Below are 461373 nucleotides of genomic sequence, written 5' to 3' on the forward strand. Positions count from 1 at the left end.
ACTTGCGGACGGCATTGCTGAGTGAGGGCTTGGCATTGCTTGATAACGAGGGCATCGCAAGCGTCACTATCCGTGCGGTAGCCCGCAACGCCGGGGTTGCGCATTCAGCACCAGCTAATCATTTCCCGTCACGAAGTGCGATGTTGACTGCTATCGCCGCGATGATTTTTGCTGAACTGGCAGACATGAGCGTTGCGGCAGTCGCCGGTATGGATGATCAACCGGAACAAGCTTTACAGGCCTTCGCCGATACCTGGTTCCAATTTGCTTTCGACCACCCCAACCGATACCAGCTGCTATGGCAGCGCCAATTGGTGTGCCATGAAGATCCCGGGTTGGAAGGCGAGATGAATCGCGTCTATTCAACGCTGCTTTCAATACTGCAGCGCAACCAGATAGACCGCCGCGTTGATGCAGAGACAGATGCCATTGCGATATGGTCGATGATTCATGGGTATATCAGCATGCGGCTCGACGGCAACCTCGTGGCTGCCAACGATAGCGTTAGCAACCTTCCACGAAACAAAGCAATTTTGCTGTCTCTGATCGATGGCATTTACGGTCGTGACTAATAAGCCTGATCAGTCTGTGTTCGATCGGCAAACCTACTCAGACCGTGCAGATCGTTCGCCATGAGCTGCGGCGCAGTTCTGATCTGAGGAAAGGTATGGTTGTGCCTGCGGATAAGCGCCGGTCTTAATCTGGCATTTATCTTCCCATGGATATCCCCTCCATCGGTGCCAACAATCAGTTTAGCGAGAGTGTACTAGAGAGGTGTCCATACACCGTCGACAGCCGGCGCAGATGCCTGGACTCCGGATGTGTTAACAGCCACAGCTCCGTCTGGCACTCGTCAAGCACATCCGTCAGCTGCACAAGGTTCGGGGCGGACTTCGCTAGGAAAAGTGGCACGATACCCACGCCAAGACCCAGGCTGATCAACTCAATCACGGTCAGGATGCTGTTGACCCGATAAGTCGGCGCGACCTTGGGGAAATGTCGTTTGCGCCACAGTACCGATGGGTGTTCGGGCAACGCGTCGTCCGGGGCCACCCAAGGCACCTTGCCTGCCTCGACATCGGCGTAGCGCTCAATGCCCCCATTCTTCGCAGCGAACAACGCCACCCGAATGGGACCTACATGCTTGCCCACCAAGTGTTGCGGTGGCCGCTTGGTGGCGCGCACCGCAATATCTGCATCGCGGCGTGTCAGGCTGGCCAGCTCATTGCCGGTGTGCAGCTCAAAGCCCAGCAGAGGATGCAGTGCCCTGAGCTCCTTGAGCGCCGGTGCCACAAGACCATGCAAGATCGTATCGGTCGTGGTGATTCGCACAGTGCCAGAAACGTCTTCGGGTCGCAGCTGAGCTGCTGACCGCGCTGATTCGAGCGCAGCTTCCAACTGCTCAGCATGTTCAGCCAATGACTGCGCCAGTTCTGAAGCTTGATACCCCGTACGCGACCGCTCGAACAGTACATGCCCGAGACCACGCTCGATACGCTGCAACGTGCGGAACACCGTGGAAGCGTCCACAGCCAGCCGCTCGCCTGCATCGGCCAGCGTGCCAAAGCGAACCAGAGCCAGCACTGTCTCCAGATCGGCCGCACTCAGCTTGTATTGCGTTGATGCAACCATGACTTGTAGATATGCCTATTTCGATTTCTTATTCGAAACCATACATTCCCACCGTCGCCCACTCAATGGAAACATGCAATGAACCTGACCGTTAACCCCGGCACCTTGCCTTACGGCGTTACGCTGCTTCGCATCAGCCTCGGCGTGATGTGGATTGCCCATGCACTGTTGAAGCTGTTCGTCTTCACCCTGCCGGGTACCGCACAGTTCTTCGCCAGCGTTGGCTTCCCGGGCTTCCTGGCCTATCCAGTGGTCGCCGCCGAACTGCTAGGCGGTCTGGCGTTGGTGTTTGGCATCTACGCACGTCAGGTATCGCTGGCGCTGGTTCCTGTCATGGCGGCGGCCGCATGGGTGCATCTGCCCAACGGCTGGCTGCACACCAGCCCAGACGGTGGTTGGGAGTACCCGGTGTTCCTGACCGCCGTATCCATCGCCCTCTGGCTGATCGGTGACGGAGCGATGGCGGGCCCGGCGCAGCAACCGCTTCGTTCCCACCCTTTGAGGAGATACCCGTGCCTGACACATTCATCCTGGTCAGCCACAAGCTGTGCCCCTACGTTCAGCGCGTTGCGATAGTCCTCTCAGAAAAAGGCATTGCCTTCGAGCGCGTTGACATTGATCTGGCCCATAAGCCTGACTGGTTTCTAAAGGTCTCACCAATGGGTAAGACGCCTGTGCTTCTCGTCAAACACCAGCCGATCTTCGAGTCGGCGGTGATCTGCGAGTACCTTGACGAAACCGTATCGCCGAAAATGCATCCGCAAAATCCCCTGGAGCGCGCCCGGCATCGTGGCTGGATGGAGTTCGGCTCAGCAGTGCTGAATGCCATCGGTGGGTTTTACAACGCGCCTGACGAGGAAACGCTCTCGGCCAAGGCCTCTGATATCCGGGCCAAGTTCGAGCAGATCGAGGTCGAGCTGTGCACTGGGCCGTACTTTGCCGGAAAGAGCTTCACGATGGTGGATGCGGTATTCGGGCCGGTATTCCGCTATTTCGACGTGTTCGAGCAGTTTGAGGACTTTGGGTTCTTCGCTTGCACGCCCCGAGTTCGCGCCTGGCGTGCGGCGCTGGCCGCAAGGGCCTCGGTTCAGGGCGCTGCCGGTCCGGATTACCCGGCATCGTTGCGTGCATTCCTGCTGGCACGCAAGAGCGCTCTGTCGAACCACATACCCCCTCCCCCGCATTTTCCCGAGTACATCCTGCCAACATGACAGTTGAAGCTTTGCCTGCGAAGCCGCTGGTCTCAGATAGCGGTTCTTTCGTGCGCATATGGCTGCGCTAACACAGCAAGCCGTTGAGGTAGCGATGAGCCAAAGGATCGCGGCTGCGTTCAAACAGGGCATGTGCAGGGCCGCTTTCCAATACGCAGCCGCAGCCATCCCGCACCCAGCACACCGCCACATGGTCGGCTAGGCGCCTTGCCTGGGCCAGGTTGTGGGTCACCATCAACAACGTGTAACGCCCCTTGAGGCTGTCGATCAGTGCTTCAACCGTGGCACTGGCAATCGGATCCAGGGCGCTGCAGGGCTCGTCCAGCAACAGCGCACTCGGCTGCAAGGCCAGGGCGCGGGCGAAGCACAGGCGTTGCTGCTGACCACCAGACAGCCCCAGCGCCGGTTTATCCAGCCTATCGCGCACTTCAATCCATAACCCCGTGGCCTGCAGGGCTTGCTCCAGACGCTCTTCCAGTTCGGCCTTGTTGCGCACCCCATGCTCGCGCAAGGCAAAGCGAATGTTTTCGGCAATGCTCAAGGGAAAGGGGTTGGGTTGCTGGAACACCATGCCGATCTGGCGGCGCAAAGCCTGTACATCTTCGGCTCCGCTCAAGACATCCCGGCCGTCGATCAGCACACGTCCGCTGACCCGTGCACCTGGCACCAGATCACTCATGCGATTGACCGCTGAAAGCAGGCTGCTCTTGCCGCAGCCACTGGGGCCGACCAGGGCCATCAGCTCCCCAGGGGCGACTGCCAATGAAGCGCCTTGCAGCGCGACCTGACCGGCGTAATGCACGCTGAGGTTTTCAATCTGAATGGAGGGTGGCACTTGCATGACTTATCTCGCAAAGGCTGCCGGCCGACGCCCCAGGCGCCATGCCAGCAATTGAATAATCAGGGCCAGGCCCAGCAGCACCATAGCCGTAGCCGCCGAAGCCGGGCTGCCGCCCGATACATTCATGGCCAGGTCGTAGATATGCACGGCCAGGGTGCGCCCCGAGTCGAATACACTCTCAGGCCAGCGCATCACATAACCGGCGGTAAACAGCAGCACGGCCGTTTCCGCCAGGGCACGCCCCGCACTCAGCACCAGAGCAGCCGCAATACCCGGTGCGGCAAAGGGCAACAGGATGCGCCTTAGGTAACCAGCGCGGGAAATCGCCAAGCCGACAGCAGCTTGGCGATAGCTGTGCGGACAGTCGCGCAGGGCCTGCTCGCAGCCCCGAATAAACAGTGGCAAAACCATACAGGCCAGAGTGCAACCACCAGCTAGGAGGGAGTAGCCCCAGCCTAGTTCGACCACGAACACACAGTGCCCGAACAAGCCGAACACAACCGAAGGTACGGTGCCCAGGCCATCGAGGGCCCACTGCAGCGCCAGATTGGCACGGCTGTCAGGGCGCAGCTGCTCCACCAGAAACAGTGCGGTACCCAGGCCCAAAGGCACGGCAATGGCTAAACAGATCAGCAGGACCCAGAGCGTGGATAGAATGATCGGGCCAATCCCCCCGCTCCGTCCGGCCTGCTCGGGCGCAGTGCTGAAAAAGCTCCAATCCAGATGACTGAAGCCCTCGGCGAACAAGGTCAGCAGCAGGCTCAGCGGTGCCATAGCCAGCAGCAGGGCCAGACTCGCCAGGGCATAACCGCGCCAACGTTCCTGCAGGTTCATGAGCGACTTCCATATAGGCGTGCCAGGCCCATCAGCAGCAGGGCCAGGACCAACAGCACCCAGCCACTGACGTACAACGCCTGCAGGTGAAGACCTGTGGCATAACTCATCTCCAGGGCGATGTTGGCTGTCAGGGTACGCACCGGGTCGAAGATCGAACCTGGCCACCGCACCACATTGCCGGCCACCATCAGCACCGCCATGGTTTCACCCAGGGCGCGCCCCAGTTGCAGCAGGATGGATGGCCACAGCCGTGGCCAGGCCGCGGGCAGCAGTACCCGGCGAATCGCTGCCCAGTGCGACACACCCAGACACAGAGCCGCCGGCAGATGACGGCGTGCGCTTTCACGCAGGATCACATCGGCCTGCACCATCAGCAGCGGCAGAATCATCAAACCAAGAACGAGACCTGCCGTGAGCAGGCTGGCGCCCGGTGGAAACCAGTTGTTAAGCAGTGGCACCAGTACCACCAAGCCCCAGAGTCCATAGACCACGGATGGGATACTGGCCATAAGACCGAGCAGCGCCGAGTAGGCGCTGGCCAGTGGCCTTGGTGCGTAGAAGATCAGCCAGATGCTGACCAACAGGCCAGCCGGCACTGCCAACAGCAGGGCCAGCATGCTGCTCAGCAGGCTGGCTGCGAGCATGGCCTGCAAGCCGAATAACCCTTTGCTCGGCTGCCAGCTATTGCCAAGCAGATTGCCGGGCTCCTGTAACAGCGGCCAACTGGCCTGAGTCAGAAACACCAGAATCAGCAACAGGATCATGGCCGAAGCCAGGGCACACAGCAGGCTGAGCGAGCGCAGCAGACGGTCGGCGCTATCGCGCCGGAACAAATGCATGCTGTTGAACAAGATCGGCCACCTCGCTGGATTGGGCAAAGTTCAACAGTGCCTGGGTGCTGGCATCCGGCGCGCCGCGCACCACCAAGTTAAGGGTGCGGCTCAATGGGTACTGCCCATCACGCACGGCCTGACTCAATGCTGCTTGTCCGTCCAGGGCCAGCAGCTTAATGGGTACACCCTGCTGCGCTTCGTACTCGGCGCTGCCGATCGACACATAACCAATGGCCAACGGATTGCCCGCCACAGACTTGATGCCTTGCTGGTTGTCACCTATCACCAAGTCCGGCCGCACATCGCCGTTGTCGAGGTGGAAGTGCTGCAGAAACAGCTCCAGGGTCGAACGCCCTTCTGCCTTGTGCACCTTGATCACTGAACCTGCCGGGCCACCCAGAGCACTCCAATCACTGGCCTTGCCGGTGTAGATAGCGACCACCTGCTCGCCCGTGATCTGGGTCAGGGGGTTGCTGGCGTGCACGATCAGGGCAATACCATCGTCGGCGAGGGGATAGGCCTGCAGGTCTTTTTCCGTATCTGTCAGAGCACGGGAGGCCATACCGATGGAGGCCAGGCCACTACGCACATCCTGAATGCCACGTGAGGTTCCGCCCGATTGCACGTCCACGTGGATATCAGGGTTCAACGCCTCAAAACGCTTACCGATGTCCGCCATCAATGGGGCGATGGTGCTTGAGCCCGAGACACTGATGATCTGCTTCTGCTCTGGTGAACAGGCACTGAGCAGCAGGACAGAGCAGGCAACGGCACACAACTTCTGAGTCAGCATCCCGTTCTCCTCAGCAGCAGCTGGCCGCAGTCCCAGGCGCAGCGCCCTGATCGAATGGCAGACCACCACCACAGCCCTCGAACAAACCGAAGTGCCGGCTGAAGTCGCCGATAAACTCGAAATGCGCAGCAAAGCGGCTGTCCTTGAGCATGCGCCAGGTATTGCCGCACACAGGGAACACCCGGCCCGTTTCGATACGGTGGTGTTTATCCAGCACAAATGCCGTGGGCGCACCGGCAATGCTGCCGCGATAGATCACGGCCTGGCCGTAGTCCTCGCAAGCCGGCTCCAGACCATCGAGCTTGAACAGCCGGTAGGTGGCGGAGAAGAAACGGGCATCGCCTAGTTTTTCCGCCAGCACCGGATCACTGATGCTGATGGGCTGATCCTCCACCAGGCGTGGGTCGGCAAAGCCATGCCGGCGGGCCAGGTTCTCGAAGTCATTCCAATACAGGGCACCGCCCAGGCACTCCCCGTACAACACCTCATCCTGGCGCAACTCGTCAGCCAGACGGCGATCCGCATAGACATCGGAGAAGTACAACTCGCCGCCCGGCTTGAGCAGGCGATAAGCCTCGCGCAACACGCTGTCCTTGTCGGGTGACAGATTGATCACGCAGTTGGACACGATCACATCGAAGCTGGCGTCGGCTAGGTCCAGTGCCATCAGGTCCTCGATATAGCCGTGGCGAAATTCCACATTGGCGTAGCCGAACTGCGCGGCATGGTAATCCAGATGGGCATTGGCCACCGCCAGCTGCTCGGCGGTCATGTCCACGCCGAGCACGGAGCCCTCGGCTCCGACCAGTTGCGCTAGGACATAACAATCGCGGCCCGAGCCACTGCCCAGATCAAGCACCCGGCATCCCTCCAGCAGGGCCGGGGCGACCAGGCCGCAGCCGTAATAACGGGCGCTGACTTCGTGATGAACCTTGGCCAACAACGGCTTGAGCCAGTTCGGCATGCTGCTGGGATCACAGCAGGCACTGGTTTTCAGGTCGCCACTGTTCTGCAGGACCTTGCCGTAATAGTTTTGTACCGACTCGTGCATGGAAAACCTCTTTTCGGGATGTCGATTGGCGAACAATGCGCGCCAACAAACAGGATCGAATACTGTTAACTACTAGATAAAAACAAAGGCTCTTTGTTACAGCGCTATAAGCGCTAACAAAGAGCCAAGAAAAAGATAAAAAAAGGGGGCCATGGCCGACACAGCCCCCAAGACGGGGAGGAAAGGAGCAACCCCTATTTTTCACTCCACGACGAGTGAAAGCTTAAAGCAGGCTAAGCGGGTACTCGACGATCAAACGAACATCGTCGGCGTCCCCGTCGATCTGGTTGGAAGAGCCGCGGTGCACGGCATGGCGAACGCGCAGGGACAAATCTTTGGCCGGGCCGCTCTGCACGATGTACTTGGCTTCCAGGTTACGTTCCCAATGTTTCTCGTTACGGGCATCGGCATCGAAGAAGCCACCACGGTCGTCCGCATCGGTGCTGTCGATATCGCTGCCGCGCACATAGCGCGCCATCAGGGTCAGGCCCGGCACGCCATAGCTGGCCATGTCCAGGTCATAACGCAGTTGCCAGGAACGCTCGCCCGGAGCGTTGAAGTCGGAATACTGCACCGAGTTGGCCAGGTAAATGCCATCGAAACCGATGTAATCGAAGCCGGCGTCATCGTCGATCTGCTGATAGGCCAGGGTCACTGCATGAGCACCCCAGGCGTACTTGCTGGCCAGCGACCAGTCGGTGTTGCCGATCTCACCTGCCAGCGCGCGGCCACGGTCGTTGGTGCGATAGACATTCAGATCAAAGCCCAGCGAGCGCTCGCTACCCAGGTCAAGGGTATAGGCCAGCCCTGCGTAATAGCGCCGCCAGGTGTCTTCGACCTGGGAACCGTACAGGCTGAGGGAAAGACTTTCCGCTGGTGCATAGGTCAGGCCCGCCCAACTGATCGAATCACCCACGTCGCCGGCATACTGAATAAGCAACTCATCATCCGAATTGCTGCTGTTGAACGCATTCATTGCCGTAATGTGGCCAGCGTCCAGGCTCACGCCCTCGATTTCCTCGCTGCTTAAGAAAAAGCCCGTGGCGGTTTCCGGCAACAGACGAGCATCGCCCGTCCCGACAACAGGGTTGGCGAATTGCTGCTCACCGTATTTGAGCACGGTGTTCGACACTCGCAGCTTGACCACCCCGCCCGCCTCGCTCCACTCCCGCTCGGGCTCGCCATCGCTGCCGATGGGGGCTAGCAAGGTCCCGGTGCGGCCACCGCCGCCATCGAGACGGATACCGAGAAAGCCATAGGCATCCACACCGAAGCCAACCGTACCCTGGGTAAAACCGGACTCAAAGAATCCCATGATCCCGTAGGCAGCCTCCTCGCGGTAACCGCTCTCCTGGCCGGATTTGTTCGCATTGGTGCCGGCACCATTGAAGCCGCCGTTGCGGAAATCACGGTTGAAATAAAAGGCGCGATTGAGCAGGTTGAAACTGCTGTCCTGGATAAAACCCTGCGCCTCCGATTGCTGGCTGGCCAGGGCCGTATGGCTGAAGGCTGCTGCCACAGCCAGGCCGCACAAACTGAGTGTAAAGCGGTGCATTGGATACCCCTCTTGCGTAGGCGATGCGCCACCTGTGGGTAGCGCTTGTTGTTGTGCCAATGCCAGCCACATCTTGCTGACCTACTTCGAGTCGGTATCCAGTGCTTTGTTACAACTCAGTATTTTTTGCCCAGCACCCATTTGTCTTCATCGCGATAGGCAATCAGTAACAGGCTGGCAGCGAAGATGATCAACGAGGGATAGAACAGCGCGTTGCTGCCCTCGAATACCCAGCTCCAGGGGTCGATAACCGACTGCATCACCGCCAGCAGCGACGCACCGTTGAGCAGAACCTCCAGCGGATATGCCCAGCGCCGGGCAAAGCCTACAACCACCGCCAGGCCGACCAGCATCTGCAGCACACCCGCTATACGCATCACGCCCTCGGCCGCGAGAAAGCCGAAGTAGAACTTGTTGGCCACCGCCATACCGTGCTCGACATTGAACACCTTGTCCGCGCCCCAGATCACCAGTAGCCAACCAAGCGAAATGCGCAGCAACAGCAGGGTCCAGTTTTTCATGCAATGTCTCCTTTAAGGGCCGACCTTCAAGCCGGCATAGGGTTAGGCCAACCCACAGGGTTGAGCAGTGATGGGGATTACGGCGCGCCGTGGTGGCGGGCGATAAAGCGACGATCGAGACGGTCTTTCCAGCGCCCCAGCAAGGCACCCTCTGCCGTCATGCCAGACCAACTGAGCAGGGCACCACCTTGGCCATCGGCCAATAGCGCCAGGGCGCGACGTTGTGGTTGAAAGCGCGTCAGTGGCTGGCCGGACAGTGCAGCGCCCAGGTTGGCCGCCAATACAGGGCCCTGGCGTACGGCATAGACACCGCTACGGGGAGTTGCTGTCAGACTGGCACAGTCACCGGCGGCAAATACATGGGGGTGTGAAAGACTCTGCAATGTCTGACCAACGCGCACGAACCCGCGCTCGTCGCAGTCCAGGCCAGACAGGGCAAGCCAGGGTAAAGCGCTGGCGCCAGTGGCCAGAATCACCCGGGTACCGCACCAGACAAGCCGATCACCGGAAACCAAGGCATCGCCATGAATTGAGTCGACGGCCACGCCCTCCTCGACCCTGACTCCGGCATCCGCCAAATGGCGCAAGGCACGCTGACGCAATGCACGGGGATGGCCGGCCAATACCCTGGCGCTACTCAACAAGGTCAGCTGTGGCACCTGGGACGCCACAGCCAACGCCAGCTCTACGCCCGCAGCGCCGCCGCCCAGAATGGCCAATGCCTGGGGAGCCTGTTGCCAGCGTTGCCAGCCCTGCAGAAAGCTGTCGAATGGCTTGACCGGCAGGATATCCAGCAGGCTCTCCCCCACTTGCGGTGCCTTGGGTATGGAGCCGAGATTGAGTGACAGCCAGGTAGCCGAATACTGCTTGCCATCAGCCAGTTCGACGCACCTGGCGGACGAATCCAACCTTTCGACCTGTTCCTGTAGCAACTCGACACCAGCTGTGGCGCAGAGAGCCTGCAATGGGATACGGCACTGCTCGGCGCGGTAACGGCCGGCCAGCAGCCCTGGCAACATGCCCGAGTACCAGGCATATGGCCCCGGACTGATCAGGCCGATGCGCCCTTTGGGTCGTTGGCCACTCATCCACAAGCGCAGCACGCCTAGATGGGCATGGCCTGCCCCCGCAAGCAACAGGTCGAATTGACCGTTCAAAGCGCTTTCTCGCTCACCTTGAGTTCAGCTTGAACGTCGGCTTTGCTCGCGCCAAGGTGCCAGTGATGGAAGCGTGCCACCCAGTTCAATACGCCCTGGGGGGCATGGGCACGTTTCCATTCGCCAGCCACACACTTGTTGGCTTCGGCCATAGTCGGGTAGATATGAATGGTGCCGAGGACCTTGTTCAGGCCGTAGCCCTGCTTCATCGCCGCCACGTACTCGGCAATCAGCTCACCGGCATGTTCGCCGACAATGGTCACACCCAGAATGCGGTCCTTGCCCGGTTCGGTCAGTACCTTGATATAGCCATGGGCGGCTTCGTCAGCGATGGCGCGGTCCAGATCGTCGATGCCGAAGCGGCTGACCTCATAACCGATGCCCTGCTCTTTTGCATCCTGCTCGTTGAGCCCGACGCGGGCCACTTCCGGGTCGGTAAAGGTAGCCCAGGGGATCACCCGGTAATCCACCTTGAAGCGCTTGAAGGTACCGAACAAACCATTGACGGCGGCAAACCAGGCCTGATGGGCCGAGGTGTGGGTGAACTGATAAGGGCCGGTGACATCGCCAACGGCGAAGATATTGGGGAATCGCGTGGCCAGGTATTCATCAACTTCCAGGGTGCCATTGGGGCGTACGGCCAGCTGTAACTCTTCGGCCCCGAAACCCTTGACGTTGGCCACCCGGCCTAGAGCCAGCAGCACCTGATCGAAGGTGATGCGCACTTCGCTGTCGTCGGCCAGGTTGAGACAGACCAGCTGCCGCTGGCCCTCGACCACTTCAAAGCGCACCGCTTTGTGCCGCAGGCGCAGATCCACGCCATCCTGACGCAGGTTGGCCATCACCGCCTCGCTGGCCTCCGGGTCTTCACGCACCAGCAGGCGCTCGGTCATTTCCACCTGAGTCACCGCGCTGCCCAAGCGCAGGAAGGCCTGAGCCAGCTCGCAACCAATCGGTCCACCGCCCAGTACCAGCAGGCGCTTGGGTTGCTCACGCAGATTCCAGACGTTATCCGAGGTCAGCGGCTCCACCTGTTCGATGCCAGGAATCTTCGGCACCAGCGGCCGCGCGCCAGTGGCGATCACGATGGAACGGGGCGTTAGCGTCTGGCCATTGACCTCCACCGTCCACGGTGAGGTGATCTTTGCTTCGCCCTCGATCACTTCCACACCCAGGCCGGTATAGCGCTCGACCGAATCATGGGGTTCGACATCGGCCACCACTCGCTGCACGCGCTGCATCACCGCAGCGAAGTCCACCTCGGCCTTGATCGGTTTGAAGCCGAGCTTTTCCGCCTTCTTCATTTCATTGGCCAGCTTGGCCGAGCGCAGCAGGGCCTTGGACGGCACACAACCGGTATTCAGGCAGTCGCCGCCCATCTTGTGTTTCTCGATCAGCGTGACCTTGGCCTTCACCGCGGCGGCGATATAGGCCGACACCAGGCCGCCGGAGCCGGCACCGATCACCACCAGGTTGCGGTCGAATACCTTGGGCTTGACCCAGCCGGCATACACCTTGCGTGCCTTGACCAGCTCCAGCAGTTTGCGCGAGACAATCGGCAGCAGCCCGAGCAGGACAAAAGCCCCCAGCAAGCCCGGAGAAAGGATGCCGCCCAGCGAATCCAGCTGGCCCAGCTCACGCCCGGCATTCACGAACACCAGGGTGCCAGGCAACATGCCCAGCTGGCTGACCCACCAGTAGGTGCGTGCCGGCAGCTTGGTCAGGCCCATGGCCAGGTTGATCAGAAAGAACGGAAAGACCGGCACCAGGCGCAGGGCAAACAGGTAGGAGGCCCCCTCCCGCTCGATACCCTGGTCGATAGCGGCCAGACGTTGGCTGAATTTGGCTTGCACCCAATCGCGCAACAGGAAGCGGCTGATCAGCATGGCCAGGGTCGCGCCCAGGGTAGAGGCGAAAGACACCAGCACAGTGCCGCCCAGCAGACCAAACAAGGCCCCGGCCACCAGAGTCATCAGGGCGGCCCCTGGTAACGACAAGGCCGTTACCGCCACGTACAAGAAGAAAAACACTCCACCCACCAGCAGCGGATTGGCCGAGACCTGGGCACTCAATGCCGCTTGCTGCGCCTTGAGGTTCGCCAGATTCAGGTACTGGCCCAGGTCGAACAGAAAGAAACCCGCTATCGCGAGCAGAACAATGGCCAACAGGGCCGCTTTACGCTTGTCCATGACAAACCTCTCCTTAGTGGTTATCCAGTGCGCCAGCGCAACTGGAGCCCTGCCCGGCCGTACAGGCATAGCAATGGTCGCGGGTGACGATGGGGTTGCCTGCCAGGCTCGATGAGCCGAGCAGATCGCGTAGATGAGGGCGGTCGCGTCCGATCACCTCAGGCATGGCCAGAGGTAGCTCAAGCATCTGATTGAAGTCGCAGTCATACAGGTAGCCCTGCCAGTCGACACTGACCAGGTGCTTGCACATCACCGCATCGAGGTTTTCCGGGCGGTAGCTTTCGCGCAGCAACTGCATATAGCTGTTGAAGGTGCCCTTGCTCACCAGGGTGCTGCCGAAGCGGGCAATAGGCTGGTTGGTGATGCACAACAGGTGATTGAACTGGATGCCGAAATCCACTGCCAGGTAGGCCTTGTAGTCGGCTTCGAGCTGCGCCTGCGCGGGCGGCAGGCTCGCGCCCTGCGGGTTGTACACCAGATTGAGCAGCAGGCCGCTGTCCTCGCGACCATAGCCCAAGCGGTTAAGTTGCAGCAGGCCCTCGATACTGGCGTCGAATACACCATCGCCGCGCTGCTTGTCGACGTTGTCACGCGAGTAACAGGGCAAGGAAGCGCTGACTTCCACGCCCTGTTCGGCAAGAAACTCGGCCAGATCTTCATAGCCCGGCTCACTGAGAATGGTCAGGTTGCAGCGGTCGATCACCCGCAACCCTTCGCGGCGGGCGTGACGGACAATTTCGCGAAAGCGCGGATGCATCTCGGGTGCGCCGCCGGTCAAATCCAGGGTCTGTACCGCATGGGCATCGATCACCTGATGCAGCAACGCCAGATTCTCATCGGTCATGGCTTCGGTACGGGTTGGCCCGGCATTGACATGACAGTGAAGGCAGCGCTGGTTGCAACGGTAGGTCAGGTTGACCTGCAGCGCCTGCAACGGAGCGCGGGTAATGGCCGGAAAACTCAGCGCGTTGAGCAGGGGTAAGGTGGCATGCATGGCGATTCAAGCTCCTGGGACACTGCTCTTTTGAGACGCGAGCGACTCATTCGTTACGCCAAGGGTCGTGCTGAGGCTTGCTGAAAGAGTGCTGGCAACCGCTTCGTCATCTCGGCAAAGCCCTCAAGAATGATGTCCGGCTGCCTTTCCCAGGGATCGAACAGACTGGCCGGATCGCGCCTGAGCCAGGCGCTGCGCAAACCGGCATGGGCGGCACCGAGCACATCGAACGGATTACTCGATACCAGGCACAGCTGGGCAGCGGATACGCCACAACTGCGCAGAAGGTGCTGATAAACCGCAGGGTCTGGCTTGAATGAGCGCACATCTTCGACGCTCACCACTGAGCTGAAGTAATGCGCAATACCCGCTCGCTCCAACAGGCGCTGCACGGCCGTGCGACTGCCATTGGAGAAGGCATGCAACTGCAAACCCTGTCCGTGCAGTGCCGCCAACCCGGCGGGTACATCGGCAAAGGCATCAAGGTCGGCATAGGCCTGCATGGCGCTGGCAACCAGTTCGTCCGTGGCCTCTACTCCCTGCTCGCGGCAGCTAAAGACCAAGGCCTGGCGTGTACAGACGGAAAAATCACAGTAATCGCCCATCAAGCCGCGGCGAAAACTGTACTCAAGCTGCTTTTGTCGCCAGGCCTTGGAAATTGCCGGAGCCTTGTCACCCACCAACTCGGTCAGTCGCGTCAGCACGGCCTGGGTATCGATCAGGGTTCCGTAGATGTCGAAGGCAACAGCGCTGTTCATGGCAGGCTCCGGGTTATGCCAAGCGATGGCATTAGTTTATGGACTGAAAAGTCCAGAATTAGGTAAAAAAATTTAGCGCAGGTTCGTCATGACCAGATCGATAACGCTAAGCAGTTCATTGCGGGCGATACCGGACTTGGCCTGGGTGCGCAAACCGCTCATGGCGCAGTGCATAAACAACGCCAGCGCCACAGGGGACTGGCTAGTCGATAACTCGCCACAGGCCTGGGCTTGGGTGAAGGCCTGCTCGAACACCTGGCGAAAGCGTCCTGTCGCCAGCTCGATCAACGGCTGTACGGCCGGGTCGCCGGTGGAAAACTCGTTAGCCACGTTAACCAGCATGCAGCCACGCGGGGGCTGCTGCTGAGCGTCTTCGAGCACCGCGAGCAGGCAACCGCGGATAAAGCCCAGAGGCGATTCGGCCCGTTGCAGCCGCTCACGCATCTGCTGGGAACGGCTGTCGAAATAGCGGGTGAAGGCGGCAACAAACAGGCTCTGTTTGTTGCCGAAGCTTTCATACAGACTGCTCTTGGACAGCCCGGTAGCCAAGAGCAGGTCCTGCAAGCTGGTGGCCTCATAGCCCTGGGTCCAGAAAAGCTGCATGGCATTTTCCAGTACCTGGTCAGGGTCGAATGTTCTTGGGCGTCCACGATTCATAGTTCGCATTATGGACCGATCATTATTTAATTCAACACTCACACCCTTCAAGCTGTAACAAAACCTCCCCTGTTGCATCCGAACTCAAGCTTCAGCCACTACAGATGCTGATTGGCTCGACGAGGAGGCAATGCAGATTGACATCCGAACCAATCAGTCCAGAATCAATCAGCCCCTGTTTTGCCTTGTTCTGCCGCCTGCTGAAGGTGACAGGAAAGGCAGCACAGATTTAAAGACCGAACAGTCCAGATAAAGAGGAACAATGTCATGCTCAGCGAATACCCCCTTACCCTGGCCGCCCTCAACCTCGACACCAGCACACCACGCGGTGCCGAGGTGCTGCAAAAGGCCAAGGCGCAGGTCGGCTTTATCCCCAATATGTACGCCAACATGGTCCATTCTCCGGGATTGCTGGAGACCTATCTGGATGGCTACGCGGCCTTTCGCGCGGAGTCCGGCTTTACTCCTGCCGAGCAGGAAGTGATCTTTCTGGTCATCAGTCGCGAGAACGGCTGCGAGTATTGCGTCTCGGCCCACAGCTTTCTGGCCGACATGAAATCAGGCCTTGCTGCTGATGTGACCAACGCTATCCGTGACTGTAATCCTATCGCCGACGCCAAGCTCGCCGCCCTCGCCGAGTTCACCCGCACCCTGTTTCATAGCCGTGGGCTGCCATCCAAGGCGGCGGTCGAAACCTTCCTCGCGGCCGGCTATAGCGAGCGCCAGATACTGGAGATTGTGCTGGCCCTGGCAGTAAAAACCCTCAGCAACTACGCCAACCACCTGTTCCACACACCGCTGGATGAAGTGTTCAGCGCACGTGCCTGGACGCAGAAATAAGCCCATCAGCGATGCAGCCTCCGAGCAACCTCGGGGGGCTGCCAACACCATCACAGCGGACGGAGTGGACAGCATCATGCTACTCGACTTGGCCAAACTTACACTTAACCTGACTCCCGACTCACTGGCGTTGCGCCTGGTCGATGCCCTGGCATCGCGGACACAGCGCCCGCCTCTGGATCAGGTACAGCGCGACGCCATCCATCAGGCGCAGTCCCTGCGCTATGGCACACAGGCCAGCCACACGGCCTGGTCCTGGGGGGAAGGGCCGCTGGTATTGCTGGTACATGGCTGGAATGGGCGAGCGGCGCAAATGGCGCCCCTGGCCAGGCATATAGCCGAGCAAGGTTATCGCGCCGTGGCCCTCGACATCACAGGTCACGGCGACTCCCCCGGCGCACGCACGCAATGGCAATTCTTCCGCAGCGACCTGCTGCAGTTGCTCAGGGCACTGGAGCAAGACATCCATACCCTGATCGGCCACTCAGCTGGTGCCCTGGCCATGATGGCTGCCCGCCATGCCGGCGAAGTAGAAGCCAGCCGCTATGCCTGTATCTGTGCGCCCTCTCACCCTTTTCCGCCCATCGAGGTGATCCGCCGCAAGTTGGCTCCTCGACCGGCAGTCATCCAACATTACCAGGCACTGATAGCCGAGCAGTTGGGCGCATCCTGGGACGATATGCAGGCCGGTGCGTTTTACCGCGGACTCAGCGAGAAGACCCTGCTGATCTACGACCAGGATGATCGCATCGTCAGTCACCAGGAAGGCGACAAGCTGAGCAGGCTTATGCCCACTGCACAGCTGCTCAAAACCCAGGGCTACGGTCACACCCGAATTATCAATGCTCCAGAGGTCAAGGCTGCGCTGACTGAATTTGTCAGCGCATAACGCCCGCGTAGCCAAAGCAGACTAGCGGCCCTATTCCTAACGCCCTATGTGCAGGATCTTCCATCATGCTGGCAAAACTCATTATCACCATCGGCACCCTGCTCTACGGCCTTGGCGTCCCCCTGCTGGAAATCAACCAGACCCATGTCTTCAACCCACAGTGGGAAGCCCACGCTCGGCTGCACGAAGTCTGGCAACTGGCGACCAACTCAGCCCTGGCTCTGCTGGCACTCTGGCTGACCTGGAGATGCCAACAGATCCGCCTGGCCAGCCTGCTGAGCATGTTGGTCACCGGTGGCTTTCTCTTTGCCTACTTTGCGCGTCACTTCTACAGCGGCTCGATGGTGTTGTCCGACGGTTCGGAAAAGCTCGTACTGGGCATCAACCTTGGCCTGTTCGCCTTTGGCATTGTGTTTGTACTGCTGGGACTGGTTTTCCTACGAACAAAACCTGCCGCAGATCATTAAGGGACCTAAAAAATTCACGCGCCATACAATCAATCCAAACGCTCAACCGCCAGCAACTGGATGAGCAACAGTTCGCCCGCCTGCAGCGCAAACTGGACAAGCCTCGCGCTGAATGCCCTAGTTGGCGTGCGAAACTCGCCGCGGCGGCCTGCATTGGCCTTCTGGCCGTGACCCCTTTTTCGTTCAGCACTATCAATCTGCGCCGCTTAGCCAGATCGGCGAACGAATCAGCGAAGAGGTGCTCACCAACCACACGCGTATTTATCTGTTGGACATCCAGACCGACTCCTTTACCCAGCTCAATGCAAAGCTCAATCGTCTCGATTTTGCATTGCAGGAGACTGCGCCCGAAGAAGTCCCCGTAACCCTTCAGGGCACCCGCTACTGCACCTTGCAGGGTGTGCTGGCCACCCAACTGATTTACCAAACGGCACAAGGCCAACGCCTGACCCAGTATCAGACGCTCTATGATCGCGAACGCTTTGGTCCCCTCCCCTCATCCAGAGACCAGGCCTGGCAGACCAGTAGCCAGGCCAGCGCCATCAGTATTCGGATCTGGCAACAGAATGGGGTTCTGATTGCTGAGGCCGCCCCGCAGAGCAAGGCCCTCACTTCAGGAGACTTCAAACACGGCATATCACTGGATATAGCGGCTTATCTGGCGGTGGCAGGCCTCTTCACCGCCCCTGCCCAACTCATTGATGGCCGTTACCGACAACCTTTGTCAGCAGCCGTTCAGGCCTCGCAGGCACTCGCCTACTCGCCAGCAAGGTAAAGCCCCATGGAACGTGATCTGATTTTCCTTCCCATCGCGGCTCAGGTCATGCTGACCTTGCTGCTGTTTATCCGCCTGGGCCAGGTCAAGGCCCGCGCCAGCAGCTTGAACCAAGTCGACGAAAGCCGGCGCGCCCTTCACAAGGATGCCTGGCCGGATTACGTGCTCAAGGTGACCAACAACATCGAGAACCAGTTCCAAACCCCGGTCCTGTTCTATGTACTGAGTCTAATGGCCTGGGCGCTGGACAGGGTCGACTGGTTGGTGCTGATAGTGGCCTGGGCATATATCGCCACACGCCTGGTGCATGCCGGCATCCATCTGGGCGCCAATGTAGTGCTCTGGCGGCGCAAGGTTTTCAGTATCGGAGTGCTGCTCCTGATACTGATGACCTTGCTGAATCTACGCACGCCTCTTGGTTTGTGAAGCTGTAACAAACGCCATAGCGGCTCATCTCAGTAGCACAGGGCGACTGTCTCGCTCTGCCAACTGAGGTTTAATCATGAACCGCGTCATCCTTTACACCAGCCAGCATTGCCCTTTCTGCAAACAAGCCGAACATCTGTTGAGCCTGCGCAATGCCGGCCCCCTGGCGAAAATCCGGGTGGATCTGGACCCCGCCCAGCTGCAACAGATGATTGAGCTGACTGGCCGGCGCACCGTACCGCAGATCTTTATCGGCGAACGCCATATCGGCGGTTATGACGACCTGGCCAAGCTCGACCGCAGTGGCGAACTCAGGACGCTGCTCGATAACCAGTAGCCGTCTGCTGATGGGAGGTGCCATGCACTGCCGATACTTTCTGACCTTATTGGGCCTGGTCTACCTGGGCACCACACTGCCCGTTCAGGCCCAGCCACCAGCCGGGCCTGAGCGCGTGCTCTCACCCAGCCATGCCATGTTTACCGAGCTGCTGCTCTCCGGCGGCCCCGGCAAGAACGGTATGCCAGCCATCGATTCGCCCAAATTCAGCGATGCCCGGGATGCAGACGACTATCTCAAAGCCCAGGACATCGTATTTGACGTCTATCACCAGGGCGAGGCCAAGGCTCATGGCCTGGCATGAGATCATCAACGACAGCCTCGGTGGCGAACCTGTCAGCATCACCTACTGCCCGCTGACGGCCACAGCCATCGGCTTCAACGCGGCAATACCACCCTTAGTGTCTCCGGCAAGCTGCTGAACAGCAATGTAGTGATGTACGACCGGGCCAGCGACAGTTACTGGTCGCAGATCGCCGCTGTGGCCTTTGAGGGGCCACTCAAGGGCCAGAGCCTGGATGAAATCCAGGTCACCTGGACCACCTGGGCTCGCTGGAAGGAGCGCTACCCACAAACCCAGGTACTGATTGAGCGAACCGGCTATATGCGCAACTACAACCGCGCCCCCTATGGCAGTTACAGCCCACTAGATGGCTACTATGTCGAGCCGCAGGTGATGTTTCCGGTTACCCATAGCCGCCCTGAGCTGCATGCAAAGCAGATGATCCGCGGTTTTCGCACCGCACAGCTGGCTGTCGCCATCAATCGGGAATATCTGGAGCAAATGAGTGCCGTGCATTACCAGCATGCCGACCGGCACTACCTGATCATTCAGGACAGCCGCCTCAATACAGCCTGGGTTTATGAGTCTGACAAGCGCATCACCCTCGACCCAGCCACTCTGAGCTTCACCCAGGATGGTCCACAAGCCCCAGAGCTGCAGGGGCTGGCCAAGATAAACATGATAGATGCCATTTGTGCTGCTTGATGCCCCCGTCGGCCTTTAAACGCTGGTTGATCGGCCTAGCCTTCGGGGCTTATGGGCTGCTGTACCTGTATATGCTCGGGGATATCGACATAGGCTCTGTTGGCTGGAGTTGGCACAGCCTGCTCTGGCAATTTGAGGCGCTGGCCATGCTGGAGATGGGTGTGCTGGTGATACTGCTTAGCCCAGTCAATCTGTTGGTTGCCACGACACTTTCAGCCCTGCTGGGCCTGAACCTGCATGGTGCCCTGGCTTTGCGTCAGAGCGCCCATTGCACGGCTATCTCCAGGCCCTCTCTGCTGGCCGGTGATGCGTGCTGCGCCCCCAGCCTGTTGTTCCTGTTAGGCATCCCCGAGCTGTGGGCATTTGTCTGCCTGTTTGCCCGGCTGGTACCGCTGGCGCTGACTCTGTTGCTGATTAGCCGCTGTTGGCAAAGGTACAACGGTGCGCCAGCAGTAAGATTGTCGAGCAATATGGCCGCACATAAAAAATGATACTGCCGCAGTGTGAAGTACAAAATCCTTTAGACAACCCATTTTTCACTAGGCATTTAACGGAGAACACCGGTTTCAATGATACTTACCTGACTTCGCGCCCAATTATCGAGTAAATTTTATGAACATATCTAGACGCTTTCTGGCCCTCGTTCCGCTCGTTCTTACGCCATTAGTGCTGCTAGGCATCAACAGCATGAGCTCAGACAAGGCGATTGTTCTGATCATTCCGTGGCTAACCTTTAGCATTTTTCACCTGATACTTTTTCTGTTTCTCAACAGGCATATACCATCCACTGGACGACTCATCCTGACTGGTCTTTTGATGGCATTATTTATTACATGCGTTATTACGCTTTACATCCTCTCACACGCATGGAGTGCAAGCGCATAGGCCAAAGATCCGCACTGGCTTATTATTGAAGCCTGACAATTAAAAAGCTTAGCTGAACCCTAGAAGTTCACTGCACCCTTCAGCATAAAGCCTGAATATTGGACGCAGGCAATCTGGATAAACCAACAGAGAATTCAAGTCGACAAGTTATAATCTCTCGCAACAATCTCCAGCGCCTGCTTGCCTAACAAAATATTGCATCCAGATCCTGATATCGCTTTCTTTGTGTCCTCGCTCAGAATTTCAACCTGCCCAGTCAAGTTATTCAAGCGCACACTTTCAGTTGAGAATAGCAACTGAACACGATCTAACTTTTTACGTAGATCTGCTGAAGCTCTTTCTACCTCAGATGTTGCAATCACCATTTCACTTTGGCCATCGACTGTTTTCTGCTTTGCCTGGCCCATCAATAATCGCATTTCGCTGATAAGCCCCATCAAATCCTCTTGACATTTTTCAAGAGATTTTAGGCGTACACCTATACTCTCAGAGTTATCTTTGGACATTGCTGCTAAATTTTTTACTTGATCTGCAACAACTGCAAATCCTCTCCCTTGCTCTCCAGCTCTTGCGGCTTCGATTGCCGCATTCAGCGCCAATAAATTAGTTTGACTGGCAATTACTGTTATGCCTTTTGAAAGGTTCGCTATACTTTTGAACTCTACAAGAAGAATCTTTTCAGCCATTGAGAGCTTATCAACCAAGTCAATAGACTTTGTCACATGTCCACCCAAGGTACGCACATTCTCGCAAATCGCCTCAAAAGCCTTATCAATATCATTTAAAAGCCCATCGCAAGCCTCGATGTCTTTACTGAGTTCCACGCTAGAGTTAGCCGCTTGCAGAGCATCCTTAAGAACCCCTTCTACAAAATCGAGTTTCTTAGCTGAGGCAGAGTTAACATTCATTGCATTGCTGGTAATCCTCTCAATGCATGAGTGCAACTCTTCAATTTCAGAAATCTTCCGCTCATCAATTTTACAGCTAGTAACATGTTGCTCCTCAGCCACGCGTTTCAATCTCAAGCCGCCACTTAAAATAAGCCGCAAAGAAAGCAATATGAAAACTATAGCAATATAGACTGCGCGCCCTGACTCATCACTCATGCCGAAAGGGTAAAAAACCAACAATACATACATTATCACGCAAGTTAGCGACACCGACAGCGCACCGCTCAACTTGGAGCGAGGCATTGAATTCAAAATATCAATCATGCACCCGTCACTCGCAATAAAAATCGTTCAACCCAGCCATTATGAGAATCAAAACATAAATAGAAGAAATTAAACCACCATTAACAATAAGCCGTTATTTAAACGACTTCGTTAATAGGGCTGCGTGAGACACTACCTGGCCAGAGTGATTCCCCCAATCAGATTTAATTCATCTACACATTGAGAGCTATCAAGTTTATTAAATGGCAACTGCAGAAAACGCTCGACACGGGCGCGAATGATTTGCACGGTCTGATCGAATACCGCGTTTATCTCCTCCTCGGTGCCCTGCTGCGCCGCCGGGTCGACAAGCCCCCAGTGCGCCTTAAACGCCTGATCGAAATAAGCCGGGCAAGGCTCGTTAGCTGCATTGTCGCAGAGGGTAATCACCACATCAGGTTGCAATTGTGCGTGCACCTCCTGGGACTTGCTGTACAGCCCCATCTGCTCGATGCCAGCCCGTGCCAGGGCCTTCAGGCTTTGTGGATGCACCCAGCCACAGGGTTTGCTACCCGCACTCACTGCACGCATGTTGACAGGGGCCAGGTGATTGAACACGGCTTCAGCCAGGATGCTGCGACAGCTGTTGGCGGTACAAAGAAACAGGATATTCATGCTGGTACTTACCTTGGTTGAAGCTTATCGGCTTATCCCTGGGCCTGACGCAGCTGCTCGACCCAGGCGTTGATTGAAATGTCGAGATGCCCGGTGATCTCCAGTGAACGGTCTTCCAGCACATCCTGGTCGGGATGCAGCGCACGCCAGTGCTCGACAACCTGATCACGATGATCAAGCAATGCCTCGATATGCGGGCGGAACAACTTGAGCATGGCGCTTAGCCACAGATTGGTCGGCCAGGAGGGATGGGCGTGGTCGATCAGAAAGCCCGGAAGCATCTCTTTCACCGCTGTCGCCGGGTACCAGGTTTCCGCGGTGACCCAACGATTGCAGGCAAACAGGCCAATCGGCTGGCCCCAGGCATCCATGGAAATGGCCACCAGATGGGCAATGGCTTCATCGCCCGTAGGCCAGGGCTCGCCTTTGCATAGGTCGGAACGTGGCTGCAGGCGTGCAGCAATGCCTGCACCGCGGATAAAGGTATGGAAGTGTCCATGCTCCAAGCCCCCTTCACGGTGAGCGTGGTAGTAGTACTGGCTGTGGCTGTCGCGGTCGAATACATCGCCATCGGGGTAGTGGTTCATTTCATAGAACCCCTCATGGCCCTTGAGCAGTTCGCCGACCACATTCAGCCCGGCCTTGGCCAGCGCACGCTGGCAACGCTCAACCTCGGCAGCGGCCTCCAGCAGAACGCTCCGCTCGTGCGGCGAAAGCGCGGTTGCATCAGGCACGGCCAACAGCATGCCCGGGGCGGCATTGGGTAGATTGGAAAGCGGTAAATTCATGCAACCCTCCAAACGCGCCGGAGCCGATCAAACCGGCCCCGGCTCGCCCTGGTTCAAGATTTGACGGCGCAGGGATTTTTAACCGCGCAAGGGTTCTTGGCGGCACAAGGGTTTTTCGCAGCACAAGGATTCTTGACCGCGCATGGGTTCTTCGCGGCGCAAGGGTTGGCCGCACAGGGATTGGCTGCGCAGGGATTGGGCTTGAAGCTGGTCTGCAATGTCGCGGTGTAGGCTGTCAGCGCAGCCAGTTCCTTCGATTCCCAGCCCAATGCCTTGGCCGCCATAGGCGCGACCATGCAGATCTGCACCATCTCATCGAGAAAGACCTGGCTCATGCCGAACTGGTCCTTGGCCATGGCCACCTGATGGGGGAACGCCTTCGCAAAGCTGGCCTGAAACAGGTTGCCACCCTGGTGGCAGGTCTCGCAGGACAGGCCGTTGCTGCTCAGCTTTGGGTCCTTGTACAGCTTCTCGCCATAGGCCACCAGCTCAGCCTGAGGGCCCTGATATGGCTTGTAGTTCGCTGGGCGCTTGACCGACTTGACTGCGCAAGGATTGAGCTTGGCGGCGCAGGGGTTCTTGGCCGCGCAGGGATTTTTAACCGCACAGGGATTGGGCGCACATCTGGCGGCACAAGGATTCTTCGCTGCACAGGGATTTTTTGCGGCGCAAGGGTTCTTTGCCGCACAGGGATTCAGCGTGGCTGGCGCGCATTTGGCCGCGCAAGGGCCGCAAGGGCTGGCGGCAAAAGCGGGGCCGGCCAGGGCCAGGGCCAGCACACTGGCAGACACCATCGCGGCAATGGGACGCTGACAAGAAAACTGCGGATGATCGGGACAAGTCGAGTGCATGGGGTCTTTCCTCATAGGGCTACACGTATTGTCATTGGTGCCACCACTGAAGACACCTGCGCTGGCAGGTCTGCATGCATTGTCAGCGCTTGATCGCGTTCTCTCCCTGGGCACGCTGTGGGCTTTGGATGATTCGCTACTACTCTGATGAAGCATCTTTGTTTTTGTTACAGACCACGTCCTTCTCAATCCCGAGCTGTAACAAAAGCCGCGTTGTTTGCTCCAAGACCAATGCTCACACTCACACCCATGAACCATCTGAGGTAATCCACACATGGATGATGAACAGGCACTGCTCAAGCGACTGCGACAGGGCGACAAGGAAGCGCTGGAAAGCGTTATCAAGCTGCATCACGCCTTCCTGATCGCGATGGCCACTCCATTGGTCGGCCATGAACTGGCTGACGATGTCGCCCAGGAAACCTGGATCAAGGCTTTTTCCGCTATCAAGAGATTTGAAGGGCGCTCGAAACTGCGCACCTGGTTGGCACGCATCGCCATCAACGAGGCCCATGCCATACGCCGCAAGACCGGCCGTGAGGTGTCATTGGACGGCTGGGGACGTGATCAGGGCTCCCCCATCAGCACGCGATTCAATGAACAAGGTGCCTGGGACGCGCCACCCACCCAGTGGCACCACGACACCCCGGAAGAATTGCTGACCGAAGCCGAATTGCACGAGTGCATCCACAAGCACTTGCATAAGCTGCCCGACGACCAACAGAGCGTGGTGATGATGCGTGAGCTGGGTGGCCTGGATTACACCGAAATCGCCCGCGCCCTTAATCTGGCCGAAGGCAATATCCGGGTTCTCTTGCACCGTGGCCGACAGCGCATGCACGCCATGCTCAATCACTTCGAGGAGGTGGGAACATGCTGAGCTGCCGCGAAATGTCGGAGCTGAGCTCCGATATCATGGAAAGTCACCTGAGCCTGAAAAACCGCTGGGCCGTCTTTATGCACCTACGCATGTGCCCGCGCTGCAAGCTGTATCTGGAGCAACTCAAGTTGACCTCTGAAGTGCTGCAGAAGCTGCCATTGGACAAGCAACCGGTGGACAGCGCGGCCATCCTCAAACAGCTCAAGTTGCCCGAAGATTGACCCGGGCCTTGTAACAAAACGGCTTATGTCCGCTCCTAATGGCACAGCGCTTCGCGCTGCCTCTCAGGTGCACATGGAGCATAAGTTTGAGCCTCGATCTCAGCAAAGATGAACCTCAACCCGCCTTGGTTCTGTTGTGCAAACGTCCGGCCCTGGGGCACTCCAAACAACGGCTGGCTGCGCAGATAGGCCTGGAACCCACCCTGCAAGTCGCAGAAAAGCTGCTGCTGTGTGCGCTGGAAGATCTTCAGCATTCGCCGTACCTGCCCGTTATCGCGCCGGATCATCCCGATCATTTCGACTGGGCCGGCGACTGTAACCCACGCGCCTTGGTCATCGGGCAGTCAGCCGGCAACCTGGGCCAGAGACTTCAGGCATTGGATCAGCATTTGCGGGCAAGGGGGCATTGCCACCTGCTCTATATAGGCAGCGATTGTCCGGCCCTGAACCAACAGCACTTTCGCCGCGCCTGCCAGTTGCTGGACAAGCACGACACGGTACTGATCGCCGCCCGTGATGGCGGCGTTGTGCTGATGGCCAGCAAACGCCCTTGGCCCAAGCTGGACGATCTGCCCTGGAGCACGGCGACCCTGAGGCAGGCCCTGGTACAACGTTGTCGACAGGCCGGCCACTCGGTGATCGAAGCAGACATTTTGGCGGATGTTGACCAGCGCGAAGATCTGCCAGGGCTTGTCCGTGCGCTGGAACAGGATGGCCGCCCTGCTCGCCGGGCATTACTGACCACCTTGCAAGGTCTCGGGCTGGAACAGCATGCAAGCCAATAGAGCCATCAGCGTGATCATTCCCTGCTGGCACGACCATGCCGCGCTGGCAGCCCTGCTCATCCGCCTCAACGGCTTGGCGCAACGGGCACGGCAACAGCTGCAGTTGCTGGTCGTGGACGCGGCCAACAGCCCCGAGTGCCAAGGCATCTGTAACCAGCTGGGCGCTCAGTGGTTTGCCTCAGCCCCCTGCCGGGGTCAGCAACTGCGTCAAGGCGCAGCACAGGCGCAACATTCAATTCTGTGGTTTCTGCATGCAGATGCCCAGCTGCTGGGCAACCCGCTGCTGGACGTGCAGGCAGTGATGAGCAATGGCGCTGTCGGCGGCTTCTTTGCCTTCCGCTTTGCCGGGCCAAGCTGCTGGCAAAGCCGAGTACTTGAGCAACTGATTGGCTGGCGTAACCGCTTCGGCACCCCCTATGGCGACCAGGGCCTGTTTGTCGAGCGCAGTGCCTATCTCGCCTGTGGCCAGCACAGTCCCTGGCCACTTTTTGAAGAGGTCGATCTGGTTAACAACCTACGTGGCCTCGGCGATTTCCAGCGTATCGAACATGGCTTGCTGGTTGACCCCAGGCGCTGGCAGCGAGACGGCTGGTGGTGCCGTTCCCTGAGCAATCGCCTGCTGGCGCTGGCCCATGCCTGCGGTGTTTCCGCGTTCACCCTCGCGCGCCTGTACCAGCGTGGCCACGCCCCCACTCACTGAAACCTTAGGAAACCACCCATGCGCCCACTGTTTTTGTTGCTGGCCTTGTGCTTCAGCAGCCTTTTGCAGGCCAATACCTTCGACCATCAACATCAGACCTGGACTCGCCTGCTGCAACAGCATGTGAGCTGGCTGGATCAGGGGCATGCCAGCGTCGTCGACTATGCGGCCCTGCAAAAGAACCGCACCGAACTGGATCGCTACCTGAGCGTGCTGTCCGCCGTAACCCCAGCCGACTACCAACGCTGGCAGCCTGAACAGCGCCTGGCGTTTCTGATCAATGCGTATAACGCCTTCACACTCAAGCTGATTGTCGAGCACTACCCGGTGGACTCGATCAAGTCCATTGGTGGTCTGTTCAGCAGCCCCTGGAAACAAGCCTTTATCCCGCTTATGGGGCAGCGCTTGAGCCTGGATCAGATCGAGCACGGCATGATCCGCGAGCCTGGCGTATTCGACGAGCCGCGCATTCACTTTGCCGTCAACTGTGCGTCAGTGGGCTGCCCCGCATTACGCGACGAGGCCTTTGTCGCCGAACGCCTGGAGGAACAACTGCAGGACAGCCAGAAGCGCTTTCTATCCGATCACAGCCGCAATCGCTTTGACCCCACAAGCCAGCGCTTTCAGGTGTCGAAAATATTCGACTGGTATGGCGAGGACTTCATCCAGCAGTGGGGGTCGCTGGAGGCCTATTTCCATCAGCACCTGGCCTTGCTGAACCCATCTGCCAGCACATTGCCTCCCCTGGGCCGCGTACGCATTGACTACCTTGACTATGACTGGAGCCTGAATGAAGCGCGCTGAAAGGAGCACGGCCCATGACTGAGGTCACCGCATTGGTATTGGCCGGTGGCGGCAGCCTGGGTGCCGTACAGGTGGGCATGTTGCAGGCACTGGTGCAGGCCCGCATCAGCATCGATTTGGTTATTGGTGCGTCAGTGGGGGCGATCAACGGCACCTACTTTGCCAGCCGCCCGGATAGCCACGGGGTCAGTGAGCTGGCCAGTATCTGGTGCGGCCTGAGTCGACGCGACATCTTTCCATTCAGTGTGCTGGGTGCCGGAGTCGCCCTGCTACGTGGGCAAGGCCACCTGCTCACCAGCCAGGGCCTGCAGCACATGATCGGGCGTTTTCTGCCGGAGGCGCGTATCGAGGACAGTCAGCTGCCTTTGCATATCATGACCACCGATATGCTAAATGGCGCGGAAGTGTTGCTCTCACGAGGCAATCTGCTCAAAGCGCTATTGGCCAGTGCCGCCATTCCCCTGGTCTATCCGCCGGTTGAGATCAATGGGCGACTACTGATTGACGGTGGGGTAGCCAGTAACACCCCCATCGCCAGCGCCGTCGCACTCGGTGCCACGCGCATCCTGGTGCTACCCACAGGTTTTGGCTGCGCCTGCACGGCACCGCCGCGAAGCCTGGTTGCCCGTGGCCTGCATACCCTTAACCTGATGAGCATGCGCCAGCTGGTTCGTGACATCGCCCTGCATCAATCCCTGGCCCGCATCCATGTGGCCGCCCCGCTCTGTCCTCTGGGCGTCTCCGTCTTTGACTTCAGCCAGACTGCCAGCCTGATTGCACGAGCCAGGCAGCAAACCCAGATCTGGCTTGAGCTGGGCGGTTTGCAGCAGACAGCGATTCCCGAGGCGTTGCTGGCCCACTCCCACCCCGACATGCCCACCGAAGAGAGCGCCGATGAACGCACTGATTAACCTACACCTGAACCTCTGGCAGTCTTTCCGCCGACTCCCCCTGTGGGTACAGCTATGGATGGCGGCAATACTGCTGCCGGCGAACCTTGCCAGCTTGCTGCTGTTGCACTATCCCAGCTCCGAATGGATTGCGCTGAGTGCACTCATTGTGGTCGGCAGCAATATGCTGCTTATGTACTTATATGGCGGATTCAGTCGACTGCTCGCGGTTCCCCACCTGCTGATCTGGGGCCCTCTACAAGTCATGTTGCTGATGTACCTGGCGCAGTCAGGCGAACCGCTGGCAACAGGTGAGGTGCTGTATGTCAGCCTGGTCCTGGTGGTAAACGGCATCAGTCTGGTCTTTGACCTGATCGATGCCTGGCGCTGGATGCAAGGCGAGCGCCAGCTATTCTAGCTGCTGGTCTCGGCCCGCCTACTGTCGCGGCGGGCCTGAATAGCGCTAAAACTCGCCACGGCAAAAGGCACCAGATAGTTGAGCAGAAGGTGAAAGACAGACAGTTTTTCTGCTCCCCATAACGCCCCTCCCTGATTGATCAAGTTCAATACACTCCCCACCAGCAGAGCCGTGACCGCAGCACGCCTCCATACACCAGGCTGAGCGAGTGATCTGAATACCTTCATGGCGCTGTACCCGCGGGCAAGGGGACGGTTGGGTTGAGCATTTGCTGCAACGGCATACTGGCAATCGCCTCGGCGATTACACGGCGAATCAGGCCATGATCGGCCTCGGGTTGACGCGCCCGTGGATCGCCCACCTCCCCGGTCGGCTTGGCCAGAAGCCCGGCCTTACCCTGCTCCAGGATAAAACCGCCACCACAGTTACGGCAGAAAATGGCCTCACCGACTTGCTGCTCACGCCGGACAACCAACGTGGGGCCGCACATGGGGCAATGCTGCAAGGGAATGCCCTCATCGGAATGAGCAATAACATGATCAAGCACGCCTTGGCGGCCGAGCATCAGAAAGTGCTCGCACAAGGCTGGATCGAACTGGCTGCCACTCTGACTCTGAATGATTGCCAGCGCTTGGCCCCGACTCATACCGGCCCGGTACGGACGGCTGCTGGTCATGGCATCGAAGGCATCGCACAAGCCCACGATACGTGCATCCAGAGATATTTCAGGGCCGCGCAGGCCACGTGGATAGCCTTTGCCATCGGGGCGCTCATGATGGTTGTAGACAGCCTCCAGCACCAGGCCGGCCAGAGGATGACCCGCGAGCATTCGCGCCCCCATTTCCGGATGGGTGCGAATCAATGCGTGCTCCTGCTCATCCAGCGCGCTGGTTTTGCGCAACACGGCATCCGTGATACCGATCTTACCCAGGTCATGCAGAAAGCCGCCCAGGCTGACCCGCGCCACATCGACCGCTGCCAGCCCCGCGGCCTCGGCCAGCAGACGCGAGTATCGCGACACCCGCCACAGATGGCCGCCGGTATAGGGGTCTCGGGCTTCGACAAACCAGGCCATCAGCAGCAAGGAACTGAACAAGGCACCAGCCGCTTCCTGCTCATCAGGCCTGGGCAGCGCATGCTTTCGCCAGCCACTTAGAAAAGACAGCATCAATAATCCCTCTCAGAACAGACCGATCCCATCCCTTAAAGCGTAGGGAGCAGGCCCTAAAACGCCTATCTCTAGCCAACCAGCAAACCACAGCCCATTGCAGCCTAGTGGAGCACTGTTGAGTTCGTGTTCTCGATTCGTTGTAACTGCAGATCATCCACACACATCAAGTTCACCACCCAGGACTCGGGCAACACTGCCGGGCGGCTGAAGGTACTCACACCACACCCCTGGCAAAAGTAATGCCTGGCCTTCAGCGTGCCGAAACGATACTCACGCAAATGCTCCTTACCCGAACGTATGCACAGCTGAGCTTCGGTGATGGCATGCCACAGCACACCTTTACGTCGGCAGTAAGCGCAATGGCACCTCAACACCTCGGTGGGCATGCAACTGACTTCAAAACGCACCAGCCCACAATGGCAGGTGCCTCGATACGACTCGGCCATAGACTGCCCTCCCGGTCAAAGGAATGCCGACTCCGGCCAAGACGCAACAATGGGTTGGCACCTCCTTGTGCCCAGGGATAAAGAAGCCAGCGTGGTCGGCCCCTCCTCCAACAGACAGCCCCCCATCAATGCTGGCTACCATAGATGGCACGTTCACGCAGGATGGGCGATTTGTAGCTTGGTTCAGGTTGGCTCTGCTGCGCATCCAGCGTGTCGTCCAGGCTGCCGGCAGCCGTTGGTTGCTCTTCGATCAGCTGGACAAAACGCTGGCCCTCTTCGCTCCGACCACGTTGCGCAGCTAATGCCTGCAGGCGTTGTTGATTGCGCATAACCCGCTCGCCACCGCCCTCAGCGAGCTGCAGTTGCGGGGCCTGAACGGACCAGGGTGATAGATTCTCCGAGGCTTGAGTCGCAGTGCCAAAACCCACCAGCAAAGTTGCCAGAGCGGTCATGGTGATTAAGGTTTTCATGATGTAATCCTCTTAAGTTGTCTTACATCACTCAGATGACTGGCCCGTGCCTTTGTTACAGCCAGCAGTTTTCTCGCCACGCTGACCGACGAACGTCGCTTGATCCCACAGCAACACGAGCAGTAAGGTGCAGCGGCACGCCGGCTCAATGTCGCCCTGTCCCAAGGAGCCTTTCTTGCCAAAGCTCTCGCCCCATTTCCTGCAACTGCCACGCGTGCTTGCCCTGTTACTGCTTCTGCACATGCAGAGTTGGCCGCTTGCCCATGCAGACAGCGGCGACATGGCGAAGAACGAACACCGCTCCGCCGAACGCCTGCAGGCTTGGCACAAGCTGATGCACGATTTGGCGGGAGCCTCCGAATCGCAGCAACTGCAGCAGGTCAATCACTTCTTCAATACCCATATCCGCTACGCAGAAGATATCGATCTGTGGGGCGTCAGCGATTACTGGGCCTCACCTGAAGAAACCATTGAGCGAGGCGCAGGAGACTGTGAGGACTTTGCCCTGGCCAAGTACTTCACTCTACGTCAGCTGGGTGTCGCACCCGAGCATCTGCGCCTGCTGTACACCACCCTTGCCGGCAATGGCCAGGCGCACATGGTGCTGGCCTATTGGCCTACCCCGCAGCACGAAGCGCTGGTTCTGGATAATCTGGACGCTGACCTGACCCCTGTGCTGCAACGCCAGGATCTGCGTACCCAGTTTGCATTCGATGCCCGGCACCTCTACAAGCCGGAAGGTGAAACGCTGCGGGCAATCGCCGATGCCGATCTGCTGCCCGCATGGCGCACCCTGCTGCAGCGGATGGCAGGGGCGCAATTAAGCCTGGCGCAGTTGCAGCCATAGCTAGGCAAGCAGCGCACGCCTTGACCCGTTTCTTGTCCCTGAAAATTTCATAAAACATACCGATCCACTTCCTGACCCTGCGTTTATTTCAGTCTTTGCAATAAGCTAAAGGCTCTGCGGGGAATTACAGGAGCCGAACGTGGATCGCTTTCAGGAAATGCAGGTCTTTGTCGCGGTAGCCGATGAGCAGAGCTTTGCCTTGGCCGCGCGGCGGCTGAACATGTCCGCCCCCAGTGTGACCCGTGCCGTGGCGGCTCTTGAGGAGCGCATCGGAACTCGACTGCTTGCCAGAACAACCCGCAGCCTGCATATCACCGAGGCCGGTCAGCGCTATCTGGCAGACTGCCGGCGGATTCTGGCCGAGCTGGAAGAGGCCGAAGAGTCAGCGGCCGGCAGTCATGCGGTTGCCCGTGGCCAATTGAACCTGACCGCTCCCGTACTGTTCGGTGAACTGTTCGTGACACCGCTGCTGGTGGATTACCTCGATCAATATCCGCAGGTCCAGGCCAAGGCGCTGCTGGTCGATCGTGTAGTCAATATGGCGGAAGAAGATATCGATGTGGCCATACGCATCGGAGATCTGCCCGAGAACAATCTGCACCGAGTTAAGGTCGGTACAGTGCGTCGGGTCATCTGCGCCTCCCCTGACTTTCTGGCCGAATACGGCCGCCCGCAACATCCCAATGATCTGCGTGACGCCTCAGTGGTTCTGGCCGCGAGCAGCACGCTTGTCAGCGACTGGCAATTTATGGGGCCTGAAGGTGCGATCACGGTCAGGCCCCAACCCCGGCTGGTGGTCTCGGCCAATCAGGCAGCGATCCGTGCTGCATGCGCTGGTTGGGGGCTGACTCGCGTGCTGTCATACCAGATTGCCCGGCAAGTCGAGGCTGGCGAGTTGGAAATCGTGCTGGCCGACTATGAGCTGCCATTGCTGCCTATCCATGTGGTCTACCAAGGCGGGCGCAAGCTATCGGCCAAGCTTCGCACTTTTGTCGATTTCTGCACCAGCACCCTGCAACAGAACCCGGCACTCAATCCGGTGAAGGACGCCTGAAATGAGCCGTTATCGGCAGATGACGGTGTTTCTGGCTGTGGCCGAGACCCTCAGCCTGGCTGCTGCGGCCAAGCATCTGCACCTGTCATCGGCCACCGTGACCCGGGCCGTGGACGCCCTGGAAAACCGCCTGGGTATCCCATTGCTCCAGCGCAGCACCCAAGGCGTGACCCTGACAGCGGCCGGCGAACAATTTCGGCATGACAGCCAGCGCATCCTTGGCGAGGTCTGGGCCACAGAAGCGTCTGCCAGAGGGCTGCACCACAACGTGTGTGGACGCATCAATCTGAGCATGCCACTGCTGTTTGGCCAATTTCTGTTCACTCCCGTCCTGCTTGAATACCTGACGCAGTACCCTCAGGTGCAGATTTGCGTGCAGTACCAGGAACATTGCCCCAACCTGCATGAAGAAGGCGTGGATGTGGCGGTGGCTATCGGCCCCCTGCCCGACTCATCCCTGTTCGCGATCAAGGTCGGCAGCACTCGCCCCGTTATTTGTACCAGTCCAGCCTATCTGCTCGCTCATGGTGAACCGCAACACCCTTCTGAGCTGCGGACTCACTCGATCATCCACACCAGTAGCGATGCGCAGACATCGGAGTGGACCTTTCGCCAGGGCGACCAACCGTTAAGCGTGCGTGTCGCGCCGAGACTGCGCTGTACAACCAGTCAGGCGGCCATTATCGCTGCGTGTCAGGGTGCTGGGCTGGCACGCTGCATGGCCTATCAGGTGCATGAACAGCTCGGCACGAAGCAACTGCGCAGCGTACTTGCCCCATATGCCCCTGCCGATCTGGATATCCACCTAGTCTACCGCGAAGGGCGACGGGCAACCGAGCGAGTCCGCAGCTTTATCGACTTCGTAGTCGCACGGCTGCGTCAGCACCCCGCCCTTAACGAAGCGACTTTATTTCACTCAGCGAAATAAAGGATTGCCATTTTTGACGATTCTTCAATTCTTCAACTGACAGCATGATGCGTCCATCAGCGCGATATCCGTTGGCCTATGCCACCGCCTGAGTCATTCCCTAGGACTATCTGGAGCTCATCATGTCAGACACCATCAAACTGTTCCGTCACCCTCTCTCGGGCCACGCTCATCGTGTCGAGCTGATGCTTTCACTGCTCGATGTACCGGCAGAACTGGTTTTCGTTGACCTAGCCAAGGGGGCGCACAAACAACCCGAATTTCTCGCCATGAACCCTTTTGGCCAGGTGCCGGTAATCGACCATAACGGCACGGTGCTCAGCGATTCCAATGCCATCCTCGTCTATCTGGCCAAGAAGTATGACGACAGTGGCCGTTGGCTGCCGGAAGACCCCCTTACCGCTGCCCAGGTACAACGCTGGTTGTCGGTGGCAGCCGGCCCACTGGCCTCAGGCCCTGCAACTGCACGCTTGATTACCGTGTTCGGCGCGCCCTATGACGCTGAATCAACCATTGCGCGCGCCCATGCATTGCTCAAGGTGATTGAGCAGGAACTGGCTGCTAGCCCATTTCTGGTCGGCGACCATCCGAGCATCGCTGACGTGGCCTGCTACTCCTACATTGCCCATGCCCCTGAAGGAAACGTGGACCTGAGTGATTACCCTCGCCTACGCAGCTGGCTGCAGCGTATCGAGGCGCTGCCGAGATTCGTGCCCATGCAACGCACAGCTGTAGGCTTGCAAAGCGCCTGATACCTCACTGGCCCCGTGCCATGGGGCCAGCCTTAACGCCTGGAGCTACGGCCATGTCAGACGCCAATACCCCATCTCCCTGGCATATTGGGGAAAAGCAGTTGCAGGCCCGGGTCGGCGTGGCCGAACAGATGGAGGTGTTCGGCCGGAAGGTGATTCGCGACCACTTGCCGGAGCAACACCGAGCCTTCTACCAGCAATTGCCCTTTATTCTCATGGGCACAGTCTCTCCCGAGGGGCTTCCTTGGGCCGGCATACTGGCTGGCGAGCCCGGGTTCGCCCACTCCCCCACAGCGCAGACACTGCGTCTGGAAACCCAGCTGGATGCGAACGACCCGTGCAACAGCGGTCTGGCTGCGGGCAAGGCCATTGGCCTGCTGGGTATTGAACTACACAGCCGCCGCCGCAACCGACTCAATGGCCGGCTTGTCAGGCGCGAGCATGATCATCTGGAGATTGCGGTCGAGCAGAGCTTTGGTAACTGCCCGCAATATATCCAGCTACGCCAGCTGCAAGCAGCCAAGGCCGAGCCCCGCGAAACCCTGCCGGTCGAGCGCGCGAACCAGCTCAGCCCTGCTGACCAGGCGATGATTAGTCGTGCCGATACCTTCTTCGTCGCCAGCTATATCGAGCAGGCCAATGGTCAATTGTCCGTGGACGTATCACACCGTGGTGGTCAGGCCGGATTTGTTCGAGTTGAGGGCAACCGTCTAAGCATTCCAGACTTTGCCGGTAATCTGCACTTCAACACCCTCGGCAATCTGCTGCTCAACCCGCGCGCTGGCCTGCTCTTTATCGATTTCAGCACCGGTGACCTGCTCCAACTCAGCGGAACCACCGAACTGCTCTTGGAAGGGCAAGAGGTGCAGGCATTTCAGGGTGCCGAGCGGCTATGGCATGTGCAGGTCGAGCATGTCGTGCGCCGTCCGGCGGCGCTGAGTCTGCGCTGGCACTTCGCGGACTACTCACCCAATAGTCTGATGACCGGCTCATGGGCAGAAGCCCGGGCTCGCCTGGCGGCCATGGACTTGCAGCAGCAATGGCGTCCCTGGCGAGTGGTGCGGATTGTCGAAGAAAGCCCCAGCGTACGCTCTTTTTATCTTGAGCCGAGCGACGGGGCTGGAATGCCCAGTTTCATTGCAGGCCAGCATATGGCGCTGCGGCTCAATCTCACCGGTCAACCTAGGCCGCTGATCCGTACCTACAGCCTCTCAAGCGCACCCTCCGATCGATTCATGCGCATCAGCGTCAAGCGCGAGGGGCTGGCATCGACCTATCTGCATCAGCATCTGCAGGTCGGCAGTCTTCTTGAAGGGCGAGCGGCCCAAGGACATTTGCGCCTGGATACCGAACAACGCCGCCCCCTGGTGCTGCTCGCTGCGGGGATAGGCATTACTCCCCTGCTGTCGATGCTGCGCGAAACGCTCTATCAGAACCGCCGTCTACGCCGGCATCGCACCATATGGCTGATTCAAGCGGCTCGTAGTGCAAGTGAGCTGATCTTTCGTGAAGAACTGGCCGACTTGCTGCAGCCGGGCGACACACCGCTGCACATGCTCCGCGTACTCAGCCAGCCCGAAGCAACAGCCCGCCTGGAGCAGGACTATGACCTGGCAGGGCATGTGGATGTCGCGCTGCTCAAAGCCTGGCTGCCTTGGGATGATTACGACTTCTATCTGTGCGGGCCAGGGACCTTCACCCAGAGCCTCTATGATGGCCTGCGCAAGCTGAATATCAGCGATCAGCGGATTCATGCCGAAAGTTTCGGCCCCGCCAGCCTGCACCGCGCAGGGGACGCACTGAATACCGCCCCGAGATTGTCGCCTGCAACGGTTGCCGTGCCCGTGCTATTTCAGCGCTCGGGCAAGGAAGCCCGCTGGACACCAGGCAGCGGCAGCTTGCTTGAGCTAGCCGAATCACGTGGCCTGAGCCCTGAATTCAGCTGCCGAAGCGGCAACTGCGGGACTTGCAAGACCGCAGTGCTGAGCGGCGCTGTGACTTATCTGCATCAACCACCCGAACAGCCTGCCGATGGTCATGCCCTGCTCTGCTGTGCCGTGCCGGCTGCCACTGCAGCGGGTACCCAACCACTGATACTCGACCTGTAAAGTTTCGATGCTTTAACCCACTAGCGAGAGGCTATCCATGACAGAGAATACACGCCCGCCCTACCCACCGTTTGATCTTGCCAGCGCGACACAGAAAGTACGCCTGGCCGAAGACGGCTGGAATACGCGCGATCCCGACCGCGTCGCGCTGGCCTATACCGCCGACAGTCGCTGGCGTAACAAAAGCGAATTCCCCCAGGGGCGTGAACAGATCCGAGCGTTTCTGACGCGTAAATGGGCCCGCGAGCACGAGTACCGCCTGATCAAGGAGCTCTGGGCCTTCCAGGATCATCGCATTGCGGTGCGCTTCGCTTACGAATGGCATGACGACAGTGGGCAGTGGTTTCGTTCCTACGGTAATGAAAACTGGGAATTTGACGCGCAAGGCTTAATGCAAACCCGACATGCGAGCATCAACGACTTGCCGATCCAGGCCAGCGAACGCCTATTCCATTGGCCTCAAGGCCGCCGCCCGGATGATCACCCTGGCCTTAGCGAACTGGGGCTTTGACCGCATAGAAAAAACTCGGCATATACCTGATTCCGCCCCGATTCAGGTATTCGCTCAGACCAATAATTTCCCTAACTGAAATTAAGTAATCCGCAAACTGATGATTCTTGCGGTGAATCAATAGCGAGAGACTGCCTCCGACGGCCAACAGGCCTTTATCAATCGATGTGGAGAACAGGCTCATGAAAAAACTACTGCTTAGCCTCGTACTGCTAGCGCCAATGGCTCACGCAGCCGAAATCATAGGCACCGGCCCGGACAATCGGGTAGGCGAAGTATTTGGCAGCGGTGTCGGTGTGCTTCTGGGCGGTGCAGCCGGCGGTCCTATCGGTGCCCTGGCTGGAGCCGCAATCGGTTACTTCACCGGGGGTGGCGTACAACAGGTCACAGGCCAAACCGGTGTGGCTTATCAAGTCAAACGGGATGATGGAGGCGTGAGCACGCTGCGTTACAACCGCTTACCGGAAGAACTGAAAAACAATCTGAAGACATCTCCCAAGAACTAGCGGCGGCGCTATTTCACTTTGCGAGGCATACAGCCGCTTATTAGCGGCTGCTTCGCATCCGCACCATCCCCCCCTGAGAACAGACAATTCTAAAATCCCCTGATCTCGCACAAGTCGTCACCGAAGTGGGCGTACAAGGTGATCAGCCACTTTTCAAAAAAACCATGAGAAAGTCTGGATACAGTCTGTGCAAGACTACTCGCGCACCAAGATTTTCAATCCTCGCGGGCTGGCCTTGCTAGAACTTGATAGCACTCTGGTGCGCGAGGATTTCCTATTGCATCCACTGAGCTGGATACGGCTGCCATCGGGCATTCCATTTAAAGCCGAGTCTGGCAAAGACGATGCCAGTCTGTGGTTGAAAGATGCAGCACCAACTTTAGGTTTCTGACGCCTTATCTACTTCGCTGAGTAGCCAGTCGCGGAAGGCCTGCACTTTCGGTAGCTCACCACTCTCTGGGCGATAAACTACGTAATAGGCCTGTCTCAGCGAGCAATTCATGCCCTGGTCAACGAAGGGGCGAATCAGCCTACCTGCCTCTAGGTCGTCTTTAACCATTACGCTGCGTGCCAGCGCCAACCCTTGCCCATCTATCGCTGCTTGCAGCACGGCAGCTGAGTTGTTGATGCGTAATCCGTGCTCAGTTTTCACATGGTTATATCCAGCTGCATCCAGCCACATTCTCCAAGTGGGATAGTCGGCGTAGTTGGCCATCGACAGATCATGGATGAGCGTACAGCGAGGTATTACCTCAGGTTGTAGACGATCCCCCTCCAGCTGCGGATAACCCGGAGCACAAACCGGAAAAATGACCTCATCCATCAGGTGAACGGCTCGAAGGCCGGTCCAATTGCCGGCACCGTAACGCACTCCGACATCGACTCGCTCAGCCTGAAAGTCCACCGATCGCGAATTGGTATCTAGCAGGACATCCAGATCCGGATAGGCCTGTTGGAAACGCTCGATGCGCGGCAGTAGCCACTTCGATGCAAACGCAGGACTCACAGTCACTGTCAGCTCCGCATTTACCCCGGCGTCTTTCAATCGCACCAACCCCAAGCTTAATCGCTCGAATCCTTCTCGAATGTCGGGCAGGGCTACTCGCGCCGCATCAGTCAGTAACAATCGTGCCGAGCCGCTGCTAACACGAGTGAACAGCGGGATACCCAGCCACGATTCAAGATTGCGTACCTGCTGCCCCACAGCTGCTGGGGTGACGTTCAACTCGGCGGCTGCTGCAGAAAAGCTTTGGTGGCGAGCGGCGGCCTCGAAGGCACGCAGAGCATTGAGGTAGGCAGGTGTTGTCATTGAAAGAAATTCTATCTTAACAGGTAAAAATTTATGCGTTGTTGGCAGTATCTGGCGAATCAACAATGCACATCAGGTCGGGAGCCATAAACCCTGAAGATAGTAGATGAGTGAGCTTCCTCAAGGCCTTGCGCATTATCCATTCATTTAGTTCAGTACGACTGAGGAGATCAGAATATGAAAAGTTTTTCTAACAAGGTTGCCATTATTACCGGTGGTGGTTCGGGTATCGGTAAGGAAGTTGCAAAGCAACTGGTGACGGCTGGCGCGTCGGTAGTGATCGGCGGTCGCGACGCGGCTAAGCTGGCGCAAGCTGCACAGGACATTGATGCCAGTGGCAGCCATGTCCGCACTCTCGCAGCGGATATCGCTCAGCTCTCCACTGCTCAGGCATTGGTCGACTTGGCCATAAATGAATTTGGTGGCCTGGACATCCTGATTAACAACGCAGGTGTCTTCAATCCGAAGCCATTCCTAGAGGTAAGTCCAACCGAGTACGACTGGTTCCTCGATACCATCCTCAAGGGCAAGTTCTTCATGGCCCAGGCGGCGGCCAAAGCCATGCAACAGCGCGGTGGCGGCACCATCGTACAAACCGGTTCGCTGTGGGCTATCCAGGCTATCGGTGCCACCCCTTCGGCGGCCTACTCCGCTGCCAATGCCGGCGTGCATGCGCTGACACGCAACCTGGCCATCGAACTGGCCAGCTCGAACATCCGTATCAATACCGTCGCCCCAGCCGTGGTTGAAACGCCGGTATACGGCACCTTCATGAATGCAGAGCAAGTCAAGGAAGTGCTGCCGACCTTCAACGCCTTCCATCCGTTGGGGCGCAACGGACAACCTGCCGATGTGGCTTCTGCCATATTGTTCCTAGCGTCGAAAGAAGCATCCTGGATAACCGGTGCCTTATTGCCAGTAGACGGTGGCGTGACCGCCGGCCGGAACTGAGGAGCAATCAAGATGAAGAGCTGGAAGGACTATTCGCCAGGCTTATGAGTCGTGTCGGGACGTTTCTACCCCGTTGGCGGCGTCTTGGCTGGTGTGTATGCCATGTACGGCCTACACCTGATGGCCACCAGACGGCTCTAGTTACATCCACCCTAGGTGTCCGCCCATTGCAAGTACAGGCTTGTAGCATGGCAGAAGGGTTCGACTCCCGCCAACCCGCGCTTGCCGCGGGCTGGGGGAATCCAAGCAGGAAGACTCGGCTTCAGAAAGGTACGACTACAACCAACTGGCTATAAACGTTGGTGCCGTTGCCCCCTCCTTGCAGGCCACCGTTATCCAGGCTCTTGTCCGGCTGATAAAGCCCGATCAGCGGATTGATGATCAGATTGTCGCTGACGACCCACTCGGCGTACAGATCCAGCTCGCGCCCGCCCATATTCAGGTTGTCGCGGGTGTCCAGCGTATCGAAATCGAAGTACAGCGCTCCCAAGGTCAGCGTTTCCAGTGGGTTGACCTTGAAGCCGACATGATGGATAGCGGTGTTGCTGTTGAAGGGGCCTGCATAGTTGGCTGCCACCTCACCCTGGAACCAGGTGCCGTAACCGCGATTAAAACCGTTAAACATCGAGTCCCAGCCTTCCGAGTAGCGGCTGTAGCGGTAGGTCAGGTTGGGCGACCAGGCGATGTCGGCAAAGGTGTAACCCGCTTCGGCGTACCAGGCTTTCTCCGCCCCCGCGTCCTTGTCCTGCCAGGCGTATTCGAAGGCGAAGTTGGCATTTTCGATACCGGCATTGCCCGCTCCGCGCAGGCTGTAGATATCCATGCCATCGCGCTGCTGCTGGAATTCGCTGGCATAGGCATCATCCACATCCAGGCCATGGATATAGGTCATGGCCAGGGTTCCCGGTTCGGCCGTGTACGCCAGCGTAGCCGCGGCTAATTCGGTTTTGGCCTGGGCGCGATTATCCGATTTCAACCACATCATGTCGCCATGCAGCCCTTCCTGGCCGCCGATGCGCACCACCGCGGTCTGGTCGAAGGCACGCCGCGCCGCCAGGTAGTAGCCACCACCGCGATTCAACTCGCCGTCCGCCACGCCCTTGCCAAAATTCAGGCCATCGTCGTTGATGATAAAACCATCGCCAATGGTCACCACCTGGCGGCCGAAGGAGATATCCAGGCCGTCCTCGCCCAAGGCCGGCAGCAAATTACCGGAGCGCCAACCCAGGTAGGCATCCTCGATCTTGGTAGTGCGTTCGGAGCCGTCGCTTAGGCCGGCAGCGTCGCCTTCGCCCCAGGTACCGGAACTGACCCAGTTGAGCGCGCCGTAGGCCTTGCCATTACCCGCCAGGCCCTGCTCGGCGCTGACCCCGTACTTGGCAAAGCCCTCGCGCCAGCTGGCACCGCCGCTGCTGCCGTCATAGCTCTTGCGGCTGTTGAACCAACCATATACCGCGAGGAAGTCTGCGTTCAGCTTCGTCTCGCCCTGGTTATAGAACTCATAGGCCTGGGACTGACCGGCAGCAAGGGCTGCGACGGCTAGGCACACGGCTTTGGAAATGGATAGACAACGACGTTCTTGGTGCATGGGATGCTCCCCTTGTTGTTCTGACCAGACCGCAGGACATGACGGCCATCGAGGTATCTGCCCCGCTAGGCGGGACACCACCATCGCCGCCGCCGGCTCTAGCACCCTCCCCGGGGTCCTCGACTACGGCTAACGATGACAAGCTAATTAGGGACGACCCGGGACAAGCAATGCTTGTCCACACTTGCCAATATGCTTGACCGACTGCGCCAACGCGCAAGCAACTTAAGGTGCGCGCAATGGAGGCATTGGTAACAGATTACGCACCGAATGGATGCGCTTGGTGTTCCCTTCCGAGCGCAGCAAACCTGCCTGAAAAGCCCGATGTAGATGCCCTCAAACCTCGACGCTGAAAAGCATGGGAAGCAGCGGCACGGAATGTGCTTAACATATTAACGAAAGCCATCCTGCTTCGTTTGGTAACATGTTAACGATATCCGGAGATTGCCATGCACGCACAGCACGTCACGCACAGCACCCTCGAGAACTGGCAACGTTCGATGCAATCGGTTTGCGGCAACTATGAAACCAAGCTGACCTTCAACAGCACGCTGTTCATCGGCGATGTCTGCGCCAAGGAACACGCCGGCCTGACCCTGGCGCACCTGAAGACCAACGCCGGGTTGATATCGCGTAATGCCAAAACGGGCCGCGACGATGACCGCTACTGCTTTCTGGTCAGCCAACGCAGTGGCTGTTCGCGGATTGCCCAGAATGGCGTGACCCTGCACCTCAGCCCCGGCGACCTAGTGCTGATGGACTCGGTGGGCACCTGCGAGATCACCCCCCTCGGCCTGATCGAGCACGTCTCACTGCATCTGCCACGCCAGGAGGTGCTGAAGTCCTTCAGGTGCCCTCGCCCGCTATTCGGCAAGGCTTCTGCCCATTGCACCAGCGGTCGCATGTTGCGCTTGCTGGTCGATCAGCTGTACATGAACGAGGAAGGTACACAAACCGACAACAATGAGACCGAAGCCATGTTGTCGGCCTTCACCAGCCTGCTCGGCCCGGCGCTGGAGCAGCGTGAACGCCAGGCGGAGATCGCCGATTCGATAGCGGGCAACAGCCTGCGCCGCCAGGCCCAGCAGTTGATCGAAGAATCGTTGACCCAGCCCAACCTGAACCCCGTGACTCTAGCCAACCGCCTGCACATTTCCGTACGCCAGCTCTACCGGCTGTTCGAAGAACAGGGTGACAGCGTCTGCCGCTATATCCAGCGCACTCGCCTGCAGCGCAGCGCCAGCGACCTGAGCAACCCCCACCTCAAGCGCGAGTCGATCACTGCCATCGCCTATAAGTGGGGCTTCACGGATTCGGCGCACTTCAGCCGCGCGTTCAAGAAACAGTTCGAGCAATCGCCCAAGGATTACCGGGCCGGAGCCTTTATCGATTGGCCCGGTTCAGCGCATTGAGCAATTCGAAAGCCCCGGATGCTCAGGTCATCCAGGGCTTTCGATTACCGCCAGCGGGTGATTCAGCCCAGTGCCGCCTGAGTTTCCGGCAGCGTCGCGCCGCCGTCGACGATGATGGTCTGGCCGGTGATATAGCTGGCCGCGTCCGACGCGAGAAACAGCATGGCGGCGGCGATATCCTCGGGCTCGCCAAGACGGCCCAGCGGCACGCCACGGGCGATGTCGGCGCTGTGCGCGCCATCGCCCAGATTGCCCATGGCCGGGGTGCGGATCATGCCCGGCTCGACCCCATTGACTCGTACCTTGCGCTTGGCCAATTCCAGCGCGGCGCTGCGGATAAAGCCATTGACCCCAGCCTTGGATGCCGCGTAGTGACTCAGCCCCGGGTAGGCCACCCGCGGCCCGGTGACCGAAGAGGTGACCAGCACGCACCCCCTGCCCTGGCGTTCGAACAACGGCAGCGCGCCCTGGGTCAGCCAGAACAGCGCACTGAGATTCACCGCCAGGGTGCGCTGCAGAATCGCCGGGGTAATCTCGGTGAATGGCGTCAACGGAAAGTAACCGGCGTTGTGCACCAGGATATCGAGACGCTCTAGCCCGGCCAGCAAAGTGGCGATGGCCGCCTCGTCGGCCAGATCGATTCCCAGCGCCTGCGCCTCGCAGCCTCTGCCCTGCAGCTCGCTTGCCAGCGCTTGCGCGGGCTCCAGCTGCAGGTCGGCAATCAGTACCCTGGCCCCGCTGGCGGCGAAGCCCTCGACAATGCCTCGGCCGATGCCCTGGGCACCGCCGGTGACCAGCACGGTCTGGCCGGCGAAATCGAACCTTGTGGCCATCAGGCACCTCCCAATCGGTCGTAAACCAGGGTCGGTACGTCGACGATGCTGGAGCCGCCATCGGCGACGATGCTGGCACCGGTAATGATCGAAGCCTCGTCGCTGATCAGGAAACGGCAGACGCTGGCGATCTCCTCGGCGCTGGCCGGGCGACGCAGCGGCACCTCGGCGGTCACCCGGGCGTAGGCGGCGTCGAGGTCATCGCCGAAATGCTGCATCAACGGCTGCATTTCCTCATCGGCCATCGGCGTGCGCACCCAGCCGGGGCACAGGCAGTTGACCCTCACCCCCAGGGGGCCATAGTCCCGCGCCAGGGAGCGGTTGAGGCCGATCAGCGCGTGCTTGGCGGTGGTATAGCCGCACACCTGCGGGCCAGCGGCCAGCGAGGCGATGGAACCAAGCAGGACAATGCTGCCACGCCGCTCGATCAGCAGCGGCAGGCAGGCACGTGCGCTGTGGAAGGCGCTGTCGAGATTGCTGCGCATCGCCCCCTGCCAGACCTCGTCCGAGGTCTCGGTGGCCGTACCCAGGCCATGGCCGCCGGCACAGGCCAGCAGTGCATCGATACCGCCGAAGCGGGCACGAATCTCGTCGATGAAGCCGCTCCAGGCCGCACCGCTGGCCGCATCGCCGACCAGCACCAGGCCGCCGGTTTGCCCGGCGACCCGTTCCAGCGGCTGGCGGCGGCGACCGATCAGTACCAGGTTGTGACCTTCGCGAGCCAAGCGCCGCGCGCAGGCCTCGCCGATGCCCGTGCCGGCACCGGTGATGACGATGGTCTTCGGTTCACTCATCGGGGTACTCGGTGCGGTTCAGCACGCTGCAATAGGACGCAACCGGGAAGTTGGACAGCTCGTCGAAACCGCCACCGGCATAACCGAAGATCTTGCCATCGCTGCGGTGGTTGGCCATGTCGATCATCACCAGGCCGAGGGTCGGTACGATCTTCTCGCGCCAGACGAATAGGTACAGCTCATCTGCGATCTTGTAGTAGTGGCAGCGGTCGGTGTCGCACAGGCCGGCTTCTACGCCCTTGATGCACTGCCAGCTGTAGAAGTTCTCGTTGAGGTAGATGTGCTCGTACACCTCCGTCGGGCTGTAGCGATACAGGTTACGCAGGCCGACCAGTTCGTGTGTCAGCGCATGGGGGCAGGCACCCTCTTGCCACGGCTTATCCAGACTGCCGTGAAAAAACTCGGCTTCCACGCCGGTCAGTTGCTTGCCGGCCAATGCACGGTGGTAAAGCCCTTCGTGGGTGGTCTGCTCGACGGGCAGACGTCCGATCACCGCGGTAAAAGAGGCGCTGTCGATATCCAGCACCAGGCTGATGGACCAGTCCTGGCCATTTTCGTTTTTCAGGAAGTCCACCAGGTAGATGCCGGGGCGTACCGAAGTAGCGCGATAGGGGGCACTGCCTTGCGAGTGGCCATCGGCGGCAACCCAGCTCAGGCGCTCGGCCTCGAACTGGTGGGTGATCTGCCAGCCGTTGGCGAAGTTCAGGGTGAAACTCTTGCCTGCAAGATCAGCCAGGTTCGGCAGAATGAACGCGGCCGGGGCAAAACCATCGGCCAAGGCACCTACGGTGATCCAATCGGATTTTGTGCTCATGGGGGTATCTCGAGTGGTGAGTGGAGCTTGGATGGTGCGCTCTAGGACGTCGCTGGACTATCAACCAGATGGTTGAGAAGACGTTATAGTTCGCGATTGATGACCTGCCTAACCCTCTGCCGTTTCGCTGCACGGAAATCCGCTGATCTGCATGTAATCAGCCGGGTGGAGGACGTCGATAGGCCGATACCGCGGCGTTGCACCTAGCTGACAGGGCAGCGACGGCATTACGCAGTGAGAGACTCAGAGAAAAAGTGTCGCCACCAGCTCGGTGCGGTTGCTGACGGCTACCTTGCGAAACAGGTTGATCAGATGAGTCTTGATGGTAGGCAGGCCGACGCCGAGCTGGCGTGCGATCTCCTTGTTGCTGCGACCGGCCCGCAGCAGCTCCGCCACCTGCCATTCCCGCGAAGTCAGCTGCAAGGTTGGGGTAGAAGATAGTCGCGGGGCCACGGCGAGCTCGAACATGCCTTGCAGAGCTTGTAATTGCTCCAGCTCATGCGGCCCGAACACGCCTAGATCACACCCTCTCAACAGCGAGATTCCGGCTACTGGACGCCCCTGCTCGAAGGCCAGTACCTCGACGACATCGACGACTCCATAGCTCTGGAGGAAACCGTCATAGCGGCGATTGGAGAGGTCATCCTGCGCACTCATGCCCAGGCGCAGCGGCACCACACTGTGGCCGGTCAATTGACAGTTGCGTGGTTGCAAAGGGTCAACTCGCCGGTACTGCGACAGATAGCGCTCATGCATGTCCGAGTGCATCTTCTGCAGCAGGAAGTCGTGCGGTTCAAGCTGCGCGGCGATGCGGTAAAACACGCAACCGGAAGCCGGTATCAGCTGAGTGAAGGTGTTCAGGCAACGCTGCCCCAGTTCCGTACTTTGCATAGGAAGAACACTCGGTTTGCCCCTGACAGCCACGGAAGCTGACAGGGGCCGGGCGGAGAAATTACACAGCCGCCATATAGTGCTTGGTGAAGCTGTCGCTGAGTACTTCCCAGAGCACCGAGGTGCCCTTGGTTACGAACCAGCTGTCGCCGGCCTTGTAGCGGGTGCTCTGGCCGGTGCCTTCGTCGGTCAGGATGACTTCGCCGAACACCACGGTGGCCTGCTCATTGAACGGGTAGACCATACGGAATTTGCTTTTGGTCACAGCAAAATAGCCGGCGCTTACCGCATCGGTCGGGCCGCCGAAGGTCATCTTGCCGAAGGCCTTGCCCTCGCCTTCAAGGATTTCCGAACCCAGGTCGGCCACGGTGCCCCATGCGTCCAGTTCGGTGAGGGTGGTGCCTTGCTTGATAGGTGTCATATGCCTTTCCTCTGAAAATGCAGTGAGTGGATAAATCAGCGCCGGCCGGTCCAGTAGCCGGACAGCTGATGCCAGGACTTGCCGGCGGTGAGCAGCAGCGGACGGATCTGGTCTTTACCGAACACCTGGCTGCGCCGTACCGAGCTGATCAGGTCGTAACGCGCCGACCCCTCGCTCATGCCCTCGGCCAGTACCTTGCAGATGATGTGGCTGGGGGTGACGCCAAAGCCGGAATAGCCCTGTACGAAGAACACATTCGGGTGCTGCGGCAGCGAGCCGAGTTGGGGAAACAGGTTGGGGCTGCAGGCCATCGGGCCGCCCCAGGCCAGGTCGATCTTCACGTCCTTGAGGTAGGGGAAAATCTTCAGCATCAAGTTGCGGTTCCAGGCCTTGAGATCGCCGGGGATATGCTCAACCAGAGGCGTCGCCGAGCCAAACAGCAGGCGGTTCTCTCTGGTCACCCGGTAATAATCGATGACCGGACGGATATCGCTGTAAGCCCCGCGGATCGGGCTGATGCGCTCGACCAGCTCATCCGACAGCGGCTCGGTCATCATCTGGAAGGCGAAGGTGTTGATGGTGGTCTTGTGCAGCTCCGGCTCCAGCTTGTTGAGGAAGCTGTCGCAGGCCCACAGCAGCTTGCTGGCCTTGACCGAGCCCTTGGCCGTGCGCACGGTGACGCGCTCGCCATAGGTCACTTCCAGAGCGGGGCTGTACTCGAAGATCTTCACCCCATGGCTGGCCAGCGCCTTGGCTTCGCCCAGCAGCAGGTTGAGCGAGTGCACATGGCCCGCCCCCATATGCAGTAGCGCGCTGCTGTAGGCGTCGGAGCCGATGATCTGTTTGACCTCGGACCCCACCAGCAGACGGATTTCATGCTGCGGGCTGAGCGCCTTGAATTCCTTCTCCCAGGCCGCCAGAGTCTTCTCCTGGCGGGCGTTGAAGCCCATGTAGCCGTAACCGTGGCAGAAGTCGGCGTCTATGTCGTACTTCTCGATCCGACTCTTGATGATCTCGGCACCCTGATCGCTGATCTCGAAGATCGCGCGCAGGCCCTCTTCGCCGACATCCTTGCGAATCTTTTCCAGGTCATGGCCGATACCCGCCATGATCTGCCCGCCGTTGCGACCGGTGCCGCCGAAGCCGAGGTAGCGCCCTTCCAGCACGACGATGTTGGTAATGCCCTTCTCCGCCAGCTCCAGCGCGGTATTGATACCGGAGAAGCCCCCCCCTATCACCACAACGTCGGCCTCGATGTCCGCCTCCAGCATGGGGAAGCTGAGGTCGTATTTCTTGGTGGCTGTGTAGTAGGTGGGCGTTTCGATATTGATCATATGCGGCGACCTTATATTTCAATGGAGCGATGCTCGCTGGGGTAGCGGTGGCATCCAGCGCAACACTCTGCTTGCCCCTATTAAGAACTTAGGTATAAGCCCGGGTCTTGTCCAAGACTGCCCATCCCTTGACTGCTAGTGCCACGATAATTTCAATTGCTTGCCAGCAGTCCTTCCACACAGCGCACGGCGGCCTGCGCGCATTGAGTGTCCAATTGCTCTGAAGCGCCCGATACACCGATGCCCCCGGCTACGCAGCCGAAAACCAGGAACGGCTCTCCTCCGCCGAAAAGTGCAAGCCCTTCCTGCAACGGCAATCCCTGACGTACCGCTGGCGAACACTGTTGCAAGCGCTCCTCCCAGGCCGCGGTGGGCACACCAAAAGCGACTGCAGTGGCGGCCTTGCGTCGGGCAATCTCCCTACTCAGGCCTGGTGCGCCATCCATATGGGCCATATGCAGCAGATTCCCCGCAGCGTCGAGGATCGCAATACTGACCTTCACCTCCAGCGACTCGGCCTCGTTCAGCGCGGCCTGCAGTGCCTGCATAGCCAGCGCAAGAGAAATGCTGGTCTGCGTGTGTAACCACCGGGACATGGCTTGACTCCCAAGATGTAATGGATAGAATCCAAATCATGAATACATTAACGAATAATCTCTCATATTACAGCTACCGGCTCTCACCCAGCGGGCGGTAGCCGTGTGCATACCGATCCGCCTGAGGCGGATCGGATCCATGGGATTTCTGTCTCCTCGGGCACCACCAACCAGGAGACTTCCATGAACACCCCACAAGACCCCATCCAGTTCCTCCAGGAACGCGGTTTTATCCACCAGAGCACCGATCTCGACGGCTTGCGCGAGCACCTGCAGCAGGGCTGCGCGACCATTTACCTGGGCTTCGATGCCACCGCCGACAGCCTGCATGTCGGCCATCTGCAGGGGCTGATGGTGATGCGCTGGCTGCAACGCTTTGGCCATCGCCCGATCCTGCTGATCGGCGGCGCGACCACGCGCATCGGCGACCCGAGCTTTCGCGACGAGAGCCGGCCGATGCTCAGTGAGGCGCAGATCCAGCACAATATCGCCGGCATCTGCGAGACCTTCGCCCGCTTCGTGCATATGGGCCCGACCGGCAATGACGGTCTGGTGGTGGACAACGCCGACTGGCTGGACGGCATTGGCTACCTGCAGTTTCTCAACCAGGTGGGTCGGCACTTTTCCATCAACCGCCTGCTGACCTTCGACGCCGTGCGCCAGCGCCTGGATCGCGAGCATTCGCTGTCGTTTCAGGAGTTCGGCTACACCCTGCTACAGGCCCATGACTTCACCGAACTGGCCAAACGGCATGGCTGCAGCGTGCAGCTCGGTGGCGCAGACCAGTGGGCCAACATCATCAACGGTGTCGAACTGGCCAGGCGTCAGGATGGCCGGCAGCTGTTCGGCCTGACCATGCCGCTGCTCACCACCAGCGACGGGCGCAAGATGGGCAAATCTGCCCAGGGCGCTATCTGGCTCAACCCGCAGCGCCTCTCCCCCTTCGATTTCTGGCAGTTCTGGCGCAACTGCGACGACCGTGACGTCGGCCGCTTCCTGGCGCTGTTCACCGAGTTGCCGCTGGCTGAAATCACCCAGCTAGCCCAAGCCGAAGGCGTGCAACTGAATGCCGCCAAGGTGCGCCTGGCCTCCGCCGTAACGGCCCTGGTGCATGGCGAAGAAGCCGCGCAGCTGGCCGAGGCCACCGCCCAGGGGCTGTTCGCCCAGGGCGATGAGTTGCAGGGATTGACCACCCTCAGTGTGTGCAGATCCAAGCTCGCCGCCGGCTACTCGCTGACCGAACTGCTGGAGCAGCATGAACTGCAGCCCTCCCGCGGAGCCACTCGCCGTCTGGCCGCTGGCGGTGGCCTGCGCCTGGACGGTGAGACAGTCGTCGATGCCGACCTGGCCTTGCCCGCAGGCCGCGACAGCTGGCTGCTCAGCCTGGGCAAGAAGCGCCACTACCGCATCCAGCTGGAGGACTGATCATCGAGCATCCAGTGCGATCCCAGAGCAGCCTGCTAGCCGCCTTTACCCGCTGGCTCGGCTTCGATGAGGCCGGCGCAGCCCAAGCTGCCCGCCTGGCGCTGGCGGCCTGGTTGGCATTCAGCATCGCCGCCCTGCTCCATGTGCAGAATGCCTATTGGGCCGCCATGCCCATCTGGGTGGTGGCGCAACCCTCACGGGGATTACTGCTGGAACGCGCGCTCTATCGGCTGCTCGGTACCTTGCTCGGCGCACTGGCCGGCTTCATGGTACTCACGCAGGACTCATCCCTGCTGCAGCTGATACTGCTCGCCGCTGTGATCGCCATGTGCGCGGGCATGACCCACCTGCTGCGTGGCACCTCGGCCTATGCCTGGCTGATGGCCGGGATGACCGCAGCGGTGGTGGTCATCCCCTCGGCCCTGAGTCCGCAGGACAGCTGGGCACTGGCCTTGGCGCGGGTTGAATGCACGCTGATCGGGGTGCTGGCGGTGACTCTGGTGCTGTGGCTGTTCACCCCCAAGACCCGCCGCGGGGATTTCTATCGCCGGGCCCGAGCCCTGGCGGCGGATGCCGTCGACTTTGCCGCACAGAGTCTGACCGGCAACACCGATCCGGCCACCGAACTGCGCATCCTCAAGGCGCTTAGCGACATAGACAGCGCAGCGCGGCCCATCTCTGCCGGGTCGTTGCGTGGTTACCGCAACCTGCGCCATATCGACCAACTGCTCCTGGCCTCGCTCAATATCATGGCGGCCGGCCAGGCCATGGGCAGCCACCTACGCCCCGAAGCCCAAGCCGCGGCGGCGCTGGCCAGGCGTCTGCAACAGGTTGCCGAGCGGCTGCGCAGCGATGAGCCGGCCGGCAGCATTCTGCCCGCCCCACCCGAGAACCTGCCGCCCAGACGCCTCGCCCGTCTGGAGCAGGCCCTGGAGCAACTGTGCCAAGCCGCCGCCCAGCTGGCTCCGGCGGCATCACCAGCGTCTGCTGAGGCGCACGCGGCACCGGCACTGGTGCCTGATCGCGACTGGCGGCTGGCCTTGCGCACCGCTGCGACCACTGGCGGCGCGGCACTGGCCTGTGCCTTTCTGGCCCAGGCCTACCCAAGCCAGGCAACGGAGCTGGCGATACTCGGCGTGTGCATCTTTTCGATGTTGCTGGGCTCCATGGCCCAACCGCAGAAGCATGCCCCGCACATGTTGCTGGGCGTGCTGGCCGGCGTGACAGGGGCCACACTCTACCGCTTCACCGTGCAACCCCACGTGGACGGCATGCTGGAGCTAGTAGTGACCCTGCTGCCGTTCCTGCTGGTCGGCGGCATTCTGCGCGCCAGCCGCCGCTTCGCCGTGCCGGCAATCGACGCCAATATGTGCTTTATGCTGGCCAGCCAGGCCGGTATGCCGGTGGCCAGCAGCGGCGCAATCATCAGCAGCTCATTGGCGCTGCTGCTCGGGGCGGGCCTGGTCGGCTGCGGTTTTCTACTCTTTCCGCGCACCGTGCAACGCGCGCTGCGCCTGACCACGGCGGCCATCCTCGGGGATATTCGAACCCTAATGCGCGACACCAACGCCCTGAGCCGGGAACGCTGGCTGGCCCTGGCCGGCCGCCGGATTCTGCGTCTGCTGGCGCATATGGGGACCGACACGCACTCCAGTACTACGCCGCCAGCCGGCCTGCTGTCGTTGCTCAACCTGGGGCAGTCGATCATCGATCTGCACCACCTGGGCCAGCAGCCCGGCCACCGGGCCATCTATCAGGAAGCCATCGCCAGGCTGGCGGACTTCGAGCGTCAGCCGCAGGCGACCGCTGAGTTTCTTCTGCACCTGGCAGAGGACAGCCGCGACCGCTGGCTGACGGTGACGCTGCAGACACTGGCCCATGCCTTGCTGGCCAGCCGCAGCACGCTGCTGGCGCAACACCCAGGCGTCAACTCAGCACATTGACCTACTGCGTACGGGCCTGGGCACCGCCGAGCATGGATTGGATCTCCTGGGTCGCCTGGCGCGTGCTCTGCGCCAGCTTCTTCACCTCATCGGCAACCACCGAAAACCCGCGCCCCACCTCGCCCGCCCGGGCCGCCTCAATGGCCGCGTTCAACGCAAGCAGGTTGGTCTGTTCTGCAATGCCCTTGATCACGCTGACCACCTGGGCGATCTGCCCATAGGTGTCCTGGTTGTGTTGCAACATCTGTTCATGGGCCGCCTGGGCATTACGCTCATCGGAGATGTCGCGCACCGCCCCGATCACCCGATAGAGCAGCCCCTTTTCATCACGCACCGCGCGGCCACGCTCCCGGCACCAGATATAGCCGCGAGCCTTGTGGCGCATGAGGTACTCGATCACGTATTCACCACTGCCGGCTGGATCGACAATCTCTCGCTCGAAGAGCTTGGCGACGCCCCCCAAGTGATCAGGATGGATAATGCCGGCTTGGCTCTCCAAGCCATCGGGCAACTCATCACGGTTGTAACCCATCAGCACGCGAAACTGGTTGGAGATCCGCATCATGCTGCGCGGGTCGTCGATATTGCCGTTGACCACGGTGAAATCCCAGTAGCCTTCGGTCAACGTGGACTGAGCAATTTCCCATATCCGCGACTCCAGCTCGCACTTGCTCAACGCTTCCTGCTGCTCGTAGAGCTGGGCCTGAACGCTATCCAGGGTCATCTGCTGATGTTGCAACTCGCCGCGCAGCTGCAGCTCCCGGGCCAATGCTTGATCACGTTCCTCGGTCAGCCGCTGCACCTGCTCACGCAGCCCTGTCGTCTCATCCCAGGCCTGGTGCATAAGCCCGGCCAACTGCTCAAGGCCCTTGGCGAGTTCTGGATAGCGTGTCAGCGAGGCCGTGCCAGAAAGCATAACCCCGAGCCCGGCACCCAGATTGGCGATCTGTTGGCACAGTTCCCCGGCAAGATCACGCCCATTGTCACGGAAGAACATAAGCGGTTACTCCAGTTCGGTTGATAAAGGCTGACGTAAACGCTGTTGCTGTTTTACCGCCAGCCACTGCTGATCAATCACCCGTTTCTGCTCCGCCTTGAGCGGTTCGAGGAAATACAACCGGCGGCGCTCGCTCGCCTGGGGAACGAGAGCGGGAGCGCGCTGCGCCAGCTCCAGCATCTCCGGCAAGTCACTGCGCAGCGGCGCATAAAAGCGAGTCGCCAGGGTGTTCAGGCGGGCGTTGTCCGGCTGCAGCATGTAGTCGATAAAGCGATAGGCCAGTTCGGCTTGCTGAGCATCACGGGGAATGGCCCAGCTGTCGATCGTCAGCAGGGCCCCCTCCTCCGGTACCAGAAACTCCAGGCTGCTGCGCTGCGACGCCGCCAGCAGGGCATGGCCACTCCAGGCCATGGCGACGCACAGACGGCCGCTGACCAGGTCCTCGATATAGGCCTCGTTATTCAGTGAATGCACAGCGGCTGCCTGGCTCGCCAGTTGCGCGCCGCTAACGGCCAAACGCGTTGGCGAGGCCTCGAACAAACGCTTGCCCTGCAGATTCATCCACAGCGAGAAGGTCTCTTCAGGGGCGTCTAGCCAGCCCAAGCCACACGCCTGCAGACGCTGGGCGTAGCGCGGATCGAACAGCAAGCTCCAGCTCGATGGCGCGGTCTCACCCAGGGCCCGCTGTGCGGCCTCGCGCTCGACCACCAGCCCGACCGTGCTCCACAGGTAAGGCACCACATAGCGCCCCGCGCCGGAAAAACCTGCGAGCGACGCCAATAATTTGGAATCCAGATTGCCGTAGTGGCGCAGCTTGCCGATATCCAGTGCCTGCAAGCGGCCCTCACCGATCAGGCGCTGCAGCTGAAAGTGCGAAGGGGTCACCAGGTCGAAACCCGCTCCAGCGTCCAGCGCCTCGTCCAATTCCTGGGCGGTGGTGAAGGTCTGGTAATCGACCCTGATACCGGTATCGCGCTGAAAGCCGGCGAGAACCGCCGGATCGATGTAATCCTTCCAGTTGTAGATGCGCAGCGTCTGGCCATAGCCTGTAGCAGTGGAAAACATAAGCACGGCGAATAGCAGAGCTCTCATCGTCCGGATCCCTTGGCGTTGTTATGGCGTTATAAATAGCGCCATAACGCCATAACGTCTTGCCTGACCCTGCCGGATACTTGCTCGCCGCTGCCATGCACTCACAATGAAAAAACGCCTCACAAGAGGCGTTTTTCTAAACGGATTGCGCAGCTCAACCCAGGTCTGGCTCAAACAATTTGCGCTTCATGTAGAGTTTGACCCAGAGCGCCGCGATCACACTGACTAGCAACAGGATGCCGCCGGTGATCTTGTAGACCAGAACGGTCATCTCCGGCGATGGCGAGTTGTTCAGCGCCACATAAAGCATGGCGGCGATGCCGAGGAGCTGTGGCAGCGGGTAGAACGGCGTCTTGAACGGGCGCGCCAGGTGCGGCAGGCGACGACGCAGCACCAGCACATCGACATGCGCCACTATGTAGGCCAGCAACCAGCTGGTGGAAGCGGCGATCACCAGCGGGATCAGCGAATCGATGTCCATCAGCAGCAGCGGAATGGCAATGATCGCAGCCATAAACAGGATGCCGACCCAGGGGGTGCCAAAACGCGTGCTGGTGATTTTCATCTGCGGGAAGGCCTGGCCGTTTGTCGCCATGCCGTGCAGCATGCGCGGCACGGCGGCCAGCACGGTATTGACCGTGCTACAGGTGGCGGTCACCGCCATGATTGCGGCGATGATCAACCCGGCCTTGCCGAACACCGCATTGGCGTAATCCAGATAAGGCAGCGGCGAGGTGGTGAGGGTCTCGATGTTCAGGTAATGGGTCGCGCCGTAGACGAACAGCAGGAAGATCCCGAGCATGGCGCACAACGACAGCATCATCGCCCGCGGGATATTGCGCTGCGGATTGTCCACCTCGTTGATCATCGGACAGATGAATTCCACGCCGACCATCAACCACAGCGCCATGGCCACCAGCCCGATGAAGCTGCCGTTTAGCACCGGTTCGAAGCTCCAGCTCACCGCCGTACCGGCCAGTTCGGCATGGGGCTCGACCGCGCCGGTAACCGCACACAGACCAATGATGATCAACGCCGAAACCAGAATGAAGGCCAACAGGTTCTGCACCTTGGCGAACACATCGGCACCGAGAATATTGGTCACGACGAAGAAGCCGAGGATCAGCAGTGGTAGCACCAGCGGCGGGAACAGCCCGGGCAGCAGCTCGCCGATGATGATATCGACCAGGAACATCTCCACCGGCAGCGCCAGCATGGCCACCACTACATAACCGGCGAACACCGAGACAATGGCTGGGAAATGGCCGATGGCCTTCTGGGTATAGGTCGCCAGGGTGCCTTCCTGAGGAAACATCAGCGACAGCTCGGCAAAGCTCATGGCATTGAACTGAGCCAGAATAAAGGCGACGAACAGCGCGGCGATAAAGCCCATGCCACCGATGCCTATACCTTGAGTCGCAGTGATCATCGAACCCTGGACGATGACCAGGCCGACGCAGATGGCCATCATGGTCACGAAGCCCAGCTTCTTGTGCTGCATAGAGGTAACCCTCCCCGCCGATTTTGTTATTGAGGTAAGACCTGGGGCGTTGGTATCAGTCATTTTCTTTATTCTCCCGCTCGGGCCATTGCCGACCCAAAGGTGCCCATGGATGCGACGGCGGTTTCGCGCCGTGTCGTGTATCACTGTGCTACTGCGCCCATGGGAATTCTTGTACCAGGCTGCCGCATTCTTGTTCCGGCGTGTCAGCGGCGCTGCTGGCAGGCCAATAAGACGATAGGATCGACTTCAATTGCTTCTTCACTAAGGGTATAGCAGCCATGCACAACATCCTGATCACCGGTGCCTCCCGCGGTCTGGGCCTGGGTCTGACCCGGGCCTACCTGGCGCGCGGTGCCAGGGTTTATGCCGTGATACGCCGTGAGCCCAGCGACGAGCTGCTTGCCTTGAGCCAAGGCCACGCCGCCAGATTGCGCCTGATTCTCTGCGACCTTGACGACGATCAGGCCACCGCCCACATCGGCGAAGCCCTGCAAGGCACCCGCCTGGATCGGGCACTATTCAATGCCGGCATCTACGGGCCTGCCCATCAGGATCCGTGCCAGGTCAGCCGCGAGGAAATTGCCCAGCTATTTCTGAGCAACACCATCGCCCCCGTACGCCTGGCGCAGACCCTGCTGCCGAGTATCGGCGAGGACGGAATACTGGCCTTTATCAGTTCACAGATGGCCAGTGTCGAATTGGCCCGGGCCCAGGACATGCCACTGTACGGTGCCAGCAAGGCGGCGCTGAACAGCCTGCTGCGCAGCTGGAGCGAGGTGCCGGACATGTCCCAGGTGACACTGCTGGCACTGCACCCCGGCTGGGTGCGTACCGAGCTCGGGGGGGCCGATGCACCGCTGAGCGTCGAGGACAGTGTCAGCGGGATGATCGCGGTGATAGAGGCCGAGGCCGGCCAGCCGGGCTGCCGTTTTCTCGATTATCAGGGCCAGGTGCTGCCCTGGTAGGCAGCTGCGCCGTTTGAGCGCTAGTTCGCGGCTAAAGCCCCTCCCACAGGTGTGCACGAGCAGCAACGGGCTCCTGGCCTGAAGCCGGGAGCCCGTTGCTTTAGCGCGTAAGGAATGCCGTCAGCCGATGGCAATCACAGCCTTGAGTATGGCCTTGAAGGTATCAATCTGCTCTTCGCTGAAGGCACCGAACACCTTGTCCTGCTGCTCGCCGGCAATACGCCAGAGAGCTTCGGCCTGGTCGACCCCGGCCGGGGTGAGTACATACCGATCGTCTGCATCGGCCACCAGGCCCTTGCGCTTGAGAATATCCACCGCCTGTTCAATCTCGCGCACCGGCATCGCCACTTCACGCAGCAGGTCACACAGACTCAGGCCGGCATCGTTCTCCAGCACCATCAGCATGCGCGCCTCGCTGGTGCGCAAGCCGGTGGACAGTTGCCGAGGCTGGTAATTGCTCTGATAGCTACGCACCGCCTGGGTCATCAGGTAGTAGAGGTTGTGGCTCAGTCGCCCTTGAAAGGCGCTACTGGGCTGCTGCCCCTCGGTCTTTTCGGTCATACGGGTGTGCGGCAACACCATGGAGTAGGCACCCTGGTGATAGAGCAACGGCGAACGGCCGAAGTCGTCGAAGGCCAGCACCTTGCCGATCAGGATCCAGTGATCGCCACCGTCGATCTGTTGGTGTTTCTCACACTGGAAACGCGCCGCGCAATCGGGAAACAAAGGCGCTCCGCCCTCGCCCAGCTCATGGGTTACGCCGGCGAACTTGTCGTCACTCGGCCGGGCAAACTGGTTGGACAGGTCGATCTGATCGGCGGAGAGGATGTTCACCGCAAAATGCTCGGCACGCTCGAACACCTCATAGCTGCCGGAGCGCTTGTCGATGCTCCAGAGCACCAGCGGCGGATCCAGCGACACAGAGTTGAAACTGTTGGCGGTAACGCCGACCTTTTGCCCGTCGGCAGTTGCCGCGGTGACGATGGTCACGCCAGTGGCAAAATTGCCCAGGGCGCGGCGAAAGGCACGCGGGTCAAGAGCAGCAGTGGTGCTTGTCATGGGATTCTCCCTGGCTGCCGTCGAGGTTCGCGGCAGCGCTGTTATTTGGCGGTCGGGGCCGCGAACGGCCCCCATGCAAGGCTGGCGGGTTCAGACCATGCTCGGGTCCGGCTCCAGGCCCATCAGCTCACGGCCAAGGATCTGCGCACAGACGTCGTAGTCGGTGTAGGCATGGGCACCGGTCATGTGCGAGTCACGGAACAGCCGCTGCATCTCGCTGCTTTCGAACCAGCTGGTGCCGCCGGCAGCCTCGAACAGGCGGTCGACAGCCTGGATGCACATCTTCACCGCATAGGCCTGATTGGTACGCCAGAACGCCAGGGTCTCGCGGCTCGGGTACTGGTGGCGCTCGCCATGCTCGGCATGCTCCTGCCAGGTCTTTTCCAGGAAGGCGCGGGCGGCAGCGACCTGATGGGTCGACTCAGCCAGACGCATCAGCGCCGGCGTGGCGGTGCCGACGTTGACCCCGGTGTAGGCGCGCACGCGGTTCTTGGTCTTCTCCCGATAGGCTTCGAGCATGCGCTCGGCGATACCCAGGCCGATGGCCGCAAAACCACTGGCGAAGTAAGGCCGGTAAGGCGTGTAGAAAATCTTGCTGTCCGGGTACAAACCGAAGCCGGCGGAGCGGCCTTCCATCATGTCCTTGGCCTGCTGGATGCGGTGGTTGGGCACGAAGACATCCTTGATGATCAGGGTCTTGGTGCCACTGCCCTTCATCCCGGCTGCGAACCAGTCGTCGCGGATTTCGTAGTCGCTGCGTGGCAGCACGGCGAAGCAGTAGTTCTGGTTGCCCTCGGCATCCAGCCGACGACAGCCAACGATGGCCCACTCGGCGTGGTCGCTGCCGCTGCTCCAGCCCATCTCACCGTTGAAGATGACGCCGCCCTCGGTTTCCTCGACCTTGCCGAACGGCGCGATGCTGCTGCTGGCGGTGGCGTCCGGGTTATCGCCCCAGATCTCGTCCTGCAGCTGCTTGGAGAACATCGCCAGCTGATGGCTATGGGTGCACAGCAAGCTGAAGGCCCACGCGGTGCTGGCACAGGCACCCGCCAGGGCAACCACGCAATCAGCAAACTGCGGCAGTGAAATTTCCATTCCGCCATAGTGCTTGGGCTGGAACGCACGGTGCATACCGATACCCTTGAGCAGGGCGATATTCTCGTCCGGAGCCTTGCGATCTTTTTCGGCCTGGGCGGCATTGGCGGCAATCGCCGGCAATATGGCTTTCAGGTCTTCGAGAAGCGGATTTAGCTTTTTCATCTGGTAGGAGCCCTGCTTATTGTTAGAAAGTGGCCGCGTCGTCAGTCGTACCGGCTATGCGCCTGACCAGGCACTGCGGCCTCGGAATTCAGCACCCATAGCGCTGTATATCCCTGTATGCAGGTTCATTATGCTGAGGGGCAGGCTGGCTAAAAATGCACCTTCCAGACACTAAATTGCACTTTTCATGGCTTAACGACCAGGATCACCCGAATGGACGTTAACCTATTAATGAAATACCAATTTGCCTTACCATAGCGCCCCCAATCGCCCTCCCCATTCGCCATGAACAACCTGCCCAGCGCCTTGCGCGCACTGCGCCACCGTAACTTCCGCTGCTACTTTATCGGCCACGCCATCTCCACCCTGGGCACCTGGATTCAGCAGGTGGCTCTGGCCTGGCTGGTCTACCGGCTGACCGGTTCGGTGGCGCTGCTCGGCCTGACCACCTGCATGGCGTTGCTGCCGCAGTTGCTGGTCGGCCCGTTCGCCGGTGCCTGGATCGACCGCCACGACAAGCGCCGCCTGCTGATCCTGGTGGAAAGCCTGCTCGGATTGCAGGCCCTGGTTCTTGCGCTACTCACCGCCGGTGACTGGGTAACGCCGACGCTGTTGGTGGCGATGGCCACGCTGATGGGCGTGCTCAACGCCCTCGACACGCCGTTGCGCCAGTCATTGCTGAGCCAGTTCGTCGACGACCGCGCCGACCTGCCCAACGCCCTGGCCCTGAACGCCATGCTGTTCACCAGCTCGCGTTTTATCGGCCCGCCCCTGGCCGGGCTGCTGCTCGGGGTGTTCAACGAGGCGCTGTGTTTTGCCCTTAACGGTGCCTCCTACCTGGCCCTGGTAGTCGGCTTGCTGCTGATTCGCATAACGCCCACCGCCCGGGCGGGCGGCTCCTATCGCAATGTGCTGGGTGAGGGGCTGCGCTATGCCCTGGGTAACCGCCAGGTGCGCTCCATGATGCTCAGCGTGCTGGCGATCAACGTCAGCGCCTCCAGCTACGTGGTGCTGCTGCCGGTGTTCGCCAGGGACATCTTCGCTGGCGGCGCGACCACCCTGGGTTGGCTGTGGGGCGCGGCCGGTCTGGGCTCGCTGCTGTCGACAGTGTTCCTCGCCTCGCGCCTGGCGGTGGACAGCCTGCCCAGGCTGATCCTCGCCGCCAGCTGCGCCACCGCCCTGGCCCTGCTGGTATTCGCCTGGAGCGACCTGCTAGCGCTGTCGCTGGCGGCCATGGCGGTGATCGGCTTCGGCATCACCGTCAGCAACGTGGGCACCAATATCGTCCTGCAGAGCAACGCCCCCGAGGCCCTGCGCGGACGGATCGTCGCCCTGTACACCTCGATTCGTTTCGGCTTCGATGCCATCGGTGGCTTGCTGGCTGGGCTGCTCGCCGCGCGCCTGGGCGCGCCGCCGGTGCTGGCGGCTGCGGGGGTAATCCTGTTGGGATACTGCATCTGGCTGGGGCAGCGCCCCCGGGCAACCGCGGAGCCTGACAAGTCGCCAGCGGCTTCAGCTGACGATTGAGTTCGGCGTGGCAGACCTGTCCATATGGGCGAAACGGTACGCCAGCAGGCTGCCGACGCCGGTAGCGCCCATGACCAGGCTCATGGGCAGCGGCGTGCCGTCATGCAAAGCGCCGACCAGTGCGCTGCAGGCGGTGCCCAGACCGAACTGCAGCGCCACCGCCAGGCCCGCGGCCGCGCCCGCCTGCTGCGGGAAGCCGGCCAGCAAGCACGCCAGGCAGTTGGCACCGAGCATGCCGGTGACGCTGATATAGAGCACGACGCAGAATACTATCGCCGGCAGCCCGCCCCATCCGCTGACACCGAACAGGGCCAGGGCGAGCCCGGAAAGCGCTGCGATGGCCGTGCCCCAAGTGAGCATGCGGGCCGGCGTGAGGCGGGTGACCAAGCGCGCATTGAGCGTGGTGGCGACGATGATACCGGCGATATTCAAACCGAAAAGCCAGGCGTAACCCTGCGGGGAAACCCCGAAATACTCGATGTAGACGAAGGGCGAGGCGGTGATGAAGGCAAACATGCCGGCAAACGACAGGCCCATGCAGAGGCTGTAACCGATCGCCCGCGGCTGCAGCGCCATATAGCCGTAGGCCCGGAATACCGCTGCCAGCGACTGGCTGCGGGCAGCCGCTGGATGGGTTTCTGGAATCTTCAGGGCAACGGCCAGCAGGCATAGTCCGGCGAAGGCCAGCAGCACGATGAACAGCGAGCGCCAGCCGCCGACCTGCATCAGGTAGCTGCCAATCAAGGGCGCGGCCAGGGTGGCGAACATGGTCACCAGGTGCATGAGCGACAATACCCGGGCCGCATCGCCCAGGGCGAACAGGTCGCGCACAATGGCACGGGCCAACACCGAAGCTGCGGCACCGCCCAACGCCTGCAACAGACGCCAGACGATCAACTGCTCGACCGCACTCGCCAGGATGCAGCCGAGAGTGGCGACCAGGTAGAGACAAATGCCGCCCAGCAGCAGGCGGCGTCGGCCAAAACGATCGGAAAGCGGCCCGTAGAACAACATACCCAGGCTCAAACCGGCGAGAAACACGCTGATGGTCAACTGCACCTGCGCCTGAGTCGCCTGCAGATCGCGAGCGATCAGCGGCAGGCTGGGCAGATACATGTCGATCGACAGCGGCGCGAATGCCACCAACACCGCCAGCAGGACGATCAGGCGACGAGGTTGGGTGACAACGGGCATCGCGGAAACTCCAGGTACGCACCAACCGGGCCGCCCGCAGGCGGCCCGATTGGTGGCGTTATAGACTCAGCAACCACAGGCTGATGGCCGGGAACAGCGCAAGCAGCACAATCCTGACCAGGTCGGAGGCAAGGAACGGCAGTACGCCGCGGGCGGTTTCCATAAACGGCACATCGCCGGCCGCACGCTGGACGATGAACAGGTTCATGCCCAAGGGGGGCGTGATCAGCCCGATTTCCACCACCATCAAGGCGAGAATGCCAAACCAGATGGATTTTTCCGACGCATCCAGGCCGTAGAAATCCAGCCCGATGATCATCGGATAGAAGATCGGAATGGTCAGCAGGATCATTGCCAGAGAGTCCATCACGCAACCCAGCACCAGGTACAGCAGGAGGATCGCGACCAGCACCAGCATCGGCTCCAGACCGGCACTCTTGACCCATTCCATCAGCTCGATCGGCATCTGGGTCAGCGCCAGGCCAGAGTTGAGCAGGTCGGCACCCAGCAGCACCAGAAAGATCATCGCCGTGGTTTCGGCGGTGCCCAGCAGGCTCTTGCGCATCCCCGGCCAACGCATGCCACCCTGCAGCACGGCGAGAATCCCGCAGGCCGCCGCCCCTATCGAGGCGGCCTCGGTCGGGTTGGCCCAACCGCCGTAGATCCCGACTATCACCACCAGGAACACCCCGATCACCGGGATGATCTTGACCAGCGCTTTGACGCGCTCGGCGCTGCTGACTTTTTCCAGCGCATCGCAGGCCGTTTGTTCCCGCGCCACCATGATGCGCAGCACGATCATGTAGCCGAGCACCGCCAGAATTCCCGGAATGATCGCTGCGACGAAGAGCTTGGCGATGGACTCCTGGGTCAATACCGCATAGATGATCAGCGGTACCGACGGCGGAATCAGGATACCCAGGGTGCCCCCCGCGGCAACGGTCGCGGTGGCCAACCGCCCCGAGTAGTTATGTCGCCTTAGCTCGGGCAAGGCGACATGGCTCATGGTCGCCGAGGTGGCCAGGGACGATCCGCAGATCGCACCGAAGCCGGCGCATGCACCTATCGCCGAGATGCCGAGCCCGCCGCGCAGGTGACCAACAAAGGCCGCGGCACAGCGAAAGATCGCCCGTGACAGGCCGCCATGGGTGGCAAACTGGCCCATCAGTACGAACAGCGGAATCACCGCCAGGTCGTAATTGGACAGGCGCGAGTAGGCAAGATTGTTCAGCGTGAACAACAGCCCATTGAAATCGCCATCGTTCACCGCCCAGTAACAGAGTGCCCCGCCGGCCAGCATGGTGACGCCGATATGAATGCGCAACACCAGCATGCTCATGGTCACGGCCAACGCGATGAGGCCAAGGCTCAGGCCGCTCATGCCTCAACTCCAGGTTTGCGAATGATGTCGGTAACACGGGCAAGCGAGCACATGGCAAGCAACACCAGGCTGGGTACGATCAGCATCAAGGGAATCCATAGTGGAATGGACAGCAAGGTCGTGACATCGCCGTATTCGTGGTTATCCAGCAATTGCAGGGTGGTGCGCCAGGCGAGTATCAGCGCCGCGAAGCAGCAGAACCCATGCGCCAAGCCATCCAGCACGCGCCGCACCGCTTCTGGCGCGGCCAACGTGAAGGCATCGGCTTTCAGGTGACTGCCGCGCAATTCGCACAGCGGCAGGAACGCGGCAATGGCGATGGCGGCACCGACTTCCATCAGCTCCATGTCGCCGCGTATGGGCGTCGCGAACAGCTTGCGGCCGATGATCGAGACAAGAGACATGTTCACCAAGGCGAGCAGGATCAGGCCTCCCGTCATGGCAAACAGCTCAGCGATCCTTTCCAGGCCACGGCGAAGCAGGCCGTGATCCGCCAAGTCGGCGCTCTCGAAAGAAATAGACTCTTTCATCAGGCTTACAGCTTGACGCTGGAGAGACTGCGGACACCCTCTAGCAGCGCCTTGCCGTCGAGGCCCTTGGCAGAGACCTCTTCGGCCCACTGCTCGGGTACGGTCGCCGTGGCCTGCTGCATGGCCTGATAGTCGGGCGCGGCGATTGCCACGATGCTGTCTGGTGCAGAAGCTTCACGCGCCTTCGCCATCTCCTCGTCCCAGGCCTTGCCGAAGCGTATGGAAAGCGCCTTGCCGCTGTTGCGGTCGAGGATTTCCTTGAGGTCGTCGGGCATGGCATCGTACTTGCGCTTATTCATCAGCATGCTCAGCACGGTATAACCGAAGGCCGGCTGCCCCTCCTCGCTGGCGCTGTGAAAGCGAGTCACTTCGTCGAGCTTGGTCGGCGGCACCACCTCCCACGTGGCCATTGCACCATCGACCACACCTTTGGAGATCGCTTCGGTCATCTGCGCAGGCGGCATGCTCACTGGGGTTGCCCCCAGGCTCTCGATGGTCTTGGCGATGGTGCGACTGGAGGCTCGCAGTTTCAGCCCCGTGAAATCATTGAGGGTTCTGACTGGAGTATTGCGCGTATGCACGTCCATACCGCCATCGCCGAATAGCGCCAGGACCTTGTAGGCTTTGAAATCATCCTGGGCGTATTGCTCGTAGTAGTTCCAGATGATCTCGTTCCCCGCCAGGCCGCCGTAAGGCAGCATGAACGGCAATTCCAGCGCCTCAACCCGAGGGAACTTGCCGGCGGAGTAGCCCGGAGCAGTCCAGACGATGTCGGCGACCCCATTGCGCGCCATATCGGCCAGGGCGGCTGGAGTCCCACCCAACTGCATCGAGGGATAGAGCTGGCATTTGATACGCCCTTGTGATTCTTCACCCAACTGCGCACACCACGGCTCTATGACGTTGGCATGGGCATTGGAGTTGGCCGGCAGGAAGTGGGCAATCTTCAGGGTGACAGTTTCTGCTTGGGCGCTGACCGTGCAACCAAGGGCCACGCACAACGCTGCAATCTTGAGGGTTTTCATCGCTTTAGCTCCCGTATTGTTTTTATTGCCAGATGCCGTGGGATGCCTGGGTAGGCGAAGAGCAGCTCGCATGGTTAACAAGTTAACCTTTTGTCTGAAGCTGTCAACCTTGATTATCCCCATAGCGCCGCACCAGGACGCCGTACAAGGCCCCTTCACCTAAATCAACCCAATATATTTCAATAACTTAAAGAGTTTTAAATATATTGATAGGCCCTTCACGGCCGTAGAAATGATCGATAAAGGCTGTCAAAAAATATTGTTAAAGTATTAATGATTGACTATAACGACGCCGTGCTCGCCCCACAGCGGCCGCCCCCAAAAGCCAATCAAGGAATAACAACAATGACTCGGCACCCCGACCCAAAGCACCTGCTTTCCTGCTTGATCGCCACCCTGGCCTGTAGCACCAGTGCCACCACCCTGGCCGATTTCATCGACGACGGCACGGCTTCCCTGGAGCTGCGCAACATGTATATGAACCGCGATTTTCGCCAGACAGGCGGTGGCGAAACCCAGAAGGACTGGGGCCAGGGCTTTACTCTGCGCTATAAATCCGGCTTCACCGAGGGCTCGGTGGGTTTCGGCGTGGATGCGATGGCCCAACTGGGCGTCAAGCTGGACTCGGGCAAAGGCCGTAGCGGCACCGGTGTATTGGCCGTCGACCGGGACGGCACTCCTGCTGACGATTACAGCGAACTGGGCCTTACCGCCAAAGCGCGCCTATCCAACAGCACTCTGCACCTGGGCACCTTGCAGCCGACACTGCCGGTGGCGCTGTACAACGACACCCGCCTGCTCTCCAGTACCTATACCGGTGGCATGCTCAACTCGAAGGAAATCCAGAACCTCGACTTCAACGCCGGACGCCTCACCAAGGCCAACTACCGTGACTCGAGCAACCAGGACGATATCGGTTACGCCGGTGCCGACAGCGACCACTTCGACTTCGCTGGAGGTGCCTACGCCATCACCCCGCAACTGACCGCCAGCTACTACTACGGTGATCTCGCAGATATCTACAGGCAGCACTTCCTCGGCCTGGTGCACGTCCTGCCGCTGTCGAACAGCATGAGCCTGCGCACCGACCTGCGCTATTTCAAGAGCACCGACAACGGCAACCGACTGGCCGGAAAGATCGACAACGACTTCTTCAACGGCATGCTTACCCTGAGCAGTGGTCCGCACAAATTCAGCGGTGCGCTGCAGCGCCTGTCCGGGGATGGCAACTTCCCCTTCCTGCGCGGGGGCGACCCGTACTCGGTCAACCTGGTTACCTTCAACACCTTCACCAAGGCCGAGACCGATGCCTGGCAATTGCGCTACGACTTCGACTTCGCTGCACTGGGTATTCCGGGCCTGGGCTTCATGACCCGCTACACCAGCGGCAAGCACATCGAGCAGGGTGCCGTGCGTGACGGCCGCGAGTGGGAGCGCGACAGCGATCTGGTTTACACATTCCAGGACGGCTCGCTGAAAGGCCTGAATATCCGCATGCGCAACGTGACCTTTCGTTCGGGGGATGGCCTGAAAACCGACATCAATGAAAACCGTCTGATCGTTGGCTACACCCTGCCCCTCTGGTAAGCACGCTCGCGGCGGCGCGGCCGAAGCGTCAAGGGCGGGCCGACTCGGCCTCGCCCTTGCGCAGGCGGTACTCGCCTGGGGTGATCCCGGCATTACGGGTGAAGAAGCGGCTGAAATAGGCCGGATCAGTAAAGCCCAGCTGGTAGCAGATCTCGTTGACCGAACTGCCGGTGAACAGCAGCAGGCGCTTGGCCTCCTGCATCAGGCGGTCGAACACCAGACGCTTGGACGGCAGATCGGCGATGCGCCGACAGATGTCGTTGAGCCGCGCCTCGGTCACCCCCAGCTGCTCGGCATAGCGCTCCAGTGCCCAGTGCGCCTGATAGTTGGCCTCGATCAGGGCATTGAAACGCTGGAATATCTGCAGATCTTCGCGGCGCGCCGGCTGCGACTGGATCGAGCGTGTCGACAGGCGCAGCAGGCTGATAAAGATCAGCCGGGTCAGCGCCGCCAGGCTCAGCGCTCGCCCCGGTCTATCGTCGGCGAACTCGCTACGCAGCTCGTCGAACAGCAGGTTGAGACGCGCCACTTCGGCGTCGTACTGCGTATCCAACTCACCGACCGCCACGCACAGCGGGGCGATCTGCGGTCCCAGGGCCAGGCCCTGCTGCCCTTCCAATAGCGGCCAGATCAGCTCCTGGCGTACCGTGAGCACATGACCATCGCTGTCGGCATCGGTGACGAAGGCATGGGGAAAGGTCGGCGGGGTGAGGAAGAACATCGGCCCCTGCTGCTGGTAGCGCCGGTCGTCCAGGTAGACGCGGACCATGCCGCTCTTGACGTAATGCACCTGAAAAAAGCGGTCGTGGCGATGCACCGGCATGTTGCGGCCGAAGAAGTCCGCCAGCTTGCCAAGGGCCTCGTAGTGCACGTCGGCATCGGCGTAACGCTGGTCGTAAACCTGGCCAATATTGATGTTGGGGATGGGTTGCGGGTCGCGCATGCGCCTTACCCTCGTCGCGAGATCATGGCGGCGCGGCGCAGTGGCCGCGCCCGCCAGGCTCAGGGTTTGATCTGCTTGAGCTCGTTGAGCAGCCCCAGCAATTGCTGGAGCTTCTCCTCGCCGAACTGCTCCTGGATCCGCTGGTAGTTACTCTCCATGTCAGCACTCATCGACAGAAAGCACTCATGGCCCAGCGCGGTCAGATCGATATACACCCGACGCTGGTCGTGCGGCGGCTTGCTGCGGCTGACCAGTCCATCGCGCTCCAGCCGGCTGAGCACGCCGGTCATGCTCGGTTTGAGGATGCAAGCCAGCTCGGCCAGGCGGTAGCTCTCCATTTCGCCATGCTGGCGCAGGATGCGGATCACCCGCCACTGCTGCTCGGTCAGGCCATGCTGGTTGAGCAGCGGACGGAAGAAGCTCATCGCGGCCTCGCGGGCCTGGAGCAGGGTCAGGGTCAGGGACGGTCGGGTAACGGGCATGGTGAATTTCGGCTTCAAGGCAGTTGTGAATAGTTTAACGGTATCACTTCCAGCCTGCACAAGCGCTCACCTGCGGTCAATCAGATGGATCGTTCTGGCAGTCTGGAACATACCGTCGTGCAGGCAGAGTCAAGCCCACCCACACTACCCGGCCTAAGCTAGATTCCTGTCCATGCCTACCCCACAGGAGCCTTGGTTTATGGCCGCCGCATTGATCGAAACCCTCACGTCCGTCGAAGACTTCCTCCAACGCCAGCACGGCTCGTTTATCGACGGCACCTGCCAGCTCAACAGCGCCAGCGAGACCCTGGCCTTGCGCAACCCGGCCGACGACCAGGTGCTGGCCAGTGTGCAACTGGCCGATGCCGGCCAGGTCGACCGCATCGTCGAGTCCGCCCACCGCGCCTTCAGGTCCGGCATCTGGAGCCGCCTGGCTCCGGCCGAGCGCGAACGCACCCTGCTGCGCTTCGCCGATCTGGTGGAAGCCCACGGCGAGGAACTGGCCCAGCTGGAAACCCTTAACCAGGGCAAGTCGATCCACCTCTCGCGCGCCATCGAGGTGGGTGCCTCGGTCAACTACATGCGCTATATGGCCGGCTGGGCCACCAAGATCGAGGGTCAGACCCTCGATGTGTCCATCCCGATGCCGGCGCAGGCGCGCTTCAACGCCTACACCCGGCGCGAACCGACGGGTGTGGTGGCAGGCATAGTGCCGTGGAACTTCCCGATGATGATCGCCCTGTGGAAGGTCATCCCGGCGCTGGCTTGCGGCTGTACCGTGATCATCAAGCCAGCCGACGAAACCCCGCTGACCGCCCTGCGCCTGGCCGAACTGGCCATCGAGGCCGGCATCCCCGCCGGCGTGTTCAACGTACTGATCGGCCGCGGAGCCCAGGCTGGTGCCGCGCTGGTGGCCCATCCGTTGGTCAACAAGGTGTCCTTCACCGGTTCCACCGCCGTGGGCAAGCAGATCGGCATCGCCGCCCTGCACAACATGACCCGCTTCACCCTCGAACTCGGCGGCAAAAACCCGATGCTGGTGCTCGAGGATGCCGATATCGACAAGGCCGTGGCCGGTGCCATCGCTGGCGGTCTGCTCAACCAGGGCCAGGTCTGTGCCGCGGCCTCGCGCCTTTACGTGCCGGTCAGCCGCCATGCCCAGTTCGTCGAAGCCCTGAGCGCCCAGGCACGTGCCATGAGCGTCGGTCCCGGCATGGACCCCACTGCCCAGGTCAACCCGCTGGCAACGCGCAAGCACCAGAACCACGTCCTCGCCATGCTCGCTGTCGCCCGCCGCGAAGGTGCATGCATCGCCACCGGTGGCGACGCCCCGGACAGTCCCGGTTACTACGTCAACCCCACTGTGCTCAGCGGTCTGGATCAGCGCAGCAATGCGGTGCAGGAGGAGATTTTCGGCCCGGTGCTCAGCGTGCTGCCCTACAACGATCTGGAGCAGGGTCTGGCCCTGGTCAACGACAGCCGCTACGGCCTGGCCGCCAGCGTCTGGAGCAACGACCTGGGTAAGGTCATGGACCTGCTGCCACGTATCGAAGCCGGCACCGTGTGGGTTAACAACCATGTGCCGGTCGACCCCAACCTGCCGTTCGGCGGTTTCAAACAGTCGGGCATGGGCCGCGAATTCGGCCGCAGCGCCATCGAAGGTTTCACCGAGCTGAAGTCGGTGTGCATCACCTACTGAGGGCCGGCGAGCGCGCCTCGATCAGATGTCGCGCTCGCCATGAAATGCGCCATGAAAAGTGCAATTCAATGGCTGTAAAAGCCATTCAAGCCTGAGCGGCAGCCGTCATTATGGTGACCAGATGGCTGCCGAATATCCCGCCGCTCGACTGCCTATTAAAGCAGTGGCGGCTCACCAAAGTAGAAGCTGTACAGATCAATAGTTAACATGTTAAATATATGGTTAACATGTTAATCATATGCCGCGCATGACTACGCGCAGCACCGACTTTATTGCAATGGGAGAACAACCGATGAGCAGTGCTCTCGATAAGGCAGCCGCCGGCACCCTGTTCGGCATCGCGCTGAACTACCAGGGGCTGCTGCGCAGTCGTTTGGAAGAATTCCAGCAGCCGCCCTACCAGAAGCCGCCGGTCAAACCCGTGCTGTTTATCAAGACCTCCAACACCCGCAACGGCCACGACCAGCCGGTGGTGTTCCCTGCCGGCGTCGAGCGTCTGCAACCGGGCCCGGCCTTGGGCGTGGTAATTGGCAAGGATGCCAGCCGCGTGAGCGAGACCGAGGCCATGAATCACGTGGCCGGTTACCTGATCGTCAACGAATTCAGCCTGCCCGAAGACAGCTACTACCGCCCATCGGTCAAAGCCAAGTGCCGCGACGGCTTCTGCCCCATCGGCCCGGAATTGGTGCCCGCCAGCCAGATCGCCAACCCGAACGCCTTGGGCATCCGCCTGTTGGTCAACGGCGAACTGCGCCAGCAGAACAACACGGCCAACTGGGTGCGCAACATTCCCCAACTGATCGCTGAACTAAGCGAGTTTATGACCCTGCATGCAGGCGACGTGCTGATCACCGGTACACCGGAAGGACGCGTCGATGTGCAGCCCGGCGACACTGTCGCAGTGGAAATCGATGGCCTTGGCCGTCTCGTCAATACCGTGGTCGCTGAAGGAGCGCTCTGATGAAACACGCCCGTATCCGTTTCCAGGGTGACATCCACGCCGTCACCGTCGAAGACAACAATGCCGTGCGCCTGGCCGACGGCCGCCTGCTGGCCGAAGACCAGGTCGAGTGGCTGCCACCGGCCAACGGCAGCATGTTCGCTCTGGGCCTTAACTACGCAGACCACGCAGCCGAACTGGCCTTCAGCCCGCCCACCGAGCCACTTGCATTCATCAAGTCGCCGGGCACCTACACCGGCCACAACCAGGTCACCTGGCGGCCGGACAACGTCGCCTACATGCACTACGAGTGCGAGCTGGTGGCGGTGATCGGCAAGCCGGCGCGCAACGTCAAGCGCGAGGACGCCCTGCAATACCTGGCCGGCTACACGGTGTGCAACGACTACGCCATCCGTGACTACCTGGAGAACTACTACCGGCCCAACCTGCGGGTGAAGAACCGCGACGCCACCACTCCGGTCGGCCCCTGGATCGTCGATGTTGCCGATGTGCCCGATGCGACCAACTTGAAGCTGCGCACCTGGATCAATGGCGAGTTGAAACAGGAAGGCACCACCGCCGACATGATCTTCGACATCCCCTACCTGATCGAATACTTCTCCAGCTTCATGACCCTGCAACCCGGCGACATGATCGCCACCGGCACGCCGGAAGGCCTGGCCGACGTGGTGCCCGGCGATGAAGTGGTGGTGGAAGTGGAAGGCGTTGGCCGCCTGGTCAACCGCATCGTCAGCGAAAGCGAATTCTTTGCCGCGCGCGGCTAAGCAAAACAACAAAGAGGCAAACAGCATGATCAAGCACTGGATCAACGGCCAGCAAGTCGAGAGCAAAGACAGCTTCACCAACTACAACCCGGCCACCGGCGAGGCCATTGGCGAGGTCGCCAGCGGCGGCGCGGAGGAAATCAACCTGGCCGTTGCCGCAGCCAAGGAAGCCTTCCCCAAGTGGGCCAATACCCCGGCCAAGGAACGCGCCAAGCTGATGCGCAAGCTCGGCGAGCTGATCGAACAGAACGTGCCGCACCTGGCCGAGCTGGAGACTCTGGACACCGGCCTGCCGATCCACCAGACCAAGAACGTGCTGATTCCGCGGGCCTCGCACAACTTCGACTTCTTCGCCGAAGTCTGCACGCGCATGGACGGTCACAGCTACCCGGTCGATGACCAGATGCTCAACTACACCCTCTATCAGCCGGTGGGCGTGTGTGGCCTGGTATCGCCATGGAACGTGCCCTTTATGACCGCCACCTGGAAGACCGCGCCCTGCCTGGCCCTAGGCAACACCGCGGTGCTGAAGATGAGCGAGCTGTCGCCACTGACCGCCAACGAACTGGGCCGCCTGGCCATGGAAGCCGGCATTCCTGCGGGCGTGCTTAACGTGGTGCAAGGCTACGGTGCCACCGCCGGCGATGCCCTGGTGCGCCACCCTGATGTACGCGCAATCTCCTTCACCGGCGGCACCGCCACCGGCAAGAAGATCATGCAGACCGCCGGCCTGAAGAAGTACTCCATGGAACTGGGTGGCAAGAGCCCGGTGCTGATCTTCGACGACGCCGACCTCGACCGCGCCCTGGATGCGGCGCTGTTCACCATCTTCTCGCTGAACGGCGAGCGCTGCACCGCAGGCTCGCGGATCTTTATCCAGGAGACGGTGTACGACCAGTTCGTCGCCGAATTCGCCGCCCGCGCCAAACGCCTGATCGTTGGCGACCCGCAGGACCCGAAGACCCAGGTCGGCTCGATGATCACTCAGGCGCACTACGACAAGGTCACCGGCTATATCAAGATCGGCATCGAGGAAGGGGCCAACCTGCTCGCCGGCGGTCTGGAGCGCCCGGCCAATCTTCCAGCGCACCTGGCCAAGGGGCAGTTTATCCAGCCCACGGTGTTCGCCGATGTGGACAACCGCATGCGCATCGCCCAGGAAGAAATCTTCGGCCCGGTGGTCTGCCTGATCAAGTTCAAGGACGAGGCCGAAGCCCTGCGCCTGGCCAACGACACCGAGTACGGCCTGGCCTCCTATATCTGGACCCAGGACATCGGCAAGGCCCACCGGCTTGCCCGTGGCATCGAAGCCGGCATGGTGTTCATCAACAGCCAGAACGTGCGCGACCTGCGCCAGCCGTTCGGCGGGGTGAAGGGCTCTGGCACCGGCCGCGAGGGCGGCGAGTACAGTTTCGAGGTGTTCGCCGAGATCAAGAACGTGTGCATTTCCATGGGCAGCCACCACATCCCGCGCTGGGGCCTGTGATAAGGGCGGCGCACCAACCGATGCGCTATTTATAAAGGAAGGGGGCACGTATCCCCTTCCCCTGTGCCGGTCGTGCATATCGTCCTAACAACAAAGCCTCACGAGAGGCCAACAGGAGAACCGCCATGGGCAAAGTCGCTCTAGCTGCCAAGATCACCCACGTCCCCTCCATGTACGTGTCGGAGCTGCCGGGTCCGAACCAGGGATTCCGCAAGCCGGCCATCGACGGTCATATCGAAATCAGCAAGCGCTGCCGTGAGCTGGGTGTGGACACCATCGTGGTGTTCGACACCCACTGGCTGGTCAACGCCAATTACCACATCAACTGCGGGCCACACTTCAAGGGGCTGTACACCAGCAACGAGTTGCCACACTTCATCAGCAACATGGAGTATGAGTTCCCGGGTAATCCGGAACTGGGCCGTTTGCTGGCCGACGAGTGCAACCGCCTCGGTGTGGAAACCATGGCCCACCAGGCCACCACCCTGGCACCGGAATACGGCACCCTGGTGCCGATGCGCTATATGAATACCGATCAGCACTTCAAGGTGGTCTCGGTTTCGGCGCTGTGCACCTCGCACTACCTCAACGACAGCGCCCGCCTCGGCTGGGCCATGCGCAAGGCGGTGGAGGAGCACTACGACGGCACCGTGGCCTTCCTCGCCAGTGGCTCGCTGTCACACCGTTTCGCTCAGAACGGCCAGGCCCCCGAGTTCGCCACCAGGATCTGGAGCCCCTTCCTGGAGACCCTCGACAAGCGGGTCGTGCAGATGTGGGAAAACGGCGAGTGGGAAACCTTCTGCGCCATGCTGCCGGAGTACGCGGCCAAGGGTCACGGCGAAGGCTTCATGCACGACACCGCCATGCTGCTCGGTGCCCTGGGTTGGTCCCAATACGACGGCAAGGCCGAAGTACTGACCCCTTACTTCGCCGCCTCCGGTACCGGGCAGATCAACGCGGTGCTCCCGGTCACGCCGCAGGATGGCTCCAGCATCCCGGCAGCGCAGGCTTCCAATCCGGCCGGCACCACCTCCAGCAGTCGGCTCTAGGAGTTTCCCATGCCCCATCTGGTTCTGCTCTACAGCCCCGACGTCGAACGTGACGTCAACGTCGGCAGCCTGTGTCGCGCCCTGGCCGACTGCATGCTCGAACAGCGTGACGAGGCCGGCAAGGCCGTGTTCCCCATCGGCGGCACCCGCGTGCTGGCCTACCCGGCAGCCCATGCCGCAGTGGCCGATGGCCAGGGCGACTACGGTTTTCTCTACGCCAACCTGCGTATGGGAGCGGGACGCAGCCAGGTGGTGCACAAACAGGTGGGCGACAACCTGATGCAGGTGTTGCGCGAGCACCTCGACAGTCTGCTCGCCCAGCGCCCGGTGGGCGTCACCCTGCAAATAGACGAAAGCCCGGGCCAGGTCTTCGATGCCAAGCACAGCAGCCTGCATCCCCTATTCAACAAAACTATTTAAGGTAATCCTGCCATGCTCGACGCCTCCATCATTCAACAGGCCGCCGCCCGCCTCGACGCCGCTGAGCGCTCGCGCGAACAGGTGCGCCAGTTTTCCCTGGACTACCCGGGCATCACCATCGAAGACGCCTACGCCATTCAGCGCGCCTGGGTCGATCTGAAACTCAAGGGCGGGCGCAAGCTGGTCGGCCACAAGATTGGCCTTACCTCACGCGCCATGCAGGTCTCCTCGAATATCACCGAGCCGGACTACGGTGCCCTGCTCGACGACATGCTGTTCGAGGAAGGCAGCGACATTCCCTTCGAGCGCTTTATCGTGCCGCGAGTCGAGGTGGAGCTGGCGTTTATCCTCGGCAAGCCGCTGCGCGGGCCGAACTGCAGCATCTTCGATGTGCTGGAGGCCACCGAATGGGTAGTGCCGGCGCTGGAAATCATCGATGCGCGCATCCACCAGATTGACCCGGACACCAAGGTCACCCGCAAGGTGTTCGACACCATTTCCGACAACGCTGCCAACGCAGGCGTGGTCATGGGCGGCCGACCGGTGCGGCCGAACGACATCGATCTGCGTCGGGTGCCGGCGATTCTCTATCGCAACGGCGTGATCGAGGAGTCCGGCGTTTCCGCTGCGGTACTCAACCACCCGGCCAAAGGCGTGGCCTGGCTGGCGAACAAGCTCGCCCCTTATGACGTCACCCTGCAAGCCGGGCAGATCATTCTCGGCGGCTCCTTTACCCGCCCGGTGGCGGCCAGCCCGGGCGATACCTTCCACGTCGACTACGACCAACTCGGCAGCATCGCCTGCCGCTTTGTCTAGCCACAAACTGTAGGAGCGAGCTTGCTCGCGAAACGGTCTTACAGCCGATAGAAATGTATCGCCTGCACCGACCCATCGCTCAAGTTCCCTCCCCCGAAGGAGCCCCAAAATGGAAATGCCCATCAACACCTTCAAGCAGCGCCTGCAAGCCGGCGAAGCGCAGATAGGCCTGTGGCTCGGCCTGGCCGATCCCTACTGCGCGGAGCTGGCGGCCAATGCCGGCTTTGACTGGCTGTTGATCGACGGCGAACACGCGCCCAACGACCTGCGCGGCCTGCTCGGCCAGTTGCAAGCCGTCGCCCCGTACCCGAGCCAAGCGGTTATTCGCCCGGTAATCGGCGATACCGCGTTGATCAAGCAACTGCTCGATATCGGCGCGCAGACCCTGCTGGTGCCCATGGTCGAAAGCGCCGAACAGGCTCGCGAACTGGTACGCGCCATGCACTATCCGCCGAGCGGCGTGCGCGGCGTGGGCAGCGCCCTGGCCCGCGCATCGCGCTGGAACAGCATCCCCGGCTATCTGGACAAGGCTGACGCGCAGATGTGCCTGCTGGTGCAGATCGAAAACCTCGACGGCCTAGCCAACCTCGACGCCATCGCCGCGATCGAGGGCGTCGATGGCGTATTTATCGGCCCGGCCGACCTCAGCGCCGCCATGGGCCATCGCGGCAACCCCGCTCATCCGGAGGTGCAGGCCGCTATCGAGGACGCCATTGCGCGTATCCAGAAGGCCGGCAAGGCCGCCGGCATCCTCAGTGCCGATCAGGCCCTGGCGCGACGTTATCTGGAACTAGGGGCGAAGTTCGTCGCCGTCGGTGTCGACACCACCGTACTGATGCGTGGTCTGCAGACCCTGGCTGCCGCCTTCAAGGATGCCCCGGCTCCAACCAGTGCTGGCGGCGTGTACTGAGCCCGATCCTCAAGCATTCTCAAGAGAACGACATGAAACTCACCGATCTGAATCTGCTGCGCGAACAAGCCTATATCGACGGCCAGTGGGTCGAAGCCGACAGCAAAGCGCGCTTTGCCGTGACCAACCCGGCCAATGGCGAACTGATCGCCGAGGTCGCCTCCCTCGGCCAGGCCGAAACCGCCCGTGCCATCGCCGCCGCCAAGTCCGCCCTGCCCGCCTGGCGCGAGAAAACCGCCAAGGAGCGCAGCGCCATCCTGCGCGGCTGGTACAACCTGATCATGGCCAACCAGGAAGACCTGGCCCGCCTGCTCAGCTGGGAACAGGGCAAACCCCTGGCCGAGAGCCGCGGCGAAATCGCCTACGGTGCCAGCTTTATCGAGTGGTTCGCCGAGGAAGCCAAACGCGTCTATGGCGATGTGATCCCCCACGACAAGCAAGGCCGTCGCCTGGTGGTGATCAAGCAGGCCATCGGCGTGGTCGCGGCCATCACCCCGTGGAACTTTCCCAACGCCATGATCACCCGCAAGGTTGGCCCGGCCCTGGCCGCCGGCTGCACCGTGGTGCTCAAGCCCGCTTCGGAAACCCCGCTGTCGGCCCTGGCCCTGGCGGCACTGGGCGAGCGCGCCGGGATTCCCGCAGGCGTGCTGAACATCGTCCCCGGCACCGACTCGCGCGCCATCGGCGGCGAGCTGACCGGCAACCCGGACGTGCAGAAGCTGTCGTTCACCGGCTCCACCGGCATCGGCAAACTGCTGATGGCGCAGTGCGCCGCGACCATCAAGAAGGTCTCGCTGGAACTGGGCGGCAACGCGCCCTTTATCGTTTTCGACGACGCCGACCTGGATGCCGCCGTGCAGGGCGCGCTGGGCTCGAAGTTCCGCAACAGCGGCCAGACCTGCGTGTGCACCAACCGTTTTCTGGTGCAGAACGGCGTGTACGAGGAATTCAGCAAGCGCCTGGTCGCCGCGGTAAACGCCCTCAAGGTCGCCCCGGCCGGTGAAGACGGTGCCCAGCAGGGCCCATTGATCAACGCCAAGGCCGTGGCCAAGGTCGAGGAGCATATCGCCGATGCGGTCAACAAAGGTGCCAAGGTACTCGCCGGCGGCCAACCACATGCCTTAGGTGGCAGCTTCTTCGAGCCAACCGTGCTCGGCGATGTCACCTCTGAGATGCTGGTAGCCCGCGACGAAACCTTCGGCCCGCTGGCACCGATCTTCCGTTTCGATACTGAAGCGGAGGCCATCGCCATGGCCAACGACACCGAGTTCGGCCTGGCCTCCTACCTCTACACCCGCGACCTGGGCCGAGCCTGGCGCGTCAGCGAGGCGCTGGAGTACGGCATGGTCGGTGTCAACGAAGGCCTGATCTCCACCGAGGTCGCGCCCTTTGGCGGCATCAAGCAGTCGGGGCTTGGCCGCGAAGGCTCGCATTACGGCATCGACGATTATATCGAGCAGAAGTACATGTGCCTCGGCATCGGCTAACGCGCATATCGGCTGAAACTCCACCCTTTACGGCTCTTAATGAGCCGTTTTTTTATTCAGCCAACAGGACAGGAATATGCAAAGAAACCGCCTCATCGCTGCCGTGCTACTCCTTATACAAGCCTTCAGCACAACTGCGACCGATCTCGACGCGCCCTTTCGCCAGGCCCTGCTCAAGGAGCTGAACAACCGAACCCTCGCCAGCCAGGTCGTCAGTGCACTTGCCGACACCCATAAAGGAACACCTCAGGGCGATTTCTGGCGTGCCTACAGCGAACTGGAAGCCCACCAGTGGCCGCTCTATGCAGAACAAGCAACGGCATACGAACTCAGCCCAGGGGGCTTTTTCCTGTCGCTCAAGGCGCGCGCATCGATTCTGTTCGCCAAGGCCTGGCCGAACAGATTCGTCGACATGCTGAGCCAAGCCACAAAAGCCTATGCAGCGGAGCTTGCGGCACTCACGCCTCCGACAGCCCAGCAAGAATTCTGGCGCTATGTCATCGCCCAGGAACAGGTACAGGTCGTGGCCTTCCAGCATGCCGCCAAACAGGATTACGTTGCCGCAACAGCAGTGATCGACAGCTTCATAAGGAGCAATCATGGGGCCCACCTCCAGGGCGGGCCTCGACTCTAGGCTTGCAGTGACCGCCGTGGATTTTCTCACAGTGCCAAAGTTGGCAAGGGCTGTCAGCAGCCGGGGACAGAGTCAGGCATGCCGATGATGCAGACCAGCATTCGCTCGAGTCGCCGACTACTTGCCACCTCGGCGGACCAAACCATCTAACGATGACACTCCCAGACAAGAGTGACCCTGAGGCGCAAGACCGAGGCTGTCGGCCCCCCTAGAGTTCAGGTGCATAGAGCGCATAGCTCTGCAGCTCACAAATCAAACAATAGAGCCCGCACTTATGAAAACCTTGCTTGCCAGCGCCCTCGGATTGCTCACCCTCGCCGTCATTGCCTCAGCTGAAGCGGCGGATGGCCCTCCTCCCCCTTCTGTCAACCAACCCTCCGGCATCAACCTGGGCGGTACCAGCTTCTATGACGGATTTGCCGGCCCGCCGGGCCTCAGCCATCTGGTCTATCTGAAGTACGACAGCGCCAGCTCGTTCAGAGACAAGAATGGCCATGAAAACAGGGCGTTCGATGATCCCAAGCTGAACGTGGTCACGCTCCTGAACCAACTCAGCTACTACTCGCCCGAAACCATCGGTGCGGGTGCCCATCTCGGCTGGAACCTTATTGTTCCTGTTGTTTCGCTGGACGGTAGCTTCGGCGATGCCGGTGCCAGACTGAAAGACAATGCCACTGGCCTTGGCGACATCACCACCGGCCCCCAGGTGCAGTTCGATCCGATTGTCGATAGCCATGGTCGCCCGGTTTTTGTCCAGCGCTTCGCTATGAACTTCATCCTGCCCACCGGCAAGTACGACAAGCATAAGGATTTCAATCAGAGTTCCAACTTCTACTCGGTCAACCCCTACTGGGCGGCAACCTGGATGCCGGCTCCTCGCTGGGAGATGAGCTGGCGGCTGCACTACCTGCATAACTTCAAGAACGATGACCCTGCGAGCAGTTCCCCTCTGCTCTTCGAAGGACAGCCGGTTCGGAACACACAGGCTGGCGACGCAGCCTGGACCAACTTCACGGCTTCTTACGAAGTGATGCCAAAGCTATCGGTAGGCCTGAACGGTTACTACTTCAAGCAACTGGAAGACGACAAGGTCAACGGCCGCACGCTGGCGGACTCGCGTGAAAAGGTGCTGGGCATCGGTCCGGGGCTGTTCTGGAGGGCCAGCGAGCGCGAAGGCTTCTGGCTCAACCTTTACCACGAGACCAATGTCGAGAATCGCGCCAAGAACGACTTCTCCGTCCAAATGCGCATTGTGCGTACGTTCTGATCCCAGACAGGTGAGCCAATCATGAATGCACTCGACGCAGTCGACAGTAAGAAAACACTCTTCGCCATCTGCGTAATGATGGTGATCTCACTGGGCACACTCCAGATCCAGCCACTCCTCGGTGGGGCTTTTATCGATCAGTTGGGCATTCCGTTGAATGCCATCGGTACGATCTTCGCCGCTGAACTGACCGCGATGGCCATTGCGTGTGGCATCAGCGCGATGCTGATACCCCACATCGACAGACGTAAGTTCGTACTCGTGGCCTTGCTTGTAGTGGTGCTGGGCAATCTGCTGAGCAGCCAGGCCGGCAGTTGGCTCTCGCTGACGGCTAGCCGTCTGCTCTGCGGCCTGAGTGCTGGAGCGGTCATAGCGGTTGTGTATGCCACCGCTGCGCTGCGCACCTCGAAGGATTCCACGTTCGCGGTGATCAATATCGGCAACCTCTTCTGGGGCATGCTGCTGGTATCGTCCACGCCTTTTATCCTCAAGGCGGCCGGTGTCACGGGTGTTTTTTTGCTACTGGCTGTGGCGAGCGCCATCGCCCTGATCGGTCTTCGCAGAATTCCGGCCCATTTCCAGGAACAGGTCGGTCACTCCAACGCTGGCGCACCGCCACTCGGCCTCACGGAGCTGCTACTGATCTCTCTCTTCGCCTTGTTGTTCCTTGGACACTCGGCGCTGTGGGTCTACCAGGAGCGCATCGGCAAGAGCATTGGCCTGGAGCCGGAACAGATTGGCGCGATCCTGGGGGCCAGCATTCTCGCCGGGGCGATCGGCGCGGGTCTGGCGGGGATTATCAAACGCCGGATCGGCCTGCTCGCCCCGCAACTGATAGGTTTCGGCACCGCCCTGGCGGCGACCTTGGTCATGGTGTACGGCAACAGCCCCCTGGCCTTTGCCATCACCGCCGGGCTGATTCACCTGGCGTGGTTCTTCAGCCTTCCGTACCTGCTGTCCATGAGCGCCGAGCTGGATCCGTCCGGGCGTCTTGCCGGCCTGGGTAACGCGGCCATCTTTATCGGCCAGGGTGCCGGCCCCTTAGGCGCAGCGCTGGTAGTTGGCGAGGGTAACTTCAGGGCCGTTGGCTGGCTGGCAGCCGCTACAAACATCCTGGCCCTGGTGATTACCTGCATCGTCGTGGCCCGCTTTCGCCAGGGGGCCGCCGCCAGCCGCAGTGCACTAGCCCCGCAAGCGGCCTGATCGCCCGGCTCAATCAATCGGGCCCGCGCTGGTGCCAGGCACTGTTGCGAGCTCGGGCTCTTTCGCGCTCACCGGCCGTAACTGAACCAAGGCGTACCTTTTTTCCAGCGCTTCGATCGGCACGGCCTTAACTGAACCCTGATACACATTTATAAGGATGTCCGTATGACTACCCTCTTTCCTGAAACACCTGAATTCCTGGGTGCCCTGTACCACCCCAGTCGCGTGGAAGCCGATGTTCTGGACCTGGAGATAGAGGGCACTCTGCCCGCTGCCATTCGTGGTGCCTTCTATCAGGTCTCTCCCGACCCGCAATACCCGCCGATGCTCGGCCAGGACATCTACTTCAATGGCGACGGCATGGTCAGCGCCTTCTTCTTCGAGGACAGCAAGGTGTCTCTGCGTCGCCGTTACGTGAAGACCGCGCGCCTGCTCGCCCAACGCCGCGAAGGACGCTCGCTCAATGGGGTCTATCGTAACGTCCATACCAATGACCCGCTGGCAGCCACCAACAACACCACAGCGAACACCACCGTGCTCAAGTACAACGGTGTTCTCCTGGCGCTCAAGGAAGATGCCCTGCCCTACGCCATGGATCCGGATACGCTGGAGACCCTGGGTGTTTACGACTGGAACGGCCAGATCAGCTCGGCCACCTTCACCGCCCACCCCAAGGTCGATCCGGCCACCGGCAATCTCCTCGCCTTCAGCTACGAGGCCAAGGGCGATGGTTCGCCGGATATGGCGTACTTCGAGATCGCTCCTGACGGGCAGCTCCTACACGAAATCTGGTTCCAGGCACCTTATGCCGGCATGGTCCACGACTTTGCCGTAACCGAGAACCATGTGGTGTTTCCCATCATCCCGCTCACGGTGGACGTAGAGCGCATGAAGCGTGGCGGACCGCATTTCCAGTGGCAGCCAGACCTGCCGCAACTGTTTGCCGTTCTGCCCCGCAAGGGCAATGCCGCTGACGTTCGCTGGTTCAAGGGCCCCGCGAATGCGTTTCAGGGGCATACGTTGAACGCCTTCGAGGAAAATGGACGGATCCACGTGGATATGCCGATTACCGGCGGCAACGTCTTCTACTTCTTCCCGCAGGAAGACGGCTTTGTCCCGTCGCCCGAAACCCTGTCCTCCAGCCTGCACCGCTGGACCTTCGACCTCAGTTCCCCTAACGATCAGGTCGAGCCTCATGCCTTGAACGACTACCAGTGCGAGTTCCCCCGCGTCGATGATCGTTACATTGGCCGCCCTTACGAACACGGCTTCGTCCTCGCCTTCGACCCGACCAGACCGTATCGGCCGGAAAATGGCCCCATACCGTTCCAGTTCTTCAACCTGCTGACTCACTTCAACCTGAGAACCGGGGCAAGTGACAGCTGGTTTGCCGGTGACAGCGAGTGCTTCCAGGAGCCGATCTTCGTGCCCCGCTCTGCAGATGCAGCGGAAGGTGATGGCTACGTCATCGCACTGCTCAACCACATCGCGGACTATGCCAGCGAACTTGTAGTGCTCGACGCCAACGACATGGCCGCCGGCCCTGTGGCGCGGGTGAAAATCCCCTTGCGGATGCGCATGTCGCTGCATGGTTCCTGGGCACCCGCCGAGTAAGCGATGCGACAAGCACCCTGGCAGAGGTCTCGTTCAAGATGAACGGGACCTCCTGGAAACGCGCGCGCCACACCCTGGCTTCTGCACGCGCACCACTGCTCTTCGGCCTGCACACCACGGCAGCGGCATTGGCAGCACTGGCCCTGGCCGGAGCTGCAGGCATTCACCACCCATGGTGGGCCGCCATGACCGTATGGCTGGTGGCCCAACCGACCCGCGGGCTCTTCGTCGAACGTTGCGCAGCACGCTTGGCGGGCACGGCCGTAGGCGCACTGGCCGGCGGCCTGCTGCTCTACCTGCTGTTCGATTCGCCCCAGGCATTGCTTGTGCTGCTCGCGATCTGGCTGATGCTGTGCGCCGCCATCGGCAATCTGTTTCGCCATTTCAGAAACTACGCCTGGGTTCTGGCGGGATACACCGCGGCAATCGTGGCGCTCTTTGGCCTGGCAGACCCGGTACTGGACCCTGAACTTGCGACCGGCCGCTTCGCTTGCACGGTCATCGGCATCCTCTGCTCTTCCGTGACGTCCTGGCTCTTCACGCCCAGCAGCGCACCTGCCGCGCTGCTGGACGAGCAGCTCGAGCGCTTGGTGACAGGCAGCCTTTATTGGAGCATGGCGTGTCTTGCTCACCCGTCGCCGGGCCAGCCCCCCGAGCTTTCCCAGCTGCTGGGGATGATCAAGGAACTGGACGGCTCATTTGATCTGGCGGTTGCGGGATCGCGCTCGGGGAAAAGAAAGGTTCGCCATGCCCAGCAGGTCGTCGACAGCCTTCTGCTGGTGCTGGCTGTCGTACATAAACTGACCCAGCAGGGGGAACAGGTGCCCTGGCTCTGTCACTTCGATAACCGGCGCTCGGATCTGGAAAACCTCGACGCCCTGATCGAATGCGTGCAGCAGAAAACGCCCCAAAGCGTTGAATACCAACAGCTGCTGAGCGCCCTGACAGTGCTTCACGGCGTACTCCAGGGCACGGAAAACCCCGCGAGCTGGTGGACCCGGGCGCGCCACCATGATTGGCGCGCCGCCAGCACGGCTGCGGTGCGCCCGCTGTCAGCCCTGACTGTTACCGCGCTGATCTGGCAACTCACAGGCTGGACCAACGGCCCTATCATGGCGATGACCTCGGTTCTGTTCGCCTCGCTGTTTTCCAGCCACAGTGACACCAGAACGGCGGTAAGAGACGTGTTCATAGGCTCTCTTATGGGCGCGGCTGCTGGGCTCACTGCGCGCATCTGGCTGCTGCCTCAGGCCCAGGGCTACGTGGACCTGCTCCTGCTTATCGCGCCTTTTCTGCTGACGGGTGCCTTCCTGATGGCCCGCGCCAAGAGCGCGAAAATGGCCATCGACCTGAACATGACCTTCCTGCTCACGGCGCAGCCGGGGGTGGTCTTTCACGGCGGCCTGGAAGGCTTGCTGCTGCAAACCCTGGCGATCCTGCTGGGCGTGATGGCCGCCGCCGGCAGCCTGCTGCTGTGGCAGCCGTACCATCCGCAAAACCGGCGACTCGCACTGGCGCGCCGCATCGCTCGGCAAACCCTGCAGGCCGTCAGGCTGAGCAGTCTTGCATCAGCCCATGCTCGAGCGCGGCCATTGCTCAGATCGCTGGTCTTGATCGACGGCAACGCGAGTGACCTGGTGCAGGCTGCCCTCACCTGCGTAGCCGTGACGACGCCCCCTTATCCCAGGGGTGTTTCTGCAACACCGCAGCTGCTCGAACAAGCAGGCCACGAAATCAGGCTTGCCGCTCAAGCGCTGGTCGCCCTCACCACTCACTAATGCCGCAACCGACCATATTAGCCGCTCATCGCGTAACGCCCTGCTATACGCCTGATAGGACCAGCCCCATCCCAGAGCGGATTACCCAGGCCATTCTGACAAAGCCAATAGCGCATTATTTTCACATTACGGGATTTATACATAAATCCCGCTTTACAGGATTTATCAAAGCAATTAGATTGAACCCATCGCGACGGCACGGACCAACACCCATCCGCAGCCATCAAACCAACCACAGGGAATGCTTTATGAAAATCGCCAGTTTCACGCACCAGGGCCAAGACTCTTACGGGGTTGTGCAAGGTAATCAGATTATCGACCTCGGCTCGATGAAAGCCGTTCTGGGCGCGGATCTCAAAGAGGTCATCGCGCGCAACCGCCTGGTGGACCTTGCTGAAAGCGATCTGAGTGAACTGCCCCGCCTGGATATTGCCGATATCACCTTCCTGCCCGTCATCGGCAACCCCGGCAAGATCCTTTGCATCGGCATCAACTACGCCACCCACGTGCGCGAAACCGGCCGCGACATGCCGACCTACCCAATGATCTTCACCCGCTTCGCGGACAGCCAAACTGCCCATGAGCAGGCCATCCTGCGCCCTACCGCGTCGCACAAGCTGGATTTCGAAGGTGAGCTGGCCGTGGTGATTGGCAAGACCGCGCGCCATGTCAAACAAGCCGAAGCGCTGGATTTCGTCGCCGGTTACTCCTGCTACAACGATGGCAGCGTGCGTGATTGGCAGAAGCACACCATCCAGTTCGTGCCGGGCAAGAACTTCCCCCAGACCGGCGGCTTTGGCCCCTGGCTGGTGACCGCTGACGAGATCCAGAACCCTCAGGACCTGGAGCTGACCACCCGCCTGAACGGCCAAGTGATGCAGCACACCAGCACCTCCGACATGATCTTCGACGTGTGCAAGCTCATCGAGTACTGCAGCACCTTCACCGAACTGGCACCCGGCGATGTGATCGTTAGTGGCACCACCGGTGGCGTGGGCGCGTTCCGCGAGCCTCCGGTGTGGATGCAGCCCGGCGATATCGTCGAGGTGGAAATCTCTTCCATTGGTATCCTGCGCAACACCATCGTCGACGAGAAATAAGAAATGGACGGCCCGTCTAAGCAAACCCAGCCCAGCCAAGCACGCCTCAAGAAGGCGTCGCCCGACAGCACCAAGGCCTCCAGCCTGGAGCGCATGTTGCGGGTGCTCGATATTTTTACCGAGCAAACCCCGATCTGGGCCGTCGATGACATGGGCGCGGCGCTCGGCTACACCCGCTCCACGGTCTACCGTTACGTGCGTGAGCTGGCCGATGCCGACCTGCTGTTCCAGGTCGAAGCCGGCCGTTACACCCTGGGTGCACGGATCATCACCTGGGACCGCCAGCTGCGCGTGAGCGATCCGCTGGTGCGGGCCGCCAAGCAACTTGAACCCCAGTTACCACAGTGGAGTGCACACCAGGTCTGGCTGGTCTGCCGTTTGTTCAAGAATCAGGTCGTCTGCATCCACCAGAGTGGCGGGCTTACCGATGAGGTGAGCTACGCCCGGGGCACGCCGCGACCATTGTTTATGGGGGCCACGTCCAAGGCCATCCTTGCCAATCTCGGTACCCGTCAGCACAACCAGCTGTTTCTGGAGAACCCGGAGCTGATACGGCAAAGCAACCTGGGTCAGTCCTGGGACGAGTTCCGCCGCTCGCTTCAGCGCATTCGCCGCACGGGCTTCGTGATCACCGCAGAAGAAGTGGATGCCGGTGTGTTCGGCCTGGCCGCCCCGATCTTCGACGGCGACGGCAAGGTCGTCGGCAGTATCTCTTGCGTGCGTCCCATCCAGGAACGGGACACCACTCTGGATGCGCAGCAAGGGCAGCTGATCATGACCCTGGCTGACAACCTGACACAGCTAACGGCAGCTCTATCCCAGCGTCCCAAACACCTGGACTGAGCCGCCCCTTTTAAAAAGGGAACAACAATGACAACCCTTAAAATGCAGTCTGGCGTCCTTATCGTGGGTGCCGGACCGACCGGTCTCACCCTCGCAAACCTGCTTGGCCAGTCCGGCATCAGCACCATTCTGCTTGAGCGCAAGACCGGCACCGTCGCCGAGCCCCGCGCGGTGTCCATCGATGACGAGTCATTGCGCACCATGCAGGCAATCGGCCTGGAGCAGGAGGTGCTCAAGGATGTAGTACCCGGCTACGGCGTTCACTACTTCAACCGGCCTGGCGGTCAATGCTTCGGCAAGGTGGAACCGGTATCGACACTCTACGGTTTTCCCAAGCGCAACGCCTTTCGCCAACCCCTCTTTGAAGCCACCCTGCGCCAGGGCCTGATGCGCTTCCCGTCACTGACAACCTGCTTCAACCACGAACTGCTGAGCTTCCAGCAGCATGACGACTGCGTCGTTGCCCGGGTCAAGAACGAGCTTGACGAGGAAATCGAGATCACGGCCAGTTATCTGGTGGCGTGTGATGGCGGCCGCAGCCCGGTGCGCAAACAGCTGGGCGTCGCCATGGTCGGCTCCAGTTTCCAGTCGCGCTGGCTGGTGGTCGATACCGACCAGGACGACGATCCCTTCTGGCAAACCCGTGTTTACTGCGATGCACGGCGGCCCATCGTCGAGGTGCCCGGCCCGCACCAAACGCGGCGTTTCGAGCTGATGTTGCGCCCCGACGAGAGCGACGAGGAGATGCTTGCCGACGAGAAAATTGGCGAACTGCTGCGGCCCTTCCGTGGCGACAAGCCCACCTCCGTCGTGCGCAAGACGGTCTACACCTTTCACGCGCGCGTTGCGGAACGCTGGCGGGCCGGCCGGGTGTTTCTTGCCGGCGATGCCGCCCACCTGACCCCGCCCTACGCGGGCCAGGGCATGAACAGTGGCATCCGCGATGCCCATAACCTCGGCTGGAAATTGGCGCAGGTGCTCAAGGGCGACATGGCCCCCAGCGTACTCGAGACCTACGAGAGTGAACGCAAGGACCACGCCTGGGCCTTGATCCAGCTGGCGCTCAATCTCGGTGTGGTCATGGCTCCAGCGAGCGTACTCAGAGCGAAACTGATCAGTGGCCTGTTCAAAACCATCGGCATGGTGCCGCCGCTGCGCGATTACTTCCTGCAAATGCGCTTCAAACCCAAGCCTCGTTTTACCACAGGCCTGGTCGTGCCCAGCGGCACCGCCAGCCCCCACAAGACCGGGGAGATGTTCCCTCAACCCATGTTGATTGATGCGGCGGGCGGCTGCGTAAAGCTCGACGAGCTGATTGGCGATGGCTTCGCGCTGATCCAGTGCGGCCTGCCCGCCAGTAACGATCTGAGCAGACTGCGCCATCCGCTGTGGAACACCCTCAAGGCGCAACGGATTTTGATCCAGCCTGCGGACGCGGACTTATCAGCCGCAGCCTGCCGCGGTATTCGGGCGCTGAAAGACCAGCACAGCATGCTGCCGCCGGCCTGCTTCGAGTCGAGGGCCATCCTTCTGCTGCGCCCAGACCGGTATATCGCGGCGATCTTCGACTGCCATGACGAGGAGCACATCGTACAGGCCCTGCAAGGCCTGTTCGGCACCACCACGCCTATGCCTTTCGCCGGTTTTACCGTGGCCGCCGAGGCACTCCGCTAACGCATTCAAAGGAGGTCCACCATGAACACGCTGCAAACATCCACTCCCGCGCGCCTGCTCTACCTGCACATGGGCAGCAAGGAGCCGCAACGGCAGATCGACTTCTACCAGCACATGCTGGATATGCACTGCGAGTCCTACGCCGATGGCAGCGCCGTGCTGAAGGGGCCGAATCGTGCGGTGCTTATCAGCCCTGCGGACAAGCATGGGCTCCTGGCTGCAGCCTTTGCCCTGGACAACCAGAGCCATCAGGCGCAACTGCGCCAGCGCCTGGAACAAAAGGGCTGCCGGGTTGAGGACATAGCCTCGCCCCTGCTCGAGACTGGCAGCTTCAGCATTCGCGACCCGCAAGGCCGCGAGACGATCTTCGGCGTAGCTCAAGACCTGCAGCTTGGCGAGCTGCCGGGCATGCCGGGAAGACTCCAGCATGTCGTATTCCAGACCACCGAACTGGAGGCGATGGTGGAGTTCTACGTCAACACCCTTGGCTTCACCATTTCCGACAACGTGGTGGATCAGGAAACAGGCAAGCTAATGGTGTGCTTTCTGCGTTCGGACGACGAGCATCACACACTGGCGTTCTTCCGCGGCTCGAAAAACGAGTGGGATCACCACTGCTACGAAACCAATGAGTGGAATGACATTCGCGACTGGGGAGATCGCTTCGCCAAGGAACGGATCAACATTTTCTTTGGTCCCGGTCGCCACGGCCCCGGTAACAACCTGTTCTTTATGGTGGTAGACGCCGACAAGAACCGCTTGGAGTTCTCTGCCGAACTGGAAATGACCACGGCCGAGCAAGCGCCCGGCGAGTGGCCCCAGAGCGAGCACACACTCAACTCCTGGGGCCGCGCCTGGATGCGCAGCTGACCGTTATTTATTCAATGCGGCTGCAGCCGCCGCACCACTGGAGACGACAATGACAATTCTACAAACAGCTCCCTACTCGCTTTCCGGCCGCCAGTACATTAACGGTGCCTGGACCAGCGGGCATTCGCAGCGCACCCTCGATAACCGCGACCCCTTCACCGGCGAGCAGTTGCTGGCCATGCCCCTGGCCTCCGTCGACGATCTCAACGACGCCTACGCCGCGGCGCAGCGCGCTCAACAGGACTGGGCCGCCACTGCACCCGCGCAGAAGACCGAGCTACTGAACAAGCTGGCGCGCGTGATCGAACAACGCGCGGAAGAAATCACCACCTGGTTGATCAAGGAGTCTGGCAGCACACGGATCAAGGCGGGTTTTGAATGCAACGCGACCCTCAACCTGGTGCGTGAATGTGCAGCGATGCCCTTCCAGGTCGAGGGGCGCATCCTCACCAGTCACAAGCCCGGCGAGCAGAGCTTCGTCTTCCGCGAGCCCCTTGGCGTCGTCGGCGTTGTCAGCCCGTGGAACTTCCCCCTCTACCTGAGCATGCGCTCGGTTATTCCCGCCATAGCCCTGGGTAATGCCGTAGTGCTCAAACCGGCCAGCGATACCGCGGTGACCGGCGGCCTGCTTATCGCTCATCTGTTCGAGGAGGCGGGCTTCCCCGCCGGTGTGCTCAACGTCGTGGTGGGCGCAGGGTCGGAAATCGGCGATGCCTTCGTCGCCCACCAGGTGCCCAGCTTTATCTCCTTCACCGGCTCGACGGATGTCGGCCGCAACGTGGGGCGCATCGCCACTGGCGGCCAGTACATCAAACGCGTCGCGCTGGAACTAGGTGGCAATAGCCCGCTGATCGTCCTCGATGACGCCGACATTGAAGTTGCCGCCCATGCGGCTGTAGTCGGCCGCTTCCTCCATCAGGGGCAGATCTGCATGAGCGTCAACCGGGTGATCGTTGATCGCAAGGTGTACCCGCAATTCGCCGCCCTGGTGGCCGAACGTGTGAGCAAACTCAAGGTGGGCGACCCTAACCTGGCGGACACCGTCATCGGCCCGGTCATCAACCAGGCTCAACTCGATGGTCTGCTGCGCAAGATCGACAACGCCCAGGGTGCCGGCCTCAAGCAACTCGCCGGTGGCCAAGCCGCTGGCCTGGTACTACCGCCCCATGTGTTCGGCGACGTACCCGCCGATCAGGAATTGGCGGCGGAGGAAACCTTCGGCCCGCTGTTACCGCTGGTTGTTGCCCAGGACGAGCAACATGCGCTGGCGCTGGCCAATGCCGGCGACTATGGCCTGTCGAGCGCCGTCTTCACCCAGGACATGGCCCGCGGCCTGGCCTTCGCCCGCAAGATCGTAGCCGGAATGACCCATATCAACGACATCACTGTAGATGACCAACCAAACGCGCCCTTCGGCGGCGAAAAGAACTCGGGGCTGGGCCGCTTCAACGGTCACTACGCTCTGGACGAGTTCACTCGCGCCCACTGGGTCACCTGGCAAGCAGGGGGCCATCACTACCCCTTCTGATCAAGCGTTTGCCGAGCAACACTCGTCCGCGGCCACGGCTGCGGACGACATAACAAGAGAGAACAAGATGAGCGTGCTTTCCAGCGTCTGCACCGATCAAATTTTCCATACGGATCGCCTGATGAAATGGCGCGAATTTATGAGCGACCATCTGGGCAAGACCCCCGACTATGTCCGTCGGTTGGAAACCTCATACTTCGAGCCACTCAATCAACAGCCCTTCAATGGCCGCCTGGAGTACGGCGCACTGGGTGAGCTGAATTTCTGCCGAATGGTCTGCAGCCCGCACCGCTTCTCGCGAAACCTGAGCAAAGCCCTCGCGCCATCCGACTCTCCCTGGCTACTCATCCTGCAAATGAGTGAGGTCAGTCATTTTGAGCAAGGTGGCAAAAGCAGCACATTGGTCCCAGGTGAACTGCTGCTGCTCGACTGCGGCCGCCCTTTCAACGTCACCAGCATGAAAGGGTGCGAATACCTCATGCTGCTCTGCCACGGGCTTAACCAATCCGCACACGAGACCAACAAGCTGCACCTGAACAACCGCAATGGCCTGGGTCGAATGCTCCATCACACGATCACCGATGCCTATGCCCAATACCCCCTGCTGAACGATGCCACCTCGAACTTGGTCGGCCAGAGCATTATTTCACTGCTGAACAACACGCTGGACAATCAGCGCGAAGAAGCGAAGCTCGAGCATGACGTTCATTACTTCAAGATGAATCGAATCAAGTCGTTTATTGAGCACAACCTCGGCGAACGTGACCTGACGATTGAGCGCATCGCCCAGGCGGTGGAGTGCTCTGTGCGTACCTTGCACCGGGTCTTCGAGGATGAAAACGGCAACAGTCTCAGCGATTACATCTGGCAACGCAGACTCTCTCGCTGCGCAGAGGACCTGCGTAACTCGGGGAGCGCGCCCCGCTCGATTACCGATATCGCCTACAGCTGGGGTTTCAACAGCAGCTCCCACTTCAGCAAGGCATTCAAAGCCGCCTACGGCGCTTCGCCCAGGCTGTTTCGCGAATCATCGAGTCTGGGCAGGCCACACTGAACTATCGGGCTTGAAAGCTGGCATACGACTCTCGGCGGCGGGACTGCCGCGGGAGTTGCTTAGCGCAGACAGAACCCCGCAGCACTATGTGGGCGCTGATCGAACCCTTTCGCTCCAGCCGTCTGCCGAATGCCCGGGCCTGCCTCTAAACTCCTGTTCTGCAGCTCTGGCTGTCGACACGCCTTTCACAAGAGGGCTATCGCCTTACCTCTGCGTCCACCGCACCGTCGTCGCTACCCGCTTCGTCCGGGGCGGTATCGGGCCTGTATTGCACGGGCCCGACACGACGCCATCGCACAAGCCATAACAATAAGAAAGGAATGCCACTATGCCTATCCGCCAGCTCTTCGCCCTGATGTTGCTGTTACCCGGCCTGGCCTCGGCCAACCCGGACGCCGAACGCCTGCAAAGCATCCGCAGCCAGGCCTTCAGCGTCTGCAGTAACCTGCTGGTGCACTACAACCCCAACCAGAACGATAGCGACCCACGCCACGCCGAACACTACCGGCAAGCCCTGCACCAGCTGCAGCAACTGGTGACACAGGAACAGGATCCGCTGCTGATCCAGGCCGCCAGCGACATGCATCAGCGCATCGGCGAGCTGGAGCGCCAGCCGGCCAGCAACGCCCAGCTCTACCCCACCTGGATCAACCCGCTGCTGGAGGTCCAGGCCCGCCTCGACCGACAAGCCGGCAAACGCTACGCCGCCCTAGCACCTGGCGAGCCACACCGCGAGGCGTTGCATCGCCTGAGCCTGGATATCGAGCGCCTGCAGCTGCTCTACCAGACCCGCACCTTCGGTTCACTGGCCGTGTATGTGCTGGAAATGGACGACAACACCTTCGTGCAACTGGACCAGCAGATCCTCGAAGGCTTCACCGCTCTCGAACAGGACTGGTCACAGCAGGCCGCGGAGCTGAGCAAGCTCAAGCGCAAGTACGACTTTATCCGCCCGCGCCTGCTCAAGCACGACCTGGGCTGGGTGCCAGGCGGTGCCGCCTACTACCTAGGTCAGGTCACTGATGGCCTGGCCAAACTCAGCGCAGAGTAAAGACAGCTCAGAGCCCTCTCCTTCAGGCCTGGCAGGCTAAGCAGCGCGATTGCAGGCCTTAAGCCGGGTCTGCTGCTGGCTCTGCTACCTCGGCTAATCGCCCTGAAGCTGGAAAACCGCGTGTTCAGCCACGAGCTCAAACCAAAACGCTGAGTGACTCAATCAAGCCGCGCCCGCCACTGCACCGCCAGCGTTTCACTGCTCGCCATACGCTGCAGGTGCTCGGCAACCACCTGTTGCATACGCGCCTGGCTGTCCTCCGGCATGTGCAGACTGACCTGCAGCAAGCTGGCCTCGGCGGCGAACTTGCACGTGCCTGCAGGAAAAGCCACCGAAGCATGACTCTCGCCCAGCTCGACATTGAACTTGTGGCTCCAGTGTCGGCACAGCCGGGTCATCAGCCGTACCGGGTTGGCACAGGTCACATAGGCTTCACTGATCGTCATGCGATGTTCCTCATTGCGGTTCACGGTAGTAACCCACCGCCACCAGGTAATGTCCGACTTTACGCAATAGCGCGTACTTGTCTTCGACCTTGCCGGTCACCGGGTTCTTCCAGCGATAGCCGTAGCCGGCACTGTCGTTTTTGCCCATCAGGGCCAGAATCGGTGCGCCGACGGGCTTGCCTTGCGGGTCATTGATGGATGCAAAATCCACCCCAAGCAGGCGCAGGTTGTAGCCGTGGGCCACGTAGCGGCGGTTATCCAGGTCGACAACGAAGACATACAGATCGTCCTCGCGAAAGTCCGCCGACAGGTTATTGATCGAGCCAAGCGTGCCCTGTAGGTCGTGTTCCAGCGCCGATACCGCCCGATCCAGCAGGCTCTTGGCCTGTTCCGGGGTGGCGCGCGGCAAGTAATGGCCGACCGCAATGATGCGTTCGCCAACCCGCTGGTAGTACACCTGCTTGCGCTCGACCCGGCCGTCGCGAACATTCATCCAGCGGTATTCGGCGCTCTCGATACGGTCCTCGGCGCTCGCCAGGGCCTTTGCAAAAGCCGCACGCAGCTCCGGTTCCAGAACCGCAGACACATCGCGCCCAATCAGTACCGCCGAGCTGCCGCCACTAGCAAGCATGGTGCCCTGGGTATCAACGACAAACACATAGTGCTCGCCATCGATAAATTCGCCCTGGCGGCTGAAGGCGGCCAGAGCAGCATCACCCTGCATGCGGTAATACTCGACAGCATTGTGCAGCAGACGCCTGGCCTGCTCGCCATCAGATATCACCTGCGCCTGACCGGCCCCAACGAGCGTCAACAGCAGCGCTATTCCTAAACAAAATCGATTCATGGTGTGCACCTTGTTCACTGGAAAATGACCCTGAGTCCGCGACCGGCTCAGGGCAGGCGCAGCGCGAGGAAGTACGCGCCCCACGTACGCCTCGGCTTATTCCTCAAAAATCGCCACGGCGCGGACGAAGCCGGCCGAGGCGTGCTTGATCTTGTAGGGGAAGCACGACACCTGAAAGCCATGGGCCGGCAGGCTGTCCAGATTGGCCAGCTTCTCCATCTGGCCGTAGCCGATATCGCGCCCGGCCTTGTGCCCCTCCCAGATGATCGAAGCATCGCCACTGGCGGCGAAGCGCTCGCGGGTGTACTTGAACGGTGCGTCCCAGCTCCAGGCATCGGTGCCGACCACGCGCACGCCACGTTCCAGCAGATACAGGGTGGCCTCGCGGCCCATGCCGATACCCGCTTCCAGGTAGCCGGGCTGGCCGAACAGCGCACCGGCGCGGGTGTTGACCAGGACGATGTCCAGCGGCTGCAGCGCATGACCGATGCGCGCCAGCTCGGCTTCCACCTCGGCGGCGGTCACCACATGGCCATCCGGTAGGTGGCGGAAATCCAGTTTCACCCCCGCTTGCAGACACCAGTCCAGCGGCAGTTCGTCGATGCCGAAAGCCGGCTTGCCGCCATCGGTGGTCGAGGCGTAGTGCCAGGGCGCATCCATATGGGTGCCGCTGTGGGTGGTGATATTCAGGCGCTCCGCGGCCCAGGACTCGTCGCCGGGCAACTGGTCCTTGGACAGACCGGGAAACATCGCCGCCATCTCCGGCCACCCCTGCTGGTGGTCCATGTAGTCGATCTTCGGCAACAAGGGCGGCGGGTCGGTATGGGGGTTGTTGTCGAGGGTGACGGAAAGGTCCACCAGACGGCGTTTAGACGGTTGCATTAGCAGTCACTCCACCAGCCCGCGCACGGCGTGCCGAAGACGAAAGGTTAAGGGCATTGCGCACCATAGCTGCGGCCGAGCCGTCGTGGCGAAAACCGAGACCACGGGCCTGCGGGGTTTTCATCGCCGGAGCGCTGCCGAACAGGGCCTGCAATCCGGCATCCGGGGCGAAGCTGATCAGTCCACGGCGCTCCTGGCCGTAGGCATTGGCCAGGGCATCGATGACTTGGGCGATTGACAGTTGCAGCAGCGGCAATTGCCACACCCTGGGCTGGCCGAGGCTGCTGCCGTCCAGCTCGGCTGCGTGCAGCAGGTTGTCCACGCAGCAGCGCAGCGACATCCACCAGCAACTGGCCTCTGCCGACACCGGGCAGCGATAGGGCTCGCCGGCGGCAAAGGCTTGCAGCAGGTCGCTCATAAAGGCCGAACGCAGGCCATTGGGTTCGCGCGGGCGGGCGACGATACCGGGCAGGCGCAGCGCGCGACCGTCCACCTCGCCACGCCGGGCCAGGTCGTTGAGTGCGGTTTCCACCATCAGCTTGTGCGCGCCATAGCTCAGCTCGGGACGCAGCGCGGCACTTTCATCCATCCGCGCCGGTAACTCGCCGCCATACACCGCCACGCTGCTGGCATACACCAGTACCGGCGCGCCGGGTTGGTCGCGCAACTGGTCGAGCAGCTCCAAGCTGGCCAGCAGGTTGACCTGGTAGCCGAGGCTGTATTGCTCCTCGGCAGCACCACCGGGAATGCTCACCAGGTGGAACACCACATCGATGCCATCGGCCATGGCGCGACGCAACAAGGCGGCGTCGGTGACGCTGCCATGGTGGCGACGCAGCCGCTTGTCCTCGGAAAAACCCTGCAGATCCTTGTCCAGCAGCATCAGCACACTGATCGGCTGACCACGCAGCTCACCCGCTTCCAGCAGGCGCTGCACCAGCGCCCGACCAACGAATCCATTGGCCCCTGTGACCATTACGCGCATGGCGCTCTCCTTAGCCGGCGGCCGCTACGACACGTTGATCAATGCCGCCGAATATCGATTGTCCGTCACCATCCAGCACCTCCATGCGCACACGGTCGCCGAAACGCATAAAGCCGGTCTGTGGTGCGCCGTACTCGATCATCTCGATGGCACGGCGCTCGGCAATGCAGGCCGAACCGACGTCGCGGTCGGCATTCGATACGGTGCCGGAGCCGACCAAGGTGCCGGCCCCCAAACGCCGTGTCAGTGCGGCATGGGCGATCAGTTGCGGGAAGCTGAAATTCATCGCCCCGCCATGGGGGTTGCCAAACCATTTGCCGTTCCACTCCACCTGCAGCGGCAGGTGCACACGGCCGTCACGCCAGGCATTGCCGAGCTCGTCCGGGGTCACCGCCACGGCGGCGAAACTGGACGACGGTTTGGCCTGCAGGAAGCCAAAGCCGGTTTTCATCTCCCTCGGTGCTAGGGCGCGCAGGCTGACGTCGTTGATCTGCAGGATCAGCTTGATATGGCTACCCGCCTGCTCAGCCGGACAGCCCAGCGGCACCTCGTCGACCAGCACGACGAACTCGCCCTCGAAATCGATGCCCTGGCTCTCGCTAGGTAGCGCAATGTCGTCGCGGCCACCGAGGAAATCGTCGCCGGCACCCTGGTACATCAGCGGCGTGGTCTCGGCACCGTCGATCGGGTCGAGATGAAAGGCCCTCTGCATCAGCTCGCCATGGTTGAGAAAGGCCGAGCCATCCAGCCACTGGTAGGCGCGCGGCAGCGGTGCCATGACAGCGGCCGGATCGAAGGCGAAGGCACCCTCGGCGCGGCCTTCGTTAAGCTCGCGGTACAGCGCCTGCAGTTCGGCTTCGACGCTCCACCAGTTCTCGATGGCCAGTTGCAGGGTGGCGGCGATATGCCCGGCGTCCAGCGCGCGGCTGAGGTCACGCGAGACCAGCAGCAGGCGTCCGTCGCGGCTGCCGGTGTTCAGGGTTGCCAACTTCATGAACGTACTCCGTGCAAGGCTGCGATGTCGGCGGCGTACTGGCCGTCGAGGAGGATAAAGACCATCCGCGCCATCTGTTCGGTGCGGTTGCTCCAGGCATGATTGGTACCGCGCTGCACGACGATGTCACCGCGCTTGAGGTGCACGTCTTCGCCATCCAGTACCAGCCACACCTCGCCATCGGTGACCACGCCGTAGTCGAGGGTCTCGGTGCGGTGCATCAATTTGTGCTTGGAGTCGGCCTGGCCGGTGCCGGCGTGGGCCTGGCCGATTTCGGCAAAGGCGGCTGCGGCATCGGCGGCGCTGACCTGGTTCTGCACGCTGTCCGGCGGGATATCCACTACGCGGATCACGCTGCCCAGCGGCATGGGGCTCAGTTGCAGGGGCTGATGGGTAGGATCGTCGCCATTGTCCAGCACGGCCGGGCTGGCTTTGCTGTTCCACACCTCATAGAACACCGTGCCAGGCACCGCCTTGAGCGGGAAGTTGTTCGGCGTGGGCCCGCTTATGGCGACTACCGCCTGTCCTTGGGCGTCGTGGCCGGTGACCACGCGCTTGAAACCGGGAAGTTGTTGCATATACGTCTCCTCGATCAATTGCCGTCACCGATGGTGGTGCCACCATCGACGACCAGGTTCTGTCCGGTAATGAATGCCCCACCCGGCGCAGCCAGCAGCAGAGCCAGGGCGGCGACCTCTGCGGGCACGCCAACACGGCGCAGTGGCGTCAGCGCCAGGCGCTTGTCCATCACGGCCGGGTTGTCGGTCAGCGGGCGGGCGAATTCGGTGGCAATCACCCCGGGGCTGATGGCGTTGACCCGCACATTACGCGGCCCCCACTCCACCGCCAGGTTGCGCGCCAGTTGTGCCAGCGCAGCCTTGGACAGCCCATACAGGCCGAGCCCTTTATTGCCGCGCACGCCGGCGATGCTGGCCATCAACACCACGCTGCCGCCGCCCTGCTCGGCCATCACCGGCAGCAGGGCATTGGTCAGCCACAACGCGCTGCGCAGGTTGACGGTCATGGTCAGCTCCCAGTCCGCCGCACTGGCACTGGCCAGCGGTCCCAGATGCGGGGCCACGCCGGCATTGCAGACCAGGGCATCGATACGGCCGTGACGGGCCTGCGCGGCGTCCGCAAGTGCCTGCACGGCGGCCTGGTCGGCGAGGTCAGCCGCCAGCGCACAAGCCTCGATGCCCTCCCCGGCCAGCTCTGCCGCGATACGCTCGCAATCGGCCTGGTTCTCGCTGCTTATCACCAGCTTTGCACCGGCGCGCCCGTAGGCACGGGCAATGGCCAGGCCGATGCCGCGGGTGGCTCCGGTGATCAGGGCAACCTGCCCTTCAAGAGAAAACAGTGAGCTATTCATAGGATTCGGCACGCCTCCTCGAACGACAGACGCGGGCCGGCCGGCCGCAACTGGCTGACATCGCCATAGCCGAGACTGCAGAGGAAGTTGCTTTTCCAGCGACCATCGGCGAAGAACGCCGCATCCACCTGGGCGTTGTCGAAGCCGGACATCGGTCCGCAATCCAGGCCCAGGGCGCGGGCCGCAAGCATCAGGTAGGCACCTTGCAAGCTACCGTTACGCAGGGCGGCGGTGTGCGCGGCCTGCGGATTGTCGCGGTACGGAGCAGCGGCGTCGTAGATCGGGAAGAGTTCGGGGAGGAACTCGAAAAACTGGCTGTCGAAGGCGACGATGACAGTCACCGGGGCCTGCAACATTTTCTCGCCGTTGTGGCCCTTGAGCGCCGGCAGCAGTTGCTGCTTGGCTACGGTGCTGCGCACGAAGACGAAGCGCGCCGGGCAGCAATTGCTGCTGGTCGGTCCCTGACGCAACAATCGATACAACTGCTGCAGCTGGTCGTCCGATACGTCGTGGTCAAGCCAGGCGTTATGGGAGCGTGCCGTAAGAAATAGCTGATCGAGGGTTGCGCTATCTAGAGTCTCGTTCATAAGTGAATCCTTGGTGAATCACAGGGAAGGGGCCGACGCTATCGAAGGGCGAAACAGGCGCGGGATCACCAGGCATGCCAGGGCGATCGTCAATTGCCCCCATGCCACCACCGCAAGAGCACTAGGAAGCTCCACGACAGCGCCGCCGCTAAGGGAGAGCACGGCGAGCGGGCTGACGAACTCACCGGCGAACAGCGCAGCCATGAACCCCCCGGTAGCGCGACCGCGTTGCTGGTAGGCCACCTCGACCATCACCGAGGTAATCAGGGTGGGCAGCATCAGCCCAATGCCCAGGCCATTGACCAGCACGGCCCAGACCATCAACGCATGACTATTGGCGCTGGCCATCATGAGTCCACCCACCCCGGCAATGGCGAACGCCAGCAGCAGCAAACGAGCCGAACGTATGGAGCCCAAGAGGCGGAAACTCAAGGCACCTGCCAGCACCCCAAACTGATTGGCCCCCATGGTCATGCCAATCTGCTGTGGCGAGTCGACATGGAGAAGATTGAGCAGGTAGCCAACCTGTACCGGCACGATGAACAGGCTGATACCTGCCAGCAGGCTGAGCACGTAGAGCGGCAATAGCGCGGCCCAGGGGAATAGTTGAGCGGGCTCGACGAACTTGGCTGCCGCGGGCTTCTGCGGCTCCCAGAGTGCCCAGGCCATGATCGGCATGAACACCAGGCCCGACGCATACAACATAAAGGGCACACGCCAATCGTCCTGGCCCAACATTCCACCGGCGGTGATGAACACCACCGCAGAAAAGGAAGACGCAACGGTCTGTAGGGCAAAAAGACGTTCGCGGCGAGGGCCACTGTAATAGTCGCCCATCAGCGTAGTGCAGCAGGTCATGATGCCCGCCTCCGCCACCCCCAACCCCGCACGGCTCAACACTATGGCCGGCAGTGACTCCAGCCACAGCGGTAACAAGCCGAAGACCCCGTAGAGCGCCATGGAGCCCAGCAACAGCGGCTTGCGCCCGAGGCGGTCGGCGATCATCCCGGCAAAGGGTGCCAGCAATGCGATCATCAGTGCCGGAATGGTCAGAGCGATGGGCACCAACGCGGCAGCGCCCGCGGTATCGGCGAAGTGGCTTTGCATACGCGGCAGAATCGGTGCCAGCAACACCGCGCCGAGTACCGGCAGACAACTGCCCAACAGCAGCAGGATGGACTGCGGCAGCCCGGCCTGACGTTCAACGGCCATAGCCAGCCTCCTCGCGCGCCACCGCGTAGAACGCCTCGCCGCAACAGCTGATGGCCTCAGGTAGGTCCGACCAGAATTCATGCAATAGCAGGCTCAGTTGCTTCATGACGTCTCTCTCTTGTTGTTTTTCGATCAATGACTGGCGACGGCATCCGCACGTTCGGCACGCGATACGCTGAATTGATTGCTAGTTGGCTGGGTGGCGGCAATATCTGGGCTCGACTGCCCGACAGCGTCGGCATGGCGCTGCGCGGGCAATAGGAAGTAGGCCAGCGCCGGTAACAGCAGCAGTGCGCCGACCATGTTCCAGACGAACATAAAGGCCAGCAGCACGCCCATGTCGGCCTGGAACTTGATGGGAGAAAAAAGCCAAGTGATGACGCCGACGGCCAGGGTCACGCCAGTGAGCATCACCACCTTGCCAGTGGAAACCAGCGCTCGGTAATAAGCCTCGGACAGGCTCGCGCCCTGACGCTGATAGACCAACAGCATGCTCATCACATAGAGCGCATAGTCGATGCCGATGCCCACCCCGAGTGCGATGACCGGTAAGGTGGCGACCTTGACGCCAATACCCAGCCAGACCATCAGCGCCTCACAGAGGATCGAGGTCAGCATCAGCGGCACAATGGCGCAGAGGGTTGCACGCCAGGAGCGAAAGGTGATCAGGCACAGCAGGATCACCGCGCCGTAGACCCAAAAAAGCATCTCGCGGTTGGCCTGTTTGACCACGATATTGGTGGCCGCCTCGATCCCCGCATTGCCCGCGGCGAGCATGAATTGCACGTCGTCGCTGTTGTTGGCCACAGCGAAGCGCTCAACATGGTCAACCAGGCCGGCCAGGGTCTCGGCCTTGTGGTCGGTGAGGTAAACATAAAGCGTCAACAGACTGCAGGACTCGTTGTACAGGCCACGCGGTGCACCGGCGGTGATCATGTTGAGCATCGCCTGGTTGTTCTGCAGCTCGTACCACTTGGGGCTGCCTTCGGAGAGGCCGACCAGCATGCGTCGGTTGAGCTGTGCCAGGGAGTTGGTCGAATCCACGCCCGGCAGGGTACGCAATTGCCAGTCCAGCGCGTCCACCTTGCGCAGGATGTCGTAGCGTGCGCATTCGCCAGTCGGAGTGCGCACCATCACGGCGAACAGATCGCTGCTGGCACCGAAGGCGCGGTTCATGAAGGAATCGTCGAGGTTGTAGCGTGAATCAGCGCGCAACTCGGGGGCACCTGCATCCAGGTCACCGATCTTCAGGTTCGTACCCACCAGGTATCCACCCGCTGCCAGGCCGGCGGCCACCAGCACGCAAACGCTGGCCCAGCGCCGCTGGGTAAACAGATCGAGCAGGCGCCACAAAGGATGGCGCGCCATGCGGCCGCCCACCTCCTGCTCGTCGCGCAGACTGCGCAGTGCTGCAGCCGGACTGACGCCCAGGTAGGAGAGCAGGATCGGCAACAGGATCAGGTTGGTGACGATCAGCACGGCGACGCCGATGCTGGCGGAGATGGCCAGATCCTGGATCACCGGGATGTCGATGAACATCAGCACGGCGAAACCGACCGCGTCGCTGAGCAATGCCGTCAGCCCCGCGACAAATAGGCGGCGGAAAGTGTTGCGCGCAGCCACCACGCGATGCATGCCGCGACCGATGTCCTGCATGATGCCGTTCATCTTCTGCGCGCCGTGGCTCATGCCGATGGCGAATACCAGAAACGGCACCAGCACCGAATAGGGGTCGAGCTGGTAGCCCAGCAGCGGCAACAGCCCCAACTGCCAGAGCACCGCCACCAGCGAGCAGAGCACCACCAGCAGCGTGCTGCGCAGGCAGCGGGTGTAGGCATAGAGCACGCCGGCGGTGATCAGGATCGCGGCGGCGAAGAACATCAGGATCTGCTCCAGGCCCTCGATCAGATCGCCGATCTTCTTGGCGAATCCGGTGATGTGGATATCGATGGCATCGCTCTGGTACTGCTCGCGCAGGGCCTCCAGTTCGGCCGAAAGCGCCGCGTAATTGAGCGGCTGGCCGTCGCTGGTACGCGCCAGCAGGGGCACGTAGATAGTGCTCGAACGCTGGTCGAAGGCCACCAATTGGCCGATCTCGTTGGACAACTGCACGTTGCGCTGCAGTTCTGCCAGGGTCGCCGGACTTCCGTCGTATCCGCCCGGAATCACCGGCCCGCCATCCAGCCCCTCCTCTGTAACTGAAACCCAGCGCGTCGCTGGCGTCCACAGTGACTTCATAAAGGCGCGCTCCACCCCCGGCAGCAGGTAAATCTTGTCGCTGAGGGCCTGCAGCGTGGCCAGATACTCGGCGTCGTAGATATCGCCCTGGCGGTTGGCCACAGCGATGCGCAACGAGTTACCCAGACCCGACAGTTCCTTCTGGTTGTCCAGGTAATTGACGATGTACGGATGTACGGTGGGGATCATCTTCTCGAAGCTGGCATTGAGCTCGATACGAGTCGCCTGCACGCCGAGGAACAGGGTGGCCATCAGGCATAGCAGGAGCACCCAGGGCCTGTTGTTGAACAGCGCACGCTCAATCAGATTACCGGAGCTCACATCGAAGCCGGCCAGCGAGGCGTCGCCAGTGCGAAATGGATTGCGGATGGTCATGGCCTCACTCCGAGTCGGGGATGTCATGCAGCGACAAACGGGACAATCCCGTGAAGCCTGCGAATACCAGACTGCCGTCGGCAGCCTGGATCAAGCTGGAAAGTGGTACGCCCAGAGGCTTGCCGAACGGCTGCAGCCTTCCGTTCCGCCCTTGGCGAAACAGCATGCCGCCCTGATTGGCCAGAACGACCCGGCCATCATCCATGCGCGTGGCATCGTTGAAGGACACCGGTACCCGAACCGGCAATTGCTCGAAACTGTCGCCGCGGTCGTGGCTGACGAAGGCGTGCCCCTTCAATCCTGCGACCAGCAGCACATGGTTCGGCGCGCTGGCTAGGGTGAAGAATGTTCCGGAATATGGGCTGTCGAGTTCCTGGAAAGACCAACCACGGTCTTCGGAGCGGGCCAGATAACCCTGCTCGCCCGCCAGGAACCAGTCGTCGCCCAGGCGAGTAATGGCGTAGAGATGCAACCCCATTGGGTTGTCGATCTGACCGACCACGGAGTGCCAGGTAGCACCGCCGTCTTCGGTACGGAACGCCAAACCGTAGGCACCTACGACCAAACCATGGGAAGCGTCGGTGAAGGCCAGGGCGAGAAATGGCTTGTCCGGCCCCTCCTCCAGCAGGCGCTCAGCGGTCTGCACCCGCACCTCGGCTGCACCAATATCCAGCGTACCGGCCAGCTCACGACGCGCCGTATCCAGTTCAATCTTCGCGGCCTGGCGTCCATTGAGCTGTACCTGCCAGGATTCGCCGCCGTCACGCGTCACCAGGATCACCCCTGCATGGCCAACAGCCCAGCCATTGCGGGTATCGGCGAACTGCACGGCAGTGAGACCAACCGAAACCGGTACGCTCGCCTGACGCCAACTCTGCCCATGGTCGTCCGAGAGCAGAATCAAACCACGCTCGCCGACCGCCACCAGGCGCTCCCCTGCACGAGCAAGGTCGATGAATACCGCCCGCTCGGCCCGTGCGACCTGCAATGCGGCAGTGCTCAGCACATCACCGACAGCCAGCCCGCTCTGGGCCTGACTCAGGGGAGAGGCCAGGGCCAATAGAAGGCACCCCAACCAATGAATTAGCCTCAACGACAACGCGGGGGGGGAAATTGGAATGAAAGGCGCGCACTGCAGTGCGGCGATGTTATGGACGGTCATCTCACAAACCCTCTTATTATTCTTGTCGGCGAACTTTTAGTAGGCCATCACCGGCAGGCAAGGCAGCGCGACCCTTTTTAAGTCGCTATGCCGGGATGACATCGCCAGACGCGTTCAACCTGATCGACGGTCAAAGGTTGACGTGCCTGGATATCTCTGACTAATCGCTTATTGGGATGAGACCTATCGGCGAACGCGATACCTGAAATAAACTCAAACCGGTACATGCCGAAGGCTGGGCAGAGGGTTAACTAACGTATACACCGAGGATGACGCCCAGCTAGGGCCGTCCAACATTGACGAAGAGATGGCTTCATCGACTGCAGAGTCATTCAACCAAAGCAGCCGGCAAGGCATAAGGACATTGCCGAGGCCGTGATGAACGATTCAGTAGTCGTGTGCCTCACCTGCTGCGTGAAAACTGTTAGGGAGCTCACGCCTGCCGCCTGTGCAGCGCCCTCTACTTTGGAGGACGGTTTTGCTACGGCGTACAAAAAGGGCGCAAGCGCCAGGTGTAGGACAGGCATGTTCGTGCCGCTGATGCAGGGCTACTGAAAGGCATCGTTGGCCGCACATTCAGAATGCCCCGCATGGGCAACCGGCTGAGAGATAACAGCCGGTGGACCGTCCGAAGTCAGGCGATTGAGGGGTTCTTCATACCCCGGATGGCCGCCTTGCCAAACAACCCGGTACGGGCATGGCCACTGAGCGCATGCCCCTCCACGCTTACCTCGACCTTGAGTGTGGCCTTGAACGGCTTGAGCAACTGTAGGGACCAGGCAAGCTGGTTGCCGCTGAACCGGCCATTGAGCAATGGCATGACGCTACCGTTTTTCAGGTGTCTCATCTCGCCACGCAAGGTGCCCTCTGGCCCCGTGCTGATATGGAGTTCATAAGGCTCTTTACCTACCGGGGTACTGACGGCGCACTGCCAAACACCGTCGATAAGCGAATCTTCCCTATCCTTCTTATCCATGCCCTGACCGCCGCTTGGCGCGTCGACGAGCGCTGGCAAGGGCTCGTCCACATCGAAACGCTGGCGATGCTCCTGCAACCAGGCGCGCAGAGTCGTCGGCTTGCGTCCCAGCACCCGTTCAAGGAACTGATTGGGCACCCAGACCGGGGCATTGGCCTCTTCATACTGGAAGAAATTCCACAGGTATTCCGGCACTTGCGGCGGCAACAGCCCGGCCTCGACCAGAGGTTTGAAGTACTCGTCGAGCGCCTCGCGACTGCCATCATGGTGAATGCGCCGTAGAAACACCTTGGTCATCAGCTGCGCGACTTCCGAGGTACGCAGTGGTGTATCGCCATTGTTCAGGGTGTAGAACTGCCCGATGTGGCGCGCATCGTCCGACAGCATCAGACGTGCCGCGGCCTCGCCAACTTCGCGCGGGTCCACGTAGGGTACGAGGCGATCCGGCCAGGGCAGCAAGTCGTTCTGGATCGATGGCACCATGCGCAGGAAGTTATCCATGTAGCTGGCACCGACATTGAGGTAGGTCACGGGCAGCTCGGCCTCATCGAGAATCTGCCGGGCGATCGGGTGCTGAATTTCCAGGCCAAGGCCGTAATCACGCAGGGCCTGTGGAATACGCCGCGGGTTGCTGTCGGGCTGTACGCCGACGACACGGATCATGTGGGTCAGGCAGCCGGCTTTGCGCACGGCGGCCACCAGGTTGTTCATCGCGGGCTCTTCGCGTAAGCCGGTGGTGGTCAGCACCATCACCCCGGCCATGCCGACCATCGCCGCGTCCAGGCTGGCCTGATCGAAGTAATTGGCCTGCACGACTTCCACACCCGGGAAGTTTTCTCGGAGTATTTCAACTTTGTCGGCATTTGAGCCGATCAGACGCAGCCGCACCTGGGGTGCATGGAACTGCAGGTAACGCGCCATCGGCCCACCGATATGACCACTGGCACCGAAAATTGCCACGCTTTGCGGAACAGGCTTGCACAGTACGTTCGACATAATGAGTCCTGATCGTCGAGGAGATTAAGGGGATTGGCTTGAGCGGGGGCAAGGCCATCAGAGGCCGGCAGCTTCTGTCATGCATCCAGGGTGCGGAGCATGCGCCGCAGAATCTTCCCGCTGCTGGTCATCGGCAGTGTGTCGACCAGCTGATAGGCCCTGGGCACCTTGTAAGCGGCGAGACGCGAACGGCAATGTCGATCGAGCCCTTCCAGGCTCAGGGCCACACCGTTCTGAGCAACGATATAGGCCTTGGCCAACTCGCCCTTGTCCTCATCGGCGATGCTGCCGACCGCAACCAGCGCCACCCCCGGGTATTCGGCAATCACTCGCTCGAGCTCTGCCGGATAGATGTTGAACCCCCCGGTGATGATCATGTCCTTCAGGCGATCGACCACGTACAGATAGCCCTCCGCGTCTTGCCGCACCAGATCCCCACTGTGTAGCCAGCCATCGGCATCGAGGGTGCTGCGGGTCGCCTCGGGCTGACCGAGGTACTCGTTCATCGTCATGGGTCCGCGGATCAGCAACTCGCCCACTTCACCTAGGGGAACGACCTCGCCGGTGCCTGTGCTATTCGCTACACGGACTTCCAGGTGAGGCAATGGCACACCGATCGAGCCATGGCGGCGCGGCCCGTACAGGCTGTGCGTGGTGCCCAGCCCACCGAGTTCGGTCATCCCCCAGAGCTCGATAAGCGGACAGCCCAGGGCGGCTTCCACCTGCTGCATCTTGGCTTCAGGCATGGTCTGCCCACCGACGGTGCAGCGCGTGAGTGAGCGGAGGTCGTAGTCGCCCAACGAGGTGCAGCCGAGCAGATACATGTACATGGTGGGCACGCCCTCGAACAGCGTCGCCCGATGCTGCTCAATGCTCTGCAGCACCCGTTGCGCGTCGAAGGTCTTGTGCAGCACCAGCGTCATGCCATAGGCCATGGCAGCATTCATCACGATGTTGCCGTAGACGTGCGAGCACGGCAGTGCGCTGACCACCGTGTCGAGCGCAGTGCGGCCATGCATCGTCGCGGTCATGGCGGTGTTCATGAGAATGGCCCGATGAGTCAACACCGCGCCCTTGGGATAACCCGTAGTGCCGGATGTGTAGCCGATGGTGCTGATCTCGTCCGCCTGTATCTCAGGTGGCAGAAACGCGCTCGGGCTCTGCTCGAGAATACGCGCCAGATCGATGACGTCGGCAGGTGGCTCGCCGTTCAACACGATGCAATGGCGAATCTGAGTGTCAGCCAGCACGCCAGACAATTGCGCAATGCGCTCGGCACAGGCAAACACCGCGACAGCGCCACAATCCTTCATGGCGTAGGCAGCCTCCTGCGGCGTCAGCATCAGGTTGAGCGGATTGACCACGGCACCGATCTTCAGAATGCCGTAATAGGCGATCACCCATTCACTGCAGTTCGGCGAATACAGGGAAACCCGCTGACCGCGTTCTACGCCCAGACTCTGCAGGTAGGCCGCCACCCGTGAAGAGGCATCGTCGAGCTGTTTGAACGACCACGTCTGACCCTCGAACACCAGCGCGGTCTTGTCGGCAAAACGGATCGCGGCCTCGCGGATGAAGGTGCCGACCGAGGTCGGCATGCTCATGCCGCTCATGGCAGCACCTTGCGCATCAGCGTTTGCATGTTGGTGTATTCGGCCAGGCCATGCAGCGAGTTCTCGATGCCCAACCCTGACTGTTTATGCCCGCCGAACGCGAAGCCTGGGGAAAACACATGAGCCTGGTTGATCCACACCGTACCGGCCTCGATGCGCCGCGCCACGCGCTCCGCAGCCTGGACATCACGCCCCCAGACCGACGCCGCCAGACCATAGGGGGTGTCATTGGCACGGGCGATCACATCATCCAGATCGCGGTATTTCAGCAGTGGCAGCACCGGCCCGAACGCTTCCTCGACGACGCAACGCGAATCTTCCGGCGGGTTGTCGATCAATGTGACGGGAATAAAGAAACCCGGCCCGCTGCCCACCTCTCCGCCGATCAGGAAGCGGTGCCCTGCCCTGCGGCTGTCTTCGAGCAGGTCGCAGACCTTTTCGTATTGCATGCGGTTCTGCAGCGGCCCGAGCTCAGTATCCGGCTCCATACCGTTGCCCAGCTTCACACCCTGCGCATAGGCAACCAGCTCGCGCGCCAACTCATCGTAGATATCTTCATGGATATAAAGACGCTTGCTGGCCACACAGAACTGCGCGCTATTGGCAAAGGAGGCCCAGAACAGATCCTTGGCCACGGCCTTGGGATCGACATCGGGCAAGACGATGGCCGGATCGTTACCACCCAGCTCGAGTGTCAGACGTTTCAGGTTGGACGCTGCACTTTGCATGACTCGCCGCCCCGTGGAGGTAGAACCCGTGAACGAAATCTTGCCGATATCCGGGTGTTCGGTCAGCCACTGGCCCAGTTCGTTGCCGCCAGAAACCACGTTGAACACCCCTGCTGGCAGCACGGCCTGTGCCAATTCGCCGAACCAGAGCGTACAGAGCGGCGTGAAGGGCGAGGGTTTCAGCACCAGGGTATTGCCGGTCATGAGTGCCGGTGCGATCTTCCAGACCGCCAGCAGCAAAGGGAAATTCCAGGGCGTAATGGCCCCCACCACCCCGATGGGAGTGTGGCGGGTCACCACTTCCTCGTCGCCCTGACGCAGGACGACTTCTTCCTCCAGCCGCTGCTTGGCGATTTCCCGGCACCAGTGGATGGCACCGCCGATCTCCCACTCGGCACCACCCCGGCCTTTGCCCTGCTCGGTGATCAGAAGCTCAATGAAGGCTTCCTGGTTCTGCTCGATGACATCGGCCAGGGCCTCGAGACTTCGTTGCCGGGCTTCGACCGGAGTCGCCGCCCAGGCCGGAAACGCCGCTTTCGCCGCGGCGACCGCCGCCTCCAGATGCTCGCGTGAAGCCATGGGGAAATCGCAGATCAGCTGCTCGGTAGCAGGATTGATAGCCTGAGCGGTCTCGCCAGAGAACACCCGCTGGCCATTGATGCTCATGGCATAAGGGACTTCGGACATGCTGCAAACTCCTTCTTGTTCTTGTCAGCGAAATGGGTAGATCACATGCCCTCTGAAGCGATCGCGCGCGCCATCAGCCCCAGAACGGGGGAAGAGGTCAAAACCGGCTTGAGCTTGGGCAATGCCGCCTCGAGCAGCTTGGGCATGTTGACGATCACGAAGTCCTTGGACTTCGACGCATCGGTGGGATCGAGATGCTTCTTGAGCTGGCGAATGTAGTTCTGCGGCGCGCCGATCTTGTCACCCTGCAGATCCATGATCGGGCCGACGCCCAGGGCGAGAATGCCGACCGGCTCCTTCCAGCTGACGGCAAAGTGCTCCAGCAATGCACGGGCGGCCGCGACCCGCGCGGGCTTTTCCGCCGGGTTGAAGTTGATGATGTTTTCCGCCCAGAAGTAGCGCCCTTCATGAGGCCAGACCCACTGTTCTTCGCGCCCACCTTCGATGAGTCGGCCATTGGGGCGGTTCTCGCCACGCAGACTCTGCTCGCCCGCCTCCATGGCCCTGGGCAGAAAATGGAAGGAGTCGAGTACGCCGAACGAGGTGGTGATACCGCCGGAAGGCCGCATGACCCGTGGCACGTACTGCGAGGTCAGCAGGTTGCGCAACAGCACCTCGGTATGCGCCTGGGACACTTCGATGAAACGCCCGCCCGTACGTTGGACGATGTCCCTGAGCACAGCATCTCGCCACTGCTGCTCGGCGCTCGAACGCGAGACGGTCAGCAATGTCCAGTTCTTGTCGCTATCGGGCCGGGCCACCTCCGGCAGCTCGCCGCGTTGAGCCAGCTCCACGTATTCGGCATTGGTGCCCGTCACCGTCCAACCGATATGGTCGGGCGGCATGCGCAAGATGGCGAAGCAGATGCCGGCATCGACCAGCTCGAACGACGCCGCACGCTGGCTCTCCCAGTCCGGCCAGACCGCCTGGTAGAAACCGAAGTTCTCCGGCAGCGCCATGCCGATTTGCGGCAAGGCACCGGTGTCTTGCAGGGGCTTCTGCACAGGTAACGGATAGAGCTTGTAGCCAATACGGGTGAATACCCCCAGTGCGCCAGCGCCGCCAAAGAAGCCACGGATCATGCCGCGTACACCCGGCCCCGGGCCCTCGCCAGAAAACCATCCACAGCCGCTTCCCGCCGAGCCACCACGGACAATCTCGCCCTCAGGCGTTACCCATTCCCAGGACAGCAGATTGCGCATGTTCGCGCTGGTACCCTGGGAGGTGATGCCAACGCCGATGAGCGAAGTGGCCGAGGCCAATGGCGAATGTGCCGGGCCTGCCCCGACGATATGGCAAGTCAGGCCATGCTTGAGCGCCTCGGCCTGCAGCATGCCGGCGGTGACATAGGGGCCGATGATCGCCATGCGATTCTTTACATCGATTTCCAGCCCGTTCATGCGCCGTAAATCGATGGCCACCGTCGTTGGCGTCGGCACATGGCTCATCGAGCCATAGCCGGTGGAGTGCGCCTTGTAGCTCAGGCCGTGCTTGAGGCAGCACTTGACGACGGCGGCGACCTCTTCGACGGTCGACGGCAGAACGGCCGCTATCGGCCAGACCTTGGCGAATTTCTTGTCGCCTGGGATTTTGCCAACACCGGTATTCCAGGCATATGCCGAAAGCATTGCCGGACTGTCGCTGATGAAGCGAGCCCCCAGAATCTGCTCGAACTCACGGCGCACATCGGCGGGCAAGGTTATACGTTTGCTCATCATGCTCTCCTTCAGCGACGCGTGGTTGTGACTGGCTCGAGGGCATCTGCCAGAAGATCAATCAGGTCGCGAACCTGTACGTCGGCAGCGGCATTGCGGCCAAGGTGGCAAGTACAGCCCTGGCAACCACTGACCAATGTCGAGGTATTGGCATCACGCAACTCTGCGAGCCGATTGGCCGCAGCGAGCTCAGCCGCTTCAGGCAGGGCTTGTGGAACACCTGCAGCAGCACCGCAGCAATAACTGGAACCACGGTTGCGCTCCAACTCGATGACCTCGAAGCCGAGATGCCCGAGCAAAGCCCGCGGCGCGTCATAACAACCGCCATGACCGAAACGCAGCTTGTGTGGCGCACGGGAGGTCAAAATCCCTCCCATCTGGTTGTCCAATTGCAGATCACGGGGTACCCAGGGCTCGCTCAGGCGTCCCAGCTTGCAGGAGTCGTGGTACGCAACGCGGCTGTCCGAAACGCGCTGTTGCGGTCTGATACGCAGGCGATGGTCTTGTACGAGTTCCTGCAGGTACTCGGTGTAGTGCAGCACGCGAACCTGCTGGAACGTATGCCCCAGACGCGGATAGATGGCACGGAAGGCGGCCAGGGCAGCAGCCGAGAACGTCACCAGCGTCGCGGCACCGGAAGCTGCAACCTTCTCGACCATCTGCTGCGCAAATGCCTTGGCGTCATCCACATAGCCCAGATCGAACGCCAGACCGCCGCTGGAGTCCTCGCTGTCGCCGAGGTGGGCCACAGCCACGCCACTGGCATCGAGCGCCTCGATCACGGCTCGTAGGGAGCTCGAGCGATCCGGGTCATAGGCGAGCTGGCTGCCGATATGCAGCATTACCTCAGGAGCGCCATCACAGGCGGTGAGCGTCAGCCCCAACGCCCAATTGCCCCGATCGACACGCGGATGCCCCTCGGGGTTACCCGTGGCACGAATGTTCTCCATCGTCCGGGCATGCGCCGCAGGAGAATGACCGTCAGCGACCAGCTTGGCGCGTAGCGCATAGAGCGAGTCCAGAGGCTCGACGGTTTCGGCAAAGTTGACCTTGCAGGAAATGTCGCAATTGCCACACATGGTGCAACTACTGACAGCCTGCTCCAGTTCCTCACTGCAGGTGACATCACCACTGAGCAGTCCGTAGCCCATGATCAACTGGCCGCCACCACTGAACGCGTGAAACTGTCCGTAGTCCATGCTCGGGCACGCAGAGGCATGGCGTTGGCTTTTGATGGTGGGCACAAATTTGCATTGCGAACAGCGAGTACAACGCGCCAGGAAATCATGACGCTCCGCGAGAGGCTGAGACGTAATCATGGTTCGTACCTTTCAATAAGGGAGGCGTCCCGGGCTCATCACATTGCCCGGATCGAAAATGGACTTGGTCATGCTCATTAGTGGATGGATATCAGCAGCGCGGCTGAACGCAATATCCGTCCACTCGCCATAGGGCCGACTGAAGAACCCACCCGCGTCCGCACACCGCTCGGCAGCCGAGCGCCACGCGTCGGCGAGCTTGCCGTGCGTCGTGAACGCATCGAGCCCGCACGGCAAGGTGAACTCGACATGGCAATAGCTGCCCTGCGCCATAGGCTGGATGTATGTACCCACGGGAACACTGGAGAAGCCGTTATCGTTCAGGCAGTTGCGCACCAGAGGCGGGAAGCTGTCGAGCCGATCCAGTTGTTGCAGGAAGAACAGTTCCAAGTGGCTGCCGAACACACGGTCACGAAAGAACGACTGCTCCGAGCTACGCAGAATGCCGGCGAGATCGTTGGCACAGTGACCGGCTACTGCCTGCTGCGGCTGCAGGCCATGATGCGCACCACAGGCCTTGAGCTCCTCCAGCTGCCACGCCATCTTGTCTCTCGGGGCATACTGATGCGCGCTCAGGCTGACGAATAGAATCCACTTGGGCAATGCATCCATCAGCCGCAGGAATGTCGCCTGGTCAGGCGCGAGCAGCAGGGCCAACTGCACCCGGTCGACGATAAAGACCTTATTGCCCAGACGCCGCATAAGCAGCTCACCGGCAACCTCGATGACCGGTTCCAATGAGTCGGCAGTCAGGAACCAGCTTTCCTCAAGCGAGGGAATGCGCTCACAGTAGATGGCCGCCCAGGTCATGATGCCCAGGCTGCCCTGCGCACCCTGCATCACTCGCAGTATGTCGAGGTTGATCGGTCCCACGGGCACCATGTGCCTATGACCACGCCCCAGTTGCTCGGCCAATGTGCCTTCAATGGCAGCCCCACCTGTCGGTGCGTACTTGCCATTTCCCAGCACGACGCCTGTACCGCCGAATGGGTCGCCGACATCCCAATGGTCGTTGGCACCGAGAATCGGCTCACGCTCTAGGTAGCTGGCAATCACTGACTTGCCGGCACGGGGTGCAAGGGGGCGAAAAGCACGCAAACCATGCGGTGCCAGCAAACTGTCGATAGTGCCGAAATCGACGCCTGGCTCGATGATTGCGATCTTGTCGCGCGAGTCGACGTGGATAAGTTTTTTCATCCCGGACAAGTCGGCGATTACCGTGTTATCGCGTTTCGGCAGCGTGTCGCCGCGCCGACGAGTGCCCGTGGATGAAACGGGCACGATACTGGTACCGGTTGCATTCGCCCAACCCAGCAATGCCACGACATCCTCGGTGCTATGCGGCTGTACGATCGCTTTTGGCGTACAGCCTTCCTTGCCATGCAGCTCGGATGCGAAGGCTCGACAGGACATGGCGTCGTCGATCCACTGTATGTGAGCAGGCAGAACCTCACTCATACCATTCTCCTGATATCAGTTCGATACGAATGAATGGGGCAAACGCCCCATCCGTTTCTCGAGGCGTCAGCGCACGCCTCTTCCTGCCATCGCCGCTGGCAGGAACTCAGATGTTTTGTATCGATCTACGATGCCGTATTGCGACTCCTTGCCGGCATACAGGCTCTGGACAAACCAGGAGCCGGAAACCAAGTCATAGAAGCCACTGGTCAACGGCGCGACGGCAGGAATGTCAGGCATTACCGCCGGCAACGACCAGAGGGTTTTGGCCAGCTGGCCGTTGGCGTCCCAGCGGTCGCCGAGCATGGCCTGCCAGGTATCTTCGTCCAGGTAGTAGCGCGATTTCGGCATCTGGTGACGCTTGCCGGGGGCCAGTTCCGCTTCAACCACCCACACGCGATGCAATTCCCAGCGCACGTAGTCAGGATTCAAGTGGTGCTTGTCGAGCACATCCCCAGGTTTCGCAGCGGTCTGCACCTTGTTGGCGTTGTAGGGGATAAACATTTCCTGCTTACCCAGCAACTTCCATTTGAACCGATCGAGGCGCTCCGAGTAGACACTCAGCTCATCGAAGGTCATGACCCCAGCGGTGGCCGGTGTTGGTGTATCACAGCAGGCGTTGGGCAACTTGCGCACCCTACGCTGACCAGTCAGATAGACATGGGCCTGAGTCTTGTCGCCATTGAGGTTGACGCGTCCCATGATCTGCTCGCCTGCGCGCAGCGGCGGACCGACGTTGAGCAGGCGGATCAACCAGTAGTCACCATTGAAGGTCTCTGGCGAGCCATCCTGGTAGTAGTAGGGCATTTCTTGCGCGGCCTTGCCGTCGGTTGTCATAACCTGCGTTCCATCGGCCGTCACCAGATAGTGACGGGTATCAATGGATACCGAGGTACCACGCCAGTTGAGCAGATGATTCCACATCGCCTCGTCACCATTCTTAGGGATGGGAAAGGGAATACCGCCGTAGGCACCCTCGGGAATCGGCCCGGCGCTGCTGTCGACCAGCTTGGCGCGGGTTGCGTTCTTGATGGTGTTGTCATACAGCCATTGCGGCGCGGCGGCCGTGCGGCGGGTCGGATAGACATCGATACGATAGGTATCGGGATAACGCTTGAAGACCGCCTTGGTGCCTTCGCTCAGCTTGTCTGCATACTGATCCAGATTCTGCGCGGTGATGCTGAACAACGGCTTGTCGGCAGTGAAGGGATCACCGCGCTTGCCACCTACTTTAAAGGTCGGATCGACAGTGGTGTAGCCGCCGTCCCAGGCCGGAATGGTGCCTTCGGCGTTACCGGCTTTTTCGGCACCGAAAGGCGTCAGGCTTTTGCCCAACTCTTCGATTCCGGCGGCCATCAAGGGCTGTGCGCTCAGCGTCAGGGTGCCAAACAGCGCCAAGCAAAAGGTCTTGAGTTTGTACTGAGTAGCCATGGACAAGTCCTCTTAGAAGGTGGTCTTGACGGAGAAGGCCAGGTAATCCCGATCTTTCTGCGACTGCTTGAATGTGAAGTGGCTGGCCGAATCGAGGGTGGTGTCCTCAGGGCCATAGAAGTGGGTGTAGGTCAGGCCGAAGGTCACCCGATCCAGATAGGTGGCGCTGACCCCGATGTTCATATCGCCGCCCTTGTGCGGGCCGAAACCGTCGATGACCGAGGACTTGCCCATAGGGAAGTAGCTGATACCCATAGGCACGCTCAGATCCACGCCCGGGAACACCTGACGATAGGTCGGCGTGTAGACCAGTCTCAGGCCCACCCCATCATCGGTGGCATTGGGATCCAGCGCATTGCGGTTCTTGGTCACGCTGAGCAAACGGTTCCAGGCGATCTCACCAGTCAGACTGGCCTCCCTGGCGATGAAGGACGGCCCCAGAGAGGCGATCACGTTCAGGTTGACATGAGCGGTGCGGCCTACGGCGTACAGCGGATTATCATCATTGTCGGCCTCCATATCCGACAACACCGTCTGGCCATTGGAAACCAGCGGCATATTCCAGCGCAGCGAGGCTTCGCCCGCGAAGTTGTACTCGTTCACGGTGCTGGTGAAGCTTGCGCCCAGCGCCCTGATCTCTTCTGGATAAACCCAGTAGTACTCGCCGACTTGGCCAGTGGCGAAGTCAGGCCCGCTGGCGCTCGGCTTGAGGTAGATTTTGGGCGTCTTATCGTGATACTGGATGGCATAAAGTCCGTAATCGACGCTATCTGCCGAATAGCGCAACTGCAGGCCGCCCTGCCCCGAGCTCTTGGCCTTTTTGTCCTTGCCATGGAAGAAGGCTGCCGGACTGTCCGCATTGCCGCCGAGAAAATCGGGGAAGGGAGCACCAATGATCAGGCGCTCGTTACCCTCACCGAGGGTATCGCTGGTAGAGAAATAGCTGCCGGCACCAGGCAGGCGGGTCTCTTCCCATTCGAACTGATAGTACGCACCGATCGATAGCTCGTCGGTCAGCTGATAGCTGGTCGACAGCTGACTGATCGGGCGGGTGATTTCCTTGAACTGGGTATTGGGCACCGAGAGTGCCTTCACTGCATCCACCGGGGCCATGCCGCCAGCAATGCCGTTGGCACCGAAGAACAGGCTTTCCCCCCAGATCAGGCCGTGGCGACCGAGGCGCAAGGACAGTGCGCGCTCGGCCAATTCGCCGTTCCAGTAGACGAACGCATCGAGCAGTTCGACGTCGCCGCCATGCAGGTGGCGAGTATCGTCGGTGAACTCGTCGTAAGCCACCGAACGCTGGTTGGAGCGCGACGGATCATTGTTGGCGTTGTCATCCTGGTACACGGTGTCGTACCAGCCGGCACCGCTGATGCGTGCACCGAAGTCGCGGTAGCCGATATCTAACTCGGAAAGAATATCCAAGCGGTTGGAAATCAGTCCCTTGTCGAAGTTGCGATCACCATCATCCTGATTGAGAGCAGTTGAACCGTCGCTGAGCTTGTCGCTAGGGTCTTGCAGACGCCAGGCCGCGCTGTACTTCAGGGTGTTGTCCCAGCGCAGGCTGAGGTCCGGATTGCCGGTATCAATCTGAAACGCCTGGGCCGCATTGGCACCAAGCACCAGGCTGGCCGCCAGGCTCAGAGTGAAGGGTGCACGCCGCGACGCGGCGATCTTGTGAGTAGCCATCGAAGTAACCCTCTTATTGTTCTTGTGTGTCAGCTCTTCTTACGCTTTCTTGCATAACCGCTCCCCGTACCGGGTAAGGCAAAGCCGGTATGGGAGTGGGTATTTCGGTTATCCATGGGGATGCGGAACCGGCTGCACGCGGGATTCCGCACCTACTCAAATAGGCTCGGCCGTGACCTGGAGCATCTGCTTGACCAGACCGATACGGTCAAAACTGTGGTCGTGGGCGATTTCCTTGTCGCCGGCCAGAATCGAACTCTCGGCGATGTATTTGCAGCGCTCGTAGCGGCGTGCCATGAAGCGCTCGAGCTGCTGCTCGATGCTGCCGCCGGCGGTCAGTTCTTCGCCGAGCACCACGGCATCTTCGATGGCCATGCCAGCACCCTGGCCCAGGTGCGGAGTGGCGGCATGGGCGGCATCGCCGATCAGCAACACGCGGCCGCGGTACCAGGGCTCGCTGACGAACACCACTTCAAGCGGCTTGTAGACCACCTGGCTGCTGTCGCTGATCTGCTCGCGCAGCTCGCCGATCAGGCCGCCGAAACCGCTCAGCCGCTTGCGCATCTCCGCGGCCAGGCTGTCGCTGTCCATCCGCGGATTACCTGGCTCATGGGAGGTGACGAACATATACATAAGGTTGTCGGCCAGCGGCACCAGTCCGGCATTGCCGGCAGGCCCCTGGAAGTTGGCCAGGTGATCGATCTCGGCCGGACGCGGGAAGTTGTAGCGCCACACCGACTGGCCGGTGAAGCGCGGCTGGTACTTGTCGCCGAACAGCAGGCTACGCACCTTGGAGAACAGGCCATCGGCACCGATCACCAGGTCGTAGCGGCCACGGCTGCCATCGGTGAACAGCACATCGACAGCCTCGCCCTCTTCCACCAGAGTTTCCACGCTAAGCCCAAGGCGTACCGAGGCGCCGAGCTCGATAGCCGTTTCGCTGAGCACCTGATGCAGGGCCAGGCGCGAGATACCGACGTTGGCCGGGTACTCGGGGCCAGCCAGGCGCTGGCCGGGAATACGCACCAGCGGCTGGCCGTCAGTGGTGTTGATGCTCACATCTTCAAAGGCGAAGGCGGCGTCCAGGTAGCCATCGAGCACACCCAGCTTGGCCATCTCGCGCACCACGTTGCTCTGCTGGATGATGCCGACGCCGTACACCGTCCACTCGGCCTTGAGCTCGATCAGGTCGACCTCGATGCCCTTGCGACGCAGGGCGATGGCGGCACACAGACCACCGATACCACCACCCACAACGAGAACCTTGTTCACTGCATTCATGGCTGTCTCACTCTTGTTCTTGTGATTCGGGCTAGCGTTTTGCCGGAACGATTCAGGTTTCGTTGCCGGGCGTTGTTGCTTCAACTGCTGCCGCGTGATGCTCACTTTCCCGGCAAAGCAGAGGTTTGACTAATCGCTTGTAGGGATGGGATGTATCGTCAAACGCGATACCCCTTCTACCGCTCACACGCTGCTAACTGGCCCGCCTCCAGCACCAACCAACCGTCGTCCAGATGCCATCGCAGAGCGCTCAGGCGCTCGCCCAGGCAGGGCCCGTAAACACACAGACCGCTGTCCGGCAGAAACTGCGCGCCATGGGCGTAACAGACGATGCGACTGCCATCGGCAGAGAGAAATCGATCCTTGCGGTACTCCAGGCGCACATCCAGATGCGGGCAGCTATTGCGGTAAACCCGTACTTCGCCGCTGTGGCGCAGGGCAAACAGGCTGTCTCTCCCCGTATGCAACGGGTCGAACCCACGAGCCTGACCCTCGACCAGCTCATCCAGCAGGCACAACGCGATAGCGGCGTGACTCACCGACTCAGGCCTGCTTCGGCGGCGGACCACCCGGAGCCCACTTTTCCTTGGAGGTGAACAGGAACAGTTGCGAGCTATCCGCCGATAGCGGCGCGGTGCGCGCGGCCCAGGCGTCGTCGTGCTTGTCCATGTCGGCGTCGTATTCGACGTGGCAACCCAGCGGGCTGTTGAAGTACCAGAACCAGTTGGAACCAAAGAGGTGACGGCCCGGGCCCCAGAAACTGGCCCAGCCCTTCTCTTCGAAACGCCGCCCGGCGAGCAGTACTTCGGTGCCGCTGCCCATGTGGAAGGTGAAGTGCTCGCAGCCCTTCATATGCGCAGGGGTTTGAATCATGAATAGGCAGTGATGATCATCGGAGCCAGCCGGACGCATAAACGGCCCGGCACCGATAAAGCTGTCGGTGGTGACGAAGCCCAGGCGCTGATAGAAGGCCTCGGCCTTGGCCGCGTCCGGCACGAAATACACCACATGCGACAGGCTACGCGGCAGAGCCTGCATATCCACAGTGACGGCCGGCTGGTTGAGCGGACGCTGCGGCGCGTGGCCCGGCGCGTTGGTCAAATCGGCTGGCGCACTGAACGCGCGACGCACGCTGACCTGAAAGGCGATGGCAAACCCCATGTCGTCGACACTATGCAGCACGCCATTGGCGTCACGCGTGACCGGGCGATCACGCCCCAGTTCGTCGGCAATGGCGTCGAGGTCAGCCGCGCTGGCCACGCCATAGACGGTTTCACGAATCGATGGTGCCGGGGCGATGGCAGCCGGCAGACTGGCATCGTCGGCGCGACGGATAATTACTGCGGTGCCATCGAGGGCTTCGAAGCGCCCACCCTGATCGTTCGCATCGACCGGCTGCAGGCCATAGTCACGCAGGAAATCGCTACAGGCTTGAATGTCATCAACGCCAAAGATCAGGGCGTCAAGGCCAATGATGTTCATGCTTACCACTCCATTGAAATTATTCTGTGGACGCCCCGGCAGCGTGAGCCTGCAAGCGCGAAAGCGCATGGCAGAGTGGAACGGGTATCCAGAGGTGGAGCCGGTATAAGCGTCATGGCTAACCGACTGGCGGCCAGATTGCCGCGTCGGTATGTCGCTGACTAATCGCTTGTTGGGATGCGACCTATCGGCAAACGCGATACCTGAAGAGAACAAATGCAGGGGCGAGAAGTGGGCGATTAACGCTCAGCACGGGGTTGACGCCGTAATGGATCAGCAGGAAGGTATCTCGAAAATAAATACAAGATGCGAGACTGCCATGCGCTTCAACCACCTGGATCTCAACCTCCTGGTGGCGCTCGATGTGCTGCTTGAAGAGCAGAACATCACCCGTGCCGCCGAACGCCTGCACATGACCCAATCCGCCACCAGTGGCGTACTCGGTCGCCTGCGCAGCTACTTTGAAGACGATCTGTTGGTGCAGGTTGGGCGCAAGATGCAGCCCACCCCCTACGCCCTGGAACTGGTCACGCCGGTACGCGACGTGCTGCTGACCATTCAGTCGTCGATCACCGCCAAACCGGTGTTCAACCCGCCCACCAGCAAACGCCATTTCCGAATGGTGACCTCGGATTACCTGATCAGCGTCCTGCTGGCCCGGGTGATCCAGCGGATCCACCAGGAAGCCCCGCACATCACCTTCGAGTTGCTTGCACCCGGAGACAACTCTGGCGAACTGCTGATACGCGGTGAGGTCGACCTGATGATCGTGCCCGAGCGTTACATCCTCGAAGGCCATCCCTCGCAGCTGCTGTTCGAGGAAGAGCATGTGTGCGTGGTGTGGGATGCTAACCCCCAGGTCGGCGACCACCTGACCCTGGAGCAGTACATGGACATGGGCCATGTCTCAGTGGGGTTCGGCCGCACCCGGCACATGAGCATCGAGGACTGGTTTATGAACCAATACGGCTTCAATCGTCGACTGGAAGTGATCACCAACGATTTCAACACCCTGCCCCAGCTGATCGTCGGCACCCAACGCATCGCCACCATGCACCAGCGCCTGGCCCGTCTGTACGCCGCACACCTGCCGCTGCGCATCCTTCAGACGCCGGTGAAGATCCCCGTCATGCGTGAGTTTATGCTGTGGCACCGCACCATGGACAGAGACCCGATGCATGGCTGGCTGCGCGAGCGGATCAGTGCGTTTATCAATGACCTAGAGCAAAACTGAGAACAGTGGTGCGCTGCAACCGACAGGCTCGTCCATGCCGACTAGCTATCTCGTTTCACGATACCTCGCATCCCGACTCACGATTGGCCAAATAGCTGACCCCTCCTTAACGTGTTCGGCAAACGCCGCTGGTGGGCTTTGCATGCCCGCATACAGCGCCAACCTGCCACTACGAAAAGGACAATAAGAATGTTCCGTTACTTTCCCACCAATTACGTCTGGGACCTTTCCGTCAACCTGGCTATTGAGATGGGTGCCCGCATCGGCGAAATCGAAGAGATGTGCAAACCGCTGGTCGAAGCCGCCAAGCAGCCCGATGCCGCCGGCACCGCAGCCTTCCGCGAAACCTGGGCGAAGATGGCCGACAAGCTGTGCGGCCTGGCCGAAGAAGACGAAGCCGCCGGCCGCCTGTTTTCAGCCGGCGAGAAGTACAACCGCGCCTCTACCTACTACCTCACCTGCGAGCGCCTGCAGGCCCATGGCGCGCCAGGCCGCGAGGCGCTGTATCAGCGCGTGCTGCAGACCTTCGCCCGCGGGGTTGAACTGGCCAAAGAAAACTGCGAACGGGTGGAAATCCCCTACGAGGGTGCGCATATTTCCGGCCTGCTGGTGCGCGCCGAGGGCGTGGACGGCCCGGCACCGATCCTGCTGCAAGTCAACGGCCTCGATTCGACCAAGGAAATGAAGTACCGCGTCGGCCTGCCGGCCTGGCTGGCCAAGCGCGGCGTATCCTCGCTGATCATCGATCAACCCGGCACTGGCGAGGCGCTGCGCCTGCACAATCTGACCGCCCGTTACGACAGCGAGCACTGGGCCAGCCGAGTGGTCGACTGGCTGGAGACTCGCAGCGATGTCGATGCCAAGCGCATTGGCATGGAAGGCGTGTCCCTGGGCGGCTACTACTGCCCGCGCGCCGTGGCCTTCGAGCCGCGCTTCGCTTGCGGCGTGGTCTGGGGTGCCAACCACGACTGGCGCGACGTGCAGAAGCGCCGCCTGGATAAGGAAGGCAGCCTCCCGGTGCCGCACTACTGGGCTCACGTGCAGTGGGTATGGGGTGCCAAGGATATGGACGAGTTCCTGACCATCGCCGAAAACGTGCACCTGGACGGCGTGCTGGACCGGATCAAGGTGCCATTCCTGGTGACCCATGGCTCCAAGGACTCGCAGATCCCGCTGAAATGGGCCGAACGCACCTACGAACAGCTGGTCAACAGCCCCAAGCGCGAGCTGAAGATATTCACCGAGCGTGAAGGCGGCGTGCAGCATTCCAGCTTCGACAACAGCATCAACGCCGGCCACTACATCGCCGACTGGGTGGCCGAGATCCTGGGTGGCCGCACCGCCTAGCCCCCTTGTACGAGCCCGTCTGCGATGTGGTTGATAAAGCCACTCAGCAGCTCATCGAGACCGAATGAAGGCTACGAATTATTCTGGAGCCCGAGCCGGTGCCAACTGGGTAGCAGAACCGCCCCCCTTTTATCGAGGATATTATGTTCAAGTACTCCCTTCGCAGTTGCCTCTACGGAACCATCCTTCTCGGCACTGCCACCTCAGCACTGGCAGCCCCTTCCCCGACCGAGGTCTTCGACCGCTACGTCGTCGCCGCCAACGCCGGCGACATGACGGCTATTCGCGATCTCATCGCCCCGGATGTCGAGCGCTCGGACTTCGTTGGCTGCAGCCCCGAGATGGATAACCCGTCATGCCTCTTGCACTACATCGAGACCACGGTCGTAGCCCCTGAGGGCCACATCCGTGTGGTACGCAGTCAGGTGGCAGGCGAAGTTGTGACCGCTACACTGGAGCTGCGCAGTACGCTGGCAAAGCGCGTCGGAGTCGAACGTATTCTCGGTCAAGACGTGGTTCGCATCTCAGATGGCCGAATCAAGGCCTTTCACTTCATACCTGATTTCGCGGATGAGCCCACCGCTGTGTTCTTCGGATCGCTGGGCATCGGTCCACGCGCCACAGCGCCGACCTCCAGGCCCTGAAGTGGAAAATACTGTGCAAGCAACTCCCCGCTGGCCAGATTGACGAGAACATGTGCCCCCCGATAGAAACGCCAACCTGTTCGGCGTTTTTTGCCTTCAGGAGCATGGCTTTCAACTTGACGAACGGGGGGTACAGAACAAGCTGCTCTGCCAGCCCTGCGCACCACGCACCCAGACCTGGGTGGCAAAACCTTCGGCGCGCACGGCCTGTTCACCGCCGCGTTTTTGCAGGATGTGCGTTCTAATTATCCGCCATTACGCCGATGCACTCCCCATTAACCACTTCAGGTCCGGAAGTGCCCGACTGCCGCATTCAGCTCACCGCCGACCCGCTGCAACTCGGTCGTCGAGCCCTGCAGCTGCAGACTTTCCCGCGCGCTGTCCTCGGCCACTTGGCGTACCCGCGTCATGCTCTGGCTGACCTGCTCGGCCACCACGCTCTGCTGCTCGGCAGCCGCGGCAATCTGCTGGTTCATCTGCTCGATGCTGGACACCGCATGGGTGATCCGCGCCAGTGCCTGGGATGCCTGACCGGCCAAAATCACCGTTTCATCGGTCAATGCATGGCTGCCCAGCAAGCGTTCGGCGGCCTGGTGGGCGACGCCGCGCAGGCGGCCGATCAGCCCTTCGATTTCTTTGGTGGAGCTTTGCGTGCGCCGCGCCAGGCCACGCACTTCATCGGCCACCACGGCAAAGCCGCGGCCATGCTCACCGGCGCGCGCAGCTTCAATGGCCGCGTTGAGCGCCAGCAGATTGGTCTGCTCGGCCACCGCTTTGATCACATCAAGCACAGCACCAATTGCTACGCTTTCGCTCAGCAACGATTGCATGGCTTCGGCACAGCCGGCCATTTCCACGGCCAAATGGTCGATCTTGCTACCGGCCTGACGCACCAGTTCATCGCCCTCGCGCGCCTGGTTATCGGCCTGGGCCACTGCATCGTTGGCCTCGCCGGCGTTGCGCGCGACGTCCTGAGCGGTGGCGCTCATCTGCTGCATGGCGGTGGCGGCCATTTCGGTCTCCTGGCGTTGCTGTTCGACGCCACGGCTGTTGCGCTCGATCACCTCGACCAGGCTGGCGGCCGTACCGTTGAGCTGGCCGACGCCACTGCCGATACGCCCGACCAGCCCACGCAGGCTGCAGAGCATGCTGCCCACGGTGTCGAGCAACTGACCAAGTTCATCGCGCCGCGCGCCACTGTCCAGCGCATTGCTCAGATCACCCGCCGCCACCCGCTGAGCCAATTGCACGGCCTGACGCAGCGGCTGCAGGATCAGCTGACGAATCAGCAGGCTGGCACCGATACCCAGGGCCAGCGCCAACAACGTGATCAGCCCGAGCTGACGCTGGGCATTCAGGTTGTCATGCGCAATTGCCTGCGTCTGCCGCTGATCGGCCTGGGCCAGCAGCTCGCTGACCTGCACGGTTTGGCTGTTCATCGCCGTGCTACTGCGGGCGCTCTGTCCGCGGCTGGCGACGAACTGCTCGAAGGCCTTGCGATAATCGTCGAGGGCGGTGCGCGCGCCTTTCAGCGACTCCTGGTCCTGGTCGCCGAGATCCAGCGCCTGCATGGCAGACAGCAGGTCGCTCATGCTCATCTCCCAGTCATCGCGATAGCGCTCCTCGCCGTCCAGCGAGTAATACAGCTCGCTGTCGCGCAGCGTGACCAGCTTGTCGCGCAGGGCGGCGATCTGCTCCAGCACAACCATCTGCTCACTGCTCGGAGATATGCCCTGCTCCAATTGCGCGTTGAGAGCATCCAGCTGATCGAGGAACAGCAGGGTGAAACTGTCGCCCGCTGTCTGCGCCAGTGCCTGCATGCGCAAACGCGCTTCACGGGCCTGCCGCAGCGCGTCGGCATAACCGAGAAATTGCTCTAGATAGGCGCTGCCCGCGCTGCGCATGGCAGCCTGACCGGCACTGTCATCGCGGCTGAGGTCGAGTTGCCGGTTTAACCCATCGACAGCCCCGCGTACCTGCTGCATCGGCTGCAAAGCCAGGGTCAGGGCAAACTCTTTCTCGGCGATCCGCGCTTGCAGGATCAGCGCTTGAATAGAAGCTTCGACACGCGATTGCTCGCTACGCGCCTGCAGCACACCAAGAGAATGAAAGGCGGTAACCGCCACTCCCAGGGTGAACAGCAACACCAGGCCAAAACCCAGCGACAACTTGGCACCTACCGACAGATTACCGAGCACACGACTGAATACAGACATCCATTACCCTCGCCCAGAGTGAACGCCACCCGAGTGGCGACAACATCGTTCAATCTCCGCGGAGTTCGCTGCTCGAGCGGCGCGGCGGGGAACAACCTTAGCCAGCCACGGACTGGCAGCACCAATCGCGTCCCTCACTAGTAGGTATCGGCAAGCACGATGCTGATCGTTTGAAGCGTAGGAGGCTGGGCAGGACGGCTTCGTCGGTCCGAAACTGGGCGCAAAGCCATCGCGTCAGGCTGTCATAAGCGTCCAGCCACCCCGCCTTGAGAGAGCAGGCTCGCTCCTACAAGAGCATCGCTAGACGCCCAACAGTCCGTCAACATAACGTCGATTTTGTTTTGTCACGCATCGGTTTGCTGTATTTTTGACACTTTCCGATATGCGGTCACAACTTTTTCGCTCCGTTGGGTCTTATCACCGTAGCCGCCGATGGAACATTGGCATATGCCGTGGTTTAAGCCCGATATGGAGATAAGTGCATGATTTTCAACGTACAAGATTTTGGTGCCAGAGGAGATGGCATCAGCGACGACACGGCGGCCATACAAAGCGCGATTGATGCGGCGGCCGCGGCAGGCGGCGGACAGGTGTATATGCCCACCGGGATCTATATCGTTTCGGCCGGCGCGGAACCATCCGACGGCTGTTTGATGCTGAAAAGTAACGTCTATCTGTACGGCGACGGCATGGGTGAAACCACTGTCAAAGTGGCCGACGGCTCCGACACCAAGATCACCGGCATCATCCGCTCGGCCTACGGTGAGGAAACCCACGACTTCGGTGTCAGCCACCTCACCATCGACGGCAACCGCGACGCCACCACGGGCAAGATCGACGGTTGGTTCAACGGGTTTATTCCCGGCCAGGAAGCCTACGACTCCAACGTCACCCTCGACAGCGTCGAGATCAAGGATTGCTCCGGGTACGGTTTCGACCCCCACGAGCAGACCGTCAACATGGTCATCAAGAACAGCGTGGCCCACGGCAACGGCCTCGATGGCTTCGTTGCCGACTTCCTCAGCAACAGCACCTTCGAAAACAACATCGCCTACAACAACGACCGTCACGGCTTCAACGTTGTTACCAGCACCCACGATTTCACCATGACCAATAACCTTGCCTACGACAACGGTGCCAATGGCATTGTGGTGCAGCGCGGCAGCGAGGATATCCCCTCCCCCAGCAACATCACCATTACCGGTGGCGAGGTGTATGGCAACGGCGGCGAAGGCATACTGATCAAGCTGTCCAGCTACGTGACCGTCAGCGGCGTCGATATTCACGACAACGGCAGCGCCGGGATTCGCATCTACGGCAGCACCCACGTCGAAGTGACCGACAACACGCTCAACAACAACTCCCTGGGCAACCCGGTAGCGGAAATCATCATCCAGTCCTACGACGACACCCTGGGTGTGTCCGGCCGATACTTCAACGGCAGCGACAACCTTATCCAGGGCAACATCATCAGCGGCAGTGATCTATCGACCTACGGCGTCGCCGAGCGCAACGAAGACGGCACCGATCGCAACGCGATCATCGGCAACACCATCGGTCACACCAGCAAGGGTGACACGCTGGTTTATGGCGACGGTAGCTATGTCAGCGCCACGGTGCCGACCACCACCGTACAAGGCACGGCTGGCGATGACACCCTGCTAGGCAGCAGCGCCAACGAGATTTTCTACGGCGGTGCCGGCAACGACAGCATCGATGGCGGCGCGGGTGACGACATCCTGGTGGGCGGCGCGGGCCTCGACGGGCTCACCGGCGGCAACGGGGCCGATACCTTTCGCTTCGCCAGCCAGTCAGACAGTTACCGCAACGCCACCACCAGCTTCAATGACACCATCACCGATTTCGATGTTACCCAGGACAAGATCGACCTCGCCGGACTGGGCTTCACCGGCCTGGGCAACGGCCGTGGCGGCACGCTGCAGATCAGCTACAGCGATAGCAGCGATCGCACCTACATCAAGGACTACGACGCTGACGCCAGCGGCAATCGTTTCGAGCTGATTCTCTCGGGCAACCTGACCGAGACCCTGACCGCCAGCAACTTCATCTTCAACCGGGTAATCACCGGCACCAGCGGCAGCGACTCGCTGCTGGGCAGTGAAGCGGCCGATACCCTGCTCGGCCTCGACGGCAACGACAGCCTCAGTGGCGGCGCGGGCGATGACAGGCTCGACGGCGGTGCCGGCGTGGACACCCTCACCGGCGGCACCGGCGCGGATACTTTCGTGTTCTCCAACCGCCTGGACAGTTACCGCAACTACAACCCAGACGGTGCCGACCTCGGTGATGTGATCACCGACTTCGATGTCACCGCCGACAAGATCGACCTCTCCGCCATGGGCTTCACTGGCCTCGGCGACGGCAGGAATGACAGCGTATATGTGGCGCTCAACAGTGCCGGCACCAAGACCTACATCAAATCGCTGGACGCCGACGCCGATGGCAACCGCTTCGAAGTAGCGCTGGACGGCAATTACCTCGACACGCTGACCAGCGCCAATTTTGTCTTCACCGCTTCGTCGCCGACCAACCAGGCACCGGTGCTGGCCACGCCGCTGCTGGATCAGAACGCGACCGAAAACACCCCATTCAACTACGTGGTGCCGGCCACCAGCTTCACCGACCCGGACAACGACAGCCTCAGCTACACCGCCACGCTGGCCAATGGCAGCGCCCTGCCCGACTGGCTGCTCTTCGATGCCGCCAGTCGTACCTTCAGCGGTACACCCAGCAACACGGCCTCGGGCACTTATGCCATCCAGGTCACCGCGACCGACGGCAGCAACGCGACCGTCAGCGACAGCTTTACCCTTGCGGTGCAGGATGTGCCCGGTGCCCCCATTGTGCTCAATGGCACGCCGAACAGCGATACGCTGACCGGCACCGCGGCCAACGAGCAGCTGTACGGTGGTGCCGGCAACGACACCCTTGATGGCGGTGCCGGCAATGACATTCTGGTGGGCGGCACGGGTGCGGACAAACTTACCGGTGGTGCGGGTGCCGACGTATTCCGCTACACCTCGGCGCTCGACAGTTACCGCTCCAGTAGCACCAGCTCCAGTGACCTGATCCTCGACTTCGACGTGGCCGCCGACAGGATCGATGTGTCGGCGCTCGGCTACACCGGCCTGGGTAATGGCCAGGATGGCACGCTGCTGGTGACCTACAGCGCCTCGACCAACCGCACCTATCTCAAGGACTACAATTTCGACGCCAACGGCAATCGCTTCGAAGTATCGCTGGCGGGTAACCTGGCCAACAGCCTGACGGCCAGCCATTTCGTATTCGACGATCAGAACACCGCCAGCAACGTGGCACCGGTGGTGGTCATCCCCCTCCTCGACCAGAACGCTACTGAAAACTCGCCATTCACCTACACCGTTGCCTCCGACAGTTTCAGCGACGCCAATCAGGATGTACTGACCTACACAGCGACCCTGGCCGACGGCAGCGCCCTGCCCGCGTGGCTGAGTTTCAATGCCGCCAACCTGACCTTCACCGGCACGCCGCCCAGCACCGCTTCAGGCAATTACAACCTGTTGCTCAAGGCCACCGATCCATCAGGTGCCTCGGTCAGCGACAGCTTCGCCCTGGCGGTCGCCGATGCGCCCGCCAACACCATCACCGGGACCGACAACGGCGAAACCCTAAGCGGTACGGCGGACGCGGACCTGATCCTCGGTCTGGACGGTAACGACACCATCAAGGCCGGTGCCGGCATGGACATCCTCGATGGTGGCGCAGGACGCGACTCGTTGTATGGCGGCGACGGTGCCGACACCTTCCGCTACACCGACGTGCTCGACAGCTACCGTGACTACAGCACCGGTGGCGTTACGGCCACCGATACGATCTATGACTTCACCGCGGGCGTCGACAAGATCGATGTCTCCGGCCTGGGCTTTCTCGGCCTCGGCAATGGCAGTAACGGCACGCTGTACATGGCCCTTAACTCGGCCGGCGACAAGACCTATATCAAATCCAGCGAAGCCGACGCCAATGGCAATCGCTTCGAAATCGCCCTCAGCGGCAACCACCTCGACACCCTGAGCGCCGATGACTTCGTGTTCGGCGAGCGCGCCCAGCAGGACATTCTCTACCTGCCGACCCTCGGCCAATCCAATGCACGCCTGCTGCGCATGACCGAGGACGACGATCAGTCCGGCACCTCGATGCTGGTCAACGACTTGAGCCGCTACACCAGCTATGACGTGCGCAGCCAGTTCACTGATGCCGACGGCAATGGCATCGATATCGCGGTGGGCGGCAGCACCGTCAACGGCCTGTCGACCCTGGGTGCAGAGGAACTCACATTGTGCTGGTGGCTGACCGACACCAACCAACCCGGGCCGGCGCTATTGCGCGCAGTGGCGTTGTTGCAAGATCAGCTGGGCGAGCTCCAGGCCATCGATAACGTCACCATGGGCATCGTTTGGGGCCAGGGCGAGGAAGCCGCCCAGGAGATCGCCCGCGCCACCGACAAGCCCGCGGCAGCGGCGGCCTACAAGGCCGCAACGCTGGCGGTGTTTGATTACCTGCATGCCCAGTTCGGCAGTTTCAACGTGTACATGATGGAGACCGGGCACTACGCCCAGGACGCCGCGCGGGCCCGTGGCTATTCGGAAGAAAAGATTGCCGACATTGTCGAGGGTGTCGGCTATGTCCGCGCCGTTCAGGAGGACATCGCCGTCGAGCGCGACGATGTGAAACTGGCGGTGGACTACACCGACCTGCCCTTGCGCTACGAAGTCGACCCGCTGGTGTACCCCGACGACGTCTGGCACCTGCATGAGGAATCGGCAGAGATCGTCGGCCAGCGTCTGGCGGACTACATCGCCGATGACCTGGGTTTCCAGGGCAATCCCGACGATAACAACAGTGTGCAGGACATCTTCGACGAGGCACAAAACGAAGGCGGAATGATTTCCGGTACCGACCAGGCGGACACCCTGGTGGGTAGCTCGGGCAACGACACGCTGGACGGCGACCTCGGTGCCGACACGATGACCGGTGGTGATGGTAACGACATCTATGTGGTCGATAACGTGTTCGACAACGTGGTGGAAACCAACACCTCGACTGCGCAGATCGATACGGTCAAGGCCTCGGTCAGCTGGACGCTGGGTGCCAACGTCGAGAATTTGGTGCTGACCGGCGTGTCGGACATCGACGGCACCGGTAATGAACTGCGTAACTTCATCACCGGCAATGCCGCCAACAACGTGATCGATGGTGCAGCCGGAGACGACAGCATGAGCGGTGGCGATGGCAACGACACCTATTACGTCGACAACACCGAAGATAGCGTGATTGAAACCAGCAGCGACTCGGTGTCTGGCGGGATCGACACCGTGTACAGCAGCCTGGCGGCCTATACGCTCAGCAACAATGTCGAGAACCTGTATATCAATACCCCCGACGCCGCCAACGGCACGGGCAATGCGCTGGACAACATGCTGTACGCCGGAGCCGGTAATAACCTGCTGGACGGGCGCGAAGGCAACGACACGGTCTCCTTTGAACGTGCCATGGCCGGAGTCACCGTGACCCTCTCGACCTCCGCACAACAGAACACCCTGGGTTCCGGGCTCGATACCCTGAAGTTCTTCGAGAACCTGACCGGCAGCGCCTATGCCGACAGCCTGACGGGTAGCAGCGGCGCAAACGTTCTGATTGGCGGTGCCGGCAACGATACCCTGGTGGGCGGTTCAGGCGATGACCGGCTGAGCGGCGGCGAAGGCAGCGACACCCTGACCGGCGGCACGGGTACCGACACCTACGTGTTCGGTGCGCTAACGGACATGGGCGTCGGCGCGTTGCGCGATGTGATCAAGGGCTTCAAGAGCACGGAGTTCGACCAACTGGACTTCACCGGCCTGGACGCCAACCCGCTGACCGCCGACTTCGACGCCTTTACATTTATCGGCGGCAGTGCCTTTGCCAGCGACGCTACCGGCCAGTTGCGCTTTGCCGATGGCATCCTCTACGGCAGTGTCAACGCCGACGCCAGTGCCGCATTCGAAATCGAACTGGTGGGCGTCAAGGAGCTGTACGCCAGCGACTTCACCTGACCTGTGGCAGCGGGCTAGCTCGTGAAGGCGGCGGTACATTCGGCATGGAGGCTGACTGACCCACCGCTTTCGCGAGCAAGGGTTAGCCCCCCGCCGCTCCTACAAAGGATTTGCAGCGCCAGAAATATCCAAGACAACCGCCGATCAAATGTAGGAGCAGCGGGGACGCCTAGTTCTTGCTCGCGATGACGGAGGCACATTCAGCATCGATGCAGGCTGACCCACCGCTTTCGCGAGCAAGCTCGCTCCTACAAGGGATTTGCAGCGCCAGAAATATCCAGGACAACCACCGATCAAATGTAGGAGCAGCGGGGACGCCTAGTTCTTGCCCGCGATGACGGAGGCACATTCAGAATGTGCACTGCATGACGCCCACCCGTTAAAACAGGCTTTGCACCTGCTCCAGGACCGCTCGGTTCATCTGGCCGGTGTGGGTGTGCAGGCTCACATAGCTTTGCAGCATGTCGAGCTTGGTATTGAGCAGGTCGCGACGGGCCTGAAATACCCGCTGCTGCGCATCCAGAATATCCACGGTGGAACGCACGCCACCCTGAAAGCCTTTCTCCGTCGATGTCTGCGCTCGCTGACTGGATTCCACCGCCCGCTGCATCGCCTTGCTCTTGGCGAACCCGGCCACCACGCCCAGGTAATCGGTTTCGATATCCTCGGCCAGTTGTTGACGCTGCACATCGTAGTCGGACTGAGCGCCCGCCAGTTGGGCTTCGGCCTTGGCCACCGAGGCGCGTACCGAACCGCCGCGATACAGCGGAATATCCAGCTGCACCCCCACGTAATAGGTGTCCTGACGCGGGTCGAGTTCCTGGTACTGACGGGTTTCCCGGCGGGTGAGCTGGGTGGTCAGCGACAGGGTCGGATAATGCCCGGCGCGCTGACTTTCGGCCTGGGCCTCGGCCACTTGCACCGCCGCCAGCCGGGCCGCCAGTTCGGGGCTGGCCTCACGGGCAATCGCTGTCCAGTAAGGCAGGTCCTGCTCTGGCGGGATCGGGCTGCCGGCGGCGGGTTGCTCGCGCATCGGCTGGATATCATCGATGGGCACACTGGCGCGCCCGGACAACGCTCGCAACGCAGCCACGCGGCGGGCCTGGGCTTCGGCCTCCTGGGCCTCCAGCAGATCGAGGCGCGCCTGGGCTTCATCGATATCGGTGATCGTGCCTTGGCCGCCCTCAAAGAGTTTCTTGCTCTGGATAAACAAGCCGTTGATGGCGACCTTCTGCTGGGCGATCAACTTGATCTCGTTCTCGGCCCGGGCGACGTCGAAATAGCCCTTGGCAACCCGGTCGTAGAGGGCCTGGTCGGCGACGTCGAACAGCTGACTGCCCAGTTGACCGCGGGCCTTGCCCTCCTGATAGGCCGCCCAGCGGCCCTTGTCGTAGAGCGGTTGTTGCGCCGCCAGGGTGAGGCTGTTGGCCTGGTAATCGTTGCTGTTGACGTAACCGCCGTCATCGCCGCCATCGGTGCGTCCGCCATTGCCGTAACGCGAGGTCAGCGACACTTGCGGGTAGAGGCCGCCGCGGCCAATCGCCTCTTCATGCTGCGACGCATCGAAGGCATGGGCCGCAGCTTGCACAGTCGGGTCGTTGAGGCGCGAGGCGTCGTACGCGGCCGTCAGGCTCAGACCTGCCTCGTTGGCCCAGGCGGGGTTGAGCACCGCGCAACTGCTACACAGGCTTAGCAGCACACGGGTGCCATAGCGACAACGATCGGTCATGCTCATTCCTCTTTGAAGGCCACAAGCAAGCGTTCGCGAAAAGGCTTCATCAGGTAATTCATGAAGGTGCGCTCCCCCGTCACCACCGTGACATCGGCGAGCATGCCAGGGCGCACCAGCAGTCCAGCGACCTGTAATGAGGCGGCGGTGTCGGCAGCAATCTCGACCTTGGCGGAGAAGTACGGCAGGTGGGTCTGTTCGTCGATCAACTGGTCAGCCGACACCGTAGTCACAGTGCCGGTGATGGTCGGCGTATCCACCCGCTGCAGCGCGGTGAAATGCACATGCACCGGCAGCCCTGGGCGCAACTTATTGGCCATCAACGGCTCGAAACGCGCGGTGATGGCCATCGGCGCATCCAGCGGCACCACTTGCATAAGGGTTTGCCCGGCCTGCGCAACGCCCCCGACGGTATGAATGCTCAGGTCCATGACCTGCCCGGCCACCGGCGCGCGGATCGCACCGTTGTCGACCTCAAACTGCAAGGCACGGATCTGATCGGCCAACCCAGCAGCCTCGGCAGAGACTTCGCTGAGCTGGGTTTCGGCATCGCGGCGAAACTCCTGTTGCGCCTGCAAGGCCTTGAGCCGACTCTCGTTGATCGCCTGGCGGGTCCTGCCGACATCGCCTACGCCGGTGGCAATCTGCCCCGCCAGCTGAGCCGCGTTGCGCTCGGCTTCGAAGAGTTTGTTGCGCGGCACATAGCCTTCTCGGGCCAAATCCCGCAGGCCGCCCAGCTCCTGCTGCTGGAAGCGCATCTGCGCATCGTAGTTATGTTTGACGCCCTCGTAGCCGAGCAATTGCTGCTGCAAGGCCGCCACTTCGTGCTCGACGATCTGCAAGCGGCTGCCCAGCTCGGCGCGGCGGGTCAGAAACAGCTGGCTCTGCAAGGCCATGGCTGCCTTGACCCGCGGTTCCTCGGCACGCTCCAGCAGTTCAGCGGGCCACTGGATCTCGGCGCTGCCCAGGCGCTCGGCCGTCAAGCGCGCCTCGATGCTGCGGTCGTTGAGCAACTTGCCCCGGGTCACGTCCAGTTGCGACTGCGCCTGCACGGTATTGAACTGCACCAGCAACTGTCCCTGGCTGACCCGATCGCCATCGCTGACCAGCAGCTTTTCCACCACCCCGCCGACCAATGACTGCACGGCCTTGCGCTCGCCCGCCACCACCACGGTGCCGCTGCCCACAACCCCCTGATCGAGCGGCGCGAGAAAGGCCCAGAGCAAAAAGCCGCCCAGGGTCAGGAGCACAAAACCCACACCATAGCGCGCGGCACCACTGGCGTCGGTGCTGGCCCTGGGCGGCGTATTGGCGCTGCCCACACTCAGCCCCTGCTCGCTGTAGGTGTGTGTACCCGGAGTCAGATCACGCATCTTCGCCAGCCTCCCTTAACTCGGCCGATCTGGGCCCCGGCATCAATGCCTTGAGCACCCGCCCCCGCGGGCCGAAGGCTTGTTGGCTGCCGTCCTTGAGCACCAGGATATGGTCGACCACCGCCAGCACGTTGGGCCGGTGGGTGATCAATACCACGGTGCTGCCGGCACTCTTGAGCACGTTGATAGCCTGCACCAGCGCCAACTCGCCGGCCTCGTCGAGGTTGGAGTTGGGCTCATCAAGGACGATCAGCGACGGCTGCCCATAAAGTGCACGGGCCAGGCCGATCCGCTGTTTCTGGCCGCCCGACAAGCCAAGCCCGCCGGGGCCCAGTGGCGTGTCGTAGCCTTTGGGGAAGCGCAGAATCATCTCGTGAATACCGGCGTGCCGGCCGGCGGCGATGATCTTGTCGGCATCCTGCTCGCCGAAGCGGGCGATGTTGTCGGCCACGCTGCCATCGAACAACTCGATGTCCTGCGGCAGGTAGCCGAGATGGGGCCCCAGGGCGTCGTGGGACCATTGGCTGATCTCGGCGTCGTCCAGACGCACCGATCCGCCCATGGCCGGCCATATCCCGACCAAGGCTCTGGCGAGGGTCGACTTGCCACTGGCGCTGGGGCCGACGACCGCGAGTACTTCGCCTTTGCCCAGGCTGAAATTGAGGCCGCGCAGAGTGGGTTGCGAGGCACCGGGCGGGCCGACATACAACTGCTCCAGGCGCATCGCGCCGCTGGGCGGCGGCAATGGCATACGCAGCTGCTCGCGCGGATGCTGGGCGAGCAACTGGCTCAGGCGCTGGTAACTCTGGCGACCTGAGTTGAATTGCTTCCACGAGCCAATGGCGATTTCCACGGGGGCCAGGGCACGCCCCAGCAGCAACGACATGGCGATCATCATGCCCGCCGACAACTGCCCATCGAGCACCAGCAAGGCCCCCAGGCCCAGAGCCAGCGACTGGCCGGAGATGCGTACAAAACGGCTCGCCGAAGTAATCCGCGCACTGCGATCGCTGGCTTGGGCCTGGGCGGCAATGATGCGTTGCTGCAGCAGGCTCCAGCGCTGGCGCAGCGGCCCGAGCATGCCCAGGGCCTGAATCACCTCGGCATTGTGCAAGGTGCTGTTTACATAGACCGCCGACTGCACACCCAGGCGATTGGCCTCCCCCAGCGGCGCCCGCGTCGCCAGCTCACCCCACAGCGCCAGGCCGATCAGCACCAGGGCCAGAACCAGCGTCAACATGCCGAACCAGGGATGAAAGATAAAGGCCACCAGCAGGAAGATTGGCAACCACGGCGCATCGAGCAAGGCGATCAGGCCCTGACCGGTGATCAACTGGCGCAGCGTTGCCAGGTCGCTGAGCACCTGCGCCGGGTTGGCATTGTGCTCGCGCAGGCTGCGGGCGAAGGCGGCGTCGAAAATCCGCTCGCCCAGGGCTTCGTCCAGCCCCGCGCTCATGCGAATCATCACCTCGCCGCGCACCCATTCGATCAGGGCGCTGAACAGAAACAGCCCCAGGACGATCAGGGTGAGCATAAGCAAGGTGGTTTCGTTGCGGCTGGTAATAACCCGGTCGTACACCTGCATCATGTAGAGCGCCGGCACCAGCACCAGCAGGTTGATCACGCCACTGAACAGCGCCAGGGACCAGAACACCCGGCGATAGCGCAATAAAGCGGCATCAATCTCATGCCGAGGATCGAGAAGCAAACCCATAGGATGTCGCCCGCAAAAGGAATAGTGGATCCAAGACGCAATCAATCGCGAGCGTTCTGCCCTGAGGCATTGGAGAAAATACTAACCGTAGCCTGACTTCCCTGATTCTCGGCGTTACGGTGCCCCTTGTTGACCATGCAACCAGCGGTTAGTGCCGGCGCGACGGGGTGGGTTTGCATCTGGGTGACCGGCGGGACGATGCGCTCAAGGCAAGTGACTAACCCTGCACCTCGAAGATCGCGCCCTCGACGCCCAGCACCTCGCCGTCCGCGGAGTAGACACCGACGCCTTTCTCCCAGACATCCTTGATCTGCCCGTCTGAGCAGCGGATGCGGTAGCTCAGTTGGTAGGGCTCGTGCTGCAACAGGGCGCACTGCACGCAGTACCAGATGTAGTCGGCATATTCGGCGAGGATCAACGAACCGTAGCTGTGCTCGCTGGCGCGGGTCAGGTATTCGGCTGGATAGCCGGTGAGTTGCAGGCAGCCGGCGCTGACGAACTGCATCGACCATCTGGGGTTGTTGTCGCCACGGTAGATCAGCCCCGGCAGCTCATCGAGCAGACCGCCCAACGGGATGCCGCCCAACGGAGTGCCGCCCAATGGGAGGTCTGACTGCCGTGCAAGCGGTGCAGGCAGCTCCACCGCGCTGTCTAGCGTGGCGACCGGGCTTAGCGAGCGGCGATCCAGACGGGTGTCATTGCGATGAACCCAGGCCGCCAACTCCAGACGCGAGTTTAAGCAGAACTTGCGCAACAGGTTGCGCACATAAACCTTGACCGTTGCATCGCTGATGCCCAGGTCGCGGGCAATCCGCTTGTTGCTCAGGCCGTTGGCAATCAGCGCCAGGGTCTGAATCTCACGCTCGGTCAAACCGTCAATCGACGCCCGCGAACGCTCGTCGGGTAGCGTCATCAGGCCGGCAGTTCCCATCGTTCTCCTCCTCGAGCGACGTTATCGCCTGGTCGGTAAGTGGTGTCCCGTGGACAGCAATTTCCATGCCTTTCGACGCCTACCTATTTAGGCGTAAGCCCTAGTGCGGATTGAGCCTTGATTCTTATAGGGAAATTATCTTCACCAGGAAGAAACAACTCAGCCACCCCCTCGCAGCCTTGTCAGGCATGCACTAAGGCCAGGCTGCGCGCCCCAGAGTTGGGCGCGCCAGAGGCGATTGAGGGGCGTCCCACCACGTCAGTCAGCAAGGGAATCACCATGAGCGACGCCACCGCCGAACTGCCCACCAGTATTCCGCGCTATCACCGCGGCCAGCCGAGCCTGCTGGGCATCAACCACCTGCTGGTCACCCAGGACGCCGGCGTGGCCAAGCGGGCGCAATTGCACGCGGCCTTGAACGGCAGCCCGCAGTGCGTGACGCACCTGGCGCAGACCGAATATGCGTCACCGGCAGCGTTGCAAAGGGCCCTGCTCGATCAGCTGTGCCGTGCCTCGGTCGGCCTGCAGTTGCACCTCAGTGGGGATGAAGCCTTTCTCTGGTCGCTCCACGCCCTGGCCTGTCAGGCGGGTTTGCAGGCGGACGAGATCAGCCTGTACTGCACCGACGCGACACGTCGACCGGTCTATTGCGTGCACTGCGCGACCCTCCAGTACGCCTCGGCCAGCGCACAGTTGCAGTGTCGCCATTGTGCTGTGGGGCTGGAGGTGCGTCGGCATTTCTCCGAGCGTCTGGGTGCCTACCTCGGGGTTTGCGCCGATGCGGATCAGCCCTACGCGGAGGTTCGCCCATGAGCGCCCTGCTCGATGTTCGCGTCGCCGACGCGCAGCTGATCACCCCGGTGATCCGCGAAATCCGTCTGGAGCCTCTCGCCGGCAGCCTGCCCGGCTTCTCCGCCGGCAGCCATGTGCAGGTGCAGTTGCCCAACGGCCTGCGCAACGCCTATTCGCTGCTCGGCGACCCGTTCGACAGCGCGCAATACCGCATCGCGGTGCGCCTGCAGGACAATTCACGGGGCGGTTCGCGCTACCTGCACCAACAACTGCAGGTCGGCGACCACCTGCGCATCTCGCCCCCCGCCAACCTGTTCCCGCTGCAGGGCCAGGCGCGCCTGCACATCCTGATCGCCGGCGGTATCGGCATTACTCCCCTGCTCGCCTATTGCGCGGAGCTGCTGCGCCGCGGTGCCCAGTTCGAGCTGCACTACGCCTTCCGCGCCGGCCTCAGCGATGCCTATGTCGACAGCCTGAGTGAATTGATCGGTGCGCGCCTGCACTGCTACGACAGCTCTCAGCGCCGCCTCGACCTGGGCCAACTGCTGCGCGACCGACCGCTGGGCAGCCATGTCTATGCCTGCGGCCCGCAACGCCTATTGCTGGATCTGCGCGAGCAGGCCACTGCCCTCGGTTGGCGGGACAAGCGGGTGCACTGGGAAGCCTTCGCCGCGCCCGAGCCCGGTCTGGCATTTCGCGTCGAGCTGGTACGCAGCGGCCGCCAACTGGAGGTCCCTGCCGAGCAGAGCCTGCTCGAGGCCCTGGAAGGTGCCGGGCTGGAGATTCCCAATCTGTGCCGTGGTGGTGTGTGCGGCCAGTGCCAGACCCGCTACCTGAAAGGCGATGTCGAGCACCGCGACCATTACCTCGCCCCCCATGAACGCGCCGACAGCCTGATGCCCTGCGTCTCGCGCGGCTGCGGCTCACCCATCCTGCTCGACCTGTAGCGGAGATCTAAAGCCATGAGCCTGACCTTCAACCCCATGGAAAGCTTTCACGAGGCCTTCAGCTTCCGTAACAGCGAGGCCGCCATTCGCCGCTTTCCCTTTCCCTTCCCGGAAGACCAGTACCAGTATTCGGTGAACCTGGAACCAGCCACCTCGCGCAATCCGGGCTCAGTGTTCGAGCACTGCTTCGACATCGACGAGCACTACCGCTCGGAAATGGCCGAGCGCAACCGGGTGCTGGAACACGACCCACGCCGCTGCCTGGTGATGCCGCACATGCAGCCCGCCGCCTGGGACTGCCTAGGCGTGCTGATGGAGCACCTGGCCGAGGATTACCCGCAGCACTTTCAACTGCAGCGCGATGGCGAGCGCTGGCACTGGCGCAACCTCGCCCTGGGCATCGACCAGAGGTTCACCTATGGCGACGCCGACAGCCTGCCTTGCGCGCCGCTGGAATATATCGGCCGTCAGGTTCAGGGGGATTTCGCCCTGCTCGACCAGCGTGACGGCGACCTGTTTATGGACGCCGGCCTGGTCACCTGCCCGGCCGACTGGTCGCTGGCGTTCGACGCTGGCATGAGCTTCAAGCAGTGGCATGCGCCGGTGCCCATGGCACACCAGATGGGTGTGTTCGACCGCGCCCTGAAGTACCTGCTGAACATCCAGGTCGGCCAACCGGTGCGTCGGTTGAACTGGACCCTGACCATCAACCCACGCCTGGACACCTCCCCGGAGACCTTTCACGAGTGGGGCCATGACCGCGCCAGCGTTACCCCGGAGAACGTCGGCCGCCTGGTGCACTTGCGCGTCGAGCTGCAACTGATGATGCGTCTGCCGCGCTCCAATGCGCTGATGTTCAGCATCCGCACCTACCTGATCAGCATGGACGAACTGGCCACTCAGCCGGCCTGGGCCCAGCGCCTGCACCGCGTTCTGCGCGACCTGCCTGATGCCATCGCCGACTACAAGGGTATGACCCGCTACCGCCAGACCCTGGTGGACTGGCTACGCCAGTTCGATCCCGAAGCCTGAACCGCCCCCAACAAGAGGAATTCCCCATGGCTAATTCATGGCGCATCAGTGCCCTGCGCGAACGTCACCTGGCGCTCGGCTCGCAACTCGAAGACTGGAACGGGATGGGCACCGCCTGGACCTACGCCAGTGACCTGGCCGACCACCACGAGGCCATCCGCACCCGCGCAGGGTTGATGGACGTGTCCGGGCTGAAGAAGGTGCACTACGTCGGCCCCCACGCCGAAAGCCTGCTCGACTACGCCACCACCCGCGACATCAGCAAGCTCTACCCCGGCAAATCGGTGTATGCCTGCATGCTCGATGAGGACGGCAAGTTTATCGACGATTGCATTGTTTACCGCACCGGGCCCAACGCCTTTATGGTGGTGCACGGTGCCGGCACTGGCTACGAAATGCTGGTCCGCTCGGCCCAGGGCCGCCAGGTTGCGGTGCTGTTCGACGACGACCTGCACGACCTGTCTCTGCAAGGCCCGCGCGCGGTGGATTTTCTCGCCGAACACGTGCCCGGCATCCGCGAGCTGCCCTACTTCCATCACCTGCAGACCAAGCTGTTCGGCCGTCCGGTGATGATCTCGCGCACCGGCTACACCGGCGAGCGCGGCTACGAAATCTTCTGCAAGGCCGCCGACGCCCCGACGATCTGGGACGGCATTCTCGAACAGGGCAAAGAGCTGGGCATCATCCCCTGCGCCTTCACCGCCCTGGACTGGCTGCGGGTGGAGAGCTACCTGCTGTTCTTCCCCTACGACAACTCGCAGATGTACCCCTTCGCCGAGCAGAAGGCCGGCGACACCCTCTGGGAGCTGGGCCTGGACTTCACCGTATCACCCGGCAAGCAGGACTTCCGGGGTGCCGGCGAGCACCTGCGACTGCAGGGCCAGGAGCGCTTCAAGATCTTCGGCGTGCTGCTCGACGGTCACCAGGCCGCCCAGGGTGGCGACAGCCTCTGGCATGAGGGCCGTCAGGTCGGCGTTATCACCTGTGCCATGTACTCACGCCTGAGCGAACGCTCCATGGCCATCGCCCGCGTCGAGCCCGGCATCGCCGAACAGGGCGTACCTCTGGAAGTACGCGGCAGCCTCAGTGCCAAGGCCATCGCCCATAGCCTGCCATTCGATGACCCCGAGAAGAAAAAGCGTACCGCCAAGGGCTGATTCCCTCTACCGCGAGCGCCCGACCTTGCCTGCACGAGAACCCTCGACATGACCCACTACATCCTCAAGATCAGCTGCCCGGCCACCTCCGGCATAGTCGCGGCTGTTACCACCTACCTGGCGGGACGCGAGTGCTATATCAGCGAACTCGCCCAGTTCGACGACGAATACACCGGGCGCTTCTTTATGCGTGCGGTGTTCCGCTTCAATGCCGGTGCCAAGCCGGATATCGAGGCCCTGCGCCAGGGCTTTGCTGACGTCGGCGTGCCCTTCAGCATGGATTGGCAGCTGTTCGACAGCAGCACGCCAACGCGCGTGCTGCTGATGGTGAGCAAGTTCGACCACTGCCTGACCGACCTGCTCTATCGCCACCACAAGGGCGAGATGGACATGCAGATCACCGCCATCGTCTCCAACCACCTCGACCTGCGGCCCATGGCCGAGCGCGAAGGCATCCGCTTTATCTACCTGCCGGTGACCAAGGACACCAAGGCCGAGCAGGAAGCGGCGCTGATGCAGATCGTCAACGAGACCCGCACCGAGCTGGTGGTACTCGCCCGCTATATGCAGATTCTCTCCGATGACCTGTGCCAGCAGCTCTCCGGCCGCGCGATCAATATCCACCACTCCTTCCTGCCCGGTTTCAAGGGGGCCAAGCCCTATCACCAGGCCTACGAACGTGGGGTCAAGCTGATCGGGGCCACCGCCCACTACGTCACCTCGGACCTCGACGAGGGCCCGATCATCGAGCAGGAAGTGCAGCGCGTGGACCACGCCCACCTGCCTGACGACCTGGTGGCCATCGGCCGCGATACCGAAACCGTGGCCCTGTCCAAGGCGCTCAAGTACCACCTGCAGCATCGCGTGTTTATCAACTGCGACAAGACGGTGATCTTCCCATGAGCCAGGCCGCCGCCCTTCCCCACCTAATCGATGGCAAGGCTGCCGCGGCGCGGGTGCTGGCCGAGGTCAGCGCCGAGGTCGAACAACTGAAGCACCTCGGCATCCAGCCGGGCCTGGCTGTGGTGCTGGTAGGCAGCGACCCGGCCAGCCAGGTTTATGTACGCAACAAGGTGCTGCGCGCCGAAGAAACCGGTATTCGCTCGATCGAGCACAAGCTGCCGGCCGACACGGGCGAAGCCGCTCTGCTTGAGTTGATCGAACGGCTTAACGCCGACCCGGCAATCAACGGCATCCTGGTGCAGTTGCCGCTGCCCAGACACATCGACGAGCACCGCGTGCTCCAGGCCGTCGACCCCTTGAAGGATGTCGACGGCTTCCATGCCGAGAACGTCGGTGGCCTTAGCCAGGGCCGTGAGGTGCTCACCCCCTGTACCCCGGCTGGATGCATGCGCCTGCTGCAGGACAGCTGCGGTGACCTTGCCGGCAGGCATGCGGTGGTGATCGGCCGCTCCAATATCGTCGGCAAACCCATGGCCGCGCTGCTGCTCAAGGCCCATTGCACGGTGACGGTGGTGCATTCACGCAGCAGCAATTTGCGTGAGCTGTGCCGTCAGGCCGACATTCTGGTCGCCGCCGTGGGCAAGCCGCGCCTGGTCGATGCCAGCTGGCTCAAGCCCGGCGCGGTGGTGATCGACGTCGGCATCAACCGCATCGAGGAAGACGGCCGCACCAGGCTGGTCGGTGATGTCGACTTCGACAGCGCCCTCAGTCAGGTCTCGGCCATCACCCCGGTACCCGGCGGCGTCGGCCCCATGACCATCGCCTATCTGATGCAGAACACCGTCACCGCCACCCGGCGGCAATGCCTGGCCCCCGGCCAACCCCTACCTTCAGCGGAGATCCCAGCATGAAAAAACGAGTCGCCATCATCGGTGCCGGCCCCTGCGGTCTGGCCCAGCTGCGTGCCTTCCAGTCGGCCAAGGAGCGCGGCGCGGACATTCCCGAGATCGTCTGCTACGAAAAACAGGCGGACTGGGGCGGCATGTGGAACTACACCTGGCGCACCGGCCTGGACCAGCACGGCGAGCCGGTGCACGGCAGCATGTACCGCTACCTCTGGTCCAACGGGCCGAAGGAATGCCTGGAGTTCGCCGACTACAGCTTCGACGAACACTTCGGCCGCCCAATGGGCTCCTACCCACCGCGCGAGGTGCTCTGGGACTACATCAAGGGCCGCGTGGAAAAGGCCGGCGTGCGCCCCTTTATCCAGTTCAACACGACGGTGCGGGGGGTTACCTATGACGCGGCGAGCGGGCAGTTCAATGTCACCGTGCACAGCTATGACCAGGACCTGACCAGCACCTCGGCCTTCGACTATGTGGTGGTCGCCAGCGGCCACTTCTCCACCCCCAACGTGCCCTACTTCGATGGCTTCGAAAGCTTCGGCGGGCGCGTGCTGCACGCCCACGACTTCCGCGATGCGCTGGAATTCAAGGGCAAGGACGTGCTCATCGTCGGCGGCAGCTATTCCGCCGAGGACATCGGCTCGCAGTGCTTCAAGTACGGTGCGCGCTCCATCACCAGCTGCTACCGCAGCGCGCCCATGGGCTACAAGTGGCCAGAGAACTGGGAAGAAAAACCCCTGCTGACCCAGGTAAAAGGCAGTACTGCCTACTTCGCCGACGGCAGCAGCCGACATATCGACGCCATCATCCTGTGCACCGGCTACAAGCACCACTTCCCCTTCCTCGCCGAAGAGCTGCGCCTGAAGACCGATAACCGGCTGTGGCCGCTGAACCTCTACAAGGGTGTGTTCTGGGAGCCGAACCCCAAGCTGATCTACCTCGGCATGCAGGACCAGTGGTACAGCTTCAACATGTTCGACGCCCAGGCCTGGTACGCCCGTGACGTGATCCTCGGGCGTATCGCCCTGCCGGATCAGCAGCGCATGCACGCCGAAAACCAGGCCTGGCGTCAGGAAGAGGAAACCCTGGAAACCGCCCAGCAGATGTTCGAGTTCCAGGGCGAGTACATCCGCCAGCTGATCGAGGCCACCGACTACCCCAGCTTCGACATCGCCGCGGTGAACCAGACCTTCCTCGAATGGAAGCATGACAAGTACGAAAACATCATGGGTTACCGCGACAAGTGCTTCCGCTCGCTGATCACCGGCACCCTGGCCACGCCGCACCACACGCCCTGGCTGGAGGCTCTGGACGATTCGCTTGCGGCGTACCTTGCTGACGAGCCTCGCTCCGGCATCAAGGCCGTGGGCTAAGACCGATGCCAACCCGTAGGGTGCGCTGCGCGCACCAGTGGATGCCTCTCAATACCAGAGTCAGCACCTAGGCGCTCCGCGTCACCCTACGGGAAATCCCTTGCGTGGAGCCCTGATATGAACCTGCCCGTGATTTCCCGGCCGCTGGAGCCGGCGCTGTTTGCCCGCACCCCGGGGCTGGAACGCCACCGCGTTGCCCCCGGCGGCTTGACCGTTGTGGCCCTGGAGCCGGGCGACCGCCTGGAACTGATTGACATCGAAGGCGATCAGGCCGCCGAGCTACTGGCCTTTGCCGACGACGGCCGCGAGGCGCTTGCCGACCTCGGTCTAGCCGCCAGCCCTGGTGCCGAATTTATCGCTCACCTGTTCCACGATGGCAGCCGCGAGGCGGCGCATATCACCACCGCGCTGGTGCGCCGCGGTATCGATTGCCGCCAACTGCCACCGGCCGCACGGCTCTGGCAGCAAGGCACCCCGGCTGGTTTGCGCCGCAGCTTCAGTGCCAGCGCCGCGCTGCTGGTGATAGTCGCCGCGCCAGGCGGCGCGACACCGGTGGGCCAACAGCTGCGCGCCAGTGAACTGCGCCTGCTGATCCACCGCGCCAACCCGCGCCAGGTGCTGGCTCCGCCGTTGCCCGCACCGCTGGGTGAACTGGTGGACGAATTCACCATCACGCCGGGCAGCGCGCGGGACTATGTGGTCGCTGCCGGCCAGTACATCCAGGTGCTCGACGTGGCCGGACGGCAGTGCTCGGACTTCGTCGCCTTCGACCGCCGCGGCCTGGATGCCGGCCGCGAGATCGATCTGGACCCCACCGTCACCCGCACCCTGAACGGCAGCACCTACCCGGGCCCCGGGCTGTTCAGCAAGTTCTTCGACCGCAACCTGCAACCGATGCTGGAGGTGGTGCGCGACACCGTCGGCCGTCACGACACCTTCGCCCTGGCCTGCACGGCGCGCTACTACGAAGCCCAGGGCTACTTCGGCCATGCCAACTGCAGCGACAACATCAGCCGCGCCCTGGCCAAACACGGGGTGCAGGGCCGCGCCGGCTGGCCGGCGATCAACTTCTTCTTCAACACCGGGGTCGACGCACACCAGCATCTGACCCTCGACGAGCCCTGGTCGCGTCCCGGTGACTATGTGCTGCTGCGCGCCATGACCGACCTGGTCTGCGCCAGCAGTTCCTGCCCGGACGACATCGACCCGGCCAACGGCTGGCAGCCCACCGACATCCATATCCGCGTGTATTCCGACAAGGAGCGCTTCAGTATCGCCATGGCCAATCGCCCGACTCCAGACGCCGACCCGGTGCTGACCCGCGAAAGCGGCTTCCACCCCGGCACATCCGCCCTCACCCGCCACTTCGTCGACTACCGCGGCTGGTGGACCCCAAGCCACTTCGACGGCTACGGCACCCTGGAGGAATACCACGGCTGCCGCGAACGGGTGGCGGTGATGGACCTTTCGGCCCTGCGCAAATTCGAGGTGCTCGGCCCAGACGCCGAAGCCCTGCTCAATTACTGCCTGACCCGTGATGTACGCAAACTGGCAATCGGCCAGGTGGTGTACTCGGCCATGTGTTATGAGCACGGCGGCATGCTCGACGACGGCACCTTGCTGCGCCTGGGCGCAGATGCCTTCCGCTGGATCGGCGGCGAGGACTACGCCGGTATCTGGCTGCGCGAACAGGCGGCAAAACTCGGCATGAAGGTGTGGATCAAATCGGCCTCCGAACAGATTCACAACATCGCCGTACAGGGGCCGAAAAGCCGTGAACTGCTGAGCCAGATGATCTGGACGCCTGGCACCCAGCCGGCGCTGGCAGACCTCGGCTGGTTCCGTTTTCTCACCGGCCGCCTCGACGACTACAACGGCCCGCCGCTGATGGTCTCGCGCACCGGCTACACCGGCGAGCTGGGCTATGAGATCTGGTGCCACCCCAGCGATGCCATGCAGGTCTGGCAGCGTCTCTGGCAGCTGGGCGAGCCCCTGGGCCTGGTGCCGCTGGGGCTGGACGCCCTGGACATGCTGCGCATCGAGGCCGGGCTGATCTTCGCCGGTTATGAGTTCTGCGACCAGACCGATCCCTTCGAGGCCGGCATCGGGTTTTGCGTACCGCTGAAATCCAAGCAGGACGACTTTATCGGCCGCGAGGCCTTGCTGCGGCGCAGTGCCAACCCACAACGCAGGCTGGTCGGCCTGCGCCTGAACGGCAACGAAGTGGCCCACCACGGTGACTGCGTGCACGTTGGCCGCGCACAGGTCGGGGTGATCACCAGCGCCACCCGCTCGCCACTGCTGGGGCAGAACATCGCCCTGTGCCGGCTGGATGTCGGCTACTGCGAACCCGGCACTGCGCTGGAAATCGGCAAGCTGGACGGCCAGCAGAAGCGCATTGCCGCCACGGTTGGCCCTGGCACCATCGCCTACGACCCGGAGAAAACCCGCGTGCGGGCATAAGCCCAGTCGACTGGCCGAAGAATTGCTAGGGTCTGTTGCCTGCATGGCCCAGTGCCGGGCTTTGCAGGCAACCATGGTCTCGTAAGCAGGGAGTAGTGGCCAATGTGGTTCAACGATGCGTCCAAGGAGCTGGCCGGCGACCTCGCCCAGCGGCTCAGCCAACTGATCGATGATCAGCCGAGCGACACCCAGCACAGCCCACGCCTACAACGCCACCCGCAACTGCTCGACGCTCTCCAGCGCCTGAGCCGTAGCTGGCGCGCCCACCAGCAGTTCCAGCAACAGGCCCGTGCCACCCCGCCCGCCCCCTGCAGCGCCGAGCAGTATCAGCAACTGTGCGAGCGACTGGCCAACAGCGAACGCCAGCGCCAGCAGCTGGAGCAGCAGATGCAGCGCAGCCAGGAACAGTGCCATGCCTACGCGGCCCGCGAAGGCCAGTGGCAGCAGGACGCCCAGGCCTGGGCGCTGACTCAGCAAACCCTTACCGAGGGCTGCTGGGACCTCAGCGTGGTCAATGGCGACGCCGACCACCCGAACAATGTCATCCGCTGGTCCGATCAGTTTCGCAACCTGATCGGCTACAGCCGCGCCGAGTTTGCCGATGGCTGGGACAGCTTCTTCGGCGTAGTCCCCGCCGAGGACCTGAAGCAGGTCATGCGCGTATTCGCCGGGCACATCGCCGACCCCAAGGGCGAGCCAGCCTATGTGGTGGAGTACCGCATGCGCCACAAGACCCGCGGCGAAACCTGGTACCGCGAGCGCGGGCGCTGCCTCTATGACGCCAACGGCGTGCTGGTACGAGTGATCGGGGCCGTGCGCGACATCAGCGATGAAAAGGCCGCCGAGGCCCTGCGCCTGCGCGAACAGGACAGCATTCAGAACACCTACAAGCAGATTGCCCAGGTTGCCGAGGCCATCAAGGGCATTGCTGAACAGACCAACCTGCTGGCGCTCAACGCCGCCATCGAAGCCGCCCGGGCCGGCGAACAGGGTCGCGGTTTCGCCGTGGTGGCGGACGAAGTACGCAACCTGGCCCGGCGCACCCAGGAGTCGGTGCAGCAGATCCAGAACATGCTGCAGCGGAACCGCTGAAACGACCCAAATTCAGGCAAATAGGCCGCCAAACGAACTGCAACAGGGCATTTCATCACCCGATTATCCGCCACCTCCCCGGATTCTGGCCGCAGTGCGAGAAAGGCGTTATGGCACAGGGATTGCTTATTCTTATAGGGAACTTTTTATAACTACGAATAAACACCCAAGGCCTGCGGCCATCCACTCCAACAAAAGCTGCCAACACCGCTGTATCACCACGAATTCGAATCGAGGATCGACTGATGGAAGAGCAGAAAACCCCCACTCTAGAGGAGCTACAGGCTCTGATAGAGATGACCAACACCCTGAATATGGAAATATTCTACTGGTGGTGTATCGCCCTGATGGTTTGCATTCATGCCGGCTTCCTGTCCTATGAGATCGGTGCCTCACGCCTGAAGAACGCCCTGGCGGCCGGGGTGAAGAATATCCTCGCCTTCGGCTTTATTGTTCCCAGCGTATTTCTGCTTGGCTGGGCCGTGTACAACGGCTTCCCCGACGGCCTGGTGCCGCGCATGGACGCCTTCCTCGCCGGCATGCCCTGGAGTGAATCCATGGGGCCGAACATCCAGGACAATGCCACCGGCATCTTCTGGGCGGCCTTCGCCATGTTCGCCGCCACCACCGGTTCGATCCTGTCCGGCGCGCTGATCGAGCGTGCACGGATGAGCGCCTTTATCATCCTCACCATCGTGCTGGGTGGCTTCCTCTGGTTGGTCGCGGCCTCCTGGGGCTGGCATCCGGAAGGCTGGTTGACCGTCAAGTGGGGCTACCATGATGTCGGTGCCGCCGGTGTGGTGCATCTGATTGCAGGCTTCTTCGCCCTGGCCGTGGTCATCAACCTCGGTGCGCGCATCGGCCGCTTCAACGAGGACGGCAGCGCCAACGCCATCGTCGGCCACAGCATGCCGATGAGCGTGGTCGGCCTGATGCTGATCATCGTCGGCTTCTTCGGTTTTCTCGGCGGCTGCATCATCTACAACTCGGGTGCCCAGTGGATCAACATCTACGGCCAGCCGACCAACCTCTCGGCCTTTGCCTTCAACACCCTGATGGGTTTTGCCGGCGGCCTGATCGGTGCCTACCTGACCACCCGCGAGCCGTTCTGGATGATGTCCGGTGGCCTGGTCGGGATCATCTCGGTGGCTCCGGGTCTGGACCTGTACCACCCCGGGCTGGCCTACCTGATCGGCATGGGCGTCGCCGCTGCCGCTCCGCTGGTCAACAACCTGCTGCTCAAATTCCGTCTGGATGACGCGGTCGGTGCCTTCGCTGTACACGGCTTCGGCGGCTTCGCCGGCCTGGTGATCAGCGGCGTCTTCCTTGCCGGTTACCCGAACGTGAACGGCATGGCCCCCATCAGCTTCTTCGGCCAACTGGGCGGTGCCGTGGTACTGGCTGCGCTGGGCTTTATCCCTGGCTACGTCATTTCCTACGCGCTCAAGCACTTCGACATGCTACGGGTTCCGGCCCACGCCGAAGAGCGCGGCCTCGACCTGACCGAAGTACCGGCCCAGGCCTACCCGGAGTGGGACTCGATGTACGGCACCAGCACCAGCGTAGGCGGCTCTGCCCCTGCACCCACCAGCCTGATCGGCGAAAGCAAACCGGCCTGAGTGCCATGTGGCCTGCTGCCAACGGGCGGCAGGCCAACCTAAAGGAGCCTTACCATGAGCATCACCACCTTTGACGGTGCCAGCGCCGTGTTCACCTTTGCCGACAAACCCGCCATCCTGATCTTTATCAGCCTGCTGGTGGCCGGCGTCAGCCTCTACGCGCTGATCGCCACCATGATCCACGAGAAGCACAGCTACGCCCTTCCGGATGACGAGCTGCCCAAGATTAAGTGAGCCCCCGGCCGGCGGCGTTCGTCGCCGGCCCCTTTTCCGCGTCGCTACCACGCCACCGCCCTCTTCGCGCAGGAAGAGCCCTTGGGTTTTGCCGCGCTCGCCTTGCGTATCGATCAGCCCGGTAGCGTCCTGAAATATCGAGGAGTCGTTCATGGCCTGGTTCAAATCCGCCGCCCCCGTTGTGCCAGCCTGGCAGGCCGCCCTGCTCACCGGTGATGTTGAACGCGCCCTGCAGCTGGACGACGGCAGCCTGCCCGAGCACCTGCGCAGCTGCCTGGAACGCGGCCTGAGCGAGCCGCCGCCGAGCGAGGGGCGCACCCTGGGCCTGCTCTGTGGCCGCCTCGACGCCTTGCAGCGGCATGCCATGCAGGCGGCCGAACAGACCGAGAACAGCCTGGCCGAAATCGCCGTCCGCAGCGGCGAACAGCTGACCTTTCTCGACCATACCCGCGGCTTTCTCGACCACAGCAGCCGCAGCGCCGATGAACTGCGCGGCGAGCTGGCCCGCGAACTGGAGAGCACCCAGCGGTTCTTCGCCAGCCAGTTCGCCGAGCTGCAACAGGCCATCGAGGAACGCGCCAGCGCCTCACACCAGGTCATCCGCTCGATCGACGAGATCGGCCGCACCGTGCAACTGCTGTCGATCAACGCCGCCATCGAGGCAGCCCATGCCGGCGAGGCCGGGCGTGGTTTCGCCGTGGTCGCCAGCGAGATCCGCGACCTGGCCCTGCGCACCCAGGCCAACACCCGCCAGGCTTTCGAACAGATCGACATGTCCCAGCTCAGCGAGCGCCTCGACGCCCTGCTGCACAGCGCCGAGGCGCGGTTGCAGCAACTCAGCGGCCAGGTCGGTACCTCGCTGTCCAGCCTGCATGGTCTGTTCGGCCAGATGGCCGCGCGCCTGGACGAGGTCGAAGGCAACAACAAGGTCATAGTCGCCGGCGTGCAACTGGGCCAGAGCGCCGATGCGCAACTGCGCGGGCGCAGCAACTGGAGCCGCTCGCTGCTCCATGATCTGGCCTCGGTGTATTCCGCCCCGGACCCGCGACAAGGCCTGCAGCGCCTGCTGCACGAAGAGCGTCTGCACCTCGACCCGCATTACGACCGCCTGGCCGAGATCCGCGCCCTAGGTGAAATCCGCGTGGCCATCGAGCCGGCCTTCAAGGGCCTGTCCTTCCGCACCGAGGCCAGCGGCCCGCTGCAGGGGCTGGACGCCGAACTGGCGCGCGCCTTCGCCCGCTGGTTAGGCGTGCAATGCCGCTTTATCGAACACCCCTGGGACCGCTGCCTGCAATTGCTGGAGGCCGGCGCGCAACGCCGCGACAACGAGGCCGACCTGGTGTGGAGCGCCATGCCGCCAATGCCCGGTTACGACCAGGTGGCCTTTTCCGCGCCCTACGTGTTCCTCCCCTACGTGCTGGCCAAACGCGCCGGCGATACACGCATCCAGGGCGTCGAGGACCTGGCCGGCAAGGTGCTCGGCTGCATCAACGACCCAGCGGCCATGGCCACCCTGGAGGAACGCGGCCTGCGCTGGCAGGCCAACCGGCACAAGCCGGGCGGCAAGGTCGAACTGGCCAACCTGCTGGCCTACAGCGACCAGAGCCTGATCCACGACTGCCTGGCCGATAGCACGGTGGACGCCTTCGCCGTCGACCTGCCGATCTACCACTGGGCCTGCCAGGGCGAACGCAGCCCATGGCGCGGTCGCCTGGAAATCCTCCCTGGCAACCTCAGCCCCAGCCTGTGGTACTACTCGGCCGCCGTGGCCAACCAGCCGGGCAACGCCGGCCTGCTCGCCGCCATCGACGAGTTTATCGCCCACTACCGCGCACAACCGGCCTACCGCGAACTGGTGCAGCGCTGGCTGGGCAAGGTCTACGACGATGCCCACTGGCGCTTCGCCCCAGGCATCCACGACGCCACCAGCCTGGCGCAGGCATGAGGCCGCCCCTGCCACGCTGCAAGAAGATCCCCCAGGCTCAACTACTCTTGAACCTGTGCAGCCTCGGCCAGCAGTAAAGAACAGGAGCGTACCGGCGCAGGAGGCGAAAAAAGCTATGTGCCCAGGAGTTGCATGCAATGGGCAGCGCCCCCGCGTAGGTTGGTGCTGAACGCAGCGAAGCCCAACAGGTAATGACATGTCTCGTTGGGCTTCAGCGCATTGTTCCTCAACGGAATGCCACCCGGCCCAACTTACGGTTAATCGCCTCACAACAGGCAATCGGATACATAACAAAAAAGGAAGCGGTCTTTGCTCTGGCAGCATCCGCTAATCCACCGACTCCGTCTCACGCTCGCAAGAGGTGCACAATATGCAGTCCCCCGCCCCGCGTTTCTCCACCCGCGCCATCCTCTATGCCAGCTACGCCAGCCTACTCGCACTGATATTGCTGATTGCTGGACTCTCGCTGTACAACCTCGCCGCGGCTAAGCGGGAGTTTTCTCAGTATATTGCCGGGATCGAAGTGCGCACCCGTCTGGCTAGCCAGTTGAGTGAGAGCGTCGCGGACCGCGCCATTGCCCTGCGCAATCTGGCCCTGAACAGCGAACCGGCCGCTCGCGGCTCACAGCGGCCAGCCATTGAAGCGCGCGAACAAAACGTCGTGACCAGCCTTGCCGCGCTGCGCCAGGCCATCAAGACCCATGACGATGTCTCGAGCACCGGGCACGACCTGCTCTCACGCATCGAGGAGGTCGAAGGCCGCTATAAACCGGTAGCGCATTCCATCGCCGAGCACCTGTTCAAAGGTGAAGATACCGAGGCCAAGCGTATGGTCAGCACGCAGTGCACACCACTGCTTGAGGAGTTGACCCTGGTGATCAATGAGTACCTCACCCACACCAAGGAGGTAGCGGCTGAGCGCGTCGCCGCAAACGAGGCCCATTACCAGCGCCAGCGCAACCTGCTGATGCTCACCACCGCACTGGCTTTTGTTCTGGCTGCAATACTGGGCAACTGGATCAGCCGCTACCTGCTGCGGGCGCTGGGTGCCGAACCCAGCGACCTCAATCAACTGGCCCAGCGGGTTGCCGAGGGCGACCTGCGCGTCAGCGAACGTAGCGCCGAGCCCCCCAAAGATAGCGTGCTGGCCGCCCTGCAACGTATGCAGAAAAACCTGCGCGACATGACCCAAGGTATTGAAAGCTCTTCCCAGGTGGTGTCCCGGTCCAGCCAGGACCTGAGCCAGTCGAGCCAGCACAATGCCGAAAGCGTGGCCCTGGCGCAGCGCGAGGTCGAGCAAATCGTCACGGCCGTACACCAAATGGCCGCTACCGTGCAGGATGTGGCGCGCAATGCCGAGTCCGCCGCCGGTGCCGCCAGCGAGGCCGACAGTGCCGCCCTGTACAGCCAGCAGAAAGCCAAGGATGCCGTGAACCTGATCAGCGAACTGGCCGAGGTGATCGGCCAGTCCAACGTCGCCATGGGCCGTCTGAAGGATGAAAGCAGCAACATCGGCAGCGTGCTCGACGTGATCAAGTCGGTGGCCGACCAGACCAACCTGCTGGCCCTCAACGCCGCCATCGAAGCCGCACGCGCGGGCGATGCTGGGCGTGGTTTCGCCGTGGTCGCCGACGAGGTGCGCAGCCTGGCACGACGCACCCAACAGGCCACCTCGGAGATTGAGGGGTTGATCGCCGGCTTGCAGAAGATCGCCGACGAAACCTCGCAGTACATGCAACGCTGCCAGCATTCCAGCGCGCAATCAGTGTCCGGGGTTTCCGAGGCCGGTGAAGCGGTAACCCAGATCGTCAGCATGATCGAACGGATCAACGGCATGAACCACCAAATCGCCGCTGCGGCCGAGCAGCAGAGCACGGTTGCCGAACAGATCAGCCGAGGAATCGTGGCTGTGAGCGACAGCGCCGAGCAGTCCGCCGTAGCCTTCCGCAACGCTCAGCAGGAAAGCGAAAGCCTGGCCCGCACCAGCGTGGCCCTGCGCGAAAACATCTCCCGCTTCCAGCTCTGAAACCGCCGTCTGGCCCCTCCCACAAGAGCAGCGGGAATTTGTGGGAGGGGCTTTAGCCGCGACTGGTGCGCACAACCCCAGGTCTATTAGCCCGCACAGCAGCAGCTCTTAGCTCGGCACGCTGGAAACCAGCTTGAGCCCCACCACCCCTGCCAGGATCAAGCCCAGGCAGGCCAGCCGCGCCGTATCGGCCGGCTCGTCGAGGTAGACGATGCCGTAGATGGCAGTGCCCAGCGCGCCGATGCCGACCCACACCGCATAGGCAGTGCCCACCGGCAGGGTGCGCACCGCCTGCGCCAGCAGGTACAGGCTCAGCGCGATAAAGAAGCCGCAATACAGGCTCGGCCACAGGCGGGTGAAGCCCTGGGTCCGCGGAATGGCGGCGGCGTAACAGATCTCGCTGAGGCCGGCCAGAAGCAGGAAGCTCCAGCCGGCAGCGGTTCCGCTGAACAAGGCCATGGCAATCTCCTGGCAGACGGCCCGAGCGCCCGGATGCCGAAGCAGGTTGCGGGCAGCCCAGGCCGGTAAGCGCTAGATGATGCGCGGGGCGAACCCCGCGCGGTGGGATGGGATCAATACTGCTGGCCGGGGATCCAACTGGTACCTGCCAAAGGCACCCGCGCCATGGCGGCGGACTCCACGGTCAGGGCCACCAGGTCCTCGGGGTCGAGGTTGTGCAGGTGCGACTTGCCACAGGCGCGGGCCATGGTCTGCGCCTCCAGTACCAGCACGCGCAGGTAGTTGGCCAGGTGCCGGCCGCCCTCCACCGGGTCCAGGCGCTTGGCCAGCTCGGGGTCCTGGGTGGTGATGCCGGCCGGGTCCTTGCCGTTCTGCCAGTCGTCGTAGAAGCCGGCGGCCGAGCCGATCTTCTTCAACTCTTCGTCCAGGCGTGGGTGGTTGTCGCCCAGGGCGATCAGCGCCGCCGTGCCGATGGCGACCGCATCGGCACCCAGGGCCATGGCCTTGGCCACGTCGGCACCGTTGCGGATACCGCCGGAGACGATCAGCTGTACCTTGCGATGCATGTCCATCTCCTGCAGCGCCTGCACGGCCTGCGGAATGGCGCAGAGAATGGGGATGCCGACGTGCTCGATAAACACCTCCTGGGTCGCCGCCGTACCACCCTGCATACCGTCGAGGACGATCACATCGGCACCGGCCTTCACCGCCAGCTTGACGTCGTAGTACGGACGGCTGGCACCGATCTTCACGTAGATGGGTTTTTCCCAGTCGGTGATTTCCCGCAGCTCGGCAATCTTGATCGCCAGGTCGTCCGGGCCGGTCCAGTCCGGGTGACGGCAGGCGCTGCGCTGGTCGACGCCAACCGGCAGGGTGCGCATGCCGGCGACCCGTTCGGTGACCTTCATGCCCAGCAGCATGCCGCCACCGCCGGGCTTGGCACCCTGGCCGAGAACGATCTCGATGGCGTCGGCCTTGCGCAGGTCGTCAGGGTTCATGCCGTAGCGTGACGGCAGGTACTGGTAGACCAGATGCTGCGACTGGCCACGCTCTTCCGGGGTCATACCGCCGTCGCCGGTGGTGGTGCTGGTGCCGGCGATGGTCGCGCCGCGGCCGAGGGCTTCCTTGGCATTGGCCGACAGCGCACCGAAGCTCATGCCGGCGATGGTCACCGGGATTTTCAGGTGCAGCGGCTTCTTGGCGAAGCGGGTGCCGAGCACCACATCGGTACCGCACTTCTCGCGATAACCTTCCAGCGGGTAGCGCGACATGCTGGCACCGAGCAGCAGCAAGTCGTCGAAGTGCGGCACCTTGCGCTTGGTGCCACCACCGCGGATGTCGTAAATGCCGGTCTCGGCGGCGCGCTGGATTTCCTGGATGGTCAGGCGGTCGAAGGTCGCGGACTCGCGCAGTACCGGTTGAGTTTTGTCGCTCATGGAAAACTCCTCGAAATAGGCAATCCCTGTAGTCGCGGGGTGCTCAGCGCCCGCCTCGCGTCTACAGGCAAAGTGAAGTCAGTACGCGGAGGCGTTGTCGACTTTGAAGTTGTAAAGCTGGCGGGCCGAGCCATAGCGCTTGAAGTCCGCCGCCTTTTCGTTGAAACCGGCGCGGTCGAGCAGCGTCTGCAGCTCTTCGAGGTGCTCGGCACGCATCTCCTTGGCAATGCAGTCCGAGCCCAGCGACTCGACGCTGCCCTTGACGTAGATCCGCGTCTCGTAGAGCGAATCGCCCAGGGCGTCGCCCGCGTCGCCGCACACCACCAAGCGCCCGGCCTGGCCCATAAAGCAGCTCATATGGCCGATGCTGCCGCCGACCACGATGTCGATGCCCTTCATGGAGATGCCGCAGCGCGCGCCGGCATCGCCCTCGATCACCAGCAGGCCGCCGTGAGCCGTGGCACCGGCCGCCTGGGAGGCGCTGCCCTTGACCCGCACATAGCCGGACATCATGTTTTCCGCGCAGCCGACGCCGACATTGCCGTGCACCGTGACCGAGGCCTTCTGGTTCATGCCCGCGCAGTAGTAGCCGGCATGGCCTTCGATATCGATGGAGATTTCCTGGTTTACGCCAACCGCCAGGTTGTGCGCGCCATTGGGGTGGGTGACGACCCACTCGCGGTCCTGCAGGTCGCGGGCCTGATCGTGCAGGGCCTGGTTCAGGTCACGCACGGTGGCGTTGGATAGATCGATGGTTTTCATGTGCGTGCTCCTTAAGCCGACTCGCGTTCCCAGATGTACATGGTGGCCGGGATCGGTTCCCAGACCCTGGCCTTGTCGATGCCCGGCAGGCTCGACAGCGCCTGATATTCCGAGGCCATGGCGACGTAGTCGTCGGTCTCGGCGAGGATCGCCGGCTTACAGGCGATGGGGTCGCGGATCACCGCAAAACCGTTGCGCGTGCCGATGGCGAAGGTGAAGAAGCCGTCGAGGTCCTCCAGCGACTTGTCCAGCGCCTCCTTCAGGCTGTCGCCCTGCTGCAGCCGCCAGGTCAGGTAGCCGGCGGCCACTTCGGTGTCGTTGTCGGTCTCGAAGCTGATGCCCTGGCGCTTGAGCTCCTGGCGCAGGCGGAAGTGGTTGGACAGCGAGCCGTTGTGCACCAGGCAGAGGTCGGCACCGGTGGAAAACGGGTGGCTGCCTTCCATGGTCACCGCACTTTCGGTGGCCATGCGGGTGTGACCGATGATGTGGCTGCCCTTCATCCCGGCCAGGCCGAAGCGTTGGGAGATTTCTCGCGGCAGGCCCATACCCTTGAGGATTTCGATGCTCTGGCCGGCGCTCATGATGCGCACGCTCGGTGCCAGCTCGGCCAGCAGCGCTCGTACGCTGGCCTCATCGGCCTGCACCTTGAGCACCGCGGCGTTGGCGTTCTGGAACCACTCCAGAGCGGTGTCCAGGCGCGCATCGACGGCGGCGATCAGGGCCTTGAAGTCGAAGTCTTCGCCAGTCGCCTGCAAGGTCAGCTTGACCCAGCCGTCGGCCACTTCGTCACCGTAGATGGCGAAGCCGGCGCTGTCCGGGCCACGGGCGGTCATGGCTTCGAGCATGGGTTCGAAGAGCTTGCCGAGCTGCGATTCAAGCTCGGGATTTTTCAGGTAAAGACCCACGATTCCACACATATCAGAAACTCCAGGGCAGAAGACGCCCAGCCTCTTCGCGGGACGTCGGAAACGGTTGATAACGGTCGAAAATCAGAAGAACTCGGTGTAGCGCTGGATCTCCCAGTCGCTCACGTGGCGGCTGTACTCCACCCACTCCATGCGCTTGAGCTTGATGAACTCATCGACGATTCCCGCGCCGAGCACCTCGCGGAACAGGCTGTCGGCCTCCAGCGCATCGCAGGCTTCCTTGAGCGACTGCGGCAGGGTCTTGATGCCGCGCGCGGCGATCTCTTCCAGGCTCAGGCTGTAGAGGTTCTCGTTGCAGATGGCACCCGGCTCCAGCTGGCGGTCGATGCCGTCGAGGCCCGCGGCGATGATTGCGGCGGTGACCAGATAAGGGTTGCAGCCGGCGTCCGGCAGGCGGAACTCCAGGCGGCCATAGGGCACGCGCACCATGGCCGAGCGGTTGTTCGAACCGAAGGCGATAAAGGCCGGAGCCCAGGTCGCACCGGACAGCGAACGGCCCACCACCAGGCGCTTGTAGGAGTTCACCGAAGGCGCGGCGAAGGCGCACAGGGCCGGGCCATGGGCCAGCAGGCCGGCGGCGAAGTGATAGGCCATCTTCGACAGGCCCATGCCGCTGGGGTCGCTGGCGTCGTGGAAGAGGTTCTTGTTGCTGGCACTGGCGATCGACAGGTGGAAATGCATGCCGTTGCCGGCGCGCTTGGGATCGGGCTTGGGCATAAAGGAGCAGATCATGCCCATGTCGTTGGCGATCTCGCCGGCGGCCATGCGGAAGAAGGTGAAGCGATCCGCCGACTCCATGGCATCGCTGTAGGTGTAGTTGATCTCGAACTGGCCGTTGGCGTCCTCGTGATCGATCTGATAGATGTCGAAACCCACCGGCTGCAGCGCCTCGGTCAGGCGCTCAAGGAACTCGCGCGAACGCGACAGGCCCTTGTAGTCGTAGCAGGGCTTGTCCAGGGTGTCGGAGCCATCTACCAGCTGCAGCTTGCCGTCGACGCCACGGCGGAACAGGCTGAACTCCGGCTCCAGACCGGTGTTCAGGGTCCAGCCCTTGTCGGAAAGGCGCTGCACCTGCTGCTGCAGTACATAGCGGCTGTCATAGGGATGCGGTTGGCCCTCAACATGACCGATGCACACCACCCGACCGTAGCCCGGTTGCCAAGGGACCGGGATCAGCGTGGCGAGATCGCCGCGGGCCATAAAGTCCGGGCCGTGAGGCTCCATGCCCATGCCGCAGATGGCAAAGCCGGCGAACCCTGCGCCCTCCTCGGCCACCGCCTGGAGGCCGGACACCGGCACGGATTTGGTCTTCGCAGCGCCGTGTATATCGACGAACTGCGCCAGCACGTACTTGATTCCGTACTGATCGATGATGCGCTGCGTTTCAGTTGGCAACATGAGTCTTCACTCCTGGAAAAAGGCATGGCAATGGGGTGTTGGCAGGCGAACAAGGGCATAGCCACGAGCGACGACCACAGGAATTCCAGGCATGCCGATTGCTCGGGCGAACGCATGGGAGGTTTGGAAGTGGGTCACGGCTATCAAAATTCCAATCAGGAAAGTTAGTTTCCCATCAGGAATGCAAATGCCTTGCCAATCTGAAGTGCGGCTGTCGAAGGCGCTTTACCCCACGATTTGCCACTGTTTATATGGGAAACTACTTTTCCCTTGAGGAAAGTCGCGACATCATCCGGTGACGGGCTCACCGAAACTGCGCTTTCCTGGTGCGAATTTTAATTTCTTGGATTGAAATAGTGCGGAATATAACCCCTATGACGAGCGAAACCCCACCGCGCCTCCGGCTGGAGCAATACCTGGGCATGCAGATCAAGCGCCAGCGCCAGGCACAGGAACTCAAACTGGCGGACGTGGCCCGCATTGCCGGCATCAGCCAGGGCATGCTGAGCAAGATCGAAAACGCCCAGGTGTCCACCAGCCTGGATGCCCTCAGCCGTCTATGCGATGTGCTCGGCATGCCCATGTCCAAACTCTTCAGCCAGTACGACCAGCCCGACGGCAACGCCATCCTGATCAAGGCCGGCGAAGGCCTCGAAGTGGTTCGCCGCGGCACCGAGAAGGGCCATACCTACCACCTGCTCAACCACACCCGTGGGCCGAAGAAGAACTTCGAGGCCTATATGGTGACCATGGACGACGCCAGCGAGGAGTTCCCCACCTTCTCCCATCCCGGCACCGAGTTCCTCCACCTGCTGGAGGGCGAACTGATCTACCGCCACGGCAATCAGCTCTACCCGATGCAAGCCGGCGACAGCCTGACCTTCGACGGCGACATCCCCCACGGCCCGGAGAAACTGCTGCAGGTGCCAATACGCTTGCTGTCGGTGATGAACTACGGCAACCAGTAAGGCCTGGCCTGCACCAGCCGATAGAGGCGAACGTACTGGTAGCCCGGAGAAATCCGAGGGAATCCACCACCCGTAACGGCATGCCAAAGGCCTTTGTGGGAGGGGCTTTAGCCGCGACAACCACCGCTAAAGCGCAGCTAGCTACCCAGATGCCGCACCACCTGCTGCGCCTCTTGCGTCATGGCCTGCACCAGCGCCTGACGTCGTGCGTCGGTCATGCGCGGGCGGGCCAGGGCGCAACTGAGTGCGCCGATGGCTTGCCCGCCGGCATCCAGAATCGGCACTGCCAAGCCGGTGTAACCCGGCAAACGGCGATCCACCAGGCCGCTGGCAAAGCCAAGCCGGCGCACGCTGGCGAGACTCGCGTTGATCTGTTCCACCTCCAGGCCGTAGTCCAGGCGCAGGCTCGCGGCATTGTGACGGAGGATCTCGTTACGCTCGGCCTTGTCCATCCACGCCAGCAGTGCCTGGGACGCCTGCCCCACTCCCATGGGCATGCGCCCGCCGACACTGCGGCTGTAGCTCTGCACCGGTAGCTCGCCGGCCAGCATGTCCAGGCACAGCACCTGATACCCATCAGCCACCAGCAGAAAGAAGCTGTCACCGAAGCGCTGCGCCAGGCGCAACAGCACCGGCCGCGCCTGTTCACGCAGGGCGCTGGCGTTGCCGGCCTGGGCACCCAGGGCAAACAGTTCATAACCCAGCACATAGTGCCCACGCCGCCGCGCCGGGCGCACGAAACCCTGACGACGCAGGTATTGCAACAGGCGATAGGTGGTCGGCTGGGAACACTCGGTTGCCGCACACAACTGCGCCGGGGTCGCCCCCTCGGCACCGACCGCCGCGATCAGGCGCAGCAGCTGGAAAGCCCGCTCAAGGCTGCGGGTGCCACGCATGGCATCAGTCATTTTTCTCACCTGGTAATAAACAAGGCCCGGCCGCGGCGATGCAAGTTGCGCGCCTCAATGGCCCCGGCATGCTTGCCACAGCACCCACCAGGATCCCGCCATGTACCCGCAGATCGAACGAATCAGCAGCGACACGTCCTTACCTGAAAGCACCGAAGTGGCCGTTATCGGCGGCGGCATCATCGGCGTCAGTACCGCCTACTGGCTGGCCCGCCGGGGCATCCCGGTCACCCTTCTGGAAAAAGGCCTGATCGGCGCAGAGCAGTCTTCACGCAACTGGGGCTGGTGCCGCAGCATGGGGCGTGACCTCAGGGAGATTCCCCTGGCCCTGGCCAGCCTCGACCTGTGGGACGCCTGGCAAGCCGGGTTGGGTGAAGACCTGGGCTTTCGCCGCAGCGGCGTGCTCTATGCCTGCGAGAACCCGCGCCAGTTGCAGCAACAGGCCGACTGGCTGCAAGCGGCCACCGCCTATGGCTCACAAGCCAGGCTGCTGGAGGGTCGCGATCTGCAGCGCATCCTGCCCGAAGGCGCTGCCGCTGGCTGGAGCGGTGCCCTGCATACGCCTAGTGACGGCCGCGCCGAACCGCATCTCGCCAGCGCGGTAATCGCCCGCGCGGCGCAACGCCTTGGTGCACGCATCATCACCGGCTGCGCGGTGCGCGGCCTGGATATAGAGGCGGGACAGGTGCGCGGCCTGTACAGCGAACGTGGCCGCTTGCGCTGCTCGACCGTGGTGCTGGCCGGCGGTGCCTGGTCGACGCTGTTCTGCGCCAACCTCGGCCTGCGCCTGCCACAACTGAAGGTGATTGCGTCGGTACTGCGCACCGCGCCGATGCCGGGCGGCCCAGAACTGGCCGTGGGTGCCGAGCGCTATGCCTTCCGCAAACGCGCCGATGGCGGTTACAGCATCGCCCAGCGCAGCGCCAACCTGGCCCCCATCACCCCGGACAGCTTCCGCTACCTGCGCGACTTTCTGCCGGCGCTGAGCCAGCAATACCGTGAAGTCCGCGTGCGCCTGGATCACCGCTTTATGCAGGAGCTGCGTCAGCCAAGGCGCTGGGACATGGATGGCCCGAGCCCCTTCGAGCACTGCCGCGTGCTCGACCCACAGCCCTGCGCGAGCATTCTCGACGAAGCGCGCCAGGCGCTGGGCGCAGCCTTCCCCTTCTTCCGCACAGTGAAAATCGAACAGAGCTGGGCAGGGGCGATGGACGTCACCCCGGACGCCATTCCGGTAATAGGCCCGGTCACCCTCCTCCCCGGCCTGTACCTCTCCACCGGCTACTCCGGCCACGGCTTCGGCATCGCCCCAGGTGCCGGCCACCTGCTGGCCGACCTGATCGACGGCAGCCAGCCGCTGGTCGACCCAAGCCCGTTCGCCTTTGAACGGCTCTGAGATTTGCAGCAAGCCGCTTCCAAGGTTCACGCACTTGTGGGGGAGACTTGGCCGGCGATGTGGTGGTACCGGGTCGAGTCAATAACTGCGCGTTCTGGCTGGAGGTGGACGTGAATGAAGGGCAGTTATCGGCCCTGAGGGGACACAGGGAATATAAATCCGTCCCCTTTCTGATTGGCCTGCTAACGGCCAGCGCCCTGACAGCGGCGGTCGGCAAACCTGAGCGCTTTGCCAGCGGCCGCCAGCTGAGCGCCTGGCTGGGCATGACCCCGAACGAATTCAGCAGTGGCGAACGCCGAAGGCTTGGGCGGATTAGCTGCAAGGGCAATATCTATGTGCGCACGCTATTTATCCACGGTTCGCGAGCGGCCTTGCTGGCGGCTCAGCGCTGCCAGGCACGCACGCCGGAGAAACTGACCCAGTTACAGCGCTGGGCCGTCGAGACAGCTGCGCGAATTGGCCACAACAAAGCGGCTGTGGCGTTGGCCAACAAACTGATACGGATCTGCTGGGCGGTGTGGTGCCACGAGCGGCGGTTCAATGGCAATTGGCAGAGCACAAAGCCCGCCTGACGGCGGGGGTAATCAGGAAGGCGTGATGGTTTTCTTGTGGTTGTGGTGAGCAGCAGCACTGTCGGAACAGGCGAGTCCTGCAGCGGAATAAGGCCGATAACAATGATGATCTGTGTGATCGATTGAACGCTTGGCCCCCGCTGCGCGAACTACAGAATGGCCAGGGCGGTAAAGCCCACAACAGGCCGGATATACGAATGCAACCGCGCTGACGACAGATGCAAAAGCAAAGCTTTGCTCACTACTTGTGGGGAGAGTCCATATACAGTTGTTAGCCAAAATACACAAGCGCCAGTATAGAAATTACTACAATTATCGAAATTATTATAGTTGATGAGTTTTTGGCATTCTTGGTTTTCGGATTTTTGATTGTGGAAGATAATTTTTTTTCTAAACTTACAGAATTGGCGATGCTGCTTATAAGATTTTTTTCTTGAGCCTTACTTTTATCAGCAAGCTTTGCTTCGTATTCGCGCCATACTTCATTATGCATTTCATGCAGGGTGGTATGGCTTTGTGGCTCTCCCCACTGTTCTGTAAGACATTTAACATCTGTTTTGTTTAGCAAGCTCAAATGTTTGTAGCCGAGCGATCCGTATGAAAATAGAAGCCCTTTTAGCTTTTTCCCTGGTATGGATTCGATAACGTTATAACCGGGTTCTTGCAAAACATCTGAGTAGGGGGTCGAGAAAGAATTTATGGCTGCCAGCCAGTATAAAAGTGCTAGTTCTTCATCGTAATTTATTTCTTGCTTTCTTTTGTCGCGTATCAGTGTTCTTGTTGCAATTGCAGCTTCTCTAAATGAAGCGGGTAATGGCAAATTTTCCAAAGCTAAAGCTAGGCGCTGAATAGGCTCGCCTTTAAGTTTCTTTATGCGGTCAGCCCAAAATTCGCCTGACTGCAACTCGTCTCTATGACGCGACCAGAAGTCTTCAGCATGTTTTGCTGCATCTGAATCTGTTTCAGTTTTATGCCATGACTCGTTCATGGAGCTCCTGCGGGGGGCTAACGATTAAGCTAAGGGGCCGGCTTTAGCCGGTCCCAGCGAACGTAGTGAGCGATTTGAGCGCATAGTTAGCCGCCGAGCGCAGATTTAACAATAGACGCAGCAGTATTTTTTGCTACCTCTGATATCAGCTCAAAGGTCATTGAAATACCTTGGTCTGTAAATATTTTCTTGGTTTTAGTCCAAACAGTGTCGCTTCTTATTGCATCAAGAAACTCATGCCCCTCCCAGGTTAGGCTTCGAGCGAAGAAATCTTTAACCTCGGGCCCGAGAGTTTGTGACACTTGGCCGTTTACTAAGCCTGCACTCATAAGAAGGGCTATATGGTAGGAGACTTCAGCAGCCCGCTCCGCTGGAAAGTTAGATAAGCGCACCATGTCGGTAGGAAGAGTGCATTCTTCAACCTTTGTGAGTATCTCTCGGATTGTGTCCCAGTTACGTTTCATGGAGAGTGCTCCGAACTTTGAATAGTGGCTAACGTTTGGTTAAGGGGCGGGCTTTAGCCCGTCCCAGTGAGCGAAGCGAACGGTTTGAACCATTTGTTATGCTTTTTAGGGTTGTAGAGTCAAGTAAGTGTGCGTTTGGTCCTGTTGCGGAGCTTTAATCAAGGAATCTGAAAACTTAGCCCCTCTTAACTGTATAAACAACGATACGCCTGAATGGGATCAAGCTGGATTTAACTATTATTTCTGTTCCGTCTTTTTCTACAACATATTTTAAATTGCGCACATAGTGTTTGACGCCCTTGATCTCTATGGTCTCACTTCCTCTGATGTATGCGACATCCTCGCATTCTTCAGAAAGTTCCGCCATGATATTGATCATGGCTTGATCTTCATAATCTTTAACTTCGTTAAGAATATTTCGCCAGGTTGTTTTCTCAAGCCCCCCCTTGCTACGCTCAATATTAATTATTTCCAGTTTTCTGTGAGCAAATAAATAGATTAAACCAGAGGCAAGAAATATAAATACAGAGGAAGTGACGATCGCCCAACTGGCAAAGGTTAGGCCCAGAAATGTTGCTGGTGCCAAGCCAAGGCTTTGAGCTAATCCGGACAATCCTACAGCACTAAGCCCAGTACCTACCGCGGTTCCTGCAGATGATAAAGTCCCTCCAAGAGCGGCATAAACGCCCGCGGCTGAAGTAATACCAAGAGCCGATAAGAGCCCAGCATTACCTGCAATAAAAGCTCCAACCCAAGTAGTAGAAAGCGTACCGGCAATATAACCGCCCGCAGCAGTTGATGCGATCCAGGCACCTGAGGAGTGGAGAAGCGGTATGGCAATAAAAGGCAGCATAATTATTCCTTACGTTTTTATGAATAAACTCCGTCTCAAAAAAAGGGAGTGATAAATGGTAGTGAGAATACCTACCCGCTGTCACCGACGCTTTTGATTTCGACTGTAAGCGGCATAACGTTTGGTTAAGGGGCGGGCTTTAGCCCGTCCCAGTGAGCGGAGCGAACGGTTTGAACCACTAGTTAGGGTGGCCCACGGTTTTAAGCCGAGCTAGATATTTTTTTATTTGATTATTCTGGCTGTCACCAATAGTTCCAGCCAGGTTTACTGAAAGCTCTTCGTTTGAAGTTAATCCGCCGTTCGTAATGTTCGCAGAACCTATGATTGCTTTGTATTCACCAGCGTTCTCAAAGTAGTAAATTTTTGAATGAAGATATTTAGCGCTGTCGTCTACTACTATGTGGATAATTGACTCTCTTGATTTTATAGACTTTATTGCTCGGCTATCAGTATGTTTTTTATTTGAGTAGATAGTGATTTTGCTTTTGTTTTTTAAGGCGAGATCAATGGCCGGGAGTAAGTGTATAAGCCCTGCATGTTTCAGCCACCCAGAACACAGTACTGATATTTCAGAGCGTTTTATCAACTCGGCTAAAACCTTACCGTGGTTGTCTTCATTAGCGTTTAGCTGAAGGAGCATGCTCTTACCCTAACGTTTGGTTAAGGGGCGGGCTTTAGCCCGTCCCAGTGAGCGAAGCGAACGGTTTGAACCAGTTGTTATGTTTCAAACAACGCGTCCGGTAGTTTGTATTCGGCACCAAACTCATTTAATAGGTGCATTATTTTAATTATTAAATTTATGCCTTTTATTGCATCGGATCTTTCGCAGTTCATGCCATTGTGAATAGCATCGTTTCGTGTGTTGTTAAGCCACTTAAGCTCGCCAGCAAGCTGCCCCTTCTCGATTATAGATACACCTGTAAGAGCTTTGTGGAAGCTGCCAAGATAAATTCTCAATCGGTCATAACCTACTTTGGAAAGTAAATCGCCACTTTCATCGCTTGATAGAGTTGCCATTTTTTTCTTTAGGTGGTCTTGGACTGAACTGTCAAGCAATGAGAATGCAATTAGTAGGCCTTCACTGTTATATCCACGCTCCACGAGTTCGGAGGCTCTAACTAATGTATACCACTCGTTGGATGGCACTGATGTTTTGTGGGGCAAGGAGGTTTGTAGTGATTGATTTTCCGCATAGAAACTTGAGTTTCCTTGCATTGCTTGTGTTTCACCATCAACCACTAACTGATAAAAAAGTAAATCTATTATTCCTACGCTTCGTATTTCTTTTGTGTTCTTCGTGTTGCCATCATTGAATTTCGCAATGAATAAAATTGTATTCAGATATCCTAATATCTCCCATAGGAGTTTGTCAGACTGGCATCTTTTGGTGAGCGACGCTTTATCTCCGGCATGCGTTATATGCATGGTTAGTTTGACGATTAGCATATAGGATGTGTCAATTGACTTAATACCAGGAATAATGTCGAATTTATTCTCTGGGGATATCTGCAGTGTCACGGGATGGTTTGATTTTTTTACTTCTGCAGTAAGAGCCATTCCCTTGAGTCGAGGTTTGAATGGCAGTACTGCTATGAATTCTAGTTCTCTATCCATTTTCGCCTTGAAACATAACGTTTGGTTAAGGGGCGGGCTTTAGCCCGTCCCAGTGAGCGAAGCGAACGGTTTGAACCATTTGTTAGTGTTGCACTGCAAGAATTTTCAGTTTTGCAATTTTGAAGAAATTTGTGATTTCCCCTATGTCCATCTTTGCTTCTGTTTCGAGGCCGCCAAACCATCCATAAGTATCTTCGTAAAGTGCATATGCTACTTCATGATGGTTATTGATGAAGTTCTGCAAAAGAGAACTTGTTACCCGGTTTAGCGAGCAATGGAATGAGCACTTATTCCTTACTGCTCGTAATTCTTTTGCAAATGTTGTACTTAGCTCAAGATCTGTGAAATGCGAAAATTCATCTTTACCGCTCCTGAGTAAAGACAACCTTCTGTTTATTGCTTTTTCAGCCTCAAATTGAATGTGCTTGTCAATTTCAGCACCAAATGATTTTTCATTAATTGAGCTTTCATTCGATACGATTTGAAGTGCTAGAAGGCACTCATACAAATGGCCGCACCACCTAGAATAACTGTCGAATGCCAATATTTGGATGTGTGGATTATCTTCCGGTATTGTTTCAGTAATTATTGTGCCGGCAATTTTGAAGAAGTTGTCGAAGGCAAGTTTTGCTCGGATTATCTCGAAGCGTATGCTTTTGTATAGAGCTTCTCGTTTTGAAGGGCTCACTTGGGCTTCCTTGCAACACTAACGTTAAATAGACACCAAATGGTGTGATAACGCTTTTACGGGCGTGGTGGATAACATTCCGTGTCCTATCTGGCGTCCGCTCTAGAATGGGCTGTACAGCGGATGGGGCGTCACAATGGGGTGTTATACACCATGAACGATAAAAGCCTAACTTGCTCGGCCAGACTCACTTGAATCGTGGCTGCATTGACGCCCGTTATATCGGTTTTCACCGCTACCGTCACCAGCCAGGATGGCAAAAGGATGGCATTTTTTGAGGCTCGCCCGCCCCTGCCACTTGCCCGAACATAGCCAATCCATCCAGCAACCGCCCTGAAGCCAGCCTGCAATTCGGCACCTGACTTTCCTCCCAGGATAAAAATTTTCATAACAGGCTAGACCTGCGACCTCGCTTCGCCTATAAAAGCGCCTGAGGAATTTTATATTCCTGCGAGTAAAAATAAATCACAGATAAAACCTTGCTTCACCCTTGAAGATTTCCGCCCTGCGCCGAGCTGCCGCCACTCCAATAGAGGACCAGATATGCAACATGCCAAGCACCAGTACGTGATCAAGATCAGTTGCCCGGCGGCCTCGGGCATCGTCGCGGCGGTGACCACTTATCTGGCGGACAAGGGTTGCTACATCAGTGAAATGTCGCAGTTCGACGACGAGACCAGCGGCCGCTTCTTTATGCGCGCGGTGTTTCGCTTTAACGACAGCTACGAAGGCGATATCGACGAGGTCGAGCAAGGTTTTGCGGCGGTGGCCCAGCGCTTCGATATGCAGTGGACGCTGCACAGCACCGCCACGCCCATGCGCGTGCTGCTGATGGTAAGCAAGTTCGACCACTGCCTGACCGACCTGCTCTATCGCTACCACAAGGGCGAGATGGACATGCAGATCACCGCCATCGTCTCCAACCACCTCGACCTGCGGCCCATGGCCGAGCGCGAGGGCATTCGTTTTATCTACCTGCCGGTGACCAAGGACAGCAAGGCCGAGCAGGAAGCCGCGCTGATGAAGATCGTCGACGAGACCCGCACCGAGCTGGTGGTGCTGGCCCGCTATATGCAAATCCTCTCCGACGATCTATGCAAACAACTGTCGGGGCGCGCGATCAATATCCATCACTCCTTTCTGCCCGGCTTCAAGGGGGCCAAGCCCTACCATCAGGCCTACGAGCGTGGGGTCAAGCTGATCGGTGCCACCGCCCATTACGTCACCTCGGACCTGGACGAGGGCCCGATCATCGAGCAGGAAGTGCAGCGTGTGGACCACGCCCACCTGCCTGACGATCTGGTGGCCATCGGCCGCGATACGGAAACAGTGGCCCTGTCCAAGGCGGTGAAATACCACCTTGAGCACCGGGTTTTCCTTAACCAGGACCGCACGGTGATCTTCCGGTGAACAGCCTCTCCAGCGTGAAAATCATCGACGGCAAGGCCGCCGCCGCGCGGGTTTTGCGTGAAGTCCGCATTGAGGTCGAACAACTTATGCGCGTCGGCATTCAGCCAGGGCTGGCTGTGGTGCTGGTGGGCTGCGACCCGGCCAGCCAGGTTTATGTGCGCAACAAGGTGCTACGCGCCGAGGAAACCGGTATTCGCTCGATCGAGCACAAGCTGCCGGCCGACACGGGCGAAGCCGCCCTGCTTGAGTTGATCGAACGGCTTAACGCCGACCCGGCAGTCAACGGCATCCTGGTGCAGTTGCCGCTGCCCAGACACATCGACGAGCACCGCGTGCTCCAGGCCATCGACCCGTTGAAGGATGTCGACGGCTTCCATGCCGAGAACGTCGGTGGCCTTAGCCAGGGCCGCGAGGTACTCACGCCCTGCACCCCGGCCGGCTGTATGCGCCTGCTGCAGGACAGCTGTGGCGAGCTGGCCGGCAAGCATGCGGTGGTGATCGGCCGCTCCAATATCGTCGGCAAACCCATGGCGGCGCTGCTGCTCAAGGCCCATTGCACGGTCACGGTGGTGCATTCACGCAGCAGCAATTTGCGCGAGCTGTGCCGCCAGGCCGACATTCTGGTCGCCGCCGTGGGCAAGCCGCGCCTGGTCGATGCCAGCTGGCTCAAGCCCGGCGCGGTGGTGATCGACGTCGGCATCAACCGCATCGAGGAAGACGGCAAGAGCCGTCTGGTCGGTGATGTCGACTTCGACAGCGCCCTCAGTCAGGTCTCGGCCATCACCCCGGTACCCGGTGGCGTCGGCCCCATGACCATCGCCTACCTGATGCAGAACACCGTTACCGCCGCCCGCCTTCAGCGCCCGGCACTCCTTTCCCACTCCACCTTTGCGGAGGCGTCATGCCCTTCAATCTCCTGAAATACGGCCTGAGCGCCGAGTACCCGGTGGAGGTCGACATACCCGCGCCGCGGGAACTGAAGAAGGCCTATGACGTGGTGATCATCGGTGGCGGCGGCCATGGCCTGGCGATTGCCTATTACCTGGCCAAGTACCACGGCGTAACCAATGTCGCGGTGCTGGAGAAGTCCTACCTGGGCAGCGGCAACACCGCGCGCAACACCGCGGTGATCCGCTCCAACTACCTCACCAGCGAGGGCGTACGCTTCTACGCCGAGTCGGTGAAGATGTTCCAGAACCTGGCCAACGAATTCGACTTCAACATCATGTATTCCGAGCGTGGCCAGCTCACCCTGGCCCACACGGACGCTACCGTGCGCGCCTTTCGCCAGCGCGCCGAGGTAAACAAGCACTTCGGCGGGCGCACCGAGATGATCGACCGCCAGCAGATCCGCGAGCTGGTGCCGACCCTCAATCTCGATCCTGGCCATCTGCCGGTGATCGCCGGGCTCTGGCACATCGACGGGGCCACGGCCCGCCACGACGCCGTGGCCTGGGGCTACGCCAAGCAGGCGGCCAAGCGTGGGGTGGAGATCCACCAGCTCACCGAGGTGCAGGACCTGGTGGTGGAGAACGGCCGCATCACCGCGGTGAAGACCAACCGCGGCACGGTGCAATGCGGCTGCGCGGTGCAGGCCATCGCCGGGCACAGCTCGTTGATGCTGGCCAAGGCCGGGATCCGCGCGCCGATCCAGACCTACCCGTTGCAGGCCATGGTGACCCAGCCGTTCAAGCCCTTCCTCGACCCGCTGGTGAGCTCCTCCGCCCTGCACTGCTATGTGCAGCAGACCAGCCGTGGCGAGATCGTCTTCGGCGGCGGTTCCGACCCCTACCCGCTGTACAACTCCCGCTCGACCCTGGACCTCAAGGAAAGCCTGCTGGCCCACGCCATCGAGATGTTCCCCTTTATGGCCAACGCCAAGCTGATGCGCCAGTGGGCCGGGATCACCGATATGACCCCGGACTACAGCCCGATCATGGGTCTGTCGCCGGTGCAGAACTACTACCTCGACGCCGGCTGGGGCACCTGGGGCTTCAAGGCCACGCCCATCTGCGGCAAGACCATGGCCGAGCTGGTGGCCAGCGGCGGCAAGGTGCCGGAGCTGATCAAACCCTTTGCCCTGGAGCGTTTCAGCAGCTTCCAGCAGGTCAACGAAATGGGTGCCACGGCGGCCAGCCACTGAGGGGATAACCATGAAGATCATGAATTGCCCGCTCAACGGGCCACGCAATATCAGCGAGTTCACCTACGGCGGCGAATTCAAGCTTATGCCTGACCCGGCCAGCTGCAGCGACGCCGAGTGGGCTGACTACGTGTTCAACAGCGACAACGCCGCCGGCGTGGTGCGCGAATGGTGGCTGCATAACGCCTCCAGCTACTGGTTCCTGACCGAGCGCCACACTGTTACCGATCAGATCATTCGCACCTTTGATGCGAAGGAAATCTTTACCCAGCGGGTCGAGTTCGCCCCACTAATACAGGAGATCGCCGGATGAGCCGCCTCCCCGCCCCCATGGGCCTGCTGATCGACCGCGATCAGCCCCTGGCCTTCCGCTTCGACGGCTGCGATCACCAGGGCTTTGCCGGTGACAGTATCGCCAGCGCCCTGCTCGCCAATGGCCGCTGGCTGCTCTCGCGCTCGTTCAAGTACCACCGCCCGCGCGGCCCGCTGACCATGGCCGGGCAGGATGCCAACACCCTGGTGCAGCTACCTGATGAGCCCAACGTGCTGGCCGATGCCCACCCGCTCAGCTCGGGCCTGGACGTAACCGGGCAGAACTTCAATGGCTCGCTGGACAACGACCGCGACGCCTATCTGGGCAAGTTCTCAAAGTTTATGCCGGTGGGTTTCTACTACCGCTCCTTCTACAAGCCCAAGGGCATGTGGAAGGTCTGGGAGCCGCTGATCCGCAAGAAGGCCGGCCTCGGCGTACTCGATCTCAAGTTCCAGCCGCAGTACTACGACAAGGCCTACCTGTTCGTCGACCTCGCCGTGATCGGTGCCGGCCCCGCCGGCCTGCAGGCCGCGCTGACCGCCGCCAATGCCGGGGCCAAGGTGCTGCTGGTCGAGCAGCAGGCAGTGCTCGGTGGTTCGCTGACCTATGCCCGCTTCGATGTCGAAGGCACCCGCGCCGAACAGTTGCGCCGTGAGCTGGTGACCGCCGTGGAAGGCCACGCCAATATTCAGGTGCTCAAGCAGGCCACCTGCAACGCCTGGTTCAGCGACAACTACCTGCCGGTGATTCAGGGCCGGCGCATGTACAAGGTGCGCGCCCAGCAGTGCATCGTCAGCGCCGGCTCCTTCGACCAACCGGTGGTGTTTCGCAACAACGACCTGCCCGGCGTCATGCTGGCCAGCGCCGCCCAGCGGCTGATGCGGCTCTATGCGGTCAAGCCCGGCCAGCGCGCGGTGGTACTGACCGGCAACGATGACGGTTACCTGGCCGCCCTCGACCTGCATGAACAGGGCGTGCAGGTCGCCGCCCTGGTGGACATGCGCCAGCAACCGGCCGCTATGGCCTTGAAGAGTGCCGTGGAAAATCGTGGCATTACCTGCCACCTCGGCAGCACCGTGTTCGAGGCGCTGCACGAGAAAGGCATGCGCCACGTCAGTGGTGTGGATATCCGCCGCATCACCGCCCAGGGCCAGGTGGCCGAACAGGGCCTGCTACTGGATTGCGACCTGCTGTGCATGTCGGCGGGCTATATGCCGGTCTACCAACTGCTTTGCCAGGCCGGCGGCAAGCTGGCCTATGACGAGCAGAAAGCCGAGTTCGCCATCAGCGGGCTGCCCCAGGGGCTGGCCGTGGCTGGTTCGGGGAATGGTCGTCACAGCCTGGACAACGTCCTGCTCGACGGCACCCTCGCCGCCGCCCGCGCCGTGGCTGCCCTCGGCCTCGATGCGGGGATCGGCGAGCAGGCCTTCAGCGGCGAGGCGCGGGTCAACTTCGACTGGCCGATCTTCCCTCACCCCAAGGGCAAGGATTTTGTCGACTTTGACGAAGACCTGCAGGTGCGTGACATCGTCAACGCCACCCGCATCGGCTACCGCGACGTGCAACTGGTCAAACGCTTCTCCACCGTTGGCATGGGCCCGTCCCAGGGTCGTCACTCGGCCCTGCCCACGGCCCGACTGGTGGCACGGGCAACCCAGCGCAGCATTGGCGAAACCGGCGTGACCACCGCGCGCCCGCCGTTCGAGGCGGAGAAACTCGCCCACGTCGCCGGCCGCGCCTTTGACCCCTACCGGCAAACCCCGATGCACCGTCGCCACGTCCAGGCCGGAGCGAAGATGATGCCCGCCGGTATCTGGCAACGACCGGCCTTCTACGGCAAGGCCGAGGAGCGCGAGCGCTGCATGCAGGAGGAAGCCCGCCATGTGCGCGAGCAGGTCGGCCTGATCGACGTGTCGACCCTGGGCGGCCTCGATGTGCGCGGCCCGGATGCCGCCGAACTGCTGGAGCGGATGTACACCCTGCCGTTCAAGAAGCAGCCCATCGCCCGCACCCGCTATGCGCTGATGACCAATGAGCATGGCGTAGTGATCGACGACGGCGTGTGTGCACGCATGGCCGAAAACCACTTCTACGTCACCGCCACCACCAGCGGCGTCGACCGCATCTATCAGCAGATGCTCAAGTGGAACGCCCAATGGCGTCTGAACGTCGACATCGCCAACGTCACCGCCGCCATCGCCGCGGTAAACCTGGCCGGGCCGCTGGCGCGCCAGGTGCTGGCGAAGGTCTGCCAGGACGTCGATCTCAGCCCAGAGGCCTTCCCCTATATGGGGGTGCGCTGCGGCACCGTGGTGGACATTCCGGCACGCCTGCTGCGCGTCGGTTTCGTCGGCGAACTGGGCTATGAAATCCACGTACCGGCCCGCCATGCCGAACGCCTGTGGGACGTGCTGATGGCCGCCGGTGGCGCATTCGGCATCCGCCCCTTCGGCGTCGAGACCCAGCGCCTGCTGCGCCTGGAGAAGGGCCACGTGATCATCAGCCAGGACACCGATGGCATGACTCACCCCGGGGAAATCGACATGCAGTGGGCCATCGGCCGCAAGAAGCCATTCTTCGTCGGCAAGCGCTCCATCGAAATCCTCGAGGCGCAACCGCTCAAGCGCAAGCTGGTGGGTTTCACCTTGCCCAAGGACAGCCCGCAGCCGCTGGAAGGCCATCTGGTGCTCAAGGGGGCGGATATCAGCGGCAACGTCACCTCCTGCGAGTACTCGGCCAACCTCGGCCAGATCATCGGCCTGGCTTACGCCGCTACCGACCAGGCCGAGCCGGGTATGCAGATCCCGATTCGCGTCGAGGGTGGTCTGGTGGTCCAGGCCAGCGTGGTGCAACTGCCCTTCTACGATCCACAGAACCTGCGCCAGGAGCTCTGAGCCATGACCAGCCTCAACATTCTCGAGCGCTGTGCGCTTATCGATTTCACCGACCTGCCGCGCGTGGGCTTTCGCGGCGTCGACGCCGCCGCCTGGCTCGGCGAACGCGGTTACCAGCTGCCGGAGGCACCCAACAGGGCGCTGCCCCAGGGCGACGGCGTGCTGGTGGCGCGCCTGTCGCAGACCGAGTACCTGCTGCTGGGCAGCCTGGCCGACCGGGGCGAGCGCATTGCCGCCGAGGAAGCCGGCTGGCAGTTGAGCGAGCTGGGCAACTACCTGCTGCCGCGCCAGGACAGTCACGCCTGGCTGCAGCTGTCCGGCCAGCACCTGGCCGAGGTGATGGCCAAGGTGTGCGGCGTCGACCTGCGCCCCCAGGCCTTCCCCTTCGGCCATGTGGCGCAAACCTCGGCGGCGCGGCTCAACGTTATCGTGATCAACGCAGGCTCCGTCGAACTGCCGCTGTTGCACATCCTCTGCGACCGCGCGTCGCTGGAGTACTTCCGCACAGCCATGCTGGATGCCATGGCGGAGTTCGGTGGTCAGCCGGTAGCGCTGGAAGCGTTGCTGGCCTGATGCCCCGCCAATGGCCACATGGTGGAAATAAACAGCGATTTCCACCCTACGGGAACCGGGCGGCAACTCGCAATCCGTAGGGTGGATCACGCTTCACCGATCCACCATTGGCTCTCATGCCGGACACCCAAGTTCGAGCCCCAACAACACCATGGAGCCCCTTGAATGAGCGCCAGCGAAACCCCGGACCAGGCAACCGACTACCGCGTGCCGGCGCTGCAACGCGGGCTGAGCATCCTTGGCATGTTCAGCGCCCGCGAACGCAGCCTGGGTATGAATGACATGGCCGAGCGCCTCGGCGTCAGCCCCTCGGCCGTGTACCGCATCGTGCAGACCCTGGCGGACATGGGCTATCTGCGAAAAATCGGGCGTAATGCCTTCGAGCTGGGCCCGCAGGTGATATCCGATGGCTTTGCCTACCTCGCCAGCCGCGACCTGGTCGAGGTGGCCATGGCCCATCTCAACGACCTGCGCGACCGCACGTCGCTGTCCTGCCACCTGAGCATCCGCGAGCAGACCGACAGCCTCTACCTTTACCGCGCCCTGGCCCCACAACGCCTGGCGGTGAACATCCCCGTCGGCACCCGCCTGCCCTGTCACAGCACGGCTCTGGGGCGGGTGCTGCTGAGTGATATGAGCGAGGCGCAATTGAGTGCGCTCTACCAGCACATCCGCCTCGACGACTACCCACCGCCGGCACCGCGCACTCTGCCAGAGCTGCAACAGCTTATCGCCGAGGATCGCCAGCGTGGCTGGGTGCTGCACCGCTCCGACTACTCCACCGCCATCGCCACCGGCATTCGCGACCACAGCGGCAGCATAGTGGCCGCCATCAACCTGTCCGGCCCGGACGCAGTCATGGATACCCAGGTTGCTCAGCAGGGCTTTCTCACGAGCCTGCTCGCCGCCAGTCACGATATATCCCAGGAGCTGGGCCATACGGGCTCGCCTTCCGGCCTATAAATTCCAAACGGCGCATTCCATTTTCATCGGGCGTTTACAGTTCGAAATGGTAGGGTGCGCTGTGTGCGCCCCCGCCTCGGCGCAGATTTTTTGGTGCGCACAGCGCACCCTACGGGGGCAACCATGCTTGTCCTCAAGCCGGGGCAATTAGCTGCAGATTAATGCTGTATAGATAAACAGCACAGGCTAAACTCTAGCCGGCCAATATCCCAACCGCATTCCCGATACCCTCCCCAGCCACTATGCACACAGCCACCGGCACGCCCATGCAGGCGCAACTCGATCCGCGCTTCTACTACCTGGCGAATTTCCGTCAGGCCCTCACCTGGCTGCAGGAGCGCTATGCCGATCTGTTGAGCGAGGCCGAGCATGAGTTTGTCCGGCAGTTCTTCGCCATGGACACGCCCGCCCAGGCTCTGCTGGTGCGGATGATCATGCGCAAGGGCAGCCACTTCCGGCTGAGCAAGCTGAGCTATGAAGAGATCGGCTGCCCGCGCCAGGCGGCAACGCCGCTGCTTGAGGCAGGTTGGGTACGACATGACGCCGAACTGTGCCTGGAGGAGCTGTTCAAGCTGCTGCGCAAGGATGAAGTGCTCCAGCACCTGGCGGGCCCCACGTCCAGAAAATCGCAGAACAAATCCGAGCTGCTGGCGCAACTGGCCGAGACCTGTGCCGAGCCGCGTGCCTTTGCTGCCTGGTGTCCGGGCAGTGAGGAGCAGATCGTCTCCCTGACCATCGACACGCTGTGCGAACGTCTGCGACTGATGTTCTTCGGCAATCTACGCCAGGACTGGTCCGAGTTCGTCCTCGCCGAGCTCGGTATCTTTCGTTATGAGCGCGTAGAGCTGACACCCGACTCGCGGGCCTTTCGCCACCGCGCGGATGTGGACTGCTACCTGCACCTGCAACGCAGCCGTGAACAGTTCGAGGCCGGCGAGCCACTTGCCAGTGTGCTGCAACAGATCAGCGCCCAGGCCTGCGATACCCCCTTCCTGGCCGCGCGACGTAACAAGCTGCTGTTCCGCATGGGCCAGCAACTGGAGCGCGAGGGCGACCTGGAAGGCGCGTTGGCGTTCTACACCGACTGCCGTTATGTCGGCGCACGCCTGCGCCAGATCCGCGTACTGGAGCGCTTGGGCCGCGCCGAACAGGCCTATGAGCTGACGCTGCAAGCCATCCAGGCACCGGAAAATGATGCCGAAGCCCAGGCCGTGGAACGCGCGTTGACGCGGCTGGCCCGTCAGCTTGGGCAGCCACTGCCTGGCAAAACCAAACCAGTAGCGCCGGCACGAATTGACCTCAGCCTGCCAAGGCCTGAGACGCAGAGTGTCGAGTTTGCCGTCAAAGCTCATCTGCACGAGCCCGACGCGCCGGTGCACTATGTCGAGAACAGCCTGATCTGCAGCCTGTTCGGCCTGCTCTGCTGGCCAGCGATCTTCGCCCCGGTGCCGGGGGCCTTCTTCCACCCCTTCCACACCGCCCCGGTTGATCTGTTCAGTGCCGACTTCCATACCCAGCGCGAAAAGTTGTTTGCCGGCTGTCTGGCCCACCTCGACTCGGATGCCTACAAGCAGGTGATCCGCGACAACTACACGGCGAAATTCGGCATCCAGTCGCCCTTCGTATTCTGGGCGGCGCTGGACGAAACCTTGCTGGAGCAGGCGCTCGACTGCCTGCCCGCCGCGCACCTGCGGGCCTGGTTCAAGCGCCTGCTGCTGGACATCAAAGCCAACCGCGCCGGCATGCCCGATCTGATCCAGTTCTGGCCGGCCGAGCAGCGCTACCGGATGATTGAAGTCAAAGGCCCGGGGGATCGCCTGCAGGACAACCAGCGGCGCTGGCTGGCCTTCTGCGCCGAGCACGGCATGCCGGTGGACGTCTGCTACGTGCAATGGGCCGACGCGTGAACTATCAGGTCGCGGTACGCGCGCTGTGCGAGTTCACCGCCAAGGTCGGCGACCTCGACCTGCGCTTTACCCCCTCGCCCACCGCCCAGGAAGGCATGACCGGCCACGCCATCGTGGTGGCCCGACGTGGTCCGGGCTACTACGCAGAATTGCCGTTGAGTGGTGCCTATGAGGGTTTGCAGGTACGCGGCCGCGCGGACGGTTACGACCCGGAAGAAAACCTGCTGGAGGAGATCAAGACCCACAGGGGCGATATCAGCCGCATCCCGGAAAACCATCGCCTGCTGCACTGGGCCCAGGCCAAGGTCTACGGCTGGCTGCTCTGCCAGGAGCGCGACATGCCAGAGATCAATCTGGCGGTGGTCTACTTCAACGTTATTACCCAACACGAAACCGCCTTCCACCTGACCGTCAGCGCGGATGAGCTGCGTGAGTTTTTCGAGCTGCAATGCAGCCGCTATATCCGCTGGGCCGAGTATGAGCGCGAGCATCGCCGCCAGCGCGATGAAGCCCTTCTCCGCCTGCGCTTTCCCCATGCCGAGTTTCGTAGCGGTCAACGCCAGCTGGCCAATCAGGTCTACCGCGCCGCCCGTGACGGCCACTGCCTGATGGCCCAGGCCACCACGGGCATTGGTAAAACCCTTGGCACCCTGTTTCCGCAGCTCAAGGCCTTCCCCGAGCAGCAGCTGGATCGGTTGTTCTTTCTTACCGCAAAAACCCCCGGCAGGCGCCTGGCGCTGGATGCTCTGGCCACCCTGCGCAGCCAGGAAGAGGCTATGCCGTTGCGGGTGCTGGAGCATGTGGCGCGCGACAAGGCCTGCGAGCATCCCGACAAAGCCTGCCATGGCGACTCCTGCCCGCTGGCCAAAGGCTTTTACGACCGCTTGCCTGCCGCCCGCCAGGCGGCGCTCGAAGGCCAGTGGCTGAACCATGAAAGCGTACGTGCCACCGCCCTGGCGCATCAAATCTGCCCATACTACTTGAGCCAGGAGCTGTGCCGCTGGGCGGATGTGGTGGTCTGCGATTACAACTATTACTTCGACATGGGCGGCCTGCTGTATGGCCTCACCCTGCTCAATGAATGGCGCATCACCCTGCTGGTGGACGAAGCCCACAACCTGATTGAGCGCGCGCGCGGCATGTACACCGCCGAGCTCAATCAGCAGCGCTTTGAAGCGCTACGGCGCATTGCACCGAATGTGATGAAGGCCCCACTGGAGCGCATCAGCCGGCACTGGCGACAGCTGGAGCGCGATCAGGAAGTGGCGTATCAGGTGTACCCCAGCGCGCCGGACCTGTTCGTCATGGCGCTGCAGAAGGCCGTCAGCACCCTCACCGATCACCTCAGCGAACAGCCCGCTGGGAATGCCGCCGAGCTGCTGCACTTCTATCTGGATGCCATGTTGTTCTGCCGCCTGGCCGAGGCCTTTGGCGCGCATTCGCTGTTCGATATCAGCCGCGACGAAGGCAGTGGCCAGATGGTTTCGACCCTGTGCATCCGCAATATCGTGCCTGCGCCGTTTCTCGCCCCGCGCTTCGACGAGGCGCACAGCTGCACGCTGTTTTCCGCCACCTTGAGCCCGGCGAACTATTACGCCGACCTGCTCGGCCTGCCGGACGACACACCCTGGATCGATGTGGAATCGCCTTTTAACGCCGAGCAGCTGCACGTCCAGGCCGTCAGCAACCTGTCCACCCGCTATGCCCATCGCGACTTCTCGCTGGCCCCCATCGCCGCCTTGATTGCCCGCCAGTACGCGGAAAAACCGGGTAACTACCTGGCCTTCTTCAGCAGTTACACCTACCTGCAGGCGGTGCTGCAGGAGCTGCAGATAGCGCATCCAGGAATTCCGCTCTGGCAGCAGTCACGGCAAATGGATGAGAACGAACGTCAGGCCTTTCTCGATCGTTTCTCCAGCAAGGGCCGCGGTATCGGTTTTGCCGTATTGGGTGGTGCCTTTGGCGAGGGCATCGACCTGCCCGGCGACCGCCTGATCGGCGCATTTATCGCCACCCTCGGCCTGCCGCAGATCAACCCGGTCAATGAAGAGATCAAACAGCGGATGGAAGCGATGTTCGGCAGCAACAATGGCTATGGCTACACCTACCTCTACCCGGGTTTGCAGAAGGTGGTACAGGCCGCCGGCCGGGTTATTCGCACCGTGCAGGACCAGGGCGTTGTCTACCTGATCGATGATCGCTTCAATCAGCCGGCGATCCGCAAGCTGCTGCCGACCTGGTGGAAGGTGGAGCGCTGCCGTTTGCCGTTGCACAACGAGATCAATGCGCTCTAACCGGCAACAGCGTGCCGTTCAGCCATGCGCTCACCACGCCTGCTTCGTGTCCATGATGAAGTTCATGAACGCGCGTAGACGCAGCGGCATATGCCGGCTGTGGGGATACAGCAGGGTGAAGGGACGCGAGCGTCCGGAAAATGGCTGAAGCACTTCCACCAGCGATCCCTCGGCCAACTCGCGTTCGACGATAAAGCGATAGGTCTGGAACAGGCCCACGCCATGCTTGGCCAGGGTCACACCAGCCAGCACGTCGTCGGAACAGAGGTAGCCGCCGCTGGTCAGCATTTCCCGCGCCTTGCCGCCTTCGTTGAACAGCCAGGTGATCGGCCGGCCGCTGCCGGGCAGTTCGAACTGGACGCAGTCATGCTGCTCCAGGTCGTCGGTCTGCTGGGTGACCGAAGCACTCTTCCCCACCAGCGCGCCAGCCTGGCGACAGCCGGCCTTGGTCAAGACTTAGGGCAACACCACCCCGTGCTCCAGACGTTCGATCATCAGTCCCTGTCCAGCAGATGAAAGCGGGGCAAGGATACGTGCCAGCGAATAGCGGCCAGGCGGATCAGCAGCACCGTCAGCATGGACACCCCGGTATCCAGCCAGTGCGGGGTGCCCAGCTCGCGCAGGCCGATAAACATCAGGGCTCCGGCAATGCAGGCGGTGGCGTAGATTTCCTTCTGGAAGATCAGCGGAATCTCGTTGCAGATCACATCGCGCATCACCCCGCCGGCCACGCCGGTCATCACCCCCATGATCACCGCCGTGCTATGGGGCACGGCATGCTGCAGCGCCACTTCGGTGCCGATCACGGTAAACACCGCCAGACCGAAGGCATCCGCCAGCAGCAGGCCTTTCTCATGAATGGGCTGTGTCAAGCGCACCCAGATCACCGTGCCGATGGCCGCCAGAGAGGCCACCAGGATATAGAGATCGTTGAGAATCCAGCTGACCGGGTGGTTGTCGAGAATCAGATCGCGCAGAGTGCCGCCGCCCAGCGCGGTGATGATGGCAATCACCAGCACGCCGAACAGGTCCATGGATTTACGACCGGCCATCAGCGCACCGGTAATGGCAAATACCGCAACGCCGAACAGGTCGGCGAGGTAGAAGAGTTCTGCCATGGCGTCCTCAGGACTCGACCGGGGTACGCATGGTGACGAATTCCTCGGCCGCCGTTGGGTGCACGCCGATGGTTTCGTCGAACATCCGCTTGGTTGCCCCGGCTTTCAGGGCAATGGCCAGGCCCTGGACGATTTCCCCCGCCTCCGGGCCGACCATATGGCAACCCAGCACCCGGTCGCTGTCGGCATCCACCACCAGCTTCATGAGGGTGCGCTCCTGGCAGTCGGTCAGCGTCAGCTTCATCGGCCGGAAACGGCTTTCGAAAACCACTACGCGGTGGCCCTCCTCCCTGGCCTGCTCCTCGCTCAAGCCTACGGTGCCGATATTCGGCAGACTGAACACCGCAGTGGGGATCATCTTGTAGTCGACCTTGCGGTACTCCTCGGGCTTGAACAGCCGCCGCGCCACGGCCATGCCTTCGGCCAGGGCAACCGGGGTCAGCTGCACCCGGCCGATCACATCGCCGATGGCCATGATCGAGGGTGCCGTGCTCTGGTACTGCTCGTCGACCTGGATATAGCCGCGCTCGTCCAGTTGTACCGCGGTGTTTTCCAGGCCGAGGTTATCCAGCATCGGCCGGCGGCCGGTGGCGTAGAACACGCAGTCGGTTGCCAGCTCGCGGCCATCCTTGAGCGTTGCCAGCAGGCTGCCATCGGCCTGCTTGTCGATGCGCGCGATATCGCTGTTGAACTGCAGGTCGAGGCCGCGCTTGCTCAGTTCTTCGCGCAGGTGCTGGCGCACCGCGCCATCGAAGCCGCGCAGGAACAGCTCGCCCCGGTAGAGCAAGGAGGTCTGCGCGCCCAGGCCGTTGAAGATCGAGGCGAACTCCACGGCGATGTAACCGCCGCCCACCACCAGCACGCGCTTGGGCAATTGCGGGAGGAAGAATGCCTGGTTCGAGTCGATGGCGTGCTCACGGCCAGGAATATCCGGGACATGGGGCCAGCCGCCGGTGGCGATAAGGATATGCTTGGCGCTGTAGCGCTTGCCGCCCAGTTCAACGCTGTGGCCATCGAGCAGGCGGGCGTGGCCTTCCAGCAGGGTCACCCCGCTATTGACCAGCAGGTTGCGATAGATACCGTTGAGGCGCTCGATTTCGCGGTTCTTGTTGGCGATCAGGGTCGGCCAGTCGAACTGCGCCTGATCCATAGACCAGCCAAAACCCTGGGCCTGCTCGAAGTCTTCGGCAAAGTGGGCACCGTACACCAGCAGCTTTTTCGGCACGCAGCCGACGTTGACACAGGTGCCGCCCAGGTAGCGGCTCTCGGCCACCGCCACGCGGGCACCATAGCCCGCAGCAAAGCGGGCCGCGCGTACGCCGCCGGAGCCGGCACCGATTACAAACAGGTCGAAGTCGTAGGTCATCACAAGCCTCCAGATCAGGCCGCAAGCATAACCCAATCACCCCGAGCGCCGCGCCCGGACTACGCTTGCAAAGTACCCTCAAGGAGCAGCCTTATGCGTCCGACCCTCACCCACCTGGCGTTGCACGTCCCCGATCTGGATGCCTGTGTGGCCTTCTACCGCGAGTTCTGCGGCATGGCGGTGATTCACCAGCGCGCCGGCAAGGGCTCGCGGATTGTCTGGATGGCCGAACCCGGCAAGGAGCACGAATTTATCTTTGTGATCATGCCCGGCGGGCAGGATCGCCAGTTGGCGGACGATGACTACAGCCACTTCGGCTTCGCCGTGGCCAGCCGCGAGCAGGTCGATGCCATTGCCGCCAAGGCTCAGGCTGCGGGTTGCCTGATCTGGGCCCCGCGTGACGAGCCCTACCCGGTCGGCTATTACTGCGGACTCCGTGACCCATCCGGTAACTATGTCGAGTTCAGCTATGGCCAGCCACTTGGCCCGGGCTCTGAGGCGATGCCGATTCCCTGACCGGCGCGGGCAAACGGTAAGCAAAAACGGCAAAGCCACCTCGCGGTGGCTTTGCCATTCATCTCACTTACAAGTCAAAGCGTCCGGCTTACCGCCTCAGTAGGCTTTGCCTGGTTTATAGAGGTTCTCGAAACAGAAGTTGGTGGCATCGATATAGCCTTCCGCACCGCCGCAGTCGAAACGTCGACCTTTGAACTTGTAGGCCATTACGCAACCATTCTGCGCCTGCTTCATCAAGGCATCGGTGATCTGGATTTCACCGCCCTTGCCGGGTTCGGTCTGCTCGATCAACTCGAAGATATCCGGCGTCAGGATATAGCGACCGATAATGGCCAGGTTCGAAGGCGCATCTTCAGGCTTGGGCTTCTCGACCATGCTGTTAACCCGGTAGATGTCTTCCCGGATCATTTCGCCAGAAATTACCCCGTACTTGTGGGTTTCTTCCGGCGGCACTTCCTGGATGGCCACGATCGAGCAACGGAACTGGTTATACAGTTTGACCATCTGGGTCAGCACGCCGTCGCCGTCCAGGTTCAGGCACAGGTCATCGGCCAGTACCACGGCAAAGGCTTCGTCGCCAATCAGAGGGCGGCCACAGAGAATGGCATGGCCCAGGCCTTTCATTTCGACCTGGCGAGTGTAGGAAAAGCTGCACTCGTCGATCAGACGCCGGATCCCGCTCAGGTATTTCTCCTTGTCGGTATCGCGGATCTGATGTTCGAGCTCGTAGCTGATATCGAAATGGTCTTCCAGGGCACGCTTGCCGCGCCCGGTGATCATGGCGATTTCCGTCAATCCGGCCTCCAGCGCCTCTTCGACGCCATACTGGATCAGCGGCTTGTTCACGATCGGCAGCATCTCCTTGGGCATGGCCTTGGTGGCCGGGAGAAAGCGTGTGCCGTAACCGGCGGCGGGGAACAAGCATTTCTTGATCATGAAAATCCTTTAAATAAACAGCGAAAAACCGCACAAGTCTATCAGGCTGCACTGACCTTACAATGACCAAGCCCCGGACGGCCAATGCCGCGGTAGAGAAAACCGAGCGCCGCGAGCTGTTTGCCATCGTAGATATTGCGCCCATCAAACAGCACCGGCATGCGCATCAGGCCGCGAATTCTGACGAAATCCGGCTGACGAAACTGCTTCCATTCGGTCACCAACACCAGGGCGTCGGCCCCCTCGACAGCGCCGTAAGGCGACTCGCTCAGGCGCAGCTGACCGCGCTCGACCTCCGCGCTATACCGCGCCGCCACGCCGGCCCTGGCAACCGGGTCGTAGGCCTGTACCCGCACCCCAGCGGCAAGCAGCGCATCCAGCAGAACCAGGCTGGGGGCCTCGCGCAGATCATCGGTGCCAGGCTTGAAAGCCAAGCCCCAAAGCGCCACAACCCGCCCTTGCCAGTAACCGGAAAAATGCTCACGCAATGCCTGGAACAACAACGTCTTCTGTAGCGCGTTACGAGCTTCGACTGCACGCAGGATGCCAGGTTCAATGCCTTCCTGCTCTGCAGTGCGGATCAACGCCCGCACATCCTTGGGGAAACAGGAGCCGCCATAACCGCAACCGGCGTAAATAAAATGCGTGCCGATGCGTTTGTCACTGCCTATGCCGCGGCGCACCTCCTCGATATCAACGTCCAGGCGTGCGCACAGGCTGGCCATTTCGTTGATAAAGGAAATCTTGGTGGCGAGAAAGGCATTGGCGGCGTACTTGCTGAACTCCCCGGCACGCAAGCTCATGCACAGCAGGCGTTCGTGGTTGCGCAAAAACGGCGCATACAGACGGCGCAGCACCTCAGCGGCCTGCGGCTCGTCGCAGCCGATGATGACCCGGTCCGGGCGCATAAAGTCATCGATGGCCGAGCCCTCCTTGAGGAACTCCGGGTTGCTGGCCACACTGACCTTGCACGACTGAGCGCGTTTACGCAGGCCATTGTTGATCCGCTGCGCGACCCGCTCCCCAGTACCCACCGGCACCGTGGATTTGTCGACCACGATACAACTGCGCTGCAGGCAGGCCCCCAAGGCATCGGCAACGGCGAGCACATGGGACAGATCCGCCGAACCATCCTCCCCGCTTGGCGTACCCACGGCGATAAAAACGATCTCCGCCTGGGCGACGCCCAGCGGCAGATGCTCGGTAAAGCTCAACTGGCCGTTGGCCAGATGGGCCCTGAGCATCGCTTCCAGCCCGGGCTCGTATATGGGCACCTGGCCATCAGACAGGCCGGCGACACGTGCGGCATCCTGCTCGACGCAGATCACCCGGTTACCCATTTCGGCAAAACAGACCGCCGACACCAGCCCGACATACCCGGCTCCGATCACGCAGATTCGCATCGCCACACCTCCAGATGAGTTGCAGCGATTGCAGCTAAAACAGGTGGCAGGCATATGACACTGACGCGACAGGGGCGTGACAGCGTGTTTAAGGCGAGGGAGTTGTAGCGAGGAAAGGTGGTGCCCCGAGCCGGAATCGAACCGGCAAGACCTTACGGTCGGCAGATTTTAAGTCTGCTGTGTTTACCAATTTCACCATCGGGGCGTTTGGCGCGTTGTCGCGTGTTGCCGTCAGCGGCTCAACTTGCGAGGTCTGGACTATATACAGCCCATGGGCGAGCCGCAAGCCGCGGACTTTAAAATGAAAAAGCCTCGTAAATCATGGATCTACGAGGCTTTTCTAATTGGAGGCTGAGGTCGGAATCGAACCGGCGTTCACGGATTTGCAATCCGGTGCATAACCACTCTGCTACTCAGCCTTGAAACTAAACGGGCCGTTTAGACGGCCCGTTAAAATTGGAGCGGGAAACGAGACTCGAACTCGCGACCCCGACCTTGGCAAGGTCGTGCTCTACCAACTGAGCTATTCCCGCTTGTCGTGCTGACGGCCGCCATTCTATAGCTTCGGAACGCCGCGTCAACCCCTTGATTCAAAAAACTTATTTCTTTTCAGCAACTGGGCTGAGGTGCGGCCAGGCCGCCATCAGGTACTGCACCATCGACCACAGGGTCAGCACGGCGGAGATCACCAAAAGCACATAGCCCAGAATCACCCAGGCGGTAAATGTCGGCGGGTTGGCCAGCAGGACGATCAGCGCAACCATCTGCGCCGCGGTTTTCCATTTGGCCAGATTGGAGACGGCGACATGGGCCCGAGCACCCAGTTCGGCCATCCACTCGCGCAAGGCCGATACCACGATTTCGCGGCCGATAATGATCACCGCCGGCAGGGTCAGCCAGAGGTTGGTGTGTTCCGCCACCAGCAGCACCAGGGCCACAGCCACCATCAGTTTATCGGCCACCGGGTCGAGAAAGGCCCCGAATGGTGTGCTCTGCTCAAGCCGGCGCGCCAGATAGCCGTCCAGCCAATCGGTTGCGGCGGCGCAGGCGAATACACCGCTGGCCGCCCAATAGCTCCAACTGAAGGGCAGATAGAACAGCAGAATGAAGCAGGGAATCAGCAGAACGCGGAGCACGGTTAGCAGGTTGGGGATATTCATCGGCACAACTAGGCTGCAAAGTGAGCAGGCATTCTACTCGCTGTGCAGTGCGGCATAAATCAGCTCTGCAAGCTTTTTACTGATACCCGGCGCTTTGGCGATTTCTTCGCTGCTGGCGCGGGACAGTTCCTGCAGGCCGCCAAAGTGATTGAGCAGCTCACGGCGGCGCTTTGGCCCGACCCCGGCAACCTCTTCCAGGCTGGATGTACGGCGCGCCTTGCCGCGTCGAGCGCGGTGGCCGGTAATGGCAAAACGGTGCGACTCGTCGCGAATCTGCTGAATCAGGTGCAGCGCCGGAGAATTGCCCGGCAGGGTGAATTCATGGGCGGCGTCATTCAGATAGAGGGTTTCCAGCCCCGGCTTGCGGGTGGTGCCCTTGGCCACACCGAGCAGAATCAGCTCGGGCACCGCCAGTTCTTCGAGCACCGTGCGGGCCATGGCCAGCTGGCCCTTGCCGCCGTCGACCAGGAGGATATCGGGCAACTTGCCTTCGCCCTCCTTGACCTTGCTGAAGCGCCGGGTCAGGGCCTGGTGCATGGCGGCGTAGTCGTCGCCCGCCGTCACGCCTTCGATGTTGTAGCGGCGGTAATCGGATTTCAGCGGGCCTTCAGGGCCAAACACCACGCAGGAGGCCACCGTGGCTTCACCGCTGGAGTGGCTGATATCGAAACATTCCAGGCGCTGCGGCACTTCATCCATAGCCAGGGCCTCGGCCAGCGCCTCGAAGCGTGCGGCAACGTGCTGGCGATCGGCCAGGCGCGCGCCCAGGGCTTGCTCTGCATTGGTCACCGCCAACTGCTGCCAGCGCGCCCGGGTACCGCGCACGCGATAGCTGATACTCAACTGACGCCCACGCATCTCCTCGATGGCGGCGATCAGGGTGGGGAAATCTTCGTGCTGGGCATTGACGATCAGCTCGCTAGGCAGGTCGCGCTCCTGACTGCCCAGGTAATACTGGGCGAGAAAGGCCAGTAGCACGTCACTGCCCTCCTCCTCGATCGCCACCTGGGGAAAGAAATTCTTGCTGCCCAGCACCCGCCCGCCACGCACGCTGATCAGGTGCACGCAGGCACCACCCGGGTTGACCATGGCGGCGACCACATCCACGTCGCCCGTGCCGCCTTCCATGCTCTGCTGATCCTGCACCCGGCGCAGCAAGGAAATCTGGTCGCGCAGCTCGGCGGCGCGTTCGAAATCCAGCTCAGAGGCGGCCTTTTGCATACTGCTGGACAGCTCATCGCTAAGGGCATTGCTGCGGCCTTCGAGGAACATCACCGAATGGCGCACATCCTCGGCGTACTCCTCAGGCGTCACCAGATCGACACAGGGGCCCTTGCAGCGCTTGATCTGGTACTGCAGGCAAGGCCGGGTGCGGTTCTTGAAGAAACTGTCTTCGCACTGACGCACGAGAAAGGCCTTCTGCAGCAGGTTGAGGCTTTCGCGGATCGCCCCGGCACTGGGATAGGGACCGAAATAGCGGCCTTTCGGCTTCTTCGCCCCGCGATGGATGCTCAGGCGCGGGTAATCACCATCCGAGAGAAACACATAGGGATAGGACTTATCGTCGCGCAGCAGGATGTTGTAGGGCGGCCGCCATTCCTTGATCAGCGTCTGCTCAAGCAGCAGCGCCTCGGTTTCGTTGGCGGTGATGGTGGTTTCGACCTGAGCGATCTTGCCCACCAGGGCGGCGGTCTTGGGGGCCAGACCGGTCTTGCGGAAGTAGCTGGCCAGGCGCTTTTTCAGGTTTTTGGCTTTGCCAACATAGAGCAGCCTGGCATCCACATCGAACATGCGGTAGACGCCGGGGCGGCCACTGCAGGTGGCGAGAAAAGCGCTTGAGTCGAAAGCAGCGCCGGTTTCAGCTGCCGGCATCGATCATGCCATGGCGCACCGCCAACAATGCCAACTCCACATCACTGGTAATCGACAGCTTCTCGAAGATGCGGTAGCGGTAGGTGTTCACGGTTTTCGGCGACAGGCACAGCTTGTCCGAGATGCTCTGCACCTTCTGGCAGCCGGCGATCATCAGAGCGATCTGGATCTCGCGCTCGGACAGCAAGTCGAATGGCGAATTGTTGTTCTGCGGCTGAAACGACTTGAGCGCCAACTGCTGAGCAATCTGCGGACTGATATAGCGCTGGCCGCTGAACACCATGCGGATGGCCTGGACCATTTCTTCCAGCGCTGCGCCCTTGGTCAGGTAGCCGGCGGCACCGGCCTGCAGCAGACGGGTAGGAAAAGGATCTTCTTCACACACGGTCACGGCCACGACCTTGAGGTCGGGGTGGCTGCGGATCAGTTTGCGGGTGGCTTCGAGACCGCCGATGCCGGGCATCTTGATGTCCATCAGGACGACATCGGGCTTCAGTTCGCGGGCCTTGTGCAGGGACTCTTCACCAGACTCGGCCTGACCTACAACCAGCAGGCCTTCAATGTCGGCAAGCATACGCGTGATGCCTGTGCGAACCAGGTCGTGGTCATCGACTACTAGCACCCTAATCAAGCGACACCCCATTGTGCGTCAGGCCACCCAGACAGCGACCTTGTTGAAATGCTGATCAAATCAGATTTGCGTTGTTTGACCAAGCTTGGCGCATGACCGTCAAAAAGCAAACGCCAAAATACGCTTGCATGACAACCAGAGGAATATGGCGGAAGCGGTGAGATTCGAACTCACGGAAGAGTTTCCCCTTCGACGGTTTTCAAGACCGTTGCATTCAACCGCTCTGCCACGCTTCCGGCGTTAGTGCGGGCGGCAATCTTACCGGAACGCAACACACTGTCAAACTCTGCGTCTTGGCAGCTTGTGTGGCTCTGTTATGATCCCGTTCGACCTTGGTCACGGAACCATCTAGCCTCTACAGGAGTGTCGCCATGAACGATCACAATTATGCCCTCGACCATACGCAGGTCGAGCAGCAAGAAGTCAGCCGCGTCCTGCGCAACACTTACGGCTTGCTGGCCATCACCTTGGCTTTCAGCGGTCTGGTTGCCTTTATGGCGCAGCGCGCCAACGTGCCTTATCCGAATATCTTTGTGGTGCTGATCGGCTTCTACGGCCTGTTCTTCCTCACCGCCAAACTGCGCAACTCGCCCTGGGGCCTGGTTTCCACCCTCGCCCTGACCGGCTTTATGGGTTACACCCTGGGCCCGATTCTCAATCGTTACCTGGGCATGGCCAACGGTGCTGAAGTTGTCAGCTCGGCGTTCACCATGACCGCCCTGGTGTTCTGTGGCCTGTCGGCCTATGTACTGACCACCCGCAAGGACATGAGCTTTCTCAGTGGCTTTATCACTGCCGGCTTCTTCGTTCTGATCGGTGCCATGCTGGCCGGCTTCTTCTTCGAGATCAGCGGCCTGCAACTGGCGATCAGCGCCGGCTTCGTGCTGTTTTCCTCGGCCTGTATCCTGTTCCAGACCAGCGCGATCATTCACGGCGGCGAGCGCAACTACATCATGGCGACCATCAGCCTGTATGTATCCATCTACAACCTGTTTGTCAGCCTGCTGCAGATCTTCGGCATTATGGGCGGCGACGATTGATCGCTTAATCCGTAAATAAAGAAAGGCCGCTTAACTAAGCGGCCTTTCTTATTGCGCGTGTTTTATTGCAGGTGGACTTAGTTGCGCGCCTGTTCCCAGGATTTCAGCAGTTCGTTGTAGTTGATGGTTTCGCCTTTAGGCTTCTCGTTAGCCAGTTTCGGCTTGGGTGCACCAGGCTGATCCAGCCAGTACTGCGGGTCTTTCGCCTCATTCAGCTTGGGACCGCACTCGCCGAGTACACCGGCACGCTCCAGACGACCGAGCATAGTGTCCTGAGCAGCGGCCAGGCCATCCAGCGCCTCTTGCGGGGTTTTGTCGCCACTGGCCGCTTCAGCAATAAACTGCCACCACAGCTGGGCCAGACGCGGGTAGTCCGGCACGTTGGTGCCGGTGGGCGTCCACTGCACCCGCGCAGGGCTGCGGTAGAACTCCACCAGACCGCCGAGCTTCGGCGCGGCGTCGGTCATGGCCTGCGAGTTGATATCCGACTCGCGAATCGGCGTCAGGCCAACCAGGGTTTTTTTCAGCGACACGGTCTTGGAGGTGACGAACTGGGCATACAGCCAGGCCGCCAGGCGCTGCTTGTCCGGGGTGGACTTGAGGAAGGTCCAGGAACCGGCGTCCTGATAACCCAGCTTCATGCCCTCCTCCCAGTACGGCCCCTTGGGCGACGGTGCCATGCGCCACTTCGGCGTGCCGTCTTCATTAACCACCGGCAGGCCCGGCTTGGTCATGTCGGCGGTAAAGGCGGTGTACCAGAAGATCTGCTGGGCGATGCTGCCCTGAGCCGGCACTGGGCCGGATTCGGAGAAGGTCATGCCCTGGGCTTCCGGCGGCGCGTATTGACGCATCCAGTCGACGTACTTGGTGGTGGCATAGACCGCCGCCGGGCCATTGGTGTCGCCGCCGCGGGCAACGCTGGAGCCCACCGGGCGGCAACCGTCTACGCGAATGCCCCACTCGTCCACCGGCAGGCCGTTGGGCAGGCCCTTGTCGCCGCCACCGGCCATGGAGAACCAGGCATCGGTGAAGCGCCAGCCCAGGGACGGGTCTTTCTTGCCGTAGTCCATATGGCCATAGACGCGCTGGCCATCGATTTCCTTGACCTTCTCGGAGAAGAATTCGGCGATATCTTCATAGGCCGACCAGTTGACCGGCACGCCCAGCTCGTAGCCATAGATTTCCTTGAACTTGGCCTTGAGTTCCGGCCGCTCGAACCAGTCGGCGCGGAACCAGTAGAGGTTGGCGAACTGCTGGTCGGGCAGCTGATAAAGCTTGCCATCCGGCCCGGTGGTAAAGGACAGGCCGATAAAGTCGTCCAGGTCCAGGGTCGGCGAGGTGAAATCCTTGCCGTCGCCGGCCATCATATCGGTCAACGACACGGCCTTGCCGTAACGGAAGTGGGTGCCGATCAGGTCGGAGTCGTTGATATAACCGTCGTAGATGTTCTTGTCCGACTGCATCTGGGTCTGCAGTTTTTCCACCACATCGCCTTCCTGCATCAGGTCATGCTTGAGCTTGATCCCGGTGATTTCGCTGAAGGCCTTGGCCAGTACCTTGGACTCGTATTCGTGGGTGGCGATGGTTTCCGAGGCAACGCTGATTTCCATGCCACGGAATGGCTCCGCCGCCTTGATAAACCACTGCAGCTCGGCAAGCTGTTGCTCGGCGGTCAGGGTCGAAGGGCTGAACTCGTCGGCAATCCACTTCTTGGCGGCCTCCTCGTAGGCATCGGCCCAGGCTACGCCGCTTAATCCAGACAATGTCAGCAGGGCAGCCAACGCCATGCTATGTCGCGTTTTGTTGTTATTGTCGAACATAGAGACCTCCATCTCGGGGTTTGGGATGAGGCAAGCGGGTCTTGGCCGCGCCCAACCAGCGGGCGCGCCCAGGGCAGCCCGGCTTAACCCCAGCGCATCACTGCAAACAGCCAGAACACGGACAGCGACGTGGCTATCCAGATACTCCAATCGGTCGTGCCCACCACCAGCAGGTGCAGGTAAGCGCTTCCCAGCAGACCGATAAACAACCGATCACCACGGGTGGTGCTGATCGGCAAGAAGCCTTTGCGCTCGACACAGGGCGAACGCAGTTCCCACACCGTCATGCCCGCGAGAATCGCGGCGATGCCGCCGAAAAACAGCGCAGTGGGCAGAGTCCAGGCCATCCAATCCATCGTTTTTCTCCTTATACCCGGCCCAGGGCAAAGCCCTTGGCCACGTGGTTACGGACAAACCAGATCACCAGCATGCCCGGCAGGATGGTCAACACCCCCGCCGCCGCCAGCACACCCCAGTCGATACCCGAGGCCGAGACGGTGCGGGTCATCACCGCGGCGATGGGCTTGGCGTCCACCGAGGTCAGCGTGCGCGCCAGGAGCAGCTCGACCCAGGAAAACATAAAGCAGAAGAACGCGGTGACGCCGATGCCCGAACCGATCAGCGGGATAAAGATCTTCACGAAGAATTTCGGGAAGCTGTAGCCGTCGATATAGGCGGTTTCGTCGATCTCCTTCGGCACCCCGGACATAAAACCTTCGAGAATCCACACCGCCAGCGGCACGTTGAACAGGCAGTGAGCCAGAGCCACGGCAATATGGGTATCGAACAGGCCAATCGAGGAATACAGCTGGAAGAACGGCAGCAGGAACACCGCCGGCGGTGCCATACGGTTGGTCAGCAGCCAGAAGAACAGGTGCTTGTCGCCGAGAAAGCGGTAGCGCGAGAAGGCGTAAGCCGCCGGCAGCGCCACGCTCAGGGAAATCACCGTATTGAGGCTGACGTAATACAGCGAGTTGAGGTAGCCCTCGTACCAGCTGGGATCGGTGAAGATCACCCTGTAGTTGGCCAGGGTGAAGTCATGGGGCCAGAGACTCAGGCCACCGAGGATTTCGCTGTTGCTCTTGAACGACATGTTCAGCAGCCAGTAGATCGGCACCAGCAGGAACAGGATATAGAGCCCCAGCACCACTTGTTTGCGTAGGTTCATGGTCGGCCTCAGCGGTTCTTATCGTTGTGGGTCATGGCGGTGTAGAACAGCCAGGACACCAGCAGGATGATCAGGAAATACACCAGGGAGAACGCCGCCGCCGGCCCCAGGTCGAACTGGCCGATGGCCATCTGGGTCAGGGTCTGACTGAGGAAGGTAGTGGCGTTACCCGGCCCGCCGCCGGTGAGCACAAAGGGCTCGGTGTAGATCATGAAGCTGTCCATAAAACGCAGCATCACCGCGATCAACAGCACGCTTTTCAGCTTGGGCAGCTGGATATGGCGGAACACCGCCCAGCTTGACGCACGGTCGATACGCGCCGCCTGGTAATACACATCGGGAATCGCCCGCAGCCCGGAATAGCACAGCAGCGCCACCAGCGAAGTCCAGTGCCAGACGTCCATGATCAGCACCGTGACCCAGGCGTCCCCCGTATCGGAGGCATAGTTGTAGGCGATGCCGAGTTTGTTCAGCGTCCAGCCCATCAGGCCGATATCGGCGCGGCCGAAGATCTGCCAGATGGTGCCGACCACGTTCCATGGAATCAGCAGCGGGATGGCCAGCACGATCAGCACCAGCGAGGCCATGCGTCCCTTGGTCGGCATGCACAGGGCGATGGCGATGCCCAAGGGAATCTCGATCAGCAGCACACAGGCGGAAAAGATGAACTGGCGCAGCAGCGAATCGTGCAGGCGGGTGTCCTGCAGCACCTGCTTGTACCAGTCGACACCGACGAAATAGCGTGTGGAGTGGTCGAAGATGTCCTGCACCGAGTAGTTGACCACCGTCATCATCGGCACGATGGCGCTGAACGCCACCAGCAGAAACACCGGCAGCACCAGCCACCAGGCCTTGTTGTTCTGCACCTTCATGGCTGCACCTCCAGCGCTTGGGTCTCGACCAGAAAGTCGTCGGCGTAGAGCATCAGCCACTGCGCCGGAAAGCTCAGGTAGACGCGCTGCTGCGGCACCGGCTGGTCCTCCTGCAGGCGCACCTTGAGCAGTTGGCCATCGAGTTTCAGGCTGAGAATCTTGTAGGTACCCAGGTCCTCCAGGTGCACCACCTCGCCGCACAGGGCATCGTCGTTGGGGCCATCCCAGATATGCACGAACTCCGGGCGGATACCGACTTTCAGTTTGGCCCCAGGCAGCTCGGCAATACGCCGATTGAGCGCCGGCGACAGCGGCAGCACGGTGTTGTTGAACCGCACCCCATCCGCGCAGGGTTGCACCTCGATCAGGTTCATTCCCGGGCTGCCGATAAAGTAGCCGACGAAGGTGTGGCTGGGTCGCTCGAACAGCTCGCGCGGGGTGCCGAACTGGACGATCTGGCCGCCGTACATCACCGCGATCTTGTCGGCGAAGGTCGAGGCCTCCAACTGGTCGTGGGTGACGTAGACCATGGTGATATTGAACTGCTCGTGGATCTGCTTGAGCTTGCGCCGCAGTTTCCATTTCAGGTGGGGGTCGATCACCGTCAGCGGCTCATCGAACAGAATCGCCGAGACATCATCGCGCACCAGGCCGCGGCCCATGGAGACCTTCTGCTTCTCGTCGGCGGTCAGGTTGCGCGCCCGTTTGTGCAGCAGCGGGTGCAGCTCCAGCACCTCGGCGATTTCGTTGACCTTGGCCAGCACCTTCGCTTCGTTCATGCCCTGGTTGCGCAGCGGAAAGGCCAGGTTATCGAACACCGTCATGGTGTCGTAGACCACCGGAAACTGAAAAACCTGGGCGATATTGCGCTGCTCGGGATGCAGCTGATTAACCACCTTGCCGTCGAACTGCACCTCGCCATGGGAGGGACTGAGCAGCCCGGAAATGATATTGAGCAGGGTCGACTTGCCGCAGCCGGATGGTCCCAGCAGCGCATAGGCACCGCCCTGCTGCCAGATGTGATTCATCTCGCGGATGGCGTAATCGGCCGGGCCCTTGGGGTCGCGGCTATAGCTGTGGGCCAGGTTGTGCAGACGGATCTCGGCCATCAGGCGGTCCTCCCTAAACGGCGGCTGGGGGCCTGAATCAGCTGCCCGTCGGCAGCGAAGACAAACAGCTTGTGGGTGGGGATATAGATAAGGATCGGCGTATCCACGTCGTACTCATGCACCCCGGGCAGGTGCAGCACCAGCACGAACTGCTCGTTGCGCACATGCAGAAAGGTCTCCGACCCACTGATTTCGGCCAGCTCGACGGTCACCGCTAGCTCCAGATCGTCGTCGTTGGAGGGCACCAGGCCGATATGGCTGGGGCGCACGCCGAAGCGATATTCGCCCTCGGCGATGTCTTGCAGATCCGGGTTGAGGGGGAAATGCACGGTATCGGCGAAACTCACTTCGGTACCGCTGATGCGCCCCGGCATCAGGTTGATCGCCGGCTCCGAGAACAGCTCGGCGGCCAGCACCTGCTGCGGGCGGTGATAGACCTCGGCGGTCTTGCCACTCTGCACCACCCGCCCTTCGTGCAGGATGGTGGTGGTGCCGCCCAGGGCCAGGGCCTCGTTGGGTTCAGTGGTGGCATAGATGGCGATGGTGTGGCGGGCCTCGAACAGCTCGCGCATCTCCTGGCGCAGCTCTTCGCGCAACTTGTAGTCGAGGTTGACCAGGGGCTCGTCGAACAGGATCAGCGAGGCATCCTTGACCAGGGCCCGGGCCATGGCGGTGCGCTGCTGCTGACCGCCGGACAGCTCCAGCGGGTAACGCGCCAGCAGGCCCTCGATACGCAGCATCTTCGCCGTGGCGTGGACCTTTTCCAGTATCTCGGCCTTGCTCACCCCGGCCTGGCGCAGCGGCGAGGCGATGTTCTCGAAGACCGTCAGGGTCGGGTAATTGATGAACTGCTGGTAGACCATCGACACGTTGCGCTGGCGCACCGAGACATGGGTCATGTCCGCGCCATTCATCAGGATGCGCCCGCTGCTGGGTTTGTCCAGGCCGGCCATCAAGCGCATCAGGCTGGTCTTGCCGGACAGGGTGCGGCCCAGCAACACGTTGAAGGAACCGGGCTCGAAGCTCAGGCAGGCATCGTCGATATGCAGCTGGTTATCGACGATACGCGTGACATGCTCCAGGGTAAGTGACATGGGCCGTCCTTTTTCTTGTTATCTCCATCTAACAAGGCGAGTTCCGTGCCAAACCCTGAAATAAAAACCCAACCCATTGATTTACAAGAAACTAACGCGAGCACCTGAACAGCTTCTGCAAAGCGATTGAACAACCTTGAACAATGCACTGTGAACAGTTGAACAGTCGCGGCGTTGACATTGAACAGTCATAGGCGACACTGAGTCGACTTCGGCGCAGACCGAAACCCATAACAACAAGAACCACCCCGAGACCCTTGTGATGGCTGAAGCTGCCGCTGCCCTGCCCCACGACCGCATCATCCAGGACTCCTGGTCGCGCTGCCGCGACTTCGGCCTGACCCACCAGAGCACGCCCATTTTCAGCCGCCCCAGTCCCGGCGAAGTGTCGGCCCTGCTCGACAGCCAGCACGCTCTGGTGCAGACCACCCATAAGGAAGTGCTGCCCTACTACGGCAATATCCTGGCCAATTCCAACTGCCTGATCATGCTCGCCGACCATCAGGGCCAGGTACTGCAATCCTGGGGCGACCAACGCTTTATCGAACCCAGTCGCGCCCCCGGTTTCGTCGCCGGGGCCAGCTGGCTGGAGCGTTACACCGGCACCAATGCCATCGGCACCGCCCTGAGCTGCGGCCAGGCGGTGCATATCCAGCACGATGAACACTTCCTCAAAGCCAACCGCTTTATGACCGGTTCGGCCTCGCCGATCTTTGACGAACAACGGCAAATGATCGCGGTGCTGGATGTCTCCAGCGACAGCTACCTGCCGCCGGCCCACACCCTGGGCATGGTCAAGATGATGAGCCAGTCAGTGGAGAACCGGCTGATTCTCAACCTGTTCCAGCAGCGCTACTTTCAGCTCAGCTTCAACACCAGCCTGGACAACCTCGACAGCCCCTGGGCCGGGTTGCTGGTCTTCGACGACCAGGGCCAGGTGGTGTCGGCCAACCGCCGCGCCGACAGCCTGCTGGGTGTGGGCCTGACGCGGGTGAATATCGAGAGCCTGTTCGATGTGCCGCTGCGCCAGCTGCTCAACCAGCCCGAAAGCCAGCCGTTCAACCTGCGCGCCGGCGGCCGCTTCCGCTTCCATGCCCAGGTCAAACGCCCGCAACAGCCCGCCCCGATCCAGGCCCGCGATTTCCGCCCAGCTGCCGAAGCTGAGCCGCCGGCCCAGAGCAACGGCTTTACCCTGGCCTCGATCAACCTCGGCGACCCGCGGGTGGACAAGGCCATACGCCAGGCCGAGCGCCTGCTGGAAAAGGACATCCCGATCCTGGTGCACGGCGAAACCGGGGTGGGCAAGGAAGTGTTCGTCAAGGCCCTGCACCAGTCCAGCTCGCGGGCCAAACAGGCGCTGATCGCAGTCAACTGTGCGGCCATCCCCGCCGAACTGGTGGAATCCGAACTGTTCGGCTACGAGAAAGGAGCCTTTACCGGGGCCAGCCAGAAAGGCAGCATCGGCCTGATCCGCAAGGCCCATAAAGGCACGCTGTTTCTCGATGAAGTGGGCGATATGCCGTTGCGCGTACAGGCGCGCCTGCTGCGCGTACTGCAGGAACGCTGCGTGCAACCCCTGGGCAGCAGCGAGCTGTATCCGGTGGATATCCGCCTAGTTTCGGCGACCAATCGTCCGCTGCGCCAGGATGTGGAGGCCGGACTGTTTCGCCAGGATCTGTACTACCGCATCAGCGGCCTCAATCTGGAACTGCCACCGCTGCGCCAGCGCACGGACAAGGCCGCTCTGGTCCAGCGTATCTGGGATTACCACCGCGAACCGCAGCAATGGGCCGGGCTCAGCCCGGAGGTCATGGCCCTGTTCGAGCGCCACCCCTGGCCGGGTAACCTGCGCCAGTTGAGCAGCGTGCTGCAGATCGCCCTGGCCATGGCCGACGAACAGCCGATCCGCCCTGAGCATCTGCCGGATGATTTCTTTGCCGATCTGCAGCCGTTGCCTGCAACCTCAACCGTCACACCCCATGCGCCGCAGAATCTGGGAACGCCATGCGAAAGCGACCTGCTCAGTCAGTACCAAGCCTGCGGCGGCAACATCTCCCTCCTGGCGCGCAGCCTCGGGGTCAGTCGCAATACGCTGTACAAGCGGCTGAAGGAGAATGGTCTGAAGCTCTAGCTCGCTGAGGTTTGCTGAAAATCACACAACGGCTTCAGCGGCCCGTTACCAATAGCAGGGTGTCGAGAGTCTTGCTACGAACCTGTATGGACTTATAAGCGCCATATAGGGTCAAAGCTCCTACCTGCCCATTCGCCGATTCCCAATCCAGCACCATGCCCCTACACTCGCCTGCCTCGCACGCCCTTGCTCCGCGTCCTTTAAGCCCCTTAGCCAACACAAGAGCATGCCCGATGCGTTGTTCCGCCTATGCGTCAGCCTTCCTTTCACCTCTGCGACAACTGCACAACTGGGCTGCCTTACTGCTGGCGCTGGTCTTGTTGAGCGCCTGCGCCAGCGCGCCGTCGCCGCAACCGCGGCCCGAGGTCGAGCCGATACGTTTCCTCCTGAGCTTCGATGACGGCCCCAGCGCGAGCCTGGGAGTCAATCCAACCCGGCAGATTCTCGATGCGCTGGACGACAACCCGATCCAGCCGGGGATCAAGGCGCTGTTCTTCGTTCAGACCCGCGCCATGGCAGCCGGCGGCAGCCTTCAGGGCCAGGCACTGTTGCGCCGCCAGCAGCGCGATGGTCACCTGCTGGGCTTTCACACCGCCACTCCCGGGCATGCCAACCACCGCTTCCTCAGCCCCGCCGAACTGGAGCAATCGCTGAAAGATGGCGTAGCCGACCTCTCCGCCATCAGCGGAGCCGCGCCGCGTCTGGTACGCCCGCCTTTCTGGAACTACGACGAGCGCACCTTCGCCGCCTACCAGGCCCATGGTCTGCGCCTGCTACTGACCGACCTGAGCGCCAACGACGGCAAGACCTGGGGCATCAACGGCAGCCTGCGCCGGCGCAGCAATCTGCGCGAACAACTGGCGCGGGCCGCCGAGCAGATCCATGCCGGGGCCCTGCCCGTGGTGGACGGGGTGATTCCGCTGGTGGTGACCTTCCACGACCTCAATCCCTACACCGCACGGCATATGCGCGAATACCTGCAGATCCTCCTGGATGTCGCCGAGGATGTCGGCCTTGCCACAGACGCCAAGCCCTTCTACGACCAGCGCGCGCGTCTCGAACGCGCCGCCCTCAGGCGCGCCCTGGGTGACCCGCTGCAATACGCACGCCTGCCGGGGGTGTGGAACTGGTTATGGAACTGAGCCCGGACATAACCCGCTCTCGATCAGGCGCAGATACTCCGGACGCTGCGACAGGTCGTTGTGCCCCGCCGCTGGAATAACCGCGAGCCGCGCCACCCCGGGCTGAAAGTGGCCGTACAGGGCATCGCTACTGGCACGGGGAATCACCTTATCCTCGGCGGCCAGGATCAACAGCGTGGGCACCTCGATCTGCCGGGCGTACTTCCAGGACTCGAACTTGTCCCTGAGCAGCCATTGCACCGGGACATAGGGAAACTGCTGCCGGGCCAGCGCCTCGATACTCTCATAGGGGGTGATCAGCACCAGGCCCGCCGCCGGGCGCTGGCTGGCGAGCCGCACCGCCACGCCCGAACCCAGGCTACGCCCCACCAGCACGGTGCAGGGATGTTCAGCGTGGACCCGGTCGAACAGGGCCTGGGCATCAGCCTGAATCGCCGCCTCGGAGGGCGAGCCGGCGCTGCCGCCATAGCCGCGGTAGTGCAGCAGGTAGAGCGCATGGTCGGCAAAGGCTTGGGCGAATTGCGCCAGATTAAGCGAGACATCCTCGGCGTTGCCGCCAAAGTAGATCAGCGCCTTGCGGCCTGGCAGCGGCCGGGTGGAAACCAGCACCTCGGCCTCTGCCGTGGGTAACCGCAGCAGCAGCGCGGGATCGTCCACGGCGCGGGGCTGGGGAAAGTAGATCAACGAGCGCTGAAACAGCAGCAAGGCCAGACAGAGCAGCAGATACAAGGCGGCGGCCCAGGCGAGAAAGACCAACAGACGGCGCGTCGGACGACTGAATTGCACTGCCCCTCCCTGAACCTATTTGTTGCCGAACCACAGACTAGCGCAGCCCCGGCATGCCGAACCAAGTTCACCCTCTAGCAGCTAGCTAATCAAGGCCAGAAAAAATGCCGCTCACCAGAGCGGTGAGCGGCATTTCTGTACAGCTGTAGCCGTCGCTAGCAGCCAGCGGCCTACTCGGCCAGACGCCAGGTGGTGCCACCCTTGCCGTCTTCCAGTACCACGCCCATGGCGCTGAGCTGATCGCGGATGCGATCACTTTCTGCCCAGTTCTTCTCGGCGCGGGCCTGCAGACGTGCGGCGATCAGCGCCTCAACCTCAGCAGCATCGACCTTGCCAGCAGCGCCCGCCTGAAGGAACGCCTCAGGCTCAAGCTGCAGCACGCCCAGCACCCCAGCCAGCTCCTTCAAGCGCGCCGCCAGGCCGGCAGCGGCCTGTAGATCAGTGTCGCACAGGCGGTTGATCTCACGGGCCAGCTCGAACAACACGGCGCAGGCTTCCGGCGAGTTGAAGTCATCATCCATGGCCGCGGCAAAGCGCTCGACAAAGGCCTCGCCACCCGCCGGTGCGGCTGCAGGCAGGCCCTTGAGCGCGTTATAGAAGCGCTCAAGGGCACCCTTGGCTTCGCGCAGGCTGTCTTCGGAGTAGTTGATCGGACTGCGGTAGTGGCTGGACACCAGCAGGTAGCGCACCACTTCCGGGTGATACTTTTCCAGCACCTCACGAATGGTGAAGAAGTTGCCCAGACTCTTGGACATCTTCTCGCCATCCACGCGCACCGAGCCGGCGTGCATCCAGGCGTTGGCGTAGAGCTTGCCGGTAGCGGCCTCGCTCTGGGCGATTTCGTTTTCGTGGTGCGGGAACACCAGGTCCGGGCCACCGCCATGAATGTCGAAGGTCTCGCCCAGGCAGCAGGTCGACATCACCGAGCACTCGATATGCCAGCCCGGACGGCCCGCCCCCCAGGGCGACTCCCAGCTCGGCTCGCCCGGTTTGACGCCCTTCCACAGGACGAAATCCAGCGGGTCCTGCTTGGCCTCGTCGACCTCGATACGCGCGCCGATCTTCAGGTCTTCGATCTTCTTGCGCGACAGCTTGCCGTAGCCGACGAACTTGCCGACGCGGTAGTACACGTCACCATTGCCGGGGGCGTAGGCAAAACCCTTATCGATCAGGGTCTGGATCATCTGGTGCATACCGGCGATATGCCCGGTGGCACGGGGCTCCTGATCCGGACGCAGGACATTGAGGCGCGCCTCGTCTTCATGCATGGCTTTGATCATGCGTTCGACCAGAGCCTCGAACGGCTCACCGTTTTCATTGGCACGCTTGATGATCTTGTCGTCGATGTCGGTGATATTGCGCACGTAGGTCACTTCATAGCCGCGATGGCGCAGCCAGCGAGTCACCACATCGAACGCCACCATCACCCGCGCATGACCGATATGACAGAAGTCGTAAACCGTCATGCCACACACATACATGCGCACCTGGTTACCCACCAGCGGTTTGAAGACATCTTTGCTTTTGGTCAGCGTGTTGTAGATCGAGAGCATCGGGGTTCCTTGGAAAACCACGGGCCAGCGTACTGGCCCGGTCTATGACGCGTTCGGCTTGATTAAGCCCAGGAATCGCGCAGCGTTACGGTACGGTTAAAGACGGGCGCACCCGGCTTGCTGTCCTTGATATCGGCGCAGAAGTAGCCTTCGCGCTCGAACTGGAAGCGCTCTTCAGGCAGCGCCTCAGCCAGGGATGGCTCGGCGCGACAGCCCTTGAGCACCACCAGCGAATCCGGGTTGATATTGTCGAGGAAGCTGCCGCCGTCCTCGTCCTTTTCCGGGTTGGCGGAGCGGAACAGGCGGTCGTACAGGCGCACTTCGCACTCGACGCTTTCAGCCGCTGGCACCCAGTGGATCACGCCCTTGACCTTGCGGCCCTCGGGGTTCTTGCCCAGGGTGTTTTCGTCGTAGCTGCAGCGCAGTTCGACGATATTGCCCTCGGCATCCTTGATCGCCTCGTCGGCGCGAATCACGTAGCTGCCGCGCAGGCGCGCTTCACCACCAGGGATCAGGCGCTTGAAGCCGGCCGGTGGGACTTCTTCGAAGTCGCTGGCGTCGATATAGATCTCGCGGCTGAACGGCAGCACCCGTACGCCCATCTCCTGTTTCGGGTGGCGCGGCAGCTCCAGATTCTCTTTCTTCCCTTCCGGGTAATTGGTGATCACCACTTTCAGCGGCTTGAGCACGCACATGGCGCGAGCGGCGTTGGCGTCCAGGTCCTCGCGGATGGCGAACTCGAGCATGCCGATATCCACCACGCCTCCGGCGCGATTGACGCCGATCATGTCGCAGAAGGTACGGATCGACGCAGGCGTGTAACCACGGCGACGGAAGCCCGACAGGGTCGACATACGCGGGTCGTCCCAACCATTGACGTGCTTCTCGTCAACCAGCTGCTTGAGCTTGCGCTTGCTGGTGATGGTGTAGTTCAGATTGAGGCGGGCGAATTCGTACTGACGCGGCTGCGTCGGCACCGGCAGTTGCGCCAGGAACCACTCGTACAGCGGGCGGTGGTCTTCGAACTCCAGGGTGCAGATCGAATGGGTGATGCCTTCGATGGCATCCGACTGACCGTGGGTAAAGTCGTAGCTGGGGTAGATGCACCACTTGTCGCCGGTCTGGTGATGATGGGCATGGCGAATGCGGTACAGAATCGGGTCGCGCAGGTTGATGTTCGGCGACGCCATGTCGATCTTCGCGCGCAGGGCACGGGCACCGTCGGAGAACTCGCCGGCCTTCATGCGGGCGAACAGGTCGAGGTTCTCTTCCACCGAGCGCTCGCGGAACGGGCTGTTCTTGCCCGGTTCGGTCAGGCTGCCACGATAGGCACGCATTTCTTCTGCATTGAGGTCACAGACGAAAGCCTTGCCTGCCTTGATTAGCTCAATGGCCCAGGCATGCAGCTGGTCGAAATAGTTGGAGGCGTAGCGCTCCTCGCCGGCCCACTGGAAACCCAGCCACTGCACGTCGCTCTTGATCGCGTCGATATATTCCTGGTCTTCCTTGGCCGGGTTGGTGTCGTCGAAGCGCAGGTTGCACTCGCCACCGAACTCCTGGGCCAGGCCGAAGTTCAGGCAGATCGACTTGGCATGGCCGATATGCAGGTAGCCATTGGGCTCCGGCGGGAAACGGGTAACGATCTTGGCGTGCTTGCCGCCGTCCAGATCGGCCTGGACGATGGGGCGCAGAAAGTTGGCGGCTTTTTCGACGGTAGGCTTGCTCATGGTGTCCTTAACAGTTACGTGACGCGGCTTGGCAGGCCGTTGATGACCCGGCGAGCCGAAACTCAGGGGATCGGAACAGGCGCTCAGGGTAGGCCGACTAAAACAAAGCGCTTATCATAGCCGAAGCTGTCAACCCCCTGACAGGCCCAAGAACCGCTTCAGTGCCCTTTGCGTGCCGCTAATACAGCCTAAACAAAGGAAATTGAGCCGGCTCACGGTTTTATCGACAGAGCGACTACCTACATGATCAAGCTGCACACCAACCACGGCGTTATCACCCTGAATCTGTTCGACGACAAAGCCCCGGAAACCGTGGCCAACTTCAAGCAGTACGTTCAGGAAGGCCATTACGACAACACGATTTTTCACCGCGTGATCAGCAACTTCATGATCCAGGGCGGCGGTTTCGAACCAGGCATGAAGCAGAAGACCACCCGCGCACCGATCAAGAACGAAGCCAACAACGGCGTCGCCAACAAGATCGGCACCGTGGCCATGGCCCGCACCATGGAGCCGCATTCGGCTTCCGCGCAGTTTTTTATCAACGTTGGCGACAACAGCTTCCTCAACCACAGCGCGCCTACCGTACAGGGCTGGGGCTATGCGGTGTTCGGTGAAGTGGTTGAAGGCATGGACGTGGTCGAGAAGATCAAGGCCGTGGCCACCACCAGCAAATCCGGCCACCAGGACGTACCGGTCGATGACGTGATCATCGAGCGTGCCGAGATCGTTGAGTGATACTACTGATCTCCGATCTGCATCTTGAACAGGAGCGCCCGGACATCAGCCGGGCGTTTCTGCATTTCCTCGAAACCCGCGCAGTTGAGGCCCAGGCGCTGTATATCCTCGGCGACTTCTTCGAAGTGTGGATTGGCGACGACGCCATCAGCCCTTTTCAACGCTCGATTGCCCAGGCCCTGCGCCAGTTGAGCGAGCGCGGCACACGCGTCTACCTGATGCATGGCAATCGCGACTTTCTACTCGGCAAGGCCTTCTGTCAGGAAGCCGGCTGCCGCCTGCTGCCCGATCCCTGCGTCATCGAACTTAACGGCGAGCGCGTGCTGCTGATGCACGGCGATAGCCTGTGTACCCAGGATATTGGCTATATGAAGCTGCGCCGCTGGCTGCGCCACCCGGTTTCGCTGTTTATCCTGCGCAACCTGCCGCTCAGTACAAGGCAGAAACTGGCGCGCAAACTGCGTAATGAAAGCCGCACGCAAAACCGCATGAAAGCCAGCGATATAGTCGATGTCACCCCGGATGAGGTGCCGCGCGTCATGGCGCTGCACGGCGTGCATACGCTGATTCACGGCCACACCCACCGCCCGGCCACCCATCAGCTGCAGGTCAACGGCCAGGCGGCGCAACGCATCGTGCTTGGCGACTGGGACAAGCAGGGTTGGGCGCTGCAGGTGGATAAGCGAGGCTTTGTCCAGGAGCCCTTCACGCTCTGAACCAGGCAAAATCTTGACGGCGCGCACAAAGTGCCGCCCTGCCCCCCTTGACGGATTTTGCGCCGATCATCAGCATCAGCGCCCTCAAAATGCCATCAGGGACCGATCATGCCGATCAGCAAGGAACAGCTTTTCAAGTACACCATCGCACCGGTTGCGTTTATCGCGCTCAGCTTCGTCACCTTCAACAGCGTGTTCTTCTATAACGAAGCCGGTTTCGCCACCCACGTGCGGACCATCTTCGGCGAGGAGAAAGTGGTCGACGACGTCGGCTACGCCACCAAATGGTTCGGCCGCGCCACTGCCTGGAAGAAGGCCCTGAGCGTGCAATCGGTGCTCACCGAAGCCCTGGCCATCGACGACAGCAGCGACAACGACTCCCTCGGTGCCACCATCGAAGCCTTCCCTATCGTGTTTCTCGGCAACGTCGACGCCAAGGTCGAGTCCTCGGCACGTTTTCGCCTGCCGGCGGGCGAGCAGTTTCTGAAAATCGCCCAGGAGTACCGCAACCCGGAAAACTTCATCAAGACCGCACTGGTTCCCGCGATCAAGGAAACCCTGCAGGCCACTGCCTCGCTGATGAGTGCCGACGACTTCTACGCCGGCGCGCGCAGCGAGTTCGCCGCCGAGTTCGAGAACCAGCTCAACGACGGTCTGTACCTGATCAAGCGCAAGGAGATTCGCGGCCCGCGCGGCCACCAGCCGAGCCAGACCGCGATTCTGCAAGCCGGCACCGAGCAAGGCGCGTTCGGCGACAACAACGTCAGCCAGTTCGTCACCGAGAAGGTCATGGACAGCAAGGGCATTCCGGTACGCAAGCAGCAGCAGTTCCGCAAATACGGCGTGGAAGTGGTCGAGGCGCGCATCACCAACGTCGATCCCAACCCGCAGTACAAACAACGCATGGTCAAGGTGCAGCAGGCCCTGGCCGAACTCGCTGTGGCGCGGCAGAACCGTCTGAAGGAAGAGGAGGAGAAGCTGCTGGTGACCGCCCGCGGTGAAAAGGAAGTGGAAGCGCGTCGTCAGGAAACCCTGCGCGACCAGATCGAGCGCACCACCCAGGCGGAAACCGAGAAACAACTGGCGATCATCAATGCCGAACGGGAAAAAGGCCGCGCCGAAATCGAGAAACAGACCGCCGAGCTGCTGCGCGATAAAGCGGCGATCACCGCCGATGCAACGAAGATCACCGCCGACGCAGAAGCCTACGCCCGTGAAGCGGTAATCAAGGCCGACGGCGCGTTGCAGCCCAAGCTGGATGCGCTGATCGCGATCAACAAGGTCTGGGCCGAAGCCGCCGCCCAGGCACCGGTTCCCAGCGTGATGATGGGCGGCGCTAGCGACGGTGCCAGCAGCCGCCAGGATGAAATAGGCCAATTGATGGGCGTATTGGCCACCAAGGCAGCGCGCGATCTGGCGCTGGACCTGAAAGTGCAGCAGTAAGCCCCCTGTACTCGCCCTACAAAAAAGCGCCCGACTGGGCGCTTTTTTGCTTTAGAGCAGCGGCACACCGCTATGAAAGCGGAACTCAGTGTCTGGGGATTCGATCAGTTCGCGCTCCACCGCCCTCACCCGCTCGATGGCCTGGTTGACGTCCTTTTCGTCGCCATACTGATAGGCCAGCTTCAGATAATGCTGGAAATGCCGCGCCTCACTTTTCAGCAGGCCGAAATAGAACTTGCCCAGCTCTTCATCCAGATGCGGCACCAGGGCCTCGAAACGCTCGCAGCTGCGCGCCTCGATAAAGGCCCCGATCACCAGGGTATCCACCAGCTTGTGCGGCTCGTGGGTGCGCACGATCTTGCGCAGACCCGAGGCGTAGCGCGCCGCCGACACCGGGCGCAGGCCGATCTTGCGCCGCTTCATGATGCGCAGCACCTGTTCATGGTGCACCAGCTCCTCGCGCGCCAGGCGCGACATGGCGTTGAGCAGGTCGACATAGGTGCTGTACTTGGCCATCAGGCTCAGGGCCGTGCTGGCGGCCTTGAACTCGCAGTTCTTGTGATCAATCAGCAGGGTTTGCTGATCGGCCAGGGCGGCTGCGATCCAGGCATCCGGCGTGCGGCAACCGAGAAACTCATGAATTTCCGGCAGGCTCATGGGCGCGCGCCTATCGCCAGGTAACCAAGGGGTCCGGGCACGCAGGCAGAACGATGCAGCAGATAAACGATTTCGGCTAACAGATACATAAATTCACAAAATCAGACGGGCGGGAGTGATAAAGCTAGAAGGCCATCATTATACGAATGAGCGCGCGAACCACCACTCGATTGACACCAATCAAGTACCGACCGAGCGACAGCAATCTATAGTGATAAACAGTACAACTGACTGCACATGGAGATGATCATGCAAGCTATTCGCAGCATTCTGGTGGTAATGGAACCCGACCGGCCAGAAGGGCTGGCCCTGAAACGCGCCAAGCTGATTGCTGGCGTTACCCAGTCACACCTGCACTTGCTGGTGTGTGACAAGAAAAATGATCACACCGCCTACCTGCAGGACCTGACCAGCCAACTCGGCAGCGAAGGCTTCAGCGCCTCCAGTCAGCAGTCATGGCATGAGAACCTGCACCAGACCATTATCAGCGTGCAGCAGGCTGAGGGCTGCGGCCTGGTGATCAAGCAGCACTACCCGGACAACCCGCTGAAAAAGGCCCTGCTCACCCCGGATGATTGGAAGCTGCTGCGCTATTGCCCGGGCCCGGTGCTGATGGTGAAAACCGACAAGCCCTGGGCGGGCAGCGTGATCCTGGCGGCAGTCGATGTGGGTAATGCCGACGGCGAGCATCGCACCCTGCACACCAGCATCGTCAGCCACGGTTTTGATATCGCCGCCCTGGCCAAGGCCGACCTGCATGTGATCAGCGCCCACCCCGCGCCCATGCTTTCGGCCGCCGACCCGACCTTCCAACTCAAGGAAACCATCGAAGCGCGCTATCGCGACCAGTGCAAGGCCTTCCAGGCCGAGTACGAGATTGCCGATGAACGCCTGCATATCGTCGAAGGCCCGGCCGATGTATTGATTCCGCAGATGGCCCACCGGCTCAATGCCGGCGTCACGGTAATCGGCACCGTAGCGCGCACCGGGATTTCCGGGGCCTTGATCGGTAATACTGCCGAGGTGATTCTGGATTCGCTGGAAAGCGATGTGCTGGTGCTCAAGCCCGATGAAATCATCGCTCACCTGGAAGAGCTGGTCGCTCAGCACTGACGTATGCGCAACAAAAAAGCCGCCTTTTTAGGCGGCTTTTTTGTATGAAATCGGCGATCAGGCTCTTATCTCAAGCCCTTCGAGGAGGAAACGCGGCGCGATATAGCGTTCGTAATGGGCCTCGGAGAGCAGAAAGAACTCCCGGTCGATGGCATCGCGCAGTTCGGGCAAGCCCCAGTCGCGGAACTCCGGCAGCAGCACCATACCGTAGGCGTCCAGCTGGCTGATTACCCGCGCCCCACGGGCAATCAGCTGATAAGCCCAGCAGTAAGGCGACTGTTGCGGCACAAAGCGGATCTTGCGCTGTTCCAACTGGGTCCGCAGGCGCTGCGCATCGAAAACTTCCAGTTTGGCCGCCATCACCTGTACCAGCAGCACTTCCAGACGCAGCCATACCGCATGTTTTTCCTCCTCGCTGTAGCCATTCCAGTGGATCACCTCGTGGTGAAAGCGCTTGCAGCCACGGCACACCAGATCGCCGTAAACAGTGGAGCACAGGCCGACACAAGGGGTTTTGATACGCTGATTGGACATAACGAACGAGAGGAACACCGACTGAAGGACAGGCATCTTAGCCCTTTGTCTAAGGCAGATCACCCCCAGATAAGCGGGGCCTTTGGCTTAACTTTATAAAAGCTTTCCAGTAGAATCGGCCCGCCTTTAATAGGCAGCAATGTCCGTTGGAAGCTGTTTTCAAAGCGTCACGAGCACAGTCAATCCTGCAGGTTCGATGTTGATGCCGGCCTTGAGTTCCATTTCAAGCGTCGGCATCAGCCCTCATCCAGCCCGTCCTGCCGGCGTAAAACTTTGAAAACAGCTTCTGCAAGAAAGCAGCAAAATCTCGGCTGAGCGGCCCATAAAGCCACGAAGCGCCTGATTTGTTGTTTTCTGGATCGCGTCCCGGACAACCCTTTGGGACCACTGATGAGGGTAATAACTGTGCTTGAAGCCTATCGCAAACATGTAGCAGAGCGTGCCGCTCAGGGTATCGTGCCCCAGCCGCTGAACGCCGAACAAACCGCAGGCCTGATCGAGCTGCTGAAAAACCCGCCAGCCGGCGAAGAAGCTTTCCTGCTCGACCTGATCACCAACCGCGTACCGCCAGGCGTCGACGAAGCCGCCTACGTCAAGGCCGGTTTCCTCTCTGCCGTTGCCAAAGGCGAAGCCTCCTCCCCGCTGATCAGCAAGCAACACGCCGTTGAACTGCTCGGCACCATGCAGGGCGGTTACAACATTGCCACCCTGGTTGCGCTGCTCGACGACAGCGAACTGGCTGGCGTGACTGCCGAACAACTGAAGCACACCCTGCTGATGTTCGACGCCTTCCACGACGTCGCTGAAAAAGCCAAGAACGGCAACGTTCACGCCAAAGGCGTGCTGCAATCCTGGGCCGATGGCGAGTGGTTCAAGAACCGCCCGACCCTGGCCGACAAGATCAGCCTGCGCGTGTTCAAGGTCACTGGCGAAACCAACACCGACGACCTGTCCCCGGCTCCAGACGCCTGGTCGCGTCCGGATATCCCGCTGCACGCCCTGGCCATGCTGAAAATGGCCCGTGACGGCATCGTGCCGGACGAGCAAGGCGTAACCGGCCCGATGAAGCAGATCGAAGCCATGCGCGGCCAAGGCTTCCCGATTGCCTACGTCGGTGACGTAGTCGGTACCGGCTCCTCGCGTAAATCCGCCACCAACTCGGTGCTGTGGTTCTTCGGCGACGACATCCCCAACGTGCCGAACAAGCGCGCTGGTGGTTTCTGCTTCGGCAGCAAGATTGCTCCGATCTTCTACAACACCATGGAAGATGCCGGCGCTCTGCCAATCGAATTCGACGTTTCCAACATGCACATGGGCGATGTGATCGACCTGTACCCGCATGCTGGCAAAGTCTGCAAGCACGGTACCGACGAAGTACTGACCACCTTCGAAATGAAGACCCCAGTACTGCTCGACGAAGTCCGCGCTGGCGGCCGTATCCCGCTGATCATCGGTCGCGGTCTGACCGAGAAAGCGCGCGCCGAACTGGGCCTGGGCCCAACCGACCTGTTCAAGCTGCCTGAGCCACCTGCTGCCAGCACCAAGGGTTTCACCCTGGCGCAGAAAATGGTCGGCAAGGCGTGCGGCCTGCCAGAAGGCAAAGGCGTACGTCCTGGCACCTACTGCGAACCGAAGATGACCACCGTCGGCTCCCAGGACACCACTGGCCCGATGACCCGTGACGAGCTGAAAGACCTGGCTTGCCTGGGCTTCTCCGCTGACCTGGTGATGCAGTCGTTCTGCCACACCGCGGCCTATCCGAAGCCAATCGACGTCACCACCCACCACACCCTGCCGGATTTTATCCGCACCCGTGGCGGCGTGTCCCTGCGTCCTGGCGACGGCATCATCCACAGCTGGCTGAACCGCATGCTGCTGCCGGACACCGTCGGTACCGGTGGTGACTCGCACACCCGCTTCCCGATCGGCATCTCCTTCCCGGCCGGTTCCGGCCTGGTCGCCTTCGCCGCTGCCACTGGCGTAATGCCGCTGGACATGCCGGAGTCGGTACTGGTGCGCTTCAAGGGCAAACTGCAACCGGGCATCACCCTGCGTGACCTGGTCCATGCCATCCCTTACGTGGCCATCCAGAAAGGCCTGCTGACCGTCGAGAAGAAAGGCAAGAAGAACATCTTCTCCGGCCGCATCCTCGAGATCGAAGGTCTGGACGAGCTGACCGTTGAACAGGCTTTCGAGCTGTCCGACGCCTCCGCCGAGCGTTCCGCTGCAGGTTGCACCATCAAGCTGCCGGAAAAGGCCATCGCCGAATACCTGCGTTCGAACATCACCCTGCTGCGCTGGATGATCAGCGAAGGCTACGGCGATGCGCGCACCATGGAACGTCGCGCCCAAGCGATGGAAGCCTGGCTGGCCGATCCGAAACTGATGGAAGCCGACAAGGACGCCGAGTACGCCGAAATCATCGAAATCGACCTGGCCGACATCAACGAGCCGGTTCTCTGCGCACCGAACGACCCGGACGACGCTCGTCTGCTGTCCAGCGTTCAGGGCGAGAAGATCGACGAAGTGTTTATCGGTTCGTGCATGACCAACATCGGTCACTTCCGCGCAGCCGGTAAGTTGCTGGAAAAAGTCGAAGGCACCCTGCCGACTCGTCTGTGGCTGTCGCCGCCGACCAAGATGGACCAGCATCAGCTGACCGAAGAAGGCTACTACGGCATCTACGGCAAAGCCGGCGCGCGCATGGAAATGCCGGGCTGCTCGCTGTGCATGGGTAACCAGGCACGCGTTGAAGCGAACTCCACCGTGGTTTCGACCTCTACCCGTAACTTCCCCAACCGTCTGGGCGATGGTGCAAACGTCTACCTGGCTTCGGCCGAGCTGGCCGCTGTTGCCTCGATCCTCGGTCGCCTGCCGACCGTTGAGGAATACATGGTCTACGCGAAGGAAATCGACACCATGGCAGCGGACGTTTACCGCTACCTGAGCTTCGATCAAATCGCCGAGTTCCGTGAAGCTGCTGCGAACGCCCAGATTCCGGTCGTTCAAGCCTAACGAAACAACGCATCGCGCTACACCGGTAAAGAGAAGCCCCGCCTTGTGCGGGGCTTTTTCTTTCTTGGCTATTTTGCCTATGTAGCGATTAGGTGCAGCTTGCCGTGGCTGCAATGGGTAGGGTGCGCCGTGCGCACCAAGAATCTGCAGCCGGCCCTGGTGCGCACAGCGCACCCTACAAAATCAGGCCCCTCACACTTAAGCGCTGACGCCTGAACACTACACAGTACGGCGACATAGCCTTTTCTTTGCAGGCTTATCGGCACCATTCAGGCAAATGGCATATGCCTTGCTTTGTCATAGTCAGCCAAGCCTTTCCAACGGCGGAAACGACTTGATAGACAATGGTGTCGTCCCAATCGCTGAGCAGATCAGCCATTGGCACGGCACCTTTTTGCGTGGACCAAGGAAAAGCACCATGAGCGAGCACGACATCAGCCGCAATGAAGTACCGGAAAAGCGTGTACTGAATATCGGCTTTATGGCCCTGACCGACGCGGCATCGGTGATCGTCGCCGCCACCCAGGGCTTTGCCGAGAAGCACGGCCTGACCCTCAACCTGCAGCGCCAGGCCTCCTGGGCCACCTTGCGCGACAAGTTGCTGAGCGGCGAACTGGACGCAGCGCACAGCCTCTACGGCATGATCTACGGCGTACAGCTGGGGCTCGGCGGCGCACCTGCCACCGACATGGCGATCCTGATGGGGCTGAACCACAATGGTCAGAGCATCAACCTGTCGCCGGCCCTGCAGGCGGCCGGCGTGTGCAGCGGCGACGCACTGGCGACCCGCGCGCACCAGGGCGGTGCAAAACTGACCTTCGCCCAGACCTTCCCCACAGGTACCCATGCCATGTGGCTCTATTACTGGCTGGCGAGCCAAGGCATTCATCCACTTGCCGATGTCGACAGCGTGGTGGTGCCGCCGCCGCAGATGCTCGCCCACCTCAAGGCCCGGCGCATCGACGGTTTCTGCGTCGGCGAACCCTGGAGTGCCCAGGCGGTGGACGAGCAGATGGGCTGCACCCTAGCCACCAGCCAGTCGATCTGGCCGGACCACCCGGAAAAAGTCCTGGGCTGCACCCGCAGTTTTGTCGACGAGCACCCCAACACCGCCCGCGCCCTGATCATGGCCGTCCTGGAAGCCAGCCGCTTTATCGACGAGAACGAGGAAAACAAGCGCAGCACCGCCCAGCTGCTCAGCGGCAGCGACTATGTCGATGCACCGCTTTCGGCGATCCAGCCGCGCTTTCTCGGCCAGTACCAGGACGGCCTCGGCCATGCCTGGCTGGACCCGCACCCGCTGCGCTTCCATGCCGATGGCCGGGTTAACATGCCCTACCTGTCGGACGCCATCTGGTTTATGACCCAGTTCCGCCGCTGGGGCCTGCTGCGCGACGACCCCGATTACCTCGCGCTGGCCCGTCAGGTGCAGCAGCTTGAGCTTTACCGCGAGGCCGCCGCAGCCCTGGATATCCAGGTACCGGATGAAATGCGTAGCAGCCGGCTGCTCGATGGCAAGACCTGGGACGGCAGCGACCCGGCCGGTTATGCCCGCAGTTTTGCCCTCAATGCCCTGGCCGAAAGCGCTGCGGCTGCCCTAGAAGAGAGCCTCTGAGATGCTGCGTATCCTGCTGATCAACGACACACCGAAAAAGGTCGGCCGGCTGAAAAGCGCCCTGATCGAGGCCGGCTTCGAGGTGATCGACGAGTCTGGCCTGACCATCGACCTGCCGGAGCGGGTCGAAGCGGTACGCCCCGATGTGATCCTGATCGACACCGAATCCCCCAGCCGCGATGTAATGGAGCAGGTGGTGCTGGTCAGCCGCGACCAGCCGCGGCCCATCGTCATGTTCACCGACGAACATGACCCGGGCGTGATGCGTCAGGCCATCCAGAGCGGGGTCAGCGCCTATATAGTCGAGGGCATCCACGCCCAGCGTCTGCAGCCGATCCTCGACGTGGCCATGGCCCGCTTCGAGAGTGACCAGGCCCTGCGCGCCCAGTTGCAGGCCCGCGATGCCCAGCTGGCTGAACGCAAGCGCATCGAACTGGCCAAAGGCCTGCTGATGAAAATGAAGAGCTGCAACGAAGAAGAGGCCTACACCCTGATGCGCCGCCAGGCCATGAGCCGCCAGCAGAAGCTGGTGCAGGTGGCCGAGCAGATCATTGCCATGCACGACATGCTGGGTAATTGAACCTTGAATAGACGCCGGGCCGTCTAGCGCCCGGCTGAGTGCTTTGTCCTGCTCGGCAGGCCACCTCACGCCAAAACTGCGCGCACCTTCCCGTGCATCGGTGTCGCCTGGCTGATGCCAGCGACGCCTCTGAGCACAACACAGGTTTATCCGGCTATCGGCGAACCTTTCCGGCGCAGGCCTGTCACTGAACAGGTAGCTCACCGATGCGTCTAGCATCGGCATCCACAAGCGGTGACCCCCACACCACATCGCAAGGTCGCGATAAGAGCGGCTCCACCTCTCAGCTATACGAATCAGGACGATCCCGTAATGCTTAAAAAAGCAGCTACCCGCAGCTTATTGCTGCCATCCGCCTTAATCAGCCTGTTTAGCGGTCAAGTTCTTGCCGAACTGAATCCCGCCCTGCCCCCCGGTGGCAACTTCGCCTTGGAAAACTGGAACATCACCATTCCAGTGGATGCCAACAACGGCATAAAGGGTAAACCACTGACTATTCTGCCTTCAGCCCTGGACGGGCCCAACGGCTACAGCAACCCACCATCGCTATATACCGATACGGACGGCGCGATGACCATGTGGGCCCCCCTCAACGGTGCGACCAGCGGCGGGTCCAGACATCCACGCTCGGAATTGCGCGAAATGATCGATCCGTCCAGTAGTCAAATCAACTGGGACAGCAACGGCACCGCGCTACTCGATGCGCAGCTGCGTGTGATGCAGGTGCCGAGTGAGGATGGCACTGTGATTGTTGGCCAGGTTCACGGCCATGGCTCGGCACCCCTGGTGCTGGTGTATTACCGATACGACGCGCAGACCCAGACCGGCGTGGTCATGGCCAAGCTACAAGGCACACCGATTCAGGGCCCGCCGTTCTGGCAGTATCAGGTTGCAAGCGGCATCAGACTGGGCCAGGCCTTTACCTACCAGATCCGCGTCGAGCGCCAGAGCGGCAGCCTGGCGGTGGCATCGGTGTCGGCGAACAACGGCACACCCGCCACCATGGTCATGGACCCGTCCTGGGATAGCGAAACCTTCTACTTCAAAGCCGGCGCATACCTGCACACCTACGGCACCAGCAGCACCGATGGTGCCTTGGTGAAGTTTTACCGCCTGGCCACCAGCCATCCGAAAAGTGACATGCCGATCACCAGCAAGGCCGCATTACCCAACGCCAAAGTCGGAAGGGCCTATGCCACTCGGCTGAAATTTCGCGGCGGCACCGGTGCTGGCAGCTGGTCGCTGGTCAGCGGCTTCCCCCCCCAGGGCTTGCTGCTGGAACGCAACGGCACCATCAGCGGCACACCGGCTGCTGGTGCGGGCACTAATCGGCCCAATGCCTTTATGGTGCGGGTGACCGACGCCAACGGCAGCACCTATTCGAAGAAGTTCTCGATCCTGGTCAAGCCCTAGGGTCTGTTGTCGTTGAGCGGGCGCTAAAGGATCTATAGGGATTTTTCGTCGCCCGCTCGACAGGCCGAGGTGCCGCGTATTATCGTCGCCGCCTGGCCAGCGCACTGGCCAACGTCGCTCGGACGGTTCCGGGCGCTTACGTTTCCGAGGAAAGCATGGCTGACCAAGCTTCGCGCCGCTTTGCGCGCATCGATCGACTCCCCCCTTACGTTTTCAATATCACCGCCGAGCTGAAGATGGCCGCGCGTCGCCGTGGCGAAGACATCATCGACTTCAGCATGGGCAACCCGGATGGCCCCACGCCGCCGCATATAGTCGAGAAGCTGGTGCAGGTCGCCCAGCGCGATGATACCCACGGCTACTCCACCTCCCGCGGCATCCCGCGCCTGCGCCGCGCCATTTCGCGCTGGTACAAGGACCGCTACGAAGTCGAGATCGACCCGGAAAGCGAAGCCATTGTCACCATTGGCTCCAAGGAAGGTCTGGCGCACCTGATGCTGGCCACCCTGGACCATGGCGACACGGTGCTGGTGCCCAATCCCAGCTACCCGATCCATATCTACGGCGCGGTAATCGCCGGTGCCCAGGTGCGTTCGGTGCCGCTGATCCCAGGAGTGGACTTCTTCGCCGAGCTGGAGCGGGCAATTCGCGAGTCGATTCCCAAGCCGAAGATGATGATCCTCGGCTTCCCCTCCAACCCCACCGCGCAGTGCGTGGAGCTGGACTTCTTCGAACGGGTGGTAGCCCTGGCCAAGCAGTACGACGTGCTGGTGATCCACGACCTGGCCTACGCCGACATCGTCTACGACGGCTGGAAGGCTCCGTCGATCATGCAAGTGCCGGGGGCCAAGGACATTGCCGTGGAGTTCTTCACCCTGTCCAAGAGCTACAACATGGCCGGCTGGCGCATCGGCTTTATGGTCGGCAACAAGGAGCTGGTCAACGCCCTGGCGCGGATCAAGAGCTACCATGACTACGGCACCTTCACCCCGCTGCAGGTGGCGGCCATCGCCGCCCTGGAAGGCGATCAGCAGTGCGTGCGCGATATCGCCGAGCAGTATCGCCAGCGCCGCAACGTGCTGGTCAAGGGCCTGCACGAGATCGGCTGGATGGTGGAAAACCCCAAGGCATCGATGTACGTCTGGGCGAAGATTCCCGAGCAGTATGCCCATCTCGGCTCCCTGGAGTTCGCCAAAAAGCTGCTGCTGGAGGCCAAGGTCTGCGTCTCGCCCGGCATCGGCTTCGGCGACTACGGCGACGACCATGTGCGCTTTGCCATGATCGAGAATCAGGACCGTACCCGCCAGGCCATTCGCGGCATCAAGGCGATGTTCCGCGCCGATGGCCTGATCCAGCCCCCGGCCGCAGGCAAGCCGCGCAAGGCAGCCGATAGCTAGCAGCCTGCCAGGGCCTGCCGGCCCTGGCACCTGAAAAAACCCGCCCTGCCCGCACCTGTTTCGCGCTGGCAGGGCCGCGGTTCGATCAGCTCGAATAATCCAGCACCGTCCACACCCGGCTGAGGCCGTCGCCAATCACGCAACCGCTCTGACTGAGCTGGCTGCGATTGCTATTGCTGTGCAGCGACATCAGCGTGGTGCTGCCATCGGCGGCATCCGAGCGCTCGCTCAGCCACTGCACCCGGCCGCAGTTGGCCGTTTCGATCACATAACTGGCAGCAACGCGGGCATCCTGGCTCGGCAGTCTGATCGTATCCACCACCCTGCCCTGTTCCTGCACCCGCTTGCCATCGGACACCAGCACGGCCCAGGCCTGGCCGTCCTCGATCACCAGATAGGTGCCATTGGCCCTGGGTTGTTCCAGCTGCGGCTGGGCGCAACCACTCAGCAGGCCCAGCAGCACAATTGTCATCAGCATCTGTTGCATTGTCAGTTACTCCAGCAGCGGCTTTCAGGGGGTACGAGCAGGCGGTGAATCTGGGGTACGGCCTTACTATTATCGAATACTGTTTATTTGTACAGTACATTTCGATTACCCTGAGTCCCGCTCATTTCGCCAGGCCTGCAACGCTGCACGCCCGGCCCAACCCTGACATCAACCAGGAGAACAAGGATGCTGGACGTACTGCAGTTGAAGCACACGGTAAACCGCATGCCGCTGGAAAAGGTCCGTGCCACGGTCGCCGAATTGCACCTGGAAGGTATCGTCACCGAAGGCAAGACACCGTTCTCCCGGGTGCACTTCAATACCTGCTTTGCCGAAATCGAGGCCTTGCTGCAGCGTGCCGGCTACCACAAGCAGCTCGATGTGGTCGGTTACCAGGGCCTGGCCTATGCCATGTTCGACCCTGCTCGCTGGGAGGCGGTGCAGGTGCTGCGCTGGCTCAAGGAGTTCGTCGAGGAGGCGCAGCCACGATCCGCTCCCCAGCGCCAGGAGTACAGGGCCTGAGGCGCTAACACCTAAAGGCCTGCAAACGAACCAAAAGCGCTCAGTACCGCTCGCATATGCACGCCAATGGCCCATACGCCCCGTTATGGAGGCCCATGGGCCAGTGGCAAGGGCATTTGCACGCCGGCTTCAAAATCTCGATTCAACATCACATATAAATACTAACTATATGATTTATATCGCTATATAAATCTATTCTAGATTGCCTCTCACGTCGCAAAACCCATTTCCAAGGGCGTCATTGCCATTCCATCTGTAAACCTGGCAAGCCCTTTGCTTATACCTCCTCAAGACACCTACACACGTCTTCAGATCGCCAAAGGCGGTGATCGGGACGAAATTGACAAAGACGTCAACGACACTCGGCCAAGCATTGGCAGGGCTGTCCGCGACGTCTTTTTTCGTTTCTGGGACCTGAGGAACCACTATGCGTAACTCCACCGCTCGCCGTTCGCTACTGAAGAAAACCCTGGCCGGACTCGGCTGTGCCGCCGTCATGCTGCTGTCGCCCCTGAGCGTGCAGATCGCCCTCGCCGCCGAGGCGGAAAAGGACGAACTGAAGTTCGGCTTTATCAAGCTGACCGATATGGCTCCGCTGGCCATCGCCTATGAGAAAGGCTTCTTCGAGGATGAAGGGCTGTATGTCACCCTGGAGGCCCAGGCCAACTGGAAAGTGCTGCTGGATCGGGTAATCGATGGCGAACTGGACGGCGCGCATATGCTCTCCGGCCAACCGATCGGTGCCACCATCGGTTTCGGCACCAAGGCCGACGTGGTCACCGCCTTCACCATGGACCTCAACGGCAATGCCATCACCGTCTCCAATGCGGTCTGGGAGGACATGAAGAAGCATGTGCCGATGGAAGGCGGCAAGCCGGTGCACCCAATCAAGGCCGACGCCCTGAAGCCGGTGATCGAGAAGTTCAACGCTGGCGGCAAGTCCTTCAACCTGGGCATGGTGTTTCCGGTGTCCACCCATAACTACGAACTGCGCTATTGGCTCGCCGCCGGCGGCATCCACCCGGGTTATTACGCCCCGCACAAGGGCGACACCAGCGGTCAGATCGACGCCAAGGCCCTGCTCTCGGTCACCCCGCCGCCGCAGATGCCCGCCACCCTGGAAGCCGGCACCATCCACGGCTACAGCGTCGGCGAACCGTGGAACCAGGCTGCCGTGTTCAAGGGCATCGGCGTGCCGGTAGTGGCCGACTACGCGATCCGCAAGAACATGTCGGAGAAGGTCTTCGGCGTGTCCAAAAGCTGGGCCGAAGCCAACCCGGAAACCCACAAGCGCGTGGTCAAGGCGCTGATCCGCGCCGGCCAGTGGCTGGACGCGGACAACAACGCCAACCGCCAGGAAGCGGTGGAGATCCTTTCCCGACCCGAGTACGTGGGGGCCGATGCCAAGGTGATCGCCAACTCGATGACCGGCACCTTCGAGTTCGAGAAGGGTGACAAGCGCGAGGTACCGGACTTCAACGTGTTCTTCCGCTACCACGCCACCTACCCCTACTACTCCGATGCCGTGTGGTACCTGACGCAGATGCGCCGCTGGGGCCAGATCAGCGAAGCCAAGCCGGACAGCTGGTACCTGGAGACGGCCAAGAAGGTCTACCTGCCGGCTATCTACCGCGAAGCGGCCGCCGAATTGATCGCAGAAGGCAAGTTCGCAGCCAGCGATTTCCCGCCAGCCGATGACGACGGCTTCCGCGCACCGCTGACCGACACCATCGACGGTGTGCCTTACGACGGTCGCAAGCCCAATGCCTACCTCGAGCAGTTCGAGATCGGCTTGAAAGGCGACACGCAGCTCTAATCAGGCACTCCCGGGGCCGGTACGCCGGCCCCCTCCTAACAAAGAGGACAGGACGATGAGCAACCCGAGCGTCGCCACCCCGATAACCGCAACACTCAAGTCGGCGCGCAGCAATGCGCTCCTCAAGCGCTGGGCCCCGGCATTGATCCTGCCCATGCTGGGCATCATCGGTTTTCTGCTGTGCTGGCAGCTGCTGGCCAACAATATCCAGACCAGCCTCGGCCAGTTCCCCGGCCCGGTACAGGTCTCCGAACAGTTTTCCGGCCTGGTCGGTGCGCACCTCAAGGAGCGTGAAAAGGCCCGGGTCTTCTACGAACGCCAGGACACGCGCAACGCCGCCCTGCTGGCGAAAAACCCCGACGCAGAGATCAAGGTGCGTCCCTATACCGGCAAGCCGACCTTTATTCAGCAGATCTTCACCAGCCTCTACACCGTGATGGCTGGCTTTGCCATCGCCTCGCTGATCGCCATTCCCCTGGGTATCGTCTGCGGCCTGAGCAAGAGCATCTACACCGCCATCAACCCGCTGATCCAGGTGTTCAAGCCGGTGTCGCCGCTGGCCTGGCTGCCGCTGGTAACCATGCTGGTCAGCGCCCTGTACGTCAGCGACGACCCGTTGTTCGCCAAGTCCTTCCTCACCTCGGCGATCACCGTGGCGCTGTGCTGCCTGTGGCCAACGGTGATCAACACCACGGTGGGCGTGGCCGGCATCGACCAGGACCTGAACAACGTCAGCAAGGTGCTCAGCCTGTCGCCCATGTCGCATGTGCGGCGCATCGTGCTGCCCGCCGCCGTGCCGATGATCTTCACCGGTCTGCGCCTGTCCCTGGGGACCGGCTGGATGGTGCTGATCGCCGCCGAGATGCTGGCGCAGAACCCGGGCCTGGGTAAGTTCATCTGGGACGAGTTCCAGAACGGCAGCTCCAACTCCCTCGGCCGGATCATGGTGGCGGTGATCGTCATCGGCCTGATCGGCTTCGCCCTCGACCGCCTTATGCTCCTGCTGCAACGTCAGTTCAGCTGGGACAAGAATGCCGTACTGCGCTAATCAGGAGACTTCCCATGAGCCACTCACACCTCGAACTGACCGGCGTTGGCATCGACTTCCCCACCGACAAGGGCCTGTACCGCGCGCTGCAGAACGTCAACCTGCGTATCGACAAGGGCGAATTCGTCTCCCTGATCGGCCACTCCGGCTGCGGTAAATCCACCGTGCTGAACATCGTCGCCGGACTGTACAAGGCCACCACCGGCGGGGTCATCCTCGACGGCCGTGAGGTCGACGAGCCGGGCCCCGAGCGCGCCGTGGTGTTCCAGAACCACAGCCTGCTGCCCTGGCTGAGCTGCTACCAGAACGTCGAACTGGCGGTGCGCCAGGTGTTCCAGGGCAAGAAATCCCGCGGTGAAATGCGCGAGTGGATCGAGCACAACCTGGAACTGGTGCATATGAGCCACGCTACCCACAAGCGCCCCAGCGAGATCTCCGGTGGGATGAAACAGCGTATCGGCATCGCCCGCGCCCTGGCCATGCAACCCAAGGTGTTGCTGATGGACGAACCCTTCGGCGCGCTGGACGCCCTGACCCGCGCCCATCTGCAGGACTCGCTGATGGAGATCCACGCCGAACTGGGCAACACGGTGATCATGATCACCCACGACGTCGACGAAGCGGTGCTGCTGTCCGATCGCATCGTGATGATGAGCAACGGCCCGGCAGCCACCGTGGGCGATATCCTCAAGGTCGAGCTGGCGCGTCCCCGCGAGCGCCTGGCCCTGGCCAATGACCCGCAGTACCACGCCTACCGGGCGGCGGTGATGGAATTTCTCTACCAACGCCAGCAACGCCCGGCAGCTTGAGCGGTGCGGCCAGAGGCCCGTGGCATGGATTGCAGCGGGCCTCTGGCCGCAAACCAGCGACGGCCATAGGTCGATGACTTCAGATAAACGAGGCCTGCCCCCAGCGGTCTGGAAAACTGCCGATCCGATTGAACTTAATGTGCTGACGGCCACCGAACCCAAGCCATTCACAGACGTTCAAAGTTATTAAGGATCAGTCGTGCTTGATCTCACCACCTGGAACCTCTCGGTTCCCACCGACCCTGCCCCCACTACCATCGAAACCCCGCGCCTGAACAACGGTTATGACAGCCAGTACTTGCGCCACAACGACGACGGCAGTGTCACCTTCTGGGTCCCGGTAGACGGCTCGCATACCGCCGACGCCCGCTACCCACGCAGCGAGCTGCGCGAAACTCAGGCCGACGGCTCGCTAAGCAACTGGTACTACTACAGTGCCGACAACCACCTGAGCGCGGTGCTGTCGGTCAATCAGGTACCGAGCCAGAACAAGGTCGTCATCGGCCAGATCCACAGCAAGGACGAACCCGGCAGCAACAATGATCCGCTGGCCAAACTGCAGTATCACTACCTGCACGGCGTCGGTCGGCTGGAACTGCTGCTGCGCAAACGCCCAGGCGATGCTGAGGTACAGAACGTCCTGCTGGCCGAGAACATCCAGTTGGACGAGCGGTTCAGCTACAGACTGCGAGTCACCTCGAGCGGCATGCTGGGCGTCAACGTCGAGAGCAGCGAAGGCGACAGGGGCGCGCTTTATCAGCAATTGAGCGCCTACTGGAGCAACGAACAGCTGTACTTCAAGGCCGGGGCCTATATTCAGGACAATTACGGCCCGCCCAATGAGGGCGGCCGGGTGACCTTCTATCATGTGAACACCCAGCACCGCTGAGGACGGGCGAACCGCCATGGCGGGTGGCGCATTATTCAGCGGGCCGAGCGCACAAAGTCGATCAAAGCCCACGTACAATTGCGCCGCCCTATCCCGCCCGCACGAGATCCGCCCATGGCCCGCCTCAAACTCGAGTTCCCCGAAGACCAGTTCTGCTACAGCACCCACCTGACGGTACGGGTGACCGATATCAACGCGGCCAACCACCTGAGCAACGACTCAATGATCTCGATGATTTCCGAGGCGCGGGCACGTTTTCTGTTCGAGTTCGGTATCGAGGAAACCCGCGAGGACGGTCTCGGCATCATCGTCACCGACCTGGCCACCACCTACCGCGCCGAAGCCCATGCCCGCGACCAGTTGCTGTTCGAGGTCGGAGTGATGGATTTCAACCGGTACGGCGGCGACATCAGCTTTCGTATCAGCCGCCCGGCCGACGGCACGCTGGTGGCCATGGCCAAATCCGGCTTCGTGTTCTTCAACTACCGCCTGGGCAAGGTGGTAGAGATGCCCGTCGCCTTCAGCGACAAGTTCGCCAAGGTCAACTGGCTGGACTAGCGCGCGTATCGAGGGGGATACGCTGGTTCGGCATCAATATGCCGAGTCGACAAATGGCCCTGAATCCTGCGCTCAGGCGTATTTTTTGCTTTATTCAAGGTCATACGTCGCTTAGCAGGCTATCGACATGACAGATTGCGATTCGCCTGCTACGCCTTAGGCATAACGCCAACGGGGGAACCGCCATGCCAACTACGCGCCGCCACGTCCGTCAGGCCGGGCTGGCGAGCAACCTGCTCGCCATCGCCCTGCTGACCCTGCCCATGCCGACCCAGGCCATGACCCAAGACGCTACCGAGACCGAGCGACGCTGTGCCTGCAACGCCCAGACCGCGAATCCAGACGTTAAAACCCTGCTGCGTTAAACGCCGGCCATAACCACCCGCCTGGATCGCCAGGTACGCCCTACCCGCCCCATCTGAGTGCGCTCGCGAGCGATGCGCCTCTTTTTGCAGCGCATTCATGTCGCCTTATTGTGCGCAGCCCTGTTAAACCGTGGTGCCTGTGTGTTGGCTCAGCTTTTGCTTAGTCACGCATACAGGTAGCCAACGGTGGCTGCTCGACAAACGACAAAGACGTCGCATAGACCACGCCCCCAGGGCGACCGGTAGATGCGGCGTTTTTCGTTTTTAGCTCCAGTGTTCGGGGCGGGTGCAGACGCTGTGATCCAGGGTCTGCGCTTGTAACTTTCTCAACCCAGCTGTGGCTTCGGCCTCAGGGTGCCGCATCACAAGTACGGCACCTCCCCGGTGGGTTGCGGCCGCCGTGTCCACGACCACGGCGCGCCGTGCCCGCCGGGACCCTTTTTCTGCCGATGAGGTTTGCGATGAATACAAGTTTCTGGAAATCCGGCCACACACCGACGCTGTTTGCCGCCTTTCTCTATTTCGACCTGAGCTTTATGGTCTGGTACATACTCGGCCCACTGGCCGTACAGATCGCCACCGCCCTGGACCTCACCGCCCAGCAACGCGGCCTGATGGTGGCCACGCCGATCCTCGCCGGTGCCGTACTGCGCCTGTTGATGGGTTTTCTGGCCGACCGCCTGTCCCCCAAGACCGCCGGCCTGATCGGCCAGATCATCGTCATCGTGGCGCTGTTCTGCGCCTGGCAGATTGGTGTCAAGAGCTACGAACAGGCCCTGCTGCTCGGCCTGTTTCTCGGTTTTGCCGGTGCCGCCTTCGCCGTGGCCCTGCCGCTGGCCTCGCAATGGTATCCGCCGCAGCATCAGGGCAAGGCCATGGGCATTGCCGGTGCGGGTAACTCCGGCACCGTGCTGGCGGCGCTGTTCGCCCCAGGCCTGGCCGCCCTGTTCGGCTGGCAGAACGTATTCGGCTGGGCGCTGATTCCGCTACTGACCACCCTGCTGATCTTCGCCTTTTTGGCCAAGAATTCACCCGAGCGACCCAAGCCGAAAGCCGCCGCCGATTACCTGAAAGCCCTGGGTGACCGCGACAGCTGGTGGTTCATGTTCTTCTACAGCGTCACCTTCGGCGGCTTTATCGGCCTGGCCAGTGCCTTGCCCGGCTACTTCAACGACCAGTACGGCTTGAATCCGGTGACCGCCGGTTACTACACCGCCGCCTGCGTCTGCGCCGGCAGCCTGATGCGCCCACTCGGCGGTGCCCTGGCCGACCGTATCGGCGGTATCCGCTCGCTGCTGATGATGTACACCCTGGCCTCCCTGAGCATTGCCGCCGTGGGTTTCAACCTGTCCAGCTCGGCCGCCGCCCTGGCCCTGTTCGTTACCGCCATGCTCGGCCTGGGTGCCGGTAACGGCGCGGTATTCCAGCTGGTGCCACAGCGCTTTCGCAAGGAAATCGGCGTGATGACCGGCCTGATCGGCATGGCCGGCGGCATCGGCGGCTTCCTCCTGGCCGCGGGCCTGGGCACCATCAAGCAGCAGACCGGCGATTACCAGATGGGCCTGTGGCTGTTTGCCAGCCTCGGCGTGCTGGCCTGGTTCGGCCTGTACAGCGTCAAGCGCCGCTGGCGCACCACCTGGGGTAGCGCTGCGGTCACCGCGGCCCGCGTGTAATTGCACAGACGTAGGGTGGATGACGCCTTTTTCGTCCACCATGGAACAACGGTGGATCGGTAAAGCGCGATCCACCCTACGCTCAACCTTTGGAGCGTTAAGGCAAAGGCGGGGCTGACTGGCAGCGCTTATTGCACTGGTCAGGAAAGGCGGGAGAAGTCGGCAGCGGCTCTCCTTTGCTGCCTCACCAGCCTCGCCTTTGCCTCAGCGCTTCCTCAGCAACAACCCCAGGAACATCAAAATGGCCCTGCAACTGACTTTCGGCGAAGCCAGCGCGATCGGCCCCAGGGCCGAGAACCAGGACGCCATCCGCGTGGTGACCCCGGCCCCAGCCCTGGCCGCCAGCAAGGGCTATCTGTTCGCCCTGGCCGATGGTGTCAGCCAGTGCGCCGACGGTGGCCTGGCCGCCCGCGCCACCTTGCAGGCCCTGGCCCTGGACTATTACTCCACCCCGGAAACCTGGGCCGTGACCCAGTCCCTGGATCGCCTGCTGGTGGCCCATAACCGCTGGCTGCAAGCCAATGGCAGCGGCCAGCCGTTGCTCACCACCCTCACTGCCCTGGTCCTGCGCGGCCGCCGCTTTACCCTGGCGCATGTCGGCGATTGCCGCGCCTATCGCTGGCAGCAGGGCCTGCTCGAACGCATCAGCGAAGACCACGTGTGGGAACAGCCGGGCATGCAGCATGTGCTCAAGCGCGCCATGGGCCTGGATCAGCACCTGGTGGTGGACTACCTGGACGGCGAATTGCGCGAGGGTGAGTGCTTCGTGCTGGTCAGCGACGGGGTCTGGGCCACCCTGGGCGACAATGCCATCCAGCAGATCCTCCACGACGAAGAAGATCTCGCGGCGGCCAGCCGCGCCCTGGTCAACGCCGCCCATCTGGCCGGCAGCCAGGACAATGCCAGCGCCCTGCTGCTGAGGGTCGAGGCCCTGCCGGAAAGCGATCTGGCCGATACCCTGGCGCAGCTGGAGCACTGGCCCCTGCCGCCGCGCCTGCGTGAGGGCCATGATTTCGAGGGCTGGCAGGTCGAACGGCTGCTCGCCGAGTCGCGTCAGTCGATGATTTACCGGGTGCGCGATGCCCAGGCGCGGCGCTGGCTGCTCAAGACCCTGCCGCCCAGCCGCGCCGATGAAGCCCAGGCCGGCCCCGCACTGCTGCTCGAGGAATGGTTTCTACGCCGGGTCGCGGGGCGCTTCTTCGCCGATGTGCACCCGCTGCCGCAACGTCAGCACCTCTATTACGTGCAGCGCGAATACAGCGGCCAGACCCTGGCCGAACATCTGCGCCTGAATGGCCCGCTGGGCCTGCCGGAGTGGCTGGACATCGCCCCCCGGCTGATCAAGGCCCTGGGCATGCTGCACCGGCGCAATATCCTCCACCGCGATATCAAGCCAGAAAACCTGCTGTGGGGCGATGATGGCGAATTGCGCGTGCTGGATTTCGGCCTGGCCTACTGTCCGGGCCTGTCCCGCGACGAAGCCCATGAGCTGCCCGGCACCCCCAGCTATATCGCCCCCGAAGCCTTCGCCGGCACCGCGCCCACGGCTCAGCAGGATCTCTACAGTGCCGGCGTGACCCTCTATCACCTGCTGACCGGCCACTATCCCTATGGCGAGATCGAAGCGTTTCAGCATCCGCGCTTTGGCCAGCCGACCCCGGCCAGCCGCTATCGCCCGGACCTGCCAGGCTGGATCGACGAGAGCCTCAATCGCGCCCTGACCGCCGAGCCCAAGGCGCGCTATGAAACCGCCGAGGAATGGCTGCTGGCCCTGGAACAGGGCGAACGCAAATCCCTCAGCAGCAGGCCGCGGCCGCTGCTCGAACGCGAGCCCCTGCTGGTCTGGCGCAGTGTCGCGCTATTTTCCCTGACGCTGAACCTGGCACTGCTGTTTCTGTTGCTCTGACAAAGCGCACCAATACAGCGCAAGACGCCTTCAAGTAGTGCAGCAACCGCGCCGAACAGAACCTGCAAGTGGCTGAAAAGCCATGAAAAACGCCACATAGAAAAGTTGGCACAAGCCCTGCATTGGATTACGCAGAATTAATAAAGCGCAGCCTTCAACGTTGAGGGCTGTACTTCCCGAGAGAACGGGACTTGGACAAAGGCGTCCTCGCTAGGTGACTAGCGGGACGCCTTTTTTGTTTTCTGGCCTGCCATACCTGGTGGCCCCCTTAGAGCCGTCGCGGAGCGACGCTAAAAATGCTCCCGACAATTTTTCCGTGATTTTTGATTCAGGAGATGGCCGGCATGAAAAAACTCAAGCTGGTGATGATTGGCAACGGCATGGCCGGTGTCCGCACCCTCGAAGAGCTGATCAAGCTCGCCCCCGACCTCTACGACATTACGGTGTTCGGTGCCGAGCCGCACCCCAACTACAACCGCATCCTGCTCTCGCCGGTGCTGGCCGGCGAGCAGACCTTCGAGGAAATCGTGCTCAACGACCTCAACTGGTATGCGGACAACGGCATCAAGCTGCTGCTCGGGCGCAAGGTGGTGAAGATCGACCGCAAGGCCCGCCTGGTCGTGGCCGATGACGGTAGCGAGGCCGAGTACGATCGCCTGCTTATCGCCACCGGCTCCAACCCCTTTATCCTGCCGATCCCGGGCAAGGACCTGGCCGGGGTGATCGGCTATCGCGACATCGCCGACACTCAGATGATGATGGAAACCGCCAAGACCCATAAGCACGCGGTGGTTATCGGCGGCGGCCTGCTCGGCCTGGAAGCGGCCAACGGCCTCAAGCTGCGCGGCATGGACGTGACCGTGGTGCACCTGGGCGACTGGCTGCTGGAGCGTCAGCTCGACAGCACCGCCGGCCGCCTGCTGCAGCAATCCCTGGAAGACCGCGGGCTGAAGTTCCTCCTGCCCAAGCTCACCGCTGAACTGCTGGACAACGGCGAAGGCCGGGTCTGCGCGGTGAAATTCAAGGACGGCGACGTGATCCCCGCCGACCTGGTGGTGATGGCCGCAGGTATCCGCCCCAACAGCGACCTGGCGGAACAATCCGGGATCGCCTGCAACCGCGGCATCCTGGTCAACGACACCATGCAGACCTTCGACCCGCGGGTTTACGCCATCGGCGAATGCGCCAGCCACCGCGGCATCGCCTACGGCCTGGTCGCGCCACTGTTTGAACAGGCCAAGGTCTGCGCCAACCACCTGGCCCAGCTCGGTTTCGCCCGCTACCAGGGCTCGGTGACCTCGACCAAGCTCAAGGTCACCGGTATCGACCTGTTCTCCGCCGGCGAATTCATGGGCGCAGAAGGCACCGAGACCATCACCCTCTCCGACCCCATCGGCGGCGTGTACAAGAAGCTGGTGATCAAGGACGATGTGCTGGTCGGTGCCTGCCTGTATGGCGACACCGCCGACGGCGGCTGGTACTTCCGCCAGATCCGCGAGAACCACAACGTCAGCGAGATTCGCGATCACCTGATGTTCGGCGAAAACGCCATCGGCGACGCCGGCCACCAGGGCCAGAGCAGCACCGCCAATATGCCCGACGACATGGAAGTGTGCGGCTGTAACGGCATCTGCAAGGGCACCATCGTCAAGGCCATTCAGGAAAATGGCCTGTTCAGCGTCGATGAGGTCAAGAAGCACACCAAAGCCGCCAGCTCCTGCGGCTCTTGCGCCGGTCTGGTCGAGCAGATTCTGATCAACACCGTGGGCGGCGCGGCGGACGTCAAGCCGAAGAGCGAAAAAGCCATCTGCGGCTGCAGTGATCTCAACCACGGGCAGATCCGCAAGGCCATCCGCGACGAGCACCTGACCAGCATTCCGGCGGCCATGGCCTTCCTCAACTGGAGCACGCCGAACGGGTGCGCCACCTGCCGCCCGGCGCTGAACTACTACCTGATTTCCACCTGGCCGGGCGAGGCCAAGGACGACCCCCAGTCGCGCTTTATCAACGAACGCGCCCACGCCAATATCCAGAAAGACGGCACCTACTCGGTGATTCCGCGGATGTGGGGCGGCGTGACCAATGCCTCGGAGCTGCGCCGCATCGCCGACGTGGCCGACAAGTACAACGTGCCCATGGTCAAGGTCACCGGCGGTCAGCGTATCGACCTGCTGGGAATCAAGAAGGACGACCTGCCCGGCGTGTGGAAGGATCTCGACATGCCGTCCGGCCACGCCTACGGCAAATCCATCCGTACCGTGAAGACCTGCGTCGGCAGCGAGTTCTGCCGCTTCGGCACGCAGAACAGCACGCAGATGGGCATCGACCTGGAACACGCGCTGTTCAATATGTGGTCGCCGCACAAGGTCAAGCTGGCGGTCTCCGGTTGCCCGCGCAACTGCGCCGAATCCGGGATCAAGGACGTTGGCATTATCGGCGTCGACTCCGGCTGGGAGCTGTATATCGGGGGCAACGGCGGGATCAAGACGGAAGCCGGCGAGTTCTTCGTCAAGCTCAAGACTGCCGAAGAAGTCATGGAGTACAGCCTGGCCTTCCTCCAGCTCTACCGCGAGGAAGCCTTCTACCTCGAGCGCACCGTGCATTACATGCAGCGCGTGGGCATGGAGCACATCAAGCAAGGCGTGCTGGAAGATGCCGAGCGGCGCAAGGCCCTGCATGAGCGCCTGCTGTTCTCCCTGTCGTTCGAGCAGGACCCGTGGAAGGAACAACTGGCCAAACCGCAGTTGAAGAAAGAATTCGACCGCATCGCACTGCAGCAACTGGAGGCGCACGCATGAACTGGCTGGATATCTGCGACCTGGAAGAAATCAACGTACTGGGCTCACGAATTGTCAGCGGTCCGAAAGGCGATATCGCGCTTTTCAGGACTTCCGCAGATGAAGTCTTCGCCCTCGACGACCGCTGCCCGCACAAGGGTGGCCCGCTGTCGCAAGGCATCATCTACGGCAAGCGCGTGGCCTGTCCGCTGCACAATTGGCAGATCGAGCTGGAGTCCGGCGAAGCCGTGGCCCCGGACCAGGGCTGTGCCCACCGGCATCAGGCCAAGGTAGAGAACGGCCGGGTGCTGCTGGCCCTGAACAGCGCTACCGAATGTGCCTGATAGGTCATTGGTAGGCCGCGCCCATCGCGCCGTGGCCTACCCGATTACCGCAGAGAGATGACGCCCATGACCCATTCCCATCAGATCACCGCCTCCACCTGCTGCTATTGTGGCGTGGGTTGTGGCGTGCTGATCGAACACGATGACGAGAAGATCCTCGGCGTCCAGGGCGATCCCGCGCATCCGGCCAACTTCGGCAAGCTGTGCAGCAAGGGTTCGACCCTGCACCTGACCGGCGACCTCGACGCCCGCGCCCTGTACCCCGAACTGCGTCTGGGTAAAGGCCTGGCCCGTACCCGTACCGACTGGGATAGCGCCCTGGATCACGCCGCCAACGTCTTCGCGGAAACCATCCGCGAGCACGGCCCGGACAGCGTGGCCTTCTACATCTCCGGCCAGTTGCTGACCGAGGACTACTACGCCTTCAACAAGCTGGCGAGAGCGTTGGTGGGAACCAACAATATCGACAGTAACTCGCGCCTGTGCATGTCCTCGGCCGTGGTCGGCTACAAGCGCAGCCTGGGGGCCGATTCGCCGCCGTGCAACTACGAGGACATCGAGCAGAGTGACTGCCTGCTGATCGCAGGCTCCAATATGGCCTACGCCCACCCGGTGCTGTTCCGCCGCCTGGAAGAAGCCAAGGCCAAGCGCCCGGACATGCAGATCATCGTCGTCGACCCACGGCGCACCGATACCTGTGACCTGGCCGACCTGCACCTGCCGATCATCCCGGGCAGCGACGTCGCCCTGTTTCACGGCATCCTGCATATCCTGATGTGGGAAGGCTGGATCGACCGCGCCTATATCGACGCCCACACCGAAGGTTTCGACGCGCTCAAGACCCTGGTGCGCGATTACAGCCCGCAGATGGTCAGCGAGCTGTGCGGCATCAGCCAGGACAGCCTGCAGCAATGCGCACGGATGATCGGCAGCGCACCGAGCTTCCTCTCGCTGTGGTGCATGGGCCTCAACCAGTCGAGCAGCGGCAGCGCCAAGAACAGCGCGCTGATCAACCTGCACCTGGCCACCGGGCAGATCGGCAAACCCGGTGCCGGCCCCTTTTCCCTCACCGGCCAACCGAATGCCATGGGCGGTCGCGAAACCGGCAGCCTGAGCAACCTGCTGCCCGGCCATCGTGAGGCCGGCAATGCCGAGCACCGCGCCGAAGTCGCCCGCTACTGGGGCGTCGACGCACTGCCGGCCAGCACCGGGCTGAGCGCCATCGAACTGTTCGAAGCGGTGCGCGTCGGCAAGGTCAAGGCCCTGTGGATCGCCTGCACCAACCCGGCGCAGTCCATGCCGGATCAGAACAAGGTGCATGAAGCCCTGGCCGCCTGCCCCTTCGTGGTAGTGCAGGAAGCCTTTTTCACCACCGAGACCTGCCACTACGCCGACCTGCTGCTGCCCGCCGCCAGCTGGGGCGAGAAGGAAGGCACGGTGACCAACTCCGAACGCCGCGTCAGTCATGTACGCAGCGCCGTGCCAGCGCCCAAAGAGGCGCGGCCGGATTGGGCGATCACCAGCGATTTCGCCCGTCGTTTAGAAAAACTGCTCCGCCCCGGCCTGCCCAGCCTGTTCGACTTCGACCGCCCGCAAGAGCTGTTCGAGGAGTACAAACACCTGACCGCCCAGCGTGACCTCGACCTGTCGGGGCTCAGCTACGCGATTCTGGATAACCAAGGTCCCCAGCAATGGCCGTTCCCGGCCGGCGCAACCCAGGGTACGCCGCGCCTCTACGGCGACGCGCGCTACCCCACGGCCAATGGTCGTGCGCAGTTTCATGCCGACCCTTACCGTGCGCCCAAGGAAAAACGCGAGGCGCGCTTTACCCTGACCCTCAACACCGGCCGCCTGCGCGACCAGTGGCATGGTATGAGCCGCACCGGTACCGCCGCGCGCCTGTTCGGTCATGTCGAAGAGGCCGTACTCAGCCTGCACCCGGACGAGATGCGCCGCCGCCGCCTGCAGAGCGGCGACCTGATCAAGGTCCGCAGCCGCCGCGGCAGCCTGATTCTGCCGGTGCAGGCCGACGACAGCATACGTGCCGGCCAGGCCTACCTGCCGATGCACTGGGGCAACCGCTTTCTCAAGGGCCTGGGCACCAATGTGCTGACCCAGCCGGCGTTCGATCCGCTGTCCAAGCAGCCGGAACTCAAGCACGCCGGGGTCGAGGTGGAAAAGGTCGAGCTGCCCTGGACCTTCTTTGCCCTGGTCGAAGGCCAGGTGCAGACGCGCTTCGAGGCCCTGCGCCCGCTGTTCGAAGGCTTTGCCTACGCCAACCTCAACCTGACCGGGCGCGAGCGCCCTGCTCTGCTGATCCGCGCCGCCTGCGCCGTGGCTCCCGAGCCCGAGCTGCTGGCGCAGATCGACCAGCTGCTCGGCCTGCACGAAGGCCCGGTACTGGCCTATGACGACCCGCGCAAAGCGGTCGGCAAACGCGTGCGCATCGAGGACGGCCGTATCACCGCCATCCGCCTGGCCGGGGAAACCGCCGCCCGCGACTGGCTGAAAAGCCTGTGGAACGACGGCCAGGCCGATGCCGACCTGCGCCGCTGGTTGCTCGCGCCGCTGTCCACCCCACCGGGCGCGGCCAGCGGCAGGAAAGCCAGCAAGACCCTGTGCAATTGCCTGAACGTCAGCCAGGACGCGGTATGCGCCGGGATCACCCGCGGCCTCGACCTCGACGGCCTCAAGCAGGAACTCAAGTGCGGCACCAGTTGCGGCTCCTGTGTCCCGGAAATCAAGCGGCTGCTGGCCACTGCGCCAATAGCGATCAATGCCTAGAGGAATCTGATATGAGCGCAAAAGTCTGGCTGGTAGGCGCAGGGCCCGGTGATCCGGAGTTGCTGACCCTGAAAGCGGTAAAAGCCCTCAATCGGGCCGATATCGTGATGATCGACGACCTGGTCAACCCGGCCGTGCTGGAGCATTGTCCGAATGCCCGGGTGGTACCGGTGGGCAAGCGCGGCGGTTGCCGCTCCACGCCCCAGGCCTTTATCCATCGCCTGATGCTGCGCTACGCCCGTCAGGGCAAGTGCGTGGTGCGCCTGAAAGGCGGCGATCCCTGCATCTTTGGCCGCGGCAGCGAAGAACTCGACTGGCTCAGCGCCCATGGCATCGAAGTGGAAATGGTCAACGGCATCACCGCAGGGTTGGCCGGTGCGACCCAGTGCGGCATTCCCCTGACTCTGCGCGGCGTGGCCCGCGGCGTGACCCTGGTCACCGCCCACACTCAGGACGACAGCACGCTGAACTGGGCGGCCCTGGCCCAGGGCGGCACCACTTTGGTGGTCTATATGGGCGTGGCGAAACTGGCAGAAATCCGCGAAAGCCTGCTGGCCGGTGGCATGCGCGCCGATATGCCGGTGGCGCTGATCGAGAACGCCTCCCTGCCACAGCAACGCGAATGCCGCAGCTCCCTGCACGCAATGCAACAGGACGCCCTGGACTTCCAGCTGAAAAGCCCCGCCATCCTGGTCATCGGCGAGGTCGCAAGCCAACAGCAACAGGCGGCCATTGCCATCAGTGCCTAACTGCTTCGCGCTCCTGCGGAGTTGTGACCTTGCCCACTGCCCCCGCAGTGGGCTTTTTTTCGCCTGAGAGAACGCGCCGCCAGAATGACTGAGCGATGGAAGCGTGCGAACAACGGATAAGCAACAGGCATTGGCCGGAAAAAAGTCATAAAAAAACCCCGCCGAAGCGGGGTTTTCTACAGCGTCAGATCAATTACTGCTGGATCTGGGCTTCTACTTCAGCTTCTACGCGGCGGTTAACAGCGCGGCCGGAGTCGGTAGCGTTGTCGGCAACCGGACGGGCTTCGCCGTAGCCAGCAGCATTGACGCGCTGAGCTTCTACGCCGTACTGGTTGACCAGAACGTCACGAACGGCGTTGGCACGACGCTCGGACAGGCTCTGGTTGTAGGCATCGGAACCCTTGGAGTCAGTATGACCTTCAACCACGGTGGTGGTCTGTGGGTACTGCTTCATGAAATCAGCCAGGTTCTTGATATCGCCGTAGCTTTCTTCTTTGACGCTGGCTTTGTCGAAGTCGAACTTGACGTCCAGTTCCACACGAACCAGTTCCATCGGCTCTTCAGCAGCAACCGGCTCAGGCATCGGCTCAGGGGCAGCTTCAACAACCTCGGCAGGCTTGGTGCTGCCGCCGAAGTTCAGACCGACACCAACGCCTGCCTGCCACTCGGTGTTTTCGGTATCCAGGCTGTGCAGAACATCTACACCGGCTTTGGCGAAGAACATTTCGGTGAAGTAGTACTTGGCACCGGCACCGACCATCGCGAAGGTGGTTTTGTCGTCACCGCGAGTGAAGGTGTTGTCCAGGTCCTGATGGCCGAAACCGGCGGATACATAAGGACGCAGGCTCTGGGCAGCCGGAGTACCGAAGTGGTACAGGGCTTCGACAGTGCTCAGGTGACCGTCAAGCTGCTCACGGCCATGGGTGGAACCCGGCAGGGTGTCCTGGGAACGCATGCTGCGGTACACACCATGCGACAGGTTCAGAGAAACGTCATCAGTCAGGAAGTAACCGATGCCGCCGCCGAACAGGTTGCCATTGGTAGCGTCACGATTGCTTTCGGTAAAAGTACGCTTACCGAAAACGTCCACTTCGACAGCGCCCTGACCCTGAGCAAGCGCGCTGAGCGAGGAAGAAGCCAGCAGCGAGCCAATGACAACGCCTAAAGTGTTTTTCAATTTCATTGTTAAATCCCTATCTTGGTGGTCAGCAAGTTGTCTGACAAACTCAAGACAACTCAATCGGCAATCCTAACAGAATTAACCACGTACTTCGACGCGAATAATTTAATTAAGTTTCAGGGCTGTCGGAAAACTTTTCACGCAGGCGGTCGAGGGCCCGTTTATAACGCATTTTCGTAGCGCTCAGGCCCATGTGCATGATGTCGGCGATTTCCTGGAACTCCAGCTCTGCGACAAAACGTAGCACCAGAATTTCCCGATCAATAGGATTGACGTGCACCAACCAGCGATCAAGGCCATTGCGTTCTTCAACTTTCGGAGTTTTATCTTCCGAAGCTTCCTCGAGCGGATCCAGGCTCAGCGCATCAATAAGGCGACGTTTGCGCCGTTCCTTGCGATATTGGGTAATACATTCGTTATAGGTAATGCTGTACAGCCAGGTTTTAAACTTGGATTTACCTTCAAAGTTCTTCAAGCCATAAAGAACTTTAAGCATCACCTCTTGACAAACATCATCGGCGTCCCGCTCGCTGCCCAAATAGCGCGCGCACACATTGAACAGGGTGCGCTGATAACGGCGCATCAGTTCTTCGTAGGCACGGGTGATATGGAACAACTCGTCGTGGGCACGCGCCACCAGCTCTTCATCCGAGAGCTCGCGGGGGTCGTAACGCAGAGACACAGATTGGGCTTTATTCAAAACGAGTCGGGCCGACAGTCAGGACAAAAGCCGCCGCAGTCCGCACAAACGGGCGACTGGGTCGGCGGCATACAATAACAGGGATTGACGCCTTAGCGGCTGCTTACGCGCTGCTCAAGCAAGGTGCGATTGGCCACGGAGACCAGTTCGCCTGCGTCGGTCAACAGTGTGGTCTTGACCGTGCCAATTTCCTCAATCTGCCCTTCGACCTCACCAACCTGAACTTGTTGCCCAACCTCATACAACTCGCGTACATAAATGCCGGCCAGGATCTGACTGGCAATATCCCGGCTGCCCAGACCGAGCGCCAGCGCCACGGCCAGGCCGACGGAAATAAGCACGATGGCGATCACGTTGTTGAGCAGGTCGGTTTTGACTTCGAGCTGACCGATGGCCACCGAAATACTGATGATGATCACCAGCCCCTGGGCCACGCGCGACAGGCCATGGGCATACTCCAGCCCTACGCCCTCGGCCGCGCCGCGCACCAGGCCGCTGACCAGTTGCGCCAACAGCACACCAGCGAGCAGCACCAGGGCCGCACCGAACACCTTGGGCAAGTACAGGGCCAGGGTATCCAGAGTCGAAGAAACCCGCTCCAGGCCCAGAGACTCGGCAGCCGTAACCAGAAAGATCAACAGCACGAACCAGTAGACGATCTTGCCGATCAGGGTCGATACCGGCACCTGGATGCCGGCCCGACTCAGCAGCTTGGTCAGGCCGGTGCCTGCCATCAGGCGATCCAGGCCGATCTTGCCGAGCAGTTTGGACAGCAGGGTATCGAGAAACTTGGCCACCACGAAACCCAGCAGTACCACCACCATGGCCCCGAACAGGCGTGGAATAAACGCGGCAATCGGAGTCCATACGCTGGCCATCGCATCAACCAGGACTTGAGTAAATTCCATGCTTAGTCAGCCTTATCAAGAGAGGGATCGGAAGGTTTTCGCCGGGACACGGGGGAGATATGCGCCGCGCCGCTATTGATCGCGATCATCAGTGCACCCAGGCAATGGCCCATCAGGGCAAACAGATCGCCCGCGCCCACTTGGCGATTGGCGGTCTTCAGAACGCGGTGCAGACAGGCATCGTCGTCGTGATTCGACGCGGATGACTTGAGCAGATCGCGCAGCGATTCTTCAAAAGGGTCGTGCATTGCACACCTCATAGGACGTGACGGCTAGACGAGCGGACGGCCTGGATAGTCACATCAGGCCAGACGCAACCGACGTAACAGCCACCATTGGCCAAGGGCCACAGCCACCATCAGCACGCAGATAATGGCAAAGCCATAGGGACTCTCCGCACCCGGAATACCGCCGACATTGATGCCCAGCAGCCCGGTAAGGAAGGTCAGGGGCAGGAACACGCCGGCGATGATGCCAAAACGGTACATGGTGCGATTCATGCGCTGATCCATGCGCCGATTCTCCGCCTCGAGAACCAGACTGACCCGCTCGCGGCTCAGTTCCAGCTCCTCCAGATAACGCGTCAGGCGGTTGTTCAGCTCGTTCCAGTAGTCAGTATCGTCGTCCAGAAACCAGGGCAACAGATGGCGCGTCAACTGCGCATAGATATCGCGCTGCGGGGCAAGAAAGCGCCGCAGACTGGCAGCACGCCGGCGCATCTGCAGAAGGCGGGCGTGGTCGGGCACCAGGCGCTGCTCGGCATCGACCATCTCTTCCTGCTCATCGACCTGCTCGGACAACTCCGTCACCAGGTTTTCGATCTTGTCGGTCAGGTAGTGGGCCAGGCTCAGGATCACTTCCGAGGCGGATTTCGGCCCTTTGCCTGCGACCAGATCCGCGATCAGCGCCTCTGTCGCCCGCACAGGTCGCAAGCGCAGGGAAATCACCCGGTGCGCATCGGCAAAGATGCGCAGCGAGACCATATCCTCCGGCTCAGCCCCCGGATTGAGGTTGACCCCGCGCAGGAACAGCAGCAACTCATGCTCCGGCAACGGCAGCATCCGCGGCCGGGTGTTCTCTTCGAGCAACAGGTCGCAGGCAAACTCGCTCAACCCGCTGTCGCGGCGCAACCAGTCCTGGGTCTGTGGGTGACTGCGATCCCAGTGCACCCAGAGGCTTTCCTGCTCGGCCAGTTGCAGATCCTGCAGCTGGTGACGATCAACGGCCCGCGCCCCGCCCAGCCCATCGAGGACAAAGGCATGGACCAGGCCGCGGTCTTCACGCGGCATTGTGGCATCTAACAAATTCAGCTTACTCCGGCATCTGCAACGCGGACGGCGAGATGATCACGCCGTTGTTGTCGGCGTACAGGTATTCGCCCGGGCGGAACGTCACGCCGCCAAAGGTCACCGCCACGTTGAGGTCGCCGATGCCGCGCTTGTCGGTCTTCATCGGGTGACTGGCCAGGGCCTGGATGCCCAGCTCGGTCTGCGCCAGCACATCGACATCACGCACGCAGCCATACACCACGATCCCTTCCCAGCCATTCTTCGCAGCCTTTTCCGCCAGCATGTCGCCCAGCAGCGCACGGCGCATGGAAGCACCGCCATCGACCACCATAACCTTGCCCTTGCCCGGCTGCTCGACCTGCTCCTTGACCAGCGAGTTGTCCTCGAAGCACTTGATGGTGACGATCTCGCCGCCAAAGGAATCGCGACCGCCGAAGTTGCTGAACATAGGCTCAACCACCTGAACCAGTTCCGGGTAGGCGTCGCACAGATCGGGGGTGATGTAGTGCATGGCAAAACTCCTGTTATCTATAGATGTGACTTACAGCTCTATACCGACACGATCGGCCGCATAGGCCAGAGGCAGATGGACAAGGCCTGGGCATTGGGCATTCAAGGCGCGGCCACTGAGCAGTTCGAACTCGATCCCGTGCCGCGCACAGCGCAACACGCCAGCGGCCAATGTCGCGTTGTGCAAAGGTGCGCCCTGGTGTGGGCAGCGATTTTCCAGCAACAGGGTACGACCTTCGACCACCATCAGCAGCAAACTGCGCCCCTGCAGCGAAAAACTCGGCGATAACCCTCCTCGAGGTTGAGCAAGTGCTCAAGAGCAACAAACATTGCACCTCCGCCGTCCGCACAGAGTGACCAGAAGCTGCGCAGAAGTCAGATAGTAGCCGCAAGGCTACTCGACTGAAACGAGTTTGTTCCCCTCAGGCTCGCCACTCTGCACCTGCGCGCTCTTGCGCAACCACTGCTCCACCAGTGGCCATACCTCGCGCTGGGCCTCCTTGCTGACCAGCATTTCGACATGGCCGAAGTCGCTGTGGAAACCATGTTTCTTACCCAGACAGAGAAACTCGCTCACGGGCGAGCCAAATTGTTCGAGCAGCTTGCGGCAGGCCCATACCGGGTCCTGGCTATCGCCCACTGCCGCCACCGCCATGACCGGCACCCGCACCTCGGCAAGGCCAGCCCACCAGTCCCGCTCGGCATCGCCAAAGCGGCCGAACAAGCCGTGCCAGCGCAGGCTTTCGATGGCCAGACTGGCCGGCTCATCCTCGGGACCGCGCTTGAGCCTGGAGCCAGATATCACCGAGAAGCCCTTGAGCAGCAGACGACTGCCCCACTCCACCGGCGGCACCTTGAGCGGCCAGTAGACGCGGCTGATCTGACTGCCAAACAACGCCGCCGAAGCCATTTTCGACTCATCCAGGTACCCACCACCCAGCGCTCCCGCCAGGGTGATACCGCCCAGGGAATGGCCCAGCCAATGGGCCCTCTGCGGGTTCTGTTCGTAAATAAAATCGGCAATTGCCGGCAGGTCATAGCGCACATAGTCGCTGACCTTGTTGTGCTTGTACTGGCGATTGCGCGGCGACAGGCCATGACCACGCATCTCGGCGATCCACACATCAAAACCCGCACGCGCCAACTGCGGGCCAAGGCCGATGCATTTGGGCGAATACCAGAAGCGCCGATTGGAAAAACTGCCGGGAATCAGGATCACCGGCACGCCGCGATCCTGCTGATGATCGGCACGGCCCAGGCGCGTCAGAGCCAGTTGAACACTGTTATCCGGGCTGTTGCCGGGCTTGAGGCGGTAGACATCCTCGCTCAGATCGCCACGAAACTCCGCGCTGATCAAGGCGACGGGGAAAAGCTCACTGCTGCTTTGCATCTTCTGCGCTCTGGTACAAAGAGTTGCTGGGAACAATCTTTCACGCTGCCCGACGGTGACCGCCACCAACGGCCGGCCACTAAAAATTAGCGGGAGCAATTTTTAACGTCGCTAGCGACGGCCCGAAGGGTGGTCTCCAGGGATGGCAGACCACAAAAACGCCAGGAGCGTTTTTGCGCGCCAGCCCCGGAGGGGTGAAGCACATGGAGGTGCTGAACACAAAAAAGGGCAGGATAAACCCGCCCTTGTACCGCGATTTAACCGCGCGTTCAGACCGGCGCTTGAGCTTCCGCGAGGAAGAACCAGGTATCGAGCACCGAGTCCGGGTTCAGCGACACGCTTTCAATGCCCTGATCCATCAGCCAGCGCGCCAGATCCGGGTGGTCCGAGGGGCCCTGACCGCAGATGCCGATGTACTTGCCAGCCTTGTTACAGGCCTGGATGGCGTTGCTCAGCAGCTTCTTCACCGCCGGGTTACGCTCATCGAACAGGTGCGCGACGATGCCGGAGTCACGGTCCAGGCCCAGGGTCAGCTGGGTCAGGTCGTTGGAGCCGATGGAGAAACCGTCGAAGAACTCGAGGAACTCTTCGGCCAGAATCGCGTTAGACGGCAGCTCGCACATCATGATGATTTTCAGACCATCCTGGCCGCGGGCGAGACCGTTGGCCGCCAGCAGATCGACCACCTGGCTGGCTTCACCCAGGGTACGGACGAAGGGCACCATGATCTCGACGTTGGTCAGGCCCATCTCGTTGCGCACTTTCTTCAGCGCGCGGCATTCCAGCTCGAAGCAATCGCGGAAAGATTCGCTGATATAACGCGACGCGCCACGGAAGCCCAGCATCGGGTTTTCTTCTTCCGGCTCGTAGAGCTTGCCGCCGATCAGGTTGGCGTATTCGTTGGACTTGAAGTCCGACAGGCGCACGATGACCTTCTTCGGCCAGAACGCCGCGGCCAGGGTACTGATACCCTCGACCAGCTTCTCGACGTAGAAGCCGACCGGATCATCGTAACCGGCGATGCGCTTCTCGACGCTGTCCTTGATCTCCGGCGGCAGGCCGGCGAAGTTCAGCAGCGCCTTGGGGTGCACGCCGATCATACGGTTGATGATGAATTCCAGACGAGCCAGGCCCACGCCTTCGTTGGGCAGCTGGGCGAAGTCGAAGGCGCGGTCCGGGTTGCCGACGTTCATCATGATCTTGAACGGCAGTTCGGGCATGGCATCGACCGAGTTCTTGCGGATATCGAAGCCCAGTTCGCCTTCGAAGATAAAGCCGGTGTCGCCCTCGGCGCAGGAAACCGTCACGCCCATGCCGTCTTTCAGCACATGGGTGGCGTTACCGCAACCGACCACTGCAGGAATCCCCAGCTCGCGGGCGATGATCGCCGCGTGGCAGGTACGCCCGCCGCGGTTGGTGACGATGGCGCTGGCGCGCTTCATCACCGGTTCCCAGTCCGGGTCGGTCATATCGGAAACCAGCACGTCGCCGGGCTGGACCTTGTCCATTTCCGAAACATCGTTGATCACCCGCACCTTGCCGGCACCAATCTTCTGACCAATAGCGCGGCCTTCGACCAGCACGGTGCCGGTTTCCTTGAGCAGGTAGCGCTCCATCACATTGGCACTGGAGCGGCTCTTCACGGTTTCCGGACGAGCCTGGACGATATACAGCTTGCCGTCGTCGCCATCTTTGGCCCACTCGATGTCCATCGGACGACCGTAGTGTTTCTCGATGATCATGGCCTGCTTGGCCAGTTCGCTGACTTCGGCATCGCTCAGGCAGAAACGCGCACGGTCGGCACGATCCACATCGACCACCTTGACCGATTTTCCGGCCTTGGCTTCGTCGCCGTAGATCATCTTGATCGCCTTGCTGCCCAGGTTGCGGCGCAGAATGGCCGGGCGACCGGCTTCCAGGGTCTGCTTGTGGACATAGAATTCGTCAGGATTGACCGCACCCTGCACCACGGTTTCGCCGAGGCCGTAGGCACCGGTGATAAACACCACATCGCGAAAGCCCGACTCGGTGTCGAGAGTGAACATCACGCCGGCGGTGCCGGTTTCCGAACGCACCATGCGCTGCACACCGGCAGACAGGGCAACCAGTTTATGGTCGAAGCCCTGATGCACGCGGTAGGCAATGGCGCGGTCGTTGAACAGCGAGGCGAATACCTCTTTGGCCGCGCGGATCACATTTTCCACGCCGCGGATATTCAGGAAGGTTTCCTGCTGGCCGGCAAAGGAGGCGTCCGGCAGGTCTTCGGCGGTGGCCGAGGAGCGCACGGCAACTGCCATATTCTCGTTGCCGCCGGCCATTTCGGCGAAGGCGGTGCGGATCTGCGTATTCAGCTCTTCGGGGAAGGAGGCATCCATCACCCACTGGCGGATCTGTGCACCGGTCTTGGCCAGGGCATTGACGTCATCCACATCCAGGGCATCCAAGGCCTCATGGATCTGCGCATTCAGGCCGCTCAGCTCGAGGAAGTCCCGATAGGCCTGGGCGGTAGTGGCGAAACCACCGGGTACCGAGACACCTGCACCGGCAAGGTTGCTGATCATCTCGCCCAGGGAGGCGTTCTTGCCCCCTACGTGCTCAACATCGTGATTGCCGAGCTTATCGAGGGAAACTACGTACTCTACCAAGGTGATCTCTCCACTAACGGTGTTGGAAAAACTCAGGAGCTAGATGGTTCGGCGGTACATGACCGCACGATTGTGGCCTGGCCCTGGAAAATAAGTAACAATGCCAGCCAGTTCGGCCCTGCAAAGGCGGGCCTATGATAGCCAAGAATCCTTCCCAGCTTAAGGCCCATGGTGCAAATGAAACGAACCGCTTTTTTCATCTCCGACGGCACCGGCATCACTGCCGAAACCCTGGGCCAAAGCCTTCTGGCGCAGTTTGAAACCATCGACTTTACCAAACTCACGCGGCCTTATATCGACAGCGTGGAAAAAGCCCGCGCAATGGTACAACAAATCAACAGTGCGTCCGAGAAGGACGGTGCCCGCCCGATCATCTTCGACACCATCGTCAATCAGGATATCCGCGACGTCCTGGCCGAGTCTGACGGCTATATGATCGATATCTTCTCGACCTTCCTCGCCCCCCTGGAGCAGGAACTTACCTCGCACTCGTCCTATTCGGTGGGCAAATCCCACTCCATCGGACACAACTCCAACTATATGGAGCGTATCGAGGCGGTGAACTTCGCCCTGGACAACGACGACGGCGCACGCACTCACTATTACGACAAGGCCGATCTGATACTGGTTGGGGTCTCGCGCTGCGGCAAAACCCCGACTTGCCTGTATATGGCAATGCAATACGGAATTCGTGCCGCAAATTATCCGTTGACCGAAGATGACATGGAGCGACTGCAGTTGCCTCCGGTGCTGAAAAAGCACAAAGACAAGCTGTTTGGCCTGACCATCGACCCTGATCGTCTCACCGCCATTCGCCACGAGCGCAAGCCCAACAGCCGCTACGCCAGCTTCGCCCAATGCGAGTTCGAAGTGCGCGAGGTGGAAAACCTGTTCCGTCGCGAGAACATCAACTTTATCAACTCCACCTATTTCTCCGTGGAAGAGATTTCCGCGAAGATCCTGGTGGAAAAAGGCGTTGAGCGGCGCCTCAAGTAGCCTGCGCAACTCGTTGAAGCTAAAAGAAAAGGCTCGAACACTTCGAGCCTTTTCTCATTTATGAACACTACAAAATATCGCCCGGCACGCGCACCCAACCTTCCATTAATATCCGCGCGCTACGCGACATAATCGCCTTGGTTACCGTCCACTGACCGTCCACCAGAGCCGCCTGAGCCCCCACACGCAAGGTGCCGGATGGATGGCCAAAGCGCACCGCCTCCCGCGCACTGCCACCGGCCGCCAGATTGACCAGAGTGCCCGGAATCGCCGCCGCCGTGCCGATGGCCACCGCGCAGGTGCCCATCATGGCGTGGTGCAGCTTACCCATGGACAGTGCGCGCACCAGCAGATCGACTTCACCCGCCTGCACCCTCTTGCCGCTGGATGACAGGTAGTCCTTGGGTTTCGCCACGAAAGCGATCTTCGGCGTGTGCTGACGCGTAGCAGCCTCTTCCGCCGTCTTGATCAGTCCCATACGCAGGGCACCGGCCACGCGGATCTTTTCGAAACGCGCCAGTTGCTCAGGGTCACCATTGATCTGCTCGCGCAGTTCGGTGCCGCTGTAACCGATGTCTTCGGCATTAACGAACACAGTCGGAATGCCGGCAGTGATCATGGTCGCTTTGAAAGTACCGACACCCGGCACCTCCAAGTCATCAACCAGATTGCCGGTGGGAAACATCGAACCACCCTCCTCGCCATCATCGGACGGATCGAGAAACTCCAGCACGATCTCGGCGGCGGGAAAGGTCACCCCGTCCAGCTCAAAATCGCCGGTTTCCTGCACCTGGCCATTGCTGACCGGCACATGGGCAATGATGGTTTTCTGGATATTGGCCTGCCAGATACGCACCACACAGACGCCGTTCTCCGGAATACGCGCGGGATCAAGCAAGCCGGCATGAATGGCGAAGGCACCAGCAGCGGTCGACAGGTTGCCGCAGTTGCCGCTCCAGTCGACAAAGGCCTTGTCGATCGACACCTGACCATAGAGATAGTCGACATCGTGATCCGGCTGGCTGCTTTTCGACAGAATCACGCACTTGCTGGTGCTGGAGGTTGCACCGCCCATGCCGTCAATCTGCGCGGCATAAGGATCAGGGCTGCCGATCACCCGCATAAACAGCGCATCGCGCGCTGCGCCCGGTACCTGACAGTTTTCTGGTAAATCTTGCAGGCGAAAGAACACGCCCTTGCTGGTGCCGCCACGCATATAGGTGGCGGGAATTTTGATTTGGGGTGCGTGGGGCATGGTGATTACCTGGCCGTAAGGGTCGTAGGGTGGATGACGTTTTTCCATCCACCGTTCAACGCTGTCATGGTGGATCGATAAAGCGTGATCCACCCTACGAAGACCGGGGCGTTGCCGCCCCGGTGATGGATCAGCCCTGAGTAGACTCGAGGAAGTCCTGGGCAAAGCGCTGCAATACGCCGCCAGCGTTGTAGACGTTGACTTCGGCGGCGGTATCCAGACGGCAGGTCACCGGCACTTTGACCACATCGCCATTGCGACGATTGACCACCAGGGTCAGATCGCCGCGCGGCGACAGCTCGCCCTGGATGTCATAGGTTTCAGTGCCGTCGAGGCCGAGGGTCAGGCGGGTGGTGCCCGGCTTGAACTCGACTGGCAGTACACCCATGCCAACCAGATTGGTCCGATGGATGCGCTCGAAGCCTTCGGCGACTATCACTTCCACGCCGGCCAGGCGTACGCCCTTGGCCGCCCAGTCACGGGAGCTGCCCTGACCGTAGTCGGCACCGGCAACAATGATCAGGTTCTGCTTACGATTCATGTAGGTTTCGATCGCTTCCCACATGCGCATGACCTTGCCTTCCGGCTCGACGCGGGCCAGCGAACCCTTCTTCACTACACCGTCAACAACGGCCATTTCATTGACCAGTTCTTTGTTGGCGAAAGTAGCGCGCTGCGCCGTCAGGTGGTCGCCGCGGTGGGTGGCGTAGGAGTTGAAGTCCTCCTCCGGCAGGCCCATCTTGTGCAGGTATTCACCGGCGGCCGAGCTCATCTGGATCGCGTTGGAAGGCGACAGGTGGTCGGTGGTGATGTTATCCGGCAGGATTGCCAGCGGCAGCATGCCCTTGAGGGTACGCTCGCCAGCCAGCGCGCCTTCCCAGTAAGGCGGACGACGGATGTAGGTGGACATCGGACGCCAGTCGTACAGCGGGCTTTCGGCCTCCTCGATAGTGCCCAGATCGAACATCGGGATGTAGATCTGCTTGAACTGCTCCGGCTTCACCGAGGCGGCGACGATGGCGTCGATTTCCTCGTCGCTCGGCCACAGGTCCTTCAGGGTGATCGGGTTGCCCGCCTTATCGGTACCCAGCACGTCCTGCTCGATATCAAAGCGCACGGTACCGGCGATGGCGTAGGCCACGACCAGCGGCGGCGAGGCCAGGAAGGCCTGCTTGGCGTAGGGATGGATACGACCGTCGAAGTTGCGGTTACCGGACAGTACGGCAGTGGCGTACAGATCGCGGTCGATGATTTCCTGCTGGATTACCGGGTCCAGTGCACCGGACATGCCGTTGCAGGTGGTGCAGGCATAGCCGACGATGCCGAAGCCGAGCTTTTCCAGCTCCGACAGCAGACCGGCATCTTCCAGGTACAGCTTGGCGACCTTGGAGCCGGGGGCGAAGGATGTCTTGACCCACGGCTTGCGCAGCAGGCCCAGCTCGTTGGCCTTCTTCGCCAGCAGACCGGCGGCCACCACGTTGCGCGGGTTGGAGGTGTTGGTACAGCTGGTGATGGCGGCGATGATCACCGCGCCATCTGGCAGCAGACCTTCGGCTTCCTCGACCTTGGACGCCGCCAGCATGGCTTCGCCAGCAATGCCGCGCTCTTGCAGTGCCGAAGTCGGCAGGCGCTTGTGCGGGTTGGACGGGCCAGCCATGTTGCGCACGACGGTAGACAGATCGAAGCTCAGTACGCGTTCGTACTCGGCGGTAGCCAGGGCATCGGCCCACAGACCGGTGGTCTTGGCGTAGTTCTCTACCAGCTCGATCTGCTCCGGCTCGCGACCGGTCAGCTTGAGGTAATCGATGGTTTGCTGGTCGATGTAGAACATCGAAGCGGTGGCACCGTATTCCGGGCACATGTTGGAAATGGTCGCGCGGTCGCCGATCGACAGGCTATCCGCACCCGGGCCGAAGAACTCGACCCAGGCACCGACCACGCGTTCCTTGCGCAAGAACTCGGTGATGGCCAGGACAATATCGGTGGCGGTAATGCCAGGTTGGCGCTTGCCAGTGAGCTGCACGCCGACGATATCGGGCAGGCGCATCATCGACGGCAGGCCGAGCATCACGGTTTCGGCTTCCAGACCGCCGACGCCGATGGCGATCACGCCAAGGGCATCGACGTGCGGGGTGTGCGAGTCGGTACCCACGCAGGTGTCCGGAAAGGCCACACCGCCACGCGCCTGGATCACCGGGCTCATTTTCTCCAGGTTGATCTGGTGCATGATGCCGTTGCCGGCCGGGATCACGTCGACGTTCTTGAACGCGGTCTTGGTCCACTCGATAAAGTGGAAACGGTCCTCGTTGCGACGGTCTTCGATGGCGCGGTTCTTGGCGAAGGCGTCCGGGTCGAAGCCCGGAGCTTCCACGGCCAGGGAGTGGTCGACGATCAGCTGAGTCGGCACCACCGGATTGACTTTGGACGGGTCACCGCCCTTCTCGGCGATGGCATCACGCAGGCCGGCCAGGTCGACCAGGGCGGTCTGGCCGAGGATGTCGTGGCAGACCACGCGCGCCGGATACCAGGGGAAATCCAGGTCCTGCTTGCGCTCAATCAGCTGCTTGAGCGAATCAGTCAGTGCATCCGGCTCGCAGCGGCGCACCAGCTGCTCGGCCAGCACGCGGGATACGTAGGGCAGCTTGGCATAGGCACCGGGGGCGATGGCATCGATCGCCTCACGGGTGTCGAAGTAGTCCAGCGCGGTGCCGGGCAGGTGCTTGCGGTACTGAGTGTTCATCATTTGCGGTCCTTGAGCGGCACGAACTTAAGATCTTCCGGCCCGACATAATTGGCGCTCGGGCGGATGATCTTGCCGTCGATGCGTTGCTCGATCACGTGACTGGACCAGCCCGAGGTGCGGGCGATGACGAACAGCGGGGTGAACATGACGGTGGGCACGCCCATCATGTGGTAGCTGACGGCGCTGAACCAATCGAGGTTGGGGAACATCTTCTTGATCTCCCACATGGTCGATTCCAGACGCTCGGCAATGTCGTACATCTTCATATTGCCCTGCTCCACCGACAGCTCGCGGGCCACGTCCTTGATCACCTTGTTGCGCGGGTCGCTCACGGTATAGACCGGGTGACCGAAGCCGATCACCACTTCCTTCTTCTCAACGCGGGCGCGGATATCGGCCTCGGCCTCATCGGCGTTGTCGTAACGCTTCTGGATCTCGAAGGCCACTTCGTTGGCACCGCCGTGTTTCGGCCCGCGCAGCGCACCGATGCCGCCGGCAATGCAGCTGTACATGTCAGAACCGGTGCCGGCGATCACCCGTGAGGTAAAGGTGGAAGCGTTGAACTCATGCTCGGCATACAGGTTGAGCGAGGTGTGCATGGCGCGCACCCAGGACTCGCGCGGCTTCTCGCCGTGCAGCAAATGCAGAAAGTGACCGCCGATGGAGTCGTCGTCGGTTTCCACCTCGATGCGCTTGCCGTTGTGGCTGAAGTGGTACCAGTACAGCAGCGCGCTGCCCAGCGAGGCCATCAGCTTGTCGGCGATGTCGCGGGCACCGGGGTGGTTGTGGTCATCCTTCTCCGGCGACACGCAACCCAGCACGGATACGGCAGTGCGCATCACATCCATCGGATGGGCGGACGGTGGCAGCTGCTCGAGGGACGCCTTCAGCGCCGCAGGCAAACCCCGCAGCGCCTTGAGCTTGGCCTTGTAGCCAGCAAGTTCGGCTACGTTGGGCAGTTTGCCGTGCACCAACAGGTGGGCGATTTCTTCGAAGTCGCAGCGGTTGGCGAAGTCGAGCACGTCATAACCGCGGTAATGCAGATCGTTGCCGGTGCGACCGACCGTGCACAGCGCGGTGTTGCCGGCAGTGGTGCCGCTCAGGGCCACGGATTTTTTCGGTTTGAAGCCTGGGGTGGTTTCGGGGTTCGTACTCATCGCTAATCTCTCCTCATCCGATCCGGTCGGTCGTTCTTTTAAGCAGGCGGCTAAGACCTGCGTTCCGGTTATTTTTTCGCGGCAAACAGCGCGTCGAGGCTCTGCTCGAAGGCGTGATAGTTGATGCGCTCGTATAGCTCCATGCGGGTCTGCATGGTGTCGACCACATTCTTCTGCGTGCCGTCGCGGCGTACGGCCATATAAACGTTCTCGGCCGCCTTGTTCATGGCGCGGAAGGCCGACAGCGGGTAGAGCACCAAAGAGACGTCAACCGACGCCAGCTCTTCGGTGGTGTACAGCGGCGTCGCACCGAACTCGGTGATATTGGCCAGAATCGGAGCCTTGATCCTGTCGGTGAAGGTCTTGTACATCGCAAGCTCGGTAATGGCTTCTGGGAAGATCATGTCGGCACCGGCTTCGATGCAGGCCGCGGCGCGGTCCAGTGCCGAGTTCAGGCCTTCGACGGCCAGGGCATCGGTACGCGCCATGATCACGAAACTGTCATCGGTACGCGCATCGACGGCCGCCTTGATGCGGTCGACCATCTCCTGCTGAGTCACAATCTCTTTGTTGGGACGGTGGCCGCAGCGCTTGGCACCGACCTGATCCTCGATATGAATCGCCGCCGCGCCGAACTTGATCATCGACTTGACGGTGCGTGCGACGTTGAACGCCGAAGCCCCGAAGCCGGTGTCGACATCTACCAGCAGCGGCAGATCGCACACATCGGTGATGCGGCGCACGTCGGTCAGCACGTCATCCAGGCCGGTGATGCCCAGATCCGGCAGCCCGAGGGAGCCCGCCGCCACGCCGCCGCCGGACAGGTAGATCGCCTTGAAACCGGCACGCTTGGCCAGCAGCGCATGGTTGGCGTTTATGGCACCAATGACTTGCAACGGATGCTCTTCGGCAACGGCATCACGAAAACGCTGGCCTGGACTTTTCAAGCTCATGACTCACCTCGGGTTTTGGCTGTCTTGGGATGCGCGCCCTGCCCCATGGTCATGGCGTAGTGGCGCTCGATATTGCGTTTGGAGGCACCGATATGTCGGCGCATCAGCAGCTCGGCCAGTTCGCCGTCACGGTCGGCGATGGCATCGAGAATACGGTGGTGTTCGGCAAACGCCTGGCGCGGCCGATTGGGTGTGGCGGAAAACTGCAGGCGATACATGCGCACCAGCTGATACAGCTCGCCGCAGAGCATCTGGGTCAGGGTCTTGTTGCCGCTGCCTTGGATAATCCGGTAGTGAAAGTCGAAATCGCCTTCCTGTTGGTAGTAACCAACACCGGCCTTGAAGGCCGCGTCCTGCTCATGCAGATCGAGCACCCGGCGCAGATCATCGATTTCCGCCGCCGTCATGCGCTCCGCTGCGAGGCGGCAGGCCATACCCTCCAGGGACTCGCGAATTTCATAGAGTTCGATCAACTCGGCATGGCTGAGCGAAACCACTCGCGCACCAATATGGGGAACCCGTACCAGCAGGCGCTGCCCTTCTAGGCGATGGATGGCTTCACGCAGAGGGCCACGACTGATGCCGTAGGTGCGCGCCAGCTCGGGCTCGGAAATCTTGCTGCCCGGGGCGATCTCACCCTTGACGATGGCGGCCTGAATGCGCCGAAAGACCTGCTCGGAAAGCGTTTCAGAATCTTCCTGGGGAGATTCGAGCGACCTTATGACATCGAGCATATTGTTGACACTCTCTTCGGCAGTTGCTGAAAAAACTACCCTCAGCGGACCTTAATGTCAAACGCAAGCAGGATACTGTCGACAATATTCACCCCCTACTTTAGCCGATAGCAGCCACGACCTTACTTGCAAAAACCACCATAAGCGCCTGTCATCACAGAAAAATCCCATGATAGAATGCAGTCCACTTATGCCTGACAGAGCACGCTCAGGCAGCCTGCTAGACTTCAGATAAGCTGTTTGATGCAAACCAGCCATGCCTGCCGGTCGTTCTGATCAACCGTTTGAGCTACATCCGAAAGGACTTATGAGACTGAAGCTCTCCCCATTACTGCTATGCCTAGTGTTTTTCCCCGGTTTGGGTATCGCCGAGGAAAAAACCATCTATGGTCTCAATGAATACGTACGCCTGTTCGACCTCGATCTGAAGCTGGCGGCAAAACTCGATACCGGTGCTAAAACAGCGTCCTTGAGTGCACGCGACATCAAGCGTTTCAAGCGTGACGGCGAAACCTGGGTACACTTCTATCTGGCCATCGACGAGGCCCACAACAGCCCGATCGAGCGGCCCCTGGCGCGTATCAGCAAGATCAAGAGACGCGCCGGCGACTATGATCCAGACGAAGAAAAGACCTATACCGCGCGCCCGGTGATCGAAATGGATATCTGCATGGGCCAGGCCTTGCGCACAATCGAAGTGAACTTGACCGACCGTAGTGCTTTCCAATACCCGTTGCTGATTGGCTCCGAAGCGCTGAAAAACTTTACGGCTCTGGTCGACCCAGCTCTTAAATACGCAGCAGGAAAACCTGCCTGTACCCCTGACGCCAACCTTGGTGAGTAACCTTCATGCGCTCTCTTAACCTGCATCTGAAAGTCCTGGTCATACTCCTGGTGAGTCTGGGCGTTCTGATTACGGGCTATCAGATATTTATCCTCGGCATCCCGGTGACCGAAGATGAAACTGACGATCTGTGGAATATCGATGCCAAAGTCGAGTTCCAGGCCAATCCTCGCGACCCGGTCAAACTGCAAATGTTTGTACCGCCGCTGAATCAGGACTACGTCAGCCTCAACGAGAGTTTTATCTCGAACAACTATGGCGTGAGCATCAACCGCGTCGATGGCAACCGCAAAGTCACCTGGTCCGCCCGCCGCGCCAGCGGCAAGCAGACCCTGTACTACCGCCTGGTACTGACCAAGCGTTACAGCGGTGAGCAGATCGCCGCCAAGGGTCCGATCTTCCGCGACCGCATCCCCGTGGAAGGGGCCGAGAAGATCGCCGCAGAGGCCTTGCTCGCGCCGATCCGGCAGCACTCGGCGGACGTCGAAACCTTTATTACCGAGACCATCAAGCGGGTTAACAACAGCAACGACGACAACGTCAAGCTGCTGCTGGGCGGCGATGCCTCCACCGAGAACAAAGCCAAGGTCATCGAACTGCTGCTGTCCATCGCCCATGTGCCGATGCAGCGCCTGCACACCATCCGCCTGGTCGCCGAAACCCTGCAGAGCCCGGAGCTCTGGCTGCGCAGCTTCAATGGCGAGAGCTGGCTGTACTTCAGCCCCGAGTCGGGCGAGCAAGGCCTGCCGGCCGATCGCCTGGTCTGGTGGATCGGTGATGACGACCTGGTCAGCCTGGAAGGCGGCAAGCAGGCGCAAGTCAGTTTCAGCCTGAACAACAGCGAAATGAACGCCATTCGCCTGGCCAAGCTGACCGACGAAAACACTGACGTCGACTTCCTCGAATACTCGCTGTACGGCCTGCCGCTGCATACCCAGCAGACCTTTATGATCATGGTGATGATCCCGATCGGCGTGCTGGTAATCCTGATCCTGCGCAACCTCGGCGGCCTGCAGACACTCGGCACCTTCACCCCAGTGCTGATCGCCCTGGCCTTCCGCGAAACCCAGCTGGGCTTCGGCATCATCCTGTTTACCGTGATCACCACCCTGGGCCTGTCGTTGCGCTCCTACCTCGAACACTTGAAGCTGCAGATGCTGCCCAGGCTGTCGGTGGTGCTGACCTTCGTGGTGGTGCTGATCGCGGTGATCAGTCTGTTCAGCCATAAACTCGGCCTGGAGCGCGGTTTGTCCGTAGCCCTGTTCCCGATGGTGATTCTGACCATGACCATCGAACGCCTGTCGATCACCTGGGAAGAACGCGGCGGCGGCCATGCCTTCAAGGTGGCCATCGGCACCCTGTTCGCCGCAACCCTGGCGCACCTGCTGATGAGCGTGCCGGAGCTGGTGTACTTCGTCTTCACCTTCCCGGCGATCCTGATGATCCTGGTGGGCTTTATGCTGGCAATGGGTCGCTATCGCGGCTATCGCCTGACCGAACTGTTCCGCTTCAAAGCCTTCCTCAAGGACTAATGCCATGTTCGGTCTGATCAAGACGTGGAAAGCCCTTGAAGCCAAAGGCATCATGGGCATCAACAGGCGTAACGCGGACTATGTGCTGAAGTACAACAAACGGCACCTCTACCCGATCGTCGATGACAAGATCATCACCAAGCAGCGCGCCATCGAAGCGGGCATTGATGTGCCGGAAATGTATGGCGTGATCGAAACCGAGAAAGGCATCGACAAGCTGCGCGAGATCATCGGCGACCGCCCGGACTTCGTCGTCAAGCCGGCCCAGGGGGCCGGCGGTGACGGCATTCTGGTCATCGCCGACCGTTTCGAAGACAAGTACAAGACCGTCTCCGGCAAGATCATCAGCCATGAGGAGATCGAACATCAGATCTCCAGCATCCTCACCGGCCTCTATTCCCTGGGCGGCCACCGTGATCGCGCGCTGATCGAATACCGCGTCACCCCAGACCAGATATTCAAGAGCATCAGCTACGAAGGCGTGCCGGACATCCGTATCATTGTGCTGATGGGCTACCCGGTGATGGCTATGCTGCGCTTGCCTACCCGCCAGTCCGGCGGCAAGGCCAACCTGCACCAGGGCGCGATCGGCGTCGGAGTGGATCTGGCCACCGGCGTGACCCTGCGCGGCACCTGGCTGAACAACAAGATCAGCAAGCACCCGGACACCACCAACGCAGTGGACGGCGTACAGCTGCCCAACTGGGACGGTTTTATGAAGCTGGCCGCCGGTTGCTACGAGCTGTGTGGCCTCGGTTATATCGGTGTCGACATGGTGCTGGACCAGGACAAGGGCCCGTTGATTCTCGAACTCAATGCTCGCCCCGGCCTGAATATCCAGATCGCCAACGACTGCGGCCTGACCCACCGAGCCCATGCCGTAGAAGCGCGTATCGCCGAACTGACCAAGCAAGGCGTGCAGGAAAGCCCTGAAGAGCGCATGCGCTTCTCCCAGCAGCTGTTCGGCCACGTGCCCATGGCCGAAATCTGATTGTCGGAACTCATTAAAAAGCCCGGACTTTATCCGGGCTTTTTAATTTTATAAGTGCTGCAACCTGGCCATCGAACAGTCAGCGCACAATGGCCAGCTCGAAGGAGCCCTCATCGCCATGGGCATGGGTCTGCATGCCCGCCTCGTCGGTCGCCAGGGCTTGCAGCGGCCGCTTGAAGGGTTTGTTATCCAGGGTCTGCAGATTGCGGTCCTCATCGGTGGTCAACAACAGTACATAGCGCTCCCCTGCTGCTGCCTTGACCTGCAACGTGCCCTCGATATAGGCATAGCGGTACCAGGTTTCGCCATGTAGACGGTAAACCGCATCGCTGACCAGGCGAGTCGGGCGCTTGTGCTCATCGAGAAACAGCACCGAAGGATAGAGCACCCGCTTATTGGCGAAGCTGCGGATGCGCAGGCCGAAGTCATGCTGCGAGCGCGGTAAGCGGAGCGCGGCGTAGTAGCTCTTGCCCATGGGGAATGCCAAGCTGGGAGAAAAACGATTGAGCTCCTCATAACGGGGCTCGTCGGCGCTCAGGAGCCTGAAGGCATCCTCCTCCAACTGCGCACAGCACAGTGTCAGCAGCGCCTCATAACGGCCGCTATCCGGCTGTTCGCTGCCCGCCAGCAACGCCTGCATGGCCGCTGTCGGCTGGCCATCGAGCCCGGGCAGTTCGATCTGCTGGCGGGCGAACTCAAGCTCACGACCCTGACTGAAAGCCGTGCCGCCGGGAACTGATGCGCTCGTGCGTGCCTGCCCAGGCACCGCATCGTTTCGCATGCGACCTTGCTCGTCGACCCAGGTAAAATAGCGCCCATCGCGTTCGGAGCGGGCAAAGTCGCGCCCTTCCAGCACATCGGAACTGATGTAGTCGCTGGAACGCTCGCCAGTGCCCAACAGCATCTCATTCGCACCGCCCTGCAACTGGCTGCCGGCATGAAAGCTGTTCTGTAGATTGCCGTTGGCATCCACCCAGGTGAAATAACGCCGCTTGCTCTCGCCGGCCGCCTGCTCCCCCGGCCAGCCGCCCGCCCCCTGCTGCTTGAAGCGGGCCTGGTCGCTGAGGCTGATATTGCGCGCTGCCAGGCGCTGATGGGCGGCATAACTGGCATCGACAAAGGTGTTGTGCACCCGTCCCTGATCATCCACCCAGGTCAGGTAGCGCCCACTGGCCTCGGCCGAGACAGCGCCAATCAGGCAGCAGCTCAACAACAGCGCGCGCATGACAAGGCTCCTAGAAGGTGGTGCGGTAAGTCAGGGCCAGGACATAGGCCTTGACGCTGGTCTTCACGTCGAGATCGGCATAGGGGTTGTATACCATGCTGTCGATATCCGAGCAGTTGATATTGCAACTGGAGCGCGCAGGAATGTTCTGCTTGCTTACCAGGTAGTTGAACCCGATATCGATCACCGTGTCCTTGTCCCACTGGTAACCGGCCCCCAGGCCATACAGATGGGCATCGCCCAGCGGGGCGAGGGCGTCGGCCTTGTTCCCAGGAATCGCCGAAGGACGCGGCTCGTACCCCATGCGCAGGCTCAGGCGGTCATTGACCTGATATTCGACCCCCACAGCCCAGCTCCATACCGACTCGTAGCCACGATCCAGGATGATGGTGTTCGAGGTGGCGTTCTCCGGGGAAAACAGGCTGGCGATAGTCAGCACGTCCAGTTGGCGGTCGAACTCCAGTTCGAACTCGTCCCAGGCGGCGTAATCGGTCCACTTGATGTCCAGGTTGATCTGCCAACGCTCATGGGGCTTGAACTTGATGCCGGTGGCGAAGTGCGCCGGGTAGGTCATGTTCAGCGAGACATTACCCCGTTCCTTGTCGAACAGGCCGTCGGGGGTCAGGCTGTTGAACACCGCGCCGATAAAGGAGCTGTCCAGGCCCTGCCAGAAACCCTGCCAGTCCTCGGAATAGTCCACCACGTAGCGGCCCTTGAGACGCATCTTGGCTTCGCTCTGATACACCGCGCCCAGGGCAAACCAGTCCCGGGGCTCCCAGAGAAAACCGACGTTCCAGGTTGGCGAAAGGGTCTGCTGCATATCGATATCGATATTGGCGATATCGGTAAAGGGCCCCAGCTCGCCGCCGCAGATATTCAGGAACACCTCGAAGGGATTGCCGTCGACCACGCACAGCGCATCCTGGGCCACGCCGATAAACCCGGTGAGGATGCCCGGCGCGCGGAAGTCCTGGTTCAGCGCCATGGCCTGATGGGAAAAGCCGATGGACAGGCCCACGGACAACTCGTCATTGACCTGATAGGCCAGCGACGGGGAGAAGTAGGTCAGGCGCTGGATCACCAGTTCCTTGCCCTGGTAGCGACCAGGATCGTCGTCGTCACGGGCAAAGCCCAGGGCTTGCGGGGTATACATATTGGTGGCGAAGGTAAACTTCGAACCCGGCGGATTGATCGACAACCCGGCCAGCGGCGCAAACAGCAGCGGTAGCTCGGTGGCTCCCCCCACACCGGGCAGGTACATCATGGCCGCGCTGGCTTTGCTCGACGAGTTGGCGACAGAGTCGTTGCTCAACCCCATGAAATTATTGCCATAGTCAGCCGGTGCATCGAAGTCCGCCCGGATGTCCATCACCCCGGTGATGAACTTCACCGTAGTCTGCCGCCCCTTGAGCTTGCTCAGCGCCGCGGGGTTGTAATGCACCGCATCGACGCCGGTGAAATCGGCGGTTACCGCATTGCCCAGGGCCATGGCCTTGGGGCTGCCAATGGTCAGGTTCTGCGCCAGCTGCGCCTGCGCAGCCCCAGCCCAGAGTGCAAGAACCCCGACAATCGCCTGCCGCAGCAGCGAAATTCGCATCGTCATAAGAAGCTCGCTCGCCGTTATTGGGCCTTCAGGCCTTTGATATCCAAAGGCATGGAGATGCCTAGCAGCACATCCGGCGAGTCTTCCGTCATGCCGAAGCCGGCGTTGACGTTGACGATATAATCGGGCGAAGTGCGCAGCCCCAGCGAGAAGTTCATCACCGCGCTGGTCTGGCTGCGGCCCTCGACGTCGCCATCGGCGAAGCTGAAGCGCGGAGCCAGGGAATGGGACATCTGGTAGGACGTCGCCAGCGATACGTCATAGGACAGCGCGTAGGCGAAGCCCATGCTCAGAGAGAAGCTGGAGCCCGGATCGACTTCCTCCAGCAAGCGCCCCCCACGCACCTGGCCGATGCCCTTGATCGGCATGTTGTAGGTGTAACCCAAGGAACCGAAGAGCACTACCGGGTCAATGACGTAGGACATATTGGCCCCGAAGCCGAGGCTGTAGGAGCCACTGCCGGTAGCCAGATCGCTACGCGTATTGATGTCGTAGGGACTGTCGCCGGTCGGCAGGCCAAGACTGGCATACAGGGTGGTCACCGGCTTGCCACGAGCGGCATTCCAAGGCTGCCAGCGTAGACTGGCGGAGATATCGCCCAGGCTATAGGCATCCAGATCGCGCTCGGTGTCGTACTTGGCCACCAACGGCAGGCGCACGCTGAAAGTCAGGTTATCCCAGACGCCATAGTCGAAGGTAAAGGAATTAGTGAACGTATGCTGCGCTTCGCTCTGGCCAACCACGCTGAACACGTTATCGCCGGTACGCACGGTTTCGATCACGGTATCGCGCAGCAGCGAGTAATCGAAGCCATAGGTCAGGGTGCGTTCGCCCTTCTTCAGCAAGGTGTAACTCTTCTCGGCAGCCTGGAAGACCTCTTCAAGCGCCTTGGCGCTATCGGCATCGTCTTCCTGCTTGCTCAAGGCATCGCGCGCCTGCTCAACCGAGGCCTCATCGGCCCATGCCGCTGTACTGACAAGCGCTGTCAGCATGGCCAGCCATACACACCGCAAAACTCTCATGGCAGAGCCCCCAAATATTTATTGTTATGTCGGGCGATTACTTACGACGGATGTACTGTATATCGCCGCCGGACCCCAGCTCCGTGGCTTGGTTCTCGGTGAACTTGGTGATCTGTGGAAACTCGCGGAACGCCAATAAGCTGATGGTGCGATCATCAATGAGACGCAGGTCTTTCTCGCTCAAGGCCAGGGCATTCGGCGGTTCATTACCACTGGGGAAAATCAAGAACAGCACGTTCTGATCCCAGATTTCCTCGAACCTGCTGCGGGTAAAACTGATATTGCCCAACGCCGGATCGGCGACGAACACATGATCATTGTAGACATCGCGCACCACCACGAAATGCTTGAAACCGGCATATTCGATGGGCACGATCGCTGGATGCTCCAGCTCGTCCAGATCACTGAAGGTTGCGCGAAAACCACCGCTGCGGTAACCGATCGCGGTGACAAAGCGCTTCATATCCAACAGGGAAAAACCGCGACGCTCGACGATCTTGTCGGCCTCGCCGAATTGCAGCAGCCCTTCCATCACCTGGCGCTCCTGCAGATTGCGGCCCAGGTAATAGTCCAACAGCGTGGTCAACGCCGCAGAGCCACAGCTGTAGTCGTAGGCCTGACGAATCACGTTGCGAAATTGCAGCTGGCTCATCGGTTCCAGCACCACCGACTCGCGCAGCGAAACGTTGCCCCCCAGGGGCTGGCTGATATTCACCGCGCCCGGAGCCTGCGGTTTGGTATCCACCGCCTCGGTAAACCCCCACACACCGATGAGACTGCCCAGCAGAATTTCGATCATGCGCCTGCTGCACTCCACTCAAGGGAAGTCTTATCGGCCGAGGCCGATAAGACTTTTGCAAAGCCTAAATCAGGGCCTGAACTCAGTGGCCCCAGATCTTGACAGTGGTGCCGGCCATGTTCAGGTCGTTGATAGCCAGGGAGCCGATGCTGGCGGCAGTGGTATCACCGACCTTGATGGCACCAACACTGAGCTGACCGGTGATGGTCGGCATGCTGACCTGCAGTTGCTGGGTGCCTCCAGCATTGGTCACCACGTCAACCATGACCGGAGCATCGTCAGCGATGTTGAAGCCGGTGAACGCGATGGTTTCCATACGCAGGGAACCGCCGTTGGTGTCGCCGTCAGTGTAGACGATGCTGCCGATGGTGCCGTTGAAGTTACCGGAAATGCTGATGCCGTCCTGACCGGTCACAGTCGCCAGCGCGCTGTCGTCCATCACTTGCAGGTCAGCTTGAGCCATAAACGGAACAGCCAGAACAGCGGCGGCCAGGGCCAGTTGCTTGAGGGTTTTCATTGTTATTCTCTCCACAGTTCACTAAAGGGTTGTCCCTGGCAGACTGCTGCGGACTCCTGTCCTTACCAGCCGGCGGCTCGCGCCGTTCACCAGGTCTGACACTGCTTCCATAGACGCGTCAGGCTTGGAATCGTGAAGCAGCATGCTTCTCGTCCTGGGGCTAAAACTACTGGCTCAACGCCAAGCTGGCAGCCCATCCAAGGGATGGAGCGCCGGCAACCGCTCTGGCATCAGGCCTCACTCAACAACCCCAGGCTTTTACCCTTCAATACGGCCTGGGTGCGGCTGCGTACGCCCAGCTTGGCAAACAGGTTATGCAGATGCCATTTGATGGTGGCTTCCGACAGATGCACGGCCTGGGCGATGTCGCGGTTCGACAAACCGGCGGCCACATAGCGCAGAATTTCCCGCTCCCTATGGCTAACATCTTGATTTTCATCGAAAGTTTCAAGATCAACGGCCAGGCGACTGCACTGCTCGCGAAGCTGCCCGACCAGCCCCTGCCATTCCCCCGCCAGTTTCGGCTCGGCACTTAGCCAGGCCTCGCAGAGCGGTAGCAGCCACAGGGCATCGTCAAGGAACATCCGGCGGTAACCGCTCTGCCAGGCGTCTTCCAGGGTCAACTTAAACAAGGCAAAGGCTTTTTCGCTGTTACCTTTGCGCCAGTACGCCACAGAAAGTAACAGGGACAAGCGCAGACGCCGATCACGCTGATGTTCCGCCGCCTGTTTGGCCAGGCAGGCTTCCAGCGCCGCCTGAGCCTTGTCGGCCCGCCGCTCGGACAACGCCAGGCGCGCCTCGCTGAGCACCTGTACGGTTTCCACATCGGTGTAGCGAGCCGGCGGCAAGACCGCCAGATGGCGCTGCAGCTGCAGGCAGGTGCGTTCAGCCTCGTTCGGCCGGCGCAACCACAGCAGAAACTGCACTTTGCAACTCATGCCCATGGCGTACACCCGCTCGTAGCCGGGGCCATGCAGGGTTTCCAGCCAGTCATCGAGTTCCAACAGCGCCGACTCGCCCTCCCCAGCGAAAAACCGCGCCCGGGCCATGACCAGCTTGCCGCGACTGATCAGTTCGATCGGGGTTGCCACATCACGCCAGGTGGTGGCCAGGGGCAACTCGGCGAGAACCGCCGCATGCCGGTCCTGCTCGTAGAGCAGGTCGGCGTATGCCAGCGCCAGGGGCCCCCCGACCCGGCTGTAGCGACCAAAGACCTGCTCGACCCGAGCCCGGGCGCTTTCGGCCAGCACTCGACCCCGCTCCGGTTGGCCCACTTCCTTGCAGATCAGCGCCTCGATCAGACTGACCACGACCTGCAGGTACTCGCTTTCCGCTTGCCGCAGGTTGTCACGGGCCACCGCAATCGACTTGGCCGCCTCGCCGTATTCGCCCAGCAAGGCGTAGGCCCCGGCCTGGATGCAGGACAGACTGGCGCGAAACACCGGCTGGTTATCCGGCACCAGGGTCAGCCAGTGGCGAGCAACCTTCAGGCAACTTTCCAGCTTGTCCTGATACAGCAACACCAGTGCCTTGAGCACCTGGGCTACCGCGAGCAACACCAGCAAGCCGAAGTGCATGGGTTTACTGCGCCCCTGCATCAGCCGAGTGCTGACCTCCTCGATCAGGGCCTCGGCTTCGGCATACTTCTGCTCGAAAGCCAGCTGCCAGGCATAGAAGATCTGGAACACCGGATGTTCGCGAATCACCTCGGCCGGCACATCCTTGAGTATCGCCAGGATGCCGTAGACCTGGTTATCGGCAATCAGGCTGGCCCCCTGACGCTCGAGCAGCTCGGCGGCAAATGCGTAGTCGCGGGCGCGCAAGGAATATTTGACGGATTTATGGGTCAGCTCATGGCTCTCGCACCAGCGGGCCGCGGCATGCAGCAGGTGAGTCGGGTCGCCGCTCTTGCTCAGGCGGCCCTGGAGGAACTCGGCAAACAGGTGGTGATAACGGAACCACTCGCCCTGCTCGTCCAGGGGAATGATAAATAGCTGTTCCTTCTGCAGGCGCTGCAGCATTTGCCCGCCATCGAGCCGCCCGGTCAGGGCATTGCACAGCTCGGCATTGAACTCTTCGAGCACCGAGGTTTGCTCGAGAAAGTGCCGCTCCTCCTCGGGTAGCTGGTCGAGTACGTCCTCGGTCAGGTAATCGGCGATATCGCGCTCGGTGCCTGACAGCCCGGCGAGCAGTTCGGGACGGTGCGGGTTACGCGCCAAGGCTAACGCCACCAGGTGCAGAGCGGTGATCCAGCCTTCGCTACGGGCGTGCAGCAGGTCCAGCTCCTGACTGCTCAACGGCAACTGCTTGAGTTCATGAAAATAAGCTTCGGTTTCCGCCCGGGTCAGGCGCAGGTCCTCGGCCCGCACCCAGAGCATCCAGGAGGCATTGACCGGCGGCTTGTCCACCGCTCGCGACTGGTAGCGGGTACTGCCGATCAGGTGCACATTGGCCGGCAGACGCTTGACGAAGTAGTTGACCAGCGGCCCCAGTTCGGCGTGACGGATGCGGTGAAAGTCGTCAAAGAGCAGATACAGCTCGCCCTGCACCCGTTTCAGATCGGCGATAAAGGAATCGAGTAGCGCCTCGTTAGGCAGGCTGAGGTCATCGCGCAGCAGGCGCGCGGTGTGCTTGCCAAAGCCAGGCAGTTGCGCATCGATCGCGGCGATCAGGTAGCGCAACAGGCGTTGCGGTTCGCTGTCCGACTCGTCGCAGGACAGCCAGGCGACATGCGCCCCGGTCTCCAACAGACGCAGGCGGAACTGGCTGAGCACGGTGCTCTTGCCGAAGCCGGCCGGCGCGCTCAGCAGAATAAGGCGCTGCCCACGAGCACTGAACAAGCGATCAAGCAAGGCCGTACGGGCGAGCAACGGCCGCCCCGAGGATTCAGCGGGAAACAGCTTGGTACGCAGTACAGGCAGCGCACGCGGGCGTGGCGGTGGTTGGCTGTTCATAAGAGACTCAGTTCGCGGGCACGGCGGATGGCTTGCGTGCGATTACGCACCTTGAGTTTTTCGTAAATATTGTGCAGGTGCCATTTGACCGTTCCCAGGGCCAGGGAGAGCTGCTGACCGATCTCGTCATTGGACATGCCCTGGGCTGCCAGGCAGATGACCTCACGCTCACGCTCGGTCAGCCCTTCCTCCAGCACGTCCAGCGACTGACGCCCGCCCTGCCCCGGCCAGCTGGCCAGCAGGCCGCGAATAAAGCCCTGCAGGGCCGGTTGCCGCTCGGCCGCCTCGAGTTGCTGAAGCAGCAGGCGGATAGCCTCGCCCTCTTCGATAAACAGGCTGCTCACCCCTTCGCGCTCGGCACCGATCAGGCATTGCACCAACAGACTCTGAGCCCGCTCCTGATAGCCCAGGCGCTGATAGCTGAGGGCCGCCAGCAGATCCAGGCGCAGGCGCTGCAGGCCATGCCAGTTATCCAGCAACAGACTGCGCAGCTGGGTGATTTCATGTAGGGCTTCGCTGTAATGACCGCGGGCCTGTTGCAGGCGGATACGGGTCAACCCGCGCACCCAGAGCACCGGATTGAAACGCATATGCTGGTAGTGCTCGGCCAGTTTGCTCCAGTCGACACTCTTGAGCCGCTGTTCGGCACGCTTGAGCCGATCAGCCGCCGGCTCCTGGAGGATCTGCGCCACTTCGTCGGCCACGGCCTGGGCATAGAAGCGCCAGGACTGGTTGCGCGCCGACAGGTTCTGCATCAGCACCAGAGTGGCATAGGCCTCTTTCGGGCTGCCCTGCAGCCGCTGCACATGAGCCATGCACAGCATGCCCTGAGCGTACAGATCGATGGGGTTGATCACATCAACGGTGGCCAGAGCCCAGCGCAGACGCTCTTCGATGCCGTCGAGGCGGCCCTGATGATAGGCAATCAGGGCCTCGGTAATGGTCGGCAAGGCCAACGCCCTGGATTTTTCCGCGAACCAGGGGATGACCCGCGCGCGCAGTTGTGCGAACAGCAGCTCTGCCTGACGGATCTGCCCCTGTTCCAGGCAAAGCAGCACCTCGATATTGGCCAGCTGCATATCCAGGTAACGGCCTTCGAGAAAGTGGTTGCGCTGCTGGGCCAGGGCCAGCAAACGCTTGGCCGGTTCCTGTTGGCCGATCATCACATTGGCCAGGGCCCCGATGATCAGCATCGCCACCTCGAGAAAGGCCGCGTGCTGCCCCAACTGCGCTTCTACCCGCCGCGCCAGCGCGATGCAGGTCTGCAGGTCATCCTTCTGCAAGGCGATCACTGCCTTGATCGTCAGCGTGGCCAGCAACTTGTCGCTCAACGGGCCGCTGGTCTTGGCCTCGCCCCAGCGCTGCATCAGCTCGTCGAGCATGCGGTTGGCTTCGCTCAGACTCAGCTCCGCGGCGCGGGTCCAGACATCAGCAAGCACCAGTACCGGGAAGCGCTCGGCAATCTCATCGGGAACCTGCTGGCGCCACTTGTAGATGCGGTTGAGCTGGCCGCGGTTGATCAGCTCCAGGCCGCAGCCATCGACCAGTGCCGCGAGCATTTCCGGGTCCTCGGCCAGGCAGGCATGTTCGATGGCCAGATTCTGCATATGGTGGTTGGTAAACCACAGACTGGCATTGAAATGCAGCTGTTTGAAACGCTCGGGATCACGCTCCTTGAGCCGCACCCGGAGGAATTCGGCAAACAGGTTATGGAAGCGGTACCACTGCCGTTCGCGATCCAGGGGCAAGAGAAACAACTGCATGGCCTCCAGCTCTTCGAGCAGCTGCTGGCCATCCTGGCGTCCAGTCAGGGCGTTGGTCAGGTCACCGCTCAGCTGTTGCGCCACGCCTATGGCCAGCAGCAGTTCCTGTTTATCAGTCGGCAGTTGCTCGAACACGCTGCGCAGCAGGTAGGCCCCCACCGCCGCCTGGTCGGTGCCCATTTCGGCGATCTGCACGCTGTCCTGGGGCTGATGGCGCAACCACAGGCTGGCCAGGTGGACCCCGACCATCCAGCCCTCGGTCTTGTTGTACAGGGCATTGAAAGCCACTGCGTCCAGATGCAGGCCACAGCGTTCCAGGTAGGTGCGGGTTTCCGCCTTGCTCAGGCGCAACTCCTGCTCGCCGATCTCCACCAGCAGGCCCTTGGCGCGCAAGGTAGCCAGGTTGAGGGCCGGTTGCGAACGGCTGCCGATGGCCAGGGTGAACGCCGCCGGGGCGAACTTGATCAGGCGATTGAGCGCCGCCAACAATTCGCGATCCTGAATCAGATGCAAGTCATCAAGCACCAGCAGCAGCGGCTGCTCCAGCTGCGCCAGATCGGCCAGCAGGCTTTCCATCACCGCCGAAACGGGCACCCGCATGGTGTTCTGCAGATAGGCCTGCGCCTCGCTGCCCAGGCCCGGCACCAGCGGCGCAAGGGCCTCCACCAGCTGCTGCAAAAAACGCCAAGGCTCGTCATCGCCTGGGCCCAGCGACAGCCAGGCCACGGCACTTCCCGCCTCGCTCCGGGCCCTGGCCAGAGCAGCCAGGGCTGCGGTCTTGCCAAAGCCTGCCGGAGCCGCCAACAGCAGCACACGGGCATGGGTGTTGGCAGACAACGCGGCTTCCAGCTGCGGTCTGACCAGGTATTCGCCTGACGCTTGCGGCGGTATCAATTTGGAGCGCAAAAGACTACCAGCGGCTGGATCTATGACTTCATCCATGGCCTTTATCCCGTATAAATTATTTTTTTGAACAGCCTGTCGAGTATCCGGGAGCCTTAGCATACTAATGAGGCAAAGCATCCCTAGTAAACCCATGCACAAGCTCTAGGATGAATGTTGGCGACGTTCTACAATTGGCGTCCGCGCTTGTATGAAAGCCTCGCATGCCTACTTGTGTTGTACAGAACCTGCCCTATCGAGCTGACCCTGCCGGTTATTTCAGCGCCGTCGCCCACGCCCCCGGCGCGGTGCTACTGGATGCTGGGCGTCCGACCGCGCAGCGTGGACGCTATGACCTTATCAGCGCCTGGCCATTGGCAGAGTTGGCACCGCTGCACGACGAAGCGGCCAACGACTTCCTACAGCGCTTGCGCAGTAGCCTTTCCAGCCTCGGACCGGCCGAAGCGCCCGCAGATAATCCACTGCCTTTCGTCGGTGGTCTGATCGGCTACCTCGGCTACGACTTCGGCCGCCGCCTGGAACAGCTGCCGGCACAGGCCGTCGACGACCTGCACCTCAGTGATGCGCGCTTCGGCCTCTACGCCTGGGCCCTGCTCAGCGATCACCAACGCCAACGTACCCAGCTGGTCTTCCATCCGGGCCTGGCGAGCGTCGAACGCGAGCGCTTGCTCGATCTGTTCAGTGTAGTGGCTGATTCGGCCGAGGAACCTTTCCAGCTGCTTGGCCCATTCCAGGCCGATATCGATCAGCACGCCTATCGCCAGGCGTTCGAGCGCATTCAGGCCTATATCCAGGCCGGCGACTGCTATCAGGTGAATTTTGCCCAGCGCTTTCGCGCCCGCTACCAGGGCTCGCCCTGGACGGCCTACCAGGCCCTGCGTGCAGCCTGCCCGACGCCCTTCTCCGGCTACCTGAGCCTGCCCGAGCAAGGTGCGATTATCAGCCTGTCCCCAGAGCGTTTTATGCGTATCAGCCAGGGCCAGGTGGAAACCCGGCCGATCAAGGGCACCCGCCCCCGCGACAGCGACCCGACCCTGGATGCCGCCCAGGCCGCCGCCCTGCTCGACAGCCTCAAGGACCGCGCGGAAAACCTGATGATCGTCGACCTGCTGCGCAACGATCTGGGCCGCAGCTGCCGTATCGGCTCGGTCAGGGTGCCGGAACTCTTCGCCTTGGAAAGCTACCCCAACGTCCATCACCTGGTCAGCGCGGTAACCGGCGAGCTGGCCGCTGACAAGGATGCCCTGGATCTGATCGCCGGCAGTTTTCCCGGCGGCTCGATCACCGGCGCGCCGAAAATCCGCGCCATGCAGATCATCGACGAGCTGGAACCGACCCGCCGCGCCCTCTATTGCGGCTCGCTGCTGTACCTGGATGTGCGCGGGGAAATGGACAGCTCGATCGCCATCCGCAGCCTGCTGGCCAAGGACGGTCAGATCAGTTGCTGGGGCGGCGGCGGCATAGTCGCCGACTCCAACTGGCAGGCCGAATATCAGGAATCCATCACCAAGGTGAAGGTCTTGCTCGATACGCTGCAGCAACTAGGCCGCTGATAGCGGCCTAGTTGCTGGTCTCAGCCGGCCAACATGCTGCTATTTATTGCTCTGCTGAAGCGCGACGATACCGCTGCGCGCATTGGCCAGGGCCGCCAGTTCACGCTCCTCGGCCGTGGAGTAATCACGATCCCAAGCCAGCACTTTGGGCGTCATCAACCTGTGCCACAGCGGCGGCAGCATGGCCACCAGGATGGTAGTCAGGTAGCCACCGATCATCATCGGTGCATCTGGGAAGGGCTTGAGGTTCTGATAGGGCACCTCGCCTTGAGCGTGGTGGTGGGAGTGACGGGTCAGGTTGAACATGGTCCAAGAACTGATGCGTTTGTTGGTATTCCAGGAGTGCCGTGGCTGCACTGGAGTAGCCGGGTTGCGCACCATGCCGTAGTGTTCCATGTAGTTGACGATCTCAAGCAAAGCCTTGCCCCACAGCGCGCAGGCGGTAAAGAACAGCGCAGCCTGCAGCCCACCGATGGCATAAGCCACAGCCACCAGTAGCACACTCATCAGATGGCCGCGGATCACTGCGTTGCGCCAGCCCAACAACGCATGCCCCCTGCGCGCCAACCGCTTCTTCTCGATCGTCCAGGCACTAATATTGCCTTTCACGGTTGAAACCAGCACATGCCAGTAGACGTTGCGTCCACGTGGCGCGGTGGCCGGGTCTTCGCTGGTAGAAACATAGCGGTGATGGCCATAGACGTGTTCGATGGAAAATACAGTGTCGAAGCTAAAGGCCAGCAACCAACGGCCGATCAGCATAGAGATCGGATCCCAGGTGCGATGAGTCAGCTCATGGGCAGTGATGGTACCGGTCATGCCGATCATCAGGCCGGTGATCAGCCAGGTGGATACATGGTGACCAATAAAAGTGGAATCGCGGGCGGCGATCAGGTCATAGCCGCTGAACTGGCTCAGAGCGGCACCAAAACCGAGGAAGTCACCGCTGCTGACACTCCAGATCGCCGAGAACACGATAAAACTCAACAACGGCAGGGCTAGCCAGAGCTGGATAGTGAGGATGCCAGGGTATTTGAACTGTGGCGTACTGGTGTCATCACCGCACAGGGCATCGCCCACCATATAAATCACCAGCACCGCGATCAGACCAAAGGTGACCCAGCCACCGCCGGCGAGGATGGCCATGGTCGACAGCAGGCCGATGACATGGAATAGGAAGTACTTGAGGTAATGCAACAGGTTCATGGTCGTCTCTCTTGTTGTAATAGAAGGATTCAAGCCGTGACAAACTGAGCGTCTTGGCAAGTGGTGAAACGGTCAGCATGGATATGCTCGCGGCTGATGCCATGGCCCTGCAGCAGCGCAACGGCGCTGTCAATCATGGCTGGCGGTCCGCACAGGTAGGCGTGAGCGCCCGGCTCCAGGGCCGCAGCCAGATGTTCGGTAACGAGACCACGAGCCCCCCGCCAGTCGGCCTCCAGCGACGTATCGGACAGCACTGGCACAAAGCGGAACGGCCCACGCCACTGCGCGGCAATCGCGCCTAGCTCTTCCAGGGCGTAGAGATCACGCTCTTGCCGCGCGCCGAACAGCAGCGTGACCGGGCGCGCCACCCCAGCGGCTAAAGCCTCCTGCAGCAAAGCAAGGATTGGTGCCAGGCCGCTGCCACCGGCAATCAGCAGCAACGGTGCCGAAGCCTCACGCAGCCAGAAGTCACCCAACGGGCCCTCCACACTGACCCGCTGGCCGTGCAGACTCTGCTCAGCTATAGCCGAGGAGAAGCGCCCTCCCGGCACCTGACGAACGAAAAAGCTGACCTGCCCATCGGCCTGCGACGGGCTGGCGAAGGAATAGCTGCGGGCGATACCAGGTAGCGCGGCGAGACTGAGCTGGGCGTACTGCCCCCCTTTGTAGGGCAGACTGTCGTCCAGTTGTAACACCAGGCGGGTGATGTCATGAGTCAATGGCACCTGAGCCAGCACCCTCCCCTCAACCCGCCGCCTGGCTTGTTGCAGGTGTAGATCCACCTGGATCTGCACATCACTCTTCGGCACGCTCTGGCAGGCCAAGATATAACCCTGATCCAGGTCTTCGTCCGAGAGGATGTAGCTGGTTTCGGTCAACTCCTTGACCTTTCCCTCCAGCAATCTGCATTTGCAGCTAGCGCAGCCACCCACCCGACAGCTATGGGGAAAGTCGATACCCTGACGCAGGGCCGCCTGCAGCAGAGTCTCCTTAGGCATGACCCTGATCGACTGACCGTTGATGCTAGCCGTAGTCGGGCGTTGCCTAGCAAATAATGAAAGCATGCGACCTCCAGTTGTGTTTGTTATGGGGGGCTGTCGTGCACTTTCAGGTTAAGGAAGTCGTGAGATTGGCGTGAGGTTCGCGAATGACAAAACAGGGTCATTTATTGACATTTTCGTCCGCGCTCGCCAGGCTGACCTCTGCCAATAGCGTTAGCGGAGCAAAGATGCAGGATCTAGTTCTTCCCGTGCAGTACATACGCCAGATCGCCGACCTGGTCAGCGACATGGGTACCGATGTGGCGGCCTGGCTGGCGCGCTCGCATCTGAGCACGGCGCAACTGCAGGCGGACAACCTGCAACTGTCCCAGGCCCATTTCCACCAGTTGATCGAGGATGCTTTGTCCTGCACCGGCGAGCCGGCATTCGGCCTGCTGCTCGGCGAGCGGCTGGTGGTCAATACCCATGGCCTTCTGGGTTATGCGGCAATGAACAGCACCAGCCTGCGCCAAGCCGCCCAACTGATTGAACGCTACATCAGCCTGCGCACCAGCCTGATCAGCATCAGATTGGTGGAAACAGCCGACGAAGCGCACTTGGTCTTCGCCGAAGCAATGCCTTTGGGCAGTATCAGTCGACCAGTACTGGAAGCAGTGATCCTGGCGATCAAGAATGTTCTGGATTTTATGACTCAGGGCAGCTGCGTCTTAAAACGCACTGTGTTTGCCTTTCCCGACCCAGGCTATGCGGACCTGGCCAGCGAGCTGTGCAAGTGTGAGGTGGGCTACAACCAGGGTTGGAGCGGCTTCGTACTACCGATCCAGGCTCTCGACCAACCGCTAAAGATGGCCGATGCGGCCAGCTTTCACGACGCCGAGCAGATCCTGCAGCGCGAGCTGGGCAAACTCAACGCCGCGCAACCCATGAGTGCCCGGGTGCGCCGGGTGATGCTGGAGAAGCAGCAGGGTTTCCCCTCCCTTAACCTCACCGCCCGCCTCTTCCACCTAACGCCGCGCACCCTGCACCGCCGCCTGCAAGCCGAGGGCACCTCGTTCAAGGCCCTGCTGGAGGAAGTTCGCCACAGCCTGGCCCTGGAACACCTGAAGAGCGGCCATATGAGTGTGGAAGATATCGCCTACAGCCTGGGCTACACCGATATGGCCAACTTCCGCCGCGCCTTCAAACGCTGGCAGCTGCAATCACCTTCAGCATACCGCGCCGAACAACAGTGACAGGTCGCAGCTGGACATCGTCGCGACGCCCCCTGCATGAATAGCGAACATAAAAAACCGCAAGTCCGTGACTTGCGGTTTTTTTACCGCGCGGCAACCGGTTAAAGGCTAAGTGAGCGATTCGAAGCCTTGAGGAACTCCAGTTTGAGATCCTCGTAGCTATGCACCGCCGGGAACTGCGGGAACTCGCGGATCACGTTGTCCGGGGCATGGAACAGGATGCCGGCATGGGCCTCGCTGAGCATGGTGGTGTCGTTGTACGAGTCACCGGCGGCGATCACCCGGTAGTAGAGGCTCTTGAGGGCGATGACCGACTGACGCTTGGGGTCTTTCTGGCGCAGCTGGTAGCTCACCACACGATCAGTCTCGTCGGTGATCAGCTTGTGGCACAGCAAGGTCGGGAAACCCAGCTGACGCATCAGCGGCTGGGAAAACTCGTAGAAGGTGTCGGAGAGGATCACCACCTGGAAACGCTCGCGCAACCAGTCGACAAACTCCACCGCGCCCTCCAGCGGCTTCAGGGTGGCGATCACTTCCTGAATGTCCGCCAGTTTCAAGCCGTGCTCATCGAGAATGCGCAGACGTTGCTGCATCAGCACGTCGTAGTCCGGAATATCCCGGGTGGTCGCTTTCAGCGATTCGATGCCAGTTTTTTCCGCGAAGGCGATCCAGATTTCCGGAACCAACACGCCTTCCAGGTCGAGACAAGCGATTTCCACAGGACACTCCTAGCTTGGACTTATATAAGAAGGCGGCACTCTAGCGGCTCGCCGGAGGCTGTGCAACGCAGCGCTTATACCCAAAACACAGCACAACCAAGGCACTTCGTTATTTAGACGTATAACCCGCGTTTGCTACCATCGCCCTCTACAAGACGCTCGACGTCACCATAATCAGGAATTCAGCCGATGAGCCACCCCTTCGATGCAGCCGAACTGGCGACGACTTACGCCAACAAGTCGCCCCAGGACATTCTCAAACTCGCCTTCGAACATTTTGGCGACGAACTGTGGATTTCCTTCAGCGGTGCCGAAGACGTGGTGCTGGTGGACATGGCCTGGAAACTCAACAAGAACGTCAAGGTGTTCAGCCTGGACACCGGCCGCCTGCATCCCGAGACCTACCGTTTTATCGACCAGGTGCGTGAGCATTACGGCATCACCATCGAAGTACTCAGCCCCGAGGCAGCGGCATTGCAGGCAATGGTCAAGGAGAAGGGCCTGTTCAGCTTCTACAAGGATGGCCACGGCGAGTGCTGCGGCATCCGCAAGACCGCGCCGCTGCGCCGCAAGCTGGCCACGGTCAAGGCCTGGGCCACCGGCCAGCGCCGCGATCAGAGCCCGGGCACGCGCAGCCAGGTGGCTGTGGTGGAACTGGACGCCGCCTTCTCCACCCCGGAAAACACCCTGTACAAGTTCAACCCCCTGGCGCAGATGAGCAGCGAAGACGTCTGGGCCTATATCCGCATGCTGGAAATCCCTTACAACAGCCTGCATGAGCGTGGCTTTATCAGCATCGGTTGCGAGCCCTGCACCCGCCCGGTACTGCCCAACCAGCATGAGCGTGAGGGGCGCTGGTGGTGGGAGGAAGCCACCCAGAAGGAATGCGGCCTGCATGCCGGCAACCTGATCAGCAAAGGCTGAGCAGCAGCCAGGCTCAAAAAAAATGCCAGTCATCATGACTGGCATTTTTTATCGACCCGCGACTGCTCAGCTGATGCTGGTCTGCCGTTGTCGGCGCAGTATGTAGCGCTCTACATAGGAGCACGACGGAATCACCGTGTAGCCCAGACGATCGGCATACTGCAGGGCATGCTCGGTAAGGGCCGCCGCGATGCCACGCCCGCGCAGGCTGTTCGGCACAAAGGTACGATAGATATCCAGAGTCTGCTTACCCAGGTCCATATAGGCTAGGTAGGCGCGATCACCATCCACTGTGGTCTCGAACTGATGACCTGTCAGGTCATGGTGAATGGACAACGCCTCGCTCATTGCAACTCCTCTGAAAAATCGTCTATCGCCGACGGCAGCCTCGCTGACCACTCAACCGCCGCGCTCCCCACAAGAGTTCGAGCTTAGCAGGCCGTCGGGAAATCGGCCACGCGAATCAACAGCTTAGAACAAACTCAGAACCGCGATACAGGCCAGTACGGCGACGACCGGAATCAGCACGGTCACCACAAAGATATCCTTGTAGGCCTGTTTATGGGTCAGCCCCATGATCATCAGCATGGCAATCACTGCGCCGCAATGCGGCAGAGAGTCCAGCCCGCCCGCAGCGATATTGGCAATCCGGTGCAGCACTTCCGGCTCGACACCCATCTCCAGATACTTGGGTGCCAGGGTCTGCATAAATATCTGCAAACCGCCCGACGAGGAACCGACAATCCCGGAAACCACGCTGACCGACGCAAAGATCGACAGCAGTGGCGGCAGATCCACCGCCAGAATCCACTGGGAAAACTGCGCAAAGCCTGCGGTTTGGGTCACCACCCCACCAAAACCGATCACCGCCGCCGTATTGAGCAACGGCATGATCGCATCGTCCGCCCCCTGACCCAGTACGTTCATGGTGTTACGCCGCAAGCCCGGGAACAGGGCAATGGCGACGCCGGTGGCAATGACCAGAGCCAGGCTCGGCCACAGAATCGGCTGTTGCTGACTGAAACCGACAAATGCCCCCAGACTGCCCTCGCCGGCAACGACCACACCGCTCAATAGCAGCAGCCGCGGCAGCAAAATAATCCCCAGCACCACCAGAATAGGTACCAGCGCCACGCCCCAGCGCGGCCCCGAGCCCGGTGTGCCGGCCAGTTGCTCCATACGCAGATCCTGCGCATTGGCCTCGAAGCCCTCGCCCCGCTCGCGGGCCAGACGCCATTCGCGCTGCACATAGGCCATGCCCAGCACGATCATCAGCGCACTGGCGAACAGGCCAATCCACGCCCCGGCAAACAGATCGGTACCCAGTGCACTGGCGGCAATCACGTTATGAATGGAGGGTGAACCGGGCAAGGCGGTCATGGTGAAGGTCCCCGCCCCCAGAGCGGTGGCGGCGCAGAACAGCCGCTTGGGCAGATTGGCTTCGCGCATCATGCTGATGCCCAGGGGGTACATGGTAAAGATCACCACGAACACCACCACCCCGCCATAGGTCAGCACCGCGCACACCAGCATGGCGATCCACAGGGTACGCTGGGTGCCCAGGCTGCTGGTGATTGCCTGGGCGATACTGCTGGCCGCCTGGCTGGCCGCCATGGCCTTGCCGAAGATGGCACCGCAGAGGAACAGGACAAAGAACTTGCCGGCAAAGGTGAACGCGCCCAGAGGGCCGAAGGGGAAATACTCGAGCAATGCCTGAGAAAGCAAAAGGCCATTACTCAAGGCCACCACCAGAGCGCACAACAGGGCCGCAATAAATATATTGACGCCCCGCAGCGCCATAAAGATCAGCATTGCCAAGCCGACAAACAAGCCCATATTCCCCAACATCATCAAGCTCCCTCTATTTGTAATCGAATTACTTTAGCCAGGCAGCATAACCACCGGCCCGCACAGTGCAACGGCGCGCCCACTTATAGCAATAAAACCGACGCGGTTGGATAGCAGCTGACCACCCTGTATGTTTTTTAATCAACGCGCTGAATGTATTGGCCAAAGGCTGCACTTGCATGAAAAAAATGTGCGCTTCCCGCCCTGCCTCCGTTTACTTAATACGGGTTACAGGTAGTATGTACGCCGGCTAATTTCCTAGTATCAGGAAATTGCTTTTATGGAAAAACTCCACCTCAAGGGGAACACGATGAACAACGTTCTGAAATTCTCTGCTCTGGCATTGGCCGCAGTTCTGGCTACCGGTTGCAGCAGCATGTCCAAAGAAACTGAAGCTCGTCTGACTGCAACTGAAGATGCAGCCGCTCGCGCTCAAGCCCGTGCCGACGAAGCCTATCGCAAGGCCGATGACGCCATGGCCGCTGCTCAGAAGGCTCAGCAAACTGCTGACGAAGCCAATGAGCGCGCTCTGCGTATGCTGGAAAAAGCCAGCCGCAAGTAATAGCCCCACAAAGGCTATGACAAGCCGACCCGGATTCCGGGTCGGCTTTTTTATTGCTCGGAGTTATCCAGCCTCAATAAAGCCGGCCCTCCCGCAACGCCGCAACCGAGGCTTCAACCGAAGGTAACGGCAATAAAAAACCCGTCAGCACCAGGCATGACGGGTTCTTTCAGCAAGCGCTCAATCAGAGGCTGGAAGCACTGACCATAGCCTGATCGGGCTGAGCTATCTCAACCGGCAAGCCATCTTCGGCCGCCACCACTTCACGCAGCATCTCCCAGTCCAGACGCAAGTCGGCGAACGCCTCGTTCTGCAGCAGTGCATTGATAACGGCCGTATGTTTATCCACGATCGAAGCATCATCGGTATCGCTGAGTGGTGCATGGGCCTCGAGGTAGACCTTGCCGCCACTGCGGCCGAACTTGTATGGCTCATTGATGATGCGTACCGAAGTACCTACGGACACCATGCTGGCCAGCTTCAGGACGTTATGGTTGAGCATGCGGAAACAACCATGGCTGACGCGCATGCCAATACCGAACTTCTTGTTCGAGCCATGGATCAAGTAACCCGGTACCGAAAGACCTATCTTGTAGGGCCCCAGCGGGTTGTCCGGACCTGGCGGTACATGGCTGGGCAGCGGGTCGCCCTCGGCGGCATGCTCTTCACGGATCGACTTGGGCGGGTACCAGCTCGGATTTGGGGTTTTCGCCGTGATGCGGGCATTGGCTACGGGCGAACTCCAGCCCTCACGGCCGATTCCCAGCGGGTAGGTGAACACCACATCGCGATCTTTCGGGTAGTAATAGAGACGATACTCGGCCAGGTTGATCACGATGCCTTCGCGGGGCCCGGGCGGCAGAATAAAGCGTGTGGGCAAAATCACTTCGGTGCCCTCGCCAGGCAACCAGGGGTCGACCCCGGGGTTGGCCACGACCATCTCCAGATAGCCCAGATCGTTAGCCGAGCCCAAATCGGCAAAGGTGTCTTCGTATTTGGCCTGGATCACCTGCACTTGGCCGACGATGTCGTCGCCGGGCGGCGGCAGAGGCAATTCAAGGGCGCTGGCAGGCCCTGCGACGCACAGTGCCGAGAGGGACAGGCAACGGCCGACGGTAAAAGCACGCGACAACATGCGGAAATCCTTGACAAGAATGACTGACAATTTTGCTTGGAGATTGTACACCCAGGCTGCACAGCACGGGAGGCCTGGCCCTCAAGGCAGCGGCAGACGCTCCCCACGCCGCTGCGCGTCCAGGGTTGCCCGGCAGGCCGGACACAGACGCTTGTCGCGCAGCATGGCCTTGTCCAGGTCGCGCCACACCGGCTGGGCCGGCAGCAGGCCACCGCACAGGGTGCGATCGGCCGAACTGCCCAGCTCGAGCTGACGTGCCAGCAGATGCACACGCACTTCACGGCAGGCGAACAGGTCGAGCTGATCGCCAGGTTCGATCAGTTGGTAGGCATGCAAGGACCAGGCAGGGCGCGGCATTGAGGGCTCCAGTGCGGGGCCGCCACATTAGCCGAAAGGCCGAGCGCAGAAAAGCCTGTCAGAGCAAAGGTTTCAGGGTCGGCCAGAGATTTTCCAGAAGCACCGGCTGAGCCTGCGCGGTGGGATGAAGACCATCGGCCTGCATCATTCCTGGCACACCGCCGACCCCCTCGAGGAAGAACGGCACCAGAGGGATCTGCTGCTCTTCTGCCAGGCGGCTGAACACCTCGGCAAAGGCCGTGGTGTAACGCACGCCGTAATTGGGTGGCAGCAACATGCCCAGCAGCAACACCTGGGCACCGCTGTCGCGGGACGCGTCAACCATCGCGGCAAGATTCTGTTGCAATTGCGCAGGGGGCAGACCGCGCAGCCCATCGTTGCCGCCCAGCTCGATAATCACCAGGTCCGGCTGGTGCTCGGCAAGTAGCCGAGGCAGCCGTGCGGCACCGCCTGCGCTGGTATCGCCACTGATCGAGGCATTCACCACCCGGTGCTCGAAACCCTGCTCAGCGAGGCGTTTCTCCAGCAGGCTGACCCAGCCCTGGCGGGTATCCAGGCCAAAAGCTGCGCTGATACTATCGCCCACCACCAGCACGGTATCTGCCAGGGCGGCCTGCCCCCACACCATCAGGCCGAAGGCAGCGCTGATCAACCATGCACGCATTGGATTCTCCATGAGCTCAAGTATTCTCACCGCGCGGAACCTTAGCAAAGTGGTTGCCAGCACGGAAGGCGAGTTAACCATACTCCACGATCTCTCGCTGACCCTGGATTCGGGCGACAGCCTGGCGATTGTCGGCAGCTCCGGTTCCGGCAAGTCGACCCTGCTAGGCCTGCTCGCCGGCCTCGACCTGCCGAGCCAGGGCAGCGTGCAGCTGGCCGGCCACGACCTGGGCCAGCTCGACGAGGATCAGCGCGCCCGGGTACGGGCCGAGCATGTGGGCTTCGTCTTTCAGTCCTTCCAGTTACTCGACAGCCTCAACGCCCTGGAAAACGTCATGCTGCCGCTGGAACTGGAAGGTCAGACCGATGCCCGCCAACGTGCCCGCGCCCTGCTCGACCGGGTCGGCCTCGGGCAGCGCCTGACCCACTACCCTCGCCAGCTCTCCGGTGGCGAACAGCAGCGCGTGGCCATCGCCCGAGCCTTTGCCGCCGAACCGGCGGTGCTGTTTGCCGACGAGCCCACCGGCAACCTCGACAGCCACACCGGCGAACGGATCAGCGACCTGCTCTTCGAACTGAACAAGGAACGCGGCGCGACCCTGGTTCTGGTCACCCATGACGAACGCCTGGCACACCGCTGCCGACGCTTGATTCGCCTGGAAGGCGGCCATCTGGTCGACCACGTGGAACCCTGATGAAGCAGCTGCCCTTTACCCGCCTGCTGGCCCTGGCCGGCCGTCAATTGCTGCGCGATGCCCGCGCCGGCGAGTTGCGCGTGCTGTTCTTCGCCCTGTTGGTCGCCGTGGCGGCCAGCACCGCCATCGGCTACTTCAGCGCCCGTTTGAACGACGGCATGCTGCTGCGCGCCACCGAATTCCTCGCTGCCGACCTGCGCCTGACCGGCAGCTCGCCAGCGCTCCAGCAGCAGATCGACACAGGCAAGCAACTGGGGCTCGAGCATGCTCGGCTGGTCGAGTTTTCCAGCGTGGTGGCCAGCGACGCCGGCATCCAACTAGCCAGCGTCAAGGCCGCCGATAGCGCCTACCCCCTGCGCGGCGAGCTGAAGAGTGCCGCCGCCCTTTACGAGGCGGAACAGTCGGGCCCTGGCCCGCAACCGGGCGAAGCCTGGGCCGAGGCACGGCTGTTTGTCGCCCTCGACCTGAAACCCGGCGACGAGATCGACGTCGGCAGTAAAACCCTGCGTCTGACTAGGGTGCTGACCTTTCTTCCCGACGAAGCCGGCGATTTCTACAGCCTTACCCCCCATCTTTTGATGCACCTCGACGACCTGGCCGCCACCGCCGTGGTGCAGCCCGGCAGCCGGGTGCGCTACCAGGAACTCTGGCGCGGTACGGCCGAGGCGCTGGCCGACTACCGCCAGGCCATCAACCCGACCCTTGAAGCCAACCAGCGCCTGGAGGATGCCAAAGACGGCAATCGCCAGGTGGGCAACGCTCTGGGCCGCGCCGAACGCTACTTGAACCTGGCCAGCCTGGCCGCCGTGCTGCTGGCCGGGGTGGCCGTGGCGCTGTCGGCGGCGCGTTTCGCCGCCCGTCGTTTCGACGCCAGCGCCCTGTTGCGCTGCCTGGGTCTGTCGCGCAATCAGGCCCTGGGCCTGTTCAGCCTGCAACTGGCCCTGCTCGGCATCAGCGCCAGCGTGGCCGGAGCCCTGCTCGGCTGGCTGGCACAACAGACCCTGTTCAGCCTGCTGCACGACCTGTTGCCGGCGCAGATTCCCCCGGGCGGCCTGTGGCCGGCCATCGCCGGTATGGCCACCGGCCTGGTGGCGCTGGCCGGTTTCGCCCTGCCACCGCTGGCCGCCCTGGGCCGTGTACCGCCGCTGCGGGTGCTGCGCCGCGATCTGCTGCCGGTACCGGCCAGTTCCTGGCTGGTCTACGGTGCCGCCCTTCTGGCCCTGGGCCTGATCATGTGGCGCTTGAGCCTGGACCTGCAGCTGACCCTGGCCCTGCTCGGCGGCGGCCTGATCACCGCGCTGCTGCTCGGCGGTCTGTTGCTGCTCGGCCTGCAAAGCCTGCGTCGCCTATTGGCCAGTGCCGCCCTGCCCTGGCGGCTGGGCCTGGGCCAGCTGCTGCGTCACCCACTGGCCGCGGCCGGGCAATCTTTGGCCTTCGGTCTGATCATCCTGGCCATGGCCCTGATCGCCCTGCTGCGCGGCGAACTCCTCGACACCTGGCAGGACCAGCTCCCAGCGCAAGCCCCCAACCACTTCGCCCTGAATATCCTGCCAGCCGACCAGGAAGCCTTCGCCGCCCGCCTGGCCGAGCTGTCGCCCAATCCAGCCCCGCTGTTCCCGGTGGTGCCGGGGCGGCTGATCATGATCAACGACGAGCCGGTACGGCAGATCGTCAGCAAAGAGTCCCAGGGCGAGCGCGCCATTCGCCGCGACCTCAGCCTGACCTGGGCGGCCGACCTGCCGGCGGACAACCAGCTGATCGCAGGCACCTGGTGGGACAACGACAACGTCAGCGAACTGCCCGGGGTTTCGGTGGAGTCCAAGCTGGCCGAAAGCCTCAAGCTCAAACTCGGCGACCGTTTGCGCTTCAGTATCGGCGGTCTCGAGCGCGAGGCCCGGGTCAGCAGCCTGCGCGAGGTCGACTGGAACAACTTCCAGCCCAACTTCTATATGATTTTCCAGCCCGGCACCCTACAGGATCTGCCGGTAACCTACCTGACCAGCTTCTATCTGCCGCCGCAGTTCGAACGCCAACTGGTCGAGCTGTCCCGGGCCTTTCCAGCGGTAACCCTGCTGCAGGTCGAAGCCTTGCTGGCGCAGCTGCGCAGCATCCTCGCCCAGGTCACCCTGGCCATCGAGTTCGTCCTGCTGTTCGTCCTCGCCGCTGGCCTGGCCGTGCTGTTCGCCGGCTTGCAGGCCACCCTGGATGAACGCATCCGCCAGGGAGCACTGCTACGCGCCCTGGGAGCCGAACGCCGGCTGCTGATCAAGGCCAGGCGCGCCGAGTTCGGCCTGCTTGGCGCGTCCAGCGGCCTGCTGGCGGCGTTCGGCTGCGAGCTGATCAGCTTTATGCTCTATCGCTATGCCTTCGACCTGGTCTGGCAACCGCACCCATGGCTGCTACTGCTGCCGCTGATCGGAGCTTTGCTGGTGGGCACCGCCGGGGTATTCGGCACCCGTCGCGCCCTGAATATCAGCCCGCTGACGGTGCTGCGCGAGGGCTGATAGACTCGCCCATCATTTTCTCAGCCGTCTGAGAGCCTGTTTTTAACGCAGCAGGGCCGACGCGCAGCAGACGTTGAATAGGTTCTTATGAGTCGCTACCGCCCACCCCGTACCGCCGGCACGCCACTGATCACGCCTGAGGGTGAGGCGCGCCTGCGCGCCGAGCTGCACGAACTCTGGCACGTGCGCCGGCCGCAGGTCACCCAATCGGTCAGCGAAGCGGCCGCCCAGGGCGACCGCTCGGAGAACGCCGAGTACACCTATGGCAAGAAGATGCTGCGCGAGATCGACAGCCGCGTACGCTTTCTGACCAAGCGCCTGGAGAGCCTCAAGGTGGTCAGCGCCCGCCCCAGTGATCCCGACAAGGTCTATTTCAGCGCCTGGGTCACCCTGGAGGACGAGGACGGCGTGGAGTCGCGCTACCGCATCGTCGGCCCGGACGAACTGGATCTGAAACTCAACCTGATCAGCATCGACTCGCCCCTGGCCCGCGCCCTGATCGGCAAACCGCTGGACGCCGAAGTGCGGGTGCAGACCCCAACCGGCGAGAAGACCTGGTATATCGTGGCCATCGACTACCCTTAGGAGCCTGTCGGGCTTTTCCGCAGTAGGGCAGTGTTAAGTCCGACAGGCTCCTAGCTAACGCCGGGTAATCAGCCCCTGCCTGGCCACCCGAGTCAGCTGCCTTACGCTCTCCTCCAGGTGCTCGGCGCTGGGTGCCTGCAGCACGGCCAGATCGAAACTGTCGCTGGCAAAACGCGCCAGCGATTCACCATCATGCACGAAGTGGATCAGAAAGGTCCTCGGCCCGGCCCAGCGCCGGGGCCAGCCGTCGAGGTAGCGCAGCAAGGTGGGCTGATGGCTGCCGCCAAGTAGAATTTTCGGATTGCGCTGCAGCGGCCCTGAGGTGATCGGGGCCAGGCGTATCTGCGGTTGGGGGCTGTGCATCGGTGTGTCTCCGCCTCATTAATCCCGCTGGGCAGCGGTGAGAGGCGACACCGAACCAGCGCTTTAGCGGTATTTCGAAGCCTCAGTAGAGTGCTTCTCAGGGCCTTGCCTAAAGCAAGTAACCCGGCGCCCCGCAAGTAGCTGTTTAAATCGGCGCTTGGGTCGGCATCCTAGAGAGGTGTGCGCAATACTGTCAAGACGGCCCCTGTACAGCCGAGCCTACCGATGCCACACGAGAGCCTGCGCCTGTTCTTCGCCCTGGACTGCCCACCGCAACAGGCAGCAGCCATTGCCGCCTGGCGCGCCGGCCTGCAGCTCCCTGGCAGGGCCATCGCCGCAAGCAAGCTGCACCTGACCCTGGCCTTTCTCGGCCAGGTGCCGTCGCCGCGCGTGACGGCCGCCCAAGCGCTTGCCGCGAACCTGAACGCAGCGGCCTTCGAGCTGCGCCTGGACAGGCTCGGACGCTTTGCCAATGGCCTGCTCTACCTGGCCCCCAGCCAGCCGCCAGATGCCCTGCTGGAGCTGGCCGGCAACCTGCAGACGGGGCTACGCGAAGCCGGCTTCAACCTGCAGGACAGACCCTTCCACGCCCACCTGAGCCTGATGCGGCGCTGCCCCGGACTCCCCGCTGACGTCACCCCATCCTTCGATTGGCCGGTCGACCATTTTGCCCTGTTTGCCTCCGAAGCCGAGGCTGGCAGCCGCCATTATCGCTGCCTACAGCACTGGCCTTTGTGGCGAAACGACCGCTGTAGCGGTGTCACCACGTAACAGGCAGCCGCCGCGTACAGCGCCGCTAATTGCTCGCCTGAGCCCGCCAAGACCCATGGCAGAGCGCCGCGCGGGTTAGTCGCGAAAAATGGCATGGTTCCTGCCCTATGGCTTGCGCCGCAGTACTCGCCACCGGATGGGCGTGACGGCTGCAAGGAATGCTTTTATCGCCTGACCCAATCCCCTTGCGAGAGCACCCATGAACAACAATAAGACCCTGCTCGCCCTTTGCCTCGGAGCCGGCCTGCTGGCCTCCGCTCAGACTCATGCCTTCTGGTTCAGCTCCTCGGGCTACACCCAGACCAAATACCCGGTCGTGCTAACCCACGGCATGCTCGGTTTCGACAGCATTCTCGGCGTCGACTACTGGTACGGGGTTCCCTCGGCGCTGCGCCGCGACGGTGCCAGCGTCTATGTCACCGAAGTCAGCCAGCTGGACACCTCGGAGGCCCGCGGCGAACAACTGCTGGAACAGGTCGAGGAGATCGTCGCCATCAGCGGCAAGGCCAAGGTCAACCTGATCGGCCACAGCCATGGCGGCCCGACCATTCGCTATGTGGCGGCGGTCAGCCCCGAGCTGGTGGCCTCGGCGACCAGCGTCGGCGCCCCGCATAAAGGCTCGGCCACCGCCGATTTTATCAGCCAGGTGCCCCCGGGCTCTGCCGGCGAAACCCTGCTGGCCGGCATCATCAACGGCCTCGGCGCGCTGATCAACTTCCTCTCCGGCAGCTCCAGCACCTCGCCACAGAATGCCCTGGGCTCCCTGGAATCGCTGAACAGCGAGGGCGCGGCGGTGTTCAATGCCAAGTTCCCCCAGGGCATCCCGACCACGGCCTGCGGCGAAGGGGCCTACCAGGTAGGCGGCGTGCGTTACTACTCCTGGAGCGGCACCAGCCCGGTGACCAATATCCTCGACCCCAGCGACCTGATGCTCGGGGCCAGCGCACTGACCTTCAATGGCGAAGACAATGATGGTCTGGTAGGCCGCTGCAGCTCGCATATGGGCAAGGTGATCCGCGACAACTACCGGATGAACCACCTCGACGAGGTCAACCAGACCTTCGGCCTTACCAGCCTGTTCGAGACCGACCCGGTCACGGTCTACCGCCAGCATGCCAATCGCCTGAAGAACGACGGCCTGTAACCTCTGCCCCGGGGGCCCTACGCCCCCTTTCCAGCCCCGCCCCTGGAGCCAAGAGCCCCGTGAAGAAACTTCTGCTGCTGGCGCTAGCGCTATTCACCGTTAGCCTCGCCCTGCTGCTCTACCTGCAACCCCGCGAGCGGTTGGCCGCTCCTCCTCCGACGGTCAAGCTGGCGACGCCCGCGCAGGTAGCGGCGCAACAACCCATACCTGCTGCCAACGCCCAGCCAAGCGCCCTACCCGAACGGGTGCCGGCGCTACCAGCGTCCTTTGCCGGCACCCAGGTCGACGGGGTGTTTCGCCTCGACAGCGATGGCAACCTGCTGATCAGCGAGGATATCCGGCGGATATTCGACTACTTTCTCGCCGCCGTTGGCGAAGAGCCCCTGCGCAACAGTGTCGAACGCCTGCAGGCCTATATTGCCAGCCAGCTGCCGGCACCCGCCCGCGATCAGGCCCTGCTGCTGCTCGAGCAGTACCTCGACTACAAACGCCAACTGGTTCTGCTGGAACGCGACCTGCCGCAGATGGCCGATCTGTCGGCCCTGCGCCAGCGCGAAGCGGCGGTGCAGGCCTTACGCGCGCGGATCTTCGACAGCCAGACCCACCAGGCCTTCTTTGCCCGCGAGGAAGCCTACAACCAGTTCAGCCTGGAACGCCTGGCGATCATCCACGACAGCCGCCTCGACGATGCCGGCAAGGCCGCCGCGGTCGACCAGTTGCGCAATAGCCTGCCGGCCGAGATGCAGGACAGCGTCCTGCCGCAGCTGCAGAATCAATTGCGCCAGCAAACCGTCCAGCTGCGGGCCGCCGGGGCCAGCCCTGCACAGATCCGCCGGTTACGCCAGCAGCTGGTTGGGGCTGAGGCCACCGAGCGCCTCGAGGCCCTCGACCAGCAGCGCCTGGGCTGGAGTCAACGGATCGAGCAGTACCGTCAGGCCAAAGCCGCCCTTCTGGCCAACCAGGGCCTGAGCGCCAGCGACCGCAGTGCGGCGATCGCCCAACTGGCTGCGGACAACTTCAATGAGCGTGAACGCCTGCGTCTGGACGCCGCCGAGCAACTCGCAGCCAGCCGAAGCACCACCAGCGCGCCCTGAAAACCCTCGGGGCGAAGACCTGCCAGCGACGTACTGCGCTGCGCTCAGGCCTCCGCGCATGCAGCATGCAAAGGAGGTATATGAGCAAAAAAATGCCGCTCACCTGGTCTGGGTGAGCGGCATGGATACGGATGCGGAGCTGGTTAGCCGGCGATGCGCTTGTCCAGGGACAGCTTGCCTGCGCCTTCGAGCATCACGGCCAGGCTGATCGCCAGCAGGGCCAGGGCGAACTCGTAACCGTTGTTGCTCATAAAGAAGCCATTGGCCAGGTGCACGGTAAAGATCGCCACCAGCATGGTGACCGCCAACACGGCCGCCGCAGGGCGTGCGAGCAGCCCGACGATCAGTGCCAGGCCGCCGAAGAACTCGGCACTGCCCGCCATCAGGGCCATCAGGTAACCCGGAGCCAGGCCGATGCTTTCCATCCACTGGCCCACGCCTTCCAGGCCGTAGCCACCAAACCAGCCGAACAGCTTCTGCGCGCCATGGGCGGCAAAGGTCAGGCCGGCAACAATACGCAGAACGGTCAGGCCATAGCCTGCTTGGGTGCTTACCAGGGATTTGATCAGGGCGTTCATATGCAGCGGTCCTTGTGTGGGGGAGTGATGGAGCAGAGATTAAACCAATTAACGGATATTAAAAGCCGATTAAATCGCTAAAACATATCAAATTAATGGATCAATACTTTATCTGCCCCACCCCGTCAGGGCTCCAGCAGATACCGCTCTCGCTCATAAGCAAGGTAGTACTTGTTTACGCTGTTGACATAACTGACCACCCCCATGCCCAGCTGCTCCATGGCCACCCGCTCGACCTGAAAGAACCACTGGTTGGGATTAAGACCGCGCCGCCGGGCTTCGGCGCGCAGGCTCTGCACCCGCTGCGGCCCCAGGTTGTAGCCGGCCAGGATGAATGCCATGCGCTCGCGCTCGTTGAGCTGGGGGCTGCTGAAGAAGTTGCGACGGATCGAGGCCAGGTACTTGCTGGCGGCCTGCACATTGTTATCCAGCACGCCGATATTGCCGACCCCGACACTACGGGCCGCCGCCGGGGTGATCTGCATCAGCCCGGTGGCCCCGCCGGCACCGCGCGCCACCGGATTGAGGGTCGACTCCTTGAACGCCAGCGCCGCCAGCGCCAGCCAGTCGAAATCATGCTGCGCGGCATAGCGCTGCAACACCGGCCGAACCTTCTCCAGGCGCTGACGCTCGAGACGCCCCAGGGGGTACTGCACCCGGTACAGGCGGCGATAGACCCGCTGAAAGGCGGCGTCCTGATCCGAGGGGTCACGGTAGCCCTTGAGAAAGGCATCGAGGCTGGCCCCCAGCATGGTGGCTTCGCGGCGCAGGTACCAGCGCATGTCGCCATCGCTGGCCAGGACCAGCTGGGTATCCAGACGCAGCTTGGGCATCACCTTGGCCCAACGCTGGGCGATGGGCAGCTCTACCGCGGTCATGCTGAAGATTCCCGCCTGGACCATTTCCAGCACATCCTCGACGGCCAGGCTGGGGTCGACCCACTCCACCGCCACTGGCGAGCGCTGGCTGGCGATCAGGCGCTGGTTGAGCGTGCGTATCGCCTCACCCGCCACGCTACCGGCCGGTAGTGCCAGGCTCCGCCCGGACATCTGCTCCAGGCTCTGATAGCGTCGGTCGCCCTGGCGCGCCACGATGATCAGCGGCACCTTGCTGCGCAATGCAACGCTGGCCCTGAGGCTGCCACCCGGGGGCTTGTTGAGCAGCTCGCCCGGAGCGACCAGATCACCTTCGCCGCGCTGCAGCGCGCCCAGCAGCTGGTCCTTGGCCCGGGGAATCAGTTTGAGCCTGAGCCTCTTGCCATCCGCGGCATTGCGATTGAGGTACTGCTCGAAGGCGCGCAGGCGCTGATATTCGACGCCGATGCTCTGGCCCTTGACCGCCCCGGAACTGTTGCGGCTCTGGTTGACCAGCACCCTCAGCTCGCCGCTGCTGCGAATGCTCGCCAGGTCCCGTACCGCGCTGGCCGGCGTGCTCTGCAGGGGACCGGCCACGCGCGCCACTGCGACCCAGGGCAGCAGTAACAGACAGAGCATAAGCACGGCTCGGGACATCGAGACTCCAGGGCAAGGTCAGCCAATCGATAAAACGATCACTAAGAGTGCGGTGGTAGTGGCAGGTTCCCGACGCGTGCGGGGCGCGGAGGTTGGCACAGACGCCCTGCCGATGCCAGCCCATGCTGGCGTAAAGGATTAACTAGAAGAGCTAACTATCTGTAATTTATGGCTTTATTTTCGATTAAAAAGCTCTGCTATGCTGCTCGATCAAATCAACAGGTAGCACCATGCAACTCATCGACATCGGCGTCAATCTGACTCACCCAAGCTTTGCCGAGCAACGCGAAGCCCTGCTCGCCCGTGCCTACGCCGCGGGCGTCACCCAAATGCTGGTCACCGGCACCAGCCTGGCGGAAAGCCAACAGGCCCTGGAGCTCTGCCTGCAGCTCGATAGCGAGGGTCAGCAGCTGTTCAGCACCGCCGGCGTCCACCCCCACGATGCCAGCAGCTGGAACCATGACAGCCACAGCCAGCTCAAGGCACTGTTGAGTGAGCCGCGGGTACGCGCGGTGGGCGAATGCGGCCTGGACTTCAATCGCGACTTCTCACCACGGCCGCAGCAGGAACATGCCCTCGAACAGCAACTGGCCCTGGCCGCGGAACTGCGCATGCCGGTATTCCTCCACGAGCGCGATGCCGATGAGCGCCTGCTGGCGATTCTGCGCGATTACCGCGACCACCTGCCGGCCGCCGTGGTGCACTGCTTTACCGGGGAGAAACGGTCGCTGTTCAACTACCTCGACCTGGACCTGCATATCGGTATCACCGGCTGGATCTGCGACGAACGACGCGGCTCCCATCTGCATGCGCTGGTCAGGGAAATCCCCGTGGGCCGCCTGATGCTGGAAAGCGACTCACCCTTCCTGCTGCCGCGTAGCCTGCGGCCCAAGCCGAAGAGCGGGCGCAACGAGCCGGCGCTGCTGCTTGAAGTATTGCGCGAGGTGGCCCTGCATCGCGGCGAGAGCGAGGCCGAGCTGGCGGCGCACACCAGTGCCTGTGCCCGGGCCTTTTTCGACCTGCCCTTGCTGACGCCCCCTAAAGTCTTGGCCTGAGGCGTCGCTATAGCGAGTGACGGTCCCGTTGATGGAGATCAACGGCGGCGCAACGGCCCGACCCGATAATGCGGCACTTTGCCATCTCCCACTCTCGCCACCGACAGAAGAAATCACCATGGGCAACTGGGTTAGCGATCTCTCCCTCAAGTACAAATTCTGGGCCGTCAACGCGGTGGCCTTTCTCACCACCCTGCTATTGGTTCTTTATGCCGTGCACCTGGAACAGCAGGTGCGCGTCGAGCAGGCCAGGCAGGCCGCGCAGCAGCAGGCCCAGCTCCTCAGTCAGTGGCCCGCGGAGCAGGCGCTGCCCAAAGCCGCCAACCTGCTGAGCTTTACCCAGGACTCGCCGCCCCGCCTGGCCAACAACCAGGGTGCGCTGCTGAGCCGGGCCCGCGGCTGGGTGGAGCTTGAGGCAGACGCCAGCACCAACCTGATCGGTGCCGAGGTGATCGAGCGCGCGGACGGCCAGCGCCTCGCCGTAATGGCCCACGCCCCGAGCCTGATCCAGCTGCTGTTCGAGCGTGCCCCTGGCTACGCCCTGGTGGTCGCCCTGCTGATGCTGATTCTGCTGGGCGCATCACAGTTGCTGATCCGCTTTCTGCTGAGCCACCTCAACACCCTCAAGGACGTGATGCTGCAGGTGGAACGCAGTGGCGACCTGAGCGCCCGCGTGCCCCTCGAAAGCCGCGACGAAGTCGGCCAGATGGCCAGTGCCTTCAACGCCATGCAGGCCGGCTATCAGCGGATTGTCGGCATCGTCGCGCAGTCTGCCGCGAGTCTGGATGAAGGCTCCGAACGCCTCGCCGTGAGCATGCGCGAAGTGCGCCAGGGCATGCTCGCGCAGCAGAGCGAAACCGAACAGGCGGCCACCGCGATCAATGAAATGTCGGCCACCGTGCACCATATCGCGCAACACACCGCCGACACCCGCGACCAGTCGAAAACCGCTGAACAGCTGGCCCATAGCGGTCAGCAGGTGGTCAACAAGGTCGCCCTGTCGATCGCCGGGCTATCCAGCGGCGTGCAACAGACCGCGCAGATGATTGAACAGCTGGCCGCCGACAGCCAGAAGATCAGCGGCGTGGTCAGCGAGATTCACGGCATCGCCGAGCAGACCAACCTGCTCGCCCTGAACGCCGCCATCGAAGCGGCCCGGGCCGGGGAAATGGGCCGCGGCTTCGCCGTGGTGGCCGACGAGGTGCGCAACCTGGCCAAGCGCGTGCAGGACTCCACCGACGAGATCACCCAGATGATCAATACCCTGCAGAACGGCACCCGCGATGCCGTGGAGTTTATGCAGGACAGCTCGATCAAGGCCGACGAATGCGTCAAGCAGGCCGACGAGGCCGGTCAGGCCCTGACCGCCATCACCGGCTCGGTGGCGCACATGCGCGAGAGCAATACCCAGATTGCCGTGGCGGCCGAGCAGCAGAGCCAGGTTGCCGAGGAAATGAACCGCGCGGTGATCCGCATCCGCGACGTGACCGAACTGACCGTGGGCCAGACCGGCCAGTCCGCCGCCACCAGCAGCGAACTGGCTGGCCTGGCGGGGGAACTGAACAAGGCAATCCGACAGCTCAGGCTCTAAACCCGCCGCATCTGCAGGCGCACCCGCCCACAGAAGGCGTGGTGCGCACAGCGCACCCTAGATCAGTTGTTCGTCAAGACGGTTTAACCAAAGACCGCCACGGTCTGCCGGCTGATCGCCAGCAACTCGCCCTCGGCGGTCCACAGCGCGGCCGCCACATGGCCGTAGCCGTCGCGGGCATGTTCGATCTGCGCCCGGTACAGGCACCAGTCGAGAGTGGTCAGGTCGGCCACCGGCTGGACGAACTCGATGGTCCAGGTCAGCGAACTGCCCGGTGCCGGCGCACTCAGGTGTGGCAATACAGCCGGCGGCCAGGCATCCACCAGCGCTAGCAGGTGAGCCTCGCTGACCGCCTGTGCCTCGCTCTCGCCGCGCAGGCGCACCCAGCCGCCCATTTCCCGCGAACTGTTATTGGTAAACGGCATGCCGCCAAAGGCCCAGCGCATCGCCAGAAAGCGGGTGAACTCCGGGGTGACCTTGGCGATATAGGGCAGCTCCTGGCAATCCTCCACCGCGCGTGCCGCCGGGGCCGGTTCGGCCGCCACCTGGATGCGCGAATCGCGGCCGCTGCCGAAACTGCCCTGGATCAGGGTCACCACCTGGCCATTCTGCACCGCGCGGCCCAGCACCTGGCTGACCGCCTTGCCCTCGCGCAGCACCTCGACCTCGAAGCTCACCGGCACATCCGGCTCGGCCGGGCCGACAAAGGTAATGGCCAGGGAACGCGGCGGCCGCCCAGGCGCAACCCGGGCGCGCATGGCCTCATAGACCATGGCCGCCATCAGCCCGCCAAAACTGGCCCGGCCCTGGCCCCAGGAAGCGGGGATCACCACGGCTTGCGGGCACTGGCGCACCGCCTGGAGTAACTCGGAAAAAACCATAACCACCTCGGCATCAAATACCCGGGTGATCTTAGGGCAAAGGCGGCCGTGGATGACACGACATTTCGGTCATACCAGCCGAAGATATGACGACTTTTCAGCCAAACTGAGCAAACCCCGTGGTCAACGCCAGCAAGGCAGCATCCGCCTGCTGCTCGGCGCGTTGCAGCGCCGCGCGCCAGGTGGGCACGCATGGCTGCAAATCGGCCTCGGCTTCGGCGCGCTGTAACCACTGCCAATGGTCGTGCCAATCGCCCAGCGCCGACTGCGCCTGTTTGAGTTGCAGGCCTATCCCCCCGGGCAACCCGGCCAACTGCGGATAGGCCTCGGCCGCATAGCGCAGACGTTTGGCCAGCAAGCGCAGGCGATGACGGTCATGGGCGGGATCAAGCAGGGCCTGCGCCAGACGCTTGCGATCCTTGCGCAGGCGCTTTTGAATCAGCTTGTCCAGGCCACACAGTTGCCCGTCGCAGGCAGCCTCACGCCACTGCTGCGGCCAGTCATCCAGAGCGCGCAGCAGCTGCGTCAGCGGCGCACTGGCCAGTAGCTCGGCATAGCCCTGCTCCAGCCGCGGCTGACGCAACTGCGCGGCGCTATTAAGCCCCTGCTGCCGCAGATAAGCCTGCAACACTTCGAGGTCGCGTAACGGGCCGCTCAGGCGGCCCAGCTGCGCCGCGCGCTGCTGCAGACCCGCACAGGCCGCGATAGCACAAAGCGGGCGCAGCAGACTGCGCAGCTGACGCAAGGCGATGCGCAGATCATGCAGCGCCTCGTCATCGGTTGCCGCCACGAGCCGTTCACGGCAGGCGAACAGCCTGACCTGTATGCGCAGTACGTGCTGCTGTACCTCATCGACCAAGCCGTGCATCGCATCACTCCTGTGAAATTGCCCCTAGCTTACGCTGGGCGGGCCGGCCAGCAAGTGGCTAATGGTCGCTATGGCTGCACACGCGTCAAACGCCAGGGCAAGGCGCGGCGCAGGGTTTTCAGGTGGCCGCGCAGCTGCGCCAGCGAATGCGCCTGGCCGGCGTAGCGCTGCGCCTCGAAGGCCGCGGCAAATGCGCGTATGGCCGAGGCCTGGGCGGGCAAGGCCTGGGCGGCGCGCTCGGCATAGGCGCGCGGGCCTTCCCCCGGCAGACGGCTGAGGCCGTGGCGCGCCAGCAATCGCTCGAAACGGCGGAAGATGCGCCGCTGCACATCCCGTTCCCGCTGCCAGGGCTTGAATAGCCAGAGCGCCAGCAGGCCGAGCAACAGCGCACCACCGCCGACCAGGCTCAGTGCCAGGCTTTGCCCATCGATACGGCCCAGCCAGCGCTGCAGAAAGGCCAGCTGCTGCGCACTCTGATAGCCCAACACCCAACGCTGCCAGCCATAATTGAGGTTGTCCCAGCCCATGCGCAGCTGGTTCAGCCAGCTCAGCTGGCGATAGCGCAGCGGCGACAGCGGCGAGCCCTCGAGAAAGCTCTGTTCTCCGGCCAGGGCCTCTTCCAGGCCCATCTCGATACGTTCCGGAGCCACCTGAAAGGTTGGATCGACGCTGACCCAGCCGCGCCCCGCCTGCCAGTATTCGACCCAGGCATGGGCATCGAACTGGCGCACCTGCACATAGTTGCCCGCCGGGTTGTACTCGCCGCCCTGATAACCGGCCACCACCCGCGCCGGAATCCCCGCCGCGCGCAACACAAAGGTCATCGCCCCGGCGTAGTGAGCGCAAAAGCCGCTGCGCGTGTCGAACAGGAAGTCGTCGATATTGTTCTGCCCCAGCGGCGGCGGCCGCAGGGTGTAGTGAAACGGCTCACGGTTGAAGTGCTCGAGCAGGGCCTGCACCAGCTGCTCGGGCTGGGCATGCTGGCGCTTGAGCTCGGCCGCCCAGGCGCGACTGCGCGGCTCACCCTGCGCCGGCAGCTGCAGGGTGCGATTCAGGCCACCGGCCACCTGTTGCGGTTCGCGCAGCGCCTCGGGCCAGGAGCTCACCTGATAGATCAGCGAGCGCTCCACCGGCAAACGCCGTTGCAGGCGAAAATCGCTCATCTGTTGAGTCTGCTCCAGGCTGGTTTCGGCCACGTCCAGGGCAAACAGCCAGCGCTGCGAGCTGGGTTGCATCACCACGCTGTAGCGCAGGACCTCGCCGCGCTTGCTCCAGCTTGGCGCGGCAGCCTGCTGGGTAAAATTGGACTGCGACCAGCGCCGACCGTCGAAGTGCTCCAGGGTCAGGGCGCGCCAATAGAGCTCGCTGCGGTCCGGGGTGGGGCCGGCGAAACTGGCGCGGAAGGCCAGCTCCGGCGAACGGCTCAACTCGGCGATATCCGCCGGGGTCATGCTGTCGGCCAGGCCGCTGGTGCTCTTGTCGCTGGGCACCGGCAATGCCCACAATGGACCCAGGCGCGGAAAGAATACAAACAGCAGCAGCATCAGCGGCAACGCCTGCAACAGCAAGCCGCCGGCCAGGCGCAGGGTGGGCCAGGGCTGGGTGGCCAGGCTGCTCTGCTGCAGGCCGATCATCGCGGCCAGCAAGGCGGTGACCGGCAGCAGGCTGAACAGCGCCATCAGCATGCTGTCGTCGAACAGGTAGGCGGTAACCACGGTAAAGAAGCCGAGGAAAATCAGCACCAGGGCATCGCGCCGTGTGCGCATCTCCACCAGTTTGAGGACAAAGGCGGCAATCAGCAGCACCACCCCGGCGTCCAGGCCGATCAGGCTGCCGCGGGACATCAATACCCCCAGCACCGCCGCCAGCATCAGCCCGGCCTTGGCCCAGGCATTGGGGTAGCCGGCGCGCATGCGGAAGATCTGGATGCGCCAGCCGGCGCAGCCCAGCCACAGGGCGACGATCCAGAGCGGCAGGTGGCCAAGATGGGGAAGGATGACCAGCACCTGGGCCACCAGCAGCCAGGTCAGGCTGATCCGCGGAATACCGCCGCCCCGACTCATGCCGGCTCACCGAACAGCGCCAGGGCGCGCAGACAGGCCTCGCGGTGCTGCTCGCCGCTGTCGGCGGCCAGCAGGCAGCCCGGCAGGCTCAGGGCAAAGGGCTGCTGCCGCGCGGACAACTGCAGCACCCAATGGCAGAGCAGCGACAGCCGCGCCTCGACATCGCCGCCCAGGGCGGCGAAATCCAGCAGCGGATCGCGGCCGCTAAGGGAGGCGAAGTCCTTGACCAGCAAACCCTGGCCACGGGAGTAGGCCTTCCAGTGCAGGCGGCGTTTGGAGTCGCCGGGCTGGTAAGTCTTCAGGCCCTGGTAGTCGTCCACGCCCTGGCCATGGGCGCGGCTGCCCTCCTCCTGATCCTCATTGGCTCCGGCCGCCAACGGCAGATCGCCCTCGATAGGGCGCGGGTAGACCAACAGCGCCAGGTCCAGATCGACCCAGCTCCAGGCCACCAGAATCCCCAGCGGAAAGCGGCTCTCCACCCGCAGTCGCCCTGGGCGCAACCAGCCGCGACGCAGCGCCGGCAGGCTCAACTGGCATTCGCTGAGGCCCAGGGCGGCGACATCCAGGGTCTGCAGCTCGGCCGGCGGCCAGCCCAGGCTGATCGCCTGATGGGCCCGCGCGCTGCTCTCCAGGCGCACGCGGAAGCGGGCATGCTCACCGACAAACACCGCCGGCGCGCTGCCCGCCTTGAGGATCAGGCCGGCCAGGTTGCGGTAGGTATGCAGAATCGCCACCACGAATACCGCGGCGAGCATAAAGGTCAGGCCATAGGCCAGGCTGTTCTGGTAATTGATCGCGGCCAGCAGCATCAACACCAGGGCCAGGAGAAAAGCGCCGCCAACCAGGCTGGGGATGATAAAGATGCGCCGCTGGTTCAGGCGCACGCTGGCGGCCGCCGGAATGCGCCGGGCCAGCCAGCGCTGCCAATGGGATTTGAGCCGACCGCTCAAAGCGCCGGCACCTCAAGCAGCAGCCACTGCACCAGGCTGCCGCCGCCATGGCCGGCAGGGTCGGCGCGCTCGCGCAAACGGTGACCGACCACCGCAGGCAGCACCGCCTGGACATCTTCGGGGATCACATAGTCGCGCCCGGCGAGGAAGGCCCAGGCTCGCGCCGCCGCCAGCAGGGCCAGGCTGGCCCGCGGTGACAGGCCCCAGGCGAACTGTGGCTGGCTGCGAGTGGCCTCGACCAGACGCAGCACATAATCGACCAGAGCATCGCTGGCGCGCACCTTGGGCACCTCGGCCTGGATCAGGGCCAGCTCGCGGTGATCGAGAATCGGCTCCAGGCGCGGCAATAGGGAGCGCCGCGAATCGCCCAGCAGCAGCGCCTTCTCCGCCGCCTTGCCCGGATAACCGAGGGACAGGCGCATCAGAAAACGATCCAGCTGCGACTCCGGCAAGGCGAAGGTGCCGCCCTGGCTCACCGGGTTCTGCGTGGCGATCACGAAGAAGGGCTCGGGCAGCGGCCGAGTCGCGCCCTCGATGGTCACCTGGCCCTCCTCCATGGCTTCGAGCAGCGCACTCTGGCTTTTCGGCGTGGCCCGGTTGATCTCGTCGGCCAGCACCAGCTCGGCGAAGATCGGCCCCGGATGAAAGACGAACTGCCCGGTGTCCTTGTCGAACACCGAGGTGCCGAGAATGTCCCCGGGGAGCAGGTCGGAGGTGAACTGGATACGCTGAAAACTCAGGCCCAGCACCCGCGCCAGGGCCTGGCTGAGGGTGGTTTTGCCCATGCCGGGCAGGTCCTCGATCAGCAGGTGGCCCTCGGCCAACAGACAGGTCAGGGCCAGTCGCACCTGCGCCTCCTTGCCCAGCAATACCTGGTTGACCGCCTGCAGCACTGCTTCCAATTGGGTGCGCATCTATTACTCCTTCCAGTCCGAGTTCGGATGCTACTGCGCCGCGTTGCCACGGCATAGCCGCTGGAAATCTTTACTGACGAACTTGTGAGCCCTGTATTGATCCAGGCCACTTCCCTGCCTCCCGGGTTGTGTAGGCTTGGGGTTGGACAATTCTGGAGCAGCGAATGCAAGCCCCATCAGCCAATGACTGGCACGCACAACCCGCACAACACAGCCTGGACCAGCTCGCCAGCTCCGAGCAGGGCCTGAGCAGCATTGAGGCCGAACAACGCCTGAGCCGCCACGGCCCCAACCAGTTGCCCCGCCAGCGCGCGGCAGGCCCGCTGCGCCGTTTCGCCCGGCAGTTTCACAACACCCTGATCTATGTGCTGCTGGGGGCCAGCCTGGTCACCCTGGCTCTCGGCCAATGGCTGGACAGCGCGGTGATCTTCGCCGTGGTGCTGATCAACGCCACCGTCGGTTTTGTCCAGGAAGGCAAGGCGCAACAGGCCATGCAGGCGATCCAGCGGATGCTCAGCCTGGACAGCCGAGTACGGCGTGACGGCACTGTCCACAGCATCCCCGCCGAACAGCTGGTGCCCGGCGATCTGGTGCTGCTGGAGGCCGGCGACCGCGTGCCCGCCGACCTGCGCCTGCTCGACACCCGCGACCTGCGCATCGACGAGGCCGCCCTGACCGGCGAATCCCTGCCGGTGGACAAGGGCCGCGCCGCGGTGGATCACGCCGCCAGCCTGGGCGACAGAATCTGCATGGCCTACTCCGGCACCCTGGTCAGCGCCGGCAGCGGCAGCGGCGTGGTGGTGGCCACCGCCGGGCACACCGAGCTGGGCAAGATCAGCCATATGCTCAGCGCGGTGGTCAGCCTGCAGACGCCCCTGCTAGCGGATATGGCGCGCTTTGCCCGGCACCTGACCTTGCTGATCCTCGGCCTGACCCTGCTTACCTTCGCCTTCGGCGTGCTGCTGCGCGGCTACAGCCCCGAGGCGATGCTGATGGCCGCCGTCGGCCTGGCCGTCGCGGCTATTCCCGAAGGCCTGCCGGCGGTGCTGACGATCATTCTCGCCCTGGGCGTGCAGCGCATGGCCAAACGCCGGGCGATCATCCGCCACCTGCCGGCGGTGGAAAGCCTCGGCGCGGTCACGGTGATCTGCTCGGACAAGACCGGCACCCTGACCCGTAATGAAATGACCGTGCAGCAGGTATTCACCGCCGCTCACCACTACAACGTCGACGGTGTCGGCTATGCGCCCCAGGGCAGCATTCACTGCGATGACGGCCAGCTCTGCCAGCTGGACGCCTCCGTCGATCTGATCGAGCTGGCGCGCGCCGGCCTGCTGGCCAATAACGCCAGCCTGCGCAGCAGCGAGAACGGCTGGAGCATCAGCGGCGACCCCACCGAAGCCGCCCTGCTGACCCTGGCCGGCAAGGTCGGCCTGGAGCTGCAGCATGAGGCACGCAACCTGCCGCAAGTCGACACCATCCCCTTCAGCTCCGAGCAGCGCTGCACCGCCAGCTTGCACCATGACCACGCCCACCACGGTCTGATCTATATGATCGGGGCCCCCGAGCGCCTGCTCGAAGTCTGTAACCGCCAATGGCGCGACGGCCGCCCCGAACCGCTGGATCCACGCCACTGGCACCAGGCGCTGGACAGCGGTGCCAGCCAGGGTCTGCGCATGCTCGGCCTGGCCATCCGCCCGCTTGGCCAACCACAGCAGAACCTCGATTACCAGGACCTCGGCGGCGACTACGTGCTGCTCGGCCTGGTAGGCATGCTCGACCCGCCCCGCGAGGAAGCCATTGCCGCCATCGCCGAGTGCCACAGCGCCGGCATCGCGGTAAAGATGATCACCGGCGACCATGTCGGCACCGCCAGCGCGATTGCCGCGCGGCTGGGCCTGAAGGGCACAACGGCCCTGACCGGAGCCGAGCTGGATCAGCTTGACGATGCCGAACTGGACCGGCGGCTGGCCGACACCAGCGTCTTTGCCCGCACCAGCCCGGCGCACAAGCTGCGCCTGGTTGAGCGCCTGCAGGCCGGCGGTGCGCGGGTGGCCATGACCGGCGACGGGGTCAACGATGCGCCGGCGCTGAAACGCGCCGACATCGGCGTGGCCATGGGCATCAAGGGCACCGAGGCGGCCAAGGAGGCGGCGCAGATGGTGCTGGCCGACGACAACTTCGCCACCATCACCCACGCCATCGAAGAAGGCCGGGTGGTTTACGACAACCTGAAAAAATCCATTCTGTTTATCCTCCCCACCAATGGTGGGCAGTCCATCACCCTGCTGGCCGCCATCGCCCTGGGCATGACCCTGCCGATCACCCCGCTGCAGATTCTCTGGGTCAATATGATCAGCGCCGTGACCCTGGCCCTGGCGCTGGCGTTCGAGCCTGCCGAAGAAGACCTGATGCACCGCCCGGCACGGGATCCGGCGGCCCCGCTGCTCAACGCGCAACTGCTCTGGCGCGTGCTGTTTATCGCCGTGCTGATGACCCTGGCCAGCGTCGGCCTGTTCCATCTGTCCCAGCAACAGGGCTGGAGCCTGGAAGCCAGCCGTACCCTGGCGGTCAATGCGATCGTCGCCTGTGAGATCGGTTATCTGTTCAGCAGCCGCCGCCTGGAGGCCCCGGCATGCTTTGGCTGGCGCGATAACCCGATGATCTGGAGCATGGTCCTGCTGATTGTCGCCCTGCAGCTGCTGCTCAGCTACGCGCCGGCCTTGCAGGGCCTGTTCGCCACCAGCGCCCTGCCCCTGGAAGCCTGGGGGCTGTGCCTGCTGCTGGCGGCGGCGGTATGCGCGCTGGTGGAGCTGGAGAAGTACCTGTTACGCCGGCTCAAGGCCCGCTAGCAGCGCAGCGGAACGGCCGCTGCAGGTCGCAAGCGGCTTTACAAGCGAAAGTGCCCAGCCATGTCCTGCAGCTCACGGCCCAGGTCTGCCAGTTGAATGCTGGAACTGGCGGACTCGTCCATGGCCAGGGCGGACTGGTCGGCGATATCGCGAATCGAGGTGACGCTGCGGCTGATTTCCTCCGCTACCGCCGTCTGCTGTTCGGCCGCGGCGGCAATCTGCTGGTTCATCTCGAAAATCTGACTGACTGCAATGGCGATTCCCGCCAGCGCCCCTTCGGTCTGGTTGGCATCCTGCACGGTCTGCGCCACCAGCACGCCACTCTGGTGCATATCCTCCACCGAACGGCGGGTGCCCTCACGAAGGGTGGCAATCAGCCCTTCGATTTCCGTGGTGGACTGCTGGGTACGCCGGGCCAGTGCGCGCACCTCATCGGCCACCACGGCAAAGCCGCGGCCCTGCTCCCCCGCCCGCGCCGCTTCGATGGCCGCATTGAGCGCCAGCAGGTTGGTCTGCTCGGCCACGCTCTTGATCACATCCAGCACCGAGTCGATGCGCTGGGTGTCCTGGCTGAGCCGTTCAATGCTCTGGGTGGTGGTCTGCATGGCGCTGGCCAGCTGGTTGATCCGTGCCAGGGTCTGCTGCACCACGGCCACGCCGCTGTTGACCCGGCGATCCGCCTGCTCGGTGGAAGACGCCGCCGCCTCGGCGTTACGCGCCACCTCATGCACGGTGGCGGTCATCTCGCTCATGGCGGTGGCGACCTGATCGGTTTCCACCTTCTGCCCATTGACCCCCAGGCGCGTCTGCTCGGTGCTGGCCGACAACGACTGCGCGGAGGCGGAAATCTGCATCACCCCGCCCTGCAAGCGCCCAACCATCTCGCGCAGGTTGCTGGACATGCCCTGCATGGCTGCCTGCAACTGACCAATCTCATCGCCACGCTGCACCTCGATACGCGCGCTTAGGTCGCCGTCGGCGATGCGCCGCGCCTGCTCGATCACCTGTTTCAGTGGCCGCACGATCAACAGGGTGATGGTCAGGGTCGCCAACAGGCCAATCAGCAGCGCCAGCGCCGTGGCCAGCACAATCAACCAGGTGCTGGCCTGCAACTGCCCTTGCAGGCTTTCCTTCTGTCGCCCATAGGCCTGATCGACCAGTTGCAAAATGCGCTCGGCCTGTTGCACCAGGTTCTGATATTCGCGTTTTTGCTCTTGCAGCAGCACGGTGTATTCGCTGAGCCGCTCATTGAAGGAATTGACGTTGCCGATCACCTCGGCCAGCACCGCGGCATAGCCGGGATCGTTCATCGCATCGCGCAACTCGCCCGCCAGGGCCTGGGCGTCGGCGGCTTCCTGAATCACGGTCGGGGTTGCCTCGCCACTGCTGCGGCTCTGCTCCAGCAGCACGCGGGCCTTGTCGAGGGCACGCAGCAACAGCTGATGCACCTGGCTGATCTGCCCGGCCTGCAGCACCGACTCACCGCCCTGCTGACCCTGGCTGTTCTTGAGCATGTCGACGCCATCTTCGGCCAGGCCATCCTTGAGCAGATCGAGGCTGTTGGACGCACTCACCACCAGCCAGGTGGCGGCCTCCAGCGACAGGTGCATCGCATCGCTCTGCTCGGCATAACGATCGAACGCCGCGCGGTACGCCGTTATGGCATCGGCCACCTGATCCAGCCCCGCCCGCTCGTCCGCCGGCAACAGCGCCTGCAGTGCGGCGCTGGCTTCGAGAATCTGCTGGGCCTGTTCGTGCAAGCGGGTGGCGTGCTGTTTATCGCCGCTCAGGGCAAAATCCTGCTCGCTGCGGCGGATCTGCAGCACCTGGCTATTGATCGCGCTCATGCGCTCCAGCAGCGTCGAGCGCGCACTGACGTCCTGCAGCGCCAGAAAGCCGGTGGCCGCCACCAGCGCCGTGAGCGCCAGAACAATGCCAAAACCCGACGCCAGTTTGCTCGCCGTGCTGAAACTGGCGACTCGCCGCTGCACCACAGTCCACATAGCTCCCCCAGCCGAATGACCACAGGCCAGCCCGCTGCTGCCTGTATTCCAGGTTGGCAACATAGGAGCACAGCCGTGCTGGCGACAAGCCAGCAGGCAGGCACCTGGTGCTAACAGCTAAACGGAGGTCGCTTTTGCGCTGATTCGTGCAGGTAGACGTGGCTGCGGACAGCCACGGCCATCAACCGGGGCGGCGCATTTCGAAGGTGTCGCGGGTGCGACTATAGGCCGTACCGCCCAGACGCCCGACCAGGTCGAGCTTGGCGGCATCGATACGGCCCTGCTCGTTGAGCACCGCATCGTCGATATGCGCCAGCAGCACCTCGGCGAAGATCAGGTGGCAGTTCGCCGCAACCGGCGGATACGGCAGGATCTGCGCCACCTTGCATTCAAACGCCACCGCCGCGCCGGCGACCCGCGGCGGCGCAATGCGCTGCGACGGCAGGCTGGCGATGCCGCAGTGTTCGAACTCGCTGATGCCGTAGGGCAATACCGCGGCGCTGGCATTCATCGCTTCGGCCTGGGCGAAGGACACCAGCTGAATCACCAGCTCGCCGCTGGCCTGGACATTCAGCAGGGTGTCCTTGAGGCCGTCATCGGCGCGGTGATTGACGTTGACCAGCAGGGTTGCCGGGTCATCGCTGATCACCTGAAAGAAGCTGAACGGGGCCAGGTTGCTGACCCCGTCGGCCGACAGGCTGGAGACCCAGGCAATCGGCCGCGGGGTGATAGTCGAGGCCAGCCAGCGGTAGCGTTCAAGCGGTTCAAGCGCGTTGAAATCCAGCTGCATCAGCGACCTGCTCGCGACTCACGGATATAGAAACGCGCCCGCTCGGACTTGGCCGTGCAGCCCTTGTAGCCTTCGAACTGTTGTTGGGTCTTGGCCGCCGTCAACAACGACAGGGCCTTGGAATAACTCACGGTGCCGGCAAAGCCTTCGGCCTTGGCGATATCCAGCTCGTGCCAGGCGGCGTCCAGCTGAGTGGCGCAACTGTTGCGGTAAGCGGTCTTGCCCGCACAACCGCTCAGTACCAGGACCAACACGGGTAACACTATCCACAATTTCATTACCTGACTCCTAGGAAGAAAAGAACTCGGCTTAGCCGTTTGCTATGACGCCGATTTTGGGCAAAAGTGCCCGGTTCTAGCGGGTGCCACGCTGTTGCAGAAACTCCACCACGGCGGCCTGTTCGCCGACGAATTCGATGCGCCCGGCCTTGTTCTCGCGCTGAAACTCATACATGGGATCGTAGTACTCCACCAGCAGCGCTTCGATCCAGCCGCGATGGGTGTCCACCCCGCTGCCCGCCGCCTGCTCCAGCAGGGCCTGGTCCATGATCGCCGCCAGGCGCTGGTAGCGTTCGCCGCCCAGACGCTTGAGGATATTGCTCAGGCTCTGCTGCAAACGCTCGGCATAGGCCTTGAAGCCCTCTTCCTCGCCCAGCAGGGCGATAAATTCGCCGCTCAGGTCGACCACATAGTCCTTGAGAATGCGCTCAGTGCGCCCTTGCAGACTGTCTTCCAGCCAGACCAGGGGAAAGGCCTGCATGCCCTGGTACAGCTCCAGCGGCAAGGAACAACGACCGATGATCCGCCCTTCGTCTTCGAGCACGAACTGCTCGAGACCGCCGGCGCGCTTTTTCAGGATGTCGACGGCCAGGGCGTTCTCGAAGTCGATCTGTGCCGGCTGGGCGGTGGCGCGCTTGCCGAAGCTGGAACCCCGATGGTTGGCATGTCCTTCCAGATCCAGGCTATTGGCCAACTGGGCGATCACCTCGGTCTTGCCGGTGCCGGTCATGCCGCCCACCAGGACGAAATCGCACTGGGCCACCGCCTGCTCGGTGGTGTCCAGCAAAAAGCTGCGCATCGCCTTGTAGCCACCGATCACCCGTGGATAGTCGATGCCCGCCTCCTCCTTGAGCCACTGCTGGACGATCTGCGAACGCAGGCCGCCGCGAAAGCAGTACAGGTAACCCTCGGGATTGGCCCGGGCGAAATTCGCCCAGGCCTCGATGCGTGCGGCCTTGAGCGGGCCGGACACCAGTTGATGGCCCAGCTCGATAGCCGCCTGCTGGCCTTGCTGCTTGTAACAGGTACCGACCCGCTGGCGCTCGTCGTCATCCATCAACGGCAGGTTGATTACCCCGGGAAATGCGCCCTTGGCGAACTCCACCGGCGCGCGGGCATCCATCATCGGCGTGGCGTTGAGAAACAGGCTGCGGTAGTCGCTGCTGTTGTCGCGCATCAGAGCACCTCGACCGCGTATTGCTGTCGTTCGAGCAACTGACCTATGGGTTCGAGGGACAAGCCCAGCTCCGCAGCCACAGCAAGGAACTCGGCCTCGCCTTCCGGCGTAACCGCCACCAGCAAACCACCGCTGGTCTGCGGGTCGCACAACAGCTGTTTGTGCCGTTCGCCGAGCGGCGCGATCTTCTCGCCGTAACTGTCGAAATTGCGCTGGGTGCCGCCGGGCACGCAGCCCTGCTCCAGGTAATAGTCGACCCCGGGCAGGCGCGGCACCCGGGCGAACTCGATGCGCGCGGTCAGGCCGCTGCCATCGGCCATCTCCACCAGATGGCCGAGCAGGCCAAAACCGGTGACATCGGTCATGGCCATGACCCCGGCCAGCTTGCCGAAGCGCGAACCAGGCTTGTTCAGGGTGCACATCCAGTCCCGCGCCAGGCCGACATCCGCCGGGCGCAGCTTGGCCTGCTTCTCGGCGGTGGTGAGAATGCCGATGCCCAGGGGTTTGCTCAGGTACAGTCGGCAGCCGGCGGTGGCGGTGTCGTTGCGCTTCATATGGCGCTTGTCCACCAGGCCGGTGACGGCCAGGCCGAAGATCGGCTCGGGGGCATCGATGGAGTGGCCGCCAGCCAGGGGAATGCCGGCCTCGTCGCAGATCGAACGGCCGCCGCGGATCACTTCACGGGCCACTTCCGGGGCCAGCAGATTGACCGGCCAGCCGAGGATGGCGATGGCCATCAGCGGGTCGCCGCCCATGGCGTAGATATCGCTGATGGCGTTGGTGGCGGCGATACGGCCGAAATCGTAGGGGTCGTCGACGATCGGCATAAAGAAATCGGTGGTCGATACCACCCCGCGCTCATCGTCTATGGCATACACCGCGGCATCGTCACGCGAGGCATTGCCCACCCACAGCTTGGGGTCGAGGTTCTGCGCGCCACTGCCGGCCAGGATCACCTCCAGCACCTTGGGGGAAATCTTGCAGCCACAGCCAGCACCGTGGCTGTACTGGGTCAAACGGATGGGCTCGCTCACGGGATCGCTCCTAGGGTCTGTTGCCATTTCATTCACGGCCGCGCCGGAGCCTGTTTTAGCGCGAGGCAAGGCACGAGACACGAAGTTTGTTCAGCACATCCATGTGCTTCACCCCTTCGGGGCTACGCGCAAAAACGCTCCTGGCGTTTTTGTGGTTGTTCCAAATGAGTGTCGAGAAACGCAGTATCGCGCTAAAACAGGCCCGGCCCTGCGGGTTACGCGGGAAATGGCCCCCGCTGTTGTTGCAGGACTTGGCAAGGGAATAACCATTACCTGCGTCCTGCGCCTAACCGGGGGCCATTTCTCGCGGCAACGTGGCTCGCGATGAAACGGCAACAGACCCTATACCTCGACAAGCGGCGGATTCTAGCAAATCGCGCCTTGGCGGCGGGCATTACGGCGCGTATGTTCGAACGATTGAGGTATTTGGAGAGGTTTTATGAGTAAGCGCATTGCGCTGGTGCTGGGTTCCGGGGGGGCGCGCGGTTATGCGCATATCGGTGTCATCGAAGAACTGGAGGCCCGCGGCTACGAGATCGCCTGTATCGCCGGCTGCTCCATGGGCGCGGTGGTGGGCGGCATCTATGCCGCCGGCAAGCTCAACGAATACCGCGACTGGACCCAGAGCCTGGACTATCTGGATGTGCTGCGCCTGCTCGATGTGAGCTTCCGCCTGGGGGCGATTCGCGGCGAGAAGGTGTTCGGCAAGATCCGCGAGATCGTCGGCGAAATCAATATCGAAGACCTGTCGATCCCCTTTACCGCGGTGGCCACCGACCTGACCAACCAGCAGGAAATCTGGTTTCAGGAAGGCTGCCTGCACCAGGCCATGCGGGCCTCGGCGGCGATTCCCAGCCTGTTCACCCCGGTGGTCCAGGGCAAACGCATGCTGGTCGACGGCGGCCTGCTCAACCCCCTGCCCATCGTGCCGGTGGTCTCCAGCCACTGCGACCTGATCGTGGCGGTCAACCTCAACTCGGCCAACCCGCTGTCCTACGAACTGCCTATCATTGAGCGGCCACCGGCGCTGAAAGGCCGCATCGACCTGCTGATGAGTTCGCTGGGCTCACGCCTGCCCAACTTCAAATGGAAGTCCGCCACCGATGACGAACTGCTGCTTCTGGAAGACCAGTTGCAGCCCCAGGCCGCCGAAGCCATGAACCCCTGGCAGCAGCATGCGCGCAGCAGCGACGGCAAGGCCGCGCCGAAATCCGCCAGCGGCTCACGAGTGGCCGACCTCAGTGGCCCGGCCTCGCTGCTGGAGCTGATCAACCAGAGCTTCGAGGTGATGCAGACTTCGCTGGCGCAGTACAAGATCGCCGGCTATCCACCGGATATCCTGATCAACGTACCCAAGCGCGTGTGCCGCTTCTTCGAGTTCTACAAGGCCCCCGAGCTGATCATGCTCGGCCGCCAGATTGCCAGCGACACCCTGGACAGGTACGAACGCGGCGAGCGTTGAACAGACGACTGCGGGCCTGTGGCTGACCAGGCCCGCCGCGTCTTAGCCGTTGGGCGACTGCACGATGGCCGCGGGTGCCTTGTCCGCCACCCAGTCGCTGAGCAGGCTATAGGCCACGGCAAGCAGGGTCGGGCCGAGAAACAGGCCCATAAAGCCGAACGCCAGAATGCCGCCGAACACCCCGAGCAGCACCACGATCAGCGGCAGATTGCCGCCACGGCTGATCAGGTAGGGCTTGAGGATATTGTCCACCCCGCTGATCACGAAGAAGCCCCAGATCAACAGGAAGATCGCCATGCCCAGTTCGCCCTGGGAGAACAGCCAGATCACCACGGGTCCCCAGATCAGCGGCGGCACCATAAACAGGCTGAAGGCGAAGGTGAGAATGCCAAGGATCAGCGCACCGGGCACGCCGGCAATCATAAAACCGACCCAGGCCAGCAACGCCTGCGCCGCCGCCGTCCCGATAACACCGTTGACCACCCGTTGCACGGTACCCGCCACCAGCTCCAGATAGTGCTCGGCACGGTCGTCGATCAACCGTTCCAGCAGGCTGTGAGCAAAAGCCGCCAGGCGTGGGCCGTCGCGGTAGAAAAAGAACACCAGCACCAGGCTCAGGGCCAGCTCCAGCATGCCTCCACCGATCTGCGCGCTGCGTGCCAGCAACCAGTTGCCGACCTGGCCGAGATAGGGCCGCACGGTGGCAAAGAAGGCCGCCCCTTGCTGATCGATGGTCAGCCAGAAGCTCGCCAGGCTCTCGCCCAGCAGCGGCACGCCGGCCAGCCAGGCCGGGACCGGCGGCAGGCCTTCGACCTGGAAATCCTTGAGCAGTAGGGTGAGGTCCTTGATGTGATCGGCCAAGTTGAAACCCAGCATCACCAGCGGCACGGCGACCACCACGGTCCAGGTCAGGGTCAGCAGCCCCGCAGCCAGGGCCTGGCGGCCGCCTAGCAGACGGGTCAGCACGCGCATTACCGGCCAACTGGCGAAGGACAACACCGCGGCCCAGAACAGCGCCGACCAGAACGGAGCCAGCACCCACAGGCTGGCACCCAGCAAGCCCAGCAGCAGAATCTGCACCAGCAGACGATCGTTATTGGCCACGTTTACAGCTCCATACCCCAGAAAAAACGAGAAAAGGCTCTGCGCACATGCGCAGAGCCTTTGCAGATATACCCCATCCAGCGGCTAGCGCAACACGCTGACCCGCAAACCGCTAACGTCGGCATCGCCCAGCTCCAGGCGGGCGGTCCGCACCCGCTTGTCGATCAGCGCGATACGCCAGGCCTCGGCAGCGCTGCCGGCCAGGCTGACCCGCAAGGTACTGTCGAGGTTGAGGCTGCGGCTCAGCAGCTCCACCCAGGCCTCGCTCGGCTCGCTCTGTTTGGGCAGGCTCAGCTCACCGCTCTCGCGCAATTGCCGCAGCAGGGTGGCCGGGGTCGGCAGCACCTCGCCTAGCGGCGCATCGGCGCTCAGTAACTCGGCGTGCAGATAGGCGCGGCGATTGCCGCGGGTGATGCTGTACAGCGCCAGCAGGCTGTCCTGACGCGGCTCGGCCAGGCGAATCAGCACATAGGCCTGTTGGTCGTCCGAACCCGTCAGGGTGGCGTTATCGAACACCGAGTTGGCCCACAGGCTGCTGGAGCCGCATTCGCGGCCCTCGCACCAGTAAAGCAGTTCGGCCTGCTGTGCCTGCAAGGCCTCGCGAGCCGCGCGAAACACCTCATTGGCCGAATGGCTGCGCGGCAGTTCATAGGTCAGCGCGGTGAACGCGCCCTGGGCCGCCACCTCGCGCTCGTAACGCAACTTGCCGCTGATCCGCCGGATAGCGCCCTGGGGATAGATCCGCTCCTGCTCCGCCACTTCCCTGAAGCCGACAATCTGACTGCCGGGAAAGCGCTGAAGCACCTCCAGATCACGGCTGCCGGCGACATCGGCGGCCCACAACGGCGCGCTCAGGATCAGCAGCGCCACGGCGCTGAAACAACGCATAGAGCGCCTCATTGCATCAGCATCGACTGGGCGGCCTTGACCACCTTGTCGCCTTCTTCTTCGCGCCGCGGTATCAGCAGGCCGCGCTGCACCGCCGGTCGCCCGTCGAGTGCCGCCATCCAGCGCTGCAGGTGCTCCAGGCCCTCGACCGAGACGCCGGCCCAGTCATGGATACGCACCCAGGGGTAGGTGGCGATATCGGCGATGCTGTAGTCATCGGCCAGGTACTCGGATTCGCCCAGGCGGCTGTCGAGCACTTCATAGAGGCGACGGGTTTCGTGCTGGTAACGGTCGATGGGGCCCTGCAGTTTTTCCGGAAAATAGCGGAAGAACACATTGGCCTGGCCCTGCATGGGGCCGACCCCGCCCATCTGGAACATCAGCCACTGGATCACCCGCGAACGGCCCTTGGCATCGCTGGGGATCAACTGGCCGGTCTTTTCCGCGAGATAGAGCAGAATCGCACCGGACTCGAACACGGCGAAGTCGTCGTTGTCGCGGTCGACTATGGCCGGGATGCGGCCATTGGGGTTGATCTTGAGAAAGGCCGGGCTTTTCTGCTCCTTCCTGTCGAAACTCAGCGCATGCACGCTATAGGGCAGTTGCAACTCTTCCAGCGCAATAGACGCCTTATGGCCGTTGGGAGTGGCAGCGGTATACAGGTCGATCATGCGAATCTCCATGGCTATCGACCACACCTTTCCCCAGTTGCCTTGGCTAAGTCAAGGCACGCCCAGGAAAGCTTTGAAACAGTCTGCGACCAGCTCGGCCCCGGCTTCGTCGTCCAGATGCAGGTGATGGCCGCCGGGCAGCGTCGCGACCTCCATCGGCAAGCCTTCGAGCAGCGCAGCAATACTCGGCTGGGCATGCAGCATGCCCTGCTCGGCCATCACCAGTTTGACCGGGCACTGCAGGGCCTGGACGAAGGCCTGGGCGTGGGCGCGGGTCAGGCGCAACGGCGACGGCAGGGTCAGGCGGCTGTCGGTGCGCCAGGTGAAGCCGCCAGGCACCGGCATCAGGCCTCGCTGGGCCAGCAGTTCGGCGGCCTCAAAGCTGACCGCGCCGACCCCGCGCATACGCGCCTGCACCGCCCGTTCGAACTCGGCATACACCGGCTTGCTCTTGCCGGCCAGGGCCAGTTGCGCGCGCAGCGCCTCGCCGAGCTTCTGCGGGGCCGTGTCGGGCTCCCCGGTGTAGGGCATCAGGCCGTCGATCAGGGCCAGACGCTCGACGCGCTCGGGCATGGCACCGGCCAGCAGCACCGAGACAATCGCGCCCATGGAATGGCCGAGCAGGGAAAAGCGCTGCCAGCCGAACTGCTCGGCCACCTGCAGCACGTCGTGCACGTAATCCCAGATGGCATAGCTGCCCCCTGGCGGGCGGTGATCGGAATGACCATGGCCGGCGAAATCCAGGGCGACGATGCGCAGCCCCGGCAGTTTCGGGGCCAGGCGAGTGAAGCTGGCGGCGTTATCCAGCCAGCCATGCAGGGCGATCACCGGCACGCCGTCCTCGGGACCGTATAGATGGGCGGCAAGTTCGGTATGCGGCAGACTGAGCCGCACCTCTTCAAAATTCAGGCTCATGCGCTGTGCTCACTTGTGTGCTGTCCAGCCCAGCGCCGGAACAGCTGCTTGAGCAGTTCGGCGGTGTCCTGGGGACGTTCCAGGGGAAACATATGGCCGCCCGGCAGGGTCAGGTATTCGCCTTGCGGCACCCGTCGCACCAGATGCGCATGGTGCGGCAACACCACCCGGCTATGGCGGCCGCGGACCATGGCCAGCGGCACCTTCAGCTGCTGCGGCCGCCCGGGGGTGGTGTGCGGCACGCTGCGGTAGATGCTGATCTCGGTGGCCGGATCGAAGCGCAGACGCAGGTTATTGCCCGATGCCTGCAGGCCGTGCTGCACATAGGCTTCCAGGCACTCCGGGTCGAAGCGGCGGAACAGCCCCTTGGCGGCGAAATAGCCGCGCGCCTCGGCCAGGTCGAGAAATTCCTCGCGCCGCCCCAGGGTGCGCCCGGCCGGGGTGATGCGGTCGATAAAGCCGAAGCGCTTGGCGGCGCGAATCACCAGGCGGTCGGCCAGGGTCAACACCGGCGAATCGAGCATCACCACCCCGCGGTAAAGCTCGGGGCGCTTGAGCGCCGCGTGGTAATGCAGCACCCCACCCAGGGAATGACCCACACCCCAGACCGGCTGCGGGGCCTGTTCGAGGTGATGGATCAGTTCATCGACCAGGTTGCCCCAGTTGTCGTTCACCGGAAACCGCGGGTCATGACCATGCTGCGCCAGGTGCTGCACCTGGTAGTCAGGGGCCAGGGCGCTGAACAGCTTGCCGTAGGTGGCCGAAGGAAAGCCGTTGGCATGGGCGAAGAACACGGACTGGGTCATGGCGCTGGCTTATAAGAAGAGGTCTTGAGGATTGTCCGGCAGGCACCGCCACACGGCAATGACAAAACGGCCAGTGAATGACGGCACTATGGCCAAAGCTGATGGGAGGCCCGCCAGACTGGGTAGCACTGGCGGCTTTGCTCCGTTTAACGCTGTGCCGGACCCTTCTCGCCCAGCGGCACTATGGCCATGGTCAGGCGCGAGATGCAGCTGGGTTTGCCGTCCTCGCCGCTCAGACGGATATCCCAAACGTGTGTGGTGCGGCCCAGGTGCACGGCGCGCGCGACCGCCGTCACCCGGCCGCTGCGCAAGCCGCGCAGGTGGTTGGCATTGACCTCCAGGCCGACGCAGTAGAACTTGCTGCTGTCGATGCACAGGTAGCTGGCGGTGGAGCCCAGGGTTTCCGCCAGCACCACCGATGCGCCGCCATGCAGCAGGCCGTAAGGCTGATGGGTGCGCGGATCGACCGCCATGCTGGCGCTGATGGATTCGTCGTCGAAGGACTCGAAACGAATATCCAGCTGTTCGCCGATGGTGTTTTTCAGGGTTTCGTTGAGTTGCTTGAGATCGGGGATTTGCTGCCACAGGGCCATGGTTATCCAGCTCCTTGGTGGGGATAAGGCCGGCCAGGCCGGCCGGCAGGTTGAATCAGTCGTGCCAGAGTACCGCCTCGCTACGCTCGGTCCACTCGGCGAAACGCTCACCATAGGTACCCTCAACCACGGCGCGTTTGATCTTCAGGGTTGGCGTGAGAAAGCCGTTGTCCACCGCCCACACCTCCTTGACCAGGACCAGACGCTGCAGACGCTCATGCTTGTCCAGGCGCTGGTTGACCTCGGCGAGCAGGGTCTTCAGGCTGTTTTCCAGCTCGCCACGGGCCTCACCGCGGGCCACCTCGGATAGCACGCAGAGCGCCATGGGCTGCGGCATGCCATCGCCCACCACACAGACCTGTTCGATCCGCGAATGCTCGGCCAGACGGTTCTCGATGGGGGCTGGAGCGACATACTTGCCCTTGCTGGTCTTGAAGATTTCCTTGATCCGCCCGGTCAGGCGCAGATTGCCCTCGGCGTCCTGCTCGCCCTTGTCGCCGGTGCGCAGAAAGCCATCGGTGGTGATGGTTTCCGCGGTTTTCTCCGGGTCCTTGTAATAGCCCTGCATGGTCGCACCGCTGCGCACCTGAACCTCGCCATCCTCGGCGATGCGCACTTCCACGCCAGGGCTGTTCTGACCGATCCAGCCCTGCTTGAATTTGCCCGGCCGGCACACATGGGAATAACCGCAGTTTTCGGTCATGCCGTACACCTCAAGCACATCCAGGCCCAGGCGCTGATACCAGTTGAGCAGCGCTTCGGGCACCGGTGCCGCGCCGGACAGGGCGTAACGCACCGCATCCAGGCCCAGGCCGACCAGCACCTTTTTACCGACGATGCGGCCGATGATTGGCAGCTTGAGCAGGAAATCCAGCTTCTCGGCCGGCATCTTGCTGTAGACGCCCATCTGGAACTTGGTCCAGATCCGCGGCACGCCGAAGATTACCGTTGGCCGGGCGCGCTTGAGGTCCTCGAGGAAAGTCTCCAGGCTTTCGGCGAAGAAGATCGTCAGCCCCGAATAGATCGACGCCAGCTCGACAAACATGCGCTCGGCCACATGGCACAGCGGCAGATAGGACAACACCCGGTCATTCTCGCCCACCCCGAACAGTTCGGTGGCGTGGCTGGCGGCAAAACCGAAGTTGCTGAAGTGATGCATCACGCCCTTGGGCGTGCCGGTGGTGCCTGAGGTGTAGATGATGGTGGCCAGCTGATCGGCGGCGGGCCTGGGGTCGTCCTGAATCGGCGTGCAGGCCTGCAGGTCATCCCAGGTAAAGCTGAACTCGCCCTCGGGACGCAGGGGCAAACCAATTGTCGGCACATCCTGCGGCACCCCGGGGGCCATGGCCGGCCAGTCGTCCAGCTTGCCGACGAACACCAGCGCCGTCTCGGAATGGCGCAGCACCTGATTGACGGAGTCGGCGGTGAGATTGGGGTAGAGCGGCACCGAGACATGCCCGGCCATCCAGATCGCCAGATCGCTGATGATCCAGTGCGCGCAGTTCTTGGAGATGATCGCCACGCGGCTGCCCTGGGGCAGTTCCCGGCTGCGCAGCCAGTTGGCGGCGCGGCGCGCCTGCTCGCCGACCTCGGCCCAGCTCAGTTCCTGCAGCTGCCCGTCCGGCAGCGGCTGAACCATATAGCGTTTATGTGGGTGTCGTGCCTCGCGCTGGTAAAACATCTCCAGCGGCAAACGTATTGTTTCAGCCACAGGGTGCCCTCCTTTGTTGTTTTTGTGGAGCCGACCAAGCAATTGCTTGGTCGGACTATTCCACGCACAAAGGCGAGCCGCAAGAGGAGAAATGTTTCGGTGTGTAGTGGCGTTTGAGGGGGAAAGTAGCGACGCATCGGCCAGGAAAACAGCATGAGCGCCAGGGCGAGCATGCCGTTCGCGACGTCCCTCTAGCCGTGCTGGGGGTGCAGCAAGGCCAGCAGGTCCATCAAGCCAGCGGCCACCTCCTCGCCTTCAAGTTCGGCCAGGCTGGCGGTCTGCATGGGCAGGGGCTGCTGGCGATGGCCGTGGATCAACAGCCCACCCAACGCACCCACCAGAGGCTGGTGGGTGACCAGCAACAGCTCGTCGACCGAATAGCCATCGAGCTGGCGCAGGACCTGGCGCAGATCGCTTTCCGGCACCAGCCAGGGCACGGTCTGCAGCTGGCCGGTAAAGCCCAGGCTCTCGGCAACCAGAGCCGCGGTCTGCTGCGCCCGCACATAGGGGCTGACCAGGATGGTCCTCAGCGGCCGCCCCTGCAGCTGCACAGCGGCCTGGCGCACCTGCTGGCAGCCGCGCTCGGTCAGGCGGCGCTCGGCATCGCTGCGTGCCGTCGGTTCGGCTTCACCATGACGCAGCAACCAGAGCCTCACCGAGCTGCCCTCACAGCTTGGGTTCTTCGTCGCGCACCGGGTGCGCGGCCGCTGGGATGCTGTGCGGGGCTTCGCCCTGGGGCGCTTGCGGCGTCGGCCAATCGGCGAACGGCCAGGGCTTCTCGTCGCTGTTGAAGGTGCCGAAGCGACCGATCTGCGCCAGGTACTGGCTCAGGCTGTCGCCAAAACCGAGCAGGCCGGCATTCGGTGCGCCATAGAACAGCCGGTAACCCAGTTGCAGCAGCACCACGGCCCCCAGCAGCAGCTCCGCCAGTTGCCAGACGATGGTGAAAAGCACCATCCAGAGAATGCGCAGCAGGATGGATTCACGCTGCAGCTCTTGGTTGTTGTCACTCATGGCTATCTCCTTGAACGCGTCGGACAGGCAAATCGTTAAAAGCCAGTGGCAGGAATAAAGTCGACATCGGTTTTCGGGTCGCCACTCATCAGTGCGCCGATGACCTGATCCAGGGTGCGGCCCTCGAACAGAATGGCGTGCAAGCCAGCAACCAGAGGCATATACACCTCCAGCTCCTCGGCCTTGGCCTTGAGTACGCGCAGGGTGTTGACCCCTTCGGCCACCTCGCCCAGACGCTCCACCGCCTCCTCCAGTCCGAGCCCTTCGCCCAGGGCGAAACCGACCTGATAGTTACGACTCTTGGCGGACGAGCAGGTGACAATCAGGTCACCGACCCCGGCCAGGCCGAGAAAGGTCATAGGGTTGGCCCCCAGTTTGACCGCAAAGCGGGTCATTTCCGCCAGGGCGCGGGTAATCAGCATGCTCTTGGTGTTCTCGCCCATGCCCATGGCCGCGGCCATGCCGGCAATAATTGCGTAGACGTTCTTCAAGGCCCCGCCCAGCTCGACCCCGAAACGGTCGCCGCTGGCGTAGACGCGAAAGGTGCGGCCATGCAGTGCGGCCTGGACCCGCTGGCAGAGGTCTTCGTCCTCGCTGGCGACTACCGAGGCGGTCAACGCATGCTCGGCCACTTCCCGCGCCAGATTGGGTCCGGAGAGCACGCCGATGCGCGCCTGTGGGGCGATGTCTTCGAGGATCTGGCTCATCAGCAGAAAGCTCTGCGCCTCGATGCCCTTGGTGGTGCTGACCAGCAGCTTGCCACTCAAGAGTTCGGCCACCGGCTGCAGGACCTGGCGCAGGGCGCTGGAAGGCAGCGCCACGAAGATCAGCTGACAGGCCTGCAGGGTGGCGGGCAGATCGGTTACCGGTTGCACCCTCGGGTGAACCTTGATGCCCTTGAGGTAACGAGGATTTTCACCGGTCAGGCGGATCGCCTCGGCCTGCTGTGGATCGCGCATCCAGTGCAGTACTGGCTGGTCATTTTCGCCCAGCAGGTTTGCAAGTGCGGTGCCGAAGCTACCGCCGCCGAGTACGGCGATGGGGTGCTGATCAGTCATAAGGCATCCGTGTTAGGCCATTCAAAGTGGCGAATCGCTCGCATTATACGGAGGTACGAAGCAGCGACCAGTGTTTCGCAGCCGCGCAGACGCTGGCAAAGCCCTCTAGCTCGGTTAACATGCTGCATTTAAACGCCGACAAGGTTGTTGCGTGATCTACAGTACCCAAGCCCATGGCCCTGATTATCACTCGCACGGTCCGAGGTTACATGGAGGTACCCCATGAAGCTGCGCCGTGGCTGGGATATTCATACCCGCACACAATTGATCAGCCTCGGCCCCGCCCTGCTGCTGACCTTGCTGCTGACTGGCTTTTTCACCTTTGCCCGTTTGCAGGATTTGCGCCATGAGCTCAACCACAACGGCCAGCTGATCGCCAGCCAACTGGCCCCGGCGAGCAAGTACGGGGTGATTTCCGGCAATCTGCAGGTGCTCGAATCGCTGCTGCAAGCCACCTTGAAAACCCCGCATGTGCGTTTTCTCGAAGTGCGCGATCACGCCGACAATATCCTGGTGTATGTCGAGCAGGCACCGGGCAGCGGCCAGACCGGTGCCCAGGTGGAGATTTTCCAGGCACCGATTCGTCTGCAGCGCGCCGAACTCAACAGCGCCGCGTTCTATGAACGGCGCAACGAGCCGGGTGCGCCCAGCACCGACTACCTCGGTCATGTGGTAGTCGGCATGTCCAATGACGCCTTCAATACCCGCCAGCAGGAAATTCTCTTCAAGGCCACCTTGCTGGCATTCTTCGCCCTGATCCTTACCTTTCTCCTCGCCCGTCGCCTGGCCCGCCACCTGTCGCAGCCGCTGAGCGCCATGGGCGAAGCCGTCAGCGCCATTCAGGCGGGCAATTACCAGACCACCCTGCCGGAAGTGGGCGATGGCGAGTTGAGTGCCCTGGCACGCCATATCAACAACCTGGCCAACGGCCTGGCCCGCGCCAGCGCCGAACAGCAGCGGGCCATGGCCCTGCTGATTCAGGCCCGCGAACAATCCGAGCTGGCCAACCGCGCCAAGTCGGACTTTCTGGCCATGATGAGCCACGAACTGCGCACCCCGATGAACGGGGTATTGGGCATGCTGCAGCTGCTGGAAACCACCGAGCTGAGCAAGGAACAGGAGGAGTACGCGGCCCTGGCCACCGAGTCCACCGAGCACCTGCTGAAGGTCATCAACGACATTCTCGACTTCTCCCGTATCGAGCGCGGCGCGCTGGAACTGGAGCGCATCCCGTTCAACCTGCCGGAGCTGCTACAGAGCTCGATCCAGGTGTTCCAGCACAGCGCCCAGCAACGTGGCCTGCAGCTGCATCTGGAGACCCAGAGCGGTCTGGAACAGCTGGAAGTGCAAGGCGACCCGACGCGGATCCGGCAGATTCTGGTCAACCTGATCGGCAACGCGCTGAAGTTCACCGAAGCCGGCAGCATCCGTGTGGAAACCCACTGGCAGGCTCTGGACAATCAGGTGCTGTGGTTCAGCTGCGCGGTCCACGACAGCGGCATAGGGATCTCCCCCGAGCGCCTGGAACAGATGTTCGACGCCTTCCAGCAAGCCGACACATCTATTTCAAGACGTTACGGTGGCACCGGACTCGGCCTGCCCATTGCCCGCACTCTGGCCGAACGCATGGGCGGCACCCTGCGGGCCCAAAGCCAGGAAGGCCAGGGCTCGGTGTTTACCCTGGAAGTGCCGCTGCCCTTCTCCCGGCAACCGCGCCAGGTGCTGCTGGAGCAACCCCAGGATGCGGTCCAGGGCCAGGGGCAGGAGGTGCTGCTGGTCGAAGACAACCCGGTCAATCAGACCGTGATCGAGGCCATGCTGCGCAGCCTCGGTTACCAGGTCCAGCTGGTCGCCGACGGAGCCCAGGCCGTACACCGCGCCAGTCAGCAGGACTTTGCCGGCATTCTGATGGATTGCCGCCTGCCAATCATGGATGGCTACGAAGCCACCCGGCAGATCCGCCGACTGCCGGGCGGCGCAACAGTGCCGATTATCGCCCTGACCGCCAACGCCCTGCAGGGTGACCGCGAAACCTGCCTGGCGGCCGGGATGAACGACTACCTGGCCAAGCCCTTTAAACGCGCCGACCTGCAACGGGTGTTGCAGCGCTGGCTGGGCAGCCGTCAGGCCGCCCCACCAAGACCTTCGACGAGTGGCCTGGCGGAATAAAATGCGCCAGGCTTGATCTGCGCCAGGCTTTTGCGCAAGGTCTATGTGGCAAGATGCACTACTCAGAGCACAACTGTACTTATCGCGCTGTGACTTTCACCACAACGCAACAGTCTATGACTAGGCTGCTGGAAGGCGCACAGACTGCGCCGCCAGCCAGGACGATTCGCCCAGCCCTGGCGCATGGGACATATTGAGGAGCTCGCATGACCAAACAAAACGCCTTCACCCGGGAAGACCTGTTGCGCTGCAGTCGCGGCGAGCTGTTCGGCCCAGGTAATGCGCAACTGCCCGCGCCGAACATGCTGATGATCGACCGCATTACCCATATCAGCGACACCGGCGGCAAGTACGGCAAGGGCGAAATTGTCGCCGAGCTCGATATCACCCCGGACCTGTGGTTCTTCGCCTGCCATTTCGAAGGCGACCCGGTCATGCCCGGCTGCCTGGGCCTCGACGCCATGTGGCAGCTAGTGGGTTTTCACCTCGGCTGGCAGGGCAACCCCGGCCGCGGTCGCGCGCTGGGTTCCGGCGAAGTGAAGTTCTTCGGTCAGGTGCTGCCGACCGCCAAGAAAGTCACCTATAACATCCATATCAAGCGCACCATCGCCCGTTCGCTGGTTCTGGCCATCGCCGACGGCAGCGTGAGTGTCGATGGCCGCGAAATCTACAGTGCCGAAGGCCTGCGTGTCGGCCTGTTCACTTCTACCGACAGCTTCTAAAGGACTCCCCGCATGCGCCGCGTCGTAATTACCGGTCTGGGCATCGTTTCCTGCCTGGGCAATGACAAAGAAACCGTTTCCGCCAACCTGCGCGCTGGCCGTCCCGGTATCCGTTTCAATCCGGAATACGCCGAGATGGGCCTGCGTAGCCAGGTGTCCGGCTCCGTCGACCTCAACCTGGAAGAGCTGATCGACCGCAAGGTCTATCGCTTTATGGGCGATGCCGCGGCCTTCGCCTACCTGTCCATGGAGCAGGCGATCAAGGATGCCGGCCTCAGCGCCGAAGACATCTCCAACCCGCGGGTTGGTCTGATCGCAGGTTCCGGCGGCGCGTCCACCTTCAATCAGATGGAGGCCATGGACATCCTGCGCGAGAAAGGCGTCAAGCGCGTCGGCCCTTACCGCGTGCCGCGCACCATGGGCAGCACCGTATCGGCCTGCCTGGCCACCCCGTTCAAGATCAAGGGCGTCAACTACTCGATCTCCTCGGCCTGCGCCACCAGCGCCCACTGCATCGGCAATGCCATGGAGCAGATCCAGCTGGGCAAGCAGGACATGGTCTTCGCCGGCGGCGGCGAAGAAGAGCACTGGAGCCAGAGTTTCCTGTTCGACGCCATGGGTGCCCTCTCCACCCAGTACAACGAAACCCCGGAAAAGGCCTCCCGCGCCTACGACGCCAAGCGTGACGGTTTCGTTATCGCCGGCGGCGGCGGCATGGTGGTGGTCGAAGAACTGGAACACGCCCTCAAGCGCGGCGCGAAGATCTATGCGGAAATCGTCGGCTACGGTGCCACCAGCGACGGCTACGACATGGTCGCGCCGAGCGGCGAAGGCGCGGTGCGCTGCATGCAGCAGGCCCTGGCTACTGTAGACACGCCGATCGACTACCTGAACACCCACGGCACCTCGACTCCGGTCGGCGACGTCGCGGAAAGCCGCGCGGTACGTGAAGTGTTCGGTGCCAAGGCCCCGGCCATCAGCTCGACCAAGAGCCTCTCGGGCCACAGCCTGGGCGCTGCCGGCGTACAGGAAGCGATCTACTGCATGCTGATGATGGAAGGCAACTTCATCGCCGGCTCGGTCAACATCGACGAAATCGACCCGGAAATGGCCGATCTGCCGATCCAGCGCAGCACCGTCGAGAACGCAAAGCTCGACACCGTGATGAGCAACAGCTTCGGCTTCGGCGGCACCAACGCCACCCTGGTACTCAAGCGCTGGGCTGGCAAATAAGCCCAAGCCCTTTGTTTGCCGGATAAAAAAGGCCACCCCTCGGGGTGGCCTTTTTGTTGCGGTTGACGCAGCGCTCGCTCAGACAGAGAAGCGCGCTACCAGTGCATTGAGGTCCACTGCCAGACGTGACAACTCCTGGCTGGCCGCACTGGTCTGGTTGGCCCCAGCCGAAGACTGCATCGACAGATCACGGATATTCACCAGGTTGCGATCCACTTCGCGGGCTACCTGAGCCTGCTCTTCCGAAGCACTGGCGATCACCAGATTGCGTTCATTGATCTGCGAAATCGCAGCAGCAATCTCATCCAGCGCCTGGCCTGCAGCCTTGGCTACATCCAGAGTTGAACGCGCCCGGCTGTTGCTGTTCTGCATGGCGCTTACCGCTTTGTCGGTGCCCTGCTGAATACCGCTGACCATTTGCTCGATCTCATGGGTCGACTGCTGGGTGCGATGCGCCAAGGCCCGCACCTCATCGGCTACCACGGCAAAACCGCGCCCGGCTTCACCTGCCCGGGCCGCTTCAATCGCTGCGTTCAGCGCCAGCAGGTTGGTCTGCTCGGCAATCGAACGGATCACATCCAGTACTTTGCTGATATCGCGCACCTGCCCGGCCAGTTGCTCGACTTCGGTCGCGGTATGGGTCACGTCATCAGCCAGATGACTGATCGAATCGACGGTCTGACGCACCTGCTCGCGGCCATGCTGGGCTGTACGGTCGGACTCACTGGAGGCTTCGGAGGTGCTGACGGCATTACGCGCCACCTCTTCCACGGCAATGGTCATTTGATTGACCGCTGTAGCCGCCTGCTCGATTTCATTGTTCTGCTGATGCAAACCACGGGTGGAGTCTTCAGTGACCGCACTGAGCTCTTCCGACGCCGAGGCCAGTTGCGTGGATGAATCGGAAATATTCTGGATGGTGCTGCGCAGGCTCTGCTGCATGCTTCTCAAGGCCCCCAGCAAACGTGCGGGCTCATCACTGCCCTGCACCTCGATTGGTTGGGTCAGGTTGCCGCTTGCCACCACTTCGGCCACCCGCACCGCCTCGGCAAGCGGCGCAACGATGCTACGGGTCAGTAGCAGTGCCAGAATCACCGTCAGGCCAAGCGCCAGAGCAATCATCACGATTACCCACCAACGCGAGCTTTCAAATACCTCATCGGCACTTTTGGCAGCGGCGGTGGCACCGATCCGGTTCAACTCAGATAGCTCAGCCAGCGCCTTGGCCATACTGTCGGCGTGGCCGTTGAGCGGGCCATTGGCGACCGCCAGTGCCGCGCCCAAGTCGTTTTGCCTTAACGCATCAACGATCTTGCTTTGCTCCTGCAGATAACTGCTCTCGGCCTGCTTGAAGCGCCCGTAAAGGTTTTTTTCCTCTGCACTCGAAATCAGCTTTTCGTATTCACGCTGGGCTTTATCCAAGAGGCTTCTGAACTCTTCCATCCTGGTGATGTTCTGTTTGGTCGTTGACTCATCGCTGTTGAGCATTGAGCGCAGGGTCAGTGCCCGCAGCCGCAGCAGATCCTGACTCATCTCTGCCAGACTCAGGATACTGGGCAGCCAGTTTCCATTTATCTGCTCCGACTGCTTGTTCATTTCGGTCATCTGCAGCAGCGAAAAACTACCGAGCAGCAGAACCAGCAGCGCTACTAGACCAAAGCCCAGTGATGCTCTGGGCGCAATATTGAGATTTCTTAGGGTCATCACGGTCGTCCTTTACGGTGTTGAGCAGCTTACTAGATAGCATATGGCCACTATTGCAATGAATACCTTAAGACCCTCAGCCAATATCTACAGATACAGCTATCGACTCACACCCTTGCTTCTTGACCCTTCGCTCAAAAAAAAACCCGAGCCTGGGCTCGGGTTTAGCGTTACAACTCCAGCTAACTTCAACGAACGATAAAGCGCTGTTCGAGCAGCTTGCGATCATCCTGAAACACCATGAAGTGCCACTCCCCCGCCACCACTTCATGAGGCTCGGTAAACTCGAAGGCCATGACGTCCTGGGCCGCTCCGGGCACCAGTTTCTGCACCACGACGAACTTGTCATGGTGCGTACCTTGCGGGGTGACCACACCTGGCGTGAGGTACAGCAGAGTCAGTGGCGAATCATCGGCCATCTTGCCGGCCAGGCTGTAACGCATACCGAACTTGGTGCCGAGCTTGGCCGGGATCACCGCGCCGGGTTTGATCGGTTGATTACTGCGGGTCAGTACCCGGTCACCAGCCTGAAAATCCTCATAGTCGCTGGCGAAAACGCCGTACTCGACCGGCCCCTCGACCCGCACCTCGGCCCGGGCCAGGCCGCTTGCCAGCAGGCAGGCCGCCAGTGCAGTGAAAACGCTGTAATGCATGGTTCGCTCCTCGTTATGGATGGCGCGAGCCTATGACGTCGTTGTGACAGGAACATGACAAGCCTACTCGGCCAGCGGCTCCTGCACCCGACGGGGCAATACGGCGAGGAAGTTGTCCCGCGCGACCTGCTGCGCAACTGCGGCCGGCAAGGCATCGAGGAAGGGCCGATAGCCATCCATATAGTCCTTCAGGCCGTCAAAGCGCCCCACCACATCGGAGCCGAGCATAAAGCGCTCGGGATAGCGCTTGACCAGCTTGAGCCAGTCGACATCGGGCTTGCCCTGCTTGTCCAGCAGATAGGGCCTGAGCATGCTCCAGGACAGGTCGATATAGAGGTTGGGGTATTGCCCGAGCAGACGCTCCAGGGTTGGCAGAAGAAAATCCAGGCGCTGCTGGTGGCGATGGATCTCCATGCTGGTCCCGGCATGCGCCCAGATAAAGCGCACATGCGGATGGTTGCGCAGCGGGGTCTCGATTTCCTGCAGGTAGAGCGGGTTGCGCTCGCGCTTGGAGGTGATATTGGAGTGCAGCATCACCGGCAGGTCGTATTCAGCGGCCAGGTGGAAAACCCTGGCCAGGGCCTCGTTATCAGCCTGCGGGGTGTCGCCGTGGATCAGCGCCGTAAGGTCATCGTGGCGGGTGAATATCTCGCCGATACCCTGCCAGAGCCCCGGGTCGAGTTCGAGCATGCGACGGATATGCTCGTCGGCATTCTTGTCGTTGGGGTTGAAGCCCGAAAGAAACGGATGGAAGTGCTGACGCTGCGCCGCGGACAGCTGCTTGTAGGCATGGGCGATCAGCACATCGGTAGCACTGTACCAGTAGACCTTGGCATCATCGCCGGCGTAGTAGCGCGGGCGCTTGGGCTCGTTTTCGTCCCACTTCTTTGCCACCGGAATGCCCGAGAGCATGACATGGTCGATATTGGCCTCGGTCATGTGCTTGAGCAGCTTTTCCATGCCGGCGCTTTCCTGAAAGAAATCGACATAGTGCAGATGCGCGTCGCTGTAGCGGTAATCCCGCGCCTGCACCAGACCGCTGCACAATGCGGCCAACAGACAAAGACTCAATCCTTTCAAAGCCAAAACCCACTCAAGACGTGAAGCCAATAGAGTCACTACACTGGGCTCTAGTTCATCCATCAGGATGCTGGCACTGGCCGCAGCGCCGTGCCCACATTCGACCCAAGGAGCTCAAATGATCAGCATCAGCAACGAAAAAGGCCTGCTGCAGCGCATCAGCATCGGCCCGCACACCCTGCATAGCGACGTGTCGGTGGAGCTGGGCGGAGAAGGCTCAGCGCCTGAACCCCACGACCTGTTCGACGCTGCGCTGGGCGCGTGCAAGGCGCTCACCCTGGCGCTGTATGCCAAGCAACGTGGTTTGCCGCTGGAAGGCCTCGACGTGCAGCTAAAGCGCGATGACAGCCAGGAGCGTCAAGGCATCTACCGCCTGGATGTCGAACTGACCCTGCACGGTGCGCTGGATGACGCACAACGCCAGCAGCTGCTGCGCATCGCCGATAAGTGCCCGATTCACAAGCTGATGACCAGCAGCGAGGTTCAGGTGAGCACTCAACTAAGCGATGGTGCGTAATGAACGACTTTCTGCTGATCCAGCCGCGCCCGGAAAACCTCGGCGGGCAACCTATCCTGCGCCCCCTGCCCTCGGCCAAATGCCGCAGCGTCGGGCCGTTCGTGTTCTTCGACCATATTCTGGAAAACACCTACCCGGCCGGTAGCGGCATGAATATCAACCAGCATCCGCATATCGGCCTGTCCACCCTCACCTACCTGTTCGAAGGGCAATTACAGCACAAGGACAGCCTGGGCTCGGATCAACTGGTCAACCCCGGCGAAGTCAGCTGGATGACCGCAGGCCGTGCCGTCGCGCATGTCGAGCGCACGCCGCAGGCTCTGTGGGAAAGCGGCTCACGCATGCATGGCCTGCAGGTCTGGCTGGCCATGCCCGCAGAGGATGAGCAAGGCGAACCCAGTTACAGCCATCACCCCGCCGACAGCCTGCCGCGCAGCGCCAGCATGGGCGTGGACATCTGCCTGATTGCCGGCACTGGCTTCTGCCTGCAATCACCGGTACCGGTGCTGTCGCCCACTATCTATGCAGAGATCAAGCTGGCCGCAGGCAGCGCGCTGCAGATTCCCGCCGAACATGCCGAACGCGCGCTGTACCTGATTGATGGCGAGGCAACATTGGACGACCTACAACTGCCTTTACGCGGCCTACTGGTGCTGCCCGAAGGTGAGACTTACACCCTCAGCGCCTGCAGCGAGAGCCACCTGGTAATGATCGGTGGCGCACCGATTGGCCCACGGCGGATCAACTGGAACTTCGTCGCCAGCGACCCGACTCTGATCGAGCAGGCCCGCCAGCGCTGGGCCGCGCAGGACTGGCCAACCGTGCCAGGCGAAAGCGCACGAATCGAACTGCCACGCTGACAGAGAAGATTTGTTGCACTCGCACGACATCCAAAGCGCAGGTGCTCGGGTATAACCCTTGGCACGTTCACACACTCAGGAACCCGGTGCATGGCGCAGCCGCTGTTTGATTACGAAAGCCATCTGGAAGCCTGCGCCCAGCAGGATGAACGCGCATTCCAGACGCTCTACCAACAGGAGGCCGCGCAGATGCTCGGGTTGGCCATCACCCTGCTCGGCCGTCGTGATCAAGCCGAAGACTGTGTGCACGATGCCTTTGTGCAGATCTGGCGCAACGCCCAGCGTTTTCAGCGGGCGCTTGGCAGTGGCCGCGCCTGGATCTACAGCATCCTGCGCTACCGCGCCCTGAACCAGCTGCGCAGCCGGGGCCGCACGGTGGAAATGGATGACGACTTTATCGCACGCGCCGCCGACGACAATCCGCAGGCCGCCGAGTTGCTCGAGCAACAGGGCGAACAGCAGCAACTGCGGCGCTGCCTGCAGGGTATCGAGCGCAACCGCCGCCATCCGATTCTGCTGGCTTTCTACCGCGGCCTGACCCACGAACAGATCGCCAACCGCCTGACCACACCGCTGGGCACCATCAAGGGCCGCATCCGCGCGGGTCTGCGCGCACTGCAGGAGTGTTTGCAAGCATGATTACGCAGCAACCTGCCGAACGCCGCGCATTGATCGGCGAATACGTTCTGGGCCTGCTGGACGAGGCGGAGGCCAAGGAAGTACGGGAGCTGATCGAGCAGGATGCCGAAGCCGCGCAAATGGCCCTGCAATGGCAACAGCACTTTCTCGAGCTGAGCGATCAGCTGCCGCCGCAGACACCGTCCGCACAGTTGTGGCTGCGCCTGCAGGACAGCCTCGGCCTGCCCCCAGCCGTCAGCCGTGTGAACGCCTGGCTGACGTGGTGGCAGAGCCTGACCACCTGGCGTCTTACCAGTGCTGCGCTGGCGATTGCCTTGATCGTCGCGCTAATGCCTAACCTGTGGCGCACGGACATGCCTGGCAATAGCTACACCGTGGTGCTGCAGGCCCCAGGTGAAGCAGCCAAGCCTGGCTGGGTGGTGCATGTGGATGGCAGTGGCAGCCTGCGCCTGCAGCCGTTGCTGGAAGACCAAATCCCGGCCGACCGCTCCGTGCAGTTCTGGACATTGATCGATCCGGCCATCGGTCCGCGCTCCCTGGGTCTGGTCGAACCGGGTAAGCCGCTGCAACTGTCCGCCGAGCAGATTGGCAGCGTACAACCCGGCCAGCTGTTCGAACTGACCCTGGAACCGGCCGGCGGCTCGCCCGGGAATCGTCCAACCGGCAAGGTGCTGTATATCGGCCGCGCGGTGATGGCATCGATCAACTGAGGCCGATTGCAAAAAAACTGAATTTATTTTCAGGCCACGACATCCAGACGTTCTCTCGTGGGTATAGCTATCAGGTGTTTCATCGAGGCACCTGCAAGGCCGGCCTTAGCCGGCCTTGCATCGATGCTGGATAACCACAGATGAGAGAACGCATATGAACAGCCTCAATACCCTGCTGACCGCTGCCGTTACCACTGCCACCCTCAGCCTTGCCGCCGGCACTGCCAGCGCGGCCACACTGCTGGCATTGGGTGCCGATGGCCAGTTGTTCAAGATCGACAGCGCCAGTCAGAAAGTCACTGCCACCATGGCCGCCAATAGCCCGAGTCCGCTGCGCGGCCTCGATGTGCGCCCGGCCAACGGCATGCTCTATGCCCTGGGCAGTGATAATCAGCTGTACACCCTGAACGCAGCCAGTGGTGCCGCCAGCAAAGTCGCCACCCTGAACAAACAGCTCCCGGGCAGCGGCCAGGCGGTCATCGACTTCAATCCAGTGGCCGACAAACTGCGCATGCTGGCAGCGGATGGCACCAACTTCCGCGTCAATGTCGAAACCGGTGAAGTGGTAGTCGACGGCTCTGTAGCCTATGACGCAGCTGGCCCGAATAAAGGTAAAAGCGCTCAAGTAGTGGCTGGCGCGTACACCAACTCGTATGCCGGCACCCAGGCCACTGCGCTGTACAACGTCGACATCGCCAGCAGCAGCCTGATGCTGCAAAACCCGCCAAACGATGGCATCCAGCAAGTGGTTGGCATGGTCGCCGAAGGTCTGAAAAACGCCGCGATGGACATTGCCAGCGACGGCAAAGGCGGCAACACCGCCTACCTGCTGACTGGCACAACGCTGCATACCCTGGACCTGGCCAGCGGCAAGCCAATGACGCTAGGCGATGTTGCCGGCCTGCCGGGCACTATCATTGATATCGTCGTACTGCCGGGTATGTAAGCAACGATGCGGGAAGGCCGCCCGGCCTTCCCGTTCAGGGTTTATTTCGCAAAGGTTTCATCGAACAGATTATCCATGGCCTTGAACGCGCGAGCTGCCACCAGCGGGTGGTACTCGTTGCGCCCCGACACATTGGCCTCCGGGTTGGTGAAGGAATGCACCGCACCGCCGTAGCTGACCAATTGCCAATCGGCTTTCGCCGCTTTCATTTCCGCAATAAAACCATCGACCTGCTCCTGCGGCACCGCTGGGTCATCCGCACCATGCAGCACCAGAACCGGTGCCTTGATGTTTTGTGCATCACGCGGATCAGGCGTATCCAGGTTGCCATGGAAAGACACAAAGCCTTTCAGCTGCGCACCAGAACGGGCCAGTTCCAATACGGTTCCGCCACCAAAACAGAAACCTATAGCGCCTAACTGCGTGGTATCCAGTGCCACCTGCCCGGCCTGCGCTTTGAGCACCTCAACAGCCGCCTGCGCCCGCTTGCGCATCAATGGCCTGTCGCTGCGCACGGTTGTAGCCGCTACCTTGGCTTCATCGGCATTAGTCGGACGAATCGCTTTGCCGTACATGTCGGCAACGAATATGACGTATTTGTCGGAAGCCAGCAGCGCGGCCTTGGTTGCCGCGTTTTCACTGACACCCATCCAGTTAGGCACCATCAGCAGGCCCGGACGCGGCGTAGTGACCGCATCGTCATAGACCACTAGGCCTTCGTAAGCTTCGCCGTCAATTTCATACGGCACCGGTTTAACCACCACAGCAGCTTCAGCGACACCGACCAGACCGGCCAGCGCCAAGGGTAAAAGTGATTTTTTCATCGACCCGAATCCCTCTTGAATGAGTAGCCCTCAACAGTAGCGTTTGTGCGCGCTGCGCCAAGAAAAAAGCCCGCTTGCGCGGGCTTTTTTCTTTACGGCAGGTGTCAGGCAGACAGCTCGACCAGCAGCTTGTTCAGCCGCTGCACGTAAGCGGCCGGATCCTTCAGGTTGTCGCCTGCGGCCAGGGCAGCCTGGTCGAAGAGGATATGGCTGAGGTCGGCGAAACGATCTTCATCAGCCTCGCTATCGAGCTTCTCGATCAGCGGGTGGCTTGGGTTGAATTCGAAGATCGGCTTGGATTCCGGCACCTTCTGCCCGCTGGCTTCGAGGATCTGCCGCATCTGCAAGCCCAGGTCCTGCTCGCCAATGGCCAGGATGGCCGGCGAGTCGGTCAGACGATGGGAAACGCGCACCTCGGCAACCTGCTCACCCAGCGCGGTTTTCAGACGCTCGACCAGGCCTTCTTTGGCCTTGGCGACTTCTTCCTGGGCCTTCTTGTCTTCTTCCGAATCCAGCTTGCCGAGGTCCAGATCACCACGGGCCACGTCGACGAAATGCTTGCCGTCGAACTCGGTCAGGTAGCTCATCAGCCACTCATCGATACGGTCGGTGAGCAGCAGCACTTCGATGCCTTTCTTGCGGAACACTTCCAGGTGCGGGCTGTTCTTTACCTGGGCGTAGGATTCGCCAGTCAGGTAGTAGACCTTGTCCTGGCCTTCGGCCATGCGCGCGATGTAATCGCCCAGGCCAACGCTCTGCTCGCCATCTTCAGTACGGGTGGAAGCAAAGCGCAGCAGGCCGGCGATCTTCTCCTTGTTGGCGAAATCTTCCGCCGGACCTTCCTTGAGCACCTGGCCGAAGTTCTTCCAGAAGCTCTTGTATTGCTCGGGCTCGTTCTTCGCCAGTTTTTCCAGCATATCCAGCACACGCTTGGTCAGCGCCGACTTCATCGAGTCGATGATCGGATCTTTCTGCAGGATCTCGCGGGAGACGTTCAGCGACAGGTCGTTGGAGTCGACCACACCCTTGATAAAGCGCAGGTACAGCGGCAGGAACGACTCGGCCTGATCCATGACGAATACGCGCTGCACATAGAGTTTCAGGCCGCGCGGCGCTTCACGCTGATACAGGTCGAACGGCGCACGGGCCGGGGTGTAGAGCAGCGAGGTGTATTCCAGCTTGCCTTCGACCTTGTTGTGGCTCCAGCTCAGCGGGTTCTCGAAATCGTGACCGATGTGCTTGTAGAACTCCTGGTATTCCTCGTCCTTGATCTCGGTACGCGGACGGGTCCACAGGGCGCTGGCGCGGTTGACGGTTTCCCACTCAACCTCTGCTGGCTTGTCCTTCTCTTCGCCGCTGAACTCTTTTGGCAGCTCGATCGGCAAGGCGATATGGTCGGAGTACTTCTTGATGATGTTGCGCAGACGCCAGCCATCGGCGAACTCGTCTTCACCGCTCTTGAGGTGCAGGACGATGCGGGTACCGCGCTCGGCTTTCTCGACGGTGGCAACTTCGAACTCGCCCTCGCCTTTGCTCGACCAGTGCACGCCTTCGCTGGCCGGGCTGCCGGCGCGGCGGCTGAACACATCAACCTTGTCGGCGACGATAAAGGCCGAGTAGAAGCCCACGCCGAACTGGCCGATCAGGTGCGAATCCTTCTTCTGGTCGCCGGTCAGGTGCTGCATAAAGTCGGCGGTGCCGGACTTGGCGATGGTGCCCAGATGGGTGATCGCGTCCTCGCGGCTCATGCCGATGCCGTTGTCTTCGAGGGTGACGGTCTTGGCGTCCTTGTCAAAGCTGACGCGGATTTTCAGCTCGGCACCGCCTTCGAGCAGTTCGGGCTTGGCCAGCGCTTCGAAACGCAGCTTGTCGCTGGCATCGGACGCATTGGAAATCAGCTCGCGCAGGAAGATTTCCTTGTTCGAATACAGCGAATGGATCATCAGGTGCAGCAGCTGCTTCACCTCGGTCTGGAAGCCCAGGGTTTCTTTTTGAGTTTCCACACTCATGCTCTCTAACTCCACGTGGTTGACATAAGCCGCAGTGCGACGGATGTCCTACAGGTGGGGGCGTGCGCTGAAATTTCAAGGGCTTGCTGGTGATCAGGGTTCGAGCAGCTCGATGCGCACCACTTCTTCGGGGCGCAGGCTGTAACTGACCTCCCCCTGCCCGCTCAGGCGCTGACGCAGCATGATCCTCCCGTCCAGGTCGACGCCCTGGAATCGGCCCTCGGCAATACTGCCGCGCTCGGTGGCCACCCGCATGCTCAGGTTGTGATAGCGGCTGGGGCTGCGCAGCAGTGCATCCAGGCTAAAGCGAATGCGTCGGTCCAGCGGCCGGCTGACACGCTCCGGCGGCGCTGCGACAACTTCGCTGCGCACAGGCGTAGATGGGGCCGCGGCGGGCTCCGGCAAGCTGGCGAAGCTGTCGCTTTCCACCGCCCAGCCACGGTTGAGAGACTTTTTCAGCACCATATCGACCCGCTGTTGCTGCCCCGTGATCAGAGCCTGCACCTGCAGCTCGAGGCGCTCGGCCGGGAAGCTCACCGCGGCCAGCGGCTGCAGCTGCACCTGGCGCGTGACAAAGCGCCGCTGTAGATAATCCTCGATCACATACTTCAGGGTATCCAGCGAATCGATCTGCCGGTTCACCTGACCGTCCTTCTTGTAACGCAGGCCGTCGCTGAACAGCTCGACTCTGCCGCTCAGGCTGGTCTTGAACCGCGGCGGCAAAACCAGGTGAAAATTGCCGGCCAGGCGGTTCGGGGCCTGTGGCTGCAGATCGAGGTGCAGGGTGTAGCCGCGGCTCAGGCGGCGCGCCTCGGGGAGTTCCTGTTCTGGCAACAACCAGCTGATCTCGATCTCGGGCAGCACGCCTTCGTCGCCAGGCAGCACGTCCAGGCGCAGCGGCCCCTTGACGGCTTGCGGCAGGCGGATAAGCAGCTCGCTCTGGGCAAAGAAATCCTGACCTTCGCGCAAGCTCAGGACGCCATCGATCAGCTCGCCCTGCTGCGGGGCAAAGGGCCGCCCATAAAGCTCGCCATTCAGGGCGATGGCCAGCTCGGCAGGAGGCTGCTCGGCAGGCTTGAGCCATTGCAGGCTGAGGATGGCTTCCAGACGCTGCGAGTCCTGACTGGCGAGCAGGGTCATGCCGACGATCAGAGGGATAAAGCCCAGGCCGGCCAGGGTCAGCGGCGCACGAGCAAAGCGCCAGTGGCGCAGCACATAGAACAGCGTCAGGGGGGGCAGCAGACTGCCCCAGCCCCACAGCAGGCTGGTGGCAAACGCGCGCATCACCAGCCAGACCAGGCCGACGAGAATCAGCAGCAAGCCACCCAGAATCAGCAGCGCATCCATCTAGTATTCCTTGTTTACGAGCCGCACTTTATCCAGCGTCTGCGCGGATCAAGGCTCATCGACCTTGAAGTGGGCGCGGGCAGTCGCGATAGGCTCGGTTTGATTGGTTTGCCAGGCCGTGATCGCCACGTTGGCGACACGCCTGCCCTGACGCCACACCTGGCATTGGGCGAAGGTGTCACGATAATGACCGGCGCGCAGGTAATCTATCGAGAAGTCGATGATTTTCGGTAAATGTGGGATGCCCATAAACATCAGCAGATGAAGCATCGCCGAATGCTCCATAAAACCGGCAATCACCCCGCCATGCAGCGCCGGCAAGGTCGGGTTACCGATATTGTCCTGGCTGGCGGGCAGGCGGAAGACCATGTCGTCGCCCAGGCGCAGGCACTCGATTCCCAGCAGCTTGGCGTAGGGAATAAGGCTGATCAGCGAGTCGTAGTTGTTCTGCTCGTGGGCTTCGCGCACCAGCTGGTTGAGCTTGGGGCTGCTCATGCGCCACCCCCCTGGATCCCATGCTTGATCTGCGCGCCGCCCTGTACGGCCTTGCCCATACGCATAAAGGCCCCTACCACATGGGCAATGGGTTGCGCCGGGTCGTCCTGATAGGCGTAGCCGCGGGTAAAGATGATATTGGGCGTAACCCGGTAGCATTCGGCGAAACCGAATACATCCTTGTTCGGCTCGGCCGGATGCATATAGTCGATGCGCAGATCCAGGGTCGGGCAGATCTCGAACTCCGGCAGCACACAGACCGTGGAGATACCGCAGGTGGTGTCCATCAAGGTGGTGATGGCTCCGCCATGGATCACTCCGGTTTCCGGGTTGCCGATAATCTGCGTGCTATAGGGCAGGCGCAGGATCAGGCCCTGCGCATCGGCACTGTGCACGCTCATGCCGAGGACCTGGCAGTGGCGCAGCACCGAGAGAAAGCGCTGCGCGCGCTCAAGCATGGGGGAATCATTCATAGCGTCAAACCTGGGACCAGCGTACAGAGGGCAGGCATGATAGCGCCTCGTCCTAGCCAGGGCACGGCCCGCATAAGCGGATTGGGGAACTTCGTCGATTCATCGCGGTTCAAACGGCCATGACCGGGGCAACCCGGCAATGACGAACATTCACAAGGAGTACCAAACCGTGCAAAAACCATTTACCTATGCCCTGCTGCTCGCCGCCACCCTGGCCCTCGCGGCCTGCGAAAAGACTCCGGAAGACAAAATGGAATCGGCCAAGGAATCCGCAGTCGACGCCGTAGAATCCATGGGCGAAGCCATGGAAGACAAGACCAATCAGGTTCTGGGCAACGAGCCGACCACTGGCGAGAAGATCGAAGACGCCGCAGAAGATGCGGCTAATGCCATCGACGAGGCTGGCGAAGACGCCAAAGACGCGGTAGACGGCCAGTAAGCACCTCGCGGCCCAAACGCCACGCATCGCGGTAATCCTGGATTATCCGCATGCGGGTATCTAGCAGCCGGATGCCGCTACGCGAGCCAGAAAAAATGCCGTTCACTTCTCTGCAGTGAACGGCATTTTTGCGAGCCATACTCAGTTGCGGTTTGTGCCCTTACAGAACCGGCACCAGCATCAGCAACAGGCTGCAGAGCAACCCCACCACCCAGACCAGGCTGCGCTGCCAGTGCATATCGGCCCAGTAGAACCCCAGGTACAGCACCCGGGCAACGACGAAGGTCACGGCCAGCACATCTACCAGCACACCATGATTGTTGGTGACGTGGGTCATCAGTACACCCACGGCAAACAGCGGGAAGGCCTCGAAGCTGTTCAGGTGGGCCGCCAGCGCCCGCGCGCCGAAGCCGGTCAGACGCGCCTGCTGAGCCCGCGGATGGTGATTGTCGTAATGCCCTCCCCCTTCACTGGCCATGGCCTTGGCCACCGGTGCCTTGGCAATAAAGATCAGGATGGCACTGATAAAGATGCACCAGAACGGCAGACTCATTCGCTTTTCTCCTTGGGCGATTCGAACGCCGGGGTCTGGGTATAGACCATCACTTCCAGCACATCGGAGTGAAACTCGCGGCGGTACAACACTATCACTACGCCAGTGCTGACCAGCATGAAAAACCAGGGATTGATAAACCAGGCCAAGGTCGCCATGCCGAAGTAATAGGCCCGCAGACCCTGGTTGAACTGGTTAGCCGCCATGGAGATCACCCGCGCGGTGCGCTCGGCAAAGGCCTTGCGCTCCTGTTCGGTGACATGCCGCTCGCCGATCATGGGCGCAGAGCCCACCAGCACGGCGGCGAAATTGTACTGACGCATGCACCAGCTGAAGGTGAAGAAGGCATAGACGAACACCACACCCAGACACAGCAGCTTGACCTCGGACATCTCGCGGCTGGCGGTCTGGACAAAGGGCAAGTCGGCCAGCAAGGACACGGCACGGTCGGAGGCCCCCAGTACGGTAAGGATACCGGCAAGTATGATCAGGGTGCTGGAGGCGAAGAACGAGGCGTTGCGCTCCAGATTGCCGATCACGTTGGCATCGGCGATACGGTTGTCGCGCAGCAGCATGCGACGCATCCAGTCCTCGCGGTACAGGTGCAGCACGCTGGCCAGACAGGGGGTGGTGCGCCCCTTGGCCTGGGCATAACGGGTGTAGCCCGCCCAGCAGATCACAAACCAGAGAACAGCAAGCAGATGCGGCAGGTAATAGTCACTGATCGGCATGGGAGCTCCTTGATTGCCAACGCCGATTATAGCCAGGCCAGTCTTTCAACTGGCCAACAAAAAAGGCCGCTGGAGCAAACCAGCGGCCTTTTGCAGTTACAGGCGGACCGATCAGGCAGCGACAGCAACCGTTCGGCCCAGCAGGCGGTCGCAAGCCGCGGCCAGAACCAGGGTAACCAGCACCGGCAACAGCCAGCCGAGGCTCTGGTCGGCCAGCGGCAACTGGCTGAAGAATCCAGGTACCCACTGCGCCCAGCCCGCCGCGGCCAGGCCGTCGACCAGGCCAAAGGCCAGGGCCACCGCCATCACCGGGCGGAACACCCGCGCCGACGAGAGCCAGAAGCCATCGAGCAGGCTCAGTGCGACCAGAACGATGGCCAGGGGATAGAGCCCCACCAGCACGGGAATCGAGAAGCTGATCAGTTGCGTCAGGCCCTGGTTGGCGACCAGCAGGCTGAACAGCCCCAGTGCGATGACCACGCCGCGGTAGGACACAGGCAGCAGCTTGCTGAAAAACTCGCCGCAGGCCGTCAGCAAGCCCACCGCGGTGGTCAGGCAGGCCAGCGTGATCACCACGGCCAGCAACAGGCTACCGGCCGTGCCGAAGGTGTGCTGCACATAGGCGGTGAGGATCTGCACGCCGTTCTGCGCTTCGCCGGCAATCCCCTGGCTGGTCGCGCCGAGGTAGAACAGCGCCAGATAGACCAGCGACAGACCGACGGCGGCGATCAGGCCGGCAATCACCGAATAGCGGGTGATCAACTTGCCATCGGTCACGCCCTGATCACGAATCGCAGTGGCAATCACGATGCCGAATACCAGGGCTCCGAGGGTGTCCATGGTCAGATAGCCCTGCAGGAAGCCCTGCACGAAAGGCGCGGCCTGATAGTCCGCGGTAACTGGGCCAATCTCCCCGGCCGGCAGCAACAGGGCTGCAGCCCCCAGTACCAGCAGCGCGGCGAGCAGAACCGGGGTGATGTACTTGCCGATTCGGTCCACCAGCTGCCCCGGGTTGAGGGCCAGAAACAGTACCGCGGCGAAATAGGCCAGGGTGTAGATCAACAGCGGCGTCGCCTGATTACCGGCAAAGGGGGCAATGCCCATCTCGAAGGAGACCACGGCGGTGCGCGGGGTGGCGAACAGCGGACCGATGGCCAGGTACACCGCCACCGCGAACAGCGTCCCGGCGTGCTTGCCTAGCGGTGCGGTCAGCAGCGCCATACCGCCGCCAACCCGGGCCAGCGCCACAATGGTGAGCAAGGGCAAACCGACGCCGGTGAGCAGGAAGCCCAGGGCCGCCGGGCCGATATTTTCGCCCGCCGCCATGCCGGCGCTGGGCGGGAAGATGATGTTGCCCGCACCGAGGAACAGGGCAAAGGTCATAAAACCAAGGGCCAGGAGATCCGAGCCTTTCAAACGATTCATAGAGGGGAATACCACAGGCAGAAAGTTATGAGTTCCGAGGGTTTCCCGAAGGATCGGGGGAAACGTCACTCAGCCGGTTGGGCTGAGCCACTGTTGCGCCGTAAGCCGCTTGTGGCGACCCAGGCGCGAATAGTTGCAAGCCTATCTAATTTGCCGTTTTAACGGCACTGACGCCGGTCAAGCTGTCGAACTGGCGTAAACCGCTGTCGCATCGACAACAGTTCTTGGAGCTGAATAAAAAAGGCCACCCGAAGGTGGCCTCTTCATCAACCAATCACGCTTAGGCGTTCTTGGCTTCCCAACCAGTCAGCTCGGCCAGGGCCTTGCCGATATCAGCCAGGGAGCGCACGGTTTTCACACCAGCGTCTTGCAGGGCTGCGAACTTCTCGTCTGCAGTACCCTTGCCGCCGGAGATGATTGCACCGGCGTGGCCCATACGCTTGCCCGCCGGAGCGGTCACACCAGCGATGTAGGACACCACCGGCTTGGTCACGTTGGCCTTGATGTAAGCAGCGGCTTCTTCTTCAGCCGAACCGCCGATCTCACCGATCATGACGATCGCTTCGGTCTTCGGGTCTTCCTGGAACAGCTTCAGGATGTCGATGAAGTTGGAGCCCGGGATCGGGTCACCGCCGATGCCGACGCAGGTGGACTGACCGAAACCAGCGTCAGTGGTCTGCTTGACGGCTTCGTAAGTCAGGGTGCCGGAACGCGACACGATGCCTACTTTGCCTGGCAAGTGGATGTGGCCCGGCATGATGCCGATCTTGCACTCGCCCGGAGTGATCACGCCTGGGCAGTTCGGGCCGATCAGGACCACACCCAGCTCGTCGCACTTGACCTTGGCGTCGAGCATGTCGAGGGTCGGGATGCCTTCGGTGATGCACACGATCAGCTTGATGCCGCCGAAGGCCGCTTCCAGGATCGAGTCCTTGCAGAACGGAGCCGGAACGTAGATCACGCTGGCGGTAGCACCAGTGGCAGCTACGGCGTCTTTCACGGTGTTGAACACCGGCAGACCCAGGTGCTCGGTGCCGCCTTTGCCCGGGGTTACGCCACCGACCATCTGAGTGCCGTATTCGATGGCTTGCTGGGTGTGGAAGCTACCCTGCGAACCAGTAATACCCTGGCAGATAACCTTGGTGTCTTTGTTGATCAGGACGCTCATTATTTGCCCTCCGCAGCTTTGACAACTTGTTGAGCAGCGTCGGTCAGGCTGGTAGCCGCGATGATGTTCAAACCGCTTTCTGCCAGTACTTTAGCGCCCAGCTCAGCGTTGTTACCTTCAAGGCGAACAACAACCGGGATTTTAACGCCAACTTCTTTCACTGCACCGATGATGCCTTCGGCAATCATGTCGCAACGAACGATGCCGCCGAAGATGTTGACCAGTACTGCAGCGACGTTGGAGTCGGACAGGATGATCTTGAACGCTTCGGTAACGCGTTCCTTGGTAGCGCCACCACCTACGTCGAGGAAGTTGGCTGGTTTGCCGCCATGCAGGTTGACGATGTCCATGGTACCCATGGCCAGGCCAGCACCGTTGACCATGCAACCGATGTTGCCTTCCAGCGCTACGTAGTTCAGTTCGAACTTGGCAGCGTGGGCTTCACGAGGATCGTCCTGGGACGGATCGTGGAAGGTCTTCAGCTTAGGCTGACGGTACATGGCGTTGGCGTCGATGTTGATCTTGGCATCAAGGCAGTGCAGATCGCCGTCAGCCTTGATCACCAGCGGGTTCACTTCCAGCAGGGCCAGATCGTGGTCCTGGAACAGCTTGGCCAGACCTACGAAGATCTTGGCGAACTGGGCAACTTGCTTGCCTTCCAGGCCCAGCTGGAAAGCCAGTTCACGACCCTGGAATGGCTGAGCGCCAACCAGCGGATCGATAGTGGCCTTGAGAATTTTTTCTGGGGTTTCGTGAGCGATCTTCTCGATGTCCACGCCACCTTCGGTGGAAGCCATGAACACGATGCGACGGCTGGAACGGTCAACGACCGCGCCCAGGTACAGTTCCTTGGCGATATCGGTGCAGGACTCAACCAGGATCTTGGTTACCGGCTGACCGTTGGCGTCAGTCTGGTAAGTCACCAGACGCTTGCCCAGCCAGTTGGCGGCGAAGGCTTTGGCGTCTTCCTTGCTCTTGACCAGCTTCACGCCGCCCGCTTTACCGCGGCCACCAGCGTGGACTTGAGCCTTGACGACCCACTCAGTGCCACCGATTTTGTCGCAGGCTGCTGCGGCGTCTTCGGGGGTGTCTACGGCGAAACCCTTGGATACGGGCAGGCCGTATTCAGCGAACAGCTGCTTACCCTGATACTCGTGGAGATTCATGCTTGTCTACCGTCTTCGTTTAGGTATTGCGCATACGGTGCTGCACTTGTGATGCCGCACCACCTGTGACTGCTTCTGGAGCAATCCGGCTGACGTTCCGCGCAGCAACCTGGGTTGTACGCGGGCGGTCTGCCGTGGTTCTTTCTGCCTGAAACGCCCCCTGCCGGTACACAAGGCCGATAAGGAGGGCGACTCGGGCAACAACTACTTGATTAACGCTTCTTGCGGTTGGCGATGTGGATGGCGTGGCCATTCACTGCCAGGGCAGCTTCGTGCAGCGCTTCGGACAGCGTTGGGTGGGAGAACACCATCATCCCCAGGTCCTCGGCACTGGTGCCGAATTCCATGCCAATTGCGCCCTGCTGGACCAGCTCGGCAGCGCTCGGGCCAATCACATGTACGCCCAGAACGCGGTCGGTGGCTGCATCGGCAATCACCTTGACCATACCGCCGGTATCGTTGGCAGCCATGGCACGGCCGCTGGCCGCGAACGGGAAGGTACCGACGTTGACCGCAACGCCCTCGCCTTTGAGCTGCTGCTCGGTCTTGCCAACCCATGCGATTTCCGGATGGGTGTAGATGACCGACGGGATCAGGTCATAGTTCATCTGGGCTTTGTGACCGGCGATACGCTCGGCAACCATTACGCCCTCTTCCGAGGCCTTGTGGGCCAGCATCGCGCCGCGCACCACATCACCCACCGCGTAAACGCCCGGTACGCTGGTGGCGCACTGGTCGTCGACGTAGATAAAGCCACGCTCGTCCATGTCCACACCGCTATCGGTGGCCAGCAGATCGGTGGTCACCGGACGACGGCCGACCGCGATGATCAGCTTGTCGAAGGTCATCTTCTGCTCGCCTTCGGCATCGGTGAAGCTCACGGTGACCTGCTTCTTCTTCACTTCGGAAGCGGTCAGACGTGCGCCCAGACGGATCTTCAGGCCTTGCTTGGTGAAGGTCTTCAAGGCTTCCTTGGCGATCTGCTCATCGGCGGCCGGGAGGAACTTGTCCTGGGCCTCGATCACGGTCACTTCGGCACCCAGACGGGCCCATACCGAACCCAGCTCCAGACCGATAACGCCGGCACCGATCACGCCGAGTTTCTTCGGCACGCTCTGGAATTCCAGGGCACCGGTGGAGTCAACGATCACATCCTGGTCGACCGGAGCCGGCGGAATGTCGATCGGCTTGGAACCGGACGCGATGATCACGTTCTGCGCGTCAACGATCTGGGTGGTGCCGTCCAGCGCGGTCACTTCGACCTGCTTGTTCGCCAGCAGCTTGCCGTGACCTTCGAGCAGGGTCACGCCGTTGGCCTTGAACAGGGTGGAAACGCCGCCGGTGAGGTTCTTAACGATATTGCTCTTGCGCGCGACCATGGCCGGCACGTCGATGCTCACGCCCTTGGCTTCGATACCGTGAATGGCGAAGCCTTCTTTGGCTTCGTGGTATTTCCAGGAGCTGTCCAGCAACGCCTTGGACGGAATGCAACCGACGTTCAGGCAAGTACCGCCGAGGGCGATCTTGCCCTCTTTGTCCTGGTACTTCTCGATACAGGCAGTCTTCAGACCGAGTTGCGCTGCCTTGATGGCGGCTACATAGCCACCAGGGCCGGCACCGATGACTACCACGTCGAATTTCTGGGTCATAACATATTCCTTCTCGAATAAACCGGACGGCCCTGAACCAGGGCCGCCGTGGGAGAAACTGGCTTTTAGATGTCCAGCAGCAGGCGCGCCGGGTCTTCCAGCAAGTTCTTGATGGTCACCAGGAAGGTCACGGCTTCCTTACCATCGATCAGGCGGTGGTCGTAGGACAGCGCCAGGTACATCATCGGGCGGATCACCACCTGACCGTTGATCGCCATCGGCCGTTGCAGGATGTTGTGCATGCCGAGGATGGCCGCCTGCGGCGGGTTGACGATCGGGGTCGACATCATCGAACCGAAGGTACCACCGTTGGTGATGGTGAACGTGCCGCCGGTCATGTCGTCGATCGACAGTTTGCCGTCTTTGGCTTTCTTGCCGAAGGTGGCGATGCCGTTTTCGATTTCAGCCAGGCTCATCAGTTCGGCATTACGCAGCACTGGAACCACCAGGCCACGGTCGCTGGACACGGCAACACCGATGTCGGAGTAACCGTGGTAGACGATGTCGGAGCCGTCGATCGAGGCGTTGACAGCCGGGAAGCGCTTCAGCGCCTCGGTGGCAGCCTTGACGAAGAACGACATAAAGCCCAGGCGTACGCCGTTGTGGGTCTTCTCGAACAGATCCTTGTACTTCGAACGCAGGGCCATGACTTCAGTCATGTCGACTTCGTTGAAGGTGGTCAGCATGGCCATGTTCGACTGGGCTTCGACCAGACGCTCGGCGACCTTGGCACGCAGGCGGGTCATCGGCACGCGCTTCTCGACGCGATCGCCGGCAGCGAACATCGGCGCGGCGGCAGCCGGAGCGGCCGGTTTGGCAGCAGGCGCAGCAGCCGGGGCGTTCTTCTTGGCTTCAACGGCCGCGACCACGTCTTCCTTGGTTACGCGACCGCCCTTGCCGGTGCCGGCAATGCTATTGGCGTCAAGACCGTTCTCTTCGGCGATCTTGCGTGCAGCAGGCGACAGGATGGCGTCGTCACCCGCAGCAGCCGGTGCGGCGGCCTGGGCGGCAACAGCCGGAGCAGCTGCGGCGGCTGCCGGGGCAGCGGCAGCAGCGCTGCCCTCACCCAGGGTACCCAGCACTTCGTTGGAAAGGACGGTATCGCCTTCGTTCTTGATGATTTGCGCGAGGACACCATCGGCCTCGGCCAGCACTTCGATCACTACCTTGTCGGTTTCGATATCGACGATCAGTTCGTCGCGCTTGACCGCATCACCCGGCTTCTTGTGCCAGGTGGCCACGGTGCCGTCGGCGACCGATTCCGGGAAAGTAGGGGCTTTGATCTCGATAGCCATTATCAGTGGTTCCTTAAATTCGGTTTCTTCTACGAGGCGGCCTCAGGCGGCCGCCTCTTACGCGAAGGCGTTAAACAGTAAAGGCGTCCTGCAGGAGTTTTTCCTGCTGTTCGGCGTGCATCGATGCATAACCACAGGCGGGTGCGGCAGACGCATCACGACCGGCGTACTCGAGGAACAGCGCTTTCTTGTGCGCTGTCGCCACGCGACGCATGTGATGCTGGCTGCAGTACCAGGCCCCCTGGTTCATCGGCTCTTCCTGACACCAGACGATGTGCTTGAGGTTCTTGTACGGAGCAAGCGCCTCGGCCAGATCGTCTTCCGGGAACGGATAGAGCTGCTCGATACGCACGATGGCGATATCTTCGCGGCCTTCACTGCGGCGCTTTTCCAGCAGGTCGTAGTAGACCTTGCCGCTGCACAGCACCAGGCGGTCGACCTTCTTCGGATCGATCGCATCGGTTTCCGGGATCACGGTCTGGAACGAACCCTCGGCCAGATCTTCCAGGGTCGAGATGGCCAATTTGTGGCGCAGCAGCGACTTCGGCGTCAATACGACCAACGGCTTGCGCAGCGGACGAATCACCTGACGGCGCAGCAGGTGGTAGATCTGCGCCGGGGTGGTCGGTACGGCCACCTGCATGTTGTGCTCGGCGCACAGTTGCAGATAACGCTCCAGACGTGCCGAACTGTGCTCAGGCCCCTGCCCTTCATAACCGTGCGGCAGCAGCATGGTCAGACCGCAGAGACGGCCCCACTTGTGCTCGCCACTGGAAATGAACTGGTCGAACACCACCTGGGCACCGTTGGCGAAGTCGCCGAACTGGGCTTCCCAGATCACCAGCGCATTGGGCTGGGTGGTGGCATAGCCGTATTCGAAGGCCAGCACGGCTTCTTCCGATAGGAAGGAATCGTACAGGTCGAACTTCGGCTGACCGGCGTAGAGGTTCTGCAACGGCAGGTAGGTACCGGCATCCTTCTGGTTGTGCAGCGCCGCATGGCGGTGCGAGAAGGTGCCGCGGCCGATGTCCTGACCCGTCATGCGGATCGGATGACCTTCGAACAACAGGGTCGCGTAGGCCATGGTTTCGGCATAGCCCCAGTTGATCGGCAGCGCACCGGCACCCATCTTCTGGCGGTCTTCGAGAATCTTCGCGACCTGACGCTGGACCACGAAGCCTTCCGGAATTTCCAGCAGCTTGCTGGACAGTTCCTGCAGGGTTTTCAGCTCAAAGCGGGTGTCGTGACGCGCGGTCCAGGCGTGACCCAGATACGGGCGCCAATCGACGAACAATTCCTTGTTCGGCTCCTTGACCAGGCTCTTGACCACATGCTGGCCGTTATCCAGCGCAGTGCGGTAGTCGTCGATCTTGGCCTGCACGTCGTCCACCGAGTGGCGTACGGCGCTGGTCAGGGCTTCGGCATACAGCTCGCGGGTGGTGCGCTGCTTGCCGATCTGCTGATACATGATCGGCTGAGTACCGCTCGGCTCGTCGGCTTCGTTGTGGCCGCGACGGCGGTAGCAGACCAGGTCGATGACCACGTCACGCTTGTACTGCATGCGGTAGTCGACGGCCAGCTGAGTGACGAACAGCACCGCTTCCGGGTCATCGCCGTTCACGTGCAGGATCGGGGCCTGGATCATCTTCGCCACATCGGTGCAGTACTCGGTGGAACGCGAGTCCAGCGGGTTGCTGATGGTGAAGCCAACCTGGTTGTTGATCACGATATGGATGGTGCCGCCGGTCTTGAAGCCGCGGGTCTGCGACATCTGGAAGGTTTCCATGACCACACCCTGACCGGCGAATGCCGCGTCACCGTGCAGGGAAACCGGCAGTACCTTCTCGCCAGTGGTATCGCAACGACGATCCTGACGGGCGCGCACAGAACCCTCGACCACCGGAGAGACGATCTCCAGGTGCGAGGGGTTGAACGCCATCGCCAGGTGCACTTCGCCGCCAGCGGTCATCACGTTGGAGGAGAAACCCTGGTGGTATTTCACGTCGCCAGAGGACAGGCCTTCGGTCTTCTTGCCTTCGAACTCGTCGAACAGGTCGCGCGGGTTCTTGCCGAAGGTGTTGACCAGCACGTTGAGACGACCACGGTGGGCCATGCCGATGACGATTTCCTTGGTGCCGTAGGAACCGGAACGCTGGATCAGCTCATCGAGCAGGGGAATCAGGCTCTCGCCACCTTCCAGACCGAAACGCTTGGTACCCGGGTATTTGGTCCCCAGGTATTTTTCCAGGCCCTCGGCCGCAGTCAGGCGCTCAAGCAGATGGCTCTGTACTTCGGTGGAAAACTGTGGACGACCACGTACGCTTTCCAGGCGCTGCTGGAACCAGCTGCGCTGCTCGGAATCGACGATATGGGTGAACTCGGCACCGATGGTGCGGCAATATGTCTGCTGCAACGCATCGCGAATTTCGCGCAGAGTAGCCTCTTCCTTGCCGATAAACAGACCACCGGTACGGAATGTGGTGTCCAGATCGGCATCGGTCAGCCCGTAGTGGTTGATCGACAGATCAGCCGGTGCGGGACGCTGCCAGAGACCAAGCGGATCGAGTTGGGCGGCCTGATGGCCACGCATGCGATAGGCCTGAATCATCCGTAGCACTTCGACTTGCTTCTTTTCGTGCTCGCTGCTCACGCTGCCGGCAGACACCGGTTGGGCGCGACGCTGGTTTTTAGCGAGCAACACGAAATGATCGCGGATCGTCGAATGCGATACGTCTGTGGCGGCGCTGCCTTCAGTCGGCAACTTCTGGAAGTAAGTGCGCCACTCTTCTGGCACAGCGTTGGGATCGTGCAGGTAAAGCTCGTAGAGCTCTTCCACATAGGCAGCGTTACCACCGGATAGGTGGGCACTGTCCCACATGCGCTGCATCACGCTTTCTTGCATGCTTGGTCACCCTCGGTAAGGGGACACCACCGGCGAAGAAACCGCATGGCTTGCCAGTCCTGGAGCAGCGACTGGTAAGCCACTACGGATCCCGCAGATAGTCCGGGCACCAGCCCGGATGCCCCTGCTGGTCGTCATATTTTTCAAAGTTAAGAACCGCCGCTTTGTGAGCTGCGGTTCTTGCTAAAACTACGGCGCGGGGTTGAAGCCAGCGCCGCAGGTGTTACAGGTCTAGCAAACAAACGCTAATCAGGTACCGCTTTGCAGCAACATGTTGCGTACGTGGCCGATTGCCTTGGTCGGGTTGAGACCTTTAGGGCAAACGTTCACGCAGTTCATGATGCCGCGGCAACGGAACACGCTGAACGGATCGTCCAGCGCGGCCAGGCGCTCATCGGTCTTGGTGTCACGGCTGTCGGCCAGGAAACGGTAGGCCTGCAGCAGCGCAGCGGGACCAAGGAACTTGTCGGGGTTCCACCAGAAGGACGGGCAGCTGGTCGAGCAGCAAGCGCACAGGATGCACTCGTAAAGACCGTCCAGCTTCTCGCGCTCTTCCGGGGTTTGCAGACGTTCGATGGCCGGAGCCGGGGTATCGTTCTGCAGGAACGGCTGCACCTTCTCGTACTGCTTGTAGAAGATGCTCATGTCGACAACCAAGTCACGAATTACTGGCAAACCCGGCAACGGGCGAATCACCAGCTTGTTGTTCTTGACGGTTGCCGACAGCGGCGTGATACAGGCCAGACCGTTCTTGCCATTGATGTTCATGCCGTCGGAGCCACAGACCCCTTCACGGCAGGAGCGACGGTAGGAGAAGGTCACGTCCTGTTCCTTGATCAGCGCCAGCACGTCGAGGACCATGATGTCCTTGCCGCCGGTGTCGATCTGGAAATCCTGCATAAACGGCGCAGCATCTTTTTCCGGGTTGTAACGATAAACGCTTACTTGCAACAGATTGGCTTGCGACATATCAGGCACCCTTAATAAGTCCGAACCTTGGGTTCAAACGCTGGAACTGTCTTCGGCGAGAAGTTGACCGAACGCTTGCTCACGCGCTTTTCACCTGGGATATACAGGGAATGGCACAGCCAGTTTTCGTCATCACGATCTTCGAAGTCTTCACGAGCGTGAGCGCCACGGGATTCCTTACGAACCTCGGCAGCGATCGCGGTGGCTTCAGCCACTTCGAGAAGGTTTTGCAGCTCCAGTGCTTCGATACGCGCAGTGTTGAATGCCTGGCTCTTGTCCGCGATCTTGACGTTCGCGATCCGCTCACGCAGGTCGGCCAGTTGGGTAATACCCTTCTGCATGTACTCGCCGGTGCGGAACACACCGAAGTAGTTCTGCATGCAGTTTTGCAGTTCTTTACGCAGCGGCGCGACGTCTTCGCCGGTGGTGCGTTCATTGACGCCCGCCAGACGCTTGAGCGACAGCTCGATGTCGGTTTCGCTGGCACCACGGACTTCCACGCCTTCTTTCAGCGATTTTTCCAGGTGAATGCCTGCCGCACGGCCGAATACCACCAGGTCAAGCAGCGAGTTGCCGCCCAGGCGGTTGGCACCGTGTACCGATACGCAAGCCACTTCGCCTACCGCAAACAGACCGTCGATGATCTTGTCGTTGCCGTTGGCATCCTGAGTGATGGCCTGGCCATGAATGTTGGTCGGCACGCCGCCCATCATATAGTGGCAGGTCGGCACGACCGGAATCGGCGCAACCACCGGATCGACGTGAGCGAAGGTCTTGGACAGTTCGCAGATACCCGGCAGGCGGCTGTGCAGCACTTCTTCGCCGAGGTGGTCGAGCTTGAGCATCACGTGATCGCCATCCGGACCACAGCCGTTGCCGGCGATGATTTCCTTGACCATGGAGCGCGCAACCACGTCGCGGCCGGCCAGGTCTTTGGCGTTCGGCGCATAGCGTTCCATGAAACGCTCGCCGTGCTTGTTGATCAGGTAGCCACCTTCACCACGGCAACCTTCGGTCACCAGGGTACCGGCACCGGCGATGCCGGTCGGGTGGAACTGCCACATTTCGATGTCCTGCACCGGCACGCCGGCACGCAGGGCCATGCCCACGCCGTCGCCAGTGTTGATCAGGGCGTTGGTGGTGGAGGCGTAGATACGCCCTGCACCGCCAGTGGCCAGAACCACGGCCTTGGAACGGATATAAACGGTTTCGCCGGTTTCAATGCAGATGGCGATGGTGCCAACCACGGCACCGTCCTGGTTCTTCACCAGATCGACCGCGTACCACTCGTTAAGGAACGAGGTACCAGCCTTGAGGTTGGCCTGGTACAAGGTGTGCAGCAGCGCATGACCGGTACGGTCGGCAGCAGCGCAGGTGCGCGCAGCCTGAGTCGGGTTGTTTGGGCCCTTGGACTGACCGCCGAACGGACGCTGATAAATGCGACCCTGTTCGGTACGGGAGAACGGCAGACCCATGTGTTCCAGTTCGAATACGGCTTCCGGACCAACGGAGCACATATATTCGATGGCGTCCTGGTCACCGATGTAATCGGAGCCCTTGACGGTGTCGTACATGTGCCAGCGCCAATCGTCGTTCGGGTCGGCCGAAGCGATGGCGCAGGTGATGCCACCCTGGGCGGATACGGTGTGCGAGCGGGTCGGAAAGACCTTGGTCACCACAGCGGTCTTGTGCCCGCCCTGGGCCAACTGCAGCGCAGCGCGCATGCCCGCGCCGCCGCCACCGACGATGATGGCGTCGTAAGAAAGAGTGCGAATAGTCATGGATCAGTTACCCCAAAGAATCTGCACGCCCCAGACGAAGAACGTGAACATGGCAATGCCACACGCCGCCTGGAAGAGAAAACGCACCACAGTCGCCCACTTACCCAGCGCCATCGGCGTCAGGTAGTCGGTGGAAATTGTCCACATACCTACCCAGGCGTGAACGCTGAGCGCCACCAGGGCCAGCAGACTGAAAATGCGCATCGCATTATTGGAGAACAGCGCCTGCCATTCGGCATAACCCAGACCTGGGTTGAACACGACATAACCCAGCAGAAACAGCGTGTAAGCCGCGAGAACGACCGCAGACACGCGTTGCGCCATCCAGTCATAGAGGCCCGAACGCGAGAAGTTAGTGACGTTGGTTACCATATCCACACCCCCAGCAGCAGGATCACGATCGCCGAAACGACGAGAACGATTTGCGAGCCCAGCTTGCCGCCTTCCAGCGTCTCACCAATGCCCATGTCCATGATCAAGTGGCGTACACCGGCCACCAGGTGGTACAGCAGAGCGGACAGCAGACCCCAGATCACGAACTTGGCCAGCGGACTGGTCAGGCAATCCTTCACCTGGGCAAAGCCCTCTTCGGACGCCAGCGACTTGTCGAGGCCAAACAGCAGAATGGCGATACCGACAAAGAGGATGACACCGGAGATACGGTGAAGAATGGACGTGTAAGCAGTGATTGGGAGTTTGATAGTCCTAAGGTCTAGGTTTACAGGTCTTTGGCTATTCACGGCTTTTTTATCACACTGAGAGCCCCTAACTATCAGGGCAAAGTTGTCGGGAAGTGCACTGGTCAGGTACCCATCACCCAAGGAGTGACAACCACCAGAATACGGGCGTGTAGCCCTTGGTAGTTGGGCGCAGAGTATAGACAGTTAGGTTACTAATGACAATGCAAAGCCCCCTACCTAAAAGCGCATTGCGCAGCCTTTATAAATGACGTAAAGGGGACGATTTTCACCGCGAAAACCACCCGCAAACCCTTCTGCCGTCTGGGTTTTCGCAAATTGACATTAGAATTTATCCCACTATAGTGGTGCGGGCCCTGCGTGGGGGGCTGTCAGATGATTTCAAGCATAACTAGGAGGCCACACATGGCTGACAAAAAAGCGCAGTTGATCATCGAGGGCGCTGCCCCCGTCGAGCTGCCCGTTTTAACCGGCACCGTTGGTCCCGATGTAATTGACGTGCGGGGCTTAACCGCCACGGGCCGTTTCACTTTTGATCCTGGCTTTATGTCCACCGCCTCGTGCGAGTCGAAGATCACCTATATTGACGGCGATCAGGGCATTTTGCTGCACCGCGGCTACCCCATCGAACAGCTGGCCGAGCAATCGGACTACCTGGAAACCTGCTACCTGCTGCTCAACGGCGAACTGCCGAACGCAGAGGAAAAGGCCAAATTCGTCAGCACCATCAAGAACCACACCATGGTTCACGAGCAGCTGAAGACCTTCTTCAACGGCTTCCGCCGCGATGCCCACCCGATGGCCATCATGTGCGGCGTGGTCGGAGCCCTTTCGGCCTTCTATCACGACTCGCTGGACATCAATAACCCGCATCACCGCGAAGTCTCGGCCATGCGCCTGGTCGCCAAGATGCCGACCATCGCCGCCATGACCTACAAGTACTCCATGGGTCAGCCTATGATGTACCCGCGTAACGACCTGAACTACGCGGAAAACTTCCTGCACATGATGTTCAACACCCCGTGCGAGATCAAACCGATCAGCCCGGTGCTGGCCAAGGCGATGGACAAGATCTTTATCCTGCACGCCGACCATGAGCAGAACGCCTCCACCTCCACCGTGCGCCTGGCAGGCTCCTCGGGTGCCAACCCGTTCGCCTGTATCGCTGCTGGTATCGCCGCCCTCTGGGGTCCGGCCCATGGCGGTGCCAACGAAGCGGTGCTGAGCATGCTCGACGAGATCGGCAGCGTGGACAACATCGACGCCTATATCGCCAAGGCCAAAGACAAGAACGATCCGTTCAAGTTGATGGGCTTCGGTCACCGGGTCTACAAGAACCGCGACCCGCGCGCCACTGTGATGAAGCAGACCTGCGACGAAGTACTGGCCGAACTGGGCATCACCAACGATCCGCAGCTGGAACTGGCCATGCGCCTGGAAGAGATCGCCCTGACCGACCCGTACTTTATCGAGCGTTCGCTGTACCCGAACGTCGATTTCTACTCGGGCATCATCCTCAAGGCCATCGGCATTCCGACCAGCATGTTCACCGTGATCTTCGCCCTGGCGCGGACCGTCGGCTGGATTTCGCACTGGAAGGAAATGCTCTCCAGCCCGTACAAGATTGGCCGTCCGCGCCAGCTGTACACCGGCTACCCGCAGCGCGATATGAAGAAGTAATTCAGCTCTCGCCGCAAAGAAGGCTGCCCTCGGGCAGCCTTTTTCATATCTGAATTAACCAGCGCTATCGCTGCTCAGCCAACTGACGCAGCCCCTGCAAGGTGTTGAACGGCGCATCCACGACAAAGCTGTTGGCCAGCCAGGCCGGCACGCTGCCACCCGGCTCGGAATGCACCTGGTAGACCACTTCGATCTCGCCATCGAGGGGCGTAAGGCTCCAGAACCCTTCAACCTTGCTGACCCGCACAAAGCCTGGCTGCAGCGGCAAATAATCGGCCACCCCATGCAGGGTGCGGGTTACCCGGCCATCGGCGTCGCGGGTGGTAGTCACCTGCAGGATCGAATCACGCGGCTGCACCGGCCAGGGCGTATGAAAGCGGCTGTAGGCCCAGCTCAGATTGCCCTCATGCTTGAGCAGGCGCTGTTCGCTGCAGGCATGAATCCAAGCGCACGCCGCACTGACATCATCCTGCAAGGCCAATAAGCGCGGCATATCCGTCCGTATACGAGTAACACCACGAAAGGCCTGAAAGCTCGAACCGGGAACCTGTCGCAGATAGACCCGAATGCCCGCTTCATCCTTGACCAGCCGCCATTGCGCGGCCTGCACCTGGGCAAGCCCCAGCATCAGTACCGCACCCAGCAACCACCGCCCCAGTCCGTTCATCCGCTCTCCGCCGCCAGGCTATCGATACTCAGACTGCGATGGCCGTACTTTGCTCCAGCCAGCCGAGCAGGCGAATCGCCTCCTCGTCGCTCGCGCCGCAGACATCCGGGTCGGCACTGAAGGCCGAGCACACCGCCGGACGCCCGGGCTGGCCGAAGATCGCACAGTAATTTTCCGCGGTTAACTGCACGCAACGCACCCCCGCCGGTTTGCCCTGGGGCATACCGGGAATCGGCGAACTGATCGATGGCGCAATACAGCAGGCACCGCAACCGGCACGGCATTTCATCGAAGGATGACCTCAAGAGACTCAAGCCGGCAATTCTACGTCGCATGCCGGTGTTTTAGCAGCCTGTGCCATGGCGATTCAGACCAGCGCCAGGCGCAGGCTGAACTGCGTGCCCTGCCCCGGCGCGCTGCGCACCTGCAACTCGGCACCGAGCACATCGACCGCCAGCTGATGGGTGATATACAGACCCAGGCCTGTGCCGCCACGGCCGCGGCGGGTGGTAAAGAAGGGATCGAAGATCTTGCCCAGTACCTCGCTGGCGATACCGCAGCCGTTATCCAGCACCTCGATCAGGCACTGGTGCTTGAGCCGGTCGTACTCGACCCGCACGGTCACCAGCCCCTGACTGTCCGGTTCGAAGGCATGGGTCAGGGCATTGTCGACCAGATTTTGCAGAATCTGCCCCAGGGGGCCTGGGTAACTATCCAGTACCAGCTGCTCAGGCAACTCCAGGCGAACCTGATGCGACGATTGCTTCAGCTTGGGGGTAAACAGCAGCATGACCTCGTGTACCAGTTCGACCAGATCGAAGCTGCGCCGCTCGGTACTGGCCCGGTCACTGGCCAGTTGCTTAAACGCCCGGGTCAGCTGCGCCATACGCCCCAGGCTGGTGAGAATAATCGCCAGACCCTGATCGTTACGCTGTAGAAAATGCTCAAGGGCGGTGCGCTGCAAGCCCTGCCCCAGGTCCCGCTGGATGGCCTTGTTACCCTTGTCCAGGGTCGAGGCCGCCACACTGGCGGCACCAATCGGCGTATTCAGCTCGTGGGCAACCCCCGCCACCAGGGTACCCAGGGACGAGAGCTTCTCCGCCTGCAACAGAGCCCCGCGGGTGCGCTGCAGCTGTTCCACCGTCTCGCGCAGTTCGTCATTACTGTGCCGCACTGCCTCGCTACTGGCCATTAAGGCACGCTGCACCTCGTCACGGGCCTGCTCGGCCAGGCCCAGGCGCAGTGCCACCACAAGCCCCAACGACAGCATCACGCAGACAAACAGCAGCACCTGCCAGAACACCTCGAAACGCAGCACCTGGACCTGCTCATGGGGCAGCCGCGACACCAGCAGCCAGTGCTCGGCATGGTCATGGTTGCCATGGGTCACCGCCATGGCCTGCCCGGGGTCGAAGTGGTTGTAGGCCCAGTAGCCCGCGTGATCGACAAAGGTGCCGCTCTGCTGCGCCTGTAGACGTCGCCAACTGGCCGGATGACGACTGGCAAGGGTCGCTTCGGGTCGCCCCAGCAAATAGCCCCAGGCATCTTCGGCGGTCGCGGCCAGCATCCAGTAGCCTTCATGATCGAGCAGCGCCAGGTTGCCGCCGTAGCGGCTCGACACCTCGCCCAAACGTTGCAGCAGCACCTGCCCCAGATAATTCAGCACCAGCGCGCCGCGCCTGTTGCCCTCGCCATCGAACACCGGAGCCGCACCGCGCAAGGTCGGCTTGAGCGGCCGTTCCAGTTCGCCGTATTCCTGATTGAGGTCCAAGCGCGACAAATAGAAACTGCCCTTGGGCAGGTTCATGGTCTCGACGAAGTAGTAGCGCTGCGCCTTGTTCTGCAGTTGCTCGACAGCCGCGACCCGCGCCTGACCATCACGCCAGTCGACCCGCACCCGTTCGGCACCGGTTTCGTCCAGCCAGCGTATCTGGTCATACACCCCGCTGCTCAGCTCGAACTCGACAAACAGCCGGCCCAGGTCATCCAGATTGGCCGCACTGGGCTGCTCAACCGCCTCGGCCAGCAGGGGCTGCTGGGTCAGAAACTGGACATGGCCGCGCAGCATCGCCAGGTGCCGGCTGAGCACGCCGAGGCCTTCGTTCAGGCTGTTCTGCTGGTCCCGCAGTAGCGGCTCGAGCCGGGCGTCCAGCAGGCGCTCGTAGAGCAAGGCCATCAGCAGCAGAATCAACAGCGTCCAGGGCACGAACAACAGCAGCAGGTTACGCCTGACCGGCCGGGCCAGCATGCCCTCGCGCCAGCGTTTCAACCTCAAGCCCGCGCCCCCGGCCAGCTATCCAGCCAACCCAGCAAATCGCTGCAGCTCATGGCTTTGGCAAACAGGTAGCCCTGGGCCTCGCGACAGCCATGCTCAAGGATCCAGTCCGCCTGCTGGCGAGTTTCGACGCCCTCGGCGATCACCTGCATGCCGACCCGGGCAGCAATCTGGATCACCGCCTCGGCGATCATCTTGTCATCGCTGACCTGGCCGATTTCGAGGACGAAACTGCGGTCGATCTTCAGTCGGTCGGCCGGCAGCAGGCGCAGATAACTGAGCGATGAAAAACCGGTGCCGAAATCGTCGATGGCCACATTCACGCCCATCTCGCGCAACGCCCGCAGCTTCTCGCACACGGTATCGAAGGTGCGCATGGCCACCGACTCGGTAATTTCCACCTCGACCTGCTGGGGGCGAACACCCGCGGCCCGCAGATGGGCGACGAAGCGCTCGATAAAGTCATGCTGGAGTAACTGCGGCGCAGAGACGTTGACCGCCACGCGGATATCCCCGTAACCGGCGTCGGCCAGTTCTTTCGCCGCCTGCAGGGCCAGGCGCATCAGCAGATCGCCCAGCGGCAGGATATAGCCGGTGGCTTCGGCAAGAGGGATAAAGCTCAGCGGCGGCACCATGCTGCCATCGGCCTTGCGCCAGCGTGCCAGGGCTTCGACCCCGGTCACGCGGCGCGTCTGCAGGTCGATCTGCGGCTGCAACTGCACGCTGATATGCCCCGCCTCGACCGCATCGCGCAGGGCCAGCAGCATGCGGTAGGCTTCGGCATGAGCCCCGAGCAGGCGGGGATCGTAGACCGTGTGCTGGTCATGGCCAGCGCGCTTGGCCTGTTTAAGCGTCAGCAGGGCATCCTGCAGCGCCACGCCGGCCGAGCCGGTAAAGTCGCCCAGGTGCATGGTCACGCTGCTCAGACTGTGCACCTGGCCCAGCTCGTAAGACCGCGTGTGCCGCCGAAACAAAGCCACGATGGCGGCGGCGCTGACCTGTGTCTGGGGCCCGAGAATGGCAAACAGGTCGTCGCGCACCCGGGCGATTAGCACATTGCCATCGAAGGCATCGCGCAGCTTCTTCGCCACCAGGCCGAGGATAAAGTCGCCATAACCGGTGCCGAAGGCGGTGTTGGCTCCGGAAAAATTGTCGATATCGATCAATACCAGCACCCGCTCGGCCTTGGACTCATCCTTGAGAATCATGTCGAGCATGCGGATCAGGGCGTTGCGGTTGGGGATCTTCAGCAGATCGTCCTGGTAGGCCATTTCCTCCAGACGGCTGAACAAAGCGACGTTGTACAGGCCGCGGCTGATACTGGCGCTGAACACCTTGAGCAGTTCCTGCTCGGTGTCGTTCAGCGCCCGTTCGGTGGCAACGTAGCAGGCGTAGTCGGCGCCCGCCTGGAAGCGCGGAAAGAACAATACGGTGCAATCGCTCAGACACAGGGTCTGCTGCTCCTGCAGGCTGCGGCGCAGCACTGCGGCCACCTCGGGACTGTCCAGACTGTCCAGGCTGGCATCGACGTTGCGCACAAAGCGCCCGCTGGCACTGATGATCCGCGCCCTGGGCGCGACTCCCTCCTCGCCCTCCTCGGCCCCCTCGGCCCGTACGCAGACGATGCCCTCGGCTTGCAGATTGAGCAGCACGGCAATCTCGGAGAGGATCTTGGACGACAGTTCGCGGGTATTCTTCGAGCAGAACAACGCATTGCTTGATTCAACGATCATCTGCAGGCCGCGGCGGGCGCTGGCCACCGCCTTGAGCTGGGCATAACCGCGCACCGCGGCGGTGAGTACCGTCAGCAGGCGCTCGGCACTCAGCTCGCTCTTGCTCCAGTAGTCATTGATATCGTAGTCGCGCATCACCTCGTAGGCCGGTGCCCGGCCGGGTTCGCCGGTCAGCAGCACCACACGGGTCTCGCTGTTGCCGATGACCTCGCGCAGGGCCTTGATCAGGCGCAGGCCGGCGTCCTCGGTCTCCAACACCACATCGAGCAACACCAGGGCGATGTCCCGCTCCCGGGCCAGCAGCAGCGCAGCCTCGCGGCAGCTGAAGGCCTGCAGCAACTCGATACGGCCACCGAGCACGTCCAGCTCACCCAAGGCAAACGCCGTAGCCCGCTGAAAATCCACATCGTCGTCAACCGCCAGGACCCGCCAGACAGCGGGGCTGGCACTGTTGGGCTGGTCGTCGGCGCGAAAGGCTAGCTGGTCGTCCATGAGAGATACCCGCCAGTGAGAAACCGCAGCCGCGCAAGCACGGTCTGCCAGCAGCAGTATAGCCAGCAGTGACCAGGTGCCAGGCTATCGCGGCGTTATCTGCCAATAATCTGATATCAGCCGCTCCAACACCTGGCAGCAGACCGCGAATATACCGGCTAGCCGCGCCCCTTCAGACGGGTCAGCAGACTGGAGGTATCCCAGCGCCCGCCGCCCATGGCCTGTACATCGGCATAAAACTGATCGACCAGAGCAGTAACCGGCAACTGCGCGCCGTTGCTGCGGGCCTCGTCGAGCAGAATCGACAGGTCCTTGCGCATCCAGTCCACCGCGAAGCCATGCTCGAACTCGCCGGCCAGCATGGTCTTGTGGCGGTTTTCCAGCTGCCAGGACTGGGCCGCGCCCTTGCTGATCACCTCCATCGCGCCGTGAGCATCGAGCCCGGCGCACTGGGCGAAATGCAGAGCCTCGGACAAGCCCTGGACCAGGCCGGCGATGCAGATCTGGTTGACCATCTTGGTCAGCTGGCCGCTGCCCGCCTCACCCATCAAGCGCGCCATGCGCGCATAGGCCTGAATCACGGGCTCGACCTTGGCATAGGTCGCCGCCTCACCGCCGACCATGATGGTCAGCACGCCATTCTGCGCCCCGGCCTGACCGCCGGACACCGGCGCATCGACAAAGCCCAGCCCCAGTTCGCCGGCCTCTGCGGCCAGTTCGCGAGCGACATTGGCCGAGGCCGTGGTGTGGTCGACCAGCACAGCACCGGCCGCCATGCCGGCGAAAGCACCGTCCGGGCCCAGCACCACGCCACGCAGATCGGCATCGTTGCCCACGCAGACCATTACCAACTCGGCAGTGGCAGCCGCCTCACGCGGGGTAGCCGCAGAGGTCCCGGAAAATTCGCTGAGCCATTGCTCGGCCCTGGCCGCCGTGCGGTTGTACACGCATACCTGATGGCCGGCGCGCGCCAGATGCCCCGCCATCGGATACCCCATAACACCCAGCCCGATAAAGGCTACCTTCGCCATACACACCTCCAAATCCATGCGCCATCAACGGCGCGCGTTTCTCCCCGCTGCACTGCAGACAGGTTTCCGACTGCAAGCATGCCCGCCACATGGGCCCAGCGCCAGTACAGCCATAGGGCAAAACTGTATAAATACACCCGACCAACAGGCTTTACCCAACGCCGAGACTGCTTCCATACTCGCGGCACGCAAAGGAGGGCTTATGCAGCATTGGCTGGTAATAGACCTGGAAGCCACCACCGAAGAAGGCGGCTGGCCGGTCACAGAGATGGAAATCATCGAAATAGGAGTCAGCCTGGTCAACGCTGGCGGCCATGAAATCGAGTACTTCCAGCGCTTTGTGCGGCCCACCCGACGCCCGCACCTGACCCACTTCTGCCGTCAGCTCACGCAAATCAGCCAGGCCGATGTCGACGCCGCCGCGCCGCTGAGCGCGGTATGGGTGCAATTCGAACGCTGGTTGCTGGCCCATCAGCCGCAACTGGCGGGCTGGGTCAGCTGGGGCGACTACGACCGCCGCCAGTTCGAACAGGAATGGCGCAACCATGGGCTGAGCAGCTACCTGAGCCAGATTCCTCATATAAACCTGAAAAAACGCTTCGCCGAAGCCCGCCAACTGCCCCGCCCGATTGGCCTGAAAATGGCCCTGAGCCTGGCCGGTTTGCAGTTCCAGGGCCAACAGCACCGCGCCCTTACCGATGCGCGCAATACCGCTCGGTTGCTGCCACTGGTTTTGCCCGCGCAAAGCAGATGACGAAGAAAAACCGCTTGGGCATACTGGCGGGCCTTTTTTAAACCCCTTTCGAGGAACTGCAGATGTTCAAGGTCAATGAATACTTCGACGGCACCGTCAAATCCATCGCCTTCGGCATGGCTGAAGGCCCAGCCACCATTGGCGTAATGGCTGCAGGCGAGTACGAATTCGGCACCAGCCAACTGGAAGTCATGCATGTGGTGGCCGGTGCCCTCACCGTCAAGCTGCCGGGCAGCGACAGCTGGGACACCTACGCCAGCGGCAGCCAGTTCACCGTACCGGCCAACAGCAAGTTCCAGCTCAAGGTCGCCGTGGACACCGCCTACCTGTGTGAATACCGCTAAGCATTAGCCCTGGTGCCTGAAAGCCGGCCCCAGTGGCCGGTTTTTTTATTAACGGATGGATAAAGCCAAAGGAATCGCCCATGCCGCGCTCAACGCAATTCTCCCTGGTGACCCTGCCGATCATATTGCTGCTGATCGCCATGACCTCGATCCAGAGCGGCGCGTCCCTGGCCAAGGGGCTGTTCCCGGAGATCGGCGCAGCCGGCACCACCGCCCTGCGCCTGAGCCTGGGCGCGCTGATCCTCTGCGTATTGATGCGCCCCTGGCAGGCCAAGCTGACCCTGAAGTCCTGCCGCTCGCTGCTGGCCTACGGGCTGGCTCTGGGCGGCATGAATCTGCTGTTCTACCTCTCGCTGAAAACCATTCCCCTGGGCATCGCCGTGGCCTTGGAATTCACCGGCCCGCTGGGCCTGGCCCTGCTGTCGTCGCGGCGACTGCTGGATTTCGTCTGGATCGCCCTGGCCGTATTCGGCCTCTGGCTGTTGTTGCCCACCGCGCAAAGCGATGTAGCGCTCGATCCGGTGGGCATGGCCCTGGCCCTGGCCGCCGGGCTGTGCTGGGCGCTGTATATCGTCTTCGGGCAGAAGGCCGGGGCCGAGCACGGCAAGCAGACCGTAGCCCTGGGCACCATAGTCGCCGCCCTGCTGGTGTTCCCGATTGGTCTGTGGCAAGCCGGTAGCGGCCTGTTCTCCCTGGACCTGCTGCCCATCGCCCTGGGTGTGGCGGTGCTGTCTTCGGCGCTGCCCTACAGCCTGGAAATGGTCGCCCTGACCCGACTGCCGGCGCGCACCTTCAGCACGCTGATGAGCATGGAACCGGCCATCGCCGCCCTCTCCGGCCTGTTGTTTCTCAGCGAGCGGCTGACCTTCAACCAATGGCTGGCGATCAGCGCCATCATCCTCGCCTCGGCGGGTGCGGCGGCGACCATCAAGCCGAAAGCCAAGGCCTTCTGAGCCGCCACTGTGACATGCAGGCGAGCAGTAGCCTGGCAGGTGTGCGGTCCGCAATCGGCGCTTACTGTGGCTTGAACACCATCAGTGCATAGATCGCCAACATGGCGAAAAAGGCCGGGATACCGAGCCAGAACCAGATACGCGCATAGCGCCAATAGCTCGCTTGTAGCGCCTGATCGGTCGCCAGCGCCGCCGCTGCCAGGGCGCGCATGCGGTACTGCAGCCAGACCACCGGCAGCCAACAGACCCCGGCCAGGACATATAGCAGCAGAGTCCAGGCGATCCAGGTGCTGCTCAGCGAATAGCCGGCGATATGCAGCATCCACAAACCAGTCAGCGGTTGCAGGATGATCGCCGGGGTGGTGAACAGCCAATCGGCCAGCACCACCAGGCGACTCGTATAGGCGATGGCCCGCACATCACCGCTGCGATCGATCATCCATTTGTAGAAGGCGCTACCGAACCCCACGCCCACCAGCACGGTGGCGCTGAGGATGTGCAACCATTTAAGGCTTAGATAGAGCATGGGCGCAGGCCTGCTTCGATCTGCAGACCCTCCAGTTCGGCCAGGTATTCGTCGACACTAAGCAGCCCCATACAGGGCATGGCACCGCGTTGTTCGAGGTTGCCGGCGGCCAATTTACGCGCCAGCGCCACCGCCGCCATGCAGGGAATATTCGGCCCATGGTTGTCGCGGGCGATCAATTCCCAGCACAGGCCCAAGGGCTGGCCATCCGCGCCCAGCCCGTGCAGCTTGACGAACATGCCACTTAGGCGGTCGCCGAAGGGCTCCACCAGCACCGCGCCGCGATGCAGCAAGCCGGCCAAGGGTACGCCGCTGCGCAGTAGGCGACCGCGCACCAACCAGGACAGCAACCAGGTACCGAACTGGGTCACGCGCAAACCTACCCCTGCCGAAAAACGCACGTTGCGCACGCCCGCATAGCGCGCGGGAAACAGCTCCAGATCGGGAATATCGCAATTGCCCAGCCAGCGCCGGCCCAGCGGCGCGGGAAAATCATGAGCCTTCAGCTCCTGCCAGCCATAGACTTCACGCCACTGGCCCTCGCGCCACTGGCGAAACGGCTTGCCGCAATAGTTGAGCACCGCCGCCAGGGTCGATACCCCAGGGGTTTTCTCCGAGGAGCTGATGCCGTGCCAGATGCTGTCCAGACGGCTGAAGCGCGGCAGCAACTGATCGATCACCGCAGCACTCAGAGCCGGCACCGAACTGGCACCGCTGCTGACCAGCACATTGGCCTGGCGCGCCGCCTGGTCAAGTTCGCCTATGCCGCAGGCGAATTCGCGGGCATCGGCCAGGTCAAGGTAATGCGCGCCGGCGGCGATGGCGGCCTGGGCCACACGATAATCCTGGCCCTGAAAGGGGCCGGCGGTGGAAATCAGCAAATCGGTACCCAATTCGCTCAGTCGCTCGGCCAGGTCAGCCTGATTGCCATCCAGACGCACCGCCTGGCAACCCGTCTGGCTCGCCAAGCCCTCGGCCTTGGCCAGATCGCGCCCGGCAACCCACACCCGCATGCCGGTAATGCTGCACAGACGATTGACGATAACCGTGCCGAAATTGCCATAACCGCCCAGCACCACAACCTTGAAGTCCTTATCTGACACTGTGCGATTTCCTTTCTCAGCTGGTTTCTACGCTGTCGGTATTGAACTGCAACTCGGCCAGGCGCGCATACAGTGGGCTGCTGCTGACCAGCTGGCTGTGGCTGCCGATGGCCGCCAGTTTGCCGTGTTCGATCACCGCAATGCGGTCGGCGCTCTTTACCGTGGCCAGGCGGTGGGCGATTACCAGAGTGGTGCGGCCTTCCATCAGAGGCGGCAAGGCTTGCTGAATCAGGTATTCGCTCTCGGCATCCAGCGCGCTGGTGGCCTCATCGAGGAGCAGAATCGGCGCATCCACCAACAATGCCCGAGCAATCGCCAGGCGCTGACGCTGGCCGCCAGACAACCCCAAACCGGCATCGCCGAGGTGAGTCTGGTAGCCATCCGGCAGTTTCATGATGAATTCGTGGGCATGGGCGGCTTTGGCCGCAGCTTCGACCTCAGCCAGGCTGGCAGTGGTTTTGCCGTAGCGAATATTGTCTTCCACCGAGCCGAAGAACAGCGCGGGGTTCTGCGACACCAGCGCAAAGCTGCTACGTAGCTCACGAGGGTCGAGCTGTTGAATCGGCACACCGTCGATCAGGATGCTGCCCTGCTGCGGATCGAAAAAGCGCAGCAGCAGATCGAACAGCGTCGACTTACCGGCACCGGACGGGCCGACCAGCGCCAGGGTTTCCCCCGCGGCGACCTGCAGGTCGATACCGTCCACGGCAAAACTGTCTGGTCGCGACGGGTAGGCGAAACGCAGCCCTTGCAGCTCGATGCGGCCCTGCACCGGCTGGGTCAGATGCAAAGCATCCGTAGCCGGTGGGGTGATTTCATTGCGCGCCTGCAGCAACTCGGCGATGCGCTCGGCAGCGCCGGCAGCGCGTTGTAGCTCACCGATCACCTCACTAAGCGTGCCAAAGGCCGAACCGACGATCAGGCTGTAAAAGACAAAGGCCGCCAGCTCGCCGCCGGAAATGCGCCCGGCGATTACGTCCATACCGCCGACCCAGAGCATCACCCCCACCGCGCCGAGCACCAGCACGATGACCACGGTAATCAGCCAGGCGCGCTGGGCGATACGTTTGCGCGCGACGTCGAAAGCTGCCTCGGCGGACAGGCCAAAACGACGCTTGTCCTCGGCCTGATGGTTGTAGGCCTGCACGGTCTTGATCTGGCCCAGCACCTCACCGACATAGCTGCCGACATCCGCCACCCGATCCTGGCTCTGCCGCGACAGCGCGCGCACGCGGCGGCCGAATAGCAGAATCGGCGCAACCACCAGCGGCAGCGCCATCAGCACGATGCCGCTGAGTTTGGCGTTAGTCACCACCAGCAGCACGCTGCCGCCAACCAACATGATCAGGTTGCGCAGCGCCATCGATAGCGACGAGCCGATCACCGATTGCAGCAGCGTGGTATCGGCAGTCAGGCGCGACTGAATCTCCGAGCTGCGGTTGCTCTCATAAAAGCCTGGGTGCAGTTCGATCAGGTGATTGAACACACGCTTGCGGATATCGGCGACAAAACGCTCGCCAATCCACGACACCAGGTAGAAACGGGTGAAGGTGCCGATCGCCAGTGCCAGCACCAGCACAAAAAACAGCCCGATCGATTGCTGCAGCGCCGCCGGCGACTGGGTCGCCAGGCCCTGGTCGACCAACAGCTTGATGCCCTGGCCCATGGACAGGGTAATGGCGGCGGTAAACATCAGCGCCAGCAAGGCCCCAAACACGCGACCGCGATACGGCGCGATAAAGCGCCAGGCCATGCGCAGGGCATTGCGCTGACGGGAAGACAGGATCGAAAGCATGGAGGCTCGCAGAGGCGCTGACGCCCGTTAATGAGGAGGCGATTGCGGCGTTTCCGCCCGCCAGGCCACCCAACACAGCGCCAAAGCGGCGAGATTGGTGGTCAGCGGATTAAACGCCTGCAGCAGTAGATGGGGACTCAATAGCGCCACATCAAGCAGCAGCCCAATCAACAGCACCCCCGCCAGCAACAAAGGCCAGCGCTGACGCCGCCAAAGCAGCAACAGACCCAGGATGATTTCCGCCAGACCGGCGATGCGCGCCACCCACTCGGGGGCCGGTAAACCATGGGCCTGGATCATCGTCAGCTCATCCGGGCTGAGCCAGAGAATCTTCGGCACCAACCCGTGCCAGATAAACACCAGGGCCAGGGCGATGCGCGCCAGCCAGGCGATCTGCCGCAGGCGGGGGTCAGTCATGCAAGAAGCGCCGGGCATGATCAGCGTTTGGTATTAGGCAACTGTCGTAGCGACCAAACAGCCGGTAGCGATTGAGCGCAATACGGTCATAACACCAGTCACGTATGGGCCGCGGAATCAGCCGCAGCCAGGCCAGCAAGCGCCATGGCTTGGGCAGTTGGGCGACGATGCGCAGCACCGCCTCCGAACGCAGCAGCATCTGGCCATTCTCGATCAGCGCCATGCTGTCGAAATGATCGGTGGGTAAACCGCCCCAGGCCAATAGCGCCTGGCCCTCGGCCGATTGCACCGAGGCCAGGCGAAAACGCTGTTCAGGGTCATGGCGAATCAGAAACTTCGCCCAGCCGTTGCACAGCTTGCACACCCCATCGAACAGCACCACGCGCTCGCCGGGCTGGATAAGGGGTGGAAGTGTTTGCTCCTGCATACCCAACTCCTTCTGCACAGCCCTTAGGCTGCGGGAATACGGTAGTGACCGGTAATTTTAAAGCTGAAAAGAATGTCCTCTTCCTGGGTACCGCGGCCGATATTGTGCAGCACCAGAGGTACGCCGTTGCCGACCTGGCGGTCGCTGATGATGCCGATATGGGTCAGGCCGCCGCCCAGATCCCAGGTCACTATATCGCCGGGGCGATAGCGCTCGGCATCCTGACCAAGCGGCAGCGCCCAGCCCTGGCGTTTGAACCAGGTCATCAGGTTGGGCACGCGGCGATGATCGATATTGCTGTCAGGCCGACTTAGCCCCCAGTTTTTTGGATACAGGCGAAAGTTCGCGCGCATGTCCTGATGCACCGCCTGCTGCAGATCCAGGCCCTGCTGGCGCAGCGCGCGGATCAGCACATCGGTACACACCCCGGTATTGAACGGTACATCGCCATTGGGATAACTCAGGCGGCGATAGGCTGGGTCATAACTCAGGGTCACGCCAACCTGCTCGCGGGCGGCCGTGACCAGGGCCTCGGGTTGCAGCGCCCAGGCCTGGGCGCTCAGCAGAATGCTCAACGCGAACAGTAGAATCGCCCGCATAACATCTCCTTGATAGTTCAGCGGCTACTTGCCCACCGGATACAGCAGCTCTTCCTTATAACCGGCCCACACGCGCACGACATCTGGGAAGGCATCGTCCAGCGCCGTATCGCCACTGTCCACCAGCAAGGGCCGTCCCTCCAGGGTGCCGAGCTTGCGTTTGGTCGCCACCACCCGCAAATGATCCAGGCCGATAGCGCGCAGCACCCGTGGGCTGATCTGCTGGTTGCCGCGGCCGATGATATGGCCCTGGCCGCCGATGGCGGTGACCAGCAAGCGCGCCGGGTGGCCATCAATCAGTTCGAATAGCTGGGCTTCGGTTACATCGCTGGCCAGCAACTGACCGTTCTCGATCACGTCGACGCCGAGCAAGGTGGTCTGCAAGCCCAGATTCTGCGCCAGACCATGCAGGGTAGAGCCGGGACCGAATACATAGCGCACATTGGCTTCCCAGCTGTCCTGCAGCCAGTCGGCCAGATCATTCAGCACCAGCTCTTCGGACTCCACGCCGCCCTGCTTGACCTGCTGCACATAGCCGCCTTCTTGCGGCACAGTCAGCTCGCCGTACCAGCGCGCGGTAACGCGACCTTCGCGCAGGGCGCTTTCATCTATATCGCGCACTTCGCCACTGCTCAGACGCACCAGGCCGCCTTCGATCAGTCGCGCGGTCAATTCGCCGGCCGCACGCGGGCTGATGGCGTAGACCCCGGACTGGATCTTTACCCCAGCCGGAATCCCCAGCACCGGTTGACCTTCACGTACCGCCGCGCAGATATCCCGCGCCGTGCCGTCGCCACCGGCGAACAGAATCAAGGCCACGCCGGCATCCTGCAGCAGCTCAACGGCCTGACGGGTATCGGCAGCGCTGCTGGGGTCCGCGCCCAGTTCACCGACCACACGGTGGGCAAAGCCCATCGCGCTCAGCAGGTCGGCACCCATGGCACCGGGAAAGGTGACGAATTCCAGGCGCTCGCGTAGCGGCAGCAGCACCTCAAGGGCAGTTTGCGTACGCAGCGCCGACTTGGCCTCGACGCCCAGAGCCAAGGCCTGCTCGGCCATGCCGTCGCTGCCTTTGAACCCCGCAGGGCCGCCCAGCCCGGCCAATGGGTTGATAATCAGACCAATATGGAAAAGCCCCATAACATCCTCTATTTCAATACCTGAGAGCGCCTGGCACAGTGTCTGCTTAACTCCATCCAGAGGGTGAAGAGGCCCAGTGCCCTGCGCCGGTTTGATGCCATCGCAGTTGTCATAGCGCCTTCATTTAACCCTCATAAACTCGCGCCAACTGACAAGGAGACAAGCCATGCACCGCTCGCAACAGAACTCGCACAAACCTGCGCCAATGCCGATTGGCGGCTTTGTCATCGATGCTCAGGGGCGCGAAATCCCGATCACCGAAGACATGATTCAGCAGGCTTGCAACGCACTGGAAAAAGCTCAGCAGCCAGCTGCCAAGCGTAAGTAAGATTCGTCTCAGGGCAATGTTGCAGGCTGGATGACGTTTTTTTCATCCACCATAAAACCGCAGAGGGTGGATGGGTGAAGCGCCATCCACCCTACCCCTCCAGCTTTGCGCCCAACGCCTGCACCAGGCTCACCAACGCCGGCGCATCACCCTTTACGCAAACCTTGAGCCCGTCGATTTCCCGGCGCATCGGGTAGTGCTTGCGCAGCCCGTCAAAGGCCGCACGCCGGGTTGCCGCATCGCCCTGCAGGCTACGGCGAAAATCCGCATCATCGCGGCGCGGGTCATACACCGCGCGGCAGATACTGGCCAAGGCCCAGGCCGGAGCGGCGCTGGCATCGATAGTCAGCTCACTCAGCCAGGGCGCGGGCATCAGCTGCGCCAGCTCGATACTGGGCGCAACGCCAAGGTGCTGACACAACGCCTGATAGATCTGCGCCGTACCGCGCAGCTTGCCGTCCAGGCTGTAGCCGGCGATATGCGGCGTGGCGATGCGGCACAGCGCAGTCAGCTCGACATCCGCCTGCGGCTCGCCTTCCCAGACATCCAGCACCACCTGCAGATCGCTGCGCTGTGTCAGCAACTCGCGCAGGGCCTGGTTATCCACCACCGCGCCACGACTGGCATTGATCAGCCAGCTGCCCGGCCTCAGCGCGGCCAGGCGCGCGGCATCGAACAGGTGATGGGTCGGATGCTCGCCCAGACGCTCCAGCGGCGTATGCAGGCTGATCACGTCGCACTCATCCAGCACCTGCTGCAGGCTGACGAAATCGCCCCCCTCAGCTGCCTGACGCGGCGGGTCGCAGACCAGCACCCGCCAGCCCAGGCCGCGCAGCACCTTGAGCAGACGGCTGCCAACCTGTCCCGCGCCGATCACCCCATAGGTGCGTGTCGCCAAATCGACACCCTGTTGCTCGGCCAGTACCAGCAGGCTGCCCAGCACATAGTCGACCACGCCACGGGCATTGCAACCCGGCGCGCTGGCCCAGGCGATGCCGGCCTGCTGAAAGTAGTCGAGGTCCAGATGATCAGTGCCGATGGTGCAGGTGCCGACAAACTTCACCGCAGAGCCTTCGAGCAGCGCGCGATCAACCTGGGTCACCGAACGCACCAGTAACAGGTCGGCGTCGGCGACAGCGGCCGCATCGATGCCACGGCCGGGCAAACGGCGGATCTCGCCAAAACCGGCAAAGAATTCATCAAGCAGGGGGATGTTTTCGTCAGCGACTATGAGCATGTAGGCCTCCGCAAATCAGGCCGGCATTCTAACCCGCCGGCAGCGCTTGGCTACGCTGAGTAGGGCAATGCACCCGCCGCACTTAAACACTGCTCAACAAGGTTTCCTGACCAAGCCGTCAAAGCGTAGACTGCGCGGTTTCCCGACACCCTGCCGGATACATTTCCATGCTCGCCCAAACCCGCCCACAACGCGTCGGCACCGAAGCGTACAGCCTGCTGAAGCTGGCCACGCCGATCATCATTGCCCAGCTGGCCAACACCGCCATGGGCTTCGTCGATACTGTGATGGCCGGCCGCGTCAGCCCGCAGGATCTGGCAGCGGTGGCGCTGGGCAACTCGATCTGGGTGCCGGTATTTCTGTTGATGACCGGCATCCTGCTGGCCACCACACCCAAGGTCGCCCAGCGTTATGGCGCAGGCACCCACACCGAGATCGGCCCACTGGTACGCCAGGCCCTGTGGCTGGCTCTGGGGGTGGGGCTGGCCGCTGCCGTGTTGCTGTGGAATGCCGAAATCATCCTGACCCTGATGAATGTCGACCCCGACCTGATCGAGCCGTCCATGGGCTACCTGCGCGCCGTGGCCTGCGGTTTTCCGGCGGTGGCGCTGTACCACGTGCTGCGCTGCTTCAGCGACGGCCTCGGTCACACCCGGCCGAGCATGGTCATTGGCCTGTGCGGCCTGGCGCTGAATATCCCGCTCAATTACATCTTTATCTACGGCAAGCTCGGCCTGCCGGCCATGGGCGGCGTCGGCTGCGGCTGGGCCACCGCGCTGGTGATGGGCTTTATGTTCCTGAGCATGCTCTGGTGGGTGAAGTGGGCCCCGTTCTACCAGCCGAGTAAAATCTTCAGCCACTTCGAGTGGCCACAATGGCCGGTGCTCAAGCGCCTGTTGTCGGTCGGCCTGCCGATCGGCATTTCGGTATTCGCCGAATCGAGCATCTTCGCCGTGATCGCCCTGCTGATCGGCGGCCTGGGAGCCACCGTGGTGGCCGGCCACCAGATCGCCCTCAACTTCAGCTCCATGGTGTTTATGATCCCCTACTCCCTGGGCATGGCCGCTACCGTGCGCGTCGGCCAGGCCCTGGGCCGCGGCGAGCCCCGCGAGGCGCGTTTTGCCGCCGGTGTGAGCATGGGCGCGGCTCTGGCCTACGCCTGCCTGTCGGCCAGCCTGATGTTGCTGCTTCGTGAACAGATCGCGCAGATCTACACCCCTGATCCTGCGGTTATCGCGGTGGCCACCACCCTGCTGGTCTACTCGGCGCTGTTCCAGTTTTCCGATGCCATCCAGGTCACCGCCGCTGGTGCGCTGCGCGGCTACCAGGACACCCGCGTGACCATGATCCTGACCCTGTTCGCCTACTGGGGCATCGGCTTGCCGGTGGGTTACGCCCTGGGTCTGTCCGATTGGCTCGGCGCGCCCAGCGGCCCCAGTGGCCTCTGGCAAGGCCTGGTGGTGGGCCTGACCTGCGCCGGCGGCATGCTTGCGGTGCGCCTGGCCGGTAGCGCGCGCAAACGCATCCGAGCCGCTAAGATGGCCTGATGATCGCCCGCCTGCTGCTCCTCGCCGCCCTCGCCAGCCTCTGCGCCTGCAGCCCAGGGGACTCGGGGCTGGCGCTGCAAGATGACTACCTGCAGCGCCTGAGCAACGCCCTCGACGAACCCCGCCCCGAAAGCTTCGACAGCGCCGAGCTGCCGCGCTACCGGATGCCGCCCCGGCGCGAGCGACTTATCGCGATTGCCGAGGTGCGCATCAGCCTGCTCGACCTGCTGATCGATGTGCATCGCTGCCCCGCCCTGCAACAACAGATCAGCCAGCGCAACAGCAGCCTGGGCAAACAGCTCACGCCCAGCAGCCGCCTGGCCTATGAAGGCGATCTGCTGCGCGGCCTAGACGCCTGCGCCGCGCATATGCGCGGCAGTGATGACCCGGCGCTGAGCCAGACCCTCGAAACCCTGGCCGCCGCCAAGCGCCAGCAACTGCCGGCGGTGTACTGGAATGCCCTCAATGGCAGCGCCGAAGTCGAGCGTTACCTGCGCTTTGCCGAAACCGCGCTGCCGGCCGCCGCCGGCGAAGACAACGCCGCCCTGGAGGCTCTGGCGCAGCTGGTCGAAATCGGCAGCGCCCTGCCCGAGCGCCTGCCGCCAGCGGCGGCGCAGCTCGACGCGCTGTTCTTTGCTCTGCATGCCAGCGACCAAGGCGGCCAGTTGATCACCAGCCTGGCCAGCCTGACTCACAGCCTCGAACAAGGCAGCCAACTGCTGGAAAGCCGGCAACAGCGACGGCCGCTGTGCCCCACCGGGCAGGCCACGGCCCGCGCCCGCATCGTGCAGAACATCTTCGTCAAGTATTACGCCGGCAGCCTGCAGCCCTATCTGGCCCAGGTCCATCGCCGCGGGCAGAGCTGGAGCGCCAGCCTGCGCCGGCTCGCCAGCACGGCGCAGATCCCCGCGGCGACCCGCGACTATCTGCTGCAACTCAGCGCCGAGGACGCCTCGCTCTGGGCCGACTTCGAACGCGCCACCGCGCGCCATGTGCTCAGCTGGCAAGAGCTGCTGAACAGCTGCGGCCTGGCCCCCGGTCAGTCGGGATGGAAGGGCAACTCGGCCAACGCCGACCAGTAACGCTCGGACAAAAGCTCGCGGCCAGCCAGCAGGTGAGCCAGGTAATCGGCGCTGGGCAGCAGGCCCTCGGCGCGAAAGACCGGATTGGCGATATACACCCAGGCCGGCTGCACGCCGTGGTTGGTCAGAACCGGCATGCACTCGCGACTGTAATAGATCGGCGTGCCTTCGAAATGATCCAGCTTGGCGATCTCGTCAGCGTCCTGCAGGCGATAGAGCACGCCCTCCACCACAGCGTCGCGCTGATGGCGAATATTGGCGTAGGCGCGCCCCGGCGCACGGTCCATGGCGCGCTTGTTGAAACACAGACCGTAGCCGGGCAAACGCCCGGGCAGCGCCTCGACCACGCTCAGACCGCGAGCCTGCATGCGCGCCGGGTTCATATTCGAGCCGTAGGCGAAGTACCAATTCATTAGGCTATGTACCAATTACCTGTGACATGGGGTGCCTGGGGAGGAATGACACTGTCGCCGCATTAGGTAGGGTGCGCCGTGCGCACCAGGAATCCGCAGCCAGCCCCGATGCGCACGACCTAGACAGCCCCGCGTCCCCGACGCAGTCAGGCCCCTTCACACTTTTGCGCCGACACCTCAGCGCAACACAGTACTTAGGCGTGATCATTTATTAATCGAGTTTCTTGCGAATCAAGTAGAGATAGGTCGCGCCCTCTTCAGCCTGCTCCACCAGCTCATGGCCAAGAAACACGCAGAACTTGGGAATATCGCGGCGGGTCGAGGGGTCGGTGGCGATCACCTTGAGCAGGCCACCGGCCGGCAGGTCGCGCACCTTGTTGTGCAGCATCATCACCGGCTCGGGGCAGTTCAGCCCGGTGGCATCGAGGGTGTCATCGGGTATGGCAGTGTTTTGCAAAGACATCGGCAGGCTCCAGTTGCAGGCCGCTATTCTGGCGCAAAGCTGACCCAAAGGTCATCCCGCAAAGCGACACAACCTTGGATGGGCAGCCGCAAGCGGCCACTTAGGGCAGGCTGCGCAGCGCCAACTATTCCAATAAGAGCCCTTTATGCGCCTAGCCCTGCTCCTCGCCGCCCTGCTGCTCGGCGGCTGCGCCGCCCGTGACCAACTGCCCGACTTCAGCGCCAGCACCGGGCAGGACCTGCCCGCCCGCCACTTTGACGCGGTGATCCATGGCCGCGATGGCACCCGCCTGTCGGCTACGGTGTTCCAGCCGGCGCTCAAGGCCGGCGAACAGGCCCCGGTGATCGTCCACACCCACGGTTGGGGCGGCTGGCGGGTAACCCGGCCGAACGGCTTCTACGGTACCCAGATGATGTCCGGCCGCGCCGCCCTCAAGGCCTGGCAGGCCGGCTATTGGGTGATCAGCTATGACCAGCGCGGCTGGGGCGGTAGCGAAGGCAATATCGAAATGATGAACCCCGAGTTCGAGGTGCAGGACGCCCTGGCGGTGATCGACTGGGCCGCCGCCCACCTGCCGCGCCTGAGCATGGACGGGCCGAACGACCCCAGGGTCGGCATGCTCGGCGAAAGCTATGGCGGCGCGGTGCAGTTGCTGGCCTCGGCCGAGGACCCGCGCATCGACGCCATCGTGCCAATTGCCACCTGGTACGACCTGGGCGAGGCTCTGGCCCCGGACAGCCACCTGAAAGTCGGCTGGACCAGCGTGCTGCTCAGCCTGGGCCTGGCGACCGGTTATGACCTGGGCAAGTTTATCCAGGCCCCCTACCTGAAAAGTGTCGATGGCCGCATGCGCGAACCGGTGCGCGCCGAGCTCAAGGCCCACAGCCTGGCCAGCTACTGCGAGCGCGGCCAACGCCCGCAGGCCGATGCCCTGCTGATTCAGGGCATGCGCGACACCCTGTTCCCGCTCAATCAGGGCCTGGCGATCCGCGACTGCCTGCAGCAGGGTCCGCAGGATGTGCGCCTGCTGGGCATGCAGGGTGGGCATATCCTGCCTCCGCCCGTGCAGCGCTGGAGCGGCCTGCCGCCGTTCAACAACGAAGCGGTGCTGCACTGCGATGGCCGGGCGATCAACCTCTACCAGGCCATAGTCGCCTGGTACGAAGACAAACTGCGCGGCCGCAGCGGGGTTGCGGCGAGCATTCCCGAGCTTTGCGTCAGCCTCGACCTGGACCAGGGCCTGGCCCTGCAGCAACTGCCTGGCAACCAGCGCATCGAACTGCCCGCCACCGCGATTCGCCCACTCAGCAGCGGCCTGCTGCAACCGGCACGGTTTATCCCCTTGCAGCAGGTGCAGCAGCCCAGCGCCCTGATTGGCGTGCCGCGCCTGCACCTGGAAAACGCCGAACGGCTGCCAACCCTGTTTGCCGCCCTGGTGGTCCAGCGCGCCAATGGCAAGAGTGAAGTACTGAGCGAGCAGGTCACCCCGCTCAAGGGCCGAGCCAGCACCGAACTGGCCGCCGTCAGTACCCAGCTGCAAGCGGGCGATACCCTGGGCTTGCGCATCAGCGGCTTTAGCGGCCAGTACCTGTTCAACGGCTCCTGGCAGCTCTCCAGCAGCAGCCTGCAAGGCGCACTGGAACTGCCGCGCCTGCTGCCCCACGCGCAACAGCTGGTTGAGAAGTAGGCAACAGGGAGCGCTCGGTGGCGCAGCCTGGGTGCCGCATCGCTCCCGGATTGCGCCGAGGCTTATCCGGCTACGGGAGCTGTGACGCCTTGTTCACCCACCATTGATGCTGGTGAATGGGTAAAGCGTCATCCACCCTACGGCTCAGCAGGCGCGGCTGGGCGGCACTCCGCCTTGGCCGCGAAGGGAGCTGATCGCGGACAAGTCCGCTCCTACAGACCCTGTGCGCAAGCTGCCAGACGGGATAACCCGATGGCTGCCTGAGCCACGCCCCGGGCTACTTGCCTAACCGGCGCAGATGGCAGGTCACTTCCTCACGGTCGTGGTAGAGCTGCTTGCAGGCGATCGAGACCTTGATCTTGCGTTCGGCAAAGCCGTCTTCCAGGCGTTGCAGCAGGCGACGCACTTCGGCGTAGCGCTGTTTCATCGGCAGCTTGAGGTTGACCACCGCTTCACGGCAGTGGCCCTCGCCTATCCAGGTTTCGAGCAGGGCGGCGCTGCGTGCGGGTTTTTCGACGATATCGCAGACCATCCAGTCCACCGGCTGCTTGGGCTTCCAGGTAAAGCCATCGACCATCAGGTGGGTCACCAGGCCGGTGTCCATCAGGCTTTCGGCCATGGGGCCGTTGTCGATGGCGGTCACCAGCATGCCGCGTTTGACCAGCTGGTAAGTCCAGCCGCCCGGCGCGGCACCGAGGTCGACCCCGGTCATCTCGTCAGACAGGCGCTCGTCCCACTGCTCGCGGGGAATAAAGGTGTGCCAGGCCTCCTCCAGCTTGAGGGTCGAGCGGCTCGGCGCTTCCCGGGGGAACTTCAGGCGCGGAATGCCCATGGGCCAGATCGCCGAGTTATGCGGCTCGGCCATGCCGACGAAGACCTCGCGGCCGCTCTTGAAGGTCAGCAGCAGGCGCGGCTTCTGCGCATCCTCCACCAGCTTGCCGGCCTTGCTCAGGGCGTTGCGCAGCGGTGCTTCGAATTTCTTGCAGAAGTTCGACAGCTCCTTGCCGTCGTTGGTGTCCAGCACTTCCAGCCACAGGCTGCCGAATACCGGCGAGCCGGCCAGATGAGCCAGCAGCACGCTGATGCGGTCCAGTTCCGGCAGGTCGATAAACACTCCGCGGGCCCACTGCCTTGGAAAAATCAGCTGATTGAAGCGCACACCGCGCATCAGGCGCTCGGCACCATCGGCCTCGGTGCAGATAAATTCGGCGCAGGCGGTGCTCGGCTTGGCCTTGGCATAGCCGGCCACGTCCAGGCGGGCGGCGTGTTCGGCGATTTCCGCACACACCTCGTTCTCGAAACCGGGGCGGCAGTGCAGTAGCAAGGTGGTGATCGGCGGGGTGGTCATCGGGGTTCTCCTCAAGGCGCGCATCATAACGGACTCGGGAACCCGAAGCGCTTGCAACCTGTCCAGTGACAAGACCCGATGCTTTCGCCCGCCGCTCGCGCCTATTGCGACGCCCCTTGTCGAGCAGGGCGTTTTTAGCGCTTTATCGGCAAGCCAGGCCGTTCTGCTACGGCCTGCTAGGGTGAAGGTTCTGCAGCAATTAAATCCGGCTTGCAGCGTGGCAAGCCTCAGGAGATGCGCAATGCCTTCCTTAGATAGCCTGAACAGCCGCCGTAGCCTCGACGTGGACGGCCAGACCTACCACTACTTCAGCCTGCCGGAAGCGGCCAAACGCCTCGGCAATATCGACAAACTGCCCATGTCGCTGAAAGTACTGCTGGAGAACCTGCTGCGCTGGGAGGACGGCAAGACCGTCACCGGCACCGACCTGCAGGCCATGGCCGACTGGCTGCACAGCCGCAGCTCGGAACGGGAAATCCAGTACCGCCCGGCCCGGGTATTGATGCAGGATTTTACCGGCGTACCGGCGGTGGTCGACCTGGCCGCCATGCGCGATGCCATGGCCAAGGCCGGCGGCGACCCACAGAAGATCAACCCGCTGTCGCCGGTGGACCTGGTGATCGACCACTCGGTGATGGTGGATAAATTCGCCAGCGCCGCCGCTTTCGGCGAGAACGTCGCCATCGAGATGCAACGCAACGGCGAGCGCTACGCCTTTCTGCGCTGGGGCCAGCATGCCTTCGCCAACTTCAGCGTGGTGCCGCCGGGTACCGGCATCTGCCACCAGGTCAACCTGGAATACCTCGGCCGCACCGTGTGGACCAAGGAGGAAGACGGCCAGACCTTCGCCTTCCCCGACACCCTGGTCGGCACCGACTCGCACACTACCATGATCAACGGCCTTGGCATCCTCGGCTGGGGCGTCGGCGGCATCGAGGCGGAAGCGGCCATGCTCGGCCAGCCGGTGTCGATGCTGATTCCCGAGGTGATCGGCTTCAAGCTCAGCGGCAAATTGCAGGCCGGTATCACCGCCACCGACCTGGTGCTTACCGTCACCCAGATGCTGCGCAGCAAGGGCGTGGTCGGCAAGTTCGTCGAGTTCCATGGCGACGGCCTCGCCGACCTGCCCCTGGCCGACCGCGCCACCATCGCCAATATGGCTCCGGAATACGGCGCGACCTGCGGCTTCTTTCCGGTGGACGACATCACCCTGGGTTACCTGCGCCTGTCCGGCCGCCCGGAGCAGAGCGTCAAGCTGGTCGAGGCCTACTGCAAGGCCCAGGGCCTGTGGCGCGAACCGGGCGTTGAGCCTGCATTCAGCGACAGCCTGGAGCTGGACATGGGCAGCGTCGAGGCCTGCCTGGCCGGACCCAAGCGCCCACAGGACCGGGTCGCCCTGCCCCAGGTCAAACAGGCCTTCGACGACTTTCTCGGCCTGCAACTCAAGCCTGCCGCCAAAGACGACGCGCGCCTACTCAACGAAGGCGGTGGCGGCACCGCCATCGGCAGCGACGAACCCCATAACGAGTTCGAGTATGAACATGAGGGCGAAACTCATCGGCTGAGCAACGGCGCAGTGGTGATCGCCGCCATCACCTCCTGCACCAACACCTCCAACCCCAGCGTGATGATGGCCGCCGGCCTGCTGGCGAAAAAGGCCATCGAAAAAGGCCTGCAGCGCAGACCCTGGGTCAAGAGCTCCCTGGCCCCCGGTTCCAAGGTGGTGACCGAGTATTTCAACGCCGCCGGCCTGACCCGCTACCTCGACGAACTGGGCTTCAACCTGGTCGGCTACGGCTGCACCACCTGCATCGGCAACTCCGGCCCGCTGCTCGAACCCATCGAAAAGGCCATCCAACTGCACGATCTGTGCGTGGCGTCGGTGCTGTCCGGCAACCGCAACTTCGAGGGCCGCGTGCACCCGCTGGTAAAAACCAACTGGCTGGCCTCGCCGCCCCTGGTGGTGGCCTATGCCCTGGCCGGCAGCGTGCGCCTGGATATCAGCCGGGAAGCCCTGGGCCTGGGCAAGGACGGTCAGCCGGTGTACCTGCGCGATATCTGGCCAAGTCAGGAAGAAATCGCCGCGGCGATTGAGAAGGTCGACACCGCGATGTTCCACAAGGAATACGCCGAGGTGTTCGCCGGCGACGCCCAGTGGCAGGCCATCGAAGTGCCGCAAGCCGCCACCTACGCCTGGCAGGCCGACTCCACCTATATCCAGCATCCGCCGTTCTTCGAAGGCATCGCCGATGCGCCGCCGCATATCGGTGATATCCACAACGCGCGCATCCTCGCCCTGCTTGGCGACTCGGTGACCACCGACCACATCTCCCCGGCCGGCAATATCAAGGCCGACAGCCCGGCCGGGCGCTACCTGCGCGAACAGGGCGTGGAGCCGCTCGACTTCAACTCCTACGGCTCGCGCCGCGGCAACCATGAAGTGATGATGCGCGGCACCTTCGCCAATATCCGCATCAAGAACGAAATGCTCGGCGGTGAGGAAGGCGGCAACACCCTGCACCTGCCCAGCGGCGAGAAGCTGTCGATTTATGACGCCGCCATGCGTTACCAGGCGGCCGGCACCCCGCTGCTGGTGATCGCCGGCAAGGAATACGGCACCGGTTCCAGCCGCGACTGGGCGGCCAAGGGCACCAACCTGCTAGGGGTCAAGGCGGTAATCGCCGAGAGCTTCGAGCGCATCCACCGCTCCAACCTGGTCGGCATGGGCGTGTTGCCGTTGCAGTTCAAGGCCGGGCAGGATCGCAAGGCGCTCAAGCTGACCGGCCACGAAACTCTTAACCTCTACGGCCTGGACGGCGTCGAGCTGCATCCCCATATGAAGCTGATGCTGGAAATAAACCGTGACGACGGCAGCCGCGAAAGCTTCGAAGTGCTGTGCCGCATCGACACCCTCAACGAGGTCGAGTACTTCAAGGCCGGCGGCATCCTCCACTATGTGCTGCGCCAGCTGATCGCCACCGCCTGAACCAGGCCGGGCAGTCAGCAGGCGTCTGCCCGGCGCGTTGCGGCCGATACCAGCTAGAATGCAGCGAACAGTAAAATGATTAAATTTAAGGCTTACGCGGCCGATCAAGTGGTATCGACCTAAGGGACACGTCACCCCATGCGCAATAATCAACCGGTTACCCAACGGGAACGTACCTTCCCGACCCAGCAACGTCTGATCTCCACCACAGACGTCAAAGGCCAGATCACCTACTGCAACGATGCCTTTATCGACATCAGCGGCTTCACCCGTGAAGAGCTGCTGCGTGCGCCGCACAACCTGGTGCGCCACCCCGATGTACCGCCTGCGGTGTTCCAGCATATGTGGGACACCCTGAAAAGCGGGCGGCCGTGGATGGGCATCGTCAAGAACCGCAGCAAGAATGGCGACCATTACTGGGTTAACGCCTACGTCACCCCAATACTGGAAAACAACCAGGTGGTGGGCTACGAGTCCGTGCGGATCAAACCCACAGCCGAACAGGTGCGCCGCGCCGAAGTCCTCTACCAGCGCATCAACACCGGTAAATCGGCCATCCCCAAACGCGACACCTGGTTGCCGGTACTGAAAGACTGGCTGCCCTTTGTCCTGATCAGCCAGATCGGCTTTCTGATCGGCATGTGGCTGGGCCATAGCTGGGGCTTTCTACTCGCCGCCGGCCTGTCCATCCCCCTTGGCCTGATCGGCCTGACCTGGCAGAACCGCGGTATCAAGCGCCTGCTGCAACTGGCCGCACAGTCCACCTCCGACCCGCTGATCGCGCAGATGTACACCGACAGCAGCGGCGTCCAGGCCCGCCTGGAAATGGCCATGCTCAGCCAGGACGCCCGCCTGCGCACCTGCCTGACCCGCCTGCAGGACACCGCCGAACACCTCACCAACCAGGCCAAGCAGGCCGACGCCCTGGCCCACAACAGCTCCGCCGGGTTGGAACGCCAGCGCCAGGAAACCGATCAGGTGGCCACCGCCATCAACGAAATGGCTGCCACCACCCTGGAAGTGGCCAGCAACGTGGCACGCACCGCCATCGCCACCCAGGACGCCAACCGCCTGACCAGCGCCGGCCGCACCATCGCCTCGGAAACCCGCGAAGCCATCCAGCGCCTCTCCGTCTCCGTGGGTGAAACCGGTGAAACCGTCACCCGCCTGGCCCAGGACAGCAACGAAATCGGCGGCGTGGTCGACGTGATCAAAGGCATCGCCGACCAGACCAACCTGCTCGCCCTCAACGCCGCCATCGAGGCGGCGCGTGCCGGCGAAATGGGCCGTGGCTTTGCCGTGGTGGCCGACGAAGTCCGCTCCCTGGCGCAACGCACCGCCGAATCAACCGGGCAGATCCACCAACTGATCGCCAAACTGCAACGCACCGCCGAAGAAGCGGTCATGACCATGGAAATCGGCCGCAAACAGGCCGACGAAGGGGTCGAGCGCGTACAGAAAGCCGACGACGCCCTCGCCGGCATCAGCGAAGCGGTGGCCAATATCACCGACATGGCCAACCAGATCGCCGCCGCCGCCGAGGAACAAAGCGCCGTGGCCGACGAAGTCAACCGCAGCATCACCACCATCGCCCAACTGGCCGACCAGACCGCCGGCGAAGCCCACAGCACCGCCCTGCTCAGCGAAGCCCTCACCGCCACCGCTCAGGGTCAGTATTCCCTGGTGGAACGCTTTAACCGCTAGCCCCAAGTGCGCCGGCCTGCCGGCGCACTCTCTCCCCTCCTTCCAACCGCCTCGCCCACCAGACGACGGCCATTTACCAGCATTCAAGATGGACAGCCCCATCCGCGATGGAATAGCTTCTGGCAAAGCTGCCGGGCAGAACAACTCCGCCCGCAAACGGCTTGCCATCCCCTGTCACGTTGCCCTTAAGCCCTGCCGCCTTTGCGCCGGCCGACCTTAAGCAAAACAAGGGCATAGTCGATGACAAGGAAGTTTATGCGACACGTATCGTGATAGATCGCGATATAGGTGCCGCCTAATTAATTGTTATGTGCACAAGGAAATTCGGTAAAGACTATGAACGTATTAGAAAGAATAGAATTCCTAGATAAAATTGGAACAGAATTACAATCCAGAATGACCTTTGCCGATATTGACACTTATTTTCGTGGGCACGGCGTCCCAACACAAGAAGAATACCCCCACAACAGCAAAAGATCCTACTCGAAAGATATGCTGTCCAAAGTGGACGACGAGTTACTCTTTAAGATTGCCGCAGAACTCAACATTGCAGACGCACCAAACAGCACAACAACCCCAAAAGAAGTTAGCTTCTGGAAGCCTGGGCACTTCCGTCTTTTCCTCAGTCACTTGGCATCATTTAAAGTTCAAACATCGCATCTTCAAACAGCTCTCAGAAAATATGCCATTTCAAGTTTTGTGGCACACGAAGATATAGAGCCAACAAGAGAATGGCAGGATGAGATAGAAGCAGCCCTACAAACAATGGATGCTCTTGCAGCTATTCTTATGCCAGGCTTTCTGGAAAGCAAATGGTGCGATCAAGAAGTGGGTTTCGCAGCTGGTAGAAACTCATTAATTATTCCAATTCGTAAAGGCTTAGACCCATACGGATTTATAGGAAAAATCCAAGGAATACAGGCTCAAAGCAAAACCATAGGAGAAGTAGCAGAGGCTATATTCACCACTCTTGTCAAGTCACCCAAAACCAAAAACAAAATCCTTCATGCTTTATCTGGCGCAATTTCAAACGCCACCACTAGCGAGGAAGGAATTGAGAAAGTTAGCATCCTAAAGTCTCTTAACAACATTCCAACTGAAATATTGGAAAATCTCAAACAGCAAATACTCGACAACAGCCTCCTTATGGAATCGAAAGACTTCCTAGAAAATCTGAATATAATGCTCAGCAAGTTCAATGTTAAGAAAATGCAAACCAAGAACAAAGAGCAAGAAGCCGAGTGGGAAGACCTTCCATTCTAAATATTCGCATGACAATTGGTTCAAACCGTTCGCCTCGCTCACTGGGACGCACTAAAACCCACCCCTTAACCAAACGTTAGGCGCTGGACGTTCGCTTCGGAGATTCGCATGAGCAAGAAGATCATTTCTGTTTGCGAGGCACCGACTCCGGTCGGCCCTTACTCTCAAGGCGTAATTGTGGACGGTTGGATTTGTACGTCTGGACAGGTTGGTCTGGACCCAGCGTCAGGAATGTTGGTAGGGAAGGATGTCGCGGCTCAAGCTGATCAAGCATTACGCAACATTGAAGCCATTTTACGGTCAGGCGGATCCAGCCTTGATCAAGTCTTTCGCGTTACTGTATTCCTGACAGACATGGATGATTTCTCCACCGTTAACGCAGTCTATTCAAGATACTTTCCATCGAACTTCCCCGCTCGTTCGTGCGTGGAGGTGTCGCGCCTACCTCTTGGGGCGCTGATAGAGATTGATGCAATGGCCAAGATACCTAGTGGGCGTCCCGTTTCCGGATAGAGTCACACCTAACAACGTATATGGACTCTCCCCACAAGTAGTGAGTAAAGCTTTGCTTTTGCATCTGTCGCAAGCGCGGTTGCATTCGTATATCCAGCCTGTTTTGGGCGTTATCGCCCTGGCCATTCTGTAGGTCGCGCAGCGGGGGCCAAACGCTCACGCAGCCTATGGACCACCAACTCGAAGCGCTCGCTACCCGGCAGTAACTTTCGCATCGACCGACACATCTGACAGCGGGCCTGCATCTGTTGTTGGGCTACATGGGCCGAGTAGCCACCGCAGGCATCTCGCTTGCGGCGCACCTCTCGACTGATTAGGCAGACGGGCAATCCTGTACGGGCTTGATGCCTTGGGCATGGCCGAATGTTGGCGCGTTGTTCACGCTGAGCCCGGTGGGCCATACCGAAACGACCCAAATATGCGCTCAGCTTTTGCCGCCGCTCTGCTTTCCCCGCCAAAGATCGAACGGTGCTGTTCTTGACCGCCATCTGCGACTGTCGCATTCAGGCATGCAGAGGTTGTTTCTGTTGCTGGGGAAGTTTGCCAGGCGACATATAGTCGGCTCGCCGCCGGGTTGATATTGATGGGTACCCGGCTTACCGCCAAGGCTATGGGCCAGACCACGCGCAGTGGCAGCTGAAGTCTGGCCGTGGGGGCTCTGCATGCTGACCCGCGGCGGCGAACTTCAACCTCCAATAGGGTGCCGGCCATGCGTTTGAACGCTGCGGTTGTCGTGTTGTTAACGGGGCTCGTCGCTGCGACCTACGGCTTCGGCATTTATCTCTTCGCACAACTCGTCCCCGATATGCAGGCGTCCCTGGGCTTCAGTTTTGCCTATGTCGGCACCATCACTGCGGCGGGGCAACTGGGCTTTCTGCTATGCGCGCTCCTGGCAGCCTGGCTGACGCCAAGGGTGGGCGGTGACTGGCTGATCCTGGGGTCGGGCGTGGTGTGCGCCATGGCGCTGCTGCTTATTTCACAGTCGAACAATAGCCTTGTGATAGGGGCAATGCTGGTCGTGCTGGCCGGCACTGCGGCAACAGTCTTTGTGCCTATGGTCGATGTTATTGCCAGGGTCGTTGCATACCGCTACCGCGGGATGGCGATGGGGCTCGTATCGAGCGGGACAAGCTACGGGGTGTTTATCAACAGCCTGCTGGTACCCATCTATGCCCCCCAGGGCGAGTGGCGAACCGTGTGGTGGCTGGTGGGGCTGATCGCCCTGGGTCTATGCGTCCTGGTCTGGTGGGTGTTCAGGCGCGGTGGTTTGCTCGGCAGGGTACCCTCTCCAGTCGCCCGGCCAGCATTAGCCGAGGGTGCCACGCCGCAGGTGCGCCTAACGGGCACCAGGGCTGAACTGATGCAGCCCTGGGTGTTGATGGTCTGGTCCATGAACTTCTTGATCGGATTCTCGACCTTCCCGTTTCAAAACTATCTCTCATCCTACCTGCGTATCGAGCTGGGTTTTGGGGTGGCTTACACCGCTCAAATATGGGCCACCATCGGGTTGGTGGGCATGTTCGCAGGGCTGGCCGTCGGCTGGCTGTCGGACCGCATAGGGCTGCGTATCGCGATGCTGCTGGTGTATGTCAGCGTGGCTGTTGCTGCTCTTATCCTTCTGGTGCAGCCATCGGGATATTGGCCATCGATAGCCGCCGTGCTGTTTTCTATCGCCTTCTATCCCATCTTCGGACTGATACCTGCCTATGTGTCCAAGCAGGCCTCTTCAGTCGCCACGGCTGTGGCTATCTTTGGCATTGCCAACGTGATGCAGGGTAGCGGGGGAATGCTCGGCAATTACAGTGCAGGGCTCTGGGCCAGCCATAGCGGAAGCTTTGCCGGCATTTATGGTGCCATTGTCATGGTGGCTATGGTCCTGATTGCACTGACCCTCAAACTGCCCAGGGAAGCCCCGGAAAAGCTCCAGCAGCTCTGCTGAATCACCTCCCCTTTAACCTGAAATTGCGGCCTTCGGATGGCTACCTCCTGGTGTCAGCGCCAGGCTGACCCAGCCCCGTAGCCTTGAATCAGTAACGAGCTATTCTTGGGAGCCCGGCTTGGCTGGACTATTTCAGCGCCGCCCAGGATAAAGCGAGCCCGCTTGGTTGACGGCAGAAGGCTGCAGCTAGCCAAACAATTGGCCGCCAAGCACTTGTCGTCGATAGATTCACGGAGTGCAGTGTTAGCCGTGCAGGCATCGCTGGGCAGACCCACCACGCTGAAGCCCGTCGACCACGCCAGGCCTAGATAAAGGATCTACACCATGAGCTTTACCACCCACCGAACCATCCTGTTCGGGGACTGCGACCCGGCGGGTATTGTCTATACGCCGCGTATTTCCTATTTCGTGATCGAGGCGGTGCACGATTTTCTGACCCATGTGCTCGGGGCTTCAGGCATTCGCGAAATTTTCGCCATGGGGATACTTCCCCCGGCACGGGCACTGGCCATCGAGTTTCTGGCCCCCATGGCCTGGGATGAGGTGATCGAGATTGGCGTCAGCAGCACGGAGCTGGGCACTTCGTCCTTTGGTTTTCAGGTCGAGGGGCGCAATGCCGCGGCCGAGATAACCTTTCGCGCCACCCTGACCCAGGTGAGCATATCGCCGCAAAGCAAACGCCCAGTGCCGCTGCCCCAGGCACTGCGCGAGGCCTTGTCCGCAGTTTGAGTCGCCAACGGACTTAACCCTGGGCTCGCCAGCTTGACGGCAACGCAAGAAACTCGACAATGCTGTCCGGCAGGGTGTCAGTCGCTCTGGCGCGTCGCCAGTCACTGCTTCTGCTTATTACAAGGAGGTAACAACATGCACAAAACCGCAATTCTCTACCCGCTATTCGCCCTGGCGCTGTGGACCGCCCTGGTTCTGCTGCAGATTCCCATTGCCCGCTTCCGCGCTGCAGCCCGCCGCGAGGTGACAGCCAGCGACTTCAAATACGGCGAGTCGGCGACGGTGCCCGCCTATGTCTGCATCCCCAACCGCAACTATATGAACCTGCTTGAGGTGCCGGTGCTGTTCTATGTCGCCTGCCTGCTGCTGTATGTCACCGATGGCGCATCGACCACGCTGGTCGTGCTGGCTTGGGCCTATGTAGCCTTGCGCGTACTGCACAGCCTGATCCATCTGAGCTACAACCATGTGTATCACCGGCTCATGGCATTCGCCGCCAGCAATCTGGTGCTGATTGCACTCTGGCTGCTGGCGGCCGTACATGTATTTACCCAGGCACCCGCCTAGACTGCATCCGGACTTAGCCCCAACCTTTCAAGGATGAGCATGAAATATCCAACGCTCTCGCTACTGGCCGCACTGCTGTGCGCCGCCCCCCAGGTTGGTGCGCTCGAATCGGAAAAGGAGCGCATCAGGCAAAAGCAGGCCGAACTCGACCAGGCCTGCGAAAGCGCCCGGGAGGTGAAACTGCAGCCCCTGCGTGCCCAGGCCTTTGACGAATGCATGACGGCCAAGCGCAGCACCAATACGGCGCAGGACTGCAGGCGCAAGAGCGCGGATGTTAATGGCAACAGGCTGGGCGGCAGCCCCAGGTTCTATGATCTGCCGGCCTGCGAGGCGGCCTTCAAGCACCGCAAGAGCCATCCAAACCGCTGATACGCATGCCCGAACTACCATGCTCTGTGGGAGAGGGGCTTTAGCCGCGATGGTTACGCAAGGTCATGCCGACTGCGATGCCCTCGTCGCCGCTAAAGCGCCTGCCACAGGTTTGATCTGTGTGCGGCCTGCCCGAGGGTTGGTCAACGAGCCCGCGCCACCTATGCTGAAAAGGTAAACGGCAGCACGACCCGCAGGAGCCCGGCATGGCCCAACCCATCCCCTTTTTTCGCGAGGCCGGCAACGGCCCTGGCGTGGTCTGTCTGCATGCCAACGCCAGCACATCGAGCCAGTGGCGCAGCCTGATGGACTGCCTGGCCCCGAATTTTCGCGTCTTGGCCCCCGACTTGTATGGCAGCGGGCAGAGTCCGGGCTGGCCCTCCCGGGAGGTGATCAGCCTGCATGACGAGGCTGCCCTGATCGAGCCCGTGCTGGCCAGTGCCGGCGCACCGCTGACGCTGGTGGGGCATTCGTATGGGGCGGCCCTGGCCCTGATCGTGGCCCTGGCCAATCCGGGCCGCGTCGCCGCCCTGGTGCTCTATGAACCTACCCTGTTCGCCCTGCTGGATGCCGAACGCGCGCCGCCGAACGAGGCCGACGGCATTCGCGGCGCAGTGGCGGCCGCCAGCGCCGCCCTCGAGCAAAACCTGCCGGACAGCGCCGCACGGCACTTTATCGATTACTGGATGGAACCCGGCAGCTGGGCGATGACCGCCGAATCGCGTAAACCGGCCATCACCGCCGCCGTCGGCAATGTACGCCGCTGGGCCCATGCACTGTTGAACGAGCCGACCCCGCTGGCGGCGCTGCGCACCCTGGATATCCCGGTGCTGTTTATGCTGGGCAAGCTCTCCACCGTTTCGGCGCATGGAGTGGCGCGCCTGCTGCTGGGCGCGCTACCACGGGTCGAACGGCTGGAGTTCGACGAGCTGGGGCATATGGGGCCGGTCACCCACCCGGACCAGGTCAACCCGGCCATTGCGCACTTTCTTCAACGCCTGCACGGCGGCTGACGGGCCGCAGCCCGTGGCGCAGAGCCCTGCCTCCCCGGCAAAATGCCAGGCAGCGTCTACGCTTGCCTGGGTGGGGCCCGGTGCGTGGCCCCCCACACCTCTCAGAATAAACAAGGAGCACGGATATGGCGGGTTGGTTCGAGCTAGGTAAAAGCAGTGACGGACAGTTTCGCTTTGTACTCAAGGCCGCTAATGCAGAAACCATTCTGACCAGCGAGCTGTACAAGACCAAAGCTGCGGCAGAAAACGGCATCGCCTCGGTACAGACCAACTGTGCGCTGGACGAACGCTACGAGCGCAAGACGGCGGCTAACGGCAAGCCTTACTTCAACTTGAAAGCGGCCAACCACCAGGTTATCGGCAGCAGCCAGATGTATGCCTCCGAGGCATCGCGCGATAACGGCATCGGTAGCGTCAAGAACAACGGGGCCTCCACCACCATCAAAGACAACTGCTAAGACGGGCAAGGGAAGACGCGTAGGGTGCGCCGCGCGCACCAAGGCTTCGTGGTGTAGCGGATGCACACCGGGAGACCGTGGTTTGGCTGGTGCGCGCGGCGCACCCTACCGATTGCATGCCGCCTGGCCAGACGCGGCATGATCAACGGCCTGCTCCTCGCCCGCTCCCCGAACTGCAATCTTGCATTAGGTTAGTGGGACGGAGCCTGAGCATCGGTCTTGCCCCGCAGACAACGCACCTGGGTACAAGTAGATCCGATTTTGTAGGGTGCGCCGCGCGCACCAAGGCTCCGTGGTGTAGCGGATGCACACCGGGAGTCCGTGGTTTGGCTGGTGCGCGCGGCGCACCCTACCGATTGCATGCCGCTTGGCCAGACGTGGCATGATCAACGGCCTGCTCCTCGCCCTCTCCCCGAACTGCAATCTTGCAATAGGTTAGTGGGACGGAGCCTGAGCGTCGGTCTTGCCCCGCAGGCAACGCACCTGGGTACAAGTAGATCCGATTTTGTAGGGTGCGCCGCGCGCACCAAGGCTCCATGGTGTAGCGGATGCACACCGGGAGTCCGTGGTTTGGCCGGTGCGCGCGGCGCACCCTACCGATCGCATGCCGCCTGGCCGGACGCGGCATGATCAACGGCCTGCTCCTCGCCCGCACCCCGAACTGCAATCTTGCAATAGGTAATGGGGACGGAGCCTGAGCATCGGTCATGCCCCGCAGACAACGCACCTGGGTACAAGTAGATCCGATTTTGTAGGGTGCGCCGCGCGCACCAAGGCTCCGTGGTGTAGCGGATGCACAACGGGAGTCCATGGTTTGATTGGTGCGCGCGGCGCACCCTACCGATTGCATGCCGCCTGGCCAGACGCGGCAGGGTCGTTAACTGCCCCCTCGCTCTCGCTCGCCCCTGAACTGATCGGCGTAAACCGACAGGCCTTGCTGTTTTAGCGGCCGGTTAGAAAGGCGGCGATTTCGTCGGCGGCGCTCTGCAGGTGTTGCGCATGGCTGAAGCCTGAGCTTTTCAGGGGTTTCAGGTCATGGTCGGCCGCCATGAGCCAGTGCAGCCGGATGGCCGCGGACAGCGGGTAAGCCGCCACGGCCGCGCGGTTGCCCAGGGCATCGCGCTCCCCCTGGATAATCAGCGTTCTGCTGCGCAGTTCGGCCAGGTGGGCGATGCGCGGTTTTTCCGGTTTGCCCACGGCATAGAAGGGATAACCCAGGCACACCAGGGCATCGGCCCCCAGTTCATCAGCCAGCAGACTGGCCATGCGCCCGCCCATCGACTTGCCGCCAATGGCCAATGGCCCTGCGACCCGTTGGCGCACCTGGGTATAGACCTCACGCCATTGCTGCAACAGCTGCGCCTGCGGATTGGGCGGGCGTTTCTTGCCGTCCAGGCGACGTGCGGCCATATAGGCGAACTCGAAGCGCAGCACCGCAATGCCCCGGGCGGCAAGGCTTTTCGCCATTTCCTGCATGAACTCGCTGTCCATCGGCGCACCTGCGCCGTGGGCCAGAATCAGGGTGGCGCGGACCTCGCCGGCGGGCCTGTCCCATAGCCACGAATCGTCGCCTTGCGGCTGTGCGTATTGATCCCCGTCAATACCGGCACTTTGCCCTTTGCTCATGCTTGCCTCGCTTAAAGAATCTGTCGGACTGCGGCGTTGATCGTACAGGCACGCAGCCAATGATTTTCGATGATCGGTCTATAACCGTGGATGGAAGCCCAGACATGAACACTACAATCAGTTCCGCCTACAACTACAAGGTGGTGCGCCAGTTCGCCATCATGACGGTGGTGTGGGGCATAGTCGGGATGGCGGTCGGCGTACTGATCGCCTCGCAGCTAGCCTGGCCCGCGCTCAACTTCGACCTCCCTTGGACCAGCTTTGGGCGCCTGCGCCCGCTGCACACCAACGCGGTGATCTTCGCCTTCGGCGGTTGTGCATTGTTTGCCACCAGCTACTACGCAGTGCAACGCACCTCCCAGACCACCCTGTTCGCCCCCAAGCTGGCGGCCTTCACCTTCTGGGGTTGGCAGGCAGTGATTCTGCTGGCGGCCATCAGTCTGCCGCTCGGCTACACCAGCTCCAAGGAATACGCGGAACTGGAATGGCCGATCGATATCCTGATCACCGTGGTCTGGGTCAGCTACGCCATCGTGTTCTTCGGCACGATCATGAAGCGCAAGGTCAGCCATATCTATGTGGGTAACTGGTTCTTCGGTGGTTTTATCCTCACGGTAGCCATCCTTCATCTGGTCAACAACATGGCCATTCCGGTGAGCCTGACCAAGTCCTACTCGGCCTATGCCGGGGCGACCGACGCGATGATCCAGTGGTGGTACGGCCACAACGCCGTGGGCTTCTTCCTCACCGCTGGCTTCCTGGGGATGATGTATTACTTCGTGCCCAAGCAGGCCGAGCGTCCGGTGTACTCCTATCGCCTGTCGATCGTGCACTTCTGGGCGCTGATCGCCGTGTATATCTGGGCCGGCCCGCACCACCTGCACTACACCGCGTTGCCGGACTGGGCGCAGAGCCTGGGCATGGTGATGTCGCTGATCCTCCTGGCTCCAAGCTGGGGCGGCATGATCAACGGCATGATGACCCTCTCGGGGGCCTGGCATAAGCTGCGCACCGACCCGATCCTGCGCTTTCTGGTGGTATCGCTGGCGTTCTACGGCATGTCGACCTTCGAAGGTCCGATGATGGCGATCAAGACCGTCAACGCCCTGTCCCACTACACCGACTGGACCATCGGCCACGTCCACGCCGGTGCCCTCGGCTGGGTTGCCATGGTCTCCATCGGTTCGCTCTACCACCTGATTCCGCGGGTATTCGGCCGCGCCGAGATGCACAGCATCGGCCTGATCAACGTGCACTTCTGGCTGGCCACCATCGGCACCGTGCTCTATATCGCCTCGATGTGGGTCAACGGCATCGCCCAGGGCCTGATGTGGCGTGCAGTCAACGAAGACGGCACCCTCACCTACTCCTTCGTCGAAGCGCTCGAAGCCAGCCACCCCGGCTTTGTCGTACGCCTGCTGGGCGGCGCGATCTTCTTCAGCGGCATGCTGGTGATGGCCTGGAACGTCTGGCAGACCGTGCGTCATACCAAGGCGGCAGAGATGGAAGCCGCTGCGCAGTTTTCGGTTGAAGGAGCCCACTGATGAGACACGAATTACTCGAAAAGAATATCGGCTTGATGGCCCTGCTGATGGTGCTGGCCGTGAGTGTCGGCGGCCTGACGCAGATCGTCCCGCTGTTCTTCCAGGATGTGGTCAATGAGCCGGTGGCGGGCCTCAAGCCTTACACCGCACTGCAACTGGAGGGCCGCGACATCTATATCAAGGAAGGCTGCGTCGGCTGCCATTCGCAGATGATCCGCCCGTTCCGTGCCGAAACCGAACGCTACGGCCACTACTCGGTCGCCGGCGAAAGCGTCTACGACCACCCCTTCCTCTGGGGCTCCAAGCGTACCGGTCCGGACCTGGCCCGGGTTGGCGGCCGCTACTCGGACGAGTGGCACCGCGCGCACCTGTACAACCCGCGCAACGTGGTGCCCGAGTCGAAGATGCCGTCCTACCCCTGGCTGGTGGAAAACGCCCTGGATGGCAAGGACACCGCGGCCAAGATGAAGTCACTGCGCACCGTCGGCGTGCCCTACAGCGATGAGGACATCGCCACTGCCAGCGACGCAGTCAAAGGCAAAAGCGAGATGGATGCCATAGTCGCCTACCTGCAAGTGCTCGGCATTGCCGTGAAGAACAAGAGGTAGGGTCATGTCATTCGAATTTTTTGATATCGGCACCCTGCGCGGCATAGGTACGGCACTGGTTCTGCTGTCCTTTGTCTGCGTCACCCTGTGGGCCTACAGCGGCAAGCGCCGCCCGGCGTTCGATGAGGCCGCCTTACTGCCCTTTGCCGATGAACCCAAGCTGGCTGCACCGAGGAGCAAGACCCCATGAGCACTTTCTGGAGCTGGTACATCACAGCGCTGACCATCGGCACCCTGCTCGCCCTGTTCTGGCTGATTTTCGCCACCCGCAAAAGCGAAACCCACAAGACCGAAACCGAGCAGACCATGGGTCATGCCTTCGACGGCATTGAGGAGTACGACAACCCGCTGCCCAAGTGGTGGTTTATGTTGTTCCTTGGCACCCTGCTCTTCGCGATTGGCTACCTGGCGCTCTACCCGGGTCTAGGCAACTGGAAAGGCGTGCTACCGGGCTATGAAGACGGCTGGACCCAGGTCGGCCAGTGGCAGCGCGAAGTTGATCAGGCCGATGAGCTTTATGGACCTATCTTCGCCAAATATGCGGCTATGCCCCTGGAAGAAGTGGCCAAAGACCCACAAGCACTGAAAATGGGCGGTCGCATGTTCGCCACCTATTGCTCGGTTTGCCACGGCTCGGATGCCAAGGGCGCGGTGGGCTTCCCCAACCTGGCCGACAACCACTGGCGCTGGGGCGGCGAACCTGCCGCGATCAAGACCAGTATCCTCAATGGCCGCATGGGTTCCATGCCGGCCTGGGCCACAGTGATTGGCGAAGATGGCGTGCAACAGGTCGCCGCCTATGTACGCAAGGAGCTGGCCGGCCTGCCGCTGCCAGCCGACAAGAGCTTCGACCTGGAACAAGGCGCGGCCGTGTTTGCCGCCAACTGCCTGGCCTGCCACGGTGCCGAAGGTAAAGGCATGGCCTTGCTTGGCGCGCCAGACCTGACCAGCCCGGCGGGCTGGATCTACGGCAGCAGCCTGACCCAGTTGCAGCAGACCATCCGCCACGGCCGTAACGGCCAGATGCCGGCGCAGGAGCAATACCTGGGCAACGACAAGGTGCATCTGCTGGCCGCCTATGTACTGAGCCTGAGCCAGAACAAGGCGCAGTAACCGCTACCCTGCAGGTGCGGGCCAGCCCCGCACCTGCAGATACCCGGCACCAGTCACCCGCTCCTCGCGCAATACCCCTTCCCTTCGCCCGGCCCAGCCGGCGCGCTCGTGCGACCCAAGGTCGCACCCCGGCAAGCATCTGCGTGCACACTGCACGACATGGGCTAATCTAGTCGACAGTCGCCAACCGTCATAACTCCAAGGCGATTCCCATCTTCAGCGCGTGGCCATTTAGGCCTTTTTTTGCTTGCGGCATTGCACTGCATAACGCCATTTGCACCCTTGCCAACAGCCCTTAAGGCCCTATCGCGCCGGCTTGTGTCGTTGCAATGAGAAACTGCTTTCTCCATACTTGCCGCCGATTTTTGCCCCCCAGAAACTCCATTAACCGTGGAACCCATAATGAGCACAGCAATCAGTCCGACTGCTTATAACTACAAGGTGGTTCGCCAGTTCGCCGTGATGACGGTGATTTGGGGAGTCATTGGCATGAGCCTGGGTGTTTTCATCGCCGCACAACTCGTGTGGCCTGAACTTAACCTGGGTCTGGAATGGACGAGCTTCGGCCGTCTGCGCCCCCTGCACACCAACGCGGTGATCTTCGCTTTCGGCGGCTGCGCGCTGATGGCGACCTCGTTCTACGTGGTGCAACGCACCAGCCAGGCTCGCCTTATTTCCGATGGCCTGGCGGCATTCGTGTTCTGGGGTTGGCAAGCCGTAATCGTGCTGGCCGTGGTCACCCTGCCTATGGGTTTCACCGGCAGCAAGGAATACGCCGAACTCGAGTGGCCGATCGATGTGCTGATCACCATCGTCTGGGTCGCCTATGCGGTGGTGTTCTTCGGCACCATCACGAAGCGCCAGACCAAGCACATCTATGTCGGTAACTGGTTCTACGGTGCCTTTATCCTGGTTACCGCGATGCTGCACATCGTCAACAGCGCTGCCGTTCCGGTGAGCCTGTTCAAGTCCTACTCGGCATATGCCGGGGCGACTGACGCGATGATCCAGTGGTGGTACGGCCACAACGCCGTGGGCTTCTTCCTGACCACGGGCTTCCTGGGGATGATGTACTACTTCGTACCCAAGCAGGCCGAGCGCCCGATCTACTCCTATCGCCTGTCCATCGTGCACTTCTGGGCGCTGATCACCCTGTATATCTGGGCCGGTCCGCACCACCTGCACTACACCGCACTGCCGGATTGGGCCCAGTCCCTCGGTATGGCGATGTCGATCATCCTTCTGGCACCAAGCTGGGGCGGCATGATCAACGGCATGATGAGCCTCTCGGGTGCCTGGCATAAGCTGCGCACCGACCCGATCCTGCGCTTCCTGGTGGTATCCCTGGCGTTCTACGGCATGTCGACCTTTGAAGGCCCGATGATGGCGATCAAGACCGTCAACGCCCTGTCCCACTACACCGACTGGACCATCGGCCACGTACACGCCGGTGCCCTCGGCTGGGTTGCGATGATTTCCATCGGCGCGCTGTACCACCTGATTCCGAAGGTCTTCGGTCGTCCGCAGATGCACAGCGTGGGCCTGATCAACGCGCATTTCTGGCTGGCTACCATCGGTACCGTGCTCTATATCGCCTCGATGTGGGTCAACGGCATCACCCAGGGTCTGATGTGGCGTGCAGTCAACGAAGACGGCACCCTCACCTACTCCTTCGTCGAAGCCCTGGAAGCCAGCCACCCCGGTTTCGTGGTGCGCATGATCGGCGGCATGTTCTTCGTCACCGGCATGCTGTTGATGGCTTACAACACTTACCGCACCGTGCGTGCCGCCAAAGCTTCCGAATATGAAGCAGCTGCACAGATGCCTGCCGGAGTAGCGCACTGATGAAACACGAAATCATCGAGAAGAATATCGGCCTGATGGCGCTGCTGATGGTTCTGGCCGTCAGCATCGGCGGCCTGACCCAGATCGTTCCGCTGTTTTTCCAGGACGTCACCAATGAGCCGGTGGAAGGCCTCAAGCCTTACACCGCGCTGCAACTGGAAGGTCGCGACATCTATATCGCCAACGGCTGTGTCGGCTGCCATTCGCAGATGATCCGCCCGTTCCGTGCCGAAACCGAGCGTTACGGCCACTACTCGGTTGCTGGCGAAAGCGTCTGGGACCACCCCTTCCTGTGGGGCTCCAAGCGCACCGGTCCGGACCTGGCCCGCGTTGGCGGCCGCTACTCGGATGAGTGGCACCGCGCGCACCTGTACAACCCGCGCAACGTGGTACCCGAGTCGAAGATGCCGTCCTACCCCTGGCTGGTTGAGCACAAACTCGACGGCAAGGACACCGCCAAGAAGCTGGAAGTCATGCGTGGCTTTGGCATCCCCTACAGCGATGAAGACATCGCCGGGGCCAAGGACGCGGTGAAGGGCAAGACTGAAATGGACGCCCTGGTGGCGTACCTGCAAGTTCTCGGTACCTCCATCAAAAACAAACGGTAACGCACTATGGATATCGGGACTATTCGCGGCATAGGCACAGCCATCGTCTTCATCGCCTTTATTGGCGTGGTGCTCTGGGCCTACAGCAGCCGACGCAAAGATAGCTTCGACGAGGCTGCCAACCTGCCCTTCGCCGATGATCCCAAACCCCAAGAGCGTGACGCGCAATCTTCCAGGAGCAATGACCAATGACCACGTTCTGGAGTTGGTACGTAACAATTCTGTCCCTCGGCACCATCTTCGCCCTGACCTGGCTGATCTTCGGCACCCGCAAGGGCCAGCGCCAGGAAACCACCGAGGAAACCGTCGGCCACGAGTTTGACGGTATCGAGGAATACGACAACCCGCTGCCCAAGTGGTGGTTTATGTTGTTCCTCGCCACCATCATCTTCGCGCTCGGCTATCTGGCCCTCTACCCGGGCCTGGGTAACTTCAAGGGCTTTCTGCCGGGCTACGACTACCTCGACACCGAGGCCAAGACGCCTTTCGCCACCGACATTCAAGTCAGTGACGGCGTGCGTAATGCAGGCTGGACCGGCGCGCACCAGTGGGAAAAGGAAATGGCCAAGGCCGACGCCCAATATGGGCCGATCTTCGCCAAATATGCGGCAATGCCTATCGAACAGGTCGCTCAGGACGAGCAAGCGCTGAAAATGGGCGGTCGCCTGTTTGCCTCCAACTGCTCGGTCTGCCACGGTTCCGATGCCAAGGGTGCCTACGGCTTCCCCAATCTGACCGACAACGACTGGCTGTATGGCGGCGAGCCGGAAACCATCAAGACCACCCTGCTCAAGGGTCGCCAGGGCGCAATGCCGGCACAACTGGCGGCGATTGGCGAAGAAGGCATCCGTAACGTTGCCGGCTACGTGCGCTCGCTGTCGGGCTTGAAAAACCCCGAAGGTATCGAGGTTGACCTTGCCGCAGGTCAAAACATCTTCGCCACAACTTGTTCAGTCTGTCATGGTGCTGACGCCAAGGGCCAAAAGGCCATGGGCGCGCCGAACCTGACCGACAAGACCTGGCTTTACGGTTCCAGCTTCGCTCAGGTGCAACAAACTCTGCGCTATGGCCGCAACGGCAAGATGCCTGCTCAGGAAGACTTCCTCGGCAATGACAAGGTCCATCTGCTGGCGGCTTACGTGTACAGCCTGTCCCAGGAAAAGCTCGAGAAGTGATTCTCCGCATACCTGTCGGCTCCTGACGTCCCTAGGGACGCTTTCGAGTTCGCCAGGTGCCTGAGCCAGGCGCGACCCCCGGTCGCACCTGACCAGGCAATGTCAGGCGTACCATAGCGCAAGAGCCCGTATGACCCCGGTTGGCACGTATCGACCGGGGCAGCCAATCAACCGCCGTGGTACGAACTGATGAGCGCACAGATTCCAGTCAAAGATGTCACCCCCATCGCGGCCAAGGTCGAAACCGTCGATCTGTATGCCAACCGCGAAAAAATCTATACCCGCTCCTTCACCGGCATCTTCCGCAACCTGCGCATGCTCGGTGGCGCAGCCCTCTTCCTGCTGTACTTCGGCACCGTATGGTTGACCTGGAATGGCCGTCAGGCTGTCTGGTGGAACCTGCCGGAGCGCAAGTTCTATATCTTCGGTTCGACCTACTGGCCCCAGGACTTCGTCCTGCTCTCGGCGCTGCTGATCATCGCCGCCTTCGGCCTGTTCTTTATTACCGTATTCGCCGGCCGCGTGTGGTGCGGCTACACCTGCCCGCAGAGCGTATTCACCTGGGTGTTCATGTGGGCGGAAAAGGTCACCGAGGGTGATCGCAACCAGCGCATGAAGCTCGACAAAAGCCCGATGACAGCGCAGAAATTTCTGCGCAAGCTGGCCAAGCACGGCATCTGGGTCGGCGTGTCGCTGGTCACCGCGATCACTTTTGTCGGCTACTTCACACCGATTCGTGAGCTGATTCCCGAGCTGTTCACCCTGCAAGCGGGTGGCTGGGCATTGTTCTGGGTCGGTTTCTTTACCCTCGCCACCTATGGCAATGCCGGCTATCTGCGCGAACAGGTGTGCATCTATATGTGCCCCTACGCGCGCTTCCAGAGCGTGATGTTCGACCAGGACACCCTGATCGTTTCCTACGACCCGCGCCGTGGCGAACAGCGTGGCCCGCGCAAGCGTGACGCCGACTACAAGGCCGACGGTCTGGGCGACTGCATCGACTGCAAGATGTGCGTGCACGTCTGCCCCACCGGCATCGACATCCGCGACGGTCTGCAGATCGAGTGCATCGGCTGCGCCGCCTGTATCGACGCCTGCGACAGCATCATGGACAAGATGAACTACCCGAAAGGGCTGATCAGCTACACCACCGAACACAACCTGTCCGGACAGAAGACCCACCTGGTGCGGCCGCGCCTGATCGGCTACGCCGTGGCCCTGCTGGCGATGTTCTGCGTCTTTGCCTGGGCCATCTCCAGCCGCTCGCTGGTGGAACTGGACGTGCTCAAGGACCGCGTGCTCTACCGCGAAAACGAAGAGGGTCGGATCGAGAACGTCTACACCCTGAAGATCATGAACAAGGCCCAGCATGAGGTGACCTACCTGATCGCAGCCGATGGTCTCGACGGCCTGGTCTACGAAGGCAAGAGCGAGATCACCGCCTTGGCCGGCGAGGTATTGTCCCTGCCTATCGAGCTGTCCATCGACCCGGAAAAGCTGCCCTCGAGCACCAATGAAATTACCTTCCGCCTGCACTCGGCGGATGATCCGAGCATCAAAACCGACGCCGCCAGCCGCTTTATCGGCCCCAGCGTGCGCTGAACAGAGAAGACCATGACAGAGCAAAGCCCCGAGATCATCAAGCCCTGGTACAAGCAATTCTGGCCCTGGTTCCTGATTGGCCTGCTGGCCTACTCGGTGGTCCAGGGGCTGACCTTGCTGACCATCGCCACGAAGAACCCGCCGGGGCTGATTTCCGATGACTATTACGATGTCGGCAAGGGCATCAACCAGTCCCTGGAACGGGAAAACCATGCGGTTCGCCTGAAGCTCAGCGCCACCCTGGTGCTTGACGATGAAACCGGGGTTGCCAGCCTGCAGCTGCAGGGCAATAGCCGCCCGCAACAACTGGTGCTCAACCTGATCTCGCCGACCCAGCCGGAGCGCGACCGCCGGGTGGTCCTGCAACCCCAGGACGATGGCAGTTACAGCGGGCAGATGATCGACGCCATTGAAGGCCGCCGTTTCGTCGAGCTCATCGGCCAGGAAGGCGGCAAGGACTGGCGCCTGTTCGAAGAGGAAAACGTCGCCAGTGGCAACAGCATCCGCCTCGGGGATGAGCAGTAAGCGCAGCGATGGCCAGCCCAACCCCCTGCTACCACTGTGGCCTGCCGGTGCCTGCCGGCAGCCGCTTCCAGGCCGAGATTCTCGGTGCGCGCCGCGAGCTTTGCTGCCCCGGCTGCCAGGCGGTGGCTGAGGCCATAGTCGCCGGCGGCCTGGAGCACTACTACAAGCACCGCAGCGAAACCGCCGCCAACCCGCAGAGCCTGCCCCAGGCCCTGCCCGACGAGTTGGCCCTGTATGACCGCCGCGATGTGCAACAGCCCTTTGTCGAACATGACGGCGAACTCAGCGAGACCTGCCTGCTGATCGAAGGCATCAGCTGCGCGGCCTGTGGCTGGCTGATCGAGAAACACCTGCGCGACCTGCCCGGCGTCAGCGAGGCGCATCTCAACCTGTCCAACCACCGCCTGCAGGTGCGCTGGGCCGACAGCCAGCTGCCGTTGAGCCAACTGCTCAAGGCCCTGCGCAAGATCGGCTACGCCGCCCACCCCTGGCAGGCCGACGCCGCCGCCGAACAGTTGCAGCGGGAAAACCGCCGCGCCATGCGCGAACTGGGGGTGGCCGGCATGCTGTGGATGCAGGTGATGATGGCGAGCATGGCCACCTGGCCGGAATTCAATATCGACCTCAGCCCCGAGCTGGACCAGATCCTGCGCTGGGTCAGCCTGTTTCTCACCACGCCCATCGTCTTCTACTGCTGCGGCCAGTTCTTCCGCGGCGCGTTGCGCGACCTGCGCACCCGCCACCTGACCATGGACGTATCGGTGTCCCTGGCCATCGGCGGGGCCTATGTGGCCGGTATCTGGTCGACCGTGACCGGCCAGGGCGAGCTGTATTTCGATGCCGTGGGCATGTTTGCCCTGTTCCTCCTGGCCGGCCGTTACCTGGAGCGCCGCGCCCGTGAACGCACGGCGGCAGCCACCGCGCAGCTGGTCAATCTGCTGCCGGCCTCCTGCCTGCGCCTGGAGGCCGACGGCCACAGCCAACGCATTCTGCTGAGCGAGCTGCGTACGGGCGACAGCGTGCTGGTCCCACCCGGTGCCCTGCTGCCGGCGGACGGACGCATCCTGCAAGGCACATCCAGTGTCGACGAGTCCCTGCTGACCGGCGAATACTTGCCGCAACCCCGCGCCGCTGGCGACAGCGTCACCGCCGGCACCCTCAACGTCGAAGGCCCGCTGACCGTACAGGTGCAAGCCCTCGGCGACGCCACCCGACTGTCGGCCATCGTCCGCCTGCTGGAGCGTGCGCAGAGCGACAAACCGCGCCTGGCGGTGCTGGCCGACCAGGTGGCGCAGTGGTTCCTGCTGATCGTCCTGGTCGCCGCCGCTGTGGTCGGCCTGGTCTGGTGGCAACTCGACCCCTCGCGCGCCTTCTGGGTGGTGCTGGCCTTGCTGGTCGCCACCTGTCCCTGCGCCCTGGCCCTGGCCACCCCTACCGCGCTGACCGCCGCCACCGGTTCCCTGCACAAGCTGGGCCTGCTGCTGACCCGCGGCCATGTGCTGGAGGGCCTGAAGCAGATCGATACCCTGGTACTGGACAAGACCGGCACACTCACCGAGGGCCGCCTGACCCTGAGCGCCATTCACCCCTTGCGCGAGCTGGATGCCGACAGCTGCCTGGCCCTGGCCGCCGCCCTGGAAAACCGCTCCGAACACCCGATTGCCCGCGCCTTTGGCCAGGCCCCTGAAGCCGCAGAAGCGGTCGACAGCCATCCGGGGCTGGGCCTTCAGGGACGTGTTGGCGAGCATCTGCTGCGTATTGGTGAGGCGGGTTTCGTCTGCGCACTCAGCGCTCAGGCGGTACCTATGATTACCGGCGAACACGGCCAGTGGCTGCTGCTGGGTGATGAACAAGGCCCACTGGCCTGGTTCGTACTGGATGACCGCCTGCGCGAAGATGCACCGCAACTGATCGCCGCGGCCAAGGCCCGGCATTGGCAGATCATGCTGCTGTCCGGCGACAGCTCGCCAATGGTCGGCGAAGTGGCACGCCAGCTGGGCATCAAGGATGCCCGCGGCGGCCTGACCCCGGATGCCAAGCTGGAGGTGCTGAAGCAGCTGCACAATCAGGGCCGCCGGGTGCTGATGCTCGGCGATGGGGTCAACGACGTGCCGGTACTGGCCGCCGCCGATATCAGCGTGGCCATGGGCAGCGCCACCGACCTGGCCAAGACCAGCGCCGATGCGGTGTTGCTGTCCAACCGCCTGAGCAGCCTGGTGCAGGCGCTACACATGGCGCAACGAACCCGGCGCATCATCATCGAGAACCTGACCTGGGCCAGTCTGTACAATGGCCTGGTGCTGCCCTTCGCCGCCATGGGCTGGATTACCCCGATCTGGGCCGCCCTGGGTATGTCGGTCAGCTCATTGCTGGTGGTGTTGAATGCCTTGCGGCTCACGCGCCCGTAGGCTGGATCAGGCGTCACCGCTCCACCAGCGCGCCGCCATGGTGGATGTAAAAAGCGACATCCACCCTACATACTGCCCGAAACCGGAGATTCCATGCCCGCGCTCTATATCCTGATCCCGGTCGCCATTGCTCTGGTCGGTTTCGCCATCTGGCTGTTCTTCTGGGCGGTGGACAGCGGCCAGTACGATGACCTCGACGGCCCGGCCCACAGCATCCTGTTCGACGACGAAGACCCCAAGCACCAGGCCGCGGTCAACCAGGCCCAGCAGGACAGCACCCCGCCAGGCCCCGAGGACAAGCCCGGTGCCTGAACTGCTACCCCTGCTGGTGTCGGCGCTGATCCTCGGCCTGCTCGGCGGCGGCCATTGCCTGGGCATGTGCGGCGGGCTGATGGGCGCGCTGACCCTGGCCATCCCTCCCGAACAACGTGCGCGCCGCTTGCAGCTGCTGCTGAGCTACAACCTGGGGCGCATCCTCAGCTACAGCCTGGCCGGCCTGCTGCTCGGCCTGGCCGGCTGGGCGGTGGCGGCCAGCCCACTGGTGATGGGCCTGCGCGTGGTTGCGGCGCTGCTGCTGATTGCCATGGGTCTGTACCTGGCCGGCTGGTGGAGCGGCCTGACCCGTATCGAGGGCCTGGGCCGCGGCCTGTGGCGGCATATCCAGCCGCTGACCCGGCGCTTTATGCCGGTCACCAGCCTGCCCCGCGCCCTGGTCCTGGGCAGCCTGTGGGGCTGGCTGCCCTGCGGCCTGGTCTACAGCACTCTGCTCTGGGCCGCCAGCCAGGGCAACGCCCTGGACAGCGCCGCCCTGATGCTGGCCTTCGGCCTCGGCACCCTGCCGGTGCTGCTGGCCACCGGCATGGCCGCCGAACGCCTGACCGCCCTGCTGCGTCAACGGGGCGTGCGCATGGCCGGCGGCATCCTGGTCATCCTGTTCGGCCTATGGACGCTGCCCGGCCCGCACCAGCACTGGCTGATGGGCCATTGAGACGGCCATACGCCGCAATAGCACAGCCTCAGCCCGCGGCCCCATGATCCAAGTCAAAACACGTCAGGCGAGGCACTCTTAGACTTCCCGGTACTGATAGCCAAACCGGGAATGCCCGCATGCTCGACGCCATCCAATGGGACACCAGCCTGATCCGTCGCTACGACCAGGCCGGCCCTCGCTATACCTCCTACCCCACCGCCGTGCAGTTCCATGAAGGCATCGGCCAGTTCGACATGCTTCACGCTCTGCGCGACAGCCGCAAGGCGCTGCGCCCGCTGTCGCTGTATGTGCATATCCCGTTCTGCGCGCACATCTGCTACTACTGCGCCTGCAACAAGGTCATTACCAAGGATCGCGGTCGTGCCCTGCCCTACCTGGAAAAACTGCAGCGGGAAATCGAGATCATCGGCCGCCATCTCGACCCACAGCAAAAGGTCGAACAGCTGCACTTCGGCGGCGGCACGCCGACCTTTCTTAGCCACGATGAGCTGCGCCACCTGATGGCCCATCTGCGCCAGCACTTCAACCTGCTGGATGACGACAGCGGTGATTACAGCATCGAGATCGACCCGCGCGAGGCCGACTGGTCGACCATGGGCCTGCTCCGCGAGCTGGGTTTCAACCGCGTCAGCCTCGGCGTGCAGGATCTCGACCCGGCGGTCCAGCGGGCGGTCAACCGCCTGCAGACCCTGGAAGAAACCCGCGCCATCGTCGAAGCGGCGCGCACCCTGCAGTTCCGCTCGATCAATATCGACCTGATCTACGGCCTGCCGCTGCAGACCCCGGAGCGCTTTGCCCGCACCGTCGACGAAGTCATCGCCCTGCAGCCCGATCGCCTGTCGCTGTTCAACTACGCCCATCTGCCCGAGCGCTTTATGCCGCAACGGCGGATCGACAGCGCCGACCTGCCCAGCGCCGGCGACAAGCTGGCCATGCTGCAGGCCAGCATCGAACAGCTGAGCGCCGCCGGTTACCGCTATATCGGCATGGATCACTTCGCCCTGCCCGACGACGAACTGGCCAGCGCCCAGGAAGATGGCAGCCTGCAACGCAATTTCCAGGGCTATACCACCCATGGCCACTGCGACCTGATCGGCCTCGGGGTGTCATCGATCAGCCAGATTGGCGACCTCTACTGCCAGAACAATGCCGACCTGAGCAAGTATCAGGAAAGCCTGGCCCAGGGCGAGCTGGCGACGGTGCGCGGCCTGCACTGCAATGCCGACGACCGCCTGCGCCGCGCAGTGATCCAGCAGCTGATCTGCCATTTCCGCCTGAACTTCGGCGAGATTGAACAGGCTTACTCGATAGATTTTCGCAGCTACTTCGGTGAAATATGGCCGCAACTGCAGCAGATGGCCCAGGACGGCCTGATCCAGCTGGACCAGCAGGGCATAGAAGTGCGGCCAACCGGTCGCTTGCTGGTGCGCTCGCTGTGCATGCTGTTCGACCACTACCTCACCGAACACAATCGCCAGCGCTTTTCCCGGGTGATCTAGGGTCTGCCAAGTGTTCCACGCCCCCGTAGGGTGCGCCGTGCGCACCTGACCAGGCCGCGGTCTCTTGCTGGTACCGGGGTACAGGGAACAGGCGGTGGCATGGCACACCGTGCTTGGTCGCCTAGCTGATGCTCAACGTGGCCACTTCCTGCATTTGTTGGGCGCTCAACCCCTGCTCCCGCACCGTCTTGAGCAGCATCGCGCTGGCGCTGCTCAACGCCCCCGGCAACGAAGCCAGCTCGCCCTGCAGGGCCTCGATGCGCATACGCCGGGTATCGGCCATCAGCGCCGTCAACTCGACCTTCTTCTGCACGATCTGCGCCTTGAGCGCACGGATCATCCTGAGGACCTGCTTGAGCCTGTCCGCCAGGCTGCTCTCGTCGATATCGCGGTTTTTCTGCGCCGCAGCGGAATGCACCTTGCCCAACGCGGACAAGCTCACCCGCAAACCATCGCGCAGCGCCTGCCCATCCTCATGGCTGCTCTCGGCAGCAGCGTTCCTGCGCTGCAGTGCTATGCTCAGACGGTTGCTCAGCACAGTCGAATCCACTCGCAGATGGGTGCTCCTTGCAGCCTGGGGAAATCCTCTGGCGTGTCGGCTGCCAAGGGGGCAAACTTGAGCGCCCGGTCAGACTTCAGTCTGACTGGCTGCACGCCAAGTCCTGCTGTAACCTTGCTGGCATTGTCTGTTTAACCAAGGAAGCGCTGCCGATGTCCGAAAGCATCAAGTTGCACAGCACCCACCATGTTCATTGCAATGACTGCAGCCTGGCCAGCCTGTGTCTGCCGCTTTCGCTGAACATGGAAGACATGGACGCCCTGGACGATATCGTTAAACGCGGCCGCCCCCTGAAAAAGGGCGAGTTCCTGTTCCGCCAGGGCGACGCCTTCAACTCGGTATTCGCGGTGCGTTCCGGCGCACTGAAGACCTTCAGCCTGAGCGATAGCGGCGACGAGCAGATCACCGGCTTTCACCTGCCCAGCGAACTGGTCGGGCTGTCCGGCATGGACAGCGAAATCTACCCGGTCTCGGCCATGGCCCTGGAAACCACCTCGGTGTGCGAGATCCCGTTCGAGCGTCTGGACGAGTTGTCCGTGCAGCTGCCGCAACTGCGCCGCCAGCTGATGCGCATCATGAGCCGCGAGATCCGCGACGATCAGCAGATGATGCTCCTGCTTTCGAAGAAAACCGCCGACGAACGCATCGCCACCTTCCTGGTCAACCTGTCGGCGCGCTTCCGCGCCCGCGGCTTCTCCGCCAATCAGTTCCGCCTGGCCATGTCGCGTAACGAAATTGGTAACTATTTGGGCCTTGCGGTAGAGACCGTGTCTCGCGTATTTACTCGCTTCCAACAGAACAAGCTGCTCGAAGCCGAAGGCAAGGAAGTGCATATTCTCGACCCCATCGAGCTGTGCGCCTTGGCCGGCGGTAATCTCGAGGGCTGATTGACCTGCAACGGCCAGGATACCCACGATGATTTTCGACGAGTTCAGCATCAAGACCCTGATCCGCCCGGTTAAGGACTTCCCCAAACCCGGCGTGATCTTCCGTGACATCACCCCGCTGTTCCAGTCGCCGCGCGCCCTGCGCATGGTCGCCGACAGCTTTATCCAGCGTTATGTCGAAGCCGAGTTCAGCCATATCGGAGCCATGGACGCGCGCGGTTTTCTGGTCGGTTCGATCATCGCCTACGAGCTGAACAAGCCACTGATCCTGTTCCGCAAACAGGGCAAGCTGCCCGCCGATGTGCTCAGCGAACGCTATCAGACCGAGTACGGCGAAGCCCTGCTCGAAGTCCATGCCGACAGCCTCTGTGAAGGCGACAAGATCGTCATGTTCGATGACCTCATCGCCACCGGCGGCACCCTGCTGGCCGCCGCGCAGCTGGTCCGGCGCATGGGCGCGAGCATCTACGAGGCCGCGGCAATTATCGACCTGCCGGAACTGGGCGGCTCGCAGAAGCTCCAAGACATCGGCATCCCGACCTTCACCCTCACCGCCTTCGCCCTTAACGACCAATAAATCATGCCCGAATACAGTTTGACCCCGAGTACCACTGCTTGGCGCTCGCGCCTGGCTGCGCTGATGGAAAGCCAGACCATCACCCGCCTGGTCACCACGCTGATCATCCTCAACGCCGCAATCCTCGGCATGCAGACTTCTCCCGGCCTGATGGCGCAATGGGGCGAGCTGCTGCTAGGCCTGGATCAGCTGATCCTGCTGCTGTTTATCCTCGAACTGGGCCTGCGCTTCGTCGCCCGCGGCCTGGGCCTGCTGCGCGATCCCTGGGCGGTGTTCGACTGCCTGGTGGTGGGCATCGCCCTGGTGCCGGCCAGCGGTCCCTTTGCCGTGCTGCGTGCGCTGCGGGTCTTGCGCGTGCTGCGGCTGATCTCGATCAACCCGAATATGCGCCGGGTGGTACAGGCGCTGCTGTCCTCCCTGCCGGGGATGGGCAGCATCGCCATGCTGCTGGGTCTGGTGTTCTACGTGGCCGCGGTGATGGCCACCCAGCTGTTCGGCGAGGCCTTCCCCGAATGGTTCGGCAGCCTGGGTGCCAGTCTCTACACCCTGTTCCAAGTGATGACCCTGGAAAGCTGGTCGATGGGCATCGTGCGCCCGGTGATGGAAACCTTCCCGCTGGCGTGGATGTACTTCCTGCCGTTTATCCTGATCGCCACCTTTATGATGCTCAACCTGTTTATCGCCGTGGTGGTCAATGCCATGCAGACCACCCATGAACAGGAAGCCAAACTGGCCCCACCCTCGCCCACCGAGCAACTGCTCCTCGATGAACTGCGTGCCCTGCGCACGGAAGTGGCCGAGCTGCGCCAGCAGCGCTAAGCCTTACCCTGAGTGCCCGAAAGCGCCGCGCGCTGTGGCGTATTCGGGTTATGGGCTCAGGGGATTCATAGGCCTGACAGGCAAGCACAGGCCTCCATCCCGCACGGCAAACTGTCGGACAACTAACCATAAGTTGGCGTTAAAACGGCCGCCATGGCCAGAAATGACCTCGCAGCAAAACCGCCCTGGGCTAAAGATTCAGCACGGCCACAGACAGCCCTCGCGCTGTCGATCCCGCCTGATAACAAGAGCGGTCGCACAGCGCGACCAATATGCCCAGGAGTCGCCCCTATGACAGCCCAAAGCAGCACCCCAAGCGCCAGTTTCCCGGTTCGCCGCATGGATTTCAGCTTTAGCGATAGCCAGAAATTCTGGTTCGCCGGCGACCCCTTTATGAGCCATTTCATGAACAACCTGTCGTCGCTGTTTCCCTATGGCGAGAAGTTCTTCGTCGACAGCGTGCGCGCCGTTCGCAATGAGGTTACCGAGCCGCAACTGAAGAAGGACATCAGCGCCTTTATCGGCCAGGAGGCCATGCACTCCAAAGAACACGCGGCCTACAACGACTACGCCGCCAAGCACGGCATCGATCTTGAGCGCCTGGAATTGCGGATCAAGGTACTGCTCGAGTGGATCACCAAGATCAGCACCAAGAAACACCGCCTGGCCGCCACCTGCGCCCTGGAGCACTTCACCGCGACCATGGCCGAGCAGCTGCTGCAGCGCGAAGACCTGACCACCCAGATGAACGACCCCAAGCTGTATCAGCTGTGGATGTGGCACGCCATCGAGGAAAACGAGCACAAGGCGGTCTGCTACGACGTGTACCAGCAGGTCTATGGCGGCTACTTCACCCGCACCATCATGATGGCCATCACCACCCTGATCTTCGTCGGCGTGATCGGCTGGTTCCAGGTGCACCTGCTGCGCAAGGACGGCCAGCTGTTCAACTGGCGCAGCTGGGGCAAGGGCCTGAAGATGCTGTTCGGCCCACGCAACGGCTTCCTGACCAAGCTGCTCCTGCCCTATCTGGACTACTACCGTCCCGGCTTCCATCCGCTGGACCACGACAGCAAGGCGCTGGAACAACGCTGGCGTCATCGCCTGGGCTTTAACTAGCAACCAGGCCGGAGCCTGTCGTTTAATCGCGACGGTCTCGGCCACGCTGCTCGAGATCGCGGTACACATGTTCGGCGAGGCCGGCCCCGGCCTCGCTCATGGTCAGGTAGGTACGATCCGCCCCGGCCTGCTGGATACGCCGGGCGATGTCCTCATACATGGCATGGGATACCAGCAAACCGGCAAAGCCTCGGGCACGCAGCTTCTCGGTGGAAATGATCTTCGCCTCGGCATCGTTCAGGGCCAGAATCACCGCATCGACCTGCGGCATCTCCAGGTGCTGCCAGAACATCTGATCCTCACCGTCGGCGAACAGCACCTGACGCCCGGCCTTGGTGCTCTGCTCGATCACCACAGGGTCGGAGTCGAGCCCCACCACCCGATAGCCCTTCTCCTGCAGGTAATCGTATGCGGCGCGCCCGGTGCGGCCCATGCCCATCACCAGTACCTGGGCATCGCCAAGGGACACCGGCTGTTCATCGGGGTGGCGGATATTGCGTTCCAGGGGGATCAGGCGCTTGGCCAGCCGTTCATAGAGCGGGTGAGCGATACGGTTGAGCGGCGCGGAAATGACAAACGACAGCGCCACGGTGATGGCCAGCGGAATCATCCACTCCGGCAACACCACGCTGGCCATGATCAGGCCGAATTCGCTGTAGTTGGTCAGGCTCACGCCGGTGAGGAAAGCGCTACGCGCGCGCAGGCGGAATAACATAAACAGAAAGAAGAACAGCATCCCCTTGAGCGGCAGCAGCACAGCCATGACTATGGCGAACAGCAGGGCCTCGCCATCCGGCAGGCCGCCGATGCCGATCTGTAGAAAGAAGCCAACCAGAAACACTTCCTTGATGCCCCACAACGAGTTGGACAGCTCGGTGGCACGCTTGTGCTTGGCCAGCATCGCGCCAAAGGCCAGTGCCCCCAGCTCGGAGCTCAGGCCCAGTTGCTCGAAACCATGCCCGCCCACCACCAGGGCCAGCAACAGGCCGAGCAGCACCATCAACTCCTCGTGGCCACTGGCATCGAGCAGGCGAAACAACAAGGGCCGCAACAGCGGCAGGCCGAACAGCAGCAACGCCCAGGCCGAGGGAATCTTGCCGCTGGCCAGGCTCATCACCACCAGGGCGATCAGGTCCTGGATGATCAGCACACCAATCGCCACCCGGCCGTGGAAGGCGCGCAACTCGCGCTTGCCCTCCAGTACCTTGGCCGCCAGCACGGTACTGGAAAACGACAGGGCAATGGCCAGCAGCAGGCCCTGCTGCCAGGCCAGATCGAGAATCAGCATGATCGCCGGCAGGAAGATCAGGCTGGAGATGGTGAAGTGCAGCAGGCCACCACCGATCACCTCGCGCCGCGCCAGGTTGCCCAGTTTGAGTTTGAGGCCGACGGTAAACAGCAACAGCAGCACACCCAGGTGGGCGATATGTTCCAGCGCCACACTGTCGCGCGGGCCGACGCCGATATGGTCACCAAAGCCGGCCAGGGCAAAACCGGCGGCCAGGTAGCCCACCAGCGGCGGCAAGCCTATAGCCCGCGCGCCCAACCCCATGACAAAGGCAAAAGCGATCCAGGTTGCTTCAATCATGGGCGGTCCTTAGCGAAAACACTGAAAAACGGCCTGCACACGGCCTGCGCAATAGCGCAGAACCAGGATAAGCCCAGAGCTGTGACAGCAGCTTGATTGATATCAGTGTGCCAGAGCCCCCCGCCTACTCGACTGGCAATTTAAGCTGGCCCAGGCTCTGCAACACGCTGGCCCCGGTAAACAGCATAACGATCTGCTCCTCGGCCAGGGCGCAGATCGCCGTGCGCCGCTCAGGCTGGCCGATATAGTCGAGGGATAACTGAAACAGGTTACGGCTGATCAGGTTGGAGACCTGCAAGACCACGCTGGGGTCGAGCATATCCGGCATCAGCTTGAAGGACACGATGTCCTCGGCCATATCGGCCCCGAAGTCATCCATGATGTTCTGCAGCGCCGTGCGCAACACCGGCGAAGCGCCATGCAGCTCGCGCACGCCGATGATAAAGGCCTCGGGGTTCTGCGCGACGAAATCGAAGAACAGCTGCACGGTTTCATGGCAGACCCGCCGCCCGCGCTGCAAGTCGATGCCAAACAGCATCGGCGAGCCTGCCTGGGCCGACTGCACCGCCCGATCGGCCGCTTCCCGGCGCAGATCGCGCAAGGGCTGGCGCAACTGGGTGGAGATCTGCCGAATCACCGTCAGGCCCAGATCGTCCACATCCTTGAAGTGCCGGTAGAAGGTGTTGGGATTGAGCCCGGCTTCGCGCGCCAGCTCGCGCAGGCCCAGGTTGCTCAAGCTGCGGCTGGTTGAGGTGAGACGTAACGCTGCGTCCAGCAGTAAACGCTTGCCCGGGGCTTCGCTGGACTTTTCCGCGTTCTGCTGACGCTCATCGGAATCGGCGTGCATGGCAAACCCTAGCTAAAAGTTGGTTGGTGATGGGGGCACTTGCTGGAGAGTATACAACTGTCTACCTTGGTGCACAGTTGTATACGCCAACAATAACCATAACAGGAGCTTGGCCATGAATGCCTCCGTCTCACCTCCCGGTTCTGCCCGTCACTGCAAGGTTGCCATTATCGGCAGCGGTTTTTCCGGCCTGGGTATGGCCATCCGCCTCAAGCAGGAGGGTGAACACGACTTCCTGATGTTCGAGAAAGAAGCCGGCGTCGGTGGCACCTGGCGGGTCAACAATTACCCGGGTTGCGGCTGCGATGTGCAATCGCACCTGTACTCCTTCTCCTTCGAACAGAACCCCAACTGGACGCGCATGTTCGCCAAGCAGCCGGAGATCCAGGGCTACCTGGAAGGTTGCTGGGAAAAGTACCGCCTGAGCAACCACACCCTGCTCAACACCGAAATCGCCCGCATGGCCTGGGACGAGCAGGAAGAACTCTGGCACATCAGCGACCGTGCAGGTAACAGCTACACCGCACAGTTCGTGGTATCCGGCATGGGCGCGCTGTCCACCCCGTCGATCCCGGCCCTCAACGGCCTGAGCACGTTCAAGGGCAAGGTGTTCCACTCCCAGCAGTGGGACCACGACTACGACCTGACGGGTAAAAAAGTGGCGGTGATCGGCACCGGTGCCTCGTCCATCCAGTTCGTGCCGCAGATCCAGAAGCAGGTCGCCCAACTCGACCTCTACCAGCGCACCGCTCCCTGGATCATGCCCAAGCCGGACCGCGCCATCAGCGATCGCGAGCGTGACCGCTTCAAGCAATTCCCGCTGCTGCAGAAGCTCTGGCGCGGGGTGATCTACGCCATGCTGGAAAGCCGGGTGATCGGCTTCTCCGTACTGCCCAAGGTGATGACCCTCGCCCAGAAAGTCGGCAAGTGGTACATCAACAAGCAGATCAAGGACCCGGTGCTGCGCGCCAAGGTCACCCCGGATTATCTGATGGGCTGCAAGCGCGTGCTGATCAGCAACGATTACTACCCGGCCCTGACTCAGCCCAATGTCGACCTGATCACCGACGGCATCGAGGAAATCCGCGCGGGCAGCATCCGCACAGTGGACGGCAAGGAACGCGAGATCGACGCCATCATCTTCGGCACCGGCTTTACCCCCAGCGACCCACTGCCACGCGGCGTGCTGTTCGGCCGTGGCGGCGTTGATCTGCTCGACACCTGGCCGGATGGCCCGCAGGCTTACAAGGGCACGCTGACTGCCGGCTTCCCCAACCTGTTCTTCCTGATGGGCCCGAACACCGGCCTGGGGCATAACTCGATGGTCTACATGATCGAGTCGCAGATCCATTACGTGCTCGGCGCGCTCAAGCTGGTTGGCCAGCAGCAACTGCAGAGCCTGGAAGTCAAACAGGCGGTACAGGACAAGTTCAACGGCAAGCTGCAAAGCAGCCTGGGCAATACCGTATGGAACGCCGGCGGCTGCGTGAGCTGGTACCTGCACCCGGTCAGCGGGCGCAACTGCACGGTATGGCCCGGCTTCACCTGGCGCTTCCGCCTACTGACACGCACCTTCGACCCGGCGGCCTATCATTTCAGCCGCAAGCAGGCGGCCCATCCGGCGCAAAGCAACGCCATCCCATTGACTGCCCAGGAGGTCAGCGCATGAAGTCGTTCGAAAACAAGGTAGCTGCCATCACTGGTGCCGGCTCGGGTATCGGCCGCGCCCTGGCCTACGGCCTGGCTCGTCAGGGCTGCCAGCTGGCGCTCTCCGATGTGAATGGCGAAGGGCTGGCGGAAACCGCTGCCCAGGCACGCAAACTTGGGGTGAAGGTCAGCGAAACCCTAGTCAACGTCGCCGACCGCGAGGCCGTACACGCCTGGGCGGAGCAGGTGGTGGCCGACTTCGGGCGGGTCAACGCCATCTTCAACAACGCAGGCGTCGCCCAGGGCGGCACCGTGGAAGGCAACGATTACGCCGACTACGAGTGGATCATGAACATCAACTTCTGGGGCGTGGTCCACGGCACCAAGGCCTTCCTGCCGCATATCAAGGCGTCCGGCAGTGGCCATATCGTCAATGTATCCAGCGTCTTCGGCCTGTTCTCCCAACCGGGCATGAGCGCCTACAACGCCACCAAGTTCGCCGTGCGCGGCTTTACCGAGTCGCTGCGCCAGGAGCTGGATATGGCCGATTGTGGGGTGTCGGCCAGCTGCGTGCACCCGGGCGGGATCAAGACCAATATCGCCAAGACCGCACGGATGAACGACAGCCTGAGCAAGGTCACCGGCCAGGATGCCGACAAGGCGCGCCAGCAGTTCAACGACCAGTTGCTGCGCACCACGCCGGAGAAAGCCGCCCAGGTGATCATCAATGGTGTGCTGGGCAACAAGCGGCGCATCCTGATCGGCCCGGACGCCTACGCCCTGGATGGCATGCAGCGCCTGCTGCCGGCCTTCTACCAACGCGTGGTGACCGCCTCCATGCGTCTGGCCGCGCGCTTTGCGCCCAAGGGCAAGGCCAGGGCAGCGCAAGCCGCCGAGTAACAGCCCGCAAGCAGACACAGGGCCGGCCATTGCCGGCCCTGTGCGTTTGTCGGTTCGGGCGCACCCCTCTGCCAGCTGGGTTATGGTGTTAGTAGCCAGTCGCAACTGGCTTTGTCACCACCAGGCTGAGCCATCGCCTTGCACTATCCAGTACTCGTGCCGATGGTCACAGCCCGAACAAGAGGGCAAGCCCATGACCGTCATGCACTGCGTCCACCGCGACCATCGCATCAGCACCGACATCCTCGAACATCCTGGCATTCCCACTCCCTGGGCCGGCGGCTGCCATATCACCGATCCGCAGGGCCACACCAGCAAACGCCTGACCCTGCCGGTGGACTATGCCTTCCTCGATGAACTGGACAAGGCCCAGCGTGCTTCCCTGGCCCACGGCAAATGGTTGGTGGACCAGAAACTGGATCACGGCCGCGCACTGTTCTAGCTGCCTGCTCCAGGCCGCAGCCAACAGCGCCTGGAGACGCCCCGGCTGCGTGGGGTACAACAGCCAGCGCCTCAAGCTGAACGTCGGCAACCAGCGGGTGACCCAGCCAGGATGCGGACACCCGCCTCGACGCACAGCTGGCGCAATAGCTGTTTGCGCGATAGCTTTATGCGCACCACCGACAATTACAGGCGAATGCCATGACCACTCAAGTGGAGCCCTGCGCCGAACTGCTGCTGGATAACCAGCTGTGTTTTGCCCTCTATTCCACCTCGCTGCTGATGACCAAGACCTACAAGCCGTTGCTACAGGCCCTGGGCCTGACCTACCCGCAGTACCTGGCAATGCTGGTGCTCTGGGAAAATGACGGCATCACCGTCGGCGAAATCAGTGCGCGCCTGCTCACCGATCCCGGCTCACTCACCCCCCTGCTCAAGCGCCTGGAAGCCGAAGGCCTGCTGCATCGGGTACGCAGCAGCCAGGACGAACGCGTGGTGCACCTGCACCTGAGCGACAAGGGCCGCGCCCTGCATGCCCAGGCCAAAACCCTGCCCGCCTGTATTCTCAAGGCCAGCGGTCTGTCGCTGGAACAGATCGGTACACTCAAGCAGGAACTGGTCGCGCTGCGTGGTCAGCTGCAAGAGTCGCTCTAGCAGGCAACCCAGGTAAAAGGCTATGTACTCGCTAGGTGTCGCATAGTTCGCCGGGCGAACAGGTGCGGTGCGCCAGGGTAGACAATGAGCTCTCGGTGCGCACAGCGCACCCTACGGAGGCAGGGTCGCGCGCACTCAGCGGCTACACCTCGCCGTTACAGGGTATTAGCGCATAACCAACGCAAAAGGCCCCGACACTGAAATCAGGGTCGGGGCCTTTTCGGGTCAGGGCTGTCAGACGGCGTCGCGGCTAAAGCCCCTCCACTAATTGCCGCCGTGCAACTGCTCCAGAGTCAGGTCCAGGCACAGGCGCGCCTTTTCCACCAGCTCGTCGATCTCGGCTTTGCTGATCACCAGGGGCGGCGCAATGATCATGGTGTCGCCCACGGCGCGCATGATCAGGCCGTTGCTGAAGCAGTGCCCGCGGCAGATCATGCCCACGCCCACCTCGCTCGGATAGCGCTTGCGGCTGGCCTTGTCCTGCACCAGTTCGATCGCGCCGAGCATGCCGACACCGCGTACCTCGCCCACCAGGGGGTGATCCGCCAGGGTCGCCAGGCGCTGTTGCAGGTAGGGGCCGGTGTCGTTCTTGACCCCCTCGATAATGCCCTCCTCCTTGAGGATGCGCAGGTTCTCCAGGCCCACTGCCGCCGCCACTGGATGCCCGGAGTAGGTAAAGCCGTGGTTGAAGTCGCCGCCTTCGTTGATCACCGCGAACACCTTGTCGCTGACGATCAAGCCGCCCATGGGCACGTAGCCGCTGGTCAGGCCCTTGGCGATGGTCATCATATCGGGCGCGAGGTCATAGTAATCGCTGCCGAACCACTCGCCGGTACGGCCGAAACCGCAGATCACCTCGTCGGCGACAAACAGAATGTCGTACTTGGCGAGGATTTCCTTGATCCGCGGCCAGTAGCTGGACGGCGGAATGATCACCCCGCCCGCGCCCTGAATCGGCTCGGCGATAAAGGCGGCGACGTTCTCTTCACCCACTTCGAGAATCTTCGCCTCCAGCTGGTCCGCGGCCCAGATACCGAACTCCTCCGGGCTCATTTCACCACCGTCGGCGAACCAGTAAGGCTGCGGGATATGCACGATGCCCGGGATCGGCAGGTCACCCTGTTCATGCATGAACTTCATCCCGCCCAGGCTCGCGCCGGCCACGGTGGAGCCGTGATAGCCGTTGATGCGGCCGATAATCACCTTCTTGGCAGGCATGCCCTTGCACGCCCAGTAGTGACGCACCAGGCGCAGCATGGTGTCGTTGCCTTCCGAGCCGGAGCCGGTGAAAAACACATGATTCATGCCGGCCGGGGCCACATCCGAGATGGCCTTGGCCAGCTCCAGCACTGGCGGGTGGGCGGTCATAAAGAAGGTGTTGTAGAAGGCCAGCTCGCGCATCTGCTTGCTGGCGGCCTGCACCAGTTCCTCACGGCCATAGCCCACGGCCATGCACCAGAGACCGGCCATGCCGTCGAGGATCTTGTGGCCTTCGCTGTCCCACAGGTACACGCCCTCACCCTTGGTGATGATGCGCGGGCCCTTCTCGGCCAGTTGCTTGAAATCGCTGAACGGTGCCAGGTGATGGTCGCGGCTCATGGCCTGCCATTGAGCAGTTTTTGGGTTATTCATAGCCCCTCCTTACAAGTACCAGCGGTATTAGAGATACCAGCGGTATTCGCGCTGATTGATTTCATTCAAAAAGGCCAGATGATCCTGGCGTTTGTTCTCGCAATAGACCATGACGAACTCCTCGCCCAGGCGGGCATTCACCGCCGGGCTGGCATGCATCTGGCGCACGGCTTCGAGCATGTCGGTGGGGAAGTCGATGCCGCTTGCGCGGTCGTCATTCAGCGGCGCGATCGGCTCGCGGCGCGCCTCCAGGCCCTGTTCGATGCTGCACAGCAGCGCGGCCAGCACCAGGTAGGGGTTGGCGTCGGCACCGGGCAGGCGGAATTCCAGGCGCAGGTTGCGCTCATCGGACTCGGGGATGCGCACGCAAGCGTCGCGGTCCTCATAGCCCCAACTGGCCTTGCTCGCCGAGTTGACCATGGCCCCGAAGCGGCGATAGCTGTTGTGGTTGGGCGCGTAAATCGGCATCAGCTGCGGCAGCAGATCCAGGCAACCGGCCACGGCATGGCGCAGCGGTTGCTGCTGATCTTGCGCCAGCAGATTGTTGCCCGCCGCGTCATAGAGGCTGACATGGATATGCATGCCGCTGCCCGGGTACTGCAGATAGGGCTTGGCCATAAAGCTGGCGCGATGACCATGCTTGAGCGCCACGCCGCGGGTACTGCGGCAGAACAGCGCCGACCAGTCGGCGGCCTGTAGCGGATCTTCACAGTGGGCGAAGTTGATCTCGAACTGCCCTGGGCCCAGTTCGGCAGTAATCACCGTGGCCTCGACACCTTGCTCGCGGGCGGTCTCGGTCATATCGTCGAGCACTTCGCTAAAGCGCGACAGGCGCTCGATATGCATATTCGGCTGATCGTCGGCATCGCCGCTCAGGTCGTCGCGGGGGAACTGCGGCAGGCCCTCCTTGAGCGACTTGTCGAACAGATAGAACTCCAGCTCGAAGGCCACTACCGGGCGGATGCCCTTGCGCGCCAGACGCTCGACCACCCGCGCCAGTACTTCCCGCGGCTCGAACTCGATGGGTGCCTCGGTGCCGTCGGAGCTGATCAGCATCTGCCCCAGGGGTTGCTTCTCCCAGTTGACGTACTTGAGCGTGCCGGGGATCAGCCGCCGCGGCGCATCCGGGTCGCCGTCTCGGAAGCAGTAGTCGCCGATCTCGTAGAGGCCGCCCTGGGCACCGAGCAGCACGCAGTTCTGCGGCAACTTTAGGGCGCTGCCGGCGGCGACCTTCTCCAGCATATCGATGGGATAGCGCTTGCCATAGAAATGCCCGGGAATATCCAGACAGATCAGGTCGACGAAGCGCACCTCGGGGTGGCGTTGGCGGAAGGCACGGACCTCATTGAGCAGGTCGGTACTGGGGGCTGTCATTGTTATAAGTCCTTGGTAAGGGGATATGGCAAACAGGCTGTTGAAAAACTACCTACGTTGGCAATCCTGCGTTGAAAACGGCCTCAAAATGCTCATTTACAGCTCGTAAACTCCGCTTTCTCGGCCGTTTTCGCCTTGTCTTGCCTGCCTCGCCTACGCTTTTCAAAAGCCTGCGAGTCAGTTGTAGACCCAGAGCACCCGCGCAGGTGCCTCACTCTGGTTGGCGTAGCGGAAGCGGGCGTAACTTGAAACCTGGAAGGCGTCGCCGGCCTGCAGGGTGGCGCACTCCTCCTCTTCGCCGAGCCACAGGGTCAACTCGCCTTCGAGCACATAGCCGCCCTGCTCCGAGCGGTCGCTCATCTGCCGCTCGCCGCTGCTGGCACCGGGCTCCAGCAGGCTTTCGAGCATGTTGAAAGCACCGTGCATATTCGGCGAGGTGAGGATGTCGGTGATGCCGTTGGCGAAGTACAGGGTGCGCCGCTCGCCCGGGCGGGTAACCCAACGCAGCGCCCGCGGCTTGGCCAGGCTGTAGAAATAGGTGGTGGGCACATCCAGTGCCTCGCTGATGGCGGTCAGGTCGGCCACGGTCGGGCGCGACAGGCCGCGCTCGACCTGGGAGACGAAGCCCACCGAACGGCCGATGCGCTCGGCCAGCTCATTGAGGGTCACCTTCTTGTGCTTGCGCAGGTCGTGGATAAGGATGGCCAACGCGGCCATTTCTTCTTGCTTGTCCATGACGGCTCCCGAATCAAATGGCGAATTAAACGAAGTCACGGAGGCGATACCAGGCCTTGCCCACGGCCTCCAATGGCGCGGCCAGCCGCTCGCCGCCGGGGAAGCGCGGATTGCGCAGGCCCTGGTAGAGCAACAGCTCGTCGCTGTTACCGAGAATGGCGTCAGCCACCGCCCGGGCACCCGCCAGCGTCGGCAACACGCCATGGCCGGAGTAGCCCTGCAGCCAGTAACGGTTGTCCGCGCCACCGATATCCGGGGTGCGGTGCATGCTGATATCCAGGTGGCCGCCCCAGGAAAATTCGATGGGCACACCGGCCAGCTGCGGGAACACCCGCTCGATAAAGGGCCGGGTGGCCGCGGCGATATCCCTGGGCAGACCGCCCAGGTAGGTGCAGCCGCCGCCGAACAGCAGGCGGTTGTCCGGGGTGCGGCGGAAATAGTCGAGCACGAACTGGTTGTCGGTGACGCAGCTGTTGCGCGGCAGCAGGGACTCGGCCAGGGCCGGGTCCAGCGGCGCGGTGGCCACCTGATAGTTGCCCACCGGCAGGATGCGCCCCGCCAGCTGTGGGTCGAGCCTGTCGATATAGGCATTGCAGGCCAGCACCAGCACCTCGGCCTGCACGCTGCCGGCGGCGGTCGCGAGGTGATAGCCATCAGCTCCACAGTGGTAGCTCAGTACCCGGCTCTGCTCGTGGATCACCCCACCGGCGCGCTCGAAGACGGCGGCCAGGCCCAGGGCCAACTTGAGCGGATTGAGATGGCCGCCCAGAGGGTCGAACAGGCCGGCCTGATAACGCTCGCTGGCCACCCAGCTGCCGAGCTGGTCGCGGGGGATAAACTGCAGCTGGTCATGGCCCCACTTGTGCGCAGCGTGCTCCTGCCACTCATGCAGGATGGCCACCCGCCGCGGCATCACTGAGGTCCACAGATGGCCGGCGCGGTAGTCGCAGTCGAAGCCGTAGCGCTGCGGCAGCGCGCGGATTTCGTCGGCGGCCCAACGCATGCCATCCCACAAACGGCGTGCGCGCTCCAGGCCGAGGGCCCGCTCCAGCGGCGGCATATCGCAGGACCAGCCGAGAATCGCCTGACCGCCATTGCGTCCCGAGGCCGCCCAGGCCACCCGACTGGCTTCCAGCAGCACCACGCGTTTGCCGGCCTCGGCCAGGCGCAGCGCCGTATGCAGGCCACTGAAACCGGCACCAACCACCGCTACGTCATAGCGCTGCGCGCCGGCCAGTGGCGCGTATTCGCGCAGTTGTTCACGGCAACTGTGGGCGTAGTAGGTGTCGAGATGCTGCTCGGACTGCTTGAACATAAACAACTCATGAAATTATTTATTTATAATTTCATGAAAAGTTACACTCTAAATTTCATAAAGGCAAGCCAGTGCGTGCAGCCCGCCGCCGCCTCGGTCGAGCTACAGCCCCATCTGCTTGCTGATGATCTCGTTCATGATCTCCCGCGAACCGCCGCCAATGGAGAGGATGCGATTGTCGCGATACAGGCGCTCCACCAGAGACTCGCGCATATAGCCCATGCCGCCCATGATCTGCACCGCGTCGTAGGTCAGGCGGTCGGCGATATCGGTGGCGAAGTTCTTGGCCATGGAGATCTCCTTGATCACGCTCTTGCCGGCGGCCATCTTCGCCGCCTGGCGGTAGGTGAACTCGCGGGACACTTCCAGCTGGGTGGCCATCTCGGCCAGGCGATGCTTGAGCACCTGGAACTTGCCGATTGGCTTGCCGAATGCCTGGCGCTCCCGAGCCCAGGTCAATGACTCTTCCAGCGCCAGTTGCGCGGTCATATTGGCCATGATCGCCAGGCTTAGGCGCTCGCTCTGAAAGTTGGCCATGATGCAGGCAAAGCCCATGTTCTCCGCACCGATCAGATTCTCCACTGGCACCAGGCAGTCATCGAAGAACAGCTCGGCGGTGTCCGAAGCCCACCACCCCATCTTCTTCAACTTGCGCCCGACGCTGAAACCCGGCGTGCCCTTCTCGATCAGCAGCAGGCTGACACCACCGAAACCGTCGCCGCCGGTGCGCACCGCCACCGTGTAGTAGTCGGCGCGCACGCCACTGGTAATAAAGGTCTTGCTGCCGCTGACGCGATAGAAGTCGCCGTCGCGCACCGCGCGGGTCTTGAGGTTGGCCACGTCGGAGCCACCGGAGGGCTCGGTCACCGCCAGGGCCATGATCTTCTCGCCCGCCAGCACCTGCGGCACCACCCGGTCACGCACCTGGGGCCTGGCCCATTTGACGATGGGCGGCAGGCCGATATCCAGAGAACCCAGGCCCGCCACCAGACCGCCAGAGCCGCTGCGCATCAGCTCCTCGCTGGCCGCCACCTTGGCAAATACGTCGCCCTCATGGCTGCCACCAAACTGCTCCGGGTAGCCGATACCGAGGATGCCCGCCGCACCGGCCTTGAGGTACAGCTCGCGGGGAAACTCCTCGGCCTCCTCCCAGTCGTCGATATGCGGCAGGATCTCGCGCTCGACAAAACGCCGCACCGAGTCGCGGACCAGTTGGTGGGAGGCGTCGAAGTATTCCTGGAAAGCAGACATAGGGGATTCCCAGTGAGGTTTCAGGAAAAATACCAAGCGCTTGCTTGGTTTACAAGCCATGGATAGCGCCAGATGCCAGGGCATAAGCGACCGCACGGGATGGGCATCGTCTGCTAATAGGCCAAATGGATTGGCCTCTGCCGGCGCTCAAGCAGCGCCCGCTTGCCTTTCCCGGAGCGGCAACAGGCCCGCCAGATTGGCTTATTCCAGAACATATGATTCTTATCGCTAAAAATTTCAACCAATATCTTGCGCGCAATATGTTTGCGGGCTACATTTCGCCTCGATAACTTAGTTTGCGCACAAAAAATTATCGCAACACAAAACCTGCACATCACAACCTGGTCGAACCACCGGCAACACCCGCCGGACCTCCACCTTCTATAGAGAGCAATAGCCATGTCGATCGAAAACGTTGCATACCGTGCCTACGCAGAAGCCACCGGCGGCCGTGACGGCCGCGCCATCTCTTCCGACGGCGTCCTCGATGTCGCCCTGACCACCCCTAAAGAACTTGGCGGTGCCGGCGGTGCGGGCACTAACCCGGAGCAGCTGTTCGCCGCCGGTTACTCGGCCTGCTTTATTGGCGCGATGAAATTCGTCGCCGGCCGCGACAAGCTGGCGATGCCTGCAGATGCCTCGATTGAAGGTGTAGTGGGCATTGGCGCGATCCCCAACGGTTTCGGCATCGAAGTCGAATTGCGCATCAGCCTGCCAGGCATGGACCGCGAGCAAGCGCAAACCCTGATCGACCGCGCGCACATCGTCTGCCCTTACTCCAACGCCACCCGCGGCAATATCGACGTCACCCTGACGCTGCTCGACTAACTTGCCCCGGCCGACACGACGAAGCCCCGCGACTGGTCAAACAGCGACGGGGCTTCGTCGTTGTGCCGCCGGCCTCAGACCGATGAGGTCGGTTCGGCACAGCCGCAATCGAGACTGCAGATCAGCCCGGCTCCCAGGGCGTCAGTAAAAACCTGCTGCGCCAGAGGCGCGGCAAAGAAGCGCTGCATCGCCCGCGCCGAATACCAGTCGCCGCACAGCAGCCAGAGCTGTTCATCCTGCGCCGCGCGACGGACCTCCAGGCCCAGGCAATCGCTAGCCGTGTCGGCCAGGCTGGCGAGGCGTTGCAGACAGCGGCCCAACTCGGCCGCGCGGCCAGCTTGGGCGCGGATAAGTGTCGTATGGCTAATCGGCATAAGGCCCTCCTTATCCATGGCGTATCGCCGCAAGCCCGTTGCTGCGTTTTGCCCAGCTTTGCCCGCTGGACTCAATAGGCACTGGCGGTCGGGCGCACGATCAACTCGCTGACATCGACATCCGCCGGCTGCTCGACCGCATAGGCAATGGCACGGGCAATCGCGTCCGGGGCGATGGCGACCTTGCGGAACGCCTTCATCGCCTCACGACTCGACTCATCGGAAATGCTCTCGGCCAGTTCCGACTCGACCACCCCCGGCGATACCAGGGTCACCCGAATATCGCCGCCGACCTCCTGACGCAGGCCTTCGGAGATGGCGCGCACTGCGTACTTGGTCGCGCAATACACCGCGCCGGTCGGCACCACGCTGTAAGCCCCGATCGAGGCGATATTGACCAACTGGCCACTGCGCTGGGCCTGCATCAGTGGCAGCACGGCGGCGATGCCATGCAGAACGCCGCGGATATTCACGTCGATCATCCGGTCCCACTCATCCACCTTCAGCGCCTCAAGCGGCGAAAGCGGCATCACGCCGGCGTTGTTGATCAACACATCGACGCGACCGAAGCGCTCGACGGCGAAATCGACAAAAGCCTGAGTGTTCGCACGGCTGGTCACATCCAGTCGGCGGAACTCGGCCGTACCACCCGCCTCACGGATCTCGCCGACCAGGGCCTCGAGCCTGTCGCTGCGCCGGGCACCGAGCAGCACACGTGCCCCCTTGTGCGCCAGCAAACGAGCACAGGCCTCGCCTATGCCGCTGCTGGCACCGGTGATCAAAATGACTTTGCCTTGAACGTTCAGCATGGGGGCATTCTCCAGAAGCTGTTGAGTGGAACTACAGCAGCAGAGACTAGAGAGATGGCCCACCGAGGGTTAGACGATTACTGGAGCATTCTTGCCTGATACTGCTTTATGTCTGGCAGCACCTGTTCGTAGCAGTTACTCGTCATTCAGACTTGCTTCGCCGTACACCCCAGCTATTTGCCTATTTGTGGCGAATATTTGCCTGATCCTGCATTGCCAATCTCGGCGGCAATACTTGCCTGAAAGACCAGGCTAAGCTCCGGCGATACCTTGAGGAGATGCCCCGATGCCCGCACCCGCCACCTTGCCGCGCACATCCGGCAGCGACCTTGAGCAGCGCCAGGTCGAGCTGGCGGCGCTGATTCAGCGGCTGACCCCGGCCGAAGACCTGCATGCCACCGCCATCGACGGCCTGCACCTGATTCGTACCGACCAGCCCACCCTGCCCATGCCGGTGCTGTACAACCCCTGCCTGTGCATCATCGCCTAGGGCAGCAAGGAAGTACGCCTGGCCGATCAGCCCTATCGCTACGACCCGCTGAATTATCTGGTCGCCTCGGTCACACTGCCGGTATCGGGCCAGGTGATAGCGGCCTCCCCCGAGCAGCCTTACCTGAGCCTGCGCCTGGATATCGACCCCACGCAGCTCAGCGGCCTGATCGCCGATGCCGGGCCGATCGGCTTGGCCGGGACGGCGGGCGATGGGCGCGGTCTGTTTCTGGACAGGATCGACGACGCCCTGCTCGACGCGGTGATCCGCCTGACCCGCCTGCTGGAAAGCCCGCGGGATATCGCCATGCTCGCACCCCTGGCGCTGCGCGAGATCTTCTATCGCCTGCTGCACAGCCCCCAGGGCCGTTATCTGCACGAGATCGCCATTGCCGACAGCCAGGGCCAGCGCATCGCCCGCGCCATCGACTGGCTCAACAAGCACTACGACCAGCCACTGCGCATCGAACACCTGGCCCGCGAGGTCAACCTCAGCCCATCGACCCTGCATCACCGCTTCAAGACGGTCACCGCCCTCAGCCCGCTGCAGTATCAGAAGCAACTGCGCTTGCAGGAAGCCCGCCGCCTGATGCTCTGCGAGGGCCTGGAAGCGGCCTCGGCCAGCTACCGGGTCGGCTATGAAAGCCCGTCGCAATTCAGCCGTGAATACAGCCGTTTATTCGGCGCGCCGCCCCTCAGAGACCTGGCCAGACTGCGAAATAACGGCTGAGCCACAACAAAAACAAAATGAATTAGCTTCAATACCAGCACGGAACGTAAAAACGGCCTAGAATGCACAAGCTGAACAGTAGTAATCAGCAAAACCGCATAGGTGCTATGAATATTCTGGCACCGCAATTCGTATCGATTTAAGAGAAACATCATGGCTAATCGCGAAACTGGCACCGTCAAATGGTTCAACGATGAGAAGGGCTTCGGCTTCATTACCCCGGCTAACGGCGGCGATGATCTGTTCGTGCACTTCAAAGCAATCCAGAGCGACGGTTTCAAAAGCCTGAAAGAAGGCCAAACCGTTACCTACGTGGCCGCCCGCGGTCAGAAAGGTATGCAAGCTGAAGAGGTTCAGGTGGCCTAAGCCTCTGACCTGTTCTAGATAAGCCCTGCAGATGCGGGGCTTGTTTTTTTCTGCGGCCTGAAAGCCAACACAAGATGGCAAAGGCAAGACCCGCAGGGTGCAACGCCCGCAGCGGTAACCTGATTTCCCTCACCCAGATATCGTCAGCACTGCATGCAGGGCTAATGCCGTTGCACGCCCCCTCTCCCGCAGTTATTCGCTGCCGCAACTATATGGCCAGGCACCTTCGCGCGCACACCTGTCGTTATGGGCAGCCCTGGAAGTGCTCTACAGCTGAATCGGACGACGCCCGGCAATCGAATGCGCCAGGGTGCCGCCATCGACCAGTTCCAGCTCACCGCCCAGAGGCATGCCGTGGGCGATACGCGAAGCGATCAAGCCCTTGCCCGCCAGCAGCTGGGCAATGTAATGGGCGGTCGCTTCACCTTCCACCGTGGGATTGGTGGCCAGTATCACCTCAGCGAAACTGCCGGCGGCGATACGCGCCAGCAACTCGGGAATGCCTATGGCTTCCGGCCCCAGGCCGTCGAGTGGCGACAGATGGCCCTTGAGCACAAAGTAGCGCCCACGAAAACCGGTGTGTTCCACCGCGTACACATCCATTGGCCCTTCCACCACGCAAAGCAGGCTGTCGTCGCGGCGTGGATCGAGGCACAACTGGCACACCTCATCCTCGCTCAGGTTGCGACACTGCCTGCAGTGCCCCACCCCTTCCATCGCCTGGGTCAACGCCTGGGCCAGACGCATGGCACCCGAACGGTCACGCTCGAGCATCTGCAAAGCCATGCGCTGGGCAGTCTTCTGCCCCACACCGGGCAGGATGCGCAGAGAATCGATCAGTTGACGGATCAGTGGGCTAAAGCTCATGGCAAGGCATCACATGGGTTATGGGCGGATGGAAACGACGGCGGGCCACTTCCATAGAAGGTTTCAGCCAATGATGGATAACGCTGCGCGGTTATCCACTCTACTCATTTGTACAAGGGCCTATAAGGGTTGGCCAGACGCTGTGCAGAGCAAGGCGCAAGACGGCCCGGGCACCGGAGTTTACTGGCCGTAAATGAGGATGCCCGGGCCGGCTCGCAACGCAGTAATGCGTGCCGGCTGGGCGTCACTTACTCAAAAAGGCATTTTGAAACCGGGGGGGAGCTGCATTCCTGCCGTCATGCCGGACATCTTGTCCTGGCTGTTCTGCTCAACCTTGCGCACTGCATCGTTGACGGCCGCAGCGATCAGGTCCTCAAGGATTTCCTTGTCTTCCTGCATCAGGCTGTCGTCCAGGCTGACGCGCTTGACGTCATGACGACCGGTCATCACCACGCTGACCAGGCCGGCACCGGATTGACCGGTTACTTCGGCGTTCGCCAGCTCTTCCTGCATTTTCTGCATTTTTTCCTGCATCTGCTGGGCCTGCTTCATCAGGCCGGCCATGCCACCTTTCATCATGGTAGTTGTCCTCGGTAATTATCAGGCAGTCAGGGGTTTGACTGGGGTGTCCAGGGGTTCAATGCTGTCCGCGCGGATCACCGCGGCGAACTGCTGAATCATTTGCTGCACCAGCGGATCGTTATGGATAGAAGCCTCGGCATCGCGCTGACGGTTGGCACGCTGACGGGCAGCTGCCTGTGCCGGGGTTTCCTGTTCGGGCTTGCGCAGTTCGATCTGCAGGCTGAGTTCGCGCCCAAGGTGCTGGTTGAGGGCATCGTTGAGTCTGCGCTGCTGGGTCGGGTTGAACAAGGCGCTATGGCCCGGATCCAGATGCAGCAGCCAGTTATCGCCGTCGACTGTGATCAGGGTGCAGTTGGCCCCGATGCTGCCAGTCATCCCCGACAGCCCAAGCTTGGGAAACAATTCCAGCCAATCGGCCGCCAGGCCGGTGGCGGGCTGCGCGGCTGGCAGCACTTGCGGCTCGACCGCCTGCTCGACCTCGACGGCGTCGAAATCATAATCGATCGACTCGGCGTCCATCTCCACATAGTCGTAGTCACCGGGTGGCGGCTCATCGTCATCCACATCCGCGTCCACTGGCGACGCAATCTCGACTGCTGGCAACGCGGCTGGCGCGGGCTGCGGCTTTACTGGTGGCAGCTCGGGGACAAGCGCCGGACTCGGCGCTGCTTCGATAACGGCGGCCGGTGCGGGACTTGCGACCTGTTCTTCCCAGGGCGGCACCACGGCGGGTGCAGACTGCAACGGTTCAGGCTGCATGGCCGGCGCAGGTTCGGCGGGCACAGGCGTGGCGGCGAGCGTCGGCGCGGGCCCGACCTGCGGGCTCGAAGGCAGCTCGACGGCTGCCGCTACCGGCGAGGCGATCGTGTCTGGCGCGACCGGTGCAACAACTGCTGCAGCAGCCACAACGGCCGGCGCAGCCATAGCTGCGCCGGCCACTGGGTTGGGCGCGGAATCAGCAGTGGCCTGACTAATCCCCAGCGGCTTTAGCGCCACCCTGGGTACATCCTCGCTATCCGCAGGGCGGAACGCCAGCATGCGCAGCAGCACCATCTCGAAGCCACTGCGTGGGTCAGGTGCCAGAGGCAGATCGCGTCGACCGATCAAGCCCATCTGGTAATAGAACTGCACATCCTCGCCTGGCAGGACCTTAGCCAGTTCGAGCACGCGCTCGCGATCGCCCTGGCCGTTATCCACCGCCTCGGGCAGGGCCTGGGCAATGGCCACGCGATGCAGCACATTGAGCATTTCCGACAGCACACCATTCCAGTCCGGGCCTTGCTCGGCAAGATGGCGTACGGCCTCGATCAGGCCGCGGGCATCGCCCTCGATCAGGGCATGCAGCACCCCGTAGACCTGACCGTGGTCGAGGGTGCCGAGCATGGCACGCACGTCGGCGGCCAGCACCTTGCCTTCACCAAAGGCAATCGCCTGGTCGGTCAGGCTCATGGCATCGCGCATGGAGCCATCGGCGGCGCGGCCCAGCAGCCAGAGCGCATCATTCTCGAACGGAATATTTTCCGCTGCCAAGACATGGCTGAGGTGATCGACCACCCGCTCCGGCGGCATGTTTTTCAGGGAAAACTGCAGGCAGCGCGACAGCACGGTCACCGGTAGTTTCTGCGGATCGGTGGTGGCCAGCAGGAATTTGACGTGGGGTGGCGGCTCTTCCAGGGTTTTCAGCAGCGCATTGAACGAGCTGGTGGAGAGCATGTGCACTTCGTCGATCAGGTAGACCTTGAAGCGCCCACGACTAGGCGAGTACTGCACGTTGTCCAGTAGCTCACGGGTGTCTTCCACCTTGGTGCGGCTGGCGGCGTCGACTTCAATCAGATCGACGAAGCGCCCTTCATCGATCTCCCTGCACACCGAGCACACGCCGCAGGGCGTGGAGCTGATGCCGGTTTCACAGTTCAGGCACTTGGCGATAATCCGCGCGATGGTGGTCTTGCCCACCCCGCGGGTGCCGGTAAACAGGTAGGCATGGTGCAGCCGCTGACTGTCGAGCGCGTTGATCAGCGCCCTGAGCACATGAGTCTGGCCAACCATTTCGCTGAACGAGCGCGGACGCCACTTGCGTGCAAGAACCTGATAACTCATCGAAACCCGTCACGAGAGGAAAGCAAAAGTGGGCTAATCCTAACGGAGCATGGGGCAAATTGCATCCGACCTGCCGCCTCTATATAGACAGACACGCGGCCCGTTGAAAAATTAGCTGGCTAAAAAACGCACAAGGGCCTAGTATCCGCGGCGTTAGTACCACGCTGTAAGTCAATTAGGCCTTTTAGGCCCCCTCGATGGTATCCAGGTAAAGAGCGCATCCGCCCCATCAAGCGATGCCGTACAGCTCTTGACCATGACCCAACCTGCTGACTGATCTGGCCGTCCCGCGCAAGCGCCGACTCAGCCCGCCTCCGAAGTACCGACCCGCAACAAGCTTCCAATCCGGAACTTTTGCGCGCAGTCCCGCTCCGATCTGACACATGCATCGACACACCTGGTCGACAGCCTGGAGCTTTATTCAGCGCAATGATGCGCACGCAGTTTTAGGAACACCAAATAAATGAATACTCAACACCAAATTCAGGATGCCATTCGCACCCTCGCCAGCGCCTTTGCGCCACTTGATTGCCGAATCATGGCCGCCCGCAAAGGCAGCTTCAGCTTCACCATCGTCAATCATGCGGGCATTGCCCAGCACAGCCAGCGCCTCTATCCAGGCCAGTACAGCGGTGCACACCTGCAGCAAGTGATCGATCGCGCCCGTCAGTCCCTGACGGCCTGACCAGACGCACGACGAACTATCCACCCGGAGGGGGGTCTGAATTAGTCAACCTCAGGATGGAGCAAGGTCATGGATAACATCAACCAGCAACTCGTCGAACAATTGTTCGCCCCCTTGCGCGTCACGTTCAGCGCGCCGCGCCCGGACGGTGGCATCATCCTCTCCCTGATGGATGCTGCCGATGTCACCGCCTACAGTCGAGTGTTGAGCGCAGCCCAGCGCACCGATGCCCAGGCATTCGCGCAGAGCCTTGAAGAAATCCGCCTGGAACTGGCCATGCGCTCCGGCAGTATTCCCGCGGATATGCGCAAGGCCCTGAAAGAACAGGACAGTGTTCTCAGCTACCACCAGGCCTGAGCCTGCTCCGCCAAAAGCCCCGCCCCAACCGCGGGGCTTTTTATTGCGCGCAATAACGGGCCGCGCCCTGCTCAGAGGCTGCATAAACAGAGTTGATTTGCCCAGCACACAGGAAACGCCACCCAGCAGGATGCGTCGTGCGCACCGAACTCCTGCCGCCAGATCGAGACCAAGCCGCGCGGCACAAGCCAAGGATATGACGCAATCAATGTCATCTGAGGTGGCGCAGCCCAACAGCGCTTGGCACCGGGCGCGCACAGACAAGCCGCAACGAGGCAAGCATAAAGCTGAAGGATCAAATAATGGATGTAACGCACAGCCCGAACGGGCTTGAAGATGGAGGCAACCCTGCCAGCCACACCCCGGCACACAATGTCACCGCTGCGGCTGCTCCCTTCCAGGCCTGACCGGGTTCACGGCTGATCGTTGCGGGGGGACCGGCAGGGCCACCATAACGCTACCCGCCTTGCAGCGAGCCGCGCCATTGTACTGGCTTGATTCAAACTTACAACCGCTTCAAGCACTTATAAACGCTTTAGGGTTTGCCCGGTCGGTTGAGCAGCCCGCACCACTGGCTATTGCCTACTCAGCGGACTCATACCCGAAAACGCCCGACCAGAGCAGTCAGGCCATGGGAGAGTTCGGACAGGTGCTGGCTGGCCTTGGCACTCTGCTCGGAGGTTTGCGCCGCCTCATTGGAGAGATCGCGAATATCACTGATATTGCGCGCGATTTCTTCGGTGACGCTGCTTTGTTCCTCGCAGGCGCTGGCAATCTGTGCAGTCATATCATTGATGCGCTGCACCGAGTCGCTGGTATCGGTCAGGGCCTGATCCACGCCGGCGGCCTGATCCACGCTTTCCCGCGCCCTGGCACTGCCCGAGTGGGTCGCCTTGACCGCATTCTGTACGCCGATCTGCAGGCGCTCGATCATCAGCTGAATGTCTTTGGTCGACTCCTGGGTGCGGGCGGCCAGGGCCCTTACCTCATCGGCCACCACCGCAAAGCCGCGGCCCTGCTCGCCGGCCCTGGCAGCCTCGATGGCCGCATTCAGGGCCAAGAGATTGGTCTGTTCGGCAATGCCCCGGATCACGGCCAGCACCGCGCCAATATTCGCGGCTTCCTGTTCGAGGGTCTGGATACTGAGCGAAGCGCTCTCCACTTCCTGGGCCAGTTGACGAATCGAGTCGATGGTCGCACCCACCACCAGGGCACCTTCGCGTGACTGTACCTGGGCGCTGCGGGCGGCATCGGCGGCGTTCTGCGCATTGCGCGCCACCTCATGCACCGCACTGCTCATCTCGGTGGCCGCCGTGCTGACCTGATCCACCGCCGCGTGTTCGCTGTTGATCAGGCGATCATTGGCGGCCGCCATGCCAGCCAGGCTCTGCGCCGAACTTTCGACCTCACCCGTGACCCGCCCAACTTCCTTGATCAAGGGCTGCAACTTGTCGAGAAAACGGTTGAAGGCATGGCTGAGCTTGCCCAGCTCATCGCGGGAAAGCACATCCAGACGCACGCGCAGATCGCCATCGCCGTCGGCAATCTGTTCGATGCGATTGAGCAGGCTGTGCAACGGCCGGGTAATCAGCAGCGGAAAGCCAACCACCAATACCAGACAGACCAGCAGGCCGAAGGCAATGATCAGGCCCTGCTGCCAGCTCAGGGTCTCACCCAGGCGAATAGCCGCCATGCCCTCATCATTGGCCGCCTGATCATCCATCTCGCCAAGCTTGTCGATGGCAGTGCGCATGGCCTCGAACTGTTCTTCGCTGGCAGCGAAACTCAGCGCACTGGCGGCTTGTTGATCGCTGCCCGCCAACTGCAGCACCTGCTGTGAGGTGGCCTTCCAGCGCGCAAAACCACTGTCGAACTGGGCCACCAACTGCATCGCCTCGGCACCTGGCTGCATGGCGGCGAACTTGTGCACGCGATCGTAAGCCTGCTGCATATTCTCCGCATGGGCCGCCGCCAGGGCACTGGCATGTACACTCGCACCCTCGCCGAGCATGCTGCGCTCGGCCACAAAGGCCTGGTAGAGATCACGGTCGGCGTTGAGCAGCAGACTGATGCCCGGCAGGAAGCGATTGGTCAGTCGGGTGCTGGAATCGGCGACCTGATCGATACCGCGCATACCGAGAAAGCCCATCGCGACCAACAGCGTGGCCAGCAACAGAATGGGCAAGGCCATTTTCCAGCGAAACCCCAGATCGGCGAAGATGCGTAACATAGCGGTACCCCCGAGCAATGGCCAAGTAGTATCAGCGTAGACCAAGCACGGCACTCCCCCGAAAAAGCTCACGAGCTGCGGGCTAGGCGAACATGTGCCGGGAATTATCGATGCATGGGCGGGTCCGAAGCAGACCGCGGCAGACTCAGGGCCGTGCCCCGCGTAGCAATTCGCAGTACCCTGTGTGCGTTTTGCCAACCCCTAGCCTTTACCAAGGAGCAACACCATGGCCATGACCAAAGACCAACTGATCAGCGATATTGCCGAGTCGACCGACACGCCGAAAAGCACCATTCGCGCGGTACTCGAGCAGCTCAGCGAGATCGTCAGCGATGCCCTGGAGAATGGCGATGAAATCACCCTGCCAGGTATCGGCAAACTGAAGGTCAGCGAGCGTCCGGCCCGCACCGGACGCAACCCACAAACCGGCAAAGCCATCGAGATCGCCGCCAAGAAGGTGGTCAAGTATGTACCGGCCAAGGCCCTGAGCGACGCAATCAACTAAGGCCGCACCAGCCGACAAGATGGGCGAGTTGCGCCACAGAGCACCGCCCCATCCTGCGCAGGTTGTCCTGACGGACATAGATGAGGCTTACTGCACGGCCTCCTCCAGCGGAGTCACGGCGGCCGAGTCGGGACCGCCCATCTGGCGGATCCGCCTGACCTGCTGCACCCGATTGAGGTTGTCCCAGGCCATGTCGTAATGCGCGGGCGACTGCTCAATCGCGCTGCGGAAGAACTGCTCGGCGACATCCAGCTTGCCCTCTATCAGGCAGATATAGCCGACGTCATTGCTGGCCTGGGCACGCCCGCCGATCTGCTCAAAGGCGGAAAGCGCCTCCTCATAGCGCTCCATGCGCGCCAGCAGCAACCCATAGTTGCGCCACAACGGCTTGTAGCCACTGTCGTAACCGATGCCACGCTGATAGGTGCGCTCGGCCTGGGGCCACTGCCCTGCCAGGTAATAGGAATAGCCCAGACTGTTCTGCACCAGCACCGAGCGCGGTTCGATCAGCATGGCCAGGTTGTAATAGGCCTCGGATGAGGGGAAGTCGTTGCGCAGATCAGCCAGCACGCCAAGGCCGTTGTAGACCTTGAGGGGCGACTTGCTGTCCACCTTGAGCGCGGCCACCTCGGCCGAACTGTCGCCGCCCAGGCGCTGCTGGTCCAGCGCCACCGCCCTGGACAGCAGCTCCTGCGCGCCCTTGTGGTCATGCCTGGCCAGACGCAGCAGGCCCATTTCCGCCAGCGCCTCAAGGTTGTTCGGCTCGCTGGCCAGCACATCGCGGAAGGCCATCTCGGCAAGCTGGCTATTGCCGCGCTCGCGGTGGATTCTGCCGACCCAGACCAGGGCCGAATAACGTTTGGGATCGAGTTCGATGGCACGCAGATACTGGTACAGCGCCTGATCCAGATCGTCGGCCCGGTAGGCCATCGCGGCCATCTGCATGGCCTGCTCGGGCGAATGGGTCTGCTGCCTCACCTTATACAGCAGGGAATTGTCGCCGCTATAGACGGAACGGCTATTGAGTGCCGACTCCGGCCCCATGGTCTGACACCCTGACAGTACGACCGCCAAGGCCAACAGCACGCTGAGCTTGTTCATTTCATATCTTCCCGAAGACGTTGAGTACCCCGATGATTGCCGGACCTATGGCCACCAGAAAGAAGCTCGGCCATAAACACAGGATCAGGGGGAATACCAACTTGGTGCCAATTTTTGCCGCCATTTCTTCGGCGGCCTGAGTGCGTCGATCACGGAATTCCTCGGCATAGATGCGCAAGGTATCGGCCACGCTGCTACCGAAACGGATGCTCTGCGCCAGCAGGCTGACCAGCCCGCGGATATCCTCCAGCCCGGTACGTTCGGCCAGATGCTTGAGCGCCTCGGTGCTGGGGATGCCGGCTCGAATTTCCGCATTGACCAGGGCCAGCTCCAGAGCCAGCTCCGGTTGGCTGACCGCCATTTCGTCGGCCACTCGCTCGATGGCCTGGGGCAAGGCCAGCCCCGACTCGACGCAGACCACCATCAGGTCCAGGGCATCGGGAAAGGCCACCAGCAGCCGGGTCATGCGCGCCTGCTTGCGCTTGTCGACATAGATGGCCGGCACCAGCCAGCCCAATGCGGCGGCGGCAACTACCAGGGCGATCCCCATGACCAGCGACAAATTGGGAATCAGCGGCAAGGCCAGCAGACTGAGGGCCAGCAACACCAGTGGTACCAGCAGACGAACGGCCCAGTACACCTGCACCGCCGCCGGCGAGCGATATCCGGCATGGGTGAGCAGCATCCGGGTCGCGGACTGCCGGTCCTCCTCTCCGGAGTTGAACCGCTGGCCCACCTGCTCCAGCATCAGTTGCAGATTGCTCGGTGCCTGCTGGCCGACGGCCAGGCCGCCATAGCCGCGCTTGATCAGCGTCAGGCGCCGCTGTACCGGGTCGCGCAGGCCCGACGCCAGCATGGCCAGGGTCGCCACGGCGAGCACCGCGCTCAGACCGATGGCACCAACGAACAACAACCGCGCCAGCTCTTCATTGCCGACCACGCGGTTGAGCAAACCCAGCAGATAGTCCATGACATCTACCTCCTCTGACTGCGTTTACACCTGGATGCGGATGATTTTGCGAATCCAGAGAATCCCCAGCAGCATGGCGACGAAAGCCGCCACCACCAGCTTCTGGCCCATGGGTTCCTTGATCAGCAACGGCAAATAGGTCGGGCTCGACAACACAATCGCCGCTGCCAGAACGAAGGGCACCGCCACCAGAATCCAGCCTGACATGCGCCCCTCCGCCGACAAGGTCTTGACCTTGCGCTGAAAACGAAAGCGCCCGCGAATCAGGCTACTCAGGCGGGTCAACACCTCAGTCAGGTTGCCGCCGGTGTCACGGTGGATCAGCACCGAGGTCACCAGCATCATCACCGTCATGCTCGGCATGCGTTCGAGCAGCCCGAGCATGGCCCGGCGCACATCGTTGCCGTAGTTGATATCGGCGAAGGTCAGGCCAAATTCATGGGCCACCGGCCCCTTGTGTTCCTCGGCCACCAGCTGCAGGGTCTCGTTGAACGGGTGGCCGGCACGCAATGCCCGACACATCGCATCCAGAGCATCCGGCAGGCCCTCCTCGAACGCGGCGAAACGCTTGCCGCGATCGCTGGCAATCTTCATGACCGGCAGCCAGAACACCAGCAGTGCCAGCGCCAGAGCCAGCCACCAGACCTGGCTATACAGCCACAGCGCAATGCCCGCAACCGCCCCCAGGATCAGGCCTAGCAACAGCACCCGGTAGGCGCGGTAATCATGCCCGGACTGCTCGATCATCTGCGCCAGGGCTTCCATGGCGGGTAGCTGCTCCAGACGGGCCTCCAGCGGCGACAGGCGCTTGAGGTATTTCTGCCGCAGCACCGTCTGCATATTCGGCAGGTCACTGGCCCGTTCCAGCACATGCAGGCGGCTGCGAATACGCTTGCGCACCCTGCCCGCCTCGCCAAATACCGGGATCACCAGGCTCTGGCTGAGCAGGAACACTGCGGCGAACACCATGCCGAGGAACGCCAGGATAAACTCGCTGGGAATCTGGTTCATGACTGCCCCTCCATCCATTCCGGCCGAAACATGCTCAGCGGCAACTCGATACCGCGTTTCGCCATCACATCGCGGAAGGCCGGCACCATGCCCGTTGGGCGGTAATCGCCGAGGACCTCGCCATGCTCGCCCATGCCGCGCCGAACGAAGGCGAAGATCTCGGTCATGGTGATCATTTCACCCTCCATGCCGTTGATTTCCTGCACGCTGACCAGACGCCGCTTGCCATCTTCCTGACGCTCCAGCTGGATCACCACATCGATGGCCGAGGCGATCTGCTGGCGCATGGCCTTGATCGGGAAAGTGGCCCCGGTCATCGACACCATGTTCTCGATCCGGCCCAGGGCATCGCGCGCGGTATTGGCGTGGATGGTGGTCAGCGAACCGTCGTGGCCGGTGTTCATCGCCGTCAGCATGTCCAGTGCCTCGGCACCACGCACCTCGCCGATCACGATGCGATCGGGGCGCATGCGCAGGCTGTTACGCACCAGCTCGCGCTGGTTGACCTCGCCACGGCCCTCGATATTTGATGGGCGGGTTTCCAGGCGCACCACATGGGGTTGCTGCAGCTGCAGTTCGGCCGAGTCCTCGATGGTGACGATGCGTTCGTTATGCGGAATAAAGCTCGACAGCACATTGAGCATGGTGGTCTTGCCGCTGCCGGTACCACCGGAGATCAAGACATTCAGCCGCCCACGGACGATGGCCTTGAGCATCAGGGCAATGGCCGGAGTCAGGGTGCCCATCTGCACCAGGCTCTCGGCATTGAGCAGGTCCACGGCGAAGCGCCGGATCGACACGCTCGGCCCGTCGATGGCCAATGGCGGGATGATCGCATTGACCCGCGAGCCGTCTTTCAGGCGTGCATCCACCAGCGGCGACGACTCGTCGATGCGCCGGCCCAGGCTGGAAACGATGCGATCGATGATATTCAGCAGGTGCTGGTCGTCGCGAAAACGCACATCGGTCTTCTGCAGCTTGCCATGCCGCTCGACATACACCGAGGCATATCCATTGACCAGGATGTCCGACACACTGTGGTCGGCCAGCAGCGGCTCCAGCGGCCCCAGGCCGAGCACCTCATCGGTGATCTGCTTGATGATCAGTTGCCGGCTGCTCGCGCTGACTGGCGCGTTATGCTCATCCAGCAGGCGCAGGCAGATCTCGCGTATCTGCCGCACGGCATCGGCGTGCTCCAGGGAGTCGAGCAGCGACAGGTCCATGACCTTGAGCAGTTGCTGATAGATCTTCTCCCGCCACTCGCTTTCCACTGAGCTGAGATGACTCTTGGTGGCATACAGCTCGGCAGGTGTGGTGTGTTCCCAGGCCATCATCTCCTGGGTCGAGGCACCCTGCTCGGGAGCCTCGACGGCAGTCGAGGCCTCGGCCTTGAGCGGTTGTTGACGCAGTCGATTTCGCAATTCGCTGAGCATGATTCACTCCCCGAAGAAACGGCTGAAGGCGCGCTTGAACACACCCGGTTCGGCACCGGCTTGCTGGCCGAGCAAATCCTTGCTCAACGCCTGCATGGCCAACGTGATCGGCGCGCGTGGCGCGTGCAGATCCAGGGGCACACCGGTGTTCTGGCTCTGGCTGACCACGGCAAAGTCGTTGGGCACCTGTTGCAGCTCGTTGCAGCGCAGCGCCGTCGCGATATCGCGCAGGGTCACCGGGGCGGCCTTGTTGTAGCGGTTGACCACCACCTGCAGGTTCTCGCCGCGCACCCCCAGCTCATCACGCAGGATGCGCGCCAGACGGCTGGCATCCTTCAGATGGCTGAGACTCTGCTGCACCACGATATAGACCCGATCGGCCTGCTCCAGGGTGATACCGGTGAGGTGGTCGATCTGCCGCGGCAAGTCCACCACCACCCAGTCATAGGTACTGCGTGCCAGCTGCAACAGGGCCTCGAGGTTCTCGATATGCACGTCCTGGGGCAGACACAACTCGTTCTCGCGCCCACCCAGCACATGCAGGCTCGGGCTGAAATGACTGCAAAAGCCACGCAGCGCCACGCTGTCCATCTCCTCGATCTGCTGCAGCACCTCGACATGGCTGTGGCTAGGCTGCACGTCGAGGTAATGGGCCACACTGCCGAACTGCAGATCGAGATCCAGCAGCAACGTTCTACCGCCCTTGGCACTGAGCTGATGGGCCAGGTTGCAGGCCAGCAGGGTGGCACCGGAACCGCCCTTGGCGTTCATCACTGCCACCAGTTTGCCCGTAGCGCCGCTACTGGAACGGGTTTCCATGAGCATGCGACCAAGGGCCGCCAGCAACTCTTCGGCAGCCACCGGTTCCGGCAGAAAATCGCGGGCACCGGCCTGCATCGCCAGACGTATGCCTTCACGCTCGTCCAGCGGCCCGCAGACCAACAGCGGCGGGCGGTCCTGGATCGGATGCTGCAAAAGCGCCGCCAATTCCTCACGCCACAAGTGGCTGACCCGTAGCAACAGGAAATCCGGTTTGTGGTCCAGCCCGTACAACGGGTCGGTATGTCCATTGCTGACCAGCCGCGTGTTCACATGCATGCCGGGAGCGCGTCGGCAGATGCCATGCAGATGCTGCAGCGCTTCCGTATCGCGGCTGCTGATCAACAGGTGCAGCCCCTGCTCGGCTGGCGCACTGGGCAGTGCTGAGACTTCTCTAAGCTTCAACATGGTGTGATCTCCGGAGCTACATCCTCGGCATGTCGACCAAGGCTTTCGCGGGGAATGGTTGACCTGAAGGCCGGCAGGGTGAATACCCCACCAAACCCTGGAATCAACAACTCATGGGGGAAATTTTCCACACGCAACTGCACATAGCGGATAGCGCTGAACCCACCGGCACCGACAAGATCGCCCGGGCTGGGCACACCCACGCCGTTCTCGTCCAGGTAAACCAGGGTCAGATTGGCGGTCTCCAGGCTGCCGATCAGCGAACTGGCACCGGCATCATCGGCCGCATTGAAGATCGCCCGACGCAATATCACCGGATCGCTGATATTGCATACCGCTGCCAGGCGCGCACCGCGGCGCACCACCTCGTCCAGAGCATTGACGGTAAATAGCAGGCGACCCATTTCCAGCACACCGAACAGCAAGGTGAAAAGCAGCAGTCCGATAATCGCGAACTCAACCACGTACACCCCGCCCATGCGCCGTCTGTTTATCGACTTCATCACAACCCCCTCATCACAGTGGTGGCCACTAGCGGGATATTCAGCGGGATAGCATCGCCAATCAGCGCCGGCAGGCTGTTGCCAATCACCGGGCGGAACACATAGCTGACGCGCACCTGAACATGGTCACTGCCCACGGGGCCGACTGTTACGTCTGCGGTGGTCAGCCCAGGTGCCACCTCGTTGCCGGGCTGGGGTACGGGTACGCCATAGACCGCTAGATTCTTGGTCCTGGCCTCTAACACCGGATCGATCACGACCTGGCCGAGATTGCCATTCCAGGCCTCGCCCGCCAGGTAGCGCACGGCATCGCGGTTAGCCTGCAGCAGGTTGTTGTAGTGGTAGAACATGCGTCCGAACTCACCGATGGCCAACAGCAACAACAGCAGAAGCGGCAGGGTGATGGCGAACTCGACCATGGCCACGCCACGCTGAGCCTGCCTGGGCTTGAATGACTGAGTGTGCATAAACACCTCCCCATGCCTGCCCGGTTTGCCCCGGGCTACACCGACCAACAATCAGGCGAAACGACCGTCAGGAGTCGGGGCTTGGCGTCGCAACGCCGCCGATATAGGTTTTGAATAGCTGAATGATGTTCGGTCCGACATCGTCAGCCGGTGTCGCTCCGGCATAACCATCGCCCTCGCACTCGCTGATGAACTGGCCGAATACCTGCGCCTCGGTGCCTTGCTGCTTGACCGTCTGCAGCAGGTAGAAACAGCCGAAGCCCAACACCGGCACTGATGTCTGGCCACCGGATGCGCCGTCGCAGTTACCGATGACGAGCGTGAGGATGCGCCGTTCGTAGGCACCCTGGCAGTTACCGGAAGCGGCGCAGGCGGCGCTGGCCGCCAACCAGTCGTTGTAGTCGAACAAATCGGTGCTACTGGTGGACAGATCGCCATCACTGGAAGTGACCATCTCGCCCTCGTGCTCCACGTCCTGGGTGCTGTCGTTATAGGTCGTGCGCGGGTTGGTGAAGTCGGTGACCCAGTCTGGCGGATAGTCATTGGCGGTCATGCTTCCGGTGTAAACCCCCAGGCGGGTGTTCAGCCCCTGGGCCACTGGACCGGTCTGATTACCAGGCTCTGTCTCCGCCTCGTCACCCACCGCGTTGCACTTGTCTATACCTCCGGCCAGCGCATTGCGCAGGTCGTTGGCCCCGGTGGCCCCATCCAGACGCAGCAACTGGAAGTTACCGGGCCCGATTGCCGGGTCGCTGCCGGCTGCGCTCTTCAGCACCTCCAGATCGCCGAAACCATAACCCCAGAAATTACCGTTCTCGGGGTCGTACTGAGCGGGGTCGCCGCAGACCATGATGGGTTCGATCCTGCACGGGTTGGCCGAGGGACTCGGCCCGGCTGTGGCGATGGCGGCCACCGCCTTCTCGCCGAGGTTGCCCGCGGAAAGGGACCGGGCGAAGTTCCAGAGGAACCCGGCCAGTGGGTAGTCCGGTACCGATACCCGCACATAGGCGGCATCGGCCGGACCTGGGTAGGAGAATGGCCCATAGACGCTGCTGGATAGTTCCACTATGGCGAAAGCCCCTACTCCGCCATCACCAATGCCACTGTCCAGTTCGCCATTGCCGTCGGCATCGGCATTCAGACGCAGGGTGTTGAGCGCCGCATCGCGCGTCAGGCTGGAGGCATTGCCGCTGTCCTTCACCTGTTGCAAGGTCTTGGCCCCACTCAGGGCTGCGGCATCCACGGCATTCTGCAGGCGAGTCTTGTTCAACAACATATGTCCGCCGTCCAGGGCCAGGGCCCCCATCAACAGCATGGCGGCCAGGGCAATCACGATCAGCACCATCACCGCCCCCCGCTGACGCGCCAGCGTTGGGGTGAACGGCCGTTGCAACCGGGGTTTCATGGTTAGAGTCCTCAATTACCGATATTGATCTGGATCGGTTTTGCGACCTGACGCGCATCACCGGTCACGCCGCGGTAGCCTTCCATTACTTTTTCGCTAATCGCTCCGTCGCTGCCTTCGGCCGGCAGTTCAGTGCCCGGGTTGGCCGCCCGTTCCTTGTCGGCGATCTGCTGGTAGTGGGTCTGATAAACGCTATAGCCCTGAGTACCGACCCGCGCCTCGTCATAGGTCATGCAGGCGGTTGGCCCAAGCAACAGCAGCGTCAGAACGATCATGCGTTTCATGGTGGTTGCCTCCAGTGGTTGATCCCGTGCGGCCCGCCCCTGGGCGGTTCGCCCTTGCACATATGCCCGAGCGGCCTTTGCAAGACCGCTGCGCAGCTACTGCAGATCGTGGCCAAAGCTGCCTTCGCTGACCCCGAGGCTGACCGGTACCGGACGGCCCATGTCGCGGCCCTTGGTCCGACCCAGCAGGTAGAAATCCATATCCCCTGGGGCGACGACTTTCTCGGTGGGCAGGCGCACGCTTCGTGCATCGAGTGGCTTGGCCAGATGCGGGGTGACCAGGATCACCAGTTCGGTTTCGCCATTGATAAATTCCTGGCTACGGAACAGGTGCCCAAGCACGGCGATATCGCCCAGCCCGGGGAAGCGGCTGACAAAGTCGCGGGTGTTCTCGCTGATCAACCCGGCGATGGCGATGGTCTGGCCATTGCCCAGTTCGACGGTGGACTGTGCACTGCGCTTGGTCAGCGCTGGCACCAGCAAGGAAGCCCCCACGGCGTCCTCGGTATTTACCACCAGGCTGTTGGCGGCCACCAGTTCGCTGACCGATACATTCAGATTGAGGTTGATCCGTCCGCTATCGAGCACCACCGGGAGAAATTTGACCCCGACGCCGAACTCCTTGTATTCGATGGTGATGCCATCATCGTCGGAGACCGGAACTGGAAACTCGCCACCGGAAATAAACTCCGCCTGTTGCCCGGTCAGGGTGGTCAGGGTCGGTTCTGCCAGTACCTTGGCCGAGCCATTCTCCTTGGCCGCCTCCAGCACTGCGTCGAACAGGAAGCTGCCGGAGGTGAATTGGGCGAGGAAGCCCTTGTCGGAACTGAGCAGGGTTTCGGCCAGCGAAGCACTGTCGTTGAAACCGCCCAGGCTCCAGTTACCGGCAGAGCCAATGCCGAGGAAACGAACACCAAGGCGCTTGACCAGGCTGCGCTGCATCTCCGCCACCTTGACCTCCAGCATCACCTGCTGGCTACCGCCGACGCTCAGCAGGTTGATCACTTCCAGTGACTGGCTCGGGGCCGCCACTGCGGCTTCGCCCTCGCCCTGCACCACACTGGCGGTTTGTGCCGTATAGGTTTTCGCGAGCTTGACCGCGGTATCCACCGCCGCCGCACTGCTTACCTGACCACGCAGCACCAGCGCACCCTGGGCGCTATAGACCTCGATCCGCTCATTGGGCAGCAATTCGTGCAGCTTGCTCTTGAGGCCGCTGAGATCGTGGATAACCTCCAGATCCAGGCTATCGATCAGCCGGTTGCGACCATCCCACAACAGCACGTTGGTGCTGCCCAGGGAGCGCCCCAGCAGGTAAAGCTGAGTCGGGCTGGTCACCAGAATATCGGCGATTTCCGGATTGCCGACCGAGACCTTCTTCACCGCCGCGCGAGTGGTAAGCACCCGCGACTTGTAGATCGGCACCTGAATAGTGCTGATATTGGCTGCCGGCATGGCACTGACCGCAGGCACCGGCTCGGCGGCCTGCAGTGCCACACTGCAGAGCAACCCAGCACCTAGTAAGGACAGCGCGCATGCGCCCAGTTTACGGATGATATCCATGCCCTACTCCTTGCGTGGTTATGCGTTTTTACCTGCTTACAGGAGCACCGGACCCGCCGATGCCGTTAGTCTGAACGTCGCGCCGCGACGTCTTCCTATGCTCTGCTCCCTGCTCTTTCTCCTACCCACCCAGGAGTGAGGGCTGGGGGCGAATGCCTAAAGCTGCGCCTTAGCCGCCTGCACATCGATACCGCGAATAATGGTGACGCCACTGCCACCACCGCTGCTGCGGCGCACCACCGGCTTGGCCACGGGAGCCGGGACTGGCACCTCCACCACGGCCACGGCTTTCTCGACCGGAGGCAGTGGCTTCTTCTGGTTATCCAGCGGGTTGCGCAAGGCCAGTTGCAGCTTGCCCTCGGTCTGCGCCTTGACCAGGATCTCGGTTTCTTCGGGGGTCATCTCCAGGGTTACCGCGCGCACCACCACCGGCTGGGTCTTGTCGGTGCTGGCGGTCTGATCCACGGCGAGCACGCGCAGGTCCTCGAGAATGGTTTCCGACTTGGCATTGTTACCGCCACCTTCAGCCTTCTTGGCCACCAGCACATCAACCCGGTTACCCGGCAACAGGAAGCCGCCAACCCCGACCACATCGTCCACCCGCACCGAGATGGCACGTTTTTCCGGCTCGATCAGCGAGGCCAGAGTGCTGCCACCCAGGTGCTCGGCCAGGCGCGCTGCGCGCACGATATCCCCGCGCAACATGGCGAAGGTGGCGATCTTGCCCACTACCTTGTCGGCGCTATCGAAGGCGTCGTCCGGCACCGTGCCCTTGGGCATGCGCACCAGGGTCACCTGCTGGGCCTCGACCATCTGGCCGAAGGGGATCTCCTGCGTGGCCACCACCACGTTTTGCAGGTTGTCGTCCGGGCCGGCATTGAGCCGCGCACTCAACCAGTTATTGGCCAGAAAGGCCGCACCCAGGCCGAGCAGCAGTGAAAGACCGATCAATACAAGCGTGCGTGAGTTCATGACGGTGCCTCCTTGATTCAACTGGGTTCAAGGCTGACGAAGTAGTTGCGCCAGGCCCAGATCAGTGTCTTCGGTGAAAGGATTTGCCAATCATCCGCGCCCTGGTAGCGCTGGCAGTCCAGCGCCATACCCAGCAGATCGCGCGGGTGACAGGGCAATAGCGGCATGTTCTCCGGCCGGTGCAGGCGCTCGATGGCGTAGGCCGCCAGCTCGGGGTCGTAAGGGATGCCCAGTTTTTCGCACTCCTGCTGCCAGATGCGTTCGTACTCATCGGGCTGCAGGTAACCGAAATGCAGCTTGTAGCCGATCCGCCGGAGGAATGCCTCGTCGGCCAGTTGCAGCGGATTGAGGTTGGTGGAAAACACCAGCACCAGGTCGAAGGGAATCTCGCAATGCCGACCGCCACCCAGGTTGAGGTAGTCCGTCTTTTCCTCCATCGGCACGATCCAGCGGTTGAACAGGTCCACCGGGGCTACCCGCTGGCGACCGAGGTCGTCGATGATAAAGATGCCGTTGCTCGCCTTGAGCTGCAGCGGTGCCTGGTACAGGCGGGTGTAGGGATCGAAGCGGATATCCAGCATATCCAGGGTCAGTTCGCCGCCGGTGATGATGATCGGCCGCCGGCAGCGCAGCAGGCGCCGGTCGACGCCCTGATCCATACGCAGGCTGCGCGCTCCCGCCTCGACGGGCAGCGGCTTGTGTACCTGAGGATCGAATATTTCCACCACCGCCTCGTTGATGGCGATGGCATGGGGCACCCAGATCGCGCCGTGAAACAGCCTGATCAGGCGCTGGCTGATATAGGTCTTGCCGGTACCAGCAGGCCCGTAAATCATGATCGCCCGGCCCGAGTTCATCGCCGGGCCGAACTGGTCGAGCAACTCCTCGCGCAGCACCACGCCGGCGAACGCCTCGCGCATGGCTCGGGCATCGACCCGGCAGCCATGCACCGTCTGCGCCTTCAGCAGTTGCCGGTAACGCTCCACCGGATAGGGCGCGGGGCCGATATAGCCGCTGCGCGCCAGGGCATCCTTGGCGGCGCTGCGGCCGCGCTCGGTCAGGCCATAACGCAGGCCCTGCCCGCCGCTCTGGCCAAGCACCTCGATACGGCCATCCTTGCGCAGATAACCGAGCACCTCCTCCAGCACTGAGCCGGTCAGCGCCAGGCGCTCCACCAGTTGCGTCAGATCGAGTACGCCAGCGTCATGCAAGTGCTTGCATAGCAGGTCGCCAATAAAACTGTCGGCCAGACCGGTTTCCGCGACCGTGCGTGGTTGCGGGGCCAGTTGTTGAATCGGGTCGAAGTCCTGCTGATTACTGCCGGTAGGGCTTAGCGCATGCATGGCTAGACTCCCGCACGGATAAACATGAGATAGCCGCTGGCCAGGCTGCCCAGCAGAATCGCAATCGAATAGGGAAAGGGCTTGCCAGCCACCTCGTCTGCCGCCGGGGCCAGATAAGCCCGCGCCCGCAGCATCAGTAGATAACGCCCCAGGGTCTGCTGCAGCTGCCCCTTGGCCAGCATCAGCAGCGCCCCACACAGGCCACCGGCAATCAGACTGAACAGCGCCGCCCAGAGCGCATATTGCGGCGTCATAAAACTGCCGACCATGGCCATCAGTTTGACGTCGCCGGCGGCCATGCCGCCCAAGGCATACAGGGGTAGAAAAACCCCGAAACCGATCAGCGCACCCAGCCCGCTATCGGCCAGGCCACCGAGTCCGCCGTGATAAGCCTGGCCGGCCAGACCTAAAGCCAGGCCCAGCACAACCAGGAAGTTGGGGATACGGTGGCGACGCAGATCGCTCGCCACCGCAACGCCCAGCAGCCCTAGTAGCAAAATGACGGGGAACATCTGCTCCATGGACATCGCTGCGTCTCTCTCTTGTTGGGCTTTTCAAGGGGGCACTATGGAGTGCAATCAACGCCATTAACTGCATCGTCCAAGCAGTTGATTGCCGTTGACACACTGCCTCCCAGAGCCACGAAAGCAGCCACAGCGCCCAGCGTTACCAGCCCACCCGCCACCGCATATTCCACGATGGTCAGGCCATCCTCGTCTTTGACGAACTTCATCACCGAAGTCTTGATTGCTTGAAAGATCATCTCGCTCACCTCACTTGAATGTTCTAACCAAGAAAGACGGTGCTTCCTGCGTGGACTCCCTGTGTGGTGCGTACTCCCTTGCTCCTGGCGCGTAGCCACCGTCCTGCTTCAACACTAGGCACCTGGCAAAACATCGGTTAGGAGATTTCTTGCATATCGCCGGTACTTTTTTGCAGGCCTGTTTTGCAGGCACAGACAAGCCACCGGAACAGCACTAGGCAGAACCGGCAATTGGTGGCGGCGGCACAACGGGCGATGAAGGCTGGCCAGAACCCAGCTTCGGGATGGCGCAAATAGAACGCCTGGTTCTAATCCTTATAAATACTGGGTCTTTGCGCTGATGTCATATTGCTTCTAAGTGTTAATGGGGAAGTACATTACGTAACTGCATGTAACACAACCAGAACAACCGCCAAACACTTTACAAGACGGCCACAGCACAATGACCGCTATGAACACACACGCACTGGCTGCTCCGCAGCTGCTGTGGTTCGACCTTACCCACGACCAGTCAGCCGCCGACTGCTCGGCCGCCTTCGCGGACAGCTGCAGGATTATTCTGGTCCGCGAGCTGAACCTGAGCCGGCTAAGCGCCCGCCAGCGTCCGGACATGATCTGCATGCACTATGATCGCCCGGATACCCTGAGCCTCGGCCTGATTCTCGAGGTCAAGCGTTCGGTGCCGTCTATCCCGATCACCATGCTGACGCTGCAGCACTCCGAGGAGCTGGCCGTCTGGGCCTTCCGCTCCGGCGTCTGGGACTACCTCGCCTTGCCGTTGCAGCCATCCGAACGCCAGCGCTACCTCAAGGCCCTGCGTGCCCTGTGCCAGCTGCGCAGCGCCCATGAACTACCCAACCCCAAGCAGCAGCTGACGCGCATCAGCGAGCTGCCGGAAAGCGTACGCCTGACCAGCGAGCATCAGAAACAGCGCCCCCTGCAGGACGCCATTCACTATATCGAGCTGCACTTCAAGGAGCATATTGAACAGCAGGCCCTGGCCAAGCGTTGCGGCATGACGCCATTTCGCTTCAGCCGTCTGTTCAAACAGACCTACGGGGTGGGCTTTGTCGAATTCATCCAGCGCAAACGCATGGACAAGGCCGAAGAACTGCTGAGCAACAGCGAAATGCCCATTACCAGCATCGCCTATGCCGTGGGCTTTCAGGACCCGTCCTATTTCGCCCGCAGCTTCAAACAGTATTTTGGCTGTTGCCCCAGCGATTATCGCCAAAGTATCGCGGCGCAACCTCAATCCAGCGACCGCGCGACCGGACGCGAGCCCCTCTTGTCGCAACACTGTCGCGAAAGCCTGTCCCTGGGCTGGAAATCGACCGGCTAAGGTGTACCCCGTACAGCCGTATCGCACCGAGCGAGCCCGAAGCTGGCGACCCCGCCTTAGGCCACCGCAGCGCATATCCAGCGGCCGGCAGCCCAAGCGGAGCCACTACTGGCCCAGGCGAGCCAGCTCCGCCAGAAAGGTTTCCTCGTCGATCACCCGCACCCCCAGCTCACTGGCCTTGGCCAGCTTGGAACCCGCCCCAGGGCCGGCCACCACGCAGCTGGTTTTCGCCGATACGGAGCCAGCCACCTTGGCCCCCAGGTTTTCCAGGCGCTCCTTGGCCACATCGCGGCTCATCACCTCCAGGCTGCCGGTCAGCACCCAGGTCTGCCCGGCCAGGGGCAAGCCGGCGATAACTTTCTTCTCACTCAACCAGTGCATGCCGAAGGCCTTCAGCTGAGCTTCGATGGCACGCGCGCGCTCGGCATTGGCAGCCACCGCAAAAAACTCGCGCACAGCATTGGCCTGCTTTTCCGGCAAGGTCTGGCGCATATCCAGCCAGTCCGCGGCCAGCACCGCATCCAGGCTGACAAACCTGTCCGCCAGCTTCTGCGCACCACCAGGCCCCACGGAGGGGATATTCAGCTTGTCGAGCATGCCTGCCAGGGTGGCGCTGGCGCTGAACTCGGCACTCAGTTCACCCTGCTCCTGCAACTGCAGCCCGCACTGGTCGCTGGCCAGCAAGGCCGCGATCACCTGCTGGTTATGGCTATCGGCGAAGAAGCTATGGATCTCGTGCGCCACTTCCAGGCCGATATCAGGCAGGTAGGTCAACACTTCCGGCAGGGCCTGCTGCACCCGCTCCAGAGAGGCCAGCGAACGGGCCAGCACCTTGGCGGTTTCCTCGCCCACGTCGGGTATGCCCAGGGCGTAGATAAACCGCGCCAGGCTGGGTTGCTTGCTGTCGGCAATGGCCTGCAGCAGCTTGTTGCTGGAAACCTCGGCAAAGCCTTCCAGGTTGATGATCTGCTCATAGGTCAGCCGGTACAGATCGGCCGGCGAGGCGATCAGCTGCTCATCGACCAGCTGCTCGATGGTCTTGTCGCCCAGCCCTTCGATATCCATGGCGCGCCGCGAAACGAAGTGGATGATCGCCTGCTTGAGCTGCGCAGCACAGGCCAGACGGCCGACACAGCGGTACACCGAGCCCTCGCTGAAGGTTTCCTTGCCCTTGCTGCGCTTGACCAGCTGGGTGCGCTCGACGTGGGAACCGCACACCGGGCAGCTCTCTGGAATCTGTATGGGCCTGGCATCCAGTGGGCGACGCTCCGGCACCACCTGCACCACCTGCGGAATCACATCGCCGGCGCGGCGGATAATCACCGTATCGCCAATCATCACCCCCAGACGCGCCACTTCATCCATATTGTGCAGCGTGGCATTGGACACCGTAACGCCCGCTACCTTGACTGGTTTCAAGCGGGCCACCGGGGTAACCGCACCGGTGCGGCCAACCTGAAACTCCACATCCAGTAACTCGGTCAGCTCTTCCAACGCCGGAAATTTGTGGGCAATCGCCCAGCGCGGCTCGCGGGCGCGGAAGCCCAGTTCGCGCTGATAGGCCAGGCTGTTGACCTTGAACACCACGCCGTCGATCTCATACCCCAGGGACTCACGGCGCTCACCAATGCTGCGGTAGTAGGCCAGGCACTCATCTGCCCCCCTGGCCAGCTTCAGCTCGCGACTGATTGGTATCCCCCAGTGCTTCAGGGCCTCAAGAATGCCGATATGGGTTTGCGGCAGCTCGCCCTGTACCTGGCCGATGCCGTAGCAGCAGAACTCCAGCGGGCGGCTTGCGGTAATTTTCGAATCCAGCTGGCGCAGGCTGCCTGCAGCGGCATTACGCGGATTGGCGAAGGTCTTGCCGCCCTGCTCCAGCTGCCGCGCATTCAGCGCCTCGAAACCGGCCTTGGAGATAAAGACTTCGCCACGCACTTCCAGCACGGACGGCCAGCCCTCGCCCTGCAGCTTCAATGGCACATTGCGGATGGTGCGCACATTGACGCTGATGTCCTCACCGGTGCTGCCGTCGCCCCGGGTGGCCCCGCGCACCAGCACGCCATCGCGGTACAACAGGCTGACGGCCAGGCCATCGAGTTTGGGTTCGCAGCTGTACTCAACCTCGGCCCCGCCCCCAAACAGATCGCCCGCCGGCAGGTCCAGGCCATCGCGCACCCGGCGATCGAAATCCAGCAGGTCGGCTTCTTCGAAGGCATTGCCCAGGCTGAGCATCGGCACTTCATGCTTGACCTCACCAAAGGCCGAGAGCGCCAGGCTGCCGACACGTTGGGTCGGCGAATCGGCCGTGACCAGCTCTGGGTGTTCAGCTTCCAGTGCTTTGAGCTCATGAAACAGGCGGTCGTACTCGACGTCCGGAATACTCGGTTCGTCGAGTACGTGATAACGGTAGTTGTGCTCATCCAGTTCGGCACGCAGTTGCACAATACGCTGGGCAGCAGTCGAGGCGTCGGTCATTGCGGTGTTCTCTCAAACGAAAAGAGCAGCCTTGGCTGCTCTTTCTACTTCATGGGTTAAATCAGCGCTTATTGGTCAGTTGCTTGCGCTCATATTCCACGATGCGCTGGCGATAATGCTCGATAGTTTGCGCAGTCAGTACGCTGCGCTGGTCATCTTTCAGCTCACCATTGAGTTCGTGGGCCAGCTTGCGCGCGGCGGCGACCATCACATCGAAGGCCTGCTTGGGATGGCGCGGGCCCGGCAGACCGAGAAAGAAACTCACGGCGCGGGTGCTGAAACCTTCGATATCGTCCAGATCGAAAGTGCCAGGCTTGAGCGCGTTGGCCATGGAGAACAGCACTTCGCCATTGCCGGCCATGCTTTCGTGGCGATGGAAGATATCCATCTCGCCGAAGCGCAGACCGCTTTCAAGAATGTTCTGCAGTAACGCCGGGCCCTGAAAACCGGCGTTGTCGCGGGCGATCACGTTGATCACCAGCACTTCTTCAACCGGTGGCAGTTCCTTGCTGCTGGGGGCAGCCTTGACGACCGGATCTTCAGCAGCCTTACCGACAGGGTTGAGCAGGGTTGGCACCGGCTCGTCCAGACCAAGGTTCAGGTCACCCTGCTGCGGCTCACCGCTGCGGCGACGGTTCAGTTCGCGGGCGCTCATAGCCGGCAGGTCATCTTCGTCCAGGGAGGGTTCGTGGTTGCGATCGATTACCCGCGGTGGGCTGAGCAGGTTGGGGTCGCTGTCATCATCCGGGATATTGGCAAAACTGCGATCAAGCTTGAACTTGAGCTTGCCCTTGCCACCGCGCATACGCCGCCACCCATCGAAGAGGATGCCAGCGATAACAATAATGCCGATGACGATCAGCCACTCGCGCAGACCGAATTCCATGAAATAACCTAACCCCTAATAAATTTGATAAACCGAGGAGCATCCCGCCCCGTTTCGCTAATTCTGTAACCTGACGCCAACTCCATGTTCTGGCAGGTCTTTCTCTGGGCCACGGGCCACTCTTGATAACAATGCGCGTTAAGCTAGCACGACGAAAGGCAACTTTACACAGGCAGAAGCATCACGCTTCAACCATTGCCAGCGCCTCCTCCACATCAACTGCAACCAAACGCGAACAGCCCGGCTCATGCATGGTCACGCCCATCAACTGATCGGCCATTTCCATGGCGATTTTATTGTGGGTGATATAAATAAATTGCACCGTTTCTGACATCTCTTTTACCAGCCGTGCGTAACGCCCGACGTTGGCGTCATCCAGCGGCGCATCCACCTCATCAAGCATGCAGAAAGGTGCCGGATTGAGCTTGAAGATGGCGAAGACCAGAGCCAATGCTGTCAGCGCCTTCTCGCCGCCCGAGAGCAGATGGATGGTGCTGTTCTTCTTGCCCGGTGGCCGCGCCATGATGGTTACCCCGGTATCGAGTAGATCTTCGCCGGTGAGTTCCAAATAAGCGTTACCGCCGCCAAAAACCTTGGGGAAAAGGGCCTGCAGGCCGCCATTGATCTGGTCGAAGGTTTCCTTGAAGCGGTTGCGGGTTTCCTTGTCGATCTTGCGAATCACGTTTTCCAGGGTATCCAGGGCTTCCACCAGGTCGGCGTTCTGCGCGTCCAGGTAGCGCTTGCGCTCGGATTGCTGCTGATATTCGTCGATCGCCGCCAGGTTGATCGGACCGAGGCGCTGAATACGCCCGGCCAGGCGCTCCAGTTCGTCCTCCCAGGCCGTTTCGCTGGCATCGCCTGGCAGGGTCGCCAGTACGCCGTGCAGGTCGTAGTTGTCCTCGACCAGTTGATCGGCCAGGGCATTGCGCCGCACGGTCAGGGATTGCCACTCCATGCGCTGCTGTTCAAGCTGGCCGCGCAGTAGCTGGGATTGCTGTTCGGCCTGGGTGCGGCGCTTTTCCGCCTCGCGCAGCTCGCGGTCGGCGTCTTCCAGGGCCAGACGCGCCAGTTTGAGCTCGTCTTCCACCGCCATGCGCTTGTCGAGCAGCTCTTCGAGCTTCATGCGCAGCTCTTCAAGCGGCGCTTCGCCTTCCTCCAGATTGAGGTTGAGCTGCTCGCGCTTCTCGTGCAGGCGCTCGGCCTGCAACTCCAGGCGCTCCAGAGCCTGACGGGTGGAATCGTGCTGCGCCTTGAGCGAACCCAGGCGCACGGCCAACTGGTGAGCGTGGTCCTTGTGTTGGCGAGCTTCCTGGCGCACTCGGTCGAGGCGTTCACGCAAGCTGTCGCGGCTGGCCAGCAGGCTTTCACGCTGTTCGTTATCGGTCGCCATGGTGTCCAGGGCTTCCTGCAGCTGTAGGCGCGACTCGCCCAGCTGCTCATGCTCGATGGCGCGCTGTTCGCCCAGTTCCAGCAACTCGCTGTCGAGACGGGTGCGGCGCAGTATCAGCTGCTCGACCTTGGCCTGTCCGGCAGACAACTGCGCCTTCAGCTCGCCCAGGCGGCGGGCCTGGTCCTGCAACTGGCGGCGCTGCTGCTCGCGCTGTTCTTCCTGCTGGCCCTGGCTTTCGCGCAGCTGTAGCAAGCGCTCCTCGAGCAGAGCCAGGGCCGCTTCGCGCTCTTCGCGCTCAAGCCCCAGCTGCTCGATTTCCTGGCCGCGGGCCAGCAGGCCACTTTCCGCTTCGCTGGCGCGGCGCACTCGCAGGAAATGCCGACCGACCCAGTAGCCGTCGCGGCTGATCAGGCTTTCGCCTTCGCCCAGGCTGGCGCGGGCGACCAGGGCATCGTCCAGCGAGTCCACCGGCTTGACCCTGGCCAGCCAGGGAGCCAGATCGACAGCCGCCTCGACCTTGTCCAGCAGGCTACCAGCAAAGCGCGCGCCGCCCTTGGCCGGGCTGACCAGGCGCAAATCGCCCTGGGCCAGGCCGGAAAAATCCAGGCCCTGAAAGTCGTCCAGCAGCACAGCCTGCAGATCGGCCCCCAGCACGGTTTCCACCGCCAGTTCCCAGCCGGCCTCGACCCGCAGGCCTTCGGCCAGGCGCGGGCGTTCGTTCAAGTGGTGCTCGCGCAACCAGTCACCCGGGCCCTTGCCGGGGTCGAGAGCGGCTTGCTGCAGGGCCTCCAGCGAAGCAAGGCGACCGTTCAAACGTTGCAGCTCGCCCTGGGCCTGCTGCTGGGCCTGGCCGGCCTGCTGCAACTCGTGGCGCAACTGCTGCAGACGTTCAGCTTGCTGCTCTTCGGCCAGCTGCAGGTCTTCCAGGTTCAGTTCACTGGCGGCGATCTGCTCGCCCAGTTCGATAATGGCGGCGTCTTCCGGGTCGGCGGCCAGCTGCTGCAGCTCATCGGCAAGGCGGCGCTGGCGCTCGCCCAGGCGTTCCAGGCTCTGCTCCAACTGGGCGATACGGGATTGCTGCACCTCGGCCTGACGCCGTGGCTCGGCGCTGCGCTGGTTAAAGCCGTCCCACTGCTCCTGCCAGCCGTGCATGGCGCTTTCGGATTCTTCCAGCGCGGCAGCGGACTCTTCGGCCGCGGCGGCGGTCAACTCCTGCTCGGGTTCAAGCATGGCCAGCTCTTCGCCCAGAGTCGCCAGCAGCGTGCGGTCGTGGCCCAGATGCGATTCGGTCTCCAGACGCGCGCGTTCGGCTTCATTAAGGTCGTCCTGCAACTGGCGCAGACGCTGCTGACCGTGCTGGATGCTCTGCTCGACCCGGGCGATATCGCCGCCCACTGAATAGAAACGGCCCTGCACCAGGTTGAAGCGCTCGCTCAGCTCATGGTGACCGTCGCGCAGGCGCTCGATGCTGGCATCGGCGTTGCGCTGCTCGGCCACCAGGGCTTCGAAGCTGATTTCCTGATTGCCTATCACCGCCTCGCGGCTGCCCACCTGCTCATTCAACGCCTGCCAGCGCAGGGCGGTGAGCTGGGCCTTGAGCTGGCGCTCCTCGGCCTTGTATTCCTGGTATTTCTCCGCCGACTGGGCCTGGCGATGCAGGCGATCGAGCTGGCGCTCCAGCTCTTCACGCAGGTCGGTCAGGCGCGCCAGGTTCTCGTGGGTGCGGCGGATGCGATTTTCGGTTTCGCGGCGGCGCTCCTTGTACTTGGAGATGCCGGCGGCTTCTTCAATAAAATTGCGCAGGTCCTCCGGCTTGGCTTCGATCAGCTTGCTGATCATGCCCTGCTCGATGATCGAGTAGCTGCGCGGGCCCAGGCCGGTGCCGAGGAAGATATCGGTAATGTCGCGGCGACGGCACTTGGTGCCGTTGAGGAAATAGGTGTTCTGACTGTCGCGGGTCACCCGGCGACGAATGGAAATCTCGTTGTAGCCTGCGTATTCGCCGGTCAGGGTGCCGTCGGAGTTGTCGAAAATCAGCTCGATGGACGCCTGAGTCACCGGCTTGCGGGTATTGGAGCCGTTGAAGATGACATCGGTCATCGACTCGCCACGGAGGTTCTTCGCCGAACTCTCACCCATCACCCAGCGTACAGCGTCGATAATGTTCGACTTGCCGCAACCGTTGGGCCCGACCACCGCCGCCATATTACTGGGGAAAGTCACCGTGGTGGGGTCGACGAAGGACTTGAAACCCGCCAGCTTGATGCACTTGAGGCGCATGGGCAGTCTTCCTCAGGATTCGGCCAAGGCAGCCAGCACCAGCTGACAGTTGTGCTCGCCGTAGCCCAGCAGTACCTGGCGGATAGCCTGATGATCGCGGGCGATAATCACCTGCAGCAACACGGCAAAGGTATTGAGAAACTGACCCATTTCGCTTTTTCGCCGCTCCAGCGCCAGATGATAGGTGCGGCTGATCGCCGGCAGCAGGTTCTCCACGGTTTCCTGCAGGTAAGGGTTGTCGGCGAAGGGGAAGGCGGCACGCATGATGTCGAAGCTGCCTTCGACAAAGGCGTTGATGTCCTCACGCTGCAGGCTGTCCTGCAAGCGCTGCTGGATAGCCAGGAAAGGGGCCAGATCGCTCTGAATCTGCCAGCCATCAGCCACCGCCTTGCCCAGCAGGATGTACAACTCTATCACCAGGGCATACAGACTCTTGACCTTGTGCGGGGTCAGCTCGGCCACCTGGGCACCGCGCCGCGGCGGAATCACCACCAGGTGACGACGTTCGAGAATCAGCAGCGCTTCGCGCACCGAACCCCGGCTGACATTCAGCGCCTGGGTAACCTTCTGTTCCTGAATCCGCTCACGGGCCTGCAACTCACCACGAATGATGCGTTCGGCCAGATGGTGGGCGATCTGCTCGGCGAGGCTGTCCGGTGCCTTGAACGTCATGATGATCCTTAGGCTCTACTGACCTATTGGGGCAAGCGATAGAGATACTGAAACCCCCGCCAGGCTTGGCGTGGGTAGGTATGCGCAGGGCGCGAGTGTAACACAGGGTGTTACCGGGCCAAGGGCACAGGCGGGGCACTTTCAGGCCAAAAGGTGGGCTCCTTGTGGCTGTTGGTGAAAACTCATTGTCCTACAATCCTACCGGCACTATCCCCAAGAATAAAAAATATGGAGCCCCCTATGTTCGAACGCCTTCCCTCCAACTGGATGCTTGCCATCAAGAGCATCGGTTACTGGTTCTGGTTGATCCCGGTACTGGGCATCCCCCTCAGCTATTACTGGTCGCAAGACAGCGACTATGCCAACGCCTGGGCCTGGATGGTGATACTGGTGGTGTTCGGCGTGATCCCGCTGCTGGACTTTATCGTCGGCCGTGACCCGGCAAACCCGGACGAAGCGGTGCAGGTGCCGCAGATGGAGCAGCAGACCTACTATCGCTTGCTCAGCCTGGCCACTGTGCCCTTCCTGCTGGGTATGCTCAGCTGGGCCGGCTGGGTCTTCGTCAACTATCAGGCCTGGAACTGGCTCGGCCAGCTGGGCTGGGTGCTGTCGGTGGGCACGGTCACGGGTGCCATCGGCATTACCGTGGCCCATGAGCTCATTCACAAGGACCCGCAGCTGGAACAGAACGCCGGCGGCCTGCTGCTGGCAGCCGTGTGCTACAGCGGTTTCAAGATCGAACATGTGCGCGGCCACCATGTGCATGTGTCGACCCCGGAAGACGCCAGTTCGTCGCGTTATGGCCAGAGCCTGTATGCCTTTCTGCCACACGCTTATGTGCACAACTTCCTCAATGCCTGGAAGCTCGAAGCCGAACGGCTGAAGCGCAAGGGTTTGCCCGCCCTGCACTGGCGCAACGAGCTGATCGGCTGGTACACCATCAGCGCCCTGTTTCTGCTCGGTTTCGCCCTGACCTTAGGCTGGCTCGGCGCACTGTTCTTTATTGGCCAGTCGATCGTCGCCTTTACCCTGCTGGAGATCGTCAACTACGTGGAGCATTACGGCCTGCACCGCCGCAAGCTGGACAACGGCCGCTATGAGCGCACCAATCCGACCCACTCATGGAACAGCAACTTCCTGTTGACCAATCTGTTTCTCTTTCACCTGCAGCGCCACTCCGACCACCACGCCTATGCCAAACGCCGCTATCAGGTGCTGCGCCACTTCGACGACAGCCCACAACTGCCCAACGGCTATGCCGGAATGGTCGTCCTGGCGCTGTTTCCACCGCTTTGGCGGGCGGTGATGGACCCGCGCGTACGCGCCTATTACGCCGGCGAAGAACACCAGCTGACCAACTCACAACTCGCCAGTCACTAAGCCTCGCTTTCAAGAGCCCCAACGGCATGCGCCCTTGGGGCTTTTTGTTGTCCGTTCGACCGATGACAGCGCGTGCCAGCGCTCTGCCAGCGGTGCGCACAGCGCACCCTGCGTCCAACTCACATTAGTCGCCCACCCCGCCCCAGAGGCTTTGTTGGCATAAAACCGGCTAGCCTTCAGCCATCCCCTTGTATCACGGCAGCCTCATAACCGAATCGCATGACAATAGCCTGACCACAGAGTCAAATATTTGTTGACCCTAAAGTCAGAAAACTCTAGATTCGCCTCATGCCAAGCCGTGTGGAAACGTTGCGCCGTTGTGCTCAGCGTTTCAGCAGAGCCTGATACGAGAATAATAAAGTGCCTGGAGGTCGTCCTTGATCCAGTTTTTACTCAACCGGGAGCTGCGTACTGAGCATGCTCTGGACCCAAACATCACCGTGCTCAATTACCTGCGTGAGCATCTCGGCAAATCCGGAACCAAAGAAGGCTGCGCTTCTGGCGATTGCGGTGCCTGCACCGTGGTAGTCGGTGAGCTGAACGGCGAGCGCGTGCGCTATCGCACCCTCAACTCCTGCCTGACCTTCGTGTCCTCCTTGCACGGCAAACAGCTGATCACCGTTGAAGACCTCAAGCACCAGGGCCAACTGCACAGCGTGCAACAGGCCATGGTCGACTGCCACGGCTCGCAATGCGGCTTCTGTACCCCAGGCTTTGTCATGTCGCTGTTCGCCCTGCAGAAGAACCGGGCCGCGTCAGGCGCAGAGGGTTTCGACAAGGCTGACACCATGGAAGCGCTGGCCGGCAACCTCTGCCGTTGCACCGGTTACCGCCCGATTATCGACGCTGCCGAGCAGGCCTGCTGCCAGAAGCAACCGGACCAGTTCGACGCCGCCGAAGCGCAGACCGTCGAGCAGTTGAAGGCTATCGCTCCGCGCGATACCGCCGAACTCAACAGTGGCGACAAACGCTGCCTGTTGCCGCTGACTGTGGCTGACCTGGCCGATATCTACGCTGCCAACCCGGAAGCACGCCTGCTCGCCGGCGGTACCGACCTGGCGCTGGAAGTCACCCAGTTCCACCGCGAGCTGCCGGTGATGATCTACGTCGGCCATATCGAAGCCATGAAACGCGTGGAAGTGACCGAGGACAGCATCGAAATCGGTGCCGCCACCGCGCTGTCCGACTGCTACGCGGCCCTGGCCCAGGACTACCCGGACTTCGGCGAGCTGCTGCACCGTTTCGCCTCCCTGCAGATCCGCAACCAGGGCACCCTGGGCGGCAACATCGGCAACGCCTCGCCGATTGGTGACGCCCCGCCGCTGCTGATCGCCCTAGGCGCGCAGATCATCCTGCGCAAAGGCAACAGCAGCCGCACCCTGCCGATCGAAGACTACTTCCTCGACTACAAGGTAACGGCGCGCCAGGAAGCCGAATTTATCGAGAAGATCATTGTGCCGCGCCATCAGGCCAGCCAGGCGTTCCGCGCCTACAAGGTGTCCAAACGCCTGGACGATGACATCTCCGCTGTGTGCGCCGCCTTCAACCTGGTGGTCGAAGATGGCGTGGTGCAGGACGCGCGCATCGCCTTCGGCGGTATGGCCGCCATCCCCAAGCGTGCCAGTGCCTGCGAAGCCGCACTCAAGGGCGCGGTGTTCAACCAGGCGCAGATCGAGCGCGCCTGCGCTGCGCTGGCCGAGGATTTCACCCCACTCAGCGATTTCCGCGCCAGCAAGGAATACCGCCTGCTCACCGCGCAGAACCTGCTGCGCAAATTCTTCCTCGAGCTCAACGCTCCCGAAGTTGAAACCCGGGTGACCGCCTATGTCTAACCATCACGTATTGAAAACCCAGGAAGAATTGGCCGCCCTGTTCCGCGCCGATATCACTACCGGCGTCGGCCGCAGCGTCAAGCACGAGAGTGCGGACAAGCATGTCTCCGGCGAAGCAGTGTACGTCGACGACCGCCTGGAATTCCCCAACCAGCTCCACGTCTATGCGCGCATGAGCGACCGCGCCCACGCGCGCATCGTCAGCATCGATACCAGTCCCTCCTACGCCATCCCTGGCGTGGCCATTGCTATTACCAGCAAGGATGTACCCGGCCAACTGGACATCGGCCCGGTGGTCGCCGGTGACCCGCTGCTGGCGGACGGCAAGGTCGAGTACGTCGGCCAGGTGGTTATCGCCGTCGGTGCCGACAGCCTGGAAACCGCACGCAAGGCGGCCATGGCGGCGATCATCGAATACGAAGACCTTGAGCCGGTATTGGACGTGGTCGATGCGCTGCGCAAGAAGCACTTTGTTCTCGACAGCCACCAGCACAAGATCGGCAATTCCAGCGCCGAACTCGCTTCTGCACCGCGCCGCCTGCAAGGCAGCCTGCATATCGGCGGCCAGGAACACTTCTACCTGGAAACCCAGATTTCCTCGGTGATGCCGAGTGAAGACGGCGGCATGATCGTCTACACCTCGACGCAGAACGCCACCGAGGTGCAGAAGCTGGTGGCTGAAGTGCTCGGCGTGCCAATGCACAAGATCGTCATCGACATGCGCCGCATGGGCGGCGGCTTCGGCGGTAAGGAAACCCAGGCCGCTGGCCCGGCGTGCCTCTGCGCGGTGATCGCGCACCTCACCGGCCGGCCAACCAAAATGCGCCTGCCGCGCGTCGAGGACATGCAGATCACCGGCAAGCGCCACCCCTTCTACGTCGAATACGACGTCGGCTTCGACGACAACGGCCTGCTGCATGGCATCGAAATTGAGCTGGCTGGCAACTGCGGCTACTCGCCAGACCTGTCCGGCTCGATCGTCGACCGCGCGATGTTCCACTCGGACAACGCCTACTTCCTTGGCAACGCCACCATCAATGGTCACCGCTGCAAGACCAACACTGCGTCGAATACCGCCTACCGCGGTTTCGGCGGTCCACAGGGCATGGTCGCCATTGAAGAGATCATGGACTCGGTCGCCCGCAGCCTGGGCAAGGACCCGCTGGAAGTGCGCAAGCTCAACTACTACGGCAAGACCGAGCGCAACGTCACCCACTACCACCAGACCGTCGAGCACAACGTTATCCACGAGATGACCGCCGAACTGGAAGCCAGCAGCGACTACGCCAAGCGCCGCGAAGAAATCCGCGCATTCAATGCCAAGAGTCCGGTATTGAAGAAAGGCCTGGCGCTGACCCCGGTAAAATTCGGCATCAGTTTTACCGCCACCTTCCTCAACCAGGCCGGCGCGCTGATCCATATCTACACCGACGGTTCGATCCACCTGAACCACGGCGGCACCGAGATGGGCCAGGGCCTCAACACCAAGGTCGCGCAGATCGTCGCCGAAGTGCTGCAGGTGGATATCTCGCGCATCCAGATCACCGCCACCAACACCGACAAGGTGCCAAACACCTCGCCGACTGCAGCCTCCAGCGGTGCCGACCTCAACGGCAAAGCTGCACAGAATGCTGCCGAAACCCTCAAGCAGCGCCTGGTTGATTTTCTGGTGCGCGAATACAAGGTCACCCCGGAAGACGTCGAATTCCGCAACAGCCAGGTGCGCGTGCGTGATCTGTTCCTGAGCTTCGAGGAAGTGATCCAGAAGGCCTATTTCGGCCAGGTATCGCTGTCTTCAACCGGTTTCTACCGCACGCCGAAGATTTTCTATGACCGTGACAAGGCCGCCGGCCGTCCTTTCTACTACTTCGCCTACGGCGCGGCCTGTTCGGAAGTGATAGTCGACACCCTGACCGGCGAGTACAAGATGCTGCGCACCGACATATTGCATGACGTCGGTGCCTCGCTGAACCCGGCCATCGACATCGGTCAGGTCGAAGGCGCATTCGTGCAGGGCATGGGTTGGCTGACCATGGAAGAGCTGGTGTGGAACGGCAAAGGCAAACTGATGACCAACGGCCCGGCCAGCTACAAGATCCCGGCCATCGCCGATATGCCGCTGGACCTGCGGGTCAAGCTGGTGGAAAACCGCAAGAACCCGGAAGACACCGTGTTCCACTCCAAGGCCGTCGGTGAGCCGCCGTTTATGCTCGGCATCGCCGTGTGGTGTGCGATCAAGGACGCCGTAGCGAGCCTGGCTGACTACAAGGTGCAGCCAAACATCGACGCCCCCGCCACGCCGGAACGCGTGCTCTGGGGTGTAGAGCAAATGAAGAAATTGCAGCAGTCGGCCAAAACCGTGACTGCAGAAGTCGAACCGGCCTAAACCCGTAGGAGCCCGCTTGCTGGCTCCTACATAAGGCCGAAGGTGAACAACAATGACAAACCACACCGAAGCGAAACCACAAACACCGCGACCGATTCCGGTACCGATACTGGACCCGTCGCCGAGCAACTGGCGCTTGCCGCGCCCGGGACAATTGCCACCCACCTGGAGGCTGAGCAAATGAGCTGGATCAGCGCCCTCGCCGACCTGCAGCAGCAAGGCCAGCCTTGCGTGCTGGTGACCATTATCGAAGAGCGCGGCTCAACCCCGCGCAATGCCGGCTCGAAGATGGTGGTCACCGCTGACCGCATCTTCGAGACCATCGGTGGCGGTCACCTGGAGTTCAAGGCTATGGAGCTGGCCCGAGAGATGCTTGAACAGCGCAGCCAGGACACCCGCCTGGAGCGCTTCAGCCTGGGTGCCAGTCTCGGCCAGTGCTGCGGCGGTGCCACCGTGCTGCTGTTTGAACCCATGGGCCAGCCCCAGGCGCAGATCGCCGTTTTCGGTGCAGGCCATGTCGGCCGCGCCCTCGTGCCGCTGCTCGCCAGCCTGCCGTGCAAGGTGCGCTGGATCGACTCGCGGGAGAACGAGTTCCCCGAGCAGATTCCGGCCGGGGCGGACAAGGTGGTCAACGATGAAGTGGTCGACGAGGTCGATGCTATGCCCGCCGGTAGTTACTACATCGTCATGACCCATAACCACCAGCTCGACCTGGAGCTGACCGCGGCGATCCTCAAGCGCAACGATTTCGCCTACTACGGCCTGATCGGCTCGAAGACCAAGCGCGTCAAGTTCGAGCATCGCCTACGCGAGCGCGGCTTCGACGAGGCGCTGATGGCGCGCATGCGCTGCCCCATGGGCCTGGCGGAAGTCAAAGGCAAGCTGCCAATTGAAATAGCCGTGTCCATCGCCGGCGAGGTGATCGCTACCTACAACGCCTCCTTTGGCCAGGACGTGAAAAAAGGCGAAAGCAGCGTGGCCAAACTGCTGCCCGCGTCCCGCCGCGCCACTCCTTAGGCTGCGTGCATCACTACCCCATAGAATCCGGTGCGCACCGCCTAGGCGGCCCCGCGCACCCTACGCATGATCGAGATGTAATTGATGAACACCAACGTAAAAGCCTACCGCGCCGCCATCCTGCACAGCATTGCCGACCCTGCCGTGGTGGGCGTTGAGCAATCCTATGAGTATTTCGAAGACGGTCTGCTGGTCATCGACAACGGCCAGGTGGCCAAAGTCGGCCACGCCGTAGACCTGCTGCCAACGCTCAAGGACGTTGAAATCACCGAGTATCGCGACGCGCTGATCACCCCCGGTTTTATCGACACCCATATCCACTACCCGCAAACCGGGATGATCGCCTCCTACGGCGAGCAGTTGCTGGATTGGCTGAACACCTACACCTTCCCCACCGAAAAGCAGTTCGAAGACAAAGCCCATGCCGCCGACGTGGCCGGCATCTTCCTTAAAGAACTGCTGCGCAACGGCACCACCACTGCCCTGGTGTTCGGCAGCGTGCACAAGCAATCGGTGGACGCCTTCTTCGAGGCCGCCGAGGCACTCAACCTGCGCATGATCGCCGGCAAGGTGCTGATGGACCGCAACGCCCCGGAATACCTGACCGACACCCCCGAGTCCGGCTACGCCGACAGCAAGGAGCTGATCGAGCGCTGGCACGGCAAGGGCCGCCTGCACTATGCAGTCACCCCACGTTTCGCCCCCACCAGCACCCCGGAGCAGCTGAGTCTGGCCGGCAAGCTGCTCGGCGAGTACCCGGACCTGTATATGCACACCCACCTGTCGGAGAACCGTCAGGAGATCGAATGGGTCAAGCAGTTGTTCCCCGAACGTAGTGGCTACCTGGATGTCTACGACCACTTCAAGCTGATCGGCCCACGTGCGGTCTTCGCCCACGGCGTGCACCTGTGCGATGCGGAATGCCAGCGCCTGGCCGAAACCGGCTCGGCGGTGGCCTTCTGCCCGACCTCCAACCTGTTTCTCGGCAGTGGCCTGTTCGACCTGAACAAACTGGAAGCCCATGGCGTGCGCGTCGGCCTTGGCACCGATGTCGGCGCGGGTACCAGCTTCAGCCAGCTGCAGTCGCTGAACGAGGCGTACAAGATCATGCAATTGCAGGGTAAGAAGCTCGACCCGTTCAAGTCGCTGTACCTGGCAACCCTGGGTGGTGCCGAAGCGCTGTACCTGGACGACAGGATCGGCAACTTCGCCCCCGGCAAGGATGCGGATTTCGTGGTGCTCGACTACAACGCCACGCCGCTGATCAGCTACCGCATGCAACAGGCCAGAAGCCTGGACGAGAAGCTGTTCGCCCTGACCATGCTCGGCGACGACCGTGCGATCAAGGAAACCTTTGCTGCTGGCGTGTCAGTCCACGCACGCGATTGAGACAAACCCTGGGAGGCGCTTGAGCGGCGACTGTCGCGGCTAAAGCACCCTCCACAGCGACGGGATAGCCTGCAATAAAAAGCCCCGATGCTCACGCATCGGGGCTTCTCTTGTTCGAGCCGGAAATCAACGATTGGCGCTGCTGCGTCCCGGCTTTTTCTTGTTGCTGGGCAATAGATGGGAAAACACCGCATGTAGGTCATCGGAGGCGGTTTCGCCATCCAGATTGAGCTTGGCATCGACACTGTCCATATGGCGCATCATCAGGTCGACGGCCACTTCGACATTGCCGGCCTCGATGGCATCGATCACCTGATCGTGCTCAGCATCCGAGCAATGGGTGCGGCTGTTGCTCTCGTACAGCGCGATGATCAGCGAAGTCTGCGAGATCAGGCTGCGTAGAAAACCAAACAGGGTCTGATTACCTGCGGCCTCGGCCAGCTTTAGGTGGAACTCGCCGGACAGGCGAATCCCCATGCCACGATCACCGCGAGCAAAGCACTCGCGCTCGTCGATCACCATCTGCCGCAAGCCGGCGATCTGCTCGGGCGTGGCGTTCTTGCAGGCCAGTTCGGTGATGGCGCGCTCGATCATGCGCCGCACATAGAAAATCTGCTTGGCCTCTTCCGCCCCAGGGCTGGCGACCACCGCGCCGCGGTTAGGCCGCAGCAGCACCACGCCCTCGTGGGCCAGGCGCGACAAGGCACGGCGGATAATGGTGCGGCTGACACCGAAAATCTCGCCCAGGGCTTCTTCACTGAGCTTGGTGCCAGGAGCCAGACGCTGCTCGAGAATGGCATCGAAAATGTGCGCGTAAACGACATCGTCCTGAGTCCCGCTGCGAATGCTTTTGCCTTCGCGCGACTGCTTCTTTAGGGGCTGCAATTGTTCGTTCATTCTGGCTCGCGTGAAAAAGTCCGGCGGTTTCTACTCGGGCAACCCTTCTGCCGTGCACCTGCTGGTCGGGCCAAGCAACGGATAGCGGAAAAGTTACAGATAAAACTCCCCTGCATTGTACACAATATGACCAGCTCGTACACCGTCAGCGCAACAACACGAGCCCCGTTCGGGCCTGTGCCAGCCTCGCTTTCGCCATCCCGCCTTTGCGACGAAGCAGAATCGGTAAATTTATTTCTTCTAAGCAGCCTCACACGGTAGCTAGTAATCGCCTTAGCGACCGAGCAAAAACACCTCAAGACATCTTCGCGGGACCTGAAGAAGTGCCTGAAGAGCCCCGATAAAAAAGCCAAGCCATTGTTTTTAATAGCTTAAATTGACAGCTGACAGATGGCCAAGCGCGCAAGTCCTGTATCAACTCTGCATGACAATCCATAGCGCAATACAAAACCAAGACAAAAACATTATTTGCTTTTTTTGTATACAAACGCATAATCGCGACAGTGTGATTTCCTGACTGCCAGGTCAACAACAAGGCTGGCATGCACACCGCAACGCACCATCTGCCTCAGAGAGTCGAAACCGTGCGCAGCACAGGCTCTGGGTGGTACACAACAAGAGAGATGAGGAGTACCCACTGTGGAAAGCGCTAAACAAGAACAACATGCGACTCACGTCCAAGGGCTGATTAAGCCGGGTCTACTGGACCGTTTCTTCAAGCTGACCGAACACCGCACCAGCATCAAGACCGAACTCCTGGCTGGCCTGACGACCTTTGTCACCATGGCCTACATCATCTTCGTCAACCCCAACATCATGGCCGGTGCCGGTATCGACCATGGCGCGGCCTTCGTCGCCACCTGCATCGGCGCGGCCATCGGCTGCTTTTTGATGGGGCTGTATGCCAACTGGCCGGTGGGCCTGGCACCAGGTATGGGCCTCAATGCCTTCTTCACCTACACGGTGGTCGGCGAGATGGGCTACAGCTGGCAGATCGCCCTGGGCGCGGTGTTTATCTCCGGCATCCTGTTTATGATCATGAGCCTGTCACGCATCCGCGAGTGGCTGCTCAACAGCATTCCCATGAGTCTGCGTTTCGCCATGGGTGCGGGGGTCGGCTTGTTCCTCGGCCTGATCGGCCTAAAGACCGCTGGCATCGTCGTCGACAGCCCGGCGACTCTGCTGACCATGGGCTCGTTCGGTGAACCCAACGCGCTCCTCGCGGCCGTGTGCTTTCTGATGATCGCCGTACTCAGCCATCGCAATGTGTTCGGGGCCATCCTCTTCAGCATGCTGGCGGTCACCGCCGGCGGCTGGGCCCTGGGTCTGGTCGAGTACAACGGTCTGGTGTCGATGCCGCCAAGCCTGGCTCCGACCCTCCTGGCCATGGATATCGCCGGGGCCTTCAACGTGGCGATGATCAGCGTGATTCTGGCCTTCCTCTTCGTCAATATGTTCGATACCGCCGGCACCCTGATGGGTGTGGCCCATCGCGCCAACCTGGTGGATGAAGACGGCAAGATCCAGAACCTGTCCAAGGCCCTCAAGGCCGACAGTACCTCCAGCGTGATTGGTGCCATGGTCGGTTGCCCGCCGGTAACCAGCTACGTGGAAAGCGCTTCGGGTGTCGCCGCCGGCGGCCGCACCGGGCTGACCGCGGTCACGGTGGGTCTGCTGTTTCTCGCCGCGATGTTCTTCGCCCCGCTGGCCGGCATGATCCCGGCCTACGCCACCGCCGGCGCGCTGATTTATGTGGCAATGCTGATGATGAGCGGCATGGCGCATATCGACTGGAAGGATCACACCGACACCATCCCGGCGATCGTCACCGTGGTGATGATGCCGCTGACCTTCTCCATCGCCAACGGCATCGCCCTGGGCTTCCTGACCTACGCCACGCTGAAACTGCTGACCGGTCAACGCGACAAGGTTTCCGTCAGCCTGTATGTGTTGTGCATTATTTTTATCGCCAAGTTCGCCTTCCTCTAATTGAAAACTACTGCGCTCGCCTATGCTGCGTTGAAGTCAGGCTTAAAATGCTCATGTACAAAAGTACACTCGCGTGCGAGCCCAGTCCGCTTTTGCGCCTGACTTCGCCTTGCCTAGCCATCGCTCGCTACGTTTTCAAAGCAACGGAACATGAACCAAGCAAAACCGAAGCCCTGATATGGCGTCAGGGCTTTTGTACATATGGAGAATAAGGAATGAGCCTGGAAACCTGGCTGTTGTTCGCAAGCGCTGCACTGGTGGTGATTCTGATCCCCGGACCGCTGTCACTGTTGATGGTCAGTAACAGCCTGAACTATGGCCTGCGCCGCTCGCTGCCGGCCTTTATCGGTGGGGTGTCCGCCTCGATCTGTCTGCTTAGCGCCTCGGCCCTGGGTCTCGGAGCCCTGCTGCTGGCCTCCGAGCAGCTATTCAGCCTGCTGAAGATCGTCGGCGCGCTGTACCTGTTCTACCTCGCCTGGCAAAGCTGGCAGGCCTCACGCCAGGCCGCCAGGCCGGTGACAGCCGAAGAACAACCGGTCAATCCGAGCTTTCGCAGCATGTTCTGGAAGGCCTTCGGCCTGGGCGCGAGCAATCCCAAGGACATCCTGTTCTTCGCCGCTTTCCTGCCGCAATTTATCAGCGCCGAGCGGCCGATGCTCGGCCAGTTGCTGGTGATGATCGCCACCTGGGCGGTGCTGGATCTGGCCTGCAAGCTGTTCTACGGCCTCAGCGCCCAGGGCGCAGCACGCTACCTGCGCTCCGGCAAGGGCCAGGTATGGTTCAACCGCATCAGCGCGGGTTTGTTCGGTGGCGCGGGCGCGGCTTCGTTGCTAAGCCGCTAAGAAATGCAATAAAAGTCGGTGCGCACGGCGCACCCTACCCGAGACCGACGCGCACCCCGTAGGGTGCGCCATGCGCACCGGCATCATTACCACCCGCCAAATTGCAGACAAAAAAAGGCCCGCAGTGTGGGCGGGCCAGGGACTCTTGAATGAGTCAGAGGGTGACAAGCATTGGTGTCAGCTACCGCGATAGGTGGAGTAGCTGTAGGGGGAAATCAGCAGCGGCACGTGGTAGTGCTCCTGGCCGGCATCGATGCCGAAACGCAGCACGACCACATCGAGAAAGGCCGGCTCAGGCAGGGCAACGCCTCGGGCGCGGTAGTAGTCGCCAGCATGGAAATGCAGCTGGTAGACGCCCGTGCGGTAGTCATCGCCCTGCAGCACCGGGGCATCGCAGCGACCATCGCTGTTGGTCTGCACGCTGTTAAGCAACTCCAGCTGGGACCCTTCGACGCGGTACAGCTCGATCTTCAGGGCGCTGCCGGGGCAGCCATGCGCGGCATCTAGAACATGTGTAGTCAATCGTCCCATCGGTTAGGGGCGTCTACGCTGAGCAAAGACCCAGGCAGGCACCACACCTCCTCTACTTGTAGTGAATTCGACAGATTACTCAGGCTTTGGCGGCCTTGACCTGACTGCAGCATAGCATGTCGAAAACACAATATAAGACACTTTTTAAAATAATTGTACACAATAACTAAGACCCAACTCCCCCTTAGCTGCCACCTGCTTGCCAGGGCATGAAGCCGATCAGCGTTGCACGGGCCGACGCGCTGAGGGTCGGGGTTAAAGCCTGGGGGCGGTTTTGCTGAAACGGCGTTTTTTACAAAAAAGGCAAATTTTCGATTTACAAAATGCAATGCACTTTGTATACAATTGAGCCATCGCGGTTACCTACCCTACCCCGGGCCAACCCAGTGACCGCAACAACACCAAGAAGGAAGACTGCAGTGAGCGCTGACTACCCACGCGACCTGATCGGTTACGCCAACAACCCGCCCCACCCGCACTGGCCCGGCGACGCCCGCATCGCCCTGTCCTTTGTACTCAATTACGAGGAAGGCGGCGAACGCAATGTGCTGCACGGTGACAAGGAATCCGAGGCCTTTCTTTCCGAGATGGTCTCCGCCCAGCCGCTGCAGGGCGCGCGCAATATGAGCATGGAATCGCTCTATGAATACGGCAGCCGCGCCGGCGTCTGGCGCCTGCTCAAGCTGTTCCAGCAGCACGATATTCCGCTGACTATCTTCGCCGTGGCCATGGCCGCCCAGCGCCACCCGGATGCGATCAAGGCCATGGCTGCCGCCGGTCACGAGATCTGCAGCCACGGCTACCGCTGGATCGACTACCAGTACATGAGCGAAGCCGAAGAGCGCGAGCATATGCTCGAAGCCATCCGCATCCTCGAAGGCATCACCGGCGAACGCCCCCTGGGCTGGTACACCGGCCGCACCGGGCCGAATACCCGGCGTATCGTCATGGAGGAAGGCGGCTTTCTCTACGACTCCGACACCTACGACGACGACCTGCCCTACTGGGACCCGGCCAGCACCGCAGCCAAGCCGCACCTGGTGATCCCCTACACCCTGGACACCAACGACATGCGCTTTACCCAGGTGCAGGGTTTCAACACCGGCGACGACTTCTACCAGTACCTCAAGGACGCCTTCGACGTGCTCTACGCCGAGGGTGTTGCCGGCGCGCCGAAGATGCTCTCGATCGGCATGCACTGCCGTCTGCTCGGCCGCCCGGCGCGTATCGCCGCCCTGGCGCGCTTTATCGAATACGTCAAAGGTCACGACAAAGTCTGGTGCGCCCGCCGCGTCGATATCGCCCGTCACTGGCACGCCACTCACCCCTTTAGCGAGAACAGCAAATGAGCCGCTTTCAGACCCTGACGCCTTCGAGCCTGAGCCGCGAGGATTTCGTCACCGTCTTCGCCGACATCTACGAGCACTCGCCCTGGGTCGCCGAGAAGGCCTTCGACCTGGGCCAGGACGACAGCATCAATGATATCGACGGCCTGCATCAGCGCATGGCCGACCTGTTGCTCAGTGCCAGCCATGCGACGCAGCTGGCATTGATCAATGCTCACCCGGACCTGGCCGGCAAGGCAGCCGTACGCGGTGAGTTGACCGCCTCCTCCACCTCGGAGCAGGCAGGTGCGGGCATTCACGCCTGTACTGCAGACGAGTTCGCCCGCTTTACCGAACTGAACGATGCCTACAAAGCCAAGTTCGGCTTCCCCTTCATCATGGCGGTGAAAGGCAGCAATCGGCACCAGATCCTGGCGGCCTTCGAGGAGCGGATTCATAACTCCCCGGAGCAGGAATTCGCCTGCGCCCTGGCCGAGATCAACAAGATCGCGCTGTTCCGCTTGCAGCAGCTGTAAGCCGCAAGCCCTCCGCCCCCCCCAACGCCATCATCTAAGGCAGACATTTCATGAAAGCTTACGCCGTACCCTTTGAGAAATACGTCAACCTGGCCGACGCACGCCTGGGCACCAAGGCCATTTCGGTGACCGACGACTGGTTCGCCGACGTTAACCGTCTGTTCCAGCCGACCCCGGCCGTATGGAAGGAGGGCGTGTTCGATGACAACGGCAAGTGGATGGATGGCTGGGAATCGCGCCGCAAGCGCTTCGAAGGCTACGACAGCGCGGTGATCCGCCTGGGCGTACCGGGCTCGATCAAGGGTGTGGACATCGACACCAGCTTCTTCACCGGTAACTTCCCGCCGTCGGCGTCCCTGGAAGGCTGCTTTGTCGCTGAAGGCGACCCAACCGACGCCACCGAGTGGACGGAAGTGCTGGCCGCAGTCGAGCTGCAAGGCAACAACCATCACTACCATGAAATCGCTAATGCCCAGGCCTTCACTCACCTGCGCTTCAACATCTACCCGGACGGTGGTGTCGCCCGTCTGCGTGTGTACGGCGTGCCGTTCCGCGACTGGAGCAACGTCGGTGATAACGAGCAGATCGACCTGGCTGCCGCGCTCAATGGCGGTCGCGCCCTGGCCTGCTCGGACGAACACTTCGGCCGCATGAGCAACATCCTCAACCCGGGCCGGGGCATCAACATGGGCGACGGTTGGGAAACCGCCCGCCGTCGTACGCCGGGTAACGACTGGGTGATCGTCGCCCTGGGTCATCCGGGCGAAATCGAGCGCATCGTCGTCGACACCCTGCACTTCAAAGGCAACTACCCGGACAGCTGCTCGATCCAGGGTGCATTCGTCAAAGGCGGCACCGACAGCCAGATCGAAACCCAGAGCCTGTTCTGGCGTGAACTGCTGCCAAGCCAGAAACTGCAGATGCACGCCGAGCACGAGTTCAGCGAGCAGATCAAGGCCCTAGGCCCGATCACCCATGTACGGGTGAACGTGTTCCCGGACGGTGGTATCAGCCGCCTGCGCCTGTTCGGCAAAGTCGCCAAGTAAATGCACGACCTGTAGGAGCGGGCTTGCCCGCGATGCCCTTAACCATTTACAGCATCGCGGCCAAGGCGGAGTGCCGCCCAGCCGCTCCTACAAAAGCAAAGCATCGACAACGAACTTAAAAACAGAAGACCAACATGCGCACATTGATCATCGAGCCGCTGAGCAAAGAAGCCTTCGCCCCCTTTGGTGACGTTATCGAAACCGAAGGCAGCGAGTTCTTCATGATCAACAATGGCTCCACTCGCCGCTATCACAAACTGGCCACGGTCGAGACCGCACAGCCAGAGGATAAGGCGATCATCAGCATCTTCAGTGCCGAGGCGCTGAAGATGCCGCTGACCATTCGCATGCTGGAGCGCCATCCGAAGGGCAGTCAGGCCTTTATCCCACTGCTCGGCAACCCCTTTCTGATCGTGGTCGCGCCAGTTGGCGATGCGCCTGAATCAGAGTTGGTCCGCGCCTTCCGCAGCAACGGCAGGCAGGGCATTAATTACCATCGCGGCGTTTGGCACCATCCGGTGCTGACGATCGAAAAGCGGGATGACTTCCTGGTGGTTGATCGCAGTGGTTCCGGCAACAACTGCGATGAGCATTTCTTTACCGACGACGAGCAACTGCTCCTCGCCCCCCACCAATAAGAGAAGCCCAGCACCGGCGTGCCGGCACTGGGAAAGAGGTACTGATTGTGGAAGCGCATTTTACTGAGTGGCTGAACCTGGGCATTCGCTGGATCCATATGATCACCGGCATCGCCTGGATCGGCGCATCCTTCTATTTCGTCTGGCTGGAAAACAACCTCAACCGCAGCAATCCCCGCGAAGGTCTGTCGGGTGACCTCTGGGCGATTCACGGTGGCGGTATCTACCACCTGGAAAAATACAAACTGGCCCCGCCGAAAATGCCGGAGAACCTGCATTGGTTCAAATGGGAGGCCTATGCCACCTGGCTGTCGGGCGTGGCGCTGATGCTGGTGGTCTACTACCTCAACCCGAGTCTGTACCTGGTCAAGCCGGGTGTTGATCTGGCCCCGGAAATGGCCATTGCCATCGGTTTCGGCTCGATGGTCGCGGGCTACGTGGCCTATCACTTCCTCTGCGATTCGCCTCTGGGCAAGCGCCCGGCCCTGCTCGGTGCCGTGCTGTTCGTACTGATCATCGCTGCCGCCTATGGCTTCAGCCAGATCTTCAGCGGTCGCGCGGCCTATATCCATGTCGGCGCGATCATCGGCACCATCATGGTCGGCAACGTGTTCTTCACCATCATGCCGGCCCAGCGCGCGCTGGTTAAGGCCATCGAAGACAACACCACGCCGGACCCGACCCTGCCGGCCAAAGGCCTGCTGCGTTCGCGCCACAACAACTACTTCACCCTGCCGGTGCTGTTCATCATGATCAGCAACCACTTCCCGAGCACCTACGGCAGCCAGTACAACTGGCTGATTCTGGCGGGTATCGCGATGCTGGCGGTACTGGTGCGCCACTACTTCAACACCCGCCATGACAGCAGCAAATATGTCTGGACCCTGCCTGCCGCTGCCCTGGGCATGATCTGCCTGGCGTTTGTCACCGGCCCGCAAATGAAGTCGATAGCGACCGACGCCCCCCAGGCCGCCGTGATCAAATATGCCCCGGTACCGGCCACTGGCGTCAGTGGCAACCCGCAGGCGGCCAAGTCTGCCGTACAGGCTGAGGCCAGTGCCCCGGCTGAAGCTGCAACTGGCGGAAGCGACTTCGCCCAGGTCAACAGCGTGATTCAGGAACGTTGCAGCGTGTGCCACTCGGCCACGCCAAGCAGCCCGATGTTCAGTGCACCGCCTGCCGGCTTCATCCTCGACACACCGGCGCAGATCAAGGCCCAGGCGGCGAAGATCCACGCACAGAGCGTCGCCTCGCAGATCATGCCGCTGGGCAATATCACTCAGATGACCCAGGACGAACGTGACCTGATCGGAGCCTGGATCGACCAGGGCGCACAGCTCAACTGATCCACCCGAATGCCGCGCCCATACCCGGGCGCGGCATTTCTTTATCCGCAACATTCCTCGCCCGCGAGGCTGCAAGCACGCTCCAGCAGCGGCATCCAGATGCCCTGATATACCCGCGATCCGTAGGGCCGGCTCGAGCCGAGCGTCAGCCTTACGGAGCACCAGCGACTTAAAAAAATAAAAGCGCCTGAGGTATTGCATGAACCAGCTGAATTCAACGTCTGCCGCGGTAGCGGCGGTCGACCAACGCCTGCCCTTGCTGCAGATGATTCTGGTGAGTTTCCAACATGTGCTGCTGATGTATGGCGGTGCCGTCGCAGTGCCCTTGATCATTGGCGAGGCCGTCGGCCTGTCCCGTGAAGAGGTGGCCTTTCTGATCACCGCCGACCTGCTGGTGGCCGGTATCGCCACCCTGGTGCAATCGCTGGGTATCGGCCCCATGGGCATTCGCATGCCAGTGATGATGGGGGCCAGCTTTGCCGCCGTCGGCAGCATGGTGGCCATGGCCGGCTCGCCGGGAATCGGCCTGCCGGGGATCTTCGGCGCGACCATCGCCGCAGGTTTCTTCGGCATGCTGATCGCGCCCTTTATGTCGCGTATCGTGCATTTCTTCCCGCCGCTGGTAACCGGCACGGTGATCACCGCCATCGGCCTGTCGCTGTTCCCGGTGGCGCTCAACTGGGCCGGCGGCGGCAGTGCGGCCAGTGAGTTCGGCGCGCTGCAGTACCTGGCCATCGCCGCCCTGGTGCTGTTGACCATCCTGCTGATCAACCGCTTCCTGCGCGGCTTCTGGGTCAATGTCTCGGTACTGATCGGCATGCTGCTCGGTTATCTGGTTGCCGGCGGCCTGGGCATGGTCGACCTTAGCGGCCTGCAGCAGACCGCCTGGTTCGCGGTGGTCAAACCCATGCATTTCGGCATGCCGCAATTTCACCTGGCCCCGATTCTCTCCATGTGCCTGGTGGTGGTGATCATCTTTGTCGAGTCGACCGGCATGTTCCTCGCCCTGGGCAAGATCACCGGTCAGGACGTCACCCCGGCGATGCTGCGCCGCGGCCTGTTGTGTGATGCCGGTGCGTCGTTCTTCGCCGGCATCTTCAATACCTTCACCCACTCCTCCTTTGCCCAGAATATCGGCCTGGTGCAGATGACCGGGGTACGCAGCCGCTATGTCACGGCTGCGGCCGGGCTGATCCTGGTCGGCCTCAGCCTGCTGCCTAAGGCTGCCTACCTGGTCGCCTCGATTCCGCCGGCAGTGCTGGGTGGTGCCGGGATCGCCATGTTCGGCATGGTCGCCGCGACGGGTATCAAGATTTTGCAGGAGGCCGATATCGCCGACCGGCGCAACCAGTTGCTGGTCGCGGTGAGTATCGGCATGGGCCTGGCCCCAGTGGTGCGCCCGGAATTCTTCGCCCATCTGCCCCACTGGCTGGAACCCATCACCCACAGCGGCATCGCCATGGCGACCCTCTGCGCCGTGTCGCTGAACCTGCTGTTCAATATCCTAGGGGGTGCCGAACGCGCCGCCCTGAGCAGCTCGCCCAGCCATCACTGACAGCCCTCCCCGCAGCAAGCGGCCCGCCGTCTCCCGGCGGGCCGCGGACCAATTCCCTTTCCGCGTGGCCCACGGCCCGCCTGCGCCCTGACCCGGCCAGCGCGGGCCGATGGGTTATCGGACTAGCGGTCAATTTATTGTGCACAATTCGCAAATAAATTGTTTTTAAGGCTGTAAACAAATTGCTATAGTCGAGCCATTCTGACCGGTTAGACAGATTCTTCCCCAATCAGAAAGAGGCGCCGTGAAGCCTCGTGCAAGCCCATGACCGTATAAAAACAACTGGCAGGCTATGAGATGACCACGACTCGCACCACCCCCACCACAGCTGCGCCTGTGGCCAACAACGACCTGATCTACCAACTGGATGACTGCCCGGCCTTCGCACCGGCGATCTTCGCCGCGCTGCAGCATGTACTGGCCAGCTTCGTCGGCATCATCACCCCCACCCTGATCATCGGTAACGTGCTCGGCCTGGGTGCCTATGTGCCCTACCTGGTCAGCATGGCGCTGTTCGTCTCTGGCCTGGGCACCTTTATCCAGGCCAAGCGCATCGGCCCGATCGGCTCCGGCCTGCTGTGCCTGCAAGGCACCAGCTTCGGCTTTCTCAGCGTGATCCTCAGCGCCGGCTTTATCGTCAAGGGCCGTGGCGGCAGCGAGGAAGAAATCCTCTCGACCATCTTCGGCGTGTGTTTCTGCGCAGCCTTTGTCGAGATCGCCTTCAGCCAGTTCATCAACAAGCTGCGCCGGGTGATCACCCCCGTGGTCACCGGTACCATCATCTGCCTGATGGGCCTGTCGCTGATCAAGGTGGGCATGACCGATATCGCCGGCGGCTACGGCGCGCCGGACCTGGGTGCCCTGCACCACCTGGCCCTCGGCGGCCTGGTCCTGGGCACCATCGTGCTGCTCAACCGCTTCAAATCCCAGGTGGTACGCCTGTCGGCAGTGATCATCGGCCTGGCCCTGGGCTTTACCGTGGCCTGGTTCACCGGCAAGGTGGACTTCGCCAATATGGCCCAGGTGCCGCTGATCAGCGTGCCGGTGCCCTTCAAGTTCGGCTTCAATTTCGACTGGGTGGCCTTTGTGCCCATCGCGGTGATCTTCCTGATCACCCCGCTGGAAACCGCAGGTGATCTGACCGCCAACTCGATCATCTCCAAGCAGCCGGTCAAGGGCCCGCTGTATATGCGCCGGATCAAATCCGGGGTACTGGCCGACGGTTGTAACTCGGCCATGGCGGCAATGTTCAACAGCCTGCCAATGACCACCTTCAGCCAGAACAACGGGGTTATCCAGCTCACCGGCGTGGCCAGCCGTCACGTGGCCTTCTATATCGCCGCCATTCTGGTGCTGCTCGGCCTGTTTCCGGCAGTGGGTGCGGTATTGCAGCTGATGCCCAAACCAGTGCTCGGCGGTGCCACCCTGATCATGTTCGGCACCGTGGCCGTGGCGGGGATCAAGATTCTCACCGAGGCCGGCCTGCATCGCCGCAACGTGCTGATCGTGGCCATCTCCCTGGGCCTGGGCCTGGGCGTGGGTGCGGTTCCGGAAGTGCTGTCGCAGATGCCCAGCGCGCTGAAAAACATCTTCGGCTCGCCCATCACCATCGGTGCCTTCAGCGCCATCCTGCTCAACCTGTTCCTGCCAGAAGAGCACGTGGAGCAGGAAGAAGGCGAGTTCGACCCGGAAGCGCATCTGCATACCGTGCTGCAGAGCCGCCCGGAAGACGACGCCTTTGACCCGAACCTCAAGCAGCTCGGCAACGAGTTCAAAGCGGACACCCGGCTGAGCTGAGCCGGCCGTCCCACCCACACATTTTCCTGTCCAGCCCTGTGGTTCGCCACAGGGTCGATCAACCTTGTAAGTCCTAAAAATAAGGAAGACCCGATGAAGCTCAACCCTCTGTCCCACGGCCTCGCCCTATCGGCCGGCCTGCTCGTTGCCCAGGGTGCCGGTGCCGGCGACATGCTTTACTGGCAGGACAACAGCCTGTCCTACCTGTACGGCAGCAACTTCCAGCGCCTCAATTTCAATGAGGGCGAACAACGCTCGCAAACCACCTTC

At 61.7% G+C, this 461373-nt stretch carries 415 protein-coding genes, 4 tRNA genes, 1 other RNA gene and 12 pseudogenes (2 of these 432 cut by a window edge); 199 read left to right on the forward strand and 233 right to left on the reverse strand.

Features of this window, described 5'->3' with window-relative positions; all coding sequences use genetic code 11:
* A protein-coding gene (locus tag WMW70_RS08625) for a TetR/AcrR family transcriptional regulator (protein ID WP_341437104.1) crosses the window boundary here: on the forward strand, positions 1–572 show its 3' portion. It extends 58 nt beyond the left edge of the window; 572 of the gene's 630 nt are visible here — the last part of the coding sequence; the start codon falls outside the window, past its left edge; it ends in the stop codon at positions 570–572.
* Between the two features lie 175 nt (positions 573–747).
* Here WMW70_RS08625 and WMW70_RS08630 read toward each other — a convergent pair whose 3' ends face one another.
* The gene (locus WMW70_RS08630; RefSeq protein WP_341437105.1) at positions 748–1632 is read right to left on the reverse strand and encodes a LysR family transcriptional regulator; all 885 of its coding nucleotides are present in this window, start codon (positions 1630–1632) and stop codon (positions 748–750) included.
* 78 nt (positions 1633–1710) lie between these two features.
* On the opposite strand from WMW70_RS08630, the gene WMW70_RS08635 reads away from it, so the two are divergent.
* Positions 1711–2208, forward strand: coding sequence for a DoxX family protein (locus WMW70_RS08635; RefSeq protein ID WP_341437106.1), 498 nt, complete (start codon positions 1711–1713; stop codon positions 2206–2208).
* Positions 2145–2843, forward strand: a complete 699-nt coding sequence (locus tag WMW70_RS08640) for a glutathione S-transferase family protein (protein ID WP_341437107.1) — start codon at positions 2145–2147, stop codon at positions 2841–2843. The genes WMW70_RS08635 and WMW70_RS08640 overlap by 64 nt, the downstream gene beginning before the upstream one ends.
* 67 nt (positions 2844–2910) lie before the next feature.
* On the opposite strand, the gene WMW70_RS08645 is transcribed toward WMW70_RS08640, so the two are convergent.
* The 12 genes from WMW70_RS08645 to WMW70_RS08700 form a co-directional block, all read right to left on the reverse strand.
* Entirely contained in the window at positions 2911–3684 is a 774-nt protein-coding gene (locus WMW70_RS08645; protein WP_341437108.1) for a phosphate ABC transporter ATP-binding protein, read from the reverse strand.
* Positions 3685–3687: 3 nt separating this feature from the next.
* Positions 3688–4518: a phosphate ABC transporter permease PstA gene (gene pstA / locus WMW70_RS08650; protein WP_341437109.1), complete on the reverse strand. Its 831-nt coding sequence runs from the start codon at positions 4516–4518 to the stop codon at positions 3688–3690.
* The gene (gene pstC, locus WMW70_RS08655) at positions 4515–5360 is read right to left on the reverse strand and encodes a phosphate ABC transporter permease subunit PstC (RefSeq protein WP_341437110.1); all 846 of its coding nucleotides are present in this window, start codon (positions 5358–5360) and stop codon (positions 4515–4517) included. The genes pstA and pstC overlap by 4 nt, the downstream gene beginning before the upstream one ends.
* Positions 5338–6147: a phosphate ABC transporter substrate-binding protein gene (locus WMW70_RS08660; RefSeq protein ID WP_341437111.1), complete on the reverse strand. Its 810-nt coding sequence runs from the start codon at positions 6145–6147 to the stop codon at positions 5338–5340. The genes pstC and WMW70_RS08660 overlap by 23 nt, the downstream gene beginning before the upstream one ends.
* A gap of 10 nt (positions 6148–6157) precedes the next feature.
* Positions 6158–7198, reverse strand: coding sequence for a methyltransferase domain-containing protein (locus WMW70_RS08665; protein WP_341437112.1), 1041 nt, complete (start codon positions 7196–7198; stop codon positions 6158–6160).
* Between the two features lie 223 nt (positions 7199–7421).
* Complete coding sequence (locus WMW70_RS08670; RefSeq protein WP_341437113.1) at positions 7422–8753, reverse strand: OprD family porin; 1332 nt, start codon at positions 8751–8753, stop codon at positions 7422–7424.
* A gap of 116 nt (positions 8754–8869) precedes the next feature.
* Complete coding sequence (locus WMW70_RS08675) at positions 8870–9274, reverse strand: DoxX family protein (protein ID WP_341437114.1); 405 nt, start codon at positions 9272–9274, stop codon at positions 8870–8872.
* A 77-nt stretch (positions 9275–9351) separates the two neighbouring features.
* Positions 9352–10431 (reverse strand): FAD-dependent oxidoreductase, encoded by a 1080-nt coding sequence (locus WMW70_RS08680; RefSeq protein ID WP_341437115.1) that lies wholly within the window; start codon positions 10429–10431, stop codon positions 9352–9354.
* Positions 10428–12620: an FAD-dependent oxidoreductase gene (locus WMW70_RS08685; protein ID WP_341437116.1), complete on the reverse strand. Its 2193-nt coding sequence runs from the start codon at positions 12618–12620 to the stop codon at positions 10428–10430. Before WMW70_RS08685 ends, WMW70_RS08680 begins: the two co-directional genes overlap by 4 nt.
* Positions 12621–12633: 13 nt before the next feature.
* Entirely contained in the window at positions 12634–13614 is a 981-nt protein-coding gene (arsS, locus tag WMW70_RS08690) for an arsenosugar biosynthesis radical SAM (seleno)protein ArsS (protein ID WP_341437117.1), read from the reverse strand.
* A gap of 53 nt (positions 13615–13667) precedes the next feature.
* The gene (locus tag WMW70_RS08695) at positions 13668–14372 is read right to left on the reverse strand and encodes a haloacid dehalogenase type II (RefSeq protein WP_341437118.1); all 705 of its coding nucleotides are present in this window, start codon (positions 14370–14372) and stop codon (positions 13668–13670) included.
* Between the two features lie 72 nt (positions 14373–14444).
* A complete protein-coding gene (locus WMW70_RS08700) occupies positions 14445–14975 on the reverse strand; it encodes a TetR/AcrR family transcriptional regulator (protein ID WP_341437119.1) in 531 nt (176 codons plus the stop codon).
* A gap of 321 nt (positions 14976–15296) precedes the next feature.
* Here WMW70_RS08700 and WMW70_RS08705 point away from each other — a divergent pair, with 321 nt between their 5' ends.
* From WMW70_RS08705 to WMW70_RS08740, 8 genes and pseudogenes are all read left to right on the forward strand, one after another.
* Positions 15297–15869, forward strand: coding sequence for a carboxymuconolactone decarboxylase family protein (locus WMW70_RS08705; protein ID WP_341437120.1), 573 nt, complete (start codon positions 15297–15299; stop codon positions 15867–15869).
* A gap of 76 nt (positions 15870–15945) precedes the next feature.
* Positions 15946–16758 carry an alpha/beta hydrolase gene (locus WMW70_RS08710; RefSeq protein ID WP_341437121.1) on the forward strand — a complete coding sequence of 271 codons (813 nt, stop codon included), beginning with the start codon at positions 15946–15948 and terminating at the stop codon, positions 16756–16758.
* A 65-nt stretch (positions 16759–16823) separates the two neighbouring features.
* Positions 16824–17225: a hypothetical protein gene (locus WMW70_RS08715; protein ID WP_341437122.1), complete on the forward strand. Its 402-nt coding sequence runs from the start codon at positions 16824–16826 to the stop codon at positions 17223–17225.
* 121 nt (positions 17226–17346) lie between these two features.
* The gene (locus WMW70_RS08720; protein WP_341437123.1) at positions 17347–18000 is read left to right on the forward strand and encodes a hypothetical protein; all 654 of its coding nucleotides are present in this window, start codon (positions 17347–17349) and stop codon (positions 17998–18000) included.
* Positions 18001–18006: 6 nt separating this feature from the next.
* The gene (locus tag WMW70_RS08725; protein WP_341437124.1) at positions 18007–18426 is read left to right on the forward strand and encodes an MAPEG family protein; all 420 of its coding nucleotides are present in this window, start codon (positions 18007–18009) and stop codon (positions 18424–18426) included.
* A 76-nt stretch (positions 18427–18502) separates the two neighbouring features.
* A complete protein-coding gene (grxC, locus tag WMW70_RS08730; RefSeq protein ID WP_341437125.1) occupies positions 18503–18763 on the forward strand; it encodes a glutaredoxin 3 in 261 nt (86 codons plus the stop codon).
* Between the two features lie 181 nt (positions 18764–18944).
* Positions 18945–19751, forward strand: a pseudogene (locus WMW70_RS08735) (DUF3179 domain-containing protein).
* The gene (locus tag WMW70_RS08740; RefSeq protein ID WP_341437126.1) at positions 19751–20242 is read left to right on the forward strand and encodes a hypothetical protein; all 492 of its coding nucleotides are present in this window, start codon (positions 19751–19753) and stop codon (positions 20240–20242) included. Before WMW70_RS08735 ends, WMW70_RS08740 begins: the two are co-directional and overlap by 1 nt.
* Before the next feature lie 528 nt (positions 20243–20770).
* Here WMW70_RS08740 and WMW70_RS22070 read toward each other — a convergent pair.
* From WMW70_RS22070 to WMW70_RS08760, 4 genes and pseudogenes are all read right to left on the reverse strand, one after another.
* Positions 20771–21265 (reverse strand): annotated as a pseudogene (locus WMW70_RS22070) (methyl-accepting chemotaxis protein); the annotation flags it as partial.
* Between the two features lie 717 nt (positions 21266–21982).
* A complete protein-coding gene (locus tag WMW70_RS08750; RefSeq protein ID WP_341437128.1) occupies positions 21983–22465 on the reverse strand; it encodes an arsenate reductase ArsC in 483 nt (160 codons plus the stop codon).
* Positions 22466–22497: 32 nt separating this feature from the next.
* A complete protein-coding gene (locus WMW70_RS08755) occupies positions 22498–23253 on the reverse strand; it encodes a DUF6969 family protein (protein ID WP_341437129.1) in 756 nt (251 codons plus the stop codon).
* 53 nt (positions 23254–23306) lie between these two features.
* Positions 23307–24260, reverse strand: a complete 954-nt coding sequence (locus WMW70_RS08760) for a hypothetical protein (RefSeq protein WP_341437130.1) — start codon at positions 24258–24260, stop codon at positions 23307–23309.
* A 118-nt stretch (positions 24261–24378) separates the two neighbouring features.
* On the opposite strand from WMW70_RS08760, the gene WMW70_RS08765 reads away from it, so the two are divergent.
* The 7 genes from WMW70_RS08765 to WMW70_RS08795 all read left to right on the forward strand — a co-directional run bounded on the left by WMW70_RS08765 (position 24379) and on the right by WMW70_RS08795 (position 28802).
* Positions 24379–24984: an RNA polymerase sigma factor gene (locus WMW70_RS08765; RefSeq protein ID WP_341437131.1), complete on the forward strand. Its 606-nt coding sequence runs from the start codon at positions 24379–24381 to the stop codon at positions 24982–24984.
* The gene (locus WMW70_RS08770; protein WP_341437132.1) at positions 24978–25205 is read left to right on the forward strand and encodes an anti-sigma factor family protein; all 228 of its coding nucleotides are present in this window, start codon (positions 24978–24980) and stop codon (positions 25203–25205) included. Before WMW70_RS08765 ends, WMW70_RS08770 begins: the two co-directional genes overlap by 7 nt.
* A gap of 86 nt (positions 25206–25291) precedes the next feature.
* Entirely contained in the window at positions 25292–25990 is a 699-nt protein-coding gene (locus WMW70_RS08775; RefSeq protein ID WP_341437133.1) for a DUF2064 domain-containing protein, read from the forward strand.
* The gene (locus WMW70_RS08780; RefSeq protein WP_341437134.1) at positions 25977–26690 is read left to right on the forward strand and encodes a hypothetical protein; all 714 of its coding nucleotides are present in this window, start codon (positions 25977–25979) and stop codon (positions 26688–26690) included. Before WMW70_RS08775 ends, WMW70_RS08780 begins: the two co-directional genes overlap by 14 nt.
* Positions 26691–26708: 18 nt before the next feature.
* The gene (locus WMW70_RS08785) at positions 26709–27494 is read left to right on the forward strand and encodes a DUF547 domain-containing protein (protein ID WP_341437135.1); all 786 of its coding nucleotides are present in this window, start codon (positions 26709–26711) and stop codon (positions 27492–27494) included.
* A gap of 14 nt (positions 27495–27508) precedes the next feature.
* Complete coding sequence (locus WMW70_RS08790; RefSeq protein ID WP_341437136.1) at positions 27509–28405, forward strand: patatin-like phospholipase family protein; 897 nt, start codon at positions 27509–27511, stop codon at positions 28403–28405.
* Complete coding sequence (locus tag WMW70_RS08795; RefSeq protein WP_341437137.1) at positions 28389–28802, forward strand: hypothetical protein; 414 nt, start codon at positions 28389–28391, stop codon at positions 28800–28802. Before WMW70_RS08790 ends, WMW70_RS08795 begins: the two co-directional genes overlap by 17 nt.
* A 223-nt stretch (positions 28803–29025) precedes the next feature.
* Here WMW70_RS08795 and WMW70_RS08800 read toward each other — a convergent pair whose 3' ends face one another.
* The 3 genes from WMW70_RS08800 to WMW70_RS08805 all read right to left on the reverse strand — a co-directional run bounded on the left by WMW70_RS08800 (position 29026) and on the right by WMW70_RS08805 (position 30889).
* A complete protein-coding gene (locus tag WMW70_RS08800; protein ID WP_341437138.1) occupies positions 29026–29970 on the reverse strand; it encodes an HD-GYP domain-containing protein in 945 nt (314 codons plus the stop codon).
* Between the two features lie 104 nt (positions 29971–30074).
* Complete coding sequence (locus tag WMW70_RS22075; protein ID WP_445942126.1) at positions 30075–30419, reverse strand: GFA family protein; 345 nt, start codon at positions 30417–30419, stop codon at positions 30075–30077.
* A 125-nt stretch (positions 30420–30544) separates the two neighbouring features.
* Positions 30545–30889 (reverse strand): hypothetical protein, encoded by a 345-nt coding sequence (locus WMW70_RS08805; RefSeq protein WP_341437139.1) that lies wholly within the window; start codon positions 30887–30889, stop codon positions 30545–30547.
* 175 nt (positions 30890–31064) lie between these two features.
* Between WMW70_RS08805 and WMW70_RS08810 the strand changes: the two genes are divergently transcribed.
* From WMW70_RS08810 to WMW70_RS08835, 6 genes are all read left to right on the forward strand, one after another.
* Entirely contained in the window at positions 31065–31736 is a 672-nt protein-coding gene (locus WMW70_RS08810) for a transglutaminase-like cysteine peptidase (RefSeq protein WP_341437140.1), read from the forward strand.
* Positions 31737–31875: 139 nt separating this feature from the next.
* Entirely contained in the window at positions 31876–32790 is a 915-nt protein-coding gene (locus WMW70_RS08815) for a LysR family transcriptional regulator (protein ID WP_341437141.1), read from the forward strand.
* A 1-nt stretch (position 32791) separates the two neighbouring features.
* Positions 32792–33718: a LysR family transcriptional regulator gene (locus WMW70_RS08820; protein ID WP_341437142.1), complete on the forward strand. Its 927-nt coding sequence runs from the start codon at positions 32792–32794 to the stop codon at positions 33716–33718.
* Between the two features lie 122 nt (positions 33719–33840).
* The gene (locus WMW70_RS08825) at positions 33841–34470 is read left to right on the forward strand and encodes a glutathione S-transferase family protein (RefSeq protein ID WP_341437143.1); all 630 of its coding nucleotides are present in this window, start codon (positions 33841–33843) and stop codon (positions 34468–34470) included.
* Positions 34471–34523: 53 nt separating this feature from the next.
* Positions 34524–36578, forward strand: a complete 2055-nt coding sequence (locus WMW70_RS08830; protein WP_341437144.1) for a pyridoxamine 5'-phosphate oxidase family protein — start codon at positions 34524–34526, stop codon at positions 36576–36578.
* A 37-nt stretch (positions 36579–36615) separates the two neighbouring features.
* Positions 36616–37089 (forward strand): nuclear transport factor 2 family protein, encoded by a 474-nt coding sequence (locus tag WMW70_RS08835; protein WP_341437145.1) that lies wholly within the window; start codon positions 36616–36618, stop codon positions 37087–37089.
* Here WMW70_RS08835 and WMW70_RS08840 read toward each other — a convergent pair.
* Positions 37070–37273 (reverse strand): hypothetical protein, encoded by a 204-nt coding sequence (locus tag WMW70_RS08840; protein ID WP_341437146.1) that lies wholly within the window; start codon positions 37271–37273, stop codon positions 37070–37072. The genes WMW70_RS08835 and WMW70_RS08840 overlap by 20 nt on opposite strands.
* Here WMW70_RS08840 and WMW70_RS08845 point away from each other — a divergent pair.
* Both WMW70_RS08845 and WMW70_RS08850 read left to right on the forward strand, forming a co-directional pair.
* Positions 37272–37595 (forward strand): hypothetical protein, encoded by a 324-nt coding sequence (locus tag WMW70_RS08845; RefSeq protein ID WP_341437147.1) that lies wholly within the window; start codon positions 37272–37274, stop codon positions 37593–37595. The genes WMW70_RS08840 and WMW70_RS08845 overlap by 2 nt on opposite strands.
* A 187-nt stretch (positions 37596–37782) precedes the next feature.
* Positions 37783–37986, forward strand: coding sequence for a hypothetical protein (locus WMW70_RS08850; protein WP_341437148.1), 204 nt, complete (start codon positions 37783–37785; stop codon positions 37984–37986).
* On the opposite strand, the gene gcvA is transcribed toward WMW70_RS08850, so the two are convergent.
* Positions 37975–38904: a transcriptional regulator GcvA gene (gene gcvA, locus WMW70_RS08855; RefSeq protein WP_341437537.1), complete on the reverse strand. Its 930-nt coding sequence runs from the start codon at positions 38902–38904 to the stop codon at positions 37975–37977. The two genes, WMW70_RS08850 and gcvA, sit on opposite strands and share 12 nt — an antisense overlap.
* Positions 38905–39081: 177 nt before the next feature.
* Here gcvA and WMW70_RS08860 point away from each other — a divergent pair, with 177 nt between their 5' ends.
* Positions 39082–39855 (forward strand): SDR family NAD(P)-dependent oxidoreductase, encoded by a 774-nt coding sequence (locus WMW70_RS08860; RefSeq protein WP_341437149.1) that lies wholly within the window; start codon positions 39082–39084, stop codon positions 39853–39855.
* A 262-nt stretch (positions 39856–40117) separates the two neighbouring features.
* On the opposite strand, the gene WMW70_RS08865 is transcribed toward WMW70_RS08860, so the two are convergent.
* Complete coding sequence (locus WMW70_RS08865; protein ID WP_341437150.1) at positions 40118–41443, reverse strand: alginate export family protein; 1326 nt, start codon at positions 41441–41443, stop codon at positions 40118–40120.
* 449 nt (positions 41444–41892) lie between these two features.
* Between WMW70_RS08865 and feaR the strand changes: the two genes are divergently transcribed.
* Positions 41893–42855: a transcriptional regulator FeaR gene (gene feaR / locus WMW70_RS08870; RefSeq protein WP_341437151.1), complete on the forward strand. Its 963-nt coding sequence runs from the start codon at positions 41893–41895 to the stop codon at positions 42853–42855.
* Between the two features lie 62 nt (positions 42856–42917).
* Here the strand turns inward: feaR and WMW70_RS08875 are convergent, their stop codons facing one another.
* From WMW70_RS08875 to WMW70_RS08905, 7 genes are all read right to left on the reverse strand, one after another.
* Complete coding sequence (locus tag WMW70_RS08875) at positions 42918–43688, reverse strand: SDR family oxidoreductase (RefSeq protein WP_341437152.1); 771 nt, start codon at positions 43686–43688, stop codon at positions 42918–42920.
* Positions 43688–44482: an SDR family NAD(P)-dependent oxidoreductase gene (locus WMW70_RS08880; protein WP_341437153.1), complete on the reverse strand. Its 795-nt coding sequence runs from the start codon at positions 44480–44482 to the stop codon at positions 43688–43690. Before WMW70_RS08880 ends, WMW70_RS08875 begins: the two co-directional genes overlap by 1 nt.
* A complete protein-coding gene (locus WMW70_RS08885) occupies positions 44475–45296 on the reverse strand; it encodes a molybdenum cofactor biosynthesis F family protein (protein WP_341437154.1) in 822 nt (273 codons plus the stop codon). Before WMW70_RS08885 ends, WMW70_RS08880 begins: the two co-directional genes overlap by 8 nt.
* 243 nt (positions 45297–45539) lie before the next feature.
* Positions 45540–46187, reverse strand: coding sequence for a helix-turn-helix transcriptional regulator (locus WMW70_RS08890; RefSeq protein ID WP_341437155.1), 648 nt, complete (start codon positions 46185–46187; stop codon positions 45540–45542).
* A gap of 61 nt (positions 46188–46248) precedes the next feature.
* Positions 46249–46608, reverse strand: a complete 360-nt coding sequence (locus tag WMW70_RS08895) for a cupin domain-containing protein (RefSeq protein ID WP_341437156.1) — start codon at positions 46606–46608, stop codon at positions 46249–46251.
* A 35-nt stretch (positions 46609–46643) separates the two neighbouring features.
* The gene (locus WMW70_RS08900; RefSeq protein WP_341437157.1) at positions 46644–47942 is read right to left on the reverse strand and encodes an NAD(P)/FAD-dependent oxidoreductase; all 1299 of its coding nucleotides are present in this window, start codon (positions 47940–47942) and stop codon (positions 46644–46646) included.
* Positions 47943–48094: 152 nt separating this feature from the next.
* Positions 48095–48538 carry a GlcG/HbpS family heme-binding protein gene (locus tag WMW70_RS08905; RefSeq protein ID WP_341437158.1) on the reverse strand — a complete coding sequence of 148 codons (444 nt, stop codon included), beginning with the start codon at positions 48536–48538 and terminating at the stop codon, positions 48095–48097.
* Between the two features lie 183 nt (positions 48539–48721).
* On the opposite strand from WMW70_RS08905, the gene tyrS reads away from it, so the two are divergent.
* Both tyrS and WMW70_RS08915 read left to right on the forward strand, forming a co-directional pair.
* On the forward strand, positions 48722–49963 hold the full coding sequence (gene tyrS / locus WMW70_RS08910; protein WP_341437159.1) for a tyrosine--tRNA ligase: 1242 nt from the start codon (positions 48722–48724) through the stop codon (positions 49961–49963).
* Positions 49964–49977: 14 nt separating this feature from the next.
* Positions 49978–51906, forward strand: coding sequence for an FUSC family protein (locus WMW70_RS08915; RefSeq protein ID WP_341437160.1), 1929 nt, complete (start codon positions 49978–49980; stop codon positions 51904–51906).
* 69 nt (positions 51907–51975) lie between these two features.
* On the opposite strand, the pseudogene WMW70_RS22080 reads toward WMW70_RS08915, so the two are convergent.
* The 4 genes and pseudogenes from WMW70_RS22080 to WMW70_RS08930 form a co-directional block, all read right to left on the reverse strand.
* Positions 51976–52117: pseudogene (locus WMW70_RS22080) on the reverse strand (methyl-accepting chemotaxis protein); the annotation flags it as partial.
* A gap of 54 nt (positions 52118–52171) precedes the next feature.
* A pseudogene (locus WMW70_RS08920) lies at positions 52172–52903 on the reverse strand (PAS domain-containing protein); the annotation flags it as partial.
* A 6-nt stretch (positions 52904–52909) separates the two neighbouring features.
* The gene (locus WMW70_RS08925) at positions 52910–53995 is read right to left on the reverse strand and encodes an extracellular solute-binding protein (RefSeq protein WP_341437162.1); all 1086 of its coding nucleotides are present in this window, start codon (positions 53993–53995) and stop codon (positions 52910–52912) included.
* Positions 53996–54149: 154 nt separating this feature from the next.
* Positions 54150–55496, reverse strand: a complete 1347-nt coding sequence (locus WMW70_RS08930) for an APC family permease (RefSeq protein ID WP_341437163.1) — start codon at positions 55494–55496, stop codon at positions 54150–54152.
* Between the two features lie 281 nt (positions 55497–55777).
* Between WMW70_RS08930 and WMW70_RS08935 the strand changes: the two genes are divergently transcribed.
* Entirely contained in the window at positions 55778–56464 is a 687-nt protein-coding gene (locus tag WMW70_RS08935; RefSeq protein ID WP_341437164.1) for an SDR family oxidoreductase, read from the forward strand.
* A gap of 120 nt (positions 56465–56584) precedes the next feature.
* Here WMW70_RS08935 and WMW70_RS08940 read toward each other — a convergent pair whose 3' ends face one another.
* Complete coding sequence (locus WMW70_RS08940) at positions 56585–57523, reverse strand: p-hydroxyphenylacetate 3-hydroxylase reductase component (protein ID WP_341437165.1); 939 nt, start codon at positions 57521–57523, stop codon at positions 56585–56587.
* 90 nt (positions 57524–57613) lie between these two features.
* Positions 57614–58783 (reverse strand): p-hydroxyphenylacetate 3-hydroxylase oxygenase component, encoded by a 1170-nt coding sequence (locus WMW70_RS08945; protein WP_341437166.1) that lies wholly within the window; start codon positions 58781–58783, stop codon positions 57614–57616.
* A gap of 285 nt (positions 58784–59068) precedes the next feature.
* Between WMW70_RS08945 and WMW70_RS08950 the strand changes: the two genes are divergently transcribed.
* Complete coding sequence (locus WMW70_RS08950) at positions 59069–60310, forward strand: MFS transporter (RefSeq protein ID WP_341437167.1); 1242 nt, start codon at positions 59069–59071, stop codon at positions 60308–60310.
* Here the strand turns inward: WMW70_RS08950 and WMW70_RS08955 are convergent.
* Genes WMW70_RS08955 through WMW70_RS08970 form a run of 4 tightly spaced genes read right to left on the reverse strand, consistent with a single transcriptional unit; the run spans position 60296 to position 64440 of the window.
* Positions 60296–61504, reverse strand: coding sequence for a Bcr/CflA family multidrug efflux MFS transporter (locus WMW70_RS08955; protein ID WP_341437168.1), 1209 nt, complete (start codon positions 61502–61504; stop codon positions 60296–60298). The genes WMW70_RS08950 and WMW70_RS08955 overlap by 15 nt on opposite strands.
* A gap of 58 nt (positions 61505–61562) precedes the next feature.
* Complete coding sequence (locus WMW70_RS08960) at positions 61563–62885, reverse strand: TRAP transporter large permease (protein WP_341437169.1); 1323 nt, start codon at positions 62883–62885, stop codon at positions 61563–61565.
* A complete protein-coding gene (locus WMW70_RS08965) occupies positions 62882–63415 on the reverse strand; it encodes a TRAP transporter small permease (RefSeq protein ID WP_341437171.1) in 534 nt (177 codons plus the stop codon). Before WMW70_RS08965 ends, WMW70_RS08960 begins: the two co-directional genes overlap by 4 nt.
* Before the next feature lie 5 nt (positions 63416–63420).
* Positions 63421–64440 carry a TRAP transporter substrate-binding protein gene (locus WMW70_RS08970; protein ID WP_341437172.1) on the reverse strand — a complete coding sequence of 340 codons (1020 nt, stop codon included), beginning with the start codon at positions 64438–64440 and terminating at the stop codon, positions 63421–63423.
* A 345-nt stretch (positions 64441–64785) separates the two neighbouring features.
* Here WMW70_RS08970 and WMW70_RS08975 point away from each other — a divergent pair, with 345 nt between their 5' ends.
* The gene (locus WMW70_RS08975; protein ID WP_341437173.1) at positions 64786–66027 is read left to right on the forward strand and encodes an OprD family porin; all 1242 of its coding nucleotides are present in this window, start codon (positions 64786–64788) and stop codon (positions 66025–66027) included.
* Positions 66028–66055: 28 nt separating this feature from the next.
* On the opposite strand, the gene hpaA is transcribed toward WMW70_RS08975, so the two are convergent.
* Both hpaA and hpaR read right to left on the reverse strand, forming a co-directional pair.
* Positions 66056–66970: a 4-hydroxyphenylacetate catabolism regulatory protein HpaA gene (gene hpaA, locus WMW70_RS08980; RefSeq protein WP_341437174.1), complete on the reverse strand. Its 915-nt coding sequence runs from the start codon at positions 66968–66970 to the stop codon at positions 66056–66058.
* A gap of 59 nt (positions 66971–67029) precedes the next feature.
* Positions 67030–67452: a homoprotocatechuate degradation operon regulator HpaR gene (gene hpaR / locus WMW70_RS08985; RefSeq protein WP_341437175.1), complete on the reverse strand. Its 423-nt coding sequence runs from the start codon at positions 67450–67452 to the stop codon at positions 67030–67032.
* A 199-nt stretch (positions 67453–67651) separates the two neighbouring features.
* Here hpaR and WMW70_RS08990 point away from each other — a divergent pair, with 199 nt between their 5' ends.
* From WMW70_RS08990 to WMW70_RS09090, 21 genes are all read left to right on the forward strand, one after another.
* Positions 67652–69151 carry an aldehyde dehydrogenase family protein gene (locus tag WMW70_RS08990; RefSeq protein ID WP_341437176.1) on the forward strand — a complete coding sequence of 500 codons (1500 nt, stop codon included), beginning with the start codon at positions 67652–67654 and terminating at the stop codon, positions 69149–69151.
* Between the two features lie 292 nt (positions 69152–69443).
* Positions 69444–70112, forward strand: a complete 669-nt coding sequence (locus WMW70_RS08995; RefSeq protein WP_341437177.1) for a fumarylacetoacetate hydrolase family protein — start codon at positions 69444–69446, stop codon at positions 70110–70112.
* Complete coding sequence (locus WMW70_RS09000) at positions 70112–70876, forward strand: fumarylacetoacetate hydrolase family protein (RefSeq protein WP_341437178.1); 765 nt, start codon at positions 70112–70114, stop codon at positions 70874–70876. The genes WMW70_RS08995 and WMW70_RS09000 overlap by 1 nt, the downstream gene beginning before the upstream one ends.
* A 25-nt stretch (positions 70877–70901) precedes the next feature.
* Complete coding sequence (gene hpaE, locus WMW70_RS09005) at positions 70902–72362, forward strand: 5-carboxymethyl-2-hydroxymuconate semialdehyde dehydrogenase (RefSeq protein ID WP_325509889.1); 1461 nt, start codon at positions 70902–70904, stop codon at positions 72360–72362.
* 125 nt (positions 72363–72487) lie between these two features.
* Entirely contained in the window at positions 72488–73411 is a 924-nt protein-coding gene (gene hpaD / locus WMW70_RS09010) for a 3,4-dihydroxyphenylacetate 2,3-dioxygenase (protein WP_341437179.1), read from the forward strand.
* Positions 73412–73420: 9 nt separating this feature from the next.
* Positions 73421–73831 (forward strand): 5-carboxymethyl-2-hydroxymuconate isomerase, encoded by a 411-nt coding sequence (locus WMW70_RS09015; RefSeq protein ID WP_341437180.1) that lies wholly within the window; start codon positions 73421–73423, stop codon positions 73829–73831.
* A gap of 12 nt (positions 73832–73843) precedes the next feature.
* On the forward strand, positions 73844–74647 hold the full coding sequence (hpaH, locus tag WMW70_RS09020) for a 2-oxo-hept-4-ene-1,7-dioate hydratase (protein ID WP_341437181.1): 804 nt from the start codon (positions 73844–73846) through the stop codon (positions 74645–74647).
* 109 nt (positions 74648–74756) lie between these two features.
* Positions 74757–75557, forward strand: coding sequence for a 4-hydroxy-2-oxoheptanedioate aldolase (gene hpaI / locus WMW70_RS09025; protein WP_341437182.1), 801 nt, complete (start codon positions 74757–74759; stop codon positions 75555–75557).
* A 32-nt stretch (positions 75558–75589) separates the two neighbouring features.
* Positions 75590–77044 carry an NAD-dependent succinate-semialdehyde dehydrogenase gene (locus tag WMW70_RS09030; protein WP_341437183.1) on the forward strand — a complete coding sequence of 485 codons (1455 nt, stop codon included), beginning with the start codon at positions 75590–75592 and terminating at the stop codon, positions 77042–77044.
* A gap of 76 nt (positions 77045–77120) precedes the next feature.
* Complete coding sequence (locus WMW70_RS09035) at positions 77121–77678, forward strand: hypothetical protein (protein ID WP_341437184.1); 558 nt, start codon at positions 77121–77123, stop codon at positions 77676–77678.
* A 274-nt stretch (positions 77679–77952) separates the two neighbouring features.
* Entirely contained in the window at positions 77953–78945 is a 993-nt protein-coding gene (locus WMW70_RS09040; RefSeq protein WP_341437185.1) for a SphA family protein, read from the forward strand.
* Between the two features lie 21 nt (positions 78946–78966).
* Positions 78967–80148 carry an MFS transporter gene (locus WMW70_RS09045; RefSeq protein ID WP_341437186.1) on the forward strand — a complete coding sequence of 394 codons (1182 nt, stop codon included), beginning with the start codon at positions 78967–78969 and terminating at the stop codon, positions 80146–80148.
* Between the two features lie 165 nt (positions 80149–80313).
* Positions 80314–81762, forward strand: a complete 1449-nt coding sequence (locus WMW70_RS09050) for a carotenoid oxygenase family protein (protein ID WP_341437187.1) — start codon at positions 80314–80316, stop codon at positions 81760–81762.
* 38 nt (positions 81763–81800) lie between these two features.
* On the forward strand, positions 81801–83540 hold the full coding sequence (locus WMW70_RS09055; RefSeq protein WP_341437188.1) for an FUSC family protein: 1740 nt from the start codon (positions 81801–81803) through the stop codon (positions 83538–83540).
* A 248-nt stretch (positions 83541–83788) separates the two neighbouring features.
* Complete coding sequence (locus WMW70_RS09060; protein WP_341437189.1) at positions 83789–84640, forward strand: fumarylacetoacetate hydrolase family protein; 852 nt, start codon at positions 83789–83791, stop codon at positions 84638–84640.
* A 3-nt stretch (positions 84641–84643) separates the two neighbouring features.
* Entirely contained in the window at positions 84644–85483 is an 840-nt protein-coding gene (locus WMW70_RS09065) for an IclR family transcriptional regulator (protein ID WP_341437190.1), read from the forward strand.
* Positions 85484–85510: 27 nt separating this feature from the next.
* The gene (locus tag WMW70_RS09070; protein ID WP_341437191.1) at positions 85511–87157 is read left to right on the forward strand and encodes a bifunctional 3-(3-hydroxy-phenyl)propionate/3-hydroxycinnamic acid hydroxylase; all 1647 of its coding nucleotides are present in this window, start codon (positions 85511–85513) and stop codon (positions 87155–87157) included.
* Between the two features lie 21 nt (positions 87158–87178).
* Positions 87179–88027, forward strand: coding sequence for a VOC family protein (locus tag WMW70_RS09075; protein ID WP_341437192.1), 849 nt, complete (start codon positions 87179–87181; stop codon positions 88025–88027).
* A 49-nt stretch (positions 88028–88076) separates the two neighbouring features.
* Positions 88077–89555 carry an aldehyde dehydrogenase family protein gene (locus WMW70_RS09080; protein WP_341437193.1) on the forward strand — a complete coding sequence of 493 codons (1479 nt, stop codon included), beginning with the start codon at positions 88077–88079 and terminating at the stop codon, positions 89553–89555.
* A 67-nt stretch (positions 89556–89622) separates the two neighbouring features.
* Positions 89623–90609: a helix-turn-helix domain-containing protein gene (locus tag WMW70_RS09085; RefSeq protein WP_341437194.1), complete on the forward strand. Its 987-nt coding sequence runs from the start codon at positions 89623–89625 to the stop codon at positions 90607–90609.
* Between the two features lie 328 nt (positions 90610–90937).
* Positions 90938–91660: a hypothetical protein gene (locus WMW70_RS09090; RefSeq protein WP_341437195.1), complete on the forward strand. Its 723-nt coding sequence runs from the start codon at positions 90938–90940 to the stop codon at positions 91658–91660.
* Between the two features lie 158 nt (positions 91661–91818).
* Here the strand turns inward: WMW70_RS09090 and WMW70_RS09095 are convergent, their stop codons facing one another.
* The 22 genes from WMW70_RS09095 to WMW70_RS09200 all read right to left on the reverse strand — a co-directional run bounded on the left by WMW70_RS09095 (position 91819) and on the right by WMW70_RS09200 (position 118135).
* Complete coding sequence (locus WMW70_RS09095) at positions 91819–92106, reverse strand: DUF2218 domain-containing protein (protein ID WP_341437196.1); 288 nt, start codon at positions 92104–92106, stop codon at positions 91819–91821.
* Between the two features lie 10 nt (positions 92107–92116).
* Positions 92117–92953 carry a cache domain-containing protein gene (locus WMW70_RS09100; protein ID WP_341437197.1) on the reverse strand — a complete coding sequence of 279 codons (837 nt, stop codon included), beginning with the start codon at positions 92951–92953 and terminating at the stop codon, positions 92117–92119.
* A 96-nt stretch (positions 92954–93049) separates the two neighbouring features.
* Positions 93050–93835 (reverse strand): cyclase family protein, encoded by a 786-nt coding sequence (locus WMW70_RS09105; RefSeq protein ID WP_341437198.1) that lies wholly within the window; start codon positions 93833–93835, stop codon positions 93050–93052.
* Complete coding sequence (locus WMW70_RS09110) at positions 93822–94820, reverse strand: NAD-dependent epimerase/dehydratase family protein (protein ID WP_341437199.1); 999 nt, start codon at positions 94818–94820, stop codon at positions 93822–93824. Before WMW70_RS09110 ends, WMW70_RS09105 begins: the two co-directional genes overlap by 14 nt.
* A 10-nt stretch (positions 94821–94830) precedes the next feature.
* Complete coding sequence (locus tag WMW70_RS09115; RefSeq protein ID WP_341437200.1) at positions 94831–95814, reverse strand: fumarylacetoacetate hydrolase family protein; 984 nt, start codon at positions 95812–95814, stop codon at positions 94831–94833.
* A complete protein-coding gene (locus WMW70_RS09120) occupies positions 95811–96392 on the reverse strand; it encodes a cupin domain-containing protein (RefSeq protein ID WP_341437201.1) in 582 nt (193 codons plus the stop codon). Before WMW70_RS09120 ends, WMW70_RS09115 begins: the two co-directional genes overlap by 4 nt.
* Before the next feature lie 14 nt (positions 96393–96406).
* Positions 96407–97183, reverse strand: a complete 777-nt coding sequence (locus WMW70_RS09125; protein WP_341437202.1) for an SDR family NAD(P)-dependent oxidoreductase — start codon at positions 97181–97183, stop codon at positions 96407–96409.
* On the reverse strand, positions 97180–97770 hold the full coding sequence (locus tag WMW70_RS09130; RefSeq protein ID WP_341437203.1) for a malonic semialdehyde reductase: 591 nt from the start codon (positions 97768–97770) through the stop codon (positions 97180–97182). Before WMW70_RS09130 ends, WMW70_RS09125 begins: the two co-directional genes overlap by 4 nt.
* An 18-nt stretch (positions 97771–97788) precedes the next feature.
* The gene (locus WMW70_RS09135; protein ID WP_341437204.1) at positions 97789–98982 is read right to left on the reverse strand and encodes an MFS transporter; all 1194 of its coding nucleotides are present in this window, start codon (positions 98980–98982) and stop codon (positions 97789–97791) included.
* 132 nt (positions 98983–99114) lie between these two features.
* Positions 99115–101595: an efflux RND transporter permease subunit gene (locus WMW70_RS09140; RefSeq protein WP_341437205.1), complete on the reverse strand. Its 2481-nt coding sequence runs from the start codon at positions 101593–101595 to the stop codon at positions 99115–99117.
* 4 nt (positions 101596–101599) lie between these two features.
* On the reverse strand, positions 101600–102688 hold the full coding sequence (locus tag WMW70_RS09145; RefSeq protein WP_445942127.1) for a WD40/YVTN/BNR-like repeat-containing protein: 1089 nt from the start codon (positions 102686–102688) through the stop codon (positions 101600–101602).
* A gap of 703 nt (positions 102689–103391) precedes the next feature.
* A complete protein-coding gene (locus WMW70_RS09150) occupies positions 103392–104729 on the reverse strand; it encodes an NmrA family NAD(P)-binding protein (protein WP_341437207.1) in 1338 nt (445 codons plus the stop codon).
* 77 nt (positions 104730–104806) lie between these two features.
* Positions 104807–106342: a class I adenylate-forming enzyme family protein gene (locus tag WMW70_RS09155; RefSeq protein WP_341437208.1), complete on the reverse strand. Its 1536-nt coding sequence runs from the start codon at positions 106340–106342 to the stop codon at positions 104807–104809.
* Positions 106339–107757, reverse strand: a complete 1419-nt coding sequence (locus WMW70_RS09160) for an aldehyde dehydrogenase family protein (protein WP_341437209.1) — start codon at positions 107755–107757, stop codon at positions 106339–106341. Before WMW70_RS09160 ends, WMW70_RS09155 begins: the two co-directional genes overlap by 4 nt.
* Before the next feature lie 41 nt (positions 107758–107798).
* Positions 107799–109472 carry an FAD-binding oxidoreductase gene (locus WMW70_RS09165; RefSeq protein ID WP_341437210.1) on the reverse strand — a complete coding sequence of 558 codons (1674 nt, stop codon included), beginning with the start codon at positions 109470–109472 and terminating at the stop codon, positions 107799–107801.
* 11 nt (positions 109473–109483) lie between these two features.
* A complete protein-coding gene (locus WMW70_RS09170) occupies positions 109484–110791 on the reverse strand; it encodes a (Fe-S)-binding protein (protein ID WP_341437211.1) in 1308 nt (435 codons plus the stop codon).
* 12 nt (positions 110792–110803) lie between these two features.
* A complete protein-coding gene (locus tag WMW70_RS09175; RefSeq protein ID WP_341437212.1) occupies positions 110804–112249 on the reverse strand; it encodes an FAD-binding oxidoreductase in 1446 nt (481 codons plus the stop codon).
* 66 nt (positions 112250–112315) lie between these two features.
* Positions 112316–113680, reverse strand: coding sequence for a DUF1329 domain-containing protein (locus tag WMW70_RS09180; protein WP_341437213.1), 1365 nt, complete (start codon positions 113678–113680; stop codon positions 112316–112318).
* Positions 113681–113692: 12 nt separating this feature from the next.
* The gene (locus tag WMW70_RS09185; protein ID WP_341437214.1) at positions 113693–115372 is read right to left on the reverse strand and encodes a DUF1302 domain-containing protein; all 1680 of its coding nucleotides are present in this window, start codon (positions 115370–115372) and stop codon (positions 113693–113695) included.
* A 156-nt stretch (positions 115373–115528) separates the two neighbouring features.
* Positions 115529–116653: an FAD-dependent oxidoreductase gene (locus WMW70_RS09190; protein ID WP_341437215.1), complete on the reverse strand. Its 1125-nt coding sequence runs from the start codon at positions 116651–116653 to the stop codon at positions 115529–115531.
* A 176-nt stretch (positions 116654–116829) separates the two neighbouring features.
* Positions 116830–117192: a Rieske (2Fe-2S) protein gene (locus WMW70_RS09195; protein WP_341437216.1), complete on the reverse strand. Its 363-nt coding sequence runs from the start codon at positions 117190–117192 to the stop codon at positions 116830–116832.
* Between the two features lie 4 nt (positions 117193–117196).
* On the reverse strand, positions 117197–118135 hold the full coding sequence (locus WMW70_RS09200) for a VOC family protein (RefSeq protein ID WP_341437217.1): 939 nt from the start codon (positions 118133–118135) through the stop codon (positions 117197–117199).
* Between the two features lie 319 nt (positions 118136–118454).
* Here WMW70_RS09200 and WMW70_RS09205 point away from each other — a divergent pair, with 319 nt between their 5' ends.
* From WMW70_RS09205 to WMW70_RS09215, 3 genes are all read left to right on the forward strand, one after another.
* Positions 118455–119369 (forward strand): LysR family transcriptional regulator, encoded by a 915-nt coding sequence (locus WMW70_RS09205; RefSeq protein ID WP_341437218.1) that lies wholly within the window; start codon positions 118455–118457, stop codon positions 119367–119369.
* 189 nt (positions 119370–119558) lie between these two features.
* Positions 119559–120716, forward strand: a complete 1158-nt coding sequence (locus WMW70_RS09210; protein ID WP_341437219.1) for an alpha/beta hydrolase family protein — start codon at positions 119559–119561, stop codon at positions 120714–120716.
* Between the two features lie 143 nt (positions 120717–120859).
* Positions 120860–121360 (forward strand): nuclear transport factor 2 family protein, encoded by a 501-nt coding sequence (locus WMW70_RS09215; protein WP_341437220.1) that lies wholly within the window; start codon positions 120860–120862, stop codon positions 121358–121360.
* A 284-nt stretch (positions 121361–121644) separates the two neighbouring features.
* Here WMW70_RS09215 and WMW70_RS09220 read toward each other — a convergent pair whose 3' ends face one another.
* On the reverse strand, positions 121645–123576 hold the full coding sequence (locus WMW70_RS09220) for a methyl-accepting chemotaxis protein (protein WP_341437221.1): 1932 nt from the start codon (positions 123574–123576) through the stop codon (positions 121645–121647).
* A gap of 482 nt (positions 123577–124058) precedes the next feature.
* Here WMW70_RS09220 and WMW70_RS09225 point away from each other — a divergent pair, with 482 nt between their 5' ends.
* A complete protein-coding gene (locus tag WMW70_RS09225) occupies positions 124059–129668 on the forward strand; it encodes a putative Ig domain-containing protein (RefSeq protein WP_341437222.1) in 5610 nt (1869 codons plus the stop codon).
* 379 nt (positions 129669–130047) lie between these two features.
* Here WMW70_RS09225 and WMW70_RS09230 read toward each other — a convergent pair whose 3' ends face one another.
* The 4 genes from WMW70_RS09230 to WMW70_RS09245 all read right to left on the reverse strand — a co-directional run bounded on the left by WMW70_RS09230 (position 130048) and on the right by WMW70_RS09245 (position 135415).
* Complete coding sequence (locus WMW70_RS09230; RefSeq protein WP_341437223.1) at positions 130048–131397, reverse strand: TolC family outer membrane protein; 1350 nt, start codon at positions 131395–131397, stop codon at positions 130048–130050.
* Positions 131398–131399: 2 nt separating this feature from the next.
* A complete protein-coding gene (locus WMW70_RS09235; protein ID WP_341437224.1) occupies positions 131400–132770 on the reverse strand; it encodes an HlyD family type I secretion periplasmic adaptor subunit in 1371 nt (456 codons plus the stop codon).
* On the reverse strand, positions 132763–134484 hold the full coding sequence (locus WMW70_RS09240) for a type I secretion system permease/ATPase (protein ID WP_341437225.1): 1722 nt from the start codon (positions 134482–134484) through the stop codon (positions 132763–132765). The genes WMW70_RS09235 and WMW70_RS09240 overlap by 8 nt, the downstream gene beginning before the upstream one ends.
* A 217-nt stretch (positions 134485–134701) precedes the next feature.
* Positions 134702–135415, reverse strand: a complete 714-nt coding sequence (locus tag WMW70_RS09245) for a LuxR C-terminal-related transcriptional regulator (RefSeq protein WP_341437226.1) — start codon at positions 135413–135415, stop codon at positions 134702–134704.
* Positions 135416–135694: 279 nt separating this feature from the next.
* On the opposite strand from WMW70_RS09245, the gene WMW70_RS09250 reads away from it, so the two are divergent.
* From WMW70_RS09250 to WMW70_RS09315, 13 genes and pseudogenes are all read left to right on the forward strand, one after another.
* Positions 135695–136228: a dimethylamine monooxygenase subunit DmmA family protein gene (locus tag WMW70_RS09250; RefSeq protein WP_341437227.1), complete on the forward strand. Its 534-nt coding sequence runs from the start codon at positions 135695–135697 to the stop codon at positions 136226–136228.
* Complete coding sequence (locus WMW70_RS09255; protein ID WP_341437228.1) at positions 136225–137154, forward strand: PDR/VanB family oxidoreductase; 930 nt, start codon at positions 136225–136227, stop codon at positions 137152–137154. Before WMW70_RS09250 ends, WMW70_RS09255 begins: the two co-directional genes overlap by 4 nt.
* Positions 137155–137169: 15 nt before the next feature.
* Positions 137170–138186, forward strand: coding sequence for a heme-dependent oxidative N-demethylase family protein (locus WMW70_RS09260; RefSeq protein WP_341437229.1), 1017 nt, complete (start codon positions 137170–137172; stop codon positions 138184–138186).
* Positions 138187–138212: 26 nt separating this feature from the next.
* On the forward strand, positions 138213–139343 hold the full coding sequence (locus tag WMW70_RS09265; protein WP_341437230.1) for an aminomethyltransferase family protein: 1131 nt from the start codon (positions 138213–138215) through the stop codon (positions 139341–139343).
* A gap of 48 nt (positions 139344–139391) precedes the next feature.
* Positions 139392–140246 (forward strand): formyltetrahydrofolate deformylase, encoded by an 855-nt coding sequence (gene purU, locus WMW70_RS09270; RefSeq protein WP_341437231.1) that lies wholly within the window; start codon positions 139392–139394, stop codon positions 140244–140246.
* A complete protein-coding gene (gene folD, locus WMW70_RS09275) occupies positions 140243–141157 on the forward strand; it encodes a bifunctional methylenetetrahydrofolate dehydrogenase/methenyltetrahydrofolate cyclohydrolase FolD (protein WP_341437232.1) in 915 nt (304 codons plus the stop codon). Before purU (WMW70_RS09270) ends, folD (WMW70_RS09275) begins: the two co-directional genes overlap by 4 nt.
* On the forward strand, positions 141154–142524 hold the full coding sequence (locus WMW70_RS09280; protein ID WP_341437233.1) for an NAD(P)/FAD-dependent oxidoreductase: 1371 nt from the start codon (positions 141154–141156) through the stop codon (positions 142522–142524). The genes folD (WMW70_RS09275) and WMW70_RS09280 overlap by 4 nt, the downstream gene beginning before the upstream one ends.
* A gap of 117 nt (positions 142525–142641) precedes the next feature.
* Entirely contained in the window at positions 142642–144987 is a 2346-nt protein-coding gene (locus tag WMW70_RS09285) for a DUF1989 domain-containing protein (protein ID WP_341437234.1), read from the forward strand.
* Between the two features lie 387 nt (positions 144988–145374).
* Positions 145375–146067 (forward strand): annotated as a pseudogene (locus WMW70_RS22085) (methyl-accepting chemotaxis protein); the annotation flags it as partial.
* A gap of 257 nt (positions 146068–146324) precedes the next feature.
* A complete protein-coding gene (locus WMW70_RS09300; RefSeq protein ID WP_341437235.1) occupies positions 146325–147698 on the forward strand; it encodes an ammonium transporter in 1374 nt (457 codons plus the stop codon).
* Between the two features lie 54 nt (positions 147699–147752).
* The gene (locus tag WMW70_RS09305) at positions 147753–147932 is read left to right on the forward strand and encodes a hypothetical protein (RefSeq protein ID WP_341437236.1); all 180 of its coding nucleotides are present in this window, start codon (positions 147753–147755) and stop codon (positions 147930–147932) included.
* A 151-nt stretch (positions 147933–148083) separates the two neighbouring features.
* Positions 148084–149877 carry a methyl-accepting chemotaxis protein gene (locus tag WMW70_RS09310; protein ID WP_341437237.1) on the forward strand — a complete coding sequence of 598 codons (1794 nt, stop codon included), beginning with the start codon at positions 148084–148086 and terminating at the stop codon, positions 149875–149877.
* Positions 149878–150247: 370 nt separating this feature from the next.
* Entirely contained in the window at positions 150248–151903 is a 1656-nt protein-coding gene (locus WMW70_RS09315) for a methyl-accepting chemotaxis protein (RefSeq protein WP_341437238.1), read from the forward strand.
* Positions 151904–152011: 108 nt separating this feature from the next.
* On the opposite strand, the gene WMW70_RS09320 is transcribed toward WMW70_RS09315, so the two are convergent.
* The 5 genes from WMW70_RS09320 to glnT all read right to left on the reverse strand — a co-directional run bounded on the left by WMW70_RS09320 (position 152012) and on the right by glnT (position 156884).
* A complete protein-coding gene (locus tag WMW70_RS09320; protein WP_341437239.1) occupies positions 152012–152362 on the reverse strand; it encodes a DMT family transporter in 351 nt (116 codons plus the stop codon).
* Between the two features lie 113 nt (positions 152363–152475).
* Positions 152476–153798 carry an FMN-binding glutamate synthase family protein gene (locus WMW70_RS09325; RefSeq protein ID WP_341437240.1) on the reverse strand — a complete coding sequence of 441 codons (1323 nt, stop codon included), beginning with the start codon at positions 153796–153798 and terminating at the stop codon, positions 152476–152478.
* Between the two features lie 78 nt (positions 153799–153876).
* Positions 153877–154560, reverse strand: coding sequence for a GltB/FmdC/FwdC-like GXGXG domain-containing protein (locus WMW70_RS09330; protein WP_341437241.1), 684 nt, complete (start codon positions 154558–154560; stop codon positions 153877–153879).
* 11 nt (positions 154561–154571) lie between these two features.
* Complete coding sequence (locus WMW70_RS09335) at positions 154572–155477, reverse strand: class II glutamine amidotransferase (RefSeq protein ID WP_341437242.1); 906 nt, start codon at positions 155475–155477, stop codon at positions 154572–154574.
* A gap of 72 nt (positions 155478–155549) precedes the next feature.
* Positions 155550–156884: a type III glutamate--ammonia ligase gene (glnT, locus tag WMW70_RS09340; protein WP_341437243.1), complete on the reverse strand. Its 1335-nt coding sequence runs from the start codon at positions 156882–156884 to the stop codon at positions 155550–155552.
* A gap of 374 nt (positions 156885–157258) precedes the next feature.
* On the opposite strand from glnT, the gene WMW70_RS09345 reads away from it, so the two are divergent.
* Positions 157259–157852, forward strand: a complete 594-nt coding sequence (locus tag WMW70_RS09345; protein WP_341437244.1) for a cupin domain-containing protein — start codon at positions 157259–157261, stop codon at positions 157850–157852.
* Between the two features lie 137 nt (positions 157853–157989).
* Here WMW70_RS09345 and WMW70_RS09350 read toward each other — a convergent pair whose 3' ends face one another.
* Positions 157990–158760, reverse strand: a complete 771-nt coding sequence (locus tag WMW70_RS09350) for an IclR family transcriptional regulator (protein WP_341437245.1) — start codon at positions 158758–158760, stop codon at positions 157990–157992.
* 100 nt (positions 158761–158860) lie between these two features.
* Between WMW70_RS09350 and WMW70_RS09355 the strand changes: the two genes are divergently transcribed.
* Complete coding sequence (locus WMW70_RS09355) at positions 158861–160156, forward strand: NAD(P)/FAD-dependent oxidoreductase (protein WP_341437246.1); 1296 nt, start codon at positions 158861–158863, stop codon at positions 160154–160156.
* Positions 160157–160329: 173 nt separating this feature from the next.
* Positions 160330–160728, forward strand: a pseudogene (locus WMW70_RS09360) (transposase); the annotation flags it as partial.
* Positions 160729–160999: 271 nt separating this feature from the next.
* Here WMW70_RS09360 and WMW70_RS09365 read toward each other — a convergent pair.
* The 7 genes from WMW70_RS09365 to WMW70_RS09395 form a co-directional block, all read right to left on the reverse strand.
* Positions 161000–161716: a hypothetical protein gene (locus WMW70_RS09365; RefSeq protein ID WP_341437247.1), complete on the reverse strand. Its 717-nt coding sequence runs from the start codon at positions 161714–161716 to the stop codon at positions 161000–161002.
* An 86-nt stretch (positions 161717–161802) separates the two neighbouring features.
* Positions 161803–162180 carry a DUF2513 domain-containing protein gene (locus tag WMW70_RS09370; protein WP_341437248.1) on the reverse strand — a complete coding sequence of 126 codons (378 nt, stop codon included), beginning with the start codon at positions 162178–162180 and terminating at the stop codon, positions 161803–161805.
* Positions 162181–162355: 175 nt separating this feature from the next.
* On the reverse strand, positions 162356–163033 hold the full coding sequence (locus WMW70_RS09375; protein WP_341437249.1) for a hypothetical protein: 678 nt from the start codon (positions 163031–163033) through the stop codon (positions 162356–162358).
* 178 nt (positions 163034–163211) lie between these two features.
* Complete coding sequence (locus tag WMW70_RS09380) at positions 163212–163673, reverse strand: restriction endonuclease PLD domain-containing protein (RefSeq protein ID WP_341437250.1); 462 nt, start codon at positions 163671–163673, stop codon at positions 163212–163214.
* Positions 163674–163750: 77 nt separating this feature from the next.
* On the reverse strand, positions 163751–164647 hold the full coding sequence (locus tag WMW70_RS09385; protein WP_341437251.1) for a hypothetical protein: 897 nt from the start codon (positions 164645–164647) through the stop codon (positions 163751–163753).
* 82 nt (positions 164648–164729) lie between these two features.
* Positions 164730–165335 carry a hypothetical protein gene (locus WMW70_RS09390; protein ID WP_341437252.1) on the reverse strand — a complete coding sequence of 202 codons (606 nt, stop codon included), beginning with the start codon at positions 165333–165335 and terminating at the stop codon, positions 164730–164732.
* A gap of 131 nt (positions 165336–165466) precedes the next feature.
* Positions 165467–165724, reverse strand: a complete 258-nt coding sequence (locus WMW70_RS09395; protein ID WP_341437253.1) for a hypothetical protein — start codon at positions 165722–165724, stop codon at positions 165467–165469.
* 154 nt (positions 165725–165878) lie between these two features.
* Between WMW70_RS09395 and purU (WMW70_RS09400) the strand changes: the two genes are divergently transcribed.
* The 9 genes from purU (WMW70_RS09400) (at position 165879) to WMW70_RS09440 (ending at position 177832) form a co-directional block, all read left to right on the forward strand.
* Positions 165879–166745, forward strand: coding sequence for a formyltetrahydrofolate deformylase (purU, locus tag WMW70_RS09400; RefSeq protein ID WP_341437254.1), 867 nt, complete (start codon positions 165879–165881; stop codon positions 166743–166745).
* Positions 166742–167665 (forward strand): bifunctional methylenetetrahydrofolate dehydrogenase/methenyltetrahydrofolate cyclohydrolase FolD, encoded by a 924-nt coding sequence (folD, locus tag WMW70_RS09405; RefSeq protein ID WP_341437255.1) that lies wholly within the window; start codon positions 166742–166744, stop codon positions 167663–167665. The genes purU (WMW70_RS09400) and folD (WMW70_RS09405) overlap by 4 nt, the downstream gene beginning before the upstream one ends.
* Positions 167647–168888 (forward strand): FAD-dependent oxidoreductase, encoded by a 1242-nt coding sequence (locus WMW70_RS09410; protein WP_341437256.1) that lies wholly within the window; start codon positions 167647–167649, stop codon positions 168886–168888. Before folD (WMW70_RS09405) ends, WMW70_RS09410 begins: the two co-directional genes overlap by 19 nt.
* A gap of 10 nt (positions 168889–168898) precedes the next feature.
* Positions 168899–169201 (forward strand): sarcosine oxidase subunit delta, encoded by a 303-nt coding sequence (locus tag WMW70_RS09415; RefSeq protein ID WP_341437257.1) that lies wholly within the window; start codon positions 168899–168901, stop codon positions 169199–169201.
* Complete coding sequence (locus WMW70_RS09420; RefSeq protein WP_341437258.1) at positions 169198–172095, forward strand: 2Fe-2S iron-sulfur cluster-binding protein; 2898 nt, start codon at positions 169198–169200, stop codon at positions 172093–172095. The genes WMW70_RS09415 and WMW70_RS09420 overlap by 4 nt, the downstream gene beginning before the upstream one ends.
* 3 nt (positions 172096–172098) lie before the next feature.
* The gene (locus WMW70_RS09425; protein WP_341437259.1) at positions 172099–172668 is read left to right on the forward strand and encodes a sarcosine oxidase; all 570 of its coding nucleotides are present in this window, start codon (positions 172099–172101) and stop codon (positions 172666–172668) included.
* Between the two features lie 165 nt (positions 172669–172833).
* On the forward strand, positions 172834–173631 hold the full coding sequence (locus WMW70_RS09430; RefSeq protein WP_341437260.1) for an IclR family transcriptional regulator: 798 nt from the start codon (positions 172834–172836) through the stop codon (positions 173629–173631).
* A gap of 242 nt (positions 173632–173873) precedes the next feature.
* Complete coding sequence (locus WMW70_RS09435) at positions 173874–175538, forward strand: VRR-NUC domain-containing protein (RefSeq protein WP_341437261.1); 1665 nt, start codon at positions 173874–173876, stop codon at positions 175536–175538.
* Positions 175523–177832 (forward strand): ATP-dependent DNA helicase, encoded by a 2310-nt coding sequence (locus WMW70_RS09440; RefSeq protein ID WP_445942128.1) that lies wholly within the window; start codon positions 175523–175525, stop codon positions 177830–177832. Before WMW70_RS09435 ends, WMW70_RS09440 begins: the two co-directional genes overlap by 16 nt.
* Positions 177833–177862: 30 nt before the next feature.
* Here WMW70_RS09440 and WMW70_RS09445 read toward each other — a convergent pair.
* From WMW70_RS09445 to gorA, 3 genes and pseudogenes are all read right to left on the reverse strand, one after another.
* Positions 177863–178243: pseudogene (locus tag WMW70_RS09445) on the reverse strand (LysR substrate-binding domain-containing protein); the annotation flags it as partial.
* An 83-nt stretch (positions 178244–178326) separates the two neighbouring features.
* Complete coding sequence (locus WMW70_RS09450; protein WP_341437263.1) at positions 178327–178950, reverse strand: trimeric intracellular cation channel family protein; 624 nt, start codon at positions 178948–178950, stop codon at positions 178327–178329.
* 7 nt (positions 178951–178957) lie between these two features.
* Positions 178958–180316: a glutathione-disulfide reductase gene (gene gorA, locus WMW70_RS09455; RefSeq protein WP_341437264.1), complete on the reverse strand. Its 1359-nt coding sequence runs from the start codon at positions 180314–180316 to the stop codon at positions 178958–178960.
* A 93-nt stretch (positions 180317–180409) separates the two neighbouring features.
* Between gorA and WMW70_RS09460 the strand changes: the two genes are divergently transcribed.
* Complete coding sequence (locus WMW70_RS09460; RefSeq protein WP_341437265.1) at positions 180410–180832, forward strand: VOC family protein; 423 nt, start codon at positions 180410–180412, stop codon at positions 180830–180832.
* Between the two features lie 96 nt (positions 180833–180928).
* Here the strand turns inward: WMW70_RS09460 and galU are convergent, their stop codons facing one another.
* The 9 genes from galU to WMW70_RS09505 form a co-directional block, all read right to left on the reverse strand.
* Entirely contained in the window at positions 180929–181768 is an 840-nt protein-coding gene (gene galU / locus WMW70_RS09465) for a UTP--glucose-1-phosphate uridylyltransferase GalU (protein WP_341437266.1), read from the reverse strand.
* 41 nt (positions 181769–181809) lie between these two features.
* Positions 181810–183171: a UDP-glucose dehydrogenase family protein gene (locus WMW70_RS09470; RefSeq protein WP_341437267.1), complete on the reverse strand. Its 1362-nt coding sequence runs from the start codon at positions 183169–183171 to the stop codon at positions 181810–181812.
* A gap of 118 nt (positions 183172–183289) precedes the next feature.
* A tRNA-Leu gene (locus WMW70_RS09475) sits at positions 183290–183376 on the reverse strand.
* Positions 183377–183516: 140 nt separating this feature from the next.
* Positions 183517–183590, reverse strand: a tRNA-Cys gene (locus WMW70_RS09480).
* A 38-nt stretch (positions 183591–183628) separates the two neighbouring features.
* Positions 183629–183704, reverse strand: a tRNA-Gly gene (locus tag WMW70_RS09485).
* A 66-nt stretch (positions 183705–183770) separates the two neighbouring features.
* Positions 183771–184331: a CDP-diacylglycerol--glycerol-3-phosphate 3-phosphatidyltransferase gene (gene pgsA, locus WMW70_RS09490; protein WP_325509702.1), complete on the reverse strand. Its 561-nt coding sequence runs from the start codon at positions 184329–184331 to the stop codon at positions 183771–183773.
* Positions 184332–184364: 33 nt separating this feature from the next.
* Positions 184365–186203 carry an excinuclease ABC subunit UvrC gene (gene uvrC / locus WMW70_RS09495; RefSeq protein ID WP_341437268.1) on the reverse strand — a complete coding sequence of 613 codons (1839 nt, stop codon included), beginning with the start codon at positions 186201–186203 and terminating at the stop codon, positions 184365–184367.
* Positions 186190–186834, reverse strand: coding sequence for a response regulator transcription factor GacA (gacA, locus tag WMW70_RS09500; RefSeq protein WP_325509700.1), 645 nt, complete (start codon positions 186832–186834; stop codon positions 186190–186192). The genes uvrC and gacA overlap by 14 nt, the downstream gene beginning before the upstream one ends.
* 146 nt (positions 186835–186980) lie before the next feature.
* Positions 186981–187070, reverse strand: a tRNA-Ser gene (locus WMW70_RS09505).
* 135 nt (positions 187071–187205) lie between these two features.
* Here WMW70_RS09505 and WMW70_RS09510 point away from each other — a divergent pair.
* Positions 187206–187874: a Bax inhibitor-1/YccA family protein gene (locus WMW70_RS09510; RefSeq protein ID WP_341437269.1), complete on the forward strand. Its 669-nt coding sequence runs from the start codon at positions 187206–187208 to the stop codon at positions 187872–187874.
* Positions 187875–187951: 77 nt separating this feature from the next.
* On the opposite strand, the gene WMW70_RS09515 is transcribed toward WMW70_RS09510, so the two are convergent.
* The 6 genes from WMW70_RS09515 to WMW70_RS09540 all read right to left on the reverse strand — a co-directional run bounded on the left by WMW70_RS09515 (position 187952) and on the right by WMW70_RS09540 (position 193937).
* Positions 187952–189694, reverse strand: coding sequence for an ABC transporter substrate-binding protein (locus tag WMW70_RS09515; protein WP_341437270.1), 1743 nt, complete (start codon positions 189692–189694; stop codon positions 187952–187954).
* Between the two features lie 83 nt (positions 189695–189777).
* Positions 189778–190050 carry a DUF2160 domain-containing protein gene (locus WMW70_RS09520; RefSeq protein WP_341437271.1) on the reverse strand — a complete coding sequence of 91 codons (273 nt, stop codon included), beginning with the start codon at positions 190048–190050 and terminating at the stop codon, positions 189778–189780.
* An 11-nt stretch (positions 190051–190061) separates the two neighbouring features.
* A complete protein-coding gene (locus WMW70_RS09525) occupies positions 190062–190862 on the reverse strand; it encodes a carbohydrate ABC transporter permease (RefSeq protein WP_341437272.1) in 801 nt (266 codons plus the stop codon).
* A gap of 8 nt (positions 190863–190870) precedes the next feature.
* Positions 190871–191734: a carbohydrate ABC transporter permease gene (locus WMW70_RS09530; RefSeq protein ID WP_341437273.1), complete on the reverse strand. Its 864-nt coding sequence runs from the start codon at positions 191732–191734 to the stop codon at positions 190871–190873.
* Positions 191731–192843, reverse strand: coding sequence for an ABC transporter ATP-binding protein (locus WMW70_RS09535; RefSeq protein WP_341437274.1), 1113 nt, complete (start codon positions 192841–192843; stop codon positions 191731–191733). Before WMW70_RS09535 ends, WMW70_RS09530 begins: the two co-directional genes overlap by 4 nt.
* Positions 192843–193937 (reverse strand): ABC transporter ATP-binding protein, encoded by a 1095-nt coding sequence (locus WMW70_RS09540; RefSeq protein ID WP_341437275.1) that lies wholly within the window; start codon positions 193935–193937, stop codon positions 192843–192845. Before WMW70_RS09540 ends, WMW70_RS09535 begins: the two co-directional genes overlap by 1 nt.
* Before the next feature lie 262 nt (positions 193938–194199).
* On the opposite strand from WMW70_RS09540, the gene WMW70_RS09545 reads away from it, so the two are divergent.
* Positions 194200–196068 (forward strand): sigma-54-dependent Fis family transcriptional regulator, encoded by a 1869-nt coding sequence (locus WMW70_RS09545; RefSeq protein WP_341437276.1) that lies wholly within the window; start codon positions 194200–194202, stop codon positions 196066–196068.
* 272 nt (positions 196069–196340) lie between these two features.
* Positions 196341–197210 (forward strand): polysaccharide deacetylase family protein, encoded by an 870-nt coding sequence (locus tag WMW70_RS09550; protein ID WP_445942133.1) that lies wholly within the window; start codon positions 196341–196343, stop codon positions 197208–197210.
* Here the strand turns inward: WMW70_RS09550 and WMW70_RS09555 are convergent.
* The 3 genes from WMW70_RS09555 to WMW70_RS09565 form a co-directional block, all read right to left on the reverse strand.
* A complete protein-coding gene (locus WMW70_RS09555) occupies positions 197199–197996 on the reverse strand; it encodes an alpha/beta hydrolase (RefSeq protein WP_341437278.1) in 798 nt (265 codons plus the stop codon). The genes WMW70_RS09550 and WMW70_RS09555 overlap by 12 nt on opposite strands.
* Positions 197997–198166: 170 nt before the next feature.
* Entirely contained in the window at positions 198167–199549 is a 1383-nt protein-coding gene (cysS, locus tag WMW70_RS09560; protein ID WP_341437279.1) for a cysteine--tRNA ligase, read from the reverse strand.
* A gap of 62 nt (positions 199550–199611) precedes the next feature.
* Positions 199612–201276, reverse strand: a complete 1665-nt coding sequence (locus WMW70_RS09565; RefSeq protein WP_341437280.1) for a glutamine--tRNA ligase/YqeY domain fusion protein — start codon at positions 201274–201276, stop codon at positions 199612–199614.
* A 243-nt stretch (positions 201277–201519) separates the two neighbouring features.
* Between WMW70_RS09565 and WMW70_RS09570 the strand changes: the two genes are divergently transcribed.
* The 3 genes from WMW70_RS09570 (at position 201520) to WMW70_RS09580 (ending at position 204173) form a co-directional block, all read left to right on the forward strand.
* Positions 201520–202014, forward strand: coding sequence for a peptidylprolyl isomerase (locus tag WMW70_RS09570; protein WP_341437281.1), 495 nt, complete (start codon positions 201520–201522; stop codon positions 202012–202014).
* Positions 202011–202730 (forward strand): UDP-2,3-diacylglucosamine diphosphatase, encoded by a 720-nt coding sequence (gene lpxH, locus WMW70_RS09575; RefSeq protein ID WP_341437282.1) that lies wholly within the window; start codon positions 202011–202013, stop codon positions 202728–202730. The genes WMW70_RS09570 and lpxH overlap by 4 nt, the downstream gene beginning before the upstream one ends.
* A gap of 108 nt (positions 202731–202838) precedes the next feature.
* Positions 202839–204173, forward strand: a complete 1335-nt coding sequence (locus tag WMW70_RS09580) for an SPFH domain-containing protein (protein ID WP_341437283.1) — start codon at positions 202839–202841, stop codon at positions 204171–204173.
* A gap of 51 nt (positions 204174–204224) precedes the next feature.
* Here WMW70_RS09580 and WMW70_RS09585 read toward each other — a convergent pair whose 3' ends face one another.
* On the reverse strand, positions 204225–204830 hold the full coding sequence (locus tag WMW70_RS09585; protein ID WP_341437284.1) for a tRNA-(ms[2]io[6]A)-hydroxylase: 606 nt from the start codon (positions 204828–204830) through the stop codon (positions 204225–204227).
* Positions 204831–205079: 249 nt separating this feature from the next.
* Here WMW70_RS09585 and WMW70_RS09590 point away from each other — a divergent pair, with 249 nt between their 5' ends.
* Positions 205080–205943 carry a universal stress protein gene (locus WMW70_RS09590; protein WP_341437285.1) on the forward strand — a complete coding sequence of 288 codons (864 nt, stop codon included), beginning with the start codon at positions 205080–205082 and terminating at the stop codon, positions 205941–205943.
* Between the two features lie 57 nt (positions 205944–206000).
* Here the strand turns inward: WMW70_RS09590 and WMW70_RS09595 are convergent, their stop codons facing one another.
* On the reverse strand, positions 206001–206477 hold the full coding sequence (locus tag WMW70_RS09595; protein ID WP_341437538.1) for a DUF1289 domain-containing protein: 477 nt from the start codon (positions 206475–206477) through the stop codon (positions 206001–206003).
* Between the two features lie 405 nt (positions 206478–206882).
* Here WMW70_RS09595 and acnB point away from each other — a divergent pair, with 405 nt between their 5' ends.
* From acnB to alaC, 5 genes are all read left to right on the forward strand, one after another.
* The gene (acnB, locus tag WMW70_RS09600; protein WP_341437539.1) at positions 206883–209492 is read left to right on the forward strand and encodes a bifunctional aconitate hydratase 2/2-methylisocitrate dehydratase; all 2610 of its coding nucleotides are present in this window, start codon (positions 206883–206885) and stop codon (positions 209490–209492) included.
* Between the two features lie 418 nt (positions 209493–209910).
* Complete coding sequence (locus WMW70_RS09605) at positions 209911–211107, forward strand: CmpA/NrtA family ABC transporter substrate-binding protein (RefSeq protein ID WP_341437286.1); 1197 nt, start codon at positions 209911–209913, stop codon at positions 211105–211107.
* Position 211108: 1 nt separating this feature from the next.
* On the forward strand, positions 211109–211687 hold the full coding sequence (locus tag WMW70_RS09610; protein ID WP_341437287.1) for an ANTAR domain-containing response regulator: 579 nt from the start codon (positions 211109–211111) through the stop codon (positions 211685–211687).
* Between the two features lie 234 nt (positions 211688–211921).
* The gene (locus WMW70_RS09615; protein WP_341437288.1) at positions 211922–213100 is read left to right on the forward strand and encodes a polysaccharide lyase family 7 protein; all 1179 of its coding nucleotides are present in this window, start codon (positions 211922–211924) and stop codon (positions 213098–213100) included.
* 155 nt (positions 213101–213255) lie between these two features.
* Positions 213256–214497 (forward strand): alanine transaminase, encoded by a 1242-nt coding sequence (gene alaC, locus WMW70_RS09620; RefSeq protein ID WP_341437289.1) that lies wholly within the window; start codon positions 213256–213258, stop codon positions 214495–214497.
* A gap of 85 nt (positions 214498–214582) precedes the next feature.
* On the opposite strand, the gene WMW70_RS09625 is transcribed toward alaC, so the two are convergent.
* A complete protein-coding gene (locus tag WMW70_RS09625) occupies positions 214583–214984 on the reverse strand; it encodes a hypothetical protein (RefSeq protein WP_341437290.1) in 402 nt (133 codons plus the stop codon).
* A gap of 186 nt (positions 214985–215170) precedes the next feature.
* On the opposite strand from WMW70_RS09625, the gene WMW70_RS09630 reads away from it, so the two are divergent.
* The 13 genes from WMW70_RS09630 (at position 215171) to cobA (ending at position 231224) form a co-directional block, all read left to right on the forward strand.
* Positions 215171–215506: a transcriptional regulator gene (locus WMW70_RS09630; protein WP_341437291.1), complete on the forward strand. Its 336-nt coding sequence runs from the start codon at positions 215171–215173 to the stop codon at positions 215504–215506.
* Between the two features lie 427 nt (positions 215507–215933).
* Positions 215934–217322 (forward strand): CmpA/NrtA family ABC transporter substrate-binding protein, encoded by a 1389-nt coding sequence (locus WMW70_RS09635; RefSeq protein ID WP_341437292.1) that lies wholly within the window; start codon positions 215934–215936, stop codon positions 217320–217322.
* 55 nt (positions 217323–217377) lie between these two features.
* Complete coding sequence (locus WMW70_RS09640) at positions 217378–218370, forward strand: ABC transporter permease (protein ID WP_341437293.1); 993 nt, start codon at positions 217378–217380, stop codon at positions 218368–218370.
* A gap of 14 nt (positions 218371–218384) precedes the next feature.
* The gene (locus tag WMW70_RS09645; protein WP_341437294.1) at positions 218385–219179 is read left to right on the forward strand and encodes an ABC transporter ATP-binding protein; all 795 of its coding nucleotides are present in this window, start codon (positions 218385–218387) and stop codon (positions 219177–219179) included.
* Between the two features lie 199 nt (positions 219180–219378).
* Complete coding sequence (locus WMW70_RS09650) at positions 219379–220068, forward strand: polysaccharide lyase family 7 protein (protein WP_341437295.1); 690 nt, start codon at positions 219379–219381, stop codon at positions 220066–220068.
* A 114-nt stretch (positions 220069–220182) separates the two neighbouring features.
* Positions 220183–220626 (forward strand): thioesterase family protein, encoded by a 444-nt coding sequence (locus WMW70_RS09655; protein ID WP_341437296.1) that lies wholly within the window; start codon positions 220183–220185, stop codon positions 220624–220626.
* A 185-nt stretch (positions 220627–220811) separates the two neighbouring features.
* Positions 220812–220991 (forward strand): hypothetical protein, encoded by a 180-nt coding sequence (locus tag WMW70_RS09660; protein ID WP_341437297.1) that lies wholly within the window; start codon positions 220812–220814, stop codon positions 220989–220991.
* A gap of 461 nt (positions 220992–221452) precedes the next feature.
* Positions 221453–222664, forward strand: coding sequence for a nitrate/nitrite transporter (locus WMW70_RS09665; protein WP_341437298.1), 1212 nt, complete (start codon positions 221453–221455; stop codon positions 222662–222664).
* A 241-nt stretch (positions 222665–222905) separates the two neighbouring features.
* A complete protein-coding gene (locus tag WMW70_RS09670) occupies positions 222906–224570 on the forward strand; it encodes a bifunctional protein-serine/threonine kinase/phosphatase (protein ID WP_341437299.1) in 1665 nt (554 codons plus the stop codon).
* 344 nt (positions 224571–224914) lie between these two features.
* On the forward strand, positions 224915–227368 hold the full coding sequence (gene nirB / locus WMW70_RS09675; protein ID WP_341437300.1) for a nitrite reductase large subunit NirB: 2454 nt from the start codon (positions 224915–224917) through the stop codon (positions 227366–227368).
* Positions 227365–227691, forward strand: coding sequence for a nitrite reductase small subunit NirD (gene nirD / locus WMW70_RS09680; protein WP_341437301.1), 327 nt, complete (start codon positions 227365–227367; stop codon positions 227689–227691). The genes nirB and nirD overlap by 4 nt, the downstream gene beginning before the upstream one ends.
* Positions 227692–227757: 66 nt before the next feature.
* Positions 227758–230475 (forward strand): nitrate reductase, encoded by a 2718-nt coding sequence (locus WMW70_RS09685; RefSeq protein WP_341437302.1) that lies wholly within the window; start codon positions 227758–227760, stop codon positions 230473–230475.
* A gap of 11 nt (positions 230476–230486) precedes the next feature.
* Complete coding sequence (gene cobA / locus WMW70_RS09690) at positions 230487–231224, forward strand: uroporphyrinogen-III C-methyltransferase (protein ID WP_341437303.1); 738 nt, start codon at positions 230487–230489, stop codon at positions 231222–231224.
* Between the two features lie 193 nt (positions 231225–231417).
* On the opposite strand, the gene WMW70_RS09695 is transcribed toward cobA, so the two are convergent.
* The 9 genes from WMW70_RS09695 to ppsA form a co-directional block, all read right to left on the reverse strand.
* Positions 231418–232407: an OmpA family protein gene (locus WMW70_RS09695; protein ID WP_341437304.1), complete on the reverse strand. Its 990-nt coding sequence runs from the start codon at positions 232405–232407 to the stop codon at positions 231418–231420.
* Between the two features lie 106 nt (positions 232408–232513).
* Entirely contained in the window at positions 232514–233104 is a 591-nt protein-coding gene (sigX, locus tag WMW70_RS09700; protein ID WP_341437305.1) for an RNA polymerase sigma factor SigX, read from the reverse strand.
* 92 nt (positions 233105–233196) lie between these two features.
* A complete protein-coding gene (locus WMW70_RS09705) occupies positions 233197–234012 on the reverse strand; it encodes a mechanosensitive ion channel family protein (protein WP_341437306.1) in 816 nt (271 codons plus the stop codon).
* A gap of 2 nt (positions 234013–234014) precedes the next feature.
* Entirely contained in the window at positions 234015–234260 is a 246-nt protein-coding gene (locus tag WMW70_RS09710; protein WP_341437307.1) for a CrfX protein, read from the reverse strand.
* A gap of 54 nt (positions 234261–234314) precedes the next feature.
* Entirely contained in the window at positions 234315–235301 is a 987-nt protein-coding gene (locus tag WMW70_RS09715) for a zinc transporter ZntB (RefSeq protein WP_341437308.1), read from the reverse strand.
* Positions 235302–235323: 22 nt separating this feature from the next.
* Positions 235324–235812, reverse strand: a complete 489-nt coding sequence (gene rraA, locus WMW70_RS09720) for a ribonuclease E activity regulator RraA (protein WP_341437309.1) — start codon at positions 235810–235812, stop codon at positions 235324–235326.
* A gap of 30 nt (positions 235813–235842) precedes the next feature.
* Positions 235843–236058: a Rieske (2Fe-2S) protein gene (locus tag WMW70_RS09725; RefSeq protein WP_341437540.1), complete on the reverse strand. Its 216-nt coding sequence runs from the start codon at positions 236056–236058 to the stop codon at positions 235843–235845.
* A 147-nt stretch (positions 236059–236205) separates the two neighbouring features.
* A complete protein-coding gene (locus WMW70_RS09730) occupies positions 236206–237201 on the reverse strand; it encodes an alpha/beta fold hydrolase (protein ID WP_341437310.1) in 996 nt (331 codons plus the stop codon).
* Between the two features lie 269 nt (positions 237202–237470).
* Positions 237471–239846, reverse strand: a complete 2376-nt coding sequence (gene ppsA, locus WMW70_RS09735) for a phosphoenolpyruvate synthase (RefSeq protein ID WP_341437311.1) — start codon at positions 239844–239846, stop codon at positions 237471–237473.
* 177 nt (positions 239847–240023) lie between these two features.
* On the opposite strand from ppsA, the gene ppsR reads away from it, so the two are divergent.
* Positions 240024–240842, forward strand: coding sequence for a posphoenolpyruvate synthetase regulatory kinase/phosphorylase PpsR (ppsR, locus tag WMW70_RS09740; RefSeq protein ID WP_341437312.1), 819 nt, complete (start codon positions 240024–240026; stop codon positions 240840–240842).
* 67 nt (positions 240843–240909) lie between these two features.
* On the opposite strand, the gene prpF is transcribed toward ppsR, so the two are convergent.
* The 5 genes from prpF to WMW70_RS09765 all read right to left on the reverse strand — a co-directional run bounded on the left by prpF (position 240910) and on the right by WMW70_RS09765 (position 247684).
* A complete protein-coding gene (gene prpF / locus WMW70_RS09745) occupies positions 240910–242097 on the reverse strand; it encodes a 2-methylaconitate cis-trans isomerase PrpF (RefSeq protein ID WP_341437313.1) in 1188 nt (395 codons plus the stop codon).
* Between the two features lie 130 nt (positions 242098–242227).
* Positions 242228–244837: a Fe/S-dependent 2-methylisocitrate dehydratase AcnD gene (gene acnD / locus WMW70_RS09750; RefSeq protein ID WP_341437314.1), complete on the reverse strand. Its 2610-nt coding sequence runs from the start codon at positions 244835–244837 to the stop codon at positions 242228–242230.
* Positions 244837–245997 carry a bifunctional 2-methylcitrate synthase/citrate synthase gene (gene prpC / locus WMW70_RS09755; RefSeq protein ID WP_341437315.1) on the reverse strand — a complete coding sequence of 387 codons (1161 nt, stop codon included), beginning with the start codon at positions 245995–245997 and terminating at the stop codon, positions 244837–244839. The genes acnD and prpC overlap by 1 nt, the downstream gene beginning before the upstream one ends.
* A 68-nt stretch (positions 245998–246065) precedes the next feature.
* Complete coding sequence (prpB, locus tag WMW70_RS09760) at positions 246066–246950, reverse strand: methylisocitrate lyase (protein WP_341437316.1); 885 nt, start codon at positions 246948–246950, stop codon at positions 246066–246068.
* On the reverse strand, positions 246947–247684 hold the full coding sequence (locus WMW70_RS09765) for a GntR family transcriptional regulator (protein ID WP_341437317.1): 738 nt from the start codon (positions 247682–247684) through the stop codon (positions 246947–246949). Before WMW70_RS09765 ends, prpB begins: the two co-directional genes overlap by 4 nt.
* Before the next feature lie 307 nt (positions 247685–247991).
* On the opposite strand from WMW70_RS09765, the gene rloA reads away from it, so the two are divergent.
* The 3 genes from rloA to WMW70_RS09780 are packed head-to-tail and all read left to right on the forward strand — an operon-like array spanning position 247992 to position 251051.
* A complete protein-coding gene (gene rloA, locus WMW70_RS09770) occupies positions 247992–248528 on the forward strand; it encodes a retropepsin-like aspartic peptidase RloA (RefSeq protein WP_341437318.1) in 537 nt (178 codons plus the stop codon).
* A 5-nt stretch (positions 248529–248533) separates the two neighbouring features.
* A complete protein-coding gene (gene rloB, locus WMW70_RS09775; protein WP_341437319.1) occupies positions 248534–250060 on the forward strand; it encodes an osmotic stress tolerance membrane protein RloB in 1527 nt (508 codons plus the stop codon).
* A 4-nt stretch (positions 250061–250064) separates the two neighbouring features.
* Positions 250065–251051, forward strand: a complete 987-nt coding sequence (locus tag WMW70_RS09780; protein ID WP_341437320.1) for an alpha-L-glutamate ligase-like protein — start codon at positions 250065–250067, stop codon at positions 251049–251051.
* 79 nt (positions 251052–251130) lie between these two features.
* Here the strand turns inward: WMW70_RS09780 and WMW70_RS09785 are convergent, their stop codons facing one another.
* From WMW70_RS09785 to WMW70_RS09815, 7 genes are all read right to left on the reverse strand, one after another.
* Positions 251131–252276 (reverse strand): MalM family protein, encoded by a 1146-nt coding sequence (locus tag WMW70_RS09785; protein WP_341437321.1) that lies wholly within the window; start codon positions 252274–252276, stop codon positions 251131–251133.
* A gap of 10 nt (positions 252277–252286) precedes the next feature.
* The gene (locus WMW70_RS09790) at positions 252287–253879 is read right to left on the reverse strand and encodes an outer membrane protein transport protein (protein WP_341437322.1); all 1593 of its coding nucleotides are present in this window, start codon (positions 253877–253879) and stop codon (positions 252287–252289) included.
* 17 nt (positions 253880–253896) lie between these two features.
* Complete coding sequence (locus WMW70_RS09795; RefSeq protein WP_445942129.1) at positions 253897–254901, reverse strand: transporter; 1005 nt, start codon at positions 254899–254901, stop codon at positions 253897–253899.
* Positions 254902–254938: 37 nt separating this feature from the next.
* Positions 254939–255700 carry a C39 family peptidase gene (locus tag WMW70_RS09800; protein ID WP_341437324.1) on the reverse strand — a complete coding sequence of 254 codons (762 nt, stop codon included), beginning with the start codon at positions 255698–255700 and terminating at the stop codon, positions 254939–254941.
* An 82-nt stretch (positions 255701–255782) separates the two neighbouring features.
* Positions 255783–256217, reverse strand: a complete 435-nt coding sequence (locus WMW70_RS09805; RefSeq protein WP_341437325.1) for a DUF6160 family protein — start codon at positions 256215–256217, stop codon at positions 255783–255785.
* A gap of 230 nt (positions 256218–256447) precedes the next feature.
* Entirely contained in the window at positions 256448–259171 is a 2724-nt protein-coding gene (locus WMW70_RS09810; RefSeq protein ID WP_341437326.1) for a helix-turn-helix transcriptional regulator, read from the reverse strand.
* Positions 259168–261876, reverse strand: a complete 2709-nt coding sequence (locus WMW70_RS09815) for a LuxR C-terminal-related transcriptional regulator (RefSeq protein ID WP_341437327.1) — start codon at positions 261874–261876, stop codon at positions 259168–259170. Before WMW70_RS09815 ends, WMW70_RS09810 begins: the two co-directional genes overlap by 4 nt.
* Before the next feature lie 164 nt (positions 261877–262040).
* Between WMW70_RS09815 and pabB the strand changes: the two genes are divergently transcribed.
* Positions 262041–263390 carry an aminodeoxychorismate synthase component I gene (gene pabB, locus WMW70_RS09820; protein ID WP_341437328.1) on the forward strand — a complete coding sequence of 450 codons (1350 nt, stop codon included), beginning with the start codon at positions 262041–262043 and terminating at the stop codon, positions 263388–263390.
* Between the two features lie 39 nt (positions 263391–263429).
* On the opposite strand, the gene WMW70_RS09825 is transcribed toward pabB, so the two are convergent.
* The gene (locus WMW70_RS09825; protein WP_341437329.1) at positions 263430–264596 is read right to left on the reverse strand and encodes an alkane 1-monooxygenase; all 1167 of its coding nucleotides are present in this window, start codon (positions 264594–264596) and stop codon (positions 263430–263432) included.
* A 29-nt stretch (positions 264597–264625) separates the two neighbouring features.
* Positions 264626–265660, reverse strand: coding sequence for a 2Fe-2S iron-sulfur cluster binding domain-containing protein (locus WMW70_RS09830; RefSeq protein WP_341437330.1), 1035 nt, complete (start codon positions 265658–265660; stop codon positions 264626–264628).
* A gap of 164 nt (positions 265661–265824) precedes the next feature.
* On the opposite strand from WMW70_RS09830, the gene WMW70_RS09835 reads away from it, so the two are divergent.
* Entirely contained in the window at positions 265825–266829 is a 1005-nt protein-coding gene (locus WMW70_RS09835; protein WP_341437331.1) for an AraC family transcriptional regulator, read from the forward strand.
* A 101-nt stretch (positions 266830–266930) separates the two neighbouring features.
* Here the strand turns inward: WMW70_RS09835 and thrH are convergent, their stop codons facing one another.
* Complete coding sequence (thrH, locus tag WMW70_RS09840) at positions 266931–267548, reverse strand: bifunctional phosphoserine phosphatase/homoserine phosphotransferase ThrH (protein ID WP_341437332.1); 618 nt, start codon at positions 267546–267548, stop codon at positions 266931–266933.
* A gap of 189 nt (positions 267549–267737) precedes the next feature.
* On the opposite strand from thrH, the gene WMW70_RS09845 reads away from it, so the two are divergent.
* Positions 267738–268472 (forward strand): phosphoadenylyl-sulfate reductase, encoded by a 735-nt coding sequence (locus WMW70_RS09845; protein ID WP_341437333.1) that lies wholly within the window; start codon positions 267738–267740, stop codon positions 268470–268472.
* 66 nt (positions 268473–268538) lie between these two features.
* Here the strand turns inward: WMW70_RS09845 and WMW70_RS09850 are convergent, their stop codons facing one another.
* The gene (locus tag WMW70_RS09850) at positions 268539–268820 is read right to left on the reverse strand and encodes a GNAT family N-acetyltransferase (RefSeq protein ID WP_341437334.1); all 282 of its coding nucleotides are present in this window, start codon (positions 268818–268820) and stop codon (positions 268539–268541) included.
* A 123-nt stretch (positions 268821–268943) separates the two neighbouring features.
* The gene (locus WMW70_RS09855; RefSeq protein WP_341437541.1) at positions 268944–270320 is read right to left on the reverse strand and encodes a GntP family permease; all 1377 of its coding nucleotides are present in this window, start codon (positions 270318–270320) and stop codon (positions 268944–268946) included.
* A gap of 310 nt (positions 270321–270630) precedes the next feature.
* Between WMW70_RS09855 and oprI the strand changes: the two genes are divergently transcribed.
* The gene (gene oprI, locus WMW70_RS09860; RefSeq protein ID WP_090242095.1) at positions 270631–270882 is read left to right on the forward strand and encodes an outer membrane lipoprotei OprI; all 252 of its coding nucleotides are present in this window, start codon (positions 270631–270633) and stop codon (positions 270880–270882) included.
* Positions 270883–271066: 184 nt separating this feature from the next.
* Here oprI and WMW70_RS09865 read toward each other — a convergent pair whose 3' ends face one another.
* The 3 genes from WMW70_RS09865 to WMW70_RS09875 form a co-directional block, all read right to left on the reverse strand.
* Entirely contained in the window at positions 271067–272017 is a 951-nt protein-coding gene (locus tag WMW70_RS09865; RefSeq protein WP_341437335.1) for a L,D-transpeptidase family protein, read from the reverse strand.
* An 81-nt stretch (positions 272018–272098) separates the two neighbouring features.
* Positions 272099–272374 (reverse strand): hypothetical protein, encoded by a 276-nt coding sequence (locus tag WMW70_RS09870; RefSeq protein WP_325509534.1) that lies wholly within the window; start codon positions 272372–272374, stop codon positions 272099–272101.
* Positions 272375–272432: 58 nt separating this feature from the next.
* Positions 272433–273038: an arylesterase gene (locus WMW70_RS09875; RefSeq protein ID WP_341437336.1), complete on the reverse strand. Its 606-nt coding sequence runs from the start codon at positions 273036–273038 to the stop codon at positions 272433–272435.
* A 10-nt stretch (positions 273039–273048) separates the two neighbouring features.
* Here WMW70_RS09875 and WMW70_RS09880 point away from each other — a divergent pair, with 10 nt between their 5' ends.
* The 3 genes from WMW70_RS09880 to greB all read left to right on the forward strand — a co-directional run bounded on the left by WMW70_RS09880 (position 273049) and on the right by greB (position 276821).
* Positions 273049–273732 (forward strand): ABC transporter ATP-binding protein, encoded by a 684-nt coding sequence (locus WMW70_RS09880; RefSeq protein WP_341437337.1) that lies wholly within the window; start codon positions 273049–273051, stop codon positions 273730–273732.
* A complete protein-coding gene (locus tag WMW70_RS09885; protein WP_341437338.1) occupies positions 273732–276236 on the forward strand; it encodes an ABC transporter permease in 2505 nt (834 codons plus the stop codon). Before WMW70_RS09880 ends, WMW70_RS09885 begins: the two co-directional genes overlap by 1 nt.
* 87 nt (positions 276237–276323) lie before the next feature.
* Entirely contained in the window at positions 276324–276821 is a 498-nt protein-coding gene (gene greB, locus WMW70_RS09890; protein ID WP_341437339.1) for a transcription elongation factor GreB, read from the forward strand.
* Positions 276822–276875: 54 nt separating this feature from the next.
* Here greB and WMW70_RS09895 read toward each other — a convergent pair whose 3' ends face one another.
* The gene (locus tag WMW70_RS09895; protein WP_341437340.1) at positions 276876–277184 is read right to left on the reverse strand and encodes a class I SAM-dependent methyltransferase; all 309 of its coding nucleotides are present in this window, start codon (positions 277182–277184) and stop codon (positions 276876–276878) included.
* 225 nt (positions 277185–277409) lie between these two features.
* Here WMW70_RS09895 and thpR point away from each other — a divergent pair, with 225 nt between their 5' ends.
* The 3 genes from thpR to WMW70_RS09910 all read left to right on the forward strand — a co-directional run bounded on the left by thpR (position 277410) and on the right by WMW70_RS09910 (position 280193).
* Positions 277410–277955, forward strand: coding sequence for an RNA 2',3'-cyclic phosphodiesterase (gene thpR / locus WMW70_RS09900; RefSeq protein WP_341437341.1), 546 nt, complete (start codon positions 277410–277412; stop codon positions 277953–277955).
* 199 nt (positions 277956–278154) lie between these two features.
* Positions 278155–279099, forward strand: coding sequence for a triacylglycerol lipase (locus WMW70_RS09905; RefSeq protein ID WP_341437342.1), 945 nt, complete (start codon positions 278155–278157; stop codon positions 279097–279099).
* 59 nt (positions 279100–279158) lie between these two features.
* Positions 279159–280193: a lipase secretion chaperone gene (locus WMW70_RS09910; protein ID WP_341437343.1), complete on the forward strand. Its 1035-nt coding sequence runs from the start codon at positions 279159–279161 to the stop codon at positions 280191–280193.
* A 143-nt stretch (positions 280194–280336) separates the two neighbouring features.
* Here WMW70_RS09910 and WMW70_RS09915 read toward each other — a convergent pair whose 3' ends face one another.
* Both WMW70_RS09915 and WMW70_RS09920 read right to left on the reverse strand, forming a co-directional pair.
* Positions 280337–280771, reverse strand: a complete 435-nt coding sequence (locus WMW70_RS09915) for a DoxX family protein (protein WP_325509526.1) — start codon at positions 280769–280771, stop codon at positions 280337–280339.
* Between the two features lie 125 nt (positions 280772–280896).
* Positions 280897–282282, reverse strand: a complete 1386-nt coding sequence (locus tag WMW70_RS09920) for a transglycosylase SLT domain-containing protein (RefSeq protein WP_341437344.1) — start codon at positions 282280–282282, stop codon at positions 280897–280899.
* Between the two features lie 230 nt (positions 282283–282512).
* On the opposite strand from WMW70_RS09920, the gene WMW70_RS09925 reads away from it, so the two are divergent.
* The 3 genes and pseudogenes from WMW70_RS09925 to WMW70_RS22095 all read left to right on the forward strand — a co-directional run bounded on the left by WMW70_RS09925 (position 282513) and on the right by WMW70_RS22095 (position 284928).
* A complete protein-coding gene (locus tag WMW70_RS09925) occupies positions 282513–283337 on the forward strand; it encodes a TatD family hydrolase (protein ID WP_341437345.1) in 825 nt (274 codons plus the stop codon).
* A 559-nt stretch (positions 283338–283896) separates the two neighbouring features.
* Positions 283897–284058 (forward strand): annotated as a pseudogene (locus WMW70_RS22090) (HAMP domain-containing protein); the annotation flags it as partial.
* 114 nt (positions 284059–284172) lie between these two features.
* A complete protein-coding gene (locus tag WMW70_RS22095; protein WP_445942134.1) occupies positions 284173–284928 on the forward strand; it encodes a methyl-accepting chemotaxis protein in 756 nt (251 codons plus the stop codon).
* An 83-nt stretch (positions 284929–285011) separates the two neighbouring features.
* Here WMW70_RS22095 and WMW70_RS09935 read toward each other — a convergent pair whose 3' ends face one another.
* The 5 genes from WMW70_RS09935 to WMW70_RS09955 all read right to left on the reverse strand — a co-directional run bounded on the left by WMW70_RS09935 (position 285012) and on the right by WMW70_RS09955 (position 290604).
* On the reverse strand, positions 285012–285809 hold the full coding sequence (locus WMW70_RS09935) for an acyl-CoA thioesterase (protein WP_341437347.1): 798 nt from the start codon (positions 285807–285809) through the stop codon (positions 285012–285014).
* A gap of 97 nt (positions 285810–285906) precedes the next feature.
* Positions 285907–286677, reverse strand: a complete 771-nt coding sequence (locus WMW70_RS09940) for a CHAD domain-containing protein (protein ID WP_341437348.1) — start codon at positions 286675–286677, stop codon at positions 285907–285909.
* A 68-nt stretch (positions 286678–286745) separates the two neighbouring features.
* The gene (locus tag WMW70_RS09945) at positions 286746–288740 is read right to left on the reverse strand and encodes a transglutaminase TgpA family protein (protein WP_341437349.1); all 1995 of its coding nucleotides are present in this window, start codon (positions 288738–288740) and stop codon (positions 286746–286748) included.
* Positions 288737–289690, reverse strand: a complete 954-nt coding sequence (locus WMW70_RS09950) for a DUF58 domain-containing protein (RefSeq protein WP_341437350.1) — start codon at positions 289688–289690, stop codon at positions 288737–288739. The genes WMW70_RS09945 and WMW70_RS09950 overlap by 4 nt, the downstream gene beginning before the upstream one ends.
* Positions 289687–290604 carry an AAA family ATPase gene (locus WMW70_RS09955; RefSeq protein ID WP_341437351.1) on the reverse strand — a complete coding sequence of 306 codons (918 nt, stop codon included), beginning with the start codon at positions 290602–290604 and terminating at the stop codon, positions 289687–289689. The genes WMW70_RS09950 and WMW70_RS09955 overlap by 4 nt, the downstream gene beginning before the upstream one ends.
* A 164-nt stretch (positions 290605–290768) precedes the next feature.
* Between WMW70_RS09955 and WMW70_RS09960 the strand changes: the two genes are divergently transcribed.
* Positions 290769–293456: an HAD-IC family P-type ATPase gene (locus tag WMW70_RS09960; RefSeq protein WP_341437352.1), complete on the forward strand. Its 2688-nt coding sequence runs from the start codon at positions 290769–290771 to the stop codon at positions 293454–293456.
* A gap of 38 nt (positions 293457–293494) precedes the next feature.
* Here WMW70_RS09960 and WMW70_RS22100 read toward each other — a convergent pair whose 3' ends face one another.
* The 6 genes and pseudogenes from WMW70_RS22100 to selD all read right to left on the reverse strand — a co-directional run bounded on the left by WMW70_RS22100 (position 293495) and on the right by selD (position 298738).
* Complete coding sequence (locus tag WMW70_RS22100; RefSeq protein WP_445942135.1) at positions 293495–294367, reverse strand: methyl-accepting chemotaxis protein; 873 nt, start codon at positions 294365–294367, stop codon at positions 293495–293497.
* A pseudogene (locus tag WMW70_RS22105) lies at positions 294350–295522 on the reverse strand (HAMP domain-containing protein); the annotation flags it as partial. The pseudogene WMW70_RS22105 and the gene WMW70_RS22100, both read right to left, overlap by 18 nt.
* A 118-nt stretch (positions 295523–295640) precedes the next feature.
* Positions 295641–296249 (reverse strand): flavin reductase family protein, encoded by a 609-nt coding sequence (locus WMW70_RS09970; protein ID WP_341437354.1) that lies wholly within the window; start codon positions 296247–296249, stop codon positions 295641–295643.
* On the reverse strand, positions 296249–296527 hold the full coding sequence (locus WMW70_RS09975; protein ID WP_341437355.1) for a hypothetical protein: 279 nt from the start codon (positions 296525–296527) through the stop codon (positions 296249–296251). The genes WMW70_RS09970 and WMW70_RS09975 overlap by 1 nt, the downstream gene beginning before the upstream one ends.
* 76 nt (positions 296528–296603) lie before the next feature.
* Positions 296604–297704 (reverse strand): tRNA 2-selenouridine(34) synthase MnmH, encoded by a 1101-nt coding sequence (mnmH, locus tag WMW70_RS09980; RefSeq protein WP_341437356.1) that lies wholly within the window; start codon positions 297702–297704, stop codon positions 296604–296606.
* Complete coding sequence (gene selD / locus WMW70_RS09985; RefSeq protein ID WP_341437357.1) at positions 297704–298738, reverse strand: selenide, water dikinase SelD; 1035 nt, start codon at positions 298736–298738, stop codon at positions 297704–297706. The genes mnmH and selD overlap by 1 nt, the downstream gene beginning before the upstream one ends.
* Positions 298739–299177: 439 nt before the next feature.
* Between selD and WMW70_RS09990 the strand changes: the two genes are divergently transcribed.
* Positions 299178–300200: a patatin-like phospholipase family protein gene (locus WMW70_RS09990; protein ID WP_341437358.1), complete on the forward strand. Its 1023-nt coding sequence runs from the start codon at positions 299178–299180 to the stop codon at positions 300198–300200.
* Between the two features lie 42 nt (positions 300201–300242).
* Here WMW70_RS09990 and WMW70_RS09995 read toward each other — a convergent pair whose 3' ends face one another.
* From WMW70_RS09995 to WMW70_RS10040, 10 genes are all read right to left on the reverse strand, one after another.
* Positions 300243–301304 carry an AI-2E family transporter gene (locus WMW70_RS09995; protein WP_341437359.1) on the reverse strand — a complete coding sequence of 354 codons (1062 nt, stop codon included), beginning with the start codon at positions 301302–301304 and terminating at the stop codon, positions 300243–300245.
* A gap of 84 nt (positions 301305–301388) precedes the next feature.
* Positions 301389–302192: a DUF4892 domain-containing protein gene (locus WMW70_RS10000; RefSeq protein ID WP_341437360.1), complete on the reverse strand. Its 804-nt coding sequence runs from the start codon at positions 302190–302192 to the stop codon at positions 301389–301391.
* Between the two features lie 8 nt (positions 302193–302200).
* Positions 302201–302863 carry a glutathione S-transferase family protein gene (locus WMW70_RS10005; protein WP_341437361.1) on the reverse strand — a complete coding sequence of 221 codons (663 nt, stop codon included), beginning with the start codon at positions 302861–302863 and terminating at the stop codon, positions 302201–302203.
* A 51-nt stretch (positions 302864–302914) separates the two neighbouring features.
* Entirely contained in the window at positions 302915–303778 is an 864-nt protein-coding gene (locus WMW70_RS10010) for an alpha/beta fold hydrolase (RefSeq protein ID WP_341437362.1), read from the reverse strand.
* A complete protein-coding gene (locus tag WMW70_RS10015) occupies positions 303775–304584 on the reverse strand; it encodes an alpha/beta fold hydrolase (RefSeq protein WP_341437363.1) in 810 nt (269 codons plus the stop codon). The genes WMW70_RS10010 and WMW70_RS10015 overlap by 4 nt, the downstream gene beginning before the upstream one ends.
* 146 nt (positions 304585–304730) lie before the next feature.
* A complete protein-coding gene (locus tag WMW70_RS10020) occupies positions 304731–305177 on the reverse strand; it encodes a hotdog fold thioesterase (protein ID WP_341437364.1) in 447 nt (148 codons plus the stop codon).
* A gap of 55 nt (positions 305178–305232) precedes the next feature.
* Positions 305233–306858, reverse strand: coding sequence for an AMP-binding protein (locus WMW70_RS10025; protein ID WP_341437544.1), 1626 nt, complete (start codon positions 306856–306858; stop codon positions 305233–305235).
* Positions 306859–307079: 221 nt separating this feature from the next.
* On the reverse strand, positions 307080–307544 hold the full coding sequence (sixA, locus tag WMW70_RS10030; RefSeq protein ID WP_341437365.1) for a phosphohistidine phosphatase SixA: 465 nt from the start codon (positions 307542–307544) through the stop codon (positions 307080–307082).
* 10 nt (positions 307545–307554) lie between these two features.
* Positions 307555–307902, reverse strand: a complete 348-nt coding sequence (locus tag WMW70_RS10035) for a DUF4389 domain-containing protein (protein ID WP_341437366.1) — start codon at positions 307900–307902, stop codon at positions 307555–307557.
* 35 nt (positions 307903–307937) lie between these two features.
* Positions 307938–308960, reverse strand: coding sequence for an NAD(P)H-dependent glycerol-3-phosphate dehydrogenase (locus tag WMW70_RS10040; RefSeq protein WP_341437367.1), 1023 nt, complete (start codon positions 308958–308960; stop codon positions 307938–307940).
* 222 nt (positions 308961–309182) lie between these two features.
* Between WMW70_RS10040 and WMW70_RS10045 the strand changes: the two genes are divergently transcribed.
* The 3 genes from WMW70_RS10045 (at position 309183) to fabB (ending at position 313084) form a co-directional block, all read left to right on the forward strand.
* Complete coding sequence (locus tag WMW70_RS10045; RefSeq protein WP_341437368.1) at positions 309183–311129, forward strand: ATP-binding protein; 1947 nt, start codon at positions 309183–309185, stop codon at positions 311127–311129.
* Between the two features lie 206 nt (positions 311130–311335).
* Positions 311336–311851, forward strand: a complete 516-nt coding sequence (gene fabA / locus WMW70_RS10050) for a 3-hydroxyacyl-[acyl-carrier-protein] dehydratase FabA (RefSeq protein WP_296126063.1) — start codon at positions 311336–311338, stop codon at positions 311849–311851.
* 12 nt (positions 311852–311863) lie between these two features.
* Complete coding sequence (fabB, locus tag WMW70_RS10055) at positions 311864–313084, forward strand: beta-ketoacyl-ACP synthase I (RefSeq protein WP_341437369.1); 1221 nt, start codon at positions 311864–311866, stop codon at positions 313082–313084.
* 78 nt (positions 313085–313162) lie between these two features.
* On the opposite strand, the gene WMW70_RS10060 is transcribed toward fabB, so the two are convergent.
* The 3 genes from WMW70_RS10060 to WMW70_RS10070 all read right to left on the reverse strand — a co-directional run bounded on the left by WMW70_RS10060 (position 313163) and on the right by WMW70_RS10070 (position 316584).
* The gene (locus WMW70_RS10060; protein ID WP_341437370.1) at positions 313163–314788 is read right to left on the reverse strand and encodes a methyl-accepting chemotaxis protein; all 1626 of its coding nucleotides are present in this window, start codon (positions 314786–314788) and stop codon (positions 313163–313165) included.
* Positions 314789–314976: 188 nt separating this feature from the next.
* Positions 314977–315441: a DUF3859 domain-containing protein gene (locus tag WMW70_RS10065; RefSeq protein WP_341437371.1), complete on the reverse strand. Its 465-nt coding sequence runs from the start codon at positions 315439–315441 to the stop codon at positions 314977–314979.
* Positions 315442–315504: 63 nt separating this feature from the next.
* On the reverse strand, positions 315505–316584 hold the full coding sequence (locus WMW70_RS10070; protein ID WP_445942130.1) for an amidohydrolase family protein: 1080 nt from the start codon (positions 316582–316584) through the stop codon (positions 315505–315507).
* A 55-nt stretch (positions 316585–316639) separates the two neighbouring features.
* On the opposite strand from WMW70_RS10070, the gene WMW70_RS10075 reads away from it, so the two are divergent.
* The 5 genes from WMW70_RS10075 (at position 316640) to WMW70_RS10095 (ending at position 320193) form a co-directional block, all read left to right on the forward strand.
* Positions 316640–317038 (forward strand): OsmC family protein, encoded by a 399-nt coding sequence (locus WMW70_RS10075; protein WP_341437373.1) that lies wholly within the window; start codon positions 316640–316642, stop codon positions 317036–317038.
* Positions 317038–317898: a pirin family protein gene (locus WMW70_RS10080; RefSeq protein WP_341437374.1), complete on the forward strand. Its 861-nt coding sequence runs from the start codon at positions 317038–317040 to the stop codon at positions 317896–317898. The genes WMW70_RS10075 and WMW70_RS10080 overlap by 1 nt, the downstream gene beginning before the upstream one ends.
* A gap of 90 nt (positions 317899–317988) precedes the next feature.
* Positions 317989–318537, forward strand: coding sequence for a sigma-70 family RNA polymerase sigma factor (locus WMW70_RS10085; protein WP_341437375.1), 549 nt, complete (start codon positions 317989–317991; stop codon positions 318535–318537).
* Positions 318534–319247, forward strand: coding sequence for an anti-sigma factor (locus WMW70_RS10090; RefSeq protein ID WP_341437376.1), 714 nt, complete (start codon positions 318534–318536; stop codon positions 319245–319247). The genes WMW70_RS10085 and WMW70_RS10090 overlap by 4 nt, the downstream gene beginning before the upstream one ends.
* A gap of 154 nt (positions 319248–319401) precedes the next feature.
* A complete protein-coding gene (locus WMW70_RS10095) occupies positions 319402–320193 on the forward strand; it encodes a DUF4394 domain-containing protein (RefSeq protein WP_341437377.1) in 792 nt (263 codons plus the stop codon).
* Between the two features lie 41 nt (positions 320194–320234).
* Here the strand turns inward: WMW70_RS10095 and WMW70_RS10100 are convergent, their stop codons facing one another.
* From WMW70_RS10100 to WMW70_RS10120, 5 genes are all read right to left on the reverse strand, one after another.
* On the reverse strand, positions 320235–321017 hold the full coding sequence (locus WMW70_RS10100; RefSeq protein WP_341437378.1) for a dienelactone hydrolase family protein: 783 nt from the start codon (positions 321015–321017) through the stop codon (positions 320235–320237).
* Positions 321018–321121: 104 nt separating this feature from the next.
* Positions 321122–323026 (reverse strand): molecular chaperone HtpG, encoded by a 1905-nt coding sequence (htpG, locus tag WMW70_RS10105; RefSeq protein WP_341437379.1) that lies wholly within the window; start codon positions 323024–323026, stop codon positions 321122–321124.
* Between the two features lie 93 nt (positions 323027–323119).
* Positions 323120–324373 carry an MFS transporter gene (locus WMW70_RS10110; protein ID WP_341437380.1) on the reverse strand — a complete coding sequence of 418 codons (1254 nt, stop codon included), beginning with the start codon at positions 324371–324373 and terminating at the stop codon, positions 323120–323122.
* A 48-nt stretch (positions 324374–324421) separates the two neighbouring features.
* Positions 324422–324868, reverse strand: coding sequence for a PaaI family thioesterase (locus tag WMW70_RS10115; RefSeq protein WP_341437381.1), 447 nt, complete (start codon positions 324866–324868; stop codon positions 324422–324424).
* Complete coding sequence (locus WMW70_RS10120; RefSeq protein ID WP_341437382.1) at positions 324865–325341, reverse strand: PaaI family thioesterase; 477 nt, start codon at positions 325339–325341, stop codon at positions 324865–324867. The genes WMW70_RS10115 and WMW70_RS10120 overlap by 4 nt, the downstream gene beginning before the upstream one ends.
* 169 nt (positions 325342–325510) lie before the next feature.
* Between WMW70_RS10120 and WMW70_RS10125 the strand changes: the two genes are divergently transcribed.
* Positions 325511–325780, forward strand: a complete 270-nt coding sequence (locus WMW70_RS10125; RefSeq protein ID WP_341437383.1) for a hypothetical protein — start codon at positions 325511–325513, stop codon at positions 325778–325780.
* Between the two features lie 160 nt (positions 325781–325940).
* Here WMW70_RS10125 and WMW70_RS10130 read toward each other — a convergent pair whose 3' ends face one another.
* The 12 genes from WMW70_RS10130 to sdhC all read right to left on the reverse strand — a co-directional run bounded on the left by WMW70_RS10130 (position 325941) and on the right by sdhC (position 340159).
* Positions 325941–326333 carry an MAPEG family protein gene (locus WMW70_RS10130; protein WP_341437384.1) on the reverse strand — a complete coding sequence of 131 codons (393 nt, stop codon included), beginning with the start codon at positions 326331–326333 and terminating at the stop codon, positions 325941–325943.
* Positions 326330–327064 (reverse strand): DUF599 domain-containing protein, encoded by a 735-nt coding sequence (locus WMW70_RS10135; protein ID WP_341437385.1) that lies wholly within the window; start codon positions 327062–327064, stop codon positions 326330–326332. The genes WMW70_RS10130 and WMW70_RS10135 overlap by 4 nt, the downstream gene beginning before the upstream one ends.
* A 111-nt stretch (positions 327065–327175) precedes the next feature.
* Positions 327176–328489, reverse strand: a complete 1314-nt coding sequence (brnQ, locus tag WMW70_RS10140; protein ID WP_341437386.1) for a branched-chain amino acid transport system II carrier protein — start codon at positions 328487–328489, stop codon at positions 327176–327178.
* Positions 328490–328769: 280 nt separating this feature from the next.
* Positions 328770–329657, reverse strand: coding sequence for a succinate--CoA ligase subunit alpha (gene sucD, locus WMW70_RS10145; RefSeq protein WP_341437387.1), 888 nt, complete (start codon positions 329655–329657; stop codon positions 328770–328772).
* Positions 329657–330823 carry an ADP-forming succinate--CoA ligase subunit beta gene (gene sucC / locus WMW70_RS10150; protein ID WP_325506574.1) on the reverse strand — a complete coding sequence of 389 codons (1167 nt, stop codon included), beginning with the start codon at positions 330821–330823 and terminating at the stop codon, positions 329657–329659. Before sucC ends, sucD begins: the two co-directional genes overlap by 1 nt.
* Positions 330824–331035: 212 nt before the next feature.
* A complete protein-coding gene (lpdA, locus tag WMW70_RS10155) occupies positions 331036–332472 on the reverse strand; it encodes a dihydrolipoyl dehydrogenase (protein WP_341437388.1) in 1437 nt (478 codons plus the stop codon).
* A gap of 65 nt (positions 332473–332537) precedes the next feature.
* Positions 332538–333767, reverse strand: a complete 1230-nt coding sequence (odhB, locus tag WMW70_RS10160) for a 2-oxoglutarate dehydrogenase complex dihydrolipoyllysine-residue succinyltransferase (RefSeq protein WP_341437389.1) — start codon at positions 333765–333767, stop codon at positions 332538–332540.
* A 70-nt stretch (positions 333768–333837) separates the two neighbouring features.
* On the reverse strand, positions 333838–336669 hold the full coding sequence (locus WMW70_RS10165; protein WP_341437390.1) for a 2-oxoglutarate dehydrogenase E1 component: 2832 nt from the start codon (positions 336667–336669) through the stop codon (positions 333838–333840).
* Positions 336670–336918: 249 nt separating this feature from the next.
* Positions 336919–337623, reverse strand: coding sequence for a succinate dehydrogenase iron-sulfur subunit (locus WMW70_RS10170; protein ID WP_341437545.1), 705 nt, complete (start codon positions 337621–337623; stop codon positions 336919–336921).
* Positions 337624–337649: 26 nt separating this feature from the next.
* Entirely contained in the window at positions 337650–339419 is a 1770-nt protein-coding gene (gene sdhA, locus WMW70_RS10175; protein WP_341437391.1) for a succinate dehydrogenase flavoprotein subunit, read from the reverse strand.
* Between the two features lie 3 nt (positions 339420–339422).
* Positions 339423–339791, reverse strand: a complete 369-nt coding sequence (sdhD, locus tag WMW70_RS10180; protein ID WP_341437392.1) for a succinate dehydrogenase, hydrophobic membrane anchor protein — start codon at positions 339789–339791, stop codon at positions 339423–339425.
* Positions 339785–340159: a succinate dehydrogenase, cytochrome b556 subunit gene (gene sdhC / locus WMW70_RS10185; RefSeq protein ID WP_341437393.1), complete on the reverse strand. Its 375-nt coding sequence runs from the start codon at positions 340157–340159 to the stop codon at positions 339785–339787. Before sdhC ends, sdhD begins: the two co-directional genes overlap by 7 nt.
* 363 nt (positions 340160–340522) lie before the next feature.
* Between sdhC and gltA the strand changes: the two genes are divergently transcribed.
* Complete coding sequence (gltA, locus tag WMW70_RS10190; RefSeq protein ID WP_341437394.1) at positions 340523–341797, forward strand: citrate synthase; 1275 nt, start codon at positions 340523–340525, stop codon at positions 341795–341797.
* A gap of 64 nt (positions 341798–341861) precedes the next feature.
* Here the strand turns inward: gltA and WMW70_RS10195 are convergent, their stop codons facing one another.
* The 5 genes from WMW70_RS10195 to WMW70_RS10215 form a co-directional block, all read right to left on the reverse strand.
* Complete coding sequence (locus WMW70_RS10195; protein WP_341437395.1) at positions 341862–342464, reverse strand: START domain-containing protein; 603 nt, start codon at positions 342462–342464, stop codon at positions 341862–341864.
* 28 nt (positions 342465–342492) lie between these two features.
* Positions 342493–342753, reverse strand: coding sequence for a YkgJ family cysteine cluster protein (locus tag WMW70_RS10200; protein ID WP_341437396.1), 261 nt, complete (start codon positions 342751–342753; stop codon positions 342493–342495).
* 78 nt (positions 342754–342831) lie between these two features.
* On the reverse strand, positions 342832–344739 hold the full coding sequence (locus WMW70_RS10205) for a sensor histidine kinase (RefSeq protein WP_341437397.1): 1908 nt from the start codon (positions 344737–344739) through the stop codon (positions 342832–342834).
* A complete protein-coding gene (locus tag WMW70_RS10210) occupies positions 344736–346964 on the reverse strand; it encodes a putative bifunctional diguanylate cyclase/phosphodiesterase (RefSeq protein ID WP_341437398.1) in 2229 nt (742 codons plus the stop codon). Before WMW70_RS10210 ends, WMW70_RS10205 begins: the two co-directional genes overlap by 4 nt.
* Before the next feature lie 158 nt (positions 346965–347122).
* Positions 347123–347995, reverse strand: a complete 873-nt coding sequence (locus WMW70_RS10215) for an NAD(P)-dependent oxidoreductase (RefSeq protein ID WP_341437399.1) — start codon at positions 347993–347995, stop codon at positions 347123–347125.
* A gap of 202 nt (positions 347996–348197) precedes the next feature.
* Between WMW70_RS10215 and WMW70_RS10220 the strand changes: the two genes are divergently transcribed.
* From WMW70_RS10220 to rhtA, 3 genes are all read left to right on the forward strand, one after another.
* On the forward strand, positions 348198–348749 hold the full coding sequence (locus tag WMW70_RS10220) for an exonuclease domain-containing protein (protein WP_341437400.1): 552 nt from the start codon (positions 348198–348200) through the stop codon (positions 348747–348749).
* Positions 348750–348811: 62 nt separating this feature from the next.
* Positions 348812–349093, forward strand: a complete 282-nt coding sequence (ppnP, locus tag WMW70_RS10225) for a pyrimidine/purine nucleoside phosphorylase (protein ID WP_325506547.1) — start codon at positions 348812–348814, stop codon at positions 349091–349093.
* A gap of 80 nt (positions 349094–349173) precedes the next feature.
* Complete coding sequence (gene rhtA, locus WMW70_RS10230; RefSeq protein WP_341437401.1) at positions 349174–350046, forward strand: threonine/homoserine exporter RhtA; 873 nt, start codon at positions 349174–349176, stop codon at positions 350044–350046.
* A gap of 61 nt (positions 350047–350107) precedes the next feature.
* On the opposite strand, the gene WMW70_RS10235 is transcribed toward rhtA, so the two are convergent.
* From WMW70_RS10235 to WMW70_RS10265, 7 genes are read right to left on the reverse strand one after another with little or no spacing between them, the layout of a single operon-like run.
* On the reverse strand, positions 350108–350572 hold the full coding sequence (locus WMW70_RS10235) for a DUF2269 family protein (protein ID WP_341437402.1): 465 nt from the start codon (positions 350570–350572) through the stop codon (positions 350108–350110).
* Positions 350560–351675, reverse strand: a complete 1116-nt coding sequence (locus tag WMW70_RS10240) for a saccharopine dehydrogenase family protein (protein ID WP_341437403.1) — start codon at positions 351673–351675, stop codon at positions 350560–350562. Before WMW70_RS10240 ends, WMW70_RS10235 begins: the two co-directional genes overlap by 13 nt.
* A gap of 16 nt (positions 351676–351691) precedes the next feature.
* Complete coding sequence (locus WMW70_RS10245; RefSeq protein WP_341437404.1) at positions 351692–353470, reverse strand: ABC transporter transmembrane domain-containing protein; 1779 nt, start codon at positions 353468–353470, stop codon at positions 351692–351694.
* 27 nt (positions 353471–353497) lie between these two features.
* The gene (locus WMW70_RS10250) at positions 353498–353887 is read right to left on the reverse strand and encodes a DoxX-like family protein (RefSeq protein WP_341437405.1); all 390 of its coding nucleotides are present in this window, start codon (positions 353885–353887) and stop codon (positions 353498–353500) included.
* Positions 353880–354314 (reverse strand): thiol-disulfide oxidoreductase DCC family protein, encoded by a 435-nt coding sequence (locus WMW70_RS10255; RefSeq protein ID WP_341437406.1) that lies wholly within the window; start codon positions 354312–354314, stop codon positions 353880–353882. The genes WMW70_RS10250 and WMW70_RS10255 overlap by 8 nt, the downstream gene beginning before the upstream one ends.
* Before the next feature lie 23 nt (positions 354315–354337).
* Complete coding sequence (locus WMW70_RS10260) at positions 354338–354913, reverse strand: DUF1287 domain-containing protein (RefSeq protein WP_341437407.1); 576 nt, start codon at positions 354911–354913, stop codon at positions 354338–354340.
* A 24-nt stretch (positions 354914–354937) separates the two neighbouring features.
* Positions 354938–356053, reverse strand: coding sequence for an ATP-NAD kinase family protein (locus tag WMW70_RS10265; protein WP_341437408.1), 1116 nt, complete (start codon positions 356051–356053; stop codon positions 354938–354940).
* Between the two features lie 166 nt (positions 356054–356219).
* Here WMW70_RS10265 and WMW70_RS10270 point away from each other — a divergent pair, with 166 nt between their 5' ends.
* A complete protein-coding gene (locus tag WMW70_RS10270) occupies positions 356220–356381 on the forward strand; it encodes a PA1571 family protein (RefSeq protein ID WP_341437409.1) in 162 nt (53 codons plus the stop codon).
* Between the two features lie 91 nt (positions 356382–356472).
* Here WMW70_RS10270 and pdxB read toward each other — a convergent pair whose 3' ends face one another.
* A complete protein-coding gene (pdxB, locus tag WMW70_RS10275) occupies positions 356473–357618 on the reverse strand; it encodes a 4-phosphoerythronate dehydrogenase PdxB (protein ID WP_341437410.1) in 1146 nt (381 codons plus the stop codon).
* Between the two features lie 167 nt (positions 357619–357785).
* Here pdxB and WMW70_RS10280 point away from each other — a divergent pair, with 167 nt between their 5' ends.
* A complete protein-coding gene (locus WMW70_RS10280) occupies positions 357786–359165 on the forward strand; it encodes an MATE family efflux transporter (protein WP_341437411.1) in 1380 nt (459 codons plus the stop codon).
* Positions 359165–360247 carry a DUF3080 family protein gene (locus WMW70_RS10285; protein WP_341437412.1) on the forward strand — a complete coding sequence of 361 codons (1083 nt, stop codon included), beginning with the start codon at positions 359165–359167 and terminating at the stop codon, positions 360245–360247. The genes WMW70_RS10280 and WMW70_RS10285 overlap by 1 nt, the downstream gene beginning before the upstream one ends.
* Here WMW70_RS10285 and WMW70_RS10290 read toward each other — a convergent pair.
* Both WMW70_RS10290 and tusA read right to left on the reverse strand, forming a co-directional pair.
* Positions 360205–360660: a gamma-glutamylcyclotransferase family protein gene (locus WMW70_RS10290; RefSeq protein WP_341437413.1), complete on the reverse strand. Its 456-nt coding sequence runs from the start codon at positions 360658–360660 to the stop codon at positions 360205–360207. The two genes, WMW70_RS10285 and WMW70_RS10290, sit on opposite strands and share 43 nt — an antisense overlap.
* A gap of 211 nt (positions 360661–360871) precedes the next feature.
* Complete coding sequence (gene tusA / locus WMW70_RS10295; RefSeq protein ID WP_325506523.1) at positions 360872–361123, reverse strand: sulfurtransferase TusA; 252 nt, start codon at positions 361121–361123, stop codon at positions 360872–360874.
* A gap of 145 nt (positions 361124–361268) precedes the next feature.
* Here tusA and WMW70_RS10300 point away from each other — a divergent pair, with 145 nt between their 5' ends.
* Positions 361269–362810 (forward strand): alpha/beta hydrolase family protein, encoded by a 1542-nt coding sequence (locus WMW70_RS10300; RefSeq protein ID WP_341437414.1) that lies wholly within the window; start codon positions 361269–361271, stop codon positions 362808–362810.
* Positions 362811–363087: 277 nt separating this feature from the next.
* On the opposite strand, the gene rlmM is transcribed toward WMW70_RS10300, so the two are convergent.
* Positions 363088–364143, reverse strand: coding sequence for a 23S rRNA (cytidine(2498)-2'-O)-methyltransferase RlmM (rlmM, locus tag WMW70_RS10305; RefSeq protein ID WP_341437546.1), 1056 nt, complete (start codon positions 364141–364143; stop codon positions 363088–363090).
* A 256-nt stretch (positions 364144–364399) separates the two neighbouring features.
* On the opposite strand from rlmM, the gene acnA reads away from it, so the two are divergent.
* The 4 genes from acnA to WMW70_RS10325 all read left to right on the forward strand — a co-directional run bounded on the left by acnA (position 364400) and on the right by WMW70_RS10325 (position 370624).
* Positions 364400–367144, forward strand: coding sequence for an aconitate hydratase AcnA (acnA, locus tag WMW70_RS10310; protein WP_341437415.1), 2745 nt, complete (start codon positions 364400–364402; stop codon positions 367142–367144).
* Positions 367145–367282: 138 nt separating this feature from the next.
* Positions 367283–368848 (forward strand): methyl-accepting chemotaxis protein, encoded by a 1566-nt coding sequence (locus WMW70_RS10315; protein WP_341437416.1) that lies wholly within the window; start codon positions 367283–367285, stop codon positions 368846–368848.
* Positions 368849–369184: 336 nt separating this feature from the next.
* Positions 369185–370111, forward strand: a complete 927-nt coding sequence (locus WMW70_RS10320; protein WP_341437417.1) for a toll/interleukin-1 receptor domain-containing protein — start codon at positions 369185–369187, stop codon at positions 370109–370111.
* Positions 370112–370219: 108 nt separating this feature from the next.
* Positions 370220–370624, forward strand: coding sequence for a RidA family protein (locus tag WMW70_RS10325; protein WP_341437418.1), 405 nt, complete (start codon positions 370220–370222; stop codon positions 370622–370624).
* Positions 370625–370767: 143 nt separating this feature from the next.
* On the opposite strand, the pseudogene WMW70_RS10330 reads toward WMW70_RS10325, so the two are convergent.
* A pseudogene (locus tag WMW70_RS10330) lies at positions 370768–370970 on the reverse strand (IS30 family transposase); the annotation flags it as partial.
* A 363-nt stretch (positions 370971–371333) separates the two neighbouring features.
* Between WMW70_RS10330 and WMW70_RS10335 the strand changes: the two are divergent.
* The 6 genes from WMW70_RS10335 (at position 371334) to WMW70_RS10360 (ending at position 375699) form a co-directional block, all read left to right on the forward strand.
* The gene (locus WMW70_RS10335) at positions 371334–372563 is read left to right on the forward strand and encodes an MFS transporter (protein ID WP_341437419.1); all 1230 of its coding nucleotides are present in this window, start codon (positions 371334–371336) and stop codon (positions 372561–372563) included.
* A 324-nt stretch (positions 372564–372887) separates the two neighbouring features.
* Positions 372888–373292, forward strand: coding sequence for an acyl-CoA thioesterase (locus WMW70_RS10340; protein ID WP_341437420.1), 405 nt, complete (start codon positions 372888–372890; stop codon positions 373290–373292).
* Between the two features lie 135 nt (positions 373293–373427).
* On the forward strand, positions 373428–373859 hold the full coding sequence (locus tag WMW70_RS10345; RefSeq protein WP_341437421.1) for an MAPEG family protein: 432 nt from the start codon (positions 373428–373430) through the stop codon (positions 373857–373859).
* Between the two features lie 39 nt (positions 373860–373898).
* On the forward strand, positions 373899–374228 hold the full coding sequence (locus WMW70_RS10350; protein WP_341437422.1) for a hypothetical protein: 330 nt from the start codon (positions 373899–373901) through the stop codon (positions 374226–374228).
* Positions 374229–374434: 206 nt separating this feature from the next.
* Positions 374435–375241, forward strand: coding sequence for an alpha/beta fold hydrolase (locus WMW70_RS10355; protein WP_341437423.1), 807 nt, complete (start codon positions 374435–374437; stop codon positions 375239–375241).
* A 125-nt stretch (positions 375242–375366) separates the two neighbouring features.
* Complete coding sequence (locus WMW70_RS10360; RefSeq protein ID WP_341437424.1) at positions 375367–375699, forward strand: YegP family protein; 333 nt, start codon at positions 375367–375369, stop codon at positions 375697–375699.
* A 942-nt stretch (positions 375700–376641) separates the two neighbouring features.
* Here the strand turns inward: WMW70_RS10360 and WMW70_RS10365 are convergent.
* Positions 376642–377325, reverse strand: coding sequence for an alpha/beta family hydrolase (locus WMW70_RS10365; protein ID WP_341437425.1), 684 nt, complete (start codon positions 377323–377325; stop codon positions 376642–376644).
* A 104-nt stretch (positions 377326–377429) separates the two neighbouring features.
* Here WMW70_RS10365 and ccoN (WMW70_RS10370) point away from each other — a divergent pair, with 104 nt between their 5' ends.
* The 14 genes from ccoN (WMW70_RS10370) (at position 377430) to hemN (ending at position 391243) form a co-directional block, all read left to right on the forward strand.
* The gene (ccoN, locus tag WMW70_RS10370) at positions 377430–378869 is read left to right on the forward strand and encodes a cytochrome-c oxidase, cbb3-type subunit I (RefSeq protein ID WP_341437426.1); all 1440 of its coding nucleotides are present in this window, start codon (positions 377430–377432) and stop codon (positions 378867–378869) included.
* Positions 378869–379477, forward strand: coding sequence for a cytochrome-c oxidase, cbb3-type subunit II (ccoO, locus tag WMW70_RS10375; protein ID WP_341437427.1), 609 nt, complete (start codon positions 378869–378871; stop codon positions 379475–379477). The genes ccoN (WMW70_RS10370) and ccoO (WMW70_RS10375) overlap by 1 nt, the downstream gene beginning before the upstream one ends.
* A 4-nt stretch (positions 379478–379481) precedes the next feature.
* Positions 379482–379667, forward strand: coding sequence for a cbb3-type cytochrome oxidase subunit 3 (locus tag WMW70_RS10380; RefSeq protein WP_341437428.1), 186 nt, complete (start codon positions 379482–379484; stop codon positions 379665–379667).
* Positions 379664–380590, forward strand: a complete 927-nt coding sequence (gene ccoP / locus WMW70_RS10385) for a cytochrome-c oxidase, cbb3-type subunit III (protein ID WP_341437429.1) — start codon at positions 379664–379666, stop codon at positions 380588–380590. The genes WMW70_RS10380 and ccoP (WMW70_RS10385) overlap by 4 nt, the downstream gene beginning before the upstream one ends.
* A 402-nt stretch (positions 380591–380992) precedes the next feature.
* On the forward strand, positions 380993–382435 hold the full coding sequence (gene ccoN / locus WMW70_RS10390) for a cytochrome-c oxidase, cbb3-type subunit I (protein ID WP_341437430.1): 1443 nt from the start codon (positions 380993–380995) through the stop codon (positions 382433–382435).
* Positions 382435–383043 (forward strand): cytochrome-c oxidase, cbb3-type subunit II, encoded by a 609-nt coding sequence (gene ccoO / locus WMW70_RS10395; protein WP_341437431.1) that lies wholly within the window; start codon positions 382435–382437, stop codon positions 383041–383043. The genes ccoN (WMW70_RS10390) and ccoO (WMW70_RS10395) overlap by 1 nt, the downstream gene beginning before the upstream one ends.
* Positions 383044–383049: 6 nt before the next feature.
* Positions 383050–383235 carry a cbb3-type cytochrome oxidase subunit 3 gene (locus WMW70_RS10400; RefSeq protein ID WP_325506489.1) on the forward strand — a complete coding sequence of 62 codons (186 nt, stop codon included), beginning with the start codon at positions 383050–383052 and terminating at the stop codon, positions 383233–383235.
* Entirely contained in the window at positions 383232–384218 is a 987-nt protein-coding gene (gene ccoP / locus WMW70_RS10405) for a cytochrome-c oxidase, cbb3-type subunit III (protein WP_341437432.1), read from the forward strand. Before WMW70_RS10400 ends, ccoP (WMW70_RS10405) begins: the two co-directional genes overlap by 4 nt.
* A gap of 189 nt (positions 384219–384407) precedes the next feature.
* Positions 384408–385820: a cytochrome c oxidase accessory protein CcoG gene (ccoG, locus tag WMW70_RS10410; RefSeq protein ID WP_341437433.1), complete on the forward strand. Its 1413-nt coding sequence runs from the start codon at positions 384408–384410 to the stop codon at positions 385818–385820.
* Positions 385821–385832: 12 nt separating this feature from the next.
* Positions 385833–386345, forward strand: a complete 513-nt coding sequence (locus WMW70_RS10415; protein WP_341437434.1) for a FixH family protein — start codon at positions 385833–385835, stop codon at positions 386343–386345.
* A gap of 8 nt (positions 386346–386353) precedes the next feature.
* Positions 386354–388753, forward strand: a complete 2400-nt coding sequence (locus WMW70_RS10420) for a heavy metal translocating P-type ATPase (protein ID WP_341437435.1) — start codon at positions 386354–386356, stop codon at positions 388751–388753.
* Between the two features lie 93 nt (positions 388754–388846).
* Entirely contained in the window at positions 388847–389065 is a 219-nt protein-coding gene (gene ccoS / locus WMW70_RS10425) for a cbb3-type cytochrome oxidase assembly protein CcoS (protein WP_341437436.1), read from the forward strand.
* On the forward strand, positions 389058–389741 hold the full coding sequence (locus WMW70_RS10430) for a sulfite exporter TauE/SafE family protein (protein ID WP_341437437.1): 684 nt from the start codon (positions 389058–389060) through the stop codon (positions 389739–389741). Before ccoS ends, WMW70_RS10430 begins: the two co-directional genes overlap by 8 nt.
* 119 nt (positions 389742–389860) lie before the next feature.
* Complete coding sequence (gene hemN, locus WMW70_RS10435; RefSeq protein ID WP_341437438.1) at positions 389861–391243, forward strand: oxygen-independent coproporphyrinogen III oxidase; 1383 nt, start codon at positions 389861–389863, stop codon at positions 391241–391243.
* Between the two features lie 121 nt (positions 391244–391364).
* Here hemN and WMW70_RS10440 read toward each other — a convergent pair whose 3' ends face one another.
* Positions 391365–391793 carry a hypothetical protein gene (locus WMW70_RS10440; RefSeq protein ID WP_341437439.1) on the reverse strand — a complete coding sequence of 143 codons (429 nt, stop codon included), beginning with the start codon at positions 391791–391793 and terminating at the stop codon, positions 391365–391367.
* A gap of 161 nt (positions 391794–391954) precedes the next feature.
* Here WMW70_RS10440 and fnr point away from each other — a divergent pair, with 161 nt between their 5' ends.
* The 4 genes from fnr to WMW70_RS10460 all read left to right on the forward strand — a co-directional run bounded on the left by fnr (position 391955) and on the right by WMW70_RS10460 (position 395204).
* Positions 391955–392689: a fumarate/nitrate reduction transcriptional regulator Fnr gene (fnr, locus tag WMW70_RS10445; protein WP_341437440.1), complete on the forward strand. Its 735-nt coding sequence runs from the start codon at positions 391955–391957 to the stop codon at positions 392687–392689.
* 28 nt (positions 392690–392717) lie between these two features.
* Positions 392718–393266: an adenine phosphoribosyltransferase gene (locus WMW70_RS10450; RefSeq protein ID WP_341437441.1), complete on the forward strand. Its 549-nt coding sequence runs from the start codon at positions 392718–392720 to the stop codon at positions 393264–393266.
* Between the two features lie 3 nt (positions 393267–393269).
* Positions 393270–394085, forward strand: coding sequence for an ion transporter (locus tag WMW70_RS10455; protein ID WP_341437442.1), 816 nt, complete (start codon positions 393270–393272; stop codon positions 394083–394085).
* A 291-nt stretch (positions 394086–394376) separates the two neighbouring features.
* Positions 394377–395204, forward strand: a complete 828-nt coding sequence (locus tag WMW70_RS10460; protein WP_341437443.1) for a metal-dependent hydrolase — start codon at positions 394377–394379, stop codon at positions 395202–395204.
* A 22-nt stretch (positions 395205–395226) separates the two neighbouring features.
* On the opposite strand, the gene WMW70_RS10465 is transcribed toward WMW70_RS10460, so the two are convergent.
* Positions 395227–396792 carry a cation:proton antiporter family protein gene (locus WMW70_RS10465; protein WP_341437444.1) on the reverse strand — a complete coding sequence of 522 codons (1566 nt, stop codon included), beginning with the start codon at positions 396790–396792 and terminating at the stop codon, positions 395227–395229.
* A 124-nt stretch (positions 396793–396916) separates the two neighbouring features.
* On the reverse strand, positions 396917–397639 hold the full coding sequence (locus WMW70_RS10470; protein ID WP_341437445.1) for a TetR family transcriptional regulator: 723 nt from the start codon (positions 397637–397639) through the stop codon (positions 396917–396919).
* A 115-nt stretch (positions 397640–397754) separates the two neighbouring features.
* Here WMW70_RS10470 and WMW70_RS10475 point away from each other — a divergent pair, with 115 nt between their 5' ends.
* The 4 genes from WMW70_RS10475 (at position 397755) to WMW70_RS10490 (ending at position 401281) form a co-directional block, all read left to right on the forward strand.
* Entirely contained in the window at positions 397755–399308 is a 1554-nt protein-coding gene (locus WMW70_RS10475; RefSeq protein WP_341437446.1) for a flavin-containing monooxygenase, read from the forward strand.
* Positions 399305–400186, forward strand: a complete 882-nt coding sequence (locus WMW70_RS10480; protein ID WP_341437447.1) for an SDR family NAD(P)-dependent oxidoreductase — start codon at positions 399305–399307, stop codon at positions 400184–400186. Before WMW70_RS10475 ends, WMW70_RS10480 begins: the two co-directional genes overlap by 4 nt.
* Positions 400187–400379: 193 nt before the next feature.
* Positions 400380–400628 (forward strand): hypothetical protein, encoded by a 249-nt coding sequence (locus WMW70_RS10485; protein ID WP_341437448.1) that lies wholly within the window; start codon positions 400380–400382, stop codon positions 400626–400628.
* Between the two features lie 200 nt (positions 400629–400828).
* Positions 400829–401281: a MarR family winged helix-turn-helix transcriptional regulator gene (locus WMW70_RS10490; RefSeq protein WP_341437449.1), complete on the forward strand. Its 453-nt coding sequence runs from the start codon at positions 400829–400831 to the stop codon at positions 401279–401281.
* A gap of 264 nt (positions 401282–401545) precedes the next feature.
* Here WMW70_RS10490 and WMW70_RS10495 read toward each other — a convergent pair whose 3' ends face one another.
* The 5 genes from WMW70_RS10495 to WMW70_RS10515 all read right to left on the reverse strand — a co-directional run bounded on the left by WMW70_RS10495 (position 401546) and on the right by WMW70_RS10515 (position 407588).
* Positions 401546–402913: an aspartate aminotransferase family protein gene (locus WMW70_RS10495; RefSeq protein ID WP_341437450.1), complete on the reverse strand. Its 1368-nt coding sequence runs from the start codon at positions 402911–402913 to the stop codon at positions 401546–401548.
* Positions 402914–402940: 27 nt separating this feature from the next.
* Positions 402941–404287: a glutamine synthetase family protein gene (locus WMW70_RS10500; protein ID WP_341437451.1), complete on the reverse strand. Its 1347-nt coding sequence runs from the start codon at positions 404285–404287 to the stop codon at positions 402941–402943.
* 177 nt (positions 404288–404464) lie between these two features.
* Positions 404465–405022 (reverse strand): helix-turn-helix domain-containing protein, encoded by a 558-nt coding sequence (locus tag WMW70_RS10505; RefSeq protein ID WP_341437452.1) that lies wholly within the window; start codon positions 405020–405022, stop codon positions 404465–404467.
* Between the two features lie 25 nt (positions 405023–405047).
* Positions 405048–406337, reverse strand: a complete 1290-nt coding sequence (locus tag WMW70_RS10510; protein WP_341437453.1) for an NAD(P)/FAD-dependent oxidoreductase — start codon at positions 406335–406337, stop codon at positions 405048–405050.
* A 102-nt stretch (positions 406338–406439) separates the two neighbouring features.
* On the reverse strand, positions 406440–407588 hold the full coding sequence (locus tag WMW70_RS10515) for an acyl-CoA dehydrogenase family protein (RefSeq protein ID WP_341437454.1): 1149 nt from the start codon (positions 407586–407588) through the stop codon (positions 406440–406442).
* Positions 407589–407987: 399 nt separating this feature from the next.
* Between WMW70_RS10515 and WMW70_RS10520 the strand changes: the two genes are divergently transcribed.
* Positions 407988–408416: an organic hydroperoxide resistance protein gene (locus tag WMW70_RS10520; protein ID WP_341437455.1), complete on the forward strand. Its 429-nt coding sequence runs from the start codon at positions 407988–407990 to the stop codon at positions 408414–408416.
* 74 nt (positions 408417–408490) lie between these two features.
* On the opposite strand, the gene WMW70_RS10525 is transcribed toward WMW70_RS10520, so the two are convergent.
* Both WMW70_RS10525 and WMW70_RS10530 read right to left on the reverse strand, forming a co-directional pair.
* Positions 408491–408790: an antibiotic biosynthesis monooxygenase gene (locus WMW70_RS10525; protein WP_341437456.1), complete on the reverse strand. Its 300-nt coding sequence runs from the start codon at positions 408788–408790 to the stop codon at positions 408491–408493.
* A gap of 71 nt (positions 408791–408861) precedes the next feature.
* Positions 408862–409599: an SDR family oxidoreductase gene (locus WMW70_RS10530; protein ID WP_341437457.1), complete on the reverse strand. Its 738-nt coding sequence runs from the start codon at positions 409597–409599 to the stop codon at positions 408862–408864.
* 286 nt (positions 409600–409885) lie between these two features.
* Here WMW70_RS10530 and WMW70_RS10535 point away from each other — a divergent pair.
* Both WMW70_RS10535 and WMW70_RS10540 read left to right on the forward strand, forming a co-directional pair.
* Positions 409886–410818 (forward strand): annotated as a pseudogene (locus WMW70_RS10535) (AraC family transcriptional regulator N-terminal domain-containing protein).
* 153 nt (positions 410819–410971) lie between these two features.
* Positions 410972–411184: a cold-shock protein gene (locus tag WMW70_RS10540; RefSeq protein WP_262183764.1), complete on the forward strand. Its 213-nt coding sequence runs from the start codon at positions 410972–410974 to the stop codon at positions 411182–411184.
* A 267-nt stretch (positions 411185–411451) separates the two neighbouring features.
* Here WMW70_RS10540 and recR read toward each other — a convergent pair whose 3' ends face one another.
* From recR to dnaX, 3 genes are all read right to left on the reverse strand, one after another.
* Positions 411452–412051, reverse strand: coding sequence for a recombination mediator RecR (gene recR / locus WMW70_RS10545; RefSeq protein ID WP_341437458.1), 600 nt, complete (start codon positions 412049–412051; stop codon positions 411452–411454).
* Positions 412052–412303: 252 nt separating this feature from the next.
* Positions 412304–412630, reverse strand: a complete 327-nt coding sequence (locus WMW70_RS10550) for a YbaB/EbfC family nucleoid-associated protein (protein WP_090385942.1) — start codon at positions 412628–412630, stop codon at positions 412304–412306.
* A gap of 21 nt (positions 412631–412651) precedes the next feature.
* A complete protein-coding gene (gene dnaX / locus WMW70_RS10555) occupies positions 412652–414733 on the reverse strand; it encodes a DNA polymerase III subunit gamma/tau (protein ID WP_341437459.1) in 2082 nt (693 codons plus the stop codon).
* A gap of 463 nt (positions 414734–415196) precedes the next feature.
* Between dnaX and WMW70_RS10560 the strand changes: the two genes are divergently transcribed.
* Complete coding sequence (locus WMW70_RS10560) at positions 415197–415418, forward strand: hypothetical protein (RefSeq protein WP_339460506.1); 222 nt, start codon at positions 415197–415199, stop codon at positions 415416–415418.
* A gap of 69 nt (positions 415419–415487) precedes the next feature.
* Positions 415488–415775, forward strand: a complete 288-nt coding sequence (locus tag WMW70_RS10565; RefSeq protein WP_341437460.1) for a DUF3509 domain-containing protein — start codon at positions 415488–415490, stop codon at positions 415773–415775.
* 346 nt (positions 415776–416121) lie between these two features.
* Here the strand turns inward: WMW70_RS10565 and ffs are convergent.
* The 3 genes and pseudogenes from ffs to WMW70_RS22115 form a co-directional block, all read right to left on the reverse strand.
* Positions 416122–416218, reverse strand: an RNA gene (gene ffs, locus WMW70_RS10570) — signal recognition particle sRNA small type.
* Positions 416219–416370: 152 nt separating this feature from the next.
* Positions 416371–417150, reverse strand: a complete 780-nt coding sequence (locus WMW70_RS22110; RefSeq protein ID WP_445942136.1) for a methyl-accepting chemotaxis protein — start codon at positions 417148–417150, stop codon at positions 416371–416373.
* Between the two features lie 78 nt (positions 417151–417228).
* Positions 417229–418005: pseudogene (locus WMW70_RS22115) on the reverse strand (MCP four helix bundle domain-containing protein); the annotation flags it as partial.
* Between the two features lie 226 nt (positions 418006–418231).
* Here WMW70_RS22115 and WMW70_RS10580 point away from each other — a divergent pair.
* Positions 418232–418510, forward strand: coding sequence for an HU family DNA-binding protein (locus tag WMW70_RS10580; protein ID WP_339460503.1), 279 nt, complete (start codon positions 418232–418234; stop codon positions 418508–418510).
* Positions 418511–418597: 87 nt separating this feature from the next.
* Here WMW70_RS10580 and WMW70_RS10585 read toward each other — a convergent pair whose 3' ends face one another.
* The 14 genes from WMW70_RS10585 to WMW70_RS10650 all read right to left on the reverse strand — a co-directional run bounded on the left by WMW70_RS10585 (position 418598) and on the right by WMW70_RS10650 (position 431552).
* Positions 418598–419611: a tetratricopeptide repeat protein gene (locus WMW70_RS10585; RefSeq protein ID WP_341437462.1), complete on the reverse strand. Its 1014-nt coding sequence runs from the start codon at positions 419609–419611 to the stop codon at positions 418598–418600.
* Between the two features lies 1 nt (position 419612).
* Positions 419613–420581 carry a type II secretion system F family protein gene (locus WMW70_RS10590; RefSeq protein WP_341437463.1) on the reverse strand — a complete coding sequence of 323 codons (969 nt, stop codon included), beginning with the start codon at positions 420579–420581 and terminating at the stop codon, positions 419613–419615.
* A 24-nt stretch (positions 420582–420605) separates the two neighbouring features.
* A complete protein-coding gene (locus tag WMW70_RS10595) occupies positions 420606–421592 on the reverse strand; it encodes a type II secretion system F family protein (protein WP_341437464.1) in 987 nt (328 codons plus the stop codon).
* Positions 421589–423025, reverse strand: coding sequence for a CpaF family protein (locus WMW70_RS10600; RefSeq protein WP_341437465.1), 1437 nt, complete (start codon positions 423023–423025; stop codon positions 421589–421591). Before WMW70_RS10600 ends, WMW70_RS10595 begins: the two co-directional genes overlap by 4 nt.
* A 3-nt stretch (positions 423026–423028) precedes the next feature.
* On the reverse strand, positions 423029–424252 hold the full coding sequence (locus tag WMW70_RS10605) for an AAA family ATPase (protein WP_341437466.1): 1224 nt from the start codon (positions 424250–424252) through the stop codon (positions 423029–423031).
* Positions 424246–424746 carry a TadE/TadG family type IV pilus assembly protein gene (locus tag WMW70_RS10610; RefSeq protein ID WP_341437547.1) on the reverse strand — a complete coding sequence of 167 codons (501 nt, stop codon included), beginning with the start codon at positions 424744–424746 and terminating at the stop codon, positions 424246–424248. Before WMW70_RS10610 ends, WMW70_RS10605 begins: the two co-directional genes overlap by 7 nt.
* Positions 424747–424754: 8 nt before the next feature.
* On the reverse strand, positions 424755–425222 hold the full coding sequence (locus tag WMW70_RS10615; protein WP_341437467.1) for a TadE/TadG family type IV pilus assembly protein: 468 nt from the start codon (positions 425220–425222) through the stop codon (positions 424755–424757).
* A gap of 67 nt (positions 425223–425289) precedes the next feature.
* Positions 425290–426627 (reverse strand): TadE/TadG family type IV pilus assembly protein, encoded by a 1338-nt coding sequence (locus WMW70_RS10620; RefSeq protein WP_341437468.1) that lies wholly within the window; start codon positions 426625–426627, stop codon positions 425290–425292.
* A gap of 11 nt (positions 426628–426638) precedes the next feature.
* Positions 426639–426911, reverse strand: a complete 273-nt coding sequence (locus WMW70_RS10625; protein WP_341437469.1) for a hypothetical protein — start codon at positions 426909–426911, stop codon at positions 426639–426641.
* Between the two features lie 96 nt (positions 426912–427007).
* Positions 427008–428474, reverse strand: a complete 1467-nt coding sequence (locus tag WMW70_RS10630) for a type II and III secretion system protein family protein (protein WP_341437470.1) — start codon at positions 428472–428474, stop codon at positions 427008–427010.
* A 156-nt stretch (positions 428475–428630) separates the two neighbouring features.
* Positions 428631–429446, reverse strand: a complete 816-nt coding sequence (gene cpaB / locus WMW70_RS10635; RefSeq protein WP_341437471.1) for a Flp pilus assembly protein CpaB — start codon at positions 429444–429446, stop codon at positions 428631–428633.
* Positions 429447–429463: 17 nt separating this feature from the next.
* Positions 429464–430789: an AAA family ATPase gene (locus tag WMW70_RS10640; RefSeq protein ID WP_341437472.1), complete on the reverse strand. Its 1326-nt coding sequence runs from the start codon at positions 430787–430789 to the stop codon at positions 429464–429466.
* Between the two features lie 2 nt (positions 430790–430791).
* Positions 430792–431316: an A24 family peptidase gene (locus tag WMW70_RS10645; RefSeq protein ID WP_341437473.1), complete on the reverse strand. Its 525-nt coding sequence runs from the start codon at positions 431314–431316 to the stop codon at positions 430792–430794.
* Positions 431317–431354: 38 nt separating this feature from the next.
* Positions 431355–431552, reverse strand: coding sequence for a Flp family type IVb pilin (locus WMW70_RS10650; protein ID WP_341437474.1), 198 nt, complete (start codon positions 431550–431552; stop codon positions 431355–431357).
* 451 nt (positions 431553–432003) lie between these two features.
* Between WMW70_RS10650 and WMW70_RS10655 the strand changes: the two genes are divergently transcribed.
* Positions 432004–432894 carry a response regulator transcription factor gene (locus tag WMW70_RS10655; RefSeq protein ID WP_341437475.1) on the forward strand — a complete coding sequence of 297 codons (891 nt, stop codon included), beginning with the start codon at positions 432004–432006 and terminating at the stop codon, positions 432892–432894.
* A gap of 105 nt (positions 432895–432999) precedes the next feature.
* On the opposite strand, the gene ligA is transcribed toward WMW70_RS10655, so the two are convergent.
* From ligA to WMW70_RS10675, 4 genes are all read right to left on the reverse strand, one after another.
* A complete protein-coding gene (gene ligA, locus WMW70_RS10660) occupies positions 433000–435369 on the reverse strand; it encodes an NAD-dependent DNA ligase LigA (protein ID WP_341437476.1) in 2370 nt (789 codons plus the stop codon).
* Positions 435370–435430: 61 nt separating this feature from the next.
* Positions 435431–436255 (reverse strand): cell division protein ZipA, encoded by an 825-nt coding sequence (gene zipA / locus WMW70_RS10665; RefSeq protein WP_341437477.1) that lies wholly within the window; start codon positions 436253–436255, stop codon positions 435431–435433.
* A 181-nt stretch (positions 436256–436436) separates the two neighbouring features.
* A complete protein-coding gene (gene smc / locus WMW70_RS10670; RefSeq protein ID WP_341437478.1) occupies positions 436437–439925 on the reverse strand; it encodes a chromosome segregation protein SMC in 3489 nt (1162 codons plus the stop codon).
* A gap of 12 nt (positions 439926–439937) precedes the next feature.
* Positions 439938–440597, reverse strand: a complete 660-nt coding sequence (locus WMW70_RS10675) for a GntR family transcriptional regulator (protein ID WP_341437479.1) — start codon at positions 440595–440597, stop codon at positions 439938–439940.
* Positions 440598–440837: 240 nt separating this feature from the next.
* Here WMW70_RS10675 and WMW70_RS10680 point away from each other — a divergent pair, with 240 nt between their 5' ends.
* The 5 genes from WMW70_RS10680 to guaD all read left to right on the forward strand — a co-directional run bounded on the left by WMW70_RS10680 (position 440838) and on the right by guaD (position 448601).
* Positions 440838–441977, forward strand: a complete 1140-nt coding sequence (locus tag WMW70_RS10680; RefSeq protein ID WP_341437480.1) for an alkane 1-monooxygenase — start codon at positions 440838–440840, stop codon at positions 441975–441977.
* A 377-nt stretch (positions 441978–442354) separates the two neighbouring features.
* A complete protein-coding gene (xdhA, locus tag WMW70_RS10685; protein WP_341437481.1) occupies positions 442355–443809 on the forward strand; it encodes a xanthine dehydrogenase small subunit in 1455 nt (484 codons plus the stop codon).
* Positions 443802–446195: a xanthine dehydrogenase molybdopterin binding subunit gene (xdhB, locus tag WMW70_RS10690; RefSeq protein WP_341437482.1), complete on the forward strand. Its 2394-nt coding sequence runs from the start codon at positions 443802–443804 to the stop codon at positions 446193–446195. The genes xdhA and xdhB overlap by 8 nt, the downstream gene beginning before the upstream one ends.
* 180 nt (positions 446196–446375) lie before the next feature.
* Entirely contained in the window at positions 446376–447212 is an 837-nt protein-coding gene (gene xdhC, locus WMW70_RS10695) for a xanthine dehydrogenase accessory protein XdhC (RefSeq protein WP_341437483.1), read from the forward strand.
* An 84-nt stretch (positions 447213–447296) separates the two neighbouring features.
* Positions 447297–448601, forward strand: coding sequence for a guanine deaminase (guaD, locus tag WMW70_RS10700; RefSeq protein ID WP_341437484.1), 1305 nt, complete (start codon positions 447297–447299; stop codon positions 448599–448601).
* Between the two features lie 126 nt (positions 448602–448727).
* On the opposite strand, the gene WMW70_RS10705 is transcribed toward guaD, so the two are convergent.
* Positions 448728–449498, reverse strand: a complete 771-nt coding sequence (locus WMW70_RS10705) for a GntR family transcriptional regulator (RefSeq protein ID WP_341437485.1) — start codon at positions 449496–449498, stop codon at positions 448728–448730.
* A gap of 639 nt (positions 449499–450137) precedes the next feature.
* On the opposite strand from WMW70_RS10705, the gene WMW70_RS10710 reads away from it, so the two are divergent.
* Together WMW70_RS10710 and WMW70_RS10715 are read left to right on the forward strand one after the other, a co-directional pair.
* Positions 450138–451487: an NCS2 family permease gene (locus WMW70_RS10710; protein WP_341437486.1), complete on the forward strand. Its 1350-nt coding sequence runs from the start codon at positions 450138–450140 to the stop codon at positions 451485–451487.
* A gap of 215 nt (positions 451488–451702) precedes the next feature.
* Positions 451703–452329, forward strand: a complete 627-nt coding sequence (locus WMW70_RS10715; RefSeq protein WP_341437487.1) for a LysE family translocator — start codon at positions 451703–451705, stop codon at positions 452327–452329.
* A gap of 177 nt (positions 452330–452506) precedes the next feature.
* Here the strand turns inward: WMW70_RS10715 and uraH are convergent, their stop codons facing one another.
* A complete protein-coding gene (gene uraH, locus WMW70_RS10720) occupies positions 452507–452860 on the reverse strand; it encodes a hydroxyisourate hydrolase (protein ID WP_341437488.1) in 354 nt (117 codons plus the stop codon).
* Between the two features lie 419 nt (positions 452861–453279).
* Here uraH and puuE point away from each other — a divergent pair, with 419 nt between their 5' ends.
* The 8 genes from puuE to WMW70_RS10760 all read left to right on the forward strand — a co-directional run.
* On the forward strand, positions 453280–454209 hold the full coding sequence (gene puuE / locus WMW70_RS10725) for an allantoinase PuuE (RefSeq protein WP_341437489.1): 930 nt from the start codon (positions 453280–453282) through the stop codon (positions 454207–454209).
* On the forward strand, positions 454206–454721 hold the full coding sequence (gene uraD, locus WMW70_RS10730) for a 2-oxo-4-hydroxy-4-carboxy-5-ureidoimidazoline decarboxylase (protein WP_341437490.1): 516 nt from the start codon (positions 454206–454208) through the stop codon (positions 454719–454721). The genes puuE and uraD overlap by 4 nt, the downstream gene beginning before the upstream one ends.
* 50 nt (positions 454722–454771) lie before the next feature.
* Positions 454772–455767: an allantoicase gene (gene alc, locus WMW70_RS10735; protein ID WP_341437491.1), complete on the forward strand. Its 996-nt coding sequence runs from the start codon at positions 454772–454774 to the stop codon at positions 455765–455767.
* A 134-nt stretch (positions 455768–455901) separates the two neighbouring features.
* Entirely contained in the window at positions 455902–456405 is a 504-nt protein-coding gene (locus tag WMW70_RS10740) for an ureidoglycolate lyase (protein ID WP_341437492.1), read from the forward strand.
* 47 nt (positions 456406–456452) lie between these two features.
* Positions 456453–457751 (forward strand): urate hydroxylase PuuD, encoded by a 1299-nt coding sequence (locus WMW70_RS10745; RefSeq protein WP_341437493.1) that lies wholly within the window; start codon positions 456453–456455, stop codon positions 457749–457751.
* A gap of 199 nt (positions 457752–457950) precedes the next feature.
* Positions 457951–459306, forward strand: a complete 1356-nt coding sequence (locus tag WMW70_RS10750) for a nucleobase:cation symporter-2 family protein (protein ID WP_341437494.1) — start codon at positions 457951–457953, stop codon at positions 459304–459306.
* A 297-nt stretch (positions 459307–459603) separates the two neighbouring features.
* Positions 459604–461103: a nucleobase:cation symporter-2 family protein gene (locus WMW70_RS10755; protein ID WP_341437495.1), complete on the forward strand. Its 1500-nt coding sequence runs from the start codon at positions 459604–459606 to the stop codon at positions 461101–461103.
* A 93-nt stretch (positions 461104–461196) separates the two neighbouring features.
* A protein-coding gene (locus tag WMW70_RS10760; protein ID WP_341437496.1) for an outer membrane protein OmpK crosses the window boundary here: on the forward strand, positions 461197–461373 show its 5' end (the start). It continues 696 nt past the right edge of the window; the window shows 177 of its 873 coding nt (coding positions 1–177); its start codon is at positions 461197–461199; its stop codon lies off the right edge, out of view.

Origin of the sequence: Pseudomonas sp. XK-1 (assembly GCF_038069885.1) — a bacterium.
Lineage (GTDB): Bacteria > Pseudomonadota > Gammaproteobacteria > Pseudomonadales > Pseudomonadaceae > Aquipseudomonas.

Excerpts from the sequence above, each read along its gene's own strand:
- WMW70_RS08630 (WP_341437105.1), bottom strand. The coding sequence starts at position 1,632 with ATGGTTGCATCAACGCAATACAAGCTGAGTGCGGCCGATCTGGAGACA.
- WMW70_RS08635 (WP_341437106.1), top strand. The coding sequence starts at position 1,711 with ATGAACCTGACCGTTAACCCCGGCACCTTGCCTTACGGCGTTACGCTG.
- WMW70_RS08645 (WP_341437108.1), bottom strand. The coding sequence starts at position 3,684 with ATGCAAGTGCCACCCTCCATTCAGATTGAAAACCTCAGCGTGCATTAC.
- pstA (WP_341437109.1), bottom strand. The coding sequence starts at position 4,518 with ATGAACCTGCAGGAACGTTGGCGCGGTTATGCCCTGGCGAGTCTGGCC.
- pstC (WP_341437110.1), bottom strand. The coding sequence starts at position 5,360 with ATGCATTTGTTCCGGCGCGATAGCGCCGACCGTCTGCTGCGCTCGCTC.
- WMW70_RS08660 (WP_341437111.1), bottom strand. The coding sequence starts at position 6,147 with ATGCTGACTCAGAAGTTGTGTGCCGTTGCCTGCTCTGTCCTGCTGCTC.
- WMW70_RS08665 (WP_341437112.1), bottom strand. The coding sequence starts at position 7,198 with ATGCACGAGTCGGTACAAAACTATTACGGCAAGGTCCTGCAGAACAGT.
- WMW70_RS08670 (WP_341437113.1), bottom strand. The coding sequence starts at position 8,753 with ATGCACCGCTTTACACTCAGTTTGTGCGGCCTGGCTGTGGCAGCAGCC.
- WMW70_RS08675 (WP_341437114.1), bottom strand. The coding sequence starts at position 9,274 with ATGAAAAACTGGACCCTGCTGTTGCTGCGCATTTCGCTTGGTTGGCTA.
- WMW70_RS08685 (WP_341437116.1), bottom strand. The coding sequence starts at position 12,620 with ATGGACAAGCGTAAAGCGGCCCTGTTGGCCATTGTTCTGCTCGCGATA.
- arsS (WP_341437117.1), bottom strand. The coding sequence starts at position 13,614 with ATGCATGCCACCTTACCCCTGCTCAACGCGCTGAGTTTTCCGGCCATT.
- WMW70_RS08695 (WP_341437118.1), bottom strand. The coding sequence starts at position 14,372 with ATGAACAGCGCTGTTGCCTTCGACATCTACGGAACCCTGATCGATACC.
- WMW70_RS08700 (WP_341437119.1), bottom strand. The coding sequence starts at position 14,975 with ATGCAGCTTTTCTGGACCCAGGGCTATGAGGCCACCAGCTTGCAGGAC.
- WMW70_RS08705 (WP_341437120.1), top strand. The coding sequence starts at position 15,297 with ATGCTCAGCGAATACCCCCTTACCCTGGCCGCCCTCAACCTCGACACC.
- WMW70_RS08710 (WP_341437121.1), top strand. The coding sequence starts at position 15,946 with ATGCTACTCGACTTGGCCAAACTTACACTTAACCTGACTCCCGACTCA.
- WMW70_RS08715 (WP_341437122.1), top strand. The coding sequence starts at position 16,824 with ATGCTGGCAAAACTCATTATCACCATCGGCACCCTGCTCTACGGCCTT.
- WMW70_RS08725 (WP_341437124.1), top strand. The coding sequence starts at position 18,007 with ATGGAACGTGATCTGATTTTCCTTCCCATCGCGGCTCAGGTCATGCTG.
- grxC (WP_341437125.1), top strand. The coding sequence starts at position 18,503 with ATGAACCGCGTCATCCTTTACACCAGCCAGCATTGCCCTTTCTGCAAA.
- WMW70_RS08740 (WP_341437126.1), top strand. The coding sequence starts at position 19,751 with ATGCCCCCGTCGGCCTTTAAACGCTGGTTGATCGGCCTAGCCTTCGGG.
- WMW70_RS08750 (WP_341437128.1), bottom strand. The coding sequence starts at position 22,465 with ATGAATATCCTGTTTCTTTGTACCGCCAACAGCTGTCGCAGCATCCTG.
- WMW70_RS08755 (WP_341437129.1), bottom strand. The coding sequence starts at position 23,253 with ATGAATTTACCGCTTTCCAATCTACCCAATGCCGCCCCGGGCATGCTG.
- WMW70_RS08760 (WP_341437130.1), bottom strand. The coding sequence starts at position 24,260 with ATGCTTCATCAGAGTAGTAGCGAATCATCCAAAGCCCACAGCGTGCCC.
- WMW70_RS08765 (WP_341437131.1), top strand. The coding sequence starts at position 24,379 with ATGGATGATGAACAGGCACTGCTCAAGCGACTGCGACAGGGCGACAAG.
- WMW70_RS08770 (WP_341437132.1), top strand. The coding sequence starts at position 24,978 with ATGCTGAGCTGCCGCGAAATGTCGGAGCTGAGCTCCGATATCATGGAA.
- WMW70_RS08780 (WP_341437134.1), top strand. The coding sequence starts at position 25,977 with ATGCAAGCCAATAGAGCCATCAGCGTGATCATTCCCTGCTGGCACGAC.
- WMW70_RS08785 (WP_341437135.1), top strand. The coding sequence starts at position 26,709 with ATGCGCCCACTGTTTTTGTTGCTGGCCTTGTGCTTCAGCAGCCTTTTG.
- WMW70_RS08790 (WP_341437136.1), top strand. The coding sequence starts at position 27,509 with ATGACTGAGGTCACCGCATTGGTATTGGCCGGTGGCGGCAGCCTGGGT.
- WMW70_RS08795 (WP_341437137.1), top strand. The coding sequence starts at position 28,389 with ATGAACGCACTGATTAACCTACACCTGAACCTCTGGCAGTCTTTCCGC.
- WMW70_RS08800 (WP_341437138.1), bottom strand. The coding sequence starts at position 29,970 with ATGCTGTCTTTTCTAAGTGGCTGGCGAAAGCATGCGCTGCCCAGGCCT.
- WMW70_RS22075 (WP_445942126.1), bottom strand. The coding sequence starts at position 30,419 with ATGGCCGAGTCGTATCGAGGCACCTGCCATTGTGGGCTGGTGCGTTTT.
- WMW70_RS08805 (WP_341437139.1), bottom strand. The coding sequence starts at position 30,889 with ATGAAAACCTTAATCACCATGACCGCTCTGGCAACTTTGCTGGTGGGT.
- WMW70_RS08820 (WP_341437142.1), top strand. The coding sequence starts at position 32,792 with ATGAGCCGTTATCGGCAGATGACGGTGTTTCTGGCTGTGGCCGAGACC.
- WMW70_RS08825 (WP_341437143.1), top strand. The coding sequence starts at position 33,841 with ATGTCAGACACCATCAAACTGTTCCGTCACCCTCTCTCGGGCCACGCT.
- WMW70_RS08830 (WP_341437144.1), top strand. The coding sequence starts at position 34,524 with ATGTCAGACGCCAATACCCCATCTCCCTGGCATATTGGGGAAAAGCAG.
- WMW70_RS08835 (WP_341437145.1), top strand. The coding sequence starts at position 36,616 with ATGACAGAGAATACACGCCCGCCCTACCCACCGTTTGATCTTGCCAGC.
- WMW70_RS08845 (WP_341437147.1), top strand. The coding sequence starts at position 37,272 with ATGAAAAAACTACTGCTTAGCCTCGTACTGCTAGCGCCAATGGCTCAC.
- WMW70_RS08840 (WP_341437146.1), bottom strand. The coding sequence starts at position 37,273 with ATGAGCCTGTTCTCCACATCGATTGATAAAGGCCTGTTGGCCGTCGGA.
- gcvA (WP_341437537.1), bottom strand. The coding sequence starts at position 38,904 with ATGACAACACCTGCCTACCTCAATGCTCTGCGTGCCTTCGAGGCCGCC.
- WMW70_RS08860 (WP_341437149.1), top strand. The coding sequence starts at position 39,082 with ATGAAAAGTTTTTCTAACAAGGTTGCCATTATTACCGGTGGTGGTTCG.
- WMW70_RS08865 (WP_341437150.1), bottom strand. The coding sequence starts at position 41,443 with ATGCACCAAGAACGTCGTTGTCTATCCATTTCCAAAGCCGTGTGCCTA.
- feaR (WP_341437151.1), top strand. The coding sequence starts at position 41,893 with ATGCACGCACAGCACGTCACGCACAGCACCCTCGAGAACTGGCAACGT.
- WMW70_RS08875 (WP_341437152.1), bottom strand. The coding sequence starts at position 43,688 with ATGGCCACAAGGTTCGATTTCGCCGGCCAGACCGTGCTGGTCACCGGC.
- WMW70_RS08880 (WP_341437153.1), bottom strand. The coding sequence starts at position 44,482 with ATGAGTGAACCGAAGACCATCGTCATCACCGGTGCCGGCACGGGCATC.
- WMW70_RS08885 (WP_341437154.1), bottom strand. The coding sequence starts at position 45,296 with ATGAGCACAAAATCCGATTGGATCACCGTAGGTGCCTTGGCCGATGGT.
- WMW70_RS08890 (WP_341437155.1), bottom strand. The coding sequence starts at position 46,187 with ATGCAAAGTACGGAACTGGGGCAGCGTTGCCTGAACACCTTCACTCAG.
- WMW70_RS08895 (WP_341437156.1), bottom strand. The coding sequence starts at position 46,608 with ATGACACCTATCAAGCAAGGCACCACCCTCACCGAACTGGACGCATGG.
- WMW70_RS08900 (WP_341437157.1), bottom strand. The coding sequence starts at position 47,942 with ATGATCAATATCGAAACGCCCACCTACTACACAGCCACCAAGAAATAC.
- WMW70_RS08905 (WP_341437158.1), bottom strand. The coding sequence starts at position 48,538 with ATGTCCCGGTGGTTACACACGCAGACCAGCATTTCTCTTGCGCTGGCT.
- tyrS (WP_341437159.1), top strand. The coding sequence starts at position 48,722 with ATGAACACCCCACAAGACCCCATCCAGTTCCTCCAGGAACGCGGTTTT.
- WMW70_RS08925 (WP_341437162.1), bottom strand. The coding sequence starts at position 53,995 with ATGAGAGCTCTGCTATTCGCCGTGCTTATGTTTTCCACTGCTACAGGC.
- WMW70_RS08930 (WP_341437163.1), bottom strand. The coding sequence starts at position 55,496 with ATGCAGCACAAGAAGCTGGGCTTCGTGACCATGATGGCCATCTGCGTC.
- WMW70_RS08935 (WP_341437164.1), top strand. The coding sequence starts at position 55,778 with ATGCACAACATCCTGATCACCGGTGCCTCCCGCGGTCTGGGCCTGGGT.
- WMW70_RS08940 (WP_341437165.1), bottom strand. The coding sequence starts at position 57,523 with ATGACAAGCACCACTGCTGCTCTTGACCCGCGTGCCTTTCGCCGCGCC.
- WMW70_RS08945 (WP_341437166.1), bottom strand. The coding sequence starts at position 58,783 with ATGAAAAAGCTAAATCCGCTTCTCGAAGACCTGAAAGCCATATTGCCG.
- WMW70_RS08950 (WP_341437167.1), top strand. The coding sequence starts at position 59,069 with ATGAACAACCTGCCCAGCGCCTTGCGCGCACTGCGCCACCGTAACTTC.
- WMW70_RS08955 (WP_341437168.1), bottom strand. The coding sequence starts at position 61,504 with ATGCCCGTTGTCACCCAACCTCGTCGCCTGATCGTCCTGCTGGCGGTG.
- WMW70_RS08960 (WP_341437169.1), bottom strand. The coding sequence starts at position 62,885 with ATGAGCGGCCTGAGCCTTGGCCTCATCGCGTTGGCCGTGACCATGAGC.
- WMW70_RS08965 (WP_341437171.1), bottom strand. The coding sequence starts at position 63,415 with ATGAAAGAGTCTATTTCTTTCGAGAGCGCCGACTTGGCGGATCACGGC.
- WMW70_RS08970 (WP_341437172.1), bottom strand. The coding sequence starts at position 64,440 with ATGAAAACCCTCAAGATTGCAGCGTTGTGCGTGGCCCTTGGTTGCACG.
- WMW70_RS08975 (WP_341437173.1), top strand. The coding sequence starts at position 64,786 with ATGACTCGGCACCCCGACCCAAAGCACCTGCTTTCCTGCTTGATCGCC.
- hpaA (WP_341437174.1), bottom strand. The coding sequence starts at position 66,970 with ATGCGCGACCCGCAACCCATCCCCAACATCAATATTGGCCAGGTTTAC.
- hpaR (WP_341437175.1), bottom strand. The coding sequence starts at position 67,452 with ATGCCCGTTACCCGACCGTCCCTGACCCTGACCCTGCTCCAGGCCCGC.
- WMW70_RS08990 (WP_341437176.1), top strand. The coding sequence starts at position 67,652 with ATGGCCGCCGCATTGATCGAAACCCTCACGTCCGTCGAAGACTTCCTC.
- WMW70_RS08995 (WP_341437177.1), top strand. The coding sequence starts at position 69,444 with ATGAGCAGTGCTCTCGATAAGGCAGCCGCCGGCACCCTGTTCGGCATC.
- WMW70_RS09000 (WP_341437178.1), top strand. The coding sequence starts at position 70,112 with ATGAAACACGCCCGTATCCGTTTCCAGGGTGACATCCACGCCGTCACC.
- hpaE (WP_325509889.1), top strand. The coding sequence starts at position 70,902 with ATGATCAAGCACTGGATCAACGGCCAGCAAGTCGAGAGCAAAGACAGC.
- hpaD (WP_341437179.1), top strand. The coding sequence starts at position 72,488 with ATGGGCAAAGTCGCTCTAGCTGCCAAGATCACCCACGTCCCCTCCATG.
- WMW70_RS09015 (WP_341437180.1), top strand. The coding sequence starts at position 73,421 with ATGCCCCATCTGGTTCTGCTCTACAGCCCCGACGTCGAACGTGACGTC.
- hpaH (WP_341437181.1), top strand. The coding sequence starts at position 73,844 with ATGCTCGACGCCTCCATCATTCAACAGGCCGCCGCCCGCCTCGACGCC.
- hpaI (WP_341437182.1), top strand. The coding sequence starts at position 74,757 with ATGGAAATGCCCATCAACACCTTCAAGCAGCGCCTGCAAGCCGGCGAA.
- WMW70_RS09030 (WP_341437183.1), top strand. The coding sequence starts at position 75,590 with ATGAAACTCACCGATCTGAATCTGCTGCGCGAACAAGCCTATATCGAC.
- WMW70_RS09035 (WP_341437184.1), top strand. The coding sequence starts at position 77,121 with ATGCAAAGAAACCGCCTCATCGCTGCCGTGCTACTCCTTATACAAGCC.
- WMW70_RS09040 (WP_341437185.1), top strand. The coding sequence starts at position 77,953 with ATGAAAACCTTGCTTGCCAGCGCCCTCGGATTGCTCACCCTCGCCGTC.
- WMW70_RS09045 (WP_341437186.1), top strand. The coding sequence starts at position 78,967 with ATGAATGCACTCGACGCAGTCGACAGTAAGAAAACACTCTTCGCCATC.
- WMW70_RS09050 (WP_341437187.1), top strand. The coding sequence starts at position 80,314 with ATGACTACCCTCTTTCCTGAAACACCTGAATTCCTGGGTGCCCTGTAC.
- WMW70_RS09055 (WP_341437188.1), top strand. The coding sequence starts at position 81,801 with ATGAACGGGACCTCCTGGAAACGCGCGCGCCACACCCTGGCTTCTGCA.
- WMW70_RS09060 (WP_341437189.1), top strand. The coding sequence starts at position 83,789 with ATGAAAATCGCCAGTTTCACGCACCAGGGCCAAGACTCTTACGGGGTT.
- WMW70_RS09065 (WP_341437190.1), top strand. The coding sequence starts at position 84,644 with ATGGACGGCCCGTCTAAGCAAACCCAGCCCAGCCAAGCACGCCTCAAG.
- WMW70_RS09070 (WP_341437191.1), top strand. The coding sequence starts at position 85,511 with ATGACAACCCTTAAAATGCAGTCTGGCGTCCTTATCGTGGGTGCCGGA.
- WMW70_RS09075 (WP_341437192.1), top strand. The coding sequence starts at position 87,179 with ATGAACACGCTGCAAACATCCACTCCCGCGCGCCTGCTCTACCTGCAC.
- WMW70_RS09080 (WP_341437193.1), top strand. The coding sequence starts at position 88,077 with ATGACAATTCTACAAACAGCTCCCTACTCGCTTTCCGGCCGCCAGTAC.
- WMW70_RS09085 (WP_341437194.1), top strand. The coding sequence starts at position 89,623 with ATGAGCGTGCTTTCCAGCGTCTGCACCGATCAAATTTTCCATACGGAT.
- WMW70_RS09090 (WP_341437195.1), top strand. The coding sequence starts at position 90,938 with ATGCCTATCCGCCAGCTCTTCGCCCTGATGTTGCTGTTACCCGGCCTG.
- WMW70_RS09095 (WP_341437196.1), bottom strand. The coding sequence starts at position 92,106 with ATGACGATCAGTGAAGCCTATGTGACCTGTGCCAACCCGGTACGGCTG.
- WMW70_RS09100 (WP_341437197.1), bottom strand. The coding sequence starts at position 92,953 with ATGAATCGATTTTGTTTAGGAATAGCGCTGCTGTTGACGCTCGTTGGG.
- WMW70_RS09105 (WP_341437198.1), bottom strand. The coding sequence starts at position 93,835 with ATGCAACCGTCTAAACGCCGTCTGGTGGACCTTTCCGTCACCCTCGAC.
- WMW70_RS09110 (WP_341437199.1), bottom strand. The coding sequence starts at position 94,820 with ATGCGCGTAATGGTCACAGGGGCCAATGGATTCGTTGGTCGGGCGCTG.
- WMW70_RS09115 (WP_341437200.1), bottom strand. The coding sequence starts at position 95,814 with ATGAAGTTGGCAACCCTGAACACCGGCAGCCGCGACGGACGCCTGCTG.
- WMW70_RS09120 (WP_341437201.1), bottom strand. The coding sequence starts at position 96,392 with ATGCAACAACTTCCCGGTTTCAAGCGCGTGGTCACCGGCCACGACGCC.
- WMW70_RS09125 (WP_341437202.1), bottom strand. The coding sequence starts at position 97,183 with ATGAATAGCTCACTGTTTTCTCTTGAAGGGCAGGTTGCCCTGATCACC.
- WMW70_RS09130 (WP_341437203.1), bottom strand. The coding sequence starts at position 97,770 with ATGAACGAGACTCTAGATAGCGCAACCCTCGATCAGCTATTTCTTACG.
- WMW70_RS09135 (WP_341437204.1), bottom strand. The coding sequence starts at position 98,982 with ATGGCCGTTGAACGTCAGGCCGGGCTGCCGCAGTCCATCCTGCTGCTG.
- WMW70_RS09140 (WP_341437205.1), bottom strand. The coding sequence starts at position 101,595 with ATGACCATCCGCAATCCATTTCGCACTGGCGACGCCTCGCTGGCCGGC.
- WMW70_RS09150 (WP_341437207.1), bottom strand. The coding sequence starts at position 104,729 with ATGTCGAACGTACTGTGCAAGCCTGTTCCGCAAAGCGTGGCAATTTTC.
- WMW70_RS09155 (WP_341437208.1), bottom strand. The coding sequence starts at position 106,342 with ATGAGCGGCATGAGCATGCCGACCTCGGTCGGCACCTTCATCCGCGAG.
- WMW70_RS09160 (WP_341437209.1), bottom strand. The coding sequence starts at position 107,757 with ATGTCCGAAGTCCCTTATGCCATGAGCATCAATGGCCAGCGGGTGTTC.
- WMW70_RS09165 (WP_341437210.1), bottom strand. The coding sequence starts at position 109,472 with ATGAGCAAACGTATAACCTTGCCCGCCGATGTGCGCCGTGAGTTCGAG.
- WMW70_RS09170 (WP_341437211.1), bottom strand. The coding sequence starts at position 110,791 with ATGATTACGTCTCAGCCTCTCGCGGAGCGTCATGATTTCCTGGCGCGT.
- WMW70_RS09175 (WP_341437212.1), bottom strand. The coding sequence starts at position 112,249 with ATGAGTGAGGTTCTGCCTGCTCACATACAGTGGATCGACGACGCCATG.
- WMW70_RS09180 (WP_341437213.1), bottom strand. The coding sequence starts at position 113,680 with ATGGCTACTCAGTACAAACTCAAGACCTTTTGCTTGGCGCTGTTTGGC.
- WMW70_RS09185 (WP_341437214.1), bottom strand. The coding sequence starts at position 115,372 with ATGGCTACTCACAAGATCGCCGCGTCGCGGCGTGCACCCTTCACTCTG.
- WMW70_RS09190 (WP_341437215.1), bottom strand. The coding sequence starts at position 116,653 with ATGAATGCAGTGAACAAGGTTCTCGTTGTGGGTGGTGGTATCGGTGGT.
- WMW70_RS09200 (WP_341437217.1), bottom strand. The coding sequence starts at position 118,135 with ATGAACATCATTGGCCTTGACGCCCTGATCTTTGGCGTTGATGACATT.
- WMW70_RS09205 (WP_341437218.1), top strand. The coding sequence starts at position 118,455 with ATGCGCTTCAACCACCTGGATCTCAACCTCCTGGTGGCGCTCGATGTG.
- WMW70_RS09210 (WP_341437219.1), top strand. The coding sequence starts at position 119,559 with ATGTTCCGTTACTTTCCCACCAATTACGTCTGGGACCTTTCCGTCAAC.
- WMW70_RS09215 (WP_341437220.1), top strand. The coding sequence starts at position 120,860 with ATGTTCAAGTACTCCCTTCGCAGTTGCCTCTACGGAACCATCCTTCTC.
- WMW70_RS09220 (WP_341437221.1), bottom strand. The coding sequence starts at position 123,576 with ATGTCTGTATTCAGTCGTGTGCTCGGTAATCTGTCGGTAGGTGCCAAG.
- WMW70_RS09225 (WP_341437222.1), top strand. The coding sequence starts at position 124,059 with ATGATTTTCAACGTACAAGATTTTGGTGCCAGAGGAGATGGCATCAGC.
- WMW70_RS09230 (WP_341437223.1), bottom strand. The coding sequence starts at position 131,397 with ATGACCGATCGTTGTCGCTATGGCACCCGTGTGCTGCTAAGCCTGTGT.
- WMW70_RS09235 (WP_341437224.1), bottom strand. The coding sequence starts at position 132,770 with ATGCGTGATCTGACTCCGGGTACACACACCTACAGCGAGCAGGGGCTG.
- WMW70_RS09240 (WP_341437225.1), bottom strand. The coding sequence starts at position 134,484 with ATGGGTTTGCTTCTCGATCCTCGGCATGAGATTGATGCCGCTTTATTG.
- WMW70_RS09245 (WP_341437226.1), bottom strand. The coding sequence starts at position 135,415 with ATGGGAACTGCCGGCCTGATGACGCTACCCGACGAGCGTTCGCGGGCG.
- WMW70_RS09250 (WP_341437227.1), top strand. The coding sequence starts at position 135,695 with ATGAGCGACGCCACCGCCGAACTGCCCACCAGTATTCCGCGCTATCAC.
- WMW70_RS09255 (WP_341437228.1), top strand. The coding sequence starts at position 136,225 with ATGAGCGCCCTGCTCGATGTTCGCGTCGCCGACGCGCAGCTGATCACC.
- WMW70_RS09260 (WP_341437229.1), top strand. The coding sequence starts at position 137,170 with ATGAGCCTGACCTTCAACCCCATGGAAAGCTTTCACGAGGCCTTCAGC.
- WMW70_RS09265 (WP_341437230.1), top strand. The coding sequence starts at position 138,213 with ATGGCTAATTCATGGCGCATCAGTGCCCTGCGCGAACGTCACCTGGCG.
- purU (WP_341437231.1), top strand. The coding sequence starts at position 139,392 with ATGACCCACTACATCCTCAAGATCAGCTGCCCGGCCACCTCCGGCATA.
- folD (WP_341437232.1), top strand. The coding sequence starts at position 140,243 with ATGAGCCAGGCCGCCGCCCTTCCCCACCTAATCGATGGCAAGGCTGCC.
- WMW70_RS09280 (WP_341437233.1), top strand. The coding sequence starts at position 141,154 with ATGAAAAAACGAGTCGCCATCATCGGTGCCGGCCCCTGCGGTCTGGCC.
- WMW70_RS09285 (WP_341437234.1), top strand. The coding sequence starts at position 142,642 with ATGAACCTGCCCGTGATTTCCCGGCCGCTGGAGCCGGCGCTGTTTGCC.
- WMW70_RS09300 (WP_341437235.1), top strand. The coding sequence starts at position 146,325 with ATGGAAGAGCAGAAAACCCCCACTCTAGAGGAGCTACAGGCTCTGATA.
- WMW70_RS09305 (WP_341437236.1), top strand. The coding sequence starts at position 147,753 with ATGAGCATCACCACCTTTGACGGTGCCAGCGCCGTGTTCACCTTTGCC.
- WMW70_RS09310 (WP_341437237.1), top strand. The coding sequence starts at position 148,084 with ATGGCCTGGTTCAAATCCGCCGCCCCCGTTGTGCCAGCCTGGCAGGCC.
- WMW70_RS09315 (WP_341437238.1), top strand. The coding sequence starts at position 150,248 with ATGCAGTCCCCCGCCCCGCGTTTCTCCACCCGCGCCATCCTCTATGCC.
- WMW70_RS09320 (WP_341437239.1), bottom strand. The coding sequence starts at position 152,362 with ATGGCCTTGTTCAGCGGAACCGCTGCCGGCTGGAGCTTCCTGCTTCTG.
- WMW70_RS09325 (WP_341437240.1), bottom strand. The coding sequence starts at position 153,798 with ATGAGCGACAAAACTCAACCGGTACTGCGCGAGTCCGCGACCTTCGAC.
- WMW70_RS09330 (WP_341437241.1), bottom strand. The coding sequence starts at position 154,560 with ATGAAAACCATCGATCTATCCAACGCCACCGTGCGTGACCTGAACCAG.
- WMW70_RS09335 (WP_341437242.1), bottom strand. The coding sequence starts at position 155,477 with ATGTGTGGAATCGTGGGTCTTTACCTGAAAAATCCCGAGCTTGAATCG.
- glnT (WP_341437243.1), bottom strand. The coding sequence starts at position 156,884 with ATGTTGCCAACTGAAACGCAGCGCATCATCGATCAGTACGGAATCAAG.
- WMW70_RS09345 (WP_341437244.1), top strand. The coding sequence starts at position 157,259 with ATGACGAGCGAAACCCCACCGCGCCTCCGGCTGGAGCAATACCTGGGC.
- WMW70_RS09350 (WP_341437245.1), bottom strand. The coding sequence starts at position 158,760 with ATGACTGATGCCATGCGTGGCACCCGCAGCCTTGAGCGGGCTTTCCAG.
- WMW70_RS09355 (WP_341437246.1), top strand. The coding sequence starts at position 158,861 with ATGTACCCGCAGATCGAACGAATCAGCAGCGACACGTCCTTACCTGAA.
- WMW70_RS09365 (WP_341437247.1), bottom strand. The coding sequence starts at position 161,716 with ATGAACGAGTCATGGCATAAAACTGAAACAGATTCAGATGCAGCAAAA.
- WMW70_RS09370 (WP_341437248.1), bottom strand. The coding sequence starts at position 162,180 with ATGAAACGTAACTGGGACACAATCCGAGAGATACTCACAAAGGTTGAA.
- WMW70_RS09375 (WP_341437249.1), bottom strand. The coding sequence starts at position 163,033 with ATGCTGCCTTTTATTGCCATACCGCTTCTCCACTCCTCAGGTGCCTGG.
- WMW70_RS09380 (WP_341437250.1), bottom strand. The coding sequence starts at position 163,673 with ATGCTCCTTCAGCTAAACGCTAATGAAGACAACCACGGTAAGGTTTTA.
- WMW70_RS09385 (WP_341437251.1), bottom strand. The coding sequence starts at position 164,647 with ATGGATAGAGAACTAGAATTCATAGCAGTACTGCCATTCAAACCTCGA.
- WMW70_RS09395 (WP_341437253.1), bottom strand. The coding sequence starts at position 165,724 with ATGAAAATTTTTATCCTGGGAGGAAAGTCAGGTGCCGAATTGCAGGCT.
- purU (WP_341437254.1), top strand. The coding sequence starts at position 165,879 with ATGCAACATGCCAAGCACCAGTACGTGATCAAGATCAGTTGCCCGGCG.
- WMW70_RS09410 (WP_341437256.1), top strand. The coding sequence starts at position 167,647 with ATGCCCTTCAATCTCCTGAAATACGGCCTGAGCGCCGAGTACCCGGTG.
- WMW70_RS09415 (WP_341437257.1), top strand. The coding sequence starts at position 168,899 with ATGAAGATCATGAATTGCCCGCTCAACGGGCCACGCAATATCAGCGAG.
- WMW70_RS09420 (WP_341437258.1), top strand. The coding sequence starts at position 169,198 with ATGAGCCGCCTCCCCGCCCCCATGGGCCTGCTGATCGACCGCGATCAG.
- WMW70_RS09425 (WP_341437259.1), top strand. The coding sequence starts at position 172,099 with ATGACCAGCCTCAACATTCTCGAGCGCTGTGCGCTTATCGATTTCACC.
- WMW70_RS09430 (WP_341437260.1), top strand. The coding sequence starts at position 172,834 with ATGAGCGCCAGCGAAACCCCGGACCAGGCAACCGACTACCGCGTGCCG.
- WMW70_RS09435 (WP_341437261.1), top strand. The coding sequence starts at position 173,874 with ATGCACACAGCCACCGGCACGCCCATGCAGGCGCAACTCGATCCGCGC.
- WMW70_RS09440 (WP_445942128.1), top strand. The coding sequence starts at position 175,523 with ATGGGCCGACGCGTGAACTATCAGGTCGCGGTACGCGCGCTGTGCGAG.
- WMW70_RS09450 (WP_341437263.1), bottom strand. The coding sequence starts at position 178,950 with ATGGCAGAACTCTTCTACCTCGCCGACCTGTTCGGCGTTGCGGTATTT.
- gorA (WP_341437264.1), bottom strand. The coding sequence starts at position 180,316 with ATGACCTACGACTTCGACCTGTTTGTAATCGGTGCCGGCTCCGGCGGC.
- WMW70_RS09460 (WP_341437265.1), top strand. The coding sequence starts at position 180,410 with ATGCGTCCGACCCTCACCCACCTGGCGTTGCACGTCCCCGATCTGGAT.
- galU (WP_341437266.1), bottom strand. The coding sequence starts at position 181,768 with ATGATCAAGAAATGCTTGTTCCCCGCCGCCGGTTACGGCACACGCTTT.
- WMW70_RS09470 (WP_341437267.1), bottom strand. The coding sequence starts at position 183,171 with ATGCGAATCTGCGTGATCGGAGCCGGGTATGTCGGGCTGGTGTCGGCG.
- pgsA (WP_325509702.1), bottom strand. The coding sequence starts at position 184,331 with ATGAATATCCCCAACCTGCTAACCGTGCTCCGCGTTCTGCTGATTCCC.
- uvrC (WP_341437268.1), bottom strand. The coding sequence starts at position 186,203 with ATGCCGGCAGCTGAAACCGGCGCTGCTTTCGACTCAAGCGCTTTTCTC.
- WMW70_RS09510 (WP_341437269.1), top strand. The coding sequence starts at position 187,206 with ATGAACGATCACAATTATGCCCTCGACCATACGCAGGTCGAGCAGCAA.
- WMW70_RS09515 (WP_341437270.1), bottom strand. The coding sequence starts at position 189,694 with ATGTTCGACAATAACAACAAAACGCGACATAGCATGGCGTTGGCTGCC.
- WMW70_RS09520 (WP_341437271.1), bottom strand. The coding sequence starts at position 190,050 with ATGGATTGGATGGCCTGGACTCTGCCCACTGCGCTGTTTTTCGGCGGC.
- WMW70_RS09525 (WP_341437272.1), bottom strand. The coding sequence starts at position 190,862 with ATGAACCTACGCAAACAAGTGGTGCTGGGGCTCTATATCCTGTTCCTG.
- WMW70_RS09530 (WP_341437273.1), bottom strand. The coding sequence starts at position 191,734 with ATGAAGGTGCAGAACAACAAGGCCTGGTGGCTGGTGCTGCCGGTGTTT.
- WMW70_RS09535 (WP_341437274.1), bottom strand. The coding sequence starts at position 192,843 with ATGGCCGAGATCCGTCTGCACAACCTGGCCCACAGCTATAGCCGCGAC.
- WMW70_RS09540 (WP_341437275.1), bottom strand. The coding sequence starts at position 193,937 with ATGTCACTTACCCTGGAGCATGTCACGCGTATCGTCGATAACCAGCTG.
- WMW70_RS09545 (WP_341437276.1), top strand. The coding sequence starts at position 194,200 with ATGGCTGAAGCTGCCGCTGCCCTGCCCCACGACCGCATCATCCAGGAC.
- cysS (WP_341437279.1), bottom strand. The coding sequence starts at position 199,549 with ATGCTCTCGATCTACAACACGCTGACCAAAAGCAAAGATGTCTTCAAA.
- WMW70_RS09565 (WP_341437280.1), bottom strand. The coding sequence starts at position 201,276 with ATGAGCAAGCCTACCGTCGAAAAAGCCGCCAACTTTCTGCGCCCCATC.
- WMW70_RS09570 (WP_341437281.1), top strand. The coding sequence starts at position 201,520 with ATGATCAAGCTGCACACCAACCACGGCGTTATCACCCTGAATCTGTTC.
- WMW70_RS09580 (WP_341437283.1), top strand. The coding sequence starts at position 202,839 with ATGCCGATCAGCAAGGAACAGCTTTTCAAGTACACCATCGCACCGGTT.
- WMW70_RS09585 (WP_341437284.1), bottom strand. The coding sequence starts at position 204,830 with ATGAGCCTGCCGGAAATTCATGAGTTTCTCGGTTGCCGCACGCCGGAT.
- WMW70_RS09590 (WP_341437285.1), top strand. The coding sequence starts at position 205,080 with ATGCAAGCTATTCGCAGCATTCTGGTGGTAATGGAACCCGACCGGCCA.
- WMW70_RS09595 (WP_341437538.1), bottom strand. The coding sequence starts at position 206,477 with ATGTCCAATCAGCGTATCAAAACCCCTTGTGTCGGCCTGTGCTCCACT.
- WMW70_RS09605 (WP_341437286.1), top strand. The coding sequence starts at position 209,911 with ATGAGCGAGCACGACATCAGCCGCAATGAAGTACCGGAAAAGCGTGTA.
- WMW70_RS09610 (WP_341437287.1), top strand. The coding sequence starts at position 211,109 with ATGCTGCGTATCCTGCTGATCAACGACACACCGAAAAAGGTCGGCCGG.
- alaC (WP_341437289.1), top strand. The coding sequence starts at position 213,256 with ATGGCTGACCAAGCTTCGCGCCGCTTTGCGCGCATCGATCGACTCCCC.
- WMW70_RS09625 (WP_341437290.1), bottom strand. The coding sequence starts at position 214,984 with ATGCAACAGATGCTGATGACAATTGTGCTGCTGGGCCTGCTGAGTGGT.
- WMW70_RS09630 (WP_341437291.1), top strand. The coding sequence starts at position 215,171 with ATGCTGGACGTACTGCAGTTGAAGCACACGGTAAACCGCATGCCGCTG.
- WMW70_RS09635 (WP_341437292.1), top strand. The coding sequence starts at position 215,934 with ATGCGTAACTCCACCGCTCGCCGTTCGCTACTGAAGAAAACCCTGGCC.
- WMW70_RS09640 (WP_341437293.1), top strand. The coding sequence starts at position 217,378 with ATGAGCAACCCGAGCGTCGCCACCCCGATAACCGCAACACTCAAGTCG.
- WMW70_RS09645 (WP_341437294.1), top strand. The coding sequence starts at position 218,385 with ATGAGCCACTCACACCTCGAACTGACCGGCGTTGGCATCGACTTCCCC.
- WMW70_RS09655 (WP_341437296.1), top strand. The coding sequence starts at position 220,183 with ATGGCCCGCCTCAAACTCGAGTTCCCCGAAGACCAGTTCTGCTACAGC.
- WMW70_RS09660 (WP_341437297.1), top strand. The coding sequence starts at position 220,812 with ATGCCAACTACGCGCCGCCACGTCCGTCAGGCCGGGCTGGCGAGCAAC.
- WMW70_RS09665 (WP_341437298.1), top strand. The coding sequence starts at position 221,453 with ATGAATACAAGTTTCTGGAAATCCGGCCACACACCGACGCTGTTTGCC.
- WMW70_RS09670 (WP_341437299.1), top strand. The coding sequence starts at position 222,906 with ATGGCCCTGCAACTGACTTTCGGCGAAGCCAGCGCGATCGGCCCCAGG.
- nirB (WP_341437300.1), top strand. The coding sequence starts at position 224,915 with ATGAAAAAACTCAAGCTGGTGATGATTGGCAACGGCATGGCCGGTGTC.
- nirD (WP_341437301.1), top strand. The coding sequence starts at position 227,365 with ATGAACTGGCTGGATATCTGCGACCTGGAAGAAATCAACGTACTGGGC.
- WMW70_RS09685 (WP_341437302.1), top strand. The coding sequence starts at position 227,758 with ATGACCCATTCCCATCAGATCACCGCCTCCACCTGCTGCTATTGTGGC.
- cobA (WP_341437303.1), top strand. The coding sequence starts at position 230,487 with ATGAGCGCAAAAGTCTGGCTGGTAGGCGCAGGGCCCGGTGATCCGGAG.
- WMW70_RS09695 (WP_341437304.1), bottom strand. The coding sequence starts at position 232,407 with ATGAAATTGAAAAACACTTTAGGCGTTGTCATTGGCTCGCTGCTGGCT.
- WMW70_RS09705 (WP_341437306.1), bottom strand. The coding sequence starts at position 234,012 with ATGGAATTTACTCAAGTCCTGGTTGATGCGATGGCCAGCGTATGGACT.
- WMW70_RS09710 (WP_341437307.1), bottom strand. The coding sequence starts at position 234,260 with ATGCACGACCCTTTTGAAGAATCGCTGCGCGATCTGCTCAAGTCATCC.
- WMW70_RS09715 (WP_341437308.1), bottom strand. The coding sequence starts at position 235,301 with ATGCCGCGTGAAGACCGCGGCCTGGTCCATGCCTTTGTCCTCGATGGG.
- rraA (WP_341437309.1), bottom strand. The coding sequence starts at position 235,812 with ATGCACTACATCACCCCCGATCTGTGCGACGCCTACCCGGAACTGGTT.
- WMW70_RS09725 (WP_341437540.1), bottom strand. The coding sequence starts at position 236,058 with ATGGTGGTCGAAGGTCGTACCCTGTTGCTGGAAAATCGCTGCCCACAC.
- WMW70_RS09730 (WP_341437310.1), bottom strand. The coding sequence starts at position 237,201 with ATGCAAAGCAGCAGTGAGCTTTTCCCCGTCGCCTTGATCAGCGCGGAG.
- ppsR (WP_341437312.1), top strand. The coding sequence starts at position 240,024 with ATGAAACGAACCGCTTTTTTCATCTCCGACGGCACCGGCATCACTGCC.
- prpF (WP_341437313.1), bottom strand. The coding sequence starts at position 242,097 with ATGCCCCACGCACCCCAAATCAAAATTCCCGCCACCTATATGCGTGGC.
- acnD (WP_341437314.1), bottom strand. The coding sequence starts at position 244,837 with ATGAACACTCAGTACCGCAAGCACCTGCCCGGCACCGCGCTGGACTAC.
- prpC (WP_341437315.1), bottom strand. The coding sequence starts at position 245,997 with ATGAGTACGAACCCCGAAACCACCCCAGGCTTCAAACCGAAAAAATCC.
- prpB (WP_341437316.1), bottom strand. The coding sequence starts at position 246,950 with ATGAGCTTGAAAAGTCCAGGCCAGCGTTTTCGTGATGCCGTTGCCGAA.
- WMW70_RS09765 (WP_341437317.1), bottom strand. The coding sequence starts at position 247,684 with ATGCTCGATGTCATAAGGTCGCTCGAATCTCCCCAGGAAGATTCTGAA.
- rloA (WP_341437318.1), top strand. The coding sequence starts at position 247,992 with ATGAGACTGAAGCTCTCCCCATTACTGCTATGCCTAGTGTTTTTCCCC.
- rloB (WP_341437319.1), top strand. The coding sequence starts at position 248,534 with ATGCGCTCTCTTAACCTGCATCTGAAAGTCCTGGTCATACTCCTGGTG.
- WMW70_RS09780 (WP_341437320.1), top strand. The coding sequence starts at position 250,065 with ATGTTCGGTCTGATCAAGACGTGGAAAGCCCTTGAAGCCAAAGGCATC.
- WMW70_RS09785 (WP_341437321.1), bottom strand. The coding sequence starts at position 252,276 with ATGCGCGCGCTGTTGTTGAGCTGCTGCCTGATTGGCGCTGTCTCGGCC.
- WMW70_RS09790 (WP_341437322.1), bottom strand. The coding sequence starts at position 253,879 with ATGACGATGCGAATTTCGCTGCTGCGGCAGGCGATTGTCGGGGTTCTT.
- WMW70_RS09795 (WP_445942129.1), bottom strand. The coding sequence starts at position 254,901 with ATGAGAGTTTTGCGGTGTGTATGGCTGGCCATGCTGACAGCGCTTGTC.
- WMW70_RS09800 (WP_341437324.1), bottom strand. The coding sequence starts at position 255,700 with ATGATCGAAATTCTGCTGGGCAGTCTCATCGGTGTGTGGGGGTTTACC.
- WMW70_RS09805 (WP_341437325.1), bottom strand. The coding sequence starts at position 256,217 with ATGAAAACCCTCAAGCAACTGGCCCTGGCCGCCGCTGTTCTGGCTGTT.
- WMW70_RS09810 (WP_341437326.1), bottom strand. The coding sequence starts at position 259,171 with ATGAACAGCCAACCACCGCCACGCCCGCGTGCGCTGCCTGTACTGCGT.
- WMW70_RS09815 (WP_341437327.1), bottom strand. The coding sequence starts at position 261,876 with ATGGATGAAGTCATAGATCCAGCCGCTGGTAGTCTTTTGCGCTCCAAA.
- pabB (WP_341437328.1), top strand. The coding sequence starts at position 262,041 with ATGCCTACTTGTGTTGTACAGAACCTGCCCTATCGAGCTGACCCTGCC.
- WMW70_RS09825 (WP_341437329.1), bottom strand. The coding sequence starts at position 264,596 with ATGAACCTGTTGCATTACCTCAAGTACTTCCTATTCCATGTCATCGGC.
- WMW70_RS09830 (WP_341437330.1), bottom strand. The coding sequence starts at position 265,660 with ATGCTTTCATTATTTGCTAGGCAACGCCCGACTACGGCTAGCATCAAC.
- WMW70_RS09835 (WP_341437331.1), top strand. The coding sequence starts at position 265,825 with ATGCAGGATCTAGTTCTTCCCGTGCAGTACATACGCCAGATCGCCGAC.
- WMW70_RS09845 (WP_341437333.1), top strand. The coding sequence starts at position 267,738 with ATGAGCCACCCCTTCGATGCAGCCGAACTGGCGACGACTTACGCCAAC.
- WMW70_RS09850 (WP_341437334.1), bottom strand. The coding sequence starts at position 268,820 with ATGAGCGAGGCGTTGTCCATTCACCATGACCTGACAGGTCATCAGTTC.
- WMW70_RS09855 (WP_341437541.1), bottom strand. The coding sequence starts at position 270,320 with ATGTTGGGGAATATGGGCTTGTTTGTCGGCTTGGCAATGCTGATCTTT.
- oprI (WP_090242095.1), top strand. The coding sequence starts at position 270,631 with ATGAACAACGTTCTGAAATTCTCTGCTCTGGCATTGGCCGCAGTTCTG.
- WMW70_RS09865 (WP_341437335.1), bottom strand. The coding sequence starts at position 272,017 with ATGTTGTCGCGTGCTTTTACCGTCGGCCGTTGCCTGTCCCTCTCGGCA.
- WMW70_RS09870 (WP_325509534.1), bottom strand. The coding sequence starts at position 272,374 with ATGCCGCGCCCTGCCTGGTCCTTGCATGCCTACCAACTGATCGAACCT.
- WMW70_RS09875 (WP_341437336.1), bottom strand. The coding sequence starts at position 273,038 with ATGCGTGCATGGTTGATCAGCGCTGCCTTCGGCCTGATGGTGTGGGGG.
- WMW70_RS09880 (WP_341437337.1), top strand. The coding sequence starts at position 273,049 with ATGAGCTCAAGTATTCTCACCGCGCGGAACCTTAGCAAAGTGGTTGCC.
- WMW70_RS09885 (WP_341437338.1), top strand. The coding sequence starts at position 273,732 with ATGAAGCAGCTGCCCTTTACCCGCCTGCTGGCCCTGGCCGGCCGTCAA.
- greB (WP_341437339.1), top strand. The coding sequence starts at position 276,324 with ATGAGTCGCTACCGCCCACCCCGTACCGCCGGCACGCCACTGATCACG.
- WMW70_RS09895 (WP_341437340.1), bottom strand. The coding sequence starts at position 277,184 with ATGCACAGCCCCCAACCGCAGATACGCCTGGCCCCGATCACCTCAGGG.
- thpR (WP_341437341.1), top strand. The coding sequence starts at position 277,410 with ATGCCACACGAGAGCCTGCGCCTGTTCTTCGCCCTGGACTGCCCACCG.
- WMW70_RS09905 (WP_341437342.1), top strand. The coding sequence starts at position 278,155 with ATGAACAACAATAAGACCCTGCTCGCCCTTTGCCTCGGAGCCGGCCTG.
- WMW70_RS09915 (WP_325509526.1), bottom strand. The coding sequence starts at position 280,771 with ATGAACGCCCTGATCAAATCCCTGGTAAGCACCCAAGCAGGCTATGGC.
- WMW70_RS09920 (WP_341437344.1), bottom strand. The coding sequence starts at position 282,282 with ATGTCCCGAGCCGTGCTTATGCTCTGTCTGTTACTGCTGCCCTGGGTC.
- WMW70_RS09925 (WP_341437345.1), top strand. The coding sequence starts at position 282,513 with ATGCAACTCATCGACATCGGCGTCAATCTGACTCACCCAAGCTTTGCC.
- WMW70_RS22095 (WP_445942134.1), top strand. The coding sequence starts at position 284,173 with ATGCTCGCGCAGCAGAGCGAAACCGAACAGGCGGCCACCGCGATCAAT.
- WMW70_RS09935 (WP_341437347.1), bottom strand. The coding sequence starts at position 285,809 with ATGGTTTTTTCCGAGTTACTCCAGGCGGTGCGCCAGTGCCCGCAAGCC.
- WMW70_RS09940 (WP_341437348.1), bottom strand. The coding sequence starts at position 286,677 with ATGCACGGCTTGGTCGATGAGGTACAGCAGCACGTACTGCGCATACAG.
- WMW70_RS09945 (WP_341437349.1), bottom strand. The coding sequence starts at position 288,740 with ATGAGTCGGGGCGGCGGTATTCCGCGGATCAGCCTGACCTGGCTGCTG.
- WMW70_RS09955 (WP_341437351.1), bottom strand. The coding sequence starts at position 290,604 with ATGCGCACCCAATTGGAAGCAGTGCTGCAGGCGGTCAACCAGGTATTG.
- WMW70_RS09960 (WP_341437352.1), top strand. The coding sequence starts at position 290,769 with ATGCAAGCCCCATCAGCCAATGACTGGCACGCACAACCCGCACAACAC.
- WMW70_RS22100 (WP_445942135.1), bottom strand. The coding sequence starts at position 294,367 with ATGCAGGGCATGTCCAGCAACCTGCGCGAGATGGTTGGGCGCTTGCAG.
- WMW70_RS09970 (WP_341437354.1), bottom strand. The coding sequence starts at position 296,249 with ATGCAGCTGGATTTCAACGCGCTTGAACCGCTTGAACGCTACCGCTGG.
- WMW70_RS09975 (WP_341437355.1), bottom strand. The coding sequence starts at position 296,527 with ATGAAATTGTGGATAGTGTTACCCGTGTTGGTCCTGGTACTGAGCGGT.
- mnmH (WP_341437356.1), bottom strand. The coding sequence starts at position 297,704 with ATGCGCGACAACAGCAGCGACTACCGCAGCCTGTTTCTCAACGCCACG.
- WMW70_RS09990 (WP_341437358.1), top strand. The coding sequence starts at position 299,178 with ATGAGTAAGCGCATTGCGCTGGTGCTGGGTTCCGGGGGGGCGCGCGGT.
- WMW70_RS10000 (WP_341437360.1), bottom strand. The coding sequence starts at position 302,192 with ATGCGTTGTTTCAGCGCCGTGGCGCTGCTGATCCTGAGCGCGCCGTTG.
- WMW70_RS10005 (WP_341437361.1), bottom strand. The coding sequence starts at position 302,863 with ATGATCGACCTGTATACCGCTGCCACTCCCAACGGCCATAAGGCGTCT.
- WMW70_RS10010 (WP_341437362.1), bottom strand. The coding sequence starts at position 303,778 with ATGAGCCTGAATTTTGAAGAGGTGCGGCTCAGTCTGCCGCATACCGAA.
- WMW70_RS10015 (WP_341437363.1), bottom strand. The coding sequence starts at position 304,584 with ATGACCCAGTCCGTGTTCTTCGCCCATGCCAACGGCTTTCCTTCGGCC.
- WMW70_RS10020 (WP_341437364.1), bottom strand. The coding sequence starts at position 305,177 with ATGGCCCTGTGGCAGCAAATCCCCGATCTCAAGCAACTCAACGAAACC.
- WMW70_RS10025 (WP_341437544.1), bottom strand. The coding sequence starts at position 306,858 with ATGTTTTACCAGCGCGAGGCACGACACCCACATAAACGCTATATGGTT.
- WMW70_RS10035 (WP_341437366.1), bottom strand. The coding sequence starts at position 307,902 with ATGAGTGACAACAACCAAGAGCTGCAGCGTGAATCCATCCTGCTGCGC.
- WMW70_RS10040 (WP_341437367.1), bottom strand. The coding sequence starts at position 308,960 with ATGACTGATCAGCACCCCATCGCCGTACTCGGCGGCGGTAGCTTCGGC.
- WMW70_RS10045 (WP_341437368.1), top strand. The coding sequence starts at position 309,183 with ATGAAGCTGCGCCGTGGCTGGGATATTCATACCCGCACACAATTGATC.
- fabA (WP_296126063.1), top strand. The coding sequence starts at position 311,336 with ATGACCAAACAAAACGCCTTCACCCGGGAAGACCTGTTGCGCTGCAGT.
- fabB (WP_341437369.1), top strand. The coding sequence starts at position 311,864 with ATGCGCCGCGTCGTAATTACCGGTCTGGGCATCGTTTCCTGCCTGGGC.
- WMW70_RS10060 (WP_341437370.1), bottom strand. The coding sequence starts at position 314,788 with ATGACCCTAAGAAATCTCAATATTGCGCCCAGAGCATCACTGGGCTTT.
- WMW70_RS10065 (WP_341437371.1), bottom strand. The coding sequence starts at position 315,441 with ATGCATTACAGCGTTTTCACTGCACTGGCGGCCTGCCTGCTGGCAAGC.
- WMW70_RS10070 (WP_445942130.1), bottom strand. The coding sequence starts at position 316,584 with ATGGATGAACTAGAGCCCAGTGTAGTGACTCTATTGGCTTCACGTCTT.
- WMW70_RS10075 (WP_341437373.1), top strand. The coding sequence starts at position 316,640 with ATGATCAGCATCAGCAACGAAAAAGGCCTGCTGCAGCGCATCAGCATC.
- WMW70_RS10080 (WP_341437374.1), top strand. The coding sequence starts at position 317,038 with ATGAACGACTTTCTGCTGATCCAGCCGCGCCCGGAAAACCTCGGCGGG.
- WMW70_RS10085 (WP_341437375.1), top strand. The coding sequence starts at position 317,989 with ATGGCGCAGCCGCTGTTTGATTACGAAAGCCATCTGGAAGCCTGCGCC.
- WMW70_RS10090 (WP_341437376.1), top strand. The coding sequence starts at position 318,534 with ATGATTACGCAGCAACCTGCCGAACGCCGCGCATTGATCGGCGAATAC.
- WMW70_RS10095 (WP_341437377.1), top strand. The coding sequence starts at position 319,402 with ATGAACAGCCTCAATACCCTGCTGACCGCTGCCGTTACCACTGCCACC.
- WMW70_RS10100 (WP_341437378.1), bottom strand. The coding sequence starts at position 321,017 with ATGAAAAAATCACTTTTACCCTTGGCGCTGGCCGGTCTGGTCGGTGTC.
- htpG (WP_341437379.1), bottom strand. The coding sequence starts at position 323,026 with ATGAGTGTGGAAACTCAAAAAGAAACCCTGGGCTTCCAGACCGAGGTG.
- WMW70_RS10110 (WP_341437380.1), bottom strand. The coding sequence starts at position 324,373 with ATGGATGCGCTGCTGATTCTGGGTGGCTTGCTGCTGATTCTCGTCGGC.
- WMW70_RS10115 (WP_341437381.1), bottom strand. The coding sequence starts at position 324,868 with ATGAGCAGCCCCAAGCTCAACCAGCTGGTGCGCGAAGCCCACGAGCAG.
- WMW70_RS10120 (WP_341437382.1), bottom strand. The coding sequence starts at position 325,341 with ATGAATGATTCCCCCATGCTTGAGCGCGCGCAGCGCTTTCTCTCGGTG.
- WMW70_RS10130 (WP_341437384.1), bottom strand. The coding sequence starts at position 326,333 with ATGAGTCTGCCGTTCTGGTGCATCTTTATCAGTGCCATCCTGATCTTT.
- WMW70_RS10135 (WP_341437385.1), bottom strand. The coding sequence starts at position 327,064 with ATGCCGATCAGTGACTATTACCTGCCGCATCTGCTTGCTGTTCTCTGG.
- brnQ (WP_341437386.1), bottom strand. The coding sequence starts at position 328,489 with ATGAATCGTTTGAAAGGCTCGGATCTCCTGGCCCTTGGTTTTATGACC.
- sucD (WP_341437387.1), bottom strand. The coding sequence starts at position 329,657 with ATGAGCGTCCTGATCAACAAAGACACCAAGGTTATCTGCCAGGGTATT.
- sucC (WP_325506574.1), bottom strand. The coding sequence starts at position 330,823 with ATGAATCTCCACGAGTATCAGGGTAAGCAGCTGTTCGCTGAATACGGC.
- lpdA (WP_341437388.1), bottom strand. The coding sequence starts at position 332,472 with ATGACCCAGAAATTCGACGTGGTAGTCATCGGTGCCGGCCCTGGTGGC.
- odhB (WP_341437389.1), bottom strand. The coding sequence starts at position 333,767 with ATGGCTATCGAGATCAAAGCCCCTACTTTCCCGGAATCGGTCGCCGAC.
- WMW70_RS10165 (WP_341437390.1), bottom strand. The coding sequence starts at position 336,669 with ATGCAAGAAAGCGTGATGCAGCGCATGTGGGACAGTGCCCACCTATCC.
- sdhA (WP_341437391.1), bottom strand. The coding sequence starts at position 339,419 with ATGACTATTCGCACTCTTTCTTACGACGCCATCATCGTCGGTGGCGGC.
- sdhD (WP_341437392.1), bottom strand. The coding sequence starts at position 339,791 with ATGGTAACCAACGTCACTAACTTCTCGCGTTCGGGCCTCTATGACTGG.
- gltA (WP_341437394.1), top strand. The coding sequence starts at position 340,523 with ATGGCTGACAAAAAAGCGCAGTTGATCATCGAGGGCGCTGCCCCCGTC.
- WMW70_RS10195 (WP_341437395.1), bottom strand. The coding sequence starts at position 342,464 with ATGAACGGACTGGGGCGGTGGTTGCTGGGTGCGGTACTGATGCTGGGG.
- WMW70_RS10200 (WP_341437396.1), bottom strand. The coding sequence starts at position 342,753 with ATGAAATGCCGTGCCGGTTGCGGTGCCTGCTGTATTGCGCCATCGATC.
- WMW70_RS10210 (WP_341437398.1), bottom strand. The coding sequence starts at position 346,964 with ATGGACGACCAGCTAGCCTTTCGCGCCGACGACCAGCCCAACAGTGCC.
- WMW70_RS10215 (WP_341437399.1), bottom strand. The coding sequence starts at position 347,995 with ATGGCGAAGGTAGCCTTTATCGGGCTGGGTGTTATGGGGTATCCGATG.
- WMW70_RS10220 (WP_341437400.1), top strand. The coding sequence starts at position 348,198 with ATGCAGCATTGGCTGGTAATAGACCTGGAAGCCACCACCGAAGAAGGC.
- ppnP (WP_325506547.1), top strand. The coding sequence starts at position 348,812 with ATGTTCAAGGTCAATGAATACTTCGACGGCACCGTCAAATCCATCGCC.
- rhtA (WP_341437401.1), top strand. The coding sequence starts at position 349,174 with ATGCCGCGCTCAACGCAATTCTCCCTGGTGACCCTGCCGATCATATTG.
- WMW70_RS10235 (WP_341437402.1), bottom strand. The coding sequence starts at position 350,572 with ATGCTCTATCTAAGCCTTAAATGGTTGCACATCCTCAGCGCCACCGTG.
- WMW70_RS10245 (WP_341437404.1), bottom strand. The coding sequence starts at position 353,470 with ATGCTTTCGATCCTGTCTTCCCGTCAGCGCAATGCCCTGCGCATGGCC.
- WMW70_RS10250 (WP_341437405.1), bottom strand. The coding sequence starts at position 353,887 with ATGACTGACCCCCGCCTGCGGCAGATCGCCTGGCTGGCGCGCATCGCC.
- WMW70_RS10255 (WP_341437406.1), bottom strand. The coding sequence starts at position 354,314 with ATGCAGGAGCAAACACTTCCACCCCTTATCCAGCCCGGCGAGCGCGTG.
- WMW70_RS10260 (WP_341437407.1), bottom strand. The coding sequence starts at position 354,913 with ATGCGGGCGATTCTACTGTTCGCGTTGAGCATTCTGCTGAGCGCCCAG.
- WMW70_RS10265 (WP_341437408.1), bottom strand. The coding sequence starts at position 356,053 with ATGGGGCTTTTCCATATTGGTCTGATTATCAACCCATTGGCCGGGCTG.
- WMW70_RS10270 (WP_341437409.1), top strand. The coding sequence starts at position 356,220 with ATGCACCGCTCGCAACAGAACTCGCACAAACCTGCGCCAATGCCGATT.
- pdxB (WP_341437410.1), bottom strand. The coding sequence starts at position 357,618 with ATGCTCATAGTCGCTGACGAAAACATCCCCCTGCTTGATGAATTCTTT.
- WMW70_RS10280 (WP_341437411.1), top strand. The coding sequence starts at position 357,786 with ATGCTCGCCCAAACCCGCCCACAACGCGTCGGCACCGAAGCGTACAGC.
- WMW70_RS10285 (WP_341437412.1), top strand. The coding sequence starts at position 359,165 with ATGATCGCCCGCCTGCTGCTCCTCGCCGCCCTCGCCAGCCTCTGCGCC.
- WMW70_RS10290 (WP_341437413.1), bottom strand. The coding sequence starts at position 360,660 with ATGAATTGGTACTTCGCCTACGGCTCGAATATGAACCCGGCGCGCATG.
- tusA (WP_325506523.1), bottom strand. The coding sequence starts at position 361,123 with ATGTCTTTGCAAAACACTGCCATACCCGATGACACCCTCGATGCCACC.
- WMW70_RS10300 (WP_341437414.1), top strand. The coding sequence starts at position 361,269 with ATGCGCCTAGCCCTGCTCCTCGCCGCCCTGCTGCTCGGCGGCTGCGCC.
- acnA (WP_341437415.1), top strand. The coding sequence starts at position 364,400 with ATGCCTTCCTTAGATAGCCTGAACAGCCGCCGTAGCCTCGACGTGGAC.
- WMW70_RS10315 (WP_341437416.1), top strand. The coding sequence starts at position 367,283 with ATGCGCAATAATCAACCGGTTACCCAACGGGAACGTACCTTCCCGACC.
- WMW70_RS10320 (WP_341437417.1), top strand. The coding sequence starts at position 369,185 with ATGAACGTATTAGAAAGAATAGAATTCCTAGATAAAATTGGAACAGAA.
- WMW70_RS10325 (WP_341437418.1), top strand. The coding sequence starts at position 370,220 with ATGAGCAAGAAGATCATTTCTGTTTGCGAGGCACCGACTCCGGTCGGC.
- WMW70_RS10335 (WP_341437419.1), top strand. The coding sequence starts at position 371,334 with ATGCGTTTGAACGCTGCGGTTGTCGTGTTGTTAACGGGGCTCGTCGCT.
- WMW70_RS10340 (WP_341437420.1), top strand. The coding sequence starts at position 372,888 with ATGAGCTTTACCACCCACCGAACCATCCTGTTCGGGGACTGCGACCCG.
- WMW70_RS10345 (WP_341437421.1), top strand. The coding sequence starts at position 373,428 with ATGCACAAAACCGCAATTCTCTACCCGCTATTCGCCCTGGCGCTGTGG.
- WMW70_RS10350 (WP_341437422.1), top strand. The coding sequence starts at position 373,899 with ATGAAATATCCAACGCTCTCGCTACTGGCCGCACTGCTGTGCGCCGCC.
- WMW70_RS10355 (WP_341437423.1), top strand. The coding sequence starts at position 374,435 with ATGGCCCAACCCATCCCCTTTTTTCGCGAGGCCGGCAACGGCCCTGGC.
- WMW70_RS10360 (WP_341437424.1), top strand. The coding sequence starts at position 375,367 with ATGGCGGGTTGGTTCGAGCTAGGTAAAAGCAGTGACGGACAGTTTCGC.
- WMW70_RS10365 (WP_341437425.1), bottom strand. The coding sequence starts at position 377,325 with ATGAGCAAAGGGCAAAGTGCCGGTATTGACGGGGATCAATACGCACAG.
- ccoN (WP_341437426.1), top strand. The coding sequence starts at position 377,430 with ATGAACACTACAATCAGTTCCGCCTACAACTACAAGGTGGTGCGCCAG.
- ccoO (WP_341437427.1), top strand. The coding sequence starts at position 378,869 with ATGAGACACGAATTACTCGAAAAGAATATCGGCTTGATGGCCCTGCTG.
- WMW70_RS10380 (WP_341437428.1), top strand. The coding sequence starts at position 379,482 with ATGTCATTCGAATTTTTTGATATCGGCACCCTGCGCGGCATAGGTACG.
- ccoP (WP_341437429.1), top strand. The coding sequence starts at position 379,664 with ATGAGCACTTTCTGGAGCTGGTACATCACAGCGCTGACCATCGGCACC.
- ccoN (WP_341437430.1), top strand. The coding sequence starts at position 380,993 with ATGAGCACAGCAATCAGTCCGACTGCTTATAACTACAAGGTGGTTCGC.
- ccoO (WP_341437431.1), top strand. The coding sequence starts at position 382,435 with ATGAAACACGAAATCATCGAGAAGAATATCGGCCTGATGGCGCTGCTG.
- WMW70_RS10400 (WP_325506489.1), top strand. The coding sequence starts at position 383,050 with ATGGATATCGGGACTATTCGCGGCATAGGCACAGCCATCGTCTTCATC.
- ccoP (WP_341437432.1), top strand. The coding sequence starts at position 383,232 with ATGACCACGTTCTGGAGTTGGTACGTAACAATTCTGTCCCTCGGCACC.
- ccoG (WP_341437433.1), top strand. The coding sequence starts at position 384,408 with ATGAGCGCACAGATTCCAGTCAAAGATGTCACCCCCATCGCGGCCAAG.
- WMW70_RS10415 (WP_341437434.1), top strand. The coding sequence starts at position 385,833 with ATGACAGAGCAAAGCCCCGAGATCATCAAGCCCTGGTACAAGCAATTC.
- WMW70_RS10420 (WP_341437435.1), top strand. The coding sequence starts at position 386,354 with ATGGCCAGCCCAACCCCCTGCTACCACTGTGGCCTGCCGGTGCCTGCC.
- ccoS (WP_341437436.1), top strand. The coding sequence starts at position 388,847 with ATGCCCGCGCTCTATATCCTGATCCCGGTCGCCATTGCTCTGGTCGGT.
- hemN (WP_341437438.1), top strand. The coding sequence starts at position 389,861 with ATGCTCGACGCCATCCAATGGGACACCAGCCTGATCCGTCGCTACGAC.
- fnr (WP_341437440.1), top strand. The coding sequence starts at position 391,955 with ATGTCCGAAAGCATCAAGTTGCACAGCACCCACCATGTTCATTGCAAT.
- WMW70_RS10450 (WP_341437441.1), top strand. The coding sequence starts at position 392,718 with ATGATTTTCGACGAGTTCAGCATCAAGACCCTGATCCGCCCGGTTAAG.
- WMW70_RS10455 (WP_341437442.1), top strand. The coding sequence starts at position 393,270 with ATGCCCGAATACAGTTTGACCCCGAGTACCACTGCTTGGCGCTCGCGC.
- WMW70_RS10460 (WP_341437443.1), top strand. The coding sequence starts at position 394,377 with ATGACAGCCCAAAGCAGCACCCCAAGCGCCAGTTTCCCGGTTCGCCGC.
- WMW70_RS10465 (WP_341437444.1), bottom strand. The coding sequence starts at position 396,792 with ATGATTGAAGCAACCTGGATCGCTTTTGCCTTTGTCATGGGGTTGGGC.
- WMW70_RS10470 (WP_341437445.1), bottom strand. The coding sequence starts at position 397,639 with ATGCACGCCGATTCCGATGAGCGTCAGCAGAACGCGGAAAAGTCCAGC.
- WMW70_RS10475 (WP_341437446.1), top strand. The coding sequence starts at position 397,755 with ATGAATGCCTCCGTCTCACCTCCCGGTTCTGCCCGTCACTGCAAGGTT.
- WMW70_RS10480 (WP_341437447.1), top strand. The coding sequence starts at position 399,305 with ATGAAGTCGTTCGAAAACAAGGTAGCTGCCATCACTGGTGCCGGCTCG.
- WMW70_RS10485 (WP_341437448.1), top strand. The coding sequence starts at position 400,380 with ATGACCGTCATGCACTGCGTCCACCGCGACCATCGCATCAGCACCGAC.
- WMW70_RS10490 (WP_341437449.1), top strand. The coding sequence starts at position 400,829 with ATGACCACTCAAGTGGAGCCCTGCGCCGAACTGCTGCTGGATAACCAG.
- WMW70_RS10495 (WP_341437450.1), bottom strand. The coding sequence starts at position 402,913 with ATGAATAACCCAAAAACTGCTCAATGGCAGGCCATGAGCCGCGACCAT.
- WMW70_RS10500 (WP_341437451.1), bottom strand. The coding sequence starts at position 404,287 with ATGACAGCCCCCAGTACCGACCTGCTCAATGAGGTCCGTGCCTTCCGC.
- WMW70_RS10505 (WP_341437452.1), bottom strand. The coding sequence starts at position 405,022 with ATGGACAAGCAAGAAGAAATGGCCGCGTTGGCCATCCTTATCCACGAC.
- WMW70_RS10510 (WP_341437453.1), bottom strand. The coding sequence starts at position 406,337 with ATGTTCAAGCAGTCCGAGCAGCATCTCGACACCTACTACGCCCACAGT.
- WMW70_RS10515 (WP_341437454.1), bottom strand. The coding sequence starts at position 407,588 with ATGTCTGCTTTCCAGGAATACTTCGACGCCTCCCACCAACTGGTCCGC.
- WMW70_RS10520 (WP_341437455.1), top strand. The coding sequence starts at position 407,988 with ATGTCGATCGAAAACGTTGCATACCGTGCCTACGCAGAAGCCACCGGC.
- WMW70_RS10525 (WP_341437456.1), bottom strand. The coding sequence starts at position 408,790 with ATGCCGATTAGCCATACGACACTTATCCGCGCCCAAGCTGGCCGCGCG.
- WMW70_RS10530 (WP_341437457.1), bottom strand. The coding sequence starts at position 409,599 with ATGCTGAACGTTCAAGGCAAAGTCATTTTGATCACCGGTGCCAGCAGC.
- WMW70_RS10540 (WP_262183764.1), top strand. The coding sequence starts at position 410,972 with ATGGCTAATCGCGAAACTGGCACCGTCAAATGGTTCAACGATGAGAAG.
- recR (WP_341437458.1), bottom strand. The coding sequence starts at position 412,051 with ATGAGCTTTAGCCCACTGATCCGTCAACTGATCGATTCTCTGCGCATC.
- WMW70_RS10550 (WP_090385942.1), bottom strand. The coding sequence starts at position 412,630 with ATGATGAAAGGTGGCATGGCCGGCCTGATGAAGCAGGCCCAGCAGATG.
- dnaX (WP_341437459.1), bottom strand. The coding sequence starts at position 414,733 with ATGAGTTATCAGGTTCTTGCACGCAAGTGGCGTCCGCGCTCGTTCAGC.
- WMW70_RS10560 (WP_339460506.1), top strand. The coding sequence starts at position 415,197 with ATGAATACTCAACACCAAATTCAGGATGCCATTCGCACCCTCGCCAGC.
- WMW70_RS10565 (WP_341437460.1), top strand. The coding sequence starts at position 415,488 with ATGGATAACATCAACCAGCAACTCGTCGAACAATTGTTCGCCCCCTTG.
- WMW70_RS22110 (WP_445942136.1), bottom strand. The coding sequence starts at position 417,150 with ATGGCGGCCGCCAATGATCGCCTGATCAACAGCGAACACGCGGCGGTG.
- WMW70_RS10580 (WP_339460503.1), top strand. The coding sequence starts at position 418,232 with ATGGCCATGACCAAAGACCAACTGATCAGCGATATTGCCGAGTCGACC.
- WMW70_RS10585 (WP_341437462.1), bottom strand. The coding sequence starts at position 419,611 with ATGAACAAGCTCAGCGTGCTGTTGGCCTTGGCGGTCGTACTGTCAGGG.
- WMW70_RS10590 (WP_341437463.1), bottom strand. The coding sequence starts at position 420,581 with ATGGACTATCTGCTGGGTTTGCTCAACCGCGTGGTCGGCAATGAAGAG.
- WMW70_RS10595 (WP_341437464.1), bottom strand. The coding sequence starts at position 421,592 with ATGAACCAGATTCCCAGCGAGTTTATCCTGGCGTTCCTCGGCATGGTG.
- WMW70_RS10600 (WP_341437465.1), bottom strand. The coding sequence starts at position 423,025 with ATGCTCAGCGAATTGCGAAATCGACTGCGTCAACAACCGCTCAAGGCC.
- WMW70_RS10605 (WP_341437466.1), bottom strand. The coding sequence starts at position 424,252 with ATGTTGAAGCTTAGAGAAGTCTCAGCACTGCCCAGTGCGCCAGCCGAG.
- WMW70_RS10615 (WP_341437467.1), bottom strand. The coding sequence starts at position 425,222 with ATGCACACTCAGTCATTCAAGCCCAGGCAGGCTCAGCGTGGCGTGGCC.
- WMW70_RS10620 (WP_341437468.1), bottom strand. The coding sequence starts at position 426,627 with ATGAAACCCCGGTTGCAACGGCCGTTCACCCCAACGCTGGCGCGTCAG.
- WMW70_RS10625 (WP_341437469.1), bottom strand. The coding sequence starts at position 426,911 with ATGAAACGCATGATCGTTCTGACGCTGCTGTTGCTTGGGCCAACCGCC.
- WMW70_RS10630 (WP_341437470.1), bottom strand. The coding sequence starts at position 428,474 with ATGGATATCATCCGTAAACTGGGCGCATGCGCGCTGTCCTTACTAGGT.
- cpaB (WP_341437471.1), bottom strand. The coding sequence starts at position 429,446 with ATGAACTCACGCACGCTTGTATTGATCGGTCTTTCACTGCTGCTCGGC.
- WMW70_RS10640 (WP_341437472.1), bottom strand. The coding sequence starts at position 430,789 with ATGCATGCGCTAAGCCCTACCGGCAGTAATCAGCAGGACTTCGACCCG.
- WMW70_RS10645 (WP_341437473.1), bottom strand. The coding sequence starts at position 431,316 with ATGTCCATGGAGCAGATGTTCCCCGTCATTTTGCTACTAGGGCTGCTG.
- WMW70_RS10650 (WP_341437474.1), bottom strand. The coding sequence starts at position 431,552 with ATGATCTTTCAAGCAATCAAGACTTCGGTGATGAAGTTCGTCAAAGAC.
- WMW70_RS10655 (WP_341437475.1), top strand. The coding sequence starts at position 432,004 with ATGAACACACACGCACTGGCTGCTCCGCAGCTGCTGTGGTTCGACCTT.
- ligA (WP_341437476.1), bottom strand. The coding sequence starts at position 435,369 with ATGACCGACGCCTCGACTGCTGCCCAGCGTATTGTGCAACTGCGTGCC.
- zipA (WP_341437477.1), bottom strand. The coding sequence starts at position 436,255 with ATGGAATTCGGTCTGCGCGAGTGGCTGATCGTCATCGGCATTATTGTT.
- smc (WP_341437478.1), bottom strand. The coding sequence starts at position 439,925 with ATGCGCCTCAAGTGCATCAAGCTGGCGGGTTTCAAGTCCTTCGTCGAC.
- WMW70_RS10675 (WP_341437479.1), bottom strand. The coding sequence starts at position 440,597 with ATGACGTTCAAGGCACCGGACAGCCTCGCCGAGCAGATCGCCCACCAT.
- WMW70_RS10680 (WP_341437480.1), top strand. The coding sequence starts at position 440,838 with ATGTTCGAACGCCTTCCCTCCAACTGGATGCTTGCCATCAAGAGCATC.
- xdhB (WP_341437482.1), top strand. The coding sequence starts at position 443,802 with ATGTCTAACCATCACGTATTGAAAACCCAGGAAGAATTGGCCGCCCTG.
- xdhC (WP_341437483.1), top strand. The coding sequence starts at position 446,376 with ATGAGCTGGATCAGCGCCCTCGCCGACCTGCAGCAGCAAGGCCAGCCT.
- guaD (WP_341437484.1), top strand. The coding sequence starts at position 447,297 with ATGAACACCAACGTAAAAGCCTACCGCGCCGCCATCCTGCACAGCATT.
- WMW70_RS10705 (WP_341437485.1), bottom strand. The coding sequence starts at position 449,498 with ATGAACGAACAATTGCAGCCCCTAAAGAAGCAGTCGCGCGAAGGCAAA.
- WMW70_RS10715 (WP_341437487.1), top strand. The coding sequence starts at position 451,703 with ATGAGCCTGGAAACCTGGCTGTTGTTCGCAAGCGCTGCACTGGTGGTG.
- uraH (WP_341437488.1), bottom strand. The coding sequence starts at position 452,860 with ATGGGACGATTGACTACACATGTTCTAGATGCCGCGCATGGCTGCCCC.
- uraD (WP_341437490.1), top strand. The coding sequence starts at position 454,206 with ATGAGCCGCTTTCAGACCCTGACGCCTTCGAGCCTGAGCCGCGAGGAT.
- alc (WP_341437491.1), top strand. The coding sequence starts at position 454,772 with ATGAAAGCTTACGCCGTACCCTTTGAGAAATACGTCAACCTGGCCGAC.
- WMW70_RS10740 (WP_341437492.1), top strand. The coding sequence starts at position 455,902 with ATGCGCACATTGATCATCGAGCCGCTGAGCAAAGAAGCCTTCGCCCCC.
- WMW70_RS10750 (WP_341437494.1), top strand. The coding sequence starts at position 457,951 with ATGAACCAGCTGAATTCAACGTCTGCCGCGGTAGCGGCGGTCGACCAA.
- WMW70_RS10755 (WP_341437495.1), top strand. The coding sequence starts at position 459,604 with ATGACCACGACTCGCACCACCCCCACCACAGCTGCGCCTGTGGCCAAC.